Raw genomic sequence first — 461,373 nt, forward strand, 5'->3', positions numbered from 1 at the left:
TGAGATAGGCGTCAAGCAAACTGAAATACAAGATTTAGAGTATGGATTGACTAAGCTTGCTGAAGTAGCGATCAAGGCGTTGGGTCACAATGATCCTTTAACAGCAACGAATACAATTCATCAGATCGCTGATTTATTGAAAACGATCGGGCAGACGAGAAACTTCTCTCCTTATCTTTTTGATGAGGAAGAGGAACTTCGAATCATGTTAAACCAGAAGAACTTTCCTTATTTTCTTCACAAGGGCTTCGCTTCCATTCGTGAATACGCTAATCAGAACTCTACAGTTATGACGGAGCTGTTAACAATGATTGCTCTTATGAGTAAAACGATGGATAAAGAGGTGCATGATGATCTTTGGGAATTTGCCCGCCAGACGATATTAGGATTTGATAATTACAGCTTGTATGAAAATGACTGCTTGTATATTCTTGAGCAATTATCCGAGGTTGCGAAGAACACTGATCATCAACAAGACTATCTTTTCCTACTTGAATATATGTTGCAGCGAGTGAGTACGAAGAGTGCAGCTGACCTGCCTTCGCTTAGCTTTTTAGAAAATGGAGGACATCGGTAAATAGATCACTTTTATTAGCTTAAGCTAGTGTTTCTTATGAACACTAGCTTTTAGTTTGTTTGAAAACCTAGCATTTCCTTATAGAATAAATTTTTCTTTGATATACTCTGTGAAATCTTCAATGTGAATCAGCGTTGTATAAATCGTAATCTTTTCAGTTTTATCAGTATCAGAAGTACCGTTTTCTTACCCAACGTTAGCTGTTAAAGATACTACGAGTAATAGTAAGCTTAGCAATTACCTAGTTTCAGAAACCATCAATAACGATTCCCTTGATCGTGCTGTATGTTATATTATCGTAACAATTTCGATTTGCAAATCAAAATCGTTACGATTCATGTTATGATGTTAAAAGTTAAAAATCAATGAAATGAAAGGAATACATAAAATGACATTACCAGTGTATATGATCAGTGGTTTCCTAGGGAGCGGGAAGACTACGACTCTTCTAAATATGATTAAAGAGAGTAAAGAGAAAGGGTTAAAAACAGGAATCATCTTAAATGAGTTAGGAGAAAAAAATGTTGAAGCAGATTACTTTGAGGGACAACACATCAAGCAGTTACTTAATGGCTGTATATGCTGTTCGATCCAAGATGACTTAAAAGAAACGCTAAGATTATTTAAAGATGAAGAGATTGATTTACTGTTAATAGAAGGGACGGGCGTTGCGAATCCAAGAGATATAGAAGACGCTTTACTAAGTCCAGAGTTCATCGAGTGTTTTGATCTTTATTCAATGATTAGCGTAGTAGACGGGAGTAGCTTTCTTGAATTCCAAAACATCTTCTCAAGTAACAAAGAAGTACGTAAACTGCTACATGAACAGATCTCTTGTGCGACCATGGTTATCCTTAACAAAGTTGATCTTACAAAGCCTGGAGCACTTTCAAAAGTCGAGAAGAAAATCAACGGCATTGTGAAACAAGATGTACCGGTATTTCAAACATCCTTTGGAGAAATTGATAGTGAGGAACTATTCGAGAAACGCTACATGCGTTCAAACTTGAATTCTCAACAAACGGATCACCATCGCCATAACCACTCTACGATTCGCTCGATCAAAATAGAAGACGTCCCAACCTTGAATCGTATCCAACTAAATAAATGGGTAGAAAATTTGCCGAAAGAGGTCTTAAGAGGAAAAGGAATCGTAGAATTTAAAGAGACCCCTGGACAATTTCTAATTCAGTTTTCCTCGGGAAAATTACGTTTTGAACGAATAAAGAATAGAGAAGAGTCGAACGTAATCATCTTGATTGGTGACGGTTTGGACGTAGAACAATTGAATACTAGTTTACAAGAGTTAGCAACAAGGAGCTGAGCTTGTGAATAGCTGGATCGTTAATGGTATAAAAGATCTTGTTGGGATACTTTTGTTTGTCATATTCGTGACGTTATTTCTTTTCAATACCCAGGTGCTCGACTACTTCGATATCGTCGTTTCTGACACATGGTTAAACGTGAATGTTTTATTTCTCAGTATTCTGTTGGAGGCCGTTCCATTCGTTCTACTAGGTGTATTCGTATCGGCACTTATCCAATCGTTTGTATCTGAAGAACTTCTACAAAAGGTGCTGCCTAAACATGCTTACTTAGGCTTGGTGCCTGCAGCACTACTTGGAGCAGTATTCCCAGTTTGTGAATGTGCGATTATTCCCGTAGTAAGAAGATTGATCAAAAAGGGGATGCCGCTTCAATTCGGTGTTGTTCTGCTTATGGCTGCTCCGATTCTAAACCCAATTGTAGCCGCATCTACGTATTACGCTTTTCAGCATGACCTTACGATTCTTTACTTGCGAATGGGGCTTGGCTTTGTTCTGTCGATTGTGATTGGGTTTGTCATGTATCAACTTTTTAAGAATACAAATCAATTAAGATGGACAAAAGAAGAGCTTATTGGAAGGACAAGCTATACAACGACGATGAAGAGAAGCAAGTGGAAACAAACTCTTTATCATGCTAGTGATGAATTCTTCGATATGGGTAAATATTTGATCGTTGGTGCGTTTTTAGCGAGTGTTGTAAACGGGTTTCTTGATCGGAATGTGCTTGCATCGCTTACGTCTACTGAAGGTGGTTCAACTGCGATCATGATGGGATTCGCGTTCATCCTATCTCTATGTTCAGAAGCAGATGCATTTGTAGCTTCCTCATTCTCAAATCAGTTTTCTAGTACGTCATTACTTGCATTTCTTGTTTATGGACCAATGCTAGATTTAAAGAATCTATTCATGTACTTAGCATATTTTAAAACAAAATTTGTCTTAGCCCTAGCAATCACAATTTCAATCGTAACGTTTTGTTCAATCATGCTGGTCGATAAATTTCTACTATAAGAGAGAGGAGAGAGAGGTTTGGAACGAGAGAATAACGCATCATTGCAGTTTCATATGTTTTTAAGAGCGATTATTTTAATAGGGTTTTCGCTACTCATTATGAAGTTCATCTTAAATGAAACCATTCAGTTGTATATCGCCCCGAAGATGCTTCCGTTTGTGTATTTTGGAGGAGCATGTTTCTTTCTTATCGGGATCTTTCAGTTCTTCAAAAGCTTGTCATCAAATCTTGCAGAGGAAATCGATTGTAACTGTGGTGCGGATCATCAAATGAAAGGGTCGTTCGTTCGGAAGACGATCATCTATTTGTTATTCATCCTACCAATCGTAGGTGGATTAGGACTTCCTCAGAAAGTGATCGATAGCTCTGTCGCTGCAAATAGAGGAATTCAATATGGAGGAGGTTTGTACACGAAGCCACCAGGAAGTTCAGCTGTAGCTGAAGAAAACTCGGATAATATTCAAGATGTCGATGCGTATCTAGATGACCCTGAAGGCTATTTAGAAGAAATGGATGAACGAGTGAAGAGCGAAGCGAATGAACCGTCAGATGAAATGGTCGGATATTCGATGGATCATAGTAAGTATGATGAGCTGGCAGAAAAATATTCGAAGAAGGCCCATATCAACGTGACCGATAAAAATTATCTTGATGTTATTACAACAATCGACCTTAACCTCGAGCAATTTATTGGGAAAACATTGACGATTAAAGGGTTTATCTATCGAGAACCAGATTTTGAAGATAATCAAGTCGTTTTAGCAAGGTTTGGGATGAACTGCTGTGTTGCTGATGCCAATGTGTATGGAACGATGGTTGAGGGAGATAAAATTGCTGCGCTTGAAACGGATACGTGGGTAGAGGTGACTGGCACGATTGAAGAGACGTCTTTTAACGGCCAAAAGATGATGCTCCTAAAACCAGATCAAATGGAGAGAATCGATGCACCAAAAGATCCATATGTTTACCCGTATTAATGGGAATTAGCAAAGGCTTATGCATCGTTAAGCCTTTGCCCTTCACCACGCTTAATAATAGATCGGAATGAATAACAATTGAAGGGTGATATGACTGAACATATGTCCGAACACCGCATATTCAAACCCTTTCTTCCAATACAAATACCCAAAGAAAAGGCCACCGATTCCGTTGAGTAAAAAGCTTCTAAACGTTAAAAGTGGTGTTAAATCACCTAGCATCAGTTGGGTTGCAGGGAGATGTCCTGCTGCAAACAAAGCAGATGCGATTATAATTGCAATGACGTAAGTGGTGGCAGGGATGATCTCCTTCTTACGATTGAACGCTTTGTTTATGATCCAAACTAGGAAAGACATCAGAAATAATCTCATTAAAATTTCTTCAAAAATTCCTCCATACATCACGCCAACAAATAAACCAAGTGGTGAAAAAGAAGGTGTGTAGTCACTCAGTGCAGGGATGTGAGATTGAAAATAGAATCGATCTCCTGTTGAAATTACAAATGCAGTGATCAAACCAAATAGCAATGACAGTAGCAGCGACCTCGTATGGAGGCTGACTTTTTGCTTATTAACTAATCCAGGAAGAAGCTTGAGCGATAAGCCGGTTCTTTTCGCAAGTTTCATTCCTAGAAAAGCTAAAATGAAGGATACGATGAAAAGTTGAATGGCTGTGATCAATGATAAAACGCTGACTGGAAAAGGAAGCGTGCTTATTAGTTCAGCATGTTGTTCAGGCATGGTTGTTTTTAACGTCTCAAGTTGGTAAGGGACCACAAAAAAACCTGCGACTAGGCAATGCGATGATAGGATCAATGATACGTATATGTCTTTTTTATGCATCTACTAGACTCCTTTCTTAAGCCCATTTTATATGATATATCTTGGAATGAGTTTATATTTTTCGAATTAAATAAAAAAAAGAGGCTGGGACATAAGCATATAACCATGAGAAAGACCCGAACAATTCATTTGAATTAGATCGGGTCTTTTGTAATTACAGATAGGAAACCGCCGCTTCGCCAACATACTTCGCTTTCCGCGGGCACGGCCTCAGTCTCCTCAGAAAGCAAAAAACGCTTTCCTGCGGGGCCTTCGGACTCGTGCTGTTCCCGCAGGAGTCTACGTATGTTGGCTACGCTAAGGTCTTACTCTTTACCATTCAACATTCGCGATTTCCTTCATGTATGTTGATTTTGTCCCAGCCTCTTTTTCATTAATAAGGACTAGAAGCAGTTAACGTAAACGGGACGTTAGCGCCTGAATAGAGTCCTACATAAACATACTTTGTGCCACCGGGGATGACGCCAGATTCGTTGGCACCTGATGTTGCTACTCCACCGATTTGTTCGAAGTTCTTGTTGTAGAAGAATACGTCAAAATCATAGTCAGCAGCAGTGCTTCCACCTTCTAACGTAAAGTTATGAATACCATCACCATACTGTTCTGGAAGGGTAACGACGTACCCATCTGAACCTTGAGAGGTTGGCTCTGGGTTTTGGGTAGTAACAAACTCGTTTTCTGTAACTGCGAGGGTAGCAGGGACGCCGGCCAGGCTGCCGATTCCTGTTCCAGCGTTACCAGCTTGTACGGTCCCTTCCGCAACAAAAGGCTCTTCAGGTGCAACTGTTACGGGTTCAATCTTTGCTTTTTTCGTAGCAAATGCTTGAATTTCAGCAACTTGAACATACCCTTTCGAGTTATCTTGAGAATCATGTGCGATAAACTTTAAGTATTTAGCTTTAACCGGCTGATCAAGGTCAAAGCCTTTGTAGTGTAAGTCTGCGATTGTTGGTCTAGGATCTTGAGCTGTAAATTTCTCTTTTACAACGGTGGTCCAGTTCTTACCATCCATCGATGTTTGAACGGAAAAGTTTTTCAGTGTGGCAAAGCGTCCTTTTGAAACATCCTTAGCTGCGCTCACCTGAATATGAGAAACATCGACCGCTTCGTCACCAGCAAGGTCTACGATGAAGTCTGAGCCTTTGAAACCATTTTCCTGGGTGTCGGATGCATAGACGCTTGCTTCTGTATCATCGATCGCTAGTTTAACAGGATTGCTATCAGATTCACCGGATACGTCCGTAACAGTAGCGCCATTAAAGGACGAAGCAACGTTTGGTGCCAGCTTGAATTTTAAATTATTGATCTTACCTGGTTCGATCTTCACGTCTCGAATCGTACGAGAGCCGTATCCGCGTGCCTGGATGGTGATGTCATACGTTCCTTCCACTACATACTCTGCGAAACCGCCTGTACTTTCTGTCACAGAGACAGGGGTCGTTCTCGCTTCAAATTCCCCAATCATAATGCGAGCATCCTCGATCGGCTGTTTTGTAGACGCATTGATAACTTGACCAACGAGCTGACCGTTTCTCTCTCCATCAGGATGATTGAATGCAGGGATCGGATCTGTGTCGTCACCTCCGTTAGAGAAAGCGTCAGAGCCAAGTCCACGCTGAGCAAAAGCAGTCCAAAGTGCATCATAATGCTTTCCATCATAGCGTTCAAAGTCTGCAGCGATAATAGCTGTTCGCATTTCCTCCATAGAAGGCTCAGGTACAGATATCGGCATCGCATCCATGACAAGGTGTTCAGCGATCGATTCGCCTTCTTCTTTTCCAAACTGATTGATCAATTCTTCCCTCATCTGCCAAAGAATTGCTGCCCAGATGTCGCCATCAGAGTGTACTTCAGGACCAACGATATCATAGCCGATATCACCATAGTTATAAGGAGCATCATCGAGTGCATAGCTGCGGATTCCGCGTTCTTCGTTTCCAGTTACGTAAGCACCGACGACTGGCTTATCTTGAAGTCCGTTTTTGATGAGGTAGTGCATGCCGTACCAGTCACCCCAGCCTTCACCCATCGAGCCTGATTGGTGACTGCCGAGTGCTTCTCCACCAGCGACGAGACGATTTGATAACGCGTGAGAGTATTCGTGATAGATGATTCCAGCATCGAAGTCGCCGTCAGCATAGTTTCCTTCAAACGCTCCTGGGATTGGCTCCCATAGGAACATGCCGCTCCATGCAGGTATACCGTCAGGAAGCGTCAGCATGTACGCATTGTCACGACCAGTATAAGTTGGGGCACCGCCTGAAGCAGCGCCAGCTTGAACGAGGCCAAGAATCGCATCGCCGCCAAGTCCACCTTTTCCGAAGTTCGAAGCCTGCAGGTTACCTGCTTCTTCTACCCAGCCAAGGTTATAAAAGTAATCATGAAAAAGGTTATGGTGGTAGAACAAGTTTGTTGATGCGCTGTTCACATCGTCCGCATACGAAGGAGGAACGGTCTGTCCATTCGTCTCACGCCACGAATCTTTGAACGTAAAACTGAATTCACCTAACGGAGCAACTGGGCGAACGGCCTGGTCGGCAGGGACTAGGAAGTTACTCCAGTTGGCGTAGGAGTTTGCGTTGTTCCCGAATGTCGTAACGCCAAGAGGGCTTCCTGGAATCAACCATCCATTTGGAGAGGCTTTTGGATCACCTTTAAATGATTTAACGACCTGTGAGCCGCCTTTCGCTGAACCTGGATAGTTTTCGAAGATGAGTCCTTCAGGATCTGCTACATGATCAACAAGAGAGCGTTTGTAGAGCTGTTCTCCCGTCGCTGCGTCTACAACGATCTCATGACCTTTGTCGAGTTCCTCGATGAAAAGAACGCGGTAGGCAGGACGAACGCCATCTTCTGTAATAAACGTTGCTTTCTTCACACGTTGAACGGTAGGAAGAACCGAAGCTCCGTCAAACACATCCCAGCCGTTTTTTGTTTCAGTTAATTCCGGTGTGAAAGAAAGGGAGGCATTTTCAAATGAGATTGCTTTACTCAACGCTTCAGCTGATGATAGCTCAAACGTGTCCGATAACGTTTTTGCACGACTCATGTTACCTGTTACGGAAAGGATCTTTCCTTCTTTGTTCACTGCGACGATCACACGTCCTCCATACACGGACTCGATGCCGTCAAAGGTTTGCTGAAACGTAACAGGCTGCAGCCCCGTTCCTTTCATCGCATAGTTACGCGTTACGTTTAGACTGTCGATGTCAGAAGTAGAAAGTCCGAACATCGCTGCGTTTTCTTTTAACCAATCACGCGCGATCGTTTCAGCATTCTTGTTCGAAGCTTCTGTTAGGTAGCCTTGTTCCTTCATGATCATGGATGGTGTTCCAAAAAGTGAGTTCCATTTGATTTTTGTTCCAGTACCAGCTGTATTGATGAACGAGTCAGCAGCACTCAGCTGTTGAGCAGTAGGCATCACATCGTTCAAAACATTTCGAACGTCCATCAGAGAGGAATGGTGTTCATGGTCCGTTACACTTCTCTCAACGATCGGACCTGTAACGTTAGAAGCACTTGCTCCACTCGTTGTAAAAAGCGAGCCAGCCATTACCCCTACCCCTAGCATTGAAACTAATTTGCGCTTATTCATAACTTAAATTTCCTCCCTATCTTAGTAGCATGAATACGAATTTCTATCAGTCTATCAAGGTTACCTCTACAAAATGTGCGCTTTACTGACAAGAGCCTATAAGGTTGGTTTGTTGGCACTAGAAGGGAATACAACGAAAGGAGTATAGGAAATAGGTAGGATGGAAGACGATCTTTGTAAAAGGGAATTGTTGAGGGAATCTAGAAGAAGTAGGGTGGAAATTCGTATTACTAGAAAACGAGGGATGGCACTTATGAAAATTAGTCAACACAACAGTAAAGCATGGGATGAAAAAGTAAAACAGGGAAGTCGGTACACGAAATACGTGAGCCATGACCAAGTTGAGAACGCTCGACGTGGTGACTGGGCGATCAGCGTTACAACCGAAAAACCTGTACCTAGACATTGGTTTCCACCTACACTTAAAGGACTTAGCGTTCTATGCCTCGCTGGAGGCGGAGGTCAACAAGCACCACTACTTGCTGCTGCTGGCGCAGAAGTTACAGTGGTCGATATGTCTGAAAAGCAGCTTGAGCAGGATCGCTTTGTAGCAGAAAGGGACGATTTATCGATCAAGACAATCAAAGGGGACATGTCAGATCTGAACTTTTTCGATGATGAAAGATTCGATATCATCGTACACCCCGTTTCAAATGTATTCGTGGAAGATGTGTTACCTGTCTGGAAAGAAGCTGCGAGAGTGTTAAAAACGAACGGAACGCTGATCTCAGGTTTTACAAATCCTGTGTTATACCTTTTTGATGATGAACAAGAGGAGAATGGGATTCTAGATGTTCAAAACTCGATACCTTTTTCATCGGTCGAAGAAATGAAAGCGAAAGAGCGAGATGCAGGGAATGAAACGCTAGAGTTCGGTCATACGTTAGAAGATCAAATCCAAGGACAAATCGATGCTGGGCTTATGATCGCAGGATTTTATGAAGATGACTTTGGAGGAACTAGGCTGATCGATAACTATATCAAAACGTTCATCGCAACGAAGGCGATCAAACAATCTACCTAACATCGGAGGAAGAAATGGAATATACAAATTCATCAGTTTACGATAATCAAACATTTTACGACAACTATATGAAAAGAAGACATCGTAAAGAAAGTCCGAATGACTTGATCGAGACACCTGCTTTGTTAAAGCTTCTCGGTTCTGTAAAAGGAAAACGAATCTTGGACCTCGGGTGTGGAGATGCATCTCTTGGTAACCTGCTTAGCGAGTGCGATGACTACACTGGCATAGACGGTTCTGCCAATATGATCGAACGAGCTTCACAAAACCTGAACGGGACGAATGGCCAGGCAATACATTCTAGTCTTCAAGATTTTGATTATCCTGTCGCTGCTTATGATACCGTTGTCTCTCAGTTAGTTCTTCACTATATAGAAGATTTAGAAGATGTACTTAAGAAGGTAAAGCGTACGTTAAAAGAGGATGGGAAGTTCGTATTTAGCGTACAGCATCCTCTGCTTACCGCATCGTTTGAAAGCATGAAGAATGGAAAGCGATCGAATTGGATTGTTGATGACTATTTTGTAAGTGGAAAAAGGGTAGAACCATGGATCGGTGAACATGTAGTGAAATATCATCGTACGATTGAAGAGTATTTTATGTTGTTGCAGCACGCTGGATTCGTCGTAGAAAACTTGAGGGAAGCAACGCCGATTAAAGAAAACTTTGCAGACGAAGAAGAGTATGAGAGAAGAAGGAAGATTCCATTGTTCCTCTTATTTTCATGTGTGTGAAAAGAAGAAGCTAGTGAATCAGCGCTAGCTTTTTCTTTATGCTATCTCTGAAACTTTTTAGTTCTCCAATCGTACAGTAGGTAGAGAGTTTTTTACAGGAGGCGGTACGATGACGTTAATTGGAATCATCATGTGGGGTTCAATCGCATTATTAGTCATTCTAGGCTTTGCACTCGAGAAGATCTTTGGAATGAAGAAACCTACCAAGTCAGACAGGCAGACGAGTGAAAGTGCTCATATTCTTGATCGAGCTAATGACGGTAACGGTCCGCCGGTATAAACGGAGAGTGTTGTCATGGGTGTTAGAAATTATTTGATCGAAGGCGTTTCCTGCACAGGTAAAACGACCGTGTGTAACGAGTTGCAGCGAAGAGGTTACCATGCCATTCATGGTGATCGTGAACTAGCTTATCAAGGGGATCCTGATACAGGTGAACGAACGGATACCGCTGCGCATGAGAACCACATTTGGAATGTGGATCGAGTTAAAGCACTGATTGAGAAAAAAGATGAGGAAGCAACATTTTTCTGCGGTGGATCTAGGAACTTCTCGAAATTCATAGACCTGTTTGACGAGGTGTTCGTCCTTGAGGTCGACAGCGTTACACTGAAGAAGCGGCTTCTTGAACGTTCGGAGCAGGAGTTTGGTGGCCAAAATGCGGAACGGAAGCTGATTATGCGGCTGCATAGTACAAAGGAAGACATCCCAAAAAACGGAGTGATGATAAACTCAACCGAACCGATCGAGCACGTCGTTGATGTAATCCTCACACATTGCGAAGAAACGAAAGGCTGAAACAACGCTCGCGGAAAGCACAGGTATACCTGGATACGAAGTTTCCCTTTAACAAAGCAGGTGAGTGCGTTAGGGATCGAGCGATTTGATATCACAAAGAATTAAAAAGGAGAATGGAAATAATGTTTATTTCGTATCTATTGGTGTTTATTCTGGCAGCGGTTCCGCTGTTTGAACTTGTTGCGGTCATTCCACTAGCGATTATCGGAGGTTTATCTCCGGTCCCAACAGCGATACTTGCTCTATTAGGAAATGCACTAACAGTCGTTCTGTTGATTGTCTTTGTCGATAAAGTAAAGAGTTGGATGGGGAAGCGAAAACAAAAACGCATGAGAGAAGGTACACAAGACGAGTCCATCGAAGCGAATGGTGAAGGAATGGAAGAGTCGAAAAAAGGGAAGCGAGCAAAGATGCTCTTTGATAAGTATGGTTTACCTGGATTAACACTGATCGGTCCTTTTTTTGTCGGGTCTCACATCTCAGCGTTCATGGGGATGAGCTTCGGTTCAAATAGGAGGAAAGTTACAAGCTGGATGATGATCAGTTTAGTTTTTTGGACAGCGGTTATGGCTGTAGGCACAAGCTATGGCGTGACGTTCTTTATGCCAGATGTTGAAGAAAATGGTGTGCTGATTCGCATGTTTCAAAACTAGTTTTTTATTATATTAAATGCACAAATCGATACTTAAGCTATTCTATAAAGAAGGGGGACCCACAACGGATGGGTCCCCCTTCTTAGGTTATATCCTATAGCGTTACCAATACCCCCGCTATTATTGCGATGCCAGAAAGAATAAAGAACGTCTGGACAATCGGCCAAGGTAAGAATTTTAATACGTAAACGATGGTATCCGTATAAAGGCTCCCGCCACCGCTTTCGTACCGATTTATAAAATCTTCTTTGTTAAATTTAAACAACAGGATCGATAACGAAAGCAAGACGATGAGTATGACAACCATCCCAAATATGAGATTCATGTGTTCACCTCTAAGTTGATTAAACGAATATAGTTGCACTTTCACCTTATCCTAACAAATCCTCCTATTTCGACTAAAGGGGTATATAAAAGAATAAGACGGTCGCAGAGTTTCGATTACTTAATATGCTGCAAGTCATCATTCATTTTTTTCGACTCGTTCTTAAAGTATAGATAAAACCCAATCCATGAGATTGCATAAATCACAAGTGCGATTGCGATGAAGAGTACGATATTCGCTAAACCTTGTGGAAGCCAGCCGATTCCATAGGCTAGGATAAAATAGAAAATCATAACGGTCAAAAAGTGTAGCGCTGTTTGCTGTGACAGCTTTAATGAGTGCCATTCAAAATAGAGGGGGGAGACGGTAAATAACCATCCACAGAAGATGGAACCTAACGAGTTCTTCACAAAAAGACTTGAGTCGAGCGTTGTTTGGTCACCAAAGAAGATCACAGCGTACGTGAATAAGACGGCTAGAAATCCTCCAAAGAATATTCCGATACAACTTCTGAATAAAAATGTTTTCATTTAGTTGTTCCTCCTGTTCATTTTTAAAACTTCTTTTATTTTGCCTACATAATGTCTTGAAGCGTATTCTTTTCTGCCAGATTGAAAGTGAACTGAGAGGGTTCCGTTGAACGAAGGTTCAAAATGACTGATCTTATAAAGGTTAGCGAGTACCGATTTCGAAAGCCGGATAAATTTGTTCGATGGGAGAAGTTCTTCTAACTCGTATAACTTTTCTTTTAATTTGAATTGACCATCTGAAGTTGTGGCAATGACAGCATCACCTTCAGAATGAAAGGTATGAACGTTTTTGGGTTTAATTAAGTGCTGTTGTTCTCCCATTTTCCCAACAAGAAGATCTGTTTTCTTTTCATTAAGATAATCTAGGATATCTTTAATAGAATCGTCCATCTCACTGCAGTGAATGGTAACACTCGTTTCTTCGTGCTTACGGTCGACGTCGAGTAAGACTTTCATTTGTAACTCATCCTTTGGTTTGTGGCTTTCTTAAGGTTAGTATAAAACTGGAAATACTGGAAGTCATCAGTTATAAGATAAGAGGTAGGTACGTCTGGATAAGTTGCAGAAATGAGGGGGTGTGTTGCGAATAAAAAACAGCCTGGAATCGCATCACGCCTCCAGGCTGTTTTTGTTATAGCAAAGGTTTATTTTACGACGAGAACAGGGCAGCTTGCTTTTTGTATCACTTGATGACTGACACTTCCTAGCACCATTTCTTGTAAGACGTTCAAGCCCCTTGTTCCCATCACGATGAGATCGACTTCGTTTTCTTCCGCATACTTAACGAGTGTCACAGAAGGATCTCCTCTAAGCATGTTGATTTCATATGTTAAATTCGCTTCTACGGCCTTCTGTTCGACGGCACGAAGCTTGTCTTTACGTTCTTCTTTTATACCGAGAGAATCCCAGTTTCGTAGAACATCATGTTTGGATGTGTCCCCGTCAACCACATAGATGACGTCGACCTGTGCATCCGCTAGCTTTGCTAACTTGATCGCTTCCTCTGCTGCTGTAAGAGAGTCTTCAGATCCATCGGATGCCAGCATAATCTTCTTGTACATAGCCAGACTGCCTCCAAAATTAATAGTATTGTTCCATCTAATACCTATACCCATTTGAAAATGAGGTTAATCGTGCAAAAAAAAAGCAGGCGAGTGTGCCTGCTTTTATGCTTGCTGAAGAATTTGCTCTAGCTGAAATGCTCGTATTTTCCTAGGGAGAAAACTTCTTATTTCATCTTCGTGGAAGCCTACTTGTAGGCGTTTTTTATCGAGCAAAATAGGTCGTTTTAAGATGCCGGGGTTTTCTTTTATCAAGCTATATAGCTCTTGTAGAGAGAGTTCGTCGAGTTCTTGTTCTAGAGCGACATATGCTTTTGAACGTTTGGATATTATTTCTTCTGTTCCCTTTTCTGTCATTCTGATGATCGACTTGATTTCTTCCTCGTTGAGCGGCTTAGAGAAAATATTGCGCTGTTCATAAGGAAGATCGTGCTCTTCTAGCCACGCTTTCGCTTTTCTGCACGAGGTGCAGCTTGGCGATGTATAAAGTGTGATCATGTCATTAACCTCCAAAATGGATTTATACATTGATCTGTGTACAGCGTACGACATTCATTCCTTCGATTACTGTAAGCTACCTTACACCCTTAAAGGTAATGCTTTCTTAAAATTCGTTCATCACTATCACTATTCGCTTCTCCTTTTCTGTTTCCTTTCGTCGATCGATGAAAACTAGTCGATAAAATTCGCTGGTGTTTAGGGAGTGTGATAAGCGGGTAAAAATATGATTACCAGCACATCGGTACTATAACTAGATAACGATTGAAGGAGAGAAATAGATCATGACAATCGAATTAACATTGCAAATTTTATTATTAACAGTAGGCTTTATTACTGTATCAGCTATATTCTTAAATGTAGATAAGAAACGCACACAGAAACAGTTGAAGCTCGAACTTGCTCAGTATAAAGAGTCTGGAAAAATTCAATATAGCAATTCAAAAGGATGATAGCTTGATAAAGCTACCATTCTTTTTTATTTTAAAATGGAAAGTTCTTAGATCAAGAAGAAGAGAGCGGTTTATTGCTCACGGAATAGGAGTGATTTGCGCTCCTCTGGAATCTCACCTGTCCCGCTTATTCCGCAGGAGTCGAGCATCCTTCCACTCCAATCTGCGTTATACTGGTTAGTTCAAGAAAAAACAACTCAAAATGATGGGGAGAAATCATGATAGCATGATCATTGGGAAGGTTGGTTCGAGGATGGGACCCTTTGTTCAAAGGAAAGTAAGAGGAATTCAAACTACTACGTTATAAGGACCACAGTATTCTTGGTTCTTCACCAAGCAAAGAGAGCTGGATCACCCAGCTCTCTCTTATTATGATCCTAATGCAGTTTTCACTTCGTTGATTTGACTATCGATGTTAAGGGGTTTATCCTCGCGGTCCTCGATCTTAATGTTGGTGATGACTCTATCAGAGCCACTTTTTAGAGCCTGCGTGTGGATATCTCTTGCTAGCTCAAATAGCTCATCGACGTTCCCTTCAAAAACGGTGGAGGTTGGGCTAAGATGATAAGTAAAGCCTTCTTTTTCAGCTAACCTTACTGCATCCGTTACAAACTGACTCATACTGGTTTGACTTGTGCCGATTGGAGTTACGCTTATTTCTAATAATGCCATGTTCAATCTCCTCCTTATCATGAGGTTATATACATGACATTGACGAATCGAGCGAAAACGAAACATTATTGAGTGTTTTCCGTCCAAAAGTACTAACGAACCACGATAAAAAGGGGGATTACGTCCATGAATCAATCGATTGAAGAGACATATAACAAATTAGCTCGTACATATGAAAAGAGTACAGATGAAGGGTCTTCATACAACGCGTATTACGAACGACCAGGAGTAATGAGCGAGATTAAAGAAAGTCTTACCGGTATGAACGTACTTGATGCAGGATGTTCAGCAGGATGGTATGCAGAACAGTTTGTTGGGCGGGGAGCTACCGTTACGGGGATCGATATTAGTGAAAAAATGATTCAAGCGGCCAAACGGAGAGTGGGAGAAAACGCTGACTTTATTGTACATGATCTTACGAAAAGCCTTCCATTTAAAGACGAGTCGTTCGATCTTATTGTGAGTTCGTTAACCCTTCATTACGTAAAAGACTGGGACGCTGTTTTTGCTGAATTCAAAAGAGTGTTAAAGCCAGGAGGAGAACTCATCTTTTCTGTTCATCATCCCTTTATGGACTTTACCAGATTTAACGTGAACGATTATTTTGAGACGATGCTTCTTACCGATACATGGGAAAAGCCAGAAGTTACGATCGACGTAACGTTTTATCGAAGAGCGATGCAGGATATTGTAAACGTCGTGACAAGCCACTTCACTCTTAATAAGCTCATCGAACCGAAGCCAGCAAAAATCATGAAAGAAAAAGAACCAAAATCATATGAATATCTCATGACGAACCCTCATTTTCTTATCGTCAAAGCACGTAAAGACCGTTGATTCTGAACGGAAGGTGAAACGTCTCCCCTTCGTAATACGTAAATAAAGTAAGAGAAGAGGAGGGACGTTGTATGGAGCTTTGGATGATCTTACTAATGATTCCTGTCTTCATTTTAGTGTTGATGGGATTTAACTTTCTCATGGGTTACCGAAAAGATCATATTCAAATTGATTTTGATGAGCGATATACGGACTTCAATGAGTACATAAAAGCGATTACGAATGAGCTAAAAGCTGAGGGACGTGAGGTAGAGTATACGAGCTACCGAACTTTTATAATCGATGGAAAAGAATACGTTTTTATTGATCGAAACGTCAGCATGGGGGGAGTTCCGTTACAGCGAACGATTCTTAAGCCGGCTCGGAAAGGGTGAACCGTTTAAAACGCTACCGATTTGTTCACACTATGAACGTTAACAATAACGAGGTGAATACTAGTGGAGCAAATCGTCATCACAGCTATCTTAAAGCCAATCGAAGGCCATGAGGATGAAGTGTACAATGTACTCAAGACTGTAACGGAAGCATCAAGGAAAGAATCGGGTTGTATTCAGTATGATGTTCACCAGTCTATGCAGGATTCAAATTACATTCTGATCGAAGTGTGGGAAAATGAAAAAGCGGTAGAAGCACATATAAACTCATCTCATTATCAGAAGTATAGGGAAAGTATCCCTGATTTTGTTAGTTTGAGAGAAGTGTTTAAGATGAAGAAAATAATTTGAATGTGGTAGTTTGAGCTTAAAAAAGCACTCGCTCTACATAGAAGCGAGTGCTTTTTTTATTTGTTTTCTTTATTTGGATGGGTTTGTTCTAAGAGTGCATCTACGACTTGCTTCCGTAGCTTGTCATCAAGTGGAGCAAGACCGAAGATTTCAGAGAACCACAATCCATCGACTGCAAGTCTTAAAATAGTCGCTTTCACAGGATCCAATCCGTCTGCCTCGATGTTTTCTTGCCAATTCGCATACGTTTGTTGCAATGGTTTTAGAAGGGCAGGATTAATTCCTTGAGCTGCAAGCATTCCAGCACTCGTTTCGGTGTCTTTTTGACTTTGGTCGTGGGTGGCTTTCACAAATGCTCTTGTCCATTTCCCATCTTTATTAATATCTTCTTGTACGGCACTCTCGACATTCGTTCGGTAGAGATTGTTCATATGGAGGACAAGTCCTTCAACTAGAGCTTCTTTGCTCCGAAAATGATAAAGGAGTCCCCCTTTACTCACCATCGCCTCTTCTGCTACAGCATCCAACGTCAGCGCATCTATGCCACGCTTATGAACAATTAATGCCGCAGCTTCTAATATTTTATGCCGTTTCGACTCTCTGGGCATTGATCTAATCCTTTCGACTAAATAATTTATAAACCTTAGCACATCTTAACACTAGAGAATATTGGAGACAATTGCTCTTGGTTTCAAGTAATACATTCATAGTGTACTAGTTAGACTGTTTTTATACAAGTTAACTAATCAGTGGAGTAAAGAATGGGAACTATTGATATTGTGAGATCTTCCTAAATACCTAAATTAAGAAAGGTTGAAAGTGAACAGTCTGGATGGTATAGTTTCAATTGAGTTTGAGTTTAAAACGTAAGTACTAATGTATAGAAATATAAAGGAGGACGTAGATCATGAAAGGAAAAGTATTGTTAACAGCAGCAGTAACGGGTGCAGGAGATACAATTAAGAAAAACCCTAATGTCCCAGTTACACCGAAAGAAATTGCAGAATCTGCAATCGAATCAGCGAAAGCAGGTGCAACAATCGCCCACGTCCATGCTCGCGATCCTGAAACAGGTGGGATCAGTCACAACGTAGACCATTATCGTGAAATTGTGGAACGTATTCGTCAATCTGAGACAGACGTGATTATTAACATTACATCTGGAGGCGGTGGAGATTTCATCCCTAGTTTATCCACACCGTCTGCGGGTGGAGAAGGTACAGATATGCAAACACCGAAAGAACGCCATGAACCTGTAGGACAGTTACTTCCGGAAATGTGCACACTGGATTGCGGCAGTACGAATTTCGGTAACATGATCTACATGAGTCCAACTGACTGGTTGCGTGAACAAGCAAAGCTCATTCAGGAAAGTGGTGTGAAGCCTGAACTTGAGTGCTTTGATACAGGTCACGTTCGCTTTGCAAAACAATTGATCGCTGAAGGTTTAATCGATGGGGACCCAATGTTCCAGTTTTGTCTAGGTATTCCTTGGGGAGCTGAAGCGGATGCTGAAACGATGCTGTATATGAGAAATCGTCTCCCGGAAAATGCGCACTGGTCAGCGTTTGGAATCGGCAGAATGCAAATGCCGATCGCAGCTCAATCCGCTTTGCTTGGAGGAAACGTTCGAGTAGGACTTGAAGATAACATCTACTTGAGTAAAGGCGTTCCTGCAACGAATGAGCAGCTGGTTGATAAAGCCGTTACGATGCTTCATGGTCATGGTCTAGAACCAATGACTCCTCAAGAAGCAAGAGAGTATCTACAACTTAGAAACCCGCACGGAGGGAAATAAAATGGCAGATATCAAAAAAGTAGCAGTCGTTGGGACAGGCGTAATTGGAAATGGATGGATTACACGTTTTCTTGCTAATGGATACGATGTTGTCGCAACAGACCCAGCAGACGGCGCTGAGGAGAGAATGCGTAAAGCGGTGAATCATGCATGGCCTTACGTAGAGGAACTTGGGCTAGTAGAAGGTGCATCAAAAGATCGATTGTCGTTTGAGAAAGATCTTGCAACTGCAGTTGCAGATGCTGATTTTATCCAAGAAAACGTTCCTGAAATTGAAGATCTGAAGGAGTCTGTACTAAAGAATATTGATTCATATGCGAAAGAAGATGCGATCATTGGATCAAGTACTTCAGGAATCAAACCATCCTATTTACAGCGCGGACTAGCACACCCTGAGCGTTTTGTTGTAGCGCATCCCTTTCACCCTGTTTACATCTTGCCATTAGTAGAAGTTGTCCCTGGACAGGCTACAACAAAAGCGTACACAGATCGTGCGATGGCGTTCTTTGAAGGTATGAATATGAAGGCGTTACTAGTGCGTCATGAAATTGAGGGTCACATCGCAGATCGTCTACTCGAGGCGATCTGGCGTGAGTCGCTTCATATCGTGAATGAAGGAATCGCAACGACAGAAGAAGTGGACAACGCATTTATTTATGGCGCTGGACTTCGTTATGCACAGTACGGTCCTTTCCTTACATTCCATCTTGCAGGGGGAGAAGGCGGCATGCGTCACATGTTGAAACAGTTCGGACCTGCCCTTAAGAAGCCCTGGACAAAGCTTGAAGCTCCTGAGTTAACGGACGAGCTTCACGACCGCGTAGTAGCTGGGTGTGAAGATCAGTCTCGTGACTGTAGCTTATCAGAACTCGATAAGAACCGAAACGAATTTCTTGTTAAGCTTCTTGATCTTGTGAAGGATCATTGGCCAGAAGCGCAGCAAGGCAAGAAACCTAACCAATAGGAGGGGGAATTCAATGCCTACTTTCAAACTCGAACAGAATGTTCTTAAAGAATGGGTCGATTACAACGGTCATATGAATGATGCTGAATATGCGAAAGTATTTAGCATTGCTGTGGACGAATTCATGAACCATATTGGCCTCCACGAGGAAGCGCGTGACAAGTACAATTACACAATTTTCACGTTGGAAACGCACCTTTGCTATTTGAAAGAAGCACATGAAGGTGAGAAATTGATTGTAACTAGCCAACTGTTAGATCGAGATCAGAAACGTGTTCATATCTTCTTCATGATGAAAAATCAGCAAGGGGATCTAGTGGCAACGAGTGAACAGATGCTAATGGGGATGGATACGACAGAGGGCAGACCTGGAGCATTCCCAGAAGCTGTGGGTGTCAAATTAGAGGAAATGTACGTGAACGATAAAGAAAACGAAAAACCAAAGCAGGCGGGCCGAACAATCGGTATTAAAAGAAAATAAGCGAACAAAAAGGCATCCCCAATCGATTGGGAATGCCTTTTTCTGTTTACTGCTCTTCTTTTGCAAAGCGTTCGATCCGTGCATCGATCTCATCGCGGACACGTTGGAAGAATGCCCATTTTTCTTCTTCAGTTCCTTCAGCTTTTGCAGGATCGTCAAAGCCCCAGTGCTCACGTGTAACATGTGGAGGCGTCATCGGACATTTGTCGTTCGCATCTCCGCAAAGGGTTACGACCATGTCAGCATTGTTCAAAAGCTCTGAATCGATCGTGTCAGATGTTTGGTTCGTGATGTCGATGTCGACTTCTTTCATTGCTTTCACCGCATTAGGATTCAATCCATGCGCTTCGATTCCAGCAGAGTAAACGTCGTAGCGATCGCTAAGGTGTTTTTTTGCAAACCCTTCAGCCATTTGACTTCTGCAAGAGTTACCCGTACATAGGAAATAAATCGTTTTTTTGTTAGACATGATCAATCGTCTCCTCTTTGTTATAAGTTAAATGATCAATAGCCACAGATAGAGGCCAAAGAGCGTAATTAATAGTGTAGGAACAGTTAATATAATTCCTATTTTAAAGTAGTATCCCCAAGAAATCTTCACACCTTTTAGGGACAGTACGTGAAGCCATAATAGTGTCGCGAGGGAACCGATCGGGGTGATCTTAGGACCTAAATCAGAACCGATGATGTTCGCGTAAATCAGTGCTTCTTTTAGCGTGCCTGTTGTAGATGTTGCTTCGATTGCAAGCGCATCGATCATAACTGTAGGCATGTTGTTCATAATGGAAGATAAGATAGCAGCGATGAAGCCCATTGAAACGGTTGCTGCTAGTAATCCTTGGTCAGCTGCACCCTGAATGAGGTTTGCGAGTATATCCGTTAAGCCAACATTACGGAGTCCGTAAACAACAACGTACATACCGATCGAGAAGAACACGATCGCCCATGGTGCTCCATTCACGACTTTACGCGTTTCCACCGCTGAACTTCTTCTAGCCATCAGTAGGAAGAAGATTGCAACGATTCCTGCGATGATCGAAACGGGAACGCCGATAAATTCACTTGCAAAATACCCTACGAGCAGGACAGCAAGTACAAGCCAGGATAGTTTGAACATCTTCTCATCACGAATTGCTTCTTTCGGTGCTCTAAGCATCTTCAAATCATAGTTCCCTGGGATATCTTTTCTAAAGAAAAGGTAGAGCACAAGGATACTTGCGCCGAGCGCAAAGAAGTTCGGAACGACCATTCTTGAAGCATATTCAACGAATCCGATATCGAAAAAGTCCGCTGAAACGATATTCACGAGGTTACTAACAACAAGTGGCAGTGATGTCGTATCTGCAATAAAACCACTCGCCATAATAAACGGGAAGATCATTCTTTCTTGGAATTTAAGATTTCGCACCATCGCAAGTACGATTGGTGTCAGGATAAGCGCTGCGCCATCATTTGCGAAAAGTGCAGCTACAACAGCTCCGAGTAGTGTTACGTAAATAAACATTCGGAGACCGTTCCCTTTTGCTACTCTTGCCATATGAAGAGCAGCCCATTCAAAGAACCCGATTTCATCTAGGATGAGTGAGATCAAGATGATCGCGATAAACGCGAATGTGGCGTTCCACACGATTTCGGTTACGGTTATCACATCTTGAAAATCAACGACACCTACAAGAAGGGCTAGAATGGCGCCACCGCATGCCGACCACCCAATTCCGAGGTTTTTCGGCTGCCAGATGACGAGAATCAGTGTAAGTATAAAAATCATGATTGCGAGTAAAACAGAAGTCAAATCGATTCCTCCATTAATCACAGCGTATGCGTCGTCCGCTTAGTTCTAGTTGGTGAAGCTTGTCTCGTTGATCCGGAACGAGTTGAATGATACTTTCGATGATAGAAAAAGCTTCATGGTCTCGGTTCAGTGAGTAAAAAATCCACTGGCTATTTCTTCGCTCTTTCACTAAACCGGCGTCTCTAAGCTTACGAAGATGCTGGCTGATGGAAGGCTGGCTCATGTTTAGTAAGTCAACAAATTCACATACGCAGCATTCGCCGTCTTTTAACAAACTGATGATCGTCAGTCTTGTTTTATCTCCTAACAGTTTAAGTACGCTAGCAGCTAATTCCATTTCGATCGCCGTTCTATTCATTGCATCACCTCCAGTCATTAGTATATAAGCATGTACTTATATATGCAAGGATTTAATCCTTCAGCTCACGATTTTGAAGGTGAAGAGCTCTTCCTGCTAGAAAAGAAAGGGTATGACATGAAAGGAGAGATGTAACATGGAGGCAAGAATAAAAATGGTACCGTATGACGAAGCAGAAGGGAAATTAAAGGACCTATATGAGGCATTCAACAATGAAATGGCCAATATATTGCGCGTGCATTCCTTAAATCCTCGTTCTCTTGAAGCACATTTGAAGTACTACAAAGTCATTATGTTTGCTGAGTCGCCACTATCACGAAGGGTAAGAGAAATGATCGCAACGGTCGTCTCAGTAGAGAATGAGTGTTTTTACTGAATGGAACATCATGGGGCGGCGCTCCATTTTATTACGAAAGATCGTGAACTAGTAGATGGGATAAAGAAGAATTATCGAGAGCTAGATTTAGAATTGAAGGAGCTAGCTATACTGGATTACGCTGTTAAGCTTACGAGAAAGCCAAACAGTGTGACGGACGAGGATGTGGCAGGATTAAAAGAAATAGGGTGTATCGATCGAGAAATTCTCGATGTATGTCAGATTGCTTCTTACTTCAACTTTGTGAACCGAATGGCAGAAGGTCTAGGGGTTTCGTTAGAGCGGCGGGAGGGATAAATCAAACAATCCCTGCCTTACTAAACGATTGCCTATCCAACATGGTAACTATAGCATAGGATATAGTAATCCATGATGGAAGGGAGGCCAACTCCATGGGATATGGTTACGGCAGCGGGTTCGCTCTAATTGTTGTGCTGTTTATTCTCCTTATCATCGTAGGTGCAGCTTTTGTTGGAGGCGGGTACTAATACTCAATTTCTAAAGCTGCATGTAGCGGGTTAATCCTGCTAAATTGCATGTAATGAGAACAAGGATGCAGGGAAGGCTAATTTGGTCTCCTCTGATAACGAGAAAAAGCAGCCCTTCGTGGGCTGCTTTCTACTTATTTTTTAAAGAGTTTACGTGGTAAGATCGATTGAGGATTGAGTTTGTTTCCTAGTGATCCGAAGCCATTTCCACTGTTTGGATCAACAAGTTCATTGTGTTCGAAATAAACACGAGGCGTTTTCCAAAGTGCAATGAGCGCTCTCGTCATCGGCATTTCATGATAGCGTTCAGGCCACATGTCTTTAATGTGCTGTTTAACGAGCGGATAATATTTCGGACTCATGCCAGGGAACAAGTGATGTTCCGTATGGTATGAGAAGTTAAAGTGAATCTTATCTACCCATTTTGGAACGGTAACCGTCAAGCTGTTAGCAAGTGGGTCGTTCACAGGAGTCAATGGATTCAAACGATGATTAGTTGAAATATAAGCCATCACGATAAAGTTTGCGATCAACAATGGAATAAAGAATGCAAAGATCCATTTTTCTAATCCCATGATGAATAAGAGACCAATCCATGTTACCCATGGAAGAACAACTTGTAGCCATACTTCTGTCTGCTTCCCTGATTTGAATTCTTTAATATAAACAAAGAACATTTTCATTGAATGTGCAGTGAACTGAATAGTAAGCGATGCAAAGCTAAAGAATGCTCTGATGAATAATGGCAGTCTATAGATCCAACGGAAGATCTTCATCTTCGAGATCTTCTCGAGCGTTGGCCAAGCATCAGGATCATTCTCGTCATGTTGTGTGTGCACATGGTGGTTCATATTGTGCCATTTACGCCATAATTTTGGTCCAGTACTTAAGGGAAAGAAGGCGATTGCACCAAGGGTGTCTCGAAGCCAAGGCTTACGTACAACTGTTCCGTGCAAAATTTCGTGACCGAGAAACCCAAGTCCAGCAAAGCTTGCACCAATTACAACAGAAAAAACGAGATTGATGAGTGGGTGTAAGTTAAACAGTCCTATGATCAGGAAGCTGGCAACTGTAATCAACAAGTATATGAGACCGCCGAATAATCGGCTAGGTACGGGTTTGAAGGCATCTTTTGGCATGTGTTTCTTCACACGTGCCGCATACCAACTGAATGAGTGTAGATCTTTCACTAAATCACCTTCCAATAGTCATTTGGGCAGAATTTTCAATTTTTTATCTATGATTCGCAGTTAACTTTAACAGCACGATCAAGGCAAGTCAATGGAATTAATGACCAAAAGTTATGACCAGGTACTAAATATAGTCATTTGAAATATAATAACGCTATTATGCTAGACTAAAAAGCATCACAACAAACATGATTGTAAAAACATTTTAAACAAAATTATTTTTAGTCATACATGTAATCAACATGTAGAAATTCTTTAAATACTTTAAAAATGGGATCCTGTTTTGTGTAAAATGGTAGAGGATGAGTGGAAGTCATTTCTTTCCTATCTAGTATAACGCTTCTGGAAAGAATAAGATAATTTTAAGAAGCGTAAAGTGAAATTGTGGAAATATTTTCTTGACTTGACCACCTGTAATGTTTAGAATAATAAAAAAATACACGAGCGATGATGAAGAAGAGTAGCCTTGAGTAACACGACAGAGAGCTGATGGGTGGTGTGAATCAGTGTGTGCTGAAGGGGAATGGGCTTCTGAGCTTCCTGACTGAACGTAGAAGTAGGTTACGGCGGAGGGTCTTACCGATAAAAGAGGCACCTTATAGAAAAGTTTTCTTTTCTGTAGGAGTTAAGAGCGTTTGTGTGATGCAAACGAATAAAGGTGGCACCACGGGTTTCTCGTCCTTTTCATAGGATGAGAAGCCCTTTTTGTGTTGATTAGAATGGAGGATGAGTGATGAAGAAAACGGTGTTAACTGGTATTAAACCAACAGGCAGGATTCACCTTGGAAACTATATCGGTGCGATCAAACCAGCGTTAGAGCTTGCAGCAGAAGAGGATCCTGTTTATTTTGTAGCAGATTATCATGGTCTTACGAAAATACAAGATGCTGAACAGATGAAAGAACTTTCGTACGGGATTGCGGCGACATGGCTTGCATTAGGACTTGACCCATCCTCATCCGTTTTTTATCGCCAGTCTGATGTTCCTGAAATATTTGAACTTTCATGGATTCTTGCATGTTTTAGCTCAAAAGGGTTAATGAATCGTGCACATGCTTACAAGGCGATCGTCGATCAAAATAGAGAAACAGGGCGCGAGCTCGATGATGGAGTCAACATGGGACTGTTCACATATCCGATTTTAATGGCTTCTGATATATTACTTTTCCAGTCTGATCTTGTTCCTGTTGGGAAAGATCAGATCCAGCATGTTGAAATCGCTCGTGACCTTGCTGATACGTTCAATCGACAATTCGGTGAAACGTTCAAACTTCCAGATTATGTTGTAAAGGAAGAATCTGCTGTTATCCCAGGTCTGGATGGTCGGAAGATGAGTAAGAGCTACCATAACACGATTCCGATTTTTGAAGAGCCTGAGAAACTTAAGAAGCTCATCAATAAAATCAAGACGGATTCTACAGAACCTCATGAAGCGAAGGATCCTGACGAATCGACCGTATTTGCACTCTATCGTGAATTCGCTAGTCAAGATGAGGTTATCAAAATGAGGGAAAGATTTGAAAATGGAATTGGATGGGGAGAGGCGAAAAAAGAACTATTCGAAGCGATGAACCATGTGCTTGAAGAGCCGCGAAGTAAGTATAAGTATTATATGGAAAATCGAGAAGAGCTTGATCGGATACTTGCTGAAGGGGCAGGAAAAGCTAGAGCTAGAGTGAAACCTCTCTTGAATGAAGTGAAGCAGAAGATCGGAATAAAGGCATGAATCGATGGAAGAAACGCTAGACATGAAAGAGAATTAGGAAGAATGGGAATGATGAATGAAGTGAGGTGTAGTGAATGAAATATGAGCTGTCTAAAAATATTGGCTTACAAGTAAAAAATGTCGCAGAAGCAAAAAGATTTTATGAGAAAGTATTTGGTTTTAAGCACCAAGAGCACAGCACAGTCAACGAGGTTGAATTCAAGAGCGATCACAATCACATCTTTTTGATCGATGGAGAGGAAAATCTCGGTCCAGTCTTAGAGTTAGAAGTAGAATCATTAGAAGAAGCAAGGAATGATTTATTGAAGAACGGTTGCAAAATCATTCGCTGGGAAGGAAAAGGGAAAGATTGCTATATCCAAGACCCTTATGGAATGACGTTTAATATTTGGGAGAAAGGTTAAGAAAGAGCTGCCGAAATGGCAGCTCTTTTACTTACGGAGTGGTGTTTCTTTTGAAACGAGTTCTGATTGAATGATGTATCGTTCCGGTGCGAACCCAATATAATCAAACGGATAGCAAGTTGTTAACGTTAAAGTCGGCTCGTCCTTGTTTACGATAACAGAACGATCATCTTCATCAGTGATCCAAATCTTCCGTACTTGATAATCATATACAGTACCATCGAATTCTACATACAAATGGTCGCCTTCTTCTACTTGATCAAGGTTGTGGAAAACGGTGTCTCGATGCCCAGAGAGAACCACATGGCCATTTTCATCTGGCGTGACAGTCCACTTACTGTCGTGTAGGCCGACACCTTTCTTGAGAGAATCCTCGTCCGTTCCATAATAAACGCTGTATTTGCTTCCTATACGAGGAATTGATAGCATAGCTGCTTTTTCACCATACTCATATGTGGATTTTGATTCTTCTTCCTCAACAGCAATCGTCTTTTTCTCAACGGTCGAGTCCCAACCTGGATGGTTTTTCTGGACGACTTCAGGCTCGTGGGTAACAGCTTTGCTTTGATCCCAAAATGAATAGCCACTCCATAAAACGATTAAAAGACCTACGAATACTAGCAGAATTCCAACCTTTTTCATAGATGCTTAACGCTCACTAAAAGGTGTGTCATCGAACTCCTCCTATAAAAACAGTCTATACTAATTGTCTTCCTCAGGAAGAAAGATGTAAACCATTATTTCAAATATTTTCAAAAAAAGAACTGATTGACAGGGGTTTCCACATGGTGGTAGGTTAATGTTAACTTAATTAATAAATAAGTTAACATTTAAACAGGAGGCAACTGGATGCTCAAAGTCGAAGAAACAACAGCTAATTGGGAAAGTTTTGCGGATCTTGCACTTGAAGGGAAACCGCTGACAAAAGAACAAGCCATTTCAGTACTTTCATCCTCTGATGAATCGTTATTGCCGCTTTTGAACGCGGCATACCGAGTGAGAAAGCATTATTTTGGTAAAAAGGTAAAGCTGAACATGATCATCAATGCGAAGAGTGGATTATGTCCAGAGAACTGTGGTTACTGTGCTCAATCCGCTTATGCGGATACGAATGTAAATAAATATGCTCTTCTAGACAAGGATACGCTTGTAAGTGGGGCTCGTGAGGCTATGAATCGTAAAGCTGGTACATACTGTATCGTGATGAGTGGACGAGGTGCAACGAACAGAGAGCTTGATAAAGTAATCGATGCTGTTGAAGAAATCAAAGCTGAAATGCCTCTCAAAATCTGTGCTTGTCTCGGGATCCTTTCTTCTGAGCAGACGAACCGTCTGAAAGAAGCGGGCGTTGATCGCTACAATCATAATATCAATACGAGTAAAGGCCACCATGACAACGTCACGACAACGCACTCATATGATCACCGCGTGAAGACAGTTGAGAATGTAAAAGAGTCTGGTATTTCACCGTGTTCAGGTGTAATCGTTGGGATGGGAGAATCATACGAAGATGTGTATGATATGGCAGCAGAGCTTCGTCGAATCGATGCTGACTCGATTCCCGTTAACTTTCTTTATTCTGTACCCGGGACGAAGATGGAAAACATGGATGAGCTTGATCCAAGATACTGCTTAAAAGTGCTCGCACTATTCAGGTTAATGAATCCAACAAAAGAAATCCGCATCTCAGGTGGGCGAGAAGTAAACCTTCGCTCTCTACAAGTGATGGGATTATACGCTGCGAACTCCATCTTTGTCGGAGATTACTTAACGACTGACGGAGCTGAGTCTTCAGCTGATCATAAAATGATAGAAGATCTAGGGTTTGAGATTGAAGAGTGCGCTTTATAGAGAGGGGAAAAGTTTTAGGGGGCTTTGTAATGGGAGCGAGTTTCGCTCCTATTCGCGTTGTTTTAAGGTTTTTTAATCAAAATTCATTAGCTTGAAATGACATGAAGAAAGATTTGAAAGCACAAAAGGTCGGGACGTTACACTTGGTTTGAATGTATTCTAGTAGGAGTGAAAACCTCTTGACTCACGTGGTCCAACGGGCGTTCGAGACTCGGAGCGGACGGTTTTTGTCCTGACCCGGGCGTTCGTCCACAGGAAAGCAAGAGGTTTTCAAACTCCGTTATAGGGACCAGAATACTTTGTCCATGACGGCAGCTTTTTGTTAGTTAGTCGATTGGATCTTCCGCTTTTCCGTAGCGAATCACATCGAATATCGCGAGGCCATCACTAGGCTTTCCAGCATCGTTTCGATATGGCATAAGCGAAAAGAAAATAAAATAAACAGAGAAATAGGAATACTGATAAAAGAAAAGTGTCACAGGTAGAACATCTAAATTCATAAGTAGATTAAGAATTAAAATAACCCCAAGATTAAATAAACTACCTGCAGCATAAATGGCGACATGTGCCCACGTTTTATTGTAGGTTAGTTTTTCATACTGACACCATCCTTCCATGAAATACTTCTTCTTCACTTCGAGGGCACCTAGATGGAACAGCGTTTCACCTGTACCTATACAAAACTTAATTTTCCCACCGAACAGTCTCGCCGTAAGAACGTGACCTGCTTCATGAACAAGCGTTACGATCGGAAGAATCAAGAAAAAATTTATTAAAAACATTGGGATATCACTTAACGTAAACAACTATATTCCTCCTGGATGCAGTAGAGAATTTTTGTGCAATGTTAGAGGTGTTACCCCTTTTTAGTAAGGTGTTAACACTATTTTTAAAAAAAGTGACTGTTAAATAAAGGTTCCAGTCCAACTGTATTGAACTAGTACGTTATGAAAGAATAGGTTTGACAGATCTACATAATGAAAGGTGTGTTAAGGATGGAAAATATAATAAAGCAGATGGATATGACCCGTACCTTTTTATTGATGGGTGCTGAGAAGATCACGGAAGAAAATGCAGATATCATACCAGAAGGATTTCCGAATTCGCTTCGTTGGCAGCTAGGTCATGTGCTTGTCTCGTTTGAGTACATCGTTTTCCATATGGCAGGAGAAAAAGTTACTCTTCCTGAAGGGTATACCGAAATGTTTACAAGAGGGACGAGTCCGAAAGATTGGACAGTTGACCCTCCAAAAGTAGCAGAACTGAAGGAGCTATTATCTGAACAGATGGGTCGCTTCAAAGAGACGTTTGAAAATCGTCTTGATGAGAAGATTGAAGAAACGTTTAAGGCTGGACCAGTAGAGCTGCATACTGTCGGTGAGCTCGTTCTTTTCGCATTATTTCATGAGAGTGAACATGGTGGGTGTATTAAAGGCTTGCACCGTGCAATCAGATGAAAAAAAGGCTGACATGGTGTCAGCCTTTTTTTACCGTTCAATCTTCAATACATGAAGTCAAACAGTTATAGACAAAAAGCCAGACCCGATTAATGTCTGGCTTTGTTCTTAAACAAGGTTTCCCTTTTCAGTGTCATATCCTTCATAAAATCCAGCACCAGTTTTCATTCCAAGGTCCCCTCTGTCAACCATGTCTTTAAGTGCTTGTGGTGGTTTATCAGATATATTGCCGCTATCCTCATAATAAGTCATTTCGATATGGTAAATCGTGTCGAGACCCACCATGTCCATATACTGAAAAGGACCAAATTCGGTTTCCCATTCTAGCTTCCATGCACGGTCGAGCTTTTCAGGGGTTGTATAACCGTTTGCCCAAAGAAATAGGCATTCTTTCTTAACTGCTCTCCAGACTCGGTTCATTGAAAAACCTTTAATTTCTTTTTCTGTTATGATCGGATCATAATCAATCGTATGAAAGTATGCCACAGCTAACTCTTTTGTTGCGTGGCTTGTGTCTTTATTCCACATCATTTCAACTAGATTATTCCTGATCGGATCATCATGATTAACATTAAAAGTTTTTTCTTTTCGATTTACTTTTACATTAATATCAGAAACTTTTAACGATGAGCTATTAGTACATATAAGTGTTTCCTTAGGCGCTAATTGGTCTAGCTCTTCCCACACATCCTGCTTCAAACTCAGATGTTCAGGAACACTTTCAATAATTAATTCAGCACATTTAACAGCACTCTCCATGCTTTGTGTCACTGTGATATTTCCTTTTGCCTCGAGCGCTTTTTCTTCGGTTAAAAACCCCTTATCAATATAATGATTTAACCATCCATCAATCTTTCTCATAGTTTTATTTATAGCTTCATCATTCATATCAAAAAGGGAAACCTTTTTTCCGTGAATTGCGTTACGGAATGTAATCATCGATCCCTGAATGCCAGCTCCAATAATGGAAACGTTATTCATACCCAATTTTAGTCCTCCTATAAATGAAAAATTCATTTAAACTATACCATCCAGACTGTTTAGTTTCAATGGTTGTAGCTATCAATATACGATTTATGCAGGATAATAGAGATTAAAATGGAAAAAGAGTAGAGATGGAAAGAAATCGGTATATTGGAGTGATGGATTTGGAACAAAAAACAGACATAACGAATCAGATCGAGACAGTAATAGATAAAGAAGAATTCTCTGGCGTCATATATGCACGAAATCAAGATGAAATCATTATTCAATCAGCATCAGGCTTTGCTAACAGAGCGGAGGAAATCGAAAACAACATTCATACGAGCTTTGGAATTGCTTCTGGTTGTAAGGTGTTCACGGCGATCGCGATTTGCCAGCTTGTTGAAAGAGGACTATTATCGTTTCAATCTACAATAGGGGAATGTTTTAAGGTTCCGTTTCCACATTTCGATAACGAAGTAACAGTTCATCAGCTTTTAACACATACATCTGGAATACAGGACTATTTTGATGAAGAGACGATGGATGATTACGAAGCATTATGGCTCGACACACCGGCCTACACAGTAACTGAACCGAAAGATTTTTTACCATTGTTCCAGGATGGAAAGATGAAGTTTGCTCCTGGGGAAAGATTTACTTATAACAACGCGGGCTTTATTGTACTTGGCTTACTCGTGGAGGAGATTACAGGGGAATCGTTCACTGACTATGTAGTGGCAAACATCTTCAGCCCATGCGGCATGCATGATTCTGGTTATTTCCCGCTAGATGCGCTTCCTAAGAACACGGCTAAAGGCTATATCGACTTTGAGGACGGATCGTGGAAGACGAATGTTTATTCTATTCCTAAGGTTGGGGGACCGGATGGTGGGGCGTTTGTAACGGCTCCGGACATGATTAAGTTTTGGGAAGGTCTTATTAATGGAAAGTTAGTCAGTAAAGCGATGGTTCATCGTTTGCTATCAAGCCATGTGCATGTAAAGAATAATACCTACTACGGATACGGGATATGGATTGAAATGAATGAGGATGAGGTCATGAAGTATTATGTGATGGGCTACGATCCTGGAGTAAGTTTTGAATCTGCCTATTATCCGTCAACAGATATCATGGTTGCCATCCCGTCAAATAAAGAAAAAGGTCCTTATAAACTTTTGAGAACACTTGAAGAGGAAAGGGGAATGAACGAATAAAACGAAGTCAGCGCCTATAAGGCAGCTGACTTTTCTATGTATATTCTACTTCACACCACGCTTGCCAGGATACTAGATCATTGAGGGGATGGGGAGTTTTTCCTTTCAACTACCTTTCCGTTCTTTTATACTATAGGAAAATAAAGGAATGAAGGAGAGCTGATCTTGAAACTGAAAATGTTCTTATTGATGGTGGTACTCATCATACTTGCTAGCTGTTCAACGCCACCTTCAGCCATCGATGCGTTCGATACATATGTAAAGAAGTGGAATGAACAAGAGTTTAGTAGTTTGTACACGCAGCTATCACCGGCTGCACAGGAGTCGATTACAAAAGAAGATTTTGTCGATCGATATGAAACGATTTATGCCGATGTGAAAGTTGAGGATTTGAAGGTAACATTTAAGAAGCCTGAGGAAGAACCGGAGGCGAATGAAGAAGGAGAAGTGACGTTTCCTTTTTCAGTGTCGATGCAGACGCTAGCAGGAAAAGTCGCTTTTGAAAAAGAGGCAACGCTCGTCCTAACAGAAGATGAAGAGGCAGAGACATACAAAGTGAACTGGAACCCTTCATTTATTTTTAAGGAGTTAGAAGAGGGTGAAGAAGTCGCCATTTCTTCAGCAGTCCCAACTCGTGGAGAAATAACGGATCGAAACGGAGTAGAGCTTGCTGTGAATGGAACGGTCAAACAGATTGGAGTCGTACCTGAAGAAATTGAATCTGATAAAGAAGCGATTCTATCAGAGTTAAGTGAAGTCTTGAAAGTAAGCGTTGGAGATATTGAGAAAGAATTAAGTCAAGGGTGGGTCCAATCAAACCCTGCTCAATTTGTTCCGATAAAAAGTGTCATGGTGAAAGAAGAGGACCTGATTGCTGAAGCAATAAAGATTACCGGCGTGCAAGTTAACAATACGACAAAACGTATTTATCCACTCGGTGAAAGCGCCGCGCACTTAACTGGGTATATCCGTAATCTACTAAAAGAAGACTTAGAAGAATATGCCGAAAAAGGCTACTCAAGCTATGAAAAGATCGGTGTTGCAGGACTTGAAGAAATTTATGAGGACAAGCTTCACGGTGAAACTGGTTGGACGATCCTAGTAAAAGGGACTGAGAAAGTAATCGCGAGTACACCGAAAGTGGATGGTGAGAACATACAAGTAACGATCGATTCAACCGTGCAGGAGAAGCTGTACAACGAACTTTCTGGGAAAGCTGGTACAGCGGTAGCGCTTCATCCGACAACGGGAGAAACGCTGGCGTTAGCGAGTTCACCTGCATACGACCCGAACGATTTCACCCTTGGATTCGATGAAGGTGAGTATGATGCGCTAGCTGCTAATGAAAATCAGCCGTTTTCAGCTAAGTTTAATAAAACGTATTCGCCAGGGTCTACGATCAAACCGCTTACTGCTGCGATCGCTTTAGAAGACGGACTTGATCCGAATGCCGTAGAGAAAATTGACGGATTGAAATGGGGAGCAGATTCTAGCTGGGGCGGTTATAAGGTTACTCGCGTAAAACCAGCTGATCCTGAAGTAACGCTTGAAGAAGCACTCATGCATTCTGATAATATTTACTTTGCAAGAAAAGCGCTTGATTTAGGAGCGGAAAAGTTTCAGCAAGGTCTTGAATCATTTCTGATTGGAAAAGAAACCGACTTTCCGTTTCCAACTGCGGCGTCTTCTGTTTCAAACAACGGGTTGGAAAATGACATCCTGTTAGCGGACTCAGGCTATGGACAAGGAGAACTATTGATATCGCCGTATCATCTTGCCATGACGTATACAACGTTTGCGAACGATGGGAAGATGGTCAAGCCTTCGTTAATCATGGATCAGGGCGGTGAATCAGTCGAAGTTGTTTCATCTGATATTGCTTCAATCGTTGATGGTGCTCTTTCAGAAGTCGTTTCAAACCCTGAGGGAACTGCATATGAGCCTAAAGTAGAAGGAATCATGATCGCAGGGAAAACAGGAACGGCTGAATTAAAAGGTGCAGGAGAAGAAACCGGTCAGGAAAATGGTTTATTCGTAGCATACAATACAGATCAGAAAGATTTACTCATCGCCATGATGGTCGAGAATGCTTCGAGTCACGATGTAATCGGTAAAGTTAAGGATGTATTCGCTCAGATGCAGAAATAGAAAAAGCCACATCTCGCTCCAAAATGGATTGAGATGTGGCTTTCTTTTACTTAGATTCCTTCAACGGGACATCAGGGTTTTTCTCCTGGAACCAGCGAAGCGCAAAGTCGTTTGTGAACAAGAGAACTGGACGCTGCTGCTGATCATAGACGAGAAGGTTTCTCGAGTTGTCGACAAGGTTTTCTGGCTTATCGACTTCAATCCAACGCGCGTGCTGATGAGGCATCGTGTCGAATTGAATGTCAGTGTTGTATTCACCCTTCATGCGGTATTCGAAGATTTCAAACTGAAGCTTTCCGACAACGCCGATGACGATTTCATCCCAGTGCGCGGTTTTGTAAACCTGAATCGCACCTTCCTCTGAAAGCTGCTGCACGCCTTTGTAGAAATGCTTTTGCTTCAGTGCTTTTTGAGCACGTACCTTTGCGAAATGCTCAGGTGGGAAGGTTGGTAGTGCGCCGAACGAATAAACGTTTTTAGAACCGACGAGTGTATCACCGATCTGATACGTCCCTGAATCATAGAGCCCGACGATATCTCCTGGATAGGCTTTATCGACATTGCCTCGAGACGATGCGAAGAAAAGCTGTCCTTGAGAAAGCTTCATGCTCTTATTCGTTCTTTCAAGCCAAGCTTCCATCCCTCTTTCGAAAGTGCCTGATACGATACGAAGGAATGCAACGCGATCGCGGTGGGCAGGGTTCATGTTTGCCTGGATTTTGAAGATAAAGCCAGAGAACGTCTCATCTTCAGGCTTCACTTCTCCTTCAGAGCTTTGTCTTGGTGCAGGAGGTGGAGCAAGGTCTAGAAAGTGGTTTAAGAATGTTGGCACTCCGAAGCTTGAAATCGCACTTCCGAAGAAGACAGGCGTTTGTTTTCCTGTTTGCAATGCTTCCTCACTGTACGTTGAACCTGCTTCATCAAGTAACATCACGTCTTCTTGAAGCTGATTCACAAGATCTTCGCCAGCCGTTTCTTTTAGGACAGGATCATCGAGGTCAGAGATGTAGACAGCTTCTTTGTCTTTGTTATCACCGTCTGTATCATAGAATTCCACTGCTTTTTTGTGTCTGTCGTAGACGCCGTGAAAGTCTTGCCCCATTCCGATCGGCCAGTTCATCGGATATGATTCGATTCCAAGAACTTCTTCGATCTCTTCAAGCAGTTCGAGCGGTTCACGTCCTTGACGGTCCATTTTATTTACGAACGTAAAGATCGGGATACCGTGCTCACTAACAACTTTGAATAGCTTTTTCGTTTGGGACTCGACCCCTTTAGCGGCATCGATGATCATAACGACACTATCAACAGCGAGAAGCGTTCGGTACGTATCTTCACTGAAATCTTCGTGACCAGGCGTATCGAGAATATTGATCGTATGTCCTTTATAGTTGAAGTTCATCACTGAAGACGTAACGGAAATTCCACGTTGCTTTTCGATTTCCATCCAGTCAGATGTCGCAAACTTTGAGGACTTTCGTGATTTAACTGTACCAGTCGAACGAATTTGTCCACCAAGAAACAAAAGTTTCTCTGTTAACGTCGTTTTACCAGCATCGGGGTGGGAAATGATTGCAAACGTTCTTCTTTTATTTATTTCTTCTTGTAATTGGTTGCTCATAAGGCGATTTATCCTTTCAAATATCACTTCTTATGTAATATAACATAATCCCATCTCTCTTCCTATTGTAGAGGTGAAAGGATTCTGTCGATGCTTGTTGAAATAGAGTGAAGGGGGAGGGAATCGAATGAAAAATTTTGAGGAGTTTTTAGACGAGTTTCTAGAAAGCTGGAGGCAATCATCCATCGATGGTGTGAAGTACAAGATTAGTGATAGCTATCAGGCTAGAGAAATCACGAGCCAATCAGAAATTTATGATTTTGGTTATACCGAATCTGTCGAAGGTTGGGAACAGGCTTTTACTGCATTTAAAAAGGATGGCACACAGTGGGACTTGAAAAAGGTATCGGTCACACCGCTAAGAAGAAATGAAATGCTTGCAGTTATTTGGGCTTCCATCTCTGCTGGTGGAAAACGTAGTGAAACGGGCAATTTGTTTTTCAATACGTTCCGTAAAGGTGTACAAGGAGAATGGAAGCTTGTAAGAAGCTACATCGAAGCAGGTGTTCCTCAAGAAAATATCACCAAAATCGAACGATTTAAATGGTAGAAAAGGGACCGCTCGAATGATATCGAGCGGTTCTTTAGTGAGGAGGGGTCTTTTGAACGATCACTCTAAAACTGACGAGAGAGAACAGAACCTTTTTCCTCATTTCGATTCCTCCGAGTTCGTTTAATTGACTTTACGGTGTGATTTAGAAAAAATAGAAGTGAAATGATCCAATTTAGAAATAGAGGAGTGAAGTGAGTTGAGTAAGATGACCTTATCAAAAACAGTTAAGCTAAATAACGGCGTCGAGATGCCGCAAGTTGGTCTAGGTGTATTTCAAGTAAAAGAAGAGGAACAGCTTATCGGTGCCGTTACTGCTGCAATTAAAAACGGATACAAAAGCATAGATACTGCTGCGATCTACGGAAACGAAGAGTGGGTAGGGAAAGCTGTTAAAGAAGCTGGTGTACCTAGAGAAGAACTCTTCATCACTTCTAAAGTATGGAATTCGGATCAAGGCTATAATGAAACGATCCAGGCTTTTGAAGCGTCACTCGAAAAAATGGATCTCGAATACTTAGATCTCTATCTTATCCACTGGCCAGTGGAAGGGAAGTTCGTCGACACATGGAAAGCGATGGAGCACCTTTATCATGAAGGAAAGATCAAAGCGATCGGTGTGAGTAACTTCCACATTCACCATCTTGAAACACTGTTTAAGGAAACAACTGTTAAACCGGTAGTTAACCAAATCGAGCTTCATCCAAAGCTAAACCAGAAAGAAATCCGCGATTTCTGTGAGAAGCATGAGATCAAGGTGGAAGCATGGTCACCTCTTATGCAAGGTGAACTATTAGAGAATGAAGAGCTGAAAGACATCGCTGAAAAGCACAACAAATCAACTGCTCAAGTCATCCTAAGATGGCACTTGCAAAACGATGTCATTATCATTCCGAAGTCTACGAAAGAACACCGTATTAAGGAAAATGCTGATTTATTCGACTTTGAACTTTCAAATGAAGAAATGGATCGTATCAACGCATTGAATGAAGACAAACGAGTGGGGCCAGACCCAGATAACTTTGATTTTTAATGTAAGAACCGATAGGAAAATACTCCTATCGGTTTTTTAGTTCTGCATCTAATGGATTAATTTTCCTACATAGGAAAAATTGCTATATTTGACATTGTAGTGTTTGCATAAGTCTTATATTATTAAACTATTTGAGGATTGTTTAAATTCGCCCTGGTTTTCATAGGAGGCATTATATTGGAGAAGTATAAAAAGAAATTTGCTAGTAAGATAAGAGATCAAATCAACGCGATAAAAAAGAAGAATGAGAGCGTTCCTGAGAAAGAAATCTATCAGCTTCTGCACACGATAAAAGGGACAGCTGGTACAGTCGGATATCAGCAAGTGGGAGAACAGGCAGAGGCAGTCATCTCACAGTTTGATGAAGAGAGTGAGAAAACGTTCTCCAACGAGTATACGGTTAAAGTGCTTGAGGGTATCGTTGAGGGAATAGACGAGGGAAATGCTGCCGAGGCATCGACTGATGAAGAAGAAGTAGTCATCCTTATCCATCCTAAACCAATGACTCTGATCGAGATGAAAAGTTACATAGAAAAGCAAGGGTATATCGTATTTGCTTCTTTACAGTTATCGAAAGCGCGAACAGTTATCTATGATATGAACCCCGATTGTATTATTTTAGAGCATTCGTTGATGCTGCAGGATAAAGAAATCGCTGATGAAATCAGAGAAAAAGCTGAGGTGCAGTTTATTCCATTAGTCATTACGGATGACAACAGTTCTTCTCTGAATCGGTTGAATAGCTATAAGCTAGGGGCGAGTGACTATTTTGAATCAGACCTCTCTAAGGAAGAGTACTTTATTAGAATGAACGATAAAGTGAAGAAGCGCAGAATGGTCATGACCTCTGTATTAACAGATGAGTTGACGGGAGCTTATAATCGAAAGTTCCTAGAAAAGCATCTGAATCATCTGCGTTCGGAAATGATTAGAACGAATGAAACTGTCAGCATCACCATTCTCGACATCGACCATTTTAAATCGATAAATGATCAATATGGTCATTTAATAGGAGATCAAGTGTTAAGGAAGCTCTCCCACTTTATTATGAATCGCAAAAAAAGAAGAGATACGCTGATTCGGTATGGTGGAGAAGAGTTTGTAGTTGTGCTTCCTGGAAGAAGTAATTCTGATGCAATCACCTTCATCAATGAACTTCTCACAGATTTCCAAAAAGAAGTGTTCGGCCCGCAAACGGAACAGTTTTCTGTTACTTTTTCAGCTGGCATCGTGGAGCTCGATACAAGTTCAACCAATCGAGAACTATTGAATCTCGCTGATGAGGCGCTTTATCGAGCTAAATCGAATGGTCGGAATCAAGTTGTGTTCTATGACAATGTTCCTTCAAATGAAAAGAATATTAAAACGATACAAATCGCCATTGTCGATGACGATGAAATATTAAGAACGATGCTTTCATCACACCTTATGGACATGCAGATGGATGGAAATTATCACATCGAAGTGAAAGCCTATCGAGAAGGAGAGGCGTTTTTTGAAGATTCATGGCATCGAACGAGCGCGCCTTGTCTTGTATTACTCGATGGCATCATGCCTCGGATGGATGGAATAGAGGTATTGCATCGTCTGCGTAATGAGCGAGAACAAAGTCGCTACACTGTAATGATGTTGACAGGTAGGAAAACAGAACGAGACATTGTAAGGGCACTCGAACTCGGAGCTGATGATTATATTACGAAGCCATTCAATATGCTTGAGCTCGAAGCTCGTATCCGTAGGCTTATTGAGAAGGTAGTTTAATAGGTGAAAGGCTATTATTATGGGATAGATTTGTCGATATAAGAAAAGGAGAGTGCTTGCTCTTCTTTTTGCATGAGTAAGAACGTTGAAGGATGTGTAGTGAATATGAATGCGAGAATACTAGTAGCAGACGATGAAGAAATTCTCCGTATGTTGATCGTAGATACACTTGAAGACAATGACTATGAAATCGATGAAGCCGAGGATGGCGCTGAAGCGCTCCATCTCATCAATTCAAATTCTTACGACCTTGTGCTGCTCGATTACATGATGCCGGAGATGACAGGCTTAGAAGTTATCGAAACGATCAGAGCCAAAGGGAATCATGACGTAAAGATCATGATGTTAACAGCAAAGGCACAAAAGAAAGATGAAGACCTTGCGAAAGAAGCAGGAGCAAATTATTTTCTTTCAAAACCGTTTAGCCCTATCAATCTATTAGAAACAGTCGAGGCAATCTTAGATGAATAAACGCTGGAAAAATAGTCTTTCTCATCAGTTTGTAAGAATTATGGGAGGGTTTCTAGTCGTTATCGTACTTGTGACGATAGCGCTTGGGTTATACACACATCAAATCGAGAGAACGTATGAGACGAAGATAAACGATCTCAGAAGTAAATATGAAGCTGCGATTGAGCTTGAAGATAGTTTGAACCAGATGTTTTTTGAAGCTAGAGGGTACTTAGGGTTTAGACTTGATTCCCCTTTCCTCGCATCTTATGAACAAGAAAAAGCTAAGATTGAAGAAAACATCTCGAACCTAGAACCAAAGTTAAGCACAGACGAAGAACTGCAAAAAATAAAGGATCTTGAAAATTATCTCGTTCGCTATAATCGGTTGTTTGAAGAAGCGCTAGATTTAGTGTCGGCTGATAATACAGAAGGACTTCAACGACTTTCTCGAGACATGGGTGGGAGTGACCTCGTATATACAGCCAAAGATTCAATCCGAGAACTCGTCAACTCAATCAGAACGGATATTAAAGAGACAGATGAAGAGCTCATCAACCGTCTTTCGACGATACAAGACCTCTTCATTGCATTCGTTGTTTTCCTACTCTTGATTGCTACGGTGCTCGTCGGTGTGATGGCTCGAAAAGTTGGTCGTCCGCTGCATGAACTGGCGATTGCCTCGAGTCAAGTTTCAGCAGGAGAGCGTGTTGAAGTGCCACATGAAAAGAGGTTTGATGAATTAGGTGAACTAGCGAGAGCTTTCAATTCGATGGTGATGAGCGTTCAAAACAATGAGAGTAAACTGATCAGCACAAACGAAGCGCTTCTCAAGCAGCGCGAGGAATTAAAAGTTAACAAGGAAGAACTTGAGCAGAGCGTTAAGACGATGAATTATCAAACGAAAGTGCTACAGCATCGTAATCAGTTGAACCGCGCATTAGCTTCAACGCTGAGTAAAACGGATCTCCTGCAAAGCATTATTTCTAACTTGATCGAAATTCTCAATGCTGATAGAGGGTTGATCGTCCTCCTCAATCAAAGCAAGGACTATGCATCGGTCGGCTTAAAAAACGAGATGGTACAACGTTGGATCGATCATATCGATGACGGGCCAGCATTAAAAGCCATCACACAAAAGAACTATCACATCGTTAGCAGACAAGCGACTGAGGGAGAAGCTGGTTACCATGCTCTCGATCGTTTCTTTTCATATGATCTGTACTTACCGATTATTTCTGAAGGTACGCCTGTTGCACTTATGTGTCTCACACGGATTTCAACCGTATATACAGAAAAAGAAGTGAACGAAGTAGACGACCTATGCAGGCAGATCTCTCTGTCTCTCGATAAACTCCGATTATATGAAACGACGGAAAATGAACGTAAAGTTACGATGGAAGTATTGAACACGGTTAGAGAAGGCATTCAGTTAGTCGATCGAAAAGGTGACACGATTTCAGTGAATAACCAAATGTGTTCGATGTTGGACGCGTGTATCTCAGATGAAAACAGAAAAAAAGACTTCGATGTGTGGAGCAGCACGTTTTTAGGAAAAGTGGATGAAGGCTATCGGGACGGGGTAAGAACATATATCAACCGTGTGATAAAAGGAATCAAACCGCAGGAAAGTGAACTCGTCTATCAAACAAACCATGAAGTTCCCCGATTTATTCGGATGTATTATGAGCACCTGCATAATGCGGATAAATTTATCGGTTCAATCTTTGTTCATCGAGATATCACGAGAGAATATGAAGTCGATGAGATGAAGAACGAATTTGTTAGTACAGTGAGCCATGAACTCCGTACACCACTCTCAAGCGTGCTAGGGTTTACAGAGCTCATGATCTCGAAAGATCTAAAGCCAGAAAAGCAGAAGAGGTATTTGAAGACGATTCATAAAGAAGCGAGTCGTTTAACGGTTTTGATCAACGATTTCCTGGATATTCAGCGCATGGAATCAGGGAAACAACTGTATGAGAAGACGGCGATCAACTTAAAACCAATCGTTTCTGACGTGTTGGAGAGTTATATAGAAACGTACAAAACGCATCGTTTTAATATTGATGATACGAGTGACCATCATGAGATATTAGGAGATAGAGATAAAGTCACGCAATTGCTAAATAATTTAATTAGCAATGCTGTGAAATATTCTCCTGAAGGTGGAGAGATCACACTTCGTTTTGAAGAGAAGAACGGCATGATCCACCTGCATATAGAAGATGAAGGGCTAGGCATACCAGAAGAAGCGATGTCTCACTTGTTTGAGAAGTTTTATCGGGTCGATAACAGTGATCGACGTCAGATTGGTGGAACAGGTCTTGGCCTAGCGATTTCAAAAGAAATTGCCACAGCGCACGGAGGAGATCTGACTGTGGCGTCGAGCTTAGGGCAAGGGAGTATATTTACGATTTCTTTGCCTATTTTAGGTAAAGAGATGGACACGCCTACAGATGGTGGAGTTCTCATTGTAGAAGACGATGATAGTCTGGCGCTTTTATTGATGGAAGAACTAAAAGCGAGTGGGTTCGACGTTTACCATTGCAGAAGCGGAGAATCTGCTATTCACATGATCGAAAAAATGACGCCGCGTGGCATCGTTCTCGACATTTTGTTAGATGGAGAACTGAGCGGTTGGGATGTTCTAAAGGCAGTAAAAGAAACGGAGCGGACGAAAGATGTTCCAATTGTCGTTTCAACGGTAACAGAAGAGAAGCAAAAAGGCCTGGATCTCGGTGTGAAGGATTATCTCATCAAGCCGTATCCTCCGCAAGACTTATCAAGGTCAGTCATCAAAGCGTTATCCTCAGAAGAGGCGGGTGAAATCCTCATCCCAGAAGGTGCTATTGAACTTGGTAAGGAACAGAGAGAAAGTTGGAAGTAGTCATCTAAACGAACAGGAAAAAAGGGGTGTGCCGATGAGCACATCCTTTTTTTTGAAGTGGCACAATTATTCTTATTCCGACAAGAATAAAGGAATTTCAAGCTCGAAGAAGAAATCATATCATGTCTGACTTTAATTAAAAGGGGAGGCGTACGAATGAAACTTCTTATCCTAGGTGGTACGCGGTTCATTGGAAGGTATATTACTGAACGGGCATTAAAGAATGGACATGAAGTTACTCATTTCAACCGAGGAAATCACGCTTTTCCTGAAGTCGAAACATTGATTGGAGATCGAGACGGTGATCTTTCGGCTCTTAACGGACGATCGTTCGATGCGGTCATCGATACGAGCGGTTATTTTCCGAGAACCGTTTCCAATTCTACTGCACGATTAGCAGAAGTTGTCGATCATTATACCTTTATATCGACAATTTCGGTGTATAAAGAGTTTGGCGAAAAGCCTTGTACGGAGGAGTCGCCTGTTCAAGTTATTTCTGAAGAAGAAGCTGAGAGAGTAACGGCTGAAGGTGCTGTTCCTGGGGAACATTATGGAGCGTTGAAGGCACTTGCCGAGAAAGAAGCGGAAAAGCACATGCCGGGGAGAGTGCTGCATATACGGCCTGGTTTAGTTGTAGGACCGCACGATTATTCAGATCGCTTCAGCTATTGGGTGAAACGATTAGACGAGGGTGGCGATGTACTCGCGCCAGGAAGACCACAGCGTCCGATTCAATTCATCGATGTAAGAGACCTCGCAGATTGCATCGTAAAAATGACAGAAAAGAAGGTGACAGGCGTTTATAATGTCACGGGTCCAGAACGTCATCTGACGATGGGAGAGCTGCTTGATACCTGTATGCGCATAAGTGGAAGTAAAGCGCTCCTTCACTGGTTAGATGAAGAGTTTTTGATCAGTCAAGGGGTTACACCATGGAGCGATCTTCCACTATGGTTACCGGAATCGAATAACGCAGCTGCTGACATTAGCGTAGATAGAGCGATTGCGAAGGGGCTAACGTACCGCACGATCGAAGAGACCGTTAAAGACACGTTAGCGTGGTTGAAAACGAGAGACCCATCGCTCGACTGGAAAGCGGGACTCGACCCTGAGAAAGAAAAGAAACTATTGAATAAAACGGATCGAATGTATTCATAGATTGTGTAAAGGAGAGTGTGAAATGGCTTATGAGTTAAAGACGAAAGAAAACGACAAAAGCGTTATCGAGTTTATTGAAAATGTTGAAAGCAAAAAGAAACGTGAAGATGCGTATCGATTGCTCGACATCTTTACTGAAGAAACAGGATACGACGCAAAGATGTGGGGAGAAAGCATCATAGGATTTGGCTCCTATCATTATAAATACAAAAGCGGTCATGAAGGAGATATGATGCTTGTTGGATTCTCGCCTCGTAAAGCGAAGATCAGTTTATATTTTGCAACAGGGGAACCGAAACGAGAAGAAATTCTTGGACGCTTCGGAAAGCATACAACTGGGAAAGCATGTGTGTATATCAATAAAGTAGACGATATCGATGTTGATGTACTGAAAGAATTAATACATGAATCGATTACATTTCTACGTGAAACGTATCCTGAGCAATAAGCGGTGATGCAGTGAAACGAATCCATTATAGCTGGATCATCTTAGCCATAACCTTTTTCACAATCATCGTAGCAGGTATCGTCCGTTCATCTTCAGGTGTCTTTATTATTCCTTTCGAAAACGAGTTCGGCTGGGATCGCTCGGTCATCTCATTGGCGTTTGGAATCAGCTTGTTTCTATATGGTTTTTCTGGCCCTTTCATGGCAGCTCTGATCGAGGTCGTCGGACTGAAGAAAATGATGGTGTTCGCCATGATGACGCTGCTCGCTGGGTTAGGCTTAACATACGTGATGCAGGAATCATGGCAGCTCATCTTAATTTGGGGTGTCATCATCGGACTTGGATCTGGACTGTTTCTTACCGTTCTGAGTCCATATGTCGCGAACCGCTGGTTTGAGAAAAGAAGAGGGCTGGCGATTGGAATCTTAACGGCAAGTACAGCAACGGGCCAGTTAATCCTACTGCCACTTCTTGCGATCATCATCGAAAACTATTCGTGGCGATGGGCGGTAGGGCTCATCTTACTTCTCAGTGTCGTGATGTTTGTCGTCGTTTTGTTATTTATGAAAAGTTCACCTCGGGATGTAGGTGTTCTTCCATATGGACTTGAGGAGGAGCGAGAAGAGAGTGAAGCGTTCGGGAGTAAAAATCCGATTACGATGGCGTTCGGTGCTCTTCTAGAAGCTGTAAAAGTTAAGGCTTTTTGGCTGCTTGCCGGAAGCTTCTTTATTTGTGGCCTCTCAACGAGTGGCTTGATTGGGACACATTTTATCTCTTACTGCATAAGTTTTGGAATTCCTGTAGTGACGTCTGCAGCACTTCTTTCTTTTATGGGAGTATTCGATTTGATCGGTACAACGCTATCAGGATGGTTGTCTGATCGGTTCGATAACAGGTGGCTATTATTCTGGTACTATTCGCTAAGAGGCGTGTCGCTGTTACTTTTGCCATATGCACTGACTGAGGGCTCAGTCACGTTACTCGTAATCTTCTCAGTTTTCTATGGGTTGGACTGGATTGCAACAGTGCCGCCGACGATCAACATATCGCGGCAAATCTTTGGTTTAGAGAAAAGCGGCATGATCTACGGCTGGATCTTTGCCTCTCATCAAGCAGGCGCTGCCGTTGCAGCTTATGGTGGGGGACTCATCTATAAGGTGTTCTTTTCTTATACGTGGGCGTTTCTTTACGCTGGGATGTTTTGTTTGCTTGCGAGTCTGTTCGTCATCCTGATTAAGAAAGATACGAATCTAGTAAGAATGTAGACAAAGAAAAGGAGACGGGGATTCCCGTCTCCTTTTCTTTAACCTGTATTTTGCAGTAATTCCCGTATGCGGGAAAAAGCTTTTGTTTTCGCTACTGGTGGATGATTGATCAACGCGATCAGTTGAACAAGCAGTGTTGGGAAAAACGATTTTTTGTGGCAAATATATTTCGGTTCCCATGAGTCAGCGAACTTTGCTTTAAACTCTTGGAGTCCTTTAAAATTATAGCGGCTGTTTCCGTGATGGAAGGTAAAGCGCATCAGGCGCTCACACATCGGTGAATCCTTATGATTTCCAACATTCGAGAGCGGGGCCATACCGAGACTGCACTTCTCAACGTTCTGTTCTTTTAACCATTTGAATATATGAATGAACAGCACATCCATCGTTCCATGTGGACTGTTTGGAAACTTTCTCATCAAATCGATACAGCTGTTGCTGTAGCTGGAAGTCGCAATGGTAGCAAACGCGATGATCTGACCTTCAGGATTTTTCAGTAAAGCAATCGGAAAAGATGAAACATAATCTTCACTGAACGAGACGACAGAGAAGCCTTTTTCCTTCTGATCGCCTAGCCATGATCTTGAAACCTCTGCTACTTCTCGTAGAAGACGACTAGAAAAAGGTGGCTGCATGACAGAAAACGTGAAGCCATTCCGCTCGAATTTATTGCACCTTGTTCGTAGCTTTGCCCACTGTTTCCCAGCGAAGGTAAGATTCTCTAGGTTCACGATCGCTTCTTCACCGATCTTCGTAAATCGGTATCCATGCTCATGATAAAGGTGCATGTAGCGCGGAGATGCCTGATAGAAGATTGGCGTTAGACCAAGCTCTCTGCTGTAGTCGCAAAATTCGTCGAGGGCATCTTTTAGCAAAGACTCCTCACCGATCGGGTCCCCTAATACCATCAATTTGCTCCCGGTGCGTCTATATGCGATTAACACTTTACTTTCCTGAGCCCAGAAAACCTGTTTATCCTGTAATAAAATCAGGTGTGATAAGTGATGGCCGCCATACTCTTTTAGAAACGAGACAACCTTTTCCATATCAACATCGAATTCATTATCAAACATGTACGCTCTTCCTCCTGCGTGTTTTGCATCTCTATAAAGATAACATATGTTGAGTATGTACGTTGCAGTTATTTTTGAACGGTTATGGAATTTTCTTTCTTTAGTAATTATGAAATCCGTACTTAAAAAAAGGAACCTTCATTCTCACTGAAGGTTCCTTTCACTTTTTAAAATGGATTTGTTGCCCATTGTAGCGACTGTTTAATAAACATACGTGGATGCAGCTTCAATTGACCAACCATATACTCAGCAAGGTCTTCAGGCTGCATATACTTTTCTTTGTCATTCTTTTCAGGATCGCCTCCAAAGGCGAGCTCTGTTGCGACAAGACTTGGGTTTAAGGTGAAGACACGAATGTTGTTTCGTCTCACTTCCTGCATAAGTGCTTCTGTCATGCCCTGGATCGCAAATTTGGATGCATTATAAGCACTCGAACCTGCTGTGCCTTTTAATCCACTACTCGATGAGATGTTGATGATGTCACCAGCGTCCTTTTCAATCATCTGCGGCAGGACTGCTCGAGTAACGTGGTATGTACCGTACACGTTAACTTCGATCGCACGCTTCCATTCTTCTGGTTCAAGTTCTAAGAATGATCCGTACACGCCGATCCCGGCATTGTTGATAAGGATGTCGGTAAATCCTAATTCATCGTGCAATTTTTTCACAGCGTATTCAACTTCCTCAATGTTTCCGATATCAGCAGGTGCGACCACTGCTTTTACCCCGTAAGATGCAGCTTCTTTTGCTACTTCGTTAAGCTTACTTTCTGTACGAGCGATCAATCCAAGGTTTACGCCCTCTTTTGCGAGTTCAAGTGCAGTCGAACGTCCGATGCCGCTTCCTGCACCAGTTACGATTGCCGTTTTTCCTTTGATCTGTTGTCCCATTTCATACACCATCCTCTCAAGGTTTGCCTACCTTTAAGTGTAAAGTTAGAAACGGAGAGAAGCAAAGAAAAGGGTTTCAGTAGATTGAAAAACATCATGATGTTTGAAGTCAGCTGTGAGCGGAAACAGTCACTATGTACACGGAAAAGAGAAAATATGGAAATGAAAAGAATAAAAATTGAACAAAGGAGTTTTTTACATCATGCGTAACCATTTAAAACATTACATTAACGGTGAATGGATCGAATCAACCGGTTCAGAAACACAAGAGGTAATCAACCCTGCAACGGAAGAAGTGATCGGAAAGATCAGCTTAGGAACAAAGGAAGACCTTGATAAAGCGGTAGCTGCCGCACGAGCTGCATTCCCAACATTTTCTCAAACAAGTAGAGAAGAACGTGTTGAGATGTTAGAAAAAATCGCAGAAGAATATGCGAATCGAAAAGAAGAAATCATCGACGTGATTACGGAGGAGCTTGGCTCACCTCGTAAGATTTCAGAGAACGTTCATTACAACATGGGTTACAATCACTTTTCAGAAGCTGCGAGAGTCTTGAAAGACTTTACGTTCTCTGAAGATCGAGGCGATCACACTGTGGTTAAAGAACCTGTGGGCGTCAGCGGTCTGATCACACCGTGGAACTTCCCGACGAATCAGACATCTACGAAGATTGCGAGTGCGTTTGCTGCAGGAAGCCCGGTCGTACTGAAGCCTGCCGAACTAACGCCTTTTGCGGCGATTATCTTAACTGAAATCTTTGACAAAGTCGGCGTCCCGAAAGGCGTCTTCAATCTAGTAAATGGTACTGGTGAAACGATTGGTGATGGAATCAGCTCTCACCCAGATATCGACTTTGTTTCCTTTACAGGTTCAGCTGCAGTAGGTGAGAAAGTTATGAAAAACGCATCAGAAACCATTAAAAATGTTGCACTTGAGCTCGGAGGTAAATCTCCACTTATCGTTCTAGACGATGCAGATGTTGAAAAAGCAGCAAAAGCTGCCGTCAGCCACATCGCAACGAATACCGGACAGGTTTGTTCTGCGGCAACAAGAACGCTCATTCCTGCTTCTATGAAAGAAGAGTTTGAAGAAGCCTTGAAACGTGTGCTGCCGAAGTTCCCTGTTGGTGATCCGCAAGGTGACAACTATGTAGGACCGCTCGTTTCAGAGAAACAATGGAACACGGTTCAATCCTATATCCAAAAAGGCATCGATGAAGGGGCTACATTGCTCGCTGGAGGTACAGGAAAGCCAGAAGGTCTCGATAAAGGCTATTATGCCAAACCAACCATTTTTACAGATGTAAAAAATGATATGGTCATTGCGCAAGAAGAAATCTTTGGACCAGTGATGTGCGTCCTTACGTATGAAACGATCGACGAAGCGATTGAAATTGCGAATGAAACGGTATATGGTCTAGCAGGCTATGTATTTGGTAATGATAAAGAAACCCTTCGTAAGGTGGCGACAAGCATCCGTGCTGGTCGAATCAAGGTCAACAATGCAGAGCTCGACCCTGCAGCACCGTTCGGAGGATACAAACAGTCTGGAATCGGCCGCGAGTGGGGCGATTATGGTATCGAAGAATATCTAGAGAAAAAAGCGATTCTTGGGTATCCGGCTTAAAGTGAAAAGGATCATAAGAGGTCAGCTGCTTCATGCAGCTGATCTTTTTTTATGACGATAAAGAGGGGGGTTCTAAAAGGAGAGAACATACATAGGTATTTACCTTGAAGAATAAACTGAATTGCGGAGCGCGCTGAGGGGGAAATCGATGAAAGCAGTGGTTTGTGAAAGATACGGGGCACCAGACGTTCTTCAGTTGAAAGAGGTTGAGAAACCGGTTATCGCGAATCATGAGGTGTTGATCAAAGTTCACGCCACAACTGTTTCTTCAGGCGATGCACGAATCCGTCGTGGAACGAGGGAATCGTTACCGTTCTGGCCGATTTCGAAAATGGCTATCGGGTTGAATAAACCAAGGAAGCCAATATTAGGGATGGATTTTGCGGGAGAAATTGTCGAGGTGGGAAATGAAGTGAAGCGGTTTAAGACCGGTGACCATGTCTTCGGATTCTGTGGACAGGGAACGTACGCTGAATACATTCGTCTATCAGAGGAAGGTCCGCTCACACACAAACCACCCAGCATGACCTTTGAAGAAGCCGCGTCTATTCCGTTTGGAGGATGTTCGGCGCTAGATTTTCTAAGGAAAGGGAAGATTACTAGCGGACAAAATGTTTTAATCTACGGTGCATCTGGAAGTTTAGGAACGTATGCTGTTCAGCTTGCGAAGTATTTTGGTGCAGACGTGACAGCGGTCTGCAGCTCAACGAACGTTGAGTTGGTGAAGTCTCTTGGTGCAAATGCAGTAATCGATTATACGAAAGAAGACTTTGTTGAGCGTGGAGAGAGATATGATATCATTTTTGATACCGTAGGAAAAACGACTTTCTCCCGGGTTAAGGACGCTCTTAAACAGAACGGTTTATATGTATTAGCTGTGTTTCACTATCGAGAAATCTTTCAGATGATCTGGACTTCAAAAATTGGCAATAAGAAAGTGATCGGCGGGATAACGGACGAAAACGTGGATGATTTGCGTTTTTTGAAGAAATTAATCGAAAAAGGGAAACTAAAAGTGGTCATCGATCGATGTTACCCAATCCATCAAATTGCGGAAGCACATGAATATGTAGAGCGGGGGCACAAGAAGGGAAATGTGGTCATGAAGTGGGAAGAACGGTCGTAGCGATGCTGCGGCTTTTTTGCATACCGCCAATGGAGGAAAACAGCGCGTCATTATGGAAGTTAGTCACTATCTACAAAAATGGCAGGTGTTCAGAATGTCTAGTAAGGTAGAATTTCCGTTTCCATTTACGTCTGATCACTATGAATACACAAATAATTCCTCTCCTCTCACTCCAGCACGAACCGTGACAGTTTCGAGTAATTATGTGGAAGAAGTTCGATTGAAACGAAAGCTTCTTGAAGAAAACCACGAGCGTTGCTATCGCTCCTTACCTATTTCGCTAGAGTCACAGTGGGAAACCCTGTTGCTCGTTTTCAGAGAATTAGCTACGTACGAACCGGAGCACTTTTCTTTGAAGCGGAGAGGGAACACATACGTATTTACTAATCACTTGCTTCAAGAAGAAGAAACGTTTGTTTATCGAGATCACGCTTCGATAGACTTCGAGCCCCTAGATCTAGTAGGTCGCCACGTACAGGAGGACCTTATCGTGATGGGTGACAGGCATGATGGGTTATTTTTAGAAGGCGGACAGCTTTGCTTTCCTTCGAATTGGTCGTTAACGTTCGTGCTTGGAATGGAGTTTAAGGCGATCCATACGCCAGTTCCAGCGATAGCGGAATTTATTGAAAAAGTAGAACGGTTCATCACGAGGATACGTCCAAACACAGCATGGGAACGTAAGAATTGGTCCATTACCATTTCACATAAGCTCGATACGCCACTTGAAACGTATTCCGATTGGGGGAAGCTTCGATATCACGTAACGGAAGAAAATGCAGGTGAATTGGTGAATTTACGCGTCGAGGTGCAGCGATTATTCCGATTACCTTTAACAAACGACATCTTGTTCTCGATTCATACGTACCTGCTTCCTCTAAACGAATTAGTGGCGAACGATGAATGGCTAAAGAAGTTTTATACGAACATAAAGACACTTCCCCAGGAACTCGCTGACTATAAAGGCATTTCTCTGTATAAGCGTGAATTGATGGGGTATCTTGAGACGGCCTTGAAAACAAAGAAGATTGAACGATGAAGGAAGCGCTGGAGTATCGTCATGTGTTGATTGTTACAGATCATGTTCATACGGAAAGAGCAAAGTGCAAGCAGCGGGAATTAGAAAATGGGGGAGGGCTTGTTCAGCTTGAAGTAATACGTCATCTTCATTATGGAAAGGTAGAAGCGTTATTATCTGAACAGCCTATTGGGAGTGCGCTCATCCTTTACGGGGAAGGAGCGCTAGAAACGGTGCGAGTAGCGGTTTCATTAGGCTATGCAAGAGATGATATATACATAGAAACCCATCAACAGATGAGGGCTTTTTGTTCGCAGTGTCATCACATTACGAGTCTAGTGAATCATGAGAGGTTTGTTTGTGAAAACTGTCGGAATCAGCTTGAGCCTTCAGAACACTATTCAACGTATCATAGAGCACATCTTGCTTATCCGGTATTCACAGAATCTGACCATTAAAGGATGAAGAAAATGAAGGATCGTTATCAAGTAAAAGTGGCGGAAATCAAACAAGTAACACCTCATATAAAAGCATTCACACTTTCTAGTGAAACAGCTGTGCTCGATCCATTTGGTGCTGGTGCTCATCTCACGCTGCATCTTCCCGTGGGAGATCGCCAGTATTCACTCATCAATAATCCTTTGGAAATGACAAATGACTATCAAATTGCTGTGAAAAAAATCGGTGCTAACGGTGGTTCTCATTATCTTCATGAACACCTTGAAGTAGGTGATACCGTGCTTATTTCAGGTCCCGACAATTACTTCCCGGTTCATCTAGAAGCACAGCACTTCATTTTTCTCGCTGCAGGAATTGGCATCACCCCTTTTCTTTCAATGATGTCTTACTTATCCACACTGGGGAAAACCTTTGAGCTTCACTATGCGGTGCCAAATGTTCAACGTTGTTCATTTTATGAGGAACTTTCGAAGTACACTGAACAAGTTTTCTTTTACAGTGGTTCTCGTGAGGAAAAAAAGAAGCAGGTAAGAGAGTCGTTAGAATACAGGAAGATTGGGACTCATGTATATGTGTGTGGTCCTGAAACGTTCATGGAGATGGTAGTGGATACGACGAGAGAGCTCGGTTATCCATCTCGTGTTGTCCATGAGGAGCGTTTTAGACCTGCAGGTAAGATTGAAAACCCTAAGTCGTTTCGCGTGACGGTTAATGGAGGAAATGAGCTTCTTGTAAATAAAAATGAAAGTTTGTTAGAGAGGCTTCTAGACGAAGGCTATCCGGTTTCTTATGCCTGTAGAATGGGGATATGCGGATCATGCGAAGTTACTGTGTGTGGAGGGGAAGTCATCCACAGCGATACTTTTTTAACGGAGAAAGAAAAGCAGAATAAGATGCTATCGTGCGTCTCTAGAGGAGTTGGGGAGATCGCGATCAACGTTATGGAAACGAATTCCAAGTAAATTGTTTACATGTGGATTTTTGTTCGGTATAATAATGATTGATTAATCAATCAATTAAAAGTAGTGGAACGAAAGAGGGGGATGTTATGGCTTTGCCAAAGTCGGAAGAAAAACGTGCACGTATTTTAGATGCTGCGATCCAAATGTTTTCTCAGAACGGTTACTCGAAGGCAACGATTAAGGATATCGCAAAAGAAGCGGGGGTTAGCTTCGGAACGGTTTTTACATACTTTGAGAACAAAGACGAACTCTTTAAAGCGGCGGTGCTTGAACCGTTAGATGAGATCAAACGGGTGATGTTAGTATCACCAGAGCCAACAGAAGAACCGGTGAAGCAATTAAAAGAACTCATATCCGCTCACTTTCAATTCTTCGCTCAACAGGCGACGTATTCACGCATGATTCAGTACGTGATCGGACAGCCTGACCGGTTTCATGATCTGTTCATCGAATTAGATCGGTTTTCATTAGAATTAAGAGATGCACTACGTCCACTAATTCTGAAGGGGCAGGAAGTAGGCGAGCTCATCGAACTTCATCCAGATGATGTCGCAGATACGTACCTTGCTTTTCTAAATGGTGTTCGATTGACCAGAATCGATAGCTATGATGAAAGAAATCGATGGGATATGTACATTCGACATGCACTCTTGCTATTTGGCCCAAAACAGTAAGGAGGTGAACGGACTTGTCATTTAAGAATCTTCATTACAATATTAAGATTCGAATTGTCACCCAGTTTTTCACCACGTTTGCGACGATGATGGTCATGCCGTTCTTAACCGTATACTTTGCGCAAAAAGTAGGTCAAACTGTGACAGGATTCATGCTCGTAAGCCTCGTTTTTATAGGTGTAGCAGGTGGGATGATCGGTGGATACTTCTCCGATCGCATCGGTCGAAAACGACTGATGGTCGGTTCTGAACTCGGTTCGGGTATCGCTTTTTTTATCATCGCATTCTTAAACTCTCCATGGCTTGATGCACCATATTTGACGTATGCTGTGTTCATTTTTTCAATGTTTTTCGGAGGAGTGCTCGGACCGGTCTCACAAGCGATGGTACTCGATGTCACGAATTCAGGAAATCGCCGCTATGTGTTTACACTTCTCTATTGGATCGGAAATATGTCCTCAGGTATCGCTGGTATCATCGGTGCGATCTTTTTCTATGACTATTTGTTTCACCTGTTCCTTGTGATTGCGATTGTTTCATTCCTCTCAGCTCTAATCACACAACTCTTCATCACAGAATCCTACATCGTTGACTCAACTCAAACAGATAATACAGCAACAAAAGGCTCAATCTTTAACAACTATAAAATCGTCTTTCGGGACCGTGTCTTCATGATGTTTTTTATTGCGGGCATCCTTGTTCTATCACTAGAAGAGCAGCTGACGAATTTCCTTGCGATTCATTTTGCAGATGAAATAACCTCTCAATCTCTTATTTCCTTCAGAGAGTGGAACGTCGAGGTAGACGGTGTCTTGATGCTCGGGATCTTACGCTCAGAGAATACGTTTCTAGTTGTGTTTGCAGCTGGCTTAATCACGTGGCTCGTAAAGCGGTGGAGCAACAGGACGGTGCTTCTGGTCGGTCTCTCGATTTATTCGATCGGCTATGCGCTCTTCACGATGTTTCAACTGCCGTGGGTGTTGATCGCTGTCATGGTGGTCGTCACAATTGGAGAGCTCATGTACATACCTGTTCGACAGGCGATGTTAGGAGACTTAGCGCCAGATCATGCGAGGAGTTCTTATCTCGCAATTCATCAAATGGTGTTCTACATCGCAATGCTTGTCGCAGCGATCGATATCATTATCGGTGGGTTTGTGCCTGCTTGGATGATGGGGGTAAAGTACGTTCTGTTTGGTGGTGTTGGATTGATGTTGTTTTTGAAGGTGGATAGAAGGATTGAGGAGAAGAAGGCATCGATTGGAGAACAACAACGGGTAAGTATATGATTTGAGTAAAATGCTAGTTTAGTAGGGGGAAGGATGAGGGGATGTCTAACTTTTTTATAGTAAACGTCGAAGCAGCAGTCTATCATGAAGGAAAGTATCTAATTATCAAAAGAAGTGAAAAGGAAGAACACGCTGGTGGTCTCTATTCCTTAGTCGGAGGAAAGGTTGATTTCGACGAAAGCTCGCTAAGTGTGTTAGAAGAGACGATTAAGAGAGAAGTGTTTGAAGAAATCGGGATTGAGCTTGGTAGTGATCTAGAGTATGTGCATAGCACTACGTTCAGAGCGGGTGAGGTTCAGGTGCTCGATGTTGTGTTTCTAAGCAGGAGCTTTGAGGGAAGTCCGTACATAAAAAGTGAGGATGAAATAGCAGAGATTACGTGGATGACCTTTGATGACGTGCAAGATTCCACAGAAATCCCGCCTTGGACGAAGAAAAGTGTTGAGATGACAGAGAAGGTGCTAGAGAAATTAATGAATTGAGTAAAAAAGGTGCTGTCCTGAGTGGGACAGCATCTTTCTTTTGTTGGATTTGTGCTCGATATCAGCGGAATTCATCTGGATATCAGCGGAAATCTGAATATATCGGCGGAAATTCAATTTTATCAGCGAACAGGGTTTTCCAAGTAAGGAGCACTGCCTTTCCTTATAGCGAGTACACGCTATATCCGCGAAATCCCCACGGATATCCGCGAAAAACAGAATATATCCGCGATTTTCCTATTTTATCCGCGAAACCCTTGTGGATATCCGCGAAACCTCAATTATATCCGCGAAATGCAAGCCACACTCCCAAAAACAAGTAAAACCTACCTCTTCCCCCAATCACTCAACGACACCATCTCAAATCCTTCATCCACATCGATCCTCAACGGAGAGATGAGTTCGATCGAATTCCCATCAGGGTCGTTAAAGTAAATCGCTGCGTGGGCTTGCGGGTTATTCGGAAGGACGAGGGGCTGTTCTTCAGGTGAGAAGCCGAATGCTTCTCGGACGCGTATGTTTTTACTTTCAAGCCAGGCTTTTGCTGAGAAGATCTCTTCTGGATCGACGTGAAATGCGATGTGACGGATCGATGGGTGATACGGAATGTTCACTTGTTCTGAATCCCATAGTCCAAGCCAGCTTTCACCTTTAACGATCCACATAAATGACACGCGTTCTCCTCTGTGTGCAACCTTCAACCCAAGCTTTTCATAAAAAGCGATCGATTCTTCGATATCACTGACAGGAAGGTGAGCTTCGTATAATCCTTTTATCATCGAAATGCCTCCTTTTTTTACATCGTATCGTAGAAAGGAGGGCATGCCATCGTCATTCCTAATGAGACATTCGTAAGACTTTAGACTGAGATCGTGCTACTTTTTATCAGCGTCATAAGATAAAAGGTCAAACGTATATGTCTTGGCGTCCTTAGATGTACTTTTCCGATTTTCAATCAGTTTGATGATGTCGTTGTTTAATTCGTTCCACTCCTCAAGAGTCAAGGAAGCGGTCACTTGTCGGAACGTTGCGCTCGAGTGATCCGGGGTTGGATCGGCTTCTAGGTCGTTCCGTAACACTTCTACTCCTTGTTGGATGGAAGCCATCACTTGAGCGAGAAGGAACTCTTTGTTTTCTTGCGCGAAGGCTCCTTCCATGCTCATGTTTTCTCCGATCAAGTGTTTTGACGTGTAGTACTTCTCGATTAAGTTTCCAATCGTCTCTTCGCGCTCGACTTGTAATAATCCTAATTTCACTAATTTCTGTATTGGATAATATAGTCTTGATGGTTTTTCGTTTTGTTCTGCAGCAAGTTCTTTTACGGTTTTGGGCGTACTCTCTACGCTTTTAATCAAGCGATTTAACTTGGGGTCGAAGAGAGCTTTGGCCACTTCCACACTATTGATCATGTTGATCACCTCACCAATCATATTAGCAAAAATTCTTTTACCGTTCAAAAAAATTTTATTGAGGTAAGACCTTACTATCAAAGGGTTTCTCGCTAATGAACTAATCTAGGGCTCTTTACAAGAATTCCCTCAACAATTAAATTATTTATATCGTTAAAATAATTTTTAATGAGAGGTAACCAACACATGATCGGTTTACTGAAAAACCCCGCATTTTTGAAACTGTGGGTGGCGCAAGTTGTATCAGAACTCGGAGATGGCATCACGCATATCGTCGTGATCTTTCTTGTTTCAAAGCTCTCGGATAATCCGCTCGTTTTTAGTTTTGTGTTGATGGCGAGATACATACCGAGTTTGTTGTTCGGTGTTTTTGTGGGACCAATCATCGATCGTTATTCAAAAAAGGCAATCATGGTGATCGCTGACCTTTATCGACTCATCATTCTGCTCCTCATGATTCCTGCACATGATTCTTTGGTTGGACTATTAGTATTGATTTTCTTACAAGGAATTGGGACTGTATTCTTCGAGCCAGCGAAGACAGCGACCATTCCTCAAATCATCGAGAAGAAGAAATTGCCTGAGGCGGTTGGATTATCGCAGTCAACGTTTATGACGATGAACATCATTGCCCCGTCTATTGGGGGAGCACTTCTTTTACTAAACGATGTGTCGTTAATCTTCATCCTGGATGCATCGACTTTTCTCGTTTCTGCTTTTCTCATCGGCTTGATTGTGGTGAAGCGGGAGGATTCAGAGGAATCAGGTTCAGAAAAGGGTTACCTCACTTCATTGAAAGAGGGGTTAGCTTCGATGAAGGAGGATGCGTTCTTAAAAGGATTCACATGGTTATTGATCGTCTCGGCTTTCGTGATGAGCGTCGTCGGAGCGAACATGTACCATATCATCTTGAATGTATTTGAAATAAAAGAGTTCCATTTTGGACTGTTGGAATCAACGGAAGGTGTATTCGGTGTGCTAGGTGCTTTGTTCATTCCATTCGTTATGAAGAGAGTAAAATCGAACAAACTGATCTTAGGAGCAATCGGGTTAACTGGTGCGCTGTGTATCTTGATCCTGCCGGTAAACTGGTTGCAAGAAGCTTATCCAATCATTCCGATTTTTATCTGGATGAGCATGCTTGGGCTGTCGAACCCGTTTATCAACGTGCCATTAAACAGCATGTTCATGCAATCTGTTGATGAAACGATCCTTGGAAGAGTGAGTGGTATCATCAGTGCGATTTTACATGCAAGTTTCCTTGGAGGGCTACTGATCGGAGGATGGGTTGGATCTTATTGGGGAGGTATTCCGACGGTCGTCGCGGGTGGCGTTTTGCTTGTCATCGTCAGCGTGGTCTTCCCATTCACACAGCACTATAAAGGCTTAGAAAACGTGACAAGCCAAGAACGGCTCAGCGCATAAGTGCGCGTATTATAGTAAGATAAAAGTAGAAGGTGTGAAACGGAGGTGAACGGTTTGTACAAAGTGGTGATCGTCGATCGTGACAAACAGGAGCTCGCTGGGCTCGAGTGGTTGATTTCCAAATATTCGTTTCCGATATCTGATGTGATGCTTGTTGATCAGCTGTCGGATATGTTCGGAACGCTCGAGAACAATTTACCCCATATACTCTGTCTAGAGCTCGATCTGATACCTGACGAGAAGTGGTCGATGGTGAAAAAGTTCATCGATCGGTATGTGGGAGAAGTTGTTGCGGTTACAGCAGAACCGACGTTTGAAAAGGCAACGCAAGCGATTGAAATCGGAGCGATCGACCTCTGGGTCAAGCCGTTGTCACCATCGAGGGTGAAAAATACGCTTCAGCTAGCGTTCAGAAAGCTATCGCATCGAAGGGGGAAAGAAGAGGATTCAAAACAGTCGGTATGGTATGAATCCCTCTTCATCGACGAGCAAATCCCTTATCATCATCCGATCTATTTACTGAAAACGGAGTCGTCAAGGGATTTAAGCGATTTACGCTCGTTCATCGACCATTTTGACTTTTATCATGAGCCTCTCGTCTTTTCTACAAGCGATCGCGTTGTGCTAATTTTTGAGGAGCAACTGCCAGATACGATCGCACAGGCACAGCGTTTCCTAGAGGAATGGGAGCGGGCGACAGGAAAGCCGCTCGTGATTGCGGTCGACCGCGGTGATGGCGAAGAGTCCCTTCATGGTATGTACAAGAAGCTCCGCAAAGTAATGGAGACGACTTTTTTTACAGGCTATCAGCAGGTGCTGACTTCAAGTGCTCACACTGAGTGGCGCGACATGGATCCATTTTTAACGCTAGTTGAGCAGCGGGATTGGGTGTATATGCTGGATGAAGGGCGTTCGAGCGACATTAAAAAGTGGCTGTATGAACAGTTTTATCATATTGAACGTCCCTACCCAGACCCTGGTTTACTCAGAACGAGGTTAACGAGTGTTCTCGCACAGGTTCGTCGTTTTATGATTCGAAAAGGGATCAAAGAGAAAGAAGAAGCATATAAAAAGGTTTTCGATACGATTCTATACAGTCCCGTGCTTTACAGAATCGTTCAAGATTTCATTCTCTTCATTAATGATCTGCTTCAAGCCATCGATGAAGGGAAGCACGCGAAGATGAATGTTGTTGAAGAAGCCATCGCATATATAGAAGAACACTTCCATGACACGGCGCTATCTCTAAAAGAAGTTGCTTCACACGTGAATCGCAATCCTTCGTATTTGAGTCATACGCTATCTACAAAATACGGTCAAGCGTTTCGAGAAATCGTGAATGGCATTCGGATTCAAAAAGCGAAAGAGATGCTGTCGGGAACAAAAGAAACAATCCAAGCGATCGCACACGAAACAGGATTTACGAACGCGAATTACTTTAGCAGAGTATTTAAAGAAGAATCAGGTGAAACGCCTGGTGAGTATCGAAAGCGTCATTAAGGCTGCGCTCTATGCGCAGTCTTTTTTATATTTAACTAATATTTTTATAAAAACTAATATAAGTGCTATTAAGTGACGGTATTTTACATAATTTAATTATCACAATGTGAAGTGATTTCTATTATTCAAAAGAGCATCATCTATTTTCTGAACTTTTTGAATGCTAGCATAAAAGTATCAAAGAAGATCAGAGGAGTGAAGATGATGTCAGAAACGAAAACAGGTAAAGTTGAACAATATAGAGGAACGACGTTGAATACGAAAGGGTGGATTCAGGAAGCTGCGCTAAGGATGCTGAACAATAACCTCCATCCAGATGTAGCGGAAAATCCTGATGAGCTCGTTGTGTACGGTGGGATTGGGAAAGCGGCGCGTAACTGGGAATGTTACGAGGCGATCGTCGATTCCCTTAAGAAGCTTGAAGAAGATGAAACGCTTTTGATTCAATCCGGAAAGCCTGTGGCCGTTTTTAAATCACACAAAGACGCGCCGAAAGTGTTGATCGCGAACTCGAACCTCGTGCCTGCGTGGGCAAACTGGGAGCATTTCCAGGAGCTCGATCGAAAAGGGCTCATGATGTATGGTCAGATGACAGCAGGAAGCTGGATTTATATCGGAAGTCAGGGAATCGTTCAGGGAACGTATGAAACGTTCGGTGAGCTTGCGAAGCAGCATTATGACGGGAGCCTGAAAGGAACGATCACGTTAACTGCGGGACTTGGCGGTATGGGTGGTGCCCAGCCACTCGCAGTCACGTTGAACGGCGGTGTGTGTATCGCGATCGAAATCGATCAGCATCGCATTCAGCGTCGACTCGATACGAAGTACCTCGACACATCGACCGAAAGTCTTGATGAAGCGATCAAGCTTGCAGAAGATGCGAAGCAGAAAGGTGAGGCGTTATCGATCGGCCTGCTTGGGAATGCAGCAGAGTTGCTGCCAGAGATGATCAATCGAGGATTTATTCCAGATGTGCTGACAGACCAAACGTCTTCACATGATCCATTGAATGGGTATGTTCCTGTTTCCATGAGTTTGAAAGAAGCAGATGAGCTTCGAAAGAGTAATGCCGAACAATATACGACGCTTTCAAAGAAAAGCATTGCGACACACGTTCAGGCGATGCTCGATATGCAGAAGAAAGGTGCCGTGACGTTTGATTACGGAAATAACATTCGCCAGGTTGCAAAGGACGAAGGAATCGAGAACGCGTTTGATTTTCCTGGGTTCGTTCCAGCGTATATTCGACCTCAGTTCTGTGAAGGAAAAGGTCCTTTCCGCTGGGTAGCACTATCTGGAGACCCTGAAGATATTTACAAAACGGATGAAGTGATTTTAAAAGAGTTCAGTGACAACGAGCACCTTTGCAACTGGATCAAGATGGCGAGGAAGAAGATCAGCTTCCAGGGGCTTCCGTCTCGTATTTGCTGGCTTGGTTACGGCGAGCGGGCTCGTTTTGGAAAGATCATTAACGATATGGTTGCGAGCGGAGAGCTTAGCGCACCGATCGTTATCGGTCGTGATCACCTCGATTCAGGATCAGTCGCTTCACCAAACCGTGAAACAGAATCAATGAAAGACGGCAGTGATGCGGTTGCAGATTGGCCGATCTTGAACGCGATGATCAATAGTGTTGGAGGCGCAAGCTGGGTGAGTGTCCATCACGGTGGCGGCGTAGGCATGGGCTATTCCTTACATGCAGGTATGGTCATCGTAGCGGATGGAACGAAAGACGCTGAAGCTCGTCTAGAGCGTGTTCTAACGACGGATCCTGGAATGGGCGTTGCACGCCATGTTGATGCAGGTTACGAACTAGCGGAAAAAACAGCAGCAGAAAAAAATATTAACATTCCGATGTTGAAAAAGCAGTAGGAGGGAGAGGCGTATGCAAAAATTATTAATCACACACGCAGCACAGCTTATCACGATGGCTGGACATACAGAGAAACCTGCGGTAAAAGAAGCGATGTCGAACCTTGACATCATTGAAAACGGTGCGGTTTATATGGAAGACGGCAAGATCGTAGAAGTAGGGAAGACGGATGTTCTTATTGAAAAATACGGAAAATCTTTGAAAGACGATGAACACATCGATGCAACAGGGAAGCTCGTTACACCTGGTTTGATCGATCCTCATACGCACCTTGTTCATGCAGGAACAAGAGAGAACGAATATGCGATGCGTCTTGAAGGGAAAGCCTACATGGATATCATGGAAGCGGGCGGCGGCATTCATGCGACAACGCGCGCAACTCAGGAAGCGAGTCATGAGGAGCTTTACGAACAGTCTAAAAAACGCCTCGATCAATTTATGCTTCATGGCGTCACGACAGTCGAAGCGAAGAGCGGCTATGGGTTAACGCTCGAACATGAAATGAAGCAGCTTGAAGTCGCAGATCAACTTGGAAAAGATCATCCGGTCGATCTTGTGTCGACGTTCATGGGTGCTCATGCGATTCCGATGGATGAAAAAGAAAATCCTGACGTGTTCGTTGATCGGGTGATCAATGAAATGATCCCGGAAGTTGCAAAGCGTAACCTTGCAACGTTCAACGATGTGTTCTGTGAGAGAGGCGTCTTTACACCAGAGCAGTCGAGACGAATTTTACAGGCTGGCAAAGAGCATGGATTGATTCCGAAGATTCATGCTGATGAAATCGAGCCATACGCTGGAGCAGAACTCGCCGCATCTGTTGGTGCGATTTCTGCGGATCACCTGCTTCGTGCATCTGATCAAGGTATTAAGGATATGGCGGAAGCAGGGGTCGTTGGCGTACTTCTTCCAGGTACAGCGTTCTTCCTTATGGCTGAATTTGCGGAAGCACGGAAGATGATCGATGCGGGAGTAGCTGTCGCACTTTCAACAGACGCGAATCCAGGATCTTCTCCAACGATTTCCCTTCCGTTCATCATGAACCTCGGCTGTTTGAACATGGGGATGACGCCTGAAGAAGTGTTAACGGCTACGACTGTTAACGCTGCACATGCGATCGGTTGTGCGGATCAGGCGGGAAGTCTTGAACCTGGAAAGAAAGCGGACGTTACGATTTTTAACGTACCGAACTATCTTTTCCTTTCGTATCAGTATGGGATGAACCACGTGGATACCGTCGTAAAAGCAGGTGTTCCGCGCGTAGTTGGAGGTCAGCTCGTATGAGTTATCCATACCCATTGTTAGATCGCCCGAGTAGAATCTGGTCAAAGCAAAGCGATAAGACGAGTGACTTAAAGGTCCATGAGTGGATCGAAGCGATTGGGGAGTCACCGCCAAACTGGGAGGATGTTGATGTCACGATTCTTGGCATCCCTCTTTCTAAATCATCCATTTCCACTTCTGCCGCGAGTGAAAATCCAGATGCGATGCGCGGGATGTGGAAGTCGTTTGGTACGTATAACCTTGATGAAGACATTGATCTTGCATCACTTAAAGCAGTCGATTTAGGTGATGTGAAGCAACATATCACGGATATCGCAAAGACACACCAAAACATCGAGGAGGCGATGGTGGCGATGAAACGCCATCACCCTCATACGATGCAAGTCACGATGGGTGGCGATCATTCAATCACAGCCATGCTTGTAAAAGGGTTAAAGAGAGCAAATCCAGATGAAACCATCGGGATCTTGCAATTCGATACCCACTTTGACTTACGAGACCTTACGGACATCGGCCCAGCAAACGGTACGCCGATTCGCAACTTGCTCGAAAGTGGAACAATCGAAGGAAAGCATGTTCATAATATCGGACTTCACGGCTTTTTCAATGCGAGGGAGCTGAAGGACTATGCGGATGAACATGGTGTCCATTATACGACGATGAAGCAGGCGCGTAAGAGGGGGATCACCTCTGTTGTTCAGGAAGCACTTGCTAAGCTGAACAAAACAGTTGATACGATCTATTTAACGGTCGATATGGACGTTCTCGATATCACCCACAATCCTGCAGCACCTGCTGCGACGCCTGGTGGAATGTTTACGAATGAACTGTTCGATGCGGTACAACTCGCTGGTGAGCATCCGAAGGTAAAAGCGATGGATATCGTTTGCCTCGATCCGAGGAAAGACGTTGGCGACATGGCGGTGAGTAGTGCGGTTCATGTGATGCTGTCGTTTTTGACTGGTTATTGCAGCAGATAAGAGGGGCAACCCTCTACCTATAACTATCAGAACATTCAATCAATTGGAGGAATGACATGGAAACAGTGAAACAAGAGGTTCATGTTCAGCCTGCTAGACCCTCATTTTCTCAGCTGCTGAAATTTTTCGGCTTTAGTTTGATCGGAATCTTTACTTTTTTCGTCCCAATTACAGTTGGAGGAAAATCATCGATCCCGCTCGATCACATCGTAACGTATCTCACAACGACGTTCACTTCTTTGGTTCCTTACTACGCACTCCTTGTTATTGTGATCGGAGCCATCTATCCGTTTATTAATAACACGTGGAATAAAGACGTTGTCAACATAGGACTATCGCTTTTTAAAGTACTAGGTGTCCTCGTTGCACTCATGCTAATGTTCGAATTCGGACCGGCGTGGTTATTCAGCCCAGGGATGGGACCATTTTTATTCGAGAAACTCGTGATTCCTGTAGGATTACTCGTTCCAATAGGTTCGGTTTTTCTTGCGTTGCTCGTTGGCTATGGGTTATTAGAGTTTATCGGCGTCATCCTTCAACCTGTCATGAGACCGATTTGGAAAACGCCGGGTCGTTCTGCCATCGATGCGGTCGCATCGTTTGTAGGCAGTTATTCGATCGGGTTGCTGATTACGAACCGTGTGTTTAAAGAAGGGAAGTACACGATTAAAGAAGCGACGATCATCGCAACAGGGTTCTCTACGGTATCAGCGACATTTATGATCGTTGTAGCAAAAACGCTCGGACTGATGGAAGTGTGGAACATTTACTTCTGGCTAACGCTCTTTACGACGTTTCTTGTAACCGCTATCACGGTACGGATTTGGCCATTGAACAAAATGAGTGAAGCGTACTACGACGGGGAAGGAAGTCCAGAAGAAGTTATTAAAGAAAACCGCTTGAAGGCAGCATGGAGTCAAGCGATGGCTGCTGCAGCAAAGTCTCCATCACTAGGAAGAAACGTATGGATGAACTTGAAGGACGGGTTCATTATGACCGCTGCTATTCTACCTTCGATCTTGTCGGTAGGTTTGCTTGGACTTGTGCTCGCTGAATTCACGCCGGTGTTCGACATTCTAGGGTATATTTTCTATCCATTTACTTGGATTATGCAAGTTCCTGAGCCGCTTCTCGCAGCAAAAGCTTCCGCAATGGAAATCGCAGAAATGTTTTTACCGGCACTTCTCGTAGTGGATGCTCCATTGATCACAAAGTTCGTGATCGGAACGGTATCCGTTTCTGCGATTCTGTTTTTCTCAGCGCTCATTCCTTGTATCCTGTCTACGAATATTCCAGTGAGTATTCCAAAACTACTCGTGATCTGGGTAGAGCGTACGATTTTGACGATCATCATTGTAACGCCACTTGCTTATTTGTTTTTATAACACATGTTAAAAGTCCGATCTCTTTCATGAGACCGGACTTTTTTAGTTCTTCATACTTTTTTTCATAAGAGATGAGCTGATTTTCCTAACAGTCTTTCTAGGCAATAAACGTGGAAGGAAAGAAGTTGCAACGTTCATTCGACCATCGATGATTGAACTTTTTCCTCTCTTTAACCCACTTAAGGTCGTGTCTACCACTTGTTTTGATGTCCTCATCTTGCCGGCCTTAATTGCGTCTGGCGCCTCGTTGAAAAATTCTGTTTCAGTATTTCCGGGACAAACGGACATCACGTGAATCCCTTTCTCTTTGTACTCTTCGTGCAATCCTTCAGAGAAAGATAGGACGAATGCTTTTGTAGCAGCGTAGATCGACATGTATGGAATAGGTTGGAACGCTGCCATAGATGAGATGTTGATGATCTCTCCTTTTCCCTTTGAAACCATGTCTTGTAAGAATAGATGAGTCAGATCAACAACAGACGTAACGTTCAGCATCACCTGTTGATGGTTTTTCTCAACTGTTTTTTCTAAAAGTTCACCCGTTGTACCTGCGCCAGCGTTATTGATCAGCATGTCGACAGTGAACCCCATCGCATGAACGTTATCGTATACTTCCTGCGCGTTTCCTTCAATACTTAAGTCTTTAGGTATCACGATTGCTTGTACGTTATAGGTCTTCTTGAGGTCGTCAGCGATCCGGTCTAGCTTTTCTTTCGTTCGAGAGACAAGAATCACGTTCAATCCTTTTTCTGCTAAAGTGTATGCAAACTGTTTTCCAATACCAGTAGACGCCCCTGTAATAAGTGCTGTTTTCATGTAAGTGTCGTTCCTTTCATTTACGTTTATATTATTAAACGTTTAATCATTTAAACATAATGACTATACCAGGTGAGCGAGGTATCGTCAATCAATACACTGGGCGAAAAAGTGAACATGTCCCTAAACGCCTTTTTTAGTAAGAATTGGATGAAAAACCCTATTTCAAACCGTTATGTCTCTTCCATTTCCGGGTAATGAAAATTTGAGAGAAATTAGGATAGAGATAGAGAGGGATATCATGAGTTCGGAGAAGTTAATCGATTACAAGATTTTTGTTCCATCTGTACTGATCATGATTGCGATCAGTATACCTTTTGCTATGTATGAAGCAGAGTCTTTAAGCTTACTTAATTCAATCTTTGATACCATAGTGGATGTGTTTAGCTGGGGGTATCTATGGTACGGCATCATTCTAGTCGTAGCAGGATTGTACTTCGCTTTTTCAAAATACGGCCAAGTCGTACTAGGAGACCCTACAGAAAAACCTCGCTTCACGCTTTTTGAATACGCTTCAATACTAATCGCGATGGGCGTTGGTTCAACGATTATGAGGACCGGAATGCTTCAGTGGACATCAGTCGCGAACGATCCACCAGCAGGAGTGAGTGCTGGATCAGCTGAAGCCCTTTTATGGGGAAACGCATATAGCATGTTTCTATGGGGGTTCCAAGTATTTGCTATTTTCGTTATGAGTGCTCCTGCGATGGGCTACATCCTTCATGTGAAAAAGCGACCTTTGATGAGAATTTCTGAAGCATGCCGGGTTTTATTTGGAGATAAGTTCACAGATGGCTGGGGAGGAAGAGTTCTCGATATTCTGTTTCTTATCAGTATCCTTGCAGGTGCATCTGTGACTTTGGGTCTCGGGGCGCCAATCATCACTCATAATCTATCAAACTTACTCAATATGGAAGTGACGTTCGGGATGACGATTCTCGTGACGATTGTTTGGGTGTTCTTATTCTCACTCAGCGCTTATTTAGGAATTGAAAAAGGAATCAAACGTCTGAGTACGTTGAACATGTATCTTGCAGGATTATTCGCTGTATTTATCCTGATCGCAGGTCCTGGTGTGTTCATATTAAACTATTTTTCTGATAGCGTTTCGTTTCTATTAACGAACTATCTCAACCTTTCATTAAACACGGAGTCAGTCTACGAAGGCAAAGGTTCTCATATTCAAAGCAACACGGTGTTCTGGTTCGCTTACAGTGCAACATGGGCGATGTTACATAGTGTGTTCGCTGCTAAGATTTCAAGAGGAAGAACGATCAAAGAAATGATTCTCACGTATCTCCTGGCACCAACGTTGATTTCCTGGATCGCGACAGGGGTACTGGGAGGACTTGGTGTTCATCGGTACCTTGAAGGAGATCTTTCAATATTAAAACTCGTTCAAGAGAATGAACGGATGGCTGCTATTCCGGAAATTCTCCAAACGCTACCGTTAGGAGAAGTATCGATCGTGATCTTCATGATCGTTGCACTCATCTTCTTAACGACAACGCTTGATTCCACCACGTATACGGTTGCAGCGTATACGAGTACAAGGGATATGAGTAAGAACGAACCTCCGAGAACGTTACGAATCGTTATCGCAATGATCATCACTTCCTTCGCGCTCATTCTCATGCGCATTGGAGGGCTGCCTCCACTGTCAGTTGTCTCTGGATTGATGGGGCTACCGATCATCGTCATCCAGTTCATTCTTATTTATGCAGCGAAGAAAATGATGGATAACGATTTGGCTTGGCAAACGAATATTAGAAAGGCTTCGTAAAACGGTAAAATGACCACCTATTCAAATCTAAATACGGTGCTCATTTTTTATAGGATAATGTTATCATATAACTATAAAAAGGTGCGTCACCCGCGTAGGGAACGCACCTTTTTGAATGACGTTATTTTTTATTAACTGAAGCATCATAAATCGTATCCACAGCGTTTTTAAGCGCTGCATTAAACTCGTCATCTGATTGATTAGCGTTCAAGTCTGCAGCAAGAGCTCTAGAGAAGCTTGCGATCAGTCCGTCATTTTCTTTTAACTTCTCATTTGCTTCATCACGAGAATAGCCACCAGATAGCGCAACGACACGTACAACGCGAGGGTGGTCGATTAATTCTTTGTATGCATTCGCGTTTGTAGGGATCGTAAGCTTCAGCATCACGTTTTCATCTTCAGATAGGTTGTTCAAGTGCTTCAGGATCTCATCACGTAAAATCTCTTCAGATTTTTCTTTGTCTTGACTGTGAATGTTTACTTCAGGCTCAATGATCGGAACAATGTCAGCATTGATGATTTGTTTACCGACTTCAAACTGCTGGTCGACAACCGCTTTGATACCGCTTGTGCTTGGTTCGTGGATCACGGAGCGCATCTTTGTACCAAAAATCTTTCGTTCGTTCGCACGTCTAAGCGTTTCATCTAGATCATGGATTGGTTTCATTAGCTGTACGCCATTCTCTTGTTCAGCAAGTCCTTTGTCGACTTTTAAGAATGGAACGACGCCTTTGTCCGCAAGGTAATCAGCAGTGTATTTTCCTTCGATCTCGCGGTCCATCGTTTGTTCGAAAAGAATTGCACCTATGATCTTGTCACCACTAAAAGCAGGGGACGTAATGATTCTAGTACGCATTTGGTGCACACGATCAAACATTTCATCTTCATTCGTATAAGCATCTTCAGGTACGCCGTATTCTGCTAGCGCTTTTGGTGTACTACCACCACTTTGGTCTAGTGCAGCGATAAACCCTTTACCGTTTTTGATCTTATCAAATTGACTGTTGTTCATGTTTTCCACTCCTTCAGGTTCTAGTTTTCAATACATCCACTATTACGTTTTCCTATTACCATCATACTTAAGACAATCCTATTTTTCAAAAGAAAGGGTGGTGAGCAGCAGAACTTGTAATCTTTTTCATTCGAAAAGAGCCTGGGAACCCAGGCTCTCTCTTTACATCGCTGCTTTCTTCTTTTCCTCTTGATCTTCTTCATCCTCCCAAGCTTCAGCACCTTCGATACCGAGCTCTTTAGGCGTAAATGTTGGGTTTTTACCTGCTTTACGCTGAGTCTCATAGTCTTTTAACACTTTCGCGGCTACTTTACCTAGCATCGCGATCGCAATCAAGTTGATGATCGTCATGAGGGCCATAAATAGATCGGCCATTTTCCATACGAGGCTTAAGCTTGAAACAGAACCGATGAGGACGAACGCCATCGTTGCGATTCGGAAAATAAAGAGAGCCGTTTTGCTTTCTTTAATAAATTCAATATTCGTTTCACCGTAATAGTAAGATCCAATGATTGAACTGAATGCAAAGAGCAGGATTGAAATCGAGATGAAGATTCCAGCCCAACCGCCGATATGTGAATTTAGTGAATTCTGAAGCAATTCGATACCAGATACATCTCCTGCTTGAAACACGGGTGCGAGCAAGATGATGAACGCTGTTGCCGAACATACTAAAATCGTATCGACAAAAACACCTAATGACTGGATGAGTCCTTGTTTTGCAGGGTGTGATGTTGTTGACGTAGCAGCTGCGTTCGGTGCACTACCCATTCCAGCTTCGTTAGAGAACAGGCCGCGTTTTACACCATTCATGATTGCTGCACCAATCGCACCACCGAAGGCCTGCTCAAGTCCAAAAGCATGTCCAACAATTAAAGAAATAACGGCTGGTAATTCAGCAATGTTAATAAACAGTACGATCAGTGCTATCGCAATATAAAGTATTGCCATGACTGGGACGATCACGCTCGATAAGTTCGCAATTCGGTGTACACCACCAAAAATCACAAGACCTGTAAGTGCCGTGATGATGAGTCCCATCGCGAGACGATTCATACCGAATGCATTCTCAAATGCAAGCGCAATCGTATTACTTTGAACAGAATTAAAAATAAGTCCAAACGTGATCGTTATGATGACGGCGAATAGAACGCCTAACCATCTTTTCTTAAGTCCTTTTTCAATATAGTAAGCGGGCCCACCTCTGTAGGCTTTTGCATCCTTAATCTTATAAACCTGTGCTAACGTACTCTCGATAAACGCCGTCGCGCCACCAAGTAGGGCTACGATCCACATCCAGAAGACGGCACCAGGACCTCCAAGTGTAATCGCAACGGCAACACCTGCTAAGTTACCAGTACCGATTCGTGTGGCAGCACCAACACAAAACGATTTAAACGGTGAAATGTTTTTCTTTCCATCTTTGAATTCAGGTTTTTCTCCAAGTACGCGAATCATCTCTCCAAAAAAACGAAATTGTACAAAACGGGAGGCGATCGTGAAGTATACGCCGAGTCCGAGTAATCCTGCGATCAGTACGTAACCCCAGAGGATGTTGTTTGAAGCATCAATGATGCTCGATAAAAAACTTTCCATGTAAGTCGCTCCTCTTTTAGTTTATTTAAATATTTCTGACAATTTTGTCACAACTTTTATTATACAAGTATTGAAGTGAATTTCAACACTATTCGACAAATTACAAATTTTATCAAGTTATTGGAACTTGTTTACATAAGCTGAAAATGAGTGACTAAAAGCCTCTTTAACACACTAGTCATCTAGCATGATAACAGGGTAAAACTTAGCTAGAATCTATTGACATATGATTCTGAAAACGCATACAATTTAATAAGATAGTAGTGATTAGTGGAGTACTGGATGGGTGACGCATATGCCACAAATTAAGATTGGGAAACTAGCAATGCTGGTAGCGAGTTTAACACCAGAAGAATTAGAGCCTTTTTCATCTCAGTTAAAAGATGTTGAGTACTGCCAAGGCAAAGCTGGTTCAATGAATATGGAAAAAGTGATCTCGGCTGTCGAAACAGCTGCGAAACGGAATAGTATCATTTCAGATGAACTTTACCGAGAGACACATGCGCTTTATCATGCCATTCTAGAGGCTTTAGAAGGTGTGATGCGTGGTCAAATCGGAGCAGGAAACATGATGCGAACAGTAGGGCTAAGGTTTGCGGTCGTTAGAGGAACACCGTATGAGCATTTTGATGAGGGAGAATGGATCGCAGTCGCATTCTATGGAACGATTGGCGCTCCTGTAAAAGGACTTGAACACGAAACGTTCGGTCTAGGTATCAATCATATAGGATAAAGCTGTCTATAGTGATGAGTGATCAGGAGACGGCGATGGTACGCTATGTACCATTGTCGTCTCCTTTTTTGTATACGCCTTGAAAAACTGGAAGGAGAATGAACCATGATATTGTTAACAGGATCTGATTTAACGTTAAAAGAGATGAAGAAAATCATATACGGAGACGAAGATGTCTCGATTCACCCGTCGAGTATGGAAAAGGTGAAGAAAAGTCGCAAAGCGGTAGAGAAAATCGTTGCGACAGGGAAGACCGTTTATGGAATCAATACAGGATTCGGGAAGTTCAGCGACGTTCTTATTCCAGATAAAAATGTCGATGAACTGCAGCTACACCTCATCCGGTCGCATGCTTGCGGAGTTGGCGATCACTTTCCAATCGATGTTAGTAAAGCGATGGTCGTTCTTAGGCTCAACGCGTTGATTAAAGGTTTCTCTGGTGTGAGGCCATGTGTCGTTGAGCGTCTTCGTGATCTAGCGAACGAGGGGATGATTCCTGTAATTCCAAGTCAAGGATCACTCGGGGCTTCTGGTGATCTCGCGCCGCTTTCACACCTTGCGCTCGTGTTAGTTGGGGAAGGTGAGGTTCACTACAAAGGGGACATTCGTCCAACATCAGAAGTGTATGATGAACTTGGCTATAAACCTCTTACGCTGAAAGCGAAAGAGGGGCTCGCTCTGATTAACGGGACGCAGGCGATGACGGCGATGGGTGTGATCAACTATATCGAAGCAGAACGGCTTTTCGACCAGAGCGATTGGATCGCTTCGATGACCCTCGAAGCACTTGAAGGGATCATCGATGCCTTTCATCCTGCTATCCATGAAGCACGAGGGTATCGTGAACAAATCGCAGTGGCGAAACGAATCCGAACATTAACAAGTGACAGCAAGCTCATCACACACCAAGGAGAGAAGCGGGTACAAGATGCTTATTCACTAAGATGTATTCCACAGGTTCACGGGGCTTCAAGACAGAGTCTTTCATATGTAAAAGAAAAGCTTGAGATCGAAATGAACGCAGCAACTGATAATCCCCTTATTTTCGATGATGGCGAAACGATCGTGTCAGGAGGGAATTTCCACGGTCAGCCGATTGCCCTTGCTATGGACTTTTTGAAAATTGCCGTTGCAGAAATGGCGAATATTTCAGAGCGACGGATCGAAAGACTGGTAAATCCACAGCTTAACGATCTTCCTGGGTTCTTAAGTCCGAATCCTGGTCTTCAGTCAGGTGCGATGATTATGCAATACGCTGCAGCCTCACTTGTATCTGAAAATAAAACCCTCGCGCACCCGGCAAGCGTCGATAGCATTCCTTCATCTGCCAACCAGGAGGATCACGTAAGCATGGGCACAATCGGGGCACGTCACGCATATCAAATCGTGATCAACGCTCAAAAGGTCGTTGCCATCGAATTGATCTGTGCGATGCAAGCGCTTGAGTATCGAGAGGTGAAACACGCTTCAACATCTGTTCAGAAGCTTCACGCAGAAGGAAGAGATGTCGTTCCTACCATTAAAGAAGATCGTGTCTTCTCTAAGGATATCGAAGCGCTTTGGAAGTGGCTTAAGAGTGATCAGTTCGATTGGTCTGTGCAAGAAGAAACAACAACCGTGTAAGTTCGAGCAGCGGCTTTATTCCGCTGCTTTTGTTTATGTTAAAGTGAAGAGGTAAGAAAATTAGAAGTGGCGGTGAATGGTAATGGAACGAATTTATATGCTACATGGTTTCATGGGAACAGGAGACCTTCATTTTCAAACACAGAAGGAATTTTTCTCTACGCATTATGAGGTGATTACACCTGATCTTCCAGGTCACGGGGTATCATCGATCGAAGCGAATCAGGATTACGTTGAAACGGCCGTTGAGTGGCTAGTGGAAGATTTAGAAGCAAACGGACCGGCGTATTTACTTGGTCTTTCTCTTGGTGCAACTTTATCTATACATACTGCGATCAAACGGCCTGACTTAGTAAAAGGACTGATTTTAACAGGCTATACGCCGTTTGTGCCAGAGCATCTAAAAGGAAAGCTAGATGAACAGCATAAGCATTTCTCTAACTTGGAAGAAACAGATCCTGATACGGCGGATTATTTTAAAGAGATTCATGGTACGAAGTGGTACGATACGTTGATGAAGGTAAACGATCTTATGACGTTTAACTATCCAACGATTCAAGAAGAAACGCTATCAGCGCTCAAAACGCCTACACTGTTGTTAAACGGCAGCAACGAGCTGTATGAAGTGGAAGCAGCAGCTTACGTAAAGAGTAAGAATGATCATATAAACATCGGTCTTCTCCCTGGAGCGGGTCACATTGCGAACATCGAGAACCCTCATCTCTATAATGAGATGGTGTTGGATTTCCTTAGAAGTTTGATGGTAGAGAAATAAGAAAAAGCGACCAAATCTGGTCGCTTTTTTAGTTCGTAACGTTTAACAACAGCTGCTTGAAACAGCCTCCTCAAGTTCCTCGCTATCTTGCTTCGTATAGAAATACTCCCACTCGTTGCCATCAGGATCTGTCACCCAGAATTTATCTTGCAAGGCATAACAGCAGTTCGTGTTCATTTCTTCGCGAGCGAAAAAGCCTAGCTTCTCAAGTCTTTCTTTGTGACGCATCACATCATCATGACTCTCAACCTGTAGTCCGAAGTGTCCAACCTGATTGCCTGTTACCTCTTTTTTTAGATTCAGAGTGAAGTTTACGGAAGGCTCTTCAGGTAGGAACTTCGCGTAGTCATCTTTCACTTTTACAGGTTCACTGTTGAATACCTTCGTATAAAATTCAATTGAAGCCTTTAGGTCCGTTACGTTAAGTCCAATATGTGTTCTCATTTAAATCCTCTCCTTAATCAATTTTTTTTGATGTATTGGTTAAAAAAATTAACAACCGTCATTGGTACGGAACAAACAGCAAAGTTCCTCTGATAATAGATGATTCACTTCTTTTTTGTTCAAGCGGTAGTAGCTCCAAGTTCCACGCAGTTCTTTCGTGATCAGCTCAGCATCGACAAGAATTTTCAGGTGATAAGATAGCTTGGATTGTGGAAGGTTTAACTTGTCAGTGAGGTCACATACGCACAGCTCTCCAGCTTGTGTAAGTTCGTGCATGATGTGCAGTCTCTTCTGATCTGAAAGTGCTTTGAATTTCTTTTCATATTTAGTAAACGTTTTGTTGAGCTGTTCATCGTATAAAGGAATGTCTAAGGCCATTTTCCTCTCACCTCTATTCATCAAATTTTCTTGATTAAGTATATTGTAAACGATAACATTTTGGATTACAACTATTTAATCAACTTTTTTTGATGAATAAAATTGTTGGACTATGTCTCAAGTCTCTTGAAGAACAGATCCGCTGATCAAATTAGAGACTAAAGAACGTCAAGATATAAAAGACGCATAGGAATATGGATGCAATTCCCATCTGGAAGGTTTACTGCGTTCTTGAGTGTGTAAAGATGGTTATATCAACTTCTTAGGAGGGAGAGGTTCGTATGAAAAAATGGTATACCGTCATGATGGTGTTGGTGTTAGCTCTTGTACTAACTGCCTGTGGAGGAAATACGTCTAACCAGGAGAACTCTGGCTCGGAGAATGAGTCGACGATGGAGAATGAAGGTTCGACTGAAGAAGGCGCAACAGATGAAGGTACAAAAGAAGAGGAAGCTTCCCAATCTGTCATGGTGACGATGAAAGATGCTGAAGGAAATGAAGTGGGTACAGCTGAAATTACGGAAGAAAACAAAGGAGTCACGATCAACCTTCAAGCTTCCGATATTCCTGAAGGAGAGCACGGCTTCCACATTCATGAGACAGGAAAGTGCGAAGCACCTGACTTCAAGTCTGCAGGCGGCCACTTTAATCCAGCGGACGTTAGTCATGGAACAGAGTCAGAAGATGGCCCGCATGCAGGTGACATGGAAAACCTTGAGGTAAGTGCGGACGGCATGGTTGAAAAAGAAATCATGAACGAAAAAGTAACGCTTGCTGAAGGAGAAGATAACTCTCTTCTTAAAGAAGGCGGCACAGCACTCGTCATCCACGCTGGTGCTGACGACATGGAATCACAGCCGTCTGGTGACGCGGGAGATCGCATCGCATGTGGTGTGATTGAGAAGTAAGATGTGAAGTAAGAAGCACTGCAACTTGCAGTGCTTCTTTTGATGCTAGTTCTTTTCTTCTGGTTGGCTTTGGTTGTGAAGTTCTAACTTTCTATTCTCTAAATCTAGCTTCTTATTTTCTAGCTCTAATTCTTTCTTTTTCATGTCGTATTTGATGACAAAGTATAGAAAAAGAAAAGTCATCCCAACAATGATGATAATAAAGACAAATAGATCCACACTTATCCCCCCTAGATAAATTGGTTCCTAACCCTATTATATCTCTTTCTATTGTTATATTTAAAAATCACCTATAAATAACCGCTAAAAAAGAAGAGAGCACATTTTGTGCTCTCAATCGATCGTCGCCCACATTTCTTCTGGGTTTAGTTCATAGATGTTATTTTCCCGGTACATAAAATGATTGATGATAAATTCTCTTCGAATCGTCGCAAAGTCAGGATGGAACTTTTTAATATACTCATTGATCTCTTTTTCAGGATACTTTTTCCCGCGTTCTAATCCGTTGATTAAATGCTTGAGTATAATGATTTTCTTTTTACGCTGAGAAGGGAGCTGCTTTAACGTACCGTCTTTTGCCATAAAGTTATTCACCACTGCTTGTGTTTTCATTGCATCGTCCTCCTTCGATTGTTCAGGATGATAAAGCATGTTAGACAGGGCTTCAGAATAGGAACGGAACTTCTTTTCATCTATGTAGTAGTAGATGGTGTTCTTGTCTCGTCTCTGATAGACGATACCGGTATCTCTTAATTTCGTCATATGATGTGTAATGGTAGGCGCTTTAAAACCAAGTTTGCCCGCGATCGCTTGTCCATGAAGAGGACCAGTGGCGAGTAAAGTAAGTATGCGTATACGAGTTGGATCTCCGAGTGTTTTATGAAAATTAACAAGTCTATTTAACTGCAAGACGTTATCCTCCTTTCTTTTAGTTAGATGGTTATCTAATTAGATGGTAGTTTAACTTAATGGTTTCGTCAACAGGGGGATTTCGTCCTGTCGATCTATGATAAGCTATACCTAAATGACTGGTAAGAGGTGGAAGAAGATGAAGAAAGAAGTAGAGAAAGCGATTCGGTACCGTCAGGAAGGCTACCATCAAGAAGCGAACGAGATGCTTGTTAAACTAGCAAACGAATTTCCAGAGGATGCTTCGGTTCATTACCAGTGCGCCTGGAGTTTTGATGTATTAGGAAAAGAGTCTGAAGCGGTGCCATATTATGAAAGAGCGATCAATCTAGGACTTCCCACTGAAGAGTTAGAGGGAGCGCTGCTAGGTTTAGGAAGTACATACCGAACGTTAGGAGACTATGAGAGATCGAAAGCGATCTTTTTAAAAGGGAAGGAGCACTTTCCGGAGAACAGGGCGATTCAGGTGTTCTATTCGATGACGTTGTATAACCTCGGTAAACACAGTGAGGCCATGGAAATGTTGCTTACGAATTTAGTAGAGACGACGAGTGATGACTCGATCTTAAGCTACCGGAGAGCGATTGAATTTTATGCGGATAAGTTGGATGAGGTTTGGGAGTAGTAAAGAAGTGAAACGTTAATATGACATTTTTTCCATAATATTGAAACAGTTTCGCCTGTCGTTCGTAATCATACTAGCAGAACACTAGTGAAATTCGTTTTGTGAATGGAAAAGAGAAAGGGGTCATAGGTTGGTACTTTTCATTTGTTTAATCCTCATTGGGCTTCTACTAGTTTTTGAACTGAAATACGGGTTGAGGTCAGCTCATTCGATTATGGGCGGGTTTAGAAATTTACTTTCTCCCTCTTCTAACTATGTAATCTGTCACTATTGCAATAAGAAAATGGAAAGAACAACAGGCTCACAAGAGTGTCCGAGATGTTACAAACCGTTGTAGGAATAAAGACAGTTGATTTAAAATGAATTGGTACACGGTGGGGGAAATCCTCATTATTGTGGTAGTCGCGCTATTCGTCATAAGGATGATTCGGCGATCGATTACAAAGCAAGATGAATTAACTCGTTCACCAGGATATACTCCTCATAATGAGATTTACGGTGGATCTTCGCGTGGAGATGCTTATGAAGAGAAAGAAAGGAATGGAAGAGTGGAAGAGAATCGAGAAAAGTGACGTTGTCTGGGTGCTCTTTAGTTGCTAGTGGTCTGTTTATTGTCTAAAAACGAAATTTATTAGCTAAAACTGAGATTTATTGTCCAAAATCTCAATTTATTAGCCAAAATGAGAGTTTCTTAGCTAATTAGATGTCTACTAATTTAGTAAAAGAAGGGAAAACGCCAGCGGTGCAGTGTACCGCTGGCGTTTTGCATGGGTAGAAGCGGGGGAGAGAGGTGGATATCGGCGAAAACCAGGATATATCAGCGAATTTGAGAATATATCAGCGAAAATTAGGATATATCGGCGATTTTAAGATTATATCAGCGAAAAATCGAATATATCAGCGAAATCAAATTATATCAGCGAAACCTCGCCTTGGGAATCATCTCATCTCCCCGCACACTCCCTACAACGACTCCAAATAAGTCACAACCGTCTCGATCCCCTTCGTAAAGTTCTCCAAATGAAAATGCTCGTTTGGCGCGTGAAGGTTTTCAGATGGGAGTCCGAAGCCCATGAGGACAACGGGAGCGTCGAGCACTCTTGCGAAAACTTCGACGATCGGGATCGAACCGCCTTCTTTCGGGAAGAGGGCGCGCGTTCCGTACACGTTTTCATAAGCGTCGGCTGCTTTTTGAATCATCGGGTTTCGAGAATCGAGAGCGACCGGTCTTGCCTTGATGAACTGTTTAACGGAAAGCGTTGTGCCTACTGGGCAATGTGCTTCAAGGTGCTTTTCGATCAGCTCATAGATGTGCTGTGGATCTTGATCGCCAACAAGACGGCAGCTAATTTTTCCACTCGCTTCAGACGGAACAATCGTTTTGATGCCATCTCCCTGGTAGCCTCCTGTGATGCCGTTGATTTCAAGGGTCGGACGGATGCCGGTTCGCTCTTTGAATGAGAAGCCTTCTTCTCCATATAGAGCAGATAGGCCGAGTTCTTTTTTCATCGCTTCTTCGTCAGAAGGAATTTCTGCGACTTCTTTTCGAAGTGTATCGGTTAATTCAGGTACGCCTTCGTAAAAGCCTTCTACCGCAATTTTGCCATTCTCATCATGAAGAGAGTCGAGAAGGCGGACGAGTGAGTGAACAGCATTCGGAACGCCGCCACCGTACACGCCTGAGTGAAGGTCGGTGTTTGCTGTTTTCACGTTTACTTCCATGGCAAGTGCGCCGCGAAGCGACGTGCAGATCGCGGGTAAGCCTTTTTCAATGAATGACGTATCTGAAATAAGCACCGCGTCACAGCTTAGCTTTTCACTTTCTTCATTAATAAAAGGATCGAGGTTAGGGCTCGCGATTTCCTCTTCGCCTTCGATACAGAACTTCACATTAACAGGAAGCTTGCCGTGTTCGTTCATTAAAAGCTCCATCGCTTTGATGTGGATAAAGAGCTGTCCTTTATCATCAGTCGCACCGCGGGCGAATAGCTTATCGTCCCGGATGACTGGTTCGAAAGGAGGGGTTTCCCACAGTTCGAGGGGATCAGCAGGCTGGACGTCGTAGTGGCCATAAACGAGCACAGTTGGTTTTCCTTCTGCATGAAGCCAGTCGGCGTATACGATTGGATGGCCTTCTGTTTCGATGATTTCGATGTTTTCCATGCTAGCTTTTTTGAGCGCGTCTGCAACAAAGCCAGCTCCTTTTTGTACATCTTCTTTGTAGGCAGGATCGGCGGAAATACTAGGAATCTTCAAGAACTCTTTTAGTTCATCGAGATATGATTCTTTATGTAGTGCGATGGTTTCTTTCATTGCTAGAACCTCCTTCAGGTTATCAGTCCTTCTATTATAATAGACGGCGCATATGTAGACAAAAATGATGGAAGTTAGAGTAATAGATTTTAGTGAATTCTCGTATCCAGTCGTTATCCAGCGAAAAAGGTAGTTTGAGCAAGCTTATCCGAAGAGAACTCTTCATACGGCTGATTTTGTAAAAATATAAAAATATTTTACAAAAAAAGGTTTCTACTCATCAAGAAGCGGGTACAAATTGCTATCTTAAACTAATTGGGGGATGTGCGAGTATGAAAACTTCATATTCAAATCATGAACAAGAGCAGTTTGCGAGAAGTCTTCAAACGTTGTCAACCGGTTCAAATCCAGCTGTAGTAGATGATGTTCTTAGACATGCGGCGGTTTTGATCGACAATGAGATGTTCGATGAGCTGTATGAGCTTGTAGAGGAGTATGAGAATGCAGGCATTTTTCAGGATGGTCCGTGGGAGAATCCACGTAAGCTGCAGCCTAAGCTCGTTTCTGGTTCATTTAAAATAGATGGTAACTATTCTGTATTTGAAGTGTTGAGTGAGTTAAGGTTATTGGCGATTGCGAAAGGCGATCTTCAGCATTCGAAGCTGAAAGCGGAAGAAGCGAAGGGTTTGCTCACGACGATTATGGCGTTGAACTTAGAACTCATTTTCCCTCCTGAAACAGAGGAAGCTCGCATCAGTCAAACGCAAGAAAACAAGCGCGGGATCCTATTGTTTCAATATCTCGCGAACAAATTATCACTAGCTTCTCTCGCTCCAACGTTCGTGAATGAAATCGATCGACTGACGTCACAGCGACCGATCATGGTCAACCGTATCGTGGAGATGATCAGCTACGCTGAAAACTTATTGCATGAGCCAGATCTCACGCCTGAAGGGAAAGCGAGTATTCAGCGGTATATCGATAGCTTGAATGGACCGACATCGTTGAGTAAAACGTATCAGCAAGAATATGTGAAAGAGTTCATGGCGCTTTCAAAAGCAGAGAAGGTGTCTGAGGCCGATGCGTTTGCGAACATCATGCGTGATACGGGTATCGTGTCACCGATTCATGCGGACCTTGTGAGGGAGTTAGCTCAGCAAGATGAAACGGAACTCCTGACGATTGCGCTTGATCTTACGGAAAAAGGTGAAGCAAATTTAAATGAGCATTTTGAGATCGTGAAACAAATCATTACGCTTGCGATTCATCGGTCAACTTGTCAGGCTCTTTACGGGCTTGCGCGGATGCTTGAGCGAGGCGTTCTATCATCGCCGCCCGTTATTCCAGCACTCGAACGGATCGTGGAGCTTGAGCTTCTTCCGGAAGTTGAAAAAGATCTGTTAGCTTCTCGTAACCTTTCTGAGGACGTTACGGCAGTTGGTCTTTTACTGTCTGGTGTTGTGAGCGTTCTAGGACAGCCGCTTGGAATAGGGCAAGGTCTGAACCCAACGTGTCAGTCTGCGCGGGGAATCAGTCTTTGGTCACAGCATGACCCGGGTTATTTATTAGAACTGTTAACGAGAGCGTGTCGTGATGGCGAAGTGGATATGATGTTTGAAGGAATCGAGATCAACTCATCGCTTCTTTCAGGAGGGCTTGCGCCGGATCTTCATACGGAGCTCGATCCCGTTTCACTAGTGTTAGTGCCACACTTAGATCGCATCTATGATGACATGATGAAGCGTTGTGCGTTAAGAGGGGAAGATGGCCACAAATGGGTTAACCCATCTTTTTATGGACAATGGATTTCAAAAGAATTTTCATCCTGTATTCAGCCGGTCACAGGTGCCGTAGCGGATTATGACGAGTTCGCGAAGCTATTTTATGCGACTCACCATCCAGATTTCAACGGCGGGCATCAGCTCATCTATCCGAACCCGGTCGGGATTTTTGTTACGACTGCGAATGCTGATCTTCTTGGACTGCATGCGATCTCGATTCAAAGAATCGCACCTGATCCTTCAGGTCAGATGAGGGTGTACTTTTACAATCCGAATAACGACAGTGGCCAAAACTGGGGGCAGGGAATCAGATCAACGGTTCGAAACAATGGAGAAGAAGAAGGAGAAGCGTCCCTGCCGTTCGATCAATTCCTTTCCCGGGTGTATGCGTTCCACTACAATCCGAATGAGATGGGCAGTCTAGAAGATGTCGATCTGAGTCTAGTCGAGAAAGTTACCGAGCTTGCTAAAAACAGCTGGGGACAAACGTACCAATGGGTCGATCTCAAAAATCCATTTGTACTATAAACAAGTAGGTACCTTCCGAAACAGGAAGGTACCTCAGTTTGTCGAGAAACCTATATCAATATGCGGTGCTCCCGACACCGTAGTCGATGACGATCGCATGCTTTCCGCGGACGAACGTCCAAGCCCGAGGTGAAACCCACACCCCGGTCTCGGCCGCCCGTTCTACCGCAGGAGTCCGCGATCGTCTCTCCTACTTGATCAGAAATTATATAAAACGAACGTTCCGTCCAATGGTTAACAGACAGATATTACACTATCCATTAACAATAATACGAATGGGAATGATCAACTACTTTCATTTAAATATCAAGACTTTCTCTACACTCTAAGGTACCTTCCGAAACAGGAAGGTACCTTTTTTATTTTAAAGAAATATACTGCAATAATGATGAGTCGAAAGGAATTTGACGATTTTTACCGAAATGTTGTTACATGCTTGTTTTCTGAATATTATCATAATTATTATACCCGAAAAATTCGTCTCGGTTTATAGATGGTGAACCAGCGGATAAGCAAAGAAAAGGAGGCTAACTATGCAGGGGATTATCGCATATGAAGTGTACCTTCCTCATCACCGCATTTCAAAAAAGGAAGTCGCTGGCTTTCATGGCGGATATGCTGGAAAAGGGACAAAATCTGTCGCTCATTATGATGAAGATAGTCTAACGATGGCGGTAAACGCATCGCAAGCGTTAGGTGACGTACTAGAGAAGAACCAGCCTGGAGCGGTGTATTTTGCATCGACAACGTCACCGTATCAAGAGAAATTGTGTAGCGTGACGCTCGCTAAAGCGCTCCACCTTCCTGCGAATACTGGAACAATCGACTATGGGAATAGTCTTCGTGCTGCTACGAACGCCATTCGAGCAGGTATGAACGCAGTTGAAGCGAAGAAGGGATCCATTCTTGTGAGTTTGTCCGATCGGAGGCTCGCAAAGCCAAAGAGTCCCCTCGAAGCTGAAATGGGGGCAGGAGCCGTATCTTTTCTTCTCGGAGAAGGGGAAGATGTACTCGCAGAGCTGATCGGGTCAGCACAAGTGGCTGGGGAACAAATGAGTCAGTGGCGAACCGCACAGGATCAATTTTTACGACAGTGGGAAGATCGGTTCATCGCGCATTCCGTATCAGACGCTGTACTTCAATGCGCTCAAGAGCTTCTAAACAGTACGAACCAGTCACTTGATCGCATCGATACCGTCATCGTAGCGGGACCAACCGAAAAGCTTTCGATCACATTGGCAAAACAGATCGGCGCGAACGAAGAGCAAATCAACTATATTGGTGATGCGAGTATTGGGCATCTTGGTACGGCAAACGGTCCTTATATGCTTACAAAAGCACTTTCAGAAAGCACTCCCGGGCAGACGATTCTATGGCTTCAGGCAGGAGATGGATGCGAAGGAATGCTATTTCAGACAACAGAAGCGGTTTCTTCTTACAAACAAAAGAAAACGCTTTCACATGGAACAACCGTCAGTTACAGCGATTACTTGCGCTGGTACGAATTGTTAGAGGTGGACGAAGGAAGGCGCCCTGGAGCAGCTACACCTTCAGCGCCGGCTTTGAAGCGTAACTTAGATCAAATCCTAGGTCTTTTTGGATCAGAGTGCATGAATTGTGGGCAGAGCTATTATCCGAAGCAGCGCGTGTGTGTGAAGTGTCATGTGAAAGATGAGATGAAGCCGTTCTCACTCCAGGGTAAACGAGCGAAGGTTGCAACCTATACGGTCGATTACCTTGCTACTTCTGTGTCGCCTCCGACGATTTTTGCGGTGGTCGATATCGAAGGTGGAAGCAGGCTGCTTGCTCAAGCAACGGACTGCGGTCCTGAAGAAATTTCGATTGGTACTGAGGTGGAGTTCAGCTTCCGTAAGTTATATGAAGCAGGAGGAATCAATAATTACTTTTGGAAAGTCGTTCCAAAGAGAGGTGTTCATCATGAGTCGTAAAGGAATTCACGATAAGGTTTCGGTCGTTGGAATGGGGTGTACGAAATTTTCAGAGCACTGGGATAAAAGCACAGATGATTTGATTATCGAAGCAGCGCACGAGGCCTTGAACGATGCGGGGATCGAGCTTAAGGATGTTGAAGCGGCTTGGATCGGGACGATGGATTCAGGCTATGCGGGCATGACGCTTTCAGGTCCACTGAAGAGTGACTACATCCCTGTTACGAGGGTCGAGAACATGTGCGCGACGGGTTCTGAAGCGTTTCGAAACGCGTGTTATGCGGTCGCAGCCGGGGCGTATGATGTGGCGCTCGTCGTTGGTGTTGAGAAGTTAAAGGACTCTGGATATAGCGGACTCGTTATGAATTCATCTCCTGGAGATGGAACGTCACCGAATATTACGGCTCCGGCATCGTTCTCGTTGCTCGCTCCGGCATATTTTAACCGATATGGGCTGGAAGCGAAACAAGGGAAAGAAGTTTTGGCCCGAATCGCATGGAAGAATCATGCGAACGGAGCTTTGAATAAGAAGGCTCAGTATCAAAAAGAGATCCCGATAGAGCGAATCATCAATTCGCCGATGATCGCGGCTCCTCTCGGCGTACTCGATTGCTCTGGCGTCGCAGATGGGGCGGCGGCTGCCGTAATTGTTCGAACAGAGGATAGTAAAAAATATCGAAACGATCCGATGCTCGTTAAAGCGCTCAGTATCGCGGCTGGACCCGGTGAAGGCATGCTGACGCAGGACTTTGATTTTACTAGCATTCAAGAAAACGTTCGGGCTGCAGAAGATGCCTATAAGCAGGCTGGAATAAAGAACCCAAGGAAAGAGATCGATATGGCCGAAGTGCACGATTGTTTTACACCGACGGAGCTTGTGATTTATGAAGACCTCGGTTTTAGTGAGCGAGGAGAAGGGTGGAAGGATGTCCAAAACGGACGCTTCGATCTAAAAGGAGATCTCCCGGTGAATCCAGATGGTGGATTGAAATCGTTCGGTCATCCGATCGGTGCGAGCGGGCTTCGGATGTTATATGAAATGTATCTGCAGTTTCAAGGGAAAGCGGATAAGCGTCAGTTAGATGATCCGAAGGTTGGGTTAACCCATAACCTTGGCGGCTATCCGTGGCAGTGTGTCTCGTTTATTTCGATTGTTGGGAAAAACCTTTCTTAAAAAGGAGCTAATAAGATGAAACATCCGTATTTAACAAAAGATCATGAGGCGTTTCGTAAGTCACTGCGTAAATTTCTCGCTAAAGAAGCAGAACCCTTTTATGAAAAATGGGAAGAAGATCGCCTTATTCCGCGCAGCTTCTGGGAGAAGTTAGCGGCGCAAGGGTATCTCTGTCCAACACTCCCTGAAGCGTATGGTGGATTTGAAGCGGACTGGGGCTATGCGGTCATCATCAATGAAGAGCTTGAGCGAATCGGATCAGGGCTCGTTGGCGTTGGGCTTCATAACGACATCGTTGTACCGTACATTGAATCGTATGGAACAGAAGAACAAAAGAAGCGCTGGCTGCCAAAGTGCGTGTCGAGTGAAATCATTACCGCGATCGCCATGACGGAGCCTGGTGCAGGTTCAGATCTCGCGAACATCAAAACGACGGCTGTTCTAGAAGGTGACCACTACGTTGTGAATGGGTCCAAGACGTTTATTACGAACGGCATCCATTCTGATCTTGTGGTTGTAGCGGTGAAAACGGATCCCAATGTGAAGCCAGCGTATAAAGGTGTGAGCTTACTTGCGGTTGAGCGCGATCATCCTGGCTTTTCAAGAGGAAGAAAGCTTAATAAAGTAGGTCTTCACTGTCAGGATACGGCAGAGCTGTTTTTTGAAGATTGTCGTGTTCCGAAAGAAAACCTAATCGGTGAAGAAGGCAAAGGGTTTCTTTATTTGATGGAAAAGCTTCAGCAGGAGCGCTTGCTTGTCGCGATCGCTGCTCAGGTAGCGGCTGAAGATATGTTTGAGATGACGATGCAGTATATTCAAGAGCGGAAGGCATTCGGTCAAAGTATCTCAAAGTTTCAGCATATTCAGTTTGAGATGGTCGAGATGAAAACAGAAATCGAGATCGGCAGGACGTTTCTCGATTCCCTGATCGCTGAACATATGGAGGGGGAAGACATCGTTACGAAAGTGTCGATGTCGAAATACTGGCACACGGATATGGCAAAAAGCGTTTCACAGCGCTGCCTGCAGCTTCATGGCGGCTATGGCTATATGGAAGAATACAAGATTGCGAGAAGGTTTCGTGACATTCCTGTGTCGGCGATCTATGCCGGAACGAATGAGATTATGAAAACAATCATCGCTAAAAATATAGGATTGTAGAAAGGGGGATAACATGAGCGCAATTCAAAACAAGGTCGGCATCGAAACAAAACCGTTCACGTTTACAGTTGAAAGAGGGAAGGTGCGGGAGTTTGCAAATGCCATAGGGGATGATAATCCGATTTACCACGACGTTGCGTTCGCGAAGAAACAGGGGTACCGTGATCTGCCGGTACCTCCAACCTTCGCGACTGTTATCGATATGTGGGGTGGTGCAAGTTTTGAAGATTTGATCGAGATGCTAGAGGTCGATCCATTGAAAGTCTTACACGGAGAACAAAGCTATGAGTATATGAATCCGGTTTTTGCAGGCGATACGATCACCGCAATGATGAAGGTGGTCGATCAGAAAGAAAAGGGCGGGCTAACCCTGTTCACACTCGAAACGCTCTATCGAAATGAGAGAAACGAGAACGTACTACTCGCAAGGTCTGTTGTAATCGAACGATAGGAGGGATAACGTGTCAGCACTACAACCAGTTAAGAAGAAGCCGATCACGCATTCTCAGCTTGTGAAGTATGCAGGTGCGTCTGGTGATTTTAATCCGATTCATACGGTCGTACCCGTGGCGAAAGAAGCGGGCTTACCTGACGTGATCGCACACGGCATGCTTGTGATGGGAATGGCAGGACAAGCGTTGACGACGTGGTTTAAACCAGAACAGCTAAAGGCATTTCAGGTGAGGTTCAAAAAAATGACGCTTCCAGGTGAAGCTTTAACCGTAAAGGGCTTTATAAAAGAAGAAACTGATGAAAACGTGTTGATTGGTGAAGTTGTCGTTGTGAATGAAAAGGATGAGAAAAAACTATCGGGTATATTTCACGTACAGATGTAGGAGGAATGAGCGATGTTAAATGATCAAGTTGCCATTATTACAGGGTCTGGCCGAGGCGTTGGCCGAGCAGTTGCATTAAAGATGGCTGATGCGGGAGCAAAAGTCGTTGTATCGGATAAAGATGAAGCACCAACAGAAGAAGTTGTGAACGAAATAAAAGAGCGTGGTGGAACCGCAATCGGGTTCGCGGGTGACGTCACAGAGGGTGACTTCGCAACTTCAATTATGGAGAAGGCGGCATCGGAGTTCGGAGGCGTCGATATTCTCGTAAATAACGCAGGCTACACGTGGGATGGCTTGCTTCATAAAATGACCGATGAACAGTTTCAAGCCATGCTCGATATTCATCTTATCGCACCGTTCAAGCTTACGAGGGCTGCAGCGCCTTATATGAGGGAAGCCGCGAAAAAAGAGATGGAAACGGGTGAAGCGAAGTACCGGAAGATCGTCAACGTGTCCTCCGTAGCAGGCGTGATGGGGAATGTTGGACAGGCGAACTATTCCTCTGCAAAAGCGGGCATGATCGGGCTCACAAAAACCGTAGCACGTGAATGGGGAGCGTTTAACATCAACTGTAATGCTGTAGCGTTCGGTCTGATCGATACGCGCCTGACGCAATCGAAGGAAAAAGGCGAAACGGTAAACGGCGTTCCGGTCGGGATTCCAGAGAAAGTGAAGAAAATGTTCGAACAATCGATTCCGCAGCAGCGTGCGGGAACGGCTGAAGAAGCGGCTGAGGGAATCTTCTATTTGGCATCTCCGCTATCAAACTATACGAATGGACAAGTTCTTCATATTAACGGCGGTTGGTATACGTGATGCTAGGGGGCGTTAGGGTACTGGATTTTACGCAGTACTTGCCAGGTCCTTATGCTACGCAGCGGCTAGCTGATCTCGGAGCTGAGGTCATCAAGGTTGAGCCTTTGAACGGCGATCCGGCAAGGCAGATGGCAGATGGCCTCGTCTATGAAGCAAACAATCGTGGAAAGAAAAGCATTGCGGTCGATTTAAAAGATACAGCGAAAGTGAGCGAATTAAGTGAGATTCTTCAAACGATCGATGTTGTGATCGAAAGCTTTCGCCCAGGCGTGATGAAGCGAATCGGACTTCATTATGAAGAAGTAAAGAAGATCAAGCCTACTATCGTCTACTGTTCCCTTTCAGGGTTCGGGCAATCGGGGACACATGCTCACTTAGGGAGTCACGATTTGAACTACCAAGGATTAAGCGGGCTGCTTTCTCAACATCTAGATGGAAATGGACGACCTGTACAACCAACGTTTACAACCGTTGATTATGGTGGAGGAATCGTTGCCTCAGAGCGTATTTCAGCTGCACTTTTTCAAAGGGAGCGAACAGGAAAAGGGTGTTACCTCGATCTTGCTTTGAATGATGTCCCGCTAACGATGATGGGCACGCATGCTTTGTATCACTTGAAAAAGAACAAACTAGATGGTCCTGATTTTATAGATGGAAGCTTAGTGTGCTACGGACTGTACGAAACGAAGGATCGTCGGTCCGTATCGCTCGCAGCACTCGAGCCGCATTTCTGGAAGAACTTTTGCCATGGAGTTGGAAAAGTCGAATGGTTGCCGCACGCTTTTTCACCTGTTAAGAGTGATCTTCATGAAGAGATCAACGTGCTATTCAAAGAGAGAACGATGGCAGAATGGACTTCGTTCGGTGAATCGCATGATTGCTGTTTATTCCCTGTATTAAACGTAGAGGAGGTGATGGCTCATTCGTATGGCACGGATCGAGGACTAGTAAGGAGAGGTGAGCAGGTACATATCGTGACGAACCCCAATGCTGTTGGCCAATCTGCACCACTTTTAGGACAGGATACGATCGACACATTTAAAAAGGAGCGTGATCAATGATGATGAACACACCTTTGATTCTGACAGGGTTGATTAATCGAGCAGAGCGTTATTTCCCGGATAAGGAAATTGTGTCACGGACATTGACTGGTACACAGAGGTTTACGTATAAAGAGTATGCGAAGCGAACGAGGCGACTCGCTAGTGCATTGACAAAGCTTTCGATGAAAGAAGGAGACCGAATCGCTACTTTCGCATGGAATCACCATCGTCATTTAGAAGCCTATTTTGCGGTACCTTGTTCGGGGGCTGTCCTTCATATGGTTAACATTCGTCTATCACCTGAACATATCGCTTACGTCGTTAACCACGCAGAAGACAAAATTCTAATGGTTGATGAAGATCTCGTTCCTCTTATCGAAAAAGTTCAAGATAAACTGACGACAGTAGAAACGTACATCATCATGAGTGATAAAGAGACGCTGCCTGAGACAACTCTTTCACCAGTGTATTCATATGAAGAACTGTTACAAGAAGGAGACGAGAATTTCCAGCTTCGAGAAGATCTCGATGAAAACGCTCCTGCTGGGATGTGCTATACGTCTGCGACGACTGGTAATCCTAAGGGAGTCGTCTACTCTCATCGCGGAATCGTTCTCCACAGCATGGCGACAGGGTTAGCCGATTCTCTAGGACTTTCTGAACGTGATGTGTGTTTACCGATCGTGCCGATGTTCCATGCAAATGCTTGGGGGCTGCCCTTCGCTTCTGTATGGTTCGGAACGAAGCTCGTTCTTCCTGGTCCTAACATGACACCTCAAGTCATCGCGTCACTTATCCAAGAGGAAAAGGTGACCGTGACAGCAGGCGTGCCGACGATTTGGCTGGCTTTTGTGAATCTACTTGAGAAAGAAAGCTATGAGATCAGTAGCTTACGAGCTGTCGTTTGCGGAGGCTCAGCAGCACCGAAGAATATTATCCGTGCGTTTGAAGAAAAGCATAACATTCCGTTTATTCAAGGGTACGGGATGACAGAAACGAGTCCAATCGTCTCTCTTTCAACGCTTTCGAGTAAGATGGACAACATTTCGATGGAAGATAGAATCGACACCCGAGCTACGCAAGGAATGGTGATTCCTGGGCTCGATGTTCGTGTCATCAATGAAAACGGAGACGTCCCGTGGGATGGAAAAACGATGGGAGAACTGATCGTTAGAGGTCCTTGGGTTGCGAGTGAATATTACAAAGATGAGCGTACGCAGGAATCGTTCCGTGACGGCTGGCTATATACTGGAGATATAGCGAAAATCAATGATGATGGGTACATCCAGATTACTGACCGGTCGAAGGATCTCATCAAGAGTGGCGGGGAATGGATTTCATCCGTTGACCTCGAGAATGCTCTTATGACGCATGATGCTGTTTATGAAGCTGCCGTGATCGCGATTCCACACCAAAAGTGGCAGGAACGACCCGTCGCATGTGTCGTCCTACAGGAAGGACATGACGACGTATCAAAAGATGAACTCATAAACTATCTCTCTACTCAATTTGTTAAATGGTGGCTCCCTGACGATATCGTATTTATGGATGAAATTCCGAAAACGTCTGTCGGGAAGTTTTTGAAGAGGGCACTCAGGGATAAATTGAGTGAAGAACTCGTATTGGAGTAGGAAAAGGTGTCTCTTTAGTGATGAAACTAGCATTCTAGCACGATCATCGAAAGCCTGATTAAGTTTTAATCAGGCTTCTTGTTTTGCTTCACGATCAGCATTGTTACATAATGGTAATTTGAAATTTGTAAAGAATATTGATAAAATTCAAAATAATAAATAGAAATATAAGAGAAACTGTCTATTCTAATCGACTTCACTGGCTCAAAGTGAAGCGGTCCGTTAGAAAGAAACCAGTTTTATGTCAGGAGACAAGTATAGCCAACATACTACTCGTGTGCATAAAACTGGTTTTTTTATGGAGTGGGGGAGGGAGAAATTCAAAGTCTACTAAAATGAAAGGTGAGTGACAATGACGGAAGCGGATTTGATTTTTGTGAATGGAAATGTACTAACGATGGATGATGAAAAGCCTTTTGCGAGTGGCGTGGCTGTACGAGACGGCGTGATCGTGTACATAGGAGAAACAGGAGAAGTCCTAAACTGGAAGGGGAAAGAAACGACCGTTACAGATTTAAATGGCAAGACATTGATGCCGAGTTTTATCGAAAGCCACATTCACCCAGCGATTTATGGCTTAAGCATGTTGAAGCTCAATTGTACGCCAGAAGTTACGCCTTCGATTGAAGCGATCTTAACAAAGATCGAAGAGGAAGTAGCGAAGACCCCTGAAGGACACTGGATTATAGGATGGGGCTATGATGATAGCAAAATGAAAGAGAAGCGGCACCCTACACGGTGGGAAATCGATCGAGTTGCACCAAATCATCCGGTAGTGATAGAACGAGCGTGTGCTCATATGGCAGTAGCAAATACGAAGGCGCTTGAAGAAAGCAGCATAACTGAAGAAACGCCTGTATCTGGAGGAAAGATCGAGAAGGATGAGAATGGAGAGTTAACAGGATTGCTTCAAGAAAAGGCTCAAGGGCTTCTTCACATCCCGGAATATCGTCTCGAAGAACGAGTGAAGGGCATGAAAGAAGCGCAAGAGAAATTTGCGTCGTGGGGGATTACGACCGTCCATTGTATGTCGACTCAAAAAGATGATCTGCAGTTGTATCAATCCTTGCTAGAGAATGAAGAGCTGAAGGTTAGGATTCGACCTTGGATTTGGGCGATCGATCAAAATGGGTTCGACGGTGCGCTAGAGGAGGTGCTAGGCACCGGCTTACGAAGTGGATTTGGAAACGACATGCTTAAATTTCAGGGATTGAAATTTATGTTGGATGGAAGTGTCGGCGGAAAGACTGCTGCTTTTTCAAAGTCATACACCGGAACACAGGAAACAGGTATTCTTTATAACGACGCTGAGGAAATTGCGCCACTTATGCAAAGAGGGATCGAAGCAGGATTAAGAGTCGCCATCCACGCGATCGGGGATCGCGCCATTGAGGTAGCTCTTGATTCATTTGAAGAAGTAACTAAGCATCATTCGATTGACCATATGAGAAACAGGATCGAACACTGCATCTTTCCAAACTATAATCAGATATTACAGATGAAGAACCTCTTACTGCTAGCAGGTTCATCGATCGGTTTCCTCTATCATATCGGTGATAATTATTTAGCGAAATTAGGAGAAGAGCGGATGTCGTCTGCTTTCCCTCACCGATCGTTTAAACAAGCAGGTGTTCCTGCACCGGGGAACTCTGATCTGCCTGTCACAGATGGAAATCCGTGGACTGGAATTTACGGAGCTGTTACTAGGAAAACGTCGAGTGGACAAGTGATCGGGTTAGAAGAAGGTATACCTGTCTGGGATGCATTGAAAGCGTTTACGGTGGATGCCGCTTATAGCTCTTTTGAAGAAGAAACTCTTGGCGTCATCAAGTCGGGTGCAAAAGCCGACGTCATGGTGATTTCTCACAATCCATTAGAAATCGATCACGAAGAACTATTAGACATTAAAACGGAGAGCACGTACTTAGGAGGAACAATGGTTTATAGTTCAAAAAAGGAAGGTGAACCTATTGTTTAGTAGCCAGCAAGAAACGTTGTTGATTACCATCATTGCCGTCTACTTTGTATTTTTATTTGGACTATCGCTTTATGTGAACCGAAACGTTAAGACGTATGAAGATTATAACGTTGCAGGACGGTCGACGAGACTGATGCCGCTTATCCTTACGTTTGTTGGTACAGCGATTGGAGGTTCGATCTTACTCGGCTATATGACAAAAGGGTATCTTTTTGGCATGGGGCAGCAATGGCTCGCGATCGGTTTTACACTAACCTCGATCGTTATTGCGGCTTTTCTATTGAAGCGGATTCGTTTTCTAGGAAAAAAGTACAACATGGTCACGCTAGGTGATTTCACGGCGCTGCGGTTCGGAGAGGGCGCGAGAATTCCTACTGTTTTAAGCGTTCTTTGTGCATATGCAGCCGTTACAGGCATGCAATTTGTGGCGATCGCGACGATATTGAAGTTGACGATAGGACTCAGCATGACGACTGGAATCATCATCAGTTGGGCACTTATGACGTTGAAAACCTATTTTGGCGGCCTCAAGTCGGTTATGATTCAAGATGCGATTCATGGGACGATTCAAACAGCAGGAATCTTCTTTTTACTCGTTGTCATCATGTTTCTTGTTGGTGACTGGGGAGCACTTGCTGATCAAGCGAGAAATGCTGAAGGTGGAAATGCGCTGAGCATCTTCAATATCAGTGCTTCTGAATTCTTTGTGTATATGCTTACGATTGGAGCCTACCAGTTTGTGAGACAAGATTTATGGCAACGTTTTTGGGCAGCGAAAGATGATCGAACTGCAAGCGTTGGGTTCTGGTCAGCGATCGTCCTCGGCTTCTTAACGGCTGCGGTAACTATTTTCATAGGATTCCTAGGGAAGTTCGGGCTTAACTTAACGAATATCGATCCAGCCTTGATCTATTATGAAATCATCGGACAAGTTCTACCATTCTCACTCGTTGTCGTGATGCTGATCGCATTGTTAGCAACAGTTATCTCTTGTGCCGATTCGTTCTTTCTCGCAGCGGCATCATCGATCGTGAATGATGTTGTAAAACCGAGGGTCGGTGATGTTGGGGATAAGAAGATGCTCACGTACAGTAGAATGTCGGTCGTATTCGTTTCGATCATCGCTCTCTTGCTGGCGCTCTATATTCCTCAGCTCGTTACCCTTTGGATTACTGGAACGGCCATGCTTGTTTCTGGGCTATTAGCTCCGGTATTGTTCGGGTTATTCTGGAGTCGAACAACCAAGTTCGCAGGCTTCACCGCAATGTGGGCTGGGCTGATCGTCGCAGTCATATGGCAAGTTGCAGGCCATCCTTTTGGTCTTCATCCTGTTTTCATTGGCCTACCTTTATCCGTGGTTACGGTAGTGACATTAACGTTAGGATCAAAGGGCGAAAAGGAAGATACGGTGTTTTCCGATTTAAAGAAGATCGGATAAATTTGTGGTGAAGATAAGATGGAAACTCCTTGGCTCCTAGCCAGGGGGTTTTCTATGTTTTATCGTTCAAATGGATTTCTTCATCTGTCGGCAACAACAAAGCTGAAGCAAAATAAAGAAGTAAAGATACTTCGGTAAAGAAAACGGTAAGTACAATGAATACGAATCGCATTGTTCCTGCTTCAATGTTTAAGGCAGCACTTATTCCACCGATGACACCAAGCGCCACCTTATCAGTTGTTGATTTATATAATTTTTTCAACGTACTCCTCCTCATATTAATTGTTACCTTCTTCTACGTATCGTCGTTGAAGAAGTTTCAATAAAAAGGAATTTGCCCCATTTTGTAGAAGGTAGTTGAGGGGCAACGGGTAAGGAAAGGGGGCGTTATAGGTGAAAAGTGTACATAATCTTACCATGATTGAAGACGTTGAGGGGTTCACTCCTCACATTTCAAGACTCGTATCGATGATGAACTATGCGAGGCATACGACGGAAGAAGCGATCGCTGGATTAACCGCTGATCAGCTTGATTTTCAACTTGATGATGAAAGTAATTCAATTGGGATGCTGCTGCAGCACATGGTCTCGCTTGAAAAGGCATTTCAAATCATGACGTTTGAACAGCGAGAGCTTACGGATGCTGAGTGGGATGTGCTTGGTACCGCAATCGAGTTAGGTGACCGTGCGAGAAGCGAGATACGCGGACGTGATCTTGACTACTATTGGAGTGAAATGAGTTTAGTGCGTGAATACACGCTTCAAGAATTAAAGAAGAAAGACGATGACTGGCTCGACATTGTTACCCCGTATGGTTGGGATGAGAAAGCGAACCACTATTTCAAATGGTTTCATGTAATGGAAGATGAGTTGAATCACCGGGGACAGATCAGGTTGATTCGAAAAAGGATTACGAAGCATTGAGGTGAAAGAGTTGCATAATGGTAAGTTGATACCGATACGTGGAAAAGAGCTTTATGTGGAAGTTTACGGTTCTCCCGATAATCCACCGCTTCTTTATTTACATGGTGGTCCAGGGGAGAGCTGTTTTGATTTTTCGTACCACCAATCAGCCCGATTGGAAAAAGATTTTATGGTGATTGCAATCGATCAGAGAGGCGTATGTCGATCAGAGGGTGTAACAGAAAACGAAGACTTCAAACTACAGGATTTGATTGAAGACTGTGAGGCACTGCGAGACCATTTTTCCGTTGATAAATGGTCTTTGATCGGTCATTCCTTCGGTGGATTTCTAAGTGTGCTTTACGCTGCCACTTATCCTGATTCAATAGAGAAAGTCGTTCTTGAATGCCCGACATTTGATTTCGATCTAACTTCTAGGAGTTTAATGAGGAAGACCGCTTCGCTTCTTGAAAAACACGGTCAATCGAGAGCGGCCATCGAAAGTTTAGCCATCGTAACAAATGACGAGTTAAAGGGGCGGGAACTCGCAGAGTTATATAGTGATTACAGTGATTTACTCGGTGAGAACCGGATGGAAATCTATATTCATAATCACGACCATCCAACAGATTACAGCTATTATAGCGACGAGAAATGGGATGAACTCTATGATAAGTCTGAGGTCCATTACAACCTGTTGAGAGAAGAAGGAAGAATTTTTGACTCACTACTGCCTCTATTAAAAGAGATTAAATCACCTACTCTCTTGCTGACAGGAAAATACGATCCGGTAACGTCAGATCTCCAGATTCAAGCATTTCGAACGGATGTAGAGCTTGGTGAAATCTATCATTTTGAAGATAGTGGTCACACGCCACACGATGAAGAGCCTGAACATTTCGCAAATGTCATAAAAAAATTTATCAGTTAATAGACAGAGAGGAACAAACAACATGTTTACATACCCAGTAAATGAAGATCTTTATCTAAGAATGTACACAGTAGATGATGCAGAAGAGCTTTTTCATCTGATCGATGAATCGAAAAGCTATTTAAGAGAGTGGCTCGCATGGGTCGATTACAATACGGATGTTGAAGGCTCAAAGGCGTTTATAGAAGGTACGATCAAAAGTCTTTCTGAAACGGGTGGTTATCCTAAGACGCTCGCAATGGTTTATAAAGGGGAAATCGCTGGGACGATCGGTTTCAATGAACTTAACCGAACCCATGATTATGCGACCATTGGGTACTGGCTTAGTGAAAAGCATCAGAAGAAGGGCATCGTCACACAGGCTTGTAAGGCGATTCTTACGTATGGCTTCGATACGATCGGATTGAATCGAATCGAAATACGAGCGGCTTCTGAGAATAAAAAGAGTCGCGGTGTTCCTGAGCGGCTCGGTTTCACGAAGGAAGGGTTGATCCGTCAGGTTGAGAAGGTGAACGGTGCCTATGTTGATCACGTCGTTTATGGCATGTTGAAAAATGAATGGAGCAGATCACAATGGAAATAAGAAGAATGAAAGCAGATGATGCAAAAGAGTATTGGGAGTTAAGATTAGAAGCTCTTCAGAACAATCCTGAAGCGTTCGCGTCGAGCTATGAAGAAGCAGTAGAGAGAAAGAATCCACTCGAAGGCGTTGCGGCTAATTTAGAAAGAGCTGTTACGCTAGGTGCATACGACGGCGGATTGGTCGGAGTCATCACGTTCGTTCGAGGAAGTGGTTTGAAAACGAAGCACAAAGGTGACTTTTTTGCAGTTTATGTTACGCCGAGCTATAGAGGTAAAGGTGCTGGTAAAGCACTTCTTGAGGAAGCGATCGATTATGTGAAGGGCGTCGATGGAGTCGTTAAAGTCACTATCTCCGTTTCTTCCGTAAACAAGACCGCAAAACAGCTTTATCTTAATATGGGTTTCAAAACGTACGCACATGAAGAGAAATCTCTTTATGTGAACGGTGAGTTTCTGGATGAAGAACACATGGTGTTGTTTCTTTAGAAAACCAGACGTTAGGACGTCTGGTTTACAGTGAAAACTTCGTTATATAGTGCAACATGGTATGGATAGAGCTCTGCTGTCATGATTCCTTCACGGACAGCAGGGTCTTTTTTCATGATTGACGTTGCTTCTTGTTCAGAATTCGTCTGAATGACAACGATTCCGAACGCTGAATCATCGTCGTTCACGGTTCTGCCAGCCATGATCAGCGTGTTCTCTTTCAATAGCTCCTTCAAAGCGTTGAAATGCTCCATCACGATTGCATTTTCTTTTTCAGTCCAATTGTTATCATCGACGAGTCTTGGAATGAGTTTAAGCTTGTATAAATATTGGTTCATTAGAAACCTCCATGTTTTTAATCTAGCTATTCACTTCGTTAAATCGACTCTGATTCCTTTATTAAAGATGAGCACTGCCGCAGACGAGCGGCTTTTTTTATTCGAAATGTAGCATTGTACGTCCTTTCGGTTGATTATAATAAAGAAGATCAGTTGTAACGACTCTCAATCAAATTCTATTAAGGCTCGCTTGTTAGCGAAATCGATAGTAACATTTATGACAGTGAAAAGTTGACATTGAAAACAATCTTCAATAACCTTAGGAAGTGGTAATTGATAATGATTTTCAATAAAGTGTTTAGCAGGCTAACAGGAGGAATGACATTTGGAGTCAAAGCTTAAAGTAAGTGATAGAGAAGATAACTACGAAATCCAAGTGCTCCACCATATGAGAAGTAATTATAAAACCCTTGTCGAAAGGTTTCGTGAGAACCTCATCGTTGCACGAAAAACCATTCTACATCAGTTGATTCAAGGAATCATCCGTGAGGAAATCCTTCCGTTCGATACGATGGAAGGCGCGGAGTTAACATATATAACGTTTCGTTTTTCGAAAGAACAGATAGCTATAAACGTACGCAATACTTATACACTTGGACAGATCGACATCGTTGGAGATGTTTTGCATCGCGACTCAGATGGGAATGAAACTGTATTATCAGACGCGGATCAGTTTCTTTCGATTCTAGTTCATAATGAACCTGAATTGATTTCAGATAACCTTGAACAGTTTTGTGAAGAGATTTTAAATAGTGGCTTAAACTATGGACTCGCGTTAACGGCAGCTGAAAAGCGTATGAAGACTGTTCAAGAAGAGGCGGAACAGTTGGATGCGCGAGATTCTTTTTCATATGTAGAGAAGAAGCGAGGAGATGACACATTTAGCCCGCTTACGTTCTTCGAGCAATGGGTGGTTCAAGGCCATACGATTCATCCATGTTCACGTACGCGATTAGGTCTTTCACCAATGGATGTGAGTCGCTATGCACCTGAGTGGGGTGGGCATCCCGATGTGATACCAGTATTAGTCCATAGGTCTTACTGCCGATCAACACATAAGAAAAAGAGCGCAACGCGTATTTTATTGGAAGAGTATCCAGAACTGCAAGAGGATCTGGAGAGGGTCGCATCCGAAAAAGGAATTGAGTATCGTGAGTATGAGCTCATCCCTGTACACCCATGGCAGTTCGAACATACGATTTCAGAGCACTATCGTGGGTTAATCGAACGTAACATGATCATTCCCTTGAGTAAGAGGATCAAGACGGCGGCACTCATCTCGTTTCGTTCGTTAGCTCCGTTCGAGAATAGGTCGAAGCACCACATAAAAACCGCGATCAATGTCCAGATGACGAGCGCAGTTCGGACGGTTTCTGCTGCGTCGACCTACAACGGGCCGTTGATCTCATCGGTTCTGAAGGAAATCGGAGCGCGTGATCCGTTCATCTCGAATACGTTGAGCTTTATGGGAGAAGACGCAGGAATTCATTTTGAACCCGACTCAGACGGTGGTGACCGTCATTTTCTACAGAAAAACTTTGCTTCCATCATTCGTGAAAATCCGGAGGCAACGTTAACTGAAGATGAAGTGGCGATCCCGGCAGCTGCTCTTATCGCAGATTCACCAGTTTCACAAAAGCTAATTCTACAAGAGCTTGTCGATCGCTACAAAGAGAAGATGGATCAGTCATCGCTACAGGTCGCTGCTGAAGCATTTATAAAGCGATACTGTGAGGTGCTGCTGCCAGGCATCATGAGTCTGATCGTAAAATATGGTGTGAGTTTAGAAGCGCATTTACAGAATACTGTTATTGTCTTTAAGGATGGGGTCCCAGAGCGTGTGATCCTCCGTGATAATGGAGGAATTCGTATCCTGACAGAACGCTTGGAGACGTTCGTAGAGTTAGGGGCATTAGACAACAGTACAAATTTATTAACGACAAAACCGGAAGAACTCCACGATATCTTTTTCCATGCGATTATTCATAACCATATCGGAGAAATGAACGTCGCTCTATCTCGTCGTTTAGGTCTTGATGAACAACGTCTATGGAATCCAGTAAGAAAGGTCGTAAAGGATGTTTATGCGTCGCTAAAGTCTGACACTGAACATGATTATGAGTTATTGAAAGCAACGCGCTCAAGGATGAAGGCGTTAGTGAAGATGCGGCTGACAAACAAGTACACAGAAAATATGTATGTGGATGTCGTTAATCCTTTACACAATGAGGTGTTTGAGAAATGACGATACAAATGATCAAAAGACCCAATCATGATAGTAAAGGATTCATGCTCGAAGCAGAAGTGAACTGCATGCGGTTCATCATGAAGCAGATGCCATCTTATCTTAATGATTTTATCGCTAATTTAGAAAAAGGGCGAAAAGGCATTCTTCATAAATTAGCTTCATCTATTTTAAGAGAGAACATTAACGACCTTTATAAGAATGCTACGGACTTTAAAGTAGTAGGTTCTAGCTTCGTGGTTAAGAGCGGTAAGAGAACCGACATGTCGGCGTTCCCTTACCTACAGAAGGCGACGTTTCGTGAAGATGTGACGTATAAGCTTGTGTCGGTAAAAAGTGGTGTGCTGATCTTTCCGATCAAACATGAATATGCCTTTCAGCGTATTGAAACGACAGATACGATCTTATACATCGATGAGCATCAGGTAAAGGAGATCAAGGTCGCTTCAGAACTCATCGACGTGCTTTTTGAAAAGGGTCCGCAAGTTGAAACGTTCAAAAAGGAGCTTGATAACGGTACTGCAAACCTTACGCTTGCCTATATGTTCGACGATAGTTGGAGGGGAGCCATACAAGAAGAAGCAAAAGCGTTAGGTGCTACGTCAACACTTGACTATCTCGGTAAAAAAAGCGAGGTTTCACCAACACTCTTCTTTGAACAGCTCATTCTTGAAGGGCATCATCTCCACCCTGGCGCCAAAACGAAGATCGGGTTGTCACAAAGTGATGTGTTTCGATTTTCACCAGAGTTTCATCAATCGTTTGGCGTTCGTTTCGTTGCGGTCGATCGCGCATTCGTCATGACGACGGCACAAACAAAAAGCATGCTTGAAGAACATTTCTATGACGAATGGAAGCAATGTCTTGAGGAGTTAGAGGAGCTTGGATTAGAGCCTAACACGTACGATATCATTCCAGTTCATGAATGGCAGTATGAACATGTTGTACCGGACTTGTATGAGAAAGAAATAAAGAATGGTACGGTTCGTTTAATCAAAGGTGTGATGTTAGAAGCTCAGGCAACATCATCATTCAGAACCGTTCATGTGAAGAATAAAAAGGCACCTTCATTAAAGCTCGCGGTTAACAGCCAGATGACGTCGACCGTTCGTTCGATTTCAACGCAGACTGCGATGAACTCAACGCTGTTCACAATCATGATGACGACCATCATGAACGAAGAAGAACAGCTAAAAAACTTTGTTCCATTGAACGAGATAGCGGGAATGGCTTTTAAATCTGAGGAAGATTTAAAAAGCCGTAACTTAACAATGCTCTTACGCGAAAGCATCGATGACAAGCTGAATGATGGAGAAGTTGCGATTGCTGGGCCAGCTCTGTATGCTCGGTCTCCACTAAGTGATGCAAGTATTCTCACTGAACTCGTCGATGAGTTTGCTAAGGTGAACAACATCCCTAAGCGTCAGGCAGCATTCCCGTTTTTCGATGAATACATTGAAAAAGTCATTCCGGGGTATCTCACACTTATGGTGAAGTATGGGATTGCGCTCGAAGGCCACTTGCAAAACAGCATTCCTGTCTTTAAGAACGGCAGATTGTCACGCTTCTTCTTCAGAGATTGGGGAGGATCACGTATTTATCAAGCACGACTTGAACAGCAAGGGATCGACGTTTCATTTGCACCTGGATCTGTTTCGGTAACGGATAACGTGTCCGATATGCATAACAAGCTCTATTATACCGTTTTCCAAAACCATCTCGGTGAAGTGATACGTCAGTTAGTTCAGTATTCAGATATAAAAGAAGAGGATTTCTGGAAGCAAGTTAAAAAAGTCTGTGATGATACATTCAATAAACTCTCCGATCAGTGTGAAGAAAACGTAGCACAAGACCGCGGCTTTCTTTACCAGTCGACAGTTATGCATAAATCTCTTACGAAAATGAGATTGTCGAATAAAAAAGGAGATGCGTACTGTGAGGTTTCAAATCCTCTCAACATGACTAGATAAGGAGCAAGGGAGTAAGCTAAAAGAGATCGCGCAATTTGTTGGAGGGACACCATGATTACAATTAGTAAAAATGCTGTAGAGGCTTACCTTGAGCAGAGAAAGAAAAGTGGTCCAGTCTGTGCGTATGTGTACGATCTGGACCATCTCAAGCAGCATGCAGAAACGATCAAACATAGCCTGCCAGCTTTCTGTGAGCTTTATTACGCTGTAAAAGCGAATCCAGATCTTGAACTACTGAGTACGTTAGAGCCGATCGTTGACGGATTTGAAGTTGCATCGATCGGTGAGATCAACAAGATCGACGGCATCTCGAAAAAGCCGATGCTGTTCGGTGGGCCAGCTAAAAAAGATCATGAAATGCTTGAAGCGATGGAGCGAAATGTTGATTATGTAAATGTAGAGAGTCTGCACGAATTAAACCGTATGGCGTATTTAGCACAACAAGAACAAGTGAAAATTCCAGTTTTGCTTCGGGTAAACTTGAGCACGAACGTATCGGATAGTCACATTCGCATGTCTGGCGTTCCAACTCAGTTTGGAATCGATGAGCGAGATATTCCTGAGGTCATCATGAAAGCTCTAACGTTCGAAGAAATCGAGATCAAAGGATTTCATTTTCATGCGATGTCCAATAACTTAGATGCAGCTGCACATCTTCGTTTTGTTGAGATGTGTATGAAAAAGGCACGATCTTGGCGAAAGGAATTTGCGTTAAACGCTCCCATTATCGATATTGGGGGCGGCATCGGAATCAACTATTGGGATACGAGTCATCCATTCGATTGGGATACCCTTGCTGAAGGGCTAAAGGAGTTTGAGCAGGAAACGATCGATGAAAACCTCACGCTGTTTTTAGAGATCGGAAGATACATGACAGCAGGATGCGGCTCATATGTATCAGAAGTGCTCGATGTGAAAACGAATCATGGTGAACATTTTGCTGTTCTACGAGGTGGCTCACATCACTTGCGCTTACCTGCTGCATGGAAGATGAGCCATCCGTTCAGAGTTCATTCTGTTGAAGGGTGGAAGTACCCATTTGAGCGGCCTGGGATTAAGGATGCCGAAGTAACGGTAGCAGGGGAACTGTGTACCCCTAATGATGTTCTTGTTCGGAAGGAATTTGTATCAGAGCTTCGTGCAGGTGACATTATGGTGTTCGAATATGCCGGAGCCTACGGCTGGACCATTTCGCATCATGACTTCTTGAGTCATCCGCATCCAGAGCAGGTGTATGTAACGAATGGTCAGGTTTATATCAGGTAAAGGGTGATGTATCGTATAGCAGTTCATCTTCTTTTAAGTAATGCTTATATCACATGGAAAAAAGTGGCTAAATAAAATAAAGAGCTTGGGACGATTCCCAAGCTCTTTATCATGCCGTAAATTCAGAACTGCTTTTTTGTTTTGCTTTTCGATGCCTCCGCTGACGCCAAAGCATGAGTTCGAGTGCCATGATACAGATTAGTAACCACGCTAAGCCGAGTGTGAGACCCGCTAGGATGTCGGTTAGGTAATGAACGCCGATAAAGATCCGGCTGAGCGCGACTGTAACGGTTAGGACGCCGAGGATGGTGTTGATCGTAATCTTCCATCTTCTTTTTAGATTGCTAATCACGATTAAGTAAAATAAGAATCCATAAAACGTGATCGCGCCAGTCGAGTGACCGCTCGGAAAGCTGAAGCCTGTTCCGTCAAACTTCTCGAGTACATCTGGTCTTTGTCGCTCGAATAATAACTTTAATCCTTTTGTGAGTCCGCTGATTCCAAGCATATTGACTAACAAGAAGAATGAAACCCACTTGCTTTTATCAGAGATAAACAGCAAATAAATGAGGGTTAGAACAGTCCCGATCGTTATCCAGGTCACTGAACCCGCTTCCGTTATCCTTCCCATGATCCCGCTGAGTGCTGGAGTATCGATCGAACTGATGAGTCGCGTCGCGAGTTTATCGATCATAAACTGTTCGTTCTCCGCAACATTTTCAGCTAATGAGAAGAAAAAGAAGAATGCTGCTCCTATAGTGATAAAACCACCTAGTATGAGAGCGATCGAGACTTTTGAGTAGTCTGATGGATGAATGTTTTTGAATATCACGATGGTAGCTCCTTTTATTAATATGTTGGTAAGGTTCATTACCCTTCTCATAAAGGCTTTTAAACAGGTGAGTGTTGGCTTGGTTAAACTAGAAAGCTAGTGTACGATGAAAGAATTGGTAAGAAAAAGAGTGCTGGGGGAGTAGCTTGAGAAAAACACGATAATTGGTTCTGGAGGGAGGGAAGAACGTGTTTAGTATCGTTTTAGGGTGTGAGAAAGGCGAGCGAATGGTATACAGAGAGGCTGTGCGCGCTATTTTAATAGAAGATGATCGGATTCTCCTCGTGTACTCAAATTTAGGAGATTATAAGTTCCCTGGCGGTGGGGTTGAAGAGGGCGAGACGCATGCAGAGGCAATCATACGTGAAATTGCAGAGGAAACAGGATATGTGAACGGTGTGATTGGAGAGAAGGCGGGAACGGTTGTAGAACGGAACGAAGATCTCTATGAAGAGGGAGCGATTTTCGAAATGACCTCTCATTATTATTTTTCCGAAGTACCAGGAGAAGTGGCACCACAACGGTTAGATGACTACGAATCAGAACAAGAATTCACGCCAGTTTGGGTCACAATAGAAGAAGCGATCAAGCAGAACGAAGAAGCGTTGAAGAAACATAGTGCGAACGGATGGATCCATAGAGAGAATACTGTCCTAAAACAATTGAGAAAGAACCAATAGATTGTGAGCCGCTTAGTCTGTGGCTCTTTTTTATGGCAGAAAACACAAAGTGAGGAAACTACACGTTTGGATATACTTGGGATGTGGGTGCAGTCATGGTTTGAGGACGTGAATTTGTATATAATGAAGCAAGTGCTTTAGGTAAGAATGGAAAGGAGGGTTCTGATGGATGAACTCCTTTACTTAGGTGTATTCCTGATTTATACGATTGCGATTTTAATCCTTGGAAAACACGGGTTTGATAAAACGGATGAATTGAGAGGGTACTTTCTGGCAGGAAGAAACCTTTCGTTATTTCCAAGCGTCGCATCCTTTTGTGCGACCTGGTTCAGTGCGGCGTCACTCCTTGGTTTGCCAGGGTTGATCTATGAAGGTGGCGTTTCCGTAATCTGGACGACAGCGGTTGCTTGGTTGTTAGGGATTATCGGGCTTCTCTTTATTTCATCAAAACTTTATACATATAACGTTGTGACGGTACCTGAGTTTTTCCTTGTAAGGTACGATTCAAAATTACTTCAAGTTTGGATTGGGATCATCTTGAGCGTTAGTTATTTATTGTACGTCGTGATTCAGATCAGAGGATTCGGAATCGTTGTGAGTGAAATGCTGGAAGTACCGTATATTGTCAGCGTCTTTCTTGTTTATCTTTTCGTGTTGTACACCACGTTCGGAGGGCTGCATTCTGTGGCGCGTACGGATATTTTTCACTTTTATCTCATCCTTGGCGGAACGATCCTCGGCTCTCTTTTTGTGGTGAACGAGATCGGAGGGCTAGAGGTATTTACTAATGATCTCGTCGTGAGAGCGACCAGAGGGGATTCCTATTTAGCGCTGTTTCCTGAAGAAGGGCTACCGTTTTGGACGCTTCTGAGCGCATTTTTTGCTTTAGGGATAGGCGTTGCTGCGAATCCACAGTATGCGGTTCGGATCTTATCAGCTCGTTCGAAACAAATTGCGTGGAAGATGATTGCAACGAGTGCGATATTCCTTGTGCTCATTTATTTTGCAATCTTTGTGATTGGCATCGGCTCAAGGATGATCAATCCGGGTGTGATATTTGAAAGTACAGACGAAATCTATCCTTATGTTATTTCATATTTGCTAGAAACACCGTGGAAAGGGATCTTATTAGTCAGCGTCGTGGCAGCTGCCATTTCAACGGCTAACTCACAGCTTCTAATTATGGCGAGCAGCTTTGTTTATGATATTACGCTTCCACTACGGAAAAAGAAGAGTGTCGATCAACAGGTTATTTCATGGACGCGCTGGGTTATTTTCATGTTTGCGACGTTTTCCTTGTTGATTGCGTTTCAACCTCCTGAAGGAATCGTTCCCTTTAGTGGACACGTATGGGGGATCATAGCGGTCTCCATGTTCTTTCCTTTGTATGGAGGTCTCTATACGGCTAGGTCAAAACACAACGCTGTCCTGTCCACATTCGGTGGGACTCTCGCATATGTACTTGCGTTTTTCCTAATCCCAGATCACGTTCATCCTGTTTATCATCCTGTCCTGCCGTCGATTTTGATCGCAGGTATCCTTTATTTCTGGAAGGGAGGTACGCATGATGAGAAATTCGATTGAACGGAAGATCCTCGTTCCTTTTTTAATCATCGTACTCCTTCCAAGCTTTATTATCGGAGCTGTCTCGATGTGGGCGAGCTACCAGTCTGAGAAACAGCTGAAAGTGGCAACGGTTAGCGAAACGTTAACGAGCATCGATCGCTACGTTGGTATCTTTGATGAACGTGTGCAAAATGGCGACATGAGTGAACGTGATGCAAAATCGTTAGTCAAGGTGATGATCGATGAAAAAGTAGGATTGTATGTCGAGGATGAAGAGGGGAACTTCTACTCAGATGGAAAAGACTATCAAGGAGAGGAATTAGAGTGGTTAAACGGCAACAGTGAGCCATCAAGCTTTGTTATTGAAAAAACGGTGATAACTGAAGAGCTCGAACAATGGGGGTGGAAGCTTTATTTCCCGATCGAGTTCTCGTTCTATTCAGGTTCACTTCCTGATATTCAAAAATATACGCTGCTCATCATCATCTTCATGGGTGTGATCGCCGTGCAGTTTACGATCATTTTTTCTTATCACCTCTCAAAGCCCATCAAAAACCTTGCTGCTTATTGTAAACGGATTGCAATGGGAGAGAGAGGGAAAGAACCGGATATTAAAACGAACCGTAAAGATGAAATCGGCGTTCTCTCAAATTCGTTACAAGATATGGTCCAAACGCTAGATAAACGAAATGGACAGATCGAGAAAATCAAAAAATTGAACGAAACGATCTTAAATAGTGTGCATGTGGGAATGGTTCTTCTCGTCGAAGGGTCAGATTCCGTTTATAATGAGGCTGCACAGCGTATGATGGATGATGATCCTTCGTTGGAAAAGCGTGTTAGACGACTTACTGTTCATGAGACGACGAAGAGAAAAGAAGAAATATGGAACCATAAACATAATGAAGAAAAGGTGTATTATGCGGTAAACTATAGAGTGATTAAAGGAACTGAGCGAAATCGCTCGATCATTACGTTCGAAGATATTACGAATCGAAGAAAGCTTGAGCAACGCGTTGAACGGATGTCCCGCTTGGCATCGTTAGGTGAGATGGCATCAGGAATCGCACACGAGATTCGTAATCCACTCGCAGGCATCAGAACAACGACCCAGCTCCTTATTCGTAGGTTGGAGCTTGGCAAGGATGAGCTAGCGTTAACTGAAAACATGCTGATCGACATCGACCGGGTGAACAAGATCATAACGAATATCCTTCAGTTCTCAAGACCGCTTGATTCTAACCCATCGTTCATCAAGGTGGATGAAACGATGCGCTCGCTCGTGTTATTGATGGAAGGAATGGCGAGAGAGAAAAACGTAACATTGCATCATAGTGAAAATGGATATGGTATTTTGGTCGATCGAGACCACCTTCGTCAAATCCTTCTCAACTTGATCATTAATGGAATTAACGCGATGCCAGAAGGTGGAGAATTAACGCTTTCTAGTGGAACAACTGGGGATAAGCGGACAATTTACGTATCAGATACAGGTGTTGGCATGGAAGATAGCATGCTTGATAAAATTTTTGATCCATTTTATACAACAAGGTCTGAAGGAACTGGACTTGGGCTATCGATCGTACACCAGCTTGTTGTGCAAAATAACGGCGAAATCGATGTAAGAAGTACGCCAGGGAAAGGAACGACCTTTTCTATTACATTTCCGACAAGGAAGGAGGAAGAGTAAATGGCAGTAAAGATTGGAATCGTTGATGACGAGACAACGCTGAGGCTTACGCTGCAAATGTTTCTTGAAGATGAAGGCTATGAAGTACGTTCCGCATCTTCACTTGAAGATGGCTGGGAGCTGATCGAAGCGTTTAACCCACAGGTGCTGCTGTTAGATATACGCTTACCCGATGGAAACGGGCTCGACGCGCTGCATGAATTCAAAGAGCGATACCCGCTGATGGCGGTTATGATGCTGACTGCCTATGGTGATGCAAAAACGGCTGTAAGAGCAATTAAGCAAGGCGCGTTCGATTACTTAACGAAGCCGTTCGAGTTAGAAGAGTTGAAAATCACGCTTGAGAAGTGGAGCAAACAGCAGCATCTTGAAAAAGAAGTCGAGCGTTACCGTGAGGAAGAGCGGCGTACGAAGCTCGTTCAAATGATCGGTGAAAGCGATCAGATGAACGAGTTGAAGGGGAAGATTTCGTTGATTGCAGAAAGCAACGATACGACGGTTTTAATAAGAGGTGAGACGGGAACGGGAAAAGAACTCGTTGCGAGGAGCATCCACCAGCAGAGTAAGCGCCATGATGGCCCGTTTGTCGCGGTGAACTGCGCGAGTATTCCTGCTGATCTTATTGAAATCGAGCTTTTTGGCCGAGAAGAAAACAGTGTCAGAGACCAGTCGAATGGAAAAGTCGGTTTAGTCGAGTGGGCTGATGGTGGTACGTTATTTTTAGATGAAATCGGAGATCTTTCGCTCGATATACAAGTAAAGCTTTTACGCTTTCTTGAAGATAAACGTATTAAGCGCGTCGGAAGTGTGCATGACCTCGAGGTAGACGTTAGGATTATTGCTGCTACGAACCGCTCTCTTGAAGAAATGATTCAAGAGAAAGAGTTCCGCTCTGACCTTTATTATCGGTTGAACGTGGTGCCGATCAAATTAACGCCGCTTCGTGAGCGAGATGAGGACGTCATTATGCTGACTGACCATTTCTTGAATGAGTTCTGTCAGCAGATGAGGAAGGATACCCCAACATTACGTGCAGATGCAAAAAAGCGGTTGTTAAACTATGATTGGCCTGGTAACGTGAGAGAACTTAAGAATACGATCGAGCGAATTGCGATCTTACATCAGGAAAAGGAGCTAGCTGCAACACACTTCGATTTTTTAAATCCTGTTGAAGGTCATGTAGAGGGATCCAAAACGATCGAAGATGTTGTGTTTGAAGATTCCTTTTCACTTGAAGATCACATCGAGAGCATTGAAAAGAAGTATATTGAAAAAGCAATTCAGGATTCGAAATGGAATATTACGCAAGCAGCGAAACTACTAGGGATCAGTCGTTACGCCCTCCAAAGACGAATTGAAAAATACGATATCACATGAGCGAAACCGCCCACATCGGGCGGTTTTTTTGTGCGGAATCTTATAAAACTATCAGAAAATTACGTGATAAGGTAGAGATAAGAGAAAAAAACGTAGCGATTCATTCGACAGATGATTCGTGTTTTTTAAGGAGGAAGACGATGGGTATTAAAAAAGAACAGCCCCTTGAAACAGTAGACTTAGAACAAAATCGTCCAACGAAAAGCAAGTGGGGAGTCATTCTTGGTGCTGCATTCCTGATGGGTTCATCAGCAATCGGTCCAGGATTTCTTACACAAACGGCTGTGTTTACAGAACAGCTACTCGCAAGTTTTGGCTTTGTTATCTTAATGTCGATCATTCTTGATATTGGTGTTCAGGCGAACATCTGGCGAATCATCGCAGTATCGAAACGAAAAGGACAAGATATTGCAAACATGGTTCTACCGGGACTTGGATACTTTTTAGCATTCGCAGTCGCACTCGGCGGACTCGCGTTTAATATCGGAAACGTTGGTGGTGCAGGACTCGGAATGAACGTATTGTTCGGAATCGATCCACGTATCGGAGCAGCGATCACGGGTGTCATCACGATCGGAATCTTCTTATCGAAAGAAGCAGGAATCGCGATGGATAAGATCGCACGTCTACTAGGCGGCGTTATGATTCTGCTTACACTTTATGTCGCGTTCCAAAGTAATCCACCAGTTGGCGACGCCGTTGTTCATACGTTCGCGCCAACCACGATCGATGTGTTTGCCATCATCACGTTAGTAGGTGGAACGGTCGGTGGTTATATTACATTTGCTGGTGGTCACAGACTTCTTGATGCTGGGATTTCGGGGAAAGAAAACCTTCACCAGGTAACGAAAAGCTCTGTCTCAGGTATCTTGATCGCATCCATCATGCGAGTATTTCTATTCCTCGCCGTACTAGGCGTCGTAACAGCTGGTTTTGCACTTGATCCAGCGAACCCACCTGCTTCTGTTTTCCAACATGCAGCGGGCGCAATCGGGTATAAGATGTTTGGTATCGTGCTTTGGGCAGCTGGAATCACGTCAGTTGTTGGTGCAGCATACACGTCCGTGTCATTTTTAAGAACACTTTCTAAAAAAGTCGATAAGCATCATTCAGGCGTAACAATCGGATTTATCGCCGTTTCGACGATCATCTTTGCATTCATCGGAAAGCCGGTTCTATTACTCATTCTTGCAGGTGCATTCAACGGATTGATTTTACCTGTAGCACTTGGAACACTTCTCATCGCAGCGTACAAGAAATCGATCGTAGGTGATTACAAGCATCCACTATGGTTAACGATCTTCGGAGGATTTGTCTTCTTGATCACAGCATATTTAGCGATCGTGACGCTTATTGATAAAATTCCACAACTCTTTGCTTAATCGATAGGAGGAACATGCGTGAAACTTGATTATCATCCACTCGGGGATACGGGCATTCAGCTCGTATTCGGTTCCGAAATAACGGAAGAAACGAATCAGAAGATAAGAATGTTTGCGGATTATTTAACGAATCATCCGATCGACGGTGTTGTTGAGTGGGTGCCAGCCTACACAACATTAACGATTTATTATCTTCCTACGAAACTTTCATACGGTTTATTACGAAAGAAGTTAGAAGAGATCAGTGAAAAACAACAAGGAAGAGAAGCAGAATCTGCTTCTCTTGTTTATATCATCCCAACGTATTACGGGGGTGAAGATCTCCCATTCGTTGCAGAACACAATGGTCGAACAGAAGAAGAAGTCATTGAACGTCATTCAGGAAAAGATTATCTCATCTACATGATGGGATTTGTGCCAGGCTTCCCTTATTTAGGCGGTATGCCTGAAGAAATCGCAACGCCTAGACGAGAAAATCCTCGTGCTGCTATTGCACCAGGGTCTGTAGGAATCGCAGGATCGCAAACGGGTATTTATCCGCTTCAGTCTCCAGGAGGATGGCAGATCATCGGGAGAACGCCAGTGAAACTCTATGACCCTGAAAGTGAGTCTCCAATCTTACTAGAGTCAGGGCACTACTTGCGCTTCGTGTCGATCACTAAAGAAGAATACAAAGAAATCGAGGAAGCGGTACAACGTGGAGAGTATGTAGTAGAAACAGAGGAAAAGAAAGTGGGGGTCACATCATGAAGACAGTTGATTTGAATAGTGATTTGGGCGAAAGCTTTGGAGCATATACGATTGGAAACGATGAGAATGTGCTGAAATTTATCTCTTCAGCGAACATCGCATGCGGCTACCATGCAGGAGATCACAACGTCATGATGAGAACCGTTGAACTTGCTCATCTACTCGAAGTAGGGATTGGCGCACATCCAGGATTTCCTGATCTTGGTGGTTTCGGTCGCCGCGATATGAACATGTCAGCGGATGAAGTGTTCAACCTTGTTGCGTATCAGATCGGTGCGATCAAAGGTATCGCAAATGTACACGGAGCACGGGTTCAGCACGTGAAGCCGCACGGTGCACTTTATAATAAAGCAGGAAAAGACCCTTCAATTGCCAAAGCGATTGCAAACGCTGTCAAAGCGGTTGATCCAGAGCTCATTCTGTTTGGATTAGCAGGAAGCGAGCTTGCTAAAGCAGGGAAAGAAGCTGGTCTAACGGTCGCACAAGAGGTCTTTGCGGATCGTACGTATCAGCCTGATGGTTCGTTAACTCCTAGATCAGAACCGAACGCCATGATACACGATGCAGATCTAGCTGTTCAGCGTGTCATTCGGATGGTGAAGGAACAAAAAGTAGAGGCAGTGAACGGGGAGGACATTTCGATCGAAGCGGATACGATCTGTGTACACGGTGATGAACCAGAAGCCCTTCGCTTCGTACAGATGTTGAGACAGCGATTAGAAAGTGAAGGAATCACAATACAACCTGTTGGAGTGAGTGCAGATGCCTAAAGACCTTTTTGAAGTGAAGAAGCCTGGTCTACTAACGACGATTCAGGACGATGGTCGAACTGGTTACCAGCAGTACGGAATCGTAGCAGCAGGCGCGATGGATTCTTTTTCGATGAAGATCGCTAATTTTCTAGTCGGTAACACGGGTGACGAAGGTGTGTTAGAAGTGACCGTTATGGGACCGAAGTTCGATGTTTTAAGCGACGCTGTGATCGCCATCTGTGGCGGAAACCTTTCACCGACAGTAAACGGTAAGAAAGTGGCGATGTGGAAAAGCTTTGAAGTGAAAGAAGGAGACAAGCTGCAGTTCGGACAGCCTGTGGAGGGAGCACGAGCGTATATCAGTGTCGCGGGCGGATTCGATGTCCCGGTCGTGATGGAAAGTAAATCAACGTATCTGAAAGCGGGAATCGGCGGCTTTGAAGGACGAGCTCTTGAAAAAGGAGATGTTCTAAGACGAGCTGATTCCATGGAAGGAAAAAGTGGACGTGCACTCCACTATGATGAAATCCCTTCGTATGAAAAAGAAATGGAGATTCGCGTCGTGATGGGTCCTCATGAGCAGGCGTTTACGGATGATGCCCTAGAAACCTTTTTATCTTCAGCCTACGAAGTTTCACCGAAATCAGACAGGATGGGCTACAGAGTCACGGGACCTCAGCTTGAACATAAGACGTCTGCAGATATCATTTCAGAAGCGATCCCACTCGGTGGCATCCAAGTTCCTGCAAACGGTGAGCCGATCATCCTGATGTCAGATCGACAAACAACAGGAGGGTATACGAGGATCGCGACAGTTATCGCGAGCGATATTCCTTCCCTTGCTCAGGCGATGCCAGGTTGCAAGATTCGGTTTAAGAAAGTCTCGGTAGAAGAAGCGCAAGAAATCTATGAACGTCACGATCGATTTACGAGAACGTTAGAAAAAGTGTCGGGATAAAGGAGAATGCTAGATGCTACAGTCAAAAGAAATCATCGATATTATTAAAAACATGGACGGAACAACCGTAGATGAAGTGCACTATGAGCAAGATGGGCTCGTTGTAAAAGTGAAAAATCAAAATCCTTATGGTACGTCAGAGAGCGGTGTAGTGGAAAAGAAAGAAGAAAAGCCAACGACAAAGAAAGCAGAACCGTCATCCGATCATGATGAAGAACAAGTTCAGGCACAGTCAGATCGCGATGTTCATACCGTAACGGCTCCAATGGTCGGCATGTTCTACACGTCTCCTTCTCCTGAAGAAGATGTGTTTGTTCAAGTGGGAGATGCCGTTCGAGAAGATACGGTCGTATGTGTGTTAGAAGCGATGAAGATGTTCAACGATGTTCACGCTGATGTGGATGGCGAAGTTGTTGAAATCATTGCGAACAATGGCGACCTTGTGGAGTTCGGACAGCCACTATTCAAAGTAAAACCAGAATAGGAGAGAGCATAGATGGGGATTAAAAAAGTACTAGTCGCAAATCGTGGAGAAATTGCCGTACGCATCATACGTGCGTGTCACGAGCTTGACCTAGAAGCGGTTGCAGTCTATTCAGAGGCTGATCGTGACGCTCTTCATGTGGAGCTTGCCGATGAAAGCTATTGTATCGGTCCAACTTATTCGAAAGATAGCTACTTGAATATGGCAAACATCATGACCGCTGCGATCAATGGTGGTGTTGACGCCATTCATCCAGGTTACGGATTTTTATCGGAAAATGCAGCGTTCGCAGAAATCTGTGAAGACAATAACATCACGTTTATTGGACCGAGTAGTAAAGCGATCAATCAGATGGGGACGAAAGATGTTGCCAGAGAAACGATGAAATCGGCAGGTGTTCCTGTGGTACCGGGTTCGAACGGTATCATCGAAAACAACGAACAGGCCGTTGAACTCGCAGCTGAAATGGGCTATCCCGTTATTATTAAAGCAACAGCTGGTGGTGGCGGAAAGGGCATCCGTGTCGTAAGAGAGGAAGCGGAGTTACTTAAAGCCATCAATGTAACCCAACAAGAAGCGGCAAAAGCGTTTGGAAACCCGGGTGTCTACATAGAGAAGTTCATTGAAAACTTCCGTCACATCGAAATTCAAATTCTTGCAGATAACCACGGGAACGTCGTTCATCTCGGTGAGCGTGATTGTTCAATCCAACGCCGTATGCAAAAGCTTGTAGAAGAAACACCTTCCCCAGCGCTCGATAAATCGATTCGAAACGAGATGGGTGAAGCAGCAGTTCGCGCTGCGAAGGCAGTAAATTATTCAGGTGCAGGCACCGTCGAATTTATTTATGATGAAGACGGCCAGTATTACTTTATGGAAATGAACACACGAATTCAGGTGGAGCATCCGGTAACGGAAATGGTCACAGGAGTGGACTTGATCAAAGAAATGATCAAGGTTGCGAACGGCGAAACGTTACCGATTACGCAGGATGATATCGCCCTTACAGGTTGGTCGATGGAGTGTCGAATCAATGCAGAAGATCCAGATCGTGACTTTATGCCTTCTGCAGGAAAGGTAGAAGCTTATTTGCCTCCTGGCGGTTTTGGGGTTCGCGTTGACTCAGCTATGTATTCTGGCTATGTGATCCCGCCTTTTTACGATTCGATGGTTGCGAAGCTTATCACGTATGGTGCAACACGTGAAGAAGCGATGCAGCGGATGAAGCGAGCACTAAGTGAATTTAAAATAAAAGGAATCAAGACGACGATTCCTTTTCATCAGAAGCTATTAAACCATGAAAAGTTTGTAGAAGGTGACTTTAATACAAAGTTTCTTGAAATCTATGAGCTTTAAAGGAAGGTGAGCTCGATGTTAAAACCAAGTGAACAACGTCTAAGATTTAGAGATCAAACGGATCAAGGGACGACTTCAGGCATGTGTGATGGGTATCTACAAGCAAACATGATCACACTTCCTAAGGAATACGCATCGGACTTTCTTAAGTTTTGCGAACGAAATCCGAAGCCTTGTCCATTAGTAGATGTGCTAGAAGCAGGTCAGGTAAAACCGAATGTTGCTGATGCAGATATTCGGACTGACCTTCCAAAATACCGAATCTATCAAAATGGAACTTTGAAAGAGGAGGCGCTAAATTTAAAGGAGTACTGGCGTGACGACTTCGTAACATTTTTACTCGGATGTAGCTTTACGTTCGAGAAAGCTCTAGCGGAAGCAGGAATCAGCTTATTGCATCAAGAGATGAAGAAAGTTGTTCCAATGTATCAAACCTCGATCGCATGTAAAGAGGCAGGCCGTTTCTCTGGAGGAATGGTCGTCAGCATGAGAGCGATCAAGAAGGAAGAGCTCGACGAAGCGGTGCGCATCACGGCAGAATTTCCTGATGCACACGGTGCTCCGGTTCATATCGGCGACCCTTCTGAAATTGGTATTCATGATTTTGAACATCCAGACTACGGGGAGTATACGCCTTTTGATTCGGAAGAGCGAATCCCTGTGTTCTGGGCATGTGGGGTAACACCGCAGTATGTCGGTTTAAACGCAAAACCTGAGATTATGATCACGCACGCGCCGGGCCACATGCTGATTACAGATCAAATGGGATGAATGTGAAAAGTGTTGATGAGAGTGAGGAATTGGTTATCGATTCCTTACTTTTTTTATGTTAGAAGCAAGTTATTTTTAAAAATCCCATATAAAGCCTATACTTTAAGCTGAAATAAAATGGCATGTTACTTAAAAGGAGGATGCATATATGAAAGCGTTACTGCTTAAAGAAAAAGGCCAGTGGAATAGCATGACGGTGGAGGAGATCCAAACACCAAAACCGGGAAAAGGTGAAGTCCTCGTCAAGATTCATGCTGCTGGATTAAACCCAGTAGATTATAAAACTGCAACGAACGGCAATCCAAACTGGGAATATCCACACATCTTAGGTCTTGATGGTGCTGGGGTCATCGAAGAAGTAGGTGAAGATGTGACGGAGTGGAAGAAAGGGGACCGTGTGGTTTACCATGGTGATCTGACGAAGAAGGGTGTCTTCGCTGAATATGCCATTACGACTGCTTATACGATTTCAAGACTTCCTGATGCGATCTCGTTTGAAGACGCAGCAGCACTTCCTACCGCTGGATACACAGCGTATCAATCCCTTTTCAGGAAGCTTCACATTGAAAAAGGTCAAACGATCCTCATACATGCAGGAGCTGGTGGTGTTGGTGGATTTGCCATTCAAATGGCGAAGTACATGGGCTTAACGGTCATCACGACCGCTTCTAAAAGCAACCATGAATATGTTAAGCAGCTAGGCGCGGACTATGTGATCGATTATAAGGAAGAAGATTTCGTAGAAAAATGCTTGGAGCTTACCGACGGCGTTGGGATCGACGCAGTGCTCGACGCGGTGAGCGCAGACAATGCAACGAAATCTCTCGATGCTCTTACGTTCAACGGTCAAATCGCCTATATCGCAGGGGTACCTGAGTTTTCTCGAGGCGTTTCCTTTACACGCCCTCTCTCGTTCCACCAGATTGCACTCGGTGGTGTATATGCTTCAAACAATAAGAAAGAACAAGCAGATCTTGCTAGAATGGGAGACGAAATGGTGAACCTCATCCTCGGTGGACATGTTGACCCAACGGTTAAGCATGTCATCTCATTAGAGGAAGTGCCAGAAGCACTCGTAAAGCTCTCAGAACGTCACGTTACTGGGAAAATTGTAGCGAAAGTTGTTGAGGAAACAGTAGAGTGACACGATAACGAAATCGTTTAGAGTGAAAAAGCCACGCCTCGACCAAGAGATCGAGGCGTGGCTTTTCTCTATCATTTTTATACTGCTGTCTTATTATTCCGTAACACGGTAATAAATCCATCGAGGATATCGTGACTAATGAAAAAGCCTTTTCGCTGATAAAAGTCTAGTGCATTTTGATTGCCGTTCGATACGAAGATAAAATGATCTTGAACGTCTTTTTCATTCCGCAACCATTCCATCGACATGTTGAAAAGCTTAGAACCAACCCCATACTGTCGATAACCATCTTTTATGTAAAATTGAGATAAGCAACCTACAAATTCTCCACTTACTGACGATAGATCAAAGAACGTTGCAAAGTCATTATCATACGCTTCTTTACGTGAAATGTTCGAGTACACGTATCCGATGATCTCCTCTTCGTCTTTTACAACGACAATGTAATTTTTCTCCGCTTTTTCCACAGATGGAACCAATCGTGTTTCAAAGCTCATGTCATCGAATAATTCCGGGGTGACGTTCGCTTTTGATTTTTGGAAAACCATCAGCTCGTTACAAATCTCACGACAGCACTCGATTTCTTCAGGACTGATCTCATCATATTTAAGATTCATAGGTATTCTCTCCTGACTGCTAAAAGCGTTTTCTATCTTTTAGTATAGCTTTCTTAATGAACAATGGAAATGAACGTTACCGCTGCATGAAACATTTGTAGCGGAAGAAACGTACTAGTTATCAGAGAAAGGATGTTTTTACCAGTGGAATACTTAAAGAAAATCCAATACATCGTAGGTTTACCGTCAGCTCTGACCTTAATGATATCACTTCTAGTAAACGTTGAACCGGTAACAATAATCGCATTAATCGGTTGTTTTATCGCCCTCATCTGCAGACAGATTCGCTTACATCCTTATTCCTATCGTTTAGGTCATCCTGATCGTCACTCTGATGAACTCGGGTATGACCTGACGAACGATCATCTCGACGAAGCAGAAACGTATGACCGTGACCGACAAAAGAGGTGAACGCACTTTTTTATGGAAATAGTGGGTTAGCACAAAATGAGGGGGATCACGATGATTGCGCCAGAACAGATTATGACCGTTTGGAAAACGTTTGATGACTTTCCGATGGAGACACTTACGAAAGCATGGTATTTCGATAAAGCGCAGACAAAGCAGAGAGAAGTCGCGTTGATGAAAGAACATCGAGCGCAATATGGAATTACAGGTAATTGCTTTGATCTCGCGTACTGGTTGCTCGATGGGTTTAAAAGAAGTGGTGTGGAAGCCTATCCGATCGGACACGATTTACATACAGAAGGTGCTCATGTTGCTGTCGTTTCGGTAGATGAAAGAGGGAGGCGCTATTTATGTGACCTTGGGGATCAATGGCTACAGCCTGTCTTAATCGACTCAGAATGTGAGGATTACTCTAATGAAAAGCTTGATGGCTTTTTTCCAGGGGCGTGTATTCAGGTGAGCCCTCATGATGAGCAGCTTACTGTTCTTTACGAGAGACCGAATGGCAAGGTTTCGAAACAGGTTTATGATACGAGGGTGGTTGAGATGGGAGAGTTTAATCGTGCAGCAGAGCATTCCCAACACATCATAAAACCAGAACCATTACTTGAATGTAGGGTCCCCTTTAAAGAAGAGACAGCTCATTGGGAGTTTTATAACTGGAGTAGTTTTATGAGTACGACAGAGGGGTTGTATAACGAACGAGACCTAACTAGTATCGAAGAATGGACTGCTAGAATACATAAACGGACAGGGTATGATGAATTGTTCGTACGAGAAGTATTAGAGATTTACAACAAGCAACGGTCAGTTGAGAGGAGGTAATGGAGTTGGGGATGGGCGCAGTAAGTATTTTTCTCATCGCAATTCTTCCTATCCTTGGAATCGCGATACTTGGAATCTATTTTATAAGAAAAAGCATACGAAACAAGTGACTTCCGAATCTTAGGAAGTCATTTTGTTTTATCCGCTTTGAAACTATTTCACCGGTGGTCTCGTCAAACTTCCAGAACAAATCACTTGATAGAGAGGAGCTAAAATGAAAGACGTTGAGAAAGATGCCATGTTAGAAGAAATCATGATTGATTACGGAGATGAGCTTGTACGATTGGCTTTTACATATGTAAAGGATACTTATACCTCAAAAGATCTTGTGCAGAATGTGTTTATTAAATGCTATGAAAAAATTCATACCTTTCGTGAAGACGCTGCTTTAAGAACATGGCTCTACAGAATAACAATCAATGAATGCAAAGATTATGTGAAAAGTTGGGGATACAGAAAGCTCCAGGTATCTAACTTTATACAAGAGACAGCTAATGGCTTTGAGACTTCTGTTGAAAACAAAGTGATTCAGCAATCGACGAACGATGAAATTAAAGAGATCGTCTTATCTCTTCCTATCAAGTATAAGGAAGTGATTTTTCTTTATTTCTATCATTCTCTAAAAATAGAAGAGATCGCAGAAATAACCTCCATTACGCCTAACACGGTCAAAACGAGATTGAGGAGAGGAAAGCAAAAGCTGAGAATAATGATGGAGGAGGCAGAGATGTATGGATGATGAACAATTGAAAGAAGCCCTCCGTAAAAATGATGAGGACCTTCAATTTACAAAGCATGATCGGAAAAACGTGTTTAGGAAAATTGAAGCCAGACATGGAGAGAGAAATAAACGAACCTTTTTTAAAGGGAGACTATTTCCTATTTCGGCGACTGCACTTGTTGCAGCGATATGTTTTATATTGCTCTTACCTTCTCTCCTCAGTAATCAAGGAACACCCCTTACCTTAAAAGATGATGTTGTCACGGGCAGTAACGAAAGAAGTGAAATTACTACGATCGTTGTTATGGTAACAAACTCTACGGACCGAACGGATGCTAACCTGCTAGTTTCTTTTGACAAAGTTTCCAATAATATTAATGTCTTCGCCATGCCACGTAGTTTAAAAGTTCCTATTCTAAAGCCAGGGGGAGAACTAGTTAGTGAAGACAAACTCACTCATGCCTATGCGTATGGATCCGGTCCTGAAGCGACGAGCAAAACGCTAGGGGATTATTTCAGTGTAGAAGTAGATTACTATGTTTCTATCGATCGGAATGATATACAGAAATTGCTTGAACCAAGAGATGTTATTACGGACGATGTGGAGGAAGCTACAACAATCCCAGCCCCAGGCGGGAGAGAGCTTCAGCTAACCAAAGGCTTGAATCGATTTGGACCTGAAGAAATCGCTACACTTCTAGGATCAGATGTACGTAATGAACAAGTATCAGTGTTAATCGATCATATTATAAAAATTTTTGTAAATGGGTTAACGCAAGATGGGCTTGAATATCTCGCGAAAGAAGCACGAACGAACATTGATTCAGTGGATTTTACGGGGGTATGGGATGCGTCTTACCAATACGATGTTAGGACAATCTCAGTGTCCGAAGGGATAAGGGAAACTAGAGATAACGGACACTTTTTTATAGAGTTTGAACAAGGTTTCTTGTATGAATTAAAAAAGAAGATGCAAGATTTCGATTGGTAATGTAGGCAGTGATCACCACATGATGGTGGTCACTGTTTTTTTAAGTGTGATGAAAGTAAGTGACTGGCTTTTTGATTCACTTACTTTCGTGAAAGTGGTTGTCCCTTACTAATTGTTAACGTATCCTTAGTATGTTAACTAGTCGGATCGGGGGAAAAGTGTGTTGAGGAAAAAGGATAAAGACATAAAGTTTGAAAACCTTGATGAAGAATTACGTGAAGAAGTGCTTGAGTATACGGGGAAGAGATCAGACGTCTACGAAAAGAAGTGGAGCAAATTATCCAACAAAAAATCGCAGATTTCATGGAACTGGGCGTCGTTCCTTTTTAATCTGTTTTGGTTTGCATTCCGTAAGATGAACATTTATGCCTATTCGTTACTAGGTGGTATCATCTTGATCGATGTTCTGTCCATCCTTTACTTTAAGAAGACCATTTCGGGTACAAGTATGGGACCTATATTTATAGCGTTCGCTCTCTTATCAAATAAACTGTATTTTGATTTTGTACTTAGAAAAGTAAAGAAATTAAAAGAAAAATACCCTGATCGTGAAGAACGCTTGGCAGCCATAAGGAAGCAGGGGGGCGTAAGTTGGCTTAGAGCTATTCTTTTCGTACTAATCGTCTTCATCTATTCTTTCTCAATCATGTTTGTAGAAGAAGAAGTGTACTATTCCTACATGGAGCCAAAGTTCACTGAAGCATATGAATTACAAGAAGCGGGTCAGCTTGATGAAGCACTAGCGGTGTATGAGTCGATAGAAAATGACAATATACCTGTAGCAGAAATTCATTTAAACAAGATGTACATATACTCCGATAAAGGTCAGGATGAAAAAGTGTTAGAAGAAGTAAATGCTTATTTACAAATCAGGCCAGAGGATGAAGAAATGCTCGAAATAAAAGAATTAGTCCTTGATCGGCTAGAAGAATGAGAATTGTCTATCGTTATTTAAACGAACGTTAAATGAGTATTTTCATTTAATGTTCGTTTTTAGGTTGTGTTCCCTTCGTACCTTTGATATAGTGACACAGTAAACAACTTAAAAACATTGCTCGTATATCCTCAGTAATATGGTCTGAGTGTCTCTACCTGGTTCCCGTAAACGAACTAGACTACGAGTTAAAGTATTTTTCGGTATTAGCCGTGTTCTTTTTGCTATGGTTATTTCTATTGTTGATACTTTGACTTTGTTGGTCTAGGAGGTAGATGTCTACACGCCTAGACCTTTTTCTGTGGAGAAAACGGTGCATCAAACATCTTAGAGGGGAGCACAGTAGAAGTAGTGGAGAAGACAACACCATTCATACAACAAAGGGGAGTTTTCAATTGAAACGTAGAATAGCAGCAAGATACATGGCGATCGCAATGGTTTCTTTACTAGTACTTTCTGTAATGGCAGGATGCAGTTCTTCCACGAAAAGTGAGGCGGAAGCTAAGGAAAATGAAAAGCAGCCTCTCATCGTTCAGGGCCCTATGCCGATCGAAGCAGAGAAATTTGCTAGTAAGCTAAGTGATGTGAAAGAAGAAAAGTCTGGTTCATTTGTGTTTTATAAAGGAACATTGGACGGTTACCCTGTAATCGTCACGAAGACAGGTAAAGGAATGGAGAATACGGCGGCTGCAACGGCTGTAGCGATCGAAAAGTATGACCCGATCGCTATTATCAACCAAGGTACTTCGGGTGGGCATGATCCAGATCTCCACGTCTTCGATATCGTTCTTGGTGAACGAACTGTTAATCTCGGTTCATTGAAAACACCGAACAAAGAAGAAGGAGAAGGCATCTCACCGAAAGAGTGGATCCCAATGGACTTGATGGCATCAGAAGGAAGTGCGGGAGAAGATCCTGATGCAGAAAACATCCGTTATTTCGAAGGTGACAAAACGTTACTAGAGGCTGCTCATGCGGTAAAAGATACCTACACAAAAGGAAAGATCGTCGATGGAACGATCGGTTCAGCAGATGTTTGGAACAATGAAGTGGATCGTATCAATTGGTTTCATGAGAACTTCGGATCCTCAGTAGAAGAAATGGAAGGTGCCGCTGGCGCACAAATTGCAAAAGCGTATGATGTTCCTTTCCTTGGCATTCGCGTACTTTCCAACAACAAAGTAAACGATGGTGCATATAATCCTGAAACCGCAGAAGCAAATCAGGAATATGTTTATGAAGTCGTGAAGGAATATTTAACGATGATTGAAGAAAAGTAATTGCTTAGAGTGTGGATGCGTCCACACTCTTTTTATGTAGCGGAAGGAAACGAGCGCTGTTTATAGAAGATGATTGAATGCACAAAACCATTTAGTGAGGAAGATGCATCATGATTCATTATCCAACGTTAAAAAATAGCGGAAAGATTGGAGTGACCGCTCCATCTTCAGGAGTACCAGAAAGCTTGCACACGGTTCTTCGTGAAGCTATTGAAAAAGTAGAAGCGAAAGGGTATCGCGTTTCCTGTGGAGAGACAGCTTGGACGCAGGAAAAGGCAAAGTCAGCGAGTGCGAAGGTGCGAGCGGATGAGTTCAATAGACTGATGCTGAAAGAGGAGATCGACCTCATCGTGCCACCGTGGGGTGGAGAGCTATTGATCGAAATCCTTGAGCACATCGAATTTGAAAACATAAAACCGAAGTGGATTCTCGGCTACTCAGATGTTAGTGCGCTGTTGTTTTCCGTCACGTTGAAAACAGGTATTGCGACAGCTCATGGAACAAACTTGATCGATTTGAGAGGTGACTATCAAGACGCGACGACTGCGATGTGGGAATCCGTTTTGAAAACGAGAAAAGGTGAAACGGTCGTTCAACATTCTTCTGAAGCTTACCAGAAGGAATGGGACCACGAAAATCCATCTCCTTGTGTCTTTCATTTGACTGAAATGACTGAATGGAAATCGACGGCAGACGATGTTTCGATAGAAGGTCGTTTGCTTGGAGGATGCCTCGACATCCTCACACATCTCGTAGGCACGCCATATGGCGATGTGGCGTCATTTAGAAACACGTATCTTTCAGATGAGCCAATCCTCTGGTATTTCGAGAACTGTGATATGAATACAACGAGTGTAAGACGATCGCTAGTCCAAATGAAACTAGCAGGGTGGTTCGATCATTGTTCAGGTATTTTGTTTGGGAGGAGTGCAGCGAATCAACCAGTGAATGGGTATGTGATTGAAGATGTGTATGAACAGCTTGCGGAAGAGATTGGAGTGCCTGTGGTTTATGATATCGACTGTGGTCATGTCCCTCCACAGTTCACATTGATAAACGGTGCTCGTGCAAAAGTAACTGCACGCAATGGAAAGGGAAAAGTTAGTCAAACACTCGACTGATTATCACTCTTCGTGCAACGAATTTTTGTGAAAAAGTGCGAGATTTTTGTAGAATAAAGGATTTTGACGAGCAAAGACGAATGAGTTGTTAATGAGGTATGTTACCGGTCTGCTTGTATGAATCAATTTAGATACCTTCTTAGCCGTAGCCGTTTGTGAGATCTTGTAGAAGGAGGAGGTATGATGGAACAACATTCTGCTATTCGGAACATAACAGGTGTCCAAAAAGAACTCGTTTATAATCAAATCTTGGAGTACTCGAACGAAGCGACTGTGATTCATTCAAACCACGAAATACTTTATATTAATCAGTCAGGAATAGACCTACTCAACGGCACGAGAGATTCGATCATCGGTCAGGATATCGTGGACTTCTTTAAGTCAGATCAAAGAGGGTTTGTAAAGGACCAGATACGTAAATTGACCAATGATAGGCAGATCAGTGAAACCATCGAAGCTGAAATCTTCAAGCAGGACAGAACGATTGTCGAGGTGGAGTTATACTGTCATTCGGTCGTATATGGGGATGTACCAGCAATTCAAACGATCATCCGAAACATCACGACACGAAAAGAGGCTGAGCGAAAATATAAAAAAGTATACAACGAAATCGGCATGCCAATCGTTCCGGTGTTCGATGGCATCGCAGTGCTCCCACTTATCGGTTCGATCGATGAAGAGCGAATCGCCCACGTTTTAGATCATATCCCAACTAAAGTACACCAAAAAAAGGTAGATCATCTGATCATCGATGTATCTGGTGTTTATACGATTAACGAACGGGTCGCAGAGTTTTTATTTAAAATGAACGATGTGATCGAACTTCTCGGTGTTTCTATCACATATACAGGCTTTCGCCCAGAACTTGTATATAAAGCGGTCGATACAGGGCTGGAAATTGGCAACTTAAAGACAGTGGCGAGTGTTCAGCATGCGCTTCGTGGATTAAATTGCACATAGCACCATCTACACATCTGAGGATTTTTGAGATGTGTCTTTTTTTGTTCGCACCTCTTGTGTTACGGTTATACTATTATTTCCAAAATTAGAAAAACACTGCGTTAGGAGAAAACGACATGCAATATGCGATATCTGTCACCGACACCTCAAAGGCAGAAACGATAGAGGCACAAGGCTTACAAGTGATCGAGGTGTTGAAGAGGTTTTCAGAAGCACTTAAAAACATTACGTCGTTCGAGGCACCGCGTGGAATCGTCTTTCACGATTTGAAGTCAGCGACAGAACTATATTCTGATATCCCTATACCCGCTTATACATCTAGAGACCTCATCCATCTCAGTCCTGATCCGGCGGTTTGGAAGAAACTCTTTTTATCAACGGTCAAAGATGGGATGAAGCAGGCCGAAGCGTACTACTCTTCGACTAATCATCTTGATGTAGCAGCCATTGCTGCCCATGAATTGACCCATCACGCGGATTTCTTTCACGATGATTTTGAGGGTGACGACGTGAATATGTGGTTTGAAGAGGGGCTTTGTGAATATATCCCAAGTAAGCTCATGTTCTCTGAAGAAACGTTTCAGGAAACTTCAGAAGTTGAGGAAATGTTGATCGAGAGCTACAAAGATGAGTTCGGTGAGTATTGTTTGAGTGAGTTTGGAAAAGCGGGCTATCGAAATGGTGAGAAAAATGGATACGCAGGGGCTTTTTATGACTACTGGCGAAGCAAAAAAGTTGTGAAGGCGTTAGTGGAAGACCATTTTGATAATCGCATTTCGAGTCTGATCGAATGTTATAGAATGTGGGATCAATCAACACCGCTCCATGGTTATTTCACGAATGTGCTCGGCTTATCTAAATCTCAAGCAAAAGACTTATGGCGAGCATAAAAAAGTCCTGACTCACATCTCCAGTGAGAGCCAGGACTCGTTGAACCATCCTTAAATGGTAACACTCTATTTCACACAATAACGTGCTAATCGTTAAGAAATCAACTTACTTGTTTGTTTCATCAGTAAGCTTAACGAGAACATGAGCGATGTGCTTACGTTCTTCTTCATTCGCTACGTTCCATAGCTCGTTCAATACTTTCTGCTCACGGTTTCGCGGCTCTTCATGCTTTGCTAAGTAGTCACCGACACGCTTAGCACCTTTGGATAAGCCTTCTTCACCAAGACCAAGTTTTTCACCTTTTTGAACTTGGTCACCAAGATAGTCTTTGAACTGCTGGAAGTTCTCTAGAATATCATCTTTCTTGTCTTGATTCATTTCTGCTGCTGCACTTTTTGGATCTTTACTCATTATAATCCTCTCCTTCAACTTGTCTTCATGTTTCTTTTTCCACGTATGGAAGTGATAAAAACATGAGAGTGTTTTTCGATGTGCTGTTGTGATTTGGTAATGTTAGCCACACAGGATATATAACCGAGCAGGACTGTTCGTAAACCTTTGTGCTGAGAATAGGTATGATCTTACTACTTAGTGAAGAATAGGAGAAAGGGTATGACATCTAACTATAAGCGTGAAATTAATGCGGTATATCCAGAATTAACGATAACGAAGATCGAACAAAACACGATCGGTCAAAACAATGATGTGGTCATTGTGAACGAGAATCTTGTCTTTAGGTTTCCGAAGTATGATGAAGGGGTTCTAGCGTTAAAAAATGAAACGGCGGTCCTTGAAGAAGTTAGAAAACATGTGCCGCTACCCGTTCCATTCCCTACGTATCAGTCGTTGCAGACGCAAGAGGTTGGGAAAGTTTTCGTGGGGTACGAGTTGATAGAAGGGGAATCATTTTGGAAAGAAGAATTTCAGAAAATCACTGCAGAAGATAAAGAGGGAATTGCGAATCAGCTCGGTTCATTTCTATCAACGCTTCATTCGATTCCAATCGAACAAAGCAATGGAGCGATTCAACATGAGATAGAGAGTCTATATGTAAGGATACAGAATCTGTTATTTCAACATATGAGGGAAGAAGCGAGAAAAGATGTTTCCACCCTTTTTGAAACCTTTCTAGAAAAAGTGAAAGAGACACGTTTACACAAGAAGCGAATTCACGGAGATTTTGGCGCTTCAAATATTTTGTGGGATTCTGAGAAACGTGAGATAACTGGAATCATTGACTTTGGTGAAACGGAGATTGGAGATCCAGCTTATGATTTTGCAGGGCTTTTAGCGAGCTATGGAGATGAGTTCGTAAAGAAGTGTCTTGCGTTTTATCCTGAAGGAGAGGACTTTCTAGAACGCGTTACTTTTTATAAGGAAACGTTCGCATTGCAGGAAGCTCTTCATGGTATCGAGCACAATGATGTTGAGGCGTTTGAGAGCGGGATCAGTGCGTATCGCTAGTTTGATTTTACTAAGTGATAATACATCAGCAGCATCGATTGAAACAGTATATAGATCGGGACAGACCAGTACATCGAGTAGCCCTTGTCAAAATGATAGAGGCCAATTTTCGTCCCGATCCACTCCATCACCATCGACACGACCGTCCAGATGATGATGTAGAGGATCGAATAAAAGCCTTTAATGTTTAGTTTTACATAAATGTAAACAAAGAAATAGCTATAAGGACAGTACATCACATAGCTTAAGAAATCGATTCCCTGATAAGCTGCGGTATCGTTCACATCATAAAAGTCCCATGCGCTAATGCTTAGGGTTTGGTCACTAAACATTCCTAGGAATAAGCCGAACAAACTATATCCGATCGTCTCTAATGTAGAGAATATTTTTGGCAGGTAAAAAAGTAATGAAAACAGAACGAGTACGCTAAGAATAACGAACCACTCATTTAAGTCAAAAGCTCGTTCATAAACCTTCATAGTGCTCTCTCCTTCCGAGCATCATAACGATCTTGAGCATAGCAAGGCCGATGAGTAGAAGGATACAGTCCATCATGATCGCAAAAAAGAAGTTCCATTCGTTGTATACCTCAACTTTAAAAAAGACGGACCCTACGTTAAAGGTATGCAAGATCAGCAAGGTACAAGCAAAAAGGCCAAACTTTGCTTTTCGACTCGTTACCATTCTAACTGTATTGATAAAAAGTATAATGATTAACGGTGTGATGAGGTTCCGATGCAGTAAGAAAGATAGAAATAGCGTGTTGTCATCTGATGTGGAGATGAATTTCATGTTCCATGTAATAATCGTTAAGTAATTCATGATAAAGATGGAAACACCGAAGAACACGATGGAGTTTTCGAGAAAGCTACGCATTTTTCTATGGAAGATCGTTAGCTGAATCAGGAATATGGAAATGGTCATTGCGATCGCAAGTGCCACGGTCATCCTCCTTAACTATCTCCAATTGCTTACGGGAACATCGTACAGAATGAGCAGAATGATTATGATTGGTACCGATATCACATAAGCGATCAGAGGGCGTTTATATTGTAAATAGATCATCGTAAACATGATGAAGTTAAAGACGATTGAGCTGAATAATGTCCATCCGTGGTGGTAGTGAAATAGGTTGATCGCTGTGAAAAGCCATTCGAAGAAACCGTATAACACGACCCATGATGTAAGAAAGAGAATTTTACCAGAAGTGCTTTTGATCCGATCCATGTAAGGAATATATATTAAAACGGTACAAGGATAGACGATAAACATAATGATCAAATTGATCGTAGTATGGTTCGGTAAAAAATTGCTTTCCGTATACTCCCATAGCGGGTATTTATAAGTAAGGAAGTTATAGAGGAGATCACATGCTATAAAATAAAGGATGGTGTGATGGTATTTCTCCCAATGCCGCCAGTCTCCAAAAAGTCTAGCGGCAATGATCCAACATAATGCTCCTAATATGTACATAGTCCATTGCCCCTTTTCATCTGCACATCTGTTAGCTTTTTCAATGTTGGAAAGAATATGCGTTTGCTGTGCTGTTAAATATTTGGTGTGATGTGGGGAAGGTGTGACTAAAGGTATTTCGCTGATATAACCAATATTCCGCAAAAATTCAAATGAACTTGCGGATATAGTCCGACTTACAACATAAATTTAGGCATTTACAGATTGCCTTCCATACTTTTAAATGAAGGGTGATACATAATGAAAGTACTGAGAGGAAAGCGAAGTTTCGACTTGGACGAATTTATGAAAAAACCTCTTTTTGCACATCTATCGACGATGGCAGATGAGGGACCGAGGGAGTCTCCTGTTTGGTTTTACTGGGAAGATGAGTGTATTTGGATTATTGGTACACCACCTTCTGATACGTTTCCAGCAAGAATTGAGAAGTATCCGAAGTGTGCGATCGGCATCGTGGATTTTGATCGCAGCACTGGTGAAGTTCTTCATGCAGGGTTTAGAGGTGAGGCATCGGTCGTCCCGTTTGATAAAGGGATCGCCTATCGCCTGCTCAGAAGGTATCTTGGTCCAGAGGAAGCAGAGTGGTCCCCAAACTTTCAAGGATTGGGAGACAGCAACATTCTCATTAAATTCGTTCCCGAAACAGTCGTGGTACGAGATCAGTCATACGCTCCTAGCGGTGGCGAGTGAAACATTGGGAGATGAGAGACATGACATATACACAATTACTGAACAAGACGATCGAAACATATGAAAAAGATGGAAGCTTAGAAGCTTTCCGCTATATTCAAAAGCATGCTGATGAAGTCGAAGGGAATCGAACGCAGATCTATAATTTTCAATATGCGCTCGCTGCAGCTTCTGACCTAAAAGATGAAGCATTAACATTGATGAGAGAAGCCGTCATCGACCATGGGTATTGGTATTCCTATGATTATCTCATGGCAGATGAAGATTTGGACTCCATTAAAGATACAAGCGAGTTCCAGGAACTCGCGGAGATTTGTAAGAAAAGGGAAGAAGAAGCGAAAGCAACGGCTAAACCCGAGTTAACGCTCATCGGTGAAGATGGAGCAGAAAAACCGCTACTCATCGCGTTACACGGTGATCAGGAAAATGCTGCTTTAACGAAAGAATATTGGCGTTCGGTCGTTACAGAGGGGACGACTCTCGCTCTTCCACAGTCGTCACAAATTCAGTTTACGGATGCATACGAATGGGAAGATCTTGAAAAAGGCTCAGATGAAGTCGTCAATCATACGGAGCGATTGGTCGATCAATTTAATGAGATCACGATTGGCGGCTTTTCAGCTGGATGTCGAGTAGCGCTTCACGCCATGGTGACAAAAAACTTACCTGTTAAAGGGTTTATCTTTGTTGCTCCGTGGCTACCAGAAGTAGAAGAGTGGGATGAGTTGCTCGACAACATTGGTACAGATGTAAAAGGCTACATCATTTGTGGAGACCAAGATGAAGACTGTATTGAAAGTGCAAACAGATTTGGAGAGCTTTTAGTGAAGCGGAATATCCAGCACAAGTTAAAAATCATATCAGGTCTTGATCACGAATATCCTGAGAGATTTGAAGAGATGTTGAAAGAAGCGATGACATATATTGGTTAAGACGCTGAGGAAACTTGATGAAGGTGCTAGAGCTTCATCTTTCCTCTTATATTAACCACCAAAAAAAGGGGTGAAGCGATGAACACGCCACAAGCTTGGACGGAGTATATTCATCTTGTTCCTGCTTTAAAGAATGCTGTCGTATGGAAGTCTCTACGACAATGGTCACTTTCAGAAGTTTGGAGAGTCACGATGCCAGGTGGAAACACGATGATTGCAAAAAAAGGAATGGGAGAGAATTCCCGCGAGGCAGCCGTTTATGAACATCTGCTTCGTCCCCTTAAAGTTGATTCACCAATTATTTATAATGCGATTTCAGAAGGCTCAGTTGGCATTTTACTGATGGAAGATGTAAAAGGGAAAAGTGTCGAAGAAAATCCGGATGGACGTTATTTTATCGAAGCAGCCAGAAAATTAGCAGCGATGAGGACTGAAGTTCGATCGAGGCTAGCGAATAAGGGCACTGGCATCAAAGATGTGTTTTATTTAAAAAAAGATAAGTTGATCAACGATCTTGTTCATTTGAAAAAGCAGCATGAGGTGTTAGAAATCAACCAGGACGTTATTCTTCAACGAGCGTTAGAGATTCTACCTCAGCATTTGGAACAATTGTATAAACGGTTTCCAGTTACCATTACTCATAATGATTACTATCCAAAAAATATGGTAGGTATTAATAAAACGCTTAAGATCATCGACTGGGCCAATGCCAATCTTAGTCCACATCTTGGAGATCTATACTGCTTGATTGCATCTGCAGAAGAGTATGGGGTAAATCAAAAAGAAGTGATCGAAGCGTATCGACAAGATGTACCTGAGGAATTAGCTGTTGATCTAGATTGGCAGATTACGATGGGCGGCATCTGCTGGACGATCTATATGCTTAGATGGCTGATCGATTTTGGTGTGGACGCCATTCCAGAAGCGAAGGACTGGGTTCCAGATATGGTGAATGAACTCGAACGTTTATTAGAAACGCTCTCATAGTTAGGGGGATCAAATGAAGCTTTATGGAGATTTTGAAAAAGAAGACTGGTTGAACGCGATGAAAATAAAGGCTGAGGATGTTCCTGACGCTTTTATCTTACACGGAGAATGGGAACATGAATGGAATTTAGCGAGTTGGAAGGAGCTTCTTCATCACGATCAATGGTTCCCGGATTGGAATGCAATCGTAGGGACATACGGCGACAGAAGGATTGGATTTGCAAATGTGTTTGGAGGCCCGATCGCAGCATCAGTTGCGCATCGGTTCTCCGTGCTAGGAACTGAGACGTTCATTCAAACGGGCTATTTTGGTGGATTGTCTCATGATGTGCAGTATGGTGATATCTTTATAGCGACGTCGGCAGCGATGGAAGATGGGGTATCACACTGGTACTTACCTGAGAGGAAAACCGTTGAAGCAGACGAAGCACTTGTTCAAGAAGCGATCAGGTTTTGTGAGGAAAGAAATTATTCTTATGTAACAGGACACATTTTCACAACGGGTGCAATCCATGCTGAAACGAGCGAACTCGTCGCTTCCTGGGCGGATGACGGGTATATTGGAGTCGATATGGAGACGGCGACGACGTTTGCTGTCGCAAAGAAATACGGCAGAAAGGCGATCAGCCTTCTTAACTTATCTGACCATATTATTAAAGGAGATACCCTCTACTCCAATAATCTTGAAAGAGATGAAATCGAAGCGAAAACAGATGACAGGATTAAAGAACTAGCGCTTCACCTATCACATTTCTAGAGTAGACTTTTCAATTGAAAAAATTGAAAAGTCTTTTTTTTCGAAAACACGTTTAACACCTTTTTTTACGAGGGAACGAAAAGTAAAGGTTGTTATGATGTGATTCGAAGCAGCTGGAAATTTGATGTAACGAGGTGGTTCATTTTGAGTCCGGATCAAATAGGGTTTGCGCTATTATATATAGGTGTCTTTCTTCTTATCGGAAAACTCATACGTGTGAAAGTGAAAATTTTGCAAGATCTTTTTTTACCTGCATCCATAATAGGGGGCTTTATCGCATTGCTCCTAGGTCCTCAGGTTCTTGGTAAGCTAGTCGCTCCTTTCGTCTCGGAAGGGCATTTCTTAGCGAATGGAATCATGACAGACACGATCATCGAGGTGTGGGCAGCACTGCCAGGTCTTATGATCAACGTCGTGTTCGCATCGTTATTCCTTGGAGCGACGATGCCTAAGCTTAAAGACGTGTGGACGTACGGCGGACCACAGCTTGCCTTCGGTTGGGCAATCGGCTGGGGACAATATGTAGTCGGTCTATTAGTCGTCTTACTCATTCTTACGCCGTTCTTCGATATTCCAGCGATGGCTGGTGCATTGATCGAGGTCGCCTTTGAAGGTGGTCACGGTACTGCAGCAGGTATGGCGAGTACGTTCGAAGAGCTAGGCTTCTCGGAAGCGTTCGACTTAGCGATTGGACTTGCGACAGTCGGTGTGTTGTCAGGTGTGATCTTCGGTATCATCCTGATCAACTGGGCAGTTAGAAATAATAAAACAGAAGTGATCAAAGATGTTGATGGCTTCTCTGACCTTCGTAAAAGTGGAATCATGGAATATCAAAACCGAGAGCCAGCTGGAAAGATGACGCTCCGACCTGAGTCGATTGAGCCGCTATCGTTCCATCTCTCGATCATTATGGTTGCCATTTTGATAGGTTGGTTGATTTTACAAGGGTTGATCGGACTAGAAGCGATCACGATCTCTCAGTGGACAGGCTCAAGTTTCATGACGTATATCCCGCTGTTCCCGATCGCAATGTTTGGCGGTATCATTCTACAAATCTTCTTTAATAAAAATGATAAGTACAATCTCGTCGATCGTCGTATGATCAACCGTATTCAAGGGCTGGCATTAGACATCTTAATCATTTCAGCAATTGCAACGGTATCACTCGAAGTAATCGGTGACTATCTCGTTCCATTCTTAATTCTAGCTGTAGCCGGAATCTCTTGGAACTTGTTCGGATTCCTATTCCTCGCACCTAAAATCATCCCGAATTACTGGTTTGAACGAGGAATCGGAGACTTTGGTCAGTCGATGGGTGTTACAGCAACAGGTCTTCTCTTGATGCGAATCGTTGACCCTGATAACGAATCACCTGCGTTTGAAGCGTTCGGTTATAAACAGCTTGTGTATGAACCGTTCCTAGGTGGTGGTCTCGTCACAGCGCTCTCGGTTCCGTTTATTGCAGGCGTTGGACCGTGGGCAGGACTGATCCTTGCGCTCGCCATGACCGCACTCGGAATCTTTTCTGGAATCTTTTATTTTGGAAGAGGGAAGCATAAAGAAGGATGATGAAAATCGGAAAAGGAAGCTGTCTCATTAAGAGGCAGCTTCCTTTTTTATTAGGTGATAGGAAGGTTGTATGATTAATTGAGTTAACATGTTTTTAAAGAATTACTTATATATATCTGTCTTAATCGTATGGTAGAATTGTACATTATAAGCTAGGAGGAAAGTTATGGAATCAACTCATGCTACAATTCAAGAGTTTATTTCCTTTTCAGATAAACTACCAGATTCTACTCATCGAAATTACGAAACAGCGATTGCTGATTATGCTTTTAATAAATTTTCGGATGAAGATTTTAATCTTTTATTCAATTGGTTAAAAAAAGAAGATATTTCATCTGATATACCTATTTATTTTTCAACCTTCATTCTTCTTTGTACATTTTCAAGAAGGATGAAAAACAATACTCGATATAAAGAAACGATCGATGCTTTTGGTAGTTACTTTGAACATGAGCTTTTATATCCTCACTTTAAAGCACTTTATCACAAAGCACGATATACATCAGATGATATGGAGTATGCTATTCAGTATGCTATGGAAGCAGTTGAAAACCTCCCTGAACAAGTAGGGGTGCTACATAATTATGTGGAAATCATCATTACGGCAAATGAAATAGATATGAACTTAAGTGATGATTTATTGACTGAAGCTAAAGAAACGATGAAGATAATTATGAGGAAAGACAGTAGATATGCGAAGTTTCATTGTACACGTGGGCGTTTATATGCCCTGCTTGGAGATTTCAAAGAAGCAGAAAAAGCAATTCTTAAATCTATCGACCTAGAGGACTCCACTAAAAAAGACTATGTGATGCGTATAAATGACTACCAATCTCATTTGATTAGAATTCAGACGGTTGCATCAGCAAAGAGAACAATGGAGCAACTAGAACAAACAAGACATGACTTGAAGGAATCTAAGGAAAAATTAAAGGTCTCTATGGATAAAATGAAGTCTGAGAATATACAATTTCTTGGTTTTTTTGTTGCAATCATTAGTTTAACGATAGGATCATTGAATATGATTAGTAATCGTTCCTTTTTAGAAAGTGCACTCCTCATTATTATTCTCACTGGCGCAATTTTAATAGGATACGTAGGTCTCTCCTTAATGTTCCAGAGTGATACAAATAAGAATAAACAAAAATGGTTTATCTTAGCTATAGGACTTTTTTTAATTGCGGGTTCTATGTTGACACATATCTTACAAAAATAGAGGTGATAGAATGATAGATACTATTGAAACTACCTATGTGCCTGGAAATAATGCTAAAAATGAAGATGCCTACGTCGTGGAAGAGCAGAGAAATATTTTTGCAGTGGTAGATGGTGCGACAGGGTTAGGGGGATTGCCGGGGGATCTTGCCGCAAATGTAGTGAAACATACAATTGAGTCAAACCTTGATCTCCATCTACGTTCACTTATACTGCAAGCTAACAATGAATTGCATGTTCAAGTAGAAAATAAGGGGGGAGATGCACTATCATCAATTCCTAAGTATCAAAGAAGTACATGTGGGCTAGCAGCAGTACAATTACACGGAAATAATAGGTTAGAATTCGTAGCTGCTGGAGACTGTATGGCATTTATAGAATACAATAATGGCGAAATTCGAGCTTTGAACCATGATCACATTGATAAATTTGATCAAATTGCGATTCAAGAATTCCATAAAGAAGTCTCACTCCAGCTAAAAAAACTTGGTGCAAAACCCTATGAATTAAATACAGCTAAAATAAAAGAAATATTAACGCATAGCAGAGATGCTATATTACCGCTTCTTCAAGAAAACCGTAACAGATTAAATACTAAGAACGGCTATGGAGTAATTGATGGTTCTGAAGAGATTGAGAAGTGGTTGGAGTTTGGACAGATTCCACTGATAGGGGTAAAAAGTATACTGTTGCTCTCAGACGGGTTAAAGTTACATAGTAATAATGATAAATTACTTGGAATGCAGTTATGGATGGAAACCGCTAGGGTGGCGTTTGCACATGGTTTAAATGAATTGAAAGAGCAAGTTCTTGATCTTGAAATCAATGATCCTCTTTGTTATAGATACCCTCGATTAAAGCCTCAAGATGATAAAACTGGCATCCTTGTTAAGTTTTCGTCTTAGGCTAAAAGGATTCTAAGCTAACTATCTAAGTTGCTTTAAACGGTTTGCACACAAAAAAGCTGTCTCTTAAAGAGGCAGCTTCCTTTTATATTGAGATATAATTATGAACTTATTCATCTCGCCAGTAGTCTACGAGTTCTTCTTCAGCGATCAGTGCTTCAACTTTAGACACGCTGTCCCCATTGAGCATGTATGAATAACCTGATGGTGAACCTTCTGCTTCATTCATAGTGATGTTAAGGTCATTCACTAACCCTATTAAATACGTCATGCCGACTTCCATTCGTTCACTCGGTTCCTTCCATTGATCAAGATATCGAGTAGGAGCTACTGTTCCATCTAAGTTTAAGTGTTCATAACGTTTGCGCTCTTCGTTGTTGAGAAGGATCGAGAGGTTCTTTAGATTTTCAAAATCTTTTTCAATCGCTTCTCCTTGAACGGTTATGCCGACAAGAGAGACTCGAATTGTTGTTGCTCCTATGGTTTTGTAATACATGTGATCATCGTCATGCTGCTCAGGGACGGGGGCATTTAACGTTTCAGCATAGGAAGCGATCATCTCTTTTGCACTTGTAGGATGAGTTTCGACGACGTCGCTCGGGTCGGTCACATCAGTCCATTCTTTATCGAGTTCAGAAGAGCTCGTAGAATTCCCTTCGCTAACAGAGACAGGTTGTTCTAGTGAACTTGGTTCATCAACGGCTGATGGATCGGTCTTTTCTAGCCCACCTGTTAAGATAATCGCTCCAAAGACCGCTAATACTACCACTGTTGAAGCCGTGTAGAGTAAGAACTGTAATGGGTTTCTCTTCTTCTTAGATGAGATATGATGGAGGACCGCCTGTTTTCCTGCATTAGAAAATGAGATGGTTTCATACGTTTCTTCATGAAGTTTTTGTTTTAGGTCATGATTCATGGTTGTAACCCTCTCCTTTCAAGTTCTAATTTAAGAATTTGCTTTCCTCTCCTTAGTCGTGTTTTGATTGTGCTTTCGTTCAGTTTCGTTATTTCGCTAATTTCTCTGATTCTTAATTCTTCATAATAATACAGATAGAGGATGCCTCGGTATTTATGTGGTACTTGTAGCAACGACTCCGTAACAGCATGTTGATCGTCTTTTTGAATCAGCTTAATTTCTGGTGTGAGCTCGTTCGATGGGTGGTAGGTTTTACTGTAGGGCAGCCACTTTTTGAAAGCATGTGTTTTTAATGTATCTAATGAACGATTGACCGTAATGCGGTAAAGCCAAGTTTTGAAGCTCGATCGCTTTTCGAACGTATTGAGATGGTGATAGCAGCTTATAAACACATCCTGAGTGATGTCTTCTGCTGTGCTCAAATCTTTTACATATGTAAAAGCAAGCTTCTTGACCATGTCACCGTATTCATCCATAAGGTGAACGATCGTTTCTTCACGCGTTGCGTCTTCGATCGAGTGCGCATTTTCCAAGAATTATCAGCTCCTTTCTTAAAAGCTGTATCGGTAATTTAATCTTAGACGATGGTGACAGAGAATAGTTTCATATTTTGAGAAAACAATGGAAATGATTTATAATCAAGCGCATGTTGGAAGAAGGACGTGATAGTATGGTCAGTGCTTTATTATTGTTTGTTCTTGCAGGACTAGCTGAAATAGGTGGAGGCTATCTCATATGGCTTTGGTTACGGGATGGCTATCCTTCGTATTACGGTTTGATTGGTGGAATAACACTTGCGTTGTATGGCGTGATTGCAACCTTTCAGGCGTTCCCTTCCTTTGGTCGTGTTTATGCCGCATACGGAGGCGTGTTCATCATTCTTTCAGTGCTATGGGGATGGGGTGTCGATCAGAAGACGCCTGATGTTTATGATTGGTTGGGAGCGGGAATCTGTTTGGTCGGTGTATCTGTCATGCTGTTTAGCCCGAGGTGATCGCTCGTGCTACGACAGGTTCATCTTACTGCTTAAGCAGACCCGTTGACTTTCGATAGAATGTAAGGTATCTTTATTTCCTAGTAAATTCATAGGACTAATACTAGTTTGTTAGCAAGGGGAGAAAGGGAATGAAGAAACTATTTCGAGGCTATCTTGATGCCTCATTAATATTAAAAATTACGATAGCACTTCTATTAGGGATTGCCGTAGGTTTTGTGTTTGGTGAAGATGCGGCTGTGCTTGCGCCGTTCGGAGACCTCTTACTTAATCTATTGAAGTTTCTCATCATACCGCTCGTTCTCTTCACACTGATCGTTGGGGTAAACCAAACGAAACTTGGAGATTTAGGGCGTAAGGGCGGAAAGGTGTTCAGCTTTTATGTGATTTCCAGTGCGGTAGCGATGATCGTCGGAATCACGGTTGCGAGCCTCTTCAATCCTGGAGAAGGATTAAATCTCACTCCGAACGAAAGCGTTGAAGTGCCAGAAAATCCAGGCGTGGTGAGCGTCTTACTAAACATCGTTCCTACGAATATCGTGACGGCGTTTAGTGAGATGAACCTTCTTGGAATCATCTTTACAGCGCTCGTTTTCGGAATCGCGATTTCTGCTCTTAGAAGTTCAAGTGAAACAGCTGAGCTTGGGGAGCATCTTTACAAAGTTGTTAACGGACTGAACGAAGCCACGTTCAAAATTATGAACGTCGTGCTGCAATACGTTCCGATCGGAATCTTTGCAATCATCGCGAAGACGATTGGTAATCAAGGGATCGATACGATTCTTTCACTTGGAAACATGATCCTCGTGTTGTACATTGCACTTGCTGTTCAGGTTGGAATCTATGTGATTGCGATGTTGTTCTTTAAAGTAAAACCGAGTCAGTTTTTCAAAAACGCACGTACGCCGATGATTACGGCTTTTGTTACGCAGAGTAGTTCAGGCACGCTACCGGTGACGTTAAATGCGGCAAGAGGACTTGGCCTTTCAAAGAGCTTATATAGTTTTAGCTTACCGTTAGGTGCTACGATCAACATGGATGGAGCTGCGATTCGAATTGCGGTATCCGCTGTTTTCGCCGCTAACGTTGTCGGCACACCGCTAAGCTTTTCGGACATGCTTGCGATCGTGCTCGTCGGAACGCTCGCATCGATCGGTACTGCAGGTGTTCCTGGTGCAGGAATCATCATGATCGCTACAGTGTTTTCTCAGGTAGGATTACCGATGGAAACAGTAGCATTATTAACAGCTGTCGATGCGCTTGTTGGAATGGGTGCAACAGCACTCAACGTTACTGGAGACCTTGTCGGTTCTTCAGTGATCGACCGTTCCGAAAAGAAAAATGAGTTAAAAAGTGCTTAACTAATAGAAAGGCCAGGGAAATCTTATGATGACCCTGGTCTTTTTTTATAATTGCAGACATTGGAGCGGAATGGTATACGATACCTATAAGAGGGCTATCAAGGTATTTTTAGAGGACTTTTATTATGTCCTATCGAATTTTTAGAAGTGGAGGGGGATGCTGATGTACAAAAAAGATTGTCCATTTTGCAATCCATACAGCGATGTAAACCAAACGATCGTGTTTGAAAGTGAAACATGTTATTTTCTTCAGCACGACAATGAGCAACGAGTGTTGAAGGGTTCAGGTGTAATCGTTCCGAAAAAGCATAGGAGCGACCCTTTTGATTTAACTGAAGAGGAATGGCTCGATACATATACGCTCTTAAATCGAGCGAAAGCCTACCTCGACCAACGTTTTTCCCCTGATGGCTATACAGTCGGCTGGAATGTTGGTGAAGTGTCAGGTCAATTCATTCCACATAGTCACCTTCATGTGATTCCGAGGCATATGGATGAGCCGCTTGCTGGCAAAGGCCTTCGCTATTGGTTGAAGCAAGATGAAAATAAACGACGATAATAGGAACCGCACTCGAATCGAGTGCGGTTATTGAGCGTGGGAGGAAAGGTATGAATATACAAGAAATACGAAGCCCTTTTAGTTATAACGAGATTTCTAGCATGAAACAACTCGAGACACCGATTGTGAAACACGTAGATGATGGGATCGAAATTCACTTTATTTATATTGGAAATGAAGACACTTCGAGCGTTCACGTTTTAGGTAGTTTTCCAGGGTGGGAGTTACAAGGAGGAGACATGACGAGGCTTGAAGAAAGCGACATCTGGGTAAAATCCTTTCTTATAGATCGTGCATTCGCAAGCACGTACTATTTCTCAATCAATGACGACTATGGAGATGATTGGGGAGAAAGATTCAAGCACATGATCTTAGACCCATTAAACCCGAATACGATGAATTATTCTGAAGTACCCGGTGACCCTCTTACGGCAATCTCATACGTTGAAGTAGATGAGGAGCTAGCCGCTATGAATGTGACGAAGAAGGGGAACGTCTACAAGGAAGTGTTCGAGAGCAGCGTCTTACATAATGAACGAAATCTATGGATCTATGATCCTATTGAAGCTGACACGCCTAAGAACGTGTTGATTCTATTCGATGGTTTTCAGTATACAGATGCCATCCCGGCACCTGCTATGATCGATCATTTATATGATGAAGGAAAAATTTCTGCAACGGTTATGGTCGGGGTGGATAGCCCAGACCGTTTTACGGAGTTTGTTGGAAACGATGTGTTCACTCAATTTTTAACAGATGAACTCTTACCGTGGATTCACAATACGTTCAGAGTGAATCAAAACAAAATCGTTTTAGGAGGAGCTAGCTTAGGAGGGTTGGCCGCATTTTATAGTGCAATGTCACGGCCGGATCTATTCGGTGGGGTTTTATCACAATCGGGTTCGTTCAATCATAAGAAGTGGGTCGATTGGCCTGTTCATCACATGGAAAATGGGTCAAAGCAACATCCTGTACGGATCTACATGAATGCAGGTAGGTTGGAAGTTCCGGAGTTACAAGAAGCCAATAACCAAACGTATTCAGCGCTCAAACGAAATGGCTATGATGTAAAGTATGACGTGTTTAACGGTGGACATGACGTACTATGGTGGCGTGAAACGTTTCCTAGAGGGCTGGAATATGTCTTTAAGTGAGGAATGAAGAGCTTATCCCAAATGGGGTAAGTTTTTTTGTACTCGTTTGTGATCTAGATTCAAGAGAATATATTAACAATAAATACATATCAATAATTAATAATTATTTATTGAAAAACAATAAATAATGAGGTATATTCAACCTATCAAGCAAGCGAGGTGTTTACATTGAAACTAGGTTCAACGAATTTTTTAAGAATCGTTGTAGTCGTCATTGGGGTAGCGGTACTTGCACTGTGTATCTTTGCGTTACCAGCGATTGCGTCTGAAGCAGCTGAGGGTCAAACATTTCTTTATCCCATTTTAATTGGAATGTATGCTGCTGCCATTCCGTTCTATGTTGCATTGTATCAAGCTCTAAAACTGTTAAGCTTTATCGATAAAGAAGAAGCATTTTCTGATTCTTCTGTGAAATCGCTACGAACGATCAAGTTTTCTGCAGCAACCATCAGTGTGTTGTATATGCTCGTTATGCCGTTCTTTTATATAGTAGGTGAGAGGGATGATGCACCAGGAGTTATTGCGATCGGATTAGTCATCATCTTTGCTTCTCTTGTGATCGCAGTATTTGCGGCTGTTCTTCAGAAGTTATTGAAGAGTGCGATCGAAATCAAATCTGAAAATGATCTAACGGTTTGAGGTGAAGAACATGGCGATTATTATTAATATCGACGTGATGTTAGCGAAAAGAAAAATGAGTGTGACGGAACTTTCGGAAAGGGTGGGTATCACGATGGCGAACCTTTCGATCTTGAAGAATGGAAAAGCGAAGGCGGTTCGATTTTCAACGTTGGAAGCGATATGTGAGGCATTGGAATGCCAGCCTGGCGATATTTTGGAATATAAAAACGAGAGCGGTAAGTGATGGGGCCACTTAAGCAGCTCGTCAGGTTCGGGTGGGAGCAAGCGCTATCCTGCTTGTTCCCGGTCGTTATCTTTGCTTCCTTAGCTCTTACGAAGTTCGTTCCGCTCCCCCTATTGCCGAGATATGACTGGCTACTCTTAATCTGTTTAGTCATGCAGTGGTGGATGATTCGTTCTGGTCTTGAGACGCGAGATGAATTGAAGGTGATCACGATGTTTCACCTCATCGGTCTCGCACTAGAGCTTTTTAAAGTGCACATGGGTTCTTGGTCATATCCGGCAGAGGGTTACTCAAAGGTTTTTGGCGTACCGTTGTACAGCGGATTTATGTATGCGAGCGTTGCGAGCTATCTCTGTCAGGCGTGGAGAAGGCTGAACGTAAAATTGGTCAAATGGCCATCTTTGTGGCTCGTCGTTCCACTTGCGGCTGCAATCTACCTAAACTTCTTCACTCATCATTATTGGATCGATGTTCGCTGGTGGTTATCTGCGCTCGTCATCTTCGTCTTCTTTCAATCATGGGTCACGTATGAGGTTGGAGGAAAGCAATACCGTATGCCGATTGCGCTTTCATTTGTGCTTATCGGATTTTTCATATGGATCGCAGAGAACATCGCGACTTTCTTTAGCGCCTGGGAATACCCGAACCAGAGAGATGCCTGGAGTCTTGTTCACCTTGGAAAGGTAAGCTCGTGGCTTCTCTTAGTGATCGTCAGCTTTCTGATCGTAGCGACGTTAAAGCAGGTGAAAGGGAAAAGTTCTGGTTTGCCACGTACATCTTCTAGCTCTAGCTATCTCTCAATACGAGGAACGATGAAATAAAGCGATGTTTCTTCATCTTCATGGTTAAAGGATTCTGGATAATATTCGAAGCAGTAAGAAAGATCGATACCCGACGGTCTTTCTTTTTGTATGTAATCATAGACTGATTTAATGTCACGGTCTTTATTACGAAAGCTGATTTCAAATGATAAATACGTTCCTTTTGGGATGATGATTCTCTCAAAACCACTCGTTTCACCGAATGCTGTGACTTCACACGCTGCTGTGTATGCATAACTTCCGTGCTCGATTTCTTTCATATAGCCAATCGCTTCTTCCTTTGGGACAAGGTGACTCACGTGACGGTTCATGAATTGCTCCGAGAACGTTGTCCAGAAAGACGGTAGATCCACTTCTTCTAAGGAGTTAAGGGAAAGGGAACCTGGATAGCTTAGGCCAACATAATAACGATCTTCGTTCCAGTGTAGTTTTTCGTAATTCATTGTAGTCGCCTCCATTTTTATAAACGTATTTTCCTCACAATCATAGCATGAACATCTTAGGAAATTTGATAGAAGAGGTAATCGTTAGGCATAGGTAAATAGAATCGTTCTATAACGGTAGCTATTGTATTTTTAGAAGACTCCTATATACTAGAATCAAATACAATAGAGTTAACTAGGGGAGCCCAATGAGCTGGGCTGAGAAGGAAACGCTTTGAAGTTTCTTGACTCTTTGGACCTGATCTGGATCATGCCAGCGTAGGGAAGTTAGAACGATCATCACTGTAACGCAACGTCTGTTTACATATGAGCCGGGTCCGATGAATGACAATGGACCCGGCTTTTTTATGTTTTGATAGGCTTCTGCACATGGTTTGATTCATCTCGTCCTTTATTTCAAAAAAAGGGAGAGTTTATGATGTCAACATCATCTACACCAAGCAATGAGAGCATTTCCATTATGTCTAGTTTTTCAGGTAGTCGAAAAGTGTATATCTCAGGATCGAGAGAGGATATCAAGGTGCCGATGCGTGAAATCGCGTTGAGTCCGACAACAGGGACATTTGGTGAAGAGGAGAATCCTCCGGTTCGTGTATACGACCCTAGTGGTCCGTATACAGACCAACAATATACTGTTGATCTAGAAAAAGGGCTCCCAGCACTTCGTAAAACCTGGATTCAAGAACGTGGAGACGTTGAAGAGTATGAAAGGCGCAAAATGAAGCCAGAAGATAATGGATACAAAGATGAAAATGATCCGAGAATGAGTCATTTTTCACGGTTAAATCGAAAACCACTGCGAGCGAAGAAGGGAAAGAACGTTTCGCAACTTCATTACGCTAGAAAGGGAGTGATCACTCCCGAGATGGAATTCATCGCACTTAGAGAAAAGATGAATCCAGAATTTGTTCGAGCTGAAGTGGCTAAAGGCCGTGCGATCATTCCTGCGAACATCAATCATCCAGAGATTGAGCCGATGATCATCGGTCGCAATTTTCATGTGAAGATTAACGCGAACATTGGAAATTCTGCCGTTTCCTCATCGATTGAACAGGAAGTGGAAAAAATGACTTGGGCAACACGCTGGGGCGCAGATACGATTATGGATTTATCAACGGGGAAAAACATTCATACGACTCGAGAATGGATTATACGTAATTCACCTGTGCCAGTGGGGACCGTCCCAATTTATCAAGCGCTCGAAAAGGTCAATGTTGTTGAGGATCTAACTTGGGAGGTTTACAAAGATACATTAATCGAGCAAGCAGAGCAGGGTGTTGATTACTTCACGATTCATGCCGGTGTTCGATTACAATATGTGCCGCTTACGGCTAAACGGTTAACGGGAATCGTATCTCGTGGCGGCTCGATCATGGCGCAGTGGTGCTTGTATCATCATCGAGAAAGCTTTTTGTATACGCACTTTGAAGAGATTTGTGAGATCTTAAAAACCTATGATATTTCTTTATCCCTAGGAGATGGCTTGCGTCCTGGATCCATTGCTGACGCCAATGATGACGCACAGTTTGCTGAATTAGAAACCCTTGGAGAACTAACAAAATTGGCGTGGAAATATGATGTTCAAGTTATGGTTGAGGGACCAGGACATGTGCCTATGCATCTGATTAAAGAAAACATGGACAAACAAGTCGAGCTATGTGATGAAGCGCCATTTTATACATTGGGACCACTTACAACAGATATCGCTCCTGGGTATGATCACATTACGTCTGCAATTGGGGCAGCGATGATCGGTTGGTACGGTACGGCGATGCTTTGCTATGTTACGCCAAAAGAACATCTAGGATTACCAAACAAAGAAGATGTTCGAGAAGGGGTGATCACGTATAAGATTGCGGCACATGCAGCTGATTTAGCGAAAGGGCATCCAGGGGCACAACTCCGAGATGATGCCCTTTCGAAAGCACGGTTTGAATTTAGGTGGAGAGATCAATTCAACTTGTCTTTAGATCCAGAACGTGCAGTGGAGTATCATGATGAAACCTTACCTGCTGAGGGAGCAAAAACAGCACACTTTTGTTCCATGTGTGGACCAAAGTTCTGCAGTATGAGGATTTCTCAAGATATCCGACATTTCGTAAAAGAAAATGAAACGTTCACGAAAGAGGATATTGAAAATGGGATGAAGAGAAAAGCTGCAGAGTTTAAAGAAAATGGATCGTCGATTTACCGATAACATGAAGGGGGCGACATGATGAACGTTCAACAACTTGAAGAAGAAATTAACGTTACGAAACATCACCTTTCACTGCTCGAGAATCAGTTAAAAGCGTTTCAAGAAAACTGTGATCATCACTTTGAAGGAGATCAAAACTATGAAAAATGCGTGAAGTGTCATAAGGTAGAAATCTTATATTATTAACGTGTACACTTCATTTAACGTAACAATTGAAGAGACATAGGAAAAAACGAGGTGCAAATTTGCTTGTAAATGACTATCTAAACGAGACTTTTCCGAACTTAGAGCTACAGCCTCCGTTATTATATAACTGGAACGTTGGACTACGGTTCGAATTAGGAGTGGGGTATCATCTTGGGAAAGACAGTGCTTATATGCAAGGGGTATACCATCGGGCAATCACATTATTTGAATCATTACATTCAAAAACGGAAGACATCTTTGTAGTAGTCGATGTCTATCACGATACAGAAGGAAAAGCTCACAAACATAAATTGAAGGTTTTTTCGCCATATGTGAAAGAGAAATCGCTACTGTATAAAGTAAACCAGAAAACAATTCCTTCTCTACTCCTAGAAGAAGAGGAAGAGGAGGGATGTAAAACGCATAGGTTCACGTTGCAATGCAAGACGTCCGATCTTAAGTATAGATCTATGTTAAAGGCGATTTGTAATCACGATATGGGTATAAAACCACTGATTCATCATAGGGTATACTTCATCAATATCAATAGGAAAACGATCTATCACGTTTATGACGATAGAGGATGTGATTTGCTTGCTACCTCTCCTGAATCAATAAGAAGCATGTATAATCGCTATAACGACTGGATTTTAAACTACGACAGAGAAGAAGTCGAAAAGCGGTTTACCTAACATGCAGAGAGGGAGTGTACCTTACTGAAGGTAGACTCCCTCACTATGAGGTCAGTGAAATATATGTTCAAAAGTTCATTCAAGTAAAATACTAAACGTATTCAAAACTAGCTTCTCATCATAGAATAAAAGATTGACTACTACGTCTAAATCGATTAGCATAGTTAGTTGATAATGGTTTTCAATTAAACCACTTACATAGTATTCGAAAATTTGCTAACAAAGGGATGGTTCCATGCTCAAACGTTTCTTTTCTTATTACCGTCCATACAAGTGGCTGTTTATCTTAGATTTCTCTTGTGCCGTGTTTGTCGGTATATTGGAGCTGGCCTTCCCACTCGCAGTCAATCAGGTAATCGATCGGCTATTGCCTGAACAAAATTGGTCGCTCATCATGTTCGCTTGTCTAGGATTGCTTCTCGTGTACCTGTTGAATACAGGACTGCATTATGTCGTCACGTATTGGGGGCATATGCTTGGAATCAACATTGAGACAGATATGAGGCAGAAGCTATTCACACACATGCAGAAGCTTTCGTTTTCTTATTATGATGGGAATAAAACAGGGCATAGTATTTCACGTCTGACGAAAGACTTAGAGGAGATTGGAGAAGTTGCCCACCATGGACCAGAGGATGTTTTCGTTGCGTTGATGACGCTAGTCGGTTCGTTCGTTCTTATGCTCACGATCAATTGGCAACTTGCCGTCATCTCTTTCATCGTGATTCCATTCCTCATCATCCTTGCTGTTTACTTTAATAAAAAGATGACGAGAACGTTTCGTAAGATGTTCCATCGCGTCGCAGAAATTAATACTAGAGTCGAAGATAGCATCGGTGGCATTCGTGTTGTGCAGGCGTTCGCCAATGAAAAGCATGAACAAGAAAAATTTCTAGAAGAAAACAATCGCTATAAAGGAACGAAACTGCAATCGTACAAAATCATGGCGCAAAATGTAACGGCAAACTACATGACGATGCGCCTTGTGACGTTAACGACACTACTGTTCGGCACGTATTTTGTTATTCAAAATCAGTTAACATACGGTGAGTTTGTAGCCTTTATCCTTCTTGCAAATATTCTCGTTGGTCCAATTCAGAAGATCAATGCGGTTATTGAAAGCTATCCGAAGGGGATTGCAGGATTTAAGCGGTATACAGAAATTATGGATACTGCTCCGGATATTGAAGATACACCTCAAGCTGTTCATAAAGAACTAGAAGGTGACATTGTGTATCACGATGTGAGGTTTGGGTATGAATCGTGGAATCCGATTCTTAAAGGCGTTAGTTTACAGATCTCACCTGGGGAGACGGTGGCGTTCGTTGGCCCTTCAGGTGCCGGGAAGACAACGCTTTGCAGTCTTCTGCCTCGTTTTTACGACGTTCATAGCGGAGACATCACAATTGATGGCACAAATATTCGTGATCTGAAACTCGAATCGCTGCGCAGTCAAATCGGTATCGTTCAGCAAGACGTCTTTTTATTCTCAGGAACGATTCGTGAAAATATTGAATACGGAAAGCTTGGCGCATCGGATGAAGAAATTTTAGAAGCAGCGAAACGAGCGAGGCTTGAGGAGTTCATCGCTGATCAACCAGAGGGACTCGATACGGTTATTGGAGAGCGTGGTGTGAAGCTTTCTGGAGGGCAAAAACAGCGGCTTGCGATCGCGAGAATCTTCCTGAAGAATCCTCCTATTCTTATTTTGGATGAAGCGACTTCCGCATTGGATACGGAAACAGAAGAAGCGATTCAAAAGTCGCTGGATGAATTGACGGTTGGCAGGACGACACTTGTCATCGCACACCGCTTAGCGACGATCAAGAATGCGGACCGGATTATGGTCGTTACGAAAGACGGCATTTCTGAAGAAGGCTCTCATGACGAACTTCTTCGTCAAGATGGCCTCTATAAAAAGCTTCACCAAGCTCAGTTCGGTCGTCCTGAACTTTTAAAGGAAATTTATTGAAAAAGGTCTTTGAATAACTGGAAATGTTAGGTATACTTTAACTACATTGCAATGCAATGTAGTTATTTTTTTATCCAACTACCTTGTAAAACAATATAGATGAACGGAGAGGTGGAACATGTCTTCGAGTCAGATTTTAAAAGGGATATTAGAAGGCTGCTTGTTATCCATTATTGGAAAAGGCGAAACGTACGGGTATGAGATGATCGAAAAACTGAATGAGTATGGGTTTAATATGGTAAGAGAAGGAAGTATTTATCCTCTGTTGCTACGCATGAAAAAAGAAGGGCTCGTTGTAACGTCACAAAAGCAGTTACCCTCTGGCGGACCGAAGCGAAAGTATTATTCGCTAACTCGTAAAGGGGAAGAAGAATTAGCGGCATTTAAGGAGAAGTGGGAGTCACTATCAAAAAGCGTTGATTGCTTGTTAGAGGAGGAAGGTTAATGGGATTATCTGTTCAAAGTCAAGAGTTCCTAGCGAATCTACGACTCTATTTGATCTCGAGTGGGAAGAACGAAGACGAAATCGAAAGTATCATTAGTGAACTCAACGATCATTTGCTTCAAGCAGAAAAAGCAGGGAAAGATGTAAGTGACATCATAGGAAAATCGCCAAAGGATTATATGAAACAACTATCGAAAGAAATGCCGATCGATCGTAAGGATGTGTTGAAGTATAGTTTGATGGTCATGATTGGAGCCATTGCATTCATTGTGTTAGGAAACGTTGTTCGCGGCGGAATCGAAGCGTCTGTCCTCGAGCTCATCAGTTATCCACTCATCATTCTCTTTTATATTGGATTGATTTCAGTCACGTTCCGCAGGATTGCTACTAGCGGAAGTAAGATGCTGATGTGGACGCTTCTAGGCATCGTAGGAGCGGTTCCAACCGTTCTCATACTAGCTTTACTTTTCTTAAATGGTGCCGTTGAGACACCTACAGTCACATTTCATTCAACTTGGAACATCGTTGCCGCAACTGTCGCCGTTCTCCTTATCATCGGCTTATCACTTTGGACGAGAACCTGGGTCATGCTCATCATTGCTGCGATCGTATTTGTTCCTGACTTGATCATGAACGTTACCGAGCTCGAGGAAAGTACAAAAATCATTACATCTAGCATGCTGATCATGCTCGGGATGGCGATCTACCTATTCTTCATGTGGAAAAAAGACAAAAAGCAAAATGTTATAGGATAGAAAAAACGCCCTGAGGTCAGGGCGTTTTTCTATCTTCGTATTTTTTGTAGAAGTCTTAGAATCTCGATATATAGCCATACTAGCGTGACCATGAGTCCGAACGCGCCGTACCACTCGAGGTATTTAGGTGCGCCGGCGTCGACACCTCTTTCGATGAAGTCAAAGTCCAACACGAGGTTAAGCGCGGCGATTGCGACGATGAAAACGGAGATGCCGATGCCGATCACGCCGTTTGAATGCAAGTAGGGCACCGTCATCGTTGTAAACATGTTCATAACAAAATCGAGTAGATAGACGACAAAAATAGCGAGCGTCGCTGAGACGACCATCAAGCGAAAGTTCTTCGTTACTTTTATAATTCTTGCCGCATAAAGGAATAACAGGACGCCCATAACTGAAAACGTTAGTGCTGCTGCTTGAATCACGATTCCTGGAAACTGGTTTTCGAGAATGGCAGATATGCCGCCTATCGCAAAACCTTCAAGGGCTGCATAGATCGGTGCTGTGATCGGGGCTGCTTTCTTTACGAACACCGTGAATAGAGCGACCACGAGCGCTCCGATTCCTCCGATCATCATCATGAAGATGACGTCTTCCCCTTGCGTAAAGCGATACCATGTGTAGACCGCCGTTCCGAGTAAAAAGAGAAAGAGTACAAACGTCTTTCCAACCGTACCACCGAGTGTCATCGTTTCGCCTTGTTCACCCGTATTGCGAAATATATCGTTCTTTAATACTGGATTTCCGCTTCTCATTTTAGTCTTCCTTTCTATTAAGAAGGTTTCTCTTGTTCTACGAATGCGAGGTTCCAAACGTTTCAGAGAGTGCTTTTTTCATAAGAATGTGTGGAATCCCATCTTCCATGAATACGTCAGAGACCGTTTTATACCCTAACTTATGGTAAAAGGTTTCGGCTTGAACTTGACCGTGAAGCTTTACCTTCGTAACCCCCTGATTTGCAGCTAGCTCTTCAAGTTTGTGGACGATCATATTGCCGATCCCTTGCTTTCGATAAGATGGAAGGATGCAAATGCGTTCGAGCTTCCCATACCCATCATGAACACGCCATCTGCCAGTGCCAACTGCATGATCGCCGTCCAGAATAAGAATATGCTCGGCATCCGCTTTTAGACTGTCGAACTCGTCGTATTCTTCTTCTTCAGGCGTTCCTTGCTCATCGATAAAAACGTTCTTCCTAATTTCAAAGGCTGTATCTAACTGCTTCTGTGTTTCGATAAGAATGGCTTCCATTCTATTGACCCCTCTCCAAACGTTCTAGTAAAAGTATAATGAAAATCAGCTCAAGAAGAAAATAAAATGGATGTGTATGGAAGGTTTTGGATGACGAGGAGTAGAAGATGAGAGCAGTAGTGATGGAAGTGTATGTAGAGAGGGGTTAAGTATGAGAAATTGGATGGTAATCGTAGGAGCGCTCTTGCTTGTGTTGGCAGGCTGTACATCGAATAAAGAAGCTGTGACGCTCCCTGATAATATTCCAGAACATGTGTCAGAAAAAGATTTTGAAGAAATCGATTGGGAGAGAAAAGCGGAGCCGTTTGCGGAAGGAAACATGATTGGAAATGAAAATAAGACTGGCGTCATCGGCATAGACCAACCGAGTTTAGAAGGTCAGAAATGGATGTGGCATCTATGGGGTGTTGAGGAAACGGAATTAACGGTCGTCGGGTATCACCGTGAGAGCGGTACGGTTCACCAGATTCTTGCTGGTGCGTGGACGATTCCTTTAGGGGGAGAAAACAATGGAGCGGATTCACACGCCCCTTCTTCTGTAAACGTTCCGAAAAAGGGTGAGTGGGCCATGCTGTTATATACGGGTGATGCCTTGTTCGACACGCTAATTTATGAGATTGATAAATAGGTGAAGGCGAGCGGCTCTCTAAAGAGCCGCTTTTGTTGTTGTAGTTTCTGTTTCACTCTTTTTGGTTGATATAGTACAGATGAATATTTAGAATAGTATGTAAACGTTTTAAATTCTCAAAAGGGAGAGTGGATCTGTTGAACGTACCATTAGTGCTGACTGATTTTCTTGATCGAGCTGTCGACCTGTATGGAGAAAAGCCTGCGGTTATCGATGATGAGCGTGTGTTAACATACAACGAGCTGAATAGCCGTGTAAACCAGCTTTCACGTGGACTAAAAGCACTTGGAATCGAAAAAGGTGATAAAGTCGCTTACCTTGCACCGAATACGACTGAAATGCTAGAAGGATTCTATGGGGTGTATCAAGTTGGAGGTGTCATGACGCCGCTGAATACACGACTCAATCAGACAGACTACCAATTTATATTGGAGCATAGTGAAAGTAAGGCACTTTTTGTAGATGAAGAGCTTTTTCCTCTTGTAGAAAATGTGCTCCCTCTCCTACCTGAGCTTAAGCATGTGTTTGTTCACGGAAACGATCAAGACGGTGGACGAGCTTACGAACCGTGGCTACGTACCTTCTCAGATGAAGCGTTTGAGCGAACGGAACTCGATGAAAATGATGTTGCATCACTGTTATACACGAGTGGAACGACGGGAGATCCGAAGGGAGTACTGCTGAGCCATCGCTCGAATTATCTTCATGCTCTATCCACGATGCACCATCTTCGTGTAAGTGATCAAGATACGCTGCTTCACGTGCTTCCTATGTTTCATGTGAATGGTTGGGGTTCTCCTTTTTACTATACAGCGAACGGTGCAACGCAAGTGATGCTAAGAAAAACAGATCCAACTCTCATTTTAGATAAAATTAAGAAACACGGTGTTTCAATTCTACATATGGCACCAACCGTACTGAACATGGTGATTGAAGCGTTTGAAGAAGAAAAGCCTGCGATCGATCAAGATGTACGAGTGGTGATTGCTGGCTCCGCGCCGCCTCCTGCTTTTGTTCGAAAAGTTGAGGAGGACCTGAGATGGAAGTTCATTCAGGTATATGGGATGACGGAAATCTCACCATTGATCACGACGTCAGAACTACGCTCGATGGACATCGATCTTCCACCCGAAGATCGGTACAGATTAAAAGCAAAAGCAGGGTATGCGATGATTGGAAGCAAAGTAAAAGTTGTAAACGAACTTGGAGATGACGTTCCACACGACGGAAGAGCGATCGGTGAAATCATTACGCGTACGAACGGCGTGATGGAAGGGTACTATAAGAATCCTGAAGCAACGAATGCAACGATTCGTAACGGCTGGCTTTATACGGGAGACATGGCTGTCGTGGATGAGGGTGGAAATATTGAAATCGTGGACCGAAAAAAAGATGTGATCATTAGCGGCGGAGAAAACATTTCTTCTATCGAAGTAGAAGCGACGCTTTACGAACATCCCTCTATCTTGGAAGTCGCCGTTGTTTCAAAACCAGATGAGAAGTGGGGAGAGTCTCCACACGCAGTGGTCGTTCTCCGTGACGGCGAAACGCTGACAGAAGAGGAGCTCATCTCATTTTGCCGAGAAAAGCTTGCCCATTTTAAAGCCCCGAAAAGCGTTTCGTTCATGGACGAACTGCCAAAAACAGCATCAGGTAAAATTCAGAAGGTCGTGATTCGAAAATCGTTCTGGAAAGATAAAAATAGATTAGTAAACTGAGTGAAGTGAGACATTTCCTATGTGGAAATGTCTTTTTTTAAAACCAGAAAAAGGAAATGGGGGAGGGGAATCGAAAGAGTGATGTGGCTAATAAAAAGGAAGGGGAGCAATATGAGAAGAGTATCTGTTCTAGGGAAAATCAATTTAGTTCTCGGATTGGTGTTTCTTATTGGCGGGATTTCGTTAGTTTTCTTTGATCGATCGACGTCTCTCATCATTGCGTTCGTAGCACTTGGCTTAGCTCTGATTCTATCTTCTATGTTCATGAACAAAACGGTGGTTAAAAAGGGAAGCAATGAAGTTTCAAAGTAATCTGCCAAAGGTCGATGGTGCTATTCATAGAGAGTTGATAAAAGCAGGGTGGAAGCCATTAAAAGAACCTCAAAGTGTGACGAGTGCGACCATTCGCTCAATCCCTCTTATGATCCTGACGACGCTTCTAACTGCATTGCTCATCATGGCGAATTCCTCACTCACACTTCAAGAATTCGGGATCAACACAAGTACGAATTCATTAACTTTGAGTTTTCACTTTGGATATCTTATCGTTATCTTTTTATTGCTGGTCGTTCATGAGCTGCTTCATCTCGTATTTATCCCTCATTTTTTACAATCAGGTAAAACGTATATTGGGTTAACTTGGTTTGGAGGGTATGTGGTAACAGAAGAGAAGCTATCGAAATCAAGATACTTGTGGATCACTGTAGCACCTTTTCTTATCTTATCCGTTCTTTTGCCGCTCGTTCTGAGTTCCTTGGGACTGTTAACACCGGTGATGAAGATAGTGATTCTACTAAACGCAGCTTCATCTTCAGTGGATATGTTGAACGTGCTCCTTATAACGAAACAAGTACCTGCGAAATCTACGATACTTAACAATGGTATGAAAACATATTGGCGGAATGAAGGAGAACAAATTGGAGACTAGAATGAGAGATTAGGTTGTTGATGATGCAAATAACGTGATTATTTGAAGAGAAACCTTTATGGACGATCGCAAAAGAAATCCCTCGAATAAAAACGCTCCACTTAGGGTAATGAGAATAAAAGATTACTAGCTTAAGTGGAGGGTGAAAAGATGCAGAAAATGAATAGAGGAATCCTCACAGCAGTGTCCTCGATTGCAATCGCACAAGGATTGAAGATTTTAACGTACAAGCGGTTAACAGGGAATTGGGATTTCAAGCAGGTAGCAACAACAGGCGGGATGCCGAGCTCCCATTCTGCAGGGGTATCCGCTCTTGCGACGTATATCGCTGCGAACAAAGGCTCACGTCATACGGAAACAGCACTGGCTGCAATATTTGGTGTGATCGTCATGTACGATGCCCAAGGAATTCGCCGTCATACAGGAGAAATCGCACAGCTCGTGAACGACCTCGAAGACAATATCGCTGAGATTTCGAATTCTGGTCAATTTGCTAGCTTTGAATTTGTGGAACGTGAAAAAGAATTAAAAGAGCTCCTCGGCCATCAGCCTGTTGAAGTAATTGGCGGTGCGCTGCTCGGTGCCATGCTAGGATTCTTTTCGGCGAAACTAGAAAACAAATAAGTCAATGAGGCGCTTGCCGAGGGTAGGCGTCTTGACAGGGGGTTTCTTTAGGTAGTTTAAAAGAGTCGCTTTAACTATGTAGAAGCCCAAAAGTGCGTGTTTTCAACACATGATTAGGAGGGTGTATAGAATGGTAAGTCCGATCGCAAACAAAGTACATACCATTTTTGTTCATGTTACTGACTTAGAACGCTCTGTGCGTTGGTATACAACGTTACTCGGTCAAGAGGTCAGTTCAGAAGTGGCGGATCCCGTCTACAATTTGAAGCTCGATCATCATACGGGAGTTGTCCTTGATGCAGGTCCTGAGGGAGAGACGAAGAAAGTTGACCCATCAAAGCATCCGATCTTCAATTTTCATACAGATGATATTCAAAAGGCTTATGAATATGTAAAAGAACTAGGATATACCGTTGACTCTGAAACCGTGCATTTCGATGACTTTTCTTTCTTCAATATTGAAGATCCTGATGGAAATATCGTGATGGTTTGTACGGGATGATGTTAGAACAATGAAGAGGGACTTCATACGAAGTTCCTCTTTTTATGTGTGCTTCATGATTTCCTTACAATCAACACATAGTATAGAGAAAGGCTTTCTCAAATGGAGAGTGACGGTATGAAGAAGATCATCCTAACGACAAATCGACTCGTTCTTCGGGAAATGTACCGAGAAGATGTTGATCACCTTTTGGAAATGTTTCAGGATTCTGAAGTGATGAAGTATTACTCTGGATTGAAAAATCGAGAAGAGACGAGGAAATGGATCGAATGGACGCGTGAAAACTATGCCAAGTATGGTGTTGGGTTATGGATCGTCGAAGGTAAGAGCACTGGTGAATGCCTAGGACAATGCGGTCTTGTTTTACAGAAAGTCGGTGGCAACATGGAAATTGAACTCGGTTATTTATTGAAGAGAAATCACTGGGGAAAGGGAATCGCCTTTGAAGCTGCACATGCTTGTAAACACTACTGGTATGAAAAGATGACTGCAGAGAGAGTGATTTCTCTTATCGATCCTCTTAACGATCAATCGGCAAAACTCGCAGCTCGAATTGGGATGAAGTATGAAAAGCGTATTAGGAAATGGGAGAAGGAACTAGATCTCTACTCATTTTATCGTAGTGATTTTACCCAGATTAAGGAATAAATAGAAGGGACTGTATAAGTTGGGATTCGATTGTACTAAAGACAGACTCAGGACTATTTTACCTTTTTATAAACATTTATAAAGCGGGCGTTAGTAAAAGAGGAATAGGACTTTTGGGGCAGAATGTATAGTGGTGTACTCACAAAAATCTAGATGTGTGGTGAAACCATGTTATTGACGGCTAAGAGTGTGCTATTAAACCTTCTGGTGGTTTTTGCCCCATTAAGTATCATTCAGGTTTTCTATCTCCTCCAGCATACGAACTTTTTAAAACGTTCTTCGAAATGGATCTTAACGATATTCCCTGGAATTTCAATCATTTTTTGTATGATGTATCCCTTTGTATTTAACGATGAATTTATTTTAGATTTCAGAAGAATTCCTTTTATATTGGGGGGGCTGTATGGCGGTCATTGGGTTGCGTTCGGATACCTGATCGTCACACTTGGGTTCCGCTATTCCATCGGTGGTTCTGGATTTATCACGACTCTTATCTTCTTCGGCGGCCTTGCGATCATCATTTCTTTCCTATCTCCTTTATTTAAAAAACTCGGTCTAAAGCATAAGCTCCTATTAGCGCTTGCGCTCGACAGCGTTGTTGGATGGTTTTCGGCAGGGTTTAGTTTAGCATTCTATGATACTGGTTTGCCCACGAATATATGGGTTATCTTCAACATCACTTCTTCTATTGGAATCGTCATCGCCATTCTCGTGTACGAAGTGTTCATCAGCCAGTTTAACTTATTGAATTCGGTTATGGAAGGTCAAAAGCTGAAGGTCGCGAGTCATCTAGCCGCTAGCATTTCTCATGAAGTGAGAAATCCACTCACCGTCAGCAGAGGGTTCCTCCAGCTCATCGATAGCGATGTGAAAGACCCAAAAACTAAGGGCTATATGGATCTTGCGATAAAAGAAATCGACCGAGCAACGGATATTATCAACGACTATCTTACGTTTGCGAAGCCGTATCCTGAGAAGTACGATGTGATTGAAATTGAAAGAGAACTCTACACGAGTCTCAATGTCATTCAACCACTTGCCACAATGAGCGATGTGAGGATCAATTCGCATATCGAGCTGCCATCAACAATTATTGAATATGAAAAGAAAAAGTTCCAGCAGTGCATCATGAACATTTTGAAGAATAGTATCGAGGCGATGCCTGAAGGAGGCACCCTGACCGTTCACGCAACAAAACAGGGAAGTAAAGTGGTCGTTGCGATTACTGATACGGGTGTCGGCATGACTACTGAACAGCTTTCACGCATCGGTGAACCGTTTTTTACTACGAAAGACAAAGGGACGGGCCTCGGCATGATGGTGACGCATAGTATCATTTCTGCGATGAACGGTCATCTGTCATTTGAAAGCAAGCCTGGTAAGGGCACGACCGTTACGATCTTTCTTGAAGTGAAAGAATCCTCTACAACTGGTTTTGCAGGGGAACAGTCTAAGAAAGGAATCTCTTAATGAAACTTTTGAAACCTTCTCATAGGGGGAATCGTATAGATAGACAAGTACCCATTAAGAAAGGTGGATGTTCGTATGAAAAAGCTATACAAATCTACACAAGATCGGAAATTATCAGGTGTGCTAGGTGGACTGAGTGAAGTTTGGAACATGGATGCAAGCATGTTACGAATCGTTTTCGCGGTGTTGACCGTTTTATTAGTAGGACTTCCGATGGTCCTCATTTATGTGCTAGCAGCACTGATCTTGCCAGATGATAAGGATGTTTGGGAATAAGGTGAAGACAGTTGTCTTCACTTTTTTTATTGAGAAGGAGGGGAACGTTCATGAAGGCAGTTCTTTTTGACCTAGATGGAACCTTATTAAATCGAGATGCTTCGCTCGAAGCATTCATTCGTGACCAATACGACCGCTTTCCACAGGTAGTGGGTCACATTCCGAAGGACGTATATTGTGACGCGTTTATTAAGTTTGATCAACGCGGTTACGTTTGGAAAGATAAGGTGTATCAACGAATGATTTCAGAATTCAAGTTGAAAGGTGTGACCTCTGAGGAACTATTACACGACTACGTAACCGAATTTAAGCATCACTGTGTCCCGTTTCCAAATCTCGTAACGATGCTAGAAGAGTTAAGGTCTCGCAACCTTACGTTAGGGATTATTTCTAATGGATTCGGACAGTTTCAGATGGATAATATAAAAGCGCTAGGCATTCAAGATTATTTTGAAGCGATATTTATCTCAGAGTGGGAAGGATTAAAGAAGCCAGAGGCGAACTTGTTCTATCGGGCACTGAGTAAGCTCGGTGCATTGCCAGAAGAGAGCTTATTTATCGGTGATCATCCTGAAAATGACGTAAGTGCTGCAAAGCGAATCGGGATGAAGGGAGTCTGGAAGAAAGATGACCATTGGGAAACGCCGGATGCTGATGCGGTAATCGATGATCTGATGGAGCTTCCACCTTTACTTGATAAACTTGAGAACTTAAAGGAGCGAACTTTTTGAAGCCTATCATACCGAAAGCACCAACAATGCCAGAACTAGTCCAAGAAGAATTGAACCATATCGAGGAGATCGTATTCGGGGAAGTGAAAGCTCACAGGCGATGTGATGTTCTATTTATCTATAGCGGGACACATCCAGGACACTGGGAAAAAGCGATTGAAGCCTATCACAATGGATATGCGAAGGACATAATCGTCACAGGCGGAAAGAGTTTAACGGGCGTTCCTCACCCTGATTGGGATCATGAAGTCGCTTCAGAAGCTGACGTAATACTCTCCCACCTACTCGATAACGGGGTGCCTAAAGAATGTATCACGTACGAAAAGAAATCGACCAACACACTAGAAAACGTGATTTATGCGAAGGAAGTGTACGATTTTAGCCGTACAGAATCTGTTATGTACATATGTAAAAGTCATGCAGCAGGACGCCAGTATCGAACGCTAGCGAAACATCTTCCGAGTTCAATCGAGTACACTTCGTACACGTTTGATTGTACCTATAACGGCGTACGCGTTGGAAGGGATAATTGGATGGATACAGAGGAAGGTAGAAAACGGGTTTGGGGAGAATACTTAAGGATTCAGCACTATGGAGAGCTAGGGCATATTTTGGCAGTCCAATAGAATGTAAGGAGATCACAATATGATTGAACGGATAGCGATTATTACCGGGGCAAGCCGCCCAAAAGGCATTGGTGCCGCGATTTGTCGTGAGCTAGCTTCAAAAGGGGTTCATGTCTTTTTTACTCATTTCACTCCCTTTGATGAGACGACTGGATATGATGATGCAGATCATCAGTGGGCAGAGACATTTGCGAGTGAGCTTAGAAGAAAAGGCGTAAACGTTGGTCACATGAACTTGGATCTAGCTGATAAAGACGCCCCGGACCAACTACTTGATAACGTTGAACGAGAACTTGGGAAACCTACCATTCTCGTAAACAACGCAGCACACTGCGAAGAAGTAAGCTATAAAGAATTAACAGCTGAAATACTAGCAAAACACTGTGAAGTTAACGTACAGGGAGCGTGTATGCTGACGGTGGAATTCACGAAGCGTTTAGAAGGGACGCGGTTAGGCGGACGTATCGTGAATTTAGTAACAGGTCAAGACAAAAGTCCGGTTGCAGGAAACTTGGCCTACATCACGTCAAAAGGGGCCATCTCTGCTTTTACAAGATCACTAGCAACAGAGGTTGCATCTGAAGAAATCACGGTGAATGCGGTTGATCCTGGACCGACCGATTCTGGTTGGATGGATCAAGCAACGCAGGAGTTTTTAAAACCGAAGTTTCCAACAGGGCGAATTGGGACACCGGAGGATGCAGCGCGTTTGATTTCATTTCTCACAAGTGAAGAAGCGAAGTGGGTAACCGGTCAGATCATTCATTCTGATGGCGGGTTTTGGGATTAAGAAAAAACTGTGGTCAGGCACGTGCCTAACCACAGTTTTTTTTATGCATCTACGCGTTTTCTAGCTACTAATAGAAGTGCGCCTGCTAGCACTGCTCCACTACCGATCAGCATCATCGTTGGAAGGTTTGTTGCTGTATCAGGCATTTCTCCACCAGATGAATCATTCGCAACATGATTCATACGATCAGCAAATACCCATTTTCCTGCTTCATATTTGTAGTGAATCGTTAGCGTGTATTCACCGCGCATGTTATTTTCATTAGGTTGAGTGAGTTTATAATGATTTTCATTGATTTTTTCGAGAGTATAATCTTTGTTGTCGAGTAGTCTTACGGGGCCATCACGGGCGATTTTAATGAGTTTTCCATCGCGTTCTTCAAAGAACGTATCAACATAATGATCAGCCAGCGGCCAAACCATTATGCTTTTGAACTCTTGCTCCAAACGATCAATCGAATCGTACTTCTTTACTTCGTTTTCCTTGTTCGTTTCAAGTTCGATCAGCTCATCGAATTGATTCTCTAACTCCTCCACCGGTGGCTTTCCATGGTCTTCAGCATAAACCGGGTTGTTCATCCCCAAGAAGAGTAGACCAACTACGACGAGTGCAGAAATGAATCGAAACAATGTAAAACCTCCTTAAAATTTGTTCCATTACTTATGTTCCGGATTAATTTGGTAGTTAAACGTGTTTTGGTAAATTTTTTGTAATAAAATTAATATTTGTGATGTTAATGTAACATCGCAAAGCGTTAAAACTTTAAAAACTTTTTTGCAATTTTTGTCTTACATCGTCAAATTTTAGGGTAATAAGGGGGAGGGACCTTATTCGCATAGGTTTTATACAGCAGCATTCAAATCGTTATGATGAGGTGAAAGGATTGAAGAACGTTACATCGGTTTTTTGGTACGGATTATTGATCTGCGGATTGGTAGTCCTATGGGGAGCAGTAGCTCCATCTAATTTAGAAAGCGTCACATCAGCTGTGACAGGATACATATCAACACAGTTCGGCTGGTATTATCTTTTAATCGTTATGGTCATTCTAGGATTTTGTATCTACTTAATCTTTTCCCCATTTAAAAATATTAAGCTTGGTGGAAATAATGAAAAGCCAGAGTTTCCGCTTGCAACATGGTTTGCGATGCTCTTTAGTGCAGGAATGGGAATGGGCATGGTTTTTTGGACTACTGCTGAGCCAATCTCTCACGCTTTTAAAAGTAGTCCGAACGGACAAGAAGGAACGCCTGAAGCCATTCAGCAATCACTTGAGTATTCATTCTTTCATTGGGGCGTCCATGCATGGGCAGTGTACTCGTTAGTTGCCCTCGTACTGGCATATTTTAAATTCCATAAAGGGTACCCGGGCTTGATCAGTGCTACGCTCATTCCACTTTTCGGGAAGAAAAGAATGGAGGGAATAGCAGGAACGTTGATCGATACGCTTGCGGTCGTCGCGACAGTTGTAGGAGTCGCTGCAACGCTCGGATTCGGAACGGCTCAGATCAATGAAGGGTTAGCGTTTCTCTTTGGTACTCCGAGTAACTTTGGAATTCAGCTTTTGATCTTAGTTGTGTCTACAATTCTTTTCATCGCATCTGCATGGTCAGGAATTAGTAAAGGAATAAAGTATTTAAGTAATATCAACTTAGGATTAGGCTTTGTATTACTTCTAATGCTGCTTATCGTTGGACCAACGCTTTATATCATGAACATGTTTACGAATACGATCGGAGGTTATTTTACAAACTTCTTCGATATGAGTTTCAATATGAATCCAAACAATGAAGACCGTCAGTCATGGGTGAAAGGATGGACGGTGTTCTACTGGGCATGGTGGATCTCATGGTCTCCGTTCGTCGGCATCTTTATTGCAAGAATTTCACGAGGCCGTACGATCAAAGAATTTATGCTTGGCGTACTCTTCGTTCCATCGATCGTCTGCTTCATCTTTTTCTCAGTGTTCGGGGTATCAGCACTCGATCTTCAGCAGCAGGGGATCGCGATGATCTCAGATTACTCACTTGAAACCGCGACATTCGCTGTGCTTGAGCAGTATTCACTAGGGACGCTCATGACGGTCATTACACTCTTTGTGATCGCGATTTTCTTTATCACGTCAGCAGACTCTGCGACATTTGTGCTAGGGATGCTTAGTACGACAGGCAGCCTGAATCCAGCCGCACCCGTGAAGATTCTCTGGGGACTTAGTCTTTCTGCAATGGCAGCGATCATCATCTACTTCGGGGGAACACAGGGACTCCAGAACATGCTTATCATCGCAGCATTCCCGTTCTCTGTCGTGATCCTCATGATGGGATACTCATTCTTTAAAGCCGCAAGTGCGGAAGTGAAAGAGAATAAGACAAATATGCGTACGAATAAAGCGAGTTGAATTAGGGGTATTGAAGGAAGCTGAATGGATCAGCTTCCTTTTTTTATAAATTAATGGTAAATACTTGCATTCTAAACAAACTATGCTAGTATACTAGACAGGCGCAAGATTACAGTTATATTACAAAGATTAAATTTATTACATAGACGCGCCGAAAAATTTTCAGGAGGTTTTACAATGAAAAGAATTCTTTCAGCACTCATCATTGTCACTGGTTTACTGTTTATGGGGTTTCAAAACACAGCATTAGCGCAGGATCATGGAGAACCCCCGGTAAAGGAGCTAGAAGCGGATTTTACCGAGTTATATGAAATAGAGGATGAAAAAAGCGTACTTATTTTAAAAGGCTATGACTCCATGGAGAAATTGGAGCAAGCTTTCGGGGAAATCATGGTTCCTGAACTTGCAGAAATGTATGTTGATAGTTTCTTTAAAGTAGAAGATGGAGAGGTTACATTCAAACCACAAGATAGTCGCCTCACAATCGATTTCAATCGTGAATATGACCTTACAAAAGTGAATGACAATCATTACAAGCTTTCACAAGTTGCCACAGGCGACCTGTATGAGGGGCGTACATTAACAATCGATTATATCTATGATTCTGGTAAATGGATCTTTGGTAACCGTAATGGTGCACTTCCAGAAGTGCACGTAGATGGGGGAGCGGAAGAAGGAGATCAATTACCTGATACTGCAACACCATTTCCAACGTACATGATGATTGGCGCAGGTATCATGATGAGTGGTGCACTCGTATTAATTGCTAGAAAACGCTCAAACGCTTAATCGAATAATAGAGTTGAAAAGGGAAGCTGATCTATTCAGCTTTCCTTTTTTTTATATTGAAGGAACGGGTAAGTACTACTTTCTAAAATTTAACAGAAAAAGGATTTTTTATGTTACTCTAATGATAGTAACCAAATAACGTAAGGAGTTCGGTAGGTGAAGAAGTTGGAGGAAGAAATATATGAGCTGCGGATGGCGCTTTACGAAGTGGCGTTTGAAGCAGATACTTTTTCAAGTGAAGAAGTCATAGAACTAAGTCAAAAGCTGGATGAGAAATTAGTGAAACTTCAAATAGAGAAGGAAGAGTAATTAGATGAAAGGAGTATGCGGTTGCCAACTTCAGTGCTAGGTAGAGTTTGTGCGGTGTCTCTTTTCATTTATTTGGGTGTGTTGATCGCTTTGGTCGTAGGGATCTATCAAGATGCAGCACTTGGAGCAATCACACTAGTGATGAAGGTTGGGATCTTTGCAGGTTTACCGATCTTCATCATTTCTATCTTCGCGGTTAGAAAAGAAATGTTCTATAAAAAATTTGTTCCTGTACTTTCACTAGTCATAAGTTTTTTCTCGTTAATCGGCACATTCTTTTTCATGTTTATATGGTCTTTCGGAGGATAAAAAAATCCGCTCACGATATGAGCGGATTTTCTTACATTTACTTATTCATATAACGTTCAACTTCCCACTGACTTACGTTCAGGGAGTAGTCGATCCATTCTTTTTCTTTGTCTTCGATGTAGCATCTAGACGTATGCTCACCTAGAGCGTCGATTACGACTTGGTCTTCTTTAAGTGCTTTGATCGCTTCTTTTAGGTTTGTTGGAAGCGTTGGAACATCATCTGTAGACACTTCGTAAAGGTTACGAGACTCTGGTTCACCTGGGTCAAGCTCGTCACGAATTCCTTCAAGACCTGCATGTAGTACTGCAGCTAGCGTCAAGTAAGGGTTCGCTGTAGGGTCTGGGTTACGGATTTCAAAACGTGTACCCATTCCACGTGTTGTTGGAACGCGGATCATACAGCTTCGGTTAGAGTGAGACCAAGCAACACTTACAGGTGCTTCATAGCCAGGAACAAGACGCTTATAAGAGTTCACGTTCGGGTTTGTAATTGCCGCAAGACCATTCGCATGGTGAAGAATACCAGCCATGAAGTGTTTCATCGTATCAGAAATTCCGTCTTCTTTGTTTTCGTCAAAGAAAGCACTCTCGCCATCTTTGAATAGAGAAAGGTGGCAGTGCATACCAGAACCGTTCTCACCTGCAAATGGTTTAGGCATGAATGTTGCGTGATAATCATGTCCAGTCGCAACGTCTTTAACAACGCTCTTGAACGTTTGGATGTTGTCTGCAGCTTTCAATACACTGTCAAAACGGAAATTGATTTCGTGCTGTCCTTTTGCTACCTCATGGTGAGAAGCTTCCATCTCAAAACCATATTTCTTCAACGTGCGAACGATATCGCGTCGTACCTGGTCACCTTTGTCTTTAGGTGATGCATCGAAGTAACCACCGCGGTCATTCATTTTGCGGATCGGGTAGCCTTCATCATTCAGTTGGAATAAGAAGAATTCTGGTTCAGGTCCAACGTTTACAGTATAGCCAAGGTCTTGTGCTTCTTTCATCGCTCGTTTTAAAATATAGCGAGGGTCACCTTCGAACGGTTCACCGTCGGGCGTGTGAATATCACAAATGAAGCGTGCGATGCAGTCCGTGTCGACCGCTTCAGGAAGTACTTTGAATGTTTCAAGATCTGGGAACAAGTACATATCACTTTCTTGAATATCTGAAAAGCCTGCGATTGAAGAGCTGTCGAACATCGCTTCATTGTTCATTACACTTTCGATCTCTTCAACAGGAAGCTCTACGTTCTTCGTTTCACCAAGCATGTCTGTAAACTCTAGGCGAATAAATTCTACATTCTTTTCATGAACTTCATCCAAAATAACTTGTTTGATGCTTTCTTTTGTAATCGTCATACATTACCTCACCTTTAGAAAGTTTTTTAACTATTCACTATTTTACCGATAATAACGTATAAGTGTGGATTTATGTAAGGAATCCTGACATAAAATTTCACTTTGTCTATCAGCTATAGAAATAAATACCCTTATTTTGTTCACGTAAACCGCTCAAATAACAATCCATGATAGAAATGGTTTCCAAATGCTTCACTTTGAAAGACAATGATAGTATGTGTAAAAAGATTTGAAATTTGTATCAAAAATTTTATTCACTGAGGTGCTATATGCAGAAGCATGAATTAAAAGCGTTGTTCGATGAAGAAATGAGAAAAAACGTTACGCCTCCAGGATTTCGAAGAGAAGAAACGGAATATGTTATTCGTCATGTGTCAGTCCATCAAGATGAACATGGTTTCATCATCTTTTCTAACTTGACGGATACTGACGCTAAAAAGGTTATTAAGAGTGAAAAGGACCGCTTTGCTACATTAAATCAAGAGTTTGAGTGGAAAGTTTATAGTTATGACGAGCCTTCAAACCTTGTGGATCTTTTAGAAGATGAAGGATTTAAGAAAGGTGAAAAAGAAGCGCTGATGGTCATCCCGCTTTCTGATGACCACTTTTTGTTACGTCACGATACATCTCATGTGAAGGAAATAACCGATTTGGATGGAATCAATGCGATCATGAAGCTTGAAGAAAGCATATGGAATCACTCTTTCGCAAGCTTAGGAGAACGATTGTGGCGTGATTTTAAGAATACGAATTCACTCTCCTTATATGGGATATATGAAGCTGGCAATTTGGTAAGTGCTGCCTGGATGTACTTGGAAGGAGAGAATTTTGCGAGCATGTGGGGTGGATCAACGTTACCACAGCATAGGAAAAAGGGACATTACACCGCGCTTTTAGCTGCACGTGCGAAAAAAGCGAAAGAAATGGGGCATCCTATTTTAATGGTCGATGCAAGTCCGATGAGTGAACCAATTTTACAAAAGTGTGGATTTGAACGATTAGGGTATTCGTACGGCATGTTGTATCGTGGAGGGAAGTCACATGATTAAAGAAATGAAGTCGCTTGAAGAAATAAGGGAAGCCTTTCTCGTAATGAGTGAGCTGCGCACAAATTTAGATGAAGAATCGTATTTAGAGTATGTAGACCAAGCACGTAAAAAAGACATGTACCATTTGTATGCACTCTATGAGGAAGGGGAAATCGTAGCCGTCATCGGCTTTACACCGATGATCACCTTATACTATGGAAGAAGTGTATGGGTTTATGATCTTGTGACTCGAAAGGAAGATCGCTCGAAAGGGTACGGCAAGTCGCTCCTTTCCTTTGTGGAGAAGTGGGCTAAAGACCATGGCTATCGTTCGATCGCACTTTCCTCAGGTCTTCAAAGGCATGATGCGCATCGATTTTATGAAGAGAAGATGGCTTACGATAAAGTGAGCTATGTCTTTAAAAAGGAGCTCTAAAAAGGAAACTTCCTCACCTTCTATTCGTATAGTATAGTAGACACGAAAAGGAGGGACGACGATGGGGACTCGAAATAGACCGAACATCGCTATCGAAAAACCATTTTTACATAAAGTCCTAGACATCATAGGGATTTCAGCATTATTCCTTTCGATCGCTTATATTGTTCTCAACTGGTCAAGCATCCCAGAGATGGTCCCTCACCATTTTAACGCTGCGGGTGAACCTGATCGGTGGGGAGACAAGTGGACGGTTTTCCTTTTACCTTCGATTGGAGTATTCGTATGGATTGGGCTTTCGTTCCTCGAGCGTATCCCTGACGCTTACAATTATGTAGTTAAGATAACAGAAGGAAACGCTGAAAGGCAGTATTATTATGCCGTTACGATGATACGCTTACTAAAAAATGAAATCGCAATTTTCTTTGCGATATTGACCCAAAAAATCGTTGAAATGTCGAGTACGCAAGAAGAAACTCTCCAGTTCTGGGTTGTTCCGGTATTCCTTGTCGTGCTATTTGGTACGATCATCATTTATTTCGTAAAATCAATACGGTGGCGGTAAGGGACAGGGCAAGATTTCCTTTAATTTTTTGAAGAAAGTTATACGGGCGCTATGTTATAGTTGAAGAGAGAATGATTCCCTTACATTACGTTTTGATTGGAAACTTCCTATCGAAATGAACCATAAAGGAGCTACGTTATGCTACGCCAAGAAAAAGACGTGAAAGTATTTGGTTTGAATTCAAACCCTGAACTTACAGAAGAAGTTGTAAAACTTCTTGGAATCGAGTCAGGTAAGTCTTCCGTTAAGCGCTTCGCAGACGGTGAGATCAACATGAACGTTGAAGAAAGTATCCGCGGATGCGATACATATCTAGTTCAGTCCATCGGTGGGGCTGGATTAGGAAACGACTATTTGATGGAGCTCCTCATCATGATCGATGCATTGAAGCGAGCTTCTGCAAAAACGATCAATGTTGTGCTGCCTTATTATGGCTACGCACGTCAGGACAGAAAAACAGGCCCAAGACAGCCGATCACAGCGAAATTGATTGCAAACATGTTAGAACGCTCTGGTGCAACTAGAGTCCTAACGGTCGACTTGCACGCGAACCAGATCGAAGGATTCTTCAACATTCCTGTTGACCAGGTTTCTGGTATTCCAGTATTAGCTGAATACTTCGAGAAGAAACAGCTTGAGGATATCGTAATCGTTGCCCCAGATAACAGCAGCGCACTGCGTGCCCGTAAACTTGGATCCCTGCTTGATGCTCCGATCGCATTGATCGATCGTCGTTCATACGACACAGGTGAACCTTCTACGATCAACGTAATCGGAGATGTAGTAGGTAAAACAGCGATCATTATCGATGATATGATCGATACAGCGAAAAACGTGACATTCACTTCTCAAATATTAGAAGAGCACGGTGCGAAAGAAGTGTACGCGACATTCACGCATCCGGTCCTTTCAGGCACGGCTACACAAGAAATCGCACAATCGAACATCAAAGAAATCGTTGTGACGAACACGCTGCCTTTACCGAAGAGCGGCGATATCGATAAGATCACAGTTCTTTCGATCGCACCATTGCTTGCAGAAGCAATCCGCATCGTTCAAGAGAAACTGTCGATCAGTAAGATTAGAAAATAACTTATGAAGAAAGAAGCTGACCGTTCAGCTTCTTTTTTTTGATTTGCAGGATAGAGGAAGAAAGGGAGAAATCAAAAAGGCTGAGTGAATGTTCCATTCACTCAGCCTTTCGACATAAAGCGGGGGGTGCCTGTCACTCGCCCTTCATAATGTGGTCGATTGCGTGTGCGACACCGTGCTCTGTATATGATTTCGTAATCCAGTCTGCTGCTTCTTTCACGCGCTCCTGTGCGTTGCCCATCGCAACACCGAAGCCAGCTTCACGAATCATAGCGATATCGTTCATACTATCTCCAACAGACATCACTTCATCCATGGAAAGATCAAGCCATTTCGTTACTTTGCGTAGCGCAGCTGCTTTGTTTACACCTGCAGGGTTGATTTCCATGTTTGTTAAACTAGAGTTTGTGACTTCTAAAGCATCGTTGCTCATGACTTCATCTAAAATAACTTGGCGCACGTCGTCGTCTTTCACATCGAAGCCGAATTTCAACCAGTCATAGTCATGAAGATCTCTTTCAAATGGTGTGTTTGAATTAAATACACCTTCAGTCGTGGAAGACCAGAACCAAACATCATGCCTTTTCTTCAGTTCCCAGAGGTTCTCAACAATCTCACTATCGAGGTGCGTACTGTCCACAAGGTTGAAATGCTGGTCATAAATTTGACCCCCGTTCACCGTGATCAAGTAAGCTGATTCGCCTAACTGTTCTGCAATCTCACGACAGAAAGGAAGAGAGCGCCCAGTGCTGATCACAACATGATACCCAGCTTCTTTCGCACGGCGCACTGCATCCTCATTCTCCTTCGACACTTCGCCGTCATGATTAACGAGCGTGCCATCCATATCTAACGCGATTAACTTTATCTCTTTTTTCATCTCATCCACTCCTATCTTTCGCTGACTCTATTCTAATACAAATGAAACGAAATCTGTAGTGGAGTGGTTTTTTATAGGCAAAAAAAAAAAGAGAACCTGATGAATAGGTTCTCTAAGGGTATTGAGTTTTAGTAAGTGCTGACAACTATTCCTCTCTCTTCTTCCCAAACACTTTCTTCGAAGCACCTTTGATCATTTTCTCAGCCTTATCTGCCGTTTTCCCTACCGCATCCGTGCCGGCCTTACTCACATTCTTCACAAAATCAGTAGACGTATCGGATACCTTGCCAACGAGACCGCCTTTTCCGCTAACAGACTTCACCATATCATTAACGGTATCTGCAGATTTATTCACAAGATCGTTTGCTTGTTTGGAGGTTTTCTTCACCAGGTTTTCGTCTTGTTTCTTTTGATCAGAAATAAGATCTCCTCCTTAAAAAATGAAATACATTACTATACATATGGGTGAATTCCAGTGAATATGCGTCTTTTTTTCACTTTTGTTATGCGCTACGCATGATGTGAGTGGTATGATGGGTAGAACTTATGTTTGGAAGTTAGGGGGCAATTAGCAATGAAGTTAACGCAAGAAACGCAGTATGTTAAACGTCTCAATATAAAGAGAGATGAGATCCCTTCGTACGATTTCTTTCCATTTGCTCTACCGGTAATCAAGAATTTCAAGGAGCTGTTGTTTCACCCAAACGTGACGTACATCGTTGGTGAGAATGGGATGGGGAAATCGACGCTGCTTGAAGGGATGGCGATTAAGTATGGATTCAATCCTGAAGGCGGGACGCTTAACTTTAATTTTTCGAGCTATGATTCTCACTCGAACTTAGATCACTATTTGCGACTAGCTAAAGGCGTTTACCGTGCGAAGGATCATTTCTTTTTCAGAGCGGAAACGTATTATAATCTCGCTACAAATATTGAAGAGTTAGATGCTGATCCGTTTGCGGGGGCAAAAGTCGTCGATGGGTTTGGAGGCAAATCGCTCCATCAACAATCTCACGGAGAATCCTTTTTCGCGGCTTTTACCAATCGGTTTCGAGGAGAAGGGTTATATATTTTAGATGAACCTGAAGCGGCCCTTTCTCCGATCAGGCAGCTGTCGATGCTTGCGCGCATCCACGAACTGGTCGAGCAGGGATCTCAGTTTATTATCGCCACACACTCGCCGATCCTTATGGCATACCCAGATTCGAAAATGATTGTGCTGAGTGAAGATGGAATGACTGAGACAACGTTAGAGGAGACGGAACACTTTAAGGTGATGAAAGAGTTTTTTGATGATAAAGATCGGTTGCTGCATCATTTGTTTCAGTGAACGAGTTTGACAGATCTACAGCGATAGGAGATAGTAATTTTTAGGTAAGGATTTTCCTTACTAACTGAATAGGCCTTATGGTGGCTTTATTAAAAGCTGAAAAGGGAAGTTTGGTGAAAATCCAACGCGGTCCCGCCACTGTGAAGAGGAGGCATATCGCAATACCACTGTTGTTAAACGGGAAGGGCGATGTGCTGAAGAATCTGAGTCAGGAGACCTGCCATAAGGAAGAGCATTGATTCCTACGGGAGATAGGAGGGTGTTACGTGGAAAGTACTAACGGATACTGTTTGGTGGTTCCGTAATTTCGTGACGTTTATATCCTGCGCATCTTCAATTTGGAGGTGTGTTTTTTTGTTGAAAAATGAAGGAGGAATGCGTTCATGGAATCTTTACCAGTAAGCTATTCGAAAATGACACAAACAAGGTTAGTGTTACCGCCAGATACGAATCATCTAGATACGATTTTTGGAGGGAAAGTGTTAGCATACATTGATGAAATCGCAGCATTAACGGCTATGAAACACTCAAATTGTGTGGTCGTGACGGCATCGATCGACTCGGTCGATTTTCTATCATCCGCGAAAGTTGGAGATGCGTTAACGCTCGAGGCTTGTGTCACGAGGTCCGGCCGAACGTCGATGGAAGTGTATGTGAAGGTGTATGCAGATGATCTTCTTCACGGGCGAAAAGTGATGACGACAGAATCGTTCTTGACGATGGTTGCGGTCGACTCAGAAGGGAAACCGAAAGCCGTTCCTGGCATCCTACCTGAAACGGATGAAGAGAAGAGGCTGTACGACACTGCGCCTTCAAGGAAGGAACATCGTCAGAATCGTTCACGGTTAAGGTGATAATGGAGGGTCCCTCAGGTAACGAATTCCTGAGGGGTTTGCTTATTTTTACCAGATTAAAAGGGAGATCGCCTTAAGAATCGAAGTATGTATGGGGCATATTGTAGGAGGGGACGTATGAAGCGCTACCGATTTGGGCGAGGTGTTGGAAAAGAAATTACGAAGTTTGATAGTAAGCATGTGGTGATCTCGCCTATTACGAGAATGATAGAAGAAGAGATCGATGTGATACAGATCGCTTGTATGCATCTTGGTCGTGATGGATTGCTCGGAGGTCATGAAGCTGTGGTGCCACAAATGTTCCTCGTGCTTGAAGGGGAAGGAATCGTGAAGGGCGGCGGTCAATCGCATCGTATTCAAAAAGGAGAGCTCGCGATGTGGGAAAGAGGGGAATGGCATGAGACGTCAACGAAAGATGGCATGACCGCAATCGTTGTAGAATGTGACAAGCTAAAGCCGTTCAGTGGTTTACAGGAGATAACAGATGAAGGGAATTAAGCTGGTTTTTATAGTATTGCTAATCATCGTCAGCGGCTGTAATTCTGCTGAACCAGCCGAGGAAACGCTTTTTCAGTACAAAGATTCATACATAGGAGACAACGGCGCGGTTGGTGCAATCTTACGCCTATTGCCCGGTAGCACGGAGTTAGAAAGTTTATCGCTGCAAACAAAAAGCGAACCATATGGCTTAACAGCTTATTATTCAAAAGCGCTATCAGAAGAACAACGAGAAGCGTTTCTATTCAATGCAACGGTTCTTTTCACGTTGATTCAAAATGCTGAGGTTGTTTCTGCTGATTACGATGGCGAGGTATTGTCGGTTACGAGAGATGAGTTACAAGCTTGGTATGGTGAGAATTTTTTTGAAGCTGCTTCAGAAGATGAACTGATCGGTCTCGCTCAGCCAAAGCTTGAAGACTCGGAGCAAGTCAATCAATTTTTTGAAAACCAAACAGGAGTGAACGAGCGTGACTAATTTTTATTGTGATGAAGTGTTGAGTGGAAATATTGCTTCCGGAAAGGCGTTGAGTTAAGCGATGATCATCATGATCAATGGCGCGTTTGGAGTTGGAAAAACGACTGTTGCCAATGAGCTTTTAAACAAAATCGATAACAGTATGATTTTTGACCCAGAAGTGGTCGGAGGGATGCTCAGTGCGTTGCTGCCTTCATCGATCAAAGAAGAAGAGGCACTCACTGGTGATTTTCAAGACTTGGAATTATGGAAAGAGTTTACCGTCTCGATTGCAAAGCGGACGGCAGAGCACTATCAGAAACACCTCATCGTCCCGATGACGATTCGGAAACCTGATTATTTCCATTATATTTTCGATGGATTTAAACGAATCGATCCTGAGACGTTTCATTTTTGCTTAACAGCAAATAAGGAAACGATTACGTCAAGACTGCTGAACAGGGGAGAAGCTTATGGAAGCTGGTGTTTTTACCAAACCGATCTGTGTGTAGAGGCTTTTTCTTCCGGGGGGTTCGGGGAGTATATTTCAACGGAGAATCGACGGATAGAAGAGGTGGTAGATATTATTATGAAAAGGTTAGTGATGCCGATTCTTTAGGATAGGAAGGAGCATGTGTGTTGAGTAAGCCAAAAGTTCTGGTGTTCGGAACGTTTCATATGAAGTATACGAAAGACCTTTATAAGGTGGATACGAATGATTTGGAATCGGAAAAAAGACAAGCGGAAATTCGAGACGTTGTAGATCGATTAAAACGGTTTGAGCCTACGAAACTAGCATTCGAAATTGTAAAGAGTGAAAATGCCGGGCTTAATCAAGAGTATCAGGATTACTTGAATGGTAATGTAGAGCTCAGGGTCGATGAAGTGCATCAACTTGGCTTTCGTATCGCGTCTCAATTAGAGCATAAAAAAGTATATGCGGTCGATTGGATGGATACGGTCGGAAATCGAGCGCTAAGTGAGGTATATGATTGGGCTCAAGAAGAGCAGCCTGAGCTTTATGAACATATCAACCAAACGTATCGCTCGCATTCTCATAAAAGTCTGGAAAACAGAACGATCCTCGAGCTTTTACATGAGATGAATTCTCCTGAAGAAGTGATGAAGGATCACGAGATGTATATGAACATCGCTCGTATCGGAAAAGGTGGGCAATACGTTGGCATCGATTGGGTCCGATGGTGGTATCAGAGGAACTTGATTATCTATCGCAATCTATTAGAGCTGAGTGAGCCAGGTGCTCGAACGCTGCTCATCATAGGGTCTGCTCACGTTCACCTCGTTTCACAGTTTTTAGAAGAAAGTGGTTTGGTTGAGGTGGAGAGAGCAGGGAACTATTTAGAGTGAGAAGGTGACGTAATGGAAAAGAATCTAGTCGTACAGCAGTATGATCAAAACTATCAAGAACAAATGGTGGATTTGATTTCTACGATCCAACAAGATGAATTTCAAATCCCAATTACTGTAGAAGAACAGCCTGATCTATATGCGATCGAGTCGTTCTATCAAACGGGGAAAGGGAACTTCTGGCTGGCGATTTATAATGGACGCGTAGTGGGTACGATTAGCCTACTCGACATTGGAAACAACCAGCTTGCACTACGTAAAATGTTTGTACATAAGGATTATCGAGGGAACCCTCTTTTTGTCGCAAAAAGATTGCTTAAAGAAGCGATAAAGTGGTCGAAGGAGAAAGAAGTTCATGACATATACCTTGGTACAACGCAGCAGTTTTTAGCGGCACATCGATTTTATGAGAAAAATGGTTTTGTTCGGGTGGAGTTGGAAGACCTCCCGAAACCTTTTCCTGTCCTGGCTGTGGATAAAAGGTTTTACAGGTTGGAGATGAATCGAAAGGTAATGTAAAAAGGTTAAGGCAGATCCATGATGAATGGGTCTGCTTTTTTGATGCGTGACCTTATAATTTTTTGTAAAAAGGGAGTTGTGTCGTAAGGCGGGATGATGGTAGTATGAGTTAACTGAAAATTTAAACAATAGTTTTGGGGAGGCGACGTCCCGATGATGCCATTCGAGTTGCGAGAGTACCAGGAACGCATTCAGCTGACGAAGAGAAGGATGCTCGATGAAGGTCTTGAAGTTCTGCTTATAACGGACCCTGCGAACATGAATTATTTAACGGGGTATGACGGCTGGTCATTTTACGTGGATCAAATGGTCGTCGTGATCATCGATGAAGAGCAGCCGCTTTGGATCGGAAGAAAGATGGACGGCAATGGCGCGAAGGCAACGACATGGCTTCACCATGAGAACCTCGTAACGTATACCGATGATTACGTTCATTCGAACGTGAAGCATCCGATGGATTTTGTTGCGAAAACGCTTGAAGAACTTGATCAAAGTACGCGTCACATCGGGGTAGAGATGGGCGCATATTACTTCACCGCCTTAGCGTTTGAATCGTTGAAGAGAAACCTTCCTGACGCGAAGTGGAAAGATGCCACCCTCCTTGTGAACCGTGTTCGGATGGTGAAATCGAATCAAGAGATTCTATATATGAAAAATGCAGCGAGGCTCGTTGAACTCGGCATGCAAAAAGCAGTTGATACGATCTCTGAGGGCGTTCGAGAATGTGACGTCGTGGCTGATATTTATAGCAGTCTCATCAGTGGAACACCTGAATTTGGCGGTGATTATCCAGCGATCGTTCCGATGTTACCATCGGGGGAACATACGTGTACACCGCATCTCACATGGTCTGATAAACGGTATCGAAACAATGACCTCGTCATTATCGAAATTGCTGGCTGCTACAAACGATACCATTGTCCGATGGCGCGAACGGTCTCAGTTGGGACGCAAGATGAGAGAGTAAGAGACATTGGAAAAGTCGTGGTAGAAGGGCTCGATGAGACGCTCGCGTTCATAAAACCTGGCGTAACGTGCGAAGAGGTTGAAGAAGTTTGGCGGAAGTCGATCGCTCGACATGGCATCATGAAGGATTCACGCCTCGGCTATTCGATCGGACTAAACTATCCACCTGATTGGGGTGAACATACGGCGAGTGTTCGACAAGGTGATCAAACAATTTTACAACCGAATATGACGTTTCATCTGATTCCTGGAATCTGGTATCACGATTTTGGGATTGAAATCAGCGAATCGATCAGAGTCACAGAGAGTGGAAGCGAAGTTCTTGCGAATTTTTCAAGAAAGCTAATCGATGCAAAAGACGTGTCGATGATGGGGAACGATGCAGTCTGAAAAAGGAGGAGATCGATTGTGAAAAAACCAGGAATGGGGACATCGTCCGTCTGGGCAGGGGAGAAAGAATACCTCTCTCATGGTGCGACACAAGTTCCGGTCGTTCATAGCGTAGCGTATGGATATGATGACATGGACGAGTGGTATGAGGTCGCGGTTGGAAATAAGAAGGGTCATATCTATGGTAGGAATACGAACCCGACTGTTCAGGCGTTCGAAGATAAAGTGAAGGCGCTTGAAGGAGCGGAAGCGGCGACGAGTTTCTCGACGGGGATGGCGGCGATCAGCAATACGCTCGCAACGTTTCTTTTTCCAGGAGATCGGATCGTGTCGATCAAAGATACGTATGGTGGCACGAATAAAATCTTCACGGAATTTCTTCCGATGTTAAACGTCGATGTGATGCTTTGTGAAACGGGAAATCATGAGCTCATTGAGGAAGAGGTCGAGAAGGGATGCCGCATTCTTTATCTCGAGACACCGACGAATCCAACGGTAAAGATTACGGATATTAAGCGGATGGTAAAAGCAGCTCACAGAGTGGGGGCGCTCGTTGTTGTCGATAACACGTTTGCTACACCGATCAATCAAAACCCGCTCGCACTCGGAGCGGATCTCGTGATCCATAGTGCTACGAAGTTCCTCGGTGGTCATGCTGATGCACTCGGCGGGGTCGTTTGTGGAAATGAAAACTTGGTCGAAAAAATCTATCATTACCGGGAAATCAACGGAGCGACGATGGATCCGATGAGTGCCTATCTCTTGTTGCGTGGGATGAAAACGCTCAAGCTTCGTGTACAGAAGCAGTGCGATAACGCGATGAAGGTCGCGACGTACTTAACGTCACAGGCACTTGTCGAAGAGGTATATTATCCTGGACTCGAGGATCATCCGGGGCATGAAATCGCAAAAGAGCAGATGAAGGATTACGGCGGGATGTTCAGCTTTGCGGTGAAAGGCGGTGTGGAAACGGTGAAGCATCTTTTACCTAAGCTTACGTTTGCAAACCGAGCCGCAAATCTTGGAGCCGTGGAGACAACGGTGGGACCGTCACGAACGACGAGTCATGTCGAATGCACACCTGAAGAGAGAGAGGCCATGGGCATACCAGAAGGATTAATTCGCTACTCAGCGGGTATAGAAGATGTAGAAGACCTTATCGATGATTTAGAACAAGCGTTTCAAGCCGTTGTAAAAGAAGTGAAGGTCTAGTAAAATCTCCTTAAAGTCAGAAAAGTTAAAAGAATCTGCATTGTGAAGTTTAAAGTTTTGTAAAATCGGTTAGATTTATAGTAACAGCGATAACAATTGTAGCTGCGTTTCTAATAATAGAATGGAGGATGAAACAATGGATCATCGAAAAATCTATTCAAACCAAGTGTCGGAGCAGAGTCAGGAAGTAATCGCAGAGCTACTAGAACATGTCCATAATAACGCTATTAAACATAGAGAAGAGCTACTTATGAAAGAAATAGATAAAGCATTAGACGAGCGTGACCGCGAGACTTTCATGGAACTGACAGAGCGATTGAAAACTTTCCATAATTGATAGGCATAAAAGACGAACCGCTTGCTTATAATCTAGTATCACCTAACTCAGGAGGAGATAGAGATGCTAGATTTGGCAGCGGTTTTTCATATGGCTACAGAGTGGATGGTCGCAAATAAAGGGTACAAGCTTCAGTCGGTCATTTTGTTTGGAACCTTAGGATTTTCGTTTATAAGCTATCTGATCTGGTACGTAACGAAGGGATATCGAGCTGTTTGAGCGTTGAAACGATTGTATCTTGTGGGGATGGATGAGTGTTGATAGTGGATATCCGCGATTTTGAGGGGGTTATCCGCGAAATTCTCATTATTTCCGCGGAAATTTTATTTTATCCGCGATAATCGAGTAGATATCCGCGAAAAAAGGAATTTATCTGCGAAACGTGCTTTAACACGCTAAAAAAAGACCCCTGGTATCAGGAGTCTTCAATCGGAATGTCAATTGTTTTTGCCTTAGCTTTGGAATTCTTATCTTCATCAAACACGTCACTTGTTTTTACCGTTAGGGATGAAAGCTCAGCGATATCTGTTTCGTTAAGCACAAATCCCAATTCGCCAGTACGTTCTTCGTTACCTTCGTATACCCCATAAAGTTCTTCGAGGTAAAAGTCTTCCTCAAACCCTTTTTTCTCTCCTTCACTCGTTTCGAGCACCGAGACAGGAGCAAAATCAACTGGTTCATCTGAAGTGTTCTTCACTGTTACGTGCAGTTTTACATAATTGAAGTTCTTTTCGTCATCGGAATACGGATGGAAGAAGTCAATCAAGTCCATCGAAGGCGAATAGTTCATCACTTTAACGTCTGAAATAGTAAGTTCAACGTCTCCGATTTTCGTCGTTTCGTTATAGTTTGAGAGTGCTTTTAACGTAACGGATCCATCTTCATCCTCATGGAAATCGCCAACCTTCGTTAGTGAGCTGTCATCCGGTGCTTGTGGATTATCGGGAGCTTTGGCTGATTTATTTTCGTTTTTGTTTTCATCTTTTTGCTGATTGTCTTCTTGCGTTGTTTCAGATTGCGTATTATTATCTGCGCCTTGCTCAGCGTCAGTCGCACATCCGGCAAGGAGTAGGGAAGCTGCTAGAAAGAATCCGATAGTTTTCATTTAGAAAGACCTCCTGCTTATAAAATTCCCGCTGCCGTATGAGCAGCGGGAACGTTTTTCTTAGTATGCCCTTAATTAATCGTCGTCACGCTCGTTGTCGTCATCATCTTCATCATCGTCTTCGTTCTTCTGCTTCATAAGAAGGTCGTTCACCATTTGACCTGTCTCCGTGTTGTCATGAAGACCGATGAAGTTTTCTGCTCCAGGACCGTAAGCATACACGTTTACGTCTTCACCAGTGTGGCCGCCAGTTGTCCAGCCAGTACCTGAACGCAGGTCGAAGATTTTTTCGATCGCATTGTCGATTTCAGTTGTTTTGTCTTTTTCAGCTTTCGTAGCTTCTTTTACCCAGTTGATTTCTTCTTCAGTAAGCTCTAGGTCGATATACTTGTTAAGCGTTTCTTCTACGTCAGCACCTTCAGCGATTTGCTCTGCCATAAAGTCAGGCGTACGCTTAGCAGCTTTTAGTGGAGCTGGATCCCACTTGTATTCACCGTCGCGACCCATTGCGAAACCGCCAGTTGAGTGGTCAGCAGTTGTAACGACTAGCGTGTGCTTGTCTTTTTTCGCGAATTCGATTGCTTCTTTATATGCTTGTTCGAAGTCTTCCATTTCACTCATCGCTGCAACGACGTCATTGTCGTGACCAGCCCAGTCGATTTGGCTTCCTTCTACCATTAGGAAGAAGCCGTCTTTGTCTTTGCTAAGGCGATCGAGTGCAGTTGTTGTCATGTCAGCTAGTGAAGGCGTTTCTTCGTCGCGGTCGATCATCTTGTCCATTCCTTTTTCACCGAAAAGGCCAAGGATCTGTTCATTATCGTCACTCATAAGATCTTCTTTATTTGTTACGTAGCTGTATCCAGCTTCTTCAAACTCACCAGCAAGGTCACGATCCGCGCGTTCGAAGTACTTTGTACCACCACCTAGAATGACATCTACTTTATGCTCGCCATCGACTTTTTCATCGAAATAATCATCAGCGATCGCATTGTAGTTGTGGCGGGACTCATCGTGAGCACCGAATGATGCTGGAGTAGCGTGGTTTACTTGAGATGTTGATACAAGCCCTGTCGCTTTATCTTCTTTCTTAGCGCGCTCTAGAACAGTTTCAACTTCTTGCTTTTCCATATCAACAGAGATTGCGCCGTTGTACGTTTTGATACCAGCGGCCATTGAAGTACCTGCTGCAGCTGAGTCCGTTACGCTTTCTTCATGATCCCAAGAGTACGTTTGCTGCTGCCCAAGTAGCTGCTTATCGAATGCTACTTCTTCCATATAAGGCGTTGATTTGTCATCCATGAATGAACGGTATGCCGTGTTATACACAGGACCCATTCCGTCACCGATTAAGAAGATAACGTTTTTGATTTCACCATTAACTTTTAGATCTTTATCTGATTTCGCTTCTGTTTCAGGAGCGCCACCAGCAAAGCTGCTGAATGCGAGCGTTGAAACAACTGCGAATGGGATTGCTTTTTTCTTGAAGTTTTTAAAATTCATTTGAGTACCTCCCGTGTTTCTTTTTTCTCACAATGTGTACTTTACTAGATAACGGTTAAGGGTCTATTAATAGATTGTTAGAGAAGTGTTAAGGTTTTTGGGTCGATTGTTACAGTCGAAAACAAACGATAATTTACGATAATAAAAGAATTTTAACGATGTTTAGTTAATGACCTGGGTGATTTCTCGACTATCGATCGATAGAATTGTACTTTTTTAGAATGATAGAGAAGGAAGGAGGAGGTTTGCGAGCGTTTTCAAACGAATTAGTATGAAAGGAAGGGAAGGAGGAACCCGCGCGCATTGTTTTTGTACCATTTGTTGCGGGGAATTTTTACTAGAGGAAAACGTACACTTATCACTTTGAGGAGGTAAAATAATGCACACGCTCTCAACTGATTCTGTTATTTATGACTTTAATAAAGCTCATGCTCCAGTGAAAAAGGTAAAGGTAGGAGATACGATCGAAATCAGTACATACGATTGTTTTGAAAATCAAATTCAGTCGGAAGACACTGAGATTACGGGAATCGATTGGAACCGTGTTAACCCAGCGACAGGTCCTATTTATATAGAAGGTGTTGAGCCCGGTGACGTTTTGAAAGTGAAAATTGAGAAGCTCGAGATCGGTGACCGCGGTGTGATGGTCGTGGGTCCTGATCTCGGTGTCATGGGGCATCGGCTTGAGGAAATGAAAGCGAAGATGATTCCGATAAAGGATGGGAAAGCGGTGTTTAACGAGATCGAACTTCCGCTAAATCCCATGATCGGCGTGATTGGGGTTGCACCTGAAGGGGAAGGCGTGTCATGCGGAACGCCGGGTGCCCATGGAGGAAACATGGACAATAAGATGGTCACGGAAGGAGCAACGCTGTATTTCCCTGTTGCCGTGGAAGGAGCATTGTTCGGACTTGGTGATTTTCACGCGGCGATGGGTGATGGAGAAGTGAGCGTTTCTGGGATCGAAGTAGAAGGAAAAGCGACAGTGACGTTTGAAGTTGTTAAGGATGAAGGCGTTACTCAGCCAATGTTAGAAAACGATGAAGTCGTGACGCAAATCGCTTCAGCAGAAACGCTTGATGAAGCTGTTAAGGTTGCAACTGAGCTGATGATCGATCGAATCTGTGGAAAAACAGGCATGTCGTTGAGTGACGTGACGATGCTGATGAGTGCGGTGGGGCAAGTCGAAGTGTGCCAGGTTGTCGATCCGCTCATGACAGTGAGGTTTGTTGTGCCGAAATGGTTGGAAGAGAAGTTTGGGGTAAGGTTGATCGGAAAATAAATATGTGAAACTTTATTTCTTTATAGGGACATGGTGAAAAAAACACGATAAAACGGCTTTCACCATGTCCCGTTAATAGGTTAAAGCGTATGCGAGTAATATGAAGCAAATTAGAGAATAAAGGAGAACGTAACATTGAGAGAGGGTGAGAAATTGTTCTGTTTACATAACGTGGAGTTCCGTTTTTTCGGAAAAAGGAGGTCATGTAAAATAGGCGTTGAACCCGTTGGGAGAGTAAGGTAAAATTTAGGTGCAGTAGAAATAGTAGACCTCGTTTTAGAGGATTAACACATCTTCCATCGTCGGCTCTCTCGTGTCGAGTTCGTTTTGCGGTAGAAATAGTAGACCTCGTTTTAGAGGATTAACACATGTTAGCGTTGAACGCCTCCTTAGAGAACTCCTCTCTAAGTAGAAATAGTAGACCTCGTTTTAGAGGATTAACACTCTTTCTTTAGGTCTTTTTGCAGTTGGCTCTTCGTCAACGTAGAAATAGTAGACCTCGTTTTAGAGGATTAACACATGTACAACTGTATCGAATTTAAGACCTCTAATAATAAGCGTAGAAATAGTAGACCTCGTTTTAGAGGATTAACACAAGTTTGAGCATCGCGACGCCTTCTTCGAGCCGCTCAAGGGTAGAAATAGTAGACCTCGTTTTAGAGGATTAACACAATTGAGAATTCTTCGGCGTGTGAAGTTGAAGTGTTCCGTGTAGAAATACTAGACCTCGTTTTAGAGGATTATCACATTGGGGTGTAACGTAATTCTGGGTCCTTCGTCAATCTACCGTAGAAATAGAAGACCTCGAATTAGAGATTAACACAGTTTCCTGGTTAAATTCTTAACTGTCATATAATCATGTAGAAATGAAAGACCTCGTATTAAGGGATTAACACTGAACTTTCTTTATCGCGTTCAAAAGGGAAGGGTCCTAACTGTAGAAATGATAGATCTCGTATTAAGGGATTAACACCTCAAATAGAGGACAGCCCTCTCGCCCGTTTGTAGGGAGTAGAAATGATAGACTCGTATTAGAGGATTAAAACAACTTGCCGTGATAAATTTGCCTCGCTGTTATGAATAGGTAGAAATGAAAGACCTCGAATTAGAGGATTAACCCTGACAATAGCTTCTAAGACTATAAAAGAAATATTTAAAAATAGACCACAGCAAAGAAGATTAATAGATCCTCTTCCTGAACAAATCTCCTCTCAATAACTCCCACCAGGTAATAAAACCCCTCCATTATTCCTATCACCATCAACCTCTCAATCTATCCACCCCATTACTTGAAAAACCCCCAAGATAAATAAAACCTCCACTCAATCAATAGTCCTAGGTAGAAGGAATCCCAACACCAACGTCGAATCTTAGTTTTAGGAATTAGCTTCCAGTAATGTAATCAACTTACTAAGAGAGGAGGCGTGCATGAAGAATTTTTTGATCGTGACCAGTTTTCTCGTTTCATTCTTTTTAGTTGCTGCGAGCGTTCATGCAAATACTAATGATGCTATCCCGAAAAAGCGGATTGTAGTGCTTGTGTATGATGATTCATCAAGTATGTTTGAGGGTTTGGATCAAAACAGTAATACTGTGGCAATCGACAATTGGAAGTATGCCAACTATGCGCTTCAGAGCTTTGTTGGTTTACTTGATGAAAGTGATGTTCTAAAGGTTGTTCCGATGAGTGCATCTAGTCGGGTGATAGAAATTGGATTAGGAGAGAGAAGTCGCGAGAAAGAAATTGAGAACATTAGATCATGGGTGGGGGCCGGAAATACGCCAGTTCAATCCATACATACAGCCGTTGAGGAACTTAAGGAAACTTCTCAGAGTTATCCAGATGCAGAGTTATGGCTTGTTGTGTTAACGGATGGTGTGTTCACTGAGTTTATAGATTCAGATACTTCTCAGGATGAAAAAGATAAGGAACGAAAAAAACTTGATGAGACGCTTTGGAAGCTTACAACAGCGTTTCATACGGAAAACAGATCTTTCAATGGCGCACTTGTAACCATCGAATCGAACTTAATTCCGATTGAGAAAAAACTAATGACCGATTTCAAGAATCTCTTTCAACGTACGACAGATGGTACGTTGATTGAAAGCAGCGATGACGGTGATATTGTATCGAGCATTAATCAGGTTGCTGCACTTATAACCAATCGTGATCCTTCAACAGATGAGATTTTTGACCTGAATCCAAAGATAAAGGGAGATAAGATAACCCTAACCTCACCACTGCCGCTCGAACGAATAACGCTGATCGAGCAGTCACGACAGAACAATTCCCCGTTTAATCTTGCCAATTTTAAAAGTAATGAGGTACCGCTGCGCGTTACGGGACCATTCCGTATTGAAACGCCAGATGACCCTAACCAGTTAAGTCCTTCTATTTCAGGAAGTGTTACGCACATTCAGCACCAGAATGCGGAAGAAACGATTCCTGAGGGAGAAATTACACTCACTTTAAAAGAACCGCTTAGTAAAGAACAACGAGAGCACATCCAGATTATTGCAGAGCCCGCACTGGATTTTACTTTTTCTGTATCAAAACTAAATGAAGACGGTAGCGTCACGAAAGATAAATCAGCGTTTTTCGCTGGCAGTAAGATGAAGCTAGATGTTTCGATTATGGATAGTAAAGCGAATCGCGTTCTTGAGCTCGATGACGAGACGGTCGCTCTATTTGAAGTAACGGGACAAATTGAAGATGAAGAACTGGAGCTTGCGTGGAACGAAGAGGATAAACAGTTTACTGGCAATTTTAAACTGATTGAGAAGGATGACATTGCTGTAAAAGTGAAAGTTCGAATAAAAGGATTGTATCAAAAGGAAAAGTCGATGGTTATTCATGGCTATCCGATTCGAAACCTTGAACTCCAAGCGGTTAATCCAGAGTGGCGTGCAAAGTTAAATGAACTGAATACCGCAGAACCAATGGTTGTGAAGCCGATGATCGATGGCGAAGCGATAACAGAAGGTGAGCTTACAGAGATTTGGAGTAATGTAACAGTTTCTACTCGCGAAAAACGGATGATCTATGAGCTAAGTCAGAAAGGGAACACCATTTTGTTAACGACAAAGCCGAAGTGGCCCCTCATGCTTGCATCCACAGGGAAAATTCCGGTGGACATTCAGTTGGTAGGAAAATATCCAGGCGAGAAAGCGAAGCTTACCTTGTATCCTGTCGTTGAAAACATTCCCTGGTATCAAAAGTATTTACCTTTTATCGCAGGTGTCCTCTCTATCTTACTAGTACTTTTGTATATTATCGGCATCCTTATAAAACCGAGATTCAAAAGCAAAAGCAGTCATATGAGTCGCCAGGTGTTCTATATAACTAACGGAGAGAGGCGTCCAGGCAGAACGATGACGGAAGATTTTAAAACGAACTTTATTAAACGCTGGCTTATTCCATATGTACCTGAAAAGAAAACAATTGATAATCTAACCTTTAAGGCATCTAAGGGGGGAGAAAAAATCCTTCTTGCCAGGCAAAGTCAGAGTCCCGAGATGGTTGTTGTGGATATGAAGTTAGGGGAAAGAAGTGGCGAGAAGGATATTAGGATTTATAGCAATGATTCGATTGTAATTTCTCAAAGCAATAAAGAAGAGCATTATGTATTCCATACCGGTGAATAAAGAGAGGGGAATAATAATGAAAAATGATAACGTACCTACAATACTGATTGGACTTGGTGGGATTGGGAGCACAATCGCAAACAACATTTATGGAAACATTCCAGAAGATCGTAGAGACAGGGTAGCGATTCATGCGTTCGATACTGATGTGAATAGCATCAAGAAGCTCTCTCATTTGAAAGCGAATGTTACGCAGACGAGTACGAGAAAGTCGGTAGGCGAGTATCTTCATCAGAATGAATCCTTACTTTCATGGTTTCCTCCTAATCCTCAGCTGAGAAAGAAAACGATGACAGAAGGAGCGGGGCAAATCCGAGCTGTTTCGAGGCTTGCTTTTCGATCTGCGATGGCGGATGGAAAGATGAATGGCTTATGGGAGAGTGTTGAAAAGATTTTTCCTGTTCAAAAGGATAATACAACGTATGGTGTTCGTGTCATTATTATTTCTTCTCTTGTTGGCGGGACAGGGTCTGGTATCTATCTTCAGGTTGCGATGTATCTTCGCGAAATGCTTGAAAGAAAGCTCGGACAGGCGAGTGTTCTTATTCGAGGTGCTTTCTTGCTGCCTGACATCCTCGTTAGAAGTAATGCGTTAGATGATCGAGAGTGGGAAGCTGTACAGGCGAATGGATATGCGAGTTTAAAAGAACTCAATGCGATCTCACGCATTGCTTCTTCACCGAAGGGAAAAGATGTCACGATTGAGTTGGAATACCGGCCAAATCAGGTCGACCTTGAAGGAAGAACGACGCATGCGATCACGGATAAACAGCTGCCTTATGATTTCTGTTTTCTATACGACTATGAGAATTTGAAAGGGGAGCACCTCTCTGGGGTTTCTGATTACATCGATCAGGTTTCGCAAACTGTGTACCTTCAGCTGTTCAGCCCGATCTCTGCGAAGCATTTTTCACAGGAGGACAACCAAATTCTTGAGCTTATCGGTTCAGAAGGAAGAGGAAGATACTGCGGGGCTGGTGTTGCGTCATTAACGTATCCGTATGAAGATATTGTAGAGTACTGTGCACTCAAATGGGCTGCTGGTGGACTTGATGAAGCCTGGCTTAAGATTGATCAAATCTACGAGGAAGAGCTCAAGCGCTATGAAAATGATCTTAGAAGAGGGATCAACCGAGAACGGCTCAATCGCGGCGAACGCTTCACTTCAACGTTTGATCAGCTAGTAAACGATGAAATTCCACAGCCATTCTTTAAAGAAGTGGAAGGACAGGTTCGAGAGGAACTTTCTAATGGAAAACGGGGCAGCGGGAAAGCTGGACTATTTATAGAGGCGATGGAAGAACGCATCAAGCAAGTGATCAAGAATGATCCAGACCTTAACGCTCAGTCCAATAAATGTCAACTCGATGAAAAACTATTAAAGATGGAAGACAAAGTGAAGCGAGAAGTTGAGCAAAGTGAGTTCGCCCTTGCACTATATAAGGATCAGATTAACAAAAAAGTATATGAATATCGCACTTTCCTCCACCACCAAATCATTGACCAGGATTACGACAATCCAAGTGGGGGAGGGGGACAAAATTATAGATTAAATACATGGTTCCTGATGAAGCCTCGTCCAATTCATCCACTTGGTGTTCGTTATATGATGTATAAGATTCATCTGATGCTGCGCGAGAAAATTGAAAAATTACGTGAAGAAAATAGAAATCTAAAATATAAAATTGATAGTTATGAGGATGCTTATAACCTTAGCGGTACAGAAGAAATTGAGGATGCGGTTCGACGAATAGAGTTGGCACTCAAGCAAAATCTGATTGGTAGAATTTTAAAAAGTCAGTTAAGGGATTTTATGGAAGATTATATTGTGCAAGCAAGAAGACAGCACTCGGCTTTAACGGCTTATAAAGAGTCGTTGTTGTTAGAGCTCGTTTTTGTATCAGTTGATCAATCCATTCAAGCAATGATTCAGGACTGGGAGCGGTTCTTTGAGAACTTAAAGGATACTAGAAACACCTTGTTATCAGAAATAAATCAACAGGCATTAAAATACGAAGGAATCATTAATCCTACGAAAGAATACGTCCTTGCAACAAAAGAAAACCAAGAGAAGCTGTGGGAACTCGTCAGCCAGGATATTCATAGAGGAATTCTGCCAGATGGTATTTCTAAAGAACTCTATCTAAGTCATTATAAGCAGTACTGTGAACGAGCGAACGCAAGGTATGAGTCCGATTTCTTTAATGTCATCAAAGTCGAAGAACTTTATCGAAAGCAGGTATTGGCGTATTGTCGTAAACAATTGAAGGAGCAAAAGGCGGATCGTCTTGACCTTGACATTATTATGGCATTACGGAGAGAAGCAGCCTTTACGGGGAATGAGCCTGAGAAGCATATTGAAAGCAGAATCTCACATCTTGCCCATCTCTCAAGTCCATTTATTCCGTTTGTACCTGAGCATAGAGAGCTTAAGTTCTGGGGAATTCATAGTGAGAGTGCTGAGCGATTAAGTGAGCAACAAAAGCATGAGTATTTTATGGATAAAGAAGTGAAGGATGATGCTTTTTCAAGACATGAGATCATTTGCTACAGAGCCCATTATGGCCTTAGTGTGGAGAACTTTCAAAAGTTTTCTGCAGGTGGAGAGTCTGAGAACTTCCAGCAGCTGCCGGGTGTTTATTTCGAAGCATATCGAAAGCGAATCGATCGACTTAATCGAGGAGAAGCCACTGTAACGCCTCACCTGGATAAAAATTGGCACTTGCCAGCATATTTACCGGATTTAAATCCTTCTCATGCAAAGCTTGAAGTTTCAAAAGCAGATCGCGCATTTTTGCTAGGTCTTATTTATAAATGGATTAAGCTTGTAAATGAAGATGGAAGAATGGTTTATCAGTACCAGGGTTCTCAGGGATCAAGACTTATCAGGCAGTCAGGAGCAGTTATTGGAGAAGACATGCATCAGCTTCATCAAGCGCTCCCGCATAATCCAGTAATTTACGATGAAATTCTAGATCGTGCTTCTGAGATGCAGGCGTTTTATACGAAGAAGCATAAAGAGATTGGAGAGCACAAATTTATTATAGGGTGCTTACATGTTACAACGATTACGAAGGATTTCCTCCACAATATTCTTGACGTTGGATTTCTTTACGAAAGTGAAAATCCGGGTGATGAAAGTCTGCAGGAGGTTGGTGATCGCCTTCGTAGCTGTCTATTGAATGAAATTGAACAGTATTATATCCAGCATTATGGAAATCATCGCAGATTCAGGGCGCGAATGGATGCGGCTGGATTTATAGAAAATCTTTGGGAGGAAACGCAAGCTGTTGAATCTGTTGAAAAAGATTCCGTTGAATACAATTCATGGAAGAATCAAATTCATAACAAATTGAATTCGTTAAAAACAGAAGAAGTAAGGAAGCATTAAGATGCGTTCGATTATCATTCACGTAGACGAGAAGCCTATCGACTGGCACCTGATCGAACCACTTTTCTACAAAGCACGTGCTCAGAAACAGACATCATTTTTTTCATTAACTTCACCAGGTTCTGAGATGGAGTTCCATGCACTTACTACTGCTATTGCACACTATTTAGAACGCGAGCAAATAGGTGAGTGGCAGCTTGTTCTGTTGATGCACGAAGATCTGTTAAACAAGTTGACACAGCGTCTTAGTGTGAAGCTTGCAGGTATTACCACACATGTCCTCTCGCCTCTCGCGGAGGCAGGGCATGTACCATTCAATAAAGTGGTCATCGCAGGAAGTCGTGAAAGAGAACTGGCTCATAGTTGTACAAAAATGTTGCTGGAGCTAGATGCCACAGGCTATGTGACTGAATATTCCGCTGGAGCTACCAATCATTTTACACTTGATGAAATTCATTCCTTGGATACTAGCTGGGGTGAGGATCTTGATTTACGGAAAGCAGGAACGATTGATACTCCCAATGAAGAGTTCCTCCGTGAGCTTTCCCTTCGAGCGGGTAGCTTGAAGCTCCATCTTACGAATTTAATAGATGGAAAGAAGGAGAAAATCGCAACAACACCTGAACTCTTACAAGGTGACAGTCTTAGTGATGAACAGCTACAGGCGATCTATCAAGCGTTTGAAGAGGGTCTTTTACGATTTATTGAACCTCCTTTACCTATGGAGATGAATCAATTCAAGCCGTCAAATATGCTAAAGGAAATTTTATTGAAGAATGTGAGCCTAGCTGCTGACATAGAGGGTTTCCGTTTATTGTGTATCAAAGAAACTGGCTCATCCGTGAGCAGGAAAAAAGCTCAGCTTTACAATAATGCATTTTTAATCAATGCCCTCGTATTGTATCCAAAATGGATTGATAAAGTACGGAAAGGTACGGTTCAGCATGTAAGCGTTGGGCTTGATGAAAATAAACTGCAACTCATGTACCAACAGTACTGGAGTCATCTGAATGAGATGCTTGGGAAGCTAGAAGATCGAGAGTTAGAGGATGTTCATTTCAGTATCAAACCATTCTCGGACCCAGAGCTGTTACCAAACTTTTCTGCTGCTTTAGAAGAAGTTGAGTGTGAAGCACCTCGTTTTAAGCTCAGCCAACGACGCACGTACGGTACTGATTGGAATACCTTTCTCGAGACAGTTGAGAAACGGTTGTATGAGCGAGAACAAAAGGCCGTTGAAGCTGCGCAAAAAGCTGTTTGGAACATGAGTGTAGCAAAAAGGCAGGAGCATCTGTATCAAGAAGAAATGATTGTGAACTTGAATACTTATTTAGAAACGCTTAAACAAAAACGGTACACGCTCCAAAATGAGTTGGAAGAAAAGGTTCCCTCTACAAAAGCGAGTAGAGTAGAGTGGAGGGAATACGCAAGGAAATTAAATGATGCGATGATGCTTAGACTCACATGCTTTCCTTCTTTCACAATCGTTGCTCTATCGATTCTTACCATCCTGTTGGTGTTACTCTATCCACATATGAATTCTCTTACACTCTATCAAATTGGAGGAGAACTACTGATGTTTTCCTTGTTGTTTGTTTTGGCTTATCGAAAGTTAGTTGCGCCTATTCACAAGCTTGTGGAAGAGGCGAATGGAAAGAGAGATCATTTTGTTAAAAGTCAGAACGAAGCACAGTTCGCTTACAATCATTATTTAAATAAGCTCTACCATATCACGATCATCAGTCAACAAATAAGTCGCGTCGAGAAAGAAATTAACAAGCAAGCACAGGAAAATATGATGTACCGCTGGCACCAAGGAAAGGTGCGTGAACATATGAAACTAGCACAACGTTTTGTTAGTTCCAGGGACAGTCATCAAAGGGTAAAGCTCCAACGTGATCTGAATTTATCAATCGAAAAGGATGTTGTGCACAACCAGCTTTATAGTCTGCTGGATACTGATATAAATCAAAAAGGAGAACATATTATTACGATTGCGATCGGGCGATCAAAAGAGTCCTTGAGAGCGGATGAGCTAAAAGCGATCTCACACATCGAATTTGGAGAAGAGCTGGTGGTGCGACTATGAACCCATACTTGATATTGTTGCTGTTCTGTTGCATTCTTCTCATTCAAATTGGAGGCCTGAAGCTTGCAAACTATCGAAAAGAAATGCGTTATCGTCAGTTCTGGCTCCTACCTGCAGCCTTACTATTTGTCAGTGGATTCCTCTTATTTAACAAGTATATTTTGACCCATCTAACAGGGTTTCTCTATGAAATCGTGCCTCTTGCTGAAGGGTATACGTCTTTTGCTATCAACACATTTTTACTGGGAAGCTTTCTTGTTCTCAAGCTAAGCGGGCAAAATATTGTTGCGTTTACGCAGTATGTTTTTCGAAAGAAAAAGAAGAAATCTGTTTCTAGACTGAAGATCCCGCGTGTTATTAAACGGCTAATCATTCTCTTACCGGAAAAGCTACGAAAATCCTTATTACGTAAAGATTCTACTACTGTAGCTTTCTTCTATAAGCGTAAAGGAGAACAGGTGGTTCTAAAAAAAGAATGGGTGTTTACGAGTATTCTTCTTACCTATTCCGTAGCGATCCCAGTTATCATACTGTTTTTGTTAGCGGGAATGAGTATCTTCTTCCCAGAATATATAGCACCTGTCATTCCCGGAGAGTATCCGGTCCTATCGTTTATCCTCGTTGCTGAATTTGCATGGTTTCTCGGAGGTCCCCTTCCTATCCGTAAGTATGGTGTTATTCAAGGGGATGATGCGATCGTTAACAAATCCGTTGATTACGATCAGCTCTACAACGAGTATGAAAGGCTTTGGCCTGAACGCATCTTAAAAAAGGCGATACTTGAGGGCGGAGCTTTTAGAGAATCTCATTACTACTATGAAAAGATGACTACAAACCATGAGGTGCAGATGCAAATCAACGCATTATGTGACCGGTTGAAACGTGAGAGACATATAATTCGTGAGAGCTACTGTAGAATATATCGAGATATTCTAGAAGAAAAAGATATATTGATTGAAGATCCACACTATCACGATTTATCTCCTTATCTATTTGCTGGACTAGTACGGTTACTTACGTGCAATAAGAAGATTGCCGTCATCGCATCCTCAAAGTCACATGCAAATGAAATGGTGGAATGGTTGAAGAGCGGCATAGTTGAACGAGAAGAAGAAGGGGCTATTTTTACAATCGCTACTTTTCACGAGGTAATCGAGCAAAATATCCATGCAGATGTCCTTGTGCTTACACCAGCTGATCTATCGCATGCCTCGCTTCATCATTATTTAAGTCAGGAGAAAAATGCGATCGGATGCGTTATGCTTCCTGAAGCGGAGAGAATCTTGAATAGTTACGGGCTGTTTCTGCAACAATTTATAGATCGATTGAAAAGAATTTCCGAGGAGCAACCGCATATCATTATCTTATCAAAATGGCAGGAGGACCTTGAGCAAACTGTTCGTAATTTGCTCGGCGCAGATCCAAGAGATAATGAGCCATTCCTACCTCTAAGTACTAAAATCTACTATATGCTATGGCGTAAAGAAGGGGACGCTTTATTTCAGGATAGCGTCGTTTCTCGAATGGTTCATAGGAGAATCGAGGCTGATGCTGTGCTAGCGGTACCAGCTATTAAATATGGCGTGGAGCGGATCACGTATCTTAATCAAAATCGAAATCCAATCGAAGAAGGGCTAGAGGAGATTAAGGATAACCGCGAACAGTTGAGGTCATACATGGCAGAAGCCTTTACTTTTGATACCTTATCCAATCGAGCCATTTTTCACAGGAACACGTTAGAAGTTTCCATGGACGACTATCAATTTGCTATCGTTCGAGACGTTGAATGTAACGTAGTCGACACACTCGTTCAATGGTTGCCAGCTTCAAAGAAGGTAGGATTCATTCATGTTGTTTCGCCACCCTACTTATTACGAGACTATCTGACTAACTGTATTGACTATTTCATTGATAATAATCGAAAAATCTCTCCTCTTTCCATTAAACCACCCGTTTCGCTGTGGAATAATGCTTTTCAATTGCTGGACCGCTTGTGTACAGGCGGAATAGAGGAAGAAGAAGTTCGATCTATTTTAACTAAAACAACTCTTAGGTTTCATACGGTGGTGCATGGGATTAATCGATTATTTAACGAAGCGTTCCATCATGAAAATGACTACAGCCGCATGATCGAAATAAATACAGTCCTCCATTTCAATAAAGACCGAATAGAATTCCAGGAAAAAACATATTACACGATGGCTGAAGGACTACGGCATATATTACTTCCTGACTGGTTAACGTATTACGATATTAAAACGCAATCAGGGATTGTTCTTGATCAGGTTCTAAAAGGAAACGTGTATCAAAATTACCTCGAAGGTCAGTTATGTTCATTTGAAGGTAAGCTATACTCCGTACAATGCATCGATCATATGCGAGGTGTAGTAGAATTATCGTTTGAAGTCCCTTTCAAAAAAGAACGATATCGTAATAGTATTAGCTTTACTGTGACGAGTGTTGGAAAGCCATTGAAACAGTTGGGACAAAAGCAAAAAGAAAGGTTCACGGTTACGTTCAACATGATAGAGAGTCATGTGAAAGCTGAGACAAATGGCTATTTTTCCTTTGAAAAAGGTGTCGATCTGGAATGCGAAAAAACCAATTTTATTGCGGTGAATAAAGAGGAAACAAAAAGAGAATACCGAAATAGTAAAGCATTGGAAGTTAAAATTGAGACGCGTGATAACCTGCTACAGTCCTCTGAGCAACTAGCATTTACGCTTTCCTTCCTATTAAATGAAGTATTCGTTTCACTTTTCCCTTATAGCCATCAATACATTGCAGCAAGCACCGTTCTACCAGAAGACTACTTTTCAACAGAGGTACAATTCACAAAAAACCTGGGTTTACTTTATCCACAAATGACGTTGGATGGGTTAGAGAATACCGGGAACGTTCTAGCACTATATATAATAGAAGATTCTCCAGTCCACCTCGGAATTCTTGAAAGTATCATGCATCGATTTGATCACATATTGGAGATCCTTGATGATTATCTGCACTGGTTATTAAATGAAGATGGAACTGATTATTACATTAGACTGGGTGCTGAAAATTATTCGCCACTCCTAAATCTTGAAGACACGCTAAGCTTGATCGAACAACTACTTCCGTCAAACACTCTAAGAGAGAATCGTCTGAAAAACACAAGCGGTACTTCTATCAGAGAAGTTCCAATCATAGAAAATAAAGGCCAGTGTGATTTTTGTGGTAGCATGCTTCCACCTTCAGAGTATGACAGGTTAGAGGATGGGCGAGAACGATGTCACAAATGTGCTGTAAGTGCAGTCGACGTAGTGGATGATTTAAAGCGGCTTAACATCAAAGTAAGGGGTGCGTTAAAGGAATATCTCAACATAACGGTCAAAAGTGAGATAGAAGTAACCATGGTAAACGCAAAAGAACTTCACACGCTCGTTGGAGAATCTTTCATACCGACGCCTAGTAGAGATAGCAGGCTAATTGGCCTTGCGGTGAAAAAATCTGCAGATCATATGTATATCTATATAGAAAATGGCGCACCAACGATCAACACCATCGGTACCCTGGTCCATGAGCTCACTCACATCTGGCAATATGAGAATCTCGAAATAAGCGACCTTTCAATTGAAACAATGGAAGGACATGCAGTTTGGACAGAAATTTATATTTGCGAGCAGATGGGTGAACATCATTTTGCTGAAACTCTAAAAGAAAATATGCAGATGCGAGATGACTGCTACGGTGTTGGCTATCGAGCTATGTTAGAACTTCTGAAGGAAAATAACTGTGCCGATCCATTTGAGTTGTTAAGCAATAAAGAAGTTATTATAAAGTGAGAATGCTTCTTTGCTCTAAAGTGACATGGTGAAAAAAGTAGGGGTTTTAGCTCTTCACCATGTTGCTTTAGAGAGTTAAAACGAGTGTGAGGAAAACAGAGTATAGGGGAGGAAACGGAAGATCGATAGTTTTTTAGGCAGTCATCAAAGGTGTTGTTAACATAATGTGGAGGCTCGATTTTTCGTAAAAAGGACCTCATGTAAAATGGCTCTTGAAACCCTTGGGGGAGTAAGGACCAGAAACAGAGCAGTAGAGATAGTAGACCTCGAATTAGAGGATTAACACAAATCACTCCAAACATTCGCCGTGACTCCCGTTAAGACACGGTAGAAATAGTAGACCTCGAATTAGAGGATTAACACCAGTTCCATAAACGCCTGACCCGTTTCTGAAATAAAAGGAATGTAGAAATAGTAGACCTCGAATTAGAGGATTAACACCTGAAACAGCTTGCATGCAAAACATTCTCTTCTTTTGTAGAAATAGTAGACCTCGAATTAGAGGATTAACACTAGTGCTCATGCTGAACCCTCCCATTTGGAATTTGAATCGTAGAAATAGTAGACCTCGAATTAGAGGATTAACACTTTACGAGCACCGCTTCTTTTTTAGGATCTTCCGCACTCAGTAGAAATAATAGACCTCGAATTAGAGGATTAACACAGAATAAAATCATTTACGTTTTGGCCCAATGGTTATGTAGAAATAGTAGACCTCGAATTAGAGGATTAACACAACTCGCTTTTTTCCACATGTAACATATACGATATACATCATTAGAAATAGGGAACCAAGACCACACCCTAGAGCATTTAATAAGCAAATGGACTATATAACTCACCTCACTGAAGAGAATTACCCACTGATAATATCGTTACTCTCTAACCCTTCCTCGCCATAGAGGTATTTAGTGTACAACACCACTAGCAAAGGGTGTTCTAGTAAAGACTATCTAAAAAACGTATAAGGGGTGAGGTTGTGAAGGCAGTTTAGCCTGTTGTTCAATTTCCAAGGCATTATTTAGACAAAGCCTGGGAGAAAGTTCTTCATGGTGGGAGCAATGCTGCAGGTCTTGATGGCGTTCGATTGAGTGATGTGGAATGAAGAAAGGATGAGCTTTTAGACGAAATTCAAGAAAAGCTCACGCGTGGCATCTATCAGCCAAAGTTCAATAAGAATAGCTATGCTTATCAATCCGGAAAGTCTGCAAATCAAGCAGTTGAGGCAAAGTTAACAGAAGGGTATACGTGGATTGGAGAAACTGATATTCAAAGCTTTTTTGATGAAGTTGATCATGATTGACTTGGTTCCTTACTGTTAACCTTTGTGGATGATAAAGAAAGAGTCGACTTAATTATCTATCTTTTTAGTACTCACTCCGTTAAAAGGATTACTCAGGGGAGCTCTTGCCACCGTTACATAATTCTATTAATAATCTTCTTTTTATCACCCAAAGTTTTAAGATTTAAAAGGAAATAAATTATAATTTTATTCCAAATATGAGAAGGATTTCCTAGTTGTGAGGGAGAATATATCAATAAGAAAATTGATTTAGGACTTTTATCATAATCTCTCTTATTGTGTTGAGATTAATCGGGGTGATAAGCAAAAAATGAAGGAAATGTTATTAAGTGAAAGTGCAGTTATTAAATGTTTGTTGGAAAGAGTCAAGAATTATGTCCCAGAGAAAGCAGATGAAGTTTTATATACTCTATTGGGACATGAATGGGGAAGGGAAACAGTAGACTTATTGAATAATGAAAAATGCGAACAATTTCTAAATTGCATTGAAGATTGTGTAGATGAAGAAGCAAGTGGGTTATCTTCACTTCTTAGTGAAGTGACACTAAATAATTCTGAGAGGAGGAGTGTTCGTTATTATGAACCAAGTAATTGGATAAATGCTGTATATAATCCCTCATTAACAACTAAACCAAGCATAGATGAGTTGAGTGAATATTGGGGTCAAATAAGTACTGAATGGATAAGTTTTATAAATAATGCTTCTGACAACCATGTCGTGAGGATAAGCCAATTCATTCATTGGTCTGATACCTGGTTGTCGAGTGTCCCTGTAAATAAGAAAAACAATTCAATTCAGCTATCAGTGCATCTCCGTTTAATAATTGCCCTAGGAAATATTTATAATGAATCTCAAGAATTCAAGATAGTTTTAGCAGATATTTCAGGTATTCAGAATTATCTATTTGATGTAGCACATATTGGTGCTGGTAAAGTTGCAAAGAGATTAAGAGCAAGGAGCTTTATTTTAGGTTTATTAGCTGAGGCTGCTTCACATCAAATTTTACGTGATAATAAATTACCTATGACAAATTTACTGCTATCCGCAGGAGGTTTATTTTACGCTATTTTGCCTTCTGATGTATCAACAGATGAATGGAAGGAGCAAATGAATAGATACCTTTTTAAGAGGTTTAGAGGATCTATTTCTCTACATTCAGCAGCTCAGATAGTGAGTTTTTCAGATTTGAAATTCAATTTCCCAGAAGTCCTCTCTCAATTATATGAGAATATTCAAGCTTCTAAGGGAAATTCATTTCGTAATTTACTAATACCAGATGAAGTGTGGGATGAAGAAATATTCGTCCATCAAATAGATAATTCAGCTGAATACTGTGATAGCTGTAGAAAGTTTCCTAAAGTAACTAATGAGTTTTGTGAGTTCTGCAAATTAGATGAAGATATTGGTAAAATGCTTCCTAAAACTAAGTACATAGTGTTTAAAGAAGGGAGAGGGGATATACAACTCAATCACGAGATATCTGTCGATTTATATGAAAACATCAAGGATATTAAATCAGATACCTATTATTTTGTACAGGTATGGAACAATTCCGAAATCGAGAATATAAACTCTCCATTCCAAAGAAAATGGATTGCAAATTATATTCCAATTTCCAATAGAGATTGTACTTATAGTAATAATTCGGAATTACCGGATTTAAGAAAAGGCGAGCCTCTTACGTTTAGTCATATTGCTAATTCAGGAAATGGAAAAAATCTAATAGGGTTTTTAAAGGCAGACGTTGACCATTTGGGAATGATATTCACAGTAGGATTAATGAATAGTCAAGATGAGGGACAACCCCATTCTCTTACTGAAGTATTAACTTTGAGTAATATGTTAGAACGCTTCTTCTCAGGTGGAATTAATGAGTGGTTAAAGGATAAATTCCCCTTAACATACACTGTATTTTCAGGTGGAGACGATTTGTTTTTAGTAGGTCCTTGGGATGAAATCATTAGAGTTTCTAGAGAGATCCGAGGTAAATTTCAAGCATTTGTAGGAGGAAACCCTGATGTAACGTTATCTGCAGGGATAAAAATATTAAAACCGAAGTTTCCAATTCCGCATGCTGCTAAATATGCAGAGGAAGAACTTGAGAATTCTAAAGAGCTAATAAATAGAGTGCGATTTCAAAATGGTGAAAAGGTAGGAAGGAATCAAGTTTCGATTCAGGGCGAAATTTTGGAATGGAAAGACTTAAAATTTGTAATGTTAACTTCCTTGAAGTTATCAAACTGGTGGAAAGGTGAAAAGCTTCCCTCCTCTTTTATCTATCAATTATCTCTATTTAGTGAAATGTATAAGAAATATAAAGATGAAGGAGAGAATCAATATTTAAAGTTTATTCCATTGCTTGAATATCAAGTCAAAAGAAATTTAATTGAAAATCGTTATTTGAATAATAATTATAATCAAGATCAAGAAATTTTATCTTGGGTGGATAATCTTAAGGAAATTGATTTAACTGATAGTTGTGATTACTTAACTGAGTCTCAGCCCGATTTGTTATGGCGGTACATGAGGTTAATAATTAAGTTGAGTAGTTACTATAAAGATGAACAAGGAGAGAAGAGTTATGACAAAGTTAGAAGCTAGTTATCTAGAAGGTGGTTATTTTGATAAAAACCAAAAACCTAGGAGGGAATTGTATACGGATTGGGCAAAATATATAGCGAGTGAATTAAGCAAAGAGGGAGTTACACGTGGATCATTAAGGAAGTTTTATGCCCAATTTAAAGGTGTTGAACATTTATTAAAAAATGAGAAAGATTTCGAGTTAAATAAACATAGAATTTATAAAGTTGAGCCGTATGCACATTATGCAGTTACCCGTGAGGAAAAATTACCTTGGTTGCTTAAGTTGTTTTTCGATAAAAATATTAATATGGCTCTTATAAGCCATCATCACTTTCATGCTTTTGTTGATCATTTTCAGAGTATAATAGCTTATTCTAGAGCTAAATAATAGGAGGAAAAGAGATTGTTATTAAAAAAAATTGTAGAAATTAAAGGTATTATACACTGCGATAGTGGATTGAGAATAGGGGGTTCTAAAGATTTTATGGAAATAGGTGGGGTTGATAGTCCTATTATCCGTCATCCAATTACTGAAATACCCTATATACCAGGTTCCTCATTAAAGGGAAAAGTTAGATCATTATTAGAAAGTGTGTTTGGGAGAAAACACACAACGGGCTTAGAGTTAACTCATATAAAATTTAAAAAGGATAAATCAAAAGATAATCCTTGTATGTGTGGAAAGTGTACAATATGCAAGGTTTTTGGAGCACATAATAACACCCGTCATAATTTAGGACCTACGCGCATTTTAGTTCGCGATGCCGAATTGACTAACGAATCAATGGAGCTGTTAAGCAAATCTCAAATTGAAAAAGGCATTTTATTTTCTGAAGTTAAACCAGAAAACTCTATTAAAAGAGAGAGTGGAACAGCATATAATCCAAGGTTATACGAAAGAGTACCTTCTGGAACGACTTTTAATCTTAATTTAACCCTGAAGATTTACGATCACGACAAGGAAGAAGAATTGATTGACTTTATTAAGAAAGGGTTAGCATTATTAGAAGCTGACTACCTTGGAAGCTCAGGAAGTAGAGGGTATGGAAAAATATCGTTGAGGAATTTAGAGTTTCGTTCTAAAAATGTTAATGAAATATCTACATCACAAGAATTTGAACAACTTATTACTCCTAATAATAATGAAGATCAACCCACATCCAAAATGGTTAAAGAAAAGGCAATTAAGTGAGATTAAAAAATGAATATATATGAATTTTCTTTAAAAATTACTAGCCCGTTTATGACTCCTTGGCAAGCAGACGTATTATTTGGACATTTAGCATGGACTTATAAAGAAAAATATGGAGAAGAAAAGCTAGGGAAGTGGCTTGAGAGTTTCTCAGTAGCCCCTCCATTTATTTTGTCAGATGGTTATTTGCCAAACAGCTTTCCGCGACCAATGATTCCTCCTCCAGCCAGGATTGCACAAACTAAATCCGAAAAAGTAAAGTTAATTACTGAGGGGAAAAGGTTGAAAAAATTGAGAACCTTAAATGAAGCTGATTTTACTAATTTTATTAATGGAAAACCTCTTAATTTCTTATCAGTAAATAATGGAGAATATAAGAAGGTTGTTACCACACGTAACATTGTTAGTAGAGAATCAGGGAGAAGCTTAGAGGAAAAGGGTTTATTTGAAGAGGAAAGTATTTATTTAAATAACACTAGCAATATAAGTTTTTATATAAGAGTGCTGGATAAAGCTTCTCTTTCATTATTTACTGAACTTTTAAATCTAGTCTCTTATTCTGGTTATGGAAAAAAGAAGAATTTAGGCTTTGGCCAATTTAAAATAAAAAATATTACTCTCCGAAACGATTTGGATGAAATGAAAGATAAAGCAAATGCAGTAGTTTGGTTAAGCCATGGTGTACCATCAAGAAATGATCCAGTAAATGGTTGGTATAAGCTTGAAACCAAGTACGGAAGAGTAGGGGGTAAGATCCCAACATCGGGTTACTCTAATAAGAAACCGATTACAAGAATTCTACCAGGTTCAGTATTTAGGACTTCAGACATAAAGCCCTACTACGGTAGGACTATTAAAGGTATTTCTCCACTAAATCCACAAGTAATTCAATATGCATATGCATTAGCTATACCATGTGTCCTACCTAGTTATTTATCGAACTGAGAGACTATAAAAAGTCTCTCTTTCATTTATGAATGAGTAAGGAGTTAATAATGGAAACAAACACAAAAACAAGGGCTACAAAGATTAAAATTAACATGATTAGAATATCAATCACAATAAAAGCAATAAAAAGTGGTCGAATGCCAACTCATTCTTTCTCAATTTTTAGAGGAATGTTTGGTAAAGAAATTAGAGACATAACATGTTTAAATCAAGGAGTTAAGTGTCATGATTGTTCTTTTTTAAAGAATTGTGGTTATGGGAGTGTATTCGAACCTACTAGTGAAATATTTGCCCCAGAATATATAAAAATAAATAAATTTTTGCCTCCACCGGTCATAATTAAAAGTCCAACTTTCAACAATCAAAATTGGCAAAAGGGCGAAGTCAAAAAAATTGAATTAACATTTTTTGGAGAAGCGGTAAGTAGTGCTCATTTATTTCTCCAATCCCTTTATACAATTGGAGAAATAAATGGCGTAGGTCCTGATCGAATTTTATTCAAAGTGAGTGAAGTTGAACAAATTCATCAGAACAAAAGTACTTCTACTTTGAAGGCTTCTGAAATTATTGATGACTTATTGTTCACCCAGCAATGGTTATGGAACGGTCAATCCCAACAGCCAAGTAAAATTATGGTGAATATAAATACACCTCTAAGACTCCAGCAAGGAGGAAAACTTGTTCGTTCAGTTAACAAAAATTTATTTATTAACTCAGTATTGAGGAGAGTAAACTATTTAACGAGCTTATATGGAAGTATTATCCTTCCCGATTCCAATACTTTAACAGAAAAAGTAGAGATTATAGAAGATAATTCAAAATGGATTTCGTTGGAAAGGTACTCAGGTAGACAAAAGAAGAGAATGGATTTTGGAGGAATTATAGGTAGTTTTTATATTAAAGGAGATTTTAGTGAGCTATTACCTTTATTAAAGTGTGCATCTGACGTTCACATTGGAAAACAAACTAATTTTGGATTTGGAGAATTTGAAATCTGGGAACTATTATAATCAGGAGGCTATTATGAAATTAATATTCTATTATATTAGTAATATCGTTTCAATTATAGGATTAGTAACAATTTTTTATCAAATATTTCGATATATGAGTTTGAAAAAATATTACAAGGAAAAAATTAAGCTCTTGGAATCAAAGCATGAAATAGCAGCTAGTTATGTAATAAATTTCTCTGGAAACAAAATGGTTTATTCAGAAGATAACTGGCTAGAAAACAAAGTAATAATTGATATACCTCCTGGGAATATTCATAATTTGTTTAAGTTAGAAGATGAAGTAGATAAGTTAATAGACAGGATTGATCCTGCAATAAAAGAGGAGATTACCAGTGGTAAGCCATTTGTTTTTGTTCTCCCAGGAATGTCAAGTTTGGCACAAATTATCATGGTCAAACTACATGCACTCACGTCAGCCTTTCCCTTAGTGTCCTACGCAGTTAAAGATGAGAATGGATATGTGTGGAGAAAGCCTGTTGATTTACAAATTTACAGGACAAATAACCGAAGTAACCGGCTGATAAAAGAGGGGATAACAAATTGAAAAATATTGTATTCTTCAACATAGGTAATCGTGACTTGAATTTCAGTGAACAAGTAGAAATCTCAGGTGAAATTATTAATGAAAACCTTTCCTATACAAAATTAAAGTTCAGAGATCTAAGTGAGTATGTATATAATAACTATGAAAATTATAAACAATATATTAACTTTCCAATTATCGAAAGAATACTTATGCGCGTAAGAGATCAAGATAAAATAGACATACAAGAGATAATACTTTTTGCAACAGATCAAGAGTTAATGCACTATACAGATACCGTTTTTATCGCGAAGATACTTCAAAAATATTTAATGGATCTTCGAAACGTGAAAGAGTGGAAAAAGTGTTTATCACAATTAAGCAAGCCGAAAATTTTATTAATCAAGGAAAATCCTGCTGATTTGGATTTGATGAATAATTATTATAATCAAGCTATAAAGAAGATTTCAAATCAAGATATTAACACCGCTTTTATTTCAATAACTAGTGGAACGCCAGCGATGAATAATATGATTTTATTCCATAGTGTAAAAAATTTAGGTAAAGCTGCAGATATAATATATTTATCTAATCAGTCTAATTTCCCTGCAAAAATACAGTTTGGTAAACTCCTAATAAAAGAAAATGTACTTAATACTCTAAAAGATAATATAAAAGTTTATGATTATTATGCTGCATTAGTACATTTGAAAAACCATAAATCTGAATTTCAAAATCAAAATAACTATGACTTGCTTTCAGATTTACTTACTTTCTCACATAGTAGGATGTCTTTTGATTTTGTTAAGGCTGAAGAAACTATTAACCACTTAATAGATTACTCTCCTGAAAACAGATCAAATACTCAAAAGTTACAAAAGCAAATATACGAACTGTCAGTACTCTCTGAACGTAATGTTGATAGGTATATGGCAGAACTATATTGGAATATGTGGGTCTTATATCAACGTGGTCAATTCATAGATTTTTCAGGCCGGTTATTTCGATTTTCAGAAGAAGGACTTAAGCAAATTTTAAATCAAATTCTTCAGGTTCCATTGGTCCAAGGGAAGTTTTTAGATTTGAATTGGCTAAAAGAAAATCCCGAACTATTAAACTATCTTCAAAATTATAAGGTTGGTAGTAATACCGGAATTGATTATGAAAGACCTTTAACGCGGTTAACAATAACTTCTATTATCGAATATTACATAAATAAAGGTCATTTAGATATAGAAGACACTTTAGGAAACATAAAGGCATTTGATACTCTTGCTTCTATGCGAAATCAATCTCCAATTGCACATGGATTTGGAGGAGTATCTGAAAGAAAATTGTACGAAGCCATGATTAAAAATAAAAGGTTTGAATGTGAATGTGAAGATTTTCAAAAAACATTATTCAATAATTTAAGGTCGATATTTAATGGAATATTTAAAGATGAAGAATTATTAACTAAAAACATATATGATGAGATAAATGATGTGATCCTTAAGATAATGGATAACAAATTTTAATATTTTAAGAGTGCTACTAGAGCTTGAAAATCACTTGAAACACCATGTCGGGTACGGAAAGCCATTTGGGATGGTTGGCATGGGAAGTGTATCATCTTAAATAATTTCGTTAGTATTAACTGATTCCAAAGAAACTCTTATCGATGATTATTTGAGTTTAAGTAAAGTTACTGCCTATGTTGATCATTTAGAATTTAAAAATGAATATAAAGAAGTTTTCAAAGCTGAGATGGAGAACTTATATGATAAAGATAGTTTTGAGGAACTAGAGAATATCAAGGACCTTAAGTGCAACCTGAACCCATTCCTTCAGAGCGATATTATATATCCGCAGTTTAATTGGCTATCCAAAAACAAAAAAGGAAAGAATTTGACGCTTCCTTTAGCTGGAGATTTAAGTGATAAGAACAGAATGCTGCCAAAAAGAAATTAAGATACTCTGAATTAATACTGGTACACATTAACGAGACATGGTGAGAATAATAGTGAAAATAAGTCCTCACCATGTTGCTTTAGAGTGATGAAACAAAATGAAGGAAAATAGAGTAATCGAGAGAAATTAAGAGATTGCAAAAAAAACTAATGTACTCAAATTGTCTAGTTAACATAATGTGGAGTTCCGATAAACCGGAAAATAGACCACATGTAAAATGGCTCCTGGATCGCTTGGGAGAGTAGGGCTCAAAATAGTAGCAGTAGAAATGGAAGACCTCGTTTTAGAGGATTAACACAGACCTGCCTAGTTTAGACGTACTCCCATTAGCGATAAGGTAGAAATGGAAGACCTCGTTTTAGAGGATTAACACACCACCACAGCGAGTAGAAACATCAGCCCCGGTAACGCAGTAGAAATGGAAGACCTCGTTTTAGAGGATTAACACAGCTTTTTTGTTTGGATACTTTTGAGGAACTCGAATGGGATCGTAGAAATGGAAGACCTCGAATTAGAGGGTTATCGCGTTCTGCAACAATACTCCCCGTTAGTTGTTATGGCTGACGTAATAGAGAAGACAGCCCTCGTACTAGAGGATTAACCACCTGTCTTCTTTAAAAAGCCCCAATGCTAGAATACATTCCAAAAAAAAATTAACTTTTCACTTCCCAACCATATTACAAGAAATTCACCTCTCCTCTTGCTAAAATTTCAACCCTTCCAAATCAAAGATTATTTTCAATAAGACTAGTCAAAACTAATCCTGATACAACTAAATAAGGTATAAGACCGGCTTATATAGAGAATCATTTGTGCTTTTTTCCGGAAAATTACAAATCCCGGGTGGTGACAGGCACGATCCACCGTTTGAACGTTTTACAGTAGGGTAACTACTAATTGAATAGGTAAATTGGAGGGGTGATGAACATTGGCTAGTAAATATGGAGCAGTTGTACAAGAATCATTAGATGCATTATTACAAGATGACTCATTTATGCCGAATTTTAGTGGGGAAGAGAGAGAGCTTGCTTTTGATTCTCTTGAAGCAATTCTTTCCACACCAAACCAAATTCAGAAATCATTTCTACGAGTACCGATGGAAAATGGAAAGATCTTACGCATTCCTGCATTCCGGGTACAACATAACAACGCGCTTGGTCCTTATAAAGGCGGTGTGCGCTTCCATGAATCGGTCGATGAGGATGAGGTCGTTAACCTTGCAACATTGATGACGCTTAAGAATGCGCTTCACGAAGTCCCGTTCGGTGGAGGAAAAGGCGGCGTAGTCATCAATCCAAGAGAGTACTCTGAAAAGGAATTACATACCATTTCAAAGAAATATGTTCACTATTTCAGTGATATCCTTGGACCAGACAAAGATATTCCAGCACCAGACGTAGGGACTGGTGAGCGAGAAATGGACTGGATGATGGGTGAGTTCAAAAGTATTCATCCAGGGCAGCCGTACCGTGGGAGTTTTACAGGTAAAAGTCATTTGAACGGCGGTTCTCTCGGTCGAAGAGAAGCGACTGGTAAAGGGGTGTATTACACATTCCGTTATATGATGCACGATTTTATTAACGACAACAAAGATTGGTTTGAGAAGAACGAGAACTTATTTGCGAAAACAGCTATGACGCATTACAAACGCGATTTAACAGTTGGAATTCAAGGCTTTGGTAATGTTGGTTCTGTTGCAGCGCTCGAAGCTTATAACTGTAACTACATTAAGACGAAGGTTGTTGCGGTGAGCGATCGGAATGTGACGCTTTATCATTCGGAAGGGCTTGATATCAATGCTCTTGTAAAATACACATCAGAGAACGATGGTGACTTGCCGACATCAGATGAGGCGTTAAGTCAGAACGGCATTGAAGCAGATATTCGAGACCGTGAAGATGTGCTTTATCTTGAGACAGATGTATTGATTCTTGCAGCTCTTGAAGATCAAATCCACGAAGATAATATGGAGAAAGTAAAAGCGCGTTTGATTATTGAAGGTGCGAACGGTCCGATCACGATGAAAGCAGATGATTATTTGAGCCAGAATGGTGTCCTGATCGTTCCAGATATTCTTGCGAACGCAGGTGGTGTAATCGTTTCGTATTTGGAATGGTTACAGGGACGTGATACACAGTTCTACAGCGAAGAAGAAGTGAACACGATGCTTCTTAAGAAAATGAAAGAAACGATGGATCAAGTGTTTCCACAATTCTTTAACGACCCGTTCCCACTTCGCCAGAATTGCTATATGCACTCAGTGATGAAACTATCAAATACACTTTATCGACACGGAAAACTTTATTAAGATACATTTCAAGCTCCTCAGCTTACGGACTGAGGAGCTTGGTTTTTGTGTTCTTAAAAAGGAGTATCCGTATACGAAGCGAAGCCTTTAGTAAGAGAGAACCATTCTATTATAGAGGTGATGAGATGAGGATCAAAGGGTTTGGTGGGGTGTTTTGGCGGTCACGTGACATTGTTGCACTTTCGAAATGGTACAAGGAAGTACTCGGAATCGAAATGGAGTCCTGGAATGGGACCGTCATTACGCCACAAGAAGGAAATGAAACGATCTTTTCCTTCTTTACTGAAGACGATCAGTATTTTCCGATGGATCAGCAAGTCATGCTGAACTTCCAGGTTGAGAACATTGAAGATTCTATGAAACATCTGGATGCGGTCGGAGTTACGCTAGTTAAAGACCTTGAGAAGAGTGAATATGGTTCGTTCATATGGATTGATGACCCAGACGGCAGGCGCATTGAGCTCTGGGAGAAATAAGCATAGGAGGATTCGCATGCATGAACCTGTAGGAACATGTAACGAGTGCGGGAAAGAGCTCTTTTGTAGAGATGGATTTTTGGATGGGGTAGTAGGTGAGGATAAGGAACTGTATTGTTTTAATTGTGCAGAGAATGCTACTGTTCGTAAGAAAGATAACGTATTATAAAAAGCTGTTCTCCGAGCGAGGAGGACAGCTTTTTTATTCGTTATTCCATCGTCAAGTTGTCTTTAAAAGAAGTGATCTTCGTTTTTGTTGCATCTAACAGCTCTTTCACTTTCTCAACGTCGGGCTCGTCTTTCTTTGTTTCGTCGATCAATGGGTAAAGGTCGCTTTCTATATCCTTATATTCATCTGGATATTCCTTTTCAAGCTTCTCTTCGAAAAGATCCCAGTGAGAGTCGATCTGATTTCCAAGTTCGTTCATCTTCGCAACATCATCAGGTGATTCTTCTACTACTGTGCTAAGGGAGTCAAGGTCAGAAAGAACTTGATCGACACCCGTTTGGAGGTCAACCTCACTGCCTTCACCAGCAGTGTTGCTGTCTCCAGCACCACCTTGACCTGAACTATCCTCCGTTACCGCATCATCATTCATAGAGGGCTCTTCTGAGGTATTCGTATTACCGTCTTCTTGCCCAGCAGAATTATCTCCACAGCCCGCAAGCAGCGTGCCGGCAGCTAGTCCAATCGCAAGTAATAAAGAAGTATTCTTACTCATATTTAACAACTCCTTCCTTTTCCTCTATTGGTTCCCATTTCCATTACAAAGTAAACAGAGCAGCAAGCAATTTATTCGACAAGATGTGAGTGGTGACAGGCACCTTACTTACTCTACGTAATCAGGGTAGTCAGTGATGATGCCATCTACTCCGGCTTCTTTGAGGGCTTGTACTGATTCACGGTCTCTTGCTGTCCATGGGGTGATCTGCATATTTAGGTTATGGATCTTCGTAACGAGCTCTTTATCCACGTAGTCTTTATTAGGGTTAACGTAATCTGCGTAGCTTGAGAATTGCTCTAAACTCACTTCGTTCAGCTGAATGGGATCGTTGATGAGCACGCCGACAGGAACGGAGGGGAGGATCTCATGAAACATCCGTACTGAACGGTGGTCGAATGACTGAACGATCACGTTGCTGTTTGCTTTATGCATGTTCCTTTGCTTAAGTTCATCAGCAATCTTTTGTTCAATTCCAGGGTATAGAGCTGGCGATTTTACTTCAATTAAGATACCTGACTTACCACGGTATTTATCGAGCACCTCGCCTAATGTCGGGATCGTTTCACCTGTGAATGCTTCACCGAACCAGCTTCCAGCATCAAGTGCTTTAAGCTCTTGGAGCGTCATGTTTTTTACAGCACCTGAGCCGTTTGTTGTGCGATCGACGGTTGTATCGTGAATTACAACGATTTCCCCGTCTTTACTTAGCTGAACATCGATTTCAAAAAGTTCAGCTTCCATGTCTACTGATTTATCCAATGCAGCCATTGTATTTTCAGGAGCATACCCCGATGCTCCGCGATGAGCTATGGTAAGAGTATCTGAGTCTTCCTCAGCAAATGCATTCCCAGTAGGCTGAATGAAAAGACCGAAAGCAACCATGGCAGTTACGGTGATCGTGATTAATTTTCTCAAGTAAAACAGCTCCTTTAGTAGTGATGGTTCACTATCAATCTATCGAAAAATTGTTAAGTAAAAATAAAGGAGCGTTTAGAGTGTCATGACGAGATATAAAGGTTTCTGTGTAAAAAGACCTAGTAATGTTTACACGTGTTTTCGGGGGTGGCATTAAACCTAGCAGGGAGAGGACTAAACAGAGACGCGATCGGACTTCGTTTGGTAATTATTACAATAGCTAGAGAAAGGCGAGACTTACGTTTGTGTAGTCGTAAAGATTCATGACAAAAGTCCCTCAGAAGTAGAAAGAGTTATTTGAAATAATGGTTAGCAATACGCATGACACTAGGAGGATCAACTATGGAAGGGAACGTTTTTAAACAATTTGCGAAGCGTTACGATACGGAAGAACGGAAGGAACTTGCGGATGTCGTTGTAAACAAAGTGAGAATACACTTACACAACAACCAATCATCGTCGATTTTGACAAAAATGAGAAGATCAATCATCCGGAGGTGCATAACAGTTTTTCGCTAGCGCTCAAGAAGAAGCTTTGTGAGGTTGGTATTCGATCGAATGAAATCAAAACGTTTCATCATGGAAGTGGTATATTTATGAAGCAGGACGCATCAATGGTTATCTCCACGTGTTCGAAGTGATAATGGAAAGAGCTTGGAAGCATCGCCTCCAAGCTCTTTCTTTATACACCTACAAAGGTAAATTTCGTTTTCGAAACACGAACACGGTTGCGACGTATGCGAGTAATCCTAATCCGAAGAGGGTGAAAGAGACGAACGCGACGTTCACATCGCCGTTCGCAATCTTCGCTGGTTCAAAGAGGGAGAAGAGTGTAAGGTTCCGTAGCCAATCTAAGTCTGGAACGATCTTACCCGCCATATCTAATGCGTAGAATAAAAACGTTACCCCGCCCGCTGCTGCAAACGCCATTTTCTCATCGTTAAAAAGGGAAGAGATGAGGATGGAGTAGCCTCCTACCGCAAAGAAAAGTAAGAACCCTACAAAGTTGATCTGGAAAAAGTCGCCCATGCCGATCGCATACTGGTCGTCGATCAGGAGTTCTCCAGCGGCAAACCCGCCTGCAAAATTCAGAAAGATAATGATAACGAGGCCAGTGATGAGAACGGCGATTTGCGTGATTGCGACCTCAGCGCGGGATACTTTGGTAGAAAGTAAGTAAGCCATCGATCCTCGGTCGACTAACTTTGCGATCAGTTGAATCGCGGTCATCACGCTGAAGATTCCTAAGATGAATAAAAAGAATAGCCCATAGTACTCTGCTGAGATGAACTCCCCGTAGGTGCCGAACGATTCGAGCCCGAACGCATTCTTCAAGCTTTCAGGATAAATCGCTGTTAGCTCTTGAATTTTATCGATGTTGTCGGAAATCATCGGAAAGAGAGAGGTCATCAAGATGACGTAGACAGCAGAAGCGATGCCGAAGCTCATGATGCTTTTTAAGTTTGATTTCATCATCTGTTTATAGAGTGAAGCGCTCATCCGTTCACCTCCTCAGCATTGTAATAGTCCATGAAAATCTGCTCGAGGCTCTGGTTTGCAGCGCTTACGTTTTTAATAGGATAGTTTGCGAGCTCTTTGAAAAACGCGTCATAGTTTCCTTGCACCTCAATCCGTACCATGTTTCCATCCGTCTTCTCAATTGATAGAGTAGAAGATTTCACCGCTTCTACATCTTCAGGGTTGAAGAAGGTAATGTCGAATAATTTTCGCTGCATCGACTGAAGCTCATGGATATCCTTCACGGTGACGATTCGGCCGTCCTTAATGATGGCGGCTCGGTCACACGTTCGTTCGATTTCTGAAAAGCTGTGAGATGACATGAGGAACGTTTTCCCTTTTTCCTTTTCTTCAAGCACAAGCTCGACGAAGACGCGCTGCATTAAAGGATCGAGTCCAGATGTTGGCTCATCGAGGATGTAGATGTCTGGGTCGTGCATGAACGTCGCTACGATCCCAACTTTTTGCTTCATGCCTTTAGACATCTTACGAATAGGGGTTTTCGGATCGAACTGGAGGCGACGGATCAATTCCTCTCGCTTTTGATTAACCTGATTTCCCTGCATTCCTGCGATCATGTCGAGGAATTCTGTCCCCTTCATACCGTCTAAAAAGGCGATTTCCCCCGGTAAGTAGCCAACATGCTCACGCGCTTTTGCCTGCTCGCTCCACGCATCGTACTCGAACACTGTCGCGCTTCCTTTTTGCGGCTTCATATAACCCATCAGGTGTCTGATCGTGGTCGACTTTCCGGAACCGTTTGGACCGAGGAAGCCGAATACCTCGCCTTTTTTTACATCGAACGACACATCGAAAATCCCTTTTCCATTTGAAAACTGGCGCGTAAGGTCCTTGATCGAGATCATAACTAAACCCCCTTCGTTACGTTATAGAAAGTAGTTTCGTAAACGTGATGCGAAATCCAAGTAGCGATCGTATTTATCGAGATTGGACGCCATGCCCTTTATGACCGCTTGTCTTGGGGATGTTCTCGCTAGCTCATCTAAAAGGATCGTTGCGGTATCAATCAGATTCTCATCACTTTCTTTTTCTAAAATGAGTGTGAGCACATTTTTAATTTCTTCGAGGTCATGCAGATTAAATCCTTCAGGCATGATCTGTTCGATGACTTCCTCTGTTATGACTGGTTGGTCACTACTTTGTGAAAATCCGGTCATCAAATAGTCGGTTTTTCTCGTGACCGCAGCTGCCACTTCGTAATAATTGAATTCAATATTATCGAGAATGATGAGGTCGATGTAGTTTTTCATCAAGCTCTGAACAGCGAGACTCGCTTCCCACACGTATGGTTCGCAGTCTTTCCCATAGATCGCGAGCAGATGATTTTTGTAAAAAAGGTACGAGTTGAAGCGCATCTTTCTGATGAGTTCTTCGATCGACTCGTTGAACGGAATCGCCTGCTCGCGGAATTGCATGATAATGAACTCGCGGTGATCGGCGATTTCTTCCATATAAACTTTAAGCTGATACGTAAACTTTTCCTTAGGAGACATCGGCTCGGTTGCGACTTCATTCACTTTACGCTGCATTCTGTTCCAATAGTACATGAGGACTTCAAATAGCAATTCGTCTTTCGATTTAAAGTGAAGGTAGAATGCGCCTTTCGAGATATCGCATTCCTTTGCGATCTCTTGAACAGACGTTGCGCTGAATCCTTTTTTCGCAAAAAGCTTGATGGCATTCTCTATAATCATTATTTTTTTTGGTTCCATATATTGACCACCTTCTATCACGTTAATGAACATTTCTTCCTTGACCTATGACCAAGTGGTCATGTATATTTTATAACAGAATGACTACTTGGTCAAAAAGGGGAAGGAGAGAACGTATGAGCAAGATTATAAATTTTTCGATGAATAATAAATTTGCTGTCTGGCTTATGACCATCATCATTACAGCTGCTGGTCTATATTCCGGATTGAATATGAAATTAGAAACGATTCCAAATATCGATCCACCGATCATCACGGTTACGACCGTGTATCCAGGTGCGACACCTGCAGAGGTGGCTGATGAAATATCAGAACCGATCGAGCAGAAAGTGCAGAATTTAAGCGGAATGAAATCCGTAAGTTCAAGCTCGTTCCAAAATGCTTCGAGTTTACAGCTCGAATATAATTTTAGCAAAGATTTAGATGAAGCAGAGGACGAACTTCAAGAAGCAGTAAATGAAGTAGCGTTACCTGATGGCGCTGAGACGCCTGATGTGTCGCGAGTGAACTTTAATGCGTTCCCTGTTATCAGTATGAGTGTTACGAATGAAAATGGTGATCTTGCTGAGCTCACTTCGACTGTTGAAGATACGATCGCACCTGCACTCGAAGGGTTAGATGGTGTTGGCGATGTTCAGGTTGCTGGTCAAGAAGTGAGAGAAGTTCAGCTTCAGTTTGATGACGAAGCGCTCTCTGAACGAGGCATGGACCAAGAAACGGTTACGAATTTGATCAAAGGTTCAAAAGTGACGTTCCCGCTTGGACTATACACGTTTGATGATACACAGAAATCCGTTGTGATCGATGGAAACATCACAACGATCGATGATTTAGAAAAACTCCAAATGCCAATGATTCCATCGCAGAGTGCGCCGCAAGGAACCGCTCCGCAACAAGGTGCTCCTGGAACGCCGTCAGGTCAAGGAGCTCAGGGAGGTGCTGAAGCTGTTCAAGCACAGCAAGGCATTCCAACCGTTGCGTTAGGTGAGATTGCTGATTTTGAAATCGTTGCAGAAGCCGAGTCGATTTCACGTACGAACGGGGAAGAATCGATTACGGTTCAAATAATCAAATCGCAAGAAGCGAATACGGTCGACGTTGTCGATCAAGTGAAGGAACAAGCTGCTGAGTTTGAAGATGAACTAGACGGTATCGACTTCATCTTTACGTTCGACCAAGGCGAGCCGATCGAAGAATCCGTAAGTACGATGTTGAACAAAGCATTGTTCGGCGGACTGTTTGCGATCATCGTCATTCTGTTGTTCCTGCGTAACATTCGAACAACGTTGATTTCGGTCGTATCGATCCCGCTATCTCTATTCATCGCGTTACTCGTATTGAATCAAATGGGAATCACGCTTAACATCATGACGCTCGGTGCGATGACCGTTGCGATCGGACGTGTTGTCGATGACTCGATTGTTGTCGTTGAGAACATATACAGGCGGATGTCATTAAAAGAAGAGAAGTTAGAAGGTAAGGAACTGATTCGATCCGCGACGAAGGAAATGTTCATGCCGATCCTATCATCAACGATCGTGACGATCGCGGTTTTCCTACCGCTCGGCCTCGTTGAAGGTGTCGTAGGTCAAGTGTTCCTGCCATTCGCATTGACGGTAGTATTTGCACTACTCGCTTCATTAATCGTTGCGGTTACAATCGTACCGATGATGTCGCACTCGCTTTTAAATAAAGAACAGGCAATGAAAAGCCATAAGGATGGTCCAGGGAAGCTCGCTACGTGGTACCGTTCGATTTTAAACAGTGTTCTAAATCATAAGATCATCTCTTCGATCGTTGCAATCGGTGTCCTTGTAGGGAGTATCGCGATGATTCCGCTCGTTGGCGTTAGCTTTTTACCAGGTGAAGAAGAGAAGATGGTGATGCCGACGTTCAGTCCTGCACCTGGACAAACGCTTGAAGATGTCGAGTCGATCGCACTTGAAGCAGAGAAGTATTTTGAAGGTCGAGACGATGTTGAGATCATTCAATATTCTGTTGGTGGAGAAAATCCGATGAATCCTGGTGCATCGAATCAGGCGGCATTCTTCGTGATGTATGCGGATGATACGGAGAACTTCACGGAAGAAAAAGAACAAGTGATCAAAGATTTGAAAAACATGACGGACAAAGGGGAATGGAACAACCAGGAATTCTCTTCTACAGGTTCTAGTAACGATATCCAGGTTCAAGTATTTGGTGATACGATGGATGATATTAAGCCATATGTAGAAGAGGTGGAAGACGTCCTCAATGATCAAGATGATCTAAATGAAGCCGAATCCAGTCTCGCAGAGTCGTATGAAGAATACACGCTAGTTGCAGATCAAGAGAAGCTCAGTCAGCTAGGGCTAACCGCCGGTCAAGTCGGTATGGAGCTCGGTCAGAACGGGCAGCGTTCAGAAATTACGACGGTAAAAGAAGATGGAGAAGAACTTCAAGTCTTCATTGAAGTAGAGAAAGACGATTACGAAACCTTTGAAGACTTAACAGATAAGGAAATTCAGTCTCCAATGGGTGTATCTGTTCCAATCAACGAGCTGTTTACAGTTGAAGAAGGAACAACAGAAGACACGATCACGCGACGTGATGGAAAAGTGTACGGCAGCGTTTCAGCGAAAGCAACAACGGATGATATCGGATCAGTCTCTGCTTCTGTAAACGAGGAGTTGGAAAAGATCGACCATCCTGATACGATCGACATTTCGATCGGCGGGGTTACAGAAGATATCAATGAATCGTTCAGTCAGCTAGGTCTTGCGATGCTTGCGGCGATTGCAATCGTCTATGTTGTGCTCGTCATTTTCTTCGGAGGAGCACTTGCGCCATTCGCAATCCTGTTCTCCTTACCGTTCACGATTATCGGAGCAGTTCTAGGGCTGCTAGTTGGTGGAGAAACATTGAGTATATCCGCTATGATCGGTGCACTGATGCTGATCGGAATCGTTGTTACGAACGGGATCGTCTTGATCGACCGCGTTATCCAGAAAGAAAAAGAAGGATACTCAACGCGTGAATCATTGCTCGATGCAGGCATGACGCGCTTACGTCCGATCTTGATGACAGCTCTGGCAACGATCGGTGCGCTGCTACCACTCGCACTCGGTTTTGAAGGTGGCTCGATCATCAGTAAAGGTCTTGGACTTACCGTTATTGGTGGTCTTGCGAGCTCGACGCTCCTTACACTACTGATTGTACCGGTTGTGTACGAAATGTTGAGCAAGTTTCAGAAAAAGCCAAAGAAGGCATAGAACGTAAAGCATGACGTGTGGACTTCCGCACGTCATGTTTTTTTTGTGATTTTACCAGAATTTTAAACATGTGAAGTTGAGAATTTCATACGAAAAGAAAACAGTTATGGTATAGTGTCTGATTATGTCGGGAGGTTTGATACTAATTTTGGTCGTAAAGTAGAGGCTTCTTCATCCCATATGTACACTAATGGACCCGTATGAAGTCCATTCTTTTTCTCCATTTATTTTTCTTTAATCTCCTCTTTACCACGATTAGGATTAAATGAATGTCGTTCATTATGTAGTCAGATGCTATTTCTGTCGAATCGTAAGAACTTTAGAAAAATCTAATTTCATGTTGCTTTTGTAAGATAATGTACAATTCTAATCTTTACATTAGAACACAAATGTTAGTAGCCGCTCAAATTAATTGCATGTCATGGACAAAAACATTGAAATGCAGTCAAGAATTAGGCAGTCTTGTACCCTAGTTCTCTCAAATCAAATTCTAGATTGAAATTGGTCATTTAAAAAAATTCGTTAATTTATCACTATCTCATCTTTCTCAAGATGGTACATATCATTTATAAATCTAATATACCCTTACTTATAAGTTTGAACACTCCATTAACTTTTCATTTATGTTTACAAAAGAATAAAAGAATGGCTTTATTTTAACACCCATTACGATGATTCGCTTCGCGTATGGGTGTTTTTTGTTTGCATTTGAAGAAACCTCACCTGTTTTGGATACTTGTCTATACCAAACCAAGGGACATTCCATATAGTGAAGTAAAACTGGCAAATACTGAGTAAAGGAGGAATGGTTGTGGGTGAAGGTCTGTTTGGGAATGAAAATTGCAAAAATAAGAAGCAAGTATGCGAGGGCTGCATTTGTGACGTCTTTAAAAAACTGGAACAAGGAACGGTGTTAAGAATCGCTTTCTTAGAAGACTTTTTCGAAAATGATAGAGAATTTACCTTCGTTTGCTTTGATGAAATATCGTGTTGTGTCACATTGATTGACCAATCTGATGATAATGCAGTATTGATTAACTGTCATGAACTGATTGCGATTGAAATCGTTGTGAATAATTAGTCGTTACTACATTTCGGGTGGAAGGAGGAACATTCATGAAAAGAGATAAAAAATGTGATACACCCATCTGTAAATTTCTAAGATGCCTTGAAACAGGAACAATTATTCAATTCGCTATAGATAACACGGACGAATTCTTTGAAAATGAAAGATTTAGATTTATTTGTTTCGATTCCCAAAAATGCTGTATTACATTAGAACGAATTCAAGAAGACAATATCGTATACGTAGACTGTCGGGCAATTGTTGGTGTTCAAGTAGAAAGAGAAAATTCTGAAAGTGAATTGGGTTAATTGAAATCATTAAATTCTTATTCATAAAGGAGGATAATTTATAATGGGCTGTGATTGTAAAGAGTATATGGGATCAATGAAATGCACAGGATGCGCATGCAAACAATTTAAAAACCTTGATGTCGGAACAAAAGTTTTCATCATTCTCGGAGATGACGAGTATTTTGAAGATCAACAATATACATTTGCATGTCTGGATGAAAAAAATTGCCTTGTCACTTTAAAGGAATATGACAATAGAGATAATGTTTTCGTTGTTGATTGCAGAGCTGTCAGAGGAGTAAAAATCGTCCGAGACTAAAGATTGAAGAACCAATTACAACGATCGAGTTAGACCCCTCTTGAATAAACAAGGGCTTGTATCAAAGGAAACCTCAATAGGGTGCGGATACGTGCCTGATCTCTTCAGTTTAACTATTAAGCTTGAAATAATACTTTGCTTCTTCATTAAACCTTCTAAAAGAACGTTTCCTGCAGAAGCTTCCTTTTACATAAGGTTTATGTCATTTACTATGACATACGAGAAAATAAAATAACTCTCTCATTTACGGAAAAGTGGTTTTAACATCCAGATCCCTTCATGGTGGATCAAGAACGGTTGGATTGTATAAGGTTTGTAAAGTGGAAAGTCTGAGAAGAAATAAGCTGCGGATGCTCTCTCGTTTGTGGTGATGAGCTACATTTTCGCACTTAAACCACATAGGGATGTATACTATAGAGTAAGGTTTTATCATCTTAAGAAGAGAGCTGATCATATGAAGAGCTTCTTTCGAAAAATGTTCGGTTTAGAGAAATGCATGATCTGTAAACAAAAACCGGTCCGCCCTCAGTACTATTTGGACGAAGAAGATAACCGTAAACCCGTTTGTTATAAATGCGTTTCCTACGCTGAACGACGTGCGTATCGAAAAGCGTGATTTCTGATATAAAGGTGAGAATTTCTTAAATCGTTAAGAGATTCTCACCTTTTTTATATGAGTGAATCAAATTAGTTGATTCTTTAATTCCTTTATACTATTATTATCTTAGTTTCAAGATATCTTAATTAAAAACTCTTTAGCTCGAGGGATTGGGAGTAATCCTATTAACACATACTAATAGCGAGCCTTAAAGAAAAACAGAAAGGAAGTTAAACATGACGAAAGTATTGTACATCACAGCTCATCCACATGATGAGACGTATTCTTACAGCATGGCAGCTGGAAAGGCTTTTATCGACCAATACAAAGAAGTAAACTCTGATCACGAAATCATCCACATGGATTTATATAAAGAGCACATTCCTCAAATTGACGCTGATGTATTCAGCGGATGGGGTAAGCTTCAAAAAGGAAGCGGGTTCGAAGAGCTTTCAGAGGAAGAAAAGTCAAAGGTAAACCGTCTTTCAGAGCTATGTGAACAGTTTATCGATGCAGACAAATATGTATTCGTTACGCCGTTCTGGAACTTCTTCTTCCCACCGGTACTAAAAGCGTATATCGATGCGGTATCCGTTGCTGGTAAATCGTTTAAATATACGGCTGAAGGCCCTGTTGGTCTTCTAACAGACAAAAAAGCAATGCACATTCAAGCTCGCGGCGGAATCTACTCAGAAGGTCCAGCGGCTGAGATGGAAATGGGTCATCGCTACCTTGGTGTAATGATGCAGTTCTACGGTGTGCCAACACTTGAGCACGTGTATATCGAAGGACATGCATTGATGCCTGAAAAAGCTGAAGAAATTAAAGAAAACGGGATTGCGCGTGCGAAGGATGCAGCACAAACGTTTTAATCTATTTATGAAGACACCCTTTTACGGGGTGTCTTTTTTATGTGTCGGAAGGAAAGGAGGATCATGAGGAGAAGGTAAAGGCTAAGAGGAGGGATGCGAATGGTAAGAGTTACAAAAAGGTCGTTTTACTTTTGGCTTATAGGGTTCTGCTTACTTTTAGCAGGATGTTCGAACTCAAATTCTGTAGAAGTAGGGGAAGAAAGCTCAAGGAATCAATCAGAACCTGTTGATTCGTATTGGCCAACTGAAGAGTGGCGTACAACTTCAGCTGAAAGTGTAGGTATGGATTCATCTAAGCTAGTGGAGATGTTTGAGCATGTTGATTCAAAAGACATTCCGATGGAAGGGTTTCTCATCATTAGAGATGGGTACATCGTAGCTGAAGACTATGGTGGGGAGTTTGATCAAGTTAAGCCGCATCCGATTTATTCAGTAACGAAAAGCTTAACATCTGCCCTTACAGGAGTGGCGATTCAACAAGGAGCACTGAACAGTGTAGAGGACAAAGTGCTGACGTACATACCGAAAGAACACATCGAATCATTGAACGCTCATAAAGAAAACGTGAGGATCAAGCACTTTTTGACGATGAGCTCTGGACTCGATTTTCCAGAGCAAACGCAAAAAGGTTTCTATGAATCGGAAACATGGGAAGCGTTTATGAAAGGTAATGACCCTGCAATTTACATCATGAATCGGCCTCTACGTGAAAACATAGACGAATGGAACTACAGCACAGGTGATGCAAGAGTTGTTTCACGTGTTGTACAAGAAGCAACAGGGAAACGACTAGCTGACTTTGCAGAAGAGAGTTTATTCGAGCCACTTGGAATCGAGAACGTTGAATGGCCAATGGATCGTTCAGGCACGTCTTTCGGAGGTACTGGGGTCTCAATGACTCCTCGTGACATGGCGAGACTTGGTTATTTGTACTTGAACGATGGCGAATGGGAAGGTGAGCGACTGTTTCCTGAAGGATGGGTAGAAGAAAGTACGAAAGCGCACGTTTCGACCGGAGGGAATTTTGATGGTGATGACTATGGCTATTACTTCTGGTTAAAAGAAGTGAATGGTCATAACACATACAGAGGGATGGGACTTTATGGACAGTACCTCGTAATGGTGCCAGACTTAAATCTCTTGGTTGTGCAAACTTCAAGTGGGATGGACGTTGATCCACTTTTAGAAAACTACATTCTGCCTTCTGTAAAAGCGGATGGACCGATCGAAGCGAACGAAAGCTCGGCCAGTGAATTAAAGGAAATGATGAAATGAGAACAATCCCCAGGCCGGGGATTGTTTTGTTATTGCCCAGGATGAAGAACGTTTGTAGCACTAAGTAAATTCCCGTCTGGGTCTTTAAAACCGAACCCGCCAAATCCGTTATCAGGATTCACGTTGTAAGGACCCACTTCGATTTCTTTCTCCTTCAACCAGTTGTAAAAGCCTTCTAAGTCGTGCGTGTAAAAATCGATGATGCTATGTACGACTTCTGTATGTGAGTTTTGAAAAGAGAGTTTTTCCGTTGACTCCGTTTCGACCAAAAAGATCGTTGGAACTCCTTGTTGATTGAACGTCAGCATGGCATTTCGTTCACCTTGAAAATGAATATGGACGCCTAATATTTCCTGATAAAATGAAATAGACGATTGAAGGTTGCTGACAGGTATTTCGACAGTAGCAATATGAGAGATGAAACTAGACATTAAGGGTTACCTCCTTTCCTATTGTAACTGTTTTATTCAACTTTGTTTCAGTGGACTCCTTCTTAAATAAACATTATTGGGGGAAGTGACATGAGCATTAGAAATTCAGTGAAAGCCTTAGTTTTAAAAGAAGATAAGGTATTGTTAACGAAAAACAGAGATGATGAGGGTTACTTTTATCTCTTTCCAGGCGGTGGACAGGATCATGGAGAAACATTTCCTGAAACTGTGGTAAGAGAGTGCCTAGAAGAGACAGGCTATAAAGTAAAGGTGGGAGACCTTGTTTTCATAAGGGAATACATTGGCAAGAACCATGAGCATGCTGCATTTGATTCGGAGGTTCACCAGATTGAATTTTATTTTGCATGTGACCTTATAGATGAAGGGAGATTACCAACTAATCCAGATCCTCATCAAGTCGGTTTAGAATGGGTTGAATTGGAACAGCTAATTAAAACGAGAGTCTATCCTAAAGCGTTAATCGAACAGGTCATAGACCTTCGGGAAAATGAGGGAAGACCCGTCTATTTGGGTGATGTGAATTAATTGCCGAAAAGTGAAACATTTCTTTTGTTTCTTTCGTCTGTCTAAGAGGAGGTTTTTACAATGAAACTAAAATTCGTCATGTTATTATCAGCTCTTTTAGTACTTGCTGCGTGTAATTCAGGCAGTTCGAGCTCAGAAAATCACCTCAAATCGCTTGTGGAGGCCAATCCAGAAGTGAAGAGTGAAGTTGAAAAGCTATCTAAAGAATTTCGAGATGAATTATCAGCACCAGACATGGAAAGCATTCCGTTCGAGGCTGAAGAAGTTACTGCGACTGCGCAGACAAAGTTAGAACCGAATGATGTAGCGTTAATTTATTCGAAAGGAAATGAGCAGCTTTCTTTTATGCAGCGGGACGTAAAAGGGAAAGAAGTTAGCTTCGGAAAAACGGATGTGGAGCTTGAGAATGACATTCGTGCTTCCTTCAACGATTGGGAAAGTATCAGTGAATTAAGGTGGATGAGCGAAAATGGTAACGTCATGTTTTTTCTCCGTTCAGTCGTTCCACGCAATGGTAATGATGAGCCGATGACAAAGGAAGAGCATGTCAATGTTGCAAATTCAATCATTGATCAACGAAAGTAAATAGTTAAGGGAAACGCGTAAAACTGGCTAACAGTTTTGCGCGTTTTTTATGCTATCGACAATTATTGATAAATAACGGGTAGTGACAGGCACCGGTGGACATAGTAAAAGCAAACAGTTGATCTTTAGGTAGGAGGACATGACATCATGATTAGTATTATTATTGGCCTTGCACTGTTGATGCTTCTAGCTTATCTTGGCTGGTCGATTATCTGGATCGCGCCGCTCGTATCCGGAATCGTTGCATTACTAAGCGGGATGAATATACTCGATACGTACACATCTACTTATATGGAAGGTTTCGTTGGGTTTGCAAAATCATATTTTCCAATCTTCTTATTCGGAGCCATCTTCGGGAAGTTGATGGAAGACACGGGTGCCGCACAGTCTGTTGCATATAAGATCTCAAACCTTATCGGTGAAAAACGTGCGATTCTAGGAATGCTGTTATCAGCAGCAGTGCTTACATACGGCGGAGTAAGTCTATTCGTTGTGGTATTTGCAGTTTATCCTCTTGCAGTCGCGATGTTTCGCCGCGCAAACGTATCGCGTAAGCTGATTCCATCGACGTTTGTTTTAGGGGCTTTCACCTTCACGATGACGGCGATCCCAGGAACACCTCAGATTCAGAACATCATTCCGATCAATACGTTCAAAACGAACACGATGGCAGCACCGATCATGGGTATCGTGGCTGGATTGATCATGGCAGTCGGAGGCTATTTCTATTTAAAATTCCGAGAGAAACAGCTCCTTAAAAAGGATGAAAAGTTTACAGAACCACAAGGCGATAATGAAGTGAATACGATCGATGAGGAAGATTTACCGAACTGGCTTCTTTCCATCATCCCTCTTATCGCAGTAGTCATTACGCTAAATGCATTCGAGGATCTTAGTATCCTCGTTGCCCTATTAATCGGGATTCTTCTCATCATGGCGTTTAACTGGAAAGAATTCAAAAACTTTATCGGTTCCATCAACAAGGGTGCATCAGGGTCGGTTATGGCGACGATCAATACGAGCGCAGCTGTTGGATTTGGGTCAGTTGTAACCGCGTCTCCAGGTTTCGAGGCTGTAAAAGACTTGATCTTCTCGATTCCACTCAGCCCATACTTTTCTGAAGCATTCGCAGTTCAGCTTCTCGCAATGATCACAGGATCAGCATCGGGAGGTATGGGAATTGCGCTTGAGGCGCTTGGTGAGGAGTATTACAATATCGCTGTGGAAAACGGACTGAGTCTTGAGGCGTTCCACAGAATTACATCCGTTGCTTCTGGTGCCTCGATCCTCCCGCATAACGGTGCCCTTCTAACGCTATTTACTGTTACAGGTCTTACGCATAAAGATTCGTACAAAGACGTGTTCGTCGTTGGACTCATCATCCCGATGATAGCCACGATCGCCATCATCTTCTTAGCTATGATGGGTATTATTTAATAGAAGAAACTCAATCCTGTACGGGTTGAGTTTTTTTGTTACTCTTTTAGAAAATTTTCACAAATAAGGATGATTTTTATCGTCGTTTTCGAGTATGATTAGTCTATACAACTTCTAAAGGAGATAGCTCATTGAAAAAAACGACGATCCTTGGTGTTAGCCTTTTGTCTTTTAGTCTCATTCTTTCTGCATGTGGTCAAGCAAACGAAAGCGCTAGCTCAGAACCAGAAAAGAAAGTTGAAGCGACCGCTGAAGAGAAGAGTGAAACGAACGGTTCGGAAACCCAATCAGATGAAACAAACGATAGCGATGCGGAATCTAGCGAAGCGAAAAACGACGATTCAACCTCTGATGAAGTTGGGGAGGAAGCCTCTAGTGAAGCCGAACCTGATGCATCGGAACTTTCTTACACGCTTAAAGAAGAAGTGTATACGGAGAATGGAGTAACGATTTCGTATCCTCAGCTTACGAACGCATCAGATGCAGGAAAGCAGGATGAAGTAAACGACCTTCTTTTTAACGAAGCATATAAAGTGATGAACTTTTACGAAGGTTCAGAAGGGTTAACTCTTGAAGTCGATTATGCTGTTTCGTATGAAAGTCCTTATTTCTTAAGTGTTCAGTATGCAGGCACTGGCTACGTAGAAGGAGCAGCGCATCCTAACAACCTTTTCTACACAACAAATATAGATCTTGAAGACATGCAACAAATTAGACTGAAAGATGTCATTAATGCAGATGAATCATTTATTGAATTGTTTAAAACAGATGCATTCAAGCCAGTTAATCCACACCATAAAGAGTTCGAAAAAGAGCTGAAAGATAATGCTACTGTTACTGATCTTCAAAATGCGGATTCGCTTGATGGGATTGGAACCGATCAACATTCTGAAACGTTTACGTATTTTACCGAGAGTAGTATGGGAATTAATTTCGGTGCTAGTCACGCTGTTGGTGGGCATGCAGCTTTTGAAATCAATTATGAAGACGCCCCGAGTGAGATGTGGAATGGCGATAAGATATGGGATCTTCTAAAAAAGGATCAATAAACCATCATGACTCTGTTTTTAGCAGAGTCTTTTTTGTGTCGGATTTTTATGATTTTTAATATTTTCCAGCTATACTGATAGGAAAGGGGCTGATCGTTATGAGTGAACAAATAGAAACCTCCGAAAAACGAATGAACTGGAGTGGCCTTGCCACCTTAATAAAAGAAACGAATCCTTCGAAATTACTCGTCACGATCGCGGTAACGATGAGTTTGATCGGGACAGTTGCTGGCTTGATCGTACCGTTTTTTACGAAAAATTTAGTCGACCAGCTTTCGTCAGGGACATTATCGAACGGAATCATCGGTCTCTTGATTGCAGCGTTTGTGCTTCAAGCGATCTTCTCAGGGCTATCGATGTATTTGCTGCTTTACATAGGAGAATCCGTCGTCGCGCGACTTCGCGAAAGACTGATGAAAAAAGTGCTTTCCATGAAGGTGACGTTCTTTGACAGCAACAGGGTCGGTGATACCACGAGCAGGATTGTAAACGATACAGGCGTAATCAAAGATCTCGTCTCGAATCATCTCATCAACTTGCTGACGAGTACATTGTCGATTGTAGGATCGATCGCGATCCTGCTTTATCTTGATTGGCGATTGACGGTGATCTTGCTTACGGTCGTTCCGATCATGATGATTGGGATCCGTTTTATCGGAAAACGAATGTACAAAGTGTCGAAGGGACTTCAAGAAGAAACGGCGAAATTTACGGCGACGATCACACAAGTTCTCTCTGAAATACGTCTCGTGAAATTCTCTTTAGCTGAAAACATCGAAGAGAAGAATGGGGAAGATGGCATTAAGAATGTTTTCTCTTATAGTATGAAGGAAGCGAAAATTTACGCGCTCCTCATGCCGATCATGACGTTACTTCTGATGGGTGTGTTGGTCGTTATCGTTGGGTATGGAGGCGTCCGTGTATCAACTGGTGAACTTAGTGCAGGTGAGCTCGTTGCCTTCTTGCTATACCTTTTTCAGATCATTATTCCATTTAGCTCGATGGCAAGATTTTTAACAGCGATCCAGAAGGCGATGGGAGCGACGGAACGGCTGCAGTTTTTGCTCGATCATGAAGGGGAAGAGCGCTTGATCGGAAAGGAAGTTACGAATCCATCTCAACATCTAACCTTTAACGACGTAGAGTTTTCATATGGAAAAGAATTGATTTTAAAAGGAGCGTCCTTCCGTGTTCCACCAGGTAAAATCACGGCGATCGTTGGTCCGAGTGGAAGTGGTAAGACAACAACCTTTTCACTTATCGAACGTTTTTACGTACCGCAAAAAGGATCGATCGCTCTTGGAGGAACGGAAATTACCGAATTCTCTCTCCAATCATGGCGAAATCAGATCGGTTATGTTTCCCAGGAGAGTCCACTTATCGCGGGAACGATTCGAGAAAATATTCTATATGGAATGGAGCGTGAGATTTCAGACGAGGTGCTGACGCAAGCAGCTGATCAGGCCTATGCCCTTCCGTTTATCATGGAATTACCGAATGGATTCGATACGGAAATCGGAGAGCGGGGCATCAAGCTATCAGGTGGTCAAAGGCAGCGAATCGCCATCGCGCGCGCTATCGTTAGAGATCCTTCAATTCTACTATTAGATGAAGCAACATCGAGTCTTGATAGTACGTCAGAAGTGCAAGTACAGAAGGCACTCAACAACTTGATGAAAGACCGTACGACGATCGTCATCGCCCACAGGCTTTCCACCGTCGTTCACGCTGACCAAATCCTAGTGATGGAAGAGGGAAAGGTGATCGAGACCGGAACGCATGACGAATTAATGAAGAACCATGCTCTTTATTTCAAGCTCGCACAGCAGCAGTTTCAGTTGGAGAGTTCGTAGTGCAAGCGCAAAACTTACCGCCTAAATAGATGAAAGCACCAAATTTCAATGACGAATTGCTCTCTCTGGCTAACACAGTTATAAGCAATACAATTCCCTGAAAAGCGGGTGACGATCATTTTTAAGGAAGAAGCGTTCTTGAATGAATGGAGTGAAACTAGAAAGTTGGGGATGTGGAAGTATATCCTTTTTTACGGAATCATGATAGGCGGAATGGGTATTGCATTAGTGGAAGCGGGAATAGACTTTTACTTCCATGGAGGACTCAACCATTTCACAGATTATTCAACAACCGGACTAATATTTGGGACTACTTATGGAACGGGTACGTGGTTTCATGGTGAGTATAAATATAGAAAGATTACTAAAAAACAGCAAAGTTAAAAGCTGAAATAAAAAACGGTCAGAGGCACTCGCCACTGACCGTTTTTATCGGAATGATGTTTAGTATCATGTTCGTTACGTTCGTTTCTTACTTAATGCCTGTACGATCTTTCAGCCGATTTTCTAATATCGCATCGTGCTCGTTTATTTTCTTCAAAACAACCGGAACGATCAGTACTAGAAATAGTGCCAAGATACCTGGTTTCATGATTAACTCCTCTGGATGTGTTTTCGTTGTTTCATACCATTCGTTGTGATTGTACTATAAATGGTTGTAGTAAGAAAGTTTGTGTTTGAAAGTAAAAAGAAAGGAAAGTTCCTCGTGGAACTTTCCTTTCGATGTTAAGCACTTGCTTTGTAAAGTTGACTTTGTGCGTTTTTTTCTAATCTACCTAGCCAAGCCGTTAAGAGTACGGCTCCGGCTACCATGACCCCGCCGATCCATGCGGTGTGGATCAAGCCGATACTATCGACGATGAGTCCGCCTACGAATGATCCGATTGCAATACCGATGTTAAACGCTGCGATGTTCATCGCTGAAGCCACGTTTACTGCAGATGGTACATATTTTTCTGATAGGTTTACAACGAGAAGCTGAAGGCCAGGTACGCTCATGAATGCGAAGAGACCCATAAGAGCGATTGTGATCAGACCGATCACTTTGAACGGTGCAGTGAAGCTTAATGCCACAAGTACGATCGCTTGAAGAATGAACATCCAGAAGAGCGCTTTGATCGGACTATTGTTGGATGCCTTCCCGCCGACCACGTTTCCGACCGCAACAGCTAGACCGTATACGAGTAAGATCACGCTGACCCATTTGGAACTAAAACCAGTTAGGTTTTCTAATAGCGGTGTTAAATACGTGAATGCAACGAACGTTCCTCCGTAGCCTAGTGCAGTGATCGCAAACGCAAGAAGCAAACGGCTAGAGCTTACGATTTTTAGCTGATCGACAAATGTTGAAGGTGGTGCTTCTTTTAAGTTCTTTGGTACCAGGATCGCACTTGCGATGATGCCGATCACACCAAGCATCGCGACACCTAAGAACGTTGCACGCCATCCGAACGTTTGCCCGATAAACGTACCGAGTGGAACACCCGTAACGGTTGCGACCGTTAATCCTGTGAACATAAATGCAATCGCGCTCGCACGCTTATCTTCAGGTACTAAGTCCGCTGCGATCGTTGAGCCGATCGAGAAGAAAATTCCGTGTGAGAAAGCGGTGATGATTCGTGCGATTAATAAAAGTGTAAAAGAGGTTGCCATACCAGCAACGACGTTTCCTAAAATAAAAATAACCATAAGTGACATGAGCAATGTTTTTCGATTTATCCGGTCTGTTAATGCGGTTAAAATAGGTGCACCGAAAGCAACACCGAGCGCATAGCCGGAAATTAATAATCCTGCTAACGTGATCGAGATACCTAAGTCATCAGAGATCGTCGTCAGAAGGCCGACAGGAACGAACTCCGTCGTCCCGATTCCAAATGCAGAAATCGCGAGTGCAAGAAGTGCTGCGATTCCGCCTTTCTTCTTTTCCGTATGTGAAGCCATGGATCGTCCTCCTAAAAGCAAAATAAGTTCTTGAGAGAACGTGGTTCGGCGCCGAAATGAAGCCACGCCCTCTCTGCAAAAACTATTATGCGACATACGCTTCTTGCCGTGAAGTACGCACTTTATTGTTATAAAGGAACCTCGAGGTGCTATAGGCACCTGTAAGTACCTGTAGAAACCATTTTGCTTTTCGGATATACTACCGGTATGTTAGTTTCGTAAACGTTAATTAGACATGTACAGATGAAAATAGATTGTAGGTGCAAAAAAGTACCTTAGGAGGAACCATCATGCCATATAACAATTCGGTAGAAGCGACTCTCGATGTCATCGGAGGGAAGTGGAAAGTCGTTATTATGTGTCATTTGATCGAGAAAGAGCGACGAACGAGCGAATTGAAGAAACTCATGCCAAAGATCACGCAGAAAATGCTCACACAGCAGCTGCGTGAATTAGAGGAAGACGGCGTTGTGAATCGAAAAGTATTTGATGTAGTCCCGCCAAAAGTGATCTATTCGTTAACAGATTACGGCTGGTCTTTAAAACCGATCCTCGATGCGATGTGCGCATGGGGAGAGGGCTATATTAAGAAAAATGGCTGCGATGTTTTAGAGTAGAACGGAAAATGCAAAAGAGGGGCACTTCCACTAAGGAAGAGCCCCTTTTTTCTTATTCCGCGAATTTAGCGTGCCATCTTTGTTGAACAACGCGATCGATGATAAAAAATACGATTGCAGAAATGAGGCTGGCTGCCCCTAGAACGGTACCTGCTAAAAAGTGAATGAAGAACGAGAGAATCCACTCAGGCTTTTTTGTCGTATAAGCCATGGATTTTGCTAGAGAATCGCTAAGGATAGACGCCCACACACCATAAAGGAACATTCCTAGAAAGAAATATGGAAACCAGTTTTTAAAATCAGAGGTGAACGCTACTAACGAGAAGGTGGATTGACTTAGTCCCGCAAACAGTGCTGTTGCGGTAATTGCTGTAATGATTCCGACCAATAATTTTCGGAGTAGAAGATAACCTTTTGTCTTCATAGTTCCTCACCTCAATTGTGTTCTACCCTGATTTTACCATACTGTATTTATTGAAACTTTATCTTCTTTCATTCGTCCTTATTAGTAAGACGTGTTTGAGGAGGTTATGATGAAACGAACAGTGCTTATCCTCTTACTACTTGTAAACAGCATCTACTTACTAAATTTATTGTTTGACTCCATCCTTCAGTTTTCATTCGCGATTGATGGACTTTTCGTTCTATCGTTTATCGTTGGAATCTTACTTTCCATCATCTATCTATTACAACCAAGAAGTCAGCACCCACTTCTTTCACTCGCTGTCCTATCCTTTAGTCTCGCTTCATTCGGTTGTTTCACATTCTTTCAGTTTCTTTCGACTATAATGGGTTAAGATAAGTGAATTTGAAGAGGAGGTTATGATGGGAAGGCTCACATGGTTTTTTAAATCTTTTATGAGAGAACCGCTTTGGTTTAAAGCGGTGATCATCGTGACGTTCCTTACGGCGATTGTATTCAGCAGTTCAGGTTTCTCAAACGAATTACAAAGCGTAGCAAAGTTAGCTGCAACAATTTTCTTTGTGACGTATGGCATCAAGCTCAGGCACAGTCGACTCGTGTCCACGATCATGTTCGCTGTGGCACTCATGTCTCTGTACCTCGCTTGGACTCTAATCGTTTAAAGCCAACCCACTCGTTCGCGCCATTCATGAACTTCTGCCATGCGCTTCTTCATGGAAGAAGGGGGTGACACGTTGTTTTCTTCAAGCTCTTTCTGAATCCGTTCGAGTTCTTCTTGCATCGGAGAAAGGCCGATTTCCGCTCGTCTTTGTTCGATGTTTTCTTCATCTTCTATTTTCCATGGGCGCATGTTTCCTTCTTCATCCCAATCGAACTGTGTACCATATCGCTGAGGTTTGCCTTCGAAAAATAAGATGCGATCGTAGAGATAAGCCCAGCGAAATGGTTCGATGTATCCTTCGTTCATTTCTTTTTCAAGAATGGGAAGTGCGTTTCGCTGCAGCTGAGGTAAGCTGATAGCGTGCTGAAGAATGAGCCACGCAGCATCAGCGGCTTCCTTTCCAACTTTGTCCTCGTTCGGCCAGCCGATTTCTTCCATGATGTTTGTTAATCTAAGGCCGTTTTCGATATGCACTTTCTCCATTTCGATATTGTATCCCTCGAATAGAGCCCCTTCCTTCAACAGTTGCTCTCTTACTTCAAGGTCGCGTTCCTTCATCTGTATAAGTTCATTTGCTATGTTGCGCCGCATGACTGTCCTCCTTGGGTAAAAAAAGGTTATAAAACAATACCCGTTTTTGAATCGTATAAAGAAAACAAGCTTTTTTATACTATACTAGTCTTAACTACCACTATAGTAGGAATTCGAATCGTTAGGAGATTTTTTGTTTTAAAGAATATAAGTAATGCAAGGGGAATTTGGTAAGTAATCGGAGCGTTTACATAGTCAAAGTTAGTAGAAAGGAGTGCTGCAGTGAAGGAAGTGAGAAGAATCGGTGATGTGTGCCGAGTTGATGAAGAAGGAAGGATTATCAACACCTCGTCATTAGCCAATATTAGTCCTGCATTCAAGGAAGCGATATCCTATTATCGAGAAGCTGTTCTATCGAATTTTCGTGATGAGGTTCACAGCATCTATGTAAGAGGTTCAGTTCCAAGAGGCCTTGGAATCGAAGGTGTGTCGGATCTTGATACGATCATCATTACCGTGTCAGGTGTAGAAAAGCTCAGTTCGAGTCTAGTTAACAAAGTAGAACGGGATGTAGTCGAGCGTTTTCCATTCGTAAACGGAGTGGAGATGAGCGTGTTTTCGTTAGAAGCTGTGTTAGAAACAAGTCGGTTCGCAATCATTCCGTTCATGATCAAAACGCATAGTGTATGTATCTATGGAGAAAACCTCCAGAAGCAGTTACCGCGGTATAAAGCGGACAAAGCGCTCGCGAACGCTCATATCCATCATATAAAGGCGATCATTCTCCAAGCGAAAGAAGAATTAGTCGGTAACGAAGATCCTGAAGATGTAAAAGACTGCTGTGTGTGGGTTATGAAAATGATCATTCGCTGTGGGTTCGCTTTCGTCATCGAACAGGAACGTACTTATTCGAGAGACTTGTACCCTGCATACGAACGATTCTCAAAGCATTATCCAGAAAAAGAGCCTGAGATGAGAAAAGCGTTGCATCTCGCTGTGAACCCAACGGAAGAGATTGAAGCGATTCTTTCGTTTCTCGATACGTTCGGTGGCTGGATGATGAACGAAGCGGAAAAGTGGTTGGAAGCGAATAATCCTGATAGACAAAAACAGTTAACGTTGTAAAGCTGTTCCCTAGTGGAACAGCTTTTTTTGTATCTTTCGACAATGGTCGAGCGAAACCGGGTGGTGACAGGCACCGCACGAATGGTGTAATATTACACTAAAGGTGAAAAAAGGAACGAGGTGGTAAGGATGACGAAAGAAGAAGTAATGAAATTGGTTTCTGACAGATTACGATTGATCAGGCAAGAGCAGGGGTACTCTCAAGACGTGATGGCAGAGGTTTTAGGAACGTCGAAGAAAACGCTCGTTCAAATCGAGAAAAACCGTGTACTTGCTAGCTGGACGGTAACGGTTGCCGTTTGCTCGCTCTTTCATCAGAGTGAGGTACTGCAGCACGTGTTAGGAGATGAGCCCATTGAAGTAATCAAGCTCATCGCTCATAGGAAGATCGAACATCCAGTAGACAAAACGATGGGCGGTAAGGTGTGGTGGAAAGATGTTGAGAGAAACGGGAGATATGTTCTGCAGCAGAATTTAATCAGTAAGCACTTTCGAATTCTCGATGATGATCATTTTCGCTGGTTTAGCTCATTTGACCGTGAAGAAGGATTGAAGCGGTTAGAAGAACTTAGTAGGGCGTAGCTAGTGCTGTGATTCGTTTATACAAGGAGGTCGTCGATTATGAGTGGGGAAACATTACCCGTCTGGTTCTGGATTATCTACTATTTATTGCTGATTGGGACAATCACAATGTCAGTGAGAATGATTTTTAAGAGGAAGTTAGTAGCACTTTCTTCAATTGCAATCGTACTGGTCGTGCTAGCGCTGCTGCTTTCAATTAATATGATCGCACGAGTCGAAGGAACTGAATTAGAGTACTTGATTTACTCGTTACATAATGGCGCAGTATGGGCGTTTGTTCTTATTTCGATCTATTGCTACATCGTGTTTTGGTGGCTATTTTATTTGAAAAAAAGATGAATGGGGGATGGCTGTGATGAGAAGGATCTATCAAATTCTACTCTTGTTTCCCTTAGTAGTGATTTTCGGATATACTTTTTGGCTTTCATCATGGACTGCGAGTTACTTACCGTTTTCGGATGAATGGCAGGAGGAGGTAGTCTTTACTCCTGATACTGTTACGGACCACTCCGAAATCTACATCATCGACTATTATCTTTACGCATTAAGGTACTCACCGTTTCTAACGATTGTTTGCACCGTATCGTTTTCGGCGATACTGGTCGTTTTGTTTTTATTAGTCAAAGGATTGATAGGCAAAACGAAAGAACAAGCGTGACTTGGTAGGTATTGGAGTAATTGCCCCATTTGACGTACTATTCTTTTCATTGGAAGGACTGGAAAGAATTAATAATGAAACGGGATCACCTCCTGTGTTACTTTATTACTAGATTGATTTTTAGGAGGTAGATTTCGCATGTTTAAGAAAATGTGGATCTCAGGAATTGCAGCGACTTGCGTTCTAGCATTCTCATTACCAACGCAAAGTTCTGCCGAAGAAAATACGCATACCGTCCAAAAGGGCGAATCACTATATAAAATTGCAACAAATTACGGAGTGCCTACAAAGCAACTGCAGGCAATGAACGATAAATCACATCATGAAATACAGCCAGGCGAAGAGCTTGAGCTTCCAGTTGTGCCAAGTGACTACGAAACAGATCTTCTTGCTAGACTCGTAGAAGCTGAGGCTAAAGGAGAAAGCTACGCAGGGAAAGTTGCCGTTGCGACTGTTGTGTTGAACCGTGTTCAAAGCGACGAGTTCCCAGATACTCTTCATGGTGTCATCCATGATGGCATTCAGTTTTCACCGGTATTGAACGGTACGATTAAGCAGCCAGCAGGCGATGAATCCAAGCGCGCAGTAAAAGAAGCGCTCGCTTATCAAGGGTATGATAAAGAATCGCTATTCTTCTATAACCCTGATAAAGCACAGAGCAGCTATTTAGAAGGCAAAGAAGTTACAACCGTAATCGGTAATCATGTGTTCTTACGCTAAAAGAGTAAAGGCAAGTCCTCTTATCGAGGGCTTGCCTTTTTTATAGTTTCCTATTATTTCTCCCCTTTAATAGCAATCATGTCATACCCTCTTGACTCAGGACCCGCCAACAGCTCGATTTGTTTGAAATGACTTCGTATCATCGATGGGATTACTTCTTCATAAATCATGTTGGTGATACCACACTGCTTGCTATCGTTTATTCCATCGCAAAAGGTAAGGATGACTGTTCCTTCGGGTTTTAATACGCGATAAATTTCATTGATCGTTTTGGGGATCTCATCCCAGAAGTAGATTGAATGGATACTAAACACTTTTGAAAAAAAGTCTGTTTGAAAAGGAAGAAACTTCACATCTCCTTGAACGAATGTGACTTTCCCGCTATCAACATCTTTTCGGTTTCGCGAGTTTGCGGACCTCAGCATAGAAAAAGAAAGGTCGAGCGCATGAATACTCGAAACTGCCTCTTCTTTACAAAGCATTTTTATCGCATAACCTGCCCCGCACCCAAGCTCTAAAATCGCTTCCTTTTGATCTAACTGCAATTGCTCGATTGTCCAAAGCGTTTCAATTCGATGCTGCTTCACCATCCTCTCACCAAGGTAGATACCTGTAAGCCCAGTTGGCAGACCGTACTGTTTGTCGATAAACTCTTGAAACGATTTTATACCCATATGAAGTCTCCCATATCGTTCGTTTACAAACGGTTTTATTACGATATGTATTTTAAAAGAGAGGATTTCATAACAAGTTAATCAAAGAATTGGCTGAGGAACGCGAGCATCATCAACACTGCAAAAAAAGAGATTAAGAAAAAACCTAAGTACCGAATGGCCTTTGGTAACTTACGGAAGTTCGTTTGTTTCGCTGGGTATCCTTCTATTTCTGACATGTGTTCCATCGCATCGTTGAAAGGTTCTCGGTGTGTTGGGTCGTCATCATTATAGCGTCTCATTCATTTTCCTCCCGTGCCTAACTTTCTATCAACAGAGTTTATCATAGATAAGGAATAGAAGAGGAGCTTATATGAAAATGACTCGCAATCTAAAAAAAGGATGCCAGACGATGGCATCCTCGAAGATATAGCATTTAGTAATTCACTGCACCTTCAGCATTAACGCGTCCGTTCTGAAACAATGTACCCGTTCCAGTCACGATATCAGCTGTTTCTTCGAGAGCAGTACGGATTTCTGATGCGCTACGGCCTTGAGATGCGAGGAGTCCAGCGACACCAGCAACGACAGGTGATGCCATCGACGTACCGGAAAGGTTGTCGTAGCTATTGCCTGGCATCGTAGAGTAAACGCTAGAACCAGGTGCAGCGATATCCACCCATGTACCGTAGTTTGAGTAGTAAGCGATCGTATCGTTTTGGTCAGTCGCTGCTACTGCAATCGCGTTCGAGTAGTAAGCAGGATAGCTTGGTTTTGGTGTGCTTTCGTTACCTGCAGCTGCTACAACGACAGAGCCTTTGTTCCAAGCGTAATTCACTGCGTCCTTAAGCGTTTGAGATCCAAGGATACCACCGAGGCTCAAGTTGATAACCTGTGCACCTTGATCTGCTGAATAACGGATACCTTGTGCAACATCATCTAGTGAACCGCTACCACTTTCGTCTAGAACTCGGACTGCTAGGATGGAAGCTTTTGGAGCTAGACCTGCAATTCCAATGCCGTTATTAGTGTTTGCTGCGGCAATACCGGATACGTGCGTTCCATGGTAGTGCTCATCCATCGGGTCATTGTCGTTGTCAGCAAAGTCATATCCTTTGATCACTTTGCCTGATAGATCAGGGTGGTTGTAATCGACTCCAGTATCGAGAACAGCAATTTTTACTGAAGACGAGCTTTGAGACACGTCCCATGCTGCGGGTGCTTTTACTTTTTGTGGAGCATATTGTTCTGAGCTAAAAAGTGGATCGTTAGGCGTATAGCTCACGTGGAACATGGAGTTCTGTTCAGCATAGTCAACATGAGGGTTCTTTTCTAGTGCTTTAATCGCTTGAGCTGCGTTTCCATTCACTTTTACAACAAAGAAGTCATCGGTTGTTTCGATCACATTTCCGCCGGCTTTATTAACGATCTCCTTTGCATATGTAGAATTGACTGATTCATTAAAATGGACGATCAATTCTTGTGACGCAACTTGTTGTTTGCTCGAATACGTAAACGGCTGTTCTTTTCCTTCCGTTTCCGCAGCTGATGCTGGTAATGCTACTGAAAAGAGTAGAGTTGCAGATGTTGCGAGTGCAGCGACTTGCTTTAACATGTTTCGATCACTCCTCTAAATGATTCCCGGAAGGTTTACCCGGGTTAGGGAGAGGATTCAACAAATTTCTACAAAGCCCTTCAATGGTCTAAGAAGATGATGATTAATAACTAGTTCAACATCAAAGTTATGGAAACTTTGTAGTTCAAAGTAATGAGGCGATGGTTCGAAAGTCTTGCGCTGTTTTCTTTATGGGGGTGAAGTTTGGGTGAGTGATTTGTGGATGAAAATGGTAATTGCAATAAAAAATGAGCTGGTTTTCTTCAGGGAAATTTGGAACAATAGTGGAGTTGGAAAAAAGTTGTTGTTGTAAGGAGGAAGTCATATGGTTGTGGGACAACTCTTATATGGTTTAGGTATCGTTGTTACCGCTGGTTGTGCAATCATGCTACTATTTAGCTTTTTTAGTGGAAGTGGCATGCTAGTAGCTCCTTCGTTTGGCGTGTTGAATGGATTAATTGCGATTGGAGTAGGAGATCTAGTTATTCATTCCAACCATAGAAGAAATCTTAGCTGAATAGAAACGTACATACTTAAAAGCCTGAGGATCATCTCCTCAGGCTTCTTAATGATAGATAGTCAGTTTACATCTCTTGCGCTGTTTTTCTTCTTCTAAAACGATAGAACACAAGGTACAACATTGGCACCATGATCAGCGTGAGAACAGCTGAGAATAGGATACCAGAAATAATCGTAACAGCAAGTGGTGTAAAGAGTGCGTCACCAGATACGGCAACTGGGATCAATGCAACGATCGAAGTGATCGCTGTTAATAGGATCGGGCGTAAACGAACGCGTCCGGATTCGATGACAGCTTCTTTTACATCCATGCCTGTTTTCAGTGCTTGCTCGATAAATTCAATCAACACGACAGAGTTCCGTACAACGATTCCTGTGAGGGATACCATCCCCATGACACCGAGGAAACTGATCGGAGTCTGTGTAACAAACAGGCCAAGAATCGCACCCGCGATGGCAAGGTATACCGCAACGAGTACTAGGAACGGTAGTGAAAGTGAGTTGAATTGAAGAGCGATCAACAGATACACAAGGAATAGAACGATAATGAAGAGAACGGTAATTTCTGAGAAGAAATCACTTTGTGCTTCATTTTCTCCACCGAGTGTGATGCTGTAGTCAGCTTCTAGCCCATCACGCTGCTCCTCCACGATTTCCGTTACGTTCGCTTTGTAATTTTCTTCATTCTCTGGAAAAGCTCGAAGCGTGATCGCGCGTTCTCCATCTTTATGAGGAATAACTTGAAGCTTTTCATTTCGTTCCGTTGTCACGAGCTCATCGAGTGAGATGAGTTCAGGTGGACCGCCTGTAGAAGCGGCTGGAACCTCTAACTCTGTTAAATCGATTTCGTTTTCTTCAAGAACAATTGTCATATCTCGTTTTACAACGCCATTATCAAACGCTTTTAACGGAATACCTGCCGTTGCAAGTCGCAGCTGCTGGCTGATCTGATTGACCGAGATGCCGTTTTCTTCAAGAGCGTCACGATCTGGCACATAGTCGAGAGAAGGTTCAAATTCGCCTACGTTGTCTACAACAAGGTCAGTCTCAAGGTTCTCGATTTCATTCGTTAATGTATCTCTAAGGTCGATGAGTTTCTCGATTTCAGGACCTGAAACAGTGACGGTAACTGGCGCACCAACTGGTGGTCCTTGTTGAATCGTCTCCATGAAAATTTCAGCATCAGGAAATTCCTCTCTGAGAGGATCTGTCCAATCATCGATCAGTCCCTGGGTCGTTTGATTTTCACGATCGACACGCGCCACGATCTGACCGGTGTTTTCACCTGTGTTGTTTAGGGAGCTGTTGAAAAGTCCAGGTGTTCCTGTCCCTGTGAAGACGCTTGTTTCATAGACGCCATCATCCGTTTTAAGTCGTTCCTCGATCTCCTGAAGTGTTTCGTGCGTTTCTTCGATCGGTGTCCCGATTGGGAGCGTGATGTCGACCGTTACTTCTTCCTTATCCGCTGCAGGGAAGAATTCGAACGGTGTTAGGACAACTAACCCGAAGATCGCTGTCGTGAACAAGAGCCCTAAGATTGAAACGAGAATTGGTTTTTTAGAAAACTTCTTAAGTAATTTATCTGCATACACGTCAGCTAGTTTGTTAAGTGGTTTCCCTAAAAGACCTGGTGCATCTGACATCGGCTTCTTTGACCTACGGCTTAAGAAGTACCTTAAGATCGGTACGAAAACAAGCGCGACGATTGTTGATGCGATGATCGTCGTAATCAGAACGGTCGGCAATGCGCGAATGAATGCACCGTTTCCGCCTGATAAGAAAATGAGTGGTAAAAACGTAAAGACGATCGCAAGGGAAGATGTGACGATCGATACCCAAATTTCTTTTACGCCGTTGACTGCACCCATCATTCCTTTATCGCCAAGCTTGTACCGTCGCTGAATGTTGTCGTTGATCACGATCGAGTCATCAACGATGATACCGAGTGCGATGATTAACCCGATCACTGAGATCTGGTTAAGGTCCACTTCAGCAAATGGCAGCGGAATAAAGCCCATTAAAACAGAGATCGGAACAGCTAGTGCGACGACGAGTGCGCCTGATCCTGATAGTCCTAACGACGTTGCGACGATAACGGCAAGTACCGAAATCGCAAGTGATAGGAAGAGGCCATCAAAAATATTGTTCACGATTGATGCCTGAGAATAATACGGTTCTAATTCAACGTTAGAAGGTAACCCATCAGCAAGCTCGTCTACTTTTTCGCTCACTCGTTCATCCACAGTCGGGATGTCTTCGCCTGGCTCGACATAGGCTGTGAACGAGACAGAAGGTTTTCCTTCATACGTGATGATGTCTGTCAGTTCTTTTGGTTTCACTTCGACGCTCGCGATGTCTTTTAAAAAGACGGAATCGCCAGCAGGATTTTTCCCTACGAAAAGTTCTTCCATTTGGTCAAGAGAATCATAGTTCTCTACAGAAAGCTGAACGAGTTCATCGTCCATTTCCTGTTTACCAAGAGGTGTAGGGTAGTATTCGTTATTGATCGCGTTTTGAACATCGATGACAGTGAGTCCTGATTCTTTTAAATCGTCCTGTCTTAATTCGATTTCGATTTGTTCTTCAGGTAGCCCTTTAATCGTTACGCCAGACACACCTGAAAGTTCACTGACTTCATCTTTCCAGCGGTTCAATTCTTCTTGCATGGAAAGGAGGTTTTCTCGATCATCACTCGTTAGATGATAGGAAACGATCGGCATTTTTGCCGTTGATTCGTTTACTTCTGGCTCAAAAGCATCTTCAGGAAAAGAAGTAGATGCGTCTGAGACCGCTTGTCGAACATCGCTAAACACTTCTTTCTTGCTTTCACCTTCTGCCACTTCTACAACGATGGTAGAAAAACCGGCTGCAGATGATGAGGTGATTTCAGCGATTCCGTCGATCGAACCTAGTGAAGATTCGATTGGATTTGTAATCGAGCGTTCCACCGTATCGACTGTGGCACCTGGATAGACGGTGTTCACCGTGCCGATGTTGATGGTCGTTTCTGGGATTTCACGCTGGGGCAGTTGTATAAATGTAAATACACCAACGATAACGAATAATAGGATGAATATGATGAATAGCTTTGATCGTTGTAGAATCCACTTTAGCATTTGGGACCTCCTCAAATTGGTTCCGACCGATTGGTCAATATGATGTTTTCTTATACCCTTTCTATACCTACAAATAAACTTCTGAACTTCTTGACTCACTAGTCATTTTACTTAGATAATAGAAGATGTCAAGAAATGAATGTGCTGCTGTAAGCTCCGAAAGCAGATTTGAATTCGCTCTTTCAGGGAAGAGACGTTATAATTTAGGTCAATGTCGTGGCGTGAACGAGAACAACGAGGTGAAACAATTGGATAAAAGGAAAGCGATTCTAGAAGCAGCCGTTGAGCTCATCGGAGCGAAGGGCTATACACATACATCCATGCAGCAAATTGCTGATAGCGTTGGAATTTCGAAAGGCTCACTGTATTCATTTTTTCCATCGAAGGAAGATTTGATCATTTCGATATACGAGCATTATCAGCAACTTGTCTTCGAGCGAGCATTTGTGATTGGGCTTAACGATCTCCCTCCATATGAGCGATTTGCGAAGCAATTTCAAGTGCAGTTCGAAGGGATACTCGAATATAAGTCTTATATGAAAATGCACATGCGAGGGGAAACCGCGCAGAGTAGTGAAAAATTAGAAAGCATGGCGCACCGCATGAGAGGAAGGCTATTCAGCTGGCTTGAGCGAAATTTGCTCGATTTATATGGGGATAAAATTTCCCCGTATAAGTGGGACTTGATGTGGATGACGCAGTCGATCTATACCTCCTATACAGGATTGATGATTTCTACTGAAAGCACGATCGGTCCAGAGGAGCTTGGGCAGCACATCGTCCGTCAGATTGATATTCTTGCGAACGATTTTCTTTCAGGAAACAGTCACCCTCTTCTTGATGATGAGATGATGCGACCGTTCTCAGTCGGAATGGATCGAGAAGGTGCGTTCACATCGTTCGGGAAGAGAGAGGAAGCGTGGAAAGCGGTGTACGATAAGGTCCATTCGTTGAACGGAGATTACTATCTAGACGTGATCGATCGAATCTCGGAGGAATCAAGAAAATCAAAACCGGATGAGCTTGTGATGAAAGGCTTGTTTCAACTGTTGAAAGAGGAAGTAGAATTAAAAGCAGAAGCCGAAGCATTAGAAGAACAGCTTCTACCTTAGAAAGAGGAATTTACATCAAGAATGGAACGAGAAAAGCCATCCCTCACTCTTTATAAGAGAGAAGGTGGCTTTTTCTGCGTAGTTGAGGGATATGACAAATAGTGACAAAAATCGGGGAGTGACAGGCACTATGAAAGGTACTGTGAAAAGGGAAAGGTCAAAGTGGAGGATTAGTTACCTCGCTTTTTTGGTAAGTGTTGGAGGGGTTATTGGCAGTGCGATAGGTGGTTTTAATTGGCCATATATATTTGGAGTCTTATCCACTGCACTTATAGCCGTTGTGATTAATGTTATATATGTGATCTACACGAATAAGAAGTCAAAATCGAACTAGAACTGGATATCTGAATCAAAGAATAACTTGTTGTCAAAGGCCCTGTTTCTTCTTTACAATAAAGCTTAATTGAGAGAATTCTTCTAACCAGAAGCGATGAGAGGAGGGGATGCAGGTGCAGAGAGCGAACCAGGTGGTTTGTGATAAACGAACGTATTCTAGTAATATGACATCTCACAAACATGACTTTGGTCAATTTCTATTTCCTTTGAGTGGCTCTTTAGATATCTCGACGAAACACCAAGGATTACATCTCACTCCTGATCATTGTTTTTACCTTCCGCCGTCGTATAATCATGAATTTCGGTCATCGGTGAGAAATGAATTTCTAATCTTAGATATTCCGGTGGATTATTTACTGTGGGAGACAGAAAGCATGTATGTCCCAATGGATGAGCAGTGGACGTCGATTCGTTTCTTGTTATTAGAGGAGATCCGGAATAAACAAACCAATCCAGCAGCACTAAGAGATTTAACGAGATATGTAGCCAATAAATTGAAAAGCGCTACACCCCCTTCGGTCGACTATATTCATCGGCATTTCAAAGAGTCCATCAGCTTAAAAACGTTAGCTGCAATCGAACGCTATCACCCTACTTATTATTCAGCGTGGTTCAAACAGAAAACGGGGAAGAGCCCGAAGCGCTATATTGCGGAGTTACGTTTGAAAGAAGCGAAGAAATTATTAATGAACACGTCCTGGACGATCACATATGTGAGCCAGGAGATCGGTTTTGAGAACGCTTCTTCTTTTACACGATGGTTCTTAAAGCAAGAAGGCATTACACCACAAATGTACAGAAGTATGAAGAATGGATAAAAAGAACCTTAAACTCAGTAAAGATGAGCGAGACTGATTCATCTAAAATGGGTTTAAGGTCTTTTTATTGAGGTGATTGTAATGGAAAAAAAGGTCGCACCTTTTTTAGTTTTATTAGCCGCTATCTTGTGGGGAACAACGGGAACGGCACAGTCGTTTGCTCCTGAAACGGCGCATCCTGTCGTAATTGGTGCCGTCCGCTTGGCGTTAGGCGGGCTCCCGTTACTTTTGATTGTTCTTCTTTTAGGTAAGTTAAGATTAAAGAATTGGCCTATAAAAGAAACGGTGCTCGCATCCCTTTGCATGGCCTGCTATCAACCATTCTTTTTCTCTGCTGTAACGTTGACGGGTGTCGCGATCGGAACGGTCATTGCGATCGGGAGTGCGCCAATTTTGTCCGGGTTGATCGAGTGGCTCTTTTTGAAAAAAAGCCCTGCTAGAGTTTGGTGGTATTCGACGATCCTTTCGATCGTCGGGTGCTGTATGCTTTTTATCAACAAAGAAGCAGTCGTGGTTGATCCATATGGGATTGCCATGGCGTTGGTGGCAGGTCTCTCTTTTGCGAGTTACACGCTGGTTAGCAGAAAACTAGTCGAAAACCAGTCGTCATTATCCATCGTCGCCGTAGTCTTTTCGCTTAGCGCAATCTTCCTATCCCCACTATTGTTTCTCTATGACCTATCGTGGATCACGGAAGGAAATGGGATGGCTGTTAGCCTTCATCTCGGCATCATCGCAACAGGCCTTGCTTATTTCTTGTTTGCGAGGGGAATGGTAAACATTCCGTCATCAACGGCCGTTACCCTAGCATTGGGTGAACCGCTCACGGCAGCCTTGTTGGGCGTGTTCATTCTTGGAGAGAATCTTGTTCTAACGTCATGGGTGGGCATCTCTTTGTTATTAGTAGGGATCGGGATTTTAATTCTTTATTCCAAAGAATCTGGAGTGGAGAATCGTAAGCAACGCTTCAGTTCGGCTCTGAGTAAACAAACTCTTTATGGTAGACTTAGGTGGAAGTGGGGTTATAGGAGTTGAAACGGTGTGCCTTTCTTATTTTTATTAATCGCTTTGTTAACAATGTTTTCGTATGGTTTTATGATTTCGCCAATCTTTTTTCTAGTGGCCATCGCGAGTGCCATTTATTATTCGAATAAAAGAAAGTATATGTTCGCTTCTGTTGTTACGTTTATTGTGAGTTTGTTAGTGTTGATTACGATGGGACTTTTGTTTCTCGTGGTTACTTTCGGTCAAACGTAAACGAATGATAGAAAAAGAGCTTGAAATGCAGGTATGCATTCAAGCTCTTTTTTTATTGAGCTGCGTTGTGATAGAGAGGGGCGCTTTGTTTCTTTGATTCCTGCACGATAATGACAGAGCTGATGACCATGATCATCCCAATGTATTGCCACATCGAGAGTGTTTCGTTGAAGATAAAGAAGCCGACGAGCGACGCGACGACTGGTTCCACCGTTGCGATGATGGAAGCACGGCTCGATTCCACGTGCTGCAAGCCTTTCGTATAAAAGATGAACGGAAGCATGGTTGAGAGAAAGCCAAGTCCGATAATGAGGCCTAGTACGTTTAGGTTGGTAAACATAGCGATCTTTGATCCCAATCCGCTAAAAGGCACGATGGCGATTGTAGCGAAAAGAAACGTGTACACCGTTACGGTTAATGAGTCATATTTACTCAGAGCGAACTTACCGAATATGCTGTACAGGGCGTAGAAGAAACCTGAGCCAAGTCCAAGAAGGAGTCCGTAGAGTGAGATGGATGCAGAGGAACTTGAGAAAATGCCGATAACGAGCGAGCATCCGATAAGGGTGATCAAGAGTGCCGAGACCTTTCGAGGCGTCAGGGTTTCTTTGAAAAGCAAGCGGGATAAAATCGTAACGAACGCTGGTGCGGTATAAAGTAAGATGAATGCGATCGAGATCGATGATTCTTCCATAGAACTGAATAAGCACCAGTTAAAAAGGACGATGCTGATGATTCCTGTTCCGATGAAGTATCGACTATCCTTCGGCTGTATGTTGAATAACTTTCGGTTCTTAAATAGAACGTAAGAGGACATGAAGATGGCAGCTGTTAACACCCTGATTGCAACCACCTGAATCGGCGTAAAGCCAAGTTCGTAAAGATATGTAACGAATACGCCAATAATCCCCCAAAGTGAGGCACCGATTGCGATCAATAGCCACGCTGATTTTCGTTCCATCTACAACCCTCCAATCTTTAATCCATTCATTCTAACATAGGAATCGCATAGAAGTTTATATTATTCTGATAGCTTTTGTAGTTTGTGGTATAGATCAATTTGAACAGAACTACATAGAAAAGGCATAGCCCTCGTTTGGCTATGCCTTCCGTTTGTTATTTGTTCTTTTTAGTGTTTGCAAGTCGACCTTCTTGGCTTTTTTGTTGACTCGTGTTGTCCACTAAGTCAACTTCGTTTGTGTAAGACTTTTTCATCGCACCTGGTTGATTTGCGTATTTTTTCTTGTTTAATTTCACAATGATCACCTCTAAAGGTTAGGATGACCCAAGATGTAATGAACATACGCAAATTGTGACAAATACCGGGTGGTGACAGGCACCGTGAAGTTAACAGATTGAATCTTTAGGACTCGGGTTCTTTAGCCCAAACAACGGTCTTATGAAGAGGGCGAGATAAGTCCCAGCAAGTGCCATGATCATCCATACCCAGCCGTGTAGGCTCATCGATGCGATCCCTCCGAAGTAAGCGCCGATGTTACAACCGAATGCAAGGCGAGCGCCATATCCCATCATAACGCCGCCGATCAACGCAGCCATCGTGACGCCAGGAGTGAACGCTTTAAGCTTGAACGTTCCTTGTGACGTTGCTGCGATAAATGCGCCAAGGATGATACCGAAGTTCATTACGCTTGTAGAATCGAACAGCACAGAATCCGTTAGCTGCTGTGTACGTCCAGCCCAGTATCCCCAGCTGCTTACGTCGACGCCAAAGAACATGAGTACTTTTGATCCCCAAAGAGCGAATGCTGACGTAATGCCCCAAGGGTTTCCTCGAACTGCTAGTGTTAACGCATTTAGAACTGCTAGCGCGATCGCCGCAACAAGTAGTGGCCATGAGCCTCGGAAGAGCTTCTTGATACCAGTCGTCGTAGGCAGTGGCTTCATGCTAGGAGGATTCTTCTTTCGTGCAATTTGAACAGTGATGCCGTAGAGACCTGCAAAGATCGCAAGTTGAAATAGAACTCCTCCAACATAGCCAAATCCGGTTGTTTCAGCGAGTGAAATCGCACCGAGACTCGGCATCGCTTCACTCGTCCACCATGGAAAGTGTAGGGCACCGATCGTTGAACCGACGATAAATCCGATTAGGGTTAGAAAGAGCGGTGCGTTTCCCCCACCAACATTATATAGAGTACCTGATGCACAGCCATTTCCTAGCTGCATTCCGATTCCGAACAGGAATGATCCGAAAACGACACTGACACCGACAGGAAAGACGTAGCCTGTGGGTGCAATACCTGAGAAGTTAAAACCTGTTGCGAGAATGATTCCAAATAAAATTGTCGCAACGGCAAGCATCCCTAAATGAGCTTGTAGCCCTTGAACGTTTCCTACAGATGTTAATCTTCTGAATGCTGATGTGAAACCGAACCGTGCGTGTAATAATGTTAGCCCTAACGCTAATCCAATGACAAAGAGCACTCCTTGTGTCCAAGAAACGGTCATCACAATCATGGTAAATAAGATGATTGAAGCAAGAATCCCTAACGTAACAAACGGTTTTTGTATAGGATTCAACGGTTGTACTACCGTTGTTGCTAAGCTTTTCTTTACGTTTGCAGCTGCTTCCATTGAGTAAACACCTCAATCCTTATAAGTTTAGTATGAATTAATCTTTACGTATCATAATACGATTTATATGGTTTGTAAATCGTTTCGCTTATAGTTGAGGTGTTCGACAATATTCGAGCGGTGCCAGGCACTAGTTATTTCTTTGAAAGGTCTAGCGATTTCATGAAGTATGCGGTTGGTAATAGGATTCCAAGCATCGATTCTAGGATGGCAAAAAACCTTGCGGGACCGACTGGAAGCATGTCTCCGTACCCGACAGAGACGAGCGTTTCACCACTGAAGTACAGAAGGTTGAGGAACGTGATGTCGATCGGTTTCATTGAAGATAAGTTTTGCACTAAGATGACGTCCTGAAGCGAAAGAAGATAATAGATAACTGCAAACCCTACTAACATACTAAACATGACAAGAACGAGTTTAAGAAAAAGAGCAGAACTGAACGTGCTCTTACGGTAGGTTTTGTTCGTAAAGAAATAATATAGATTGAATGCGATAAATACGATCGTAGCTCCGATTAAGAATGTCGACAAAATTTTCACCTCCACCTCTTTTTTATTATCTTTTTCACCGAAACATAAACGTCCATTTGTGGTATGGTGAACAAGTGGAAGTTATATGGAAAATACGGATGGAGGAACGCGATGAAAACGCCTACTGTTCACCTTGTTGAATATGATGAAACTTGGCCGGAGAAGTTTGAAGAGGAAAAACTGTCTATCCTACATGCTGTGAAAGATAAAGCTTTTGGTGTCGAACATATCGGAAGCACCTCGATTGAAGGCCTTTCTGCAAAGCCAATCATCGACGTTGCAGTTGGCGTTCGGAGTTTAGAAGATGTAGATTCGATGAAAGAACCTCTAGAACGAGCTGGTTACGAGTATGTGCACAAACCAGAGCTTGAAGACAGACGGTTTTTTAGGAAAGGAGAATGGGGCAGAGGTACGACGCATGTTCATGTGTGCGAGTATGAAGGTTCTCAATGGAAGGAGAAACTATCATTTCGAGATTATTTGCGTGACCATCCGTCTGTAGCAAAGGAATATGAAGAATTGAAGCAGACACTCGCCAATCGTTACAAAGACGACCGCCCTACATACACAAGTGAAAAGGAACCTTTCATCAAGAAAGTGCTAGAGCGTGCCAATGGAAAAGGATGAAACTACAAAAATAGAGGAGTTGAATCTGATGACTAGTAGAAATAATAAAGTGACGTTCTCTAAGTCGTATTGGGTTATCAATGTATCAGCACTACTTCTTTTTATCATCGTAGGGATTATTCTTATTGCGAACGATTTCCTTCTACCGTTTACCATTCTCGCCATTGTATATGGGTTTACAATGATGATCGGAAATCAACTATATATCCACTTTCGTAAGAAGGCTAGTCAATCATCTAGCGTGTAGAAACCAGAGTCCAAGGAGGAATTTTCAAATCGTATGATCGATACGTTTTTAGTTATGATGACTGTAGTAGGAATTATCGTGTTTTACCGGAAGTCTGATGAGCCGGAGCCCTATTTATTAGTGAAGATAATAGGTCTCGTGATACTAGGTGAATTCAGGTTGGAATTAGATCGTTTCGTACTTCCACTCGGATTTCTGATATTCTTATTGTTTGCTAGATCGTTAAAAACAAATGCTAAAGCAAAAAGAGGAGCTGCGTTCTTTGGACTCCTCGTTTTTTGTTTATCGCTTCTCCTGCCGTTTATTCAAACAACCTACTATGAATGGCCGCGGAACATAGACGTACAGGATACGAATTTTTATAGTGGTAATTTGGTTAAAGAATTTGAGAACATAAAGCAGGAATTAGGCGATGAACACTTTCATGGAGAAATAATGAGTTTTGATATGACGATCACTAGCGAAGGTGATTATCAAGACTTTGACATGCAGGTGACAGATGCGTATGGCCCTGGAGAAGTTCACTACGCTATTACGCTATCTGAAGATGGTGAAGAATTTATTGTAAAACGGAAGGGATTTGAGCAAGAAGCATTTGTCGTAACAGATGCTACTACGTTGACGGAAGCGGAGTTCTTTCTTGCTCAGGTCGACCTGATTGAGAAGACGATGCTAGAAAATGAAGATGCTTATTCGTATAATCTTCGTTCATCAGGTCAGCGCCAGGGCTACGCAGTCGAAAACACGGAGAAATACATCATCGATACGGCTGGAAAACATAAGGTGGAGAACGAGGATTTACCTTTTGAAGCGATCGTCGTTGAAATTTGTACAGTTAATTGCGACGTTTATGAACATTACCTTTTTGACGTGTTAGAAAGATACCACGATGTCACGGAAGAAACAGTCCTTGGCGTCGCGAGAGAAACGTCCTCTGATGTTCATGAATGGTTGAATGCGCATCGTGGATACCAAATCGCTCATGAAACGAACGGGGAGTACTTTTTAAAAAGAGACGGTGAAACAATAGAGGTGTCAGAAAGGGAATATGTTGAAGCGTTAAAAGAAAATCCGATGGTCGAAATAGAAAGAGATGAATCCATTTGGTACGTAACGGTTGAGCATGCGTATGGAGAGGCGCCTCACAAGATGGAATTTACGTTAAATGTTGAGACGAGAGAAGTGATTGAAGTAAGGATGCGTTAGTCCGACTAGCGAGGGGGAATAATCATTCTAGTATTAAAAACCGTTAATCTCATTCTGGCAATCGTTGCAATGAGTGCGGGGATGTATGATTTGTTTATTGATAGACTCGACATAAGCATGAACATGAAGACGCTATTGTTAGCCTCTTTGTTTACGATGTTTGGAATCGAACATGCCTAGAAAAAAGAAGAAGGGAAGAGGTCGTTTAACATTTTTCTTTTTTCAGGCGTTCTTCTTTTCTTAATGCTTGGGATTCAGTTCGTTTGGCATTTGGCAGAGGTTTCCTTCCTCTCGTCAAATTGACAAATAAGCTGGTGTCGCATAGTATTGTCAGTAACAGAACTTTTTACCGCCTAAACAAGAATAGGAGAATGATGTATGAGTGTGGTTGTTCTTAACTAATCCACAAATTGGATAGCACCTGTTGTAATGAAGAAAAAACGTGCCTGAGGGACGTTTACTTCGTTATGGAATCAACAGGGCAGTTAAGAACAAGCATAAGCATAGCTGAACTTCATCATAGAACGCTATGACTGGCTTATTCAGTCATAGCTTTTTTGATGTCTCGGGGCGGTAAAAAGGGGATTCGTATGGAATCCATCTGTTTATCATAAGCCACGATGAGCTAATAAGCTTGTCGTGGCTTTTTTTATAGGAGGAGAACATGAACACACAAACATTTGAAACATTAGAATTCAACGAAATCATCGAAGCGATCAGTACATTCGCCTTAACGAATAGAGGAAAAGAAACGATCCGGCACTTGAAGCCGTCCATTAATCAGAGCATCATCGAACGATGGCTAGAAGAGGTTGAAGAAGGCGTCGCGATTTTAAACGTGAGTGGAAGTGTGCCGCTTCATAGCTTGAACGACATAGGGCTTTTGATCGAGCAGGGGAAAAAAGGACTTTTCATTCGAGCGATTCAATTTACAGAAGTCGTTTCGTTTCTAGAGCACTGTACGAAGCTGAAGCGATTCATGAAGGATAAAGGTACGGTCGCACCTACAATAAGCTTGTATGCTGATTCGATCGAGGATCTAAGTTCACTAGAGGAACAAATTCATGCGGTGATCAAGCATGGCCAGGTCGATGATCATGCCTCTAAAAATTTGTTGAAGATCAGGAAGCAGCATGGTGTGAAGAAAGAGAAGCTGAAGGAGCGGCTTGAAACACTTGCGAAAAAATATGCGAAGTGGATGCAAGAAGCACGTCCTGTTGAGAAGAATGGTCGCCAGACGTTACCGATCAAACGAGAGTATCGTAAGAAGGTAGCGGGCACTGTAATCGATCAATCGTCATCAGGTGCGACGCTTTTCATCGAGCCGAATGAGCTTTCTTCGATTCATGATGAACTGCAGCTCTTAGCTCTGCAGGAGGAGCAGGAAGTCGAACAGATCCTTTACGGATTGACGGGCGAAGTGCTCGCATATGAGCGTGAGATCAATATCGCGTTAGAAACGATGCATCAGTACGATATCATTTTTGCAAAAGCGAAGTATAGCCGCAGAATCGATGGGAAGACACCAGTATTTTCAAGTGATTTCACAATCGATATCAAAGCAGCAAAACATCCACTTTTAGGTGAAAAAGCTGTTCCACTATCGCTAAAAATGACTGAAGGTGAGCAAGCGCTCCTCATTACGGGGCCTAATACGGGTGGGAAGACGGTCACATTGAAAACGGTCGGATTACTCTGCATGATGGCACAGTGTGGAATTCCGATTTCAACGAAAGCACCGTCTACGCTCCCGATTTACCAGCAGATCTTCGTTGATATTGGAGATGGTCAGAGTCTTGAAGAGAACTTGAGCACGTTCAGTTCGCGCATGGTGAACTTGATCGATATTTTACGAAAAGCAAATGACCATTCGCTTCTGTTACTAGACGAAATCGGCTCTGGTACGGACCCTGGTGAAGGAATGGGACTCGCAACTGCAATCCTTGATCAGCTCGCAGCCAAAGGTGCGACTATTTTTGCGACGACGCACTATAGTGAGATGAAGCAGTATGCGAAAGAGAAGGAAGGGTTTATCAACGGGGCGATGGAATTCGATCTCGAAACCTTGAAGCCGACGTATCAATTACTCCTCGACACGACTGGAAAGAGTCAGGCCTTCGCGATCGCGCATAAGCTCGGGCTTCATCCTGATATCTTAAAGCATGCGAGCAAGATCACGTATAACGAAGAACAGGATTTTACAGTAGAAAAAGAGGTGCTTTCGACGAATGATTACAAGCAGCAGGTAACGGTGAATCGGTATGGTAGGAAAACGGCTAAAAAAGAAGAAAAAGCAGAAGTGACGTTGTTTGAGCAAGGAGACAACGTGATCATTCAAGCAAGTGATGAAATGGGAATCGTGTATAAAGGTCCCGATGATCTTGGCAACTACATCGTCCAGGTTCAAGGTGAGAAAAAGTCCTATAATCATAAACGACTCAAACTTCACATCTCTGCAAACGATCTTTACCCAGAGGATTATGACTTTGACATCATCTTTAAGTCCAAGGAATATCGAAAAACGAAGAAGGTGATGAATCGTAAGTTTGTTGAGGGACTGACGCTTGAAGACGAGGATTAAAAAAGTTCGTTTTCGCCCGATAGAGTTGGGTAAAAGTGCCCATCTTTTTCCCGAAATCTCCTGATATAATTAGCTCAATTATGGTGAGGGAGATAGCGGAATGACGAATGTGGAATTTGAAAAGCTCGTTAAAGAGAAGGAGATCGAAGCGAAGCAAAATCCGAGTGCATACAGGAGGAAGGTAGCAGCGTTTTCATTAGTTGGATATGGGTACCTGCTCTTAGTGCTTGGCATCATCCTTAGTTTGTTTTCGATTACAATCGTGAATTTTATTAGCGGCTCTTTTACGTTTGGCGGAATAAAAGTTGGCATCATCACATTGGTTGTAGGTATCATCATGTCCCGCGCGCTGTGGGTTCGATTCGATCATCCTGAAGGCGTCACGCTATCAGAAGAAGATGCACCTGAACTATTTAAGACGATTAATGAGATTCAATACAAATACAAAACGAAACAGGTTCATGAAGTGCTGCTGACCAATCACTATAACGCAAGCGTTGTGCAACATCCGCGTCTCGGTATTTTTGGCTGGTACAAAAATTATCTCGTCCTCGGGCTACCGCTCATGCAAGCACTGTCACGCGAACATCTCGATGCCATCATCGCTCATGAGATGGGCCATCTGGCGAATAAGGATGGACAGTTCGGAACATGGTTGTATCGGGTGCGTGAAACGTGGATCACCCTTTTGGATAAGTTCGAAGAATCCGAAGTGTGGGGCGGCTTTTTATTAAGATGGTTCTTTCGCTGGTTTGTCCCACGGTTTGATGCTTACTCTCATGCATTAGCGAAACAAGAAGAGCATGAAGCCGACTGCTTTTCAAGCCACTATACGGATCCACACGTCGTAGCTGAAGCATTAGTGATTACAGAAATCAAAGCAGAGCGATATGATGAGTTCTGGGAGACGTTATATGACAAAGGCTTAGAAGAAAAAGAGTGTCCACGTCCGTTCGCTCGGGTGCAAGACGTGTTGGATCATCATGATCCGGTTCGGCAGGAGAACGTATTGATGAAAGCGATGAAGCGTGTGGCCTCGATCAATGATACGCATCCATCCCTTTCTGAGCGGCTCAACAAGTTAGAAGTCGAGGTGAATCAGGTTCCGACCGTCACCTATCCGGCAGCTGAGTTTTATTTGGAAGATAAGGATCATTTTATTGAGTACTTTGATGATGTTTTCGTACGAGTGGAGAAAGAAGATTGGAAAGAGCGTAAGTATGAGAAACAGCAGCTCAAGCTTGAGTTAGAAGAGTTAGGGTCTAACTCGACACTATCAGTAGACGACGCGGTCAAACGAGCGACGCTTTTTGAAGATGTGTATGGAACGAAAAAGGCTGTGCCGATCTATGAACAATTGGTGGAAACGTACCCTGAGACGAAGTCGAACGTATCGGTTTTGATGGGGTTAGGGAACGCTTACTGCGAAGATGAAAACGAGAAATGCTTAGAATGGTTAGAGGAAGCGATCAAACGAGACTATCGTGTCGGCTTTGATGCGCTTTCCCTCATGGCTAGGTACTATGAATCGAAAGGGCTTTATAGTGAGATCGAAGCACTTGATCAACGTGCAGCAGAATGGAGCGACTCCGTCGAGAAAGCGGACGAGGAAAGGAGCGAAGTGAGACCTGATGATGCGTATCGTTTGCCAGTTGTGAAAAGTGAGGTCATCCGAATGCTCTCACAGTACCTTCGAATGTTTCCACAGGTGAAAGTCGCTCACTTACTTGAAAAAGTAGTCACGCACTTCCCTGATCAAAACGTGTACGTGTTAACGATTGAGTTAGAAGAATCTTATCTCACGAATAGAAAACGAAGCGCGTTTATCGAACGGGTTTGTGAAGAGCTAGAAGCGGAGGAAGAGATCCACGTACAAGTAACGAACGGAAACAAACCGATGAAGCGGGCGGTCAATGAGCACCCTAAAAGTGTTATCTATGAAAAAGGGAAGAAATTCATTGAACCTATGCCTTCTGTTGGGTGAGGTGAAAGAGCTTTGAAGCAGTGTGCTTCGAAGCTCTTTTTATTTTTACTACTTTTAATAGTCTAAAAGTTTGGTAAACTACAGTTATCAACTTTTTCCAGTGGAGAGACCGCAAGATTTGAAGAAGTAGAAAGAAGGTTAAGATGAGGTTTAGAGATTTTCATAAGAACATTAAGATTCGGATCATCGAATCGTTTATTAGTCGTTTTATCGGCAGTATGATCTTTCCGTTTATGTCGATCTATTTGGCATTTCACTTTGGTGCGAAGATTGCTGGATTGCTGCTACTTATCAACGTGTTCGTCGGAATTGGCATCACGTTCGTAGGGGGCTATTTCGGCGATCAATTCGGTCGGAAGAGGATCATGCTCATCGCGGAAACGCTCAGGTTCTTTGCGTTTACAACGATGATGGTTTGTAATTCACCATGGTTTGAGTCACCTACGATTACGTTTGCGATGATGACGGTAAACAGCATCAGCTGGGGACTAGCAGGTCCTGCTAACCAGGCGATGTTGATCGATGTGAGTACGCCGCCGCAACGAAAATTAATGTATTCCATCACGTACTGGGCAAACAACTTGTCCATCGCGATCGGCGGGATTATTGGAGCGTTCCTTTTCAAAGATTACTTGTTTCAGTTATTCATGGGACTGAGCGTTTCAGCGGCGATCGTCGTCATCATGATCGCATTTTTCATCGATGAAAGTTACGTCCCGACGGCTTCTAACGTGAAGCCGCATCAGCATATTCTTCAGTTGTTCGCTACTTATAAAAGTGTACTGAGCGATAAGTTGTTCGTCCTCTTCACGATTGCAGGAGTTTTAATCCTCTCGCTAGAATTTCAACTTACGAACTATATCGGCATTCGACTCAGTGAAGAAATGGAGACGCAGCAGTTTCTTCTATGGGAAGTTGACGGTGTAAAAACGATGGGATTTCTTCGAAGTGAGAATACGATCCTCGTCGTCGTGTTGATGTTGTTCGTCACGCGTATCCCTCACAAACTTCAAGACAAATCCGTTCTCGTATTGAGCTGCTTGATGTTTACGGCGGGGTACGGCGCACTCGCTTATTCAAACAACCTCGTAATTTTGTTTGTGATGATGGCGATTTTGACAATTGGGGAAGTGTTTCGGGTGCCTGTGGAACAGTCGTATATGGCTTCCATCCCACCAGACGATGCGAGGAGCTCATACATGGCGTTCAACGGATTGAAATTTAACCTATCGATGTTGATCGCTTCATTGACCGTGACACTCGGGGCAATCCTACCGTCCGTTGTGATGGCTTGGACCATTCTTGGTATTGGTCTAGCGGGGACATTAATCTATCATCTCATCACACCTGCTCTCGATAAGCGCAGGGAGTTGGCCGAGATGAAGCAGGCAGTATAATAAATTGGTAGAAAGGATGATTCATTGTGATCACACCGATCTTTCGAATTTTTGATAGTGAAAAAGCGTATGCCTTCTATGTAGACTTTCTAGGTTTTCAAGTAGACTGGGAGCATCGATTTGCGGACAACATGCCTCTGTACGTGCAGGTGTCGATGGACGATGCTGCGATTCATTTATCCGAGCATTACGGAGACGCTTCGCCGGGTGGAGCGGTCCGGGTGAAAAAGAGTGATCTTGAAAGCTATCATGCGCTGCTCCATAGCAAAGACTATCCATTCTCTAACCCAAAGGTAGAGAAGAAACCGTGGGGCACAATCGAGATGACGGTCGTCGATCCATTTTCAAACCGGATTATTTTCTATGAAGGTGTAGAAGAGTAATGGAAATTGCTCTAACGAAATTGAGCGAAAGGGATGCAGAGGATTTGTTTCGCTTTGAAATGGAAAACAGAGCTTATTTTGAAGAGATGGTCCCGACTCGAGGAGAGGATTATTACAAGTTTGATGGTTTTCTAACAAGGCATGAAGCGCTTCTATCGGAACAAAGTAGAGGGAATTCTGCTTTTTACTTAGTAAGAAATCAAGAAGGACACATTGTAGGGCGAATGAACATCTCGGTTGATGAAAAGATGCATGGCGATCTTGGATACCGAATTGGTCGTGATCACACCGGAAAGGGAGTAGCAAAACAAGCGTTAAAAACATTGATGGAAGAAGTAAAAGGGACGGGTGTAAAACAAATTCATGCGAAAACGACGTCAAACAACATTGCATCACAAAAAGTGTTAGAGAAGAATGGGTTCAGATGTGTTGGTTTCGACGATGAAAGCTTTAGCATGAACGGAGAAACGATGAATTTCGTTTATTATATGTGGCGTGAAAACAATTAAGCGAAGGTGAGAGGATGGGAAACATACAATTACAAAAAGGTGATCTGAAAGTGAGGTATGGGTCTGAAGAGGTTACCCTGCTGCCAAAAGAGTATCAGCTATTCCGCTACTTATACGAACGTGAGAACCGAGTGTTTAGTAGAGACGAACTCCTTGATGCCGTGTGGGCGATGGAAGCACCAACAGACCGGACCGTCGATGATCACGTGTATCGGTTGAGAAAAAAACTTACTCCGCTGTCCTCCGTTTTCACCATTGAAACGGTTAGGGGACAGGGATACCGGTTGAAGGTTCATAAAGAAATGCATAGCCCATTGCTTAAGGATGAAGAAGTGTCTTCGAATGTGAAGACGCTTTTTCATAAGTACCATCTTTATGGACAGGGAGATGCCCTGAAGCTGCTTGAGGAAAATCAGACGGTGTTCGGCTTCCAACTCGATCTTCAGAGCAAGCTGTATCTTCGGTTTATGAAGGGGGAGTTTCAGTCGTTCCAAACGCAGGAAGATCCATTCTGGGAAAAGTGTTATTACCTTCTACATATTTATTCTTACACGACGCGTGACAAGAAGAAGAGCCTCGAGTTCTTCACAAAAGCGCTGAAGGCAAAAGCTTTACCAGAGCATCACCGTTTAGAAATTCGACTCTTGAACCGTCTGTCACTCCTTCTTTTTACAGGACAACATGATGAAGCAGAAGAACTGCTCATCACATCAAAAAAAGAAGTGCATGAAAAGAAGCTTGAAGGATTCATTCCGTTGATTGCGTTAACGGAAAGCTATCTCGCACTTGTAAAAAGGCAAGAACGTTCAGTTATACAGAAGAAGATCCATGAGATGGAGGAGCTCCTTCTTCTTTATCCTTTTTCAAGAGAACGAGCGAGCTTTTCGATCTTAAAAGGGGTTCAGTGTCTTGCTTTTGGTGAGCAAGCAGAAAGTCATTTTCATGAGGGAATTCAGCTTTTTAAAGAGGCGAAATATGTGCCTGGAATCTTTATCAGCTTAATGACGATTCGGTATTTTAGAGATGTTTTTCAAGTTGAAGCGTTAGAGCAATTCGAGAACATGTGGGAAGCGAATGCGGAAGAATACAAGCTTTCTGATCTTGAACCGAAAATCAGAAAGTTGTTGGATGATCATCTTTCGTCCCTCTGATATTCCTCTGATAATCACTCGTTATACTCCTAAGTGAACGTTACTTAGGAGGTTTTCATATGAAGAAATCGCTATGGAAAGACGGGAATTTTGTAAGGTTTTTTACTGCGAATATGCTTTCGAACTTTGGGAACTGGTTTGATTTTGTCGCAGTCCTTATTTTGTTTCGTTATACGTGGAAGGCGGATCCAATCGTGATTGCCCTCATTCCTGTGATGTACGCAATTCCTAGTATTCTGCTAGGACAGTTCGCTGGAGTATTTGTCGACAGGAGAGACAAAGTGAAGGTGCTCATCTATTCAGATTGGATCCGGGCAATCTTGACGATTGCATTGATTTTGACGACATCTCCACTCTTTGCATTGCCGGTCCTGTTACTCCGGAACACGGTAGGGGTCGTCAGCCTACCAGCACAGCAAGGGTTGATGAAAAGGATCGTTGATGAAGAAGATATCATGAAGGCGGTCACGATCAACGGAAGTTTGTTTCAGCTCGTGAAGGTGGTCGGTCCGCTTCTAGGTGGAGCGGTCGCAGGGGTGTTATCTGCAAATGCGTCGATTGCTCTCAACGCTTTTTCCTTTGCGCTATCAGGGGTTATCTTGATGAAGATCACGGTAAAAAAAGAGGAGCCTTTGATCGAAGAGGGATTTCGTTCGATGAAAGGTGCAGGGTTTTTCGAGTCATGGAAAGAAGGGTGGCACATCGTTTTTCAAAGTAGGATCCTCACGGCGAGTATCCTGTTTGGAGTTGTGAGCACGTTCGTGATTCAAATGATCGATGCTCAATTTGTGACGCTGTTTAGCGAGGTGTTTCCAGATGATGAAGAGATTACGGGCTTCGTCATTGCAGCGATAGGAGGCGGTTCCTTACTTGTCGTGCTCCTTCTGAATAAAATGGATGGAATCAAAAGGTATGGCTGGTATTTTGGTACTGGGAGCCTCCTGATTGGGATGATGACGTTTGGGATGGGTTTCCTTGGAGACTATCGAGTGATGGCACTGACAGTTGGTCTTGCTTTAGTAGGTGGAATCGGGAACGGCATCATCTTCACCGCAGTTCATTATCTCATTCAGAAGGAGCCACCGAAGGAAGCGATCGGAAGAGTTTCGGGTATTGTGGATTCAACGCTCAGTATTTTGTTTATCGCGGGGCCGTTATTAGGTGGCGTGTTGATTGAGCAGGTTGGTGTGTTGACTGCATTTAAAGTGATTGGGATAAGTTTGAGCGTCATTGGGTTAACAGGTATTCTTTTTCAAAAAGCGTTGTGGAAACAAAAAGAGAAAGAAACGTTTCAACAGAATACGAAGCAATCTGTTAACGCCTAGTTGACTAATGAAACAGAGCTTGGATGAGCGTCCAAGCTCTGTTTCAATCTGTGCTCTAATGTCACCTGTCATGATCAAAAAAGAGAAACCCACTCTGTTTAAACGCATCGGATTGGGGATCATAGCCAACTTGTTTTTTCGTTTCATGCAGATTGAGGCGCTTGAAACGGTTGTTTGAGACAGCATGCAGTAACGTGTATGGAGGTAAGTTTTCAGTGTTCAATGTTTTTAGCAGAAGGTCATTAAAGTCCTGCGGGCTAACATACGCACTCATATCCCTAGCTGAAAGAGCGGGACCATCTGGTTGATAGTCGTCGTACGCACCTATTCGAATCGCAACACTTTGCACACCTTCTTCATATGCGTAGTAGCAAGCTACCGCTTCAACAAAGCATTTACAGACGCCGTACATATTTTTAGGTCGTGGCGGTGTGGACTCGTGTATTTGATAATCTAGTGGATAGCCTTCGATCGTTTGAGCACTGGAAGCTACGATCACTTTTGAAACGTTGTTTTCTTTTGAAGCCTGAAACATATTATACGTTCCTTTAATATGTCCATCTAGTAAAGAGTCATAAAAACTAGCATCTGGAGAAGGGTTTCCTGCAAGGTGAATCACAACATCAATTCCCTCACAAACGTTCTGACATTCCTCTAAATTTGAAACATCAAATCGTACCACATCGTATCCCAATTCTTGAAACGGCTTTAACCCATCCTCGTTACTATCCGCTAATCGTAACTTATACGTATTCTCTCTCCCTAAGGCTTCTACAACATTGCGTCCAATTTTCCCTGCTGCCCCTGTGATTAATACAGTTTGCAAGTTTCATCGTCCTTTCTTTACCGAAAGTATGTGGTAGGTTTGTCATTAGTATAGGGTGAGGATTGTTATTAAGAAAGCGAAAAAATATAATGGATGAGATGAATTATTTTCATGGGAGAAGGTCGATGTGATGACGTTAGTGAAGTATGAAATCTTCAGTAAAGTAGCAGAGTTGAATAGTTTTACTAAAACCGCCATAGCGTTAAATGTCACGCAATCAGCAGTAAGTCATGCCATAACGAGCCTTGAAAAAGAATTTTCGTTTCCACTATTTATTCGTCACCATTCTTCCATAAAACTAACGGATAACGCGGAAAAACTACTCGTTCCCATTCGACAAATGCTCCATCAGCAAAATCTTTTACAAGAAGAAGTTCATGCCATCAATGGGTTAGCGAAAGGAAATGTGAGGATAGGCGTGTTTAGTAGTATTACAACAACGTGGATGCCGGCCATTTTAAAAAAGATGGAAGAGCACTATCCGAATATTACGATCGAACTTCGTGAAGGAAACTACGATGAAGTGGTGTCCTGGCTGATTAGAGGGGAGCTTGACTGTGGATTCGTTACGAATTGTGAACAGATAGATGGGTTTCACATTACGCAGTTGAAAAAAGATCGCCTTTTATGCGTCGTATCCTCACAGTCGTCGTTGGGATATGAAGAAGTCCTAACGAACGACCAGATTGAAGAAGCCCCTTTTATCATGCCAGCGTTTCAATGCTACAAGGATATACAGGCGGTATTCAAAGAAAACAAGATTGAGCCCTCCATTCGATATGAAAATATGAGTGAGAATTCGGTTGTTTCCATGGTTGAGCAGAACCTCGGAATCAGCATCATGCCAGAAATGATCGTACCTAAAAATAACAGCGCCATAACGGTTATTCCACTCGAATGCGATCGCTATCGCACCATAGCATTAGCAACAAGAAAAACGGGTTCACCAGCTTCAAAAAAATTAGTGGAGGTGATTGAATCATTCGTATTAAGTAGAGGTATTGAATGATATTCGGGGCGTAGTTATTACTGTAAGAAAAGAAGGAAATAGCAGGAGCGAATGGAATAAGGGTGATGGAAACAAAATACCGCAAAAGGAGGAAGTCCGATGCCAGTCGTTCACGTACATATCACGAAAGGTGCGACTCGTGAACAGAAAGAGCAAATTGTCCGAGAGTTCACAGGCACTTTGAACTCGGTTCTTGGGAAAGAACCTGAGTATACGCACGTGGTTATTCATGAAACAGAAGAGGAAAGCTGGGGATTTAGCGGCATGCTAACGGATGATTTTAGGAAGAAACAAGGGTAGGGAATATGAGGAGTGCCCTATGCAGGCAATAAAAAAAGTCTAGGATATTCGGGAATAATAGCAATATGATGGAACCAATCGCACACCTAAGTATGACTTTGAGTAATTCTTTCTTCTCCCTATTGTTTTCAACCATTCATACACCGCCATTTGAAAAACATGGTTAGAGGCAATGAGCTCTGACCATGTTTTTTTGTTTTTTATGATAGTTGGGATACAGAATGAGGTGTGCTCCTATAAACGTGTTATTTTGCTACTGTGCGGTATATCCTCCGTCGATAACAGCTGCTTGTCCAGTGATACTCTTTGCTTTATCGCTACAGAGAAAGATCGAGTAATCTGCTACTTCTTGCACTTGGATGAGACGCTTTTGTGGTACGTTCGATAGAATCGCTTCGTCTAGTGCCTTGTCTTTTTCGATATTTCGTGTTTTTGCTATGTCTTCAAGCTGGTTCTGAACTAGAGGTGTGTCAACGTACCCAGGGCAGATGGCGTTTACGTTAACGCCTGAGTCCGCACCTTCTAGAGCCGCAACCTTTGTTAGACCGATGACACCATGCTTCGCACTGTTGTAGCCCGCTTTTCCAGCGAACCCGATGAGTCCATTGATGGAAGCCATGTTTAAAATGCGTCCGTACCCTTGCTCCTTCATAATCGGGAAGGCGTGCTTGATTCCGTAGAAAGGACCTTTCAACATGATGTCGAGAATAAGGTCAAACTTCTCGCTTGGGAACTCTTCGACGGGTGCAACGTGCTGGATACCAGCATTGTTAACAAGAATGTCGAGGCGTCCGAATTTCTCAACCGTCTTTTCGATCGCATTCTTCACGTCTTCTTCTTTCGCAACGTTCGCTATTACGCCATCCACCGTAAGACCTTCATCTGTTAATGCTTTGATCGACTCGTTTAACGTATCCTCGTTGATGTCGTTTAACATTACTTTCGCGCCAGCTTTTGCGAATTCCGTTGCAATTTCAAGTCCAATTCCCTGACCTGACCCTGTGATCAATGCTACTTTACCGTCTAACATTGTCATGAACCTCCTTTATTTCAGATATACTTTCTTATATTACCCAATCGCATTGATTTCACTAAAGTAGGCTAAATTTTTTTGAGCGTTATTCTACATTCTTCGAGCTTATTCGAGGGGTGACAGGCACCATCAAAAGAAGGGGGAATCTACATCATGGGGAGTGAGGGTAAACGGTTTTCTTCTTTAATTGAGAACGGTAAGAAACCGAACTTTCTCATCTTGATGGTCGATGAGGAGCGGTATCCATCGGTATATGAGGATGAGGCGCTACTAGCGTGGCGGAGAAAGAATCTAATCACGCAGGAACTTTTGAAGGAAAACGGCTTTGAATTCAACAAGCACTATGTTGGCAGTACCGCATGTAGTCCGAGCCGAACGACGTTATATACTGGGCAGTATCCATCTCTTCACGGTGTTTCACAAACAAGTGGTGCAGCGAAAGGAGCTTTTGATCCTGATATGTTTTGGCTTGACCGGAATACGGTACCTACGATTGGCGATTACCTTAGAACGGCGGGATACCGAACGTTTTGGAAAGGGAAGTGGCATGCGTCGGACGAGGATATCCTCATTCCTGGTACGAAGAATGCTTTGCCGAGCTATACGAATACAGGGCTGCCAGATCCAGAGAACGTGAATGAATACCTTAACGCAAACCGGTTGAATGACTTTGGCTTCAATGGCTGGGTAGGACCGGAGCCTCATGGAACCGCTCCTCGGAATTCCGGTTCTTCTGCTGGAATCGGTATCAGTGGCCGTGACGTGATCTATGCTGAAGAAGCGGTACATCTTATTAGGTCGCTCGAGCGAAATTCAGCTTGCGAAACCTCTCCTTGGATGCTCATGACATCCTTTATCAATCCACATGACATCGCGTTGTTCGGGGCGTTTACAAGAAACAATCCGATGTATAATTTTGAAGTCGATCCATCCCTCCCTGATATTCCGCCAGCTCCTACTGCAAACGAATCGCTAGCAACGAAGCCGAGAGCGCAAGAAAGCTATCGATTCACTTATCCGAAAGCAATTCAACCGCTCGCAGACACGCTGTTTTATCGTCAGCTTTATTATTCTCTTCAGAAGCAAGTCGACAATGAAATGTTCAAGGTGTTCGATGCGCTTCGGGACTCCTCTTTTTATGACGATACGATCGTGTTGTTTTTCTCAGATCATGGGGATATGTTGGGGGCGCACGGTGGACTGTTTCAAAAATGGTACAACACGTATGAGGAATCGATTCATGTGCCCTTCATCATCCATAGTCCAAAGCTGTTCTCAGGAAGAGAGAGTACAGAGATGTTGACGAGTCACGTGGATATTCTGCCAACGATGCTAGGGCTTGCAGGGATCGATGCAGGAGAGGCCGGGGAAAAGCTGAAGAAAAGTCATAACGAAGTTCACCCTCTCGTTGGGCGTGATCTCACCCCATTGTTAGAAGGGAAAAAATCCTTTTACCGGGCAGACGAACCGCTTTACTTTTTGACGGATGACGATGTGACGAGAGGGTTAAACCAGGTTACGATAACCGGCGAGCCGTACGAATCAGTTATCCAGCCGAACCACATTGAAGCGATCATCACGAGGCTTCCGACTGGAGCCAACCGAGCTAAAGAGCTATGGAAGTTTTCAAGGTACTATGACAACCCTCAGTTCTGGAGTAATCCTGGTGTATCGGATGTCGTCGTGCATGAACAAAAATCAGTACCGACTTCTGAGAACGTCGACGTCTCTCTCTGTATCACAACAACTAAAGTAAATCCCCTGCCGGACGAATTTGAGCTGTATAATTTGACGACAGATCCTCTTGAGGAAAAGAACTTAGCGGATCCTGCGTTTCAAACGCCTGAGTCGATTGAGGTTATGAACCTCTTGATGATTGCACTAGAGGAACAGTGTAAACAGAAGAGGCTGGAGCCGTCGAGTGGAGTTGTGCCAGGCATGCCTTCGTGTGAAGAGGGGTAGATCGTCGGCTCGATATGAATGCTTTTTATTCATCAGGAGATAGTAAGGATGAATGAAATAATTAGTATCGAGGTCGATGCGCTTATGACATCAAAACGGCACGTTGTATTTAATTTCGCGATGATCCTGATCCCTTGGTTCTCGTTACGATTTATCGGAAAGCGACATATCAAACGGTTTTTCTTTGCGAGTTTTATTATTTTTATTTATGAAGTGATCAATCATCTGTACGGTCGAAAGCGGAAATGGTGGAAGTTTTATGATAAGCCGAAGTCATTCCTAAGAGATGAATTTCCGTTCGATATTGGGCCATATATGCCAATCTCCATGTGGATCTTGAAACATTCGTACGGAAATTTTAAAAAATTCGTAGGGCTTAATGTGCTTGCAAATGCGATGTTTGCATTTCTGTTGCTCCCATTTTTGAAGAAAATAAAGATCGCACGGTTGCATAAGTTCACGTACTTTCAGTTCTTTTTATATATCCACTATAAAGCGTACTTGTTGTATGGTGTTCAATACTTATATGAACGATTGCGGGGGAGGAAGCAAGGAGAAGGGAACGCGCAGGTTGCTGAGGAAGGGTAAGGGTGTTTTTTATGGGCATTTCGCCAACGTTACGTTTAGACGTAGCGAGCGAAATGCTTTTTTATTTGGAACATAAAACCATAAAAGAGGGTCTATTGTCCTTGAGGCTACCTTGAGAAAAGGGGACTTTGTGAGGGGATATAAACGATTTTATTGACGAACTAACCGCCATTCGTTATTTTTAAAACAGCAAATGTTTCCTTAGGTCAACTTTTTGTCTTAAGGTAAAAAGAGAGGAGTAGATAAACTTTGATAATGAACTGGTTTCGAAATAACGTTGTTGCCGCCTCATTACTAACAGTGATTCGCGTTTATGTTGGATATACGTTTTTGATGGCAGGGTGGGGAAAACTTTCAGGTGAAGTGAAATTTGATGCTTCAGGATTCCTACAAGGAGGAATAGAGAAATCGACAGGAGAGCATCCAGCTGTGCAAGGATGGTATGCGAACTTCCTTGAGGACGTTGCTTTGCCGAACGTATCGTTCTTTAACGTATTGGTACCATGGGGAGAGTTGTTAGTAGGAATTGCATTAATACTAGGGTTATTAACAACTTTTTCAGCGTTTATGGGATTGATCATGAACGTCAACTTTTTACTTGCAGGTGCGATCAGCACCAATCCAAACCTTATGATCATGGAATTTTTACTATTAGTTGGAGGATGGAATGCTGGAAAGATTGGACTCGATTACTTTCTTCTTAAACTGAAAAAGAAACGCTTTGAAGGTGATGAAAGAGAAGTTGCAGCATGAACGTGGTGACAGGTACCACTCACTATTTGTCGAATGTGGTCGTTCGGCCTGATTTATAAGTTATGCTTCTTTTTTTGAATCATTCCAAATAATAAGATCATAGGAATGAACACAAGAGTCATCGTAAAGTCGAAAAGGGGCCAATATTGTGCGATAACTTCATTGTAATACACGATGTTAGGTGATACGACGACCGACATAGCGACTAAGAGCATTCCAAGTGGAAAGGTAAGGGGGCGATAATCAGTTAATTTAAAGAGCTGAGCAAGCCCTAACGAGGCTGAGTAAAAATAGAACGATGTTTTGATGAAGATTGTGATCAGCCATAGAATAGCGATGATGGCCTCGATCCGTTCTAAGAATTTACCGACCGTAATTTTCTTTGCTAAAGAATAACTAGGGTATTGCTGGTGGGCTACGAGTTCTCCGCCGAACACGAGTAAAGAGGTTAGCATTAATAAGATTAATAATGTCCCACCGGCGAGCTGCCCTAATAACATCGCATTTCGGATGCTTTTTTTGTTTTTCACCTTAACATAGGGGAAAATCATGATGATCACAATAAGGGTTTCCATGTAGGGAAATGCAGTAAACGTAAGCGTACCGGCAAGAATTGCTTTCATTCCCTCACCAAAGACCGGTTTAATATACTCAAATTGTATTTGTGGTGTGAGAAAAATGAAGAATAAGAAGGTTAAGGCTAAAAAGAATGGAACGAATACCTGTCCAGCTCTAACCCATGTTTCTAACCCTAATCGTGTTCCATAAATAACAACAAGCATAAATAAAACGGTCAAAACCTCAATAGGAGTGCTGGGCAATATTTGAGTAGTGAGGAAATCACCGAGCTCTCGTAGTAACAGAGCAACAGATAGAAGTGGATAGATTAGAAAAAACAACGCTAACACTTTTCCGATGAAGGATCCAAATAGATCTTCACTGTATTCTACAAATGTGCGATCGGGTACAAGTTTATATACTTGATAAACTAGAAGAACGAGGCACATCCCGATTGCTAATGAAAGTATTCCAGAAATCCACGCATCATTTTTTGCTTGTGTTGCAACGCTTGAAGGAAGAACTAGAATCGAATCACCGGTCGTTACCAGAAAGACTAATATGGAAAATTGAACAACTGATATTCTTCCTTTTTCAAGCATGCATCTTCACCTCTTATGAAAACAATCAACTAAAATATACGTTCATACAGTGGTTGATAGATATTTTTTATTACATCCATTGGATTCCATATCTTTACTTCGTATATTTCAAGTATATTAGCACTCATAGCTAAACTTAAAAGCATAGCGAATATCAAAAAATCCCTACGTTTGCCTTTCTTTAGTATGGGATAATCGATTAAGCAAATAATGATCGCAATGATTAACACTCCTACTACCTTCAACATCATTGACTACTCCAATTCATTTACAATAGAATCCGTCGTCGTGCCGAGTTGACGGATTTTAAAGTCAGTAGTGACAGTCACTTCTAGATTCTCGAATTCGTCATCCCATCTTTCTTTCAGGTCGCTCCACTTTTTTGGATGTTGTTGATGAATGACGTGTCCAAATCCGAAAATATCAGATTTAAAGTCATGCTGCGCTTTTTGTAGTGCAGCTTCACAGAAAGACTTTAGAAGCTCATTCCAATTCTTTTGGAACTCTTTAACGTTTTCTGGTTTAGAAAAATCAAGTGCGCAAGCGATCTCATCTATATTACCTTCTCCTTTTATCGATACATTTATCACAGGACTGTTCGCTTTGAATTGACTCGTGAGCTTCGTCTTCGTATTTAAAAGCCTCATTCCAACATTCCCACCATCAGGACAAGGAACGACACCGTTCGTTTTGACAACGTTGTTCGTAATAAAGTTATAGCCTTTACTTTCTTCTTCTGATAGCCAGCCAACTAAGCGATCTTTTTTAAAAGCAGCTAAATTTTCATAGGTTAATTTCGTGTTCTTTTCTAAGTTTTTCACGTTTTCTTCTGAAGCTGCACGTTCTTTATCTCCATCTAACGTAATGCCGGTCAAGACTGGTTGTTTCCCTTTGTTTAAAAGATCTATTTTCAAATCATCAAGCGTAACAGCTTTCGTTGGGGCATATAGCTCTTCAGATTTTTCTAATGACTCGTAGAGTTTGTTTGCTGGAACTCTCTCGAGCGAAGTGAAAACTTTAAGCATCGTATCAGCAGTATCGTCTTTTGCAACAATCATGAAAAAGTCTGTCCGAAATTCATGATACCGAGAGATAAAATCTAGCACGAACTTTAAGCGGTCTTTCGCAAGTTCTTCTCCTATAACGATAACCCTGACATGTGACAAGTAGATGGTATTAGGAGAAGTGTTCAATATCTTTCGTAATGCTTCACTAAGGGTTTCCCCAGTCTCTTCAAAAATGGTAACTGGTTTTATTGCACTATTGTTACCAGATGTTGTTGAGATCACAGCTGGGTTTACGACTTGAACGGTAACTTTGAATTCATCACCTTGTTTATCGAGGCCTAAAGCTACAGTAATAGCAAGGTCACCAAGTTCTCTCGAATCCCAGCACCCTGAAAGCAGGATGATCAACAGAGGGAAAATGAGCATTTTTTTCATGTTTCCACCATCTTTATACATAAGTTAATTTTTCTGACCAGGCTGTCTGTGTTGATCTTGTTCGTTAAGGAATTTAGGACGATTCTTCATCCAAGGCCAAGGTAACCGAAAAAGCGTATCTTGTTGGTCTCTCATATAATAAGGGCCAACAGGAGCTAGATACGGAATCCCGAAGGATTTAAGGTTGCATAAGTGAAGAGTAAGACCGAAAAGTCCTAAGATAATGCCGTAAAGACCAAATGTAGCTGCCAGTATCATCATTCCAAACCGTAGCAGGCGAATCGTCAGAGACATGTTGAATGCTGGGGTTACAAAGCTTGAAATCGCCGTTAACGAAACGATGATCACCATAGCTGGAGACACGAGTCCGGCTGTATAAGCAGCTTCTCCGAGTACGATCGCACCAACGATCGAGATGGTAGAACCGATTGTTTTCGGCATCCGAATACTAGCTTCTCTGAGGATTTCAAAGATAACGGCCATGATGACCGCTTCAATAAAAGCAGGAAAAGGTATTCCTTCAAGCTGAGCTGCAAGACTAATCAATAATGAGGTTTGAAGCATCTCTTGGTGATAGGTTGTGATAGCAATATATAATGATGGAGCGAGTAAGGAAATGAAGAAAGACAGAAGCCGAATGTAACGGATGAAACCAAATTCTGACCGTAGATAATAGTCCTCTGAAGCCTGAAAAAATTGAATGAACACGCTCGGTACGATCAATACGAACGGAGTCCCGTCTGTAATGATTGCGACCCGTCCTTCTAATAAGCAGGCTGCTACTGTATCGGGACGTTCTGAATTATAAACGGTAGGGAATGGTGAATAAGTAGAGTCTTGTATGAACTCTTCAATATACCCACTTTCTAAAATACCGTCGATCGAAATCTGATCTAACCTCTCTCGAACTTCTTGTACGATCTTGTCATCTACAAGACCATTGATATAGGCAATGGAAACATCCGTTTTCGTTCTTTTACCTAGTTGCACACTCTCGATCCATAAGTTTTCGTCACGAATCTTTCTGCGTATAAGAGCCACGTTTGTAATGATTGATTCTGTGAAGGCTTCCTGAGGACCTCTAACCACTGCCTGCGAAGTAGGTTCACCAACATTTCTCGCTTGCCATTTCCTGATGTTGATTGAAAGAGCAACTGTTTCTCCTTCGACAAAAATAATGGCATCACCTGAAAGCAGCCCTGTGAAGATCGAGTTAAAATCTGTTAGTTCTTCAACTTGAGAAACGGTCAGTAGTGACTTTTTTATCTCGTCTATTTGAGTAAGGGTCGGCTTCCGTTCATCTAACATCAGCGATTCTAATAATTCTTGGATAATGATGCGATCGGTCAACCCTTTTGTATAAAGTATCGCAGCGTTCACGTTATCTTGTATTTTAAATTCTCTCGTTACGATATCCATGCTATGTCCAAGCTTATTGGTAATGAGGTCAATATTAAGTTGAAGTACTTCATTAACGTGAGTACCCTGAGCGTGGACTGACTGCGAAGGTTTTAGATTTCTGATCCGTTTTCTATTTTTTGCTCGACGCATCGTCTTCACACTCCTCCTGTTAGAATACTTTAGTATGTAGCATTTTCTATAACGACCATCACTATGCAACACCACTCGGAACAGTAGGAGAATAATAAAAATGACCCGCAGATGCATCTGCGGGTCATGCTTGTTTTTATGAAGGTGGAATGGTGTTATTTATTGATTCCTTGTTCCTTCGCCATCTTCCGAGCGACTCTCGGTGCGAGCCAGACCATCGGAAGGAGAAGGAGTGAAACCGGAACAGCTGTTACAACGATAAAGTTCTGAAGCTGTGTGATGCCACTGTCACCCGTGATCAACAAGATGACGGCAATAGCGCCGAGAAGCACTGCCCAGAATATGCGTAACCAGCTCTTCGGATTGCCTTCACCTGTTACGGCCATCGCAATCGTGTACGACATCGAGTCGGTCGTCGTTACAACGAATAGGATCGTCAGGATCAAGAACAGTGGTGAAACGATCGCTGCGAGCGGGAACTGCTCCGTGATCGCAAACATTGCGGCTGGATTTCCAGCTGCGTTTAACGCTTCAGAGATCGAGCCAGGGTTTGTCAGTTCAAAGTGAATGCCTGACCCACCTAGAACGGTGAACCAGAACGTTGAGATAACCGGTGCAAAGATCGATACGGCGACGATGATATCTCGGATCGTACGACCGCGAGAAATACGAGAAACGAGTATCGCCATCATTGGACCGTATCCGATGAACCAGCCCCAGAAGAACACTGTCCAGAACGAGAGCCAACCCGTGTCACCACGGAACGTCGACATCGTAATAAACTGATCAACATAGTAACCGAATCCTGAGATGAAGTGGTCGATAATAAAGCCACCTGGTCCGAAGATTACGATGAAGACCATCAGTACGATCGCGAGCTGCACGTTGAAGCTACTTAAGATCTGAATACCTTTGTATAGCCCCGTAACCGCAGAGATCGTAGCGATCACAACAACAGCTAAAATGATCGAAAACTGTGTGCTAAACTGATTCGGAATGCCGAAGATCTCCTGTAATCCATAGCTCGCTTGAAGACCTAAAAATCCGATCGGTCCGATCGTTCCAGCTGCAACTGCGATTACAGAAAACGCGTCGATTACCGTTCCGATCCAGCTGTGACGAAGTCGTTCGCCAAAGATCGGATAAAGAAGCGTACGAGGCTTCATCGGCATGCCTTTATGATAGTGACCGTACATCATCACGACTGCACTGATCGTACCTAGGATTGCCCATGCGAGGAAACCCCAGTGCATAAAGCTTTGTGCAAGTGCTGGGTCGATCGCAGCGTTCGTGCCTGCTTCGATCCCAGATTGAGAAGGTGGAACGGTTAAGAAGTGGTACATCGGCTCAGCCGCTGCCCAGAATACACCGCCACCTGCAAGGAGCGTCGCCATGATGATGGAGAGCCACTTGTATAAACTGAGTTCGGGTTTGTCTAAATTACCCATTTTGATTTTACCGTATCGGGAGAAAGCGAGTCCGATTCCAACGAAGAACGTCGCTAACATAAGGACTTGCCAGAAAGCCCCAAAGTAGGTTGCTGACCACGAGAAACTATTGCTAACGATTGCTTCTACAAGACTGATATCGAATAGTGCGAGAACAACGAAGAGAACGAGAATTCCTCCGCTTATACCAAATACCGGCCAGTCGATCAGGCCTGATTCCTTATTTTTCATATCGTACTCCTTTAAATTTTCTATACGTGCTCTAGGCACAAAAATTTACTTTACCACCTGACTATTTAGGATGCAAGAAATTTGTCGTATTGTGATGTATTTTGTCCAGCTTTCTTCCAAATCATGAGTGAATTGGTAGAGAAAAATGGTTTCGCTGATATAAGTTGGAATTCGCTGATAAAAGAGTGATTTTCGCTGATATCTAGGTTGAAATCGCTGATAAAAATGATATTTCGCCGATAAAATGAAATTTTCGCTGATATGAGGAGAGGGGATGAACCGCAGTCTAGATTTTTCCTTATAAAAGAAACTTTTGGTAGGGGATACACGTAGAAACTAGTAGAAGATGGATAAAATAGAGGTGAATCACGATGAAAGGGAAATTCTTTTTACTTTATATGTCGGTTACGATCATTATTATTTTTGGCGGTGGATTCGCAATCAGGTATTTTAGAGATGGCGATTTGTATGTTGATCATCTTATAGCCGCGATAGTCGGTGTGATCGGTGTTCTGGTGTTTTTCATCTTGAAGGTGAAAGAAAAGTCTAATGCGACGGAGGAAATGTGAAAGAGGGGGCATCGGGCCCCCTCTTTACGCATTTATATGCTCTTTTTTTCGCCATTTTCCGTTCTTCAACTCATAGCCGAGGTCTCGGATTCGAATGTAATATCCTAAGAAATAGATGCCGAGCAAAAAGAAGTAAATGAGTGTAAAGGTGAGATATGTCTCAATCCTTGTTCCTTCAGATGACGTTACGAAAATCATTCCGATAAACAAAAAGTAGATCGGAAGCCAGATGGTGAAAGGGCGTTTTTTTAGATTGAACGAGCGATCGATCGGTGCAAGGTAGTTCTCGTCCGTACTTTTTACATATAGCTTTTTTATAATGATTGGAATTAAGATGATAAACAACCCTAATAAGCGCGCATAGTCATTGAAGAAGGTTACTGCAATCCAGTAGAGTCCTAGAATTGTTACGAACATCGCTGTTAAAAAAAGAATATGCTGCCGTGCAGTTAGTTCTCGTTTCTTTGGCATCATGCACCTCCGGAAGTTTCTTCTTTTACAAGCGTAAAGAAAGCACTAAATTATGTAAATAGAATCACAAAAAAAGAAGGCTCGACTATGAGCCTCACGCATCTGTTTCTACTCCTTCTTTGTCCCATTTTCCGTTATTTAGATGATAACCGAGTTTCTTCATTTTGCGAAAGTGAAGCACTGTTGGTATCCCGAGCAAAATGGTGGCGCGAATCAACCCTAATATGGCGCCAAGTATGACACTTGACCCGATCGTGAATGTATCCCATAGTACGATAAAGATAAAAAGAGGGATAACGAAAAACCAAAAAAGGATTGTTATGTTCAACTTCCGGTCTAGAGGTGCAAGGTAATGTTCAGTCGTGACGTCAAAATATCGTTTGCCGATCAAACCGATGATGACGATCATGATGAGGAAAGTGGGAAAGCCAACTGAAAATCCAAAAAAATAAAAGGCAGTCGTTACGCTGCCTATTAATAATAAAACAAGCCCGATTAATAGAAGTAGCTGTTGCCCAAACGATAAGCCGCTTTTCTTAGACATCTACTAGCCTCCAGATTTCATCGTTTTTTAGGTGTACGTCTGTTCATATTTAGCAGCATGTATCCAACTGCGATGGCGATTGAAATCGAAACGAACGGTGACATCGCTACGTTCCCATGCTGAAGGGAATCCACGTAAACGATGATGGCTGCAGGAAATAAGAAGAGAAATAAAACAAGGTTCAGCACAATTTCTTTCATGATCGTAACTCCTCTCTACCCTCTAAAGTGTTAAAAACAGCCGATGAACTGGTCACCAAAAAGAACAAAAGGTTCTCTATCTTGTTACTATCTTCTTACCTTTTATTTATGAAGAATAAACCAAAAAATGTAAGTGTTTTTAAAGAGTTAACACAATATGGGAACTTTTTCTTGTTTCATTCGTCTTTCCTTGTGTGGAGAACGTTTGGAGGAGATTAAATGAAAACGGGAATGAAGTTTGTCTCGATTATAGTGAGTATAGTACTGATCGGAAGCTTTGCTGGCATGTTCCAAAATGGAATTGAGATGAGTCTCAAGGAATTTTGGAATCAGTTCGTCCAATTAATAGGGGCAATCGTTAATCCTGGGGAGTTAACATATGAACCGCTGTTCGGCAGCACGACGGTATATCCAGTTTTCCCGGGAATATTTGAATACTATGGCTATTCTCTTTTTATCTTGGTTGCAGGATTTGGTATAGCGTTGGTCGGAAGCTTAGGGTTAACTTATATCACGTTTCTTCTTCCATATCGATTGAGGAAGATGTTTATTAGAGTAACGGGCATCCTCGAGGCAATACCTGATCTTTTTATCATCGTAATGGTTCAGATTGCAATCGTTTCGTTGTACAAAGAGACGGGATTATTAATCTTTGAAGTCGTTGGAGGTTTCGAACGTCCTGTCGTTCTTCCGCTTATTACGTACGCTATCTTGCCGGCTATTCTTCTTTACCGAGTCATGCTGCTCACGTTCGAGGATGAATAAGCTACGCCTTACGTAGAACTTGCGAGTGGAAAGGGACTTTCTAAGAGAAGAATCTTGTGGAAGCACGTGTTACGAAACGCGCTTTTTACCGTTGTGAATCACTCCCGAACCATTATTGTTCTCATGCTATCGAGCCTAGTGATGCTTGAAATTCTCTTTAACTTATATGGACTAGTGTGGTTTATGGTGAACAACTTAAGAGTTGAAATCGTAATAATCGGAATACTGATGATTTTCGTACCGCTCTTTCTTATTGAAGCTTGCTCGAAATTTTTCATTCAGCGTATAACCGGAAAGGAGTTGGCTGATTGATGGGAAAGGCACTGATAAAAAACGCGCAATTTATGATCGGTTCGACTTTCTTTTTTAGTGTACTGGCGGCAAGCTTTCTTTACACGATTTTCTTTCAAGATCATATTCCCGTTGCAGAGTTAACGTATGATCAAAACGGAGATATCCTTGCGAGGCCTCCTTATTCGCCAGTCGAGCACCCTCCCTTTGGGACAGATAATGTTTCTCAAGATTTGTTTTTCTTATTGCTCGTTGGAGCAAAATACACGCTCGGCCTTGCTCTATTGATTGCTTTAGCGAGATTTGTACTATCCTTTCTGATAGGGGTTGGGATGCAGCTGTATGCTGCGCCGATTTTGAAAAAAGTCAAACCGTTACTAGAAGGGTTCTTTTATTTTCCTGCACCGCTTCTTGCTTATTTGATTTTAAGTTATGTTCTAATGAGAGATTTGTTTATGGATGGTGAGTTTTCGACGACATTTACAGAGCGAATGGTGTTCGAAGTCATTGTCTTGATTCTAATCGGTGTGCCGATTACGATGAGCACGATTGCAAGAGAAGTAGAGCTTTTACAAGAAAGAGAGTTTATGACGAGTGCGAAAGTTCTAGGTGGGAGTCGCTTTCATATGTTGGTAAAGCATCTCTTGCCATACTTAAAACCACAGCTTTTCATCATTTTTATTAGAGAAATCATCCTCGTCCTGTTGTTGTTAGCACACCTTGGGGTTTTAAATGTGTTGTTCGGAGGTGCTACGATCGAAGAAGATATGTTTGGGAACAGTGTGTTTGTTTCGCTTTCCAACGAATGGTCCGGTTTGATCGGAAGCAACCTTAAGTTCTTGTTCACAACCTATTATTGGATTCCACTCGTTCCGATCATTTGTTTTACGGTGACGATTCTCGCTTTAAAAATGATGGTACAAGGCTTTCAAGAAGCTTCTGTTCATGCTTCAAAAAAAGGTATGGTTGTTCGGAAAGAGAAGAAGAGTCTAGAGGAGTATGATCAGAAAAAAATTGATGATCGTTCGTTCGAGTCGCTGAGCGGCTAGAAAGAAGGGAGATTTTTCGTTGGTACGAGATTTTAAAATGGAAGAGGTAGATGAAGTAAAAGGAGTTTACATATGGAACAAGAACAACTGAACATTTTTGACGAAAAACATAATCAAATCGGTGTGGCATCACGAAAAGAAGTACATGAAAAAGGCTATTGGCATAAGGCGTTTCATTGCTGGATTGTGAGTATAGAAGATGGGCGGCCGTTCGTTTATTTGCAGCTTCGTAGTCGAGAGAAGAAGGACTACCCTTATTTACTAGATATCACGGCTGCGGGTCACCTTTTATCGAATGAAACGGTGAAGGATGGCGTGAGAGAGGTGAAGGAAGAGATCGGGATCGATGTGGCGTTTCAGTCGCTGTTACCGCTTGGTGTCCTGAATTATTCTGTTCATCGGGGCGATTTCATAGATAAGGAGATTGCTCACGTGTTTCTCCACCGCGCGTCGCTAAGGTTCGAAGACTTTACGCTTCAAAAGGAAGAAGTGGCGGGAATGGTGAAAGTGGACCTCGATGAGTTTGCCGCGCTTTGGGAAGGGACTGCTGAGACAATTCAGGTGGAAGGATTTGAAATCGATCAAGAGGGGTGTAAACGGTTGATCAGCGAAAAAGTTGGGAAGAACAAATTCGTGCCACACGAGGATTCTTTTTATCAAGCGGTGATCGAGCGGATAAAAAATGAATGTTAGATCGGAGGTGTAAGTGATGAACAACGAGTTACCAACACTCGAAACGAAACGGTTGATGCTGAGAGAAGTGAAAACAGATGATGCTGAAGCGATGCTTGGTTATTTATCAGACCCAGATGTTGTGAAGCACATGGGGCTTGAACCGTTTCGGTCGATCGACGATGCGTTAGATGAGATTAACTGGTACAAATCCATACATAAAGAAGGTTCCGGAATGCGGTGGGGACTGGTACTGAAGGAATCGGATGAAATGATTGGCAGCTGTGGGTTTTTAAATCGTAGTCCGAGACACAAGCGGGCGGAGATAGGTTTTGAGCTAAATAAGAGTTACTGGGGAAAAGGGTTAGCGAGTGAAGCGCTGCATGCCGTTATGGCATTCGGTTTTCGAGAGCTCGAATTGGAACGGATCGAAGCGTTGATCGAGCTTGAAAATCGTTCATCTCAAAAGTTAGTTGAGAAGCAATGCTTTATGAGAGAAGGGTTATTGAGACACTATGAATATACGTGTGGAAAATTTGATGATCTGTATATGTATTCAATGCTGCGTGGGGAGTATGAGAATGGGGAAGAAGATGTTTAGCGACCGATGGCCATGATGTTTTAATTAAGTATGCGACTCTCGTAATGAGCAATTTTTACTGTTTCATTTTGAAATAATTGGGAATTAGACAGTAAGAACTCATTTATAGGAGGGTGCACGTGAAAATAATAAAAGCGTTCGCGGAAGGAAAAAAGTTTTTTCGATCTGTTATTATGGCAGGTATCGTCTGTTTTTTTCTAGTTGCTTTGATCGTAGCGTTTGTTCAGTTCCTTTTTAAATGAACTGGTGAAGCCGTATTCGGGAGTCGAATACGGCTTTCTTTTATGTTTTTAACTAATAGGAGAATATAGTGATAAAACCCATTGACCCTCACGTTACGTTATACACTATAGTGATGAGTAAGGAGGTGCTGGTCGAAATGAAAGTGAAAGAGGTAGCGGATCTTGTAGGAATCAGTGTTCGTACGCTTCATCATTATGATGAAATAGGGTTGTTAACGCCAGAGACGACTGAAGCAGGCTACCGGATTTATTCTGAACATGATTTAGAGACGCTGCAGCAGATTTTGTTCTTTAAGGAACTTGGGTTTTCTCTGAAGGAAGTTCAGCGAATTCTTGAGGACCCTGCCTTTGATCGGAAGGAGGCATTGGAGCTACAGCGGAGGATGCTTGTTGAAAAGCGCAGTCATGTGGATCGGATGATTACGACAATCGATAAAACGATAAAACAAATGATGGGAGAGGTCCAAATGACAAATGAGGAAAAGTTTGAGGGGATGAACTTTGATCATAACCCGTATGAAGAGGAGGCGCGCAGGCGCTGGGGTGATAAGAAGATCGATGAATCGAATAAGAAGGTGCGAGGAATGTCTAAAGAAGAGCAGCAAAATCTATCGGAGGGGTGGGATCGGATTTATACGAGACTTGCGAAGCTGCGTCACGGTGCACCTGATTCTGTGGAAGCACAGGAAGCGATTCATGAATGGTATGAGTTCTTGAAGAATTTTGGAGATTATTCTTATGAAGCGTTCCGCGGGCTAGGGCAAATGTACGTGGATGATGAGCGTTTCACGAAGAATATCGATAAATACGGTGAAGGGTTAGCGGAGTTTATGCGCGATGCGATGGCCGTTTATGCGGATCGAAAAGCCTGAATGAGAGGGGTGCTTGTCGTGGTGACAGGCACCCCTCACAATTCGTCGAAAAATGTATTGCATTCCCCGGAATTACTTGTATAATAAAAATATACAAATTTCTGAAAATTTAAAAAGAATTAACAAAAAGGGGCGAATGTGTAAATGGAAGGGTTTTTGAATGGGATTATCGATGCATCGAATGGCATTCTTTGGGGTTACGTACTCATTGCAGGGTTACTCGGTATAGGCATTTACTTTACGGTGGCTTCACGTTTTGTGCAATTTCGTTTCTTCGGAGAAATGATCCGGGTGATGTCTGAGAAACCGGAGTACAAAGATGGATCGAAAAATATCTCACCATTTAAATCTTTCTGTGTTGGAGCAGCGACTCGTATTGGTACTGGTAACTTAGCGGGGGTAGCAGTAGCAATCACGCTTGGTGGACCAGGTGCAATCTTTTGGATGTGGATCGTCGCTTTACTCGGAGGAGCAACAGCGTTTATTGAAAGTACATTAGCTCAGGTTTATAAGATCAAAGATTCAAAGGCGTTCCGAGGAGGACCAGCGTATTACATAGAAAAAGGGTTAAAGAAAAGATGGTTAGGAATCATATTCGCAGTTTTAATCGCAATTACGTTCGGACTCATTTTTAACTCCGTTCAAAGTAATACGATCGCATTAGCGTTTGAGAATGCGTTCGGCATGAACCGTATTATGGTAGGGGTTTTGATTACGGTTGTTACGGGTCTCGTTATTTTCGGAGGGGTACACCGTATTGCGAACTTATCGAGTATCATCGTTCCTGTAATGGCAGTGCTTTATCTTACGATTGCGATCATTGTGATGTTGATCAACATTACTGAACTTCCTGCCGTCATCGGATTGATCGTACAAAGTGCATTTGGTTTTGAGCAAGCTGTCGGTGGTGCGATCGGTGCAGCGATCATGAACGGTGTAAAACGTGGCTTGTTCTCGAACGAAGCTGGTATGGGTAGTGCGCCAAACGCTGCAGCTACTGCAACGACGTCACATCCGGCGAAGCAAGGTTTAATCCAGTCTCTAGGTGTATTCGTTGACACGATTCTTGTGTGTTCCGCAACAGCTTTCATCATCTTACTTGCTCCTCAGTTCCGTACAGGAGAAGTATCTGGAATCGAGTTGCTGCAAAACTCACTAAGCTCTCATATCGGTGGATGGGCAGCAATCTTCATCTCAGTCGCAATCTTCCTTTTTGCATTCAGCTCGATCATCGGTTCTTACTACTACGGCGAAACGAACATCGAGTTTATTAAAGAAAGTAAGTCAGCGATTCTTGGCTACCGTATCCTTACGATGGCATTCGTGATGATCGGATCGATTTCAAGTCTATCTCTTGTATGGAAGATGGCAGACTTGTTCATGGCACTGATGACGATCATCAACCTGATCGCGATCGGCATGCTGGCAAAAGTAGCCATGAAGGTACTGAAAGATTACGAGTTACAGCGTAAAGCAGGTAAGAATCCAGTGTTCAATCCTACAGCACTTGGTATTAAAGATACTGAGGCATGGGAGACGAAGCAGGAAGAAAAGAAGGTTGGTTAATTCGATAGTTTAGCGAAAGAGCCTGTTGTTTCAGGCTCTTTTTTTGTTTCGACATAAACCGGGGGGTACCAGGCACCAGGATAGAAAAGGCACCAGAAACGGGACTTGAATGCGAAACCTTCAGCTGTCAACAGTCGTACTAGTAAGTGAGGTGATACTATGCTGAACGTAGCGATTGAGAGTGCAGGATATCAGGATAATCGGAAGGCGGTTCGAAACATTGCATTTGACGTAGGTGCAGGGGAACTCGTTGGTCTTCTTGGTGGAAACGGTGCAGGAAAAAGTACAACGATAAAGGCATTACTTGGTCTATTGAAAGGGGGGAAAGGTAATGTTGAGATAAAAGACGGCGCTCGCTATGCATACATACCAGAACAACCCGTTCTATATGATTACTTAACATTTTATGAGCATCTTGAACTTGCCGCTGCTTCCTCTCTAGGAGGGGAAGAGTGGGAAAGAAGGGCGAAAGAGCTGATCGCATATTTCCGTATGGAGAAGGTGGTGGATGACTATCCGTCGAGTTTTTCAAAAGGGATGAAGCAAAAGGTCATGTTGATCACAGCGTTTATGTTAAAGGCAGATCTCTATATTATCGATGAGCCTTTTCTTGGACTTGATCCTCGTGCGACGAAAGATTTTCTTACGCTTATCGAGATGGAAAGAGAGAGGGGCGCAGGTATTTTAATGTGTACCCACGTCTTGGATACGGCTGAGCAAATCTGCGATCGGTTCATCCTTTTGAACGATGGAACGCTGTTGGCGCAAGGATCGCTGCATGATTTTCAGTTGAAGTCTGGAGAAAAAACGGGCTCATTGCTTGACTGCGTTGATACTCTGCTGGAGCAAGAGCGATGAAAGCTCTTTCGCTGTTAAAGAAAAGGATTAAAAGCGATTTTGATTATAAATATCGAGATCTTCGTACCGCGATCGACTGGACGGTCCTTCTGTATATCCTTATCCCAGCAATCGCAATCTTCATCGTGATGTATCGATCGTGGTGGATCGAAGCACCTGAGTGGACAGTGAGTGTGCCTGAGGAAGTCGCGTTGATCGGGTTATTTTTCTTTGCGACGACACTTTCCTTCAGAACATATGTAGAAGAGGCAGACCAAGTGTTCATTATGGGAAATACTGAGCTGATGGTCACATACAAAAAGTGGTATACGCTTTTTTCACTTTTAAGGACTGTCGGATGGGGGATCATTGGGTTAGGAGTTCTCCTCCCATTACTCATCGTAGGATGGGGATGGTCAGTTTCTGAGGTTACGAGTCTTGCTTCCTATATTCTTTTGATAAGTGTCATCGTGACGTTAGGAAAGCATCTTCTTCAAGTCACCATCTCAATCATATGGGTTAAGTGGGTGATGATTGGGTTACTAACCGCCATAGGAGTTGGAACGGTTCTCGTCTTACGTACCGTAATAGATTGGGAAGGTATTCTAGTATTCGTATGTGCTGTTCTCGCCGTTATCCTCTCTCTTCTCATTCGTATGTGCCTTACATTGAAGGGAACGTTCTTTCAAGATGTCATTCTTGAGAGAGGCTATAAACAGCACTTTACTAAGCTATTTCTAGGACCGAGCGGAAGTGTTTCTAAGCCGCTTATCGAGAGAAGAAGACCCCTACTTGTTAAGGGGAAATGGTTTAAAAAAGATGATCCGGTCTCACGTATTCTTGATCTGTACATAAAGTGGCTAGTTCGATCGTTTGATAAACTTCAGTTCTACCTGCAGGTTGTCGGCTGGAGCAACGTAGCGATCTATCTGTTGCCACTCGCGGTCAAATTCATCGTACTTGGTTTTGCTCTGTACGCGCTTACGAGTTTATCTCGTTCAGATTGGAAAGAGTTCAGTGATCATCAATACGGAAAATTGTTTCGATGGGATAAAGGTGTGCGAAGGGATGCAGAAGGGAAAGTAGTGAAGCTCATCAGTATGCCAGCCTTCTTCTTACTTTGTATCGTAACGGTTGGTGTGGTATGGATGCAGGTCATGTGAGTAAGGAAGTAAGCAAAGGGTTCCGAGTCAGCGCTGACTCGGAACCCTTGTTTCGACAGAAACCGGGTGGTACCAGGCACCATATCTCAACAGCTGTTGTTCACTTCATACGCTGCTCTTACTCCGGATTGGATGGCGCCTTCCATCCAGCCGTGGAAGGAGGAGGTGTGTTCGCCGGCAAAGTGAAGCTTTCCTTCTGGCTGTCTGATGATTTTCCCTAAATTTGTTTCCTGTCCTGGGACAAAGAGTGTAAAGCAACCGGCAGAGTATGGGTTCTCGCTCCAATTGAACGTAACGGAAGTCTTATATTCTGTGTAGACTTTGCTTCCGTAAATCTTAGCTAAGTCTTTCAGTACCATCTTAATGCGTTCCTCCTCGGACAAGCTTCCCCATAGTACTGCATCATTTCCCCAGCTATAGCTCGCCAACAACACACCAGAACCCGGCGAACCGATCGCGTGGCTTGGGATGTAGGTGAACCGGGTTGGCAAATCGCTGAGCGCATTTCCAACGTCGTCAGCTTCCCAGAACTTCCTTCCAAATTCAATGCCGATCTTAACAGCTGGTACGTTGACTAGTTCTCGGATTGCTTGCCATTTTTTGAACGAAATCGAATCGTAGGGGTATATATCGATGAATTGAATTAGAGGGAACGGCAACGTAATGATGGCCGCATCACCTTTATAGGTGAAACGTTGCCCAGTTAGTGGGTTCTCTGCTTGAACGCGTACACCCTTATCGTTTTGGACAATCTTCTCAACTTTACGATTGAAGTAAATATCTGACCGCAGTTCATTGAAGAAGGCGTACGGCAAACGATCATTCCCACCTTTTATCTCATAAAACTTTATCTCATTACCGAAGATCGGATAGATGATGTCGGTTAAAATGTCAGTAAAAGCAAAGTTAGGGAATCCTTCGATGCCAAGCATTACGGCAATGCTTCTTATGGCATTGAGAGAAAGAGGGCGTCCGAAGGGGTTGCTCCGTAAAAACCTTCCCATTGAGTAGGACCCATACTCCTTGATCAAGTTTTCCTTTTCTTCATCTGAGCTGTTTTTATAAAGGTCGATAAAAGGCTGTGTTGCCTCTAGAAAAAGCTCTGTTGCCGTTTTTCCTTTTTCATTTTCATCCACTGGGAACCTTAAAATATCTGGGTTTTCCTCGTATTCTTTCCGAGTCGTAAGGACATTGTTCACATAGATTAAATCATTTAGAGAAGCGTTTTTGAACGGATTAACAGGTAGTCTAAAACGCTTGATGTATTCAAACACGAGGGTATGATTATCAGGGATTCTCATCGCCCCAGCATCCATGTATTTGTTCTCTGAAAAAGGCTCGCGAATCGTGTAAACTCTCCCACCAATTCTGTTGTTGGCTTCAAGGATCGTGACGCGATGACCAGCCCTTTTTAATAATGAAGCCGAGACTAACCCTGACAAACCGGCCCCGATTATGATGATGTGTCGAGGAGGACAGGATTTCGGCAAACCGTTTCGAATAATGGATAGTAAATCATCAGGATACTTTAATGAAGAAAACGATTCTGTCACCACACCCACCTACCTTCCCACCAATATATATGAAAAGAATAGAATGGTTATGTTGTGAGAGAACCATATCTGTTGGCTGGCATAGGGGTATAGGGTGCGAGAGAATCGTTCGAACATGTAAAAAAGTTTTCTTCCCACCCATATCTTTTAATAAGGTTCATCCGTTATAGAAGTGAGAGGATAAAGGAGTGATGATGGTGGAAAATACATTTCCTTCTAAGGAGAACGGTAAGGAAAAGCAACTTGAGACCCTGCTGCCAAAGCTGTATGCGTACTGCACCTTTCTCACAAAAGACAAATGGCTTGGAGAAGACCTCGCTCACGATGCGATCGTAAAGGCTATTAAGACGTATGGAGGAGAGCTAACACCAGCCCTTTTGAAGAAAATTGCCTACCACGGTTGGATCGATCACATGAGAAAGGCAGAAAAGGAAACTCTTGTTTCAGACGAAGGGTTTGAGGGGCAGGCCACTGAAGAAAGCGATGTTGATCCTGAAATACTTGAGAAACTGTTAACGTTAACCGCAAAACAGCTCGTGACGTTCGTTTTAAAAGAAGCGTTTCAGTATAAAATTTCTGAGATCGCCGAGCTGTTAGAGATGTCAGAAACAGGTGTGAAGGCATTGTTGAATCGGGCTCGATCGAGAGTCCAAAAGGTGGAGGACCCTGCTGAACAAATTGTGTATGACACGGTGGTGTACCGGTCAATCGTGAAAGCGATTGCGATTCAAGATCCTGCCACATTCATCAAGCTGATTCCATCGCTTATTCCAAAGGCGTCACGCCCATCGTCACCTTCCATGATCCTCTCATTAGCAGCATAGCGAAGGAGGCAATAACGTGAATGCGATACCTTACGTAGTGGAACAGACGAATCGAGGTGAGCGGTCGTACGACATCTACTCACGTTTGTTAAAAGACCGCATCATCATGGTGAGTGAAGAAATCAACGATCATATGGCGAATAGCATCGTAGCTCAACTCTTATTTTTAGCTGCAGAAGATCCTGACAAAGACATCTCGCTCTACATCAACAGTCCAGGCGGCTCGACATCAGCGGGCTTCTCGATCTTAGATACGATGCAATACATCAAACCAGACGTCCAAACGATCTGTACGGGTTTGGCAGCTTCATTCGGAGCGATGCTGCTCCTGTCTGGGACAAAAGGGAAGCGGTTCGCTCTTCCGAACAGTGAAGTCATGATCCATCAGCCGCTCGGTGGCGCGAGGGGGCAAGCGACGGACCTTGAGATCTCCGCAAAACGAATCATCAAGCTTCGAAAGCACATCAACGAAATCATCGCCGATCGAACAGGTCAGCCGCTGAAAAAGGTTTCAGAAGACACGGACCGTGATTACTTCATGAGTGCAGAAGAAGCGAAAGAGTATGGTATCGTCGATGACATTTTGAAAAGGAAGTAACAGGAAGACAACAGCGCGCTGTTGTCTTTTTATTGTTATAAAAATGGCATGATTCTCCTGATCGATGAATAAGATAGGTACATCATCCAATAGGTTAAAGGGGTTGAGTACGATTTATTGGGTCTTATACGTCATCGTTTTTTTGATGCTGTTGTTTTTTACGAGAATCGAGTTTGCGCTGACCTTTCTAATCGGAGCTTTCTTTGCGATTCGGCATCTGCCACGTCGTGTTCGTGTAGCATCAGGCATGCTAAGTGAACAGGCGACTTCTCCCGTTCGAAAAGTTTCGAATGCCGAATATGAAGATGAGTTTGATTACTATGAGAACCACCCAGAGGAAGACAGAATCTATGAAGAACAAGGTTACGTACACGAGTCAATGCAGGAGGAAGTCGTTGAAGTAGGAAGTGATGAGCGGTAAAAAGCGTGCTGCCCACATGGACAGCACGCTTTTTATTAAAACAATACATATGAAATGACAACGTACATGAGAGCCATCGCGAGTGACGGGGCGGCATATCGCCACTGACTTAGGGTACGAGCTGGACGCACGAGTAGGTAGATGATCACGAGCGTCATGACGAGGCCGAGCCCTGCGATGAACATGTTCGACGTATCGACAGCAGCGAGAATCGGACCTTTTCGGTAAAGGATATCCGTTAACGCAAGGAGCTGGATGTTGAAAAGGTTGCTTCCTAGAATGGAACCGATCGCCATGTTATAGTTTGCTAGTTTAAAAGCAGCGAGTACTGTCACGAGCTCTGGTAATGATGTAGAAGCAGCGATGAGAAAGCTTCCGACGAAGCTCGCGTTCATGCCTGTTGCTTGTGCAAGACGGTCACCTGTAATCGATAGAAGACTACCAGAAGCAAAAACAACAACCGCTGCGATGATAAAGCCGACAACCGCTGTTCGAAGGGCGTAATCCTTCGTCGGAACCTCTTCTTGTTTCTCCTCATCACTTGAAATGAATTTCATACAAAGGACGTAAGCGAGAACGACGATAATCATTTCGATTCCAACTCCAAAGATCGAGATGGAGCCAGGAATCAAGAACGCTGCGATAATGATCGCGAAAAAGAGTAAACCGATGAGCGCTGATGGGACGTTCGCCTTCGTATCGATCTGTTGAAACAATCTTCTTCTTCGATAGATCAAGTCGACAACAGCGAGGATGAGTAGGTTAAACCCGTTACTGCCTAGCATGTTTCCGACCGCAATATCGGGGTTATCGATGTACACGGCGGTCAAACTCGTCGTTAACTCTGGAAGTGACGTTGCTCCTGCAATCAAGAACGTACCGACGACCGCACCGCTCAATGACGATTTCTTACTGATGACGTCACCGAACTGATTAAGATAAATAGCGGCAATGACAACAACTGCTGCTGCGAGTATAAAGGATAGGATTAGCATGGTGAACTCCTCTCTGCCAGTGCATACAAAAAGACCCTGGCACGTTTTGTACCAAGGTCTTGCGTACTAAAAGTTTAGCGTGATGGACCAGGTATCGAAATACCGTAATGGTGATCCACCAACCGTATCGGCCGCTACTCCCCTTGTTACTTTAACTATAGCTCGAACTGATTTCTAAGTCAATTTATAAGGGACAAAATGTACGTACGCCCTGCCGCAAAACACTTTCATCACCTCCCCATCCGTAGTAGACTAGTAGTGAACTGGAAAACTGCAGCTAGGGTTCCGCTATTCGATAGGACTGTGACCGAGGGCTGCATCTTTTACGAAAGTAGAAGGCACCTATTGACATAAAAGGTCCGAGGGGAAAGGTTCAGCGTATTTCGCATGCGCTGAAAACTTTCTCTTCGGGCCTTTTTTTATTTTGTAAGGAGGTTAATGAGATGAAAATCGATGCGTTAAAAGTAGGTGTAGCGGTGATTATTTTGAATGAGAACAATGACGTGCTGCTTCAAAAAAGGAAGGATGTTGGACTTTGGGGTATTCCTTCCGGGCATATCGAGATTGGAGAAACGGTTGCTGAGGCAGCGGTAAGAGAAGTGAAAGAAGAAACGAATTTAGATATCGCGGTTAAAAAGCTGATCGGCGTTTATTCGGAGCCGTCCTCATAAGTGTTTCATTACCCAGATGGAAAAGTCGTTCATTTTATTACAACGTGCTTTCTAGCTGAAATCATAGGTGGAGATCTCAGGTGCAATTCAGACGAATCACTCGATGTGAAGTTCTTTCAGGCATCTAAGCTGCCGGATGAACTTTTAACGATGCATCCGAGGTGGTTAGAAGATGCGCTTGAACAGAGAGAGGGTGCTTTTATTCGTTAGCAGGCTGACGAGGAAGAATACCGTAAAGGTGACTAAGTTGTGTCGTTTTTAGTTCATGGGACACCCGAATGATGGGGTGTTCTTTTTTTGTAACAAATCATGTGTGAGTGAGGGAAGGGGTTCGCTATTATTTTTAAATGTAGTGTCTCGTACACATCCGTTTGAGAGATTGGAACGTTATCTTAATAGTTAGTAAGAAAATAAACGTTAGGGGAGAAGGGACAATGTCATACTCTAATCAGCAGCAAGTCGATGTGCATCAAGCAAACGAACACAAACCTAGTAAACCGAAGAAACCCTCTTTCTACGCCACGCTTTGGCGATGGCATTTTTATGCGGGGCTCGTCTTTGCTCCGTTTCTGATCATTTTAGCGTTTAGTGGAGCTGTCTATTTGTTTAAACCACAGATTGAATCGTTTCTGTACAAAGATTTATATGAAGTAAAAACGACAGAAGCCGCACCGTTATCTGCATCAAAACAGGTAGAAAGCGTCTATGACGAATATCCGGATGCTACCATCACGTCGATGCTTTTTTCGGATGATCCGAACCGGACAACGAAGATGGGGCTTCTCGAAAACGGTGAGCAGACGTCCGTCTATGTGAATCCGTATAACGGAAGTATCGCAGGAACGATGAAAACAGAAGATGAGTTCACGGAAGTTTTTAAAAAACTTCATAGTGAGTTGATCGTTGGTGGAACGGTAGCCAACCGAATCATCGAGCTAGCAGCGTGCTGGACTATCATTTTGTTAGTAACGGGGTTATACCTGTGGTGGCCTAGGAATCGTTCATCGGTCTTCGGCACGGTACTACCGAGGCTTCGATCGAAAGGGCGAACGTTCTGGCGTGACGTTCATGCAGTGCCTGCGTTCTGGCTATCGATCTTCATCGTTATCTTAATTGCGACAGGACTTCCGTGGTCCGGCGTCATGGGAGAGCAGATCAACAAATTAGCGGTGGCTACGGATACAGGGTTCCCTGAAACAGAGACGCCGGTCGTAACAAAAGACGTTGCGACGGATGTGCCGTGGGCAGCTGAAAATATTCCTGTCCCAGTCTCGACGCTTAGTGAGGGCGGAACGCTTTCTGCTGATGAAGTGAGTCAGGTCGCAGATCAGAATGCCGTAGTAAAACCATATACGATATCGTTTCCTGAAGGAGAAGAAGGCGTCTACACGATTTCAAGTTCTCACACAAAACCAGGGGACAACACGATGCTTCACGTCGATCAGTATGATGGGACGGTTTTAACAGACGTTCGGTTCAGTGATTATGGCACCATGGCGAAAGGAATACTATACGGAATCGCTTTACATGAAGGGCGCTTATTTGGACTAGCAAACCAAATCATCGGGTTGATCGTCTGTATCGGTTTGATCGGGATCGTTTTGAGTTCGTTTGTGATGCTAAAGAAAAGGAAACCTGAAGGAAAGTTAGGCGCACCTAAGAAAACAGAAAGTAAAAAGGTGCAGCGCGTCGTCCTAGCGATCATGCTTGTATTTGGAATTCTGATGCCATTAGTCGGAATCTCCATCGTCGTTGTGTTCTTATTCGATCGGTACGTATTGCCGCTCATGCCGAAAGTACAGAAGTGGTTAGGAGCTTAACCTTAGAGGAAGAGGGTGCACCCTCTTCCTTTTATTGTGCCCTCGACGCTCTCGGCACCGCAACCGTACTCATCTTTTTCATATTAAACGTGTGAACAATGATTCCTAAGATGATGAACAGAACGCCTACTAAAGCGAGTCCAGTTGGGAGCGGACTTGTTAACAGGAGCGTCTCACCCATGATCACAAACAGAATCTGCGTCGATTGCGTGGCTTCCACTGTGGCGAGCTTTCCTTGGTGATGCTTCACGCGATTCGTTGCGATGAAGAATAGCGTTGTCGCGATGACGCCTGAACAGATCGCGACGATAAACGATTGTGTCACTTGACTCGTGCTCGGTAAGCCGACTTTGGCGACTGCAACCCCGCTAATAATCAACCAAAATGGCAAACTAGCGATCGTCATGCCTAGAATTCTCTGAAACGTATCGAGCTTTCCTTCACATAACTCCATCATCTTGCGGTTTCCGAGTGGATATGCGAACGCGGCTAAAATGACAGGACCGATCCCGATCATAATCTGAACGATTGTGAGCTCACTCGCTTTTTGCTGTTGAATCAAAAGGACTCCAATCAAGATGATCAGCGAAATGGCGAGTGATTTTGTTTGGATGCGGTGTCGTCGTTTCACGATGCCCTTGGCGGTTCGTTCTACTTTGAAAAAGAAAGGAGCGACGAGGATCCCACCGATAATCGTGAATTGCCATGTGCCTGCCACTAACCAGCCTGGTCCATATGTCGCTGCGTATGTTAGAGGGGCGTAGAAAAGGACGAAACCCACAAAACTCCACGTCAGCCATTTCCAAGGTTCTTTTTTTAGTTCGATAAAAACTTGTTTTCGATTGCTTCTCATCAGTACAATGAGGAATAGAAAGGGAACCATGAAGAGGAAACGGAGGGAAGAACTCCACATCCAGCTTCCACCTTCAAGTTCCATCGAACGGTTCAAGATAAATGTAACGGCAAAAAACATCGACGAAAGAATACCGAGGGCTATCTCTTTCAATAAAATCGCTCTTCTCTGTATAGTATAGTTAATGATATGTATATTATAGTATATGTAGTGAAATGTAAAATTGTTTGATGGTGAGGGTATCGTATGAGTGAAAAAAATAACTGGGGAGACCCTGAAAAATTATCGAAGCAAGTCGGGGCAACGCTACGATCGATTAGGAAGGAACGAAATCTTTCGTTATCAGATCTAGCAGAACGAACGGATGTTAGTAATCTAACGTTAGGGAAAATTGAAAGAGGGGAAGCGAATCCATCGTTAACGATCATCTGGAAGATTGCGAATGGACTAGCGATTCCGATCTCAACACTGCTCGTAGAAAAACAAGACGTCGTAATATCGAAGAAACATGAAGGACAGAAAGTACTTAGCGCAGATGAATCTTTAGTCCTTGAACCGATGTTCAACATGAAGGGATACGGTTCATTAGAAACGCATCGAGCGTTTCTTGAGCCGAACAGCGAGTACAATGCAGACGCCCATCAGCAAGGTGTGATCGAATACATCACTGTGATGGAAGGGCGTGTGAACGTGAGGGTCCAAGATGAGATCTATGAGTTAGAACGGTATGATTCGATCAAGTTTCAGGCTGATCAAGAGCATGCTTACATCAATCCAGACTCAGCTCGGGCCGTTCTACATTTCGTGATGATCTATACGCAGGCATAGAAAAAGCTGCCGATTCGGCAGCTTTATTCTCCTTTGTTGAGATCGAACAATTGTCGCAAGGTGTGATCATTCACGATAAGATCATCGAGCGTATAGCCATCGAGTACCTTAAAATACGCTTGCAGCGCGTCATTGAGCACATGCTTCAATTGACACGCAGGTGTGATGACGCACGTGTTCGTTTCTCGGTCAAAGCATTCGACTAGATGAAAATCTTCTTCCATGCTTCGTACGATCTCCCCAACGTTTATGTCTTTAGGGTGTTTTGCGAGTCGGAGTCCGCCGTACCTTCCTCGGATCGTTTCGATATACTTCTTCTTTCCGAGCTCATGAGCGACTTTCATTAAATGGTTTTTCGAGATATTGTAAGCATCTGCGATTTCCTGGATGCTCGCTAATTTATCATTCTTCATACTCCCAAGATAGATCAACATTCTTAATGAGTAATCCGTATAATTTCTTAAACGCACGATCGTTCATCCTCATTTCAGTCCACTTTCCCTTTATTTTAGCACATCTGCCATTATGAAAACTTCTGTAAGGTTTTAAACGAAATGTGAAAACTTTCGTAAAGATGTATTTTTTATATTGCTTTAAAAAGAGATCCCCTTTACCATAAAGATGTAAACAAAATACTTCTTTAAAATTATGGAGGTTTTCTTATGCTATCACCTAAAACGATTGCTACCATCAAATCGACTGTGCCTGTGTTGGAAGTCCACGGAAATGCCATCACGACACGTTTTTATGACATGCTTTTCACAAACCATCCTGAACTGTTAAACATCTTTAACCATGCGAACCAAAAGCAAGGACGTCAACAGCAAGCGTTAGCGAATGCCGTTTACGCAGCAGCGAAGCACATCGATCAGTTGGAATCGATCCTTCCTGTCGTAAAGCAAGTTGCGCATAAGCATCGAAGTCTTGGTGTGAAACCAGAACATTATCCAATTGTCGGGGAGTATTTATTAAAAGCGATAAAAGAAGTGCTCGGGGATGCGGCGACAGATGAGATTTTGAGCGCATGGGAAGAAGCGTACGGCGTTATCGCAAGTGTGTTTATCGACGTTGAGGAAGAAATGTATAAAGAAGCAGAGGCACAGGTAGGTGGCTGGCGTAACGATCGCACCTTCGTAGTTGAGCGTAAAGAGCAAGAGAGTGACGTGATCACCTCATTCTATTTAAAACCTGTTGAAGGCGGACCGCTCGCACCGTTCAAACCAGGGCAATACATCAGTGTCAAAGTAAACATTCCGGGAGATACTTACACACACATCCGTCAATATAGCCTTTCAGATGATCAGGGGAAACCGTACTACCGCATTTCTGTTAAAAAGGAAGAAAATCCTACGAAGCCTGATGGCATCGTTTCAAACTTTTTGCATGATGGGGTAAAAGAAGGCGATACGCTGAGCGTTACGGCACCAGCAGGAGACTTTTATTTAGAAGAAGGTACGAATCCAATCGTTCTATTGAGTGGTGGAGTAGGGATCACGCCACTAATGAGTATGGTGAAGGCTAGTGCAACACAGAACAGAAACACGACGTTCATTCATGCGGCGATCAATGGGAATGTTCACGCATTCGATAAGGAAGTGAGGGCACTGGATCACTCTGCTCTTGATTATTATACGTGCTATGAATCGCCTACGAGTGAAGATCGAAGGCTCGGATTGTTTAATAAAGAAGGCTATGTAACAGGTGAATGGATAAAAGAAATTCTTACGCTTGATCAGGATACACAGTATTATTTCTGCGGCCCATTAGCTTTTATGAAAGCGGTGAGGGAAGCTCTTGAATCGCTCGGTGTGAAAGAAGAACAAATGCATTATGAATTCTTCGGACCAGCAGTCGCACTCGAGCCATCGATTCATTAAAATGTTGTGAAGACATTTCCGTTAAGGTGGAAATGTCTTTTTCTTATTGTTGAGGGATAGTGGCTCGTTTGAAATAATTGTTTATAGACGGTCTTGAACCTACTACTTATAAAGGAGGGTACTATGAAAATCATCGATAGTAATGAAACGTTTGCGTTAAGAGAGTTGCTAGACAAACCATTATTCGCTCATCTATCAACATCATCTGAAAACGGACCAAGAGAATCACCAGTGTGGTTTCACTGGGAAAACGAGTGTTTATGGATGATTGGCAATCAGGGAAACACGTTCCCATTACGGCTCAAGGAAGAACCGAAGTGTGCGATTGGAATCGTTGATTTTGATCACAACACTGGGAAAGTATGGCACGCTGGTTTTAGAGGAAAAGCGACGGTCGAACCGTTCGATCATGCATTAGCGGAGCGCTTACTGTCAAAATACTTAGGTGGAAATAAAGAGGTTTGGGACCAAAGGTTTCAGCACCAGGATGAAGAGAATGTTTTGATTCGCTTCGTACCTGAAACAGTAGTGGTGAGAGATCAAACGTATGACACGAGTATTTCCAAATGAATCCATCTCCTATATACTCAACAACAAAGGCTTAGAGGGGAGTACTTACATATGGATAGTATCATCTTTGATCTAGACGGAACGATCTGGGATCCGATCGACACGGTGATCGATGCTTGGAATGAGAGTATCAGTCAAAATCCTCACACGGACAAACAGCTAACGCGTGAAGATTTCGAAAGGTCCATGGGACTGCAGATGGATGAGATCGGTAAAATGTTTTTTCCAGATGTTCGTGAAGAAGAAAGAGTACAGCTCATCGAAGCTTGCGGTAAGAATGAACTAGGTACGATCGCCGAAAAAGGTGGATCTCTTTATGAGAACGTTCCTGAGGTTCTCAAGGTTCTTGCTCAGTCGTACAAGCTTTATATCGTAAGCAACTGTCAGGATGGGTATATCGAGGTGTTTTATGACTATCATCAACTAGGTGAACACTTTATAGATTATGAAAATCCGGGTAGAACAGGGCTTTCGAAGGGTGAAAACATTATGTTGATCATGGAACGAAATAACCTTCATAATCCTGTTTATGTAGGCGATACGGAAGGGGACAGAAAGGCTGCCAGATTCGCCGGGATTCCTTTTGTTTATGCGAAGTATGGGTTTGGTCAAGTAAGTGAGTATGACGAATCGATCGAAAAGTTCGATGATCTTTTAACATTGTATGGGAAATAGATGGTTAAAATAAAAATAACCGCACTGCCTTTAAAAAGGTGCGGTTTCCAAGGTTGTTATCGTGTTGCAACCTTGATCGTAAACGATGGAAAGTTAGCTCTTTCTGCATAAGACGCAGCTTCTTTGTACGTACTGAAACAAACATCTAACGTGGTCCGGGCACCGTTGTCTTCGAGTACTGTGATCACCCACACACCGATCATCTCCGTAATCATTATTTCTTATTTTATTCAATAAGTATCCTCCATGTTCGGTGATTTTCGATAAAAATATACGTGTACAGACCAATTTTTTATGAAGGGACACGATGAATTGGCATGCTTCTTGTTTGAGAGTACGACAGCAATAAGCCGATTTTGTGAAAGGTGAAAAAGCGTGAAGAAAAGCCGTATGGACCGAAGAGCAGGTAAGAACGTGAAGCTGTTTTATGGCATCGTGCTCGTTTTGTTTTCCATCTTGATCGCAAGACTATTTTACATACAACTTTTGCATTGATTTTCCAGCACGGTTCTGATAATGTAATTTGAAATAGAGGAAAAGGTGTGAGTTCACATGGTCAACGAACGATTGTCATTCACACAACTTCATCATAACAACTAGCCTTGCTATTCGATTTTCTAAAAAGAAATCGCACATAGGAAGGCTATTCTTCATGAAACCGCATCGATTAAGTGACGAACTTAAATCGGTGCGGTTTTTTTATACTTTTTTAGGAGGAATGGATATGAAGAGCTTTCAAAATGTAAAAGGAACGCAGGATTTTTTGCCTAAGGATCAGAGGGTAAGAAGGGAGATCGTACGAACGCTTGAAGATTTGTTCATTCAATACGGATGCCAGCCGCTTGAGACGCCAATCTTGAATGAAACGAGCTTGATGGCTTCGAAGTACGCGGGTGGCGATGAGATTTTGGAGGAGATGTATCGATTATCGGATCGGGGGAAACGTGACCTTGCGCTGCGTTATGATCTTACGATTCCGTTCGCAAAAGTGGTGGCGATGAATCCATCGTTAAGCATGCCTTTTAAACGGTATGAGATCGGAAAGGTATTTCGAGACGGCCCCATCAAAGCGGGGAGGTTTAGGGAGTTCACGCAGTGCGATGTTGACATCGTTGGTGTTGATACACAGCTTGCTGAAGCAGAGTTGATGATGATGGGGTTAGAAGGCTATCGTCGATTAAACCTCGATGTGGTGATTCAGTACAACAATCGGAAGCTGTTGATCGGCATGCTGAACGTTCTCGGAACGCCGCGTGACAGGGTAAACGATGTAATTTTAACACTTGATAAGCTGCCGAAGATTGGTGTTGACGCTGTGGTGAAAGAGCTAGAAGACAAAGAAGTATCACCTCAACGTGTAACGGCGATCAAGCAGTTTCTTGAAGATGAGGGGAATACGGAGCTTTCTTATTTTGAACGGTTCAGTGAGTCTGAGAGCGTACTGAGAGAAGGGATTGAAGAGCTTAGGGAATTGCAATCTTATTTAACGTATCTTGGTATCGATGCGAAATGCGTCTTTAATCCTTTTTTAGCAAGAGGGTTGGATATTTACACGGGGACAATCTATGAAGTGTTTTTGAGGAGCGGCAGCGTAACATCGAGCATCGGAAGCGGGGGAAGGTATGATAATGCGGTCGCTGGCTTGATTGGACGTGATGAGCCACTTCCGACGGTCGGAATTTCTTTTGGACTCGACGTCATTTATACGGCGATGAAAGAGGAGGTTGAGGTAAAAGAAAGCGCGATCGAGTATGTGATTATCCCGATAAACACAGGGATGCAGGCGCTGAAGCTCGCGGAGGCTCTTAGGGACAAAGGAAATCGTGTTGAGGTTGATATGAGTGGACGGAAGGTAGGGAAAGCGATGAATAAAGCGAATCGAGAAGGCATTCCTTACGTGATCATCATCGGTGAAGAGGAAGTAAAAAATGGAACGTACAACGTGAAAAACATGGCAACGGGTGAGGAGGTCACAGAGCGGTTTGAATTTTGATTACGAGCCCATCGCTACTTTTCTTTAATGGATTAGTGACATCACCATGGGCATTCATCATACACTATCTTGGGGTGAGGAAAATGCCAAGAGTAAAGTACAAAGATTCAGATGTTGCCTTGATGGCAAGGATGATGAGAGCAGAAGCCGAAGGGGAAGGGAAACAGGGGATGCTCTATGTAGGAAACGTCATTGTCAATCGTGCGCAGGCCGATTGTTTGGATTTCCAGGGGTTACGAACCATTCCTCAGGTAATCTACCAGGTGCAGGGCGGCAACTATTCATTTGAAGCTGTTCAAAAAGGGAACGTTTTTTACAACCGAGCACGAGAATCCGAGAAACGATTAGCCAAACGGAACTTGGACTACTGGAGAGAACATCCTGGTAAATATGCGCTCTGGTACTTCAATCCTTATGGCCCTTGTCCTTCAACGTGGTACGGTCAACCGTTTTCTGGTCAATACAAAAACCACTGTTACTACGAGCCTGAAGGCGGCACGTGTGCGAGCGTTTATCGATAGGTGTTACTGTAACAAATAAACCATAGTGAGCGGACTCGCTCGCTATGGTTTTTCTGTTATTTTCGCTTTCTTGAGAGCGGAGGTGGCGGTCCGATGACGACTGCGCCAGCGCCTTCGATCGGCTCTAGCGCTGCCGCCATTTTCTTAGGCTCAATATTGTATGCTTGTTCGTAAACAGGAAGTGGCGTTTGCGTTAACATCGTAGAACCTTCCTGCGTTTGAAACTGATCGTTGTTAAAGAATAGTATCAGTTTCGTATCGTCAGAATCAGCTGAGATCCAGTGCCAGTAACCCATTGGGATGAACACCGTTTCGCCTGGTTTTGTTAGCTTGTACGTTTGTAGTTTATTGTTGTTAGGGTCAAGAATGCCAACGGTTGCTGAACCAGAAATAAGGTAGTCCAACTCCCATGCGTTTGGATGCCAGTGAGGTTCTCTAATAAACCCTTTCGACATATTCAGTTCTGCAACAGATCCGCCAATCATCGCGGGCATCTGGGTGGAAGATAAAAGATAGACGATGTTTTCTGGATCTCTTTCAAACAACACGCTATTGTTTATATCAAAAAACAAATTCGGTGTACCTTTTCCACCGACTAAATTTCGGTTATCGGTGATATACCCTGAAACGGGACTCGTCATATGATTTCCTCTTTTCATGTCAAACTTCTCTATTATCATATGTACGTAAATTTATTTGGACTAGTTAGGGGTCTAGTTTCTAGCGAACTATGTTTCTATCCTTATTTCGTTTGCCTCACCATAAGAGAGCTCACCCTTCTTGGATAAGCTCTCTTATACGTGGGAAGCGCTCATTGTTTTGAACTCTTGATGACCTTTGGTCTCTTGTATTTACTCTTTTTGGAGGAGCTATTTTGCAGCTGCTTCATTTGGAGCTTCTGAGCCAGGTCGGTTTGACCGTTCTCGCTTCGACCGTTCTTTGTTCGTTCCTTACTATTACTTGGAGCTACTTGAGCCTCTGGTGTTCGAATCGTTCCGCTACTCTCTCCAATAACACGAACCGTCTCAGATACCCGATCGATCGGTGCGTTCGAAGTTTCTTCTAACAGTGCAAAGTGAAACTCGTAGTTGCCAGGTTCTCTAAATGTACCGAGAATCGTTGCGCACGTATCCGGGTTAACGCCCTCAAACTCAAACGTACCAAGGCTATCGAACGTGATCGGTGTACCATCCATAAAGAATAAATCAATATTCTGGGCCTGATCGGGATTGCCCAATGAAACAAGGACGTTTGTATTTAACGTTGGATTACAGTCGATTGAGAATACACAGATAGACAAGATGTTTTGTACATCCGTATCGACGATAGAAGGATTTCTGACGACTAAATAAAGAGACAACCGAATTAACCACCTTTCATAATCTATCTTAAAGTATATGCAAACGGGCTTTTATTGGATTGGATGACTTGCGTCTATTTTTTGGGAAGTAGATAACGGTGGTGAGTTCGACACCATTCGGGGAGTGACAGGCACTCCGTTGGGAACTTTATGATGGGGTAAGACGTAGAAAAGGTAGAAGATCTTTAGTCAATCAGGAGGAAGCGCTTATGTTCACAACGATCATGTCAGTATTACTCGTAATCGTTCTTATTGCATCAATCGTTCTCGTCATAAAGAAACGAAGAAAGGCGGGGCAAACTGGATTGAAGAGTGCGCTAACACCGATTTGCTTCTTTTCAATCGCCATCATTAACTTGATCGGAATGTGGTTTGATTTTCTTGGAGTGTTCATATGGTCCCTAAACATCATCTTATTGATGGCAGGGGCATACTTTACGAAATATTCACTTGTACAAGAAAAATGAGTTACATAGCCAATAAATAAATATGAGGTGAAGAGGGTGTTATGAGATTGTCTCGTAACACCCTCTTTTACGTTCGACAGGATTCGGGGAGTGACAGGCACCCGAATCTTTTTTTTTGGACATGCCCCTTTTTGCGATTTCATTTCGATATATAGGGTGAAAGCGAAAGGAGGTGACACACATGGCAACAGCTTCTCTTAATAGCACGCAGCTTCGTATGGTACTCGATGTTGGAGTGGATGAGAAAGGTAAGACGATCTTTCGTAGCAAGAACTTCAACAACATCAAAGTTACAGCTTCGACGGACGCATTGTTCACCGTTGCAGCAGCGCTAGCGCCACTTCAACAGCACACGATGTTTGCGGTTGAGCGCAATGATTCTTCAGATCTACTAGGCTAGACCGCTATCCCACTAATTGAGAAAGGAGGTACCCGACATGGCAAAAACACTTGAACTTCAATTTCTTAACGCTGACAACAAGCCGTTCTCGATCTCACTTAGCGATCCGGTCGAGCCGGTAGATGCAGCAGCAATCTCCGCTGCGATGGACACATTGCTTCAGCAGAACATCTTCTCAACTAGCGGTGGTGATCTTGTATCAAAACGAGGCGCTAGAATCGTTGAACGTAACACGAGCGACGTGATCATCTAATCAACCTGAGAGAGCACATGCTCTCTCTTTTTCCAGTAGCTAAAAAAGGAGGGATTGTTATGGAGTCTTGGATGACACTGATCAGTGATGTTGGCTTTCCTGTCGTGGTGACGCTCTACTTGCTTCACCGCATCGAACAGAAGCTCGACACGCTGAACGATACGATTCTACAGCTGCCAGAGAACATCTCGTTACGTAACGATCACTAACCGGAGGATGGTGAGGGCTCCCTCACCACCTCAAACTTATACATATTGAACTACCAACTTCATAGTGAACAAGTCCTCGACCACTTCAAAAAAGCAGAATGGTGCGAGGTGTCTTTCGTAATGTCTTTTTTCTGAAAGCTGTTCAGAACGTGGAACCCCTAGTAACACGTTTAAAATCTAAACTTGACAGGTTAGCTGAAGCCGATGAAATAACTTTAGCGTTCCCGCAGAACACGCAGTTCCCGATTTCTGCGGCGGGAGACTATGGCGTGAACAGCCCTAATGGTTCGGTGAGGTAACCAGGCGTACTACGGTACGGGTAGCAGGGAGAAGACGACGCACATGGGACTGGTTTCATGTGTAGAAAGCTCTCTGTTGAAGGAATTCAAGCGTTCAAATCGGGTGATACGGTGGCCCCCTCAGGCAAACTCAGTACCATTCAGGACGTCTGCTTTTTCTACAGTACATTGTGCTGTAGAAAAGGTAGTCTTTCTCTGTCCAATGTTTCCTTATCAAATCTAGTTCATTCAGGTATTTGAAGAGCGGAAAGTCATGAGACATTGTAGAAATTGGTATGAGGTAGAGAGAAGAAAAGGACGAAAGTAATCGTTGGAGTACTGGAGGATAACGTGAAAGAAGCCGTATAAATGAGAAGCTCGTTTGGTAGTGTGAGAGGCCGAGTCAGATTTTAGATGGTTGAACGAAACTGAAGGTGTAGTGGAAATTAGGTCATTTACAATCGTGCCCGTGAATAAATCTTAGATCTCAGTACGATACCCACCAACAGGAAGTGTTACTTTGACTTGTAAAAATACATTTATATAGGAGTAATTCATGCTAAGAATCGTATTTCTATGCCTGTTTTATGTTGGAGAGATTGGAGGAACTGGAAGCTTCATTACCCTACGATCCTTCTAATGATGATGGGGGATTACTTGTATAACTTCCTAATGTATGACCATGACCTGTGGGTGTTACACTCATTTTTTGGAGGACATGCTATATGCCTACCCGATTTCAATAGCGATCGTGGTGTTTTTATTTTACATACTCAATATTCCTGTAAAGAAATGGAAGTGATTGAGAGAGTCTAGATGTTGGTATAGTTTTGAGGAGAAAGAACACATTAAGATACGGGAGGTGTAGACATGCTAAATCCTTTTGAGTCGCTTTGGCATACAATTAAATCGTCAGTTGATAACGTTAATGAACCAAAAACACCGTTACATACAGGAGAAGTTACGTCTTGTTGGGTTTATTACACAGCATTGAAAGAATTTATTCGATATGAGGAAGTAGGCCTGAATACGACTGACGACGACGAGGTGAGAGAAGTACTTATTGAGGGGAAGAAGTTATGTGAAGCGCAGGCAAAACAGATGGAAGAATTCATGAAAGAAGAAGGAATTCCACTGCCTACTTTACCTTCTCCAAAGCCTGAATCTAAAGGAAGTGCCATCCCTTTAGGAGCGAAATTAACCGACGATGAAATTACAAATGGCGTTTCAGTAAAGATTGCTGTTTTTATCATGGAGTGTGCAGCCGGGCAGTCTCAGGCCATTCGTAATGATGTAGGGTACATTTGGATTAAAAATCAGACAGAATTAATCGCATATGGAACCACGTTAAAAGCTTTAATGGCGAAAAGAGGGTGGCTACGAATACCACCATATTATTATCCTCCAGGTAGTCCTGAATAGTTTAACTAACTAAGGAAAGCGATTATTCTAAAAGAGTAGTCGTCTTTTTTCATTTATGAAGGATCAGGAGTACCCTAGGTAATTAAAAATATATGGTGCGTTCCTTTCACAGTGGCAATACATTCATTCACCAACGTAGACGATAGCTACTAAAAAAACGTACGGCCAGCGGCTACTGCCCCTGACCGATTTTTTGTTGCACGAATTAGCCTACATTTCACTTTCCTCTTTCCCATTCGCATACTTGTAAAGGATGATCCCAATTGTTATGACCATGCCGATGGCTTTGAAAAACGTATAGTCGAAGTCTTCTGTGAAAAAGTCAAAGATGATCGCACCTAAGAAGAAGATAGCAGCTAGGATAAAGACAATCAGTTTTGTCTTACTCATTTGCACACCACCTTGTTTTTTATCCATTACCCTCTTCAGGTAGAAAAAAACAATATTTGTAAGGAAGTGGCATCTACTCGGTGACTACCTTTTTTCCGTGCCTTTCATTCGATTGATCGAGCAGCATCTTTGTAGTATCTCGGATGAGTGTTGGCAGTACATCGAACGAATACGGTTTATAAACACGCTCTGTCCATTTGTGCCCGTCCTTCCCATACACGCCCATGTTCACAGACGGAACGTTCAATTCACGAATATCTTTGATTTGAATTGGATACGTTTTTGAGAGCTCAGGAAAGTTCTTAACGAGTGCGTCGATTTCATCATCCGTTTCATGCAGCGATAAGAAACTACCATCTGCAAGGTATGGGAAGAACTTCTTCACTGCGAATGTTTCCCCTGTGCGCTTTGCCGTTTCATCAAGATTTCGTTTCACAACATCAAGCAAAAGCTGGTCACGCTCACTTTCACCCAAATAATTGTGGGGAAGGTAAGGAGGACCATAGAAGATGATCACTCTTGGCTTCTTATCTGGATCAAGCTGTTGAAGTGCTTCGACGATTTTAAAACAAAGCATTCGCGCCTCGAGCTCTTTGTTTTCCTCAATAACTTGGGCAGTCACTGTGTCGACATCTGCGCCTTTTCCCTTCAACTCATCAATAAATGATTCAAGACTCGTAACTTCGATATGCCACGAGAGATTTCGAGTTGGAAGACCCGTTCGCTTGATGAACGCTTGGTAGTTCGCTGAAAGCGTTGCTTCGACCTCTATACAAGCATCCACCGTCAGTTCCTCAAGCTTTCTCATCACATCCTTCGCCGTCGCTTCATAAATAAAATAGTTAAAATACAAGTAGCTGCTTTTCGCGGTCTGAACGTTATAGAAATCTTTCGTGTCCTTCTGGTACAAACACGAAGGAGGAAGGATGAGTTCCCCGGGAATATTTTCAGCTAAGTTGATGTTGTTGTTTATTCTTAGATTGATTTCAGCTGAGATCAACGTTGAGTCGATTCCAGATAAGGTGTCGCCAACGTGCGTTTCTCTTCCATAGATATAAAAGCTCGGTAAAAGCTTTCCGGCTGAACCAGTATAAATATAGCGATGCGGGTCACCGTCGTATTGAGGCGTCATAAAGTCAGCGTTGATCGCACAAACAAAGTTCAGTCCTTGTCGTTTCAATCGATTTAACTCTGATATCGCAGTCGTGATCCCTTTATGCTGGCTTTCTTCATCAGGATTGCCCATGTAGAGGATGTTTCCATTCAGCTCTTCTTGGTGCGTGGAAAAATAGAGTAAGTTTACAAGATGCACCGCTACACCGCTCTGCATATCGAGTGCCCCTCGACCAAACAACCAATCGCCAGACTCCGCATCTTTCTTTACGTCTTGATCAAACTGATAGTCTTTGAAAAAGGCCTCTAACGCATCCGAGTTAAGCGCATCTTTTTTCAAGCTGCCGTAGTCATCCGTTCCAACTGTATCGAGGTGCCCATGAAAGATGATGGTGTTTTTAGTAGATTTTGGACTTTTAAGGAGTGCGAAGATGTTCTTTCTGCCTAGTTTTTGATCGACAACCTGCTCCCAAACGAGGTGAGGATTTCTTTTAAAATATGGAAAGGATAGCAGCGTATCTTTAATAAAATCCGCAACAGCTGCTTCTCCTGATGTACCGTTGATGCTTTCGATCTCGACCAAAGCACGAGTCAGTATTTCTACTTGCTCTGGAATTGTTTTATCAACTAATTTGTGAAACATGAGCTTGTGCCCCCTATGTGTTCATTTATGTAGTTCAAAATTGTACTACAATTTCATTGTAAGTCCTTTCTTTGTTTTTGAATAGCCTAATTTATTCAAGAGAGTGCTTGGCTTAGGAGCGTGGGTCGCTTATGCTAGTAGTACCGTACAATTAAAGTAGAGGGGATCACCAATGACAAAAAAGTCTGCTGAACAAAGGATTGTCGATAAGTTAAAACAGGCTATCTTGAGGAGAGAGCTTGCGCCTGGAACGAAATTAGTGGAAGCGATCATATCGGAAAAGTTGAACGTAAGCAGGACCCCGATTCGTCATGCGTTTCGAAAACTAGAGGAAGATGGCTATGTGACGCTTGTTCAGAATAAGGGAGCGTATGTGGTACAGCCAGACATAAAGGAGATCATTCAGGCGTTTGAACTGCGAATCGAGCTAGAGTGTATCGCAGTAAAGTTCGGACTCGATAAGGTCTCAGATCACGATATCTTAAGATTAGAAGAAACGCTCGAAGAAGAGGTGAGCGTTTATAAAACAGAGGATATCCCAGAATACATCGCGCTTAACAAACGATTCCACATGCTTCTAGCAGACAGGAGCGATAATAAATACATAAGTGAATTCCTGCGTAAGGTGATCGATCAAATTGATATTTATCTGCGGATATATGATGTTGTCGATACGAAAAGTGAGGAAAAGAACAAAAGTCTCGATGAACATCGGAAGATTATCGAAGCGATCAAGAGCGGAGACGTCGAAGAAGTGCAAATCGCAATTCGCCATCATTTAGAGAGTACGCTCGATACATTGAAGCAAACTGCAGAAGGGTATAAATCGCTCGATCAAATGTTGTAGGAAAGGAAAATGGCAATGACGTATACATTTGTTCCAATCACATTGGAATATGTTAAAGAAATTGACGCATGGGACTATGAAGGCCGCTTCGAAGACCTCTTTATGAAACCGTACTTTACTTCCTATGAGAAAGACGGTGTGCTGATCGGCCCTGGTGGGTGTGATGGGTTCGTGGCTCTTGAAGGGGAAAAAGTTGCTGGACTTTTTGAGTTCACAGAAAGCGGTAATACGGTGGAGATCGGACTTGCTCTTCATCCTCGTCTAGTTGGGAAAGGACTCGCCGTCGATTACGTGAACGAGGGAATTCAATTCGGCTTGGATCACTATGACAAGAGGATCGACGTGATCAGGTTAGAAGTAGAGAAAACAAATAAAGCAGCTATCCGAGTTTACGAAAAAGCAGGATTTAAGAGAGTGGACGAAACGGAAGATGACTTTGTAATGAAGAGAGATGTAGAATAACAAAAAATGATTGGAAGGTTAGTCCATTGAATAAGGCAAAGGAATCAAGAAAGTACGTATTATTTGTCGTCGCTTTTTTTATTTTGATCACGATTGATCGGTTTCTGATCGAAGCGAAATGGTTTGATTATCTTTATTATTTCTTCATGCTTTCAGTGCTCGCGTTGATCAGCGTCATCCATTTTAAACAGAAAAAATGGGTGTATGCAGGGATCTTTACGATTCTATTATTCTGGTATGTTTATGGGTTTCAGTTCATTTAATACATAGACAAATGCATAGCAGCAAGGGGGAAGTGAACGATGAATGTCAATCGATTTAAGCTATGGCTCGGTGCTGTGATTTTCGCTCTCGTTGCTTTTTTTATCACAAAGCTCGTTTGGAGTACAGTTCCGACTGCGTTCTTACTCGTTTATTTAATGGTTGGGTATCTTGTCATCTTCTTTTTATCGGTCATTATACAAAGTAGGAAAACGTAGCGGATGGGGGTTGTGCGGTTGTGAAAAAGTTCGTGCTTTTTTTAGGAATCACCTTACTTCTAATAGCGGGTGTTATGTACTTGACCGATGTAGGGGCTGAAAAAGTTTCGTTGAATGTAAATGAGGAAGTTACGGTAAAAGGGATGAGCTCACTCGATGTCAAAACAACGTCAGCAGACATTGTCTTTCGGTCTACACCAGAGGAAAAGCTTTCTGTAACATTGGAAGGAAAAGTTAAGAAAGATGGCGATAACCAGGAGATCGACGTGACAGAGAGAAATGGGAAGCTTCAAGTTGCGTATGTACCTGACAGTAAGCTTGGAGTTAATCTTGTAAGCAAAAATGTAACGCTCATTATCGAAATACCAGAGAATGCTTTTAAAACGTTAAACGTTCGTTCCACGTCTGGGGATATTGATGGTGAAGCACTTACGACAGATACTGTCATGATCGAGTCGACTTCTGGTTCTCATACGCTTGAAGGATTTACAGCCACAACCGTTTCGTTAGCAGCTACAAGCGGAAACATTGAACTGGGCGAGAGCGAAATCGGCGATCTATCGATAGAGTTGACGAGTGGAAGCGTTGAAGTTAATCGTCTCACTGCAACCTCTGGGGAGATCGAGGCAACGTCAGGGGACGTAACGGTTGTAACCGAAGAAGAAAGCAAGTCTTTTGAAATCGAAACGACGAGTGGTAGTGTCCAGGTGATCTATACGAAGAAACCGACTGATCTTGAAGTTACGTTCGATGGAAATTCTGGCGAAGGTGATAGCAGGCTGAAGGATATGCTGTATAAGGTGAAAGAAGAGAATGAATTCCAAGGTGTTATCGGGGAGGCGACGAATCAACTAGATGTAGAAACCACTTCAGGAGACTTTTCAGTTGAGTAATTTCATAGAGCAGTTCGTACTTTTTTTACAAAATAAGGGAGCGCGTCACAGCTATGACGCACTCCCTTTTTAATTTATGATTCTGATTTTGCTCCTCTCGACGCGTAAGGATAGATCGGATCACGTAATGAGAACTCATACGTGTACCCGTCAACGATTCCGACGACTTTATCGCTTTTATAGAGATCGAGCATGAACGCGGCCATTTCTTTTGCTGTGTGATACTGTGGAACAGCTTGTTCATAGCTAAACTCATCGACATCCAACGAGCGTTGGGCAAATTCTGTTTCAGTTGCTGCAGGTGCCAGGACTTTCGCTTTCAGCTTCGCCCCTTTTCCTGCGAGCTCTTGCGCTAATCCTTCTGTAAACGCACTAACGAAGAACTTTGTTGCACAGTACGTCACAGCATCGGCGACAATCGTGTATCCTCCCCCTGACGAGACATTAATCAGCTGTGTTCCTTCTTTATCCGCATAATCGCGAACGTAAAGAGACGACAGAATTGTGAGCGCTTCGTTATTTAAGCGAAGCATCGTTTCGATCTTTGGCAGGTCTTGATCTCCAACAGAATCAAAGTTCCCGAACCCGGCATTGTTGATCCATGTATCGATTTCATAGTCCTTAAGGTTTTCGTAAAGGGTATACACTTGTTCGTTGATCGATAAGTCCGCGACGCTCACGACGACGTCCAATTCTGAATTGATGTCTCGGATTTCCTTTTTTAGTGCTTCTAACTTTTCTTCCCTTCGTGCGACAAGAATAAGATTCTTACCCTCTCTGGCAAACGTTAACGCCGTTTCATAGCCAATCCCTGAGCTTGCTCCTGTAATGACGGTGTATGTCATGTGAATTCCTCCTTTATTTGCTATGATCATAGCGTAACTGTTAAAGTTCACTTTAAGGCAAGCCGTTTGTTTTAAAAATTGGAGGTTGCTATGTATTCGATAAGTGAAGTTGCAGAAAAAGTCAATATAAAGCCACATACAATACGCTATTATGAGAAAGAAGGAATCATCGAGCCTTACAGAGATGAAAATGGTGTCAGGGAGTTTGATGATGCGCTCATCAGATGGCTCACGTTTATTAAGAAGTTAAGAGAAACCCAAATGTCGATCACAGACTTAAAGAAATATGCCCTTCTGTTTAAAGAGGGTGATCACACCGCACAAGAAAGGCTCATGCTATTAGAGGATCACCAAAAGAAGATTCAGCATCAGATTGAAACGCTCAAGGCAACAGACGAGATGCTCGATAGAAAGATCGCTGCATACAAAAAACACGTCCTAAATAAAAGTCATCATTGAAAAAAGGGTTCCACCGCTTCATGTAGAAAAGTGATTGGGGTGGGATTGAAAATTTGAAGATGAGGTGATGGTATGGCGTTACAAGTCAATCAAGTTTACTTGAACTTACCTGTAAAAGATCTTGATCGGTCGGTATCCTTCTTCACTGAACTAGGCTTTGAATTCAACGCTGAGTATACGGACGATAAAGCAACATGCATGGTGATCAACGACAATACTTACATTATGCTTTTGGTAGAGGAGTACTTTAAGACGTTTACAAAAAAAGAGGTCGTGAATGCAAAGGATGGAACAGAGGCGATCGTCGCGATATCGGTGAGTAATCGAGAGGAAGTTGACCGCATCGTGGAGAAAGCTTTGAATTCTGGAGGAAAAGCGTCCTCAGACCCAGTCGATCACGGGTTTATGTATGCGTCGAGCTTTCAAGACCCTGATGGGCACATCTTTGAAGTGATGTCGATGGAGAATCCGGTGTAGATCTTAATACACAAAGCCGCTAGGAATCCCTAGCGGCTTTGTGCTTGTAATTGAGCTAAATAACGTTCCCCTTCTAACGTAATATGAGTGCCAGCTCGTCCGCGTCCTTTAATCACGTATCCCTCTCGTTCGAGATCGTTTAGGCGGAGGCGAACTTGTTGTGGAGTGAGTGGGGTGGTGGAACCTTGGCTACTCTCAGATAAGTGGTTTCGGCTTGCAGATTTTCCTGCGTCGTTTCTCTCTTTAATCCCTTTTAATATCATCTCATGTTCGTTTGCTTCCATACTGCTTTCAGGAAGTGTTGACGGCTCGGCAGAAATCTTTTGCAGCCTATCATGCGGCAGATCGTTCAATGTAATCGTTGAGCCACTTGCGACCACTAGTGCATAATCGATGATGCTTTTTAGCTGGCGGATGTTTCCTGGCCAATCGTACGTCTGAAATCGTTGAATTACATCATCATCGATCTTCATCCAGTTGCCGCTCTTTGTGACAAAATAATTCATAAGAAGCGTAATATCACTCACACGTTCTCTAAGTGGCGGGATAGAAAGATGAAGGACGTTCAATCGATAAAACAAATCTGACCGAAAAGACCCTTCTGCGATTTTATCCTGAAGGTTTTTGTTCGTGGCTGCGATCACCCTGACGTTGACGGGGATGATCTTTCTTCCGCCAATCCTTCTGATTTCTTTCTCCTGCAGTACACGAAGGAGATGAGCTTGAACGGTCGAGCTGATATCTCCTATCTCATCAAGAAAAATCGTGCCGTTATCAGCGAGTTCAAACAATCCTTTCTTACCGCCTTTCTTCGCTCCAGTAAACGTTCCTTCCTCGTACCCAAACAGTTCACTTTCAAGCAATGTCTCTGTTAATGCACTACAGTTGATCGCAATGAAAGGACCGTTTTTCCGAAGGGAGTGGCGGTGGATCGCATGAGCGAAGAGTTCTTTTCCAACTCCTGTTTCCCCGTGAATAAGAACGGGGTGCTCAGACATCGAAAGCTTCTTCGCAATCCGTTTGCACTCTGTTAAGTGAGGGTGTTCTCCTAAAATATCGTCAAAGTCGTATTTCGCTATGAACCCTTTCTTATGCTGCTCTCGCTGTGCGGTTTTTTCAATTTCAAACGCCTGGTTCACACTTTTAAACGTTACGACGATGGTATGTTCACCTTCCATGTGTTGTCTGAACGCGACGACGTCCACCCCGTTCATGGATAGGTACTTGTTCTCTTCTGTATCATGAAGGATGAATTCATACAGTTCGTCATCAACTACGTCTTTTAGAGGCTGGTCGACGACTTCTTTTGCTGAAAGCTGAAAGAGAGCTTCGAGTCTATGATTAAAAAGGGTGATTCGTTCTTTTCGGTTGATCGCAAGAATCCCATCATCAACTGTATCTACGACGTTTTGATAGTGTTCAGTCGTCCTCGTTGCTTTTTGTTCAGCGAACAGGATCTTTCGATGTAACGTGATCATACTGCGGATGTAGCGCTCAGAGACTTTAGAAGAAATCATGTCATCAAGATCGAAATGATCGATCATCTTAAGGATGGTGGCCATATCGAACGGTCGGACGCCGATGTCTATCACCGTATCGATATAGGCAGGGCATAGGTGCGTTTCACCTGGAGATATCGCGATCGTGATATCGTCATAAAACATCTTTCCTTTTTTATAAGGAACGAATTTGATGTGGTTGATGCCAAGCTGGTAAAGCGACTCGATTACGTCGACCGTCGTTTGGTCGTCGTCATTGACCATGAGGACAGTTTCGCCATTCGGGAGCGTCAACAGCTCTTCGATGTAATCGTGACGAATCGTTCTGTTGCCGACGATGATTTTTGGACTTTGGATCGTTGAGAGGGCTTCCGCTTCCAGTTTGGCGGCGTCAGAAGAATACAGAATGATCTTATCAGACCATTCGAGAGGGAGCCCTTCATCGACTGCGAACGATGTGACAGATATGTAATCTCCAAGCAGCTGGTCAAGCTGCTCTCGTAATACTTCCTTTGTTCGACTACTCCCAGCAATGAGCGTAAGGGTTGGCTGACTCATATAGAACACCTTCTTTTCTTATTGGTTCTATTGTAACACCAATTAGAAACAAATGAACCCGATAGAAAGGTTTACTTTCGTGATTTTTCTGACGATTACGGAAGTTTAAAACTTGGCATGGAACTTGCATCATGTATAGTAAGCAGTATAAAACCAATAGTAGTAACGGAAGGAAGGGGAAACATGAATAAAGAAAAGAAAGAGATTAAAATGCCGCATACGTTTGTCATCGTCTTTTTTGTTGTATTAGCAGCGGCTGTTCTTACGTATTTCATCCCAAAGGGAACGTTTGAAACAAAAGATGTTACCTACGTTCACCAGGGGCAGGAGCAAACGAAAACCGTACTTATTCCTGATAGCTTTTCTTATGTAAAAGATGAAGAAGGTAATGCCGTACGTGAAGGTGTGAGTCTGTTTGAGCCTTTTGGTGAAGCAGGGTTTCTAAATTATGTATTCGAAGGTCTCGTATCAGGGAGTAAGTGGGGATCGGCTGTTGGAGTCGTCGCCTTTATCCTCATCATAGGTGGTGCCTTCGGGATCATCATGCGAACGAAAGCGATCGACCAGGGTATTCTCTCGATCATCGATAGAACAAAAGGGCGAGAAGTATTAATCATTCCTCTTATGTTCGTCTTGTTCTCACTAGGCGGCGCGATTTTTGGAATGGGAGAAGAGGCGATCGCCTTCGCGATGATCTTGATCCCACTCGTCGTTGCGCTCGGGTATGACGCGATCACAGGTGTCATGATTACATACGTTGCGACGCAGATCGGGTTCGCAACATCGTGGATGAACCCGTTCGGCGTTGCGATCGCGCAGGGTGTTTCCGGTATTCCTGTATTGTCAGGAGCACCGTACAGGATCGTGATGTGGATCGTCTTCACGCTTGTAGGCGTTCTCTATACGATGTGGTACGCGAACCGCATCCGAAAAGACCCATCGAAGTCTCTCTCAACCGAATCGAATCAGTACTTTAAAGATTACAATAAAAATCAAGAACTGGACTCTTCTTTCAGTCTCGGTCATGGACTCGTTGTGATCACGTTGTTCGCTGGGGTTGGCTGGATCATCTGGGGCGTTATTAAAGATGCTTACTACATTCCAGAAATTGCAACACAGTTCTTTACGATCGGGCTTGTTGCCGGAATTATCGGCGTCATCTTCAAACTGAACAACATGACGGTCAATGATATCGCGGATGGATTTACAGATGGAGCGAAAGACCTGTTACCTGCAGCGCTCGTCGTTGGGATGGCGAAGGGGATCGTCATCATCCTTGGAGGCGACGCAGCCGGAGAGCCATCCGTTCTGAACACGCTTCTTTACAGTGCTGGGAACGTTGTGGACGATTTCCCTCAGGCGGTTTCAGCGTGGTTTATGTTCCTGTTTCAGTCTATCTTTAATTTCTTCGTTGTATCTGGTTCAGGACAAGCCGCACTCACGATGCCACTCATGGCTCCGCTCGCAGACATCGCTGGTGTAACGAGACAGGTTGCAGTTCTTGCATTCCAGCTCGGAGACGGATTAACGAACATCATCGTTCCAACGTCAGCAGCCCTAATGGGAACGCTTGGTGCTGCGAGAATGGACTGGGGAACATGGTTTAAATTCATCATCAAGTTCCAACTCGTGCTGTTTGCACTAGCATCCATTTTTGTTATCACAGCGTCACTCATCAATTTTCAGTAATAGCTTGGAGGATCGTACATGTTTACTATCATAAGAAATGCAGAAATATACAATCCTGATCATCTAGGGAAAAAAGATGTGCTGATCGCGTTCAGTAAGATCGCCATGATCAGTGAAGCCATCGAGCTTCCTGAAGACATTCCACACAACGTGATCGAAGCAGATGGGAAGCTCCTTTTCCCGGGCTTCATCGATTCACACGTCCACATCATGGGCGGTGGCGGGGAGGGAAGCTACCGCACGCGAACGCCAGAACTCACGCTTAGTCAAGCAACGACTTCAGGCGTCACGACACTGATCGGTGTGATCGGAACGGATGGCACGACGAGGACGATGCCAGATCTGATCGCAAAAGCAAGAGGATTAGAGGAAGAAGGAATCACCTGCTACGTTCATACGGGTAGCTATCAAGTCCCGGTAAAAACGTTAACAGGTAAAATCGAGGATGACCTCATCTTGGTCGACCGCGTGATCGGAGCAGGAGAGATTGCGATCAGCGACCATCGCTCCTCACAGCCGACGGTGGACGAGATGGCAAAGATTGCGTCTGCAGCGCGTATCGGAGGAATGCTTTCTGGTAAGGCCGGCATCGTGAATATCCATGTAGGAGATTCTCCTACGAAGCTAGCTCTACTAGAAGAAGTAGTAGAAACAACGGATATTCCGATCAAAACGTTCCATCCGACGCATATTAATCGAACGGAAGAGCTATTCCGTTCAGGACTAGACTATGCGAAAAAAGGTGGATACATCGATTTCACAACGAGCACCATCCCGCAGTTTTTAGAAGAGGGAGAAGTAAAGTGCAGCACTGGGTTAAAACGAGCGCTAGAAGCAGGCGTACCAGTTGGGCAAATCACGTTCACTTCAGATGGCCAGGCAAGCCTTCCGGCGTTTGATGCAAACGGAGAATTCGAAGGGTTGCAGATCGGAACTGTTGCATCTCTCTACAAAGAGGTGCGAGATGCGATCGTGGAAGATGGCGTCCCAATCTCTGACGCTATCAAAGTGATTACGAAAAATCCCGCATCCCTTCTAAGGTTGAAGGATAAAGGCGAAATTGCGGTAGAGAAGGATGCTGACCTCGTTCTTGTGAACAAAGACTTTGAAGTCGATACCGTGTTCGCGAAGGGACAGCTGATGGTAGAAAACAAGGAGGTCCTCGTGAAGGGGACGTTCGAATAAAAAAAGGTACCGCACAACCACCTGTGCGGTGCCTTTTTTACTGGGCGTTATTGGGTGTCGAGAACAACCAGATTAGAAAACGGAACAGTGAAAATGTCCAATATAGCAGGTTTTTCCACTTGGCACGGAACTTGCATAATAGTCTGATAATAGAAGAAGGGAGAGAGTGTCATGAGTAAATGGAAACGAACGACTGCTTTACTAGCAGCGGCCTTTTTAGGAATCTTTTTAGTTGTACAGGGGATTCAGAAGCCTGAGCCAAAAGCGAGTGCTTCCGGTGGAGGCGAAGAAGGAGCCCTTGTGATTGTTGGAGGTGCACTTAGCCCAGACAATGAAGAAGTGTACAACAAGTTCCTCGCGCTAGCTCAAGCAAAAAGAGGCGTTGAAAAGAAAGACCTTAAAATCGGTATCCTGCCAACAGCAAGCTCAAGTCCGATCGAGAGTGCAACCTCTTATAAGAAAGATTTTGTGACGTACGGTGCAACGGAAGGAAATATCGACATTCTTCCGATCGCTGTCAACGATGACCGCTCAACAGATGAAGACGAGTCGAAGTGGGTCGATAACGGCTCCGATGAGGAACTAGCAGAACAAGTAAAACAGTACGATGCAATCTGGTTCGTTGGAGGAAATCAGCTACACTATACGACGACGCTTCTTAAAAATGACGAAGAAACGCCGGTGCTAGAGGCGATCGAAGACATCCGTGAAGAAGGTGCGGTCCTCGGTGGATCGAGCGCTGGTGCTGCGATCATGAGTGATCCAATGATAGGGGCAGGCTCTAGCCTTGGTGCGTTGAGCGACGGTGTGACGGATCGTGATAACTACGGTGACCCTGAGGATAATCGTGTTTTCTTAACAGAAGGGCTAGGGTTTTTTGAAGAAGGGATCGTCGATCAGCATTTCGTAAAACGTGGCCGATTCGGTCGATTGATGGTTGCGGCATGGGAATCTAATCATGAAATGGCGTACGGAATCGATGAGAACAGTGCGATGGTCGTTTACCCTGAACGTGAAACGATCGAAGTGGTTGGTGAAAGTGGACTCGTCATCGTCGATCTCGCTGACGCAAAGAAGACGAAAGACTATCCTGCTGCGATGAAAGATGTAAAGATCAGCTATATTGAAAAGGGAGACCGCTACAACTGGGAGTCGAAAACCTATGAGATTACAGAGGACAAGCCTTTGATTACCGATCCTTATTATCAGCCGAATCCTGCGAATACAGGGATCTTTGGCGAAGATGCGCTAAAACAGGTGTTAACCTATGATCTTATCGATAATACTGCAACGACAGCCGTCGGATTAGCGATTGATCTAACGGATGAGGACCGTGGTGAAGGCTTTAAGCTGACGTTTAAAGAAACGAAGGACACGAAGGGCTACTGGGGTAAAATTGATGGCATCGAATCGTACGCTGCCGTAAATGTAAACCTCGACCTTGCCCCTATGAAAGTAAAGTTGAAAGTAGATAAGATAAAAGAAAAGAAGATGGAGGAATTTGAGTAACGGCGACGGTCGAATAGTTGCTTCGACAACGTTGCCACTAGTAGTTTACTAGTACCTTAATGTGCAGGTTACCTTCCAACAAATTTTAATATGGACATGGTCATTAGAAGCTTTTCCTAACTGGAAGAGCTTCTTTTTATTGGAAAAAACGATGTCATGTAATTCTATTTCAGTCATAACGTTATTACGTAGAAGTTTAACTTTTTCTAAATTTTTACTTCCGGATTGGGCATTCGTGCGTATAGTAAAAAGATTGAAACCCATTGGAGGTGTTCGCGTGCCGTTTCCTAATAACAATCAGTTTACACCGATATTGGTGAATGGAAAGGTTTATGCAGATTTAATCAAGGATATGAGTCCTTCTCAGACTGATATCGTGGGGGATGAAAGCAATCCCTCGTTTTACTACGCCTATGATACGATCAATGTCTATTTTCGCATGAGGCTCAGAGCTGATCCACGTAACCGAGCAAAGACATCGTTCAAACGAAATGCATGGGGAGTGCTTCTCAATACGACAGGAGTAGCTGGAACCTATGATTGGCTGCTTGCTGTCAATGGTTTGAAAAATCGAGTGAACTTGGTTCAAAACGTTGATAAAGAATTTAACTCATGGAAAGATTCAGCAGAAGGAACAAACGGGAAAGGTGAGCCGAATTTTCAACGACAGATTATTAACTTTGATGTAGCGAGGGTAGTACAGGCGGATACGACATTTGGAAATTCACAGAACTACTTTATTGATTTTCTAATCCCAGCTTCCACTTTTTTCTCTTATCTAGACATCAAGCCAGCAGACCCGATCCAGATGGTGGCTTTTACTGCTACAAACAACAACAACTACAACAAAGATTCATTACGCAGGAAAGAAGACTATGAATTCAAGGATGCTCTTTCTGATCCAACGACGGTGAACGATGCGAATGTAAAAGCGAACCTGCAAATCACTAAGACGATGATTTCAGGTCCTACTGAACCAGTTGCTGGGCAGAACTATGAGTGGACTGGTAGAATCACGCTAACGAATATAGGTAAAAGTCAGGCGACAATCTTAAACGTCGTCGATGTGGTAGCCCTCGATGTTGTATCGGTCTTTGAAGCAACTTCTGTTTCGCAAGGATCAACTGCCTATAACGAAGGAAACAAAACGCTCACATGGACGGTTGGAGATCTTGAAGCAGGTGAGAGTGCAACCTTAGATTTTATAGAGAACGGACTGTTTTATACATCCGGAAACCAGGTTTTGAATGTCGCAACAGGCATCGGCTTTGATTTGTTTACAGGTCAGGAGCTGGCGATTGTTCGGTCACCGGTTACCGTCGATGTTCAGGCAACGGGTGGCGTCGCTGGAAACGTGCTCAATCAGGTGAACGGACTTCCGGAAGAGAACGTGACTGTGCGCTTGCTTTCCGGTGCAACGGAAATAGCCACAACGCAAACCGATGTGTTCGGGGATTACAATTTTACGAATATCCCGGCAGATACGTATACGCTCGAATTTTCAAAGGCTGATTTCGACGATGTTACAAGGGTTGTAGAGGTCACAGCAGGAAACGTTTCGATCGTGAACCTATTTATTGAACCTTTGTTAGGGGACATTGCCGGGACCATTACGGCTGGAGGTTCTCCGATCGATGGAGCTAGGGTTGCGATTTCAAATAATATCGGGCAAGAAATTATTTCGGCGACTACGAATGCTGCTGGTGAATACACACTGAACAACCTTCAGCCAGGTCACTATGCCTTGACCGTAACGGCCGATGGTTATCAATCACAGTCGATCGGTAAAGACGTCATTTCGAACGGTACATCTACTGAGAACTTTGTTTTGGTTCCAAATCCAGGAACTGTGGAAGGGCTCGTTAGGAGTAATGGTTCGCCTATTGCTAATGCCACAGTAGATATTATTGGTTCGACCGGACTCACTGTTGCATCAGCAACGACCGATGCAGCTGGTCGATGCGTTATTAATAGATTGGCTCCTGGCACTTACCGCTTCAGGGCAAAAGCAAATTCCTATCAGACTTTTAACGTTGGTTTTTCAGTACTTGCAGGTCAAACGGTCGATGTGGAAATCGATCTTAGTCCTAACCCTGGCTCAGTCGAAGGACGTGTAAAAGATGAAGATGATGATACTGATTTAGCAGGGTGTAACATCAAGATTACGAATTCGTTCGGATTAACGATTGCAAATGCAATCACAGATGTACTCGGGCGTTTCAGTGTTGGATCACTCGCTCCAGGAAACTATGTCTGTACATTTGCTTCTGACGGGCACGGTTCTAAGAACTTCGGCTTCTATGTAAGACCTGGTCAAACAGCTAATTTAGACTGCTTCCTCAGGAGAAGAACCGGAGTCCTTGAAGGGATTGTTGAATCAGATGGAACTCCGATAGGCGGGGCAAAAGTCGATGTAGTTGAAAACAATGTCGTTGTTGCAAAGACTGTTACAAACGATGATGGTACTTATAAAATCAGAGGTCTTTCACCTGGAAGGTATACGTGTATTTTTACAGCTGATGGCTATTCTACAGAGACACTTGGAGCGCTTATAAAAAACAACCGTACGTTTACTCTTAATGCAGAGCTCAAACAACTTCTTGGCTCCTTAACAGGAATAGTGACAACAGATGGTGGTGTGCCGCTAGCTGGAGCTGTCATCCTTGTCAATAATTCAGATTCGGATGTACTCGTCTCAAGACGCGTAACGAATTCGAATGGAAACTACTCAGTTAGCGATCTCAATCCAGGCAGTTACTCAATTACAGCCTCATTTCCAAACTATCAATCGTTATTAGGCGGGGCGATCATTACTTCTGGAAATGAATCAGAGCTTAATTTTTCATTAACACCTAATCCATCCACCATCGTCGGAACGATTATCAATGAAGAGACGGGCGACCGTATTACAGGTGAATCGATCCAAATGCAACTGATCGATTCGAATGGTGTGCTACTGTCCACAACGTTCTCAACGAATGAAGGGGAATTTACGTTTGAGAATGTGCTCGTTAATACGTATACGATCAACGCGAATACAGATGCCTACCGCAGTTCTTATGCAAGCGTGAAGACAGAGCCAGGTCAAACGGTGACAACAAGCGTAGGGCTTGTCCCATTACCTGGGTTTATTACCGGTACGTTACGTGATGCGGACACGAATTTGCCGATTGCCGGTGCAACGATCAACATCAGTAATGCACTAGGGTTTCAAGTAGATTCATTGATTACGAGTGGAGACGGAGAGTTTTTTACAGTAGGGCTGCCTGCAGGAATTTATACAATGGCTGTTGTCGCTCAAGGATATGAAACGGCATTGATCGGAGAGATTGTACCGTGGGGCTTTACGAAGAGCATCGATATCGAATTAAAAGCAAATCCAGGTTCGATCATCGGAACCGTTACGCCTGTGGCTGAAAATTTAATCGTTCAGCTATATTCGCTCGATAACCAGCTCGTCAATGCAACGGCAGCTGATCCAACAGGTGCGTATCAATTTGAAAACTTGGCGCCTGGTAACTATATTTTAAAAGCGGCAGCGCCGAATTACTCGGTTGCTTGTACAGGTGCATTCGTTGAATCAGATATTGTATCAAACGTTCCTATGACGATAAAACCAAATCCTGGTTCAATAAGCGGAAACATCGTGAATGATCAGGGTACGACATTAGCGAACGTGACCATATCGCTGCTCGATGAAAATGAAACGCCGATCGCATATGGAAATACGGACGTAGATGGGAACTATTTTATCAGCAACGTGCCACCAGGAAGTTATGCGCTCATCGCAAAGCTCATGATGCACACGACGACATCAGGAACAGTATCCGTTGAAGCAGGGCAAGAGGTGCAAAACATCGATTTTGTCATGGCGAGGGTGCTCGGGACGATTTCAGGCGGGGTCTCTGATTTTCAAACAGGGGAGGTCATCACAGGAGCTTCAGTTCTTCTTAGAAACAGTCTCGGAATTCTCATCAAGTACACCACAAGTGATCAGTTCGGAAAGTTTCTGTATCGAAACATTGGTCCAGATTCTTATACGATTACGTGTTCGGCACCGAATTATTCTACTGAGATTACAGGAGTTATCGTTCCGCCTGGAGAAACGACGGGTGCGAATGTCAGACTGAAAACAACGGTTGGAGATATTCGGGGGCAGGTTGTTGATGAAAACGGTGATCCAATCAGTGGCGATAACATCCAACTAAAGTTACTCGGTGCAAACAAAGAGCTGCTGCAAGCGCTGTTGGCAAATTCAGATGGATCGTTCGTTATCCCAAGTTTATCTGAGGGAACATACTTTGTTACCGCAACATTAGTTGGTTATACGGCTAACCTTGTGTCTACGATCATCACTGCAGGTGAAGTAAGCAACGCAACCGTTCAGCTTTCGCCGATTCTTGCAACGATTGCCGGGAATGTCGTCGATGCGAATACAGGTGCTCCGATCACGGGAACCGCTGTTTTTCTATCGCTCACAAAGAGCACGGGCGTTTTTGTGTCGAGTATCTATCCGAGTGAGAATGGTGTGTATCTATTTGATTCTGTATTGCCTGGCTCCTATTTATTGAACGTGAATGCAGAGGGATATGGGAATGAAGTCATCACGGTTACCGTCCCGCTTGAAGGTGTTGAACTGGATATCGCCCTACAGCAGAACCCTGGCGCAGTGACGGGGTATGTGACGAACCAGCTTACGAGCGAACCATTAAATAATGCCGTCGTTACAGTCAGTAATTTTGGTAAAACGTTAGAGACCAAAGTTGTAACAGATAGCTTTGGACAATTTACGTTCCCGAATTTATCCCCTGGTTCTTACCGTGCAACTGTGGCTGCTGAAGAATTTTCAAGTCAGACTGCTACGTTTGAGGTTTTACCTGATCAAACAACATCTCTCAGTTTTATTCTAACCCCTGAGCCAGGTGATTTGATCGGAACGGTGACAGATATTGAAACGGGAAATCCGATTCCTGGTGTGAATATTCAAGTGCGCTTCTTAACACCGCTCGGTCCTGTGTTTGCGACCACATTGACAGATGAAGCAGGCGTGTATCAGACACCAGGACTTTTCGCAGGAACGTATACGGTGATCGCTTTTGCAGATAGTGGCTACGGTTCTTCAACTGCATCGGTTAAAGTACCTGCTAATGGATCAAGAACTGTGGATTTTGAGCTTGAACCGTTCCCAGCGATTGCAGAAGGTACGATTCGTGATGAAACGACCGGTGATCCGGTTGCGAATGTCTTTGTCAGGTTATTGGATATCCACGGTAGTTCGATTCAAACGGTCAACTCAGATATGAATGGCTTTTATCGATTTACAAACTTTACTGCGGGTCAGTATCTGATTTCGGCGATTTCACCAGATTACCAGCGCGTTCAAATCTCGATCAATCCGCTTCCGGGTGAAACGGTAGTCAGTGACATCTTTTTCACACCTGAGCCAGGTGGGATCTCTGGAATTATCCTCGATGCAGAAACGGATGCTCCATTGGTGGGAGCACAGGTGGAAGTATACTCTCCAGGATCAACCGTTCCAGTAGCACGACGAACCGCTGGCGCGAGCGGAGACTTTTTGATCACAGGCGTGTTTCCAGGTTCCTTTACAATCAGCGCGTACACGCTAAATTATAGTCAGGAAATTAAAGGAATCACAGTTGAAGCGAATGAAACGACGGATTTAGAATTCCGTCTCGTCCCTGATCCGGTTACGATTTCAGGGTCTGTTGTGGATGATACTGGTCAGCCGCTTGGTAACGTAAGCGTTCGAATTATCGATGAGTATGAAGTAGAGGTAGGTAATGGAATATCAGATATCGACGGGAACTTCTCCATTGGTAGTTTGCCGGCAGGTTCCTTTACAGTCATTGCTGGTATCGATGACTATGCTGATTTTACAACAGGGGTATCTGTTCTTCCTGGAGACGAATATAGCGATCTGAATGTTGTCATGGTTCCTCTTGGCGGAACGTTTGCAGGTAGTGTCGTTAATGCAACTACAGGTGAGGGAATCCCTGGCGTTTTGATTTCTGTAGGTACACCTGAGGGAATTCCGATTATTTCTACGAACTCGGATACGACCGGTGACTTTGTATCACCGCTTTTACGGCCAGGTATGTACACCGTCATCGCAAGCTCACCGTATTTCGTTCAAGATCAAACAGGTGTCATCATCGTCTCAAATCAATCGGCCGACGTACAGTTTTCACTTGAAGAAGTCGGAGGCACCATCTTTGGGACCGTTGTTGGAGTGGACGGCGATCCGATCGAAAATACCTCGATTGCCATCAGAGTGTTAAACGACAACGGTGCACTGCTGCAGACGCTCCAAGCTTTATCGGATGGAACGTTTGAAGTCCTGAACCTTCCTTCTGGATCATATCGTATCAATGTGATCGCGGATCGCTATCAAGCAGCTACAGTTGGTGCGATCGTAGAGAATGGAGAGATCACCGAGCTAACGGTTCCACTTTCACTGGCAGGAGGTTCAATTCAAGGAACGATTACCGACACAGGCGGTGCGCCTTTACCAGGTAGTTTCGTTGAACTTACAGATGTTAATGGTGTTCTTGTTGCCACGATTACAAGTGATCAGAACGGAGAATTCTTCTTTACAGATATTAAAGTAGGGCAGCTTAATGTAAAAGCAACTGCTCCAGACTACGGCGCTTCTACGATCGGAGTAATCGTTGAACCTGCTGAAACGTCGACCGTTCAGCTTGCGCTATCAGAAATAACCGGTACGATTTCTGGTGTTGTAACCGATACAGATGGGGCACCGATTAGCAATGCGACGGTCAACGTGACAGATGGGACCAATACGACGGTTGCAACCGTTATTACAAATAGTGATGGATCCTACTCGATTCCACAGCTTGACCCTGGTGATTATGTTGTAACGGCTAGTGAGAGCAGTTCAGGGACTAATGTTGTGACGGGTATCGTTACACCTGATGGAGAGACCATTGTCGATATTACTTTGATTCCAACAGGTGCTGTTATTCAAGGAACCATCTTAGATACAAGTGGAGAAGTCGTAGTCGGTGCAACGGTTGAACTGAGATCAGTCAGTCCGTTCGGGCCTGTTGTGAGTACCGTTTTAACAGATAGTGACGGTAATTACGATTTCGGTACAATATCGAACGGGACGTATACGCTCGTGGTGTCTGCTGAAAATTACGGAACTGAAAGTGGCTCAGTTCTTATCGTCGATGGTGTTCCAACGATTCAGCAGTTTGCACTTACACCGGATCCTTCTAGTGTAGAAGGCGTTGTCACGACTGACGGTGTGCCAGCTCCGAATTCCGTTGTCAAACTGTTAGATATAACAGATACGAATCTCTTTGAAGTGCAAACGGACGCAGAAGGTCGCTACCTTATTCAAAATATTAACCCTGGCATCTATACTCTTGTCGTGAACAATGCTGATTATCAATCAGAAAAGCAAGGGTTCACGATAGGAGCAGGAGAGTCGACCACCGTTGATTTTGATCTCGTCCCACTTCCAAGTTCCATTACTGGGAGAGTCCTGAATGCACAAACAAATTTCCCGGTAAGTGGTGCAATCGTTCAAATCATTTACGGTGATAGTGTCCAGCCATCAGCAAGAGCGGTGACAGATCCTGCTGGAGAATATACGGTAACAGGAATCGCTCCAGGCGCGTATACGATCATTATCACTTCACCAAACTTCGATACGTTCACAGCTGGTGCTACGGTCACAGCAAATCAAACAACAACGATCGATGGCTTCCTGACGCCGGATCCAGGGGTTGTGACGGGAAGCGTGTCAGGACCAGACGGAGCAGTAGCAGGTGCTTCTGTAAAAGTCGTCGCCCCGAACGGCAGCGTTATTGGATCAGGTGTGACGGATGCGAACGGCACGTGTTCGATTGGAAATCTGCCGGAGGGAATTTATGTTGTTTCCTGTACTGCTCCTGACCATGAAAATGCGAAGCAGGGTGTAGCGATTTCACCAGGAGAAGTCGTGACGGTGTCGTTTGAACTTGGAGCAAACAATGGATCGATCGATGGAATCGTAACGGATGCAGATGGTAATCCTCAACCTGGAACCGTTGTGAATGTCGTGTCGCCTGATGGAACAATTGTGGATTCCGTTGTAACAGATGAAGAAGGATTTTATACCATTCAAAATCTCGAGCCTAAGACCTATCAAATCATTGTTGATAAGCCTAATCAACCAACCACATCAGTTGGGGGAATTGTAGAACCGAATGACACCACAACATCTGATGTTCAAACACCTCCAACGTTTGGAAGGATTACCGGAACGATCACGAATGCTGATGGTGATCTGCTCACAAACCGAACGATTTTTATCAGATTATTTGACCAGAACGATGCCTTGATTACGTCCGTTCAAGCTCAAACTGATGGGACATATACAATTCCAGATATAGCAGAAGGAAACTATTTCCTTACAGCTACAACGAAAGGGTATAGTCCAGGAAGCTTTGCGGTCATAGTAGAAGCAGGTGAAGAAAGCACGCTCGATGTAGCTCTAAGTCCACAAGGCGGCGGATTAACGATTGTTGTTGTAGATGAGGTGACGAGTACGCCAGTAACAGGTGTTGTGGCAAGTGTGAAAAATGAAACAGGTATACCGATCACATCTGGTGTCACTGACCAGGAAGGGAAAGCTGTTGTTGAAGATTTAGAACCAGGGACAGTGATTGTTTCAGCTGCCGCACCAAATTATACGAATTCCTCGCAGGGAGCGATCATTGAGCCAGGTGTTACAAAAGAGGCCACCTTGGTTATTTCTCCTGAAACCGGTGATTTGGCAGGTGTTATTACTGATGCGAACGGTAATCCGATCGCTGGTGCGACTATTCAAATCCTTGATTCCAAACGTTCGGTCATCACGACAGTCTTGACGCAGAGCAATGGAGCGTATAAGGTGTTCGACCTTGCGCTAGGCATCTATACGATGCTCGTGAACAGTCCAGGATATGAACAGCAGTCGTTAAGTGCAGATATTTCTTCAGGTGAAACGACCGCGACGAGTATCTCGCTTCAGTCCGTACCAGGATCCGTGAAGGGTGTTGTCAAAGATTTCGAAACAGGTGCGCTTTTATCGAGGACGAACGTGGAGCTGCGTCTGATTAGCTCGTCAGGTCCAGTCATCGCATCCACGTTGACGGATTCACAAGGCATGTATGTACTTCCAGACATTGAAGCGGGCAACTATACGGTCGTTGCGAGCAGTCGCTTCTACGGTGACGATGCTGATGCAGTATCTGTTGAGTCTGGTGAAACCACGTTTGCTGATCTTCAACTCCCATTAACGAAAGCAAGCGTGGAAGGACGCGTGACAGGAGAGGGTACGGAACCTTTAGCGAATACGCTCGTTCGAATATCTGATCAAAATAAAGTTGTTGTAGCAGAAGTTCAGACGGATGCTGACGGGAACTTCCAGTATGAAGGCTTAAACCCTGGAGAGTACAACATCTCAACGATCAACCCAGATTATCGAGCGAACGTCGTATCGTTCCAGGCTGAACCTGACGCCCCGACTGTCGTGAACAGTGCACTTGTAGCGATTCCAAGTCGATTTACAGGACTCGTTACAGATGCTGAAACAGGTCTTCCAATCGTAGGAGCGATCGTTGAAGTGTTCGATCTCATCAATCGCCCGGTTGCGGTTGCGCTAACGAACATCAACGGAAGATACACGATTACAGGACTCAGTGATGAAACGTATGCTCTACGCGCATCAGCGCAAGGATATGGCTCTGAAGGAAGGCAGTCTACGTTGTTTGTAAACGATACGAACGTAGAGAACTTTGCGCTCGGAAAGGCTGCAGCTTCCATTTCAGGAACGGTACGATCAGCTACGACGAAGGAGCCGATTACTGAAGCGACCATCAGTGTTTTTGATGAAGAAGGCGTGCTTGTTGGGGACACATTCACTGATGAGAATGGTGCGTATACGATTGGGAACCTTAGCGCAGGAACCTTTTCGGTCGCAGCCGATGCGATCGATTATCTAGAAGATCGGCAGGTAGTGGTGCTAGCAGCTGGTGAAGAGCGTCAAGGAGTTGATTTTGCACTTCGCCCTGGTGAGGACGGAGCGGTCGCTGGCCGGGTAACTGACCGCAGAACAGGAGTACCGATCGATGGTGTGTTGATCAGGCTTTATAATGAAGGTGGGACGCTGGTTCGAGAAGTGAGAACGAACGAAGAAGGAGTTTATTCACTTTCTGGTCTTCCTGTTGGCCTGTATGAAGTCAGGGCGACGAGAGCAGGATATGAACCGTTCAGCACGACCGTTCGCGTTCGTCCGAATGAGGAAGTCCTCCTTGAAATCAGCTTGGTCTCAACGTCACCAGTGCCGCCACCGGTTCGTGACGAGTATTATATTACGACGAATCGAGGAGAGTTCTTACGATTAGATGGAGGGATGGTTCCAACGCTGTTCAGGATGGAGAGCATCAATGAATCAAGAGGATGTGGAACGTTCTCGTATGTAAGTGAAACGGGAGCGAGGAGAACGATTACGCTCGATCTGTCTTCGATCACGATTAGTCCAGTAAGAGAATAAGCATTAAGCTAGCCCAGGGACGTTTGTTCCTGGGCTTTTTTATTTTTATAACGAAATACGGCCCTCGTTTTATAAGCAAAAAAGTTGTATGCTACAGGATAGAGATTCTTTATAAAGGAGGACGGCAGATGAGCCAACCCGATTTAGAACGGATGTGTGAGATATGTGGGCTCGGTATGCAGACCGCGCTACCTGAACGGATTTATGGCGGGCTCTTACACCGGATGTATGCTGTCTTGACTACGAAAGGGAAATACGCGATTAAAGTGTTGAACGAGGAGGTCATCACGAGACCTTCTGCTGTAAAAAACTTCTTGAACTCAGAAAAAGTCGCAACGCTCGTGTCGAACGAGATCCCAGCTCTTCCTGCTCTGTGGCTGAACGGTACGTTCCTTCAACAGCTCGATGGACTGTACTTTCTTGTTTACGACTGGATTGAAGGGGAAAGCCTCAAACCGGTGTCGATCACGAGTGACCATAGCAAAAAAGTTGGCGCGCTGCTTGCAGACATTCATCGGACCGATTTTTCCACGTTACACATCCCGTTTAACATTGAGGAAAGTGAGGTGACGGACTGGGAGTACTACTTGCACCTCGGTAAAGAAGCCGATGCGCCTTGGGTTCCGCTATTTGATACGTATGTAGAGAACCTTTACAGGTGGACAGCGATGGCGAAGAAAGCATCCGAAATCCTTTCCTCAGAAGTAGTGATCAGTCATCGAGACCTTGATCCGAAAAATGTGCTTTGGTCAAACGGTGAGCCGATCGTCATCGATTGGGAATCGGCTGGGTATATCAATCCGATGCAAGATCTTCTTGAAACGGCTGTTTACTGGGCGATGACGGGGGAAGGGAAGATCGACAAAGAGCGCTTCTTCTCATTCATCGACGGCTATAAGAAAACGTGTGAACCGTATGCCGACTGGAAAAAGGTACTCGCAACAGGCTTTTCAGGAAAGCTTGGCTGGCTAGAGTACAACCTGAAGCGTTCGCTGAAGCTAGATGGGTCAGTGGATGAAGAACAGAAAATGGGAACAGACCAAGTGCTGCAAACGTTAAACGAGATCAAGCAGTATGCCGATTCCCTGCCGACGCTCGAGAACTGGTTGCAGGAGAAGGATAGAGGATAAGGCGGGGCGCAGCTTTTCCTATCGCTTCCCTGCAATCGATTGATACACATGATACCCGCTCGTCGACACGCCGATCGTACCAGCACCTGGGAATACGCTATCACCGCAAAGCCATAACCCATCGAGTCCTGTTCGATGCGATAGGCTATTGAATAAGCTGAATTCGTTCGTTTGTGGAAACCCACCGACCATACCGTTCGGTCGTTTCGTGAATCGCTCCCAAGCACGAGGGGCACCAGCCATCATCATGTCGATGCCGCTTCTTACTTCAGGGATCACACGCTCGACGCCACTCAGTACTTTTTCCGTTAAGAACGCTTTATACTGATCGTATTTTTCTTTCGTATCCCAGTGATGAAGCTCTGTATGGGTGCTCACAGTAAGTGTTCGGTAACCTTGTGGTGCACGTATCCGGTCCTTTGAGCTTGAAAGAGAGAGAAAGAGGTGGTCCCCTTCTGTCATGGTTCCGTCTTCAACTAATACTTGATTGAAAAGAGCTGTGTACTCTGGAATCACGTTCTCCTCGATCGCAAAGTACATCGTGAACGCTCCCCACTGCGAAATTCTGCTTCTTTTTTGAAGCTTGTTCGGAAGCTCAAGTTGAAGAGGTTCTGAGAGGAGGGGGACGAAGCTCTGTACAGGGAGATTACAGATCAGATGATCCGCTCTCCAGTTCTCTCCGCGCTGATCGACCGCAACCCACTTTTTCTTTTCGCGGCGAATCGTTTGAATGTGTTTTCGTTTAAACGTTTTGCCCCCGTGCTCTTCAATATAAGACTGCAGTTTTTCAGCGATAGAGAAGAGGCCGCCTTCCGTGTAGTACGCGCCTTCATGGTAAATATCGAGTGCGAGCGCTCCCATGAGTGCTGAACATTCGCCGCTTGTTGCCTGCATGCTGTCGATCAACTGACCATCGATAAAATGGCGAAACGCATGCGCTTCATGAAGATGATGTTTCTTTAAAAGATCGCCCATCGTTTTCCGTAAATAAGGAAGAAGCTTTGGAGTTCCGATGTTGACTGAGAAGAGCAGTTTTCTCCATTCCGTCATGGTGACGGGTGGCAGCACGGGCAGGGGCTTGATTAATTTTCGTATTTCAGTACCTATTTTCCAGACTTCCTGATAGAACGAGACGATTGCTTCTGCATGATCAGGAAACTGAGACGTACATTCAGCGAGGTGCCGGTTTCGATCAGCATAGTAAGGCATAACAGAAGAACCGTTATACACTCTCATGATTTCGTCTAATTTTACAAACGGAATGGAAAGTCCAAGTTCATCAAAAATGCGGTGGTGCACGCCGCCTTCCTCAAACCCCATCCCCATCGTCGCACCGACAGGAAACAGGTAATCCTTTCGGCTGAACTTACCGGCAGAACCGCCCCATTCGTTCGACGCTTCTAGCACCGTCACATTATACCCGTCCTTTGTGAGTAACGCCCCGGCAGTTAATCCACCGATTCCGCCCCCGATGATCGTGATATCCAAACGAATCCCTCCAAGATTTTCCGGTACTTATATGTTCTATTATAAAGGTGAATCGGACGAGTTGCATGGTTTATGTGTGCTATGATCTGTGAGAAATACTGCTCGATTGCTGAAAATTCATCGGTAGTACGAGATAATGAGGTGGAACCTAGAAGAGGAGGGTCGTCTCATGCAAAGTGGTAGGAATCTTGATTTACAGAGTCAAATGGAAATGCTAGAAGACATCGTACATAAAAATGAAACCATCGAACGTGTATTGAACGTTGCCCATGCAGAACTCGATCATTATTACATAGGGGCCGGAAGCATCGTTCAAACGGTGTGGAATCGCTTATCCGGAAATCCGCTGAATCATGGCATCTGTGATATTGACATCATCTATTATGATGAAGACTTGAGTCGAGAGAAGGAAAAGCGTACGGAAGAGCACTTGCAAGCGTTACTTCATGACGTGCCGCTCGATATCGACGTGAAGAACGAAGCGCGGGTTCATCTATGGTATGAAGAGAAATTCGGGAAGAAGATCGAGCAGTACGAATCGCTTGAGGACGCCATCAACAGCTGGCCGACGACGGCAACGGCGCTCGGGGTCAGGAAGGGTGAAGAAGGGAATTTCAGAATCTACGCTCCGTTCGGTTTGAACGACCTTTTTACAATGACGGTTCGAGCAAATAAAACGATGGTTACGAGAGAAGTGTATGAAGCGAAAGTTGCGAAGTGGACGAGCAAGTGGGATCTTCGGGTGATTCCATGGGAAGATGCTTGAGTGTAAGTGTTTTCGAGTCGTGTGTTGAAATCAATCGTGAAAGCAGAAAGAACTCCTGATGATAGGAGTTCTTTTTTATGAAGAGTAATAGTACTTATCGACGTTGCTTTTTACTTGTGAAAGCATCCTTGCAAGCTCTTCCGTTTCTTCTTTACTTAAATGTTCTGTCAGCTGCCCTTCTAATTCATCTCGTATTTTATAGAGCTGCGATTGTTTTTCTTTACCGAGATCAGTGAGACAGATGATTTTAGAGCGAGCGTCTCCATCTAGTGATTCTCGTGTTACTAGCCCTTTTTGTATCAAGATGTCGATCAGCTTAGAAAGAGAGGAAGCTTTTATTCCGAGGTGATGTTGGATGTGAGATTGATTGACTCGATCTTCGTCATACAGTACAAACATGACGTTCATATGAGAGATACTGAGCCCCTCTTTTACTAATCGTTCGTTTTGAAGCTGTTTAACTAAATGGGAAATTTGCTGAACTTGATATCCGATATCATCCTTGTGTGATTTATGCATTCGGGTATTCCCTCCTAAACTAACTGTATTCTAGCATAAAAAAATGGAGAATATCGATAGGAGTTTAATTAGTTTCCTAACTAATTTAATTGTGGTATGCTGTTTTTTGTAATCAAGGAGGGAAAACGATGAACAAATTATCGAAAGTTGGCATCTTTTCATTAATGCTTACTGCAAGCTTAACAATCATGGTGGGGAGCGCGATTACACCGGCTCTCATAGACATATCACAGCACTACGGAGTAGAGGAGATGGCCACCTGGCTAACAACACTGCCAGCACTTGGCGTTGTTCTTTTCGCACCACTTGCTGGTCGGCTCATTGACCGAGTGGGCTCCTATCTTTCGTTGTGTATAGGTTTAGTACTGTACGGAGCGCTAGGGGTCTCTGCGATTTGGTTGTCAGGAACGATTCCGATCTTTACGGATCGGATTTTACTAGGTGGAGCTACAGCAATCGTGATGGCTTCTTCGACAGGTCTTCTTGCTGAATTCTTTGTAGGGGAAGAACGCCTGAAGATGGTTGCTCTGCAAGGGATGTCGATCGAAACTGGAGGGATTATCTTTCTAAGTATCGGAGGGGTCCTGGGTGGATTAGGATGGCAGTGGCCATTTATGATTTATTTGATCGCGTGGGTTGCGCTTCTATTTATTTTGATCTTCGTGCCTTATAAGAAATCCGTGGTCAAAGAAGAGGCACAAGAACCGAAAACGAGGAGTATGAGAACGATTTTTCCAGTGCTGCTATCAGCTTTACTAGCGATGACGATGTTCTTTATCGCATTTATCACACTGCCATTCTACTTAGCAGATCATTTTCAATTAGGATCGGCGACAACGGGCTATTTCTTAGCTATGATTTCATTTGTAGCCGTCATTTCAGCTAGCATTATGCCTAAAATGGTCAAGAAGTTAACCGATTATAAAACGCTTCTCACCGGATTTACTCTGTTTACGCTAGGCTTCTCCCTATTAATCATAGGTCAGAGTTTATTAATCATCACGATCATAGCTGGAATCGTGATCGGGTTTGGATTTGGCTTCACGATTCCTCTAGCGAATCATATGGTCGTCGAAAAAAGTAATGTTAGCAATCGTGGAAGGAATCTAGCGTATTTCTCATCATTTACATTTCTTGGACAATTCCTTTCCTCGCTCGTGGAAGGGACTTCAACGAACCTTGTTATTCTTTATTCCGTTGCCATTTCGATTGGGATCTTAGTAATTTTGTTTTACTCGCTATGGCTTAAAAAAAGCAGCAATCGTCAAATGGTACAAGCACAAAAATCGTCGCTCTAACGATCAGGAGCATTTCATTAGTTAATCTTATAAAAAAAAAGCCACACTGCAATCCGTTTACAATTGAAGTGTGGCTTTTTCTATATTCAAGTTAGATAAACATACCTACGAAGATTGCAGTGATAAACGAAGCAAGCGACCCTCCTATAATCGCTTTTAAACCAAGTCTTGATACTTGTGGACGCTTTGAAGGCTCTAATGAACCTAGGCTGATGATGAGCTGACCGATTGAAGAAAGGTTTGCGAAGTTACAGAGTGCGACAGACAGCATCGCGACCGTTTTTTCAGTGAGTTCGCTCTCTTGAGACGTTAAATCCTGAAACGCTACAAATTCGTTGATCGACATCTTCGTTCCGATGATTGACGCAGCACGGAATGCTTCGTCGAGCGGGATGCCGACGAGAAGAGCGAATGGATAGAAGACGTAGCCAAAGATTGTGCTTAGGTCGGTCCCAACGAAACCGAGAAGTCCATTGAGGAGCGCAAGAATACTGATGAACGCGATCAGAAGACCACCGATATTCAGGGCTAGCGTCACACCACTAACGGTTCCATCTGCGATTGACTCGAATACGTTCGCATGATCGGAACGCTTCATCTTCACGTTATCGTTCGTTTGGGATACTTCTGTTTCTGGCTCCATGATCTTCGCGATCACAAGGGAGACGAACGGAACGCTAAACACGGAAATCAAGAGGTACTTGATGTCGACACCCATGAGAGAGTACCCAACGAGAATCGCGCCACTCGCGGAAGCCGTTCCTCCGACCATCACCGCGAAGATCTCTGAACGCGTTAAGATTTTTAAGTATGGTTTAACGAGAAGCGGTGCTTCAGCAAGGCCGAGGAACGAGTTACCAACTGCGTTAAACGATTCGACTTTTGTTGTGCCCATTAGCTTTCCGACCGTCACACCGACGATCTGTACGATGAACGGGATGACGCGTAAATAGTAAAGAGCAGAGACGAGTGCTGAGATAAAGATGATGACGGAAAGCACGTTGATCGCAAACACGAACGTTAAATCCGTTTGCTCGTACAATCCGCCAAACACGAACTGAATGCCTTCGTTACTATAGTTGATGACCTTCTGGACGGCTGCAGATGCTTTTTGAAGAAACGCCTTACCAGCCTCAACTTTTAGTACGAAAAGAACGAACGCCCCCTCGATTGCGAGTCCGACTCCGATCGTTCGCCAGTTTATTGATTTTTTATTGTTACTGAGTAACCATGCGATACCAAGAATCCCCGCAATGGATAATAGACCAAAGATGATGCTCATGGTGATGAAATCCCCCTGAAAGAAGTGTTGCTTCACAAAAAAGATCTATAAAAAAAGCCGCACTTAGAAAAAGTCCGGGTTCAGGAAGAATGAATAAGGCTGAATACAGCTTACCTTCCCTATAGTCCTGCAATTCATGGTTGCAGGGTAGAAACTTATCGGACCGTATTTCCAAAACTATATAGAGAAATGATGTGAAGTTATTTAAACAATCTAGCAGATGCAAAAGGGGGTAGCAATACCTAGTCTAATAGTAACAATGTTAGAAAAATTCAGTTGGGAGATGTAAGCGTTCGACAAAAAGTGACCTTTTGTGCGAGGTGAGGTTCAGGGAAGTGCGAGGGGATAGTAGATAGACCGTTTTCATAGATTAAAGGGAAAAGGGAGTGGGCTGGAACAATTTGCTTTTCATTTTTATAGCTTAGGTAATAAGAAAAAGCTCCTCTTGATGAGGAGCCATTGCGGAGAGCGTTACGTTTTTGGGAAGGTGAACCCTTCTCCGAACACATCACGCACGTCGTGTACGACGACGAACGCTTTGTCATCTGCTTGTTGAATCATCTTCTTCAACAGGAACAGCTCCTGTTTGTTGATGACAACGTACAAGATGTCTTTCGATTCATTCGAGTAGTGACCGCGTGCATTGATGATCGTCACGCCGCGATCCATCTCAGCGCTCACGGTTTCAGCGATCGCAGCGGTGTTATGCGAGATAATCGTAACGGCTTTTCTCGTATCGAAACCATCGATCAAGTAATCGAGTATCTTCGTACTGATGTAGATCGAGATCCCTGTGTACATCGTATTCTCGATTCCGATGATGAAGGATGATCCCATCACGACTAAGATATCGAATACAAACATCGACGTGCTGACACTCCAGCCGAAGTGCTGGTTCAGCATGCGCGCAATGATCGTCGATCCACCTGTCGTTCCACCTGATCGTAGGACGAGTCCAAGTCCAATCCCGATGAAAACACCGGCAAACACTGTACCCAACATGATGTCGACTGGGTTACCCATGTCTTCTGTTAGGTGGATGAATAGGGAGGTGAAGAAGATCGCGAGCATCGTATACCATGTGACGCGTTTGTTGAGCACTTTATATCCGATCGCAAGCAGCACACCGTTCATAATAAAGTTTGTAAGACCTGGTGACCATCCGAGCACGTAGTAAAGTGCCATCGAGATACCCGTTACGCCACCTTCACCAAGTTCGTTTGGGATCGCGAACCAGTTTACACCAAGCGCAAAGAACAATGAACCGATGATGATCAGCGTTATTTCTTTTCCTGTATGATTCATAGTATCAACTCCGTTCGAGAGGGGACGCGGGGACAGGTTCCCTGTCCCTGTGCCCCCGTTCAAATCTAGTACGTAGGATAATATATCATAGGAGAGGGACGTAGGGACAGGTTCTGTGTCCCGATTTTAAGGTGAAAAAGCCAAGGTGTAGTCAAAATGTTACGACGGTCAAGTTTTATAGTATAAAGGGCCCTTGTTTACGAAGGTGCAGTCGAAGTATAAGTAAATTTAAAGGGTGAAATTTACTTAGATGAGGGTTGAGAAGATTGGATGATAAGGAGTTTGAAGCAGTAAGGAAACAACCGGCAACTATAAGGTACGAGTATTTTATTAAAAAGGTTGTTGATTATGAGGAAGTTTGGGGACTTTACAACGATGGATGGGCGACTTCTCAAGATGAAAACAAGAGCGTGCTCATTCCCTTTTTTCCTAGAAAAGAATTTGCTGAAAGTTTTGCTAGAGGAGATCGGGCAGCATATCATGTTCGATTAATTGAATTAGATGAATTTATGGATAAATGGTTACCATGGATGAAGAAAGATGGAATACACGTTTCTATTTTTCCTAATGAACAAGATACAGCGGTTGTAGAGATTGAAGACCTCATAGAAAGTTTAGAAAGAGAACTAGAGAATTATTAGTGTATTTGACTTCTTTTAGAAGAAAGGAACAAGAGAAATAGATGGTGAGCGTTCTATGGTACTTGATACCGGTAACATTTATATTAGTAGGTTTTTTATTTTTCCGGTGGGGGTTAATCGATCGTTTGGAAGAGAGTGACAGTGAAGAAAAAGTAAGTGTGGTCCTAGGTAGTATCGTAGATGTAATAATAGGTAACCCAATAGCAACCGGGGTTTTTCGTATGGGGGCTGGCGCAATCATGGTGTTAGGAGGGCTGATGCTTATATCTTATGTCCTTCTTTTTGGTTAATTAAATTATAGTTTGATAGAAGAATTAGGAGAGATGAAAATGGGAGCTTGGGGAGTTGCGATTTTATCCGATGATACAGCCGAAGATATTCGCTTTAGATATAAAGACTTACTAGGAGACAATTACTCTGATGAAGAAGCGAGTAAAATTGTAATCGATGAATTTGAAAGTGAGTTAGATGAAGAAGAAATCACAGCATTCTGGTTGGCGTTCGCTTTAATTCAATGGAAATTAGGAAGACTTCAAGAGGAAGTGAAGGTTAAGGCACTCCAAATTATTGAAAGTGGCGATGATCTTCCACGATGGGATGAAGATCCTAAATTAAAACGGAAACGAGAAACCGTATTACTCAAACTTAAAGAACAATTACATTCCCCACAACCACAAGCTAAAAAAGTACGAAAGCGGTTTATAGCCGACACGAATTTAAAAGCCGGAGACGCTATTCGTTATCGATTACTTTCGGGGGATTATATTGTTCTGAAGGTGATCGGCACCATTGAGGAATGGTATGGCGACCGATACCCTCTCTTTGAGGTATGTGATTGGAAAGGAAAAGGACTACTTACTAAAGAAGAAATCAATCAACTTCCACTTAAAGAATGGACTTGGGCAAATGGAAAAAAAGAACTAACTAAATTGGCAATTTTCCCAGCAGGAAAAAGAGATGATCCCACAAAACGGATTGAATTAATAGCTGAAGATGTAAAAACAATCTTGGATATAGAAGCACCATACGATGCATTTACTTGGAATGAGTTTGATGAGAATTTAAAGCAATTTTATCACTGGGAATGAAGGAGGGACGTAGGGACAGGTCCCTCGTCCCACATAAAGAAGGTCTGAAGGGAGATCCGTTATGAAAAGAATCGCAATCGTGGCACTCATCATATTGATATTTTTTATTTCACCTGCCATCGTATTTTCTTTCTTCACACCTTCAGATGAACTATTTGATTTCCCCGTTCCAAAACGTGCGGTTCTTATTGAGGAAGGTGAAGCTCGCGAAAGGTACGAGTGGTCGAAGGCTTCTGAGGAGAATGGTATTCCACTTGGATACAAATTCGTTTTAAAGGCAAAGGGATGGAAAGAGGAAGAGAGGCTGGGTGCTTCGGTGATTTATCGTAAGAATGGGAATAAAATTAACATGATCTCTACCTCTGGTTATGTAGACCTTATTAAATTGAATGAAACAGAATAGTTTGAGATGATGAAAACGAAAGCAAGAAAAAGCGGAGGTGGACCCGATGAAACGAGATGCTCAATACGAAATAACGAGAGAAACTCATGCAAAGCCTATGAAATGGCGATTCTTTGCATGAGGTCATACAACTAAACATCGCCATCGACTTCATTCATTAGGCTTTGCACCTTATTTGTTATCAGAATAAAAATAAGGAGCTGGCAAGAATGAAATATGTAAATGCAGAAAAAGCGTTACCTAATGAGTTGTTAAAAGAAATTCAAAAATACATACAAGGCGAAACACTTTATATACCAAAACCTCAACGCAATCGAGAAAAATGGGGAGCTTCGACTGGTATTCGTAGTGAACTAACGAAGCGAAATCGTATGATAAAAGAAGAGTACTTGCACGGAAATTCGGTAGAAACGATTGCGGAGAAGCATCATCTTTCCGTAGAAACGATAAAGAAGATCATCTATTCTAAGAAAGAGATTACCTGATTGTAACTGGACTGTTTTGAAGTATAAACACGTAATTGTACAAGTAAATGGTTCCTTAATTATCACCATAAACATCAAAGAAATCGTATAAGAAAAACGGTCAGAGACTTTTTGCCTCTGACCGTTTTCTATCTTTTGTTATAGCTCCAAATTTAAGTGAATAACACTTTGGTTAGAACGATACCAGTTTGATATATATTCATAGGATAGGATAGGTTCCGCACTTTCAAACCTTCTCATTTAGAAAGAGGTACGTATTAACAATGACTTAAAGACTGAGTCACTAGTTAATCAACCCGTACCCGTAATATATAACTCCAGCGACTGCGAATAAACAAGTAACAATAATTATATTCTTTTTAAGCACTTTAAAGTAGGAACGAAAACCCTTGCCCTTGTCATTCAGTGTAGCTATTTCCATCGCAAGCCAAAGGATTGTAACAACTCCTATTCCAATTCCAATAACCCACTTCAGATGAAACACCTCCATAATTTTCCTTTTTTATATATTACCATAAAAAAGAGCTTGCTTTATTAATAATAAGCTCTCTTTAACTGAATTAATTTCATTTCATATCATGAAAAAAGAACCCGTTAACCTGATTGGGTAATCTTTTTTAGATAGTTTCTTTCTAAAAAAAACTCGTCATATCATTTTCTTCATCCTTGCCTCTAAAATGGAACCAAGGTAATGATGAGGAGGAACGGTTATGGAGAACATTAAATTTCTTGAAGGTGATCGCGTCTATTTAAGACCGATCGAGCAGGAAGACTTAGACACCTTTTACGCCAAAGCGCTTTGGGATGCTGAAGGCAGAAAGCTTACAGGTACACAAGTTGTGTTCAGTCGTCAGGGTGTGCAAAGTTGGTACGATCGAATTGTGATGGATCAGTCGAGGATCGACCTTGTCATCTGTTTACAGGAAACTGACCAAATCATTGGTGACGTAGCGATGATGGACATCGATCATCACAATAAAAAAGCAGTCGTTCGAATTTCCATATTTGATAAGAAGTATTGGGGACAGGGCTATGGTACTGAGGCAATGTCGCTGCTTTTAACATATGGATTTGGAATCTTGAATTTAAATCGAATCGGGTTAGATGTATTTTCTTATAATGAACGTGCGATAAAATCATACAAAAAGTTAGGATTTCGAGAAGAAGGCAGGATTAGAGAAGAGTTGTTTTATGATGGTGCGTATCATGATTCTGTGCTGATGGGGATATTGAAGCGGGAGTTTGAAGAGTTGAAGTGAAATGAACATGTTTGTGTTCTTTAACCGTAACAAGTGTTACGGTTATTTTTATGTAAAAAGGTCTAATCATCCATTATGTGGAATTTACTAGTAATAAAACGAAATGGAGTTGTTTTACAATGACTTTATTTATTTTTGCCATTAGTATGCTAGGAATACTTATCGTAGGTATTATGACAATTATTGGACTGGTGAAGCGAAACGGAAAAGGAAAGAGAAATGGGCTTACTTTACTAGCATTCGTCATCCTTTTAATCTTTAGTGTAACCGTTCTAGATAATGGAGAAACAACAATGACCTCAACAACAGAGCCAGCGAAAGAAGTAGATGCAGAAAAGGAAAAAGCTGCTGAAGAGGAAGCGAAGAAAGCAGAGGAAGAAGCCGCTGCTGCTAAAGCTGCTGAAGAGGAAGCGAAGAAAGCAGAGGAAGAAGCCGCTGCTACTAAAGCTGCTGAAGAGGAAGCGAAGAAAGCGGAGGAAGAAGCCGCTGCTGCTAAAGCTGCTGAGGAGGAAGCGAAGAAAGCGGAGGAAGAAGCCGCTGCTGCTAAAGCTGCTGAGGAGGAAGCGAAGAAAGCAGAGGAAGAGGAAGCAAAAAAGAAAGCGGAAGCAGAGGCAAAGAAAGAGGCTGAGGAAAAGAAAAGTGAGCCTACTTTGGCACAACAAAACGCGATTTCGCATGCTGAGAGCTATTTAAATTATACGGCGTTTAGCAAAAAGGGACTTATCGAACAATTAGTATTTGAAGGGTACAGTCAAGGAGATGCATCGTTTGCCGTTGATAGTATTGAAGTCGATTGGAACGCCCAAGCCGTCCAGAAAGCGAAAGACTATCTCGATTACACGTCATTCTCTAGAAGCGGGTTAATCGACCAATTAATGTTTGAAGGGTTTACTCAAGAGCAGGCAACTCATGCAGTTAATGAGATAGGACTTTAATACAGTTCAAAAAAAGTAGGTTCTTTTAGAGCTTAAAAGAAGTTTTCTATATAGCAGTCTCTCTGTTCTGTAAGAAAGAATTAAAACAGGAGCCTATGTGGGCTCCTGTTTTTGTTTTCGCTTCTATCACCATCAATCAAACTCTCGACTAACCTTATCATGGTAAAAGCTAACTGCTTCTCTTAATTTCGAATTCTCTTCTTCAAGTCTTGCAATTCGTTCTCTATTTTCTTTTACTTTTTCTTTATAGATGTGGATCGTGAAGATAAGACCTAAGACTATTATGTATGCTAGGAAGTCCTTCATGCTGAGGGCGTTCGAATACAAGAAGATCACCTCTTCCGTAAAAAGAGTTACACGAATTGCAGCCATAGTTCTACTTGCTTGGCTGCTTCAGGATCAATAGAACGCATCGGTTCAATAAGTATCTCGGCGCGCTGACGTTTGATTTCTTTTGCAAGATGCGGGAGGTCTTCCAGCAACCCTTCTTCGATCATGTACCTGAGTGTGTTCATTCGAAAGTGCTCATTTTCTAGCGTGTTTATTTCAAAATGTTCAAGCACCATCTCAACCATGGTTTCTAGTGGATATTCTCTCATTACATTCCCTCATTTCTTGATGGAATTTTCCGGTAGATGCTGGTTTCTATGATACGCGTTCGTGACAAAAGGGACAAGGGGACAGGTACTGTGTCCCGACGGATAGATTAGTAACCGATATTTGAGGTACCCTTCTTCATTCACAAGGGAGTAAACGGTTGGTGGGACGAGGTACCTGTCCCTACTGTCCCTTGCATTACCGTGAAGGGTTTGAAATAATTGGAATAAAATACGTTGTCGATGATGCTGGGAGATTGGTAGCTTTGAAAAGAAAGAAAATGAAAAAGATACTTGTTCAAATCCTTATCGTGACAGTCACATTTTTCGTTATTAAAGGAATCATAGAGTTCACACCGATTAAAGGATACTTAGGCAACGTTACATCAAACGCTGTATTACAGTTGTACCATTTTAAAGATCCTTCAATTGAAGAAGGTAACATGGAGCTAACGTATGACAGTGAGCAAAAAGAAGTAGCGAATGAACTAGCTGAGGAAATCGAAGGGTTTCAGGAGTTAGGTGCTACCTGGTTTGGTGAGAGCGATCTGCCTCAGTTAGAAGTCATACTCATAAAACAGGGCAAGCTTCCTCATCCTATATTACTGCACCGCAATGGGCTTTATCTTCCACATAGCAACATCATCCTCATTAACGGGGGGTTATCTCCTGAGGAAAGGGTACACGCCCTTTCGCATGAATATGCTCATTACTATTTGATGAACAGCATAGATAAAGAGATGGAAATTACTGATCTACCAGACTGGTTTCACGAAGGAGTATCCGAAGCTTTCGCGCACCGGTTCGCTCCGCTTCCATTCTATGAAGCGATTGGGAGCTGGGATGTTGTGCCTGTTGCAGAAATGGACATGAAAGGTCCAGGAGCCAGCGAGCGATATGTGATGGCGCAATTTATCGTGGAGAAACTATTAGAAGACCACGGTGAGCAAGTCGTTGCTAAACTTATTGCTGAGGGGCAAGGGTCGTTTGAGGGAAGGTTTATGGAAATTACGAAGCAATCTCTATCTGATGTTCATAAGCTGCTAATTAGAAATGAAGAAATTTATGAAGAAACACCAGCGAAATTAGCTGAAGGATATGATCGTAACCAGCTCAAGAAAGAGTTACTCGAGTTTGAGGAAACGAAAGGTCCATATTACTTTGAAGCGCCGTTCATCTATTCGACCCTCGAGACGATCTATACCGATGAACAAAATTGGGAAGCTGCGATTACGGTTGGACTGAAGAGGCTGATTTATGTACCAGCTTCATACAGTGATTGGCAAATACTCTCTGAATATGCTTCTAACATGGGGGATACTGATTTAGCGATCGAGTATGGAGAACGCGGATTAGCACTGACCGATTCAAGAAGTCGAGCTACTGTTGAAAAGTGGTTAGAAGAGCTGGAGAGTCGATCGTAAAGAAGGTCTAACGAAAATGTTTAAAAGGATTGATAGCGTGAACCGTACCTACATAATAGGAGTTAGTTTAGCAGGGTTAGTCGCCCTGTCCATTTCGTTTCTTATCCTGACGTCAAACTATTTTCATAGTAAAGAGATCAGTTTGCTAACGTCTAGGTGCTATGAGATCGATGGGGAAGTAAGCTTAGAGATTCATAATGACTTTACGAAAAGTTACTCGTTTGAGTGTAAACGGTAGCCATCTGTGAATGAACCTTTCGTACGGCACAAAAAATCCCACCCTCAAGCCGAGAGTGGGATTTTTAATGGTTGATGGGACGAGGTACCTGTCCCTACGTCCCGCTGGTCACTTCCCGCCTCACAAGAAACGGAACAAGCATCGGAATAAACAGAATAAGAATAAGCAGTCGAATAACCTGCATAGCAGCGACGACGCTTCCGTCGAGGTCTAGCGATGCGGCGACGGATGCCATCTGCGGTGCCCCTGCTGGTACGATCGCGAGTAGGCTCGTGATGAAGTCGAGCGGTGTCATGAGATAGAACACAAACGTCACGACGAACGTAAGAAAGAAAAAGGATGCGAGGATCCAGAGACTTGTCCATCCGATCTGTTTGATATCGGAAAGAGACTTACGGTCGAACCGAACGCCGATGATAACACCAAGCATCGCCATCCCAAGTCCAACACCAAGGTTCGGCATGGGTGGGAGTGGCTGGACGAACGAATGAAAGATAAAGGAGAGAACGATCGCGTAGAGAAAGGGTGCGATCGGAATTCGCCATTTCTTTGCCAGAATGAGCGTCACCACTATGAGAAGGAAATAAAAGAGCATAGCGAGCCACATGGGTGCCGCCCCTTCTACAGCTTTACTTAAGCCGCTCGATTCCACTTCCTTCGTTTTCAAATATGGAGTCATAAATCCAGCGACGATTGGGATCGTTGCAACGAGCATCATGATTCGCACTGTTTGAAAGGCTGCGACCATGCCCATGTTTGCTTTGTACTCTCGACTGAGTGCCATCATGACGGAAGCCCCTGCAGGAAGACAGCAGAAGAGAGCCGTCTTCGCATCGAGATTCGAATAACGACCGAGCACTTTACCCAGAATCCAGCTCGCTACAAGCAGGATGACAAGGGAAACGGCTAGCGGAAGCAGATAGCTTGCGACCTCTGTAAACATGGATACTTTTATACTTATTCCAATACTGACGCCGATCACAGCGAGTGATAGGTCGAATAGAAGGTTCGGGTAGGACATCTCATCGATCATGAGGCGGTAGTACACGCCGACAAGCATCGCACCGAGTAACCACCCCGCTGGAATGCTCATCAAGTCGAATAAGAATCCTACGCCAAACGCTATCATCAATAATAAGAGTTTTATCATATAGGAGCACCTTCAGTTAATGAGAGTTCTTTTATAGCACACAGCTTATTTAAAACAGTTTAGCACAGCACCTGTATACAATTCATGAATGAGGGTTTGGGACATGGGGACAGGCCCCGTGTCCCTCTTCATAAGGAGTAACCGCTCATGTTGATGATTGGTGTGGGACGAGGGACCTGTCCCTATGTCCCGCATAGGCACATTCCCTAGCACGCTGAATAGCATAGTTTTAGAAACTGTGAAGGGAATGAGTTGGATGTCCTATGATTCAGGTTCGTTCAGCGAAGATCGAGCTTCAAAAGGAATAGGAAAAATAAAGATTCAAGATTATGGACCGAAGCCGTTCGTGGTGGATATCAATGAAGCAACGTTAAAAAATAACACGTTCCGTACAGCACTATGGACGGGAGATTATTTTCAAATCACGTTGATGAGTATTGGAGTAGGGGAAGACATCGGACTAGAAATGCACCCGGATGTAGACCAGTTTCTGCGAGTGGAACAGGGACAGGGACTTGTTCGAATGGGGATGAATAAACATCAGCTGCCGTTTGAAGTACCTGTTTTCGATGATTTTGCGATCGTCATTCCAGCAGGCACGTGGCACAATGTGATCAATACAGGAAAAGATGCGCTCAAGCTTTATTCCATCTACGCACCTCCAAACCATCCGTTCGGTACGGTTCATCGAACAAAAGCCGAAGCGATCGAAATGGAAGAGGGGTATGGGCACGACCACGGGTAAAAGGATGTAACACACGAGTCCCCCTATACATCGTATAGGGGGACCATTTTATATCATAATTTAAGGGGGGAAGGAGTTTGGGGGGACTCCTTGGTTCATACATTATCACAGGTTTTAGCGATTCTAGCGATTATGTGAGAACTTTGACATTTGATACGTTAACGTAAAAAAGATTGGGACAGGTCGCGTGTCCCTATGGATAGATTAGTAAGCGATGTTTGGACTACCATTCTTCATTAGCAAAGCATGTTGATGAGTGATGGGACGAGGTACCTGTCCCTATGTCCCTTGGGCTGTATAATAAACGACGGACAAGCGGTAAGGTACAACAGCGAAATGACCCGCCTGATTTGATGATTTCTGAAAAATCGACTGTGATGACGTGAAAGCCTTTTGAACGAAGAATCGCATTCAATCGCTCGTTTTGAGGAAGGCTCACGATATGATCGTTTCCGATGGAGAGCACGTTTGGCCCCATCTTGAACTGCTCCTCTTTTTTCACTTCGATGAGTGATTGAAAGCGAGCGGAGATTTTCTTCAATCCTTCTTTTGTAAAAGCTTCACGGTACACGAGCGCAGTATCTTTTGAAACGATATTAAAGACACAATCAAGGTGAAGAATGTCTTCCGTCAGTTTAATCGCTTCGATACGATACGTTGGCAGTCTTCGCTGTAACTCATCGATCGCACCTTTCGTCGTACGCCCGCTTACACCGATCCAGATCGTCGAACCATCGACAACGACATCGCCGCCTTCGATTGATCCTGGTAGTCCTTCTTGAAAATCGATTCCTTGATCGCTGAGCCAAGTTTTCAATATGTTTGTTTCAGAGCGGCGTACTCGCTCATTCATCGTTCCGACGAACAGCTCATCGTTGATCGTGAACCCGATGTCTCTCGTGAACACTTGTTCAGGAAGGTGAGGATCGCTCGGAAGTTCGCTTACGTTTACGCCGTTTTCTTTTAAGGTCGAGACGAAGTTCTCATGCTGCTTCAGTGCGAGCGGCACGTTGATGTTGCTTTTTTCATAGTGTTTCTGCGTTTCATTTATGATTTCAGTAATCTTCATAAATGAGGGCTTCACAACAAGCACATGGTTTAGTGCATCGTATTCTGTAGCGCATCGCACGTTTTTGTTGGCTGTTATTGTATTCATCTCATAAACCTCCATCTCACATTTAGTCCCCTATTCCCCTAGTAAATATCTGTAAAACCTATCGAATGGGATTCACTAGAACGATAGAATAGGAGATTTTTGATGATGGAGAATGTTGGATTCCCTTTTGTTGCAAACAGGGTTTAATTTCGAAATCGTTTTCTCTTATAATAGAGGTAGGCCTTACATCATTCGTAACTGATTTTGAAAGGGGTTACATCATCGTGAACACGAAATACTTAGATCTGCTAGCTCAGAAGTATGATAGTGAAGAAAAAGTCGTAACAGAAATCATCAACCTGAAGGCGATTTTAAATCTGCCGAAGGGGACAGAGCACTTTGTGAGTGATTTACATGGGGAGTACCAAGCCTTTCAACATGTGTTACGAAACGGATCGGGGAAAGTGAAGGAGAAAATCTCCGACCTTTTTAAAGAGGAACTATCTGAGGAAGAATTAAATGAGTTCGCTACCCTCGTTTATTATCCTGAAGAAAAAATCAAGCTCATCAAGAATTCGTTCGATAACGATAAAGAGCTGAACGAGTGGTATAACGATACGATTCAGAGAATGTTCAAGCTGATTTCTTATGCTTCTTCAAAATATACGCGTTCGAAGCTGCGAAAAGCGCTGCCCGCACAGTTCGTGTATGTGATTGAAGAATTGCTTTATAAATCGGACGATGCGAATAAGGAACCGTACTACCAGAAGATCCTTCAACAGGTGATCTCGCTCGGTCAGGCGGACAAGCTCATCATCGGGCTATCTTACACGACCCAAAGACTTGTCGTCGATCACCTTCATGTCGTTGGCGATATCTATGACCGTGGACCGGAGCCTGATAAGATCATGGAGACGCTCATCAACTACCATTCTGTTGACATTCAGTGGGGAAATCACGACGTCCTCTGGGTCGGGGCGTTTGCAGGCTCGAAGGTTTGTCTCGCGAACATCATCCGAATTTGTGCGCGATACAACAACCTTGAAATCATCGAGGACGCGTATGGTATCAACCTTCGTCCGCTCTTGAACCTTGCGGAGAAGTACTATGGTGACAACCCGGTATTCAGACCGAAAGTCGACAAAGACGATAAAACGTCAGAAGATGAGCTGCTGCAAATCACGAAGATTCACCAGGCGATCGCCATGATTCAGTTTAAGCTCGAAAGCCCGATTATCAAAAGACGACCGAACTTTAACATGTCTGAGCGCCTTTTGCTTGAGAAGATTGATCATGAGAACAGTACCATCACGATTCATGGGAAAACGTACGACCTTGAAAATACGTGTTTTAATACGATCGATCCTGAACAGCCGGAGAAACTTTTAGAGGAAGAACAAGAAGTAATGGACAAGCTTCTCTTCTCTGTTCAGCATTCTGAAAAGCTTGCGCGACACATGAAGTTTCTTATGAAAAAAGGAAGCCTTTATTTAAAATACAACGGCAACCTTCTGATCCACGGGTGTATTCCGCTTGATGAAGAAGGAAACATGGAGAGCATGGTGATCGAAGGAGAATCGTACGCCGGGCGTGATTTGCTCGATGTATTTGAACGATATCTCCGTGAAGCATACGCGCACCCTGAGAAAACGGATGACCTCGCAACAGACATGGTGTGGTATTTATGGACAGGCGAGTATTCCTCGCTGTTTGGAAAACGTGAGATGACGACGTTCGAGCGTTACTTTATTCAAGATAAAAAATCTCATAAAGAGAAGAAAAACCCTTACTACTATTTACGAGAAGAAGAAGAAACGTGCCGAAAGCTTCTCGCTGAATTCGACCTGAATCCTGATCAAGGCCACATCATCAACGGGCATACGCCGGTAAAAGAAATCGAAGGGGAAAATCCGGTAAAGGCGAACGGGAAGATGGTCGTGATCGACGGAGGCTTCTCGAAAGCGTATCAATCGACCACCGGAATCGCTGGATACACGTTACTTTATAACTCCTTCGGCATGCAGCTCGTCGCGCATAAGCATTTTAATTCAAAAGAAGAAGTCCTCCTAAACGGGGCGGATGTATTGTCCGTTAGGAGACTAGTCGATAAAGAGCTTGAGCGGAAGAAGGTTCTTGAAACGAACGTTGGAGAAGCGTTGCTGCAGGAGCTTCAGATTTTAAATAGTTTAATGGAATACAGATATATTGATTAAACAGAACCCGCAGAATCCTCTGCGGGTTTTCTTCGCCAATAGGCCTAAATTTTCTGAAGCAGTAGGAATGCGATTCCCTTATCAAGAAGATAGTAAGGCGAGACTTTACAGAGATTCTAGCGCATCCAGAACGGTCTTACTTTTGGTAGAAAAAAGGAGAGATGTTGTGGAACACTTTGCTGTTTTTCGTACGCCTCAGACGATCCTTTATGGGAGGAAGTCTTTCCAACAAGTTGGCGTACAAGCTGCCTTAAAAGGACGGAAAGCGCTCATCGTAACGGACGAGGTTATGCTGAAACTCGGATATGTGGATGAATGTCAGGAGCTGCTTAAGAAGGAAGGGATCGAGAGCGAAACGTATACGGGCGTGGAATCTGAGCCGACAGATCTCTATGTGAGTGAATCTCTTGAAAAACTGAAGAACACCGCATGTGACCTCGTTCTTTCAATCGGTGGAGGGAGCTGTATCGATACGGCAAAAGCGATCGCGGTTCTTGCGACAAACGGAGGATACATAGGGGATTACAGAGCCAATCGCACATCTGCCAAGAAAGCGCCGCTAGCGCATATTGCGATCCCAACGACAGCAGGAACAGGATCAGAAGCAACGGACGTCACGGTCATCACGAACACGTCGGATGATGTGAAAATGATGATGAAGCAACCGGCGTTCATGCCGGACGTTGCGATCGTGGATCCGCTTTTAACCGTATCGTCCCCAGCGCACGTAACTGCTGCAACGGGCGTCGATGCACTTAGTCATGCGATTGAAGCGTATCTTTCAAAGCGTGCGCATCCGATGACGGATACGATCGCACTTTCGGCTATGAAGCTGCTTGTCGAAAACATCGTCACCGCCTACCGTGATGGAAAAAATCTTGATGCTCGTGAAGCGATGAGTCTCGGGGCACTCCAAGCTGGAATGGCATTTACGAATGCGTCCGTCTGCCTCGTGCACGGGATGTCTCGTCCGATCGGAGCGCTTTTTCATGTGCCGCACGGCTATTCGAACGCGATGCTGCTTCCGGCCGTGCTTGAATTCAGCAAAGACCTTTGTACAGAAAGACTGGCTGATCTTGGTCGTATTTTTAAGCCTGATGGAGCACATCTATCAGACAGCGAAGCAGCTGATATCGCCGTAAAATCTGTGAAAGAGCTCTGTTCGACGCTTGAGATTCCGAACTTGAAAGAGTGGGGGATCGATGAAGCGGCGTTTAAAAAGGCGATTCCAAAGATGGCGATGGATGCGCTTGATAGCGGCAGTCCTCAAAATAACCCGCGCCTGCCTTCTCAAGAAGAGTTAGAAAATCTGTATACGATGTGCTATGACTATCGATTAGAAAAAATAACGCGCTAAAACGAAGGGAGATCGAAACATGACGACGACAGCGACAAACGTACTAAAGAACTATATAGACGGTGAATGGGTAGATGCAAAAACGGATCAGTTCCAGCCTGTTCCAAACCCCGCGACTGGTGAAGAGATTGCTCAAGTTCCAATCTCAACGAAAGCTGACGTAGAGTGGGCCGTTCAGGTAGCGAAGGACGCCTACAAGTCGTGGAGTCAAGTTCCTGTTCCAAAACGAGCGCGTATTCTTTTTAAATACCAGCAGCTTCTCGTCGATCACTGGGATGAGCTAGCGAAATTGATCACAGAAGAAAATGGGAAGAGCTATAAAGAAGCGTATGGCGAAGTTCAGCGAGGCATCGAGTGCGTTGAGTTCGCAGCTGGCGCGCCGAGTTTGATGATGGGAAAACAGCTTCCTGATATCGCGACGAACCTCGAATCGGGGATGTATCGCTACCCAGTCGGAGTAGTTGGGGGCATCACGCCGTTCAACTTCCCGATGATGGTGCCATGCTGGATGTTCCCACTCGCGATCGCGATGGGGAATACGTTCGTCCTGAAGCCTTCTGAACGCACGCCGCTACTCGCGAACCGACTCGCGGAGCTTTTTAAAGAAGCTGGGTTACCTGATGGTGTCCTGAACATCGTTCACGGTGCACATGATGTTGTGAACGGTCTTCTTGAGCATAAAGACGTGCCGGCCATTTCCTTTGTAGGATCTCAGCCAGTTGCGGAGTATGTGTATAAGACGGCATCTTCTCACGGTAAACGTGTCCAGGCACTCGCGGGTGCGAAAAACCATTCCATCGTGATGCCTGATGCGGATCTTGATAGCGCGGTAAAAGAAATCATCGCAGCGTCTTACGGCTCAGCAGGTGAGCGCTGTATGGCGTGCTCCGTCGTTGTTGCTGTGGATGACGTGGCAGACACACTCATTCAGAAGCTGAATGAAAAAGCGGACGAGATCAAGATCGGGAATGGACTTGAAGACGACGTGTTCCTCGGTCCAGTCATACGACAAGAACATAAACAGAGAACGGAAAGCTACATCGAGCACGGTGAGAAGGAAGGCGCAACACTCGTGCGCGACGGTCGAAAAGATGAAGCGTATCATGATGGCGGCTACTTTATCGGACCGACGATTTTCGATAACGTGACATCTTCTATGAAAATTTGGAAAGATGAAATCTTTGCGCCAGTGCTTTCAATCGTGCGCGTGAAGAGTCTTGAAGACGCGATCGCACTAACGAATGAATCAGACTTCGGAAACGGTGCATGTCTCTTTACTCAGAACGGTAGCAATGTTCGCACGTTCCGTGAGAAGATTGAAGTCGGCATGCTTGGTGTAAACATCGGCGTACCTGCACCGATGGCGTTCTTCCCGTTCTCTGGATGGAAGAATTCCTTCTACGGAGATCTTCATGCGAACGGGTCTGACGGGGTAGAGTTTTATACGAGACGTAAAATGCTAACAGCTAGATGGTAAGGGTTTAAAAAAGAACGGTGTAGAGGAGCAAACGCTTCTCTACACTTTTTATCGGGATGGGGGAGACAGCAGATGGATTTTAATCTTAAAGAAGCGATCGGGATGCTTGAACGAACGCCAAAAACGTTGGAGAGCTTTCTTTCTGGATTATCAGAAGGATGGTTAACGTGCAATGAAGGGGAAGGCACGTGGAGCACGTCGCAAGTGATCGATCATTTGATCGAGTGTGAGAAAACGAACTGGATTCCGAGGTTACGGACGATTGTGGAAAGTGAAAATAAAGATTTTCCTCCTTTCGATCGTGATGCTCACTTAAGTAAGGCATCGGATAGCTCGATCGATCAAAAGCTCGCAGCGTTTAAACGACTTAGAGCACAAAACGTTCTGATCGTGATCGGCCTGATTAAATCCGACGCACAGTTTGAACTAACAGGAAACCATCCTGCATTTGGTGAAGTAAAGCTAAGAGAACTGCTTTCCACCTGGGTCGTACACGATTTAACGCATATTTCGCAAATCGTGCGCGTGATGGCAGAACGCTATCGTGAAGATGTTGGTCCGTGGGAAGCGTATTTAGGTGTGTTGAAGAAAGACTAGACCATCATTGAACAACGAAAGGATGAAAAGAAAATGCAATCCAATAAAGAAAAAGCAGTATTGTTACTAGAACACGTTGTGGCAGGCGAGGTCAGAGTCGCGTTCGATAAGTACATAGCAGAGGACTTTATCCATCATAATCCGTATTTTAAAGGTGATCGCGAATCATTGATGGCTGCGATGGAAGAGAATGATGAAGCAGCACCAGATAAAGTGTTTGACGTGAAGCATGCGATTGAGGACGGAGACGTCGTTGCCGTTCATTCACATATTAAACAACACCCTGAAGACCTCGGTGCCGCTGTTGTTCATCTCTTCCGTTTTCAAGATGGTCGTGTTGTAGAAGCATGGGATATCGGTCAAGCAGTGCCAGAGGATTCTCCAAACGAAAATGGTGCTTTCTAGACCGTCAAAAAAAGGAGTGTGTTAAGCATGGATGCACAAACGGTCATGCATGAATTAGAAGCTCTTGGGAAAGAGCGTACAAAGAAAATGTACATCTCAAGCGGTGCGCACGAGCCTGTTTTTGGTGTGGCTACTGGGCAAATGAAACCCATTGCGAAAAAGATTAAGCAAGATCAAGAGCTTGCTGAGCAGCTTTATGCGACTGGGAACTACGATGCGATGTATTTTGCAGGAATTATCGCTGAACCAAAAGCGATGACGGAATCAGATTTTGAGCGATGGATCGACGATGCGTATTTTTATATGATTTCTGACTATGTTGTGGCCGTCACGTTAGCGGAAACAGATATTGCGCAACAGGTGAGCGACAAATGGATCGCGAGTGGGGAAGACCTGAAGATGTCTGCCGGCTGGAGTTGCTACTGCTGGCTGCTTGGAAATCGGAAGGATGAGGAGTTCAATACGGAAAAGCTTTCAAAGATGCTCGATCAAGCAGCAGAAGCCATTCATGACGCGCCAGAACGGACAAAGGCATCGATGAACAATTTTATTTCGACAGTAGGGATCTCCTATGTTCCACTCCACGAGAAGGCGGTCGAGGTCGCAAAGACCGTTGGACCGGTTGAGATGAAGCGTGACAAGAAAAAGAGCAGCATCTTGAACGCTTCTGAAACGATTCAAAAGGAAGTCGACCGTGGGAAGATTGGGTTTAAGCGAAAATATGTAAGGTGTTAATACGATACGCTGCGAGGTGGGATACACATGGAAAAGCTCGATGCGGTGAAAGTAAAGGGTGTAGAAGAAATCGGTGAAAAGAAGCTGGTCGGTTTTCGGGTTGTGTGCGGAGATATGGCGGGATATGCAGAAGAGATTCCAAATGCATCGCAGTTACTCGTTCGTCGAAAAAATGAGATCAAGCATCTCGTTCAACCGGTGAAGCTCATCGGTGCCTTTAAGGCGGGTGAGGTTTCAGTAGAAGAAGATGGCTATTGGGTTTGTTTTGAAGTAGAGGAGCATGAAGACATACCGGAAGACATGGTTTCGCTTACTGTTCCGAAAGAAAAACGTGCTGTTCTAACGTTTAAAGGGCATGCATCTGACATTTTCAACGTGTATTCGCATTTGCATGAATGGATCGATGAGAATGGTTATAAAAGAGTTCCACAAAAATGGACGCTGGAACTGTATTCAAAGTGGACGGAAGATGAAGATATTGTTGATCTTTGTGATCCGGTTGAGTAAGAAGAAGAGTCTGGCTTATAGTCAGGCTCTTTGTTTTTAGGATGGAAAGTCTTACTATTTGTGAAACACTTAATGTGAATTATTTCACATTTAGTTGACGGGAGGCTGCGGGGGGATATGAAAATCAAATCGAAAGTAATATCAGCGTTACTATCTACGTTGTTTATCGGTGTCGCATGCGTGATCGACGGCGTTTTTAACTCATATGGTTCTGAGGACTTCTTTATTATCCTAATCATTATGTTCTACGCCGCCGTAGGGAATTTTATTTATGGAATTCCGGTTTCCCTATTATCTGATTGGGTTTCAAACAAAGTTCCGACGTTTCGATTCTTCATCGCATCGTTTATTCATATATCGTTAGCCGTTGCAACAGTTGTCGTTCTTGAAGCGTTCTATTTGTTTGCTGTTATAGCGGCAGTGTTCTTTTTCATAGTGGAGGAGTGGCAGCACCGAAAGATTCGAACGTTTCGAGTGAAGGCCGCTTTCCTGAATGCATTTTTGCTCACCGTAATGTTTATTGGTATATGGGGGTTTTCACAATTAGACTTAAGGGAAAAAACGAACAGTCAGTACCTTATTCCTGAAGGATACGAAGGGACCATCGTCGTTTTATACAATGTCCCTGGTGAAAAAGCGTTAGCTGAAGAGGACGGACGAAAAATTATCTCATTACATAGGGAATATCAGGAGTACACGTTTGTAGGAGATGTTGTTACATACGTTGAAGCCCGAACGCAATCCCATAAGCCAGAAGGAATCGTGAATGATACTTATTTTTATAGGGATAACCAAGGAGAGCGAACGGCGATCGATGAAACCTGCGTTCATCGCGGGAAATCTGGGAGTGATTATTTAGGTGGAGAAGTGGAAGTAGAATATGAAGTGCTCCAGGTGACAAGCACAAATTGTGGAATGGGTTTCATGAGGTATGGGCGATCGACTTATGAGCAGCAGGAACGTAAAATTATGATTGAGTTATTTTAGCGTGAGGGGTAATCTAGAAGGTATGTGGTAGCGGAAGTTTTCGTTTATCACACAGGCATCTTTTATAGAAATTTGACTTATGGGAAATCTAAATTCATTACTACTTTTGAGAAAGAAAGGAGCGATACATATGGAGACAGCTCTGTTGCTAGAGTATGCCTGGGCATTGTTGATCTTGATTGCCTTAGAAGGGCTGCTATCTGCAGACAATGCGCTCGTACTCGCTGTAATCGCCAAGCACTTACCGGAAGATGAGAAGAAAAAGGCGATTAATTATGGAATCATCATGGCGTTTGTATTTCGATTTGGTGCACTCTTTGCGATCTCATTTATCGCCAATGTATGGCAGATCCAAGCGATCGGTGCCGCTTATCTTCTGTACTTAGGGTTAAAGCATATTATCAAGGCACGTATTAAGCATGAACCTCCTTCTAAAGAAGAAGAAGAGAAAGCAGCAGGCAAAGGCTTCTGGCCGACAGTTGGGAAGATTGCACTCGCTGACCTCGCGTTTGCTATCGATTCGATCCTAGCTGCAGTTGCGATCGCACTCGGTCTACCAGATTCCCCTCTAGGCGACTTTGGTGGGATGGACGGCGGACAGTTTACCGTTGTCTTGATCGGGGGTATCGCAGGACTAGTCCTTATTAAGTTTGCTGCAACGTGGTTCGTGAAGCTTCTTACAAAACGTCCTGCACTTGAAACAACAGCGTACGCGATCGTTGCCTGGGTAGGTGTAAAACTTGCCATCATCACCCTTGCGCACAAGGATATTGGGGTCATCGATCATCATTTCCCACATAGTCTACTTTGGACGTTGATTTTCTATGGTGTGTTAGTCGCGATCGCACTGATCGGGTGGTTTTCACCTACAAAAGATTCCGTTCAGGAAGAGTCCACATAACTGTATAGTGCGTTTGATTGAGCAAAGGTTTTCTCGTGAGGAGGGGAAACCTTGGCTCTTTTTTATGGATTCTTAATGGTGGTAGAGGAAAGTTACTAAAATGATCGTTTTTTCTGTGCAAAACAGGGGTGAACATGTGAAAAATCTTAGTGGTCGAAGAGGATATCAGCGAATATTCTCAGTTTATCAGCGAAATTTCAATTTTATCAGCGAAAATGCCACCAATATCAGCGAAAACACCACTTTTATCAGCGGTTTTGAAAATATATCAGCGAACTTCCATTATCCCTCTTTATCCAAGCGGGATAGCCCCGGATGTGGTTTAGTGGGAACTGCCAGGTAGGTGACGAATTGTTTGATGAAAAAGCAGCATGCCCAAATGGCATGCTGCTTTCGTATGAACGCTGGGATGAAGGTGAAAGTAACGATTCATTTCAGATCCGCTATTATTTTGTACTGCTTACCCTTCCACACTCTTCTTCAAATAACTCTCAAACAACAAATCGATCAGCAGCATGAGCGTCGATCTCGCCGTGATATCATACCCAGCGAACTTCACTTTCCCAACGGTCATGCTGAGGTTCGTGTTGACCATGCTGCCGAGCGTGGAGTCCGATGAGTTCGTGATTGCTGCGGTGTCTGCGACCAAGTACGAGAGCTTTTCAGCTGCATGGATGAGCGTTTTTGTTTCGCCGCTCGTCGAGATGAAAAACACGAGATCGTCTGCTTTCACCATGTTTGGCAGAAGGTCGATCATGTGCGATTCGTATGTATAATGCGTCTGCTTGTTCGTCTGCATGAGCAGCTTACTGAAGTACTCGGCCATCATTTTTGACAAACCTACTCCGACTACGATGACGCGATTGGCTTGATGGATACGCTCGCTCAGACGGTCAAGTTCATGAAGCTGAATCGTTTCAAACGCTTGAACGAAGCCCTTTTTGTAGCTTTCGATCGGGTTTTCTTCAAGCTCTCCGCTCTCTTCATCTGCGCTTTTCAATTTATATTTTAGTTCAGAAAATCCTTCTAAACCGAGCTTATGTGACATCCTGACGACGGTCGTCGTGCTCACGTTGTTCACTTTTGCGATTTCCGTTAGTGAAAGGTTCTTCGCCTCTGTTAAATGCTGATCGATGTAATAAAGCACCTGCTTTTCTGTCGGCGTTAAGTTCGCAAGGCTATTACCAAACTGATCGATGATCTTGCCCATGTGATTGCTCCTTTTTCGAAATATGCTCGTTTCAGTATAGCATGCTGACGCGTCAGTCTGTACAATTGTACAGACAATGTACAGAAACACCAGTTGTTTTCATGTTAAAACAATATTATAAGAACTTGTAAGTGTTTTCATATCGGAATAGATAGGAGTGACGAGATGCAACTAAGACAGATGACGAATCATAATTTAATCTTGTTCGACGTTGAAGCAGAGAGTAAAGAACAAGTGATCAAACAGCTTATTTCAAATTTAGTAAAGGAAGGCTATGTTGAATCGGAACAGCCATTTTTGGAAGCGGTTTTAAAGCGTGAAGAGCTATCACCGACCGGAATGGAGAGAGGGCTTGCGATCCCACACGGAAAATCATCCGCAGTCAAAAAAGCAACATTCGCCGTAGCGCGACTGAAGACGCCGCTTGAAGATTGGGAGAGCATCGATCCTACGAACAACGTACAACTTGTATTTTTGATAGCGATTCCAGAAAGTGAAGCGGGTTCCACACACCTAGAAGTATTGTCCACATTGAGTACGAACTTAATGCGCGATGGCTATATGGAAGGGTTGATGGCGACAAGCAGTAAAGAGGAATTTCTATCTCGACTAGATATTGAAGAGAAAGAAGAAGTAAGTGAAGGAAAAGAATACACGAAAACGGTCGTTGCCATTACAGCATGTGCGACAGGCATCGCCCATACGTACATGGCAGCAGAAGCACTTGAAAAAGCGGGTCGAGAGCTCGGGATCAATGTCCTCGTTGAAAAGCAAGGTGCAAACGGAATCGAAGATGAGCTCACAGCACCAGTAATCGAAAAAGCTGACGCGGTCATCTTCGCAACGGACATTGCACCAAAGCAGAAAGAGCGATTTAAAGGAAAGAACTACGTGCAAACGCGCGTTGCTGAACCATTGAAGCATAGTAAGGACATGCTTCAAAGAGCACTTTCGAAACCGGACGGTGTTGTCGAAACGAACGGGGAAGAGGAAGAATCTCAGTCCACTGGATCAAACGGTGGCGGATTCCTAAAAGACGCGGTACAAGCGGTTATGACAGGGATCTCTTACATGATTCCGGTCATCGTTGCAGCTGGTCTTATGATGGGGATCGCAAAGCTTGGCGCGATGCCATTCGGTCTTGTGAATGAAATTCATGAAATGAAATATGCAACACACTCAAATGAACTATTCGTGATCCTGCACCACCTCGATAAGTTTGGCGTCTTGATCTTTAAGTTCATGTACCCGATCTTTGCAGCATTCGTCGCGTACTCACTCGCTGACCGCGTTGGGTTAGTGGCAGGCTTTATTGGAGGCGCATTCGCAGGCGGCCTTCACCACACGTTCTGGGGAATCGAAGGCATTCCATCAGGATTCTTAGGAGCTCTTATCCTCGGTCTAGCAGCAGGATACATCTCCCGTTTCTTAAATCAAAAGATTCAGCTCAGTAAGAACTTCCAGGCGATGAAACCGATGTTCCTCATCCCTGCAATCAGTGTTCTATCGATCTTCTTTTTAAACTTTTATGTAATCGATCCCGTATTCGGAGGACTGAACGTTGTGCTTCGTAACTGGATCGAATCCGCTCAAGGAACAGGCGACGTTGTGCTCGCGTCGATCATCGCATCCGCAACAGCGTTCGACCTTGGAGGACCAATCAACAAAGCTGCTGGTGCAATTGCAATCGGACTCGCAGCAGATCAAGTATATCCGTTAACAGCACGTGTTCTTGCGATCGTTATTCCGCCAATTGGACTTGGACTTGCAACGGTTATCGATAAGTACGTTGTCGGTCGCCGCGTCTTTGAAGCAGACCTTCGTGTGGCTGGAAACACGGCATTATTACTAGGGTTCATCGCAATCAGTGAAGGGGCGATTCCATTCATGCTTCGTAACCCGCTGATCACGATCCCGATCAACATCATCGGTGCGATCGTTGGTGCGAGTACGGCGGTTCTACTAGGTGCCGTTCAGTGGCTCCCGCTTCCAGCGTTCTGGGGCTGGCCGCTCGTAGATAACCTATGGGCATACCTATTAGGCCTGATCGTTGGTGCATCGTTCATCGCATTCGCTAACATCTTCATCCGTTTTGCGATGATCAAAAAACGAGAATTTCAAACAACCTAAATCACATAGAGGGCGCATCTTGAAAAAGAGTGCCCTATTTCTTTTAAAAGGTACTGGAGGGAAATAGATTGAAACAGAAAAAAGTATACGTCGTACCGCACTCCCACTGGGACCGTGAGTGGTATTTTACAATAGAAGATTCGAACCTTTTACTCGTTGAAAATATGGACCGCTTGATGGACGTGATGGAAAATGACCCGAATTACACGGGCTACGTGTTCGACGCGCAGTCTTCCATCATCGATGAATATTTACGCATTCGACCAGAGGAAAAAGAGCGCCTTAGCACGTTGATTAAAGAAAAGCGCATCTACGTAGGACCATGGTACACACAGGCGGATTCGCTCCTCGTAAACAAAGAATCGCTCATCCGTAATTTGCTTTACGGAACGCGAATCGCAGAAAATATGGGTCACAGCATGAACATCGGCTACCTTCCGGATATTTTTGGTCAAAACACGTATTTGCCATCGCTATTTAGAGAGTTTGGGATCGACTACAGCATCTTACAGCGCGGCATCTATACAGACCAGTTGAACGGTGACCTGAACTTCCACTGGACATCTCCGGACGGTTCGAGCATCAAAACGAACAACATGTACTTCGGCTATGGACCAGGGAAGTTTCTCTCTTCAGACGATGATTATATGGAAGAGCGATTGCTGCCGATCTTAGACAAAATTTCAGCGCTGAATAAAAGCACGGATAACCTCTTGCTTCCTTCAGGCGGTGATCAGGTGCTCGTTCGTGAGCATTTCCCTGAAACCGTGAAGGCACTGAACGAGAAAGACGACAAGCATGAATACGTGCTGTCAGACTTTGAAACGTTCATGGAAGAAACGTTTAAGGATGGCGATTTTACAAACGAACTACAGGGCGAACTCATCGCAACACAGAAATCACGGATCCACAACACGATCCGCTCACAGCGCTATGACATCAAGAAGCTGAACGATATCGCTGAGAAGAAGATCATCAACGAACTCGAGCCGCTCGGAAGCATCGCGAGTACGCTCGGCTTCAAGTATCCGAAAGCATGGCTCGATGAGATGTGGAAGATGCTGTTTGACGTTCACGCGCACGACAGCATCGGTGGCTGTAACTCTGACGATACGAATCAGGAAATCGTAAACCGATTAACGAAAGTGATCCGTATGGCGGATGGCTGTTTGAACCTACTGAAAAAGCAGATGACAGAAGCAGTGAGCCGTAAGCTAGGAAAAGACTCCGTTCTCGTTCTGTTCCACCTGCTGCCGAGTTCGTTTGAAGGCTCACAGAAGGCGGTTCTTTTCACAAGAGAGAAGGAGCTTTCAGTGAAGACGATGAATGGAGAAAACGTTCCACTCGATACGCTGAATCAAGAGTATATTAGCGGTGGAAAGACGATAGTGGTGACAGCTGAGGGTGAAAAGCAGGTGGAAGCACCTGGCTACTATAGAAGTGAAGTGCTCCTTCATGATCTTGAGCTGCCTGCGATGGGGTATCAGACGTTTGAAGTGGTTGATGGTGAAGGAGTTACTGCTAGCGTAGATACTGGGAAAGAAGTTGAAAACGAATCGTTCTTGATCAGCGAGGAAAACGGTGCGCTTCTGCTTCACATCAAAGCGAACGATGTGACGATTCCGAACTTCCTGCGCTTTGAAAACGTTGCGGATGCAGGTGATTCATATGACTTCTCTCCATTAGATGGCGATGAGCCGATCTTCACTTCTGAAGTGGACCGAGTTTCTGTTACGAAGCACGCTCGCGTTGAAGTGATGGATGTTCAGCATTCGTTAATGGTACCAGCTGATCTTGAAGAGCGAAAAGCTGGCATCACGACTAAAGAGCTCGTGATTCGCTCAAGCTTCGAGCTTCACCAAAACGAAGCGTTCATCCGAGTGAACCATCACATCGACAACGACGTGAAAGACCACAGAGTAAGCGTGCTGCTAAAAACGTCGCTTGAAAAACCGGAGAACTCCTTCGGTGATCAAGGGTTCAGCTTGATTCAGCGCCCGACGGTTAACCCGTACATGGTGAACTGGAGAGAGCAGAAGTTTGCGGAAGCGCCTGTCCCGATCTACCCGCTCGAAAACCTTGCTGGTGCGACGAATGGCGAGCTAACGTCTGCCGTCGTGACAAAAGGGATCAAAGAGTATCAGCTTTTAAAAGAAACGGGAGAACTCGCGCTAACCCTATTCAGAAGCGTTGGCCTGCTTGGAAGAGACGACCTCGCATTGCGTCCTGGTCGCGCATCAGGGATCAACAACAAAGTCGTGTATACACCTGACGCCGAGATGCAGGGCGAGATGACGTTCGAATACGCGCTTCATTTTGCAGAAGGATTCGATGAGTCTTCACTATTCCGTCTCGTTGATCAGTACAACGACCACGGTGTGAGTTATCAGAAGCAAAACCTGAACACATTTGAAGAGCGATTGGATCGCTTTGAAATTCCGTATCCGGTCGATGCGCTGCCAACAGAATTCAGCTTGCTCAACGCTTCGAACCAGAATGTTTTCTTTAGCTCGATAAAACAAGCGTACGATGATCAAAATCTTATTCTTCGCCTGTTTAACCCGACGAACGAAGAACAGCTCGTTGCGCTAACGAGTGATTCGATCGAGTCAATCATGCAAACGAAGCTCGATGAAAAGGATGGAAACGTGATCGAAGGCGACGTAACAGTAGCGCCGAAAGGGTATGTGACGCTTAACGTAAAGGTGGATGTGCGATGAAGTTTAAAGAGAAGGTCGAGAGTTTACTCCAAACCATTTATGGTGAGGAGTATTCTCCGTCATACAAAGAAGAAATCGTGAACATGGTCAAGGAATGGAAGAAGAAGGATTGGAAGGACATTTCTCCATTAACAGAGAAGAACGTGTATCTCATTACGTATGGAGACGCCATTCGTAGAGGTGATGAGCCAACGCTTCAGACGCTCAATACGTTTATAAACGAATACGCGAAAAATGAGATCACGGACGTTCATTTGCTGCCGATGTTCCCGTATACGTCTGATGATGGGTTTTCGGTTGTGGACTACCGCGAGATTCATCCGGATCTAGGCGACTGGTCCGATGTGGAGCGTCTTTCAGAGAACTACCGTCTCATGTTTGATTTCGTGACGAACCACATGTCGAAATCAAGCAAGTGGTTTCAGGGGTACTTGAACGATGATCCGACGTATGCGAACTATTTTATTCGTGAAGAAGAAGGTTTTGATGCGTCGAACGTGGTTCGTCCGCGTACGTCGCCACTTTTCCATCAGTACGAAAACGGTAAAACAGCTTGGACAACGTTCAGTGAAGATCAGGTCGACATCAACTTCAGGCATTTCCCAGCGTTACTTGAGATGACGACGATACTGCTAGAGTATGCGTACCGCGGCGGGACAAGCATCCGACTCGATGCGATCGGGTTTATGTGGAAGGAATCCGGCACAACGTCGATTCACCTGCCGCAGACGCATGCGATCATTCAGCTGTGGCGTGAACTGTTAGAAGAGCTTGAGCTCAACACGATTCTCATCACGGAGACGAACGTTCCGCACAAAGAGAACATCAGCTATTTCGGCAACGGAGAAAACGAAGCGCACATGGTGTATCAGTTCTCGCTGCCGCCACTTGTGCTCCACACGTTCACCACACATAACACGCGTACGCTCACGGACTGGGCGAAAACGATCGAGAAAGTGTCTGATCAAGCGACGTACTTCAATTTCCTCGCGAGTCACGACGGCATCGGCATGCGTCCTACGGAAGGGATTTTAGAAGAAGAAGAGCGTGTTGCGCTTGCGGATAAGGTGCTCGCAAACGGTGGGCGCGTTTCGTATAAAAGTAACCCTGACGGCACAGAGTCACCATATGAGCTGAACATCAATTACATGGATGCGCTCATCAATTCTGATGAGCAAGATGAAGATACGCAGATTCAAAAGATGCTTGCTGCGCATTCGATTCTCTTCTCTGTAATGGGTGTGCCAGCCGTTTACTACCATTCCCTGCTAGGCTCTGAGAATGATGATGAGGGACTGGAGTCTTCTGGGATCAACCGACGCATCAATCGTGAGAAGTTTCAGTATGATGCACTTGTTGAAGAGTTAGCGTCCTCAAAGAGGCGGCATGACGTATTTAACGGTATGAAAAACTTGATTCGTCTTCGCCAGAACGAACCAGCATTTTCTCCTTTCGCAGAACAAGAAATCATCGATGTGGATGAAAAGGGATTTTCGCTAATTCGTAGAAATGAAGGTGAAGAGGTTCTCTTCGTTGTGAACGCAGCGAATGAAGAGGTTTCAATCGAACTTCCTTATGGCGGGCATGACGTAATCAGTAAGAAAAACGTTGAGAAGTCTGTCACACTATCTCCTTATCAATACATGTGGATTAAATCGTAAAGGGTGATGAAATGAACATCGTCATCGCACCAGATTCATTTAAAGAGAGTTTAACATCGAAAGAAGTGTGCGACGCTGTACAAAAGGGGTTTCTGAAGGTGTATCCTGAGGCCTCCTTTATACATCTTCCTGTCGGGGACGGTGGTGAAGGAACGGTTCAATCGGTCGTCGACGCGACAGAGGGTAAAATTGTCACGCAAGAAGTCACAGGTCCACTTGGAAAAAAGGTAGAAGCCTTCTACGGAATAACGGGTGACGGGAAGACAGCGATCATCGAGATGGCAGCTGCTTCTGGGCTTCATCTCGTTCCAAGAGGTGAGCGGAACCCGCTTGTGACGACGACGTTTGGAACCGGTGAACTGATTCTAGGCGCACTGAATAACGGTGTCGAACGGATCGTGCTCGGTCTCGGAGGCTCTGCAACGAACGATGGTGGCGCAGGCATGGCACAGGCTCTCGGTGTTAGGTTACTAGATTCAAAAGGTGAAGAACTCCCTTTTGGTGGAAAAGCGTTAGGTGGACTTCATTCCATAGATGCGACTAGTCTCGATAGCCGCTTAAAAGAAGTGTCGATCGAAGCGGCGTGTGATGTGACGAATCCATTGACTGGGGAGAGCGGTGCATCTGCCGTATTCGGACCGCAAAAAGGAGCTACACGAGAAATGGTAAGCGAACTAGATGCGTGTCTTGCTCATTATGCGAAAGTGATTCAGAGAGACTTAGAGAAATCCGTTGGTGACAAGAGCGGTGCTGGAGCGGCAGGAGGGCTTGGTGCTGGAATCCTCGCTTTTCTTGACGGAGAATTACGTAGTGGCATCGACCTAGTGCTCGATGTAATAGGATTTGAAAACCGCATCAACGGTGCTGACCTTTTAATAACAGGAGAGGGACGCATCGATTCACAGACGATTCACGGGAAAGCGCCAGTTGGAGTCGCAAAGCGAGCGAAGGCGCTTCATCCTAACCTACCAGTTATTGCGATTGCAGGAAGTTTAGGAGAGGGTTATGAAGCGGTCTTTCATCACGGCATCGATGCCGCGTTTAGCGTGGTGAATGGAGTGGTTACGCTTGATGAGGCGCTTCGGAATGGATCCTTGAATGTGGAGAGGACTGCGGAGAATGTAGCGCGGGTTTTGGAGATTAATAGAAAATTGTAACTAACGAGCATACAAATTGTAGATTGAAATTTATGAACATACTAAAGCTTTCTGTCTCTAAACATTAGCGAACAGCGTGTTTAGAGATAGGGGCAGTTTAAATTAAGGTAACTTTTAAACAGGTTTTTTACGTATGATCAGGATTAATTAGGGGGAAGGAAGTAAGTTGATAGCAGGTTAAAGTGAAAAATGATTACAAAAATTAATCCACCTAGAAGAAGTTCATATGAGAATTCATAAGTAAAAACACTAGGAATTTCCTATGGAAAATCCCTAGTGTGCAAATGATTAACTAAAGTTTTTTACTATTCCTTGTTAATATAAGTGTTTCTAAGAGATCCGAGGAGATATGTCAGTAACTTTTTCTATCCCGAAATCCTGTTTCATGGTCATATATTTTTCAAAAAAGTTCGTATCTATCCCTGTTAAATAGTGATAAAACGAAACCTCTACCTTCCAATCGTTTTCAATCAATTTATTAATGTTTACAAGATCATTCTTAGCAATTAAGTCTATAATTGATTTTATTTTCATGGGTCTTTGAAGTGGGATAGCTTCATCAAGAGGTTCTTTTTTTAAATATCCTTTCCTATGAAGGGCTGCATAAAAGTTGCGATGACTTTTTGAATCTATAATTCCAAGATTAGCAGCTCTGTATCCTAGAACTTGAAGGGAAGTGCTCCACTTCTTTTTTAAGTCGATATAGGCGTCTGGATTGGTTATATAAGAAATGTTGTTCATATCATTTAAGAATTCTTTTTCAGGTAATAGAAATATTCCTGCAAAGAGATCTGCTTCTTTCTCAATAACATTATGCTCTTTACGTGTTAAGGTAGTAAATTCAAGTCGGTAGTGAAGAAGTAAATGCGCTAATTCATGTGCAATGTCAAAATTTCTTCGTACTGCCGAACGTTTTAAATTCCCTAAAATGATATAAGGGCGTTCACTTTCAGTCCATAAACTGTAAGCATCAATTTCTTCGCCAATCGCTTTTTCAAAAACAAACACTCCGCTCTTTTCAATAAGAAACAATAAATCCTCATTAGAGTCGTTCTTAAAACCTAAATTTTCTCGAGCTAGTGTAGCTGCTTTTTCTATCTGCTTCAACTTGTTGTCTTCAGTTGAATTTAAGTATTTGATTATTTGATCTCTTAATTGAACTATCTTCATAGTTGGATATTTTATTTTTGATGTTATTTGATTCACAAAAGCATCTAAATATTCTAAGTGTTTAGCTTCAGCCTTAGTTTTTGATATTACATTCATAACTTTAGACCTATAAGCAATGTTGTCTTCTTTAATATTATCGTGTGAAACATCACGATTAATGATGTCAGAAGTATAAAAATACTTGCTTTTTACATTGAATATATCCTTTAAATCGTTTATAACTTGCATTTTTGGTGATGTATAATTGTTTTCGTATTGCCAAACCGCCTGTTCTGTTACGCCGATCATATCAGAGAGCTGTTTTCGCGAATACCCGTGCAAGATACGAAGATTGGTAAGATTTTCACCAATAAACATATCGCTCCCTCCTTATCTAACTAAAACAAAATACCATATTATTCATTTTGTTCTTCTTTTTCTTCAAGGATTTCAATGTCGAATGCTTCAGGGTCAATTACTTCCTCTACCATGTCTGGAGTGATAACTTCTCTATCCTCGTCAGTTAGTTCTGCTCCAGAAATGTAACTTGTAAGATCCTCAATCAAGTAAGCTCTGTTATCTTTTGGATTTGGTAGGTAATTTTTTATGGAAGATATTTGATATGCCTCATCTAGTTCATATGTTAGGATATGAAACTCATTATAGGTATCTTTGAGGTGACTTAACTCTTCTTTGACTTGCTTTTCTCTTACCAAGAATGAGAGCTGTTCAACGTATTGAGGTTCCTCATCATCTGTACTTTGTTGTTTATTTTCAGAGAAAGTTAGGTCATTATTTATCATAGATAATTCATGAAGGTATGTTCGACGGCTTCCGGTCTTTCCGTTTCTATTTGGAATTTTTGATTGAGAAAATAAATTTTCATTAAAATAGGCAGCATTCTTAATTAAAAAAATCACCTTATTTTCTCCATGGATAAATTGAAGGTAGTCCCATGTTAACCCAGCTTTGGACTTTTTATAAGTGAAACCTTGATCAATACATACTTCAGCAACTTTACTTTCAATAAAGTTGCCTTTTGTCCAAGCAAAAGCAGAGCTTATTTTCATGTGCTCATTTCGATCTTTACGGTGGTTAATGTATTCACGATAGCCTTCAACAATAGCATCTACAATCATTTTGTTATGATGAGAGTCAAACTTGTATTGATCCATGTTATCCCTCCATCGAATTTATATGACCTCAACTTCTATTTTAAACGAAGATTTAATAGAAGTGTGTGATTTTATCGTTTTTTTTTAAAGTTTGATGATATATATGTGTGAAAAATTATAGTGTGGAACTAACTTTAAGATAAATACCTCTAAGTTCTCGGTTATATATCTTGTTTATACATCACACTTGAAAGAGGTTAACTGTTTACAAATTAAGATGATTGTTAAAGTATCAACGGAATTTCACAAAAAGATAAATATGAGGAAAGTACTAGATCGGGCAACCAAAAGGGCTGCCTGGTCTTTTTATGTTCATAAAAGCAATCTTAATTATACCGCGGTTCCTCAGCTACTAAGACAGCCCAAAAACAAATATTTACAAAAACCGATTGACTCTTCTAGAATACCAGTGTACTATGTAACTAATACACAAACACATTAAGGGGAGATGTAAAAATGAAGAATTGGAGTGGGCTGTTTCGGAAGGAATTTCGTGTGACGAGAACGTTTTTATTTTCCGTGATTGCGTTTGACATCGTGATGATGATCGGGATCTTCGTGGCATCAGAAAGATGGGAAGTGCCTTATCTAACCGCGATTTTTGGAGGCGTATTCGGCTTTATGCATATGTTCTTCCTGCCCATTTACTTATTGATTAGTTTGAACAGTGAAGGACGGAAGCTGCATCTTTGGCTTCACAATCCACAGTCTGGATCGCGTCTTCTTGGCGCAAAAGTACTGAATGGATTACTGGCGCTACTGATTTCGCTCGTTGTTGTCAGTGTTCTGTCTCTAATAGCGTTTAACCTTGAGACAGCTGATATTGTGCTTCCAATCGACAACGTTTGGCTGCTTGGAGCTTACGTTCTAGCTATCATTTTGGCAGGTGCCCTCACGATGGGGGTCTGGGTTACCTTTTATTGGACGTCGTATCAAGTGTTGAAAACGTATATTGGAAGGTGGGCGCTGCTTCTAGTTCTTATGCTCATCGGTTTGATCAGCTGGTTTGGAGGATGGTTTAGCGGAACGCGTGTTGGAGAAGTATTGATGGACTGGGGTTACGTTGAATTTCCGTCTCCATTAAGTATGCAAGTGACCCAGGAGGCATTTGAAGTATCCACGTCTACGGTTCCATTTCCAATTGGAAACGTGATTTTCGATACAATCCTCTTAGTCGTTATTTTCTTCGTAACAAGTTGGTTACTTGATCGAAAAGTGGAGGTGTAAGGAATGGGAGAAGAGTTTAATCCCTCCAAGCCGATTTACTTGCAGCTCGTGGATCGGATCAGCTGGGAAATCATTAAAGGCGAACGGAAAGCCGGTGAAAAGCTTCCTTCTGTAAGGGAAATGGCGATTCAATCGGGTGTGAATCCCAATACAGTGTCACGCACTTACAATGAACTGGAGAGGATGGAGATCGTGGAGACAAAACGAGGGCAAGGAACGTTTGTAACCGAGGAAAAAGAAAGACTTAGCGAACTTCGAGAAGAGCTGAAGCTCAACCACATCCAGAATTTTATTGAAGAAATGAAGCAGATGGGATTTTCATCAGAAGATATGATCGATGGGATCAGAACGTATGTCACGAATGAAAAGGAGAATAACGCATGATTACTTTTGAGAATGTATCGAAACGGTATTTAACAAAACGTGCCCTGTCAGATGTGAATGTAACGATACCCGAAGGAAAGCTCATCGGTCTCGTTGGATCGAACGGCAGCGGTAAATCGACGTTTATGAAGATGATCGCAGGTCTTGTTGGACCTACTGAAGGAAACGTAATGATCGACGAAGTGCCTGTCACGAGGCGTACAGCGGATAAAGTTGCTTACCTCTCAGAGTTAGATGAATATTACTCCTTTTATTCTGTGAAAGAAACGATCTCCTTTTTTGCAAGTCAGTTCGCTGATTTTAATACAGAAAAGGCGTACGAGATTCTCGATTTTATGGAAGTTGATCGCGAACAGAAGGTAAAGCATCTCTCGAAAGGAAACCGTGGAAGGGTGAAAATCGCCCTCACGCTTGCACGAGATGTTCCAATTATTCTGATGGATGAGCCGCTATCAGGACTCGACCCGATGGTAAGAGATTCAATTGTAAAAGGGTTGCTTTCTTTTATTGATCTAGAAAAACAAACCGTCATCATCACGACGCATGAAGTGGCGGAAATCGAGCCGTTGCTAGAGATGGTCATCGCAATTCGAAACGGGAAAGTCCTTGCGCTTGAAGATGTTGAAACGATTCGTGAGCGCGATGGTATGAGAATCGTCGATTGGTTGAAAAAACAGTATCAAGCGGAGGCTTGATCCGCAGCTGAGGTGGTCAGGAACATACCTGACCACCTCTTTTTTATCCTACAACACCCAAACAGAACCAATTGTTGTTAGGGAGCCAGGGAATTTTGAGTGGTCCACAACATCCCGACGGTCCCGTTTTGTCCCATTTTATTCTTGTTTTACTAACCTCTCTATATAAAGAACCCCTATGTTTTCATCGTTTTTTTGAAGAATTAAAAAGTTGGCACAGAACTTGCTTGTATAAAAGTAGCGGTAAAAATAAAAGGGGGAAATTTGTATGAAGAGAAAGCCAGGATTTTTGTTAGCCATACTACCAATAGTCTCGATGTTGCTGTTGCTAGGTATTGGGTACGGCGTGTTTCATCTACGAGCTGAGCCATTATTGATTACGGCGGCCATCATTGCAGCGATCATCGGAAAGTCACTTGGCGTGTCGTGGAATGAGATGCAGGATGGCATCGTCGAAAAGACGGCAAAAGCGATGCCGGCCATTTTAATCTTGATTACGGTAGGTGTGTTGATCGGGACATGGATGTTATCTGGGACGATCCCATTGATGATCTTCTACGGAATTGAACTTATCAATCCGAGTTACTTGTTGATCACAGCATTCATCGTTACAGCAGTGGTATCAACGTTCACTGGAACGTCTTGGGGTTCTGCGGGGACAATCGGTGTTGCGATCATGGGAATTGCGATCGTTCAAGGTGTTTCGTTACCGATGACGGCTGGAGCGGTTGTCGCGGGTGCTTACTTTGGTGACAAGCTATCACCACTTTCTGATACAACGAACCTTGCGCCAGCTGCAGCGGGAAGCGAGCTGTATGAGCATATCAGACACATGCTGTACACGTCGATTCCAGCAGCGTTAGTCGGTTTGATCATTTATTTCTTTGTTGGAAAATCTGCGCTTACGGGTGATAGTGGGAACGAAGAAAAGCTTGAGATGATGACGTCAACACTAACGACGATGTTCGATTGGAACATTTTATTGATACTACCTGTCATCATCGTGCTCGGTGGATCGATCATGAAGTTTCCAACGATTCCAGTTATGCTTACGTCTTCTATTGTTGCGATTCTTCTTGGACTCGTGTTCCAAGGTGTGACGCTTGAAAGTGCGTTTCTTGCAAGTGTGAATGGATTTAACGTTGAGATGATGGCAGCTTCAATGGACCCAGCGACGATTGCGCCAGAAGTTGCGAACTTGATGAACCGTGGCGGAATGAGTTCAATGATGGGCACGACGCTGATCGCATTTTGTGCGTTTGCTTTTGCAGGGGTGTTAAGTAAGATCGGTGCACTTGAAGTTGTACTTGCAAAAGTGAATGAAAAAGCGAAGTCTACAGGCAGTATGGTCCTTGCGACAGTGCTTTCGTGTATTACGATGGCAGTCACAACTGGTAGTTCTTATCTATCGATCTTGATTCCTGGTGAACTCTTTAAAAACGTCTACAAAGAGCGAGGTCTTCACGCAAAGAACTTATCTCGTACGCTTGAGGATTCCGGAACAGTGGTCGTTCCGATCGTGCCATGGTCACTCGCTGGTGTGTACATGTCGAGCACGCTCGGAGTACCGGTTATCGAATACTTGCCATGGGCGATCATGTGTTACGTTGGGTTTATTTTCGCGATCTTGTTCGGGTTCACAGGCTTTTCGATTACAAAAGTAGAGAAGCAGCCTGGGGCGATGAAGGTCGATTCAGAGCAAGAAGCACAGTATAAAATTTAGTACGGGACGACAGGAGGATCATTCATGCTGAAGTTAATACAACAAACAAACGTCTACGCACCGGACTTTTTAGGTAAAAAAGATGTGCTGATCGCAGGTGACCGTATTGTCACGATCGAGGACTCGATCAAGTTGAGCGGCGTGGAGTTTGAAACCATCGATGGGACAGGCACCTCGTGCGTTCCTGGATTCATCGATCGACACGTTCATATTACAGGCGGTGGAGGTGAAGGGGGCTTCTCCTCTTCGACCCCTGAAGTTCAGCTAGGTACGCTCGTTAGAAGCGGGATCACGACGGTCGTTGGATTGCTTGGAACGAACGACATCGGACGCAACACGAAGAACTTGCTGTCGAAGGCGAAGGCGCTAAGGGAAGAAGGCATGAACGCCTACATGTTAACCGGTGGCTATGGGTATCCATCGAACACCATTACCGGCGACCTGCGTGAAGATATTCTTTTCTTTCAAGAAGTGCTCGGGTTGAAGCTTGCAATCGAGGATCATCGTTCATCTTACGTCACGAACGAAGAACTGAAGCGTCTCGCAAGCTACACGAGAGTTGCTTCAATGCTCGCTAAGAAAAAAGGATTCGTTCACCTTCACATGGGAAGCGGGAAGAATCACTACGAGCAAATCTATGAAGTTCTTGATGAAACAGATTTTCCGATCAGCCTCTTCAGTCCTACGCATATTAATCGAACGGAAAGTCTATTGGAAGCTTCCATCGAATTTGGACGGCGCGGTGGATTGCTCGATATTACAACGAACACGGTCACGAAAACAAGTACTGGGTCGTTAAGCCCAGCAGAGGCAATGCACTACCTCCTTGAAAACGGAGTGCCGACTGAGAACATCACGATGAGCTCGGATGCGAATGGTAGTCTTCCATCGTTTGATCAGAATGGAAACTTGAACGGCCTTGCGGTGGCAGGATTTGAACCATCGCTACTAGCATTCAAAGAACTGGTCCAAGCATGCGGACTTCCATTAGAAGAAGCGCTCAAACCGTTCACGATTACGCCTGCAAAGGGACTTGGACTAGCTGATGAGCGCGGCTCACTCCTTGAAGGAAATTACGCAGACTTACTTCTGCTTGATGATGAGCTTAACATTAAGGACGTATATATCAACGGATCTGCTTTTATGAGAGAATACGAGGTAACGAGATCAGGCGTGTTCGAATAGATACAGAATGAGAGGTAGCTTGCACATGAAAGAACTCATCGTCATTTCATTAGGAGAAAATACATTACATAGTGTCGTGGAACAGGTAAAACGGTACCTAGGGAACAACGTTGTCGTGAAAGGGTATGCGATCGAAAGAGGCATCCATCAAAACTTTGAAAACAACGTTGTCCTCGTCACAGGTGAAACCGTTTTGAACCTTGCTGCTGACTATATAAAAGGGGCGAAGAAAATCATCGTCGCGAGAAGAGCCCTTAGCTATGATTTTATCGAACCTGTATTTTCGCTAAAAGAAAAGACGGATGTTCTTCTTGTAAACGATACGAAAGAAAGCTGTCTCGAAGCGATGGATCAGTTGAAGAGCCACGGTTTTCAATCGCTCTCGCTTCATCCATACTATCCAAGCATCGATGGTTATCCACCGTGTCAGGTCGCGATCACACCAGGGGAGAGCCAGCTCGTTCCGAAAGAAATACGTGACGTGATCGATATCGGAAATCGCCAGGTGGACATCACGACGATCACAGAGATCATGTTCGAGCTCGATCACCTTCACGAAGCAGGAACGCTCGCATCGTCTGAGTTCGTAAGTGACATCATCGGGTTAACGAAATACTTATCGACGTTGAATCAGAAGTACGATCAATCGAACCTACTATTAACGACGATTTTTGATAAGTTCGGAAAGGCTTTGTTGTTCTGTGATGATGACGGAAACATCATGTATTCGAATGAAAAGATGAACTGGATGCTGAACGATACGCCTGCAAAGCAGCCTACGATCAGCGATTTTCTTGGAGAAGAATTTCAGTTTAAAACAGATGGCGAACATGAGGACGAGGTGGTCGAACTAAACGGGAATACGTACATCGTCTCCGTCGATCGGGTCGAGAATGAAGAAGGCGTCATCTGTTACTTACTTGAGATCGAAAACTACGACACGTTAAAGGAACTCGACACGGTCATTCGCTCAAAAATCAAAAACAAGAAGTTTGTTGCGCGCTATGATTTTCATCACCTTTATTCGCGTAACGAGAAGATGATGGAGATGACGGCGTTAGCGAAGCGAATGGCGAAACGTCATGCGGCTATTTTGATTCAAGGTGAAAGCGGGACGGGAAAAGAGCTGCTCGCTCAGGCGATCCACAATGAATCCCTCCGGTCACACCAGCCCTTTGTTCCGGTGAACTTCGCTGCGCTATCGCCAACCATTTTAGAAAGTGAGCTGTTCGGTTATGAAGAAGGCGCGTTTACTGGCGCTGTGAAAGGCGGGAAACGAGGCTTGTTTGAAGAGGCGCACAACGGCACGATCTTCATGGACGAAATCGGTGATGCGCCGCTCGATCTTCAGGTGAAGCTGTTGCGCGTACTTCAAGAAGGAAGCGTGAGACGCGTCGGTGGAACGGAACAAGTTCCGATTGATGTGCGCATTATTGCCGCGACGAATCTAGATCTTGAAGAAAAAGTTCAAGAAGGCTCGTTCAGACAGGACCTCTACTACAGGCTTAACGTTTTACCGTTGAACACCCTTCCACTGCGGGAAAGGAGAGAAGATATTCTCCCGTTGATGCATCACTACCTCAATACGTTCACGGAAGAAGAAGTGTACCACGCCAATGAATATATTGAAAAAGATGCTGTAGATTTCTTAATTCAACACCCATGGCCAGGGAACGTGAGAGAGCTGATCAACGTGGTTGAATACATCGTGAGCATGAAGCTCCCAAATGAACGAATTGGGCTCCGTGACCTTCCGCGCTATTTCTTGAAGGAAGCGGATGGTTCGCCACGGCCGGTCAGTGTATTAAATGAGAAAGATGAGGTTCTTCTCATGATTCATAAAAAATATGGTATCGGTCGAAGAAAAATTGTAACGGAGCTTAAGAACAAAGGAATCGTGATAGGCGAAGGGAAAGTGAAGCGTGTACTCAGTGAGCTGCGTGAGAAAGGGTTTATTGAGGTGAATAAAGGCGTTAGGGGATGTACGATAACGGATGATGGTGTTAATGAAGTACGGGCGTTGTTAAGGTAGGAGTCCCCTACCTCACAACGTATATTCTAACTGAAGATCCAGCGGTTCACGGTTGTAAATGGCTTCGTTCATTTCTTCCGCGAGCACACACCCCATACTGAAATAGAAGCGCTGCGTTTCAATCGACGGGTGCGCGCCTATGTACAGTTTCTCAGCACCTAGCTGCTTTGCGACGTTTGTCACGACGTTGAAAAGCTTTCGACCAATGCCGTTTCCACGATGTTCGGATGAGACGTGAATGTAGGATAGCTCCCGGTAGCAGTAACGTTCTCCGAATACTTCCGGTTCGATGACGGCGAATCCGACAACGGTCGTGCCCATATTCGCGAGGATTACCGCGCCACCGCCCTCAATCACATCTCGAAAGTGCTGGACGATTTCTCGCTTTCGGGTTAGGGACCATTCGTCGTTGAAGTGATCTTCTTTTTCGACGAGACTTCCATTCTCGTTCACGAGCACGCGGGTTGTTTCTTGGTTTCTTTTAAACGTGTCTAGCATAGAAGGGTATAGATCAGACGGGGTGATTTGCTTGATTGTGAGCATCGTTTCACTCCTCTAGTGAAAATAAGGATGAGGTCCCAAGCGGCCTCATCCTTTGTTTTGGGACATTTTTGTTTTTTGATAATGCTTCTTCGCCTTCGTTCGGTTTCCGCAAACCTCCATGGAGCACCATTTTCGCTTTCCTTTTTGGTTCACAAAGAACGCGAGGCATTCGTCGTTTTCGCACGCTTTTACTTTTGTTAACGTTCCGCTTTCCTGAAGCTCCAGCATTGAAAAAGCGATGATTGAGAGAAGTCCGTTCGTACCACCTTGTGAAGGGAGTGGAGTTAGGCTTCCATCTTCTATGATAAAAGAAAGCGGTGCTGTTTCCGTCATCGTGCTTAGGACGTCGATCACGTTTTCTTCTTCCTCAGCAAAGTACGCGCGACACTGATCACGAAAGCTTCTAAGGTCGTTCATATGGAGAGGACCTTCATTGATCCGTTCTACCTGCCTTGCCGTTAGTAACCCTTTTTCCCTCATCAACTCTATCCATTCCAATCCATTCGCTTCCGTTGCTAAAAGGTCGGTCGGATTATTTTCATGCATCTTCATCGTGTTCATCAAGTTGATGAAGAGGTGATCTGAGAAATGTGGAAAATTCGTTTGTTGATTCATTGTGAGACACACCTTTTGCGTTATCTTTGACAACGATTATAACATAATGTATTATTCTAACCACTAAATAAGTTTTTAGTAGTTAGAATCAAAAAAGAGGAGAGATAACATGGCAGTACAACAAGTAACAGACCATAACTTTGAAGCAGAAACAAAAGAAGGACTCGTTTTAGCAGATCTAGGTGCACCATGGTGTGGCCCTTGTAAAATGATTGCACCCGTTCTCGATGAACTTGATGAAGAAGAAAAAGACCTAAAAGTCGTAAAGCTTGACGTCGATTCAAACCCTGAAACAGCACGCAAGTACGACGTGATGAGCATCCCGACGCTGCTATTCTTTAAAGACGGTGAACTCGTTGATAACGCAGTTGGGTTCCGTACGAAAGAAGAACTTGCATCGATCGCGAAGAAACACGGTTAAACAATAAAGAAAGTAGCGCCTCTTGTGGAAGGGGCGCTACTTTTTTGTGTTGATTTCTACCTTCTAGCGGCAATATTCGAACCTATTGTCAATAAAATGATGGCAACTATTATAAATTGAAAGATAAACGGTACAGATATCGTTTCGTGGCCAAGATAATTAAGGATAATCCCATTAATTGTAAAGAAGCCGATCGCGACCGTTAAGAAAATGGTTGTGAATTTGCTTACCCTCGCATCTACTCGTTCATCACGAATAGGATGCTTCGGTTGTTTAGTTTTAGACTTGTTGTTTGATACCCCTACTCCTATAACAGAACCAACTATTCCTGCTAATAAAGGAAAGAAGTAGTCTAGGCTTCCTGTAAAGTAAGCGATAATAAGCAAAAGGACAAATCCAACTAGGAGAAAAGGGATAGTCTTATTCTTTTTCTTCTCTTTTTGCTTACTTTCATCGAAAAGAAATAATTCTTCAACCGATGTATTGAGATATGTACTGATCTTTAAAGCTAGTTCCAAACTAGGGTGGTACTTATTTTCTTCGAGCGCGATGATGGTTCTTTTCGTCACTTGAATTTCTTCTGCCAAATCTAGTTGTGAAACGTTTTGCTGTCTTCTTACTTCTTTAATTCGATTTTCAACGAGCAATGGTGAGAGCACCTCCAGGAAAATAGGATGATAGATTAATCATAAGGTTATTAGCCAGAAAATGTAAGGTGTGATTTATTAGGAACTAGATGGGTGTTTTGCAGCGAGTGTGCTGCCTCTTTCTGAATAGGTGTATGATAGGATGGAAGTAACGTTATACAGTAATCCATCGGCTGGTGAAAGGAAGCGTTAAATTATGAAACATTCTAAGAAAGACGTCATCCTAGCTCCATACCATCAAACGTACGGGGAACAAACGGTTTCGATGTGGAGGCAAAGTAAGGAACGAGCGTTAGGTCAGGAAGAAATTCATACGTTTGAACACCATCTCCATTTCCTTAATCATGTTCTTTATAAGCAGTATGTGATCGAGGTAGCGCTGCTGAATGATAAGGTTGTTGGAATGATTGCGTACAATCAAAACGAGATCAATCAGCTGTATATTCATGTCGATTACCAAGGGTTCGGGATTGGAAGTGCTCTTCTACATAAAGCGAAAGCACAGTCTAGGAAACTTACACTCTATACATTTGAAGTGAATACGAACGCACAGCGTTTTTACGAAAAGCACGGGTTTACAATCATCGGTCGGGGGCATGAGAACGAGGAGAATCTTCCTGATCTTTTGTATGAGTGGGTGGATGAAGAATGAGCTCGATAGTAAAGAAGAGCCTGGAGCGGCAGTCGCCACATCCAAGCTCTTCTTTTTTAATTCGCGATTGTTTCTTGCTTCACATCTACCTGCGCAATTCGCTGTTTCTTAGATTTCCTAAAGTACAACAACTCATAAAACACAGGAACGATCACAAGCGTAAGTACTGTCGCAACGGCAAGACCACCGATGACAACCACTGCGAGCGACTGCGAAACGAGGTTTCCGTCACCTGCGTGACCGAAGAGGAGCGGGATCATCGCACAGATCGTTGCGATCGCAGTCATGATAACCGGGCGAAGGCGCGTTCCACATGCTTCGATGATGGCGTCGCGGATAATCATCGTTTCTTCGTTTTGCTTCACGCGGTCGATCAAGACGATCGCATTCGTGACGACGATTCCGATCAGCATCAGCGCTCCGATCAAGGCGGTTGCGTCCGCTGGAACTCCGGAGATGAGAAGTCCGAGAACGGCACCAATCGATGCGAGTGGAAGGGTAACGAGGATCGCGAGCGGTGCACGAAGCGTTTTAAATGTCAGCACCATCACAAGGTATACGATCAAAATCGACGCAAGCATCGTGAGCCCAAGATCCTGGAAGTCGCTCGCCTGCTGCTGGGAAGCGCCTCCGGTATCGATGCTCATGCCTTCTGGTAAGTCGAGATCGTTGATGATTTGCTGAATCTCTTTTGATACAACAGAAAGTTCTTCAGGCGTCACTTCTGCGGTCACCCTCGCATATAGGTCACCATCTTTGTGAAGAACGGTACTTGGCTTTTCCTCTTGCGTGATCGATGCGACGTCAGAAAGTGGTACGATTCCAGCGTCTGTTGTGATCGATAGCTCTTCTAGATCGCCTAGTGTATCCGGGGTTACGCCAGCGTTTAGAAAGACTGGTGTCGTTTGCTCATCGAGAGTGACCGTTCCAATCGGCTGGGGGTTCAGGAGGCTTCTGATCTGCATCGCTGCTTGCTGGGTGTTCGCTTTTTCAGTATCGATCTCGACTGTGTACACAGGTGTCGTTTTATCCTGGTTGCTCGATACTTTCTGAACACCCTCAACGCCTTCGATCTTTTCCATGAGCGTTTCAGATGTGTTCAATATATCTTTCGTGTCGTTTCCAACGACGTCATACGTGATGGAGGAGTTGGAAGATCCGCCGAACATGGACGTCGGGTACGCTTCGATCTCGACGTTCTTTTCATCTTTTTTCGCTTCGTTCACGTTTTCGATGAAAGCTTCCGCATCAGCACCTTCTTCCATGATGAAGGTGTACATGACCGTATCAGGGTCGCTTACTTCGCCGTATTGAGCGGCTTCAGTACTCGAGCCATACTGCGTGATGAAATGCTCATAGCCTTCAATGTCTGTGAGTTCTTTTTCAAACGACAACATGCGTTCTTTGATTTCATCTTCTGGTGTGTCGCTCGGGAAGACCATGTCGACGACGACCATCGAGGCGTCGCTCGCACCTGTTGCCGCTTTTGGCATGCCTACGTAGAGGCCGATCGAACCAAAGAGGACGACGACTGCGACGAGAATCGGTACAAACTTATGGTTCAGTGACCACTTCAATACGCGTAAGTAGCCTTCTGGTCTCCGGTGTGGAGGAAGGGTCGTGTTCTTCAGCATCGCGCGGCTCAAGACCGGTACAACGGTTAGCGCAACAAGAAGCGATGCGAGCAGTGAGTACGAAACCGTTAGTGCGAACGGAAGGAGGAAGGCTTTTAGCGATCCGTTCACAAGTCCCATCGGAAGGAACACGGCAACGGTGATCAGTGTTGAAGATGTGATCGCCCGTGATACTTCTTTTGTTGCGTCGATGACGGTTGCTTTTGATAATCGTTCGTTCTGACTTTTTCTAAAAATGTTTTCGACGACAACGATGCTGTCATCGACGAGTCGACCGACGGCTACCGCAATCCCGCCAAGCGTTAGGATGTTAAGCGTGACGCCCGACAGCCAGAGAAGGAGTAGTGTGATGCCGAGTGAGAGCGGGATCGAGATCGCTGTCACAATCGTTGGCTTTATTTTTCGTAAAAAGAGCAGGATCACGAGCGTCGCAAACAGGGCGCCGAGTCCAACTTCACGCACCATGCTGTTGACGGAGCTCTTTACCATATCACCCGTTGTAAAAAGCGTCTGAGCATCTACGTTTCCATACGTGCTGTTGATCTCTTCAACCGTATCGATGACCTGGTTTCCAGCCGTCACCGCACTCGCGTCCGTTTCTTTAAAAAGAATAACGGCGAGCGCTTCCTTTCCGTTTACCCTTGTGACCATGCTGTCTGATTTTACTTTTTCAACAGATGCAACGTCCGAAAGCTTAACGGCAGGCGCATCAGGAATCTGAAGCGGCAGAGCAAGGTTCTCGATTCCTTCTAACGAATCAAGGTCATCGGTTACGTTGATCGTGCTTTTATGACCGTCGATGTTACTCGTTCCGGCGGATGCTGAGATGCTTTGTCCTTGAAGAACACCCATGACCGCATTTACCGGGATGCCGAGCTCCGTCATTTTGTCGTTATCAAGGTTGATTTGAACGCGAGACGTGTTTTCACCCATCACACTTGCTTGAGAAATCACATCGGTATTCTCAAACATCGGGCGGATCTCGTCTTTTACAAGCTCCGTGTTTTCTTTCGTCAATCCGTCTTCAACTGTGACTGACACCTGACCAACAGGAATCATCGACGTGTTTAGCTGAGAGACTTGAGGAGGTGACACGCCCTCAGGAAGCGAAAGGGATGCGATCGCATCGCTCACATTGTTCTTCGCGTCTTTCATCACCGTGCTCGAGTCAAAGTTGATGACGATCTGTGAGTACCCTTCACCCGTGGTAGATAGGACACTCGTTTTTCCCTCAATCGATGCGACTGCTTGCTCGATCGGCTCCGTCACGGATGACGTCATCGAACCAGCGTCGTACCCTTGCCCAAATGTGACGACGGTTACTTGCGGGTTGTCTGCTTCAGGCAAAAACTCCATCGGCAGCATGAAGTAGCTGACGGTTCCGACCAGCATCGTAATGACGATGAACAACCCCATGGCAGCTTTGTTTCGAAACGCCCAATTCGTAATCGCTTGCATTGTGTTTTCCCCCCTGTTTTTGAATTTCTCCCCTTTGTCTTGGTGTTTTCTATCTATGTAGCAGATTCTTGCGCATAGCTTAGTGATGCTTTCTTTGTTGTTATGTACAGATACGATTGTACGTCAGAAGAGTTTCAAGTATTCGAAATAAATATAGAGACAATCGGTCGACACCATTCGAGCATAACCGGGTGGTGACAGGCACCACAGTGGCACCGCAGTATGACTCCTTTCATTTAACGCATACTAACAGGAGCTATGAAGGGAGGGGTTTCTTTGAATACATCCACCTATCGGGATTCATGGTTCGGCAATGTAAAAGGTGATATTTTGTCTGGATTAGTGGTCGCGCTTGCACTCATTCCTGAAGCGATTGCGTTCTCAATCATCGCAGGCGTGGATCCTATGGTAGGGTTATACGCTTCATTTACGATTGCAGTCACCATTTCATTTGTTGGTGGGAGACCAGGGATGATTTCTGCAGCTACCGGTGCGATGGCACTCTTGTTCATCAACCTTGTGGACGAACATGGTCTTCAATATTTATTGGCCGCTTCCATACTAACGGGTATTCTTCAGGTCATCTTCGGACTGTTTAAGTTAGCGCGGTACACGAAGTTCATTCCGAGGTCCGTGATGGTCGGGTTCGTTAACGCGCTAGCCATTTTCATCTTCACCTCTCAGCTGGAACATTTCGTAGACGAGTCGTGGGTGATGTATGTACTTGTTGGGGTCACGTTAGCACTCATCTATTTGTTTCCATATGTAACGAACGCGATCCCATCCACCCTTGTTGCGATTGTGTTCGTTACCATCGTAACGATCTCGATGAATTTCGATATTCGTGCCGTTGGGGATATGGGTGCCATCTCTCAAACGCTTCCGATCTTTCTTATACCGGACATACCACTTACGCTAGAAACACTTGTCATCATTTTTCCTTATTCAATTGCACTTGCGATCGTAGGGTTGTTGGAATCTCTTCTAACCGCTTCGATCGTAGATGATTCCACTGAAACGTCCAGCAATAAGAATACAGAAAGTAGAGGGCAAGGAATTGCGAACATCATCACAGGATTTTTCGGTGGAATGGCAGGCTGCGCGATGATTGGGCAATCGATCATCAATATTAAGTCTGGGGGAAGAGGAAGACTTTCTACGTTTGTCGCAGGAATTTTTCTCATGTTTCTAATCGTTGTCGTAGGCGATATCGTCGTTCAGATTCCGATGGCAGCGTTAGCGGGTGTCATGATCATGGTAGCGATCAGTACGTTCGACTGGAATTCGATCCGCACCATTCATTTAGTACCAAGAACGGACGCGGCTGTGATGGTCATAACGGTCATCACTGTTGTACTTACACACAATTTAGCCATCGGCGTATTTGCAGGGATCATCTTAAGTTCCATTTTCTTCGTTTCAAAAATATCTCGCGTTCGTGTTGAGGATGAAAGAAAAGACGGCAAGGTTTATTACTCGATACATGGAGAACTTTTCTTTGCATCGGTAACCGAACTTCTCGACCAATTTGAGTATGATGCTGATGTGGAAGAAGTTGAGATCAACTTAGGTCGTTCACACATATGGGATGACTCTGCAGTCGTTGCCGTTGATAAAATCGTATCGAACTTTAAATCAAACGGAAAAAAAGTGACCGTAACAGGGTTGAACGAGGACAGTACCGAATTAGTAGGGAAGTTAGCAAATAAGCTAGGATCACATTGATGGGGGGCAACCACTATGTATCAGAAGATCTTACTTGCAACGGATGGATCAGAGCACTCTAAGAGAGCTGCAGAAAATGCGGTGAATATCGCAAAATGTTCACAAGGATCAAAGCTCGAGGTCGTGTACGTTGTCGATGCTGACCGAGCAAAGAGCGATGTACTCACACACTGGAATTCAGTGGACGTAAACGATTCCCGTAAAGATCAAGTCAGCGAAGTGGAACGCATTGCGAAAGAAGCAGGCGTTACATACGAAGTAAAAGTGCTACGCGGAGAACCAGGGCCTGTGATCGTGAAGTATGCAAACGAGAATGCGTTTGACATCGTGATCATCGGGAGTCGTGGGTTGAACGGATTACAGGAGTTTGTGCTCGGGAGCGTGAGTCATAAGGTGGCGAAGCGAGCGAATTGTCCAGTGTTGATCGTGAAATAGAAGTGGGGGAGGTCCGAATTGCCTTCATGTAAATAGGACTGCGTGAACGAACCCTTTTTGAGCACAAAACATAAAATCTCAAATAAAATGGAGCACCAAACCACATTGGGATTGGTGCTCTTATTTCTGGTGTTGCTAAATGAAAGACCATTTAAACTACTAGTCAATGAAGGAAACTAAATCAGTATGGTGAAGTATAGGAAGTAATCCATTCGTTAAAGAGCACGTTAAGCTGAAACCTCAATGTGGTATTACTACAAAAAGAGTTAGACGATTACGTATTGCAAATTGGAGGTGTACGATGCAAAAGGCTATCACTGTGAAATATCAATCCGATAAAAATAATAACGTAGATGAGTTAAATCAACTTCTTCAAGAGGGATGGAAGGTTGTTTCTCAGAGTCCAGTTGGATTGGTACCATCGGTTTCGTCACTTGTTATTCTGGAGAAAAATTAGGCAACGCGTGGGCATTCGTTAAAGATCAGCGCTCCTTCAAACGGCGTTTTTTGTAAGAAGAAGCAAATCCGAAAGTACTAATTCAGACAAAATTGATGAATTTTATCGGAATTGCGTGTATGATGAAAGTAGACGTAATAAAAGGAGTGATACTATGCCTTCAGTAGAAAGCTTTGAGCTTGATCATGACGCAGTTGTTGCACCATATGTGAGACATTGCGGTGTGCATAAAATAGGAACAGACGGACTTGTTAACAAATTTGATATTCGCTTCTGCCAGCCGAATAAACAGGCGATGAAGCCGGACGTAATCCACACACTTGAGCATCTGCTTGCATTCAATATCCGCACGCATGCAGAAAAGTATGATCACTTTGAGATCATCGACATTTCTCCAATGGGCTGCCAGACCGGCTACTATCTGGTAGTAAGCGGTGAGGCGAAAGTTGAAGAAATCATCGATCTTATAGAAGACACACTGAAAGATGCCATCGAAATCACTGACATTCCTGCAGCGAACGAAAAGCAGTGTGGCCAGGCTAAACTGCATGACTTAGAAGGTGCTAAGCGCCTTATGCGTTTCTGGCTTAATCAGGATAAAAAAGAATTGGCGAAGGTTTTCGGATAAGAACAAAGAGCAGTGTCCTGCGATGCGGGGCGCTGTTTTTTTGTGTGCCATACGTGTAGATAGACAAGGTATTAAGGCAAAGACTATCTGAAGCTGTTTTACCGTTACTCGGGGGAAGAGAGCGTTAATTAAACACGTCCATATAAAAAAGGTTAGTGGCTATTGCCGCTAACCGTTTTTTTGGTGTTTTTTTAGTATTTTAAATCCCTAATTAGATTGCCATTATCATGAACAATTGTGGTTTTGTAGTTCGAACATAACCCGTAATACACGAGCGGTCTTTTTTAGTTCGCTTCAACCGTTTGATTCGATTTTACTTCTTCTTTCTTTTCTTTAGACATCAACCAACCACCTACACCGATGGAGAGAAGAACTGTCCAGAAGATGATTTTCCAAGTTGCGCTCTTAGGAAAGCTCTCGGATAAAATCGCAAGTTCCGGGTGAGCAAGTGTGTAGACTGCTAGCTTCACACCAACCCAGGCAACGACTAGGTATGCAGCCGTTTCAAGTCCAGGTCTCTTATCAAGAATACCAACAAAGTAACCAGCAGCGAATCTCATGATTACGAGACCGATGATACCACCAGTAAGAATGACAGCGAAGTGACCACCGTCTAGACCACCGATTTCAGGAAGACTTGTAGGAGATAGCGTTACAGCTAGTGCAACTGCTGCAAGGATGGCATCCACTGCGAACGCGATGTCTGCAAGCTCAACTTTGATAACCGTTACCCAGAAGCCAGAACCTTTTGATTTCTTTACAGCTTTTTCAAGCTTAGGTTTTAATACGTGCTTCTTAAAAAGGTGATACGAAGCAATTCCGAATAGGTAGAGTGCTCCGATCGCCTGCACCTGCCAGATGTGAACAAGATACGAGATGACGAATAGTGATGCAAAACGGAAGACGAACGCACCCGCGAGGCCGTAGAATAAGGCTTTTTTACGCTTGTTTTCAGGAAGGTGCTTTACCATCGTCGCAATCACGAGCGCGTTATCCGCTGCAAGAATTCCTTCCAAACCGATGAGGATAAGCAATACCCATCCATACTCCATTACCAACGCTAGATCCATTTTTACATTCTCCCTTTAATTTGTCTTTGACCAAATAAAAAACCTTCACCAACAATGTGGTAAAGGTTTGGATGTACGCATATATCCCTTTACCAAAATTGGCAAAGGTCTCGCAAACAACATTTCTGTTGCCAGTTAAGCCGGTGATGTATCATCACGTAATGTCGACATAACTGTAAGCTACTCCCCTTTGGAGTGTTATAAGCTCTTGGTGAGCACAGTTTTTACTCGGTAACTGTAAGATAATCATATGCGGTTTTGGGGGAATAGTCAATCTATTTTTTTTCGACATTTCATGAGCATATTCGGGTGGTGACCGGGTGGTGACAGGCACCGTTATGGCACTGATATAAGGGCACCGCTCACTGAAACTTTTTAAGGGTGTTGCACGTAATAGTAGTTGTCGTTAAATAATAGGAAGCGATGATAAAGTAAGATACATAGTTTATTGGAGGTTTTTTTACATGGCAATTGCAACTTATTCTAGGTTCGATCGATTTAAGGACTCAATTTATGCATTACCTCATCACTCAGTTGATAAAGATATTATTACCGAGGAATTCCTACTCGAAAGAGATGAGAAAAAGAAACTTGAAATCTACTATGCACCGTTCGAACATGTGAACGAAGATGCAAAGATTGTAATTGTTGGAATTACTCCTGGACTTCATCAGATGAAAAAGTCGTTTGAGACGGTTAAACAAATGGGTGGTTCATCATACAATGATGAGGACATTCTCCAACAAGTAAAGAACAATTCCAGTTTTGAAGGGCCGATGAGACGAAACTTAATCAGTATGTTAGATGAGCTAGAGGTCCATCACTATCTTGGGCTTTCTTCAACGTGTGAGCTTTTTGATTCAGCGAGTCACCTTGTTCAGACAACCTCTGTCCTACCATATCCTGTATTCAGAAATGGGAAGAATTATAGTGGTGCCACACCGAACATCCTAAGTACGCCTATATTGAAAAGATACGCTCAAGAGAAGTTCTCTACAGAAGTGAGAAGTTTAAGGAATCCTCTTATTGTACCCCTAGGTGTTAACGTGACAAAAGTATTAACGTATCTTACCGAAGGTGGTTATATGACAGGTAACTCGATATTAACTGGTTTTCCTCATCCATCAGGTGCGAACGGACACCGCTTCCGTCAGTTCGAAGAAAATAAAGAGGCGATGAAGAGAACGGTTCAATCGTATTTCAGCAAATAATCATGCATAACATAAAAATGAACTTCACCAAATACGGTGAAGTCCATTTCTGAATGCGCTCGGTTTCAATTAGTGAGTTGCTGCCGCAGGTTCAGTATGCTGCTTTCACGTTCAATAAGGGATTAGGTACGTGCCTTACCCTTCAAAACCACTTGATACGGCCGCATCATCTCATAATCTTCATGCTCTAATATATGACAGTGCCAGACGAACAAACCGGTATATGGAGTGAACTTCATAATGATCCGCGTAATTTCTTTAGGGTTCGCTCTTACTGTATCTTTCCATCCTTGCTCGTTTAAATCAGGCTTCACCCTAGGCCCGGTCGTTTCGATTCTTCCTTCCTTCTCGTAAAGGTCCCCATCAAACGGCTGCCGATCGAGAATTTGAAACTTCACGAGATGAAGGTGGATCGGGTGCGTCGCTTTCGATACATTCACGAGACTCCAGATCTCTGTATCACCTAACCCTGGCTTTTCCGTAATTGGATCGATCCAAAGGTCATTGTTTAACAAATGGATCGAGCGTCCGTACTGATCTGGTCTCATCCCTAGCGTAAGGTTTCTTTCATTGTTAGCCTGCTTCTCACTCATCACATAATAGTTTGATAAATGGTAAGGAACGTAGCTTTTATCCTTGGAACCGAGCTCTTCTTTAACACGAAACTGCATGACTACACCGGTTGTTTTAGGATTAGGCTTTTTCCCTTGAGGAAAAGGAGAAGCCGCATCATTCTTCATTACGATTTCCGCGCCGGCGGAAGAACTAAAATCGATCACCACATCCGCACGCTCAGCTGGCGCAAGCAGCAAGTAGGGCACTGTCACAGGATGTTCCAACAACCCTTGGTCCGTTCCAATTTGGACAAAAGGAAGTTCGTTCGAAAGCGTTAATCCATAAAACCTTGCGTTCGCACCGTTTAATATCCGAAACCGATACTTCCGAGGCTCCACTTCAATATATGGCCAAACCTTTCCGTTCACAAGATTCGTTTTACCAAAAAAGTCAGGAATAACAGATGGATCAACGCCTTCCACTGGAGGAGTAGGTTCTGAAGGGTAATACAAAGACCCATCATCATGAAAAGACCGATCTTGAATGACGAGCGGGATATCATACTCTCCACGTGGTAACGGAAGGGCAAGTTCCACCTCATCATGCACGATATACATCCCGACAAGCCCAGCATATATGTTCAACCTTGTGATGCCCATCGCGTGGTCATGGTACCAGAGGTTCGTCGCTGCTTGGCCGTTCGGATACTCGTAAACAAGATGTGTAAAATACTTTCCAACCTGCTGAAACCCCGGCGTAAACCACGCTTCAGGGTACCCATCGCTCGTATCGGGCGTCACCCCGCCATGTAAGTGGACAACCGTACGAACTTCAGGAGCACCATGGTCCGCTCCGTGAACCGTCTTATCGATCGGAAGAAAGTGCTTCTCCGGGAGGTCGCTTTTCCAAAGAACACATATAGGATGATCGCGAAACACATGAAACGTAGGACCTGGAAAGAGTCCATTATACCCCCAGATCCGTGTCGGAGGTAGATCACGATGAAGCTTCTGCATACTTTCTTTCATCGTCACTTCATAAAAGGGAATCTGATTTTTAAACGATAGAGGTTGAATCACTGGCATGATGGGGAGGCGATCCACAAACTGTTCGAGCATGTGTGCCACTCCTTCCAAAACACGGCTTTTTAAAAGCATATGTGTTGGAAGTGATATTTTGCGTCTTTAAGAAGAGAAGGGGGAGAAAGAGAGAAGGATTAGGCTGCGCTAATCCCCACCCATATAAAGTAAAGCGTGATGACGACGTTGAAGATTGTAAAAAGAAGCGCAATACTCGCCAGTCCTTTTTTCTCATCACTCGATCGAAAAACGATAAAAGCGAACAGAATAGAAAGCGCACAACCAACGAAGACAAAGATCAGGACGTTGAGGGCAAGGGCTTCACCTGAGTTGGTTGCGATTGGATCGATCAGAAACATCGCGAGTGTTGTTAACAGGCTTATGATTAAGAAGAGATATGATTTCCAGGTCGTCATCTTTGATCGGTACATGTTGTACATGGGTAGGCTCCTTTCCAAGTTGACCGGCGTTAGTGGCATTGTAAGGAATACGTTTTAAACGATAGTTTATGTATGTAACGTAAAATGAATACGCTTTAATCTTGTTATTTATTCGATGGTAACATAATTTAATGGATCAAGACGAACTGTAAACCTAATGGGACATGGAACCTGTCCCTCTGTCCCTACCATTGTACCTAATATTTAAAAAATTCTAACAAAAAGGTTTACTCCTATATTTGAATCCTTTATAATTCCAATTAATGAATCGCTCTTGATAAAAGGCGTTAATTTTTTTGCAATATATTGAATCCGCATTCAAAATGTTCAAGAGCGGAAAACATGATATAAACCTCCAAAATTTATTATAACCTAGTCATTATTGAATGCGCATTCAAAATTGTTTACAGGAGAGTGAGTGCATGAGTGTTAATGACGTACAGAACAAACAGCTGATTCACGAGTTTTCAAAGCATCTTTACAAAGCAACTCCAGAAACCATTTCAGACATCCTCAGAACCTACTACCACGAAGACGCCGTAATGCATACGAACCATCCTTTCAACAAACTTACAGGAATAGAAGAAATCAGTGAGGTCTTTTACAAGCCATTAGTCGCAGCGTTTCCAGATTTACAAAAGCAGCCGTACATCGTCATGGCGGGTGAATATGAAGGAAACGCATGGGTGAGCACCACTGGAAACATGGTCGGCACGTTTACGAAAGAGTGGGTAGATATTCCTCCACACTTATGCGCGACGTGGATCCGATTTGGCGAATTTCACAAAGTTGAAGATGGCAAGATTGTGGAAACGCGCATGCTCGTCGATATGCTCGATGTGATGAGGCAGGCGGGATTCCGATTTATCCCGACACTAGCCCCTGAGATCACAGTGCCAGGTCCATCGACGTACGATGGGGTTTTACTTGAAAAGTCAGATGAAGAGGAGAGTCAGAAGTCACTTCAGCTCGTAGAGGATATGATCTTCAAAGGTCTTAAGAAAGCTTCCTCAGGTCTTGAAAAGCAGGGGTTAGAAGCGTTCTGGGCAGATGATTTCATGTGGTATGGACCTGCAGGAATTGGCTCAACGAAAGGAATAAGCGGCTTTAAAGAGTATCATCAAGGTCCTTTTGTAAAAGCACTGCCCGACCGCGTTGGAGGACACAATCACGCGGCACGATTCGCTGATGAGACGTATGTCGCATCAACCGGCTGGCCGAGTGTGGAAGCAACACATACAGGGGCGGGCTGGCTTGGAATTCCGGCACCGAATAAGAAAGTCTCCATGCGTGTGATGGACTGGTGGCGTAGAGAAGGGAACCTGCTTGTTGAAAACTGGGTGCTTATCGACATCGTGGAATATTTACTACAACTTGATATAGACATCTTTGATCGCTTAAGGAAAAGACAGTATCTCATCCGATAGTCACTACAATCAATCTAAGGAAGCGGTGGTACATACATGAATCCCATAGATATAGCGATCGTCGTTCTTTACATGCTCGGTCTGATCTACATGGGTTTTCGATTAAGTCGAAACATTGACTCACAGGCAGATTATTTTATTGGTGGAAGATCCGTAGCAACCTTGCCGATCGCACTATCGATCGCAGCAACCACCGTTAGTGCGAACGGTTTTATCGGTGGACCAGGGTGGGCCTACAATTCAGGCTTGATCGCGTTCATGCTGAATTTTAGTATTCCGCTCGTTCTCGCCGTTGCACTCTCGGTGTTTCTGCCCTTCTTTTATAACTTGAATGTCACATCGATCTACGAATACATTGAGTTACGTCTTGGAGGAATCAGTCGATTACTTGCGGTTATCGGGTTTGTGCTTTCGAACGTCATTCAGGTAGGCTCGTTTCTGTTCATTCCTGCGCTCATCATTCAGAAGTTCACAGGGTGGCCCCTCACAACCGTAGTGCCAATTGTTGTAACGGTATCGATTTTGTACACCCTCCTTGGGGGAATTAAAGCCGTTATCTGGACAGATGCAATTCAGATGGTTGTGCTGTGGGGAGGATTAATCGCAACGATTGGGATCATTCTCGCAAACCTTGATATTGGCTTCTTTGAAGCGATGGGGCAGGCTAAAGCCGATGGTAGGTTAGACGCACTTGATTTTTCCCTTGATCTTCAGCTTGAAAACGGTGTTTGGGTAGCGCTGATCGGTGGTTTCTTCCTCTGGCTGAAATACTACGCGACAGATCAGACGCAAACGCAGCGTATGCTAGCTGCTAAATCAGTTACGGAAGTAAAGCGTTCGATCTGCATCAGTGGGTTTGTGATGAACATTATGTTCTTCGTGTTCATGATCGTCGGTGTGCTTCTTTACATCGCCTACGACGGAAAGGAATTTGCGAACTCCAACAATGTGATGATCACGTTCATTGCGGGTCAGATTCCAGTCGGGGTATTAGGATTATTGATGGCAGGGATTTTTGCGGCAGCGATGTCCAGTATCGATTCTGTTTTAAACTCGGTTACAACGGTATTTGTAAAAGACATTTACGAGAAGTTCGTCACTAAGGGAGAAGAGGCCTCGCTTCGCGTTTCGATGATTTTCACATTTGTGTTCGGACTCTTGCTGATCGTCTTTACTCTTCTTGCATTCGGTGGAACGTCAGCTTCTATTTTAAAAGTTGTAGGAAGCTATCTTTCTTACTTCTCAGGGTCAATCTTAGCGATGTTTTTACTTGCAATGCTCACGAAAAGAGCGACCGACAAGGGCGTTGCGATTGGGTTTGTACTTGGTATTGCCCTCACGGCGTACATCGGAAAAATGGGTGTCGTCAACTGGCTGTGGAACTATCCAATCGGGTGTGCGTTAACACTTGTTATCGGCTATAGTGCAAGCCTGCTCTTTAGGAAACAGAAAGTAAACTTTGAGGAATTTACGCTTTTCGGGCAACGTGCAAAACTCCTAGCTGAAGGTGCAGATAAAGATGAGAACGGCGTATCGATTTTACCTGGAACGATGGATCGCTATTCGTATGCATTGATTGGATTTTTCGTTGTTCAAACAATCATCTTGTTCGTCATCCAGCTGTGATTCTTGCATTTGTATTTGTTTGAAAATTTAGATAACATCATAAGAAGAGACATACTAACGCAAGAGATAGGAATCGGCCTATTCCTTGTAGACGAAAGGGTTATGAAGCCATGGAAGGTAGAATTAGTGCGTACGATGTAGCAAAAAAAGCAGGCGTCTCGCAGTCCACCGTGTCGCGAGTTTTAAATAATTATCCATATATCAAAAGCGCTACAAAAGAAAAAGTCCTGACTGCCATTAACGAGCTAGGGTTTACGAGAGACGAAATCGCTCGAAGTCTTGCGAGTAAAAAGACGCGAACGATCGGACTCATCGTGGGTGATATAACGAATCCGTTTTTCTCGGAATCTGCGAAAGTCATCACAACAAAGGCACAAGAAATGGAGTACGATGTGATTCTTTGTAACACGAATCATAACGAAGAAAACTTGAATAAATACATTCAAACGCTCGTTGGAAAAAGGGTCGATGGCATCATCATCGCGTCAGCCGACAAAGATAACGAGAAGATCAAAGAGCTTTATGACAATGGGTTTCCGATCGTCCTATACAACAGTATGATGGAGCACGATCACGTGAACTACATCGCGGTGAACAACTACCGCGGGGCACAGCTCGCTGTTGAACATCTTTATCACCTTAACCATAGAGAGATCAGCTATATCGCTGGACCGTCAAAATACCTGACAACCCATTTGCGAAATGAAGGCTTTAAAGATGCGCTAAAACAATACGGTTTACCGCTTCGTGAAGAGTATATGTATACCCAGGAGTTCTCGTACGATGAAGTGTATCAGTTTACGAAAAAGTTGCTGAATAAAAAGAAGCGGCCAACATCGTTTTTCTCTGCTTCTGATCAGATGGCACTCGCGATTCTGGATGCAGCTGCAAGCGAGAACATTCAAGTTCCAGAAGAGCTATCCGTCATCGGGTTCGATGATATCGACCTTGCGAAGAATCGCTACATCGGGTTATCCACCATCACCCAGCCAAAGGAGAAGATGGCGAAGCTCACATTAGACAAGCTAATGGGTCTCATCGAAGAACGTAACGATGTAACATCTCCATTTCAGATTGTATTAGAACCAGAGCTTATTCCAAGAAAAACGACAGGTACATGTCAAACGTAGAGGAGGCGTTATATGTTAGATGATTTAAATGGTAAGAAGGTACTCGTAACGGGTGGAAGCAAGGGTATTGGAAAAGATATTGCACTAACATTTGCGAAACTAGGGTCCGTCGTCGTCGTAACAGGGAGAAATGAAAACACGCTAAAAGAGTGTGTGAACGAGCTTCGTGAGTACCAATCAAATTGTACCTACGTTGTTGCGGATGTCCAGCAACCTTCTCACGCTCGCGATATGGTCGATCAAGCCGTCGAGATGATGGATGGAATCGATGTACTTATAAACAATGCGGGTGTGAATATCGCAAAACCAGCGCTTGAAGTGACAGAGGAAGACTGGGACGCGGTGATCGATACGAATCTTAAGGGAAGCTTCTTTTGTGCACAGCGAGCTGGTCATCACATGGTACCGAACAAGAAAGGAAAGATCATCACGATCGTGTCGCAAATGGCCTTCGTCGGATATGTAAAACGTGCCGCATATTGTTCGAGTAAAGGTGGGGCCGTACAGATGACGAAAGCTCTTGCGGTTGAATGGGCGCCGCATAATGTGAAGGTCAATGCTGTCGCGCCAACGTTTATTGAAACAGAACTCACCTCAAAAATGTTTGAAGATGAAGCATTTCATCAAGATGTGATGAATCGCATTCCGCTCGGGAAACTAGCACAGCCGTCCGATGTAACAGGGGCTGTCGTGTATCTCGCATCAGACATGGCGAATTTCGTCACAGGTGAAACGCTGAAGGTGGACGGAGGTTGGACGGCGATCTAACGACAGTTTTGAATGCGGATTCAGAAAAGAAGGAAGAAAGGAGTTTGATTCATGAATGATGTGGATCACGTAACAAAAGAGAAGCCTCAAAAAGGTGTGAAAGGTATTGTTCACTTTGGTAATTCAAGTGAAGTAACGCGCGTTGGCTACTCCGATTACAATGAATTTTCTAAGAATGAAAAACGAAGTCAGAGCATGGAAGGGTTCGATAGCGACTATCGAGACTTCGTTGATTACATCCTTAAAATTACGCACCGCATTTGGGAAGAGAAAGGAATCGGGGTGATTTATGATACGTATCACAACAACGTGTCCATGCATACCGGGTCCGTGACGGTCCAGGGAATCAATGCTGTGATTTCAGGTACCCTTCAAACGCTTCATGCGTTTCCGGACAGGAAGCTGATAGGGGAGAACGTCATCTGGTCAGGGAATGATCGAGAAGGATTTCTGTCATCGCATCGCATTGCGTCGAACGCAACGAACCTCGGTGATTCATCGTTTGGTCTTGCGACAGGAAAACGCGTCTTTTTTAGAACAGTCGTGGATTGTTTTGTTCATTCCAACCGCATCGTAGAGGAATGGCTCGTTCGAGATAACTTGTCTATCGTGAAGCAGCTAGGGTATGACCCAGTTGACGTCGCGAAGAAGCTCGCTTCTCAATCTAAGAAAACGTCCTTACAGAGCTCGAGTGAAGCGATGAATGGGCAGTTTTCACCTAACGTGTATACGTCAGATGAAGAAGGATTTGAAATTGGCGATTTCATACTGAAACTCTTCAACAGCATCTATGAACGACGTCGTTTTAATGAAGTAACACAGTTTTACAGTGAAACCGCGGTTGTTCATGCAATCTGTGAGCAGGATCTAATCGGACACCAGCAGATCCAAAGTATGCTCATCAGCTTATTCGCTTCGTTTCCAACGTCGAAGGTCATCGTTGAGCGGGTTACGTGTAACGATGGTGAGCTAGAAGATGAGTGGGACGTTGCGGTGAGGTGGACGCTACAAGGACTTCATGAAGGCATTGGGTATTTCGGACAACCGAGTGGTGCCCCGGTCACGATTCAAGGGATCTCTCATCTAAAAGTACGAAATGAAGAAGTTGTAGAAGAATGGATTACGTTCGATGGGCTTGATGTTCTTCGTCAAATCTATCTCCACTCAGGGGAAGAGTGCGAAGCATAGATCTTCAACGACACTTTTTGAATGCGGATTCAAAATAAAGGAGGATAACTCATGACGACTGACTTACTCCAGAAACAGATGGCGAACGCGGCATACAAGGACTTTATGATGCCTGGAAATGTACGCTTCGGTGTAAATGCGTTCGCGTCACTCGGTGATGAACTTGAAAAGCTTGGTGTGTCTAAGGTTGCGGTAATCAGTGATAAAGGACTTGAGAAAGTAGGACTAGTGGATCGTACAGTCGAGGTTGTGCGATCAATTGGGGTAGGCACGACGACATTTACCGAAATAGCGGGTGAACCGACGTTTGATCTTCTCGCACAAGCGATCGCGCATGTAAAAGAAGAAGGGTGCGATGCGATTGTTGGCATCGGAGGCGGTAGTGCCCTTGACGTCGCAAAAGCGACTGCAGCACTTGCGGGTGAAGATGATCTTTCAGCTTATTTTAGCGGTGAGAAAACCGTGCAGCAGCGAACGATTTTTTGCGTGCTTCTGCCAACCACATCTGGTACAGGTGCAGAAGTCACGAAGAACGCGATCTTTGAAGATACAGAAAAGGAAGTAAAGCGTGGATTAGTAAGCCCGAGCTTTTTACCAGACGTGGCGATCGTGGACCCGGCGCTCACACTGTCCTGTCCTTCAAGAGTAACGGCAGCGTCTGGCGTTGATGCCTTCACACATGCGATTGAATCCTACGTCGCTGTGAATGCAACACCACTCACGAAGATGTATGCCGAAAAAGCGATGAAGCTATTCACGCCTAACATCGCAACCGCCGTTCATAACGGGAAAAACCTTGAAGGACGAATTGGCATGAGCTGGGTGAGTATGCTTGCGGGCGTTTCGCTTGCGAATGCTGGTGTTGGAGCTGTTCATGCACTCGCATATCCACTCGGTGGGAAGTATCACATCGAACATGGCGTCGCGAATGCGCTACTCATGCCGTTCGTATTCGAAGTCACGGGAGAAACGTGCATGGACGAAATGGTCGATGTAGCGTCCTTTTTACAACTCGGTGACTATTCTAAGAACCCTCATGATGCGCTACAAGCTGTCGTGTCTTACTTGTACCGATTACTAGGTAAGCTCAACCTTCCAACCTCGCTTTCTGAGCTTGGTATTTCAAAGGACGACTTACCTAACCTCGCGCATCATGCATCAAAGATTGACCGCCTTCTCTCAAATACGCCCTACAACTTGAGCGAAGAGGCGATTCTATCAATCTATGTGAACGCGTACGAAGGAGTGAGTAACCGTGATTAATACCTATTCTGTTCAGCAGGCTTACGTTGATGGTAAGTGGATCGACTGTGAAGAAACGGTTGAGCTTCAATCTCCATATTCCGGACGGGAAATAGCAACCGTTCCTCAAGCGAACCGTGAAGAGGTCCTTAAAGCAATCGATAGTGCGGAACGAGGAGCGAAGAGAATGAAGAAGCTCACGTCCCTTGAACGCGCTGAGATTCTTGAAAAGGTATCCGTTTTATTCAAGGAACGTTCTGAAGAAGCCGCGCGCATCCTCGCGAGTGAGGCGGCTAAACCTTTGAAAGCAGCAAGAGCAGAAGTCGAGCGAACGGTTGAAACGTATAAATTTGCGGCTGAAGAAGCGAAGCGCATCAGTGGTGAAACGATTCCGATGGATGCGGCGAAAAGCGGGAAGGGGCGCGTTGCGTTTACGATCCGTGAACCGCTTGGGGTCATCGCTGCGATCACACCGTTCAACTTTCCGTTTAACCTTGTTGCACATAAGCTAGGTCCTGCGATTGCGGCTGGGAACGCGGTTGTGTTAAAACCTGCAAACCAGACGCCACTCAGCGCACTTTTTACCGCAAAGCTATTTGAAGAAGCGGGTCTCCCAGTTGGAGCACTTAACGTTGTGCCAGGAAAAGGGAGCGTGATTGGAGACGTCCTCGTGACAGATCACCGCATCAAGATGGTAACGTTCACCGGAAGCTATGAAGTCGGATTATCGCTAAAAGAAAAAGCTGGGTTGAAGAAAGTCACACTTGAACTTGGATCGAACTCCGCTGTCATCGTTGAGAGCACTGATGACTTAGACGACGTTGTGAAGCGATGTGTTCAAGGAGCCTTCGCGTACGCCGGTCAGGTGTGTATCTCCATTCAAAGGATTTATGCGAACGAAGCGTTGTACGAGACGTTCCTTGAGAAATTCATCGCTCATGCGGATTCTCTTCTTATCGGTGATCCGTTGGATGAAGCAACAGATGTATCAGCACTCATTTCTGAACGTGAAGCAGAGCGCATCTCTTCCTGGTTGGAAGAAGCAGAATCAAAAGGCGCACAAATTGCGCTTGGCGGAAAACGAAATGGCGGCATCATGGAACCAACCGTTATTGTGAATGGTTCTGAGAAATTATCAGTGAGCTGTAAGGAAGCATTCGCACCGATCGTGAACATCACGCCTTACGAGTCGTTCGATGACGCAATCGCGCTCGTCAATGATTCAGAGTATGGTCTTCAAGCAGGTGTCATCACAACGTCTATCCAGCAAGCCTTCCAGGCAGCGCAGGATATTGAAGTAGGTGGCGTCATGGTGAACGATATTCCAACGTTCCGCGTCGATCAAATGCCGTACGGTGGTGTGAAAAACAGCGGTAGCGGAAGAGAAGGTATCAAGTATTCAGTTGAAGAGATGACGGAACTAAAGCTTGTCTCGTTTAAACTATAAAACTCTCAAACTTGAAAGGATGATTTTACAATGCAAACGCAGCAACCAAAGGTGAAGAAGGTCGTATCGAATGAAGACATGGAGAACAATTGGATCGTACGGTTTGATGAACTAAAATCAAAAGCGATTCCACTGATGTTCATCGATAGCATTATCCCTGGACACAACCGTTTGAACTATGCGCTCATCGGCGATACGGCGAGTGAAAACGATAAGTATGAGCCTGAAATCACAGAACCACACGGCTTTCAAATCGGAATGGTCAAAGCTCCTCCTGGTAATGGACCAGCGTTTCACTCTCACGACTACATCGAAGCGTTCATGCCGCTGAACGGAAAGTGGCGCTTCTACTGGGGAAATAGTGAAGACGAAATCGAAGGTGAAACGATCATCGACGAATGGGACCTCATTTCACTCCCTCCAGGCTTATGGCGTGGGTTTGAAAACGTAAGCGATGAAGACGCGTGGTGCTTAGGAATCCTGGAACAGCACGAAGTCTTCGATGGGAAAGACCCATATTGGTCACCGCAGGTAATCAAAAACGCAGCGAAGCATGGCTTCAACGCTGATGAAAAAGGAAAGATGATCAAGCCAAATCACTATGAAGAGCTTGAAAAACAGATGGCAGAAAAGCTTCGAGCAGGTGAGAAATAAAACGATGGAACATCTTGTTCTTTTACCAGGAACGCTTTGCGATGAACGACTTTTTGCTCATCAGAAGGAGCACCTTACCGATGTAACGGCAAGCATCTCAATCCCTGATCTAACCAAGCATGAAACAATTACGGGCCTAGCGGAATCTGTACTAAAGGAAGCCCCAGAACAATTCGCACTGGCAGGTCTCTCGCTAGGCGGCATCGTTGCGATGGAGATGATTCGAATTGCACCAGAGCGGATCACAAAACTTGCACTGCTCGATTCGAATCCATATGCACCAACGGAAGCTCAACTAGCGTCATGGAAAAAGCTGATCACAAGAGTAGAGGGTGGAGCGTTTAGGGAGATCGTACAGGATTTACTCCCTAACCTCATCCATCCTCAAGCTCTCACTAACCGTGATATAACCAATACCATCATTCAGATGGCAGAGGACATCGGCTCAGAGGCTTATATTCGTCAGCTGAAAGCAGTTGGAACGAGAACGGATGCGAGAGAGCGGCTAAAGAGCGTTACGTGTCCAACGCTTCTGCTTGTTGGTGAAGATGATGCCATATGCCCACCTGACTTTCATAAGGAAATGCATGAACTCATTCCACACTCATCACTCGTCGCAATCGAAAACTGTGGTCACTTGAGCAGCTTGGAAGCCCCTGAAGAAGTAACTCGTGCGATGAGAGACTGGCTGAAAAACGAAACAAAAGGAGGGACGGTATGATCAATCCGGTCAAAGAAAAGCTAAAGCGTGGTGAACGTGTTATAGGATGTTTTATCGGGATGTACGCTCCGAACATCGTCGAAATGATCGGATACAGTGAGTATGACTTTGTCGTGATTGACGACGAACACGGCGCGTTCAGCACTCCCGAGCTCGAAAACATGATTCGAACAGCGGAATCAGTTAATCTCGTCCCGATCGTCCGAGTCTCCTACGACCCATCTAGCATACAAAAAGCACTGGATCGTGGCGCTCTCGGCATACAGGTTCCGATGGTTAATACAATAGAAGACGCCGAGCGAGCTGTCGAAATGGCAAAGTTCCCACCACTTGGTAAAAGAGGTGCAGCTTACTCCCACCGCGCAGCACGTTTTGGGATGGATAAAGGAAAAGCGTTTCTCGACCAATCCGACGATAGCATTCTCGTAATCCCTCATATTGAAACAAAGGAAGCTGCAGAAAACTTCAAGGAGATTATGGATGTAGAAGGAATCGACCTTGCATTCCTCGGGACGACGGATCTTTCAGTAAATATGAATTATAAAGAAGAAGGACCAAAGCATTCGGAAGTGCAGAAGGTTGTGGATGGGTTGTATCAAGTTGCTAAAGAGAACAATTACAGAATTGGAACGGTTGCTGGAGATGCTGAAGGTGCACAGAAGGCATTTGATGAAGGTGCTGATTATGTAGGCATTATTGGGGTTTCTGTGATGGTGAGAGCGTTTAAGGATGTGAAGGAGGCGTCTATTAGGAAGTTGGAAGAGAAGGTGTAGGATATAGAGTGTTTGTGCCCCGTTCCATTTAGATGGAGCGGGGTTTTTGTTGTTTTTTTATTTGGCTTAATGTTATTGCATTTCGTAGACTATGTTCAAGCTAAACCGGGTGGTGACAGGCACTAATTGAATAGTCCGCAAGAATATAGCAGATAGTACCTATAGATATTATTCAATCTATCCGAAGAGTGGACGGTTCAATATAGAAGGGTGTTTTACGATGAGTATGTCAGAATTATTACTTCGATTAGCGGTTACATTTGTTGTGCTATTTGCGCTGGCGAGAATAGCCGGCAGGAAAGAAATCAGTCAGATGACGTTCTTTAATTGGGTGTCATCCGTAGCCATTGGATCTCTAGCTGCGGATATCGTGGTCAATAAGGAACTAAGTTTATTCCAAGGGGTAATTGTGCTTGTGGCATGGCTTGCGATCCCGATACTGATTGGGTTTATTGATATTAAATTTAAAGGGGCACGTAAGGTGACGACGGGGGAGCCAATCATCGTCATTAGAGATGGCAAGATCATGGAACATTCTCTTCGCAAAACCCGATTGGATATCGATACGCTCCGAACGCTTTTAAGAGAAAAAAATGTCTTCCAATTATCAGAGGTTGATCTTGCTATATTTGAGACGAATGGAAAGCTGTCAGTTATGAAAACTGATCCTCATCAGTTCATAACGAGGAATGATATGAATCTTTCCAGTAAACCAATACAGTTTCCTATTGCGACGGAGATTATCTCGGATGGTGTTGTTAACTTTAAAAACTTATTGCTGTTGAATCTGGATGAGAAGTGGTTGACTGAACAAATGGAGAGAGAGGGAGTTGCTTCACCTTCCGAAGTTTTTTATGCAGAGGTGCAGCAAGATGGGAAGGTCCATGTGAATATGAAAGATGATTTTATTTAAAGCTTTTACACAAGGAAAACCTATGAATTTATTCAATAATTAGTAATATATACATCTTCTGAAAGATCACTGATAAATATAATTATAATGGGATAATTTACTAGATCTATCTTAAAAAGGGTGATTGATGTATATAACCCACTCAAGGCTTTAAGATGGATTACTGAGAGAAAAGGAATTATTTTATTTAGTTTAAAATGAACTTCAACAAGCCGGCAATAAAGCAGGTAAAGTGGTTTTCGAGATTTTCACTATGGTACCCAAAACTTTTCTGGTACAACTGTTGTAAGAGTTAACGCACTTTTAGGGGTAAAAGAAAGTTTATAGAAGATTTAATCATTCTTTTTATTTAGGGAAATACAGGAAATAATACATGATGAATTTACTGTAATGATCGCTAGCTAACGTGTGTTTAGGAGGGATTAATCATTCTATTTGACCTATTACGGATTTCTACCCCCATAAAAGTATGGTAAGATCGGAGTTAACTATAGATATATAGGAAAATTTAGGAGGAATGAAATGAAACGGAATCCATTTGTATATTACTTAGACCAATATAACGTTCTATCTCCTAATCACTCTAAAATATATGATGAATATACGATAGAATCTAATGGTACTAATACATATGCTTTCTCAATTGAAACTAAAATTGAAGAAAATCTAATTAATATTCTTGAAAACAATCCTCGAAATATCATTCTAACTGGTAATGCGGGAGATGGAAAAACTAGACTGTGTCGAATAATTCATGATTATTTTAATCGAGAAACGTTAGTTACTTGGCCTGAAGACGGCATAGTAGAATTTCCCTATAAAAATGGAAAGATACGAATCGTTAAAGACCTTTCAGAATTAAAAGACGAAATAATTGAAGAAGAACTCTCAAATTTGCAACGCTTAATGGCCTCAGATGAAAATGTGTACTATTTAATTGCTGCTAATGAAGGAAAGCTTTCGAAATTTTTATCTCAATATAGTCATTTGACTAGTTTACGAGAAGAAGTTTCCAAGAGATTTAAGTCACATAAGAATAACAAGGGGCAGTTAAGTATTCTTAATCTTCTTGATGTAACTTCATCTGTATATGTAGATAAAGTCTTGACTGAATGGAACAAAGAGGACAAGTGGGAAGAATGTAAATCTTGTCCAATGAAAAACAGATGCATAATAAATATGAACCACGAAAGATCATCTAACGGACATATTCAAAAGAAAATCGTAGAGCAATATAAGTTACTTGATTATTTAGATACACACATTACTATGAGGGAAATGCTGATTCATATCAGTTATATCATAACCGGTGGATACACTTGCGACGATGTGTTTAACGCTGATTATAAGGAATTAGAGAAACAAACTAAGAAGCCTTACTATCAGAATATCTATGGTCATGGTCTGGATGAAAATGCGTTTTCAGAAATGAAAGCATTGAGAATATTTAAATCGTTAGATCCAGGCGTGTATTCACATTCAAGCATCGATGATTTCATTATTAACGGTGATATTAACGGAGATACACAAACAGAGGAAGCCCACAACGCATTAATAAATGACTCACTTGATTTACAGCTAGGTTATTTCAAGAAAAAGTTACTCTTGTACCGTGATTACGATGTAGATAAAAATCATAAAATCATTGATGACTGGATTCCTCAGCTTAGAAGGAAGTACTTCTATGAAATAACGCTTCAAGAAGACGAAAATACGAATCATTTATTACCATTTGAGTATTTAAATGATTACATTTCGTTATTTAATAATGAAAGAAATCAAAGTTTAATTAAAAAAGAATTAATCAATGGATTGAATAGAATTTTCTCAGGGAGACTTACAGAAACCTCGAAAAATCTTTTAGCTACAAATAGAAACCTAATGATTCATGACGAATTCAAACCTAATAGAGAAATACGAATTGAACAAGAAGAAAGTAGAAGTGATTTAGATAGAGTGCCTTCCAACTTTTCATTAGTAGTATCAGATGAAGTGGAATTAAAGATCAATTTAGCTGTGTTTGAGTACCTAATGAGAGCTTGTGGTGGAGGAACTCATAATGTACTTCAACAAGAAGCGGAAATACTAATAGAGACTTTTAAAAATGAACTGATCCGTATTAGTGATTACGACAAGTTTGAATTGAATATCTTAAGGTACGATAACCAAAAGGGACTATTTGTTGAAGATGAAATAACACTATTGTAAGGGAGGTTTATCTATGGCGGCAAACAAAGCGAGTGTTGAAGAGTTTTCAACACAACTGTCCGCTCAAATATGGGGACATAGGTTTAAAGACGGTCAAAAAGGACCCGAATATGTAATGGAGTTTCTAAATGTGTTAAAAGGGACAGATTACGATTTCTCTGCGAAAAATTACTATAGAGTAAGGTCGACTGGTTTAAGACAATTTATCTTTGAAGGAGATAAAGAAGGGGCAAAATCAGGAGTTGTAAATCTATCAAATGAACAGAAAGAATCTCTTTATAATCTAGTAGAAAACAAAGATGAACTTCATGTTATAAGAGATTTTTTCAGGAATTTAGAGATTCCTTTGATGGATGGTACAGGAAAGTCAGCTAACCGATCATGGTATGCGAAAACATTATACCCACTTCATGAATCATTATTGTTTTTTGAAATAAGAACACTAAACAAGAATAACGAGAAATCGTATAGCTATGAACGTAACTTTTTTGCGCGAGGGGGAGAGCTTTATTTTCTGATGCTCTCTTACGGAACAGAAAATAATCCGGAATTAAGAGATAATATACAAACTAGGTTAAAAGAGTTACTCGGGAAAAATAAAGCAATAGAAAATATTGTGAGTAAGATTTCTTCAAACCTTAGTGAAATAAGGGAAGAAAGAAAAGATTATTATCCTTTGGTGAAATCAGGAGATACAAAAGAATATCCATATTTACCGGTTACAAATGACCCTCTCTATGAAGAATTTGCTCAAGAATTCGATCGACTAATTAATATGAACATCGATATTTATGAACTGTTTGAATTGATGACTAGCTTAATAACATTTCAACTTGGTAGATACATGCTTAGACGTGCGATTGTCCATGAGGGGGATAATGTGACTTTCTTCTTTGACTGTTTAGACGCACAAGTTGGGCCAATTCAAAAGTTGTCAGCTAGATCTTTTAGTGAAAACGAGTTGTTAATCAAAAACAAGTTCGAACATTTCTTTGAACAAACTTTTAAAGAGAAAATGTACTCAGAAGAATATGTAACAAGTAATTTGCCTGATTGGAAAGAAAATCCAGAAGAACTCATAAATATATTAGGATTAACTCGTTTATCTAAAGTAAGGAAAAACAAAATTACTAAAGTAATAAGTAAGTGTTCTTCATACGATGAAGTCATGACAAGGTTATTTACAGTTGTAAAAGAAATTGTATCTGATCAATTAAAAAGACATCAGTTAAGCATCGTAAGAGGACTTGCTAGAGATGGTGGTTTTGGAGGCTTTCGAAGAGGAAGTAAATATAGATACTTTATGTCTGACGCTTTTCTTCAAACAATAGTTTTCGCAAATCTAGATCCAGGTACACAGATGGAGTACAATGTTTTCCTTGAGTTACTTTATGATAAGTACGGTTTTATCATTGGGGAAGTTCAGGCAAAGGAAAATGGTATATATGAAGACTCCAAACTTAATGTGAGTTATTTTCAGGCGAATGAATATTCTCTTAGAGAAAAATTAAGACATAACGGAATATTGATTGAATACTCAGATGCGACGGCTATGATTAGAAATCCATATGAACCAGCTAGGCAGGTGGTAGAATGACTTCATATAATGAAATATTAGGTAAATGGATATCTAATATACTATTAGATCATTTTAAAAATGAAAAACAAGGCAATACAGATAAGCTATTCATAAAGGTGAATGGTTTAACTGGTGAGAATGTTAAAGCAGTCCTTAAGGAACTGAAAGAACAATCTCCTAATCTTGAAGAGTATTATACTCCAAAAATAAGGACGATTAAGCCAGAAGAAGGCTTTGATGAATTTAAATTAAGACCGATTGAAACGAGTACATGGTTGCGTAACTATACTTTCCCTGGAAATGCATTAGTCATTATAATTAATGAGTTAACACCTGAAGCTCAAAGTTTAGAAAATCTATTCTCGATCGACGAGGCCTATCTATTATCTGATGTTGGTTTGCAGAGTTTATATTCTTTACTTTCTAATGAATATAATCTTGCTGCTGAAGAAATAGAAAGCATTAAAGAATTCTTCAATATGTATAACACTTTAACGGAACCACAGTTAAGGTTTATATTACATTTCCTTAATAACATACTTAATCAAGAATCTCCTTCTATTGTAGAGAAGATTCAAACAAACTTACCTGAGTTAAATCTCTTTAAAGATACAAGCTTAATCTTAGGAAAGAAGGGCTTGAAACGGTTAAAGTCTAATTTCTTATTAGCAAACTTACAAAAAAACAACGGTGATTTAGACACTGAAAAACTTCAAAATAATCTATATACATTTATAGAAGCTGAAGAAAAAAACAACTTTACTAATGAAGTGTGGGAAGAAATAAATCCTACTGACTTTGAAATAGAAGTTATAGAATTTCTTAACCACAAGAATCAAAAGCTCTTAAAATACGAATTTAATCTTATTGAATCTGTATTCAATTTTAGAGTAACAACTAAGCTCCCTGAAAAAATAAGAGAAGCTTTACTTGCTGATGTTGAGCCTTCAAAAGAAAAACTCGATGCAATTGAAGAAGGTATCAATGAAATAGAAAAAAACCAAAATCCTGACGCGATGCAAGAGTTTGTGGAAGAGTATGAAGGAGAACTAGCTAGTACATCGGGTCTAGTAAAAACACTCAATAGAAGGATTGAAAAGCTTCGACACCCTAAAGACTATCGTGATTTAATTAGTGCTCTTTATTATGAATCTTTTACAATGTTAGAAGATAATATGAATGTAGTAACACCGAATACTTATCTGTCGTTAAACATTCGAACTACAAAGGTTACTTCGCGCCTAAAGAACATTCTAGATATCTATTTAAAGAATTTTACTAATGTCGTTTCGTTGATCAAATTCAATAATAAAAACATAGAGGCACTATCCGTTGATGAGTCTGCAGGAGATGAAGGTGTAGCTTTTAAGTTATCTCTAGTAAAGGATGGAGAAGAGATAGCACAAGAAACTTTTAAGGTTAATGGCTTTAGTGATCTTAAGCTTTTGTCTATGACAGATGCTATTCTTGAAGACCACATACCTCATATTAAGAACTATCAAGAAGAAGAGGTAGAAATTGTAGATGTAAAACAATTGGTATTAAACCGAATACAAGGATACTTAGCAATGAATGATCAAGGAGTAAAAGAGCATTATGATCGCTTTTCTGACTTCCTTGAAAGATATTCGAGTTCACTTAAAAGTATTGTTAAGCAAGGGGTATTCAGTCTTGATATAAATGAATTCAATAAAGAGTTAATGCATTTATTATCAGGAGTGAATTCCTCAGTTGTAATAGCAGGGGATATATATCGTTTTATTAATAACATTGGTTCTATAGATGATTTAGATGTTAATAAAGGGCAATCTGGTTATAGTAACGAAAGATTGATCACTATCTTTAATCCTATTCGCTTAGTAAGTTATGTTCTTAGATATAATTCATTAAATGATCAGTTGGAAAAATGGATTGAGATGGCTTCAGAGGAAAAGCTTGAAGTAACTAACGTTGAAGATTATTTAGAATACGTTAAAGAAAATACAATGCAGTTGGCTCCTCGATATTTCTCTAGCGATGGAGACGATTCATTCTTAATAGAAGTGAATGAAATATTAGGAGAAGGTCAATTTATATTAAATTCTAAACGATCTGAAAATATGGATTACCTCTCTCATGAATTATCAGATGAGCTCGTTAGAAGTGTGAAAAGCTACTTTGAGGTTTATCCGTATGCTAAAGACGGACTAGATATTTTATTTTTGTATTGCCAGAGTGCTGATATTATTACGAAATCAATCGATATGTTATTCAGTAAGAATAAGCAATTACAAAAATTAAAGATAACAGTTCATTCAACTCAAGCAGCAACTGTTCATCAACGAATTAATCAATGGATCAAACAAAAAGAAGAATATACTAAGCCGAATAAGTTTGGTAAATTTCCAACAGTTGAGGTTAAAGTAATACCAGGTAACAGCATTAATGAAATATCCACTCAAATAAACAATCATATGATTGATGCTGACTTGGTAGTATTAGCTGATTATTTCGGTCAAAGTAATCAGATTAAATACGAGTTCGACAAAATAGATGTGAAACAAACTGAAGATTGGTTTGGTGTGGTATACAAAGAGCCTTTACTTGAAACTGAACAGATGAAAAGAATTTCTTATGTGAGTGAAGACCTACCTGATACCTTAAAGTATTTCTACCAATTACAGTACATCTACCAGAAAAAAGAGATGTTAGAAGATGATGAGCTTTATGTATTGAAGAACAAAGTTTCTCTATCAAACTTTACGGATAGCGAATTAATAGACTATATGCACGAAAATTTCAATTGGATATTATTTATGGATCGTTATCTTGATAAATCGTTATTAGAGAAAGCTTCTTCTAAAGCACAGATCATACAGTATAAATCAAAAGCTGGGGCAAATAAAAACTTTAAGCTAATTGTTTCATCCTCAGAATATATTAAGAAATTAAATTCTGATAAGCATGATTATGAATATTACGATCGGTTGAAAAAGAAATTATCGCTCATACTGAAAAACGATAATATAACAAAAGATAAAATTAAAGATACAGTTAAAAATGTGAAATCTATTTCAGGTGCATTAGTTCTTAAAGCGATTGGACCTGGGAAATATTCTCATGAACTAGTTGCAACTTATCTGAGTCATCAGTTTAGATCTTCTAAGAGTGATGCGTTGCAAGTTTGGTCAGTATGCGATGAGCTCCCTTGGTTTAGTAAGAATAAAAGAAGACCAGATCTCGTATTAACAACCATTTACGAAGAAGATGGAAAGCTGAATTTAAATTTCGAACTGTTAGAATTGAAATTCGTTAATCAATCTATCTTTGAAAGAGAAAGATATGATGCAATAAAGCAAATTACGGCAGGAAAGAATCTTTACCAGAATTTATTTGATTTCAATCAACAGAAAGTTGACGCAGAATTCTGGAGAGACGAATTGGTACATTACTTTATTGAACGAGAAGCTTATCCACCACAAGAAGCTCATTTATTAAAGAAGCTTCAAAATGCTTCAATCGATCAAATAAACGTAAATATCCAAACTTCAATAGATGCTTATTGTTATACGTCTAATCTCTATAATAACGAGTTTGAAAAAGTAGAAGACGATGTCTATCTAGATAACATCGAAGGTGAATATAAAAACTACATTTTCAATAGAGCATATATACTAAAAGCGTTAGGTGTAGAATCTATCAACGAACCGGATTACACAGAGCTCGAAGATAGTACATCTTCGTTTTCTGATACGATTAAAGACACGGACAACAATGATAGGGAAAATAGAAATGGGTCAGATAGTCATGAAGACGATAATGAAGGTGCAAAAGATTCAGGTGAGGGCCAAGATGTAGGTCAAGGTCTTGGTTCTAATACCGGTGAATCAAGTGGTGTAAGCGATGGAGGTAATGGTGATGATTTTACTGAAGGGGTAACAGAGGTTAGTCCAGTAGAACCAACAGAACCAGAAGAACCGGTAACTCCATTAAATCCTAATACTGAAATATATCCTGAAGTCATAGCACTGACCGATCTACCTAAGAAAGAAGTAGATACTTCTACTGACCACTCGGAATTAAAGAAAAAATACGTTTCTACCCTTGAGTCTCACTTTAATAGGAATAACTTAAATGTTAGGGTGAACAAAGTTATTGTCGGCTCAAGTGTTATAAGATTAACGTTAAGTTTACCTTCTTCCCTCAATATTGATAAGGTATTGAAAAGGAGAAAGGATATCCAAATCTGGTTAGGTCTAGATCAAGAGCCTCATATGTTTATTGATAAAAATGGATTGAATATTGATATCGTTAGAGAAGAACCCGATACTATTTTCTTTGAAGAGTTCATGAAGATAGCTAGGGAGCAGGTTGGTCATAAGGTTAATAAGTCTAACCTAATCGCTCCTATGGGGTTTGATCCTCTAAACGATGTCATAAGTATTGATCTTTCTGATCCTTCAACGCCTCACTTACTAACAGGAGGTACAACAGGAAGTGGAAAGAGTGTGACATTGAATTCTATTATTCTAGGGACCATGTGTTTTTATGATCCGTCTCAATTGCAATTTTTATTTATTGATCCAAAACAGGTTGAGTTCTCTATCTATGAAGATTTACCACATACAAGAAGTGTTGTAACGGATATCGATACGGCAGTTACGACACTCAATCTTATGGTTGATGAGATGGAGAGAAGGTATAACCTCTTCAAACAAGAGCTTGCAAGTAATTTGGATGAATATATCGAAATAACAAATGAGAAGATTCCTAGGATTGTTATTGTCTTCGATGAATTTGCAGACTTCATGAGTCAAGAAAAAGAAATTGCTAATGAGGTAGAAAATGCGATTCTAAGATTAGGTCAAAAGGCTAGAGCTGCAGGCCTTCATTTAATCATTTGTACTCAGAATCCTAAATCAGATATTATCAACACAAATATAAGAAACAACCTGGGCGCAAGGCTTGCCCTTAGAGCAACAGATTCAACAGCTTCTTCTGTAATATTAGGAGAGTCAGGGGCAGAGTATCTTGGAGGAAAAGGAGACTTTTTGGCTAAAACAGCTAGTCAAAAGGTAATCCGAGGTAAAAGTCCATTCCTCACTCCCGATGTGAAGAGAGCTATCTTAAAGCACTTTAAATCAAAAGTGATTGAATATGATGCATCTAGATAACAATCTAGATGCTTTATATTCTTCACAATTACTGCTGGAGAACATTCTCCAGTTAAAATAACAAGGCAATTGGAAGGCTGATACTAATGGGTTATGGTCAACATCAAAGCTTTTATCTTAGAGACCGTTGGCTTAGCAAGGCGATAAAGCCTTTAAAAGACGATGATAGGTTCTTTTATGATAAATTTGCATTTGAGAAGATAGGATTAGGAAAAAACATGGTACAATCTCTTAAGTTTTGGTTAGTGGCTACAGGGGTTGTAAAAGAAGAGTTTAGTGAAAACAGGAAAAAAGTTCATAAATTAACTCCATTAGGAGAACTGATAAATAAATACGATAAATTTGTTCAATTTAATGACACAGCTTCAATTCTTCACTATATGCTGTCTAAAGAGAAAGAGCCAAGCACGATGTGGTATTGGTTCTTTAACGAATGTAATGAGACTATGACTACTAAAGATAATTTGCTAAACCTTTTCTCTAATTGGGTGGATATTCATGAAGAGAAAAACATATCAGAGAAGTCATTAAAGAGAGATGTAGATTGTTTAGTAAGGTTATACACAGCAGGACAGAATACAGATGATCCGGAAGAGGTCATTCAAAGTCCTTTAAATAAGTTAGAATTACTAGCAGATAAAAAAGGCTATGTATATAAAAAGCAGCCTCGTAAAGAAAACATAGGAATGGCTACGCTAATGTATGTTTTATTGGACTATAGAGATAGGAAAGAGATAGATTCAATTTCAGTCTCTGAAATTACTAATGAGAATGGATTATGGGGTAAGGTTTTCAACATGAGTAGAAGTGAAATTATAGATGCGTTAAGTGAACTTGCGAATCATCCGAAGTTTCCATTGAGGTTTGTTCGTACTAATAATCTTGATACTATCCATTTACCTGATATTCAGTCGTTAGAGTTTCTTGAATTTGAATATAAGCGTAAGTTGGAGGCTTTAGTATGACACTAACTTCAAAGAATAATTTTAAATCTAGTGTAAATATAAAATTCGATATAGGTAAAGACGAAATAATCAATAGATATCTGCCTACACCTTCACATGCCGAGTCATTATTAGGCTTGCTCACTGGATTTAATAATTCCATGAACAAACATTCTCATATCATCATTGGACCTTATGGTACAGGTAAATCGATGTTAGGAACTATTGTGGGAGGTATTGTATCTGACACTATTGATGAAGATACATTTCTATTTCTACAGAACAAGTTTAAGAATGTAGATGATCAGATCTTCAACGAGCTTACAGAAGTTAATAAAGGTGATAAGAAGTACTTACCAGTTATTCTTAACGGAAATGAAGGTGGTTTTCGCCAAGCTATCATTTCGGCGATTATGAGAACCATAAAAGATAATGATTTAGAAATAGTAGTTCCAGGTATTGTGAGTAAGATATTTGAAACAATCGAACTTTGGGAAAAAGAATTTCCCAAAACGTATCGAGCTTTCAAGAAGCTTCTAAAGGAAGATAATAAAGAAATAGAAGTGTGGAAGGTTAACATCCTTAATCAAGATAAGAAGGAAATCGCTTGGTTCAAGGAGATTTTTCCTATTTTGACTTCTGGTGCTCAATTTGTCGTTGAGTATAATGAGGATTTCATAGAACAAGTTAGACATGTTCTTATAGAACTGGATAAATTGGATATGGGATTATTCATTGTTTACGATGAATTCGGTAGGTTTCTACAGAGCTTGAATATGAATGAGATTCATCGAACTATGCAGGATCTCCAGGATATTGCAGAGCTATCGGACGATTTCTCTGGCTCATTAAACTTATTGTTTATCACTCATAAGAACTTAAGACAATATTTCTTAAGGTTTTCAGATGAATACCAAAATGAATTTCAAAGAATTGAAAAAAGGTTTAGAACTTACCATATTAATAGTGATGAGAATACATTTGTGCGTATTGCTGAGAAAGTATTAGAAGATTTTCGTAACTCTTCTATAAATACTGAACGACTAGACTACATGAAGACGATGCTACGTAAATACCCAATGTTCAAGAACTTGAATCAAGTGGAAGTTGAAGAGCTTGTACTAAAGGGTAATTACCCGATGCATCCAGTAACTTTATACCTATTACCATTACTATCTAATATCTTTGCTCAGAATGAACGTACGTTATTTACCTTCTTAGAAAGCTCTGAAAACGGTGGGTTATTGCAGCATATTAACTTGTCTAATGACTTTTATTTACCACATCAATTATTTGACTACTTCTTTAATTCACTAGAGGTAAATGAGTTTTCAGAAGAGTTCTCACCAGTCATCAAGTTATACAAACGATTGCTAGCTAAACTTCCTCAATTGAATGATGATGCTGTTAACGTATTGAAGTTAATAACACTTTGGAAATTAGCTGGATTACAATCTAAATTCAAATTAACGACTGAGTTCTTATCCTTTGCCTTAGATATAAGTGAAGAGGAGATCACTACCACTCTAGATTTGTTAAGCAGTGCGAAAGGGATCAGGTATAATCGAATCCTAGGATACTGGGAATTACATGAAGGTAGTTCGCTCGACTTGGATAAACTTATTGAAGAAAAAATTGAAGTATCATCTAATAATAGAAAACAAAATGTGAACATTCTTGAAAAGCATTTAACAAAGAGATTTTATTTAGCAAATACCTATAACGATGATAAAAGCATGACGAGATTTGCATCAGTTAACTTCGTACTTAGTGGTGAGGTTATAACCGGTGATTTTAACAGCACACGAGTTAGAAGAGATAAAAACTCTGATGCATTAGTAAATTATATATTGCTCGAAGACACAGAGCATTATGAAGAAGTCTATAAAATAATAAAGAACTCAAATGACTGCCATTCTTTCTTCTGTTTGATGGACACAACATACGATAGTATAGATCATTCATTGAAAGCATATAAAGTGATAAAAGGTCTTCAAGATGATGAAGAATTCTTAAAACAAGATTCGAACATCTTAGAAGAACTCAAGGTAAAAGAAGAAGATGTTTCGTTTGAAATAAGTAGGTTCTTAAATCAATTCCTAACCTTCCATGATTCTCTTAAGTGGTTCAATCAAAATCAAGAGATTATTATTTCTAATGAAATCGTTCTTGAGAAAAAGCTTTCAGATTTAATGTATAAGATATATCCTCATACTCCAGAAGTAAGAAATGATTCATTCAACAGAAGAAAAATTAATAGTGTGCAATTAAAGGCAGGATATAAAGTTATTGATCACGTCATCAATGACTATGATAAGCCTCTGATAGGAATAGAGGGGAATGGTCCTGACTATTTAATATTCGCTACTATTATTAAGAACAATGGAATAAATGTAAGCAATTTAGAGAATATCAATTCTGTAATAATGGATGAAATTAGACAGAAGTTACTCTCGTTTGTTCAAGAGAACCCTGTTGGGAAATTAAGAGATATTGTTAAGATTCTAGAAGATGCTCCTTATGGAATCAGAAAACCAGTCATTCCAATACTTTTAATTACATTATTGAGAGACAAATGGGATAATTTAATGTTCTTTAGAAATGATATGTTCGTCTCAGGCATCGATGGTCAAGCCTTTTTCACTATGATTGATGATGCAGAGGAATACGAGTATCACTTCTATCATTTCGATGATAAGTACTCTGAATTCTTTGACCAAGTAGAATCTCTGTTTGGGCAGTATGTCAGCGATCAAGTTAGAAATAAGCCTAGACCTATACAGTTAAGTAGTGCATTGCTAGGCTGGTTGAGAAGCCTTCCACGTTATACTCAGACTTCTAATGAGATGAATGAAAGTACTTTATACTTCAAAGATAAAGTTAGGCAGAGTGAGATAAACCCACAACAATTTATCGAAGAACTCTACCAAAGTTATTCGAATAATATCGAAGGTCTCAGAGTTCAAAAACGTAATTTAGAAGGGTTCTTAACAAAACAAAAAGAAACTATCCTTATTGAGATATTCGTAAAGCTCGATATGGAAGACATCGCAAAGCTTAAAGTATGGGCATCAAATCAGCCAAGTATAGCGCAAAAAAATAATATACTTGTCAAAAACTTGCTAAAAGCAGATTACGAGACATTCGTGGAAGATCTTGGTTACAATATAGTTGGAGTCCCTATTGAACAATGGTCTGATACTACGTTCAATATGTTCTTCGAGCACATTAATAAGGAACTAAAGAGCCTCTACCAAAAGGACGATACAGGAGACTATATTACGCTTGGTGTGAATGGAAAAGAAATTGCTATTAACAAGAAAGAACTATCTACTAAATCTAAAACAATTTATAAAAATGTGCACAGAATGATAAAAAATGGCGGAAGAACCGTTCCAAAAGAAGAGATAGAGTATTTACTCTATACTCTAATAGAAGAGTTTGTTGATTGAGGGTGAGATAATGGAAAGAAAACCTGTCCATGTAGCTATGTTTAGTGGAGGAGCAGCAAGTGCTTACGTAGCATACAAAATGGTACAAACACATGGAAAAGAAAATTGCGTGTTGTTCTTTACAAACACACTTTGGGAAGACGAAGATAACTACCGATTCATGGATGAAATAGCTGAATACATTGGAATCGATATAACAGAGAGAGTCGATGGCAGAACTCCAGAAGAAGTATTCTATGATGTTAGATTCCTTGGTAATTCTCGAATGGCAAAGTGTTCAGAAGAATTGAAGGTTAGGCAGACTATTTTATTCTTAGAAGAACTCAGAGACGAAGAGAATCTAGAGCCTATCCTCTACTTTGGTATTGGCCCACATGAAAAGCATCGAGCAGATAACTTAAGAGATTTTTATGAGCACAATCCTATCGAACCGATCGAAACAAGGTTCCCTATGATTGAAACTTTTCAGGATGATGTCGATGTTAAAGGAATCATTGAAAACGAATGGGGTATCAAGCTTCCACGAATGTATGAGTTAGGTTTCTCTCATGCTAACTGTGCTGGGCGTTGCGTAAGAGGTGGGTTTCAACACTACGCTCAACTATACAAAATCTGGCCAGATCGATATGCGGAGCAAGAGCAAATGGAAGAGGATTTCAGAGAACACTTTGAGAAGAACGTTTCTATCTTAAAGAAAGATGGAAAGCCGTATACTTTAAAAGAATATCGATTGCAAATGGATGAAGAAGGATTAGAGAAATTCTTGAAGAAGCAAGATGATACTGTCCCTTGTGTTTGTTCGTTTTCTTAAACAGTTTAGTAGCGACTATATTTTATATAGTCGCTATATTTATAATTAATTTAATCTAGGAATGAATTAATAATACCAAATGAGATGATTAGAATAATTACCGAGGATGGTTTATATGAAGAGGATAAGAACCTGGGACAATAATGGAGAATCTGTTAAATTAATTGGCAGGAAAAAGGTGGATTGGTCAATATTTGATTTTGGTTCAGCTATACCTCAAGGGTTTCATGGCGAATTTGAAAGAGCTAACCAAAACATTTCTGTTAATCGTGGTGAAAAGCAAGATGTTTTATTGTTAATAGATAAAAATGAGTATTCTGCAACATTAAGAAATATTAATAAGAGAGATTATAACTCTAATTCACTACAACTACGCTATGATAATAACAAAGAGTTGAAAAAACTATTAAAAAATGCTTTTAGTTATTCCTATAATATACTTGCTGAAATGAGAAAACGTGATAAAACACAATTAGCTCATGTCCCTGATGCCGATGCGGAATATATAGAATTTTATCAAACAGATGAGCCTTTTAAATATGAATTGACACTAATTAGAAACTATAGTTATACATATTGGTGGGTTAACCAAGGTCAGTCTCACCGCTCAGAGAAGGAAGGTGAATTCCTTTGGGCACCTAAACAAAGTAAACAAGGTAGACCACTTAAGCATCATGTTGATTTGTTAGAAGCTAAGGTTGAGGATCCTGTGTTTACTTATTCATCAGGAGAAGTAAAGAATGTTGCCATAGTTCGCGAGCCTACAATAGAGCAGGTTCAACCTGAATCAATTTCTAATGGCATGTGGGAGAAAGAAGGGTATTATACTTCAGTAGATTATTATGACTTATCGCCTCCCATTTCCAAGGCAGAAGTCCCTGAGGAATGGAGGTTGGAAGAGGATGGACCCTTCGATCGTAATGGAAACGTAAAGCAAGGGTACTTTTTTAATATAACAGAGGATTTTGCTACTAATTTATTTAATAAATTCAAGGAACGTTTTCCTAAAGAAGTTTATCCCTATTTCGAAGATACAGGAGAAAATATAGGTATGATTCAATTAACCGACCAAGAACTCATCACCCACATCGACTCATTCATATCCAATAAAGGTTTCTTTTACGAAAAAGAAGAAGTAGAAAACTTCTTCCTATCCCTAAAAACAAAACCATTCGTCATCCTATCTGGAATCTCTGGAACGGGCAAAACAAAAATCGTTCAATGGTTCGCGGAAAGCGTAGGAGCAACCGAAGATAATGGCCAATTCACGTTAATACCGGTACGTCCCGACTGGAGCGACGGATCAGATCTATTAGGCTATGTTGATATTAAGGGTGAATTCCAAGAAGGACCTTTAACCCGTGTAATCAGAGAGGCATCTGAAAATAGAGACAAACCTTACTTTGTATTGCTAGATGAAATGAATCTCGCTCGAGTCGAGTACTATTTCAGTGATATTCTTAGCGTAATGGAAAGCAGGCGTTGGGAGAATGGGGAACTTGTAACATCCTCTGTGCTACCTGAAGAAACGTTAGGAGAGCATTTAAGCATTCCTGAAAATTTGTTTGTTGTAGGTACGGTGAATATGGATGAGACGACACATCCTTTTAGTAAGAAAGTATTGGATCGGGCGAATACGATTGAGTTTAATCGAGTGAATTTAAATAACTTCTCATTCTTAGAAACGGTAGAAGAGATTGAGCAGCTTAAAGTTCAAACTAAATTGCTGAGTGGAGAGTATTTACATTTGAAAGATGCTTATGAAGTCAATCAAGACATTGTTCATAAAGCGACGAACCTACTTGTCAACATTAACAGCATTCTAGAGCGAATTGGGGCACACGTTGGTTATCGAGTACGAGATGAGGTTTGTTTCTACTGCATTTATAATGAGCAAGGAGGCTTAATGTCGTTCGAAAACGCATTTGATTATCAAGTGCTTCAGAAGATCCTACCACGTCTAGCAGGTAGTGATGCGAGAGTCCTTCATGTTTTAGAAGATCTTTATACGTTACTTTCAGGTAAACGCGTTTCTGATGACCAACTTGATCACCTGTTGGTTGGATCAGAAAAGCCTAGTTATCCAAAGTCAGAACAAAAGCTTCTTGAAATGATAAGGAGGTTCCGTGACGATGGCTTTACTTCCTTCTGGACTTAATCGTGAAGAAGTTGAGCTTGTTGTCATTGAAACAGACGACCTTACTCTTTATTTGAAAGGTAAACCTTACCATGAGCGATATGAAACGCTCATGCAGTATCACAAGCGCTCTTATTATCAAGATGAAAAGATGGAGCTAGAGGTAACGGCAGAAAACCTTCAGTCTGTTCAAGTGTTTGATGTTCAGCGCGGTGAGTTAGTTGAGAAGGATGAGCATGCACCGATATTTTTTGAAAACGTCGTTTATCAACTCGTTGCTTTTTCGAAGCATGGAAAGCCTCTTCGTTTTCATCATGAACACCCAGCGTTGAGGCGAGCGGTTAGTATGGTGCAGGCTGGTAGAGATCCGATTCTAATGGGGAACCTCCAGTTTAAAAATGAAGTAGGTTATTCCACATTTGAGATTTATGATGGCGATAATAAGTTAGTAGAAGTCATGATTGAAGTCTTCCCCTCAAAGCTAAATTATAAGGAAGATTATACAAAATTACTAAAAGAAGTGAACGATGAGGTCTATAACCTTGCTTATCATTTTGTGAAAAAGACGTATGTAGGTGCAGTGACAAAGGTAGAGGAAAAGCCTACGTTAGCTGAATTTTATCGCCTAATTCAATCGCATTTTCAAGATTTTCTTCATGCGCTTAAACGGATTGAAACTCAGCCTCATCATGAATTGAAGACGATTCATGAGCACGTTCGAGGGGATCGGCTGCGACGAGTTGATTCTAGAGGTAGAAGCTACTTGCGAAAAAGACCTCATCTCCTGCAGGAAGTTCCTAATGGAATTGAGATTGGTAGGAAGTCGTATATGCCTACGAAAGGGATAGGCACTAAGAAGGTTCTATCGTATGACACTCATGAAAACCGTTTTGTGAAATGGATGATGAATCGTCTACTAAACAAGTTAGACGATTTACGGAAGAAAGTTGCTGACCCAGGTTGGAGAAATGTTGAGATTGATGAGGAGTTATTAGGACAAGTCGATGCTATGAAAAGGGAGTTAGAGAGAAAGCTCCGCACCCTTTTTTGGAGAGAGATCGGAGAGCTAGATCGGTCGGTTATGAGTTTAGTCATGCAAATGGCACCTAGTTATCGCGATTCATATAAAATCTTCTTAATCTTATCTCGGGGATTAGCGCTTGAAGGTAAGTTCTATCAAATGTCTGTAAAAGATGTTGCGCTACTTTATGAATACTGGACCTTCTTGAAGCTTGGGCAGATATTGAGTAAGAAGTACATACCAGTTAAACAAGATATTATTAAAGTAAATCGTGATGGTTTATTTGTAAATCTAGTGAAAGATAAGTCAGCAAGTAGAGAATTCAAGCATCCGTTAACGAACGAGAAGATCATTCTAGAGTTTCAAATGAAAGACGGCAAATTGCCAACCGTAACGCAAATGCCAGATACGGTTCTTAAGATTGAGAAGAAGGGTAAGAATCACAAGTACCATTACATTTTTGATGCGAAATATAGAATAGACTTTGCGGTGAATGGAAGCTACTATGAGCGGAATTATAAGTCGCCAGGCCCACTAGAAGACGATATTAACACAATGCACCGTTATCGTGATGCGCTTGTCGTGCAAGAAGAGGGGCCGTATGAACGGTATGCATTCGGTGCATATGTCTTGTTCCCATGGTTTGATGAGGAGATCTATGTAGAGCACGATTTTTATAAGAGTATCAATAAAGTAAACATTGGTGGATTGCCATTCTTGCCTCAATCTACGCAATTGGTCGAGCAATTTATTGAAAATCTCATAGAGAAAAGTCCTGAAGAAATTCAGCAAGAGGGAATTCTACCGCGTGGCTCATTAGAAGAATGGCATTCTTCTCTAGACGAGAAAGTATTAGTTGGCATGGTGCCTAGGGAGAAAAATTATAATGCTCATATCCAGCATCGGTTTTATCATGTTCCTGTTAAGCAACTTAAAAAAGGGTGGCAAGAAGCAAAGTATGTTGCGCTCTATCCAAAAAAAGGTGCAGCTAAAGAGAATGGTGTCACCTGTTATGGGAGGATCGTGAACGTAAGCTTTTTGAAACGATCTGAGATTAGAGAACTTCCTAAAACTAGTTCAGAAGAATATGTTCGGTTTGAAGTAGATGCATGGAACATGCTAGATAAAGTGATACGCCCAGTTGGGTATGGAATCTCTGTTTATACGCTTACTTCGCTCAATACATTAGAAAATGCAAGAGAACTTCCAGAGTTATTTATGAAAACAAAGGAAGAAGTAACGCTTTGGAGGATGTTGCGGAGGTTCTCAAATAAAGTTTCAACAGAGTTAGACAGTACTCATTTGGATCGTGCTAGTGGGATTACTAGTTATCGGATGAAAGATGTAAGGCTCCGCATGGATAGAGGTAATGAGTTGGTAGTTATTGAACATCGAAATGGAACAAATCATATTGAATTGAAGTGGCTGACTCAGAACCCAGCTCATGTTTTTAAGGAAATAACAAAATTGTTAGAAACATAATTAATACTGTAGAAGTGGTTCGGAGGAGTTTATCTTTTAATGATAAGCTCCTTTTTTGGTCGAATAATAGATTGCGTGATTAAGTGTGTTTTGAAATAATTGGTAGAATGGTAGAATAATATTGTATTAGACAACCCAAATATTAAGAAGAAAGAGGTAACTACGTGCCTACTCCATTAACCATTATAAAAAATGATGAAGTATTGTTCGATGCAATGAGTATACAAGAAGCAGCTAGATATCTGGCAGAGCACCTTAGCATATCAATATATAAATGCTACGACCCAATTGAGCGTGGTTATGTTTATGGTATTCCATATGTAAACCAGAACAATGAATATCGATTTAAAGCTCCTGAATCAATAGCGAACCAACGTCGGTTAGAACTTGAAGAAAGCGATCATAAAAATGCTCGCCGTATTTGGTTAGTTCCAGCTAATCCTAGTGAATTTGATTTAGAAAAAGCATTTAGCATGTATGATCAACTAGACTGGAAAAAGTCTCGTAAATATGAAAATGGCGATATATTTTTCTTATATGTATCCGGTAATGTTCGAAAGGTGCGTTATAAAGTAGAGGTTATTGAAGGTAAGGTACCTAAAGAATCGGTGTACTTTAATAAAATGTTATGGTTGGATAAAGATAAATTAGAAGAGGCAAAACAATACAATTGGACTCGTGTTCGATTTTTAGATGAGGTGGACACAGATGAGCTTTCTCTTGAGCAAATGCGTAATCATGGCTTGAAAGGGAATGTCCAGGGTCCTATGACGCTAAAGGGTGAGCTTCGGGATTATGTCATGTCCTTCTTTACTAAGGATCTTTCCAATAATTACTTTCCGGATGAAGTCCCTGAAGAGTTAGAAGAAGGAAAGCGTAAAATTATTAATGTTAACAGGTTTGAGCGTAACCCCTTAGCTCGGAAAAGGTGTATTGAAAAGCATGGAGTGAAATGTAAGGTATGTGAGCTAGACTTCGAAGAAACTTATGGAGAAGTAGGGAAGGATTTCATTCATGTGCATCACCTGAAACCACTTCATGAAGTCAGAGAAGACTATGTAGTAGATCCAGAGAATGACCTTATTCCAGTTTGTCCGAATTGTCATGCAATGCTTCATAGAAAGGAAGAAGGTGTATTCCTTTCTGTTGAACAGTTAAGGGAAAGGGTTTTAAAAGTTAAAACTTACTAATAATACAACTTTTGAGGGATTAGGTGGGATTCCCACTCTGAGCTTTTTTCAAATTTAAATGATTTTGCACTTCATTTATTGTTTATCTTTAATAGATTTTTAAAGGGATCTTGAGTTCAGTGTTAAATTAAATAAATAACAGGAAATGTAAATTATTCGGACTGAAGCGGTTGAACTAGTTATACCTTAGAACAAATCTCCCTATCAATCCTCAACCGCACATCTTTCATGCGATAACTAGTATCCCCAATAGCGCTATCCAAATGAGTACTATCTAACTCTGTTGTTACCTTATTAGAGAACCTATGCAACATTTTCCAGAGCGTTACTTCTTCCTTTGATTTCATAAACAGTTCCGGAAGTTCCTTCGCATGTTCTAAGGTATTACGTGTGGTAAGCGTATAAACAGAGATTCCATACCCAACTGGGCGTATCACTTTATCTAGCATAGTCCATGCTTGTACTTCAAACTGAACGTATTCTTCTGAACTAGCTTTAGGGAGTTCTTAATCTCAGGTTGCTTTACAAAACTTACATTCACAATCTTCCTAAAACAGGTGACGCCATTTTTTGCACCTTTTTTCGGGTAGAGAGCAAGATACTTCGCTTCCTGCCATCTTTTTTTAGTTGCTTAACGGGGATTTGATAAAACCGATGTTGGATATGGGCATGAGAATTTCTCTCTCGTGGCACCATAACAACTAATACTTTCTCGTCTAGGGAAGATTGCCATTTTTCTAAAGAGCCACTTGGAAGAATCCCTTCTTCCTGAATTCTTAAGGACTTTTCTCTATAGAGAATCGCCAGAACGGTTCTGTTGATTCCATCTCAAAAAAAAGGAGCATTAATTATTCCAATAATTAATGCTCCTTTTACGTTTTTTCATTGTAATTAATCATAAGAACCGTCCCCGTGATGCGAGTTGATCGTTCATTTTCCCGAAAGCCTTTCTTAAGACTTAAACGATTTCAAATATGAACTCATCGCTTTTTGAGTTATGTCTTAGATGATAATTGACTTTCTTATAACACATTCCGATCGCTCTAGCAGCTTCTCGTTGATTCGTATAGATTCCTATAACTTCACCGGTCTTTTGACTTATAATTCTAAATGATTTTCCACGAGTACTATTTTGAATTCTTTTTACTTTTTCATCTAGTACACCTGGTTCTTCATTATAGACCTCTTCATAGATGAAGATATACCGTTGATAGGAGTTTATTAAGTCTCTTAAACATTTGTATATGACTTTTAAACCTAAGTCAGGGTATTCGGTTACACATTGAGGGATCGTTTCATATCTATCGATAAGTTGACCTTCAGCTGAGAACATCAAGAATGGACCACTTTGTTTCCCATTTTCCTTTTTAGTTCTTACTACTAAATCTGTTATTGCTGCGACTGTTATGGGTTGCCCATAGAGTTTTGTGAGTTTGTCTGCAATTTGAGCATACGTATAACCTTCTTCTATTAATGAGAAAACATGATTATCCCTTTCGATAAGTAATCTACGTCCTTCTTCTTTCTGAGCTTTAAATTCTTTTGCTTGGTCTTTAGTAAGGTGATGAAGCCGATCTCCTTCAAGAACTAAACCTACATAACGTCTACTTATTACCAAGGTTTCTGCAATTTGTTCTTGAGTATAACCCTTTTTATAGAGAGAAAATATATCATTTACTAAATGCAAATAATATTCATTCTGAGTTCGTTCAGCTTCTTCAGGGTTAACTTTATTTAAGAAATAAATAATGCCTTCAATTAATTTACTTGAATCAGTAAAAAACTCATGATTCTGTCTTACCCATCCATTGATATGGAGTTTGAGGACACCATCCTCTTCTACCGTGTGGGTGAGGCTACCAAAGAGATATACGACAACAGACTTTCCATATAATGAGTATTTTTCCTTCTCTTTAGTGATAGGTGTGCGTAACGAACTTTTAATATCGACGATCTCGTTGTTAACCTTGTTAAACAGGTCTGGAAAAACACCATCGATACAAGGATTGATATCAAAAACATCCTTTTTGGCATATTTATGTATTAGTAATTTTATCTTTTTATCATAATACTTTCCCATTTCTAGAAGAGTATTTTTTAGATAAACATCATCAGGATCTAATCCCATCTCAAATAAGAACTTATGAAATGAAGAAGTTATTTCGTCATCTTTGGGCTTAAAATCCTTCTCGTTTTGTATTGCTTTGAACAAATCATAATGATTTTTCTCGATTTGTTTTTGATTTATCTCTTCTCCATTTTCAAGAAGCATATGAAAACATTCTTTTATTTGATCTTTAAGCCAAAAGTTTTTACGTTGCTTTGGGAGTTTATTATGAAACCAATAATACGCCAACGTCTGATGATTATAAGGTGGGGGATTTTCTGATACAAACTCAATGTGTTCCAAATAAACGTATGTATTGTCTATAACCAATGCCTTACCTTCGGAACTAACTAGCCTTCCATTATCAATAAAGTAATGATTACCTTTAAATAGAAAATTTGTACCATTTATTCGCACTAATGTATTTTCTACAATGAGTTGACGAAGTTTTGTAAATCGTTCAGCTATAGGTTTTCTCACACGATATCCCTCAAACTTTTTGTTTTTATAGTTTGAGGAAATAGGAAGAATTATACTACATAACGGGTAATTGAGAGAAATTCATCAATTAACAGATGATAATAATGTCTATTCTGTCGGGACTTCAGAATCATATAAATGCTTGAACTTTGTATGATAAATGAAAGTTTAGATAAGGATCCCTCGGTTGAAAAATTAATCACCAAAAAGTTACCGAAGATTAAAAAGAAAATAAAAACAACTAAAAAGGCAGAAATGAAACAGAATAAAGATACAAAGGTATCAAGAGAAGAAAGCTATAAACACAAAGTGTTAAAAAGGTCTGATAATGCTGTTAGAGTGTTGGAGTATGTTTCAAGTAGAGAGAAAGTAGCAGCACAATGTAATAATTGTGGTCATGTGTAGAACATACGTAGCGATCATCTATTAGGAAGACCTTTTTGTCCATTATGTAAAAAACGGTCATAAGCATATAATTAAGACTTCGAGAATTGGTATATCAAGATCATACCTTAGCAGCATACGCGGTGAAGCACTTATTAAACGTGGAGAGCGTTATTCCGAGTCATACCATTCCAACGAAAGAAACGGCCCCACAGCCTGAAACGCTAGAAAACTTGCTAGATGCATTCCCGGTTGTTCAAAGTATGATGGGGAGAGATGATGAACTGTTGAATGAGTTGACGAGATCAAACACTAAAGTTCTCGTGTTGGGTTATGGTGAAGAAGTAGAACTGTGACTGTATGATGAAGTGAAAGAATGGTAAAGAGAGTGCTAATACAATGAATTAGTACTCTTTTTTTGTTGGGGTGATAGAATCAGAATGATGCGAGAGGACGGTTTTCAAGTTTCAACTTATAAAAAAAAGCGGTTGTTTCAATAAAAAAGTAAAATAGTGATTGACGGGAGGAGATCATAGAAGTATAGTAATTAAATGTAAATAGTAAAGATTACGATTTGAGGGAAGCCCATGTTCATTTAGAAATTGGGAACTTTATATACTTTAAATCGTAATCATTTTGATTTATTTCGTTCACGTTATCGTGACGGGAGCTACATAAGAAATCAATACTGAAGGAGAAGGAGAGTGCATTGATGAAAAATAAGAAAGTCTTAGGGGGCCTGCTGCTGGTTCTGCTATTGGTTATCACAGCATGCAACAATGAGGCAGGGACAGAGGGAGAAGAGAAAGGTGAGTCAACCTCAGAAGATAAATCTCTAACGCTGCTATACAGCTTTGCCTCAGAAACGATCGATCCGCATCAAGACTGGATGGGGGTGCGTGCCGGAATCGCTGAAACGCTAGTTAAGATCGATGAGAATCTTGAGATTCAGCCATGGCTTGCAGAATCGTGGGAGCAGAAGGACGAAACAACATGGGTATTTACGTTACGAGATGATGTGACGTTTCATGATGGCTCCAAAATGGACGGAGAAGCGGTCAAGGCTTCGTTTGAGCGTGCCATTGAAGTGAATGAATCGCTAGCTTCCGCTTTGAAAATTGAGGAGATGGAAGCGGATGGACAGCAAATTACGTTTAAGACAACCGAAGAGTATCCTGCTTTCTTATCAGAGCTCGTTCACACCAATGCATCGATCATTAAGACAGATGCTGAGAATATCGGTGAAAAGCCAATTGCTACGGGGGCTTTCCAAGTAGAGAGCTTTTCCTCTGAAGAAAAAATCCAACTAACAAAATATCCTGAGTATTGGGATGGAGAGGCTAACTTGGATCAAGTCAACATCACGTTTAACTCCGATGGAAACGTTCGGGCGCTAGCGCTTCAATCAGGAGAAGCGGATATCGCATACCACTTGCCTCCAGAATCATTGGAGCCGATTGAGAGTCAGGATGACCTGCGCGTTGAGTCGGTTGCTAGTTTACGAGTTCATTTCTTTCTCTATAATTCAGCCAAACCTGAACTGCAGGATGTGAAAGTTCGACAAGCGCTTGATCTGTTAGTCAATCGGCCGGTCGCTGTTGAGGAAATCATGAATGGTCACGCTACAGCTGCCAGTGGACCATTTAACCCAGATTTCGAGTTTGCAAGCGAGAAAGAGCCTGCAGCCCATGATCCTGCGAAAGCGGAGGAGCTGTTAAAAGAAGCAGGTTATGAGAAGAATGCGGAAGGAAAGCTTGAGAAGGATGGAAAGCAGCTCGAATTGACGTTGGCAACGTATCAAGGGAGACCTGAACTTCCGATGATGGCGCAATACTTCCAGTCAGAGGCTGCTAATCTTGGGATAAAGGTCAACGTCATGACCGTCGAAAACATCGACAGTTACCTTTGGGAGAAGCAACAGGAATGGGATATGGTAACGTACTCCAATTTAACGGCGCCTCGAGGAGACGGTGGCTATTTTCTAAATGTATCTTATTTGCCTGACGGTTCCCTAAATCCAGGTCAGATTAATATCCCTGAGGTGAATAACTTAACAAAGCAGCTGAACAAGGAAGCTGATCCTGAACAACGAAATGACTTGCAGAAACGAGCGGTTGAAATCGTTCAAGAAGAAGTACCGCAGTCCTTTATCCTTCACCCTCATATTATTGTCGGTGTGAACGAGCGGGTGAAGAATTGGAAGCCGGGATCAGAAGAGTATTATTTGATTACAAATGAAATGGATGTTGAATAAAAGAAGAGTGAAAGTATCTTTTGATGCTTTCACTTTTCTCGTACAACGATCATTCATTGTTTTGAGGTGAACAGTATGAAACAATTTCTACTCATTATCGGGTCGAGAATGCTTCAATTGATGATTATGGTGTTGGTGCTCTCTTTTATAACCTTTCTATTAATGAAGATTACGCCTGGTGATCCGATCAGGACGATGTTGAACGTGGACGACATTGCTGCGACAAAAGCAGATGAGGAACGTTTGATGAAGGAATACAAGTTTGACCGGCCGATCCTTGAGCAGTATGGCGAGTGGGTCATGGGAGTTCTTCAGCTAGATCTCGGTGAATCCTTGATTTCCAAAAGACCGGTTTTGGACCTGATTATGGAAAAGCTGCCGGCAACGCTTTCCTTATCGATCGGCGGTTTGGTTGTGCTCTTTCTCATCGCCGTGCCGATGGGGATGCTTGGAGCGATTTACGAAGGGCGCTGGCCGGATCACGTAAGCAGGTGGACCGCTTTAACGGGGGCATCTATCCCTAGTTTTTGGCTTGGCCTCATGTTGATTTACGTTTTCTCTGTGCAATTCAATATTCTGCCTGTTATGGGGAAGGCAACACTCGCTCACTTCATTCTTCCTTCTGTCACACTAGGGATCGCTATGGCTCCGATTTATATTAGGCTTTTACGTGAGCGTTTAATCGCTACCTTGCAAAGTCCGTACATTGAAGCTGCTAAGGCACGAGGATTAGGGAAGAAACGAATCATTTTCTCTCATGCGTTAAGGGGGAGTTTAATTCCGCTCGTTACGATGTTCGGGTTAAGCATCGGAAGTCTTCTTGGCGGTGTGACCGTTATTGAGATCCTCTTCTCATGGCCTGGGATGGGGGAGTTGATCGTTAACGCAGTGATGCAGCGGGATTATCCTGTGATCCAGGGCTATATTCTGATCATTGGCTTTCTTGTTGTTCTATCCAATTTGGTGGTGGATTTCATGTACATGATCATCAACCCTCAACTAACGAAAGGAAAGGAGTCAGTGTGATGAAAACAGCCCTTATCCGAACGTCATGGTCTCTAGGAAACATCAATTTAGTCCTTGGTATTGGACTCGCCGTTATCATCACATGTGTGACGCTGATCGGTGGGTCGCTTGTCCCTCATGATCCTTTTCTAGTCGATATGGGGAATAGACTGCAGGCATCTTCTTCGACCCATTGGCTTGGTACCGATCAGCTTGGTCGAGATATTCTCGCTAGAATTGTCTATGGTGCGAAGCTTACCATCGGACTAGGTACCGTTGCGATCGTCGTAGCCATTCTGATTGGCGTACCAGTTGGTCTCATCTCCGGGTACATAGGAGGAAAAGTGGATGCTATTTTAATGAGAATCGTAGATGGGATCTTATCATTTCCTGATTTCATCCTGGCGATTGCGATCGCGGGAATCCTTGGACCAAATCTGACGAATCTCCTGATTGCGATCGTACTCGTCAGATGGATTGTGTATGCGCGTGTTGTCCGTGGACTTGTTCTCACGGAAAAACAAAAGGAGTATGTTCTCGTGTCCCAAACGTCGAATTCAAGTGCGTTGAAGACGATCCGCATGCACATTCTACCTCAGGTTATCCCCGATATCATTGTCATGGCAGCCATTGATGTTGGAAAAGTGATCCTTCTCGTTTCTGCTTTTTCCTATATCGGTCTAGGCGCACAGCCGCCGATTCCAGAATGGGGAGCGATGCTCAATGACGGCAGAAGTTACTTTCAGGTGAAGCCCTCGTTAATGGTGTACCCTGGGATTGCGATCATGGTAACCGTGCTTTGTTTTAACCTTTTAGGAGATGGTCTGAAAGATCATTTTGATATTCGTAAAGGGAGGGGCCGAACGTGAGGAACAGTTTCATAACGGTTCACAACTTAACCATTGAAAATAGAAGCGGCGAACCCTTACTGAAAGGCATCAACATGGAAATTGAGAAAGGGGAAGTAGCTGCTTTGATCGGGGAAAGTGGAAGCGGGAAAAGTTTGACCGCGAGAGCGATCCTCGGAATTCTACCTGAAGAGATGAAAGTGGACGGAGAGATTTTGTATAAGGGACGAGACTTGTTGAAGCTGAGTGCGAAAGAGCATCACCAACTACTTGGTAAAGAGATCGGACTTATTTTCCAGGATTACCGTGGAAGTTTTACCCCATATATTAAAATCGGAAAGCAAATGATCGAAACCATTCGAACGCATCAACGCATCTCCAAAAAGGCGGCGAAAGAAGCAGCTCTTCTTGTACTGAAGGAAACCGGTTTGGATGCTGAGCGGGTCTATACTAGCTATCCCTTTCAATTGAGCGGAGGACAAGTGCAGCGTGCAGCCATCTCGATGACACTCGCTCTTAGGCCGAACCTTCTCATTTGTGATGAAGTGACGACTGCATTAGATATGATGAATGGTGAAAAGGTGCTGAAGTATATTGATAAAGCACGTAGAGAAACGGACTGTGCCGTTTTGATGATCACTCATGATCTTGCACAAGCGTATAAGTGGTCTGACCGAATTCACGTGATGTACGAGGGAGTGATCGTGGAAGATCAACCATCAGAGCAGATTCGTTTCCACCCTCAACACCCGTACACAAAAAAGCTTTGTTCCTCGTTATTGTCACTACCCGAGGAACGACGAGCCGCTGAAGGGGTGTATTCCGTATGAGCATTCTCTTAGTCGACAATCTATCAAAACAGTATTCAAAGAATCTGCAGGCTTTGAAGCAGCTTTCTTTTTCGCTAAAACAAGGCGAGTCTCTTGGGATCGTTGGTGAGAGTGGAAGCGGGAAAAGTACATTAGCCAAAATCTTAGTTGGTCTTGAAGCGTATCAGGAGGGAGAGGTCACCTTTCAAGGAAGTCCGATCGCTCCTAAGAAACGTGCCTCCAAGCGAGACTATCGAAAGAATGTCCAAATGATTTTCCAGGACGCCGCTAGTGCCTTAAACCCAAAGCTTCCTATCTGGAAAAGCCTTCTAGAACCGCTGAAGAATTACAAAGAATTCACACCTTCTTTCATCGAAGTCGAGGGACTTTCAGATAAAGACATAGCAGGGGAACTACTAGGACTGGTTGGTCTCGACTGTAGTTTAGCCGATCGGTACCCAGGCGAACTGAGCGGAGGTCAAAAGCAAAGGGTGAGTATCGCAAGGGCGATCAGCCTCCAGCCTTCACTCCTCATTTGCGATGAACCAACTGCGAGTCTTGATGTTACGATTCAAGTTCAGATCCTTACTCTCTTAAAAGAGTTACAGCAGCAACTAAACATCACCATCCTCTTTATCTCGCACGATATTCGAGCGGTGACGTTTCTCTGTGAAAGAATCATCGTTTTAAAGGAAGGATCCAAGGTTGATCAGTTTGAGCTAGGTGATCTTTATGAACCAGAAAGAAATCCTTATACGAAGGCTTTGCTAGACGCCGCATCACTGGATTGACGTTGAGGACTAGTGAAGGAAGGAAAATGCTATGAATCTATTATCACCATCGATAGATATAAAAAAAGCCTGCAGCCATAAGGAATATCTCCTATTAGCCATTCCGCTCGTCATTTCAGGGATCTCGACGCCGCTCCTTGGTGCGGTGGACACTGCAGTTGTCGGACGGATGCCGGATCCCGTTTCCATTGGGGGCGTAGCGATCGGGGCAGTTATCTTTAATACGATGTACTGGCTACTAGGATTCTTAAGGGTTAGTACGAGCGGCTTTACATCACAGGCAGAAGGACTTAAGGATCAAAGAGAGATGCTGTTAACCTTTTTCAGACAGATGATCATTGCCTTTCTGTTCGGTTTTCTTTTTCTCGTTTTACAGGTGCCGATCCTGCACCTCTCACTAATGATCATGGGAGGAAGTGAAGCCGTTTCAGACATTGCGGCATCTTACTTTTCCATTAGGATCTGGGGTGCACCTTTTATTCTCGCAAGCTATGTGATCATCGGCTGGCTGATCGGAATGGGAAAAGTCCGGCTGGCACTCGCGACCCAAGTGCTGATGAATGTTCTAAATATCATTCTGGACATTGTCTTTGTGCTCGGATTTGGAATGGGCGTCACCGGAGTAGCTATCGCAACTCTGATTTCTGAAGTAACGGCCGTCATGTTTGGTGCCATCGTCATCTATCGCTCCATTAAGCCTGGACTTAAGGAAATTCGGTTGAGGATGCTGTCTGAGCTAGAACCGCTTCAAAAGATGTTCAAGGTGAACAGAGACTTGTTTCTCCGTACAGTATGCCTCCTTACGATGACGATCATCTTCACCTCAAAAGGAGCGAGTTTAGGCGAAGTGATCCTTGCGGGAAATGCCATCCTTTTGCAAATTCATTATATGATGGCTTATTTGTTTGGAGGGTTTGCTAATGCGTCAAGCATCCTTGTGGGAAGGTCAATCGGAAGTAAAAATCGCCTGCTCTACACACGTGCCTATCACTTATCAGCACAATGGGGAGTGGGATCTGCTATCTTTCTCTCCATCATAATGGTGCTATGGGGCCAGGAAATCGTGAGTCTCTTTACGACGATAGGCGACGTGCAGACGGCAGCAAATGACCAGCTCATGTGGATCGTCATTTTCCCCATCCTCGGCTTTTGGGGGCTACAGCTTGAAGGTCTATTCTCAGGCGCCACACAAGCGGCACCAGTTCGAGACTCGATTCTTCTCGCCTTGCTACTGTTCCTGCCGACAGTCTGGCTGACAGTTCCAATCCTAGGAAATACGGGAATCTGGTTAAGCTTCGTTCTGTTCAGTTTGGGTAGGTCACTATTCTTATCGCTGTATATACCAAAGGTAGGGAGAATGAGTTTTGGAGGTACAGCAGGTGAACCTTTAGTTCGGAAGCTATCTTCTTAAAAATTGAGAGGGTAGTTTTCATGATGCAGGGTAACGATAATCAGTTAAAAGGAGCATTCATTAATGGGTAATGAATGCTTCTTTTGTTTGTGAGATGGGATGAATAGGACCGTTCAGGGCGATTGTTACTCTCATAGGATGATGTAGAATAGGCTTTTAATCGTTTTCATTTTATCTTTACTTTAATTCCGTGAATTAATGCATGAAAAATGGATAGTTTTATAGTTATCATTCATAGACTATGGATGGATGTCTTTTTCCTTTGGAGTAATAAAAACACTACATTTTAAAGGTTGTGAGTTTGTTGGAGAGAAAATCTAAGGGTTTACGAAAACGTCATCAAGAAATCCTGGGAAATTTAGAAGAAGCGATGCATATCTTGCGAAAAGCCATAAAAGAAGACGAGGCAGAAATTAAGAGGCTAAAAGAGAAGATGAAGAAGGATGAGGGAAGTCAGGAGTAAAGCAGACTTCTTTTTAAAACATGATAATAGCCGGTTACAATGATTGCCTTCTAACCATAGAACTTCAATAGGACATTGAGTTGATCCACGATCTATATAATATGAGGTGAAGAAAAGTGAGTAAAGAAGAGAAAGAGAAGGTGAAAGCAGCGTTACTAGACCTCTATAAAAGTCATGCAGGAAAGCCGTTGCCAAAGATTGAACCTCCACCGTTAGTTGTTGAATGGAAGAAATGGAAAAAGAAGAATGGATACAAATAAACTACTGGTTAAAGAAACGCCTTAATAGAACTGGCGAAAGAAGAACGCTATGGATAAGGGAACGGCTGGCGTATTTTTTCTTAACCACATCATACTAATCTTTTTGGAGCCTAGGATAGGAAATGCCCATCCTAGGCTTTTTGTGTATTAAAAACAGAAAATAAATTTTTAAAAAGGAATATAAGGTTGAATGTAAAATTACTTAACTAACAGGAAATGTAAATTTTGTTTTTGATAGGAATGAAGGCTCTGAACATGGCGACGTACGATGGGATGATGCTTTTGGGTACTGATTGTGAGACGTGAGGAGGTATGAATGAGTGCGTTGTAGAGGTTACTTACATTAAGAAGGAGGGCTTAAAATTGGGAGCAATTATAAGTTCGTGTGGAAGTTATCGATATGTTCTTGAACGACCTTCTGAAATAGAAGAGCCTCAATTCGGTCCGGCACTTTTTATTATGTTAAACCCTTCAACTGCAGATGCGGAAAAAGATGACCCAACGATTCGATCTTGCAGAACATTTAGTAAGAATTGGGGGTGTGGTGGAATAAAAGTTGCAAATTTATATGCACTTCGAGCGACAAAACCAAGAGAGTTATGGGCTCACGATGACCCAATTGGAATAGAAAATGATCACTACTTAATGAACCTATTACTAGAACACAAAGATATTATATGTGCTTGGGGAGTGAATGCAAGGAAGAAACGAGTAGATCACTTTATTCGGTTAGCACATCAAGTAGATGCTCGGTTATGGTGCCTCGGAACAACCAAAAGCGGAGCACCGAGACATCCACTCTACGTGAAACGCACGGAGCCTTTAAGGGAGTGGATTCGTTACTAATCCACCTTTAAGCTAATACCATTCTAATTTATGTTCAAAGATAAAAAGGAGTTTATTATGAAACTACTATTCACACTTATTGTAGGGGTGCTGATCCTCTTGATCATTACCCCTATTTTCATGCTACTTTTCGTAAAAAAGAAAAACGCATCCAAAGCAAAAGAAGACCTCCTCACCTACATCGAGGAGCACAGAGATTCTTGCTCAGTAACGTTACTAGAAAACAAGAGTAAGCTGATCGCCTTCAACGAAAAGCAGGAAATGCCGCTAGCGAGTACCGTTAAGTTGATCTACTTAATCACCTTCGTTGAAGCAGTAAGAGAAAAGAAAGTGATGCTTGAGGACAAGGTTAAAGTAGAGGACCTTGACGTTCTTTATTTGGAGAATACAGATGGAGGGGCTCATCCAAGATGGAAGAAAGAGCACAACATTGGAGAAGAAGTTACCCTTTTTCAAATCGCACAGGGGATGATGCAGTTCAGCTCTAATGCGTGTACGGATTTTCTTTTTCATAAATTAGGTGCTGATCGTATCAATCACACGCTTACGAAGTACGATCTCAATCCTCATTCAACGATCTATGCAATCAGTTCTGCGATGTTGATTCCTGCATATTTGAAGGTTGAGCATGGATGGAAGAAAGGGCAAATTGCCCAGGCAATGAAAGAGATGGAGCAACATGAATTTGAAAGCTTAGCCAATACGATGTTACATAACGTGTTGAACGAAAAGGCAGCACCTTATCTCAACGAATTATCGACCATCAACGACATGTCCATTCAGCGCGTTCTGATGGACAAGTTGCCTTCTTCTACAACCGAGCAATACGCAACCTTCATGATGCGAGTAGGGGAATCGGATGATTTATCGGTCGATGACAAGGGATTGATTGACCGCATTCTAGGAGGAGCAAGCGAGAGCGGGAAGCGACGCTGGTTTAAGGGAGGGTCCACGGCGTTTACGCTTACTTCTGCGATGTATCAACTTGATGGTGAAGATTCTGTCGCGCTTTCGGTGTTCGTTCAAGATGAGAAGCGGTACGAGTTGTTATGGATTAGGAATGTTTTTCATGATTTCTTGAAGGCGTTGGTGGAAGATCGCGAGTTTAGAGAGAAAGCGATTCATTCGTTAGGGAATAGGAACTAGGTGGTCTGGCATTGTGCTGGACTACCTTTTTTTGCGATGGAAGTAGCTTTCATCTTACAAAACCTGCTGGTACTTGTAAAACAGGTAATGGAGGTGAAAGGTATAAAGAACTATTTTATCCCTGGAATCCATGAGACCTGCATTTTCGTTGGTGAGGTACATAGCTTTAATAGAGCTATGGTGGAAGGAGGAAGTGATCGTTGAAAAAAACGCTCGTTGTTTTGCTTATTGTTGTACTAGTTGGAGTGGGAGGGTTTGCGGTTGATCAGTTTTTAGATGATGAATCAGTACCTGCGGTGTCAGAGGTCGAGGAAAATGAGCGAGTGGAAGAGGAAGCGGAGGAAACCTTAGAACCAGCTGTTGAAGTGAAGCCAGGTGACTTAACAGGCAAATGGACCCGAAACATCCTCCATTACACAGGACATCTCAAAATACTAGACGTAACGGAAGAGCGTTTTCGATTCACGCTGAATGTCATCGCAGGTGCGAATGTTGGGGGTATGGAAGGGGAGGCGGTGATTTCAGGGGACAGTGCTACATTTAAGACGTCTGAAATCGATTGTGAGCTTACGTTTCATTTTTCAGAGGACCTCATCACTATCGAACAAAGTGATGAATGCATGATCTGGGGTGGTGTGGGAACGTTCTTCAACGGAGAGTATGAGCGAGGGGATGTGAAGATCGAGACAGATCTCATCGAGCAGGGCGTTCTCTCTGAATCAGAAGATCAACTTTTTAGAGAGGTTGTAGGAAACGACTATGAGCTTTACTTAAGTAATTTCAATGTCTATTCGGAAGTGGAGGATAAGGATGAGCTTGATACAAAAGTAATAAAAGGCTTTGTAAGAGGAATCGCCACCTCAAATGGCGGAATCATCATGATCAACGAGCAGTATGTCTATGCTGCTGTGACGGATTCTGATGTGATTCGTTATCACTCAAACGATTCGGAGTACAAAGGGAAGTTGCCAATTACGATTTCGGAGTGGGTAGATGAGATGGTGGTGGATGGGGTTGTGATGGAGAGTGAATAGAAGATAGAAAAAAGAAGAGCCTGGAGGCATGGTGCCATTCCGGGCTCTTCAGATTTTGTCGTTTATCATATTAACAAGATGTGTCTTTGCCGGCCTTCCATGTTTCAATCGTTTTCTTTATAAAATCCTCAAGCCCGCTGTCCTCTAATGTCACAGATTTTTTGATGCGCACACAGCCCTTGCCATAGTCCAACCCATTAAGGAGCTGTTTGGCATTCTCGATTCTTTCTACATTGCCTACATACACACTAACATAGGACTTCTGTGCGTTTAGATGGAATAGATTGAATGATTCATCGCCGTAACAAAGCATTTTGTATTGAATGCCTTCTTGAAGCTCAGGTCCGTTTTGTAAAATGAACTGCCTGATCTTCATCAGCTTCTCTTTTCTCCAATCATCTTTTAGCGCTTCGAAATATTCTTCTGGTGTATTCACCGCGTATTGCAATGGTAATCCCCCTTTACAGTAGGTTTTGCGTTTCTTTTATGAATACTCCTCGTACTTTATTTTACTTAAAAGAATCATAGAAGTCTTCTTATTAGTAGAGAAGATGAGGAATCTTAGAGAAGCTGATGAAGTGGTGAAACAAAATACTTTTTCAATCGTATATAAGGTAAATCAACGATCAAAAGGTGGGGTAGCGTGGATATTGCTTTCTGGATTGCTGTATTCTTTGTACTCTTTTTAGCGTTCAGTAGTTTTAGGAGGAAGAAGAAGTAGTTGTGGTAGTTCATTTTCATATCTAATGGAACAAACAAATCAAGAAAGTACTTTCCAGAAACGCTCATAAAGTTGAGCGTTTTTTATTATGACTTGATGGAAGGGTTAGATAGAAGCACACCGAAGTTCTATTAAGTGAAATAGGATTTTCAGTCTGAAGGTATTAATCAAAGGAGGAATTCGTATGAAACTCATTCGTCTTGGTCATGCGATGTACTTGTTCACAAGTAAAGGTGGAAAGTGGTATTTGGTTGATCCATTCTTTGATATGAACCCTGGGTGTCCGGATGACTATCAAACTGAAGAATTTTTGAAAAGTATCGATACGGTGTTTTTGACGCATGGGCATTTCGATCATGCAAGCGGACTTGAGAAATTGCTTTTACATAACCCGGATTGTACCGTTGTGGCGCAGTATGAACTTGCGATGATTTTGATGCAAGAGGGTGTTCAGAATGTTTACCCACTCAATTTCGGTGGAACGCTTCAGCTAGATGATGTGGCAGCAACGATGGTACAGGCGAAGCATACTTCGAGCTACAAGGAAACAGAAGGGACGCCGATCTATGCGGGGGAGTCGGCAGGTTATGTGTTTACTTTTACAGATGACCATACCGTTTATCATTCAGGAGATACCGCGCTCATGATGGATATGAAGCTAATCCAGGATGTGTATGAACCGAACATCGCAATTCTGTCATCATCCGGTCAGTTTACGATGGGACCTAAGGAAGCGGCGTATGCGGTGAAAAACCTATTGAATGTAGAGACGGTGATTCCTAGTCATACCTTTCCTACGAATGAAACAGCTGCTCAACCTGAAACGCTAGATAAATTGCTAGAGGCATTTCCTGTTGTTCAAAGCATGATGGGGAAAGATGATGAGCTTGGCCATGAGTTGGCGGGAACAAATACGAAGGTTCTGGTGATGGGGTACGGGGAAGAAGTAGAGCTGTGATCGCGCAAAGAAGAAGGATGGCAGGGCTATCCTTCTTTTTACATACCTTTTAATTTTTCTACTATTCAATTTTGTGCAAACGGTTGCTTAACTGCTGTACTTTGGTATATACTGTGAAAGTATAATTTTCCAGTGAAGTTAATTGATAGATTAATTGCACACAGTCAGTCGATTCATGTGAAAAAAGGCTACTTTTTCTGAATTTAATGCAAGCGATTGCACAATCAACACATTTCGTTTTCGCAGCTGTTCGTGCACGTATAGGAGGAAATCATGCTACAAGAGACAGTAGAACAATCAAATGAGCAAAGGTATCAAAAAGAACTGCCGTTTCTCCCGATTACGACGATCTGGTTGATCAGTTTCGGGTTTCTAGGCGTACAGATGGCATTTTCACTGCAGAGTGCCAACATGGGGCGTATCTTCCAAACCATCGGTGCGGACCCACATAATTTAGGAATTTTCTTTATCCTGCCACCGCTGGCTGGATTGATCGTTCAACCGCTAGTCGGGTACTTTTCGGATCGGACATGGATGCCGAGGCTCGGACGACGGATTCCGTATCTTTTAGTTGGAGCGGTAGTTGCGGTCATCGTGATGTGTTTATTGCCTAACTCCGGTAGTTTTGGGTTTAGTGCCGTTACGGCGATGACGTTCGGTGCGATTGCGATTCTGTTTATGGACCTTTCGTCAAACATGGCGATGCAGCCGTTTAAGATGATGGTTGGTGACATGGTCAACAAGGAACAAAAAGGATTTGCGTATTCGATACAAAGTTTTCTATCAAATAGTGGTGCAGTACTTGCGAGTATTTTCCCGTTTGGACTAACGCTGCTAGGTGTATCGAATAGTGCACCCAAAGGCGTCGTGCCACAGTCTGTTGTCATTTCGTTTTACGCTGGTGCAGTAATTCTTATCGTGTGTAGTCTGATTACGGTTATCAAAGTGCGTGAGTATGATCCAGACGAATATGCGATGTATCATGGTATTACGAAGGAATCGACGAAGGAAAAAGTGAACCTTTTCAAATTACTTGGAAGCGCTCCAAAAGTATTCTGGACCGTTACACTCGTTCAGTTGTTCTGTTGGATGGGATTCCAGTATCTATGGACGTATGGAACAGGCGCGATTGCGCTTAACGTGTGGAATACAAGTGATCCGTCAAGCCCCGCATATCAGGATGCAGGGAACTGGTTCGGTATTATGACAGCGGTTCAATCGATTGGCGCGGTTGTATGGTCGCTCGTGTTGTCTCGCATTCCGAACAATCAAAGAAAGCCGTATTACTCGATCAGCTTGTTGCTAGGTGGAATCGGATTTGGCTCGGTCTTCTTCATTCAAGATCAATGGGCATTGGTTATTTCGTTCACGCTGATCGGAATCGCATGGGCAGCGATGATGACGTTCCCGTTCACGATCTTAACGAACGCGTTAAAAGGAAACAACATGGGTACATACCTTGGCCTGTTTAACGGAAGCATTTGCTTGCCGCAAATCATCGCTTCCCTATTAAGCTTCGTGTTATTCCCGCTAATCGGTTCTTCCATGCCGTTCATGATTTTGATCTCAGGAATCTTGCTTGTTCTTGGGGCGTTGTCAGTACCGGTGATTAAGGAGACTTACGCGAAGTAAGGGACGTAGGGACAGGTTCCATGTCCCAGTCGAAATAACAGGTGAGAGGGACGATGAACCTGTCCCCTTGTCCCGAAATAACTTAAAAAAGAGGGTGCCATTGAGGCATCCTCTTTTTTAAGTTATTTCGTATTCGTGAACCCACCATCAATCCGAATCACTTCGCCGTTGATGTATTGCGCTTTTGAGGTGAGAAGGAAGGCGACGAGCTCAGCTACTTCCTCCGGTGTACCTAAGCGTCTTTGCGGAATTCCAGCTTCAGCATTTTCCTTCATCTTCGGATTGTTATCATAAAATTCTTTTACCATCTTCGTTTCCGTTGGTCCAGGTGCGATCGCGTTCACTCGCAGACCGTCTTTCGCGTACTCCGCTACCATACTTTTTGTTAGTCCGATGATTCCGTGCTTTGTGGCAGAATAGGTGACAACCGAGTCCTGACCGATGACACCAGCGCTTGAAGCGGTGTTAACGATGGAGCCACCGCCGTTCTTCATCATGACTTCCGCAACATAGCGAACGCCGTAAAGGGCACCCATTAAATTGATGCCAACGATTTTCTCGATTTCACTAACTTCCGTATCGAGGTAATATTCACCGCTTCCGGAAATGCCGGCATTATTAAAGAAGTAATCGATCGACCCAAATGTTTCGACCGTTTGATCCACATAGTTCTTTACTTCCTCTGATTTTGAAACGTCTGCTTTAATGAAGACTGCATCCGCGCCTTCTTTTTTTACGAGGTCGACGGTCTCGTTTCCACCTTCTTCATCAATGTCGACGACTGCAATGTTGACACCTTCTTGTGCTAACCGAAGTGCAGTTGCTTTTCCTAATCCACTTCCGCCACCTGTAATAATAGCTGCTTTACCCATGAGAACCCCTCCTGATTTATTAATAAAAACAATAATATAGTTTTCCCTAGATGGAGTGATTCAAACGAACTGTTTAGTATGATGTGCGGTATGGTGGGAATTAGGGGATGGTCGGCTTCTTGAATTATGGTACGATTAAACATATAAAATGGACGAGAGGGTACCTATGAACACAACTTTAAAAATAACATTGATCGTGATCTCAAGTGTTCTTACGCTCACACTGCTTCTCGTAGGAACTGCCGTATTTTTCATTCATAGTTTTATCGAAGAGAGTGCTGGTGAGACGGTGTCCTACTATCACGCCGTTGAAGCGATCGTTACGTTAGACTTCGATGGGGAGTTAGAGAAGGAAGCAAAGCAGTCGAGGAACGAGATGATTGATCGGGATGTCACGATTTATGTAGAAGATGAAGATACAGATCTATTTCCACTAGTAAAAGATACACTCAAGAAAGCGAGATCCACAACGAAAGCGTTAATCGGTGAAGTGGATGAGAGAAACGTCGACCTTATTCTGTTCACGAATGAAGAAGAATTTAATCGGTTGAGTGAATTGAGTCACGTGGAAGGTTTCTATGATCGCTTTTCAATGATGATTGGTGTGCTCGTTGATAATAAACAGGGCGTAGTAGAAGGTGATGAAAAAGCGCTATATCATTTTCAACGTAAGATTAAGCACGAATATACGCATTATGCGTTAGATCGTAAAGTCGAAGTGACGAACGCTGGGCTGCATTTCTATCCACTTTGGTTTCAAGAGGGCGTCGCTGATTATGTAGCGAACAAAGGAAGTAACGTGGAGACGTGGGACTATGAACTCGTCCCGTTTCATCAGCTCATCACACACGAACAGTGGGAAGAAGAAGGGGCAAGAGAGATGACGGACGTTTATAGGCAGAGCTACTTCGCCGTTACGTACGTGATTGAAGAGAATGGGGAAGAAGTGATAAAGGAGATCATCGACGCGACGAGTGAGTCGGCTGACTTTGAGCAGAGCTTTAAGGACGCTACCGGAATCTCTTATTCTGAGTTGTATGACATAATGGGGCGTAACGATTAATCGACAGGTGCCAGGCACCAGTAAGTTTCGACAGGTGCCTGGCACCACGCAAAGAAGGATAGCGCGGAGCGCTATCCTTCTTTCATTTTCTTGATTTGCTTTACCATCTCTTCGTAATCTTCATCGGTAAGTACCGGATATTCCTCTATCTTATTATGAACGTACTCGAGTTCAGGAGGCAGGGTCGTCTTCTTCTGCTTCGTAATTAAGGAGGCGACGGTTCCTGTAACGATCCCGATCAATGAAATTCCAACAAGCATATAGAAAATCGCGATGATTCTACCGATGCCTGTTACAGGATAAAGGTCACCATACCCAACAGTTGTGGTCGTTACGATCACCCACCATAATGCATCCCCGTAATGTTCGAAGGCAGGTTCTAACCACACCATCGGGAGTGATGCGATGAACATCGATGCGATGAGAAGGATGATGTAGCGATCGATGTTCAGCCGGCTGAACACTTCGTTCAAGGACGACTTTCGCTTCTTGATGATTGCTAGTAATCTTATCACTCGGAAGAGGCGAATTAATCGTGCGGATTGAAAGATCTCGCCTAGAGGGATGATTGCGATCAATTCCAACACATTCGACTTAACGAATTCAACCTTGTTATCACTAATGATAAGACGAGTGAAGTAATCGATCACAAAAATTCCCCAGATGAACCAGTCTAAGTTATAGTTCGTATCCACAATAATGGAATAGATCACGAGTGATGCAAGCGTGACCTCATAGATAATATGTAATCTTCCGGCAGTATTTGAAGTGATAAACCGTTTAAAGAAGTCGATCAGAGAAATCACCTCACATTTTTTTGTTATGGTAGTTAGTAAAGCATTTTTGGTGAGGCACTACAATAAGTTAACCGCCGAAGAAAAAGTCTAACACATTTCCAGCTTTCGAGGCGTCCTTCGAGTAGAATTCAGAGTATCCACAGTTCTTGCAGTACACAACCTTGAATTTATTGTTTTGTACATCAAGAAACTTGGCAACGCCAGCTCCTGTCATCGCCACTTCTTTCTCTCCAGCATCGGTGCTTCCGCATTTGATACAGCCTTTTTCGCTCATATTTTCCAACTCCTTTTTACTAGTCCAAAATAAGCTTCCTTATCTAATAGAAGAAAAACCTATGTTCTAGGTCTATTCTAACATGAAGTGGGGAGGGTCTAGTTGCTTATGAAAACATCATAGGTATCTAAATCATAAAAGGTGAAAAGGACCTTCGCTATGAAGGTCCTGTTGATTTTACTGAGGTTCAGGATTCCCTGACGGATGTGTCTCGATAAACTTCTTGTAGGCTTCAAAAGTATGAACGTTAAATTGCTTGAAGCTATCGTAAGTATGAAAAACGCTATAAGCATTGTTTAGGTATTCGTTCAATTCAGCACGCGTGAAGGAAGAAAGAGAAATCCAGTCGAGCTCGGCAGTACCACTTAAAAACTCGGAACCGATTGAAACTTGTTTACCTGCGGAGTCAGCTGCCTTCAAAAATTCTACGCCAGCATTGATATACACACTGTTAAACCTCGTATAATTCATGACCGCGACTTCATCAACGGTAGCAAAGAGCTTTGGCAGGAACTTGCGTCCGTCAGAAAACTGATAGTCGTGAAGCCAGTATGGAACAACGACGACTAAGCGAAGCGAATCTGAAGCAGCGATGTTGTGCTGATTGATCAAATTCCTTACCTTTCTCAAATTCGCCAAGTACTGTGTTAAGTACGATTCTTTGTTTTGCTCCCAGTCTGGAAACGTATGAGGCTCGATATCGAGATGAAGCGCATCGAACCTGTTGGAGTAGTCACGGTTGTAATCTAGCACGATTTGTACGTTCTTTCTCAAGTGCCAGTAGTAGGCATCTAGCGCCCAGTCGGAATTGCCGTAAAGTGCTTCGACTTCTCGCCCTTGTTCATGCTGTGTCTGGATAAAAGAATCATAGCTTTCAGGTTTTGACTGTAGCACGTGCGCCTTTAGGTTCGGGTCATACCCGACGTTCATGATCGCCGTATCGATCTCGAGCGCGTCTAACTCACCGAAAAAGTTTTGGTCCTGGTTGTACACGTAGGAGGCATCCCACATCCAGGATCCGTACCGAGCATCGGTATGGGTACTAGCCGTCACAGTTGAATGAATAGGGAAACACATCAAGACGATTGTAAAACCGAGCAGCCAACGCTTCATGAAAAATTCTTCCACTCTAATGATGTTTTCTATCATTATCGGTTGGGAGTTGAAAGTAGTGTAGTGTTTGGTGTGGAATTGGTAAGAAACGCATAGGGGTATAGGCGAGTGAGTTTACTAGTTTCTATAGTAAGCATCTGTTCTACTTTTACTATAAAAAGATAAATCCATCCTTTTACTTTCTCCAGGTATTGGTTTATAATTGAGGTGTTGCAAAATGCATAAGAGTAGAATTGTTGTTTAATAAAACGTAGATGAACCGACTTATTTTGCAACGTTTTTTTATTTCATTGTTGTAAACGGTTACAGTCGGGCTTTTCTTAAGACGATACATAAGTCGGAGAGGTGATGAACGGGTGTTAGAACATAAATACGAAAATTTGAAAGCGATTTTACGAGAAATGAAGAGTGTGGTCGTGGCGTTTTCAGGCGGCGTGGATAGTACGTTCCTATTAAAAGTCGCGATCGACGAACTTGGAAAAGAAAACGTTCTTGCGGTGACGGCGGATTCTGAGACGTATCCGAGCAGTGAGTTAGAAGAAGCGAAAGAGCTCGCGCTTTTGATTGGCGCGCATCATCAGGTGATCGAGACGTCAGAGCTTGCGATTCCTGGGTATACGCAGAACGATGAAAATCGATGCTACTTCTGTAAAAACGGCTTGTTCGAAGAAGTGATGCCGATCATGAAAGAAAAAGGATTTCAGAATGTCGTGTACGGTTTGATCGCGGATGATATGAGTGAATACAGGCCAGGTGCGCGGGCAGCGAAGGAACATAACGTGCGTGGACCGCTTCAGGAAGCGGAGTTTTACAAAGAAGACATTCGTACATTGTCAAAAGAACTGGGACTCCCGACTTGGGAGAAGCCTTCCTTCGCTTGTTTATCATCACGCATCGCGTATGGGGAAGAAATCACGCAGGAGAAATTGACGAAGGTGGATAAGTCTGAGGCGTATGTGAAGAGTCTCGGCATCAAACAAGTTCGCGTTCGGACGCATGGTGATATGGCGCGGATTGAAGTCGAGCCGAAGGATATGCAGATGGTGATGGATAATCATCGCAGTATTTCGAAAAAGCTGCAGTCATTCGGATATCAGTATGTCACGATCGATCTTGAAGGATATAAGAGCGGCAGCATGAACAAAGTGTTAGAAGTCGAACAATCTACTATATAAACGAAGAGGTGTTTCACGATGAGAGAGAGAAACGTAGATGACGTTCTACAGCGAGTGAAGGATGGGAGTCTAGGAGTTGAAGATGCGAAGAGCCTTCTCTCGAAGTTTGAAGATATCGGGTTTGCAAAGGTCGACCATCAGAGAGAAGAGCGAACAGGCTTTCCTGAAGTCGTGTACGGAGAGGGCAAGACGCCTGAACATATGGTGGAGATCTTAAGTTCTCTGAAGCGCCATACAAATCGTGTTCTCGCAACGAGGATCTCACCTGAGAAGGCGGCTTTCGTAATGGAACAAGTAGAGAATCTTACGTACAATGAAGCAGCTCGAACGCTGTACTGGAAGCATCCAGACGAACCAGAGGTGCTTTATGGCGGTTACATCGCAGTTGTGTGCGCTGGGACGTCCGATCTTCCTGTTGCGGAAGAAGCGGCTGTCACGGTTGAAGCGTTCGGTGCATCTGTCAAACGGATTTACGACGTTGGTGTAGCGGGCATCCATCGCCTTTTCCATCACCTTGACGAGATCGAGAACGCGACGGTCGCGATCACGGTCGCTGGGATGGAAGGTGCGTTAACGAGCGTTGTTGGTGGGTTGATCAGTAATCCGATCGTTGCTGTACCAACAAGCATCGGGTACGGAGCAAACTTCCAGGGGCTTTCTTCCCTCCTTTCCATGCTAAACGCCTGTTCACCTGGCATCAGCGTGATGAACATCGACAACGGCTTTGGAGCAGGATACTATGCGACATTAATTCATAAAAATCATCGTGATACGATAATCGATTAACTGGGGGAAGAAGATGAAAACACTATACCTTGATTGTTTCTCAGGAATCAGCGGCGATATGACGATCGGAGCGCTCCTCGATCTAGGTGCGGACTATTCCGTACTTGAGCGGGACATCGCGAAGCTTAATATTGAATCAGAATACAAGTTAAAAACGTATAACGTGGTGAAACAGGGCGTTTCTGCAACGAAGTTTGATGTGCTTCTTACACATGAGGAAGACCATCATCATGATCACGGTCACGATCATATGCATGACCACGATGACGGTCACAAGCACGATCATAGTCATAGTCATAGTCATAGTCATGGTCACGACCACGGCCACGATCACGATCATAGTCACGATCACCACCATCGCCACTACACGCACATCGTTGATATGATCAATCGTGCTGAACTGAATGAAAACGTGACGAAGATGGCGCTTTCTGTTTTTGAAAAGATCGGCCGAGCGGAAGCGAAGATTCACAACATGCCGTTTGAAAAAGTACATTTTCACGAAGTGGGAGCAGTTGATTCGATCGTGGATATTGTGGGTGCGTGTATCTTGATCGATTCTCTCAACGTGACGAGGATCGTTTCTTCTCCTGTTCCAGTAGGCAACGGGCGTATCCGCATCGCGCATGGGATTTATCCGGTACCGGCGCCTGCGACGTTAGAGTTACTAAAAGGGATTCCGATTCAAGAGACGGCGATCAAAGGTGAGGTCACTACTCCGACAGGGGGCGGCATTTTAGCTGCGCTTGCGAACGACTTTGGTCCGATGCCTTCGTTTGTTGTCGAGTCAATCGGGTATGGAGCGGGTACGAAGGATTTCCCGGATCACCCGAACGTTCTCCGAGCGGTTCTAGGTAGTTAAGAAAGGAGGTCGGTTTTGATGTCTCAACCTTTTTCGCATAAGGAGGAACATATCGACGACGAGATGCTGAAGGTCGAAGTGAACCTCGATGACATGCCGGGCGAGTGGCTTGGGTATGTGATGGAAAAGCTGTTCGATCACGGTGCGAACGACGTGTTTTATTCGTCGATCTATATGAAGAAAAACCGTCCTGCCATTTTGCTTCAATTACTATGTAACAGGGAAAAGTTAGATGACATTAAGCGTGTGCTATTCGAAGAAACGACGACGTTTGGGATTCGTTACTACCCGATCTCCGTTCATCGCCTCGAGCGATCATTCGATGAAATCGAGACCGAGTGGGGATCTGTGACGATCAAGCGAGGCGTCCATCGTGGAGAAGCCGTCGAAAGTGCTCCTGAATACGAGGATTGCAAAGCGATCGCGGAGAAATATGAGATTCCTCTCAAAGAGGTGTACCGCGTCGTATGGGAGAAGCTTCGTCATCAGAAGTAGGAATTTTAACCAGAAGGTGAAACGATATGATTAAAGCATTAATAATTGCTCCTTACGAGGGGCTTATCGAAATCATGCGTGACATAGACGTTGAAGATTTCGAGATCCATACCGCGCTCGGAAACCTGTATGAAGGGGTAGAGGTCGCGAAACAGTATGAGAAGAATGGGTTCGACATGATCATCAGCCGTGGGGGGACCGCTTCACTCGTTCAAGAAGTCGTGTCGATCCCGGTCATCGATATCCAAGTGTCGGGTTATGATATCCTCCGCCTCTTGACGCTCGTAAAGGGCTTTTCAGGAAAAGCAGCTATCGTAGGGTTTCCGAATATTTCTCAAGGTGCTTCAACGATTTGTGACCTCCTCGATCTTGATATTAATACGCTCACGATCGAGAAGGATCATGAAGTTGAGGAGAAGTTGAAGAGTTTGAAGAAAGAGGGATATGAGGTCGTAATCGGTGACGTGGTCACGATCAATACAGCGAAGCAGCTTGGCATGAACGGGGTGCTGATCACTTCTGGCAAGGAAGCTGTGATGGAAGCGCTGGATGAAGCGCGACGAGTGTTTGGCCTGTTTTCAAAGCTACATAAAGAAATATCGTTGTATCAGTCAATCATCGACTCTGATGAGCGGTTGATCGGTGTGATGGATAGGAAAGGAAAAGTGATCTGTTCGAATAAACGGTTTGAAAACGCGTTTTCTAGAGAGAAGATCGAGAATTCTCCTACGATTCTAGACATCGTAAAAAACACGTCATCTACGCTGCAAAAGAAAATGGTGACGGTTGAAAATCAGCTCTGGCACCTCACGACGAATGAGGCGGAAGAGCGTGTTATCCTGTATATGGAGAAAGCTTTTCCGAATCAATCCCAAGGTGGGATAGAAGAGCAGAAGGAATATGCGATCGATGTTGTCACAGCCGTTCCTCACTTTCTCCTGACTGGAAAGAGTGAACAGATGCAGGAAGTGATCAAACAGGTCGAAAAGTATAGTCGGATGGACGAGCCGTTGTGGGTAATTGGAGAAACCGGCACAGGGAAGGATTCGGTCGCTCAGTCGATCTACTTGAAAAGCAAGCGAAACAATGAACCGTTCATTACAATCAACTGTGAATTAGTAAAAGAAGACCAGATATCAGATTTGATCGAGGAACAGTTCTTTACGAACCATGCGGAAGGGATTGTGCACCTGAAGCGGATCGACCGGTTAGACTTGCAATCTCAAAAAGAACTCTATCATTACTTGCGGAATGAAACCTATAAGCTGCCAAGGTTGATTGTATCGTCGAAGGATGAGCTTCGAATCGATGAAAAAGATGCGACGATCGATCATGATTTATTCACGCTTCTCGCACGCTTGATCATCTATGTTCCTCCCCTTCGAGAACGTTTACAGGATATTGAAAATTTGATTCCTGTGTTTATTTCTGAATTTCATTCAAAATACGGAAAGCAGATCGTCGGGGTAAGACCCGATGCGATGCATGAGCTAAAGGAATACGACTGGCCGCGTAACGTCGATCAGCTGAAGCAGGTGATCGAACAACTCGTGCTTCACTCAAACTCGTACTACATCGAGAAAGACGCCGTATTATCACTCATCGACTTGTTAAAGCAGCGTCCAAAGGTTGAAGGAGATGGCAGCTGTACGATTGAAGTTAGCGGATCATTAAAGGATATCGAAAAGAAAATCATTCAGAAAGTTCTTGAGGAAGAAGAGATGAATCAATCCAAGGCTGCGAAGCGGCTTGGTATTAATCGATCCACACTTTGGCGCAAGCTTAAATAAAAGCTTGCGTCTTTTTTGTTGTGAATAAAAGGAAATGAGACATTTAAAATAGCTTAAGTGTTTCAATGTGCAACGATTATGAGGTGTTTGCTGAGTTTTTAGAAAATAATTCAGTTTTTCACTAGATTTATTTAAAAATTGTATTGTTAAATGCAACGCTTTCATTTACTATAATTCTTGTAAGCGTTTTAATATGTTCGAAAATAAAACATCATGACTTTGTTGCTAGTCTAAAAGATTTAGGTTTAGAGAAAGAGACACATAGCGGAAAGGGGGGAGAAGCGGGTTTGAAATTAGCAGTGATCGCAGATGATTTAACAGGAGCAAACGATACGGGCGTCCAATTTGCGAAGCAAGGGTTAGACACCACTGTCTTGTTTCCAGATACGATCTTACAGCCAGCGCATCTTAATGGAGACGTCATCGTGTTGAATTCAAACAGCAGAGCGCTGCCAAGAGAGAACGCGTATCACATCGTGAAAGACGTATCGTCACAGCTCCATGAGTTAGGCGTAACATCAGTCTTGAAGAAGATCGATTCTACGATGAGAGGAAACGTTGGCGCAGAAATCGATGCCGTGATGGATGTGTATGATTTTACAACAGCATACGTTGTTCCGGCTTTTCCGAAAAGCGGACGCATCACCGTTGAAGGTGTCCACTATGTCGATGGCATTCCGCTCGATGAAACCGAAACGGCGAACGACCCAACTTGCCCGGTCAATAAGAGCTACTTGCCAGAACTATTGCAAGAGCAGAGTAAACGAGAAATCGCGCGTATTTCGATAAGTGATGTTCGAGAAGGAAAAGAACAGCTCGCATCAAAAATGAAAGCGCTATCCAGTGGGGGATCTAAGCTGGTCGTTGTCGATGCCGAAACGGACGAGGAGCTACATACGATCGTCGAAGCGAAGAAGCTTTTAGATGAAGATGTCCTTTGGGTCGGATCGGCTGGAATCGCGTATCACCTTTGTAACTCGATTCAAGAACGCGCGAAATCGCAACATCACGTTGATACAGAGCTTCCATTACTCGTTGTCGCAGGAAGTATCAGTGCTACCACCCATAAGCAGGTGGAGGAATTGAAGAAGAAGACGGCGGTTCAAGAAGTTGTAATTTCGCCCCATCATTTTTTAAGTGACGAGACGCGTGAGAATGAAATCGACCGAGCTGTCGAACTCGGAATCGCGTACTTAGAGCAAGGTGATGTGATCGTCTCTACGAAACGAGATGCTGAAGCGATCGACAAGGTAAGGAAGGTTCAGCAGTCGCTCGGCATCACGAACATGGATGTTGGAAGCAGAATTGCGGATGCGCTAGGTGAGATCGCGGGTCGTTTGATCGAAAGGAAACGAATTCAGGGCGCTGTCTTAACGGGTGGCGACATTGCCGGCGCAACCTGCAAAGTTCTGAATGGAAAAGGCATACGCATCATCGGAGAAGTGGAAGACGGACTTCCTTATGGAGAGTTGCTTGGTGGCCGATACAACAGGCTGCCGCTTGCGACGAAAGCAGGATCGTTCGGCAGTGAACAGGCACTTGTGAAGGCGCTTGAAACGTTACGGGCCGTTACGAAACACGCATATGAAAAGGTTCAAAAATAACTCATATTGGAGGAAACAAGATGAAGAACATTAAGAAGAAAGTATTGGGTGCTGTGTCAGTACTAAGTCTAGGTGCACTTGTTGCTTGTGGTGGAACGGATCAGGAAGCAAGTTCGAACGGTGAAGCGGCTTCTAACGACACGAAAACGCTGCAAGTCGGCATCACGCTTGCTGAGGATTCTCATTACTACAAAGGTCTTGAGCATTTCGGTGAACTCGTTGAAGAAAAGTCTGACGGAGAGCTTGCGATCGAAATCTTCCCGAACGGTTCATTAGGTGGAGAGCGTGACATGGTTGAAAGTCTACAGGTTGGTTCTCTTGATATGGTCTTATCTTCAACTGGTCCTCTAGGTGGATTCGCGCCAGAGATCAACGTCGTTGACCTTCCATTCCTTTTTGAAAGTCGTGAACATGCGTACAAGGTGCTTGACGGTGAAATTGGACAAAGTCTACTAACAAACCTTGAAGACCAGAGCTTAAAAGGCCTTGCATGGTGGGAAAATGGATTCCGTCACGTGACGAACAGTGAGCGTGCGATCGAGAAGCCTGAAGATCTTGAAGGCTTGAAGATTCGTACGATGGAAAACAACGTACACCAAGATTCCTTTAAAGCACTAGGAGCAGACCCGACTCCAATGTCCTTTACTGAGCTATTCACAGCACTACAGCAAGGCGTTGTCGATGGACAAGAAAACCCAGTTCCGATCATTTCGACTTCTCGTTTCTATGAAGTTCAAGATCACTTAACGCTAACAGGTCACTTCTATTCTCCAGCTGCACTTCTCGTAAGCTCTCAAGTGTTTGATGGTTTAACAGAAGATCAGCAAAAAGCGCTACAAGAAGCAGCGGTTGAAGGAGCAAAGTATGAGCGTGAGCTTGTTGCTGAGATGGAACAAGAAATGATTTCTGGATTAAAAGACGAAGGCATGAACGTGGTTGAGGAAGTTGACAAGAAGGCATTCCAAAAAGCGACTGAATCTGTATATGAAGAGTATGCGGATCAAGTTGGAGAAGATCTGATCAAGAAAATCCAGGATGCTGCAAACGAATAAGAAAGCATGAGACTTATGATGTGGGGATAACCTCCCCCATCATATTGTTGTATGGGGGAGGTTTAGATACATATGAATGCCATCATAAAGACGATCGATCGATTTAATAAACTACTAGGTGTCGTCCTTGCTCTTCTCATCATGGTGATGTCCGCCGTTATTTTCTATCAAGTGTTCTCGCGGTTTGTTTTAGAAGATTCATTGCGCTGGTCAGAAGAATTGGCGAGATACATCATGGTCTGGAGCGTGTTTATCGGTTCTGCACTTGCGATCAGAAAACGCGATCTCATCTCAGTTGATGCGATCAAAGAACTGATGTCCGCTCGAGCACGAAACATCTTGAATCTTGCAGTCTATATAGTGAGCATCGTGTTTCTAGCGATTCTCGTAAACTATGGATTTGTATTAGTAGGAAATATCTCGGCGCAGCTTTCTCCCGCGATGAATATTTCGATGGCGTGGGCTTACTCAGCCATTCCAATCGGCTCACTGTTGATGATCATCAATTGTGTGGCCGTGATTTTAGAAGTGATCTTGGACCTAAAGGGGGGCGATGAACAATGACAACGGTATTATTATCAACGATGTTAGTTCTGTTCCTCTTCACGGTTCCAATCGCGCTTGCGATCGGGTTAGCTTCAGCGATCGCCATTTGGCTGACGAGTGATCTCCCGATGCTCGTTATCGTTCAGCGTATCTTTACGTCGCTCGATTCGTTCCCGCTGATGGCGATTCCGTTCTTCATTTTGGCAGGTGCCTTGATGGAAACGGGAGGCATCTCAAAACGACTCGTGCATTTCGCAAATACGCTCGCAGGTTCTATGACGGGTGGACTTGCAGGTGTAACGGTCATCACTTCGATGTTCTTTGCTGCGATTTCTGGATCCAGTCCAGCGACGGTAGCGGCGATCGGTTCAATCATGATTCCGGCGATGGTCGCGAGACACTATGATGTGAACTTCGCATCCGCTGTACAAGCTGTATCGGGTGCGCTCGGCGTTATCATCCCACCGAGTATTCCGATGATCCTCTACGGAGTAGTCGTAGGTGTTTCAATCGGTGACTTGTTTATGGCAGGCATCATTCCTGGTCTATTGATCGGGTTCTCATTGATATTAACAGCGTTTATCTTTTCAAAGCGACGCGGTTACAAAGGAACAGAGCATTTTACATGGGGGGAGCGCTTCACAGCATTCAAAGATGCAATCTTCGCCCTGTTGATGCCGACGATCATTCTTGGTGGAATCTACGGAGGGATCTTCACGCCAACGGAGGCAGCGGTCGTCGCTGTTGCATACGCCCTCATCATCGGTGTGTTCGTTTATAAAGAAATCAAACTGAAAGACCTTATTCCAGTGTTTGTGAAATCAGGGTTAACGACGTCCGTGATCATGCTGATTATCGGTACGGCAGGTCTTTTAGGCTGGCTGTTGACGAAGGAGCGCATTCCTCAAACGGTCGCTCAGTCCTTTATGAGCTTTTCGGATAACCCATTCGTGTTTTTATTGATCGTGAACATCTTCCTACTCATCGTAGGAATGTTCTTCGAAACGTCTGCATCGGTCATCATCTTAGCGCCGATCCTCGCACCGATTGCGATCCAACTCGGGGTTGATCCGGTTCATTTCGGAATCATCATGGTCGTGAATCTTGCGATCGGAATGGTGACACCACCGCTTGGCGTCAACTTGTTCGTTGCGATGCAAATATCCAAAATACGATTAGAAACGTTATCAAAAGCGGTCCTGCCGTTTTTATTCATCTTAATCGTCGATGTGTTACTCATTAGTTATATACCAGAGATTTCACTATTCCTAGTGGAGCTGTTCGATAAGTAAAATAAGGGGAGGACGAACACATGGCTAAACCAATTATTGCGATTACGATGGGCGATCCGTCTGGCGTAGGACCTGAAATTATCGTAAAATCATTTCAAGACAAAGCGGTTCATGAAAACTGTGACCTATTTGTGATCGGTGATCAAAAGATGCTCAAGAGAGCGATCGACGTAACGGGTGTCGACCTTCAAGTGAGAAGCATCGCTTCACCTGAGGAAGCATCGTTTACACACGGAACGATCGATGTTGTTGATCTTGATCTTGTTAGCGAAGATCTCCCGTGGGGCGAAGTGTCAAAAGAAGCTGGAAACGCAGCGTTTCGCTATTTAGAAAAAGCGATTTCGTATGCGAACGAGCAAAGCATCCAGGGCATCTGTACGGCACCTCTTAATAAAGAAGCGCTTCATAAAGCGGGGCATATTTACCCGGGACATACTGAAATTTTAGCAGAGCTTACGAATACGAAAGACTTTGCGATGATGCTTTCCGCTCCAGGACTTCGCGTTATCCATGTAACGACACACATCGGTCTCATCGATGCGGTAAATAAGATCGACGTTGAGCGTCAGTACACGGTGATCAAGCTTGCACACGAAACGCTCAAAAAAGCTGGGATTGAGAAACCGAAGATCGCGGTTTGTGGCATCAATCCTCATGCGGGGGAGAACGGACTTTTCGGAAACGGTGAAGAAGAAGAGAAAATCATTCCTGCCGTTGAAAAAGCTCAAGGTGAAGGCATCGATGTTGTCGGGCCGCTTCCAGCAGATACGTTGTTCTTTAGAGCGAAGCGCGGGGACTTCGATATCGTCGTCGCGCAGTACCATGATCAAGGTCACGGACCGATCAAGGTGCTCGGACTTGAGTCTGGCGTGAACATCACGGTTGGACTCCCAACGATCCGTACGAGCGTCGACCATGGAACGGCATTCGATATCGCTGGGAAAAACATCGCTGATGAGAAATCGTTGAAAGAAGCGATCCGAATGGCCTATGAGTTAGCGCCGACAAAGGTAGTGAAATAAAGAACGCAGCGATAGCAAGAGACACCTCTGTCTCTTGCTATAGTCGTTATAAAAAAGGAGTGGAGACAGATGGCATTTCCAAAGGTTGCGAAGATCAGGCAATCGTTTGACGTTGAAAGCATTCAAGACGTTTCAACCGTCATCGAAGAGCAGTTTTCATCGATCGAAGCAAATCAGAAAATAAAGCCAGGGATGGAGATCGCAATTACAGTCGGAAGTCGCGGCATCGCAAACATCCCGACGATCGTGAAAGGAATCGCGGATGAAGTGAAGAAGCGTGGCGCGATACCTTTTATCATCCCAGCGATGGGAAGTCACGGTGGTGCGACAGCGGAAGGTCAAATCGAAGTGTTGGACGGCCTCGGCGTGACGGAAGCGTCGACAGGGTGTGAGATCAGGTCATCGATGGATGTTGTTGAGATTGGGAAAACTTCAGCTGGGGTTCCCGTCTACATCGATAAGCATGCGTATGAAGCAGATGGCATCATCGTCATGAACCGCGTGAAGCCTCATACTGATTTTAAGAAAGATATCGAAAGCGGCGTCCTGAAGATGGCTTCGATCGGCATGGGGAAACACAAGCAGGCGCTCGCTTTACATACACACGGGATCAAAGGCATCCGTGACATGATGCCTGAAGTCGGGCAAGTTGCGATCCAAAACTCGAAAACGCTTTATGGTGTTGCAATTGTAGAAAATGCGCACGAAGACACGGCGATCATCAAAGTAATGGAGCCAGAGAATATTCTTGAAGAGGAAAGAAAGCTTCTAAAACGTGCTTTTGCATTCATGCCGAGCTTACCGGTCGAAGACATCGACATTCTCGTCGTCGATGAAATCGGGAAAAACTACAGCGGTACCGGGATGGATACGAACATCATCGGGCGCATCCGCGTACTTGGAGTCGAGGAGCCTGAGCTTCCTCGCGTGAAGTATTTGATCGCATCGAACTTAAGTGAAGCGAGTCACGGTAACGCGCTTGGCATTGGACTCGCTGATCTCACGACGAAGAGACTCTACGAAAAGATCGATATGAAAGCAATGAACGAGAACGTGATCACGAGTACGTTTCTTGATCGCGCAAAGATTCCGATCGTGCTTGAAAACGATCAAGATGCACTGAAAGCTGCCCTTCGAGCGACGTGGGGAGTTGAGGATGAAGACGCGAGAATCGTTCGGATTCCGAACACGCTTCATATCGGTGAGATGTTTGTTTCAGAAGTGATCTATGATGAGTTAAAGGATCTTGAACATATTGAAACGTTGGAAGAACCGCGTGAAATGGTGTTTGATGAAAACGGTTATTTTGTATAGGATTAAAGAACAGCTTTAGGTAGAGCTGCCTCTTTTTAGGCATCTACCTTTTTCTATTGATTGTAAGAAAAGAGGGAAGATATGGTCAGCAGCTTAATGTCGGTCTTATTCGTTGGACTTATTCTTGGTATCAAACATGCGATCGAACCCGATCACGTGATTGCGGTTTCGACCGTTGCGAGCAATACAAAGAAATGGTGGCGTTCCTCCTTGGCAGGAATTTTCTGGGGAATCGGTCACACAGCGACGCTTTTTATCGTCGGAATCATGGTCATCTCGCTGAAAGGCACGATACCTGAGGGATGGTCACTTTGGATGGAAGTGATCGTCGGTGTGATGCTCGTTTATCTTGGATTTAAGAGTATTGTACTTGCTAGGAAGCAGAAAGCAGGTCACGCACATGATCAGAAATCTCCGTATTTGAAGTCAGTCGTAATCGGAAGTATACATGGGTTAGCGGGAAGCGGTGCGCTCGTTCTTCTCACGATGTCATCCGTGGATCACATCTGGGAAGGCGCGTTGTACATTCTTATGTTCGGACTTGGGACCGTTGTTGGAATGCTCTTTTTTACGACAGTTCTTGCGGTACCATTTCTCCTCAGTAAATCAAAGAGCATTCACTACAACCTGACGCGATTCGCAGGACTTGTCAGCGTAGTGTTTGGGGTTTATTACATGTATAGCGTGTGGTAGAGCGCGACCAAGAGAAGCTTTGGAGCGATTCCAAAGCTTTCTTTTTTCGTCATATGTCTACTGTTACGTTACTTCTTTCTGCTCTAGTAAATCATTCCATAAATCGTCCCACGTACCATGAAATGGTTCCCATTGGCCATTCACCAAAATTTCTAAAACGTCTCCTTTTCCTTCTATGAACTCAATTGTCCTGTCGTCGTCTTTGTATGTAATGATGGGCAGTTCGACTTTCATCGAATCAATATAGGGGTGCTCGTTTAAAAGGATTTCGTAATCAGTCACGTCATCAACACCTTGTTGAACTTCTTTCCCAACGAGTGAATATTTTTTCGAGTGCCGCAACTCCTGTGAGAGTGCACGTTGTTCATGCAATCTTTCAAAGATATCGTCAAACGTGATGGTGGTGACCTCGGTGGAAACTTTTTTATTATGGTTGAATGAGTACAGCGTAGCGTGAGCCACGATCGTCGGTAGGTTGGCGAATAGGACGATTAGTATGAACACCCCGAGGCTGATACTTAGTTTTTTCATGAATTCGTCTCCTTCTTAGTCCAGGCACTTTTTATACGTTAGTTAATCACTGCTCTCCGGCATCCATAGCGCCATCTGTAGCGTCAGCGCATCTCGAAATTCCCTCGGGTCGTAGCCTGTGTCTTTTGTGATTTTATTCAAGCGGTACACGAGCGTATTTCGGTGGATGAACATCGCTTCAGACGTTTGTTGGATGTTGAGGTTGTTTTCAAAAAAGGCTGTTAACGTACTTGCATACTTTTCGACGGTGTCCGTGACGATTCTTTTTCGAAACCGAACGGCTTCTACGGAATTCGTTTGATGAAGAAGGGCCTGCGGTTCTATATCTGCATAAAAAATAAGCTGTTGATCAGTGACGATCTCGAGTGCGAGCTTACAGTCCTGATAGGCCTGGCTGAAGTCATCGAACGTGCTGATCACATTACTAATGGCAAGTCGATAATCAAGAGACAGCCGGTTCAGTTCTAAAGAGATTTGGTCAAGAGGCTTTTTAGAATCACTAACGCCACAGAGCGTAATAAACAATGTGTTCACATTGATAAAGCCCACGAGCGCATCGTGTTGCGAGATACAACGTTCGATGCGTTGAATCAACTCATGATTCGGCATGGAGCGGTTGCCGATCTGAACGACTAAAATCGTATAAGGAGAAGGGAGGTTGAGTTCGATCAATTTCATCCCACGTTCAATTTGTTCGTAGGAAGGGGCGGACCTCAACAGTTCCTCGATGATCATCTCTTTCGTTCGCTGCTTCCATTCTAGCTGCCGTGCGATAAATTCCTGTTTGATCATTAGTTCTGTCGTCATTTTTACGAGGCCGCCAACATCGTTCATTTCATCAGGATTTCCGGTGATTCCGATGACACCGACCACTTGGTTTTGGAATGAGATGGGAAGGTTGAGACCAGGTTGGGTGCCACGCCATTTTCCATCATCATTTTTATAGATCGCTAAAGGCTCTTTTGTATTCAGTACTTCGAGGGCACCTTCATGGATCTGGTCGATTCTCTCAGCATCCCCAGAACCGATGATGACGCCTTTTTCGTTCATGATGTTCACGTTTCGATTCAGGCGGAGTGAGGTCTCGATGACAATCGTTTTGGCGATTTCTCTCGTTAACATGGGTGACGAACCTCCTTTTAGTTACTATTGACAAAATATTTAGATGAATCTGTATCTTTTTTATACATTATAGACAACGCATTCATTCGTCAAGGCACGTATAATTGGTTGTAAGATGAAAGCGTTTTCTAGGAGGTGCAGACATGAAGATTGTTATTGCTCCAGACTCTTTTAAAGGGAGTTTATCGGCCGTTGAAGCGGCAGAAGCAATCGAGCGGGGAGTGAAGAAAGCGCTACCCGAAAGTGATACAACGACTGTACCGATTGCTGATGGAGGAGAAGGAACGTTAGAGACGTTAATTGTTGCAACAGGTGGGTTTAAAAGGAGCGTTACCGTGATGGGACCGCTCGGTGAAGAAGTGGAAGCGATCTACGGTATTCTTGGTGACGGTGAAACATGTGTGATCGAGATGGCGAGTGCTTCAGGAATCGGCCTCGTGCCGAAGGGGGAGTTAAACCCATTTCTCGCGACGACATACGGTACAGGTGAACTGATCGCTGAGGCGCTTGATGACGGATACCGGAAATTCATTCTGGCGATCGGAGGATCTGCGACGAACGATGGTGGAGCCGGTATGCTGCAGGCATTGGGTGCTCGTCTTCTAAATGAATCAGGTGGTTCAGTAGGCTTTGGAGGCGGTAATTTAACACACGTTCGTAAAATCGACCTGGAGGGATTTGACGAGAGAGTTGCAGACAGCACGTTTCTCATCGCTTCGGATGTTGAAAATCCTTTAATCGGACCGACTGGTGCTTCTTACGTATTCGGTCCTCAAAAAGGTGCGAGTGCTGAAGGTGTAGAGGTATTAGATCAACACCTCGAACACTGGGCAGATGAAGTTGAGCGCACAACAGGCGTTAGACTTCATGACAAGCCTGGCGCAGGTGCAGCAGGAGGAATAGGCGGTGCGTTTCAAGCGTTCTTCCCTTCTAGGATGGAACGAGGGATCGACGTTGTGATCGCGTATACGGATCTTGAGGAAAAGCTCGTCGGCGCGGAACTCGCCATAACCGGTGAAGGACAGGTCGATTCACAGACCGCATCCGGTAAAACGCCGATGGGTGTTGCGCAAGCAGCGAATGACCTTGGTATTCCAACGGTCGTCATCGCTGGTTCTGTTGGGGACGGAATCGAGGCTCTTTACCCGTATGGCGTCATAGGCGTACATAGTATGGTGAACCGGCCGATGACGTTAGATGCCGCGATGAAGGAAGCGTCACGTTTATTAGAAAGTAGTACAGAACAAGTTGTTCGATCGTTTTTCCATAGTCATGTTCAAAACAAACAAGGGGGTCTTGTTTTATGAGAATTAAGCAGACGATTGAAAAAGTTCCTGGTGGTTTGATGGTTGTCCCATTGATGTTTGGTGCCTTGATCAACACGATCGACCAGATGCACCTTCCTTTTATCATGAATGCGTTAGAAGCGCTCGGCGTTTCTCCAACTGAAGAAGGGTATTACGAAATGCTCCGTATCGGTGGCTTTTCTGAAGCACTCTTCAAAAACGGTGCACTCGTGTTGATTGCACTCTTCCTTTTCTCAGCTGGTAGTCAGATGAACTTACGAATCGGCGGATCCGCACTGAAAAAAGGTGTGCTGCTTACGACGACGAAGTATCTTACAGGGCTAGCTGTTGGTCTATTGTTCGGTTATTTCTTCGATCCGATGTCAGGCTTATTCGGACTATCCACGCTTGCGATCATCGCAGGGATGACGAATGGAAACGGTGGAATGTACGCCGCATTGACGAGTCAGTATGGAAACCGCTCAGACGTCGGTGCTGTCGCAATTCTTTCGTTAAACGATGGTCCGTTTTTAACACTTCTTGCGCTAGGATTATTAGGTTCAAGCTTCCCGATTATCGCCTTCATCGCAGTGCTTCTACCGATTGCAATCGGAATGCTGCTTGGTAACCTAGACAGTGAGATCAGAGAGTTTTTAAAGCCTGGAGAAATTCTTCCCGTTCCATTCTTCGCATTCGCGTTAGGCGCTGGAATGAACCTTGCGAACTTCTTTAACCCAGAAGTTGTAGCAGCAGGTCTAACGATCGGTATCCTAACGACCGTTCTGACAGGTGGTACAGGAATTCTTGTCTTTAAACTATTCAAAGAAAAAAGTTACATCGCACCAGTTTCAGAAGCGTCAACGGCAGGTAACGCAGCGGCAACTCCAGCCGCGATCGCAGCAGCGGCGTCCGTTTCTGCAGGTTCAGGCATGATGTCCGCTGGGGAAGCGGCGTCGTTTCAAAGCATCGCTGCGATTGCGACAGCTCAAATATCCATTGCGACACTTACAACAGCGATCCTATGTCCGATCGCCGTCATCCTCGTCGATCGTTATCAGCGAAATAAAGGCATCGACGGAACGGCTGAACAGACTGAACAAAAGAAAACAGCTGAGCGTAATGCGGTTGAATCTGCGTAGTAAGCGCCTTTTAGGGTATACAACGGGAAACTTTTTTTAGAGAAAGAGAGGGAGCGAACTTGGAAACGACATTACTTTATGGAAAAGAGAACTTGACCATCGATTTGCCTGAAAACGCATTCGTGGTCGAACCAAAGAACCTGAAACCTCTTGATGACGAAAAGGAAAGCATTAAAGATTCATTTAAGAATCCGATCGGCACACCGCCTCTAAAAGAGATGGTGAAGGAGTCCGATACGGTCGCGATCGTCATCAGCGACATCACGCGACCAACGCCGAACCACATTTTAGTTCCACTTTTGATTGAAGAACTAAGCCACGTTCCGCTTGAAAATTTCGTGATCATCAATGGAACTGGTACTCACCGTGATCAGACGCGTGAAGAGTTTGTCGGGATGCTAGGGGAATGGGTCGTCGATAACATCCGCATCATAAACAACCAGTGTCACGACAAGGAGACGCTCGTGAACCTCGGTGAAAGCAAGTTCGGCTGCGATGTGTATTTGAACAAAGAATACGTGAACGCAGATTTCAAAATCGTGACTGGATTCATCGAACCGCATTTCTTCGCAGGGTTTTCAGGAGGTCCAAAGGGGATTATGCCTGGCATCGCCGGAATCGAAACGATCATGACGTTTCATAACGCGCGCATGATCGGTGACCCGCTCGCGACCTGGGGAAACATGGTCGATAATCCTGTTCAAGATATGACGAGAGAGATCAATGCGATGTGTAAAGCAGATTTCATGCTGAACGTGACGTTAAATAAAGAAAAAGAAATTACAGAAGTGTTCGCAGGAGAACTTTACGAAGCGCATGACAGAGGCTGTGAATATGCCAAGGAGCATGCGATGGTTAAGTGCGATGAACGGTTCGATGTTGTTATCACGTCGAACTCCGGTTATCCGCTCGATCAAAACTTATACCAAGCTGTAAAAGGTATGAGTGCGGCGCATAAGATCGTAAAAGAAGGCGGCGCGATTCTCGTCGCGTCTGAGTGTTCGGATGGCTTACCGAGTCACGGAAACTATTCGAAGATCTTCGAAATGGCTGACAGTCCACAAGAGCTGCTCGATATGATCAACAACCCGGAATTCAAGATGTTCGATCAGTGGCAGGTGCAGAAGCAAGCGGTGATTCAAGTGTGGGCAGATGTGCACGTGTACTCGAAGCTTACAGAAGAACAGGTGAAGGGTGCTATGTTGAAGCCAATCCACAACATGGAAGAGACGTTAAAAGAATTAAAGAAAACGTATGGTGAAGATATGTCGGTCGCGGTGCTGCCGCTCGGACCGCTCACGATTCCTTATGTTGAAGAATGACTCCTGAATAGGGGTCATTTTTATGGGACGGAACCTTAAGGGGAATTCACTTCTATAGTCTTACGCCCAATCGCCTCTCCGCCACACCACATAGACTATCGTGTAGGAATGAATGAGGGGGGCTTTTGGTGTATCGAGCGTTTGGAAGACCCGTGTACCATACTGGTCACGGCGGATATATTCCTGGGTATGGGTATCATCATGGGCATGGCACCTATATCCCAGGCTACGGGTATCATCATGGACACGGTACGTATGTTCCAGGATACGGCTATCACCATGGTCAAGGCGGATATGCTCCTGGGTACGGCTATCATCACGGACAAAGCGGCTATTCCCCGTGGTATGGGTACCATCACGGGCATGGAACCGTTTATCGATAGGGAAAGTGGAATCATGGGGTGGTGCTCATGGTTCTTTTTTTGTTGGGGGCTATAAAAAAGGAGCGTGGATTCTGGTTTCGCCGATAAAAGTAGTGAAATCGCTGATATACTCTCTTATTTCGCTGATAAAATGAAAAGATCGCTGATATGTGCTCCTTGGAGTGCTCCGAGCACCCTAGGGAGCACTCAAAAAAACCGAAAGTCCGCGCGGGACTTTCGGTTTAGTTCGTTAGCGAGTCTTTCAAACAGATTCGACAGTAAATCGTGCCGTTTTCTTTGTAGTATCTTTTTAAGTTCGTCATTCCAGTACCGGTTTGTAGGCTGCTTTGGAAAAAGTAATCTTCTAAGTACTCAATCTTCTTTTTGCATACATCAAAATATATTTTTGCGGTAAACAGAGCGATCCCTCCAACGCGATATGAGTTACGTGGTAGTATACATGATTTAAAGGATAAAGCGGTTAGAGATCTGTGCATAATAAAAGGATTTCATCGCTCGACCGTTGAATTTGATTGATGTATAGGAGGATTACCATGAACATTTCTACGATAATGGACCAGATTGTTTCACCAAAACCCTATGTCCGTGGAACGGATATGATGTGGACGGATCCGCATATCTCTAAATATTTGTTAGAAGCACACCTCAACCCGAATAGTGGTGCGGCTAGCCGCACATTACGAGATATACAGGAAACGGTCGATGTGATCGATCGCATGATTGAGCGGGGCTCAAAGATATTAGATCTCGGGTGTGGGCCTGGCCTTTATACTGAGAGGTTGAGAGAGAAGGGGCATCATATAACGGGCGTTGATTTATCAGAGCGTTCGATCGCCTATGCCAAAGAGCAAGATCGCCACAATGAAATTACATATATCCATGAAAACTACCTAAACGTAAATCTCGACAGCGAGTTTGACTTGATCTTGATGATTTACTGTGATTTTGGAGCCCTCGTTCCAGAAGAGCGAGAAGCGATGATTGGCATCATTAAAAAAGCGTTAAAGCCGAACGGTGTGTTTCTATTCGACGCCATCGATGAAGGGACGGTTGATAGACTCTCATTTGGCTCTTCATGGGAGATGACGAAAGGCGGATTTTACAGTCCAGATCCTTATCTATGTTTAACCGAACGCTTTCATTTTCCAGAATTTAAAGCGACGTTGGACCAACATATCGTTCTTCAAGAAGATGATACTACGAAACTCTACCGTTTTTGGAATCACTATTTTAATAAAGAAGATGTAATCGATTTGTTTTTACCGTTTGGATTTACTAGTGTTGATTCGGTTAGGGGTGTTCTTAAAGGAGACGAAGCGTATCATGATGAAGGCGTTGTGTTTTATGCAATCAGAAACGGTTGAAGGAAATGAGGGTATTTTATCATCCAAACAACAGAAGGTAAAAAAACTAGGAAGGGATTCTATTAAAACTAGCTGTGAAAATCAATTAGCGACGTAACAAAAAACCACCGAGACGGGTGGTTTTTTTAAAAAGAAAAGAAGTAAGTTTGGGACAATCTTTTTGTCATGTCGCTATTATTGGTTACTCCGCCACAACTGTTCGAGCACAATTACAAGTCCAGTTCCAACAAGTAGCCCGTTGCTCATCACATTTTGGACGAGGGTTGGCAGCTCACGAAACACTTCTGATGGAAGGAACATCGCTCCCATGCCGAACAGGTAGGCGACACCGATGATCGTTAGTTTCCTAGAATCGAGTGGTTCTAGGGTAAAGCTCTTGATGCCAATCGCAACAAGTTGAACGAATGACGCCATGAGTGCGGCGTTAGCAACAGGTGAGGGGATGCTTGAAATCAATGCCATGATCGGTGGGAAAAAGGCAAACAACACTAGTAAAATTGTAGCGAACACGAACGGTTTCTTACGCCTTTGTCCGGTAAGAGCTATGAATCCAGATGACGTTGCGGATGGTACGTTCGCAACGGTAGCCATCCCTCCCGCAATGATGTGGTTGATGCCAGAGAACATCGTCCCTTTGTTCATCTGTGTACCGCGTTCTTCCCCGTCACGACCTAACGTTTGCCTCACAGCGACGATCGAGGCAACGATGTTGGATATCGAAATAATTGCAGTAATAAATGCGATCGGTAAAACGCTCAAATCAAATTGAGGCGGGCCGAATGCGAATAGCTCCGGTACGGAGAATAAGCTGTAGGATGCTTGCTCCTGTCCGCCTAGTATGACTCGGAAAAGTACCCAGCCGATGATGATGCCGATAAAGACAGCGTAGCTGCTCACCCACCCTCTACCGAACGTCGATAAGCCAATCACGCAAAAGAAGGTGAGGAAAGCAATGACCGCTTCTGTTCCTTGAAAGGTGTCTGAGCTTCCTTGTATTCCTAGCATCCCTTTCAGAAGCGGGCCGCTTAACTGAACGGTTAACAATAAGAAGAACGACCCCGTTACGAGGGGGGTGAAGATCGGCAAGATTTTTTGCGAAATCTTAAAAGCTCCGAATAAAAAAAGGAAGCCACCCGTTACGATCATTGTTGTTTCTAACGTTTGTAACGTTCCTAAGTAAGTGCCGCCACCTTGCACGCTTGTCACTGCCATCACGGTGAAGATGCTAACCCAAATGCCAGCTGGAATTTCCATGATGGGGAGGCGGTGTCCGAATAGCGCCTGAAGTAGGGAGGCGATGCCGACGGTGAAGAATGTTCGCTGCATAAGCCCTGATACTTGTACAAAATTAAGTTCATAAATCGATCCGATTACAATGGGTAAGGCAACCGCACTCGCGATTAGAAACACGAACCATTGAAAGGTTTCTAGCATGTCGGTTGCCAGGCTGGGTTTTGCCACGTTAAACGCTCCTTTGATTTTCTCTTTGAACAACCCCATTAGTCTATCATGTCTTTCAAGGAAAGTGGTGGAAGACTGTAGGGGGAATTCAATTCATAGGAGAGGGAGCTTAACCTATTTTAGAATAAGTTTCCTTATTTCGCTTTTAGTTCCTTTGCTGAATGATTGAGTTCGCAATTTCCACCATATTTTCTTCATTAAAAGGTGATTCTTCACCAGGGGCCACAACGCCTTGTATTGAGAATAGTGCATTCTCGTTTTTACTCAGCCACATGAGTTCTGTTATCCCGTCGTTTTCCTTGTAATAACCATCGATATCATTACTAAGTTGTTGATTTGGCTCACTACCCATCGATACGCCTATGTCTTTTTGATCTTTTATCCATAGGTTCAATTGCTTCTTGCCATCTTGGTAATAGATGTCCATCGTATGGGGAGTGAGTTCTGTTCCTGCTTCTCCTTCAATCGTAGGATCATCAAGTGGAATGGCATCGAGATCAGGAGCCGTAATTTCATTTCTAAATTCCTCTGGTAGTTTTTCAAGTTCGCTTTTTATTTCAGGATGGTTTTCCTTAAGCGCTTCTAGTTCATTTTCAGTGGAGCTAGCACCGCTAGTATTACAAGCTGCTAATACGATGAGTAAACCAGCGATTAAAAAAGGTAGTTTGAATTTCATATGTAGATCCCTCCTAGTTAGGGTTACGAAACAGAACGGAATACGTTTCAAAATCATAGAAGATGAACTGGAAAGGGACCAAAAGTCACAGCACTGTCAAACTTATTCCCTTAGAGTCCTGCTATAATTAGGTTAGAAGTCATGACAGGAAAGAGGGAATGGTATGAGTACAGAAGCACAGTCCAAACTATTATATTCACTAAGTATTGTTCAGGTGGTTCTTGCTACCTCAATTCTCTTCTTACCACTGATGTATCTGATGTATCCTGAACAGGAAAGTCTTCTATTAGGAAGCTTGATCACGTTTGGTGCGCTGAATCTACTAGCTGGTCTTTCGAATCGTATCAAAGGCGAAAACCGGTCCGGCTTATTCTTTTCGATTGCTGGCGTCGTGATTCTTGCTACGGGTGTAAGTTTATTACTCTTTTAAATATCGTACTGTTGGATAGAGGGAACTTCTTGATTTTTCAAGAAGTTCCCTTTTTGTGCTTCTCTGACTGGTATGAATGTTATGATGGTTGGGTGGTTTTATCCATTATTTAGGTGGAGGAGTCTGATGCATGATAGTTTTACAGGTTATTTCTATGACGAGTTTGGTATTCCTCGCTTTACTGAAGTTCGACGTCGTTTCAGTTGGGGTAAGCGATAATATTATTCATTATTTATTCAATGCGAGCGTGATGTTAACGATCTTCAGCATGATTGTACCGCTTGTTTCTTATGCGAAGTTGAAAAGAGCGGGCGTGAAGGAAGAACGTTTTCTAGATGATATCCTTCAGAAAATCGATCCAAAGAGCACCACGCAAATTTTTGTTTCAACCAAGTTTCTGAAGAATAATGCCGCAGCGCTTTATCGGAAAAATGAGATGGTGATTGTAGTTGGAGAAAAGCTTTTACAAACGCTTGATGTAAAGCAGTTAACGTTTTTGATTGCTCACGAGTACTACCATGTGAAAAAGAATCATCTGATTAAGAATGCTCTCTCGTTTATTTTTGTTCTGTCAGGTGTGCCAATCGCTATACTAATCATCACGTCGAATGTAGGATCAATGATTCCAATCATTCCTCTTCTGATCTTTGCATTTGTTACTTATATCTCTTGTTTCATGATGCACTTTGTTTTCTCTAGGAAGCGAGAATTCGAAGCTGATCAATTTGGGAGGTCATTCGTAGAAGCAACTGATGCTAGCGAAACGTTAGAGAAGCTAAAAGAACACAAGTTAGTGGATGAGAAAAGCTTCAGTTTGTTTGCGACGCACCCTTCGATAGAAAAGAGGATAAGCAAGGTAAGCTAATTCGACAGGTACCAGGCACCTCGACAGGTGCCTGGTACCTGTCGAATGTGTGTCAAAACCTTTTGACACACAGTTGGGATTATATTACAGTGTAGGTGTAAAGAGTATTTGACATATGAGTGGTGATGAATGTGGAAAATAACATCAAGTTGCTTCGCCAGAAAAGAAACCTCTCGCAGAAAGATCTCGCAACGGCTTGTTCCGTTTCGCGGCAAACGATCAATGCCATCGAGAACAATAAGTATGATCCTACACTCCATCTTGCGTTTGAATTGGCTTCTGTTCTCGAAACCCCGCTAGAGGAGTTATTTAACTACAAAAGGAGTGAATGAGATGCAGTTACTTATCCAAGGTATCGTGGTTGTCATCTGGATATTCTTAGCAGGATTCCTAACTGGGAAACGCGACTATCCATTTGGCAAGAGTGACGATGAGAGGAAGCGTGAAATCAAGAAGCGCTCGATTACACAGAGTTGGTTAACGGTATTGCTGTTTCTCGTCATCAACGTTTTATATGGTTTCTTTAATATCCGTGGTGGTGCCACAGAACTAAGTAATACAAGTTTAGAGCTATTCTACATAGGAATTGCAGTTCTTTCGTACATGATGTTTTATGGGATTAATTCGAAGAAGATGAGTGCGTAGTTTGTCATTAAAGAAGACGAACGAATGAGGAAGGTAAAACTCAAAGTTTTGAGATTAATATCACCGAATACATTAGTTTTTACATTATAGACGAAAAGAACAGTGGGAGGTTCATTCCTTACCGCATTCAAAATATGTGGTTGATATTCGGAGTAGATATTAAAGGTGTGTGTTCATATCAAATCAATTTTGAAAGTAACCTTAACAGCGATAACGATGACGATGGGCTGTCTCGTTGGCTTGATGGCATTTGGGTACAAGATGCTCATCATATCAGATATCCCCGTTTCCTTCACAACAACTGAAGCTATTTGGTCACAGACGTTCTTTTTCGTTTCAACGTTACTCCTAGCAATAGCACTAATGTCATTAAAAAGTAAGCTTGGACGAGGTATTTCGTTAGGCGTACTCGTTCTCATTTTTCTATTCAATCTATTAGTCTTGAAAACTGACATAACGAATGATAGTGCTGCTGTTGCACAGCTTCAATTAGCACCAGTATTGCATATTGGCTTCTTAGTTGTGATAAATCTTTTTCTACTTATGGACAGAGAGAAGAGGCGATGAGGGATTACCACGTTGATGGTAATCCTACTAAACATCGGGGTTGGTACTATTGGCGAGAAGAGAAATTGGTTCATTATTTTACAACAATGATTAAATAAGACGAGGAAATAGTGGAGCAGGAACTAAGTAAAATAGGTTCCTGTTTTTTTACATCTTGTATGGAAATTAATTGAAACTTTTACCACTGCCATTCGTATCTATTACTAAGAAGACGGGAGTGAATCACATGCACTTATTCGAAATTAATGTGACGAAGAAAGATGAAAACCTTGTGATTAAATGGCAGCTAAGTAAGATTGAGATTCCAATATCGGAAATCGTAGAAGTCGATTATGACAATACGTTTGGAGGGAAAGTGAAGTCAGCTATTCGGATCGGCAACCCTTATGCAAGCACGGATACAGTCGTGATCAAGACAACAAAAGATACGTACATCTTATTTACCAACATTGGTGGAATGAAGGAAAGAATTTTATCGTACGTCGCTTAGTGAAGTTAGGGTTTACGCTAAACCAAAAATAAAAGGGAGCAATCAATATGGAGATCTACGTAGTGGTTCTATTTACTGCCGCTTTTCTATATGTAGCCAATAAGATAGGAGAAAAAGATATCTACCATATCCATTTACCTACCATTCGATAAGAAGCTTATTCATGGTAAGCTTCTTTTTTCATGGAAACAACAATTGCGGAAACTACCCTGTTTTGAAATAATTGGTAGGGATACTCAAGGAGGACAATTGCCGCGAACTACCTAATTCCTTATGGAGGGAGACGTTTGAAGAATCTAGTAAGGAAAGCCATCTACTTAATGATGACACTCTGTATCTTTCTGATCGAGTGGAGAGTGGTAGGATGGCTTTGGAATAAGTACATACCATTTCATTATAAGACTGATCTGATTGGACTCCTTTTCGTATTACCGGTAATGGTGGGGAGCTCCTTCTTACTAGCAAGTCTCGCAATGAAGGTTTTAAGAGAATAATAGATTTCATGAAGGGAAGAATGACGTTGGTAGAAACGATACGCGAACGACTAAACGAATTATACTCAGTTGATCTAAACAATGTAGAAGCCGTCACAAATGAGATGTACCGGTGTCATGCTGAAGATGGAACGTACTATGCGAGAGTTACGAATTACAAGAGTTTCGATGAGCAGGCAGAGGAAGTTCGCTATACGGAATTTCTACGAAACGAAGGCGTCGGCATATCTCCTGCAATACCGTCACGAAATGGGAACGTTGTTGAAACCCTTTCGCTTCCAGATAAAGATGTGTTAACGGTGCTGTACGAAGCTGCGCCTGGCAAACACCTGCCGAGGAGTGAATGGAATGCAGATGTGTTAAAAGAGTTGGGGCGTCAGATTGGACGCTTGCATCTTGCTTCTAAAAAGTTTGAACAAACGCATCCGACCAAGCACATCGATGACTGGTATGCTAGCGGGGAATATGACTTTCTTGCTCATATTCCAGAGGAAGAACGTGTGATTCGAGCAATTGCGGAAGACGTTCATACAACGATTAAGAACATACCGAGAACAGATGAGAATTATGGATTACTGCACGGCGATATCTGGCTAGAAAACACCGTTGTTGATGATGATGGGAACATGACGTTTATCGATTTTCAAGATTGCGAGAAGCACTTTTATATTTTCGACCTAGCCGTACCGATCTATAGTGCGATCGAGTATACATTCACAGGTGGAGGCAACATCGTGGACTTTGGACGTGAGATTACGAGTGCGATTCTCGAAGGGTACGAAGAGGAGAATGAACTTTCACAAGAGATGGTGGAGAAGCTTCCTCTATTTATCAAGTTAAAAGAACTCTTTGAGTACAGCTTGATGCACATGTACTGGGATAAAGAGAAGCTTACTGAGGACCAGATGCGAATCATGAATCATTTTAGAATGAGGATCGAACGAGGTCATTCGTTTCTTGATCTGTAAGGTTCACATCTATGAATTTTAGTTGAAAAGAGGAATGCAGATGAATTTACGATCGAAAAAACTAGGAGGCGTACTAACAAAGTTTCTATGGGTGGATATTGTCCTATCGACGATTTTATTAATCAATATTTTTATAGTGAGAACGATTGGTGTTAGTGAATCGTTCTTGTACTATGATTCCGCCGTCACAGTTATTTTGAGCATTAATTTTCTAACTTGTATCGTGCTGTACCTTGTATGGCTTTACAAAGTACATAACGATTTACGAGAAATGAATGCCTCGTACCCAATCACTCCAGGTGGAGCGCTAGCACGCGTGATGATCCCGATTTACAACCTATACGGTTTATGGAATGTGTACGCCACGATGGCGAAGTATTTTAAAGAGAGCTCTCCAGCCTTTGAAGCAGGAAAGAAGCTCGCGATTTATACGCCAATCTATTACTTTCTCTATGTGATTACGAGTGTTATCAATTCGTCTCTCAACATGCAGTCAGATTACGATCCCTTTACGTTCATTTGGGTCGTTTCGTATATAGGAGATGCTGTGCTAGTGTTCATGTTTATTCTGATTGTAAAAGTGGTGACTACTGCTTTAATGAACTTGTCTGAGGAGCATTCGAACCAGGATGAAGAAGAGAATGCTCATTCGCTCTAACTGAAGGCATCTTGAAAAGAGGAGAGCAGATGGTTGATCAAGTAAAAAGTGAAAACATCACGGATGACGCGGTTCAATCGTTTTTGCAAGAGGGATACGAATTAGTATTTATGGAATATGTGATGGAACATGACTTGTCAGAGATTCCTAAACTCGTCCACTCAGTTCCTTTGACACTTAAAAGTTGGACAGGATCTTCTGAAAAAGACTTTTACGATGTGTATACTGCGTCGTTCAAAGATCGGCCAGGATTCCCAGGGTGGTCGGTGGAGAAATGGGTGGAGTGGATCTCATCGAGTCCAACCTTTCTTCCTAAACGTTCGTACCTCGCAACTGTTGAAGATGAACGAGTCGGGTTTATTGCGGCCGATGCTGACGAGGAGTTTCCAGATGAGAAAGGCTATATCGTTCAAGTTGGGGTTATCCCGAAATGGCGTCGTAAGGGGATTGCTGCAGAGTTGACATGCTGCTGTTTAGAGGCGTTTCGTCAAGATGGAAAGAACTCGGTCGTGCTCCATGTTAATCAAAATAATCCAGGTGCGATTGAGCTTTATGAAGAGTTGGGATTTAAGACGATACGTAGAAGAGGGACATTTGAGAGAGTGTAACCATGAGAGCTTGGAAGGCAAGACTGCCTCCAGGCTCTTTTTTATTTGCTTAAACACTGGAACATCAAGGGATTTTAATTAATATAATAATCTAAATGACATATATATGTTGCAAAAAGACATTCTTATTATATAATGGAAAAAGAAGGTATTAATTAACAATTTGTGGGGTGGGGAAATGAGTATGGAATTGAAACGTCTTACAAAGTCGTTCAAGAAGGGTGAGTTTGCCCTGTCTGAGATCGACTTTACGCTACAGCATGGAGAAATCGTTGGGTTAGTTGGGCCGAACGGAGCTGGGAAGACGACATTGATGAAAGTATTATCAGGACTGATCGTCACGTATGATGGGGAATTCGTTAACAATTCGGAAAAAGTCGGAAGCTTGATCGAGAAGCCAAAGTTTTTTCCAAGTAAGAGTGGGGCGTACAACATCAAGTACTTTTGTGCACTGTATGGAGCTAGCACTGAGCAGGTTGATGAAGTCGTTCAGTCACTTGGAATGGCTCCTTATTTAAAAAAGAAAGTAAAGCATTACTCGCTCGGTATGAAGCAGCGGTTGGGGATTGCGCTTGCGCTCGTCTCGAATCTAGACTATCTAATTTTAGATGAGCCGACGAACGGGATGGATCCTGATGGGATACGGAATATCTTAAGCTACCTCAAACGTCTTGTGGAGGAGAGGAACATCGGGTTGCTGATCTCGAGTCACATCTTAGAGGATGTTGAGAACATTAGTGACCGTGTTTATGTGATAAAAAACGGGGCGATCATCAGCGAGTATACCGGCAAGCAAGTTGAGCGCATTTTGAGTATCACGCTATCTAATCAAGATCGACAGAAGGCGGTCGCCATCTTAAGTCAGCGCTGGGATGTGACGCATAATGGAGCAGAGGTAAGTGTCCTGTCGGAGGATGTGAAAAGTGTGTTGAAGGAGCTTGCTGAGGAAGGAATTTACCCAGAAAACGTGGAGAAAAAGCAGGCGACGTTAGAGGATTTTTATTTTGAACAGATGGAGAGTGAAGCGACATGAATGTTGGAAAATTCCTAGCACTTGAACTAAAACGAAATGTGATCAGTCTTCCATTATTTTTATCGATCGTACTTTCACTTGCACTTGGGAGCGGCATCATTTATTCGATCTACGAACTAGGTGGACCATTTCAGCCAAGAAACGTTGCGGGTCTATATGCGACGATTGCGATGGTCGCACTTGGCATCTACTCTGCAAAGGTAGTTGTCGCTGATCTTCATCACGGAACGATCTACCTGCTTTTTTCTTCTACTCGTGACCGTATCACGTACTTGATTTCAAGGCTTGTCGTGATGGGGGCTGTATCGACGCTGTTCGGAATCGGCTGCGGAGTACTTCTGTATGTGAACCATGTGCTGAACGGGCAGGCTTTTAGCTTGAGTGACGTTGGGGCGGCTATTCTTCATTACGTGCTATTCGGATTGTTCTTCACGCTTCTGTTTTTCGTCATCTCGATGTTTTATCAGAAGACAATGAACATCATGATTATTGCGCTTGTGACGATTCTCGTTCTACCAGGCCTCCTCGGAATGGTGCAAATGGTTGAAAGTTTACCTGCTTTTGCGAGAGAGTTCATCGGTCATCTTCCTCTGTATACGCTGCCGAATAACATTGGCTTTCTGGCGATGGAGGGGTACGATATGATGATTACGGTGTTTGTGTCGCTCTGCTTGTTTGCGTTTGCTTTTATAAAACTACCTAAGGTCGATTATTGATAGGGGGGAAGAGGCATGGGATTGTTTAAACGAAAGGTATTTGATGAGCGAGTAACAGCGCTTCAGAATGGTATTTTCCGGGAACTTTATGCCATTGTGGTAGGGCTTTGTGGGCTGTCGATTTGCTATGAGCAGTTCTTTGGGGACATTAGTTTAGGAAAAGTCTGGCTTGAGCTTGTGATCGTTATTGGGGGAGGCGCATACTATGTCCTACGCTCGTCGATGCTTGGCATTTTCACGGATGAGGTTGAGATGCATGATCGGTCGAGTAAGTGGAAGATGAACACGAAAAATATGGTGATCAGCGTACTTGTTGGACTGGGCATTTCGTTAACGTTCGCGACGATCAATTCACAGCGATTCGGTGAAACGAGAGCAGAGACGATTGAGTTCTTCTTCGTTATCTTTTTCGCGTGTATGATGATGTATATTCCCTTTATGTTTGCCATTCTTGTCCTTCCTTACGCGTTGGCGAAGTACCGGAGTGATAAAGTGAACGAGGAAGAGCTCGAGGACATGGACGATGAAGATGAACAGGATGTGCGGTGATCAACGTTGAAAAATAAAAAGCTGAAAATGGCCAGAGTCGAACATGACTTATCGCAGCAGGAGCTTGCGAAAAAGGTAGGCGTCTCAAGGCAAACGATCGGACTGATCGAACTCGGAAAGTATAACCCTACCCTTCAACTATGTGTGGCGATCTGTAAAGCGCTCGGAAAAACGCTGGATGATTTGTTTTGGGAGGAGTGAGGGACGGAGGGACAGGTTCCTTGTCCCAGCTGCTGATGTATAAGGGGAGAGGGACAGTGAACCTGTCCCCATGTCCCAACAAAAACAGGAGTGTATGCGAATGATGCATACACTCCTGTTTTCGTTTAGCTTTTAACCTCCGTATACACTTGAAACGTAACACCGAACCTATCCGTTACATCGCCAAAACCAGGACTAAACGGTTGTTCTCCAAATGGCATGTTGACTTTCCCACCTTGTTGGAGAGCTTCAAAGATCCGCTTTGATTTTTCCACATCGTTCGTTGTGATGCCAATGGTGATCTGCTTGCTTTCCTCTACAGGTGTTGCGTCAGGAACGTCTGAGATCATGAGTTCTGATTCACCAACTTTTAACTTTGCCGATGCCACAAAATCTTTCAGGTCGTCTGTATATGTATCGGGCATCTCTGGCATATCTCCGTAAGTAAGGGTCCAAAGGACTTCGGCATCGATTGCTTTTTCATAGAACTGAATAGCTTCTTTTGCATTTCCTTTCAAGTTTAAGAAGGGGGTGAGTCTTAGTACCATTAGGAATCAACTCCTTTGTTTTGTTTTATTATAGCATTTGTTGGGGGGCGGAGGGGGGACAGAGGGACAGGTACCATGTCCCAGTTGAGATAACAGGTAAGAGGGACAGTGAACCTGTCCCTCTGTCCCTGATGAACTTTATGAACAAAATGCTCAAAATGAAACAAACCTTTCTTATTTCCGTTTTATTAAAATCTTACAAAAGATTAGATATAGTTTGGTTATCGGGAATGTAAGCGATTACAAATTAGGAGGGTTATCAAGATGAAAAAAAGAAAAAGCATGTTTATGTCACTATTGTTAGGAAGCGCACTTGTCTTGAGCGCGTGTGGTAGTAGTGAGAGTTCTAGTAGTTCATCAGCAGATGGTGGTGAATGGAGTCCAACAAAACCGATTGAGATGATCGCACCAGCTGGAGCTGGTGGTGGTTGGGATACCACGGCTCGAACCATCTCAAAAGTGATGGAAAAAGAAAACGTGATCGATAAGCGTATGGCTGTTGCCAATAAACCTGGTGGTGGAGGAGCCGTCGGTTGGTCTTATGTGGATAAGAAAGGCGGCGACCACACCCTTTTCGTCACATCACCGCCGATTTTGTTCGTTCCTTTAAACGGTCAATCTGATCTTGGTCATAATGATTTTACGCCGATCGCTGGTGTTATCGCAGACTACTCAGCTTTTGCAGTCCCTGCTAATTCACCGTACGACTCTATGAACGATCTTGTTGAAGCTCTAAAAGAAGATCCAACTTCCGTTTCGGTTGTGGGGGATTCTTCTCCTGGTAGTATGGATCACATGGCTTTCGTTAAAGCGGTAAAAGCAG

Annotated in this window: 457 protein-coding genes, 3 pseudogenes, 1 CRISPR repeat array, 4 riboswitches and 1 other annotated feature (2 of these 466 running past the window's edge); of the genes and pseudogenes, 346 read left to right on the top strand and 114 right to left on the bottom strand. The window is 42.8% G+C overall.

The window, feature by feature from the left end; all coding sequences use genetic code 11:
- The 4 genes from ACXAHI_RS12765 to ACXAHI_RS12780 form a co-directional block, all read left to right on the top strand.
- Positions 1-577, top strand: partial view of a DUF2254 domain-containing protein gene (locus ACXAHI_RS12765; RefSeq protein WP_474848377.1) — the 3' end only. It extends 839 nt beyond the left edge of the window; the window shows 577 of its 1,416 coding nt (coding positions 840-1,416); the start codon falls outside the window, past its left edge; its stop codon occupies positions 575-577.
- A gap of 388 nt (positions 578-965) precedes the next feature.
- Positions 966-1,901: a CobW family GTP-binding protein gene (locus ACXAHI_RS12770; protein ID WP_474848379.1), complete on the top strand. Its 936-nt coding sequence runs from the start codon at positions 966-968 to the stop codon at positions 1,899-1,901.
- Between the two features lie 4 nt (positions 1,902-1,905).
- Positions 1,906-2,916 carry a permease gene (locus tag ACXAHI_RS12775; RefSeq protein WP_474848381.1) on the top strand — a complete coding sequence of 337 codons (1,011 nt, stop codon included), beginning with the start codon at positions 1,906-1,908 and terminating at the stop codon, positions 2,914-2,916.
- A gap of 18 nt (positions 2,917-2,934) precedes the next feature.
- Positions 2,935-3,894 carry a TIGR03943 family putative permease subunit gene (locus tag ACXAHI_RS12780; RefSeq protein WP_474848383.1) on the top strand — a complete coding sequence of 320 codons (960 nt, stop codon included), beginning with the start codon at positions 2,935-2,937 and terminating at the stop codon, positions 3,892-3,894.
- Between the two features lie 51 nt (positions 3,895-3,945).
- Here ACXAHI_RS12780 and ACXAHI_RS12785 read toward each other — a convergent pair whose 3' ends face one another.
- Positions 3,946-4,737 carry a CPBP family intramembrane glutamic endopeptidase gene (locus tag ACXAHI_RS12785; protein ID WP_474848385.1) on the bottom strand — a complete coding sequence of 264 codons (792 nt, stop codon included), beginning with the start codon at positions 4,735-4,737 and terminating at the stop codon, positions 3,946-3,948.
- A 373-nt stretch (positions 4,738-5,110) separates the two neighbouring features.
- A complete protein-coding gene (locus ACXAHI_RS12790; RefSeq protein WP_474848387.1) occupies positions 5,111-8,332 on the bottom strand; it encodes a M36 family metallopeptidase in 3,222 nt (1,073 codons plus the stop codon).
- A gap of 253 nt (positions 8,333-8,585) precedes the next feature.
- On the opposite strand from ACXAHI_RS12790, the gene ACXAHI_RS12795 reads away from it, so the two are divergent.
- The 5 genes from ACXAHI_RS12795 to ACXAHI_RS12815 all read left to right on the top strand — a co-directional run bounded on the left by ACXAHI_RS12795 (position 8,586) and on the right by ACXAHI_RS12815 (position 11,539).
- On the top strand, positions 8,586-9,356 hold the full coding sequence (locus ACXAHI_RS12795; RefSeq protein WP_474848389.1) for a class I SAM-dependent methyltransferase: 771 nt from the start codon (positions 8,586-8,588) through the stop codon (positions 9,354-9,356).
- A gap of 14 nt (positions 9,357-9,370) precedes the next feature.
- Positions 9,371-10,090, top strand: coding sequence for a class I SAM-dependent DNA methyltransferase (locus ACXAHI_RS12800; RefSeq protein WP_474848391.1), 720 nt, complete (start codon positions 9,371-9,373; stop codon positions 10,088-10,090).
- Positions 10,091-10,199: 109 nt separating this feature from the next.
- Complete coding sequence (locus ACXAHI_RS12805; protein WP_474848393.1) at positions 10,200-10,370, top strand: hypothetical protein; 171 nt, start codon at positions 10,200-10,202, stop codon at positions 10,368-10,370.
- 15 nt (positions 10,371-10,385) lie between these two features.
- The gene (locus ACXAHI_RS12810; protein ID WP_474848395.1) at positions 10,386-10,886 is read left to right on the top strand and encodes an AAA family ATPase; all 501 of its coding nucleotides are present in this window, start codon (positions 10,386-10,388) and stop codon (positions 10,884-10,886) included.
- A gap of 122 nt (positions 10,887-11,008) precedes the next feature.
- Positions 11,009-11,539, top strand: a complete 531-nt coding sequence (locus tag ACXAHI_RS12815) for a small multi-drug export protein (RefSeq protein ID WP_474848397.1) — start codon at positions 11,009-11,011, stop codon at positions 11,537-11,539.
- Positions 11,540-11,633: 94 nt separating this feature from the next.
- Here the strand turns inward: ACXAHI_RS12815 and ACXAHI_RS12820 are convergent, their stop codons facing one another.
- From ACXAHI_RS12820 to spxA, 5 genes are all read right to left on the bottom strand, one after another.
- Positions 11,634-11,864 (bottom strand): hypothetical protein, encoded by a 231-nt coding sequence (locus ACXAHI_RS12820; RefSeq protein ID WP_474832706.1) that lies wholly within the window; start codon positions 11,862-11,864, stop codon positions 11,634-11,636.
- Positions 11,865-11,980: 116 nt separating this feature from the next.
- Positions 11,981-12,394: a DUF3021 domain-containing protein gene (locus ACXAHI_RS12825; protein ID WP_474848399.1), complete on the bottom strand. Its 414-nt coding sequence runs from the start codon at positions 12,392-12,394 to the stop codon at positions 11,981-11,983.
- A complete protein-coding gene (locus tag ACXAHI_RS12830) occupies positions 12,395-12,850 on the bottom strand; it encodes a LytTR family DNA-binding domain-containing protein (RefSeq protein ID WP_474848401.1) in 456 nt (151 codons plus the stop codon).
- A gap of 188 nt (positions 12,851-13,038) precedes the next feature.
- Positions 13,039-13,455 (bottom strand): universal stress protein, encoded by a 417-nt coding sequence (locus tag ACXAHI_RS12835; RefSeq protein ID WP_474848403.1) that lies wholly within the window; start codon positions 13,453-13,455, stop codon positions 13,039-13,041.
- Positions 13,456-13,560: 105 nt separating this feature from the next.
- On the bottom strand, positions 13,561-13,953 hold the full coding sequence (spxA, locus tag ACXAHI_RS12840) for a transcriptional regulator SpxA (RefSeq protein WP_474848405.1): 393 nt from the start codon (positions 13,951-13,953) through the stop codon (positions 13,561-13,563).
- A 284-nt stretch (positions 13,954-14,237) separates the two neighbouring features.
- Between spxA and ACXAHI_RS12845 the strand changes: the two genes are divergently transcribed.
- Positions 14,238-14,405: a hypothetical protein gene (locus ACXAHI_RS12845; RefSeq protein WP_270180761.1), complete on the top strand. Its 168-nt coding sequence runs from the start codon at positions 14,238-14,240 to the stop codon at positions 14,403-14,405.
- 369 nt (positions 14,406-14,774) lie between these two features.
- Here ACXAHI_RS12845 and ACXAHI_RS12850 read toward each other — a convergent pair whose 3' ends face one another.
- Positions 14,775-15,077 carry an MTH1187 family thiamine-binding protein gene (locus ACXAHI_RS12850; protein WP_474848407.1) on the bottom strand — a complete coding sequence of 101 codons (303 nt, stop codon included), beginning with the start codon at positions 15,075-15,077 and terminating at the stop codon, positions 14,775-14,777.
- 126 nt (positions 15,078-15,203) lie between these two features.
- Between ACXAHI_RS12850 and ACXAHI_RS12855 the strand changes: the two genes are divergently transcribed.
- The 3 genes from ACXAHI_RS12855 (at position 15,204) to ACXAHI_RS12865 (ending at position 16,639) form a co-directional block, all read left to right on the top strand.
- Positions 15,204-15,914, top strand: a complete 711-nt coding sequence (locus tag ACXAHI_RS12855; RefSeq protein ID WP_474848409.1) for a class I SAM-dependent methyltransferase — start codon at positions 15,204-15,206, stop codon at positions 15,912-15,914.
- A gap of 71 nt (positions 15,915-15,985) precedes the next feature.
- Positions 15,986-16,288, top strand: a complete 303-nt coding sequence (locus ACXAHI_RS12860; protein ID WP_474848411.1) for a hypothetical protein — start codon at positions 15,986-15,988, stop codon at positions 16,286-16,288.
- Positions 16,289-16,351: 63 nt separating this feature from the next.
- Positions 16,352-16,639, top strand: coding sequence for a putative quinol monooxygenase (locus ACXAHI_RS12865; RefSeq protein ID WP_474848413.1), 288 nt, complete (start codon positions 16,352-16,354; stop codon positions 16,637-16,639).
- 56 nt (positions 16,640-16,695) lie between these two features.
- On the opposite strand, the gene ACXAHI_RS12870 is transcribed toward ACXAHI_RS12865, so the two are convergent.
- Positions 16,696-17,247, bottom strand: coding sequence for a TetR/AcrR family transcriptional regulator (locus ACXAHI_RS12870; RefSeq protein ID WP_474848415.1), 552 nt, complete (start codon positions 17,245-17,247; stop codon positions 16,696-16,698).
- A gap of 299 nt (positions 17,248-17,546) precedes the next feature.
- Between ACXAHI_RS12870 and ACXAHI_RS12875 the strand changes: the two genes are divergently transcribed.
- From ACXAHI_RS12875 to ACXAHI_RS12885, 3 genes are read left to right on the top strand one after another with little or no spacing between them, the layout of a single operon-like run.
- Positions 17,547-18,437: a beta-keto acid cleavage family enzyme gene (locus ACXAHI_RS12875; protein ID WP_474848417.1), complete on the top strand. Its 891-nt coding sequence runs from the start codon at positions 17,547-17,549 to the stop codon at positions 18,435-18,437.
- Between the two features lies 1 nt (position 18,438).
- The gene (locus ACXAHI_RS12880; RefSeq protein WP_474848419.1) at positions 18,439-19,401 is read left to right on the top strand and encodes a 3-hydroxyacyl-CoA dehydrogenase NAD-binding domain-containing protein; all 963 of its coding nucleotides are present in this window, start codon (positions 18,439-18,441) and stop codon (positions 19,399-19,401) included.
- Between the two features lie 13 nt (positions 19,402-19,414).
- The gene (locus ACXAHI_RS12885) at positions 19,415-19,882 is read left to right on the top strand and encodes a thioesterase family protein (protein ID WP_474848421.1); all 468 of its coding nucleotides are present in this window, start codon (positions 19,415-19,417) and stop codon (positions 19,880-19,882) included.
- A 46-nt stretch (positions 19,883-19,928) separates the two neighbouring features.
- Here ACXAHI_RS12885 and arsC read toward each other — a convergent pair whose 3' ends face one another.
- The 3 genes from arsC to ACXAHI_RS12900 are packed head-to-tail and all read right to left on the bottom strand — an operon-like array spanning position 19,929 to position 22,032.
- Positions 19,929-20,351 carry an arsenate reductase (thioredoxin) gene (gene arsC / locus ACXAHI_RS12890; protein WP_270180772.1) on the bottom strand — a complete coding sequence of 141 codons (423 nt, stop codon included), beginning with the start codon at positions 20,349-20,351 and terminating at the stop codon, positions 19,929-19,931.
- 27 nt (positions 20,352-20,378) lie between these two features.
- Positions 20,379-21,674: an arsenic transporter gene (locus ACXAHI_RS12895; protein ID WP_474848423.1), complete on the bottom strand. Its 1,296-nt coding sequence runs from the start codon at positions 21,672-21,674 to the stop codon at positions 20,379-20,381.
- A 13-nt stretch (positions 21,675-21,687) separates the two neighbouring features.
- Positions 21,688-22,032, bottom strand: a complete 345-nt coding sequence (locus tag ACXAHI_RS12900; RefSeq protein WP_270180774.1) for an ArsR/SmtB family transcription factor — start codon at positions 22,030-22,032, stop codon at positions 21,688-21,690.
- Between the two features lie 136 nt (positions 22,033-22,168).
- Here ACXAHI_RS12900 and ACXAHI_RS12905 point away from each other — a divergent pair, with 136 nt between their 5' ends.
- From ACXAHI_RS12905 to ACXAHI_RS12915, 3 genes are all read left to right on the top strand, one after another.
- Positions 22,169-22,408, top strand: coding sequence for a carboxymuconolactone decarboxylase family protein (locus ACXAHI_RS12905; protein WP_474813795.1), 240 nt, complete (start codon positions 22,169-22,171; stop codon positions 22,406-22,408).
- Entirely contained in the window at positions 22,409-22,705 is a 297-nt protein-coding gene (locus ACXAHI_RS12910; RefSeq protein WP_474848425.1) for a carboxymuconolactone decarboxylase family protein, read from the top strand.
- Between the two features lie 95 nt (positions 22,706-22,800).
- Entirely contained in the window at positions 22,801-22,896 is a 96-nt protein-coding gene (locus ACXAHI_RS12915) for a YjcZ family sporulation protein (protein WP_142329528.1), read from the top strand.
- Between the two features lie 134 nt (positions 22,897-23,030).
- Here ACXAHI_RS12915 and desB read toward each other — a convergent pair whose 3' ends face one another.
- Positions 23,031-24,086 carry a Delta(10) desaturase DesB gene (gene desB / locus ACXAHI_RS12920; protein WP_474848427.1) on the bottom strand — a complete coding sequence of 352 codons (1,056 nt, stop codon included), beginning with the start codon at positions 24,084-24,086 and terminating at the stop codon, positions 23,031-23,033.
- Positions 24,087-24,524: 438 nt separating this feature from the next.
- Positions 24,525-24,772: a binding site (T-box leader), on the top strand.
- Positions 24,773-24,819: 47 nt separating this feature from the next.
- On the opposite strand from desB, the gene ACXAHI_RS12925 reads away from it, so the two are divergent.
- Both ACXAHI_RS12925 and ACXAHI_RS12930 read left to right on the top strand, forming a co-directional pair.
- Entirely contained in the window at positions 24,820-25,812 is a 993-nt protein-coding gene (locus ACXAHI_RS12925; protein WP_474848429.1) for a tryptophan--tRNA ligase, read from the top strand.
- A 74-nt stretch (positions 25,813-25,886) separates the two neighbouring features.
- Positions 25,887-26,216, top strand: a complete 330-nt coding sequence (locus ACXAHI_RS12930; protein ID WP_270180779.1) for a VOC family protein — start codon at positions 25,887-25,889, stop codon at positions 26,214-26,216.
- A 27-nt stretch (positions 26,217-26,243) separates the two neighbouring features.
- Here ACXAHI_RS12930 and ACXAHI_RS12935 read toward each other — a convergent pair whose 3' ends face one another.
- Positions 26,244-26,858, bottom strand: coding sequence for a class D sortase (locus ACXAHI_RS12935; protein ID WP_474848431.1), 615 nt, complete (start codon positions 26,856-26,858; stop codon positions 26,244-26,246).
- Between the two features lie 207 nt (positions 26,859-27,065).
- Here ACXAHI_RS12935 and bioB point away from each other — a divergent pair, with 207 nt between their 5' ends.
- Positions 27,066-28,067: a biotin synthase BioB gene (gene bioB, locus ACXAHI_RS12940; protein WP_474848434.1), complete on the top strand. Its 1,002-nt coding sequence runs from the start codon at positions 27,066-27,068 to the stop codon at positions 28,065-28,067.
- Positions 28,068-28,393: 326 nt separating this feature from the next.
- Here the strand turns inward: bioB and ACXAHI_RS12945 are convergent, their stop codons facing one another.
- Complete coding sequence (locus tag ACXAHI_RS12945) at positions 28,394-28,873, bottom strand: site-2 protease family protein (RefSeq protein WP_474813781.1); 480 nt, start codon at positions 28,871-28,873, stop codon at positions 28,394-28,396.
- A 189-nt stretch (positions 28,874-29,062) separates the two neighbouring features.
- On the opposite strand from ACXAHI_RS12945, the gene ACXAHI_RS12950 reads away from it, so the two are divergent.
- Complete coding sequence (locus ACXAHI_RS12950) at positions 29,063-29,524, top strand: DinB family protein (protein ID WP_474848435.1); 462 nt, start codon at positions 29,063-29,065, stop codon at positions 29,522-29,524.
- A 108-nt stretch (positions 29,525-29,632) separates the two neighbouring features.
- Here ACXAHI_RS12950 and ACXAHI_RS12955 read toward each other — a convergent pair whose 3' ends face one another.
- On the bottom strand, positions 29,633-30,505 hold the full coding sequence (locus tag ACXAHI_RS12955) for a 3-hydroxyacyl-CoA dehydrogenase family protein (RefSeq protein WP_474849871.1): 873 nt from the start codon (positions 30,503-30,505) through the stop codon (positions 29,633-29,635).
- A 161-nt stretch (positions 30,506-30,666) separates the two neighbouring features.
- Between ACXAHI_RS12955 and ACXAHI_RS12960 the strand changes: the two genes are divergently transcribed.
- A complete protein-coding gene (locus tag ACXAHI_RS12960) occupies positions 30,667-31,704 on the top strand; it encodes a serine hydrolase domain-containing protein (RefSeq protein WP_474849873.1) in 1,038 nt (345 codons plus the stop codon).
- Positions 31,705-31,869: 165 nt separating this feature from the next.
- Positions 31,870-33,852, top strand: coding sequence for a penicillin-binding transpeptidase domain-containing protein (locus ACXAHI_RS12965; RefSeq protein ID WP_474848437.1), 1,983 nt, complete (start codon positions 31,870-31,872; stop codon positions 33,850-33,852).
- A gap of 46 nt (positions 33,853-33,898) precedes the next feature.
- Here the strand turns inward: ACXAHI_RS12965 and ACXAHI_RS12970 are convergent, their stop codons facing one another.
- Complete coding sequence (locus ACXAHI_RS12970; RefSeq protein ID WP_474848439.1) at positions 33,899-35,473, bottom strand: peptide chain release factor 3; 1,575 nt, start codon at positions 35,471-35,473, stop codon at positions 33,899-33,901.
- 127 nt (positions 35,474-35,600) lie between these two features.
- On the opposite strand from ACXAHI_RS12970, the gene ACXAHI_RS12975 reads away from it, so the two are divergent.
- From ACXAHI_RS12975 to ACXAHI_RS13010, 8 genes are all read left to right on the top strand, one after another.
- Positions 35,601-36,023, top strand: coding sequence for a flavoprotein (locus tag ACXAHI_RS12975; protein ID WP_474848441.1), 423 nt, complete (start codon positions 35,601-35,603; stop codon positions 36,021-36,023).
- 199 nt (positions 36,024-36,222) lie between these two features.
- The gene (locus tag ACXAHI_RS12980; protein ID WP_474848443.1) at positions 36,223-37,056 is read left to right on the top strand and encodes an aldo/keto reductase; all 834 of its coding nucleotides are present in this window, start codon (positions 36,223-36,225) and stop codon (positions 37,054-37,056) included.
- A gap of 177 nt (positions 37,057-37,233) precedes the next feature.
- On the top strand, positions 37,234-38,817 hold the full coding sequence (locus ACXAHI_RS12985) for a diguanylate cyclase (protein ID WP_474848445.1): 1,584 nt from the start codon (positions 37,234-37,236) through the stop codon (positions 38,815-38,817).
- A 105-nt stretch (positions 38,818-38,922) separates the two neighbouring features.
- Entirely contained in the window at positions 38,923-39,288 is a 366-nt protein-coding gene (locus ACXAHI_RS12990; protein ID WP_474848447.1) for a response regulator, read from the top strand.
- On the top strand, positions 39,281-42,157 hold the full coding sequence (locus ACXAHI_RS12995) for an ATP-binding protein (protein WP_474848449.1): 2,877 nt from the start codon (positions 39,281-39,283) through the stop codon (positions 42,155-42,157). Before ACXAHI_RS12990 ends, ACXAHI_RS12995 begins: the two co-directional genes overlap by 8 nt.
- Before the next feature lie 156 nt (positions 42,158-42,313).
- Positions 42,314-43,315 carry an NAD-dependent epimerase/dehydratase family protein gene (locus tag ACXAHI_RS13000; RefSeq protein WP_474848451.1) on the top strand — a complete coding sequence of 334 codons (1,002 nt, stop codon included), beginning with the start codon at positions 42,314-42,316 and terminating at the stop codon, positions 43,313-43,315.
- Positions 43,316-43,337: 22 nt separating this feature from the next.
- Positions 43,338-43,763, top strand: a complete 426-nt coding sequence (locus ACXAHI_RS13005; RefSeq protein ID WP_474848453.1) for a DUF1801 domain-containing protein — start codon at positions 43,338-43,340, stop codon at positions 43,761-43,763.
- Between the two features lie 11 nt (positions 43,764-43,774).
- Positions 43,775-45,028 carry an MFS transporter gene (locus ACXAHI_RS13010; protein WP_474848455.1) on the top strand — a complete coding sequence of 418 codons (1,254 nt, stop codon included), beginning with the start codon at positions 43,775-43,777 and terminating at the stop codon, positions 45,026-45,028.
- Positions 45,029-45,066: 38 nt separating this feature from the next.
- Here ACXAHI_RS13010 and ACXAHI_RS13015 read toward each other — a convergent pair whose 3' ends face one another.
- Together ACXAHI_RS13015 and ACXAHI_RS13020 are read right to left on the bottom strand one after the other, a co-directional pair.
- A complete protein-coding gene (locus tag ACXAHI_RS13015; protein ID WP_474848457.1) occupies positions 45,067-46,101 on the bottom strand; it encodes a phosphatidylglycerol lysyltransferase domain-containing protein in 1,035 nt (344 codons plus the stop codon).
- 167 nt (positions 46,102-46,268) lie between these two features.
- Entirely contained in the window at positions 46,269-46,991 is a 723-nt protein-coding gene (locus ACXAHI_RS13020) for a 3-ketoacyl-ACP reductase (protein ID WP_474848459.1), read from the bottom strand.
- Positions 46,992-47,193: 202 nt separating this feature from the next.
- Between ACXAHI_RS13020 and ACXAHI_RS13025 the strand changes: the two genes are divergently transcribed.
- The 8 genes from ACXAHI_RS13025 to ACXAHI_RS13060 all read left to right on the top strand — a co-directional run bounded on the left by ACXAHI_RS13025 (position 47,194) and on the right by ACXAHI_RS13060 (position 54,628).
- Complete coding sequence (locus ACXAHI_RS13025; RefSeq protein ID WP_474848461.1) at positions 47,194-48,618, top strand: aldehyde dehydrogenase family protein; 1,425 nt, start codon at positions 47,194-47,196, stop codon at positions 48,616-48,618.
- Positions 48,619-48,766: 148 nt separating this feature from the next.
- Positions 48,767-49,744, top strand: coding sequence for an NAD(P)-dependent alcohol dehydrogenase (locus tag ACXAHI_RS13030; RefSeq protein ID WP_474848463.1), 978 nt, complete (start codon positions 48,767-48,769; stop codon positions 49,742-49,744).
- A gap of 94 nt (positions 49,745-49,838) precedes the next feature.
- The gene (locus ACXAHI_RS13035; RefSeq protein ID WP_474848465.1) at positions 49,839-50,783 is read left to right on the top strand and encodes a heme-dependent oxidative N-demethylase family protein; all 945 of its coding nucleotides are present in this window, start codon (positions 49,839-49,841) and stop codon (positions 50,781-50,783) included.
- Positions 50,780-51,220, top strand: coding sequence for a hypothetical protein (locus ACXAHI_RS13040; RefSeq protein ID WP_474848467.1), 441 nt, complete (start codon positions 50,780-50,782; stop codon positions 51,218-51,220). The genes ACXAHI_RS13035 and ACXAHI_RS13040 overlap by 4 nt, the downstream gene beginning before the upstream one ends.
- A gap of 12 nt (positions 51,221-51,232) precedes the next feature.
- Positions 51,233-52,183, top strand: a complete 951-nt coding sequence (locus ACXAHI_RS13045; RefSeq protein WP_474848469.1) for a PDR/VanB family oxidoreductase — start codon at positions 51,233-51,235, stop codon at positions 52,181-52,183.
- An 86-nt stretch (positions 52,184-52,269) separates the two neighbouring features.
- Positions 52,270-52,857 carry a TetR/AcrR family transcriptional regulator gene (locus tag ACXAHI_RS13050; RefSeq protein WP_474848471.1) on the top strand — a complete coding sequence of 196 codons (588 nt, stop codon included), beginning with the start codon at positions 52,270-52,272 and terminating at the stop codon, positions 52,855-52,857.
- A 14-nt stretch (positions 52,858-52,871) separates the two neighbouring features.
- The gene (locus ACXAHI_RS13055; RefSeq protein ID WP_474848473.1) at positions 52,872-54,146 is read left to right on the top strand and encodes an MFS transporter; all 1,275 of its coding nucleotides are present in this window, start codon (positions 52,872-52,874) and stop codon (positions 54,144-54,146) included.
- A gap of 41 nt (positions 54,147-54,187) precedes the next feature.
- Positions 54,188-54,628: an NUDIX hydrolase gene (locus ACXAHI_RS13060; RefSeq protein WP_474848475.1), complete on the top strand. Its 441-nt coding sequence runs from the start codon at positions 54,188-54,190 to the stop codon at positions 54,626-54,628.
- A 326-nt stretch (positions 54,629-54,954) separates the two neighbouring features.
- On the opposite strand, the gene ACXAHI_RS13065 is transcribed toward ACXAHI_RS13060, so the two are convergent.
- Both ACXAHI_RS13065 and ACXAHI_RS13070 read right to left on the bottom strand, forming a co-directional pair.
- Positions 54,955-55,407: a VOC family protein gene (locus ACXAHI_RS13065; RefSeq protein WP_474848477.1), complete on the bottom strand. Its 453-nt coding sequence runs from the start codon at positions 55,405-55,407 to the stop codon at positions 54,955-54,957.
- A 96-nt stretch (positions 55,408-55,503) separates the two neighbouring features.
- Positions 55,504-56,037, bottom strand: a complete 534-nt coding sequence (locus ACXAHI_RS13070; protein ID WP_474848479.1) for an ArsR family transcriptional regulator — start codon at positions 56,035-56,037, stop codon at positions 55,504-55,506.
- Between the two features lie 186 nt (positions 56,038-56,223).
- Between ACXAHI_RS13070 and ACXAHI_RS13075 the strand changes: the two genes are divergently transcribed.
- The 6 genes from ACXAHI_RS13075 to ACXAHI_RS13100 all read left to right on the top strand — a co-directional run bounded on the left by ACXAHI_RS13075 (position 56,224) and on the right by ACXAHI_RS13100 (position 64,484).
- Positions 56,224-57,462 carry an MFS transporter gene (locus ACXAHI_RS13075; protein ID WP_474848481.1) on the top strand — a complete coding sequence of 413 codons (1,239 nt, stop codon included), beginning with the start codon at positions 56,224-56,226 and terminating at the stop codon, positions 57,460-57,462.
- Between the two features lie 63 nt (positions 57,463-57,525).
- Positions 57,526-58,962 carry a helix-turn-helix domain-containing protein gene (locus ACXAHI_RS13080; RefSeq protein WP_474849875.1) on the top strand — a complete coding sequence of 479 codons (1,437 nt, stop codon included), beginning with the start codon at positions 57,526-57,528 and terminating at the stop codon, positions 58,960-58,962.
- 201 nt (positions 58,963-59,163) lie between these two features.
- Positions 59,164-60,834, top strand: a complete 1,671-nt coding sequence (gene hutU, locus ACXAHI_RS13085; RefSeq protein ID WP_474848483.1) for a urocanate hydratase — start codon at positions 59,164-59,166, stop codon at positions 60,832-60,834.
- A 13-nt stretch (positions 60,835-60,847) separates the two neighbouring features.
- Positions 60,848-62,119, top strand: a complete 1,272-nt coding sequence (gene hutI / locus ACXAHI_RS13090) for an imidazolonepropionase (protein WP_474848485.1) — start codon at positions 60,848-60,850, stop codon at positions 62,117-62,119.
- Entirely contained in the window at positions 62,116-63,099 is a 984-nt protein-coding gene (locus ACXAHI_RS13095) for an agmatinase family protein (protein WP_474848487.1), read from the top strand. The genes hutI and ACXAHI_RS13095 overlap by 4 nt, the downstream gene beginning before the upstream one ends.
- Positions 63,100-63,155: 56 nt before the next feature.
- Positions 63,156-64,484, top strand: a complete 1,329-nt coding sequence (locus ACXAHI_RS13100; protein WP_474848489.1) for a YjiH family protein — start codon at positions 63,156-63,158, stop codon at positions 64,482-64,484.
- Between the two features lie 42 nt (positions 64,485-64,526).
- Here ACXAHI_RS13100 and ACXAHI_RS13105 read toward each other — a convergent pair whose 3' ends face one another.
- Positions 64,527-65,300 (bottom strand): SDR family NAD(P)-dependent oxidoreductase, encoded by a 774-nt coding sequence (locus ACXAHI_RS13105; RefSeq protein WP_474848491.1) that lies wholly within the window; start codon positions 65,298-65,300, stop codon positions 64,527-64,529.
- A 241-nt stretch (positions 65,301-65,541) separates the two neighbouring features.
- On the opposite strand from ACXAHI_RS13105, the gene ACXAHI_RS13110 reads away from it, so the two are divergent.
- A complete protein-coding gene (locus ACXAHI_RS13110; RefSeq protein ID WP_474848493.1) occupies positions 65,542-67,083 on the top strand; it encodes a BCCT family transporter in 1,542 nt (513 codons plus the stop codon).
- A gap of 121 nt (positions 67,084-67,204) precedes the next feature.
- Here the strand turns inward: ACXAHI_RS13110 and ACXAHI_RS13115 are convergent, their stop codons facing one another.
- Together ACXAHI_RS13115 and ACXAHI_RS13120 are read right to left on the bottom strand one after the other, a co-directional pair.
- Positions 67,205-68,095, bottom strand: a complete 891-nt coding sequence (locus ACXAHI_RS13115; RefSeq protein WP_474848495.1) for a fructose bisphosphate aldolase — start codon at positions 68,093-68,095, stop codon at positions 67,205-67,207.
- 162 nt (positions 68,096-68,257) lie between these two features.
- Positions 68,258-69,691, bottom strand: a complete 1,434-nt coding sequence (locus ACXAHI_RS13120; RefSeq protein WP_474848497.1) for an alanine/glycine:cation symporter family protein — start codon at positions 69,689-69,691, stop codon at positions 68,258-68,260.
- 295 nt (positions 69,692-69,986) lie between these two features.
- On the opposite strand from ACXAHI_RS13120, the gene hutP reads away from it, so the two are divergent.
- The 3 genes from hutP to ACXAHI_RS13135 all read left to right on the top strand — a co-directional run bounded on the left by hutP (position 69,987) and on the right by ACXAHI_RS13135 (position 72,822).
- On the top strand, positions 69,987-70,424 hold the full coding sequence (hutP, locus tag ACXAHI_RS13125; RefSeq protein ID WP_474848499.1) for a hut operon transcriptional regulator HutP: 438 nt from the start codon (positions 69,987-69,989) through the stop codon (positions 70,422-70,424).
- A 105-nt stretch (positions 70,425-70,529) separates the two neighbouring features.
- Complete coding sequence (gene hutH / locus ACXAHI_RS13130; protein WP_474848501.1) at positions 70,530-72,047, top strand: histidine ammonia-lyase; 1,518 nt, start codon at positions 70,530-70,532, stop codon at positions 72,045-72,047.
- Between the two features lie 82 nt (positions 72,048-72,129).
- Positions 72,130-72,822: an alpha/beta fold hydrolase gene (locus ACXAHI_RS13135; RefSeq protein WP_474848503.1), complete on the top strand. Its 693-nt coding sequence runs from the start codon at positions 72,130-72,132 to the stop codon at positions 72,820-72,822.
- 42 nt (positions 72,823-72,864) lie between these two features.
- On the opposite strand, the gene ACXAHI_RS13140 is transcribed toward ACXAHI_RS13135, so the two are convergent.
- Positions 72,865-73,266, bottom strand: a complete 402-nt coding sequence (locus tag ACXAHI_RS13140) for an ArsI/CadI family heavy metal resistance metalloenzyme (protein WP_474848505.1) — start codon at positions 73,264-73,266, stop codon at positions 72,865-72,867.
- Between the two features lie 48 nt (positions 73,267-73,314).
- Positions 73,315-73,644 carry an ArsR/SmtB family transcription factor gene (locus ACXAHI_RS13145; protein WP_474848508.1) on the bottom strand — a complete coding sequence of 110 codons (330 nt, stop codon included), beginning with the start codon at positions 73,642-73,644 and terminating at the stop codon, positions 73,315-73,317.
- A gap of 281 nt (positions 73,645-73,925) precedes the next feature.
- On the opposite strand from ACXAHI_RS13145, the gene ACXAHI_RS13150 reads away from it, so the two are divergent.
- The gene (locus tag ACXAHI_RS13150) at positions 73,926-74,552 is read left to right on the top strand and encodes a superoxide dismutase family protein (RefSeq protein ID WP_474848510.1); all 627 of its coding nucleotides are present in this window, start codon (positions 73,926-73,928) and stop codon (positions 74,550-74,552) included.
- A 45-nt stretch (positions 74,553-74,597) separates the two neighbouring features.
- On the opposite strand, the gene ACXAHI_RS13155 is transcribed toward ACXAHI_RS13150, so the two are convergent.
- Both ACXAHI_RS13155 and ACXAHI_RS13160 read right to left on the bottom strand, forming a co-directional pair.
- Positions 74,598-74,771, bottom strand: coding sequence for a hypothetical protein (locus ACXAHI_RS13155; RefSeq protein ID WP_474848512.1), 174 nt, complete (start codon positions 74,769-74,771; stop codon positions 74,598-74,600).
- A 114-nt stretch (positions 74,772-74,885) separates the two neighbouring features.
- Complete coding sequence (locus tag ACXAHI_RS13160) at positions 74,886-75,461, bottom strand: DUF2087 domain-containing protein (RefSeq protein WP_474848514.1); 576 nt, start codon at positions 75,459-75,461, stop codon at positions 74,886-74,888.
- A 139-nt stretch (positions 75,462-75,600) separates the two neighbouring features.
- On the opposite strand from ACXAHI_RS13160, the gene ACXAHI_RS13165 reads away from it, so the two are divergent.
- Positions 75,601-76,086, top strand: a complete 486-nt coding sequence (locus ACXAHI_RS13165; protein WP_474848516.1) for a tetratricopeptide repeat protein — start codon at positions 75,601-75,603, stop codon at positions 76,084-76,086.
- A 359-nt stretch (positions 76,087-76,445) separates the two neighbouring features.
- Positions 76,446-76,658, top strand: a complete 213-nt coding sequence (locus ACXAHI_RS13170; RefSeq protein ID WP_474848518.1) for a hypothetical protein — start codon at positions 76,446-76,448, stop codon at positions 76,656-76,658.
- A gap of 391 nt (positions 76,659-77,049) precedes the next feature.
- Here the strand turns inward: ACXAHI_RS13170 and ACXAHI_RS13175 are convergent, their stop codons facing one another.
- A complete protein-coding gene (locus ACXAHI_RS13175; RefSeq protein WP_474848520.1) occupies positions 77,050-78,399 on the bottom strand; it encodes a dipeptidase in 1,350 nt (449 codons plus the stop codon).
- 272 nt (positions 78,400-78,671) lie between these two features.
- Here ACXAHI_RS13175 and ACXAHI_RS13180 point away from each other — a divergent pair, with 272 nt between their 5' ends.
- From ACXAHI_RS13180 to ACXAHI_RS13230, 11 genes are all read left to right on the top strand, one after another.
- Positions 78,672-80,648: a hypothetical protein gene (locus tag ACXAHI_RS13180; protein WP_474848522.1), complete on the top strand. Its 1,977-nt coding sequence runs from the start codon at positions 78,672-78,674 to the stop codon at positions 80,646-80,648.
- Between the two features lie 533 nt (positions 80,649-81,181).
- Positions 81,182-82,597: an OB-fold domain-containing protein gene (locus ACXAHI_RS13185; protein WP_474848524.1), complete on the top strand. Its 1,416-nt coding sequence runs from the start codon at positions 81,182-81,184 to the stop codon at positions 82,595-82,597.
- Positions 82,587-83,771, top strand: coding sequence for an acetyl-CoA acetyltransferase (locus ACXAHI_RS13190; RefSeq protein WP_474848526.1), 1,185 nt, complete (start codon positions 82,587-82,589; stop codon positions 83,769-83,771). Before ACXAHI_RS13185 ends, ACXAHI_RS13190 begins: the two co-directional genes overlap by 11 nt.
- Before the next feature lie 15 nt (positions 83,772-83,786).
- Entirely contained in the window at positions 83,787-84,932 is a 1,146-nt protein-coding gene (locus tag ACXAHI_RS13195) for an acyl-CoA dehydrogenase family protein (RefSeq protein ID WP_474848528.1), read from the top strand.
- Between the two features lie 13 nt (positions 84,933-84,945).
- A complete protein-coding gene (locus tag ACXAHI_RS13200; RefSeq protein WP_474813672.1) occupies positions 84,946-85,383 on the top strand; it encodes a MaoC family dehydratase N-terminal domain-containing protein in 438 nt (145 codons plus the stop codon).
- Between the two features lie 10 nt (positions 85,384-85,393).
- The gene (locus ACXAHI_RS13205) at positions 85,394-85,768 is read left to right on the top strand and encodes a MaoC/PaaZ C-terminal domain-containing protein (RefSeq protein ID WP_474848530.1); all 375 of its coding nucleotides are present in this window, start codon (positions 85,394-85,396) and stop codon (positions 85,766-85,768) included.
- A gap of 12 nt (positions 85,769-85,780) precedes the next feature.
- Complete coding sequence (locus ACXAHI_RS13210) at positions 85,781-86,587, top strand: SDR family oxidoreductase (protein ID WP_474848532.1); 807 nt, start codon at positions 85,781-85,783, stop codon at positions 86,585-86,587.
- The gene (locus ACXAHI_RS13215; protein WP_474848534.1) at positions 86,587-87,648 is read left to right on the top strand and encodes a CaiB/BaiF CoA transferase family protein; all 1,062 of its coding nucleotides are present in this window, start codon (positions 86,587-86,589) and stop codon (positions 87,646-87,648) included. The genes ACXAHI_RS13210 and ACXAHI_RS13215 overlap by 1 nt, the downstream gene beginning before the upstream one ends.
- The gene (locus ACXAHI_RS13220; RefSeq protein ID WP_474849877.1) at positions 87,648-89,261 is read left to right on the top strand and encodes a long-chain fatty acid--CoA ligase; all 1,614 of its coding nucleotides are present in this window, start codon (positions 87,648-87,650) and stop codon (positions 89,259-89,261) included. Before ACXAHI_RS13215 ends, ACXAHI_RS13220 begins: the two co-directional genes overlap by 1 nt.
- A 352-nt stretch (positions 89,262-89,613) precedes the next feature.
- The gene (locus tag ACXAHI_RS13225) at positions 89,614-91,239 is read left to right on the top strand and encodes an amidohydrolase (protein ID WP_474848536.1); all 1,626 of its coding nucleotides are present in this window, start codon (positions 89,614-89,616) and stop codon (positions 91,237-91,239) included.
- The gene (locus ACXAHI_RS13230; protein WP_474848538.1) at positions 91,232-92,677 is read left to right on the top strand and encodes a sodium:solute symporter family protein; all 1,446 of its coding nucleotides are present in this window, start codon (positions 91,232-91,234) and stop codon (positions 92,675-92,677) included. The genes ACXAHI_RS13225 and ACXAHI_RS13230 overlap by 8 nt, the downstream gene beginning before the upstream one ends.
- Before the next feature lie 52 nt (positions 92,678-92,729).
- Here the strand turns inward: ACXAHI_RS13230 and ACXAHI_RS13235 are convergent, their stop codons facing one another.
- Positions 92,730-92,939: a PspC domain-containing protein gene (locus tag ACXAHI_RS13235; RefSeq protein ID WP_474848540.1), complete on the bottom strand. Its 210-nt coding sequence runs from the start codon at positions 92,937-92,939 to the stop codon at positions 92,730-92,732.
- Positions 92,940-93,070: 131 nt separating this feature from the next.
- Between ACXAHI_RS13235 and ACXAHI_RS13240 the strand changes: the two genes are divergently transcribed.
- The 4 genes from ACXAHI_RS13240 to ACXAHI_RS13255 are packed head-to-tail and all read left to right on the top strand — an operon-like array spanning position 93,071 to position 95,579.
- Positions 93,071-93,601 carry a DinB family protein gene (locus ACXAHI_RS13240; RefSeq protein WP_474848542.1) on the top strand — a complete coding sequence of 177 codons (531 nt, stop codon included), beginning with the start codon at positions 93,071-93,073 and terminating at the stop codon, positions 93,599-93,601.
- 10 nt (positions 93,602-93,611) lie between these two features.
- The gene (locus ACXAHI_RS13245; protein WP_474848544.1) at positions 93,612-94,511 is read left to right on the top strand and encodes an alpha/beta fold hydrolase; all 900 of its coding nucleotides are present in this window, start codon (positions 93,612-93,614) and stop codon (positions 94,509-94,511) included.
- A gap of 22 nt (positions 94,512-94,533) precedes the next feature.
- A complete protein-coding gene (locus ACXAHI_RS13250) occupies positions 94,534-95,094 on the top strand; it encodes a GNAT family N-acetyltransferase (protein ID WP_474848546.1) in 561 nt (186 codons plus the stop codon).
- Entirely contained in the window at positions 95,085-95,579 is a 495-nt protein-coding gene (locus ACXAHI_RS13255; RefSeq protein WP_474848548.1) for an N-acetyltransferase family protein, read from the top strand. The genes ACXAHI_RS13250 and ACXAHI_RS13255 overlap by 10 nt, the downstream gene beginning before the upstream one ends.
- An 11-nt stretch (positions 95,580-95,590) precedes the next feature.
- Here ACXAHI_RS13255 and ACXAHI_RS13260 read toward each other — a convergent pair whose 3' ends face one another.
- The gene (locus tag ACXAHI_RS13260; protein WP_474848550.1) at positions 95,591-95,917 is read right to left on the bottom strand and encodes a YciI family protein; all 327 of its coding nucleotides are present in this window, start codon (positions 95,915-95,917) and stop codon (positions 95,591-95,593) included.
- A 325-nt stretch (positions 95,918-96,242) separates the two neighbouring features.
- Between ACXAHI_RS13260 and ACXAHI_RS13265 the strand changes: the two genes are divergently transcribed.
- From ACXAHI_RS13265 to ACXAHI_RS13275, 3 genes are read left to right on the top strand one after another with little or no spacing between them, the layout of a single operon-like run.
- Positions 96,243-98,162, top strand: coding sequence for an IucA/IucC family protein (locus ACXAHI_RS13265; RefSeq protein WP_474848552.1), 1,920 nt, complete (start codon positions 96,243-96,245; stop codon positions 98,160-98,162).
- Complete coding sequence (locus tag ACXAHI_RS13270) at positions 98,159-100,132, top strand: IucA/IucC family protein (protein ID WP_474848554.1); 1,974 nt, start codon at positions 98,159-98,161, stop codon at positions 100,130-100,132. The genes ACXAHI_RS13265 and ACXAHI_RS13270 overlap by 4 nt, the downstream gene beginning before the upstream one ends.
- A gap of 51 nt (positions 100,133-100,183) precedes the next feature.
- Positions 100,184-101,398: a type III PLP-dependent enzyme gene (locus tag ACXAHI_RS13275; protein WP_474848556.1), complete on the top strand. Its 1,215-nt coding sequence runs from the start codon at positions 100,184-100,186 to the stop codon at positions 101,396-101,398.
- A 109-nt stretch (positions 101,399-101,507) separates the two neighbouring features.
- On the opposite strand, the gene ACXAHI_RS13280 is transcribed toward ACXAHI_RS13275, so the two are convergent.
- Complete coding sequence (locus ACXAHI_RS13280; protein WP_474848558.1) at positions 101,508-102,230, bottom strand: phosphatase PAP2 family protein; 723 nt, start codon at positions 102,228-102,230, stop codon at positions 101,508-101,510.
- A 188-nt stretch (positions 102,231-102,418) separates the two neighbouring features.
- Between ACXAHI_RS13280 and ACXAHI_RS13285 the strand changes: the two genes are divergently transcribed.
- The 12 genes from ACXAHI_RS13285 (at position 102,419) to ACXAHI_RS13340 (ending at position 115,140) form a co-directional block, all read left to right on the top strand.
- Positions 102,419-102,910, top strand: a complete 492-nt coding sequence (locus ACXAHI_RS13285) for an NUDIX domain-containing protein (protein WP_474848560.1) — start codon at positions 102,419-102,421, stop codon at positions 102,908-102,910.
- 165 nt (positions 102,911-103,075) lie between these two features.
- Positions 103,076-104,494 carry a sodium:solute symporter family protein gene (locus tag ACXAHI_RS13290; protein ID WP_474848562.1) on the top strand — a complete coding sequence of 473 codons (1,419 nt, stop codon included), beginning with the start codon at positions 103,076-103,078 and terminating at the stop codon, positions 104,492-104,494.
- Positions 104,478-106,166 carry a sensor histidine kinase gene (locus ACXAHI_RS13295; RefSeq protein WP_474848564.1) on the top strand — a complete coding sequence of 563 codons (1,689 nt, stop codon included), beginning with the start codon at positions 104,478-104,480 and terminating at the stop codon, positions 106,164-106,166. The genes ACXAHI_RS13290 and ACXAHI_RS13295 overlap by 17 nt, the downstream gene beginning before the upstream one ends.
- Positions 106,167-107,543, top strand: a complete 1,377-nt coding sequence (locus ACXAHI_RS13300; protein WP_474848566.1) for a sigma-54-dependent transcriptional regulator — start codon at positions 106,167-106,169, stop codon at positions 107,541-107,543.
- 140 nt (positions 107,544-107,683) lie between these two features.
- Positions 107,684-108,925: an NRAMP family divalent metal transporter gene (locus tag ACXAHI_RS13305; protein WP_474813624.1), complete on the top strand. Its 1,242-nt coding sequence runs from the start codon at positions 107,684-107,686 to the stop codon at positions 108,923-108,925.
- An 18-nt stretch (positions 108,926-108,943) separates the two neighbouring features.
- On the top strand, positions 108,944-109,675 hold the full coding sequence (gene pxpB, locus ACXAHI_RS13310; protein ID WP_474848568.1) for a 5-oxoprolinase subunit PxpB: 732 nt from the start codon (positions 108,944-108,946) through the stop codon (positions 109,673-109,675).
- Positions 109,672-110,445, top strand: coding sequence for a LamB/YcsF family protein (locus ACXAHI_RS13315; RefSeq protein WP_474848570.1), 774 nt, complete (start codon positions 109,672-109,674; stop codon positions 110,443-110,445). Before pxpB ends, ACXAHI_RS13315 begins: the two co-directional genes overlap by 4 nt.
- Positions 110,438-111,385: a 5-oxoprolinase subunit C family protein gene (locus tag ACXAHI_RS13320; protein ID WP_474848572.1), complete on the top strand. Its 948-nt coding sequence runs from the start codon at positions 110,438-110,440 to the stop codon at positions 111,383-111,385. Before ACXAHI_RS13315 ends, ACXAHI_RS13320 begins: the two co-directional genes overlap by 8 nt.
- A 13-nt stretch (positions 111,386-111,398) precedes the next feature.
- Positions 111,399-111,869 (top strand): acetyl-CoA carboxylase biotin carboxyl carrier protein, encoded by a 471-nt coding sequence (gene accB, locus ACXAHI_RS13325; RefSeq protein WP_474848574.1) that lies wholly within the window; start codon positions 111,399-111,401, stop codon positions 111,867-111,869.
- Positions 111,870-111,881: 12 nt separating this feature from the next.
- Positions 111,882-113,225, top strand: a complete 1,344-nt coding sequence (gene accC / locus ACXAHI_RS13330; protein WP_474848576.1) for an acetyl-CoA carboxylase biotin carboxylase subunit — start codon at positions 111,882-111,884, stop codon at positions 113,223-113,225.
- A gap of 15 nt (positions 113,226-113,240) precedes the next feature.
- The gene (locus tag ACXAHI_RS13335; RefSeq protein ID WP_474848578.1) at positions 113,241-113,996 is read left to right on the top strand and encodes a putative hydro-lyase; all 756 of its coding nucleotides are present in this window, start codon (positions 113,241-113,243) and stop codon (positions 113,994-113,996) included.
- Positions 113,997-114,144: 148 nt separating this feature from the next.
- Positions 114,145-115,140 (top strand): zinc-binding dehydrogenase, encoded by a 996-nt coding sequence (locus ACXAHI_RS13340; RefSeq protein ID WP_474848580.1) that lies wholly within the window; start codon positions 114,145-114,147, stop codon positions 115,138-115,140.
- A 77-nt stretch (positions 115,141-115,217) separates the two neighbouring features.
- On the opposite strand, the gene ACXAHI_RS13345 is transcribed toward ACXAHI_RS13340, so the two are convergent.
- Positions 115,218-115,757 (bottom strand): GNAT family N-acetyltransferase, encoded by a 540-nt coding sequence (locus ACXAHI_RS13345; protein ID WP_474848582.1) that lies wholly within the window; start codon positions 115,755-115,757, stop codon positions 115,218-115,220.
- 144 nt (positions 115,758-115,901) lie between these two features.
- Between ACXAHI_RS13345 and ACXAHI_RS13350 the strand changes: the two genes are divergently transcribed.
- The 9 genes from ACXAHI_RS13350 to ACXAHI_RS13390 all read left to right on the top strand — a co-directional run bounded on the left by ACXAHI_RS13350 (position 115,902) and on the right by ACXAHI_RS13390 (position 123,887).
- Positions 115,902-116,168 (top strand): hypothetical protein, encoded by a 267-nt coding sequence (locus ACXAHI_RS13350; RefSeq protein WP_474848584.1) that lies wholly within the window; start codon positions 115,902-115,904, stop codon positions 116,166-116,168.
- Positions 116,169-116,219: 51 nt separating this feature from the next.
- The gene (locus ACXAHI_RS13355; protein ID WP_474848586.1) at positions 116,220-116,990 is read left to right on the top strand and encodes a hypothetical protein; all 771 of its coding nucleotides are present in this window, start codon (positions 116,220-116,222) and stop codon (positions 116,988-116,990) included.
- A gap of 214 nt (positions 116,991-117,204) precedes the next feature.
- A complete protein-coding gene (locus tag ACXAHI_RS13360) occupies positions 117,205-117,729 on the top strand; it encodes a sigma-70 family RNA polymerase sigma factor (RefSeq protein ID WP_474848588.1) in 525 nt (174 codons plus the stop codon).
- Entirely contained in the window at positions 117,722-118,702 is a 981-nt protein-coding gene (locus ACXAHI_RS13365; RefSeq protein WP_474848590.1) for an LCP family glycopolymer transferase, read from the top strand. Before ACXAHI_RS13360 ends, ACXAHI_RS13365 begins: the two co-directional genes overlap by 8 nt.
- 163 nt (positions 118,703-118,865) lie before the next feature.
- Positions 118,866-119,636: a DUF2628 domain-containing protein gene (locus ACXAHI_RS13370; RefSeq protein ID WP_474848592.1), complete on the top strand. Its 771-nt coding sequence runs from the start codon at positions 118,866-118,868 to the stop codon at positions 119,634-119,636.
- Between the two features lie 101 nt (positions 119,637-119,737).
- A riboswitch (purine riboswitch) is annotated at positions 119,738-119,840 on the top strand.
- A gap of 218 nt (positions 119,841-120,058) precedes the next feature.
- Positions 120,059-120,916 (top strand): 5'-methylthioadenosine/S-adenosylhomocysteine nucleosidase, encoded by an 858-nt coding sequence (locus ACXAHI_RS13375; protein ID WP_474849879.1) that lies wholly within the window; start codon positions 120,059-120,061, stop codon positions 120,914-120,916.
- A gap of 110 nt (positions 120,917-121,026) precedes the next feature.
- Entirely contained in the window at positions 121,027-122,037 is a 1,011-nt protein-coding gene (locus ACXAHI_RS13380; protein WP_474848593.1) for a S66 family peptidase, read from the top strand.
- Positions 122,038-122,220: 183 nt separating this feature from the next.
- Positions 122,221-122,997 carry a PAS domain S-box protein gene (locus ACXAHI_RS13385; RefSeq protein WP_474848595.1) on the top strand — a complete coding sequence of 259 codons (777 nt, stop codon included), beginning with the start codon at positions 122,221-122,223 and terminating at the stop codon, positions 122,995-122,997.
- A 116-nt stretch (positions 122,998-123,113) separates the two neighbouring features.
- Positions 123,114-123,887, top strand: coding sequence for a hypothetical protein (locus tag ACXAHI_RS13390; protein WP_474848597.1), 774 nt, complete (start codon positions 123,114-123,116; stop codon positions 123,885-123,887).
- 106 nt (positions 123,888-123,993) lie between these two features.
- Here the strand turns inward: ACXAHI_RS13390 and ACXAHI_RS13395 are convergent, their stop codons facing one another.
- On the bottom strand, positions 123,994-124,299 hold the full coding sequence (locus tag ACXAHI_RS13395; RefSeq protein ID WP_474832568.1) for a DUF3243 family protein: 306 nt from the start codon (positions 124,297-124,299) through the stop codon (positions 123,994-123,996).
- 201 nt (positions 124,300-124,500) lie between these two features.
- On the opposite strand from ACXAHI_RS13395, the gene ACXAHI_RS13400 reads away from it, so the two are divergent.
- Positions 124,501-125,352, top strand: a complete 852-nt coding sequence (locus ACXAHI_RS13400; protein WP_474848599.1) for a phosphotransferase family protein — start codon at positions 124,501-124,503, stop codon at positions 125,350-125,352.
- Here ACXAHI_RS13400 and ACXAHI_RS13405 read toward each other — a convergent pair.
- The 3 genes from ACXAHI_RS13405 to ACXAHI_RS13415 are packed head-to-tail and all read right to left on the bottom strand — an operon-like array spanning position 125,349 to position 126,825.
- A complete protein-coding gene (locus ACXAHI_RS13405; protein ID WP_474848601.1) occupies positions 125,349-125,831 on the bottom strand; it encodes a hypothetical protein in 483 nt (160 codons plus the stop codon). The genes ACXAHI_RS13400 and ACXAHI_RS13405 overlap by 4 nt on opposite strands.
- Complete coding sequence (locus ACXAHI_RS13410; RefSeq protein ID WP_474848603.1) at positions 125,818-126,294, bottom strand: hypothetical protein; 477 nt, start codon at positions 126,292-126,294, stop codon at positions 125,818-125,820. The genes ACXAHI_RS13405 and ACXAHI_RS13410 overlap by 14 nt, the downstream gene beginning before the upstream one ends.
- 15 nt (positions 126,295-126,309) lie before the next feature.
- Positions 126,310-126,825, bottom strand: coding sequence for a CBO0543 family protein (locus tag ACXAHI_RS13415; protein ID WP_474848605.1), 516 nt, complete (start codon positions 126,823-126,825; stop codon positions 126,310-126,312).
- 240 nt (positions 126,826-127,065) lie between these two features.
- On the opposite strand from ACXAHI_RS13415, the gene ACXAHI_RS13420 reads away from it, so the two are divergent.
- The 7 genes from ACXAHI_RS13420 (at position 127,066) to ACXAHI_RS13450 (ending at position 133,880) form a co-directional block, all read left to right on the top strand.
- Positions 127,066-127,515, top strand: coding sequence for a pyridoxamine 5'-phosphate oxidase family protein (locus ACXAHI_RS13420; protein ID WP_474848607.1), 450 nt, complete (start codon positions 127,066-127,068; stop codon positions 127,513-127,515).
- 11 nt (positions 127,516-127,526) lie between these two features.
- Positions 127,527-128,447: an alpha/beta hydrolase gene (locus tag ACXAHI_RS13425; RefSeq protein ID WP_474849881.1), complete on the top strand. Its 921-nt coding sequence runs from the start codon at positions 127,527-127,529 to the stop codon at positions 128,445-128,447.
- A 78-nt stretch (positions 128,448-128,525) separates the two neighbouring features.
- Entirely contained in the window at positions 128,526-129,434 is a 909-nt protein-coding gene (locus ACXAHI_RS13430; RefSeq protein WP_474848609.1) for a phosphotransferase, read from the top strand.
- 13 nt (positions 129,435-129,447) lie between these two features.
- The gene (locus ACXAHI_RS13435) at positions 129,448-130,191 is read left to right on the top strand and encodes a nucleoside phosphorylase (protein WP_474848611.1); all 744 of its coding nucleotides are present in this window, start codon (positions 129,448-129,450) and stop codon (positions 130,189-130,191) included.
- A 144-nt stretch (positions 130,192-130,335) separates the two neighbouring features.
- Positions 130,336-131,760 carry a sodium/glutamate symporter gene (locus tag ACXAHI_RS13440; RefSeq protein WP_474848613.1) on the top strand — a complete coding sequence of 475 codons (1,425 nt, stop codon included), beginning with the start codon at positions 130,336-130,338 and terminating at the stop codon, positions 131,758-131,760.
- A gap of 166 nt (positions 131,761-131,926) precedes the next feature.
- Positions 131,927-132,976: a tetratricopeptide repeat protein gene (locus ACXAHI_RS13445; protein ID WP_474848615.1), complete on the top strand. Its 1,050-nt coding sequence runs from the start codon at positions 131,927-131,929 to the stop codon at positions 132,974-132,976.
- A gap of 10 nt (positions 132,977-132,986) precedes the next feature.
- On the top strand, positions 132,987-133,880 hold the full coding sequence (locus ACXAHI_RS13450; protein WP_474848617.1) for a hypothetical protein: 894 nt from the start codon (positions 132,987-132,989) through the stop codon (positions 133,878-133,880).
- Between the two features lie 109 nt (positions 133,881-133,989).
- Here ACXAHI_RS13450 and ACXAHI_RS13455 read toward each other — a convergent pair whose 3' ends face one another.
- The gene (locus tag ACXAHI_RS13455) at positions 133,990-134,796 is read right to left on the bottom strand and encodes a hypothetical protein (RefSeq protein WP_474848619.1); all 807 of its coding nucleotides are present in this window, start codon (positions 134,794-134,796) and stop codon (positions 133,990-133,992) included.
- On the bottom strand, positions 134,793-135,329 hold the full coding sequence (locus ACXAHI_RS13460) for a sigma-70 family RNA polymerase sigma factor (protein ID WP_270180888.1): 537 nt from the start codon (positions 135,327-135,329) through the stop codon (positions 134,793-134,795). Before ACXAHI_RS13460 ends, ACXAHI_RS13455 begins: the two co-directional genes overlap by 4 nt.
- A gap of 137 nt (positions 135,330-135,466) precedes the next feature.
- Between ACXAHI_RS13460 and ACXAHI_RS13465 the strand changes: the two genes are divergently transcribed.
- The 7 genes from ACXAHI_RS13465 (at position 135,467) to ACXAHI_RS13495 (ending at position 140,550) form a co-directional block, all read left to right on the top strand.
- Positions 135,467-135,790 carry a YnfA family protein gene (locus ACXAHI_RS13465; RefSeq protein ID WP_474848621.1) on the top strand — a complete coding sequence of 108 codons (324 nt, stop codon included), beginning with the start codon at positions 135,467-135,469 and terminating at the stop codon, positions 135,788-135,790.
- 131 nt (positions 135,791-135,921) lie between these two features.
- Complete coding sequence (locus tag ACXAHI_RS13470) at positions 135,922-137,151, top strand: dicarboxylate/amino acid:cation symporter (RefSeq protein ID WP_474848623.1); 1,230 nt, start codon at positions 135,922-135,924, stop codon at positions 137,149-137,151.
- A gap of 163 nt (positions 137,152-137,314) precedes the next feature.
- On the top strand, positions 137,315-137,710 hold the full coding sequence (locus ACXAHI_RS13475) for an HIT family protein (RefSeq protein ID WP_474848625.1): 396 nt from the start codon (positions 137,315-137,317) through the stop codon (positions 137,708-137,710).
- Positions 137,711-137,760: 50 nt separating this feature from the next.
- Entirely contained in the window at positions 137,761-138,864 is a 1,104-nt protein-coding gene (locus ACXAHI_RS13480; protein WP_474848627.1) for an alpha/beta hydrolase-fold protein, read from the top strand.
- Between the two features lie 168 nt (positions 138,865-139,032).
- Positions 139,033-139,503 (top strand): DUF2975 domain-containing protein, encoded by a 471-nt coding sequence (locus ACXAHI_RS13485; RefSeq protein ID WP_474813572.1) that lies wholly within the window; start codon positions 139,033-139,035, stop codon positions 139,501-139,503.
- 1 nt (position 139,504) lies between these two features.
- Positions 139,505-139,729 (top strand): helix-turn-helix domain-containing protein, encoded by a 225-nt coding sequence (locus tag ACXAHI_RS13490; RefSeq protein ID WP_474813571.1) that lies wholly within the window; start codon positions 139,505-139,507, stop codon positions 139,727-139,729.
- Positions 139,729-140,550 (top strand): DUF817 domain-containing protein, encoded by an 822-nt coding sequence (locus ACXAHI_RS13495; RefSeq protein WP_474849883.1) that lies wholly within the window; start codon positions 139,729-139,731, stop codon positions 140,548-140,550. The genes ACXAHI_RS13490 and ACXAHI_RS13495 overlap by 1 nt, the downstream gene beginning before the upstream one ends.
- Here ACXAHI_RS13495 and ACXAHI_RS13500 read toward each other — a convergent pair.
- A complete protein-coding gene (locus tag ACXAHI_RS13500) occupies positions 140,520-140,993 on the bottom strand; it encodes a GyrI-like domain-containing protein (protein WP_474848629.1) in 474 nt (157 codons plus the stop codon). The genes ACXAHI_RS13495 and ACXAHI_RS13500 overlap by 31 nt on opposite strands.
- Positions 140,994-141,160: 167 nt before the next feature.
- Positions 141,161-141,275, top strand: a riboswitch (TPP riboswitch).
- 136 nt (positions 141,276-141,411) lie between these two features.
- Here ACXAHI_RS13500 and thiC point away from each other — a divergent pair.
- The 6 genes from thiC (at position 141,412) to ACXAHI_RS13530 (ending at position 147,240) form a co-directional block, all read left to right on the top strand.
- Positions 141,412-143,190 (top strand): phosphomethylpyrimidine synthase ThiC, encoded by a 1,779-nt coding sequence (gene thiC, locus ACXAHI_RS13505; protein ID WP_474848631.1) that lies wholly within the window; start codon positions 141,412-141,414, stop codon positions 143,188-143,190.
- 18 nt (positions 143,191-143,208) lie between these two features.
- Positions 143,209-143,376, top strand: a complete 168-nt coding sequence (locus ACXAHI_RS13510) for a serine protease (RefSeq protein WP_474848633.1) — start codon at positions 143,209-143,211, stop codon at positions 143,374-143,376.
- A gap of 59 nt (positions 143,377-143,435) precedes the next feature.
- Positions 143,436-144,068, top strand: a complete 633-nt coding sequence (locus ACXAHI_RS13515; RefSeq protein WP_474848635.1) for a DUF3885 domain-containing protein — start codon at positions 143,436-143,438, stop codon at positions 144,066-144,068.
- 235 nt (positions 144,069-144,303) lie between these two features.
- Positions 144,304-146,040, top strand: coding sequence for an ABC transporter ATP-binding protein (locus ACXAHI_RS13520; protein WP_474848637.1), 1,737 nt, complete (start codon positions 144,304-144,306; stop codon positions 146,038-146,040).
- Between the two features lie 118 nt (positions 146,041-146,158).
- The gene (locus ACXAHI_RS13525; protein WP_474848639.1) at positions 146,159-146,485 is read left to right on the top strand and encodes a PadR family transcriptional regulator; all 327 of its coding nucleotides are present in this window, start codon (positions 146,159-146,161) and stop codon (positions 146,483-146,485) included.
- Positions 146,485-147,240, top strand: a complete 756-nt coding sequence (locus ACXAHI_RS13530; protein WP_474848641.1) for an HAAS domain-containing protein — start codon at positions 146,485-146,487, stop codon at positions 147,238-147,240. Before ACXAHI_RS13525 ends, ACXAHI_RS13530 begins: the two co-directional genes overlap by 1 nt.
- Positions 147,241-147,269: 29 nt before the next feature.
- Here the strand turns inward: ACXAHI_RS13530 and ACXAHI_RS13535 are convergent, their stop codons facing one another.
- Both ACXAHI_RS13535 and ACXAHI_RS13540 read right to left on the bottom strand, forming a co-directional pair.
- Positions 147,270-147,995, bottom strand: coding sequence for a Bax inhibitor-1/YccA family protein (locus ACXAHI_RS13535; protein ID WP_474848643.1), 726 nt, complete (start codon positions 147,993-147,995; stop codon positions 147,270-147,272).
- A gap of 37 nt (positions 147,996-148,032) precedes the next feature.
- Positions 148,033-148,491, bottom strand: coding sequence for a GNAT family N-acetyltransferase (locus ACXAHI_RS13540; RefSeq protein ID WP_474848645.1), 459 nt, complete (start codon positions 148,489-148,491; stop codon positions 148,033-148,035).
- Between the two features lie 151 nt (positions 148,492-148,642).
- Between ACXAHI_RS13540 and ACXAHI_RS13545 the strand changes: the two genes are divergently transcribed.
- The 12 genes from ACXAHI_RS13545 (at position 148,643) to ACXAHI_RS13600 (ending at position 157,432) form a co-directional block, all read left to right on the top strand.
- A complete protein-coding gene (locus ACXAHI_RS13545) occupies positions 148,643-149,119 on the top strand; it encodes a hypothetical protein (protein ID WP_474848647.1) in 477 nt (158 codons plus the stop codon).
- Between the two features lie 137 nt (positions 149,120-149,256).
- On the top strand, positions 149,257-150,837 hold the full coding sequence (locus ACXAHI_RS13550; protein ID WP_474848649.1) for a long-chain-fatty-acid--CoA ligase: 1,581 nt from the start codon (positions 149,257-149,259) through the stop codon (positions 150,835-150,837).
- Positions 150,838-150,948: 111 nt separating this feature from the next.
- Entirely contained in the window at positions 150,949-151,149 is a 201-nt protein-coding gene (locus tag ACXAHI_RS13555) for a hypothetical protein (protein ID WP_474848651.1), read from the top strand.
- Entirely contained in the window at positions 151,133-151,765 is a 633-nt protein-coding gene (locus tag ACXAHI_RS13560) for a DUF3267 domain-containing protein (protein ID WP_474848653.1), read from the top strand. Before ACXAHI_RS13555 ends, ACXAHI_RS13560 begins: the two co-directional genes overlap by 17 nt.
- Before the next feature lie 150 nt (positions 151,766-151,915).
- Positions 151,916-152,389: a divergent PAP2 family protein gene (locus ACXAHI_RS13565; RefSeq protein ID WP_474848655.1), complete on the top strand. Its 474-nt coding sequence runs from the start codon at positions 151,916-151,918 to the stop codon at positions 152,387-152,389.
- A 130-nt stretch (positions 152,390-152,519) separates the two neighbouring features.
- Positions 152,520-152,891 carry a VOC family protein gene (locus ACXAHI_RS13570; RefSeq protein WP_474848657.1) on the top strand — a complete coding sequence of 124 codons (372 nt, stop codon included), beginning with the start codon at positions 152,520-152,522 and terminating at the stop codon, positions 152,889-152,891.
- A gap of 117 nt (positions 152,892-153,008) precedes the next feature.
- Entirely contained in the window at positions 153,009-153,539 is a 531-nt protein-coding gene (locus ACXAHI_RS13575) for a GNAT family N-acetyltransferase (protein WP_474848659.1), read from the top strand.
- 168 nt (positions 153,540-153,707) lie between these two features.
- Positions 153,708-155,009 carry an ATP-binding protein gene (locus ACXAHI_RS13580; protein WP_474848661.1) on the top strand — a complete coding sequence of 434 codons (1,302 nt, stop codon included), beginning with the start codon at positions 153,708-153,710 and terminating at the stop codon, positions 155,007-155,009.
- A gap of 75 nt (positions 155,010-155,084) precedes the next feature.
- Entirely contained in the window at positions 155,085-155,285 is a 201-nt protein-coding gene (locus tag ACXAHI_RS13585) for a PspC domain-containing protein (protein WP_474848663.1), read from the top strand.
- Between the two features lie 50 nt (positions 155,286-155,335).
- Entirely contained in the window at positions 155,336-156,016 is a 681-nt protein-coding gene (locus ACXAHI_RS13590) for an HAD family hydrolase (protein WP_474848665.1), read from the top strand.
- The gene (locus ACXAHI_RS13595) at positions 156,013-156,642 is read left to right on the top strand and encodes a YdcF family protein (protein ID WP_474848667.1); all 630 of its coding nucleotides are present in this window, start codon (positions 156,013-156,015) and stop codon (positions 156,640-156,642) included. Before ACXAHI_RS13590 ends, ACXAHI_RS13595 begins: the two co-directional genes overlap by 4 nt.
- A gap of 19 nt (positions 156,643-156,661) precedes the next feature.
- Positions 156,662-157,432 (top strand): SDR family oxidoreductase, encoded by a 771-nt coding sequence (locus tag ACXAHI_RS13600; RefSeq protein WP_474848669.1) that lies wholly within the window; start codon positions 156,662-156,664, stop codon positions 157,430-157,432.
- Between the two features lie 41 nt (positions 157,433-157,473).
- Here ACXAHI_RS13600 and ACXAHI_RS13605 read toward each other — a convergent pair whose 3' ends face one another.
- Positions 157,474-158,061, bottom strand: coding sequence for a hypothetical protein (locus ACXAHI_RS13605; RefSeq protein WP_474848671.1), 588 nt, complete (start codon positions 158,059-158,061; stop codon positions 157,474-157,476).
- Between the two features lie 254 nt (positions 158,062-158,315).
- Between ACXAHI_RS13605 and ACXAHI_RS13610 the strand changes: the two genes are divergently transcribed.
- The 4 genes from ACXAHI_RS13610 to ACXAHI_RS13625 all read left to right on the top strand — a co-directional run bounded on the left by ACXAHI_RS13610 (position 158,316) and on the right by ACXAHI_RS13625 (position 161,237).
- Entirely contained in the window at positions 158,316-159,830 is a 1,515-nt protein-coding gene (locus ACXAHI_RS13610) for a BCCT family transporter (protein ID WP_474848673.1), read from the top strand.
- A 177-nt stretch (positions 159,831-160,007) separates the two neighbouring features.
- The gene (locus tag ACXAHI_RS13615) at positions 160,008-160,619 is read left to right on the top strand and encodes an LPXTG cell wall anchor domain-containing protein (RefSeq protein ID WP_474848675.1); all 612 of its coding nucleotides are present in this window, start codon (positions 160,008-160,010) and stop codon (positions 160,617-160,619) included.
- A gap of 156 nt (positions 160,620-160,775) precedes the next feature.
- Entirely contained in the window at positions 160,776-160,928 is a 153-nt protein-coding gene (locus ACXAHI_RS13620; RefSeq protein WP_270180919.1) for an aspartyl-phosphate phosphatase Spo0E family protein, read from the top strand.
- A 21-nt stretch (positions 160,929-160,949) separates the two neighbouring features.
- Complete coding sequence (locus tag ACXAHI_RS13625) at positions 160,950-161,237, top strand: hypothetical protein (protein WP_474848677.1); 288 nt, start codon at positions 160,950-160,952, stop codon at positions 161,235-161,237.
- A gap of 37 nt (positions 161,238-161,274) precedes the next feature.
- On the opposite strand, the gene glnA is transcribed toward ACXAHI_RS13625, so the two are convergent.
- Positions 161,275-162,597: a type I glutamate--ammonia ligase gene (glnA, locus tag ACXAHI_RS13630; RefSeq protein WP_474848679.1), complete on the bottom strand. Its 1,323-nt coding sequence runs from the start codon at positions 162,595-162,597 to the stop codon at positions 161,275-161,277.
- A 269-nt stretch (positions 162,598-162,866) separates the two neighbouring features.
- Between glnA and ACXAHI_RS13635 the strand changes: the two genes are divergently transcribed.
- The 4 genes from ACXAHI_RS13635 (at position 162,867) to ACXAHI_RS13650 (ending at position 165,718) form a co-directional block, all read left to right on the top strand.
- Positions 162,867-163,646 carry a GNAT family N-acetyltransferase gene (locus tag ACXAHI_RS13635; protein ID WP_474848681.1) on the top strand — a complete coding sequence of 260 codons (780 nt, stop codon included), beginning with the start codon at positions 162,867-162,869 and terminating at the stop codon, positions 163,644-163,646.
- Positions 163,639-164,061 carry a GNAT family N-acetyltransferase gene (locus ACXAHI_RS13640; protein ID WP_474848683.1) on the top strand — a complete coding sequence of 141 codons (423 nt, stop codon included), beginning with the start codon at positions 163,639-163,641 and terminating at the stop codon, positions 164,059-164,061. Before ACXAHI_RS13635 ends, ACXAHI_RS13640 begins: the two co-directional genes overlap by 8 nt.
- Before the next feature lie 61 nt (positions 164,062-164,122).
- Complete coding sequence (locus ACXAHI_RS13645) at positions 164,123-164,626, top strand: DUF1648 domain-containing protein (protein ID WP_474848685.1); 504 nt, start codon at positions 164,123-164,125, stop codon at positions 164,624-164,626.
- A gap of 138 nt (positions 164,627-164,764) precedes the next feature.
- Entirely contained in the window at positions 164,765-165,718 is a 954-nt protein-coding gene (locus ACXAHI_RS13650; RefSeq protein ID WP_270180925.1) for a ribose-phosphate diphosphokinase, read from the top strand.
- Between the two features lie 133 nt (positions 165,719-165,851).
- Here the strand turns inward: ACXAHI_RS13650 and ACXAHI_RS13655 are convergent, their stop codons facing one another.
- Both ACXAHI_RS13655 and ACXAHI_RS13660 read right to left on the bottom strand, forming a co-directional pair.
- A complete protein-coding gene (locus ACXAHI_RS13655) occupies positions 165,852-166,598 on the bottom strand; it encodes a Cof-type HAD-IIB family hydrolase (protein ID WP_474848688.1) in 747 nt (248 codons plus the stop codon).
- A gap of 145 nt (positions 166,599-166,743) precedes the next feature.
- Entirely contained in the window at positions 166,744-166,986 is a 243-nt protein-coding gene (locus tag ACXAHI_RS13660; RefSeq protein WP_270180928.1) for a hypothetical protein, read from the bottom strand.
- A 186-nt stretch (positions 166,987-167,172) separates the two neighbouring features.
- On the opposite strand from ACXAHI_RS13660, the gene ACXAHI_RS13665 reads away from it, so the two are divergent.
- The 11 genes from ACXAHI_RS13665 to ACXAHI_RS13715 all read left to right on the top strand — a co-directional run bounded on the left by ACXAHI_RS13665 (position 167,173) and on the right by ACXAHI_RS13715 (position 174,748).
- Positions 167,173-167,928 (top strand): AAA family ATPase, encoded by a 756-nt coding sequence (locus tag ACXAHI_RS13665; protein WP_474848690.1) that lies wholly within the window; start codon positions 167,173-167,175, stop codon positions 167,926-167,928.
- Positions 167,929-167,989: 61 nt separating this feature from the next.
- Positions 167,990-168,167, top strand: a riboswitch (cobalamin riboswitch).
- A 144-nt stretch (positions 168,168-168,311) separates the two neighbouring features.
- On the top strand, positions 168,312-168,782 hold the full coding sequence (locus ACXAHI_RS13670) for an acyl-CoA thioesterase (RefSeq protein WP_270180930.1): 471 nt from the start codon (positions 168,312-168,314) through the stop codon (positions 168,780-168,782).
- 117 nt (positions 168,783-168,899) lie between these two features.
- Positions 168,900-169,280: a cupin domain-containing protein gene (locus tag ACXAHI_RS13675; protein ID WP_474848692.1), complete on the top strand. Its 381-nt coding sequence runs from the start codon at positions 168,900-168,902 to the stop codon at positions 169,278-169,280.
- On the top strand, positions 169,267-169,758 hold the full coding sequence (locus tag ACXAHI_RS13680) for a DUF4825 domain-containing protein (protein ID WP_474848694.1): 492 nt from the start codon (positions 169,267-169,269) through the stop codon (positions 169,756-169,758). The genes ACXAHI_RS13675 and ACXAHI_RS13680 overlap by 14 nt, the downstream gene beginning before the upstream one ends.
- 61 nt (positions 169,759-169,819) lie before the next feature.
- The gene (locus ACXAHI_RS13685; RefSeq protein ID WP_474848696.1) at positions 169,820-170,356 is read left to right on the top strand and encodes an AAA family ATPase; all 537 of its coding nucleotides are present in this window, start codon (positions 169,820-169,822) and stop codon (positions 170,354-170,356) included.
- 20 nt (positions 170,357-170,376) lie between these two features.
- Entirely contained in the window at positions 170,377-171,105 is a 729-nt protein-coding gene (locus ACXAHI_RS13690) for a DUF5694 domain-containing protein (protein WP_474848698.1), read from the top strand.
- A gap of 12 nt (positions 171,106-171,117) precedes the next feature.
- On the top strand, positions 171,118-171,624 hold the full coding sequence (locus ACXAHI_RS13695; protein WP_474848700.1) for a GNAT family N-acetyltransferase: 507 nt from the start codon (positions 171,118-171,120) through the stop codon (positions 171,622-171,624).
- 156 nt (positions 171,625-171,780) lie between these two features.
- A complete protein-coding gene (locus ACXAHI_RS13700; RefSeq protein WP_474849886.1) occupies positions 171,781-172,980 on the top strand; it encodes a M24 family metallopeptidase in 1,200 nt (399 codons plus the stop codon).
- A gap of 18 nt (positions 172,981-172,998) precedes the next feature.
- On the top strand, positions 172,999-174,192 hold the full coding sequence (locus ACXAHI_RS13705; RefSeq protein WP_474848702.1) for a cystathionine gamma-synthase family protein: 1,194 nt from the start codon (positions 172,999-173,001) through the stop codon (positions 174,190-174,192).
- A gap of 136 nt (positions 174,193-174,328) precedes the next feature.
- Positions 174,329-174,529 carry an IDEAL domain-containing protein gene (locus ACXAHI_RS13710; protein WP_270180937.1) on the top strand — a complete coding sequence of 67 codons (201 nt, stop codon included), beginning with the start codon at positions 174,329-174,331 and terminating at the stop codon, positions 174,527-174,529.
- Between the two features lie 63 nt (positions 174,530-174,592).
- Positions 174,593-174,748 (top strand): hypothetical protein, encoded by a 156-nt coding sequence (locus tag ACXAHI_RS13715; RefSeq protein ID WP_270180938.1) that lies wholly within the window; start codon positions 174,593-174,595, stop codon positions 174,746-174,748.
- A gap of 196 nt (positions 174,749-174,944) precedes the next feature.
- On the opposite strand, the gene ACXAHI_RS13720 is transcribed toward ACXAHI_RS13715, so the two are convergent.
- Together ACXAHI_RS13720 and ACXAHI_RS13725 are read right to left on the bottom strand one after the other, a co-directional pair.
- Positions 174,945-175,634: a DUF4352 domain-containing protein gene (locus ACXAHI_RS13720; protein ID WP_474848705.1), complete on the bottom strand. Its 690-nt coding sequence runs from the start codon at positions 175,632-175,634 to the stop codon at positions 174,945-174,947.
- A 75-nt stretch (positions 175,635-175,709) separates the two neighbouring features.
- Entirely contained in the window at positions 175,710-177,134 is a 1,425-nt protein-coding gene (locus tag ACXAHI_RS13725; protein ID WP_474848707.1) for an alkaline phosphatase, read from the bottom strand.
- A 379-nt stretch (positions 177,135-177,513) separates the two neighbouring features.
- Between ACXAHI_RS13725 and ACXAHI_RS13730 the strand changes: the two genes are divergently transcribed.
- The 16 genes from ACXAHI_RS13730 to ACXAHI_RS13805 all read left to right on the top strand — a co-directional run bounded on the left by ACXAHI_RS13730 (position 177,514) and on the right by ACXAHI_RS13805 (position 203,828).
- The gene (locus ACXAHI_RS13730) at positions 177,514-178,416 is read left to right on the top strand and encodes an acetamidase/formamidase family protein (RefSeq protein WP_474848709.1); all 903 of its coding nucleotides are present in this window, start codon (positions 177,514-177,516) and stop codon (positions 178,414-178,416) included.
- A gap of 255 nt (positions 178,417-178,671) precedes the next feature.
- Positions 178,672-179,164: a CRISPR direct-repeat array (repeat unit 36 nt; unit sequence GTAGAAATAGTAGACCTCGTTTTAGAGGATTAACAC).
- Between the two features lie 680 nt (positions 179,165-179,844).
- A complete protein-coding gene (locus ACXAHI_RS13735; RefSeq protein WP_474848711.1) occupies positions 179,845-182,061 on the top strand; it encodes a vWA domain-containing protein in 2,217 nt (738 codons plus the stop codon).
- 16 nt (positions 182,062-182,077) lie between these two features.
- Positions 182,078-185,452 (top strand): tubulin-like doman-containing protein, encoded by a 3,375-nt coding sequence (locus ACXAHI_RS13740; protein WP_474848713.1) that lies wholly within the window; start codon positions 182,078-182,080, stop codon positions 185,450-185,452.
- Between the two features lies 1 nt (position 185,453).
- Positions 185,454-187,541, top strand: a complete 2,088-nt coding sequence (locus tag ACXAHI_RS13745; RefSeq protein WP_474848715.1) for a hypothetical protein — start codon at positions 185,454-185,456, stop codon at positions 187,539-187,541.
- Positions 187,538-191,362, top strand: a complete 3,825-nt coding sequence (locus ACXAHI_RS13750; protein WP_474848717.1) for a hypothetical protein — start codon at positions 187,538-187,540, stop codon at positions 191,360-191,362. The genes ACXAHI_RS13745 and ACXAHI_RS13750 overlap by 4 nt, the downstream gene beginning before the upstream one ends.
- A gap of 1,613 nt (positions 191,363-192,975) precedes the next feature.
- Positions 192,976-195,267 (top strand): type III-A CRISPR-associated protein Cas10/Csm1, encoded by a 2,292-nt coding sequence (gene cas10, locus ACXAHI_RS13755; RefSeq protein WP_474848719.1) that lies wholly within the window; start codon positions 192,976-192,978, stop codon positions 195,265-195,267.
- Positions 195,248-195,637: a type III-A CRISPR-associated protein Csm2 gene (csm2, locus tag ACXAHI_RS13760; RefSeq protein WP_474848721.1), complete on the top strand. Its 390-nt coding sequence runs from the start codon at positions 195,248-195,250 to the stop codon at positions 195,635-195,637. Before cas10 ends, csm2 begins: the two co-directional genes overlap by 20 nt.
- Before the next feature lie 15 nt (positions 195,638-195,652).
- A complete protein-coding gene (gene csm3, locus ACXAHI_RS13765) occupies positions 195,653-196,441 on the top strand; it encodes a type III-A CRISPR-associated RAMP protein Csm3 (RefSeq protein WP_474848723.1) in 789 nt (262 codons plus the stop codon).
- Between the two features lie 9 nt (positions 196,442-196,450).
- Positions 196,451-197,386, top strand: coding sequence for a type III-A CRISPR-associated RAMP protein Csm4 (gene csm4, locus ACXAHI_RS13770; RefSeq protein WP_474848725.1), 936 nt, complete (start codon positions 196,451-196,453; stop codon positions 197,384-197,386).
- Positions 197,387-197,436: 50 nt separating this feature from the next.
- The gene (gene cas6, locus ACXAHI_RS13775; protein ID WP_474848727.1) at positions 197,437-198,399 is read left to right on the top strand and encodes a CRISPR system precrRNA processing endoribonuclease RAMP protein Cas6; all 963 of its coding nucleotides are present in this window, start codon (positions 197,437-197,439) and stop codon (positions 198,397-198,399) included.
- Between the two features lie 13 nt (positions 198,400-198,412).
- Positions 198,413-198,946, top strand: a complete 534-nt coding sequence (csx15, locus tag ACXAHI_RS13780) for a CRISPR-associated protein Csx15 (RefSeq protein ID WP_474848729.1) — start codon at positions 198,413-198,415, stop codon at positions 198,944-198,946.
- The gene (locus ACXAHI_RS13785; protein WP_474848731.1) at positions 198,943-200,442 is read left to right on the top strand and encodes a hypothetical protein; all 1,500 of its coding nucleotides are present in this window, start codon (positions 198,943-198,945) and stop codon (positions 200,440-200,442) included. The genes csx15 and ACXAHI_RS13785 overlap by 4 nt, the downstream gene beginning before the upstream one ends.
- Positions 200,443-200,593: 151 nt before the next feature.
- Positions 200,594-200,875, top strand: a complete 282-nt coding sequence (locus ACXAHI_RS13790; protein WP_474848733.1) for a hypothetical protein — start codon at positions 200,594-200,596, stop codon at positions 200,873-200,875.
- Positions 200,876-201,803: 928 nt separating this feature from the next.
- On the top strand, positions 201,804-203,183 hold the full coding sequence (locus ACXAHI_RS13795) for a Glu/Leu/Phe/Val family dehydrogenase (protein ID WP_474848735.1): 1,380 nt from the start codon (positions 201,804-201,806) through the stop codon (positions 203,181-203,183).
- 125 nt (positions 203,184-203,308) lie between these two features.
- Positions 203,309-203,659, top strand: a complete 351-nt coding sequence (locus ACXAHI_RS13800) for a VOC family protein (RefSeq protein ID WP_474848737.1) — start codon at positions 203,309-203,311, stop codon at positions 203,657-203,659.
- 16 nt (positions 203,660-203,675) lie between these two features.
- The gene (locus ACXAHI_RS13805) at positions 203,676-203,828 is read left to right on the top strand and encodes a hypothetical protein (RefSeq protein WP_474848739.1); all 153 of its coding nucleotides are present in this window, start codon (positions 203,676-203,678) and stop codon (positions 203,826-203,828) included.
- Between the two features lie 40 nt (positions 203,829-203,868).
- On the opposite strand, the gene ACXAHI_RS13810 is transcribed toward ACXAHI_RS13805, so the two are convergent.
- On the bottom strand, positions 203,869-204,381 hold the full coding sequence (locus ACXAHI_RS13810; protein WP_474848741.1) for a hypothetical protein: 513 nt from the start codon (positions 204,379-204,381) through the stop codon (positions 203,869-203,871).
- A gap of 108 nt (positions 204,382-204,489) precedes the next feature.
- The gene (locus ACXAHI_RS13815; RefSeq protein WP_474848743.1) at positions 204,490-205,299 is read right to left on the bottom strand and encodes a glycerophosphodiester phosphodiesterase; all 810 of its coding nucleotides are present in this window, start codon (positions 205,297-205,299) and stop codon (positions 204,490-204,492) included.
- Between the two features lie 342 nt (positions 205,300-205,641).
- Here ACXAHI_RS13815 and ACXAHI_RS13820 point away from each other — a divergent pair, with 342 nt between their 5' ends.
- The gene (locus tag ACXAHI_RS13820; RefSeq protein ID WP_474848745.1) at positions 205,642-205,818 is read left to right on the top strand and encodes a hypothetical protein; all 177 of its coding nucleotides are present in this window, start codon (positions 205,642-205,644) and stop codon (positions 205,816-205,818) included.
- A gap of 171 nt (positions 205,819-205,989) precedes the next feature.
- Here ACXAHI_RS13820 and ACXAHI_RS13825 read toward each other — a convergent pair whose 3' ends face one another.
- The 3 genes from ACXAHI_RS13825 to ACXAHI_RS13835 are packed head-to-tail and all read right to left on the bottom strand — an operon-like array spanning position 205,990 to position 208,550.
- The gene (locus ACXAHI_RS13825; protein ID WP_474848747.1) at positions 205,990-206,799 is read right to left on the bottom strand and encodes an ABC transporter permease subunit; all 810 of its coding nucleotides are present in this window, start codon (positions 206,797-206,799) and stop codon (positions 205,990-205,992) included.
- On the bottom strand, positions 206,796-207,683 hold the full coding sequence (locus tag ACXAHI_RS13830) for an ABC transporter ATP-binding protein (protein ID WP_474848749.1): 888 nt from the start codon (positions 207,681-207,683) through the stop codon (positions 206,796-206,798). The genes ACXAHI_RS13825 and ACXAHI_RS13830 overlap by 4 nt, the downstream gene beginning before the upstream one ends.
- Positions 207,684-207,704: 21 nt before the next feature.
- Positions 207,705-208,550, bottom strand: a complete 846-nt coding sequence (locus ACXAHI_RS13835) for a TetR/AcrR family transcriptional regulator (RefSeq protein WP_474848751.1) — start codon at positions 208,548-208,550, stop codon at positions 207,705-207,707.
- Positions 208,551-208,666: 116 nt separating this feature from the next.
- On the opposite strand from ACXAHI_RS13835, the gene ACXAHI_RS13840 reads away from it, so the two are divergent.
- From ACXAHI_RS13840 to ACXAHI_RS13865, 6 genes are all read left to right on the top strand, one after another.
- The gene (locus tag ACXAHI_RS13840) at positions 208,667-211,801 is read left to right on the top strand and encodes an efflux RND transporter permease subunit (RefSeq protein ID WP_474848753.1); all 3,135 of its coding nucleotides are present in this window, start codon (positions 208,667-208,669) and stop codon (positions 211,799-211,801) included.
- 811 nt (positions 211,802-212,612) lie between these two features.
- Positions 212,613-212,882, top strand: coding sequence for a hypothetical protein (locus tag ACXAHI_RS13845; RefSeq protein WP_474848755.1), 270 nt, complete (start codon positions 212,613-212,615; stop codon positions 212,880-212,882).
- A gap of 35 nt (positions 212,883-212,917) precedes the next feature.
- Positions 212,918-213,175, top strand: coding sequence for a hypothetical protein (locus tag ACXAHI_RS13850; protein ID WP_474848757.1), 258 nt, complete (start codon positions 212,918-212,920; stop codon positions 213,173-213,175).
- A gap of 43 nt (positions 213,176-213,218) precedes the next feature.
- A complete protein-coding gene (locus tag ACXAHI_RS13855; protein WP_474848759.1) occupies positions 213,219-213,476 on the top strand; it encodes a hypothetical protein in 258 nt (85 codons plus the stop codon).
- Positions 213,477-214,310: 834 nt separating this feature from the next.
- Positions 214,311-214,946 carry an FMN-dependent NADH-azoreductase gene (locus ACXAHI_RS13860; RefSeq protein ID WP_474848761.1) on the top strand — a complete coding sequence of 212 codons (636 nt, stop codon included), beginning with the start codon at positions 214,311-214,313 and terminating at the stop codon, positions 214,944-214,946.
- A 99-nt stretch (positions 214,947-215,045) separates the two neighbouring features.
- The gene (locus ACXAHI_RS13865; RefSeq protein WP_474848763.1) at positions 215,046-216,221 is read left to right on the top strand and encodes a serine hydrolase domain-containing protein; all 1,176 of its coding nucleotides are present in this window, start codon (positions 215,046-215,048) and stop codon (positions 216,219-216,221) included.
- A 29-nt stretch (positions 216,222-216,250) separates the two neighbouring features.
- On the opposite strand, the gene ACXAHI_RS13870 is transcribed toward ACXAHI_RS13865, so the two are convergent.
- On the bottom strand, positions 216,251-216,652 hold the full coding sequence (locus ACXAHI_RS13870; RefSeq protein WP_474848765.1) for a VOC family protein: 402 nt from the start codon (positions 216,650-216,652) through the stop codon (positions 216,251-216,253).
- Positions 216,653-216,742: 90 nt separating this feature from the next.
- Between ACXAHI_RS13870 and ACXAHI_RS13875 the strand changes: the two genes are divergently transcribed.
- The 6 genes from ACXAHI_RS13875 to ACXAHI_RS13900 all read left to right on the top strand — a co-directional run bounded on the left by ACXAHI_RS13875 (position 216,743) and on the right by ACXAHI_RS13900 (position 222,506).
- On the top strand, positions 216,743-217,198 hold the full coding sequence (locus ACXAHI_RS13875; protein ID WP_474848767.1) for an NUDIX domain-containing protein: 456 nt from the start codon (positions 216,743-216,745) through the stop codon (positions 217,196-217,198).
- 60 nt (positions 217,199-217,258) lie between these two features.
- Positions 217,259-217,783 carry a hypothetical protein gene (locus ACXAHI_RS13880; protein WP_474848769.1) on the top strand — a complete coding sequence of 175 codons (525 nt, stop codon included), beginning with the start codon at positions 217,259-217,261 and terminating at the stop codon, positions 217,781-217,783.
- A gap of 147 nt (positions 217,784-217,930) precedes the next feature.
- On the top strand, positions 217,931-219,220 hold the full coding sequence (locus tag ACXAHI_RS13885; RefSeq protein ID WP_474848771.1) for a GntP family permease: 1,290 nt from the start codon (positions 217,931-217,933) through the stop codon (positions 219,218-219,220).
- A 131-nt stretch (positions 219,221-219,351) separates the two neighbouring features.
- A complete protein-coding gene (locus ACXAHI_RS13890; RefSeq protein WP_474848773.1) occupies positions 219,352-220,269 on the top strand; it encodes a polysaccharide deacetylase family protein in 918 nt (305 codons plus the stop codon).
- A 98-nt stretch (positions 220,270-220,367) separates the two neighbouring features.
- The gene (locus tag ACXAHI_RS13895; RefSeq protein ID WP_474848775.1) at positions 220,368-222,122 is read left to right on the top strand and encodes an ABC transporter ATP-binding protein; all 1,755 of its coding nucleotides are present in this window, start codon (positions 220,368-220,370) and stop codon (positions 222,120-222,122) included.
- 138 nt (positions 222,123-222,260) lie between these two features.
- Positions 222,261-222,506, top strand: coding sequence for a hypothetical protein (locus tag ACXAHI_RS13900; RefSeq protein WP_474848777.1), 246 nt, complete (start codon positions 222,261-222,263; stop codon positions 222,504-222,506).
- Positions 222,507-222,848: 342 nt separating this feature from the next.
- Here the strand turns inward: ACXAHI_RS13900 and ACXAHI_RS13905 are convergent, their stop codons facing one another.
- Positions 222,849-224,063 (bottom strand): MFS transporter, encoded by a 1,215-nt coding sequence (locus ACXAHI_RS13905; protein ID WP_474848779.1) that lies wholly within the window; start codon positions 224,061-224,063, stop codon positions 222,849-222,851.
- 287 nt (positions 224,064-224,350) lie between these two features.
- On the opposite strand from ACXAHI_RS13905, the gene ACXAHI_RS13910 reads away from it, so the two are divergent.
- Positions 224,351-224,680, top strand: a complete 330-nt coding sequence (locus ACXAHI_RS13910; RefSeq protein ID WP_474849888.1) for a winged helix-turn-helix transcriptional regulator — start codon at positions 224,351-224,353, stop codon at positions 224,678-224,680.
- A gap of 52 nt (positions 224,681-224,732) precedes the next feature.
- Here the strand turns inward: ACXAHI_RS13910 and ACXAHI_RS13915 are convergent, their stop codons facing one another.
- Positions 224,733-225,104 (bottom strand): hypothetical protein, encoded by a 372-nt coding sequence (locus ACXAHI_RS13915; protein ID WP_474848781.1) that lies wholly within the window; start codon positions 225,102-225,104, stop codon positions 224,733-224,735.
- Between the two features lie 109 nt (positions 225,105-225,213).
- On the opposite strand from ACXAHI_RS13915, the gene ACXAHI_RS13920 reads away from it, so the two are divergent.
- Both ACXAHI_RS13920 and ACXAHI_RS13925 read left to right on the top strand, forming a co-directional pair.
- Positions 225,214-225,477, top strand: a complete 264-nt coding sequence (locus ACXAHI_RS13920; RefSeq protein WP_474848783.1) for a hypothetical protein — start codon at positions 225,214-225,216, stop codon at positions 225,475-225,477.
- Positions 225,478-225,505: 28 nt separating this feature from the next.
- Complete coding sequence (locus ACXAHI_RS13925) at positions 225,506-225,766, top strand: hypothetical protein (protein WP_474848785.1); 261 nt, start codon at positions 225,506-225,508, stop codon at positions 225,764-225,766.
- On the opposite strand, the gene ACXAHI_RS13930 is transcribed toward ACXAHI_RS13925, so the two are convergent.
- On the bottom strand, positions 225,763-226,356 hold the full coding sequence (locus ACXAHI_RS13930; RefSeq protein ID WP_474848787.1) for a DUF6624 domain-containing protein: 594 nt from the start codon (positions 226,354-226,356) through the stop codon (positions 225,763-225,765). The genes ACXAHI_RS13925 and ACXAHI_RS13930 overlap by 4 nt on opposite strands.
- A 222-nt stretch (positions 226,357-226,578) precedes the next feature.
- Here ACXAHI_RS13930 and ACXAHI_RS13935 point away from each other — a divergent pair, with 222 nt between their 5' ends.
- The 5 genes from ACXAHI_RS13935 to ACXAHI_RS13955 all read left to right on the top strand — a co-directional run bounded on the left by ACXAHI_RS13935 (position 226,579) and on the right by ACXAHI_RS13955 (position 229,381).
- Positions 226,579-227,421, top strand: coding sequence for a nucleotidyltransferase (locus ACXAHI_RS13935; protein WP_474848789.1), 843 nt, complete (start codon positions 226,579-226,581; stop codon positions 227,419-227,421).
- Positions 227,422-227,550: 129 nt separating this feature from the next.
- Positions 227,551-228,003, top strand: a complete 453-nt coding sequence (locus tag ACXAHI_RS13940) for a helix-turn-helix domain-containing protein (protein WP_474848791.1) — start codon at positions 227,551-227,553, stop codon at positions 228,001-228,003.
- Positions 228,004-228,042: 39 nt separating this feature from the next.
- Positions 228,043-228,342: a hypothetical protein gene (locus ACXAHI_RS13945; RefSeq protein WP_474848793.1), complete on the top strand. Its 300-nt coding sequence runs from the start codon at positions 228,043-228,045 to the stop codon at positions 228,340-228,342.
- A gap of 16 nt (positions 228,343-228,358) precedes the next feature.
- Complete coding sequence (locus tag ACXAHI_RS13950; protein ID WP_474848795.1) at positions 228,359-228,661, top strand: DUF4306 domain-containing protein; 303 nt, start codon at positions 228,359-228,361, stop codon at positions 228,659-228,661.
- 138 nt (positions 228,662-228,799) lie between these two features.
- Entirely contained in the window at positions 228,800-229,381 is a 582-nt protein-coding gene (locus ACXAHI_RS13955; protein ID WP_474848797.1) for a cell wall hydrolase, read from the top strand.
- Positions 229,382-229,434: 53 nt separating this feature from the next.
- Here the strand turns inward: ACXAHI_RS13955 and ACXAHI_RS13960 are convergent, their stop codons facing one another.
- The 3 genes from ACXAHI_RS13960 to ACXAHI_RS13970 form a co-directional block, all read right to left on the bottom strand.
- Entirely contained in the window at positions 229,435-230,055 is a 621-nt protein-coding gene (locus tag ACXAHI_RS13960; protein WP_474848799.1) for a class I SAM-dependent methyltransferase, read from the bottom strand.
- Positions 230,056-230,132: 77 nt separating this feature from the next.
- The gene (locus ACXAHI_RS13965; RefSeq protein ID WP_474848801.1) at positions 230,133-230,336 is read right to left on the bottom strand and encodes a hypothetical protein; all 204 of its coding nucleotides are present in this window, start codon (positions 230,334-230,336) and stop codon (positions 230,133-230,135) included.
- A gap of 134 nt (positions 230,337-230,470) precedes the next feature.
- Entirely contained in the window at positions 230,471-231,649 is a 1,179-nt protein-coding gene (locus ACXAHI_RS13970; protein WP_474848803.1) for a S8 family peptidase, read from the bottom strand.
- A 325-nt stretch (positions 231,650-231,974) separates the two neighbouring features.
- On the opposite strand from ACXAHI_RS13970, the gene ACXAHI_RS13975 reads away from it, so the two are divergent.
- Positions 231,975-232,166 (top strand): hypothetical protein, encoded by a 192-nt coding sequence (locus tag ACXAHI_RS13975; RefSeq protein ID WP_474848804.1) that lies wholly within the window; start codon positions 231,975-231,977, stop codon positions 232,164-232,166.
- A 67-nt stretch (positions 232,167-232,233) separates the two neighbouring features.
- Here ACXAHI_RS13975 and ACXAHI_RS13980 read toward each other — a convergent pair whose 3' ends face one another.
- Positions 232,234-235,284 (bottom strand): efflux RND transporter permease subunit, encoded by a 3,051-nt coding sequence (locus ACXAHI_RS13980; RefSeq protein ID WP_474848806.1) that lies wholly within the window; start codon positions 235,282-235,284, stop codon positions 232,234-232,236.
- A 239-nt stretch (positions 235,285-235,523) separates the two neighbouring features.
- On the opposite strand from ACXAHI_RS13980, the gene ACXAHI_RS13985 reads away from it, so the two are divergent.
- The 4 genes from ACXAHI_RS13985 to ACXAHI_RS14000 all read left to right on the top strand — a co-directional run bounded on the left by ACXAHI_RS13985 (position 235,524) and on the right by ACXAHI_RS14000 (position 238,807).
- Entirely contained in the window at positions 235,524-236,396 is an 873-nt protein-coding gene (locus ACXAHI_RS13985) for a TetR/AcrR family transcriptional regulator (protein ID WP_474848808.1), read from the top strand.
- Between the two features lie 443 nt (positions 236,397-236,839).
- Entirely contained in the window at positions 236,840-237,550 is a 711-nt protein-coding gene (locus ACXAHI_RS13990) for a helix-turn-helix domain-containing protein (RefSeq protein WP_474848810.1), read from the top strand.
- Positions 237,551-237,631: 81 nt separating this feature from the next.
- The gene (locus tag ACXAHI_RS13995) at positions 237,632-238,585 is read left to right on the top strand and encodes an EamA family transporter (RefSeq protein WP_474848812.1); all 954 of its coding nucleotides are present in this window, start codon (positions 237,632-237,634) and stop codon (positions 238,583-238,585) included.
- A gap of 6 nt (positions 238,586-238,591) precedes the next feature.
- On the top strand, positions 238,592-238,807 hold the full coding sequence (locus ACXAHI_RS14000) for a hypothetical protein (protein WP_474848814.1): 216 nt from the start codon (positions 238,592-238,594) through the stop codon (positions 238,805-238,807).
- Positions 238,808-238,859: 52 nt separating this feature from the next.
- Here ACXAHI_RS14000 and ACXAHI_RS14005 read toward each other — a convergent pair whose 3' ends face one another.
- The 4 genes from ACXAHI_RS14005 to ACXAHI_RS14020 form a co-directional block, all read right to left on the bottom strand.
- Entirely contained in the window at positions 238,860-239,768 is a 909-nt protein-coding gene (locus tag ACXAHI_RS14005; protein WP_474848816.1) for a DMT family transporter, read from the bottom strand.
- 155 nt (positions 239,769-239,923) lie between these two features.
- Positions 239,924-240,064 (bottom strand): hypothetical protein, encoded by a 141-nt coding sequence (locus ACXAHI_RS14010; RefSeq protein WP_474848818.1) that lies wholly within the window; start codon positions 240,062-240,064, stop codon positions 239,924-239,926.
- 90 nt (positions 240,065-240,154) lie between these two features.
- Positions 240,155-241,399: a YeeE/YedE family protein gene (locus ACXAHI_RS14015; RefSeq protein ID WP_474848820.1), complete on the bottom strand. Its 1,245-nt coding sequence runs from the start codon at positions 241,397-241,399 to the stop codon at positions 240,155-240,157.
- Between the two features lie 134 nt (positions 241,400-241,533).
- A complete protein-coding gene (locus tag ACXAHI_RS14020) occupies positions 241,534-241,938 on the bottom strand; it encodes an ion channel (RefSeq protein ID WP_474848822.1) in 405 nt (134 codons plus the stop codon).
- A gap of 102 nt (positions 241,939-242,040) precedes the next feature.
- Between ACXAHI_RS14020 and ACXAHI_RS14025 the strand changes: the two genes are divergently transcribed.
- From ACXAHI_RS14025 to ACXAHI_RS14070, 10 genes are all read left to right on the top strand, one after another.
- On the top strand, positions 242,041-242,556 hold the full coding sequence (locus ACXAHI_RS14025; RefSeq protein ID WP_474848824.1) for a GrpB family protein: 516 nt from the start codon (positions 242,041-242,043) through the stop codon (positions 242,554-242,556).
- Positions 242,557-242,584: 28 nt separating this feature from the next.
- Positions 242,585-242,803: a hypothetical protein gene (locus ACXAHI_RS14030; RefSeq protein ID WP_474848826.1), complete on the top strand. Its 219-nt coding sequence runs from the start codon at positions 242,585-242,587 to the stop codon at positions 242,801-242,803.
- Between the two features lie 33 nt (positions 242,804-242,836).
- Positions 242,837-244,009 carry a hypothetical protein gene (locus ACXAHI_RS14035; RefSeq protein ID WP_474848828.1) on the top strand — a complete coding sequence of 391 codons (1,173 nt, stop codon included), beginning with the start codon at positions 242,837-242,839 and terminating at the stop codon, positions 244,007-244,009.
- Between the two features lie 664 nt (positions 244,010-244,673).
- Positions 244,674-246,590 carry an endonuclease MutS2 gene (locus ACXAHI_RS14040; protein ID WP_474848831.1) on the top strand — a complete coding sequence of 639 codons (1,917 nt, stop codon included), beginning with the start codon at positions 244,674-244,676 and terminating at the stop codon, positions 246,588-246,590.
- A gap of 100 nt (positions 246,591-246,690) precedes the next feature.
- Positions 246,691-248,574: a M48 family metalloprotease gene (locus tag ACXAHI_RS14045; protein ID WP_474848833.1), complete on the top strand. Its 1,884-nt coding sequence runs from the start codon at positions 246,691-246,693 to the stop codon at positions 248,572-248,574.
- Between the two features lie 143 nt (positions 248,575-248,717).
- The gene (locus ACXAHI_RS14050; protein ID WP_474848835.1) at positions 248,718-249,971 is read left to right on the top strand and encodes an MDR family MFS transporter; all 1,254 of its coding nucleotides are present in this window, start codon (positions 248,718-248,720) and stop codon (positions 249,969-249,971) included.
- A gap of 26 nt (positions 249,972-249,997) precedes the next feature.
- A complete protein-coding gene (locus ACXAHI_RS14055) occupies positions 249,998-250,354 on the top strand; it encodes a glyoxalase superfamily protein (RefSeq protein ID WP_270180990.1) in 357 nt (118 codons plus the stop codon).
- Positions 250,354-250,863, top strand: coding sequence for a GNAT family N-acetyltransferase (locus ACXAHI_RS14060; protein WP_474848838.1), 510 nt, complete (start codon positions 250,354-250,356; stop codon positions 250,861-250,863). The genes ACXAHI_RS14055 and ACXAHI_RS14060 overlap by 1 nt, the downstream gene beginning before the upstream one ends.
- A gap of 14 nt (positions 250,864-250,877) precedes the next feature.
- Entirely contained in the window at positions 250,878-252,014 is a 1,137-nt protein-coding gene (locus ACXAHI_RS14065; protein ID WP_474848839.1) for a winged helix-turn-helix domain-containing protein, read from the top strand.
- Positions 252,015-252,073: 59 nt separating this feature from the next.
- Positions 252,074-253,339 (top strand): MFS transporter, encoded by a 1,266-nt coding sequence (locus tag ACXAHI_RS14070; protein WP_474848840.1) that lies wholly within the window; start codon positions 252,074-252,076, stop codon positions 253,337-253,339.
- A 61-nt stretch (positions 253,340-253,400) separates the two neighbouring features.
- Here ACXAHI_RS14070 and ACXAHI_RS14075 read toward each other — a convergent pair whose 3' ends face one another.
- Positions 253,401-254,165, bottom strand: coding sequence for an NAD-dependent epimerase/dehydratase family protein (locus ACXAHI_RS14075; RefSeq protein WP_474848842.1), 765 nt, complete (start codon positions 254,163-254,165; stop codon positions 253,401-253,403).
- Between the two features lie 130 nt (positions 254,166-254,295).
- Here ACXAHI_RS14075 and ACXAHI_RS14080 point away from each other — a divergent pair, with 130 nt between their 5' ends.
- Both ACXAHI_RS14080 and ACXAHI_RS14085 read left to right on the top strand, forming a co-directional pair.
- On the top strand, positions 254,296-255,174 hold the full coding sequence (locus ACXAHI_RS14080; RefSeq protein WP_474849890.1) for a LysR family transcriptional regulator: 879 nt from the start codon (positions 254,296-254,298) through the stop codon (positions 255,172-255,174).
- A gap of 99 nt (positions 255,175-255,273) precedes the next feature.
- Entirely contained in the window at positions 255,274-255,474 is a 201-nt protein-coding gene (locus ACXAHI_RS14085) for a tautomerase family protein (protein ID WP_474848844.1), read from the top strand.
- 253 nt (positions 255,475-255,727) lie between these two features.
- On the opposite strand, the gene ACXAHI_RS14090 is transcribed toward ACXAHI_RS14085, so the two are convergent.
- The gene (locus ACXAHI_RS14090; protein ID WP_474848846.1) at positions 255,728-256,504 is read right to left on the bottom strand and encodes a 3-hydroxybutyrate dehydrogenase; all 777 of its coding nucleotides are present in this window, start codon (positions 256,502-256,504) and stop codon (positions 255,728-255,730) included.
- 156 nt (positions 256,505-256,660) lie between these two features.
- Here ACXAHI_RS14090 and ACXAHI_RS14095 point away from each other — a divergent pair, with 156 nt between their 5' ends.
- The 3 genes from ACXAHI_RS14095 (at position 256,661) to ACXAHI_RS14105 (ending at position 259,810) form a co-directional block, all read left to right on the top strand.
- A complete protein-coding gene (locus tag ACXAHI_RS14095; RefSeq protein ID WP_474848848.1) occupies positions 256,661-258,469 on the top strand; it encodes a sulfatase family protein in 1,809 nt (602 codons plus the stop codon).
- 84 nt (positions 258,470-258,553) lie between these two features.
- Complete coding sequence (locus ACXAHI_RS14100; protein WP_474849892.1) at positions 258,554-259,057, top strand: hypothetical protein; 504 nt, start codon at positions 258,554-258,556, stop codon at positions 259,055-259,057.
- Positions 259,058-259,312: 255 nt separating this feature from the next.
- Positions 259,313-259,810: a DoxX family protein gene (locus ACXAHI_RS14105; protein ID WP_474849894.1), complete on the top strand. Its 498-nt coding sequence runs from the start codon at positions 259,313-259,315 to the stop codon at positions 259,808-259,810.
- 53 nt (positions 259,811-259,863) lie between these two features.
- On the opposite strand, the gene ACXAHI_RS14110 is transcribed toward ACXAHI_RS14105, so the two are convergent.
- The 4 genes from ACXAHI_RS14110 to ACXAHI_RS14125 form a co-directional block, all read right to left on the bottom strand.
- Positions 259,864-260,970 carry a GerAB/ArcD/ProY family transporter gene (locus ACXAHI_RS14110; protein WP_474848850.1) on the bottom strand — a complete coding sequence of 369 codons (1,107 nt, stop codon included), beginning with the start codon at positions 260,968-260,970 and terminating at the stop codon, positions 259,864-259,866.
- Between the two features lie 254 nt (positions 260,971-261,224).
- The gene (locus ACXAHI_RS14115) at positions 261,225-262,412 is read right to left on the bottom strand and encodes a Ger(x)C family spore germination protein (protein ID WP_474848852.1); all 1,188 of its coding nucleotides are present in this window, start codon (positions 262,410-262,412) and stop codon (positions 261,225-261,227) included.
- Between the two features lie 24 nt (positions 262,413-262,436).
- The gene (locus ACXAHI_RS14120) at positions 262,437-263,963 is read right to left on the bottom strand and encodes a spore germination protein (protein WP_474848854.1); all 1,527 of its coding nucleotides are present in this window, start codon (positions 263,961-263,963) and stop codon (positions 262,437-262,439) included.
- A 155-nt stretch (positions 263,964-264,118) separates the two neighbouring features.
- Positions 264,119-265,642 (bottom strand): BCCT family transporter, encoded by a 1,524-nt coding sequence (locus tag ACXAHI_RS14125; RefSeq protein ID WP_474848856.1) that lies wholly within the window; start codon positions 265,640-265,642, stop codon positions 264,119-264,121.
- Between the two features lie 371 nt (positions 265,643-266,013).
- On the opposite strand from ACXAHI_RS14125, the gene ACXAHI_RS14130 reads away from it, so the two are divergent.
- The gene (locus tag ACXAHI_RS14130; RefSeq protein ID WP_474848858.1) at positions 266,014-266,211 is read left to right on the top strand and encodes a hypothetical protein; all 198 of its coding nucleotides are present in this window, start codon (positions 266,014-266,016) and stop codon (positions 266,209-266,211) included.
- 24 nt (positions 266,212-266,235) lie between these two features.
- Here ACXAHI_RS14130 and ACXAHI_RS14135 read toward each other — a convergent pair whose 3' ends face one another.
- From ACXAHI_RS14135 to ACXAHI_RS14145, 3 genes are all read right to left on the bottom strand, one after another.
- Positions 266,236-266,682 (bottom strand): hypothetical protein, encoded by a 447-nt coding sequence (locus ACXAHI_RS14135; protein ID WP_474848860.1) that lies wholly within the window; start codon positions 266,680-266,682, stop codon positions 266,236-266,238.
- 94 nt (positions 266,683-266,776) lie between these two features.
- The gene (locus ACXAHI_RS14140) at positions 266,777-267,226 is read right to left on the bottom strand and encodes a hypothetical protein (RefSeq protein WP_474848862.1); all 450 of its coding nucleotides are present in this window, start codon (positions 267,224-267,226) and stop codon (positions 266,777-266,779) included.
- A gap of 17 nt (positions 267,227-267,243) precedes the next feature.
- On the bottom strand, positions 267,244-267,426 hold the full coding sequence (locus ACXAHI_RS14145; protein ID WP_474813379.1) for a hypothetical protein: 183 nt from the start codon (positions 267,424-267,426) through the stop codon (positions 267,244-267,246).
- Positions 267,427-267,645: 219 nt separating this feature from the next.
- Here ACXAHI_RS14145 and ACXAHI_RS14150 point away from each other — a divergent pair, with 219 nt between their 5' ends.
- The 10 genes and pseudogenes from ACXAHI_RS14150 to ACXAHI_RS14195 all read left to right on the top strand — a co-directional run bounded on the left by ACXAHI_RS14150 (position 267,646) and on the right by ACXAHI_RS14195 (position 275,484).
- Complete coding sequence (locus ACXAHI_RS14150) at positions 267,646-268,191, top strand: hypothetical protein (protein ID WP_474848864.1); 546 nt, start codon at positions 267,646-267,648, stop codon at positions 268,189-268,191.
- Positions 268,192-268,209: 18 nt separating this feature from the next.
- Positions 268,210-268,503 (top strand): annotated as a pseudogene (locus ACXAHI_RS14155) (ABC transporter permease subunit); the annotation flags it as partial.
- Complete coding sequence (locus ACXAHI_RS14160) at positions 268,503-269,531, top strand: peptide ABC transporter permease (RefSeq protein ID WP_474848866.1); 1,029 nt, start codon at positions 268,503-268,505, stop codon at positions 269,529-269,531. The pseudogene ACXAHI_RS14155 and the gene ACXAHI_RS14160, both read left to right, overlap by 1 nt.
- A 72-nt stretch (positions 269,532-269,603) precedes the next feature.
- Complete coding sequence (locus ACXAHI_RS14165; RefSeq protein ID WP_474848868.1) at positions 269,604-270,224, top strand: NUDIX hydrolase; 621 nt, start codon at positions 269,604-269,606, stop codon at positions 270,222-270,224.
- 16 nt (positions 270,225-270,240) lie between these two features.
- Positions 270,241-270,804 carry a GNAT family N-acetyltransferase gene (locus ACXAHI_RS14170; protein WP_474848870.1) on the top strand — a complete coding sequence of 188 codons (564 nt, stop codon included), beginning with the start codon at positions 270,241-270,243 and terminating at the stop codon, positions 270,802-270,804.
- A 119-nt stretch (positions 270,805-270,923) separates the two neighbouring features.
- Positions 270,924-271,046, top strand: a complete 123-nt coding sequence (locus ACXAHI_RS14175; RefSeq protein WP_270181008.1) for a hypothetical protein — start codon at positions 270,924-270,926, stop codon at positions 271,044-271,046.
- A gap of 113 nt (positions 271,047-271,159) precedes the next feature.
- Entirely contained in the window at positions 271,160-271,918 is a 759-nt protein-coding gene (locus ACXAHI_RS14180; RefSeq protein ID WP_474849896.1) for a MerR family transcriptional regulator, read from the top strand.
- Positions 271,919-272,062: 144 nt separating this feature from the next.
- Positions 272,063-273,484: an alanine/glycine:cation symporter family protein gene (locus ACXAHI_RS14185; RefSeq protein ID WP_474848872.1), complete on the top strand. Its 1,422-nt coding sequence runs from the start codon at positions 272,063-272,065 to the stop codon at positions 273,482-273,484.
- A 159-nt stretch (positions 273,485-273,643) separates the two neighbouring features.
- Complete coding sequence (locus ACXAHI_RS14190) at positions 273,644-274,342, top strand: ABC transporter ATP-binding protein (protein ID WP_474848874.1); 699 nt, start codon at positions 273,644-273,646, stop codon at positions 274,340-274,342.
- On the top strand, positions 274,339-275,484 hold the full coding sequence (locus ACXAHI_RS14195; RefSeq protein ID WP_474848876.1) for an ABC transporter permease: 1,146 nt from the start codon (positions 274,339-274,341) through the stop codon (positions 275,482-275,484). Before ACXAHI_RS14190 ends, ACXAHI_RS14195 begins: the two co-directional genes overlap by 4 nt.
- Positions 275,485-275,570: 86 nt before the next feature.
- On the opposite strand, the gene ACXAHI_RS14200 is transcribed toward ACXAHI_RS14195, so the two are convergent.
- On the bottom strand, positions 275,571-277,037 hold the full coding sequence (locus tag ACXAHI_RS14200; protein WP_474848878.1) for a flavin monoamine oxidase family protein: 1,467 nt from the start codon (positions 277,035-277,037) through the stop codon (positions 275,571-275,573).
- A gap of 197 nt (positions 277,038-277,234) precedes the next feature.
- On the opposite strand from ACXAHI_RS14200, the gene ACXAHI_RS14205 reads away from it, so the two are divergent.
- The 3 genes from ACXAHI_RS14205 (at position 277,235) to ACXAHI_RS14215 (ending at position 278,880) form a co-directional block, all read left to right on the top strand.
- On the top strand, positions 277,235-277,861 hold the full coding sequence (locus tag ACXAHI_RS14205) for a sigma factor-like helix-turn-helix DNA-binding protein (RefSeq protein WP_474848880.1): 627 nt from the start codon (positions 277,235-277,237) through the stop codon (positions 277,859-277,861).
- A gap of 16 nt (positions 277,862-277,877) precedes the next feature.
- Complete coding sequence (gene clpP / locus ACXAHI_RS14210) at positions 277,878-278,459, top strand: ATP-dependent Clp endopeptidase proteolytic subunit ClpP (protein ID WP_474848882.1); 582 nt, start codon at positions 277,878-277,880, stop codon at positions 278,457-278,459.
- A 103-nt stretch (positions 278,460-278,562) separates the two neighbouring features.
- Entirely contained in the window at positions 278,563-278,880 is a 318-nt protein-coding gene (locus ACXAHI_RS14215; RefSeq protein ID WP_474848885.1) for a hypothetical protein, read from the top strand.
- A 35-nt stretch (positions 278,881-278,915) separates the two neighbouring features.
- Here the strand turns inward: ACXAHI_RS14215 and ACXAHI_RS14220 are convergent, their stop codons facing one another.
- Positions 278,916-279,875, bottom strand: coding sequence for a sodium:calcium antiporter (locus ACXAHI_RS14220; protein ID WP_474848887.1), 960 nt, complete (start codon positions 279,873-279,875; stop codon positions 278,916-278,918).
- A 443-nt stretch (positions 279,876-280,318) separates the two neighbouring features.
- Here ACXAHI_RS14220 and ACXAHI_RS14225 point away from each other — a divergent pair.
- Together ACXAHI_RS14225 and ACXAHI_RS14230 are read left to right on the top strand one after the other, a co-directional pair.
- A pseudogene (locus tag ACXAHI_RS14225) lies at positions 280,319-280,756 on the top strand (NUDIX domain-containing protein).
- Positions 280,757-280,980: 224 nt separating this feature from the next.
- Positions 280,981-282,366, top strand: coding sequence for a PepSY-associated TM helix domain-containing protein (locus ACXAHI_RS14230; protein ID WP_474848889.1), 1,386 nt, complete (start codon positions 280,981-280,983; stop codon positions 282,364-282,366).
- Positions 282,367-282,397: 31 nt separating this feature from the next.
- Here ACXAHI_RS14230 and ACXAHI_RS14235 read toward each other — a convergent pair whose 3' ends face one another.
- On the bottom strand, positions 282,398-283,372 hold the full coding sequence (locus ACXAHI_RS14235; RefSeq protein WP_474848891.1) for a DMT family transporter: 975 nt from the start codon (positions 283,370-283,372) through the stop codon (positions 282,398-282,400).
- Between the two features lie 93 nt (positions 283,373-283,465).
- On the opposite strand from ACXAHI_RS14235, the gene ACXAHI_RS14240 reads away from it, so the two are divergent.
- Entirely contained in the window at positions 283,466-284,047 is a 582-nt protein-coding gene (locus tag ACXAHI_RS14240; RefSeq protein WP_474848893.1) for a helix-turn-helix domain-containing protein, read from the top strand.
- A 23-nt stretch (positions 284,048-284,070) separates the two neighbouring features.
- Here ACXAHI_RS14240 and ACXAHI_RS14245 read toward each other — a convergent pair whose 3' ends face one another.
- Positions 284,071-284,517, bottom strand: coding sequence for an RrF2 family transcriptional regulator (locus ACXAHI_RS14245; protein WP_474848895.1), 447 nt, complete (start codon positions 284,515-284,517; stop codon positions 284,071-284,073).
- A 192-nt stretch (positions 284,518-284,709) separates the two neighbouring features.
- Here ACXAHI_RS14245 and hmpA point away from each other — a divergent pair, with 192 nt between their 5' ends.
- From hmpA to ACXAHI_RS14260, 3 genes are all read left to right on the top strand, one after another.
- Positions 284,710-285,924 carry an NO-inducible flavohemoprotein gene (gene hmpA, locus ACXAHI_RS14250; protein ID WP_474848897.1) on the top strand — a complete coding sequence of 405 codons (1,215 nt, stop codon included), beginning with the start codon at positions 284,710-284,712 and terminating at the stop codon, positions 285,922-285,924.
- 123 nt (positions 285,925-286,047) lie between these two features.
- Positions 286,048-286,494 (top strand): pyridoxamine 5'-phosphate oxidase family protein, encoded by a 447-nt coding sequence (locus tag ACXAHI_RS14255; RefSeq protein WP_474848899.1) that lies wholly within the window; start codon positions 286,048-286,050, stop codon positions 286,492-286,494.
- A gap of 51 nt (positions 286,495-286,545) precedes the next feature.
- The gene (locus ACXAHI_RS14260) at positions 286,546-287,169 is read left to right on the top strand and encodes an HAD family hydrolase (RefSeq protein WP_474848901.1); all 624 of its coding nucleotides are present in this window, start codon (positions 286,546-286,548) and stop codon (positions 287,167-287,169) included.
- Positions 287,170-287,225: 56 nt separating this feature from the next.
- Here ACXAHI_RS14260 and ACXAHI_RS14265 read toward each other — a convergent pair whose 3' ends face one another.
- Complete coding sequence (locus tag ACXAHI_RS14265) at positions 287,226-287,363, bottom strand: hypothetical protein (protein WP_474848903.1); 138 nt, start codon at positions 287,361-287,363, stop codon at positions 287,226-287,228.
- A 524-nt stretch (positions 287,364-287,887) separates the two neighbouring features.
- Between ACXAHI_RS14265 and ACXAHI_RS14270 the strand changes: the two genes are divergently transcribed.
- Entirely contained in the window at positions 287,888-289,162 is a 1,275-nt protein-coding gene (locus tag ACXAHI_RS14270; protein WP_474848905.1) for a histidine--tRNA ligase, read from the top strand.
- An 83-nt stretch (positions 289,163-289,245) separates the two neighbouring features.
- The gene (locus ACXAHI_RS14275; protein ID WP_474848907.1) at positions 289,246-289,683 is read left to right on the top strand and encodes a cell wall hydrolase; all 438 of its coding nucleotides are present in this window, start codon (positions 289,246-289,248) and stop codon (positions 289,681-289,683) included.
- A gap of 56 nt (positions 289,684-289,739) precedes the next feature.
- Here the strand turns inward: ACXAHI_RS14275 and ACXAHI_RS14280 are convergent, their stop codons facing one another.
- On the bottom strand, positions 289,740-290,324 hold the full coding sequence (locus ACXAHI_RS14280; protein ID WP_474813340.1) for a cupin domain-containing protein: 585 nt from the start codon (positions 290,322-290,324) through the stop codon (positions 289,740-289,742).
- A 170-nt stretch (positions 290,325-290,494) separates the two neighbouring features.
- Positions 290,495-291,043 carry a hypothetical protein gene (locus ACXAHI_RS14285; protein WP_474848909.1) on the bottom strand — a complete coding sequence of 183 codons (549 nt, stop codon included), beginning with the start codon at positions 291,041-291,043 and terminating at the stop codon, positions 290,495-290,497.
- A gap of 209 nt (positions 291,044-291,252) precedes the next feature.
- Between ACXAHI_RS14285 and ACXAHI_RS14290 the strand changes: the two genes are divergently transcribed.
- From ACXAHI_RS14290 to ACXAHI_RS14310, 5 genes are all read left to right on the top strand, one after another.
- Positions 291,253-291,510, top strand: a complete 258-nt coding sequence (locus ACXAHI_RS14290; protein WP_474848911.1) for a hypothetical protein — start codon at positions 291,253-291,255, stop codon at positions 291,508-291,510.
- 181 nt (positions 291,511-291,691) lie between these two features.
- Positions 291,692-291,910: a DUF1659 domain-containing protein gene (locus ACXAHI_RS14295; protein ID WP_270181030.1), complete on the top strand. Its 219-nt coding sequence runs from the start codon at positions 291,692-291,694 to the stop codon at positions 291,908-291,910.
- 37 nt (positions 291,911-291,947) lie between these two features.
- Positions 291,948-292,163: a DUF2922 domain-containing protein gene (locus tag ACXAHI_RS14300; RefSeq protein ID WP_474813335.1), complete on the top strand. Its 216-nt coding sequence runs from the start codon at positions 291,948-291,950 to the stop codon at positions 292,161-292,163.
- A gap of 59 nt (positions 292,164-292,222) precedes the next feature.
- Entirely contained in the window at positions 292,223-292,372 is a 150-nt protein-coding gene (locus ACXAHI_RS14305; protein ID WP_270181032.1) for a YvrJ family protein, read from the top strand.
- Positions 292,373-293,520: 1,148 nt separating this feature from the next.
- Positions 293,521-294,072: a DUF3231 family protein gene (locus ACXAHI_RS14310; RefSeq protein WP_474848913.1), complete on the top strand. Its 552-nt coding sequence runs from the start codon at positions 293,521-293,523 to the stop codon at positions 294,070-294,072.
- Positions 294,073-294,282: 210 nt separating this feature from the next.
- Here the strand turns inward: ACXAHI_RS14310 and ACXAHI_RS14315 are convergent, their stop codons facing one another.
- Complete coding sequence (locus tag ACXAHI_RS14315; RefSeq protein WP_474848915.1) at positions 294,283-294,462, bottom strand: hypothetical protein; 180 nt, start codon at positions 294,460-294,462, stop codon at positions 294,283-294,285.
- A gap of 73 nt (positions 294,463-294,535) precedes the next feature.
- Complete coding sequence (locus ACXAHI_RS14320) at positions 294,536-296,218, bottom strand: M20/M25/M40 family metallo-hydrolase (protein WP_474848917.1); 1,683 nt, start codon at positions 296,216-296,218, stop codon at positions 294,536-294,538.
- 172 nt (positions 296,219-296,390) lie between these two features.
- Here ACXAHI_RS14320 and ACXAHI_RS14325 point away from each other — a divergent pair, with 172 nt between their 5' ends.
- Genes ACXAHI_RS14325 through ACXAHI_RS14345 form a run of 5 tightly spaced genes read left to right on the top strand, consistent with a single transcriptional unit; the run spans position 296,391 to position 298,899 of the window.
- Positions 296,391-297,065 carry a GntR family transcriptional regulator gene (locus tag ACXAHI_RS14325; RefSeq protein ID WP_474848919.1) on the top strand — a complete coding sequence of 225 codons (675 nt, stop codon included), beginning with the start codon at positions 296,391-296,393 and terminating at the stop codon, positions 297,063-297,065.
- Positions 297,066-297,080: 15 nt separating this feature from the next.
- Positions 297,081-297,527, top strand: coding sequence for a GNAT family N-acetyltransferase (locus tag ACXAHI_RS14330; RefSeq protein ID WP_474848921.1), 447 nt, complete (start codon positions 297,081-297,083; stop codon positions 297,525-297,527).
- A gap of 26 nt (positions 297,528-297,553) precedes the next feature.
- Positions 297,554-297,790, top strand: coding sequence for a hypothetical protein (locus ACXAHI_RS14335; protein WP_270181040.1), 237 nt, complete (start codon positions 297,554-297,556; stop codon positions 297,788-297,790).
- Between the two features lie 39 nt (positions 297,791-297,829).
- Positions 297,830-298,006 carry a hypothetical protein gene (locus ACXAHI_RS14340; RefSeq protein WP_474848923.1) on the top strand — a complete coding sequence of 59 codons (177 nt, stop codon included), beginning with the start codon at positions 297,830-297,832 and terminating at the stop codon, positions 298,004-298,006.
- A 20-nt stretch (positions 298,007-298,026) separates the two neighbouring features.
- Positions 298,027-298,899, top strand: a complete 873-nt coding sequence (locus tag ACXAHI_RS14345; protein ID WP_474848925.1) for a DUF4097 family beta strand repeat-containing protein — start codon at positions 298,027-298,029, stop codon at positions 298,897-298,899.
- Between the two features lie 74 nt (positions 298,900-298,973).
- On the opposite strand, the gene ACXAHI_RS14350 is transcribed toward ACXAHI_RS14345, so the two are convergent.
- Positions 298,974-299,744, bottom strand: a complete 771-nt coding sequence (locus ACXAHI_RS14350; protein ID WP_474848927.1) for an SDR family NAD(P)-dependent oxidoreductase — start codon at positions 299,742-299,744, stop codon at positions 298,974-298,976.
- Between the two features lie 90 nt (positions 299,745-299,834).
- On the opposite strand from ACXAHI_RS14350, the gene ACXAHI_RS14355 reads away from it, so the two are divergent.
- Both ACXAHI_RS14355 and ACXAHI_RS14360 read left to right on the top strand, forming a co-directional pair.
- Positions 299,835-300,203, top strand: coding sequence for a MerR family transcriptional regulator (locus tag ACXAHI_RS14355; protein WP_474848929.1), 369 nt, complete (start codon positions 299,835-299,837; stop codon positions 300,201-300,203).
- Positions 300,204-300,275: 72 nt separating this feature from the next.
- The gene (locus tag ACXAHI_RS14360; RefSeq protein ID WP_474848931.1) at positions 300,276-300,680 is read left to right on the top strand and encodes a VOC family protein; all 405 of its coding nucleotides are present in this window, start codon (positions 300,276-300,278) and stop codon (positions 300,678-300,680) included.
- A gap of 29 nt (positions 300,681-300,709) precedes the next feature.
- On the opposite strand, the gene ACXAHI_RS14365 is transcribed toward ACXAHI_RS14360, so the two are convergent.
- Positions 300,710-302,737, bottom strand: a complete 2,028-nt coding sequence (locus ACXAHI_RS14365) for a sigma-54 interaction domain-containing protein (RefSeq protein WP_474848933.1) — start codon at positions 302,735-302,737, stop codon at positions 300,710-300,712.
- A 183-nt stretch (positions 302,738-302,920) separates the two neighbouring features.
- Between ACXAHI_RS14365 and yfcC the strand changes: the two genes are divergently transcribed.
- The 5 genes from yfcC to ACXAHI_RS14390 all read left to right on the top strand — a co-directional run bounded on the left by yfcC (position 302,921) and on the right by ACXAHI_RS14390 (position 318,814).
- Positions 302,921-304,426 carry a putative basic amino acid antiporter YfcC gene (gene yfcC / locus ACXAHI_RS14370; RefSeq protein ID WP_474848935.1) on the top strand — a complete coding sequence of 502 codons (1,506 nt, stop codon included), beginning with the start codon at positions 302,921-302,923 and terminating at the stop codon, positions 304,424-304,426.
- Positions 304,427-304,444: 18 nt separating this feature from the next.
- Positions 304,445-305,611 carry a beta-aspartyl-peptidase gene (iadA, locus tag ACXAHI_RS14375; protein ID WP_474848937.1) on the top strand — a complete coding sequence of 389 codons (1,167 nt, stop codon included), beginning with the start codon at positions 304,445-304,447 and terminating at the stop codon, positions 305,609-305,611.
- 171 nt (positions 305,612-305,782) lie between these two features.
- Entirely contained in the window at positions 305,783-307,120 is a 1,338-nt protein-coding gene (locus ACXAHI_RS14380; RefSeq protein ID WP_474848939.1) for a cyanophycinase, read from the top strand.
- 277 nt (positions 307,121-307,397) lie between these two features.
- Entirely contained in the window at positions 307,398-317,684 is a 10,287-nt protein-coding gene (locus tag ACXAHI_RS14385; protein WP_474848941.1) for a carboxypeptidase regulatory-like domain-containing protein, read from the top strand.
- Positions 317,685-317,812: 128 nt separating this feature from the next.
- Entirely contained in the window at positions 317,813-318,814 is a 1,002-nt protein-coding gene (locus ACXAHI_RS14390) for an aminoglycoside phosphotransferase family protein (protein WP_474848943.1), read from the top strand.
- An 18-nt stretch (positions 318,815-318,832) separates the two neighbouring features.
- Here ACXAHI_RS14390 and ACXAHI_RS14395 read toward each other — a convergent pair whose 3' ends face one another.
- On the bottom strand, positions 318,833-320,302 hold the full coding sequence (locus tag ACXAHI_RS14395) for an FAD-dependent oxidoreductase (protein WP_474848945.1): 1,470 nt from the start codon (positions 320,300-320,302) through the stop codon (positions 318,833-318,835).
- A 169-nt stretch (positions 320,303-320,471) separates the two neighbouring features.
- Between ACXAHI_RS14395 and ACXAHI_RS14400 the strand changes: the two genes are divergently transcribed.
- Complete coding sequence (locus ACXAHI_RS14400) at positions 320,472-321,068, top strand: nucleotidyltransferase family protein (protein WP_474848947.1); 597 nt, start codon at positions 320,472-320,474, stop codon at positions 321,066-321,068.
- 75 nt (positions 321,069-321,143) lie between these two features.
- Here ACXAHI_RS14400 and ACXAHI_RS14405 read toward each other — a convergent pair whose 3' ends face one another.
- Positions 321,144-321,587 (bottom strand): MarR family winged helix-turn-helix transcriptional regulator, encoded by a 444-nt coding sequence (locus ACXAHI_RS14405; protein WP_270181054.1) that lies wholly within the window; start codon positions 321,585-321,587, stop codon positions 321,144-321,146.
- A gap of 128 nt (positions 321,588-321,715) precedes the next feature.
- On the opposite strand from ACXAHI_RS14405, the gene ACXAHI_RS14410 reads away from it, so the two are divergent.
- A complete protein-coding gene (locus ACXAHI_RS14410; protein WP_474848949.1) occupies positions 321,716-322,885 on the top strand; it encodes an MFS transporter in 1,170 nt (389 codons plus the stop codon).
- Between the two features lie 91 nt (positions 322,886-322,976).
- Here the strand turns inward: ACXAHI_RS14410 and ACXAHI_RS14415 are convergent, their stop codons facing one another.
- On the bottom strand, positions 322,977-324,167 hold the full coding sequence (locus tag ACXAHI_RS14415) for a NupC/NupG family nucleoside CNT transporter (RefSeq protein ID WP_474848951.1): 1,191 nt from the start codon (positions 324,165-324,167) through the stop codon (positions 322,977-322,979).
- A 102-nt stretch (positions 324,168-324,269) separates the two neighbouring features.
- A riboswitch (purine riboswitch) is annotated at positions 324,270-324,372 on the bottom strand.
- Between the two features lie 266 nt (positions 324,373-324,638).
- Positions 324,639-325,472, bottom strand: coding sequence for a YitT family protein (locus tag ACXAHI_RS14420; protein ID WP_474848953.1), 834 nt, complete (start codon positions 325,470-325,472; stop codon positions 324,639-324,641).
- Positions 325,473-325,738: 266 nt separating this feature from the next.
- On the opposite strand from ACXAHI_RS14420, the gene ACXAHI_RS14425 reads away from it, so the two are divergent.
- The 7 genes from ACXAHI_RS14425 to ACXAHI_RS14455 all read left to right on the top strand — a co-directional run bounded on the left by ACXAHI_RS14425 (position 325,739) and on the right by ACXAHI_RS14455 (position 330,283).
- Positions 325,739-326,113 carry a DUF2750 domain-containing protein gene (locus ACXAHI_RS14425; protein ID WP_474848955.1) on the top strand — a complete coding sequence of 125 codons (375 nt, stop codon included), beginning with the start codon at positions 325,739-325,741 and terminating at the stop codon, positions 326,111-326,113.
- A gap of 44 nt (positions 326,114-326,157) precedes the next feature.
- Positions 326,158-326,403 carry a hypothetical protein gene (locus ACXAHI_RS14430; protein WP_474848957.1) on the top strand — a complete coding sequence of 82 codons (246 nt, stop codon included), beginning with the start codon at positions 326,158-326,160 and terminating at the stop codon, positions 326,401-326,403.
- A 39-nt stretch (positions 326,404-326,442) separates the two neighbouring features.
- Positions 326,443-327,201 (top strand): hypothetical protein, encoded by a 759-nt coding sequence (locus ACXAHI_RS14435; protein WP_474849898.1) that lies wholly within the window; start codon positions 326,443-326,445, stop codon positions 327,199-327,201.
- Positions 327,202-327,262: 61 nt separating this feature from the next.
- The gene (locus ACXAHI_RS14440) at positions 327,263-327,604 is read left to right on the top strand and encodes a hypothetical protein (protein ID WP_474848958.1); all 342 of its coding nucleotides are present in this window, start codon (positions 327,263-327,265) and stop codon (positions 327,602-327,604) included.
- 209 nt (positions 327,605-327,813) lie between these two features.
- The gene (locus ACXAHI_RS14445) at positions 327,814-328,089 is read left to right on the top strand and encodes a CD3324 family protein (protein ID WP_474848960.1); all 276 of its coding nucleotides are present in this window, start codon (positions 327,814-327,816) and stop codon (positions 328,087-328,089) included.
- A gap of 710 nt (positions 328,090-328,799) precedes the next feature.
- Positions 328,800-329,348, top strand: coding sequence for a GNAT family N-acetyltransferase (locus tag ACXAHI_RS14450; RefSeq protein ID WP_474848962.1), 549 nt, complete (start codon positions 328,800-328,802; stop codon positions 329,346-329,348).
- A gap of 119 nt (positions 329,349-329,467) precedes the next feature.
- Complete coding sequence (locus ACXAHI_RS14455; RefSeq protein ID WP_474848964.1) at positions 329,468-330,283, top strand: Ltp family lipoprotein; 816 nt, start codon at positions 329,468-329,470, stop codon at positions 330,281-330,283.
- Positions 330,284-330,415: 132 nt separating this feature from the next.
- Here the strand turns inward: ACXAHI_RS14455 and ACXAHI_RS14460 are convergent, their stop codons facing one another.
- Both ACXAHI_RS14460 and ACXAHI_RS14465 read right to left on the bottom strand, forming a co-directional pair.
- On the bottom strand, positions 330,416-330,655 hold the full coding sequence (locus ACXAHI_RS14460; RefSeq protein WP_474848966.1) for a hypothetical protein: 240 nt from the start codon (positions 330,653-330,655) through the stop codon (positions 330,416-330,418).
- Entirely contained in the window at positions 330,637-330,882 is a 246-nt protein-coding gene (locus ACXAHI_RS14465; RefSeq protein WP_474848968.1) for a hypothetical protein, read from the bottom strand. Before ACXAHI_RS14465 ends, ACXAHI_RS14460 begins: the two co-directional genes overlap by 19 nt.
- A gap of 263 nt (positions 330,883-331,145) precedes the next feature.
- Here ACXAHI_RS14465 and ACXAHI_RS14470 point away from each other — a divergent pair, with 263 nt between their 5' ends.
- Positions 331,146-332,303, top strand: coding sequence for a tetratricopeptide repeat protein (locus ACXAHI_RS14470; RefSeq protein WP_474848970.1), 1,158 nt, complete (start codon positions 331,146-331,148; stop codon positions 332,301-332,303).
- Between the two features lie 332 nt (positions 332,304-332,635).
- On the opposite strand, the gene ACXAHI_RS14475 is transcribed toward ACXAHI_RS14470, so the two are convergent.
- The gene (locus ACXAHI_RS14475; RefSeq protein WP_474848972.1) at positions 332,636-333,691 is read right to left on the bottom strand and encodes an AbrB family transcriptional regulator; all 1,056 of its coding nucleotides are present in this window, start codon (positions 333,689-333,691) and stop codon (positions 332,636-332,638) included.
- A 247-nt stretch (positions 333,692-333,938) separates the two neighbouring features.
- Here ACXAHI_RS14475 and ACXAHI_RS14480 point away from each other — a divergent pair, with 247 nt between their 5' ends.
- Positions 333,939-334,436, top strand: a complete 498-nt coding sequence (locus ACXAHI_RS14480; protein ID WP_474848974.1) for a cupin domain-containing protein — start codon at positions 333,939-333,941, stop codon at positions 334,434-334,436.
- A gap of 223 nt (positions 334,437-334,659) precedes the next feature.
- On the opposite strand, the gene ACXAHI_RS14485 is transcribed toward ACXAHI_RS14480, so the two are convergent.
- Positions 334,660-335,592, bottom strand: coding sequence for a dimethylarginine dimethylaminohydrolase family protein (locus ACXAHI_RS14485; RefSeq protein ID WP_474848976.1), 933 nt, complete (start codon positions 335,590-335,592; stop codon positions 334,660-334,662).
- Positions 335,593-335,816: 224 nt separating this feature from the next.
- Between ACXAHI_RS14485 and fbp the strand changes: the two genes are divergently transcribed.
- The 10 genes from fbp to ACXAHI_RS14535 all read left to right on the top strand — a co-directional run bounded on the left by fbp (position 335,817) and on the right by ACXAHI_RS14535 (position 345,230).
- Positions 335,817-337,745 carry a fructose-1,6-bisphosphatase gene (gene fbp / locus ACXAHI_RS14490; RefSeq protein ID WP_474848978.1) on the top strand — a complete coding sequence of 643 codons (1,929 nt, stop codon included), beginning with the start codon at positions 335,817-335,819 and terminating at the stop codon, positions 337,743-337,745.
- Positions 337,746-337,911: 166 nt separating this feature from the next.
- Positions 337,912-339,102, top strand: a complete 1,191-nt coding sequence (locus ACXAHI_RS14495; protein WP_474848980.1) for an iron-containing alcohol dehydrogenase — start codon at positions 337,912-337,914, stop codon at positions 339,100-339,102.
- 19 nt (positions 339,103-339,121) lie between these two features.
- Entirely contained in the window at positions 339,122-340,579 is a 1,458-nt protein-coding gene (locus tag ACXAHI_RS14500; RefSeq protein ID WP_474848982.1) for a CoA-acylating methylmalonate-semialdehyde dehydrogenase, read from the top strand.
- A 72-nt stretch (positions 340,580-340,651) separates the two neighbouring features.
- The gene (locus ACXAHI_RS14505) at positions 340,652-341,176 is read left to right on the top strand and encodes a DinB family protein (protein WP_474848984.1); all 525 of its coding nucleotides are present in this window, start codon (positions 340,652-340,654) and stop codon (positions 341,174-341,176) included.
- A gap of 33 nt (positions 341,177-341,209) precedes the next feature.
- Positions 341,210-341,581 (top strand): nuclear transport factor 2 family protein, encoded by a 372-nt coding sequence (locus tag ACXAHI_RS14510; RefSeq protein WP_474848986.1) that lies wholly within the window; start codon positions 341,210-341,212, stop codon positions 341,579-341,581.
- Positions 341,582-341,608: 27 nt separating this feature from the next.
- A complete protein-coding gene (locus ACXAHI_RS14515; RefSeq protein WP_474848988.1) occupies positions 341,609-342,316 on the top strand; it encodes a DNA alkylation repair protein in 708 nt (235 codons plus the stop codon).
- Between the two features lie 27 nt (positions 342,317-342,343).
- Positions 342,344-342,823, top strand: coding sequence for a GyrI-like domain-containing protein (locus tag ACXAHI_RS14520; RefSeq protein ID WP_474848990.1), 480 nt, complete (start codon positions 342,344-342,346; stop codon positions 342,821-342,823).
- A 117-nt stretch (positions 342,824-342,940) separates the two neighbouring features.
- Positions 342,941-343,810: a DUF6843 domain-containing protein gene (locus ACXAHI_RS14525; RefSeq protein WP_474848992.1), complete on the top strand. Its 870-nt coding sequence runs from the start codon at positions 342,941-342,943 to the stop codon at positions 343,808-343,810.
- Between the two features lie 130 nt (positions 343,811-343,940).
- On the top strand, positions 343,941-344,711 hold the full coding sequence (locus ACXAHI_RS14530) for a TerC family protein (RefSeq protein WP_474848994.1): 771 nt from the start codon (positions 343,941-343,943) through the stop codon (positions 344,709-344,711).
- 315 nt (positions 344,712-345,026) lie between these two features.
- A complete protein-coding gene (locus tag ACXAHI_RS14535) occupies positions 345,027-345,230 on the top strand; it encodes a hypothetical protein (RefSeq protein WP_474848996.1) in 204 nt (67 codons plus the stop codon).
- On the opposite strand, the gene ACXAHI_RS14540 is transcribed toward ACXAHI_RS14535, so the two are convergent.
- Positions 345,172-345,921, bottom strand: coding sequence for a MurR/RpiR family transcriptional regulator (locus ACXAHI_RS14540; protein WP_474832400.1), 750 nt, complete (start codon positions 345,919-345,921; stop codon positions 345,172-345,174). The genes ACXAHI_RS14535 and ACXAHI_RS14540 overlap by 59 nt on opposite strands.
- A gap of 165 nt (positions 345,922-346,086) precedes the next feature.
- Here ACXAHI_RS14540 and ACXAHI_RS14545 point away from each other — a divergent pair, with 165 nt between their 5' ends.
- From ACXAHI_RS14545 to ACXAHI_RS14560, 4 genes are all read left to right on the top strand, one after another.
- Entirely contained in the window at positions 346,087-348,051 is a 1,965-nt protein-coding gene (locus ACXAHI_RS14545; protein ID WP_474848998.1) for a fructose-specific PTS transporter subunit EIIC, read from the top strand.
- A gap of 68 nt (positions 348,052-348,119) precedes the next feature.
- Positions 348,120-350,771, top strand: a complete 2,652-nt coding sequence (locus tag ACXAHI_RS14550) for a glycoside hydrolase family 38 N-terminal domain-containing protein (RefSeq protein ID WP_474849000.1) — start codon at positions 348,120-348,122, stop codon at positions 350,769-350,771.
- Positions 350,768-352,432 carry an alpha-amylase family glycosyl hydrolase gene (locus tag ACXAHI_RS14555; RefSeq protein WP_474849002.1) on the top strand — a complete coding sequence of 555 codons (1,665 nt, stop codon included), beginning with the start codon at positions 350,768-350,770 and terminating at the stop codon, positions 352,430-352,432. The genes ACXAHI_RS14550 and ACXAHI_RS14555 overlap by 4 nt, the downstream gene beginning before the upstream one ends.
- Before the next feature lie 11 nt (positions 352,433-352,443).
- A complete protein-coding gene (locus ACXAHI_RS14560) occupies positions 352,444-353,589 on the top strand; it encodes a glycerate kinase family protein (RefSeq protein ID WP_474849005.1) in 1,146 nt (381 codons plus the stop codon).
- Positions 353,590-353,919: 330 nt separating this feature from the next.
- Here the strand turns inward: ACXAHI_RS14560 and ACXAHI_RS14565 are convergent, their stop codons facing one another.
- Both ACXAHI_RS14565 and ACXAHI_RS14570 read right to left on the bottom strand, forming a co-directional pair.
- Positions 353,920-355,116 (bottom strand): spr1629 family repressor/antitoxin, encoded by a 1,197-nt coding sequence (locus ACXAHI_RS14565; protein WP_474849007.1) that lies wholly within the window; start codon positions 355,114-355,116, stop codon positions 353,920-353,922.
- A gap of 38 nt (positions 355,117-355,154) precedes the next feature.
- Positions 355,155-355,913, bottom strand: a complete 759-nt coding sequence (locus ACXAHI_RS14570) for a spr1630 family ClpXP-sensitive toxin (RefSeq protein ID WP_474849009.1) — start codon at positions 355,911-355,913, stop codon at positions 355,155-355,157.
- A 456-nt stretch (positions 355,914-356,369) separates the two neighbouring features.
- On the opposite strand from ACXAHI_RS14570, the gene ACXAHI_RS14575 reads away from it, so the two are divergent.
- From ACXAHI_RS14575 to ACXAHI_RS14600, 6 genes are all read left to right on the top strand, one after another.
- Entirely contained in the window at positions 356,370-357,140 is a 771-nt protein-coding gene (locus ACXAHI_RS14575) for a hypothetical protein (protein ID WP_474849011.1), read from the top strand.
- Between the two features lie 3 nt (positions 357,141-357,143).
- Complete coding sequence (locus ACXAHI_RS14580; RefSeq protein WP_270181091.1) at positions 357,144-357,524, top strand: GntR family transcriptional regulator; 381 nt, start codon at positions 357,144-357,146, stop codon at positions 357,522-357,524.
- Positions 357,521-358,219 (top strand): ABC transporter ATP-binding protein, encoded by a 699-nt coding sequence (locus ACXAHI_RS14585; protein ID WP_474849013.1) that lies wholly within the window; start codon positions 357,521-357,523, stop codon positions 358,217-358,219. Before ACXAHI_RS14580 ends, ACXAHI_RS14585 begins: the two co-directional genes overlap by 4 nt.
- Positions 358,220-358,487: 268 nt before the next feature.
- On the top strand, positions 358,488-359,942 hold the full coding sequence (nhaC, locus tag ACXAHI_RS14590) for a Na+/H+ antiporter NhaC (RefSeq protein WP_474849015.1): 1,455 nt from the start codon (positions 358,488-358,490) through the stop codon (positions 359,940-359,942).
- A 24-nt stretch (positions 359,943-359,966) separates the two neighbouring features.
- A complete protein-coding gene (gene iadA / locus ACXAHI_RS14595) occupies positions 359,967-361,127 on the top strand; it encodes a beta-aspartyl-peptidase (protein ID WP_474849017.1) in 1,161 nt (386 codons plus the stop codon).
- Positions 361,128-361,152: 25 nt separating this feature from the next.
- Positions 361,153-363,159 carry a sigma 54-interacting transcriptional regulator gene (locus tag ACXAHI_RS14600; RefSeq protein ID WP_474849019.1) on the top strand — a complete coding sequence of 669 codons (2,007 nt, stop codon included), beginning with the start codon at positions 361,153-361,155 and terminating at the stop codon, positions 363,157-363,159.
- 12 nt (positions 363,160-363,171) lie between these two features.
- Here the strand turns inward: ACXAHI_RS14600 and ACXAHI_RS14605 are convergent, their stop codons facing one another.
- Together ACXAHI_RS14605 and ACXAHI_RS14610 are read right to left on the bottom strand one after the other, a co-directional pair.
- On the bottom strand, positions 363,172-363,702 hold the full coding sequence (locus tag ACXAHI_RS14605; protein ID WP_474849021.1) for a GNAT family N-acetyltransferase: 531 nt from the start codon (positions 363,700-363,702) through the stop codon (positions 363,172-363,174).
- Between the two features lie 45 nt (positions 363,703-363,747).
- The gene (locus ACXAHI_RS14610) at positions 363,748-364,317 is read right to left on the bottom strand and encodes a CGNR zinc finger domain-containing protein (RefSeq protein ID WP_474849023.1); all 570 of its coding nucleotides are present in this window, start codon (positions 364,315-364,317) and stop codon (positions 363,748-363,750) included.
- Positions 364,318-364,426: 109 nt separating this feature from the next.
- Between ACXAHI_RS14610 and trxA the strand changes: the two genes are divergently transcribed.
- Entirely contained in the window at positions 364,427-364,738 is a 312-nt protein-coding gene (gene trxA / locus ACXAHI_RS14615) for a thioredoxin (protein ID WP_474849025.1), read from the top strand.
- A gap of 56 nt (positions 364,739-364,794) precedes the next feature.
- On the opposite strand, the gene ACXAHI_RS14620 is transcribed toward trxA, so the two are convergent.
- Positions 364,795-365,385: a helix-turn-helix transcriptional regulator gene (locus ACXAHI_RS14620; RefSeq protein WP_474849027.1), complete on the bottom strand. Its 591-nt coding sequence runs from the start codon at positions 365,383-365,385 to the stop codon at positions 364,795-364,797.
- A 196-nt stretch (positions 365,386-365,581) separates the two neighbouring features.
- On the opposite strand from ACXAHI_RS14620, the gene ACXAHI_RS14625 reads away from it, so the two are divergent.
- Complete coding sequence (locus ACXAHI_RS14625; protein ID WP_474849029.1) at positions 365,582-366,037, top strand: N-acetyltransferase family protein; 456 nt, start codon at positions 365,582-365,584, stop codon at positions 366,035-366,037.
- A gap of 56 nt (positions 366,038-366,093) precedes the next feature.
- On the opposite strand, the gene ACXAHI_RS14630 is transcribed toward ACXAHI_RS14625, so the two are convergent.
- On the bottom strand, positions 366,094-369,129 hold the full coding sequence (locus tag ACXAHI_RS14630; protein ID WP_474849031.1) for an efflux RND transporter permease subunit: 3,036 nt from the start codon (positions 369,127-369,129) through the stop codon (positions 366,094-366,096).
- Positions 369,130-369,405: 276 nt separating this feature from the next.
- On the opposite strand from ACXAHI_RS14630, the gene ACXAHI_RS14635 reads away from it, so the two are divergent.
- From ACXAHI_RS14635 to ACXAHI_RS14650, 4 genes are all read left to right on the top strand, one after another.
- Entirely contained in the window at positions 369,406-370,854 is a 1,449-nt protein-coding gene (locus ACXAHI_RS14635; RefSeq protein WP_474849033.1) for a SulP family inorganic anion transporter, read from the top strand.
- A gap of 15 nt (positions 370,855-370,869) precedes the next feature.
- A complete protein-coding gene (locus ACXAHI_RS14640) occupies positions 370,870-371,289 on the top strand; it encodes a universal stress protein (protein WP_474849035.1) in 420 nt (139 codons plus the stop codon).
- Positions 371,290-371,590: 301 nt separating this feature from the next.
- Entirely contained in the window at positions 371,591-371,746 is a 156-nt protein-coding gene (locus ACXAHI_RS14645) for a hypothetical protein (protein ID WP_474849037.1), read from the top strand.
- A gap of 154 nt (positions 371,747-371,900) precedes the next feature.
- Positions 371,901-372,374: an S-ribosylhomocysteine lyase gene (locus tag ACXAHI_RS14650; RefSeq protein ID WP_474849039.1), complete on the top strand. Its 474-nt coding sequence runs from the start codon at positions 371,901-371,903 to the stop codon at positions 372,372-372,374.
- A gap of 284 nt (positions 372,375-372,658) precedes the next feature.
- Here the strand turns inward: ACXAHI_RS14650 and ACXAHI_RS14655 are convergent, their stop codons facing one another.
- Positions 372,659-373,444 carry a TerC family protein gene (locus ACXAHI_RS14655; RefSeq protein ID WP_474849041.1) on the bottom strand — a complete coding sequence of 262 codons (786 nt, stop codon included), beginning with the start codon at positions 373,442-373,444 and terminating at the stop codon, positions 372,659-372,661.
- Positions 373,445-373,908: 464 nt separating this feature from the next.
- Here ACXAHI_RS14655 and ACXAHI_RS14660 point away from each other — a divergent pair, with 464 nt between their 5' ends.
- Complete coding sequence (locus ACXAHI_RS14660) at positions 373,909-374,655, top strand: uracil-DNA glycosylase family protein (protein ID WP_474849043.1); 747 nt, start codon at positions 373,909-373,911, stop codon at positions 374,653-374,655.
- A 122-nt stretch (positions 374,656-374,777) separates the two neighbouring features.
- On the opposite strand, the gene ACXAHI_RS14665 is transcribed toward ACXAHI_RS14660, so the two are convergent.
- Positions 374,778-376,328: a multicopper oxidase family protein gene (locus tag ACXAHI_RS14665; protein ID WP_474849045.1), complete on the bottom strand. Its 1,551-nt coding sequence runs from the start codon at positions 376,326-376,328 to the stop codon at positions 374,778-374,780.
- 98 nt (positions 376,329-376,426) lie between these two features.
- Positions 376,427-376,729, bottom strand: a complete 303-nt coding sequence (locus tag ACXAHI_RS14670) for a hypothetical protein (protein ID WP_474849048.1) — start codon at positions 376,727-376,729, stop codon at positions 376,427-376,429.
- A 422-nt stretch (positions 376,730-377,151) separates the two neighbouring features.
- On the opposite strand from ACXAHI_RS14670, the gene ACXAHI_RS14675 reads away from it, so the two are divergent.
- The 20 genes from ACXAHI_RS14675 to ACXAHI_RS14770 all read left to right on the top strand — a co-directional run bounded on the left by ACXAHI_RS14675 (position 377,152) and on the right by ACXAHI_RS14770 (position 408,595).
- Positions 377,152-378,156: an ester cyclase gene (locus ACXAHI_RS14675; RefSeq protein WP_474849050.1), complete on the top strand. Its 1,005-nt coding sequence runs from the start codon at positions 377,152-377,154 to the stop codon at positions 378,154-378,156.
- A 36-nt stretch (positions 378,157-378,192) separates the two neighbouring features.
- On the top strand, positions 378,193-379,782 hold the full coding sequence (locus tag ACXAHI_RS14680) for a sodium:solute symporter family transporter (RefSeq protein WP_474849052.1): 1,590 nt from the start codon (positions 378,193-378,195) through the stop codon (positions 379,780-379,782).
- Between the two features lie 110 nt (positions 379,783-379,892).
- The gene (locus tag ACXAHI_RS14685; protein ID WP_474849054.1) at positions 379,893-380,912 is read left to right on the top strand and encodes a LacI family DNA-binding transcriptional regulator; all 1,020 of its coding nucleotides are present in this window, start codon (positions 379,893-379,895) and stop codon (positions 380,910-380,912) included.
- Between the two features lie 12 nt (positions 380,913-380,924).
- On the top strand, positions 380,925-381,680 hold the full coding sequence (locus tag ACXAHI_RS14690; RefSeq protein WP_474849056.1) for an SDR family NAD(P)-dependent oxidoreductase: 756 nt from the start codon (positions 380,925-380,927) through the stop codon (positions 381,678-381,680).
- A 51-nt stretch (positions 381,681-381,731) separates the two neighbouring features.
- Complete coding sequence (locus tag ACXAHI_RS14695) at positions 381,732-382,868, top strand: ester cyclase (RefSeq protein WP_474849058.1); 1,137 nt, start codon at positions 381,732-381,734, stop codon at positions 382,866-382,868.
- Positions 382,869-382,919: 51 nt separating this feature from the next.
- Positions 382,920-384,131: an iron-containing alcohol dehydrogenase gene (locus tag ACXAHI_RS14700; protein WP_474849060.1), complete on the top strand. Its 1,212-nt coding sequence runs from the start codon at positions 382,920-382,922 to the stop codon at positions 384,129-384,131.
- Positions 384,124-385,557 (top strand): aldehyde dehydrogenase family protein, encoded by a 1,434-nt coding sequence (locus ACXAHI_RS14705; protein ID WP_474849062.1) that lies wholly within the window; start codon positions 384,124-384,126, stop codon positions 385,555-385,557. Before ACXAHI_RS14700 ends, ACXAHI_RS14705 begins: the two co-directional genes overlap by 8 nt.
- A gap of 30 nt (positions 385,558-385,587) precedes the next feature.
- Positions 385,588-386,211, top strand: coding sequence for a cupin domain-containing protein (locus ACXAHI_RS14710; RefSeq protein WP_474849064.1), 624 nt, complete (start codon positions 385,588-385,590; stop codon positions 386,209-386,211).
- Positions 386,212-386,215: 4 nt separating this feature from the next.
- Positions 386,216-386,932 (top strand): alpha/beta fold hydrolase, encoded by a 717-nt coding sequence (locus ACXAHI_RS14715; protein ID WP_474849066.1) that lies wholly within the window; start codon positions 386,216-386,218, stop codon positions 386,930-386,932.
- Positions 386,929-387,705, top strand: a complete 777-nt coding sequence (locus ACXAHI_RS14720; RefSeq protein WP_474849068.1) for an HpcH/HpaI aldolase family protein — start codon at positions 386,929-386,931, stop codon at positions 387,703-387,705. The genes ACXAHI_RS14715 and ACXAHI_RS14720 overlap by 4 nt, the downstream gene beginning before the upstream one ends.
- A gap of 220 nt (positions 387,706-387,925) precedes the next feature.
- Positions 387,926-388,618 carry a DUF421 domain-containing protein gene (locus ACXAHI_RS14725; RefSeq protein ID WP_474849070.1) on the top strand — a complete coding sequence of 231 codons (693 nt, stop codon included), beginning with the start codon at positions 387,926-387,928 and terminating at the stop codon, positions 388,616-388,618.
- A gap of 522 nt (positions 388,619-389,140) precedes the next feature.
- Positions 389,141-390,826 carry a hypothetical protein gene (locus ACXAHI_RS14730; RefSeq protein ID WP_474849072.1) on the top strand — a complete coding sequence of 562 codons (1,686 nt, stop codon included), beginning with the start codon at positions 389,141-389,143 and terminating at the stop codon, positions 390,824-390,826.
- A 13-nt stretch (positions 390,827-390,839) separates the two neighbouring features.
- Complete coding sequence (locus ACXAHI_RS14735; protein ID WP_474849074.1) at positions 390,840-392,423, top strand: hypothetical protein; 1,584 nt, start codon at positions 390,840-390,842, stop codon at positions 392,421-392,423.
- The gene (locus ACXAHI_RS14740; protein ID WP_474849077.1) at positions 392,420-397,558 is read left to right on the top strand and encodes an FtsK/SpoIIIE domain-containing protein; all 5,139 of its coding nucleotides are present in this window, start codon (positions 392,420-392,422) and stop codon (positions 397,556-397,558) included. The genes ACXAHI_RS14735 and ACXAHI_RS14740 overlap by 4 nt, the downstream gene beginning before the upstream one ends.
- 86 nt (positions 397,559-397,644) lie before the next feature.
- Entirely contained in the window at positions 397,645-398,523 is an 879-nt protein-coding gene (locus ACXAHI_RS14745; RefSeq protein ID WP_474849079.1) for a DUF4007 family protein, read from the top strand.
- Positions 398,520-401,954: a hypothetical protein gene (locus ACXAHI_RS14750; RefSeq protein ID WP_474849081.1), complete on the top strand. Its 3,435-nt coding sequence runs from the start codon at positions 398,520-398,522 to the stop codon at positions 401,952-401,954. Before ACXAHI_RS14745 ends, ACXAHI_RS14750 begins: the two co-directional genes overlap by 4 nt.
- A 10-nt stretch (positions 401,955-401,964) precedes the next feature.
- A complete protein-coding gene (locus ACXAHI_RS14755) occupies positions 401,965-402,765 on the top strand; it encodes a hypothetical protein (RefSeq protein ID WP_474849083.1) in 801 nt (266 codons plus the stop codon).
- A gap of 115 nt (positions 402,766-402,880) precedes the next feature.
- Positions 402,881-404,923, top strand: a complete 2,043-nt coding sequence (locus ACXAHI_RS14760; RefSeq protein ID WP_474849085.1) for an McrB family protein — start codon at positions 402,881-402,883, stop codon at positions 404,921-404,923.
- Complete coding sequence (locus tag ACXAHI_RS14765; RefSeq protein WP_474849087.1) at positions 404,898-407,405, top strand: DUF2357 domain-containing protein; 2,508 nt, start codon at positions 404,898-404,900, stop codon at positions 407,403-407,405. Before ACXAHI_RS14760 ends, ACXAHI_RS14765 begins: the two co-directional genes overlap by 26 nt.
- Positions 407,406-407,569: 164 nt before the next feature.
- Entirely contained in the window at positions 407,570-408,595 is a 1,026-nt protein-coding gene (locus ACXAHI_RS14770) for an HNH endonuclease (RefSeq protein WP_474849089.1), read from the top strand.
- 958 nt (positions 408,596-409,553) lie between these two features.
- On the opposite strand, the gene ACXAHI_RS14775 is transcribed toward ACXAHI_RS14770, so the two are convergent.
- Positions 409,554-411,182: a hypothetical protein gene (locus ACXAHI_RS14775; protein ID WP_474849091.1), complete on the bottom strand. Its 1,629-nt coding sequence runs from the start codon at positions 411,180-411,182 to the stop codon at positions 409,554-409,556.
- A gap of 138 nt (positions 411,183-411,320) precedes the next feature.
- Between ACXAHI_RS14775 and ACXAHI_RS14780 the strand changes: the two genes are divergently transcribed.
- From ACXAHI_RS14780 to ACXAHI_RS14840, 13 genes are all read left to right on the top strand, one after another.
- Positions 411,321-411,587: a hypothetical protein gene (locus ACXAHI_RS14780; protein ID WP_474849093.1), complete on the top strand. Its 267-nt coding sequence runs from the start codon at positions 411,321-411,323 to the stop codon at positions 411,585-411,587.
- Positions 411,588-411,709: 122 nt separating this feature from the next.
- Complete coding sequence (locus ACXAHI_RS14785) at positions 411,710-411,922, top strand: hypothetical protein (protein WP_474849095.1); 213 nt, start codon at positions 411,710-411,712, stop codon at positions 411,920-411,922.
- Positions 411,923-412,278: 356 nt separating this feature from the next.
- Complete coding sequence (gene nikA / locus ACXAHI_RS14790) at positions 412,279-413,820, top strand: nickel ABC transporter substrate-binding protein (RefSeq protein WP_474849097.1); 1,542 nt, start codon at positions 412,279-412,281, stop codon at positions 413,818-413,820.
- 75 nt (positions 413,821-413,895) lie between these two features.
- A complete protein-coding gene (nikB, locus tag ACXAHI_RS14795; protein WP_474849099.1) occupies positions 413,896-414,846 on the top strand; it encodes a nickel ABC transporter permease in 951 nt (316 codons plus the stop codon).
- Positions 414,846-415,694: a nickel transporter permease gene (gene nikC / locus ACXAHI_RS14800; protein WP_474849101.1), complete on the top strand. Its 849-nt coding sequence runs from the start codon at positions 414,846-414,848 to the stop codon at positions 415,692-415,694. Before nikB ends, nikC begins: the two co-directional genes overlap by 1 nt.
- Positions 415,691-416,503: an ABC transporter ATP-binding protein gene (locus ACXAHI_RS14805; protein ID WP_474849103.1), complete on the top strand. Its 813-nt coding sequence runs from the start codon at positions 415,691-415,693 to the stop codon at positions 416,501-416,503. The genes nikC and ACXAHI_RS14805 overlap by 4 nt, the downstream gene beginning before the upstream one ends.
- Positions 416,500-417,273 (top strand): ABC transporter ATP-binding protein, encoded by a 774-nt coding sequence (locus ACXAHI_RS14810; protein ID WP_474849105.1) that lies wholly within the window; start codon positions 416,500-416,502, stop codon positions 417,271-417,273. Before ACXAHI_RS14805 ends, ACXAHI_RS14810 begins: the two co-directional genes overlap by 4 nt.
- Before the next feature lie 31 nt (positions 417,274-417,304).
- A complete protein-coding gene (locus ACXAHI_RS14815) occupies positions 417,305-418,684 on the top strand; it encodes an MATE family efflux transporter (protein ID WP_474849107.1) in 1,380 nt (459 codons plus the stop codon).
- Positions 418,685-418,988: 304 nt separating this feature from the next.
- Positions 418,989-419,147, top strand: a complete 159-nt coding sequence (locus ACXAHI_RS14820) for a hypothetical protein (RefSeq protein WP_474849109.1) — start codon at positions 418,989-418,991, stop codon at positions 419,145-419,147.
- 116 nt (positions 419,148-419,263) lie between these two features.
- Positions 419,264-419,407, top strand: coding sequence for a hypothetical protein (locus ACXAHI_RS14825; protein WP_474849111.1), 144 nt, complete (start codon positions 419,264-419,266; stop codon positions 419,405-419,407).
- Between the two features lie 363 nt (positions 419,408-419,770).
- A complete protein-coding gene (locus ACXAHI_RS14830) occupies positions 419,771-420,253 on the top strand; it encodes a DUF1643 domain-containing protein (protein WP_474849113.1) in 483 nt (160 codons plus the stop codon).
- A gap of 57 nt (positions 420,254-420,310) precedes the next feature.
- A complete protein-coding gene (locus ACXAHI_RS14835) occupies positions 420,311-421,399 on the top strand; it encodes a serine hydrolase (RefSeq protein ID WP_474849115.1) in 1,089 nt (362 codons plus the stop codon).
- 200 nt (positions 421,400-421,599) lie between these two features.
- Positions 421,600-422,433, top strand: a complete 834-nt coding sequence (locus ACXAHI_RS14840) for a hypothetical protein (protein WP_474849117.1) — start codon at positions 421,600-421,602, stop codon at positions 422,431-422,433.
- Between the two features lie 70 nt (positions 422,434-422,503).
- On the opposite strand, the gene ACXAHI_RS14845 is transcribed toward ACXAHI_RS14840, so the two are convergent.
- Positions 422,504-422,881, bottom strand: a complete 378-nt coding sequence (locus tag ACXAHI_RS14845; protein WP_474849119.1) for an iron chaperone — start codon at positions 422,879-422,881, stop codon at positions 422,504-422,506.
- 457 nt (positions 422,882-423,338) lie between these two features.
- On the opposite strand from ACXAHI_RS14845, the gene ACXAHI_RS14850 reads away from it, so the two are divergent.
- Together ACXAHI_RS14850 and ACXAHI_RS14855 are read left to right on the top strand one after the other, a co-directional pair.
- Positions 423,339-424,112, top strand: a complete 774-nt coding sequence (locus ACXAHI_RS14850) for a metal-dependent hydrolase (RefSeq protein ID WP_474849121.1) — start codon at positions 423,339-423,341, stop codon at positions 424,110-424,112.
- 273 nt (positions 424,113-424,385) lie between these two features.
- Positions 424,386-425,744 (top strand): SLC45 family MFS transporter, encoded by a 1,359-nt coding sequence (locus ACXAHI_RS14855; protein ID WP_474849123.1) that lies wholly within the window; start codon positions 424,386-424,388, stop codon positions 425,742-425,744.
- A gap of 122 nt (positions 425,745-425,866) precedes the next feature.
- On the opposite strand, the gene ACXAHI_RS14860 is transcribed toward ACXAHI_RS14855, so the two are convergent.
- Complete coding sequence (locus ACXAHI_RS14860) at positions 425,867-426,616, bottom strand: SDR family NAD(P)-dependent oxidoreductase (RefSeq protein WP_474849125.1); 750 nt, start codon at positions 426,614-426,616, stop codon at positions 425,867-425,869.
- A 166-nt stretch (positions 426,617-426,782) separates the two neighbouring features.
- Here ACXAHI_RS14860 and ACXAHI_RS14865 point away from each other — a divergent pair, with 166 nt between their 5' ends.
- On the top strand, positions 426,783-427,679 hold the full coding sequence (locus ACXAHI_RS14865) for a collagenase (RefSeq protein ID WP_474849127.1): 897 nt from the start codon (positions 426,783-426,785) through the stop codon (positions 427,677-427,679).
- A gap of 71 nt (positions 427,680-427,750) precedes the next feature.
- Here ACXAHI_RS14865 and ACXAHI_RS14870 read toward each other — a convergent pair whose 3' ends face one another.
- From ACXAHI_RS14870 to ACXAHI_RS14880, 3 genes are all read right to left on the bottom strand, one after another.
- Entirely contained in the window at positions 427,751-428,485 is a 735-nt protein-coding gene (locus tag ACXAHI_RS14870; RefSeq protein ID WP_474849129.1) for a potassium channel family protein, read from the bottom strand.
- A gap of 58 nt (positions 428,486-428,543) precedes the next feature.
- Positions 428,544-428,750 carry a zinc ribbon domain-containing protein gene (locus ACXAHI_RS14875; RefSeq protein ID WP_270181149.1) on the bottom strand — a complete coding sequence of 69 codons (207 nt, stop codon included), beginning with the start codon at positions 428,748-428,750 and terminating at the stop codon, positions 428,544-428,546.
- Between the two features lie 177 nt (positions 428,751-428,927).
- A complete protein-coding gene (locus ACXAHI_RS14880; RefSeq protein ID WP_474849131.1) occupies positions 428,928-429,863 on the bottom strand; it encodes a hypothetical protein in 936 nt (311 codons plus the stop codon).
- Between the two features lie 356 nt (positions 429,864-430,219).
- On the opposite strand from ACXAHI_RS14880, the gene larE reads away from it, so the two are divergent.
- The 11 genes and pseudogenes from larE (at position 430,220) to ACXAHI_RS14935 (ending at position 442,494) form a co-directional block, all read left to right on the top strand.
- Positions 430,220-431,038 (top strand): ATP-dependent sacrificial sulfur transferase LarE, encoded by an 819-nt coding sequence (larE, locus tag ACXAHI_RS14885; RefSeq protein ID WP_474849133.1) that lies wholly within the window; start codon positions 430,220-430,222, stop codon positions 431,036-431,038.
- 18 nt (positions 431,039-431,056) lie between these two features.
- A complete protein-coding gene (larB, locus tag ACXAHI_RS14890) occupies positions 431,057-431,824 on the top strand; it encodes a nickel pincer cofactor biosynthesis protein LarB (protein WP_474849136.1) in 768 nt (255 codons plus the stop codon).
- Between the two features lie 13 nt (positions 431,825-431,837).
- A pseudogene (gene larC, locus ACXAHI_RS14895) lies at positions 431,838-433,181 on the top strand (nickel pincer cofactor biosynthesis protein LarC).
- 26 nt (positions 433,182-433,207) lie between these two features.
- Complete coding sequence (locus ACXAHI_RS14900; protein ID WP_474849138.1) at positions 433,208-434,971, top strand: PrpR N-terminal domain-containing protein; 1,764 nt, start codon at positions 433,208-433,210, stop codon at positions 434,969-434,971.
- Between the two features lie 287 nt (positions 434,972-435,258).
- On the top strand, positions 435,259-436,575 hold the full coding sequence (locus tag ACXAHI_RS14905; protein WP_474849140.1) for a four-carbon acid sugar kinase family protein: 1,317 nt from the start codon (positions 435,259-435,261) through the stop codon (positions 436,573-436,575).
- A gap of 20 nt (positions 436,576-436,595) precedes the next feature.
- Positions 436,596-437,627 carry a TRAP transporter substrate-binding protein gene (locus tag ACXAHI_RS14910; protein ID WP_474849142.1) on the top strand — a complete coding sequence of 344 codons (1,032 nt, stop codon included), beginning with the start codon at positions 436,596-436,598 and terminating at the stop codon, positions 437,625-437,627.
- Between the two features lie 72 nt (positions 437,628-437,699).
- Positions 437,700-438,191 carry a TRAP transporter small permease gene (locus ACXAHI_RS14915; protein ID WP_474849144.1) on the top strand — a complete coding sequence of 164 codons (492 nt, stop codon included), beginning with the start codon at positions 437,700-437,702 and terminating at the stop codon, positions 438,189-438,191.
- The gene (locus ACXAHI_RS14920; protein ID WP_474849146.1) at positions 438,188-439,465 is read left to right on the top strand and encodes a TRAP transporter large permease; all 1,278 of its coding nucleotides are present in this window, start codon (positions 438,188-438,190) and stop codon (positions 439,463-439,465) included. The genes ACXAHI_RS14915 and ACXAHI_RS14920 overlap by 4 nt, the downstream gene beginning before the upstream one ends.
- 20 nt (positions 439,466-439,485) lie before the next feature.
- Positions 439,486-440,487, top strand: coding sequence for a 4-hydroxythreonine-4-phosphate dehydrogenase PdxA (pdxA, locus tag ACXAHI_RS14925; RefSeq protein WP_474849148.1), 1,002 nt, complete (start codon positions 439,486-439,488; stop codon positions 440,485-440,487).
- Positions 440,488-440,556: 69 nt separating this feature from the next.
- Positions 440,557-441,801 carry a nickel pincer cofactor-dependent isomerase, group 22 gene (locus ACXAHI_RS14930; RefSeq protein WP_474849150.1) on the top strand — a complete coding sequence of 415 codons (1,245 nt, stop codon included), beginning with the start codon at positions 440,557-440,559 and terminating at the stop codon, positions 441,799-441,801.
- Positions 441,802-441,882: 81 nt separating this feature from the next.
- Entirely contained in the window at positions 441,883-442,494 is a 612-nt protein-coding gene (locus ACXAHI_RS14935; protein ID WP_474849152.1) for an urease accessory protein UreH domain-containing protein, read from the top strand.
- A 63-nt stretch (positions 442,495-442,557) separates the two neighbouring features.
- Here ACXAHI_RS14935 and ACXAHI_RS14940 read toward each other — a convergent pair whose 3' ends face one another.
- Positions 442,558-443,025, bottom strand: coding sequence for a hypothetical protein (locus ACXAHI_RS14940; RefSeq protein WP_474849154.1), 468 nt, complete (start codon positions 443,023-443,025; stop codon positions 442,558-442,560).
- 42 nt (positions 443,026-443,067) lie between these two features.
- Positions 443,068-444,147 (bottom strand): CdaR family transcriptional regulator, encoded by a 1,080-nt coding sequence (locus ACXAHI_RS14945; RefSeq protein WP_474849156.1) that lies wholly within the window; start codon positions 444,145-444,147, stop codon positions 443,068-443,070.
- 143 nt (positions 444,148-444,290) lie between these two features.
- Here ACXAHI_RS14945 and ACXAHI_RS14950 point away from each other — a divergent pair, with 143 nt between their 5' ends.
- The 5 genes from ACXAHI_RS14950 (at position 444,291) to ACXAHI_RS14970 (ending at position 449,641) form a co-directional block, all read left to right on the top strand.
- Positions 444,291-445,454 carry a glycerate kinase gene (locus ACXAHI_RS14950; RefSeq protein ID WP_474849158.1) on the top strand — a complete coding sequence of 388 codons (1,164 nt, stop codon included), beginning with the start codon at positions 444,291-444,293 and terminating at the stop codon, positions 445,452-445,454.
- Positions 445,451-446,572, top strand: a complete 1,122-nt coding sequence (locus tag ACXAHI_RS14955) for a 2-keto-3-deoxygluconate permease (RefSeq protein WP_474849160.1) — start codon at positions 445,451-445,453, stop codon at positions 446,570-446,572. Before ACXAHI_RS14950 ends, ACXAHI_RS14955 begins: the two co-directional genes overlap by 4 nt.
- A gap of 59 nt (positions 446,573-446,631) precedes the next feature.
- The gene (gene larA, locus ACXAHI_RS14960) at positions 446,632-447,894 is read left to right on the top strand and encodes a nickel-dependent lactate racemase (protein ID WP_474849162.1); all 1,263 of its coding nucleotides are present in this window, start codon (positions 446,632-446,634) and stop codon (positions 447,892-447,894) included.
- Between the two features lie 128 nt (positions 447,895-448,022).
- The gene (locus tag ACXAHI_RS14965) at positions 448,023-448,277 is read left to right on the top strand and encodes a hypothetical protein (protein ID WP_270181165.1); all 255 of its coding nucleotides are present in this window, start codon (positions 448,023-448,025) and stop codon (positions 448,275-448,277) included.
- Between the two features lie 533 nt (positions 448,278-448,810).
- Entirely contained in the window at positions 448,811-449,641 is an 831-nt protein-coding gene (locus tag ACXAHI_RS14970) for a class I SAM-dependent methyltransferase (RefSeq protein ID WP_474849164.1), read from the top strand.
- A gap of 174 nt (positions 449,642-449,815) precedes the next feature.
- Here the strand turns inward: ACXAHI_RS14970 and ACXAHI_RS14975 are convergent, their stop codons facing one another.
- Positions 449,816-451,102 carry a purine/pyrimidine permease gene (locus tag ACXAHI_RS14975; protein ID WP_474849166.1) on the bottom strand — a complete coding sequence of 429 codons (1,287 nt, stop codon included), beginning with the start codon at positions 451,100-451,102 and terminating at the stop codon, positions 449,816-449,818.
- A 145-nt stretch (positions 451,103-451,247) separates the two neighbouring features.
- The gene (locus tag ACXAHI_RS14980; protein WP_474849168.1) at positions 451,248-451,778 is read right to left on the bottom strand and encodes a hypothetical protein; all 531 of its coding nucleotides are present in this window, start codon (positions 451,776-451,778) and stop codon (positions 451,248-451,250) included.
- A 163-nt stretch (positions 451,779-451,941) separates the two neighbouring features.
- Between ACXAHI_RS14980 and ACXAHI_RS14985 the strand changes: the two genes are divergently transcribed.
- The 14 genes from ACXAHI_RS14985 (at position 451,942) to ACXAHI_RS15050 (ending at position 460,002) form a co-directional block, all read left to right on the top strand.
- Positions 451,942-452,208 (top strand): hypothetical protein, encoded by a 267-nt coding sequence (locus tag ACXAHI_RS14985; protein ID WP_270181170.1) that lies wholly within the window; start codon positions 451,942-451,944, stop codon positions 452,206-452,208.
- A 130-nt stretch (positions 452,209-452,338) separates the two neighbouring features.
- On the top strand, positions 452,339-453,073 hold the full coding sequence (locus ACXAHI_RS14990; protein WP_474849170.1) for a M48 family metallopeptidase: 735 nt from the start codon (positions 452,339-452,341) through the stop codon (positions 453,071-453,073).
- A 131-nt stretch (positions 453,074-453,204) separates the two neighbouring features.
- Positions 453,205-453,405, top strand: coding sequence for a helix-turn-helix transcriptional regulator (locus ACXAHI_RS14995; RefSeq protein WP_270181172.1), 201 nt, complete (start codon positions 453,205-453,207; stop codon positions 453,403-453,405).
- A 1-nt stretch (position 453,406) separates the two neighbouring features.
- Positions 453,407-453,718, top strand: coding sequence for a hypothetical protein (locus tag ACXAHI_RS15000; protein WP_474849172.1), 312 nt, complete (start codon positions 453,407-453,409; stop codon positions 453,716-453,718).
- A 165-nt stretch (positions 453,719-453,883) separates the two neighbouring features.
- Entirely contained in the window at positions 453,884-454,285 is a 402-nt protein-coding gene (locus ACXAHI_RS15005; protein ID WP_474849174.1) for a hypothetical protein, read from the top strand.
- A gap of 226 nt (positions 454,286-454,511) precedes the next feature.
- Entirely contained in the window at positions 454,512-454,775 is a 264-nt protein-coding gene (locus ACXAHI_RS15010) for a SunI/YnzG family protein (RefSeq protein ID WP_474849176.1), read from the top strand.
- A 287-nt stretch (positions 454,776-455,062) separates the two neighbouring features.
- Positions 455,063-455,269, top strand: a complete 207-nt coding sequence (locus tag ACXAHI_RS15015) for a hypothetical protein (RefSeq protein WP_474813049.1) — start codon at positions 455,063-455,065, stop codon at positions 455,267-455,269.
- A gap of 20 nt (positions 455,270-455,289) precedes the next feature.
- Entirely contained in the window at positions 455,290-456,237 is a 948-nt protein-coding gene (locus ACXAHI_RS15020; protein ID WP_474849178.1) for a phosphotransferase enzyme family protein, read from the top strand.
- Between the two features lie 40 nt (positions 456,238-456,277).
- Positions 456,278-456,895: a hypothetical protein gene (locus ACXAHI_RS15025; RefSeq protein ID WP_474849180.1), complete on the top strand. Its 618-nt coding sequence runs from the start codon at positions 456,278-456,280 to the stop codon at positions 456,893-456,895.
- Positions 456,896-456,924: 29 nt separating this feature from the next.
- Positions 456,925-457,503: a GNAT family N-acetyltransferase gene (locus tag ACXAHI_RS15030; RefSeq protein WP_474849182.1), complete on the top strand. Its 579-nt coding sequence runs from the start codon at positions 456,925-456,927 to the stop codon at positions 457,501-457,503.
- Positions 457,504-457,687: 184 nt separating this feature from the next.
- Positions 457,688-458,536, top strand: a complete 849-nt coding sequence (locus ACXAHI_RS15035; RefSeq protein WP_474849184.1) for an ABC transporter ATP-binding protein — start codon at positions 457,688-457,690, stop codon at positions 458,534-458,536.
- A complete protein-coding gene (locus tag ACXAHI_RS15040) occupies positions 458,533-459,252 on the top strand; it encodes a hypothetical protein (RefSeq protein ID WP_474849186.1) in 720 nt (239 codons plus the stop codon). The genes ACXAHI_RS15035 and ACXAHI_RS15040 overlap by 4 nt, the downstream gene beginning before the upstream one ends.
- Positions 459,253-459,267: 15 nt before the next feature.
- The gene (locus ACXAHI_RS15045) at positions 459,268-459,801 is read left to right on the top strand and encodes a DUF6773 family protein (protein ID WP_474849188.1); all 534 of its coding nucleotides are present in this window, start codon (positions 459,268-459,270) and stop codon (positions 459,799-459,801) included.
- 6 nt (positions 459,802-459,807) lie between these two features.
- Complete coding sequence (locus tag ACXAHI_RS15050) at positions 459,808-460,002, top strand: helix-turn-helix transcriptional regulator (RefSeq protein WP_270181183.1); 195 nt, start codon at positions 459,808-459,810, stop codon at positions 460,000-460,002.
- A 125-nt stretch (positions 460,003-460,127) separates the two neighbouring features.
- Here ACXAHI_RS15050 and ACXAHI_RS15055 read toward each other — a convergent pair whose 3' ends face one another.
- A complete protein-coding gene (locus ACXAHI_RS15055; protein ID WP_474849190.1) occupies positions 460,128-460,550 on the bottom strand; it encodes a VOC family protein in 423 nt (140 codons plus the stop codon).
- A 264-nt stretch (positions 460,551-460,814) separates the two neighbouring features.
- On the opposite strand from ACXAHI_RS15055, the gene ACXAHI_RS15060 reads away from it, so the two are divergent.
- On the top strand, positions 460,815-461,373 hold the 5' portion of the coding sequence (locus ACXAHI_RS15060) for a tripartite tricarboxylate transporter substrate binding protein (protein WP_474849192.1). Its footprint extends 455 nt past the window's final position; only the first 559 of its 1,014 coding nucleotides appear in the window; it begins with the start codon at positions 460,815-460,817; the stop codon falls past the right edge of the window.

The organism is Anaerobacillus sp. ABD4_527, from assembly GCF_056160805.1.

Coding starts and splice junctions, on each gene's coding strand:
- ACXAHI_RS14760 (WP_474849085.1), top strand. CDS start 402,881: ATGAAGAGGATAAGAACCTGGGACAATAATGGAGAATCTGTTAAATTA.
- ACXAHI_RS15035 (WP_474849184.1), top strand. CDS start 457,688: ATGGAATTGAAACGTCTTACAAAGTCGTTCAAGAAGGGTGAGTTTGCC.
- ACXAHI_RS14315 (WP_474848915.1), bottom strand. CDS start 294,462: ATGAGTAAGACAAAACTGATTGTCTTTATCCTAGCTGCTATCTTCTTC.
- ACXAHI_RS14420 (WP_474848953.1), bottom strand. CDS start 325,472: ATGAATCATACAGGAAAAGAAATAACGCTGATCATCATCGGTTCATTG.
- ACXAHI_RS14980 (WP_474849168.1), bottom strand. CDS start 451,778: ATGAAATTCAAACTACCTTTTTTAATCGCTGGTTTACTCATCGTATTA.
- ACXAHI_RS13120 (WP_474848497.1), bottom strand. CDS start 69,691: ATGGAAAGTTTTTTATCGAGCATCATTGATGCTTCAAACAACATCCTC.
- ACXAHI_RS13150 (WP_474848510.1), top strand. CDS start 73,926: ATGAAAAAATGGTATACCGTCATGATGGTGTTGGTGTTAGCTCTTGTA.
- ACXAHI_RS14260 (WP_474848901.1), top strand. CDS start 286,546: ATGGATAGTATCATCTTTGATCTAGACGGAACGATCTGGGATCCGATC.
- ACXAHI_RS14655 (WP_474849041.1), bottom strand. CDS start 373,444: ATGGATCTAGCGTTGGTAATGGAGTATGGATGGGTATTGCTTATCCTC.
- ACXAHI_RS14660 (WP_474849043.1), top strand. CDS start 373,909: ATGGCAATTGCAACTTATTCTAGGTTCGATCGATTTAAGGACTCAATT.
- ACXAHI_RS13190 (WP_474848526.1), top strand. CDS start 82,587: ATGAGTCGTAAAGGAATTCACGATAAGGTTTCGGTCGTTGGAATGGGG.
- ACXAHI_RS14230 (WP_474848889.1), top strand. CDS start 280,981: ATGTCATACTCTAATCAGCAGCAAGTCGATGTGCATCAAGCAAACGAA.
- ACXAHI_RS13680 (WP_474848694.1), top strand. CDS start 169,267: ATGAAGGGAATTAAGCTGGTTTTTATAGTATTGCTAATCATCGTCAGC.
- ACXAHI_RS14735 (WP_474849074.1), top strand. CDS start 390,840: ATGGCGGCAAACAAAGCGAGTGTTGAAGAGTTTTCAACACAACTGTCC.
- ACXAHI_RS14310 (WP_474848913.1), top strand. CDS start 293,521: ATGCTAAATCCTTTTGAGTCGCTTTGGCATACAATTAAATCGTCAGTT.
- ACXAHI_RS14180 (WP_474849896.1), top strand. CDS start 271,160: ATGAGTAAGGAGGTGCTGGTCGAAATGAAAGTGAAAGAGGTAGCGGAT.
- ACXAHI_RS14505 (WP_474848984.1), top strand. CDS start 340,652: ATGGATTTTAATCTTAAAGAAGCGATCGGGATGCTTGAACGAACGCCA.
- ACXAHI_RS14535 (WP_474848996.1), top strand. CDS start 345,027: ATGTGGTTTAGTGGGAACTGCCAGGTAGGTGACGAATTGTTTGATGAA.
- ACXAHI_RS14330 (WP_474848921.1), top strand. CDS start 297,081: ATGACGTATACATTTGTTCCAATCACATTGGAATATGTTAAAGAAATT.
- ACXAHI_RS13930 (WP_474848787.1), bottom strand. CDS start 226,356: ATGCGGCGCAACATAGCAAATGAACTTATACAGATGAAGGAACGCGAC.
- ACXAHI_RS12995 (WP_474848449.1), top strand. CDS start 39,281: ATGAATAAACGCTGGAAAAATAGTCTTTCTCATCAGTTTGTAAGAATT.
- ACXAHI_RS15030 (WP_474849182.1), top strand. CDS start 456,925: ATGGTTGATCAAGTAAAAAGTGAAAACATCACGGATGACGCGGTTCAA.
- ACXAHI_RS14675 (WP_474849050.1), top strand. CDS start 377,152: ATGAGTGTTAATGACGTACAGAACAAACAGCTGATTCACGAGTTTTCA.
- ACXAHI_RS15000 (WP_474849172.1), top strand. CDS start 453,407: ATGCAGTTACTTATCCAAGGTATCGTGGTTGTCATCTGGATATTCTTA.
- ACXAHI_RS13965 (WP_474848801.1), bottom strand. CDS start 230,336: ATGAGACGCTATAATGATGACGACCCAACACACCGAGAACCTTTCAAC.
- ACXAHI_RS14135 (WP_474848860.1), bottom strand. CDS start 266,682: ATGCCAAAGAAACGAGAACTAACTGCACGGCAGCATATTCTTTTTTTA.
- thiC (WP_474848631.1), top strand. CDS start 141,412: ATGTCAACATCATCTACACCAAGCAATGAGAGCATTTCCATTATGTCT.
- ACXAHI_RS14045 (WP_474848833.1), top strand. CDS start 246,691: ATGACGAATGTGGAATTTGAAAAGCTCGTTAAAGAGAAGGAGATCGAA.
- ACXAHI_RS14165 (WP_474848868.1), top strand. CDS start 269,604: ATGGAACAAGAACAACTGAACATTTTTGACGAAAAACATAATCAAATC.
- ACXAHI_RS13905 (WP_474848779.1), bottom strand. CDS start 224,063: ATGGCTTCACATACGGAAAAGAAGAAAGGCGGAATCGCAGCACTTCTT.
- ACXAHI_RS13940 (WP_474848791.1), top strand. CDS start 227,551: ATGACGAAAGAAGAAGTAATGAAATTGGTTTCTGACAGATTACGATTG.
- ACXAHI_RS13060 (WP_474848475.1), top strand. CDS start 54,188: ATGTCTAACTTTTTTATAGTAAACGTCGAAGCAGCAGTCTATCATGAA.
- ACXAHI_RS13670 (WP_270180930.1), top strand. CDS start 168,312: ATGGAATCTTTACCAGTAAGCTATTCGAAAATGACACAAACAAGGTTA.
- ACXAHI_RS13340 (WP_474848580.1), top strand. CDS start 114,145: ATGAAAGCGTTACTGCTTAAAGAAAAAGGCCAGTGGAATAGCATGACG.
- ACXAHI_RS14530 (WP_474848994.1), top strand. CDS start 343,941: ATGGAGACAGCTCTGTTGCTAGAGTATGCCTGGGCATTGTTGATCTTG.
- ACXAHI_RS15040 (WP_474849186.1), top strand. CDS start 458,533: ATGAATGTTGGAAAATTCCTAGCACTTGAACTAAAACGAAATGTGATC.
- ACXAHI_RS14090 (WP_474848846.1), bottom strand. CDS start 256,504: ATGTTAGACGGTAAAGTAGCATTGATCACAGGGTCAGGTCAGGGAATT.
- iadA (WP_474848937.1), top strand. CDS start 304,445: ATGTTTACTATCATAAGAAATGCAGAAATATACAATCCTGATCATCTA.
- ACXAHI_RS13870 (WP_474848765.1), bottom strand. CDS start 216,652: ATGTCTAGTTTCATCTCTCATATTGCTACTGTCGAAATACCTGTCAGC.
- ACXAHI_RS13735 (WP_474848711.1), top strand. CDS start 179,845: ATGAAGAATTTTTTGATCGTGACCAGTTTTCTCGTTTCATTCTTTTTA.
- ACXAHI_RS13015 (WP_474848457.1), bottom strand. CDS start 46,101: ATGTTTGATAATGAATTCGATGTTGATATGGAAAAGGTTGTCTCGTTT.
- ACXAHI_RS14915 (WP_474849144.1), top strand. CDS start 437,700: ATGAATGCCATCATAAAGACGATCGATCGATTTAATAAACTACTAGGT.
- ACXAHI_RS12975 (WP_474848441.1), top strand. CDS start 35,601: ATGAAAAATTTTGAGGAGTTTTTAGACGAGTTTCTAGAAAGCTGGAGG.
- ACXAHI_RS13105 (WP_474848491.1), bottom strand. CDS start 65,300: ATGAAAACAGCACTTATTACAGGGGCGTCTACTGGTATTGGAAAACAG.
- ACXAHI_RS14570 (WP_474849009.1), bottom strand. CDS start 355,913: ATGGATCAATACAAGTTTGACTCTCATCATAACAAAATGATTGTAGAT.
- ACXAHI_RS13800 (WP_474848737.1), top strand. CDS start 203,309: ATGAGGATCAAAGGGTTTGGTGGGGTGTTTTGGCGGTCACGTGACATT.
- ACXAHI_RS13450 (WP_474848617.1), top strand. CDS start 132,987: ATGATAGATACTATTGAAACTACCTATGTGCCTGGAAATAATGCTAAA.
- ACXAHI_RS13140 (WP_474848505.1), bottom strand. CDS start 73,266: ATGAGAACACATATTGGACTTAACGTAACGGACCTAAAGGCTTCAATT.
- hmpA (WP_474848897.1), top strand. CDS start 284,710: ATGCTATCACCTAAAACGATTGCTACCATCAAATCGACTGTGCCTGTG.
- ACXAHI_RS14630 (WP_474849031.1), bottom strand. CDS start 369,129: ATGCAAGCGATTACGAATTGGGCGTTTCGAAACAAAGCTGCCATGGGG.
- ACXAHI_RS13030 (WP_474848463.1), top strand. CDS start 48,767: ATGAAAGCAGTGGTTTGTGAAAGATACGGGGCACCAGACGTTCTTCAG.
- ACXAHI_RS14580 (WP_270181091.1), top strand. CDS start 357,144: ATGGGAGAAGAGTTTAATCCCTCCAAGCCGATTTACTTGCAGCTCGTG.
- ACXAHI_RS14025 (WP_474848824.1), top strand. CDS start 242,041: ATGAAAACGCCTACTGTTCACCTTGTTGAATATGATGAAACTTGGCCG.
- bioB (WP_474848434.1), top strand. CDS start 27,066: ATGCTCAAAGTCGAAGAAACAACAGCTAATTGGGAAAGTTTTGCGGAT.
- ACXAHI_RS14460 (WP_474848966.1), bottom strand. CDS start 330,655: ATGGCTGCAATTCGTGTAACTCTTTTTACGGAAGAGGTGATCTTCTTG.
- ACXAHI_RS12925 (WP_474848429.1), top strand. CDS start 24,820: ATGAAGAAAACGGTGTTAACTGGTATTAAACCAACAGGCAGGATTCAC.
- arsC (WP_270180772.1), bottom strand. CDS start 20,351: ATGTCTAACAAAAAAACGATTTATTTCCTATGTACGGGTAACTCTTGC.
- ACXAHI_RS13855 (WP_474848759.1), top strand. CDS start 213,219: ATGGGCTGTGATTGTAAAGAGTATATGGGATCAATGAAATGCACAGGA.
- ACXAHI_RS12955 (WP_474849871.1), bottom strand. CDS start 30,505: ATGAATAACGTTTCCATTATTGGAGCTGGCATTCAGGGATCGATGATT.
- ACXAHI_RS13070 (WP_474848479.1), bottom strand. CDS start 56,037: ATGATCAATAGTGTGGAAGTGGCCAAAGCTCTCTTCGACCCCAAGTTA.
- ACXAHI_RS13220 (WP_474849877.1), top strand. CDS start 87,648: ATGATGAACACACCTTTGATTCTGACAGGGTTGATTAATCGAGCAGAG.
- ACXAHI_RS14575 (WP_474849011.1), top strand. CDS start 356,370: ATGAAGAATTGGAGTGGGCTGTTTCGGAAGGAATTTCGTGTGACGAGA.
- ACXAHI_RS14060 (WP_474848838.1), top strand. CDS start 250,354: ATGGAAATTGCTCTAACGAAATTGAGCGAAAGGGATGCAGAGGATTTG.
- ACXAHI_RS14035 (WP_474848828.1), top strand. CDS start 242,837: ATGATCGATACGTTTTTAGTTATGATGACTGTAGTAGGAATTATCGTG.
- ACXAHI_RS12770 (WP_474848379.1), top strand. CDS start 966: ATGACATTACCAGTGTATATGATCAGTGGTTTCCTAGGGAGCGGGAAG.
- nikC (WP_474849101.1), top strand. CDS start 414,846: ATGAAAACAGCCCTTATCCGAACGTCATGGTCTCTAGGAAACATCAAT.
- ACXAHI_RS13170 (WP_474848518.1), top strand. CDS start 76,446: ATGAATTGGTACACGGTGGGGGAAATCCTCATTATTGTGGTAGTCGCG.
- ACXAHI_RS14410 (WP_474848949.1), top strand. CDS start 321,716: ATGAACAAATTATCGAAAGTTGGCATCTTTTCATTAATGCTTACTGCA.
- csx15 (WP_474848729.1), top strand. CDS start 198,413: ATGAAATTAATATTCTATTATATTAGTAATATCGTTTCAATTATAGGA.
- ACXAHI_RS13575 (WP_474848659.1), top strand. CDS start 153,009: ATGAAGAAGATCATCCTAACGACAAATCGACTCGTTCTTCGGGAAATG.
- ACXAHI_RS13525 (WP_474848639.1), top strand. CDS start 146,159: ATGTCTTCGAGTCAGATTTTAAAAGGGATATTAGAAGGCTGCTTGTTA.
- ACXAHI_RS12970 (WP_474848439.1), bottom strand. CDS start 35,473: ATGAGCAACCAATTACAAGAAGAAATAAATAAAAGAAGAACGTTTGCA.
- ACXAHI_RS12820 (WP_474832706.1), bottom strand. CDS start 11,864: ATGAATCTCATATTTGGGATGGTTGTCATACTCATCGTCTTGCTTTCG.
- ACXAHI_RS13020 (WP_474848459.1), bottom strand. CDS start 46,991: ATGGGACAACAGATCAAAGGAAAAACGGCAATCGTAACTGGTGCAGGA.
- ACXAHI_RS14520 (WP_474848990.1), top strand. CDS start 342,344: ATGGAAAAGCTCGATGCGGTGAAAGTAAAGGGTGTAGAAGAAATCGGT.
- hutP (WP_474848499.1), top strand. CDS start 69,987: ATGCCACAAATTAAGATTGGGAAACTAGCAATGCTGGTAGCGAGTTTA.
- yfcC (WP_474848935.1), top strand. CDS start 302,921: ATGAATAAAGAAAAGAAAGAGATTAAAATGCCGCATACGTTTGTCATC.
- ACXAHI_RS14740 (WP_474849077.1), top strand. CDS start 392,420: ATGACTTCATATAATGAAATATTAGGTAAATGGATATCTAATATACTA.
- ACXAHI_RS14930 (WP_474849150.1), top strand. CDS start 440,557: ATGGCATTTCCAAAGGTTGCGAAGATCAGGCAATCGTTTGACGTTGAA.
- cas6 (WP_474848727.1), top strand. CDS start 197,437: ATGGAAACAAACACAAAAACAAGGGCTACAAAGATTAAAATTAACATG.
- ACXAHI_RS13165 (WP_474848516.1), top strand. CDS start 75,601: ATGAAGAAAGAAGTAGAGAAAGCGATTCGGTACCGTCAGGAAGGCTAC.
- ACXAHI_RS13465 (WP_474848621.1), top strand. CDS start 135,467: ATGGTCAGTGCTTTATTATTGTTTGTTCTTGCAGGACTAGCTGAAATA.
- ACXAHI_RS12880 (WP_474848419.1), top strand. CDS start 18,439: ATGGCAGATATCAAAAAAGTAGCAGTCGTTGGGACAGGCGTAATTGGA.
- ACXAHI_RS14920 (WP_474849146.1), top strand. CDS start 438,188: ATGACAACGGTATTATTATCAACGATGTTAGTTCTGTTCCTCTTCACG.
- ACXAHI_RS13555 (WP_474848651.1), top strand. CDS start 150,949: ATGAGAAGAGTATCTGTTCTAGGGAAAATCAATTTAGTTCTCGGATTG.
- trxA (WP_474849025.1), top strand. CDS start 364,427: ATGGCAGTACAACAAGTAACAGACCATAACTTTGAAGCAGAAACAAAA.
- ACXAHI_RS12860 (WP_474848411.1), top strand. CDS start 15,986: ATGGAGCTTTGGATGATCTTACTAATGATTCCTGTCTTCATTTTAGTG.
- ACXAHI_RS14280 (WP_474813340.1), bottom strand. CDS start 290,324: ATGACGAGTCCCGTTTCAGGGTATATCACCGATAACCGAAATTTAGTC.
- ACXAHI_RS14935 (WP_474849152.1), top strand. CDS start 441,883: ATGGTCAGCAGCTTAATGTCGGTCTTATTCGTTGGACTTATTCTTGGT.
- ACXAHI_RS12900 (WP_270180774.1), bottom strand. CDS start 22,032: ATGAATAGAACGGCGATCGAAATGGAATTAGCTGCTAGCGTACTTAAA.
- ACXAHI_RS13175 (WP_474848520.1), bottom strand. CDS start 78,399: ATGAAAGAAACCATCGCACTACATAAAGAATCATATCTCGATGAACTA.
- ACXAHI_RS13810 (WP_474848741.1), bottom strand. CDS start 204,381: ATGAGTAAGAATACTTCTTTATTACTTGCGATTGGACTAGCTGCCGGC.
- ACXAHI_RS13345 (WP_474848582.1), bottom strand. CDS start 115,757: ATGAATCTTAAATATGATGAGATCAGTCCTGAAGAAATCGAGTGCTGT.
- ACXAHI_RS13335 (WP_474848578.1), top strand. CDS start 113,241: ATGTTAAAACCAAGTGAACAACGTCTAAGATTTAGAGATCAAACGGAT.
- ACXAHI_RS13535 (WP_474848643.1), bottom strand. CDS start 147,995: ATGAGAAGCGGAAATCCAGTATTAAAGAACGATATATTTCGCAATACG.
- ACXAHI_RS14110 (WP_474848850.1), bottom strand. CDS start 260,970: ATGCTTGAAAAAGGAAGAATATCAGTTGTTCAATTTTCCATATTAGTC.
- ACXAHI_RS14305 (WP_270181032.1), top strand. CDS start 292,223: ATGGAGTCTTGGATGACACTGATCAGTGATGTTGGCTTTCCTGTCGTG.
- ACXAHI_RS14220 (WP_474848887.1), bottom strand. CDS start 279,875: ATGCTAATCCTATCCTTTATACTCGCAGCAGCAGTTGTTGTCATTGCC.
- ACXAHI_RS14465 (WP_474848968.1), bottom strand. CDS start 330,882: ATGAGAGAATATCCACTAGAAACCATGGTTGAGATGGTGCTTGAACAT.
- ACXAHI_RS13260 (WP_474848550.1), bottom strand. CDS start 95,917: ATGAACCAATATTTATACAAGCTTAAACTCATTCCAAGACTCGTCGAT.
- ACXAHI_RS13005 (WP_474848453.1), top strand. CDS start 43,338: ATGGCTTATGAGTTAAAGACGAAAGAAAACGACAAAAGCGTTATCGAG.
- ACXAHI_RS13665 (WP_474848690.1), top strand. CDS start 167,173: ATGAAGTTAACGCAAGAAACGCAGTATGTTAAACGTCTCAATATAAAG.
- ACXAHI_RS14295 (WP_270181030.1), top strand. CDS start 291,692: ATGGCAACAGCTTCTCTTAATAGCACGCAGCTTCGTATGGTACTCGAT.
- ACXAHI_RS13675 (WP_474848692.1), top strand. CDS start 168,900: ATGAAGCGCTACCGATTTGGGCGAGGTGTTGGAAAAGAAATTACGAAG.
- ACXAHI_RS13290 (WP_474848562.1), top strand. CDS start 103,076: ATGGATGAACTCCTTTACTTAGGTGTATTCCTGATTTATACGATTGCG.
- ACXAHI_RS14140 (WP_474848862.1), bottom strand. CDS start 267,226: ATGTCTAAGAAAAGCGGCTTATCGTTTGGGCAACAGCTACTTCTATTA.
- ACXAHI_RS14300 (WP_474813335.1), top strand. CDS start 291,948: ATGGCAAAAACACTTGAACTTCAATTTCTTAACGCTGACAACAAGCCG.
- ACXAHI_RS13645 (WP_474848685.1), top strand. CDS start 164,123: ATGGGGACTCGAAATAGACCGAACATCGCTATCGAAAAACCATTTTTA.
- ACXAHI_RS13200 (WP_474813672.1), top strand. CDS start 84,946: ATGAGCGCAATTCAAAACAAGGTCGGCATCGAAACAAAACCGTTCACG.
- ACXAHI_RS13255 (WP_474848548.1), top strand. CDS start 95,085: ATGGAAATAAGAAGAATGAAAGCAGATGATGCAAAAGAGTATTGGGAG.
- ACXAHI_RS14480 (WP_474848974.1), top strand. CDS start 333,939: ATGAGTTGGATGTCCTATGATTCAGGTTCGTTCAGCGAAGATCGAGCT.
- ACXAHI_RS14755 (WP_474849083.1), top strand. CDS start 401,965: ATGGAAAGAAAACCTGTCCATGTAGCTATGTTTAGTGGAGGAGCAGCA.
- csm2 (WP_474848721.1), top strand. CDS start 195,248: ATGACAAAGTTAGAAGCTAGTTATCTAGAAGGTGGTTATTTTGATAAA.
- ACXAHI_RS13685 (WP_474848696.1), top strand. CDS start 169,820: ATGATCATCATGATCAATGGCGCGTTTGGAGTTGGAAAAACGACTGTT.
- ACXAHI_RS13725 (WP_474848707.1), bottom strand. CDS start 177,134: ATGAATTTTAAAAACTTCAAGAAAAAAGCAATCCCATTCGCAGTTGTT.
- ACXAHI_RS14625 (WP_474849029.1), top strand. CDS start 365,582: ATGAAACATTCTAAGAAAGACGTCATCCTAGCTCCATACCATCAAACG.
- ACXAHI_RS13590 (WP_474848665.1), top strand. CDS start 155,336: ATGAAGGCAGTTCTTTTTGACCTAGATGGAACCTTATTAAATCGAGAT.
- ACXAHI_RS14730 (WP_474849072.1), top strand. CDS start 389,141: ATGAAACGGAATCCATTTGTATATTACTTAGACCAATATAACGTTCTA.
- hutH (WP_474848501.1), top strand. CDS start 70,530: ATGATATTGTTAACAGGATCTGATTTAACGTTAAAAGAGATGAAGAAA.
- ACXAHI_RS14875 (WP_270181149.1), bottom strand. CDS start 428,750: ATGAGCGAAAAAGGCTGTATCAAATGCGGAAGCACCGATGCTGGAGAG.
- ACXAHI_RS15010 (WP_474849176.1), top strand. CDS start 454,512: ATGCACTTATTCGAAATTAATGTGACGAAGAAAGATGAAAACCTTGTG.
- ACXAHI_RS13995 (WP_474848812.1), top strand. CDS start 237,632: ATGGAAAAAAAGGTCGCACCTTTTTTAGTTTTATTAGCCGCTATCTTG.
- ACXAHI_RS14050 (WP_474848835.1), top strand. CDS start 248,718: ATGAGGTTTAGAGATTTTCATAAGAACATTAAGATTCGGATCATCGAA.
- ACXAHI_RS14680 (WP_474849052.1), top strand. CDS start 378,193: ATGAATCCCATAGATATAGCGATCGTCGTTCTTTACATGCTCGGTCTG.
- ACXAHI_RS13925 (WP_474848785.1), top strand. CDS start 225,506: ATGGGAAGGCTCACATGGTTTTTTAAATCTTTTATGAGAGAACCGCTT.
- ACXAHI_RS14725 (WP_474849070.1), top strand. CDS start 387,926: ATGAGTATGTCAGAATTATTACTTCGATTAGCGGTTACATTTGTTGTG.
- ACXAHI_RS12805 (WP_474848393.1), top strand. CDS start 10,200: ATGACGTTAATTGGAATCATCATGTGGGGTTCAATCGCATTATTAGTC.
- ACXAHI_RS14030 (WP_474848826.1), top strand. CDS start 242,585: ATGACTAGTAGAAATAATAAAGTGACGTTCTCTAAGTCGTATTGGGTT.
- ACXAHI_RS13145 (WP_474848508.1), bottom strand. CDS start 73,644: ATGGCCTTAGACATTCCTTTATACGATGAACAGCTCAACAAAACGTTT.
- ACXAHI_RS14440 (WP_474848958.1), top strand. CDS start 327,263: ATGAAAAGAATCGCAATCGTGGCACTCATCATATTGATATTTTTTATT.
- ACXAHI_RS14670 (WP_474849048.1), bottom strand. CDS start 376,729: ATGTACAACATGTACCGATCAAAGATGACGACCTGGAAATCATATCTC.
- ACXAHI_RS14765 (WP_474849087.1), top strand. CDS start 404,898: ATGGCTTTACTTCCTTCTGGACTTAATCGTGAAGAAGTTGAGCTTGTT.
- ACXAHI_RS13865 (WP_474848763.1), top strand. CDS start 215,046: ATGGTAAGAGTTACAAAAAGGTCGTTTTACTTTTGGCTTATAGGGTTC.
- ACXAHI_RS14835 (WP_474849115.1), top strand. CDS start 420,311: ATGAAACTACTATTCACACTTATTGTAGGGGTGCTGATCCTCTTGATC.
- ACXAHI_RS15025 (WP_474849180.1), top strand. CDS start 456,278: ATGAATTTACGATCGAAAAAACTAGGAGGCGTACTAACAAAGTTTCTA.
- ACXAHI_RS14150 (WP_474848864.1), top strand. CDS start 267,646: ATGAAAACGGGAATGAAGTTTGTCTCGATTATAGTGAGTATAGTACTG.
- ACXAHI_RS13480 (WP_474848627.1), top strand. CDS start 137,761: ATGAATATACAAGAAATACGAAGCCCTTTTAGTTATAACGAGATTTCT.
- ACXAHI_RS13135 (WP_474848503.1), top strand. CDS start 72,130: ATGGAACGAATTTATATGCTACATGGTTTCATGGGAACAGGAGACCTT.
- ACXAHI_RS13270 (WP_474848554.1), top strand. CDS start 98,159: ATGACGATACAAATGATCAAAAGACCCAATCATGATAGTAAAGGATTC.
- ACXAHI_RS13560 (WP_474848653.1), top strand. CDS start 151,133: ATGAAGTTTCAAAGTAATCTGCCAAAGGTCGATGGTGCTATTCATAGA.
- ACXAHI_RS13990 (WP_474848810.1), top strand. CDS start 236,840: ATGCAGGTGCAGAGAGCGAACCAGGTGGTTTGTGATAAACGAACGTAT.
- ACXAHI_RS14850 (WP_474849121.1), top strand. CDS start 423,339: ATGAAACTCATTCGTCTTGGTCATGCGATGTACTTGTTCACAAGTAAA.
- accC (WP_474848576.1), top strand. CDS start 111,882: ATGGGGATTAAAAAAGTACTAGTCGCAAATCGTGGAGAAATTGCCGTA.
- ACXAHI_RS13445 (WP_474848615.1), top strand. CDS start 131,927: ATGGAATCAACTCATGCTACAATTCAAGAGTTTATTTCCTTTTCAGAT.
- cas10 (WP_474848719.1), top strand. CDS start 192,976: ATGAAGGAAATGTTATTAAGTGAAAGTGCAGTTATTAAATGTTTGTTG.
- ACXAHI_RS14945 (WP_474849156.1), bottom strand. CDS start 444,147: ATGTTAACGAGAGAAATCGCCAAAACGATTGTCATCGAGACCTCACTC.
- ACXAHI_RS14955 (WP_474849160.1), top strand. CDS start 445,451: ATGAGAATTAAGCAGACGATTGAAAAAGTTCCTGGTGGTTTGATGGTT.
- ACXAHI_RS12815 (WP_474848397.1), top strand. CDS start 11,009: ATGTTTATTTCGTATCTATTGGTGTTTATTCTGGCAGCGGTTCCGCTG.
- ACXAHI_RS14405 (WP_270181054.1), bottom strand. CDS start 321,587: ATGCATAAATCACACAAGGATGATATCGGATATCAAGTTCAGCAAATT.
- ACXAHI_RS13920 (WP_474848783.1), top strand. CDS start 225,214: ATGAAACGAACAGTGCTTATCCTCTTACTACTTGTAAACAGCATCTAC.
- ACXAHI_RS14910 (WP_474849142.1), top strand. CDS start 436,596: ATGAAGAACATTAAGAAGAAAGTATTGGGTGCTGTGTCAGTACTAAGT.
- ACXAHI_RS12835 (WP_474848403.1), bottom strand. CDS start 13,455: ATGTACAAGAAGATTATGCTGGCATCCGATGGATCTGAAGACTCTCTT.
- ACXAHI_RS13825 (WP_474848747.1), bottom strand. CDS start 206,799: ATGAGCGCTTCACTCTATAAACAGATGATGAAATCAAACTTAAAAAGC.
- ACXAHI_RS14240 (WP_474848893.1), top strand. CDS start 283,466: ATGAGTGAAAAAAATAACTGGGGAGACCCTGAAAAATTATCGAAGCAA.
- ACXAHI_RS14360 (WP_474848931.1), top strand. CDS start 300,276: ATGGCGTTACAAGTCAATCAAGTTTACTTGAACTTACCTGTAAAAGAT.
- ACXAHI_RS13960 (WP_474848799.1), bottom strand. CDS start 230,055: ATGGGTATAAAATCGTTTCAAGAGTTTATCGACAAACAGTACGGTCTG.
- ACXAHI_RS14270 (WP_474848905.1), top strand. CDS start 287,888: ATGGATATGAAGAGCTTTCAAAATGTAAAAGGAACGCAGGATTTTTTG.
- ACXAHI_RS13315 (WP_474848570.1), top strand. CDS start 109,672: ATGAAGACAGTTGATTTGAATAGTGATTTGGGCGAAAGCTTTGGAGCA.
- ACXAHI_RS14350 (WP_474848927.1), bottom strand. CDS start 299,744: ATGACATACACCGTCATTACAGGAGCAAGCTCAGGGATTGGCTATGAA.
- ACXAHI_RS14365 (WP_474848933.1), bottom strand. CDS start 302,737: ATGAGTCAGCCAACCCTTACGCTCATTGCTGGGAGTAGTCGAACAAAG.
- ACXAHI_RS13025 (WP_474848461.1), top strand. CDS start 47,194: ATGCGTAACCATTTAAAACATTACATTAACGGTGAATGGATCGAATCA.
- ACXAHI_RS12990 (WP_474848447.1), top strand. CDS start 38,923: ATGAATGCGAGAATACTAGTAGCAGACGATGAAGAAATTCTCCGTATG.
- ACXAHI_RS13390 (WP_474848597.1), top strand. CDS start 123,114: ATGCAATATGCGATATCTGTCACCGACACCTCAAAGGCAGAAACGATA.
- ACXAHI_RS14400 (WP_474848947.1), top strand. CDS start 320,472: ATGCAAAGTGGTAGGAATCTTGATTTACAGAGTCAAATGGAAATGCTA.
- ACXAHI_RS12915 (WP_142329528.1), top strand. CDS start 22,801: ATGGGATATGGTTACGGCAGCGGGTTCGCTCTAATTGTTGTGCTGTTT.
- ACXAHI_RS13720 (WP_474848705.1), bottom strand. CDS start 175,634: ATGAAAACTATCGGATTCTTTCTAGCAGCTTCCCTACTCCTTGCCGGA.
- ACXAHI_RS13195 (WP_474848528.1), top strand. CDS start 83,787: ATGAAACATCCGTATTTAACAAAAGATCATGAGGCGTTTCGTAAGTCA.
- ACXAHI_RS13185 (WP_474848524.1), top strand. CDS start 81,182: ATGCAGGGGATTATCGCATATGAAGTGTACCTTCCTCATCACCGCATT.
- ACXAHI_RS13530 (WP_474848641.1), top strand. CDS start 146,485: ATGGGATTATCTGTTCAAAGTCAAGAGTTCCTAGCGAATCTACGACTC.
- ACXAHI_RS14990 (WP_474849170.1), top strand. CDS start 452,339: ATGATAGTTTTACAGGTTATTTCTATGACGAGTTTGGTATTCCTCGCT.
- ACXAHI_RS14900 (WP_474849138.1), top strand. CDS start 433,208: ATGATTAAAGCATTAATAATTGCTCCTTACGAGGGGCTTATCGAAATC.
- ACXAHI_RS13950 (WP_474848795.1), top strand. CDS start 228,359: ATGAGAAGGATCTATCAAATTCTACTCTTGTTTCCCTTAGTAGTGATT.
- ACXAHI_RS13210 (WP_474848532.1), top strand. CDS start 85,781: ATGTTAAATGATCAAGTTGCCATTATTACAGGGTCTGGCCGAGGCGTT.
- larB (WP_474849136.1), top strand. CDS start 431,057: ATGAGAGAGAGAAACGTAGATGACGTTCTACAGCGAGTGAAGGATGGG.
- ACXAHI_RS14125 (WP_474848856.1), bottom strand. CDS start 265,642: ATGAAAAATAAGGAATCAGGCCTGATCGACTGGCCGGTATTTGGTATA.
- ACXAHI_RS14750 (WP_474849081.1), top strand. CDS start 398,520: ATGACACTAACTTCAAAGAATAATTTTAAATCTAGTGTAAATATAAAA.
- ACXAHI_RS14650 (WP_474849039.1), top strand. CDS start 371,901: ATGCCTTCAGTAGAAAGCTTTGAGCTTGATCATGACGCAGTTGTTGCA.
- ACXAHI_RS13455 (WP_474848619.1), bottom strand. CDS start 134,796: ATGAATCATGACCTAAAACAAAAACTTCATGAAGAAACGTATGAAACC.
- ACXAHI_RS14565 (WP_474849007.1), bottom strand. CDS start 355,116: ATGTTTATTGGTGAAAATCTTACCAATCTTCGTATCTTGCACGGGTAT.
- ACXAHI_RS13225 (WP_474848536.1), top strand. CDS start 89,614: ATGACGGAAGCGGATTTGATTTTTGTGAATGGAAATGTACTAACGATG.
- ACXAHI_RS14095 (WP_474848848.1), top strand. CDS start 256,661: ATGGGGAGTGAGGGTAAACGGTTTTCTTCTTTAATTGAGAACGGTAAG.
- ACXAHI_RS13955 (WP_474848797.1), top strand. CDS start 228,800: ATGTTTAAGAAAATGTGGATCTCAGGAATTGCAGCGACTTGCGTTCTA.
- ACXAHI_RS13700 (WP_474849886.1), top strand. CDS start 171,781: ATGCCATTCGAGTTGCGAGAGTACCAGGAACGCATTCAGCTGACGAAG.
- ACXAHI_RS13975 (WP_474848804.1), top strand. CDS start 231,975: ATGGTTGTGGGACAACTCTTATATGGTTTAGGTATCGTTGTTACCGCT.
- ACXAHI_RS12795 (WP_474848389.1), top strand. CDS start 8,586: ATGAAAATTAGTCAACACAACAGTAAAGCATGGGATGAAAAAGTAAAA.
- ACXAHI_RS13250 (WP_474848546.1), top strand. CDS start 94,534: ATGTTTACATACCCAGTAAATGAAGATCTTTATCTAAGAATGTACACA.
- ACXAHI_RS14145 (WP_474813379.1), bottom strand. CDS start 267,426: ATGAAAGAAATTGTGCTGAACCTTGTTTTATTTCTCTTCTTATTTCCT.
- ACXAHI_RS13500 (WP_474848629.1), bottom strand. CDS start 140,993: ATGAATTACGAAAAACTACACTGGAACGAAGATCGTTATTATGTTGGC.
- ACXAHI_RS13840 (WP_474848753.1), top strand. CDS start 208,667: ATGAGCAAGATTATAAATTTTTCGATGAATAATAAATTTGCTGTCTGG.
- ACXAHI_RS13750 (WP_474848717.1), top strand. CDS start 187,538: ATGAACCCATACTTGATATTGTTGCTGTTCTGTTGCATTCTTCTCATT.
- ACXAHI_RS13830 (WP_474848749.1), bottom strand. CDS start 207,683: ATGATCTCGATCAAGGACCTTACGCGCCAGTTTTCAAATGGAAAAGGG.
- ACXAHI_RS13835 (WP_474848751.1), bottom strand. CDS start 208,550: ATGGAACCAAAAAAAATAATGATTATAGAGAATGCCATCAAGCTTTTT.
- ACXAHI_RS13730 (WP_474848709.1), top strand. CDS start 177,514: ATGCACACGCTCTCAACTGATTCTGTTATTTATGACTTTAATAAAGCT.
- ACXAHI_RS13710 (WP_270180937.1), top strand. CDS start 174,329: ATGGATCATCGAAAAATCTATTCAAACCAAGTGTCGGAGCAGAGTCAG.
- ACXAHI_RS13585 (WP_474848663.1), top strand. CDS start 155,085: ATGAAAAAGCTATACAAATCTACACAAGATCGGAAATTATCAGGTGTG.
- ACXAHI_RS13075 (WP_474848481.1), top strand. CDS start 56,224: ATGATCGGTTTACTGAAAAACCCCGCATTTTTGAAACTGTGGGTGGCG.
- ACXAHI_RS14355 (WP_474848929.1), top strand. CDS start 299,835: ATGTATTCGATAAGTGAAGTTGCAGAAAAAGTCAATATAAAGCCACAT.
- ACXAHI_RS14130 (WP_474848858.1), top strand. CDS start 266,014: ATGAAAGGGAAATTCTTTTTACTTTATATGTCGGTTACGATCATTATT.
- ACXAHI_RS13430 (WP_474848609.1), top strand. CDS start 128,526: ATGAACACGCCACAAGCTTGGACGGAGTATATTCATCTTGTTCCTGCT.
- ACXAHI_RS13095 (WP_474848487.1), top strand. CDS start 62,116: ATGAGTTATCCATACCCATTGTTAGATCGCCCGAGTAGAATCTGGTCA.
- ACXAHI_RS14445 (WP_474848960.1), top strand. CDS start 327,814: ATGAAATATGTAAATGCAGAAAAAGCGTTACCTAATGAGTTGTTAAAA.
- ACXAHI_RS14255 (WP_474848899.1), top strand. CDS start 286,048: ATGAAAATCATCGATAGTAATGAAACGTTTGCGTTAAGAGAGTTGCTA.
- ACXAHI_RS14985 (WP_270181170.1), top strand. CDS start 451,942: ATGAGTACAGAAGCACAGTCCAAACTATTATATTCACTAAGTATTGTT.
- ACXAHI_RS14815 (WP_474849107.1), top strand. CDS start 417,305: ATGAATCTATTATCACCATCGATAGATATAAAAAAAGCCTGCAGCCAT.
- ACXAHI_RS13110 (WP_474848493.1), top strand. CDS start 65,542: ATGAGTTCGGAGAAGTTAATCGATTACAAGATTTTTGTTCCATCTGTA.
- ACXAHI_RS13415 (WP_474848605.1), bottom strand. CDS start 126,825: ATGTACATATTAGGAGCATTATGTTGGATCATTGCCGCTAGACTTTTT.
- ACXAHI_RS15055 (WP_474849190.1), bottom strand. CDS start 460,550: ATGGTACTAAGACTCACCCCCTTCTTAAACTTGAAAGGAAATGCAAAA.
- ACXAHI_RS14325 (WP_474848919.1), top strand. CDS start 296,391: ATGACAAAAAAGTCTGCTGAACAAAGGATTGTCGATAAGTTAAAACAG.
- ACXAHI_RS14085 (WP_474848844.1), top strand. CDS start 255,274: ATGCCAGTCGTTCACGTACATATCACGAAAGGTGCGACTCGTGAACAG.
- ACXAHI_RS14190 (WP_474848874.1), top strand. CDS start 273,644: ATGCTGAACGTAGCGATTGAGAGTGCAGGATATCAGGATAATCGGAAG.
- ACXAHI_RS14290 (WP_474848911.1), top strand. CDS start 291,253: ATGTTCACAACGATCATGTCAGTATTACTCGTAATCGTTCTTATTGCA.
- ACXAHI_RS13305 (WP_474813624.1), top strand. CDS start 107,684: ATGGGTATTAAAAAAGAACAGCCCCTTGAAACAGTAGACTTAGAACAA.
- ACXAHI_RS14640 (WP_474849035.1), top strand. CDS start 370,870: ATGTATCAGAAGATCTTACTTGCAACGGATGGATCAGAGCACTCTAAG.
- ACXAHI_RS15045 (WP_474849188.1), top strand. CDS start 459,268: ATGGGATTGTTTAAACGAAAGGTATTTGATGAGCGAGTAACAGCGCTT.
- ACXAHI_RS13375 (WP_474849879.1), top strand. CDS start 120,059: ATGGCGATCGCAATGGTTTCTTTACTAGTACTTTCTGTAATGGCAGGA.
- ACXAHI_RS14600 (WP_474849019.1), top strand. CDS start 361,153: ATGAAAGAACTCATCGTCATTTCATTAGGAGAAAATACATTACATAGT.
- ACXAHI_RS13970 (WP_474848803.1), bottom strand. CDS start 231,649: ATGTTAAAGCAAGTCGCTGCACTCGCAACATCTGCAACTCTACTCTTT.
- ACXAHI_RS14685 (WP_474849054.1), top strand. CDS start 379,893: ATGGAAGGTAGAATTAGTGCGTACGATGTAGCAAAAAAAGCAGGCGTC.
- ACXAHI_RS13640 (WP_474848683.1), top strand. CDS start 163,639: ATGATTAAAGAAATGAAGTCGCTTGAAGAAATAAGGGAAGCCTTTCTC.
- ACXAHI_RS14950 (WP_474849158.1), top strand. CDS start 444,291: ATGAAGATTGTTATTGCTCCAGACTCTTTTAAAGGGAGTTTATCGGCC.
- ACXAHI_RS13745 (WP_474848715.1), top strand. CDS start 185,454: ATGCGTTCGATTATCATTCACGTAGACGAGAAGCCTATCGACTGGCAC.
- ACXAHI_RS13880 (WP_474848769.1), top strand. CDS start 217,259: ATGAAACTAAAATTCGTCATGTTATTATCAGCTCTTTTAGTACTTGCT.
- ACXAHI_RS14545 (WP_474848998.1), top strand. CDS start 346,087: ATGCAACTAAGACAGATGACGAATCATAATTTAATCTTGTTCGACGTT.
- ACXAHI_RS13355 (WP_474848586.1), top strand. CDS start 116,220: ATGATTGCGCCAGAACAGATTATGACCGTTTGGAAAACGTTTGATGAC.
- ACXAHI_RS13945 (WP_474848793.1), top strand. CDS start 228,043: ATGAGTGGGGAAACATTACCCGTCTGGTTCTGGATTATCTACTATTTA.
- ACXAHI_RS12930 (WP_270180779.1), top strand. CDS start 25,887: ATGAAATATGAGCTGTCTAAAAATATTGGCTTACAAGTAAAAAATGTC.
- ACXAHI_RS14715 (WP_474849066.1), top strand. CDS start 386,216: ATGGAACATCTTGTTCTTTTACCAGGAACGCTTTGCGATGAACGACTT.
- ACXAHI_RS14455 (WP_474848964.1), top strand. CDS start 329,468: ATGACTTTATTTATTTTTGCCATTAGTATGCTAGGAATACTTATCGTA.
- ACXAHI_RS14185 (WP_474848872.1), top strand. CDS start 272,063: ATGGAAGGGTTTTTGAATGGGATTATCGATGCATCGAATGGCATTCTT.
- ACXAHI_RS14855 (WP_474849123.1), top strand. CDS start 424,386: ATGCTACAAGAGACAGTAGAACAATCAAATGAGCAAAGGTATCAAAAA.
- ACXAHI_RS14170 (WP_474848870.1), top strand. CDS start 270,241: ATGAACAACGAGTTACCAACACTCGAAACGAAACGGTTGATGCTGAGA.
- ACXAHI_RS14485 (WP_474848976.1), bottom strand. CDS start 335,592: ATGAATACAATAACAGCCAACAAAAACGTGCGATGCGCTACAGAATAC.
- ACXAHI_RS12870 (WP_474848415.1), bottom strand. CDS start 17,247: ATGCCCAGAGAGTCGAAACGGCATAAAATATTAGAAGCTGCGGCATTA.
- ACXAHI_RS14390 (WP_474848943.1), top strand. CDS start 317,813: ATGAGCCAACCCGATTTAGAACGGATGTGTGAGATATGTGGGCTCGGT.
- ACXAHI_RS14275 (WP_474848907.1), top strand. CDS start 289,246: ATGCCAAGAGTAAAGTACAAAGATTCAGATGTTGCCTTGATGGCAAGG.
- ACXAHI_RS14320 (WP_474848917.1), bottom strand. CDS start 296,218: ATGTTTCACAAATTAGTTGATAAAACAATTCCAGAGCAAGTAGAAATA.
- ACXAHI_RS13695 (WP_474848700.1), top strand. CDS start 171,118: ATGGAAAAGAATCTAGTCGTACAGCAGTATGATCAAAACTATCAAGAA.
- pdxA (WP_474849148.1), top strand. CDS start 439,486: ATGGCTAAACCAATTATTGCGATTACGATGGGCGATCCGTCTGGCGTA.
- ACXAHI_RS14040 (WP_474848831.1), top strand. CDS start 244,674: ATGAACACACAAACATTTGAAACATTAGAATTCAACGAAATCATCGAA.
- ACXAHI_RS14115 (WP_474848852.1), bottom strand. CDS start 262,412: ATGAAAAAAATGCTCATTTTCCCTCTGTTGATCATCCTGCTTTCAGGG.
- ACXAHI_RS13435 (WP_474848611.1), top strand. CDS start 129,448: ATGAAGCTTTATGGAGATTTTGAAAAAGAAGACTGGTTGAACGCGATG.
- ACXAHI_RS14070 (WP_474848840.1), top strand. CDS start 252,074: ATGAAGAAATCGCTATGGAAAGACGGGAATTTTGTAAGGTTTTTTACT.
- ACXAHI_RS12785 (WP_474848385.1), bottom strand. CDS start 4,737: ATGCATAAAAAAGACATATACGTATCATTGATCCTATCATCGCATTGC.
- ACXAHI_RS12790 (WP_474848387.1), bottom strand. CDS start 8,332: ATGAATAAGCGCAAATTAGTTTCAATGCTAGGGGTAGGGGTAATGGCT.
- ACXAHI_RS13360 (WP_474848588.1), top strand. CDS start 117,205: ATGAAAGACGTTGAGAAAGATGCCATGTTAGAAGAAATCATGATTGAT.
- ACXAHI_RS13510 (WP_474848633.1), top strand. CDS start 143,209: ATGAACGTTCAACAACTTGAAGAAGAAATTAACGTTACGAAACATCAC.
- ACXAHI_RS13875 (WP_474848767.1), top strand. CDS start 216,743: ATGAGCATTAGAAATTCAGTGAAAGCCTTAGTTTTAAAAGAAGATAAG.
- ACXAHI_RS14720 (WP_474849068.1), top strand. CDS start 386,929: ATGATCAATCCGGTCAAAGAAAAGCTAAAGCGTGGTGAACGTGTTATA.
- hutU (WP_474848483.1), top strand. CDS start 59,164: ATGATGTCAGAAACGAAAACAGGTAAAGTTGAACAATATAGAGGAACG.
- ACXAHI_RS13115 (WP_474848495.1), bottom strand. CDS start 68,095: ATGAACAACAGTCAATTTGATAAGATCAAAAACGGTAAAGGGTTTATC.
- ACXAHI_RS13615 (WP_474848675.1), top strand. CDS start 160,008: ATGAAAAGAATTCTTTCAGCACTCATCATTGTCACTGGTTTACTGTTT.
- ACXAHI_RS13650 (WP_270180925.1), top strand. CDS start 164,765: ATGCTACGCCAAGAAAAAGACGTGAAAGTATTTGGTTTGAATTCAAAC.
- ACXAHI_RS13295 (WP_474848564.1), top strand. CDS start 104,478: ATGAGAAATTCGATTGAACGGAAGATCCTCGTTCCTTTTTTAATCATC.
- ACXAHI_RS14645 (WP_474849037.1), top strand. CDS start 371,591: ATGCAAAAGGCTATCACTGTGAAATATCAATCCGATAAAAATAATAAC.
- accB (WP_474848574.1), top strand. CDS start 111,399: ATGCTACAGTCAAAAGAAATCATCGATATTATTAAAAACATGGACGGA.
- ACXAHI_RS14380 (WP_474848939.1), top strand. CDS start 305,783: ATGAGTAAATGGAAACGAACGACTGCTTTACTAGCAGCGGCCTTTTTA.
- ACXAHI_RS12825 (WP_474848399.1), bottom strand. CDS start 12,394: ATGAAAACATTTTTATTCAGAAGTTGTATCGGAATATTCTTTGGAGGA.
- ACXAHI_RS13365 (WP_474848590.1), top strand. CDS start 117,722: ATGGATGATGAACAATTGAAAGAAGCCCTCCGTAAAAATGATGAGGAC.
- ACXAHI_RS12810 (WP_474848395.1), top strand. CDS start 10,386: ATGGGTGTTAGAAATTATTTGATCGAAGGCGTTTCCTGCACAGGTAAA.
- ACXAHI_RS14880 (WP_474849131.1), bottom strand. CDS start 429,863: ATGAAGCGTTGGCTGCTCGGTTTTACAATCGTCTTGATGTGTTTCCCT.
- ACXAHI_RS14005 (WP_474848816.1), bottom strand. CDS start 239,768: ATGGAACGAAAATCAGCGTGGCTATTGATCGCAATCGGTGCCTCACTT.
- ACXAHI_RS14865 (WP_474849127.1), top strand. CDS start 426,783: ATGAACACAACTTTAAAAATAACATTGATCGTGATCTCAAGTGTTCTT.
- ACXAHI_RS14860 (WP_474849125.1), bottom strand. CDS start 426,616: ATGGGTAAAGCAGCTATTATTACAGGTGGCGGAAGTGGATTAGGAAAA.
- ACXAHI_RS13380 (WP_474848593.1), top strand. CDS start 121,027: ATGATTCATTATCCAACGTTAAAAAATAGCGGAAAGATTGGAGTGACC.
- ACXAHI_RS13860 (WP_474848761.1), top strand. CDS start 214,311: ATGACGAAAGTATTGTACATCACAGCTCATCCACATGATGAGACGTAT.
- ACXAHI_RS14540 (WP_474832400.1), bottom strand. CDS start 345,921: ATGGGCAAGATCATCGATCAGTTTGGTAATAGCCTTGCGAACTTAACG.
- ACXAHI_RS13520 (WP_474848637.1), top strand. CDS start 144,304: ATGCTCAAACGTTTCTTTTCTTATTACCGTCCATACAAGTGGCTGTTT.
- ACXAHI_RS14665 (WP_474849045.1), bottom strand. CDS start 376,328: ATGCTCGAACAGTTTGTGGATCGCCTCCCCATCATGCCAGTGATTCAA.
- ACXAHI_RS12960 (WP_474849873.1), top strand. CDS start 30,667: ATGGATTTGGAACAAAAAACAGACATAACGAATCAGATCGAGACAGTA.
- ACXAHI_RS14780 (WP_474849093.1), top strand. CDS start 411,321: ATGCTTGAACTTTGTATGATAAATGAAAGTTTAGATAAGGATCCCTCG.
- hutI (WP_474848485.1), top strand. CDS start 60,848: ATGCAAAAATTATTAATCACACACGCAGCACAGCTTATCACGATGGCT.
- ACXAHI_RS13320 (WP_474848572.1), top strand. CDS start 110,438: ATGCCTAAAGACCTTTTTGAAGTGAAGAAGCCTGGTCTACTAACGACG.
- ACXAHI_RS13040 (WP_474848467.1), top strand. CDS start 50,780: ATGAAGGAAGCGCTGGAGTATCGTCATGTGTTGATTGTTACAGATCAT.
- ACXAHI_RS13400 (WP_474848599.1), top strand. CDS start 124,501: ATGACATCTAACTATAAGCGTGAAATTAATGCGGTATATCCAGAATTA.
- ACXAHI_RS12885 (WP_474848421.1), top strand. CDS start 19,415: ATGCCTACTTTCAAACTCGAACAGAATGTTCTTAAAGAATGGGTCGAT.
- ACXAHI_RS12905 (WP_474813795.1), top strand. CDS start 22,169: ATGGAGGCAAGAATAAAAATGGTACCGTATGACGAAGCAGAAGGGAAA.
- ACXAHI_RS13895 (WP_474848775.1), top strand. CDS start 220,368: ATGAGTGAACAAATAGAAACCTCCGAAAAACGAATGAACTGGAGTGGC.
- ACXAHI_RS14160 (WP_474848866.1), top strand. CDS start 268,503: ATGGGAAAGGCACTGATAAAAAACGCGCAATTTATGATCGGTTCGACT.
- ACXAHI_RS13425 (WP_474849881.1), top strand. CDS start 127,527: ATGAGAGACATGACATATACACAATTACTGAACAAGACGATCGAAACA.
- ACXAHI_RS12950 (WP_474848435.1), top strand. CDS start 29,063: ATGGAAAATATAATAAAGCAGATGGATATGACCCGTACCTTTTTATTG.
- ACXAHI_RS14555 (WP_474849002.1), top strand. CDS start 350,768: ATGAAGTTTAAAGAGAAGGTCGAGAGTTTACTCCAAACCATTTATGGT.
- ACXAHI_RS13180 (WP_474848522.1), top strand. CDS start 78,672: ATGAAAACTTCATATTCAAATCATGAACAAGAGCAGTTTGCGAGAAGT.
- ACXAHI_RS13715 (WP_270180938.1), top strand. CDS start 174,593: ATGCTAGATTTGGCAGCGGTTTTTCATATGGCTACAGAGTGGATGGTC.
- ACXAHI_RS13000 (WP_474848451.1), top strand. CDS start 42,314: ATGAAACTTCTTATCCTAGGTGGTACGCGGTTCATTGGAAGGTATATT.
- ACXAHI_RS13475 (WP_474848625.1), top strand. CDS start 137,315: ATGTACAAAAAAGATTGTCCATTTTGCAATCCATACAGCGATGTAAAC.
- ACXAHI_RS14195 (WP_474848876.1), top strand. CDS start 274,339: ATGAAAGCTCTTTCGCTGTTAAAGAAAAGGATTAAAAGCGATTTTGAT.
- ACXAHI_RS14610 (WP_474849023.1), bottom strand. CDS start 364,317: ATGAATCAACAAACGAATTTTCCACATTTCTCAGATCACCTCTTCATC.
- ACXAHI_RS13635 (WP_474848681.1), top strand. CDS start 162,867: ATGCAGAAGCATGAATTAAAAGCGTTGTTCGATGAAGAAATGAGAAAA.
- ACXAHI_RS13275 (WP_474848556.1), top strand. CDS start 100,184: ATGATTACAATTAGTAAAAATGCTGTAGAGGCTTACCTTGAGCAGAGA.
- ACXAHI_RS13885 (WP_474848771.1), top strand. CDS start 217,931: ATGATTAGTATTATTATTGGCCTTGCACTGTTGATGCTTCTAGCTTAT.
- ACXAHI_RS14605 (WP_474849021.1), bottom strand. CDS start 363,702: ATGCTCACAATCAAGCAAATCACCCCGTCTGATCTATACCCTTCTATG.
- ACXAHI_RS14065 (WP_474848839.1), top strand. CDS start 250,878: ATGGGAAACATACAATTACAAAAAGGTGATCTGAAAGTGAGGTATGGG.
- ACXAHI_RS12830 (WP_474848401.1), bottom strand. CDS start 12,850: ATGAAAGTCTTACTCGACGTCGACCGTAAGCACGAAGAAACGAGTGTT.
- nhaC (WP_474849015.1), top strand. CDS start 358,488: ATGAAGAGAAAGCCAGGATTTTTGTTAGCCATACTACCAATAGTCTCG.
- ACXAHI_RS14745 (WP_474849079.1), top strand. CDS start 397,645: ATGGGTTATGGTCAACATCAAAGCTTTTATCTTAGAGACCGTTGGCTT.
- ACXAHI_RS13655 (WP_474848688.1), bottom strand. CDS start 166,598: ATGAAAAAAGAGATAAAGTTAATCGCGTTAGATATGGATGGCACGCTC.
- ACXAHI_RS14695 (WP_474849058.1), top strand. CDS start 381,732: ATGAATGATGTGGATCACGTAACAAAAGAGAAGCCTCAAAAAGGTGTG.
- ACXAHI_RS12850 (WP_474848407.1), bottom strand. CDS start 15,077: ATGGCATTATTAGAAATAAGCGTAACTCCAATCGGCACAAGTCAAACC.
- ACXAHI_RS14105 (WP_474849894.1), top strand. CDS start 259,313: ATGAACTGGTTTCGAAATAACGTTGTTGCCGCCTCATTACTAACAGTG.
- ACXAHI_RS13100 (WP_474848489.1), top strand. CDS start 63,156: ATGGAAACAGTGAAACAAGAGGTTCATGTTCAGCCTGCTAGACCCTCA.
- ACXAHI_RS13385 (WP_474848595.1), top strand. CDS start 122,221: ATGGAACAACATTCTGCTATTCGGAACATAACAGGTGTCCAAAAAGAA.
- ACXAHI_RS15020 (WP_474849178.1), top strand. CDS start 455,290: ATGACGTTGGTAGAAACGATACGCGAACGACTAAACGAATTATACTCA.
- ACXAHI_RS14500 (WP_474848982.1), top strand. CDS start 339,122: ATGACGACGACAGCGACAAACGTACTAAAGAACTATATAGACGGTGAA.
- ACXAHI_RS13395 (WP_474832568.1), bottom strand. CDS start 124,299: ATGAGTAAAGATCCAAAAAGTGCAGCAGCAGAAATGAATCAAGACAAG.
- ACXAHI_RS13570 (WP_474848657.1), top strand. CDS start 152,520: ATGGTAAGTCCGATCGCAAACAAAGTACATACCATTTTTGTTCATGTT.
- ACXAHI_RS14450 (WP_474848962.1), top strand. CDS start 328,800: ATGGAGAACATTAAATTTCTTGAAGGTGATCGCGTCTATTTAAGACCG.
- glnA (WP_474848679.1), bottom strand. CDS start 162,597: ATGACGATTACAAAAGAAAGCATCAAACAAGTTATTTTGGATGAAGTT.
- ACXAHI_RS14940 (WP_474849154.1), bottom strand. CDS start 443,025: ATGAAAAAACTAAGTATCAGCCTCGGGGTGTTCATACTAATCGTCCTA.
- ACXAHI_RS14015 (WP_474848820.1), bottom strand. CDS start 241,399: ATGGAAGCAGCTGCAAACGTAAAGAAAAGCTTAGCAACAACGGTAGTA.
- iadA (WP_474849017.1), top strand. CDS start 359,967: ATGCTGAAGTTAATACAACAAACAAACGTCTACGCACCGGACTTTTTA.
- ACXAHI_RS13420 (WP_474848607.1), top strand. CDS start 127,066: ATGAAAGTACTGAGAGGAAAGCGAAGTTTCGACTTGGACGAATTTATG.
- ACXAHI_RS13545 (WP_474848647.1), top strand. CDS start 148,643: ATGAGAAATTGGATGGTAATCGTAGGAGCGCTCTTGCTTGTGTTGGCA.
- csm4 (WP_474848725.1), top strand. CDS start 196,451: ATGAATATATATGAATTTTCTTTAAAAATTACTAGCCCGTTTATGACT.
- ACXAHI_RS13980 (WP_474848806.1), bottom strand. CDS start 235,284: ATGCTAAAGTGGATTCTACAACGATCAAAGCTATTCATCATATTCATC.
- ACXAHI_RS12855 (WP_474848409.1), top strand. CDS start 15,204: ATGAATCAATCGATTGAAGAGACATATAACAAATTAGCTCGTACATAT.
- ACXAHI_RS13050 (WP_474848471.1), top strand. CDS start 52,270: ATGGCTTTGCCAAAGTCGGAAGAAAAACGTGCACGTATTTTAGATGCT.
- ACXAHI_RS14525 (WP_474848992.1), top strand. CDS start 342,941: ATGAAAATCAAATCGAAAGTAATATCAGCGTTACTATCTACGTTGTTT.
- ACXAHI_RS12800 (WP_474848391.1), top strand. CDS start 9,371: ATGGAATATACAAATTCATCAGTTTACGATAATCAAACATTTTACGAC.
- ACXAHI_RS12910 (WP_474848425.1), top strand. CDS start 22,409: ATGGAACATCATGGGGCGGCGCTCCATTTTATTACGAAAGATCGTGAA.
- ACXAHI_RS12845 (WP_270180761.1), top strand. CDS start 14,238: ATGACAATCGAATTAACATTGCAAATTTTATTATTAACAGTAGGCTTT.
- ACXAHI_RS14710 (WP_474849064.1), top strand. CDS start 385,588: ATGCAAACGCAGCAACCAAAGGTGAAGAAGGTCGTATCGAATGAAGAC.
- ACXAHI_RS13300 (WP_474848566.1), top strand. CDS start 106,167: ATGGCAGTAAAGATTGGAATCGTTGATGACGAGACAACGCTGAGGCTT.
- ACXAHI_RS13470 (WP_474848623.1), top strand. CDS start 135,922: ATGAAGAAACTATTTCGAGGCTATCTTGATGCCTCATTAATATTAAAA.
- ACXAHI_RS14700 (WP_474849060.1), top strand. CDS start 382,920: ATGACGACTGACTTACTCCAGAAACAGATGGCGAACGCGGCATACAAG.
- ACXAHI_RS14100 (WP_474849892.1), top strand. CDS start 258,554: ATGACATCAAAACGGCACGTTGTATTTAATTTCGCGATGATCCTGATC.
- ACXAHI_RS13565 (WP_474848655.1), top strand. CDS start 151,916: ATGCAGAAAATGAATAGAGGAATCCTCACAGCAGTGTCCTCGATTGCA.
- ACXAHI_RS14340 (WP_474848923.1), top strand. CDS start 297,830: ATGAATGTCAATCGATTTAAGCTATGGCTCGGTGCTGTGATTTTCGCT.
- nikB (WP_474849099.1), top strand. CDS start 413,896: ATGAAACAATTTCTACTCATTATCGGGTCGAGAATGCTTCAATTGATG.
- ACXAHI_RS13580 (WP_474848661.1), top strand. CDS start 153,708: ATGTTATTGACGGCTAAGAGTGTGCTATTAAACCTTCTGGTGGTTTTT.
- ACXAHI_RS13805 (WP_474848739.1), top strand. CDS start 203,676: ATGCATGAACCTGTAGGAACATGTAACGAGTGCGGGAAAGAGCTCTTT.
- ACXAHI_RS14970 (WP_474849164.1), top strand. CDS start 448,811: ATGAACATTTCTACGATAATGGACCAGATTGTTTCACCAAAACCCTAT.
- ACXAHI_RS13915 (WP_474848781.1), bottom strand. CDS start 225,104: ATGAAGACAAAAGGTTATCTTCTACTCCGAAAATTATTGGTCGGAATC.
- ACXAHI_RS14515 (WP_474848988.1), top strand. CDS start 341,609: ATGGATGCACAAACGGTCATGCATGAATTAGAAGCTCTTGGGAAAGAG.
- ACXAHI_RS14510 (WP_474848986.1), top strand. CDS start 341,210: ATGCAATCCAATAAAGAAAAAGCAGTATTGTTACTAGAACACGTTGTG.
- nikA (WP_474849097.1), top strand. CDS start 412,279: ATGAAAAATAAGAAAGTCTTAGGGGGCCTGCTGCTGGTTCTGCTATTG.
- ACXAHI_RS12875 (WP_474848417.1), top strand. CDS start 17,547: ATGAAAGGAAAAGTATTGTTAACAGCAGCAGTAACGGGTGCAGGAGAT.
- ACXAHI_RS13850 (WP_474848757.1), top strand. CDS start 212,918: ATGAAAAGAGATAAAAAATGTGATACACCCATCTGTAAATTTCTAAGA.
- ACXAHI_RS12935 (WP_474848431.1), bottom strand. CDS start 26,858: ATGAAAAAGGTTGGAATTCTGCTAGTATTCGTAGGTCTTTTAATCGTT.
- ACXAHI_RS14810 (WP_474849105.1), top strand. CDS start 416,500: ATGAGCATTCTCTTAGTCGACAATCTATCAAAACAGTATTCAAAGAAT.
- ACXAHI_RS14475 (WP_474848972.1), bottom strand. CDS start 333,691: ATGATAAAACTCTTATTATTGATGATAGCGTTTGGCGTAGGATTCTTA.
- ACXAHI_RS14120 (WP_474848854.1), bottom strand. CDS start 263,963: ATGCGTCGAGCAAAAAATAGAAAACGGATCAGAAATCTAAAACCTTCG.
- ACXAHI_RS13600 (WP_474848669.1), top strand. CDS start 156,662: ATGATTGAACGGATAGCGATTATTACCGGGGCAAGCCGCCCAAAAGGC.
- spxA (WP_474848405.1), bottom strand. CDS start 13,953: ATGATCACACTTTATACATCGCCAAGCTGCACCTCGTGCAGAAAAGCG.
- ACXAHI_RS13495 (WP_474849883.1), top strand. CDS start 139,729: ATGGGGCCACTTAAGCAGCTCGTCAGGTTCGGGTGGGAGCAAGCGCTA.
- ACXAHI_RS13215 (WP_474848534.1), top strand. CDS start 86,587: ATGCTAGGGGGCGTTAGGGTACTGGATTTTACGCAGTACTTGCCAGGT.
- ACXAHI_RS13740 (WP_474848713.1), top strand. CDS start 182,078: ATGAAAAATGATAACGTACCTACAATACTGATTGGACTTGGTGGGATT.
- ACXAHI_RS14585 (WP_474849013.1), top strand. CDS start 357,521: ATGATTACTTTTGAGAATGTATCGAAACGGTATTTAACAAAACGTGCC.
- ACXAHI_RS13820 (WP_474848745.1), top strand. CDS start 205,642: ATGGAAGGGAACGTTTTTAAACAATTTGCGAAGCGTTACGATACGGAA.
- ACXAHI_RS13405 (WP_474848601.1), bottom strand. CDS start 125,831: ATGAAGGTTTATGAACGAGCTTTTGACTTAAATGAGTGGTTCGTTATT.
- ACXAHI_RS14415 (WP_474848951.1), bottom strand. CDS start 324,167: ATGAGCATCATCTTTGGTCTATTATCCATTGCGGGGATTCTTGGTATC.
- ACXAHI_RS13065 (WP_474848477.1), bottom strand. CDS start 55,407: ATGATAAAAGGATTATACGAAGCTCACCTTCCTGTCAGTGATATCGAA.
- ACXAHI_RS13035 (WP_474848465.1), top strand. CDS start 49,839: ATGTCTAGTAAGGTAGAATTTCCGTTTCCATTTACGTCTGATCACTAT.
- ACXAHI_RS13540 (WP_474848645.1), bottom strand. CDS start 148,491: ATGGAAGCCATTCTTATCGAAACACAGAAGCAGTTAGATACAGCCTTT.
- ACXAHI_RS14080 (WP_474849890.1), top strand. CDS start 254,296: ATGACGTTAGTGAAGTATGAAATCTTCAGTAAAGTAGCAGAGTTGAAT.
- ACXAHI_RS14560 (WP_474849005.1), top strand. CDS start 352,444: ATGAACATCGTCATCGCACCAGATTCATTTAAAGAGAGTTTAACATCG.
- ACXAHI_RS13045 (WP_474848469.1), top strand. CDS start 51,233: ATGAAGGATCGTTATCAAGTAAAAGTGGCGGAAATCAAACAAGTAACA.
- ACXAHI_RS14435 (WP_474849898.1), top strand. CDS start 326,443: ATGGGAGCTTGGGGAGTTGCGATTTTATCCGATGATACAGCCGAAGAT.
- ACXAHI_RS14690 (WP_474849056.1), top strand. CDS start 380,925: ATGTTAGATGATTTAAATGGTAAGAAGGTACTCGTAACGGGTGGAAGC.